The sequence below is a fragment of the Paenibacillus sp. D2_2 genome (assembly GCF_031199965.1).
GTDB lineage: Bacteria > Bacillota > Bacilli > Paenibacillales > Paenibacillaceae > Fontibacillus.
In genome coordinates, this window is sequence record NZ_CP133605.1 from 962,501 (window position 1) to 1,423,873 (window position 461,373).

The 461,373-nt window shown below is 45.4% G+C and carries 428 protein-coding genes, 15 tRNA genes, 2 rRNA genes, 50 pseudogenes, 2 riboswitches and 2 other annotated features (2 of these 499 only partly in view); of the genes and pseudogenes, 389 read left to right on the top strand and 106 right to left on the bottom strand.

The features are described from left to right. The 17 genes and pseudogenes from RE628_RS04605 to phnE (RE628_RS04685) form a co-directional block, all read left to right on the top strand. A 23S ribosomal RNA gene (locus RE628_RS04605) occupies positions 1–1,083 on the top strand (it extends 1,846 nt beyond the left edge of the window). A 99-nt stretch (positions 1,084–1,182) separates the two neighbouring features. Then, positions 1,183–1,299, top strand: a 5S ribosomal RNA gene (rrf, locus tag RE628_RS04610). Positions 1,300–1,371: 72 nt separating this feature from the next. Beyond that, positions 1,372–1,448, top strand: a tRNA-Ile gene (locus RE628_RS04615). Between the two features lie 48 nt (positions 1,449–1,496). Next, positions 1,497–1,572, top strand: a tRNA-Ala gene (locus RE628_RS04620). Between the two features lie 4 nt (positions 1,573–1,576). Next, positions 1,577–1,649 (top strand) — tRNA-Asn (locus RE628_RS04625). Positions 1,650–1,720: 71 nt separating this feature from the next. Then, positions 1,721–1,812 (top strand) — tRNA-Ser (locus tag RE628_RS04630). A gap of 32 nt (positions 1,813–1,844) precedes the next feature. Further along, positions 1,845–1,918 (top strand) — tRNA-Glu (locus RE628_RS04635). A gap of 147 nt (positions 1,919–2,065) precedes the next feature. Further along, positions 2,066–2,141, top strand: a tRNA-Val gene (locus RE628_RS04640). 17 nt (positions 2,142–2,158) lie between these two features. After that, positions 2,159–2,231 (top strand) — tRNA-Met (locus RE628_RS04645). A gap of 38 nt (positions 2,232–2,269) precedes the next feature. Further along, a tRNA-His gene (locus RE628_RS04650) sits at positions 2,270–2,345 on the top strand. A 22-nt stretch (positions 2,346–2,367) separates the two neighbouring features. Next, positions 2,368–2,442: transfer RNA gene (locus RE628_RS04655), tRNA-Gln, on the top strand. A 7-nt stretch (positions 2,443–2,449) separates the two neighbouring features. Further along, positions 2,450–2,525: transfer RNA gene (locus tag RE628_RS04660), tRNA-Lys, on the top strand. 31 nt (positions 2,526–2,556) lie between these two features. After that, positions 2,557–2,640, top strand: a tRNA-Leu gene (locus RE628_RS04665). 379 nt (positions 2,641–3,019) lie between these two features. Continuing rightward, on the top strand, positions 3,020–4,087 hold the full coding sequence (locus tag RE628_RS04670; RefSeq protein ID WP_375143042.1) for a phosphate/phosphite/phosphonate ABC transporter substrate-binding protein: 1,068 nt from the start codon (positions 3,020–3,022) through the stop codon (positions 4,085–4,087). Positions 4,088–4,185: 98 nt separating this feature from the next. Beyond that, a complete protein-coding gene (phnC, locus tag RE628_RS04675) occupies positions 4,186–4,968 on the top strand; it encodes a phosphonate ABC transporter ATP-binding protein (RefSeq protein WP_309157635.1) in 783 nt (260 codons plus the stop codon). Then, on the top strand, positions 4,961–5,776 hold the full coding sequence (phnE, locus tag RE628_RS04680) for a phosphonate ABC transporter, permease protein PhnE (protein ID WP_309157636.1): 816 nt from the start codon (positions 4,961–4,963) through the stop codon (positions 5,774–5,776). The genes phnC and phnE (RE628_RS04680) overlap by 8 nt, the downstream gene beginning before the upstream one ends. A 15-nt stretch (positions 5,777–5,791) precedes the next feature. Then, positions 5,792–6,600, top strand: a pseudogene (gene phnE, locus RE628_RS04685) (phosphonate ABC transporter, permease protein PhnE). Between the two features lie 75 nt (positions 6,601–6,675). Here phnE (RE628_RS04685) and RE628_RS04690 read toward each other — a convergent pair. After that, positions 6,676–8,274, bottom strand: coding sequence for a bifunctional metallophosphatase/5'-nucleotidase (locus RE628_RS04690; protein WP_309157637.1), 1,599 nt, complete (start codon positions 8,272–8,274; stop codon positions 6,676–6,678). 171 nt (positions 8,275–8,445) lie between these two features. Between RE628_RS04690 and RE628_RS04695 the strand changes: the two genes are divergently transcribed. From RE628_RS04695 to RE628_RS04710, 4 genes are all read left to right on the top strand, one after another. Continuing rightward, positions 8,446–8,520: transfer RNA gene (locus RE628_RS04695), tRNA-Gly, on the top strand. A gap of 9 nt (positions 8,521–8,529) precedes the next feature. Continuing rightward, positions 8,530–8,606, top strand: a tRNA-Arg gene (locus tag RE628_RS04700). Between the two features lie 27 nt (positions 8,607–8,633). Continuing rightward, positions 8,634–8,710 (top strand) — tRNA-Pro (locus RE628_RS04705). A gap of 6 nt (positions 8,711–8,716) precedes the next feature. After that, positions 8,717–8,787: transfer RNA gene (locus RE628_RS04710), tRNA-Gly, on the top strand. Positions 8,788–8,922: 135 nt separating this feature from the next. Here the strand turns inward: RE628_RS04710 and RE628_RS04715 are convergent. Together RE628_RS04715 and RE628_RS04720 are read right to left on the bottom strand one after the other, a co-directional pair. Further along, positions 8,923–9,834, bottom strand: a pseudogene (locus RE628_RS04715) (sulfatase-like hydrolase/transferase); the annotation flags it as partial. Beyond that, on the bottom strand, positions 9,768–10,280 hold the full coding sequence (locus RE628_RS04720; protein WP_309157638.1) for a sulfatase-like hydrolase/transferase: 513 nt from the start codon (positions 10,278–10,280) through the stop codon (positions 9,768–9,770). The gene RE628_RS04720 and the pseudogene RE628_RS04715, both read right to left, overlap by 67 nt. A 197-nt stretch (positions 10,281–10,477) precedes the next feature. On the opposite strand from RE628_RS04720, the gene RE628_RS04725 reads away from it, so the two are divergent. The 30 genes and pseudogenes from RE628_RS04725 to RE628_RS04870 all read left to right on the top strand — a co-directional run bounded on the left by RE628_RS04725 (position 10,478) and on the right by RE628_RS04870 (position 31,790). After that, entirely contained in the window at positions 10,478–11,422 is a 945-nt protein-coding gene (locus tag RE628_RS04725) for a helix-turn-helix domain-containing protein (RefSeq protein WP_309157639.1), read from the top strand. A 293-nt stretch (positions 11,423–11,715) separates the two neighbouring features. Next, a pseudogene (locus RE628_RS04730) lies at positions 11,716–12,350 on the top strand (glycoside hydrolase family 11 protein). A gap of 172 nt (positions 12,351–12,522) precedes the next feature. Next, positions 12,523–13,375 (top strand): annotated as a pseudogene (locus RE628_RS04735) (formylglycine-generating enzyme family protein). Positions 13,376–13,470: 95 nt separating this feature from the next. Then, entirely contained in the window at positions 13,471–13,890 is a 420-nt protein-coding gene (locus RE628_RS04740) for an iron chaperone (protein ID WP_309157640.1), read from the top strand. A gap of 198 nt (positions 13,891–14,088) precedes the next feature. Next, positions 14,089–14,895, top strand: a complete 807-nt coding sequence (locus RE628_RS04745; RefSeq protein ID WP_309157641.1) for an ABC transporter permease subunit — start codon at positions 14,089–14,091, stop codon at positions 14,893–14,895. Then, positions 14,892–15,047 (top strand): hypothetical protein, encoded by a 156-nt coding sequence (locus RE628_RS04750; protein WP_309157642.1) that lies wholly within the window; start codon positions 14,892–14,894, stop codon positions 15,045–15,047. Before RE628_RS04745 ends, RE628_RS04750 begins: the two co-directional genes overlap by 4 nt. 39 nt (positions 15,048–15,086) lie before the next feature. Next, complete coding sequence (locus tag RE628_RS04755; RefSeq protein ID WP_309157643.1) at positions 15,087–15,344, top strand: ABC transporter permease family protein; 258 nt, start codon at positions 15,087–15,089, stop codon at positions 15,342–15,344. 8 nt (positions 15,345–15,352) lie between these two features. After that, positions 15,353–15,967, top strand: a complete 615-nt coding sequence (locus tag RE628_RS04760) for a carbohydrate ABC transporter permease (protein WP_309157644.1) — start codon at positions 15,353–15,355, stop codon at positions 15,965–15,967. A gap of 59 nt (positions 15,968–16,026) precedes the next feature. Then, complete coding sequence (locus RE628_RS04765) at positions 16,027–16,185, top strand: hypothetical protein (RefSeq protein ID WP_309157645.1); 159 nt, start codon at positions 16,027–16,029, stop codon at positions 16,183–16,185. Continuing rightward, positions 16,185–17,405: an extracellular solute-binding protein gene (locus RE628_RS04770; RefSeq protein ID WP_309157646.1), complete on the top strand. Its 1,221-nt coding sequence runs from the start codon at positions 16,185–16,187 to the stop codon at positions 17,403–17,405. Before RE628_RS04765 ends, RE628_RS04770 begins: the two co-directional genes overlap by 1 nt. Positions 17,406–17,443: 38 nt before the next feature. Then, complete coding sequence (locus tag RE628_RS04775) at positions 17,444–17,656, top strand: hypothetical protein (protein ID WP_309157647.1); 213 nt, start codon at positions 17,444–17,446, stop codon at positions 17,654–17,656. 189 nt (positions 17,657–17,845) lie between these two features. Continuing rightward, positions 17,846–18,673, top strand: a complete 828-nt coding sequence (locus RE628_RS04780; RefSeq protein WP_309157648.1) for a hypothetical protein — start codon at positions 17,846–17,848, stop codon at positions 18,671–18,673. Positions 18,674–18,750: 77 nt separating this feature from the next. Beyond that, the gene (locus tag RE628_RS04785) at positions 18,751–19,650 is read left to right on the top strand and encodes a sensor histidine kinase (protein ID WP_309157650.1); all 900 of its coding nucleotides are present in this window, start codon (positions 18,751–18,753) and stop codon (positions 19,648–19,650) included. Between the two features lie 16 nt (positions 19,651–19,666). Beyond that, a complete protein-coding gene (locus tag RE628_RS04790; RefSeq protein ID WP_309157651.1) occupies positions 19,667–20,782 on the top strand; it encodes a response regulator in 1,116 nt (371 codons plus the stop codon). 15 nt (positions 20,783–20,797) lie between these two features. Further along, on the top strand, positions 20,798–21,247 hold the full coding sequence (locus RE628_RS04795) for a helix-turn-helix transcriptional regulator (RefSeq protein WP_309157652.1): 450 nt from the start codon (positions 20,798–20,800) through the stop codon (positions 21,245–21,247). A gap of 140 nt (positions 21,248–21,387) precedes the next feature. After that, the gene (locus tag RE628_RS04800; RefSeq protein ID WP_309157653.1) at positions 21,388–21,906 is read left to right on the top strand and encodes a hypothetical protein; all 519 of its coding nucleotides are present in this window, start codon (positions 21,388–21,390) and stop codon (positions 21,904–21,906) included. Between the two features lie 7 nt (positions 21,907–21,913). Next, complete coding sequence (locus tag RE628_RS04805) at positions 21,914–22,258, top strand: hypothetical protein (RefSeq protein WP_309157654.1); 345 nt, start codon at positions 21,914–21,916, stop codon at positions 22,256–22,258. Then, positions 22,213–23,181, top strand: a complete 969-nt coding sequence (locus RE628_RS04810) for a carbohydrate-binding protein (RefSeq protein ID WP_309157655.1) — start codon at positions 22,213–22,215, stop codon at positions 23,179–23,181. Before RE628_RS04805 ends, RE628_RS04810 begins: the two co-directional genes overlap by 46 nt. 611 nt (positions 23,182–23,792) lie before the next feature. Next, positions 23,793–24,008: a hypothetical protein gene (locus RE628_RS04815; RefSeq protein ID WP_309157656.1), complete on the top strand. Its 216-nt coding sequence runs from the start codon at positions 23,793–23,795 to the stop codon at positions 24,006–24,008. A gap of 11 nt (positions 24,009–24,019) precedes the next feature. Further along, entirely contained in the window at positions 24,020–25,411 is a 1,392-nt protein-coding gene (locus RE628_RS04820; RefSeq protein ID WP_309157657.1) for an ABC transporter substrate-binding protein, read from the top strand. Further along, entirely contained in the window at positions 25,408–26,397 is a 990-nt protein-coding gene (locus RE628_RS04825) for an ABC transporter permease (protein ID WP_309157658.1), read from the top strand. The genes RE628_RS04820 and RE628_RS04825 overlap by 4 nt, the downstream gene beginning before the upstream one ends. A gap of 29 nt (positions 26,398–26,426) precedes the next feature. Beyond that, positions 26,427–26,648 carry a hypothetical protein gene (locus tag RE628_RS04830; protein ID WP_309157659.1) on the top strand — a complete coding sequence of 74 codons (222 nt, stop codon included), beginning with the start codon at positions 26,427–26,429 and terminating at the stop codon, positions 26,646–26,648. After that, positions 26,633–27,259, top strand: coding sequence for an ABC transporter permease (locus RE628_RS04835; RefSeq protein ID WP_309157660.1), 627 nt, complete (start codon positions 26,633–26,635; stop codon positions 27,257–27,259). The genes RE628_RS04830 and RE628_RS04835 overlap by 16 nt, the downstream gene beginning before the upstream one ends. After that, positions 27,259–28,011 (top strand): ABC transporter ATP-binding protein, encoded by a 753-nt coding sequence (locus RE628_RS04840; protein WP_309157662.1) that lies wholly within the window; start codon positions 27,259–27,261, stop codon positions 28,009–28,011. Before RE628_RS04835 ends, RE628_RS04840 begins: the two co-directional genes overlap by 1 nt. Continuing rightward, entirely contained in the window at positions 28,011–28,787 is a 777-nt protein-coding gene (locus RE628_RS04845) for an ABC transporter ATP-binding protein (RefSeq protein WP_309157663.1), read from the top strand. The genes RE628_RS04840 and RE628_RS04845 overlap by 1 nt, the downstream gene beginning before the upstream one ends. After that, positions 28,780–28,956, top strand: a complete 177-nt coding sequence (locus tag RE628_RS04850; RefSeq protein ID WP_309157664.1) for a hypothetical protein — start codon at positions 28,780–28,782, stop codon at positions 28,954–28,956. Before RE628_RS04845 ends, RE628_RS04850 begins: the two co-directional genes overlap by 8 nt. Continuing rightward, positions 28,917–29,854, top strand: a pseudogene (locus RE628_RS04855) (aminotransferase class V-fold PLP-dependent enzyme). Before RE628_RS04850 ends, RE628_RS04855 begins: the two are co-directional and overlap by 40 nt. A gap of 457 nt (positions 29,855–30,311) precedes the next feature. Continuing rightward, positions 30,312–30,779: a LytTR family DNA-binding domain-containing protein gene (locus RE628_RS04860; RefSeq protein ID WP_309157665.1), complete on the top strand. Its 468-nt coding sequence runs from the start codon at positions 30,312–30,314 to the stop codon at positions 30,777–30,779. A gap of 79 nt (positions 30,780–30,858) precedes the next feature. Beyond that, positions 30,859–31,377: a DUF6622 family protein gene (locus RE628_RS04865; RefSeq protein ID WP_309157666.1), complete on the top strand. Its 519-nt coding sequence runs from the start codon at positions 30,859–30,861 to the stop codon at positions 31,375–31,377. Between the two features lie 23 nt (positions 31,378–31,400). Next, complete coding sequence (locus RE628_RS04870) at positions 31,401–31,790, top strand: DUF3021 domain-containing protein (protein WP_309157667.1); 390 nt, start codon at positions 31,401–31,403, stop codon at positions 31,788–31,790. 11 nt (positions 31,791–31,801) lie between these two features. On the opposite strand, the gene RE628_RS04875 is transcribed toward RE628_RS04870, so the two are convergent. Beyond that, a complete protein-coding gene (locus tag RE628_RS04875) occupies positions 31,802–32,479 on the bottom strand; it encodes a FadR/GntR family transcriptional regulator (protein ID WP_309157668.1) in 678 nt (225 codons plus the stop codon). 288 nt (positions 32,480–32,767) lie between these two features. Between RE628_RS04875 and RE628_RS04880 the strand changes: the two are divergent. After that, positions 32,768–34,182, top strand: a pseudogene (locus RE628_RS04880) (FAD-binding oxidoreductase). After that, positions 34,179–35,625, top strand: a pseudogene (locus RE628_RS04885) ((Fe-S)-binding protein). Before RE628_RS04880 ends, RE628_RS04885 begins: the two co-directional pseudogenes overlap by 4 nt. 110 nt (positions 35,626–35,735) lie before the next feature. Here RE628_RS04885 and RE628_RS04890 read toward each other — a convergent pair. The 5 genes from RE628_RS04890 to RE628_RS04910 form a co-directional block, all read right to left on the bottom strand. After that, positions 35,736–37,100: a uracil-xanthine permease family protein gene (locus tag RE628_RS04890; protein ID WP_309157669.1), complete on the bottom strand. Its 1,365-nt coding sequence runs from the start codon at positions 37,098–37,100 to the stop codon at positions 35,736–35,738. A gap of 35 nt (positions 37,101–37,135) precedes the next feature. Beyond that, positions 37,136–38,500 carry a guanine deaminase gene (gene guaD / locus RE628_RS04895; protein WP_309157670.1) on the bottom strand — a complete coding sequence of 455 codons (1,365 nt, stop codon included), beginning with the start codon at positions 38,498–38,500 and terminating at the stop codon, positions 37,136–37,138. 200 nt (positions 38,501–38,700) lie between these two features. Then, positions 38,701–39,711 (bottom strand): zinc-dependent alcohol dehydrogenase family protein, encoded by a 1,011-nt coding sequence (locus RE628_RS04900; RefSeq protein ID WP_309157671.1) that lies wholly within the window; start codon positions 39,709–39,711, stop codon positions 38,701–38,703. Between the two features lie 26 nt (positions 39,712–39,737). Continuing rightward, the gene (locus RE628_RS04905) at positions 39,738–42,308 is read right to left on the bottom strand and encodes a beta-mannosidase (RefSeq protein ID WP_309157672.1); all 2,571 of its coding nucleotides are present in this window, start codon (positions 42,306–42,308) and stop codon (positions 39,738–39,740) included. A 63-nt stretch (positions 42,309–42,371) separates the two neighbouring features. After that, the gene (locus tag RE628_RS04910; protein WP_309157673.1) at positions 42,372–43,436 is read right to left on the bottom strand and encodes a BtaManbiosPhlase; all 1,065 of its coding nucleotides are present in this window, start codon (positions 43,434–43,436) and stop codon (positions 42,372–42,374) included. 247 nt (positions 43,437–43,683) lie between these two features. On the opposite strand from RE628_RS04910, the gene RE628_RS04915 reads away from it, so the two are divergent. The 5 genes from RE628_RS04915 (at position 43,684) to RE628_RS04935 (ending at position 49,159) form a co-directional block, all read left to right on the top strand. Next, positions 43,684–44,697, top strand: coding sequence for a LacI family DNA-binding transcriptional regulator (locus RE628_RS04915; protein WP_309157674.1), 1,014 nt, complete (start codon positions 43,684–43,686; stop codon positions 44,695–44,697). A gap of 405 nt (positions 44,698–45,102) precedes the next feature. Beyond that, on the top strand, positions 45,103–45,993 hold the full coding sequence (locus tag RE628_RS04920; RefSeq protein WP_309157675.1) for a carbohydrate ABC transporter permease: 891 nt from the start codon (positions 45,103–45,105) through the stop codon (positions 45,991–45,993). A 149-nt stretch (positions 45,994–46,142) separates the two neighbouring features. Next, a complete protein-coding gene (locus RE628_RS04925) occupies positions 46,143–46,847 on the top strand; it encodes a carbohydrate ABC transporter permease (protein WP_309157676.1) in 705 nt (234 codons plus the stop codon). A gap of 47 nt (positions 46,848–46,894) precedes the next feature. Continuing rightward, positions 46,895–48,145: an ABC transporter substrate-binding protein gene (locus tag RE628_RS04930; protein ID WP_309157677.1), complete on the top strand. Its 1,251-nt coding sequence runs from the start codon at positions 46,895–46,897 to the stop codon at positions 48,143–48,145. A gap of 78 nt (positions 48,146–48,223) precedes the next feature. Then, positions 48,224–49,159: an MTP-1 family protein gene (locus tag RE628_RS04935; RefSeq protein ID WP_309157678.1), complete on the top strand. Its 936-nt coding sequence runs from the start codon at positions 48,224–48,226 to the stop codon at positions 49,157–49,159. A 135-nt stretch (positions 49,160–49,294) separates the two neighbouring features. Here the strand turns inward: RE628_RS04935 and RE628_RS04940 are convergent, their stop codons facing one another. Continuing rightward, positions 49,295–50,644 carry an extracellular solute-binding protein gene (locus RE628_RS04940; protein WP_309157679.1) on the bottom strand — a complete coding sequence of 450 codons (1,350 nt, stop codon included), beginning with the start codon at positions 50,642–50,644 and terminating at the stop codon, positions 49,295–49,297. A 308-nt stretch (positions 50,645–50,952) separates the two neighbouring features. On the opposite strand from RE628_RS04940, the gene RE628_RS04945 reads away from it, so the two are divergent. The 19 genes and pseudogenes from RE628_RS04945 (at position 50,953) to RE628_RS05035 (ending at position 64,895) form a co-directional block, all read left to right on the top strand. Then, on the top strand, positions 50,953–51,360 hold the full coding sequence (locus RE628_RS04945; RefSeq protein ID WP_309157680.1) for a Rossmann-fold NAD(P)-binding domain-containing protein: 408 nt from the start codon (positions 50,953–50,955) through the stop codon (positions 51,358–51,360). Continuing rightward, positions 51,357–51,956, top strand: a complete 600-nt coding sequence (locus RE628_RS04950; RefSeq protein ID WP_309157681.1) for an NAD(P)-dependent oxidoreductase — start codon at positions 51,357–51,359, stop codon at positions 51,954–51,956. Before RE628_RS04945 ends, RE628_RS04950 begins: the two co-directional genes overlap by 4 nt. Before the next feature lie 27 nt (positions 51,957–51,983). Then, the gene (locus tag RE628_RS04955; RefSeq protein WP_309157682.1) at positions 51,984–53,156 is read left to right on the top strand and encodes a GNAT family N-acetyltransferase; all 1,173 of its coding nucleotides are present in this window, start codon (positions 51,984–51,986) and stop codon (positions 53,154–53,156) included. A 290-nt stretch (positions 53,157–53,446) separates the two neighbouring features. Then, complete coding sequence (locus RE628_RS04960) at positions 53,447–54,079, top strand: cadherin repeat domain-containing protein (protein WP_309157683.1); 633 nt, start codon at positions 53,447–53,449, stop codon at positions 54,077–54,079. 35 nt (positions 54,080–54,114) lie between these two features. Then, on the top strand, positions 54,115–54,804 hold the full coding sequence (locus tag RE628_RS04965; RefSeq protein WP_309157684.1) for a hypothetical protein: 690 nt from the start codon (positions 54,115–54,117) through the stop codon (positions 54,802–54,804). Positions 54,805–54,864: 60 nt separating this feature from the next. After that, a complete protein-coding gene (locus RE628_RS04970) occupies positions 54,865–55,494 on the top strand; it encodes a hypothetical protein (RefSeq protein ID WP_309157685.1) in 630 nt (209 codons plus the stop codon). Between the two features lie 105 nt (positions 55,495–55,599). Continuing rightward, positions 55,600–56,319, top strand: a complete 720-nt coding sequence (locus tag RE628_RS04975; RefSeq protein WP_309157686.1) for an S-layer homology domain-containing protein — start codon at positions 55,600–55,602, stop codon at positions 56,317–56,319. Positions 56,320–56,504: 185 nt separating this feature from the next. Then, entirely contained in the window at positions 56,505–57,359 is an 855-nt protein-coding gene (locus RE628_RS04980; protein WP_309157688.1) for a methionine ABC transporter ATP-binding protein, read from the top strand. A gap of 19 nt (positions 57,360–57,378) precedes the next feature. Next, the gene (locus tag RE628_RS04985) at positions 57,379–57,570 is read left to right on the top strand and encodes an NIL domain-containing protein (RefSeq protein WP_309157689.1); all 192 of its coding nucleotides are present in this window, start codon (positions 57,379–57,381) and stop codon (positions 57,568–57,570) included. Then, positions 57,567–58,247 (top strand): methionine ABC transporter permease, encoded by a 681-nt coding sequence (locus RE628_RS04990; RefSeq protein WP_309157690.1) that lies wholly within the window; start codon positions 57,567–57,569, stop codon positions 58,245–58,247. Before RE628_RS04985 ends, RE628_RS04990 begins: the two co-directional genes overlap by 4 nt. Positions 58,248–58,339: 92 nt before the next feature. Next, positions 58,340–58,800: pseudogene (locus tag RE628_RS04995) on the top strand (S-ribosylhomocysteine lyase). Between the two features lie 5 nt (positions 58,801–58,805). Further along, complete coding sequence (locus tag RE628_RS05000) at positions 58,806–59,576, top strand: SDR family NAD(P)-dependent oxidoreductase (protein ID WP_309157693.1); 771 nt, start codon at positions 58,806–58,808, stop codon at positions 59,574–59,576. 277 nt (positions 59,577–59,853) lie between these two features. After that, the gene (locus tag RE628_RS05005; protein WP_309157695.1) at positions 59,854–60,702 is read left to right on the top strand and encodes a MetQ/NlpA family ABC transporter substrate-binding protein; all 849 of its coding nucleotides are present in this window, start codon (positions 59,854–59,856) and stop codon (positions 60,700–60,702) included. Positions 60,703–60,710: 8 nt separating this feature from the next. Beyond that, positions 60,711–61,433: a 5'-methylthioadenosine/adenosylhomocysteine nucleosidase gene (locus tag RE628_RS05010; RefSeq protein WP_309157697.1), complete on the top strand. Its 723-nt coding sequence runs from the start codon at positions 60,711–60,713 to the stop codon at positions 61,431–61,433. Positions 61,434–61,633: 200 nt separating this feature from the next. Next, the gene (locus RE628_RS05015; protein WP_309157699.1) at positions 61,634–62,215 is read left to right on the top strand and encodes a hypothetical protein; all 582 of its coding nucleotides are present in this window, start codon (positions 61,634–61,636) and stop codon (positions 62,213–62,215) included. Then, a complete protein-coding gene (locus tag RE628_RS05020; RefSeq protein ID WP_309157702.1) occupies positions 62,212–63,321 on the top strand; it encodes a hypothetical protein in 1,110 nt (369 codons plus the stop codon). Before RE628_RS05015 ends, RE628_RS05020 begins: the two co-directional genes overlap by 4 nt. 153 nt (positions 63,322–63,474) lie before the next feature. Then, positions 63,475–63,826 (top strand): annotated as a pseudogene (locus RE628_RS05025) (PadR family transcriptional regulator). Then, positions 63,816–64,685 (top strand): permease prefix domain 1-containing protein, encoded by an 870-nt coding sequence (locus tag RE628_RS05030; protein WP_309157704.1) that lies wholly within the window; start codon positions 63,816–63,818, stop codon positions 64,683–64,685. Before RE628_RS05025 ends, RE628_RS05030 begins: the two are co-directional and overlap by 11 nt. Positions 64,686–64,769: 84 nt before the next feature. Continuing rightward, the gene (locus RE628_RS05035; protein ID WP_309157706.1) at positions 64,770–64,895 is read left to right on the top strand and encodes a hypothetical protein; all 126 of its coding nucleotides are present in this window, start codon (positions 64,770–64,772) and stop codon (positions 64,893–64,895) included. Positions 64,896–64,906: 11 nt separating this feature from the next. Here RE628_RS05035 and RE628_RS05040 read toward each other — a convergent pair whose 3' ends face one another. Next, positions 64,907–65,680, bottom strand: coding sequence for a GTP pyrophosphokinase (locus RE628_RS05040; protein ID WP_309157707.1), 774 nt, complete (start codon positions 65,678–65,680; stop codon positions 64,907–64,909). Between the two features lie 171 nt (positions 65,681–65,851). Here RE628_RS05040 and RE628_RS05045 point away from each other — a divergent pair, with 171 nt between their 5' ends. Continuing rightward, the gene (locus RE628_RS05045) at positions 65,852–67,546 is read left to right on the top strand and encodes a M3 family oligoendopeptidase (RefSeq protein WP_309157709.1); all 1,695 of its coding nucleotides are present in this window, start codon (positions 65,852–65,854) and stop codon (positions 67,544–67,546) included. Between the two features lie 162 nt (positions 67,547–67,708). On the opposite strand, the gene RE628_RS05050 is transcribed toward RE628_RS05045, so the two are convergent. Further along, positions 67,709–68,380 (bottom strand): DUF1232 domain-containing protein, encoded by a 672-nt coding sequence (locus RE628_RS05050; protein ID WP_309159368.1) that lies wholly within the window; start codon positions 68,378–68,380, stop codon positions 67,709–67,711. Positions 68,381–68,636: 256 nt separating this feature from the next. Between RE628_RS05050 and RE628_RS05055 the strand changes: the two genes are divergently transcribed. From RE628_RS05055 to RE628_RS05100, 10 genes and pseudogenes are all read left to right on the top strand, one after another. Then, a complete protein-coding gene (locus RE628_RS05055) occupies positions 68,637–69,359 on the top strand; it encodes an NAD(P)/FAD-dependent oxidoreductase (protein WP_309157711.1) in 723 nt (240 codons plus the stop codon). Beyond that, on the top strand, positions 69,353–69,808 hold the full coding sequence (locus RE628_RS05060) for an FAD-dependent oxidoreductase (protein WP_309157713.1): 456 nt from the start codon (positions 69,353–69,355) through the stop codon (positions 69,806–69,808). Before RE628_RS05055 ends, RE628_RS05060 begins: the two co-directional genes overlap by 7 nt. Before the next feature lie 86 nt (positions 69,809–69,894). After that, on the top strand, positions 69,895–70,854 hold the full coding sequence (locus tag RE628_RS05065; RefSeq protein WP_309159369.1) for a sigma-70 family RNA polymerase sigma factor: 960 nt from the start codon (positions 69,895–69,897) through the stop codon (positions 70,852–70,854). Between the two features lie 400 nt (positions 70,855–71,254). Beyond that, on the top strand, positions 71,255–71,425 hold the full coding sequence (locus tag RE628_RS05070) for a hypothetical protein (protein WP_309157715.1): 171 nt from the start codon (positions 71,255–71,257) through the stop codon (positions 71,423–71,425). A 115-nt stretch (positions 71,426–71,540) separates the two neighbouring features. Then, a pseudogene (locus tag RE628_RS05075) lies at positions 71,541–72,538 on the top strand (LacI family DNA-binding transcriptional regulator). 319 nt (positions 72,539–72,857) lie between these two features. Continuing rightward, a pseudogene (bglX, locus tag RE628_RS05080) lies at positions 72,858–74,981 on the top strand (beta-glucosidase BglX). Positions 74,982–75,133: 152 nt separating this feature from the next. Next, positions 75,134–75,778 (top strand): helix-turn-helix domain-containing protein, encoded by a 645-nt coding sequence (locus tag RE628_RS05085; RefSeq protein WP_309157716.1) that lies wholly within the window; start codon positions 75,134–75,136, stop codon positions 75,776–75,778. Positions 75,779–75,786: 8 nt separating this feature from the next. Beyond that, a complete protein-coding gene (locus tag RE628_RS05090) occupies positions 75,787–76,056 on the top strand; it encodes a hypothetical protein (protein ID WP_309157717.1) in 270 nt (89 codons plus the stop codon). 194 nt (positions 76,057–76,250) lie between these two features. After that, complete coding sequence (locus tag RE628_RS05095; RefSeq protein ID WP_309159370.1) at positions 76,251–77,462, top strand: FAD-dependent oxidoreductase; 1,212 nt, start codon at positions 76,251–76,253, stop codon at positions 77,460–77,462. A gap of 316 nt (positions 77,463–77,778) precedes the next feature. After that, a pseudogene (locus RE628_RS05100) lies at positions 77,779–78,626 on the top strand (DUF5692 family protein). Between the two features lie 89 nt (positions 78,627–78,715). Here RE628_RS05100 and RE628_RS05105 read toward each other — a convergent pair. From RE628_RS05105 to RE628_RS05130, 6 genes and pseudogenes are all read right to left on the bottom strand, one after another. Further along, complete coding sequence (locus tag RE628_RS05105; protein ID WP_309157718.1) at positions 78,716–79,855, bottom strand: toxic anion resistance protein; 1,140 nt, start codon at positions 79,853–79,855, stop codon at positions 78,716–78,718. A 25-nt stretch (positions 79,856–79,880) separates the two neighbouring features. Further along, positions 79,881–81,567 (bottom strand): annotated as a pseudogene (locus RE628_RS05110) (VWA domain-containing protein). Between the two features lie 13 nt (positions 81,568–81,580). Continuing rightward, a complete protein-coding gene (locus RE628_RS05115; RefSeq protein WP_309157719.1) occupies positions 81,581–81,979 on the bottom strand; it encodes a hypothetical protein in 399 nt (132 codons plus the stop codon). Then, positions 81,979–82,365, bottom strand: coding sequence for a hypothetical protein (locus RE628_RS05120; protein WP_309157720.1), 387 nt, complete (start codon positions 82,363–82,365; stop codon positions 81,979–81,981). The genes RE628_RS05115 and RE628_RS05120 overlap by 1 nt, the downstream gene beginning before the upstream one ends. Before the next feature lie 288 nt (positions 82,366–82,653). Further along, positions 82,654–83,055, bottom strand: coding sequence for a chitinase (locus tag RE628_RS05125; RefSeq protein WP_309157721.1), 402 nt, complete (start codon positions 83,053–83,055; stop codon positions 82,654–82,656). Beyond that, positions 83,049–83,918 (bottom strand): glycoside hydrolase family 19 protein, encoded by an 870-nt coding sequence (locus RE628_RS05130; RefSeq protein ID WP_309157722.1) that lies wholly within the window; start codon positions 83,916–83,918, stop codon positions 83,049–83,051. The genes RE628_RS05125 and RE628_RS05130 overlap by 7 nt, the downstream gene beginning before the upstream one ends. Before the next feature lie 409 nt (positions 83,919–84,327). Here RE628_RS05130 and RE628_RS05135 point away from each other — a divergent pair. From RE628_RS05135 to RE628_RS05195, 13 genes and pseudogenes are all read left to right on the top strand, one after another. After that, positions 84,328–85,258: pseudogene (locus RE628_RS05135) on the top strand (sugar-binding transcriptional regulator). A 403-nt stretch (positions 85,259–85,661) separates the two neighbouring features. Then, positions 85,662–86,327 (top strand): deoxyribose-phosphate aldolase, encoded by a 666-nt coding sequence (gene deoC, locus RE628_RS05140; RefSeq protein WP_309157723.1) that lies wholly within the window; start codon positions 85,662–85,664, stop codon positions 86,325–86,327. Positions 86,328–86,440: 113 nt separating this feature from the next. Beyond that, positions 86,441–86,839, top strand: a complete 399-nt coding sequence (locus tag RE628_RS05145; protein WP_309157724.1) for a cytidine deaminase — start codon at positions 86,441–86,443, stop codon at positions 86,837–86,839. 87 nt (positions 86,840–86,926) lie between these two features. After that, positions 86,927–88,105: a NupC/NupG family nucleoside CNT transporter gene (locus RE628_RS05150; RefSeq protein WP_309157725.1), complete on the top strand. Its 1,179-nt coding sequence runs from the start codon at positions 86,927–86,929 to the stop codon at positions 88,103–88,105. Between the two features lie 171 nt (positions 88,106–88,276). Beyond that, positions 88,277–89,458: pseudogene (gene deoB, locus RE628_RS05155) on the top strand (phosphopentomutase). A gap of 22 nt (positions 89,459–89,480) precedes the next feature. Further along, a pseudogene (gene deoD / locus RE628_RS05160) lies at positions 89,481–90,187 on the top strand (purine-nucleoside phosphorylase). A 276-nt stretch (positions 90,188–90,463) separates the two neighbouring features. Further along, positions 90,464–91,765: a pyrimidine-nucleoside phosphorylase gene (locus tag RE628_RS05165; RefSeq protein WP_309157726.1), complete on the top strand. Its 1,302-nt coding sequence runs from the start codon at positions 90,464–90,466 to the stop codon at positions 91,763–91,765. A 609-nt stretch (positions 91,766–92,374) separates the two neighbouring features. After that, positions 92,375–92,686, top strand: coding sequence for a DUF1806 family protein (locus RE628_RS05170; protein ID WP_309157727.1), 312 nt, complete (start codon positions 92,375–92,377; stop codon positions 92,684–92,686). Beyond that, entirely contained in the window at positions 92,683–93,402 is a 720-nt protein-coding gene (locus RE628_RS05175; protein ID WP_309157728.1) for a PIG-L family deacetylase, read from the top strand. Before RE628_RS05170 ends, RE628_RS05175 begins: the two co-directional genes overlap by 4 nt. A 161-nt stretch (positions 93,403–93,563) precedes the next feature. Beyond that, entirely contained in the window at positions 93,564–94,964 is a 1,401-nt protein-coding gene (locus RE628_RS05180) for an MATE family efflux transporter (protein WP_309157729.1), read from the top strand. A gap of 189 nt (positions 94,965–95,153) precedes the next feature. Continuing rightward, a complete protein-coding gene (locus RE628_RS05185) occupies positions 95,154–95,528 on the top strand; it encodes a hypothetical protein (protein WP_309157730.1) in 375 nt (124 codons plus the stop codon). Beyond that, positions 95,455–96,186, top strand: a complete 732-nt coding sequence (locus RE628_RS05190) for an alpha/beta hydrolase family protein (protein WP_309159371.1) — start codon at positions 95,455–95,457, stop codon at positions 96,184–96,186. Before RE628_RS05185 ends, RE628_RS05190 begins: the two co-directional genes overlap by 74 nt. Further along, positions 96,111–96,587 (top strand): alpha/beta hydrolase, encoded by a 477-nt coding sequence (locus RE628_RS05195; RefSeq protein ID WP_309159372.1) that lies wholly within the window; start codon positions 96,111–96,113, stop codon positions 96,585–96,587. The genes RE628_RS05190 and RE628_RS05195 overlap by 76 nt, the downstream gene beginning before the upstream one ends. A 51-nt stretch (positions 96,588–96,638) precedes the next feature. Here the strand turns inward: RE628_RS05195 and RE628_RS05200 are convergent, their stop codons facing one another. Further along, positions 96,639–97,034 carry a hypothetical protein gene (locus RE628_RS05200; protein ID WP_309157731.1) on the bottom strand — a complete coding sequence of 132 codons (396 nt, stop codon included), beginning with the start codon at positions 97,032–97,034 and terminating at the stop codon, positions 96,639–96,641. Then, entirely contained in the window at positions 97,031–97,546 is a 516-nt protein-coding gene (locus RE628_RS05205) for a MerR family transcriptional regulator (RefSeq protein WP_309157732.1), read from the bottom strand. Before RE628_RS05205 ends, RE628_RS05200 begins: the two co-directional genes overlap by 4 nt. 232 nt (positions 97,547–97,778) lie before the next feature. Here RE628_RS05205 and RE628_RS05210 point away from each other — a divergent pair, with 232 nt between their 5' ends. After that, positions 97,779–99,233, top strand: coding sequence for an alpha/beta hydrolase family protein (locus RE628_RS05210; protein ID WP_309157733.1), 1,455 nt, complete (start codon positions 97,779–97,781; stop codon positions 99,231–99,233). A gap of 30 nt (positions 99,234–99,263) precedes the next feature. Here RE628_RS05210 and RE628_RS05215 read toward each other — a convergent pair whose 3' ends face one another. Continuing rightward, positions 99,264–100,208 (bottom strand): MerR family transcriptional regulator, encoded by a 945-nt coding sequence (locus tag RE628_RS05215; protein ID WP_309157734.1) that lies wholly within the window; start codon positions 100,206–100,208, stop codon positions 99,264–99,266. 126 nt (positions 100,209–100,334) lie between these two features. Between RE628_RS05215 and RE628_RS05220 the strand changes: the two genes are divergently transcribed. The 5 genes and pseudogenes from RE628_RS05220 (at position 100,335) to RE628_RS05240 (ending at position 104,500) form a co-directional block, all read left to right on the top strand. Beyond that, a complete protein-coding gene (locus tag RE628_RS05220) occupies positions 100,335–100,856 on the top strand; it encodes a hypothetical protein (protein ID WP_309157735.1) in 522 nt (173 codons plus the stop codon). 35 nt (positions 100,857–100,891) lie between these two features. Continuing rightward, positions 100,892–102,343, top strand: a complete 1,452-nt coding sequence (locus RE628_RS05225) for a hypothetical protein (protein ID WP_309157736.1) — start codon at positions 100,892–100,894, stop codon at positions 102,341–102,343. Between the two features lie 58 nt (positions 102,344–102,401). Next, the gene (locus RE628_RS05230) at positions 102,402–102,596 is read left to right on the top strand and encodes a hypothetical protein (RefSeq protein WP_309157737.1); all 195 of its coding nucleotides are present in this window, start codon (positions 102,402–102,404) and stop codon (positions 102,594–102,596) included. A 32-nt stretch (positions 102,597–102,628) separates the two neighbouring features. Continuing rightward, positions 102,629–103,630, top strand: coding sequence for an SMI1/KNR4 family protein (locus RE628_RS05235; protein WP_309157738.1), 1,002 nt, complete (start codon positions 102,629–102,631; stop codon positions 103,628–103,630). A 94-nt stretch (positions 103,631–103,724) separates the two neighbouring features. Beyond that, positions 103,725–104,500, top strand: a pseudogene (locus tag RE628_RS05240) (nucleotidyltransferase domain-containing protein). 91 nt (positions 104,501–104,591) lie between these two features. Here the strand turns inward: RE628_RS05240 and RE628_RS05245 are convergent. Next, positions 104,592–105,758: a tyrosine-protein phosphatase gene (locus RE628_RS05245; protein WP_309159373.1), complete on the bottom strand. Its 1,167-nt coding sequence runs from the start codon at positions 105,756–105,758 to the stop codon at positions 104,592–104,594. 296 nt (positions 105,759–106,054) lie between these two features. Here RE628_RS05245 and RE628_RS05250 point away from each other — a divergent pair, with 296 nt between their 5' ends. The 7 genes and pseudogenes from RE628_RS05250 (at position 106,055) to RE628_RS05280 (ending at position 113,497) form a co-directional block, all read left to right on the top strand. Beyond that, entirely contained in the window at positions 106,055–106,519 is a 465-nt protein-coding gene (locus RE628_RS05250; protein WP_309157739.1) for a DinB family protein, read from the top strand. Between the two features lie 74 nt (positions 106,520–106,593). Then, positions 106,594–106,940: pseudogene (locus RE628_RS05255) on the top strand (hypothetical protein). 273 nt (positions 106,941–107,213) lie between these two features. Next, a complete protein-coding gene (locus tag RE628_RS05260; RefSeq protein ID WP_309157740.1) occupies positions 107,214–108,110 on the top strand; it encodes a copper amine oxidase N-terminal domain-containing protein in 897 nt (298 codons plus the stop codon). Between the two features lie 283 nt (positions 108,111–108,393). Then, entirely contained in the window at positions 108,394–109,380 is a 987-nt protein-coding gene (locus tag RE628_RS05265) for a protease inhibitor I9 family protein (RefSeq protein WP_309157741.1), read from the top strand. After that, entirely contained in the window at positions 109,344–110,795 is a 1,452-nt protein-coding gene (locus tag RE628_RS05270; RefSeq protein ID WP_309157742.1) for a S8 family serine peptidase, read from the top strand. Before RE628_RS05265 ends, RE628_RS05270 begins: the two co-directional genes overlap by 37 nt. Before the next feature lie 133 nt (positions 110,796–110,928). After that, positions 110,929–111,378, top strand: coding sequence for a hypothetical protein (locus tag RE628_RS05275; protein WP_309157743.1), 450 nt, complete (start codon positions 110,929–110,931; stop codon positions 111,376–111,378). Further along, a complete protein-coding gene (locus RE628_RS05280) occupies positions 111,353–113,497 on the top strand; it encodes an S-layer homology domain-containing protein (RefSeq protein WP_309157744.1) in 2,145 nt (714 codons plus the stop codon). The genes RE628_RS05275 and RE628_RS05280 overlap by 26 nt, the downstream gene beginning before the upstream one ends. A 76-nt stretch (positions 113,498–113,573) precedes the next feature. Here the strand turns inward: RE628_RS05280 and RE628_RS05285 are convergent, their stop codons facing one another. Together RE628_RS05285 and RE628_RS05290 are read right to left on the bottom strand one after the other, a co-directional pair. After that, positions 113,574–114,773, bottom strand: coding sequence for an amidohydrolase (locus RE628_RS05285; protein ID WP_309157745.1), 1,200 nt, complete (start codon positions 114,771–114,773; stop codon positions 113,574–113,576). A gap of 48 nt (positions 114,774–114,821) precedes the next feature. Beyond that, the gene (locus RE628_RS05290) at positions 114,822–116,048 is read right to left on the bottom strand and encodes an amidohydrolase (RefSeq protein WP_309157747.1); all 1,227 of its coding nucleotides are present in this window, start codon (positions 116,046–116,048) and stop codon (positions 114,822–114,824) included. Between the two features lie 129 nt (positions 116,049–116,177). Between RE628_RS05290 and RE628_RS05295 the strand changes: the two genes are divergently transcribed. From RE628_RS05295 to RE628_RS05305, 3 genes and pseudogenes are all read left to right on the top strand, one after another. Then, on the top strand, positions 116,178–117,059 hold the full coding sequence (locus tag RE628_RS05295) for a LysR family transcriptional regulator (protein ID WP_309157748.1): 882 nt from the start codon (positions 116,178–116,180) through the stop codon (positions 117,057–117,059). A 246-nt stretch (positions 117,060–117,305) separates the two neighbouring features. Continuing rightward, the gene (locus tag RE628_RS05300) at positions 117,306–117,920 is read left to right on the top strand and encodes a discoidin domain-containing protein (RefSeq protein WP_309157749.1); all 615 of its coding nucleotides are present in this window, start codon (positions 117,306–117,308) and stop codon (positions 117,918–117,920) included. Next, positions 117,872–121,284: pseudogene (locus RE628_RS05305) on the top strand (carbohydrate-binding protein). The gene RE628_RS05300 and the pseudogene RE628_RS05305 overlap by 49 nt, the downstream one beginning before the upstream one ends. A gap of 4 nt (positions 121,285–121,288) precedes the next feature. On the opposite strand, the gene RE628_RS05315 reads toward RE628_RS05305, so the two are convergent. The 3 genes from RE628_RS05315 to RE628_RS05325 are packed head-to-tail and all read right to left on the bottom strand — an operon-like array spanning position 121,289 to position 122,957. After that, entirely contained in the window at positions 121,289–121,927 is a 639-nt protein-coding gene (locus tag RE628_RS05315; RefSeq protein ID WP_309157754.1) for a GGDEF domain-containing protein, read from the bottom strand. Further along, complete coding sequence (locus RE628_RS05320; protein ID WP_309159374.1) at positions 121,906–122,589, bottom strand: cache domain-containing protein; 684 nt, start codon at positions 122,587–122,589, stop codon at positions 121,906–121,908. Before RE628_RS05320 ends, RE628_RS05315 begins: the two co-directional genes overlap by 22 nt. Beyond that, positions 122,544–122,957: a hypothetical protein gene (locus tag RE628_RS05325; RefSeq protein ID WP_309157755.1), complete on the bottom strand. Its 414-nt coding sequence runs from the start codon at positions 122,955–122,957 to the stop codon at positions 122,544–122,546. Before RE628_RS05325 ends, RE628_RS05320 begins: the two co-directional genes overlap by 46 nt. Before the next feature lie 155 nt (positions 122,958–123,112). Here RE628_RS05325 and RE628_RS05330 point away from each other — a divergent pair, with 155 nt between their 5' ends. The 25 genes and pseudogenes from RE628_RS05330 to RE628_RS05450 all read left to right on the top strand — a co-directional run bounded on the left by RE628_RS05330 (position 123,113) and on the right by RE628_RS05450 (position 148,530). After that, on the top strand, positions 123,113–123,283 hold the full coding sequence (locus tag RE628_RS05330; protein ID WP_309157756.1) for a hypothetical protein: 171 nt from the start codon (positions 123,113–123,115) through the stop codon (positions 123,281–123,283). 116 nt (positions 123,284–123,399) lie between these two features. Next, on the top strand, positions 123,400–123,840 hold the full coding sequence (locus tag RE628_RS05335; RefSeq protein ID WP_309157757.1) for a GNAT family N-acetyltransferase: 441 nt from the start codon (positions 123,400–123,402) through the stop codon (positions 123,838–123,840). Positions 123,841–124,037: 197 nt separating this feature from the next. Further along, positions 124,038–125,108, top strand: coding sequence for a mannonate dehydratase (gene uxuA / locus RE628_RS05340; protein ID WP_309157758.1), 1,071 nt, complete (start codon positions 124,038–124,040; stop codon positions 125,106–125,108). Between the two features lie 254 nt (positions 125,109–125,362). Then, entirely contained in the window at positions 125,363–126,679 is a 1,317-nt protein-coding gene (locus RE628_RS05345; protein ID WP_309157759.1) for an ABC transporter substrate-binding protein, read from the top strand. Between the two features lie 60 nt (positions 126,680–126,739). Next, positions 126,740–128,819: pseudogene (locus tag RE628_RS05350) on the top strand (alpha-glucuronidase family glycosyl hydrolase). A gap of 150 nt (positions 128,820–128,969) precedes the next feature. Further along, entirely contained in the window at positions 128,970–129,929 is a 960-nt protein-coding gene (locus RE628_RS05355; protein WP_309157760.1) for a carbohydrate ABC transporter permease, read from the top strand. Further along, a complete protein-coding gene (locus tag RE628_RS05360; protein WP_309157761.1) occupies positions 129,926–130,768 on the top strand; it encodes a carbohydrate ABC transporter permease in 843 nt (280 codons plus the stop codon). The genes RE628_RS05355 and RE628_RS05360 overlap by 4 nt, the downstream gene beginning before the upstream one ends. A gap of 105 nt (positions 130,769–130,873) precedes the next feature. Next, positions 130,874–132,250, top strand: a complete 1,377-nt coding sequence (locus RE628_RS05365) for a sensor histidine kinase (protein ID WP_309157762.1) — start codon at positions 130,874–130,876, stop codon at positions 132,248–132,250. After that, the gene (locus RE628_RS05370; protein ID WP_309157763.1) at positions 132,235–132,600 is read left to right on the top strand and encodes a sensor histidine kinase; all 366 of its coding nucleotides are present in this window, start codon (positions 132,235–132,237) and stop codon (positions 132,598–132,600) included. Before RE628_RS05365 ends, RE628_RS05370 begins: the two co-directional genes overlap by 16 nt. Before the next feature lie 233 nt (positions 132,601–132,833). Then, a complete protein-coding gene (locus tag RE628_RS05375) occupies positions 132,834–134,453 on the top strand; it encodes a response regulator transcription factor (protein WP_309157764.1) in 1,620 nt (539 codons plus the stop codon). A 47-nt stretch (positions 134,454–134,500) separates the two neighbouring features. Continuing rightward, the gene (locus RE628_RS05380; RefSeq protein ID WP_309157765.1) at positions 134,501–135,409 is read left to right on the top strand and encodes a Gfo/Idh/MocA family protein; all 909 of its coding nucleotides are present in this window, start codon (positions 134,501–134,503) and stop codon (positions 135,407–135,409) included. Continuing rightward, positions 135,406–135,594: a hypothetical protein gene (locus tag RE628_RS05385; protein ID WP_309157766.1), complete on the top strand. Its 189-nt coding sequence runs from the start codon at positions 135,406–135,408 to the stop codon at positions 135,592–135,594. Before RE628_RS05380 ends, RE628_RS05385 begins: the two co-directional genes overlap by 4 nt. Before the next feature lie 75 nt (positions 135,595–135,669). After that, complete coding sequence (locus RE628_RS05390; protein WP_309157767.1) at positions 135,670–136,749, top strand: Gfo/Idh/MocA family protein; 1,080 nt, start codon at positions 135,670–135,672, stop codon at positions 136,747–136,749. 142 nt (positions 136,750–136,891) lie between these two features. Beyond that, complete coding sequence (locus RE628_RS05395; protein ID WP_309157768.1) at positions 136,892–137,038, top strand: YjcZ family sporulation protein; 147 nt, start codon at positions 136,892–136,894, stop codon at positions 137,036–137,038. A 231-nt stretch (positions 137,039–137,269) separates the two neighbouring features. Further along, a complete protein-coding gene (locus RE628_RS05400) occupies positions 137,270–137,551 on the top strand; it encodes a hypothetical protein (RefSeq protein ID WP_309157769.1) in 282 nt (93 codons plus the stop codon). A gap of 385 nt (positions 137,552–137,936) precedes the next feature. Then, positions 137,937–139,766, top strand: coding sequence for an adenine deaminase (locus tag RE628_RS05405; RefSeq protein ID WP_309157770.1), 1,830 nt, complete (start codon positions 137,937–137,939; stop codon positions 139,764–139,766). A gap of 255 nt (positions 139,767–140,021) precedes the next feature. Beyond that, a riboswitch (TPP riboswitch) is annotated at positions 140,022–140,126 on the top strand. A 236-nt stretch (positions 140,127–140,362) separates the two neighbouring features. Next, the gene (tenA, locus tag RE628_RS05410; RefSeq protein ID WP_309157771.1) at positions 140,363–141,052 is read left to right on the top strand and encodes a thiaminase II; all 690 of its coding nucleotides are present in this window, start codon (positions 140,363–140,365) and stop codon (positions 141,050–141,052) included. A gap of 237 nt (positions 141,053–141,289) precedes the next feature. Beyond that, on the top strand, positions 141,290–142,135 hold the full coding sequence (gene thiM / locus RE628_RS05415; RefSeq protein WP_309159375.1) for a hydroxyethylthiazole kinase: 846 nt from the start codon (positions 141,290–141,292) through the stop codon (positions 142,133–142,135). After that, positions 142,126–142,938 (top strand): bifunctional hydroxymethylpyrimidine kinase/phosphomethylpyrimidine kinase, encoded by an 813-nt coding sequence (thiD, locus tag RE628_RS05420; protein WP_309159376.1) that lies wholly within the window; start codon positions 142,126–142,128, stop codon positions 142,936–142,938. The genes thiM and thiD overlap by 10 nt, the downstream gene beginning before the upstream one ends. 230 nt (positions 142,939–143,168) lie before the next feature. Continuing rightward, positions 143,169–143,840 carry a thiamine phosphate synthase gene (gene thiE, locus RE628_RS05425; protein WP_309159377.1) on the top strand — a complete coding sequence of 224 codons (672 nt, stop codon included), beginning with the start codon at positions 143,169–143,171 and terminating at the stop codon, positions 143,838–143,840. A 646-nt stretch (positions 143,841–144,486) separates the two neighbouring features. Beyond that, on the top strand, positions 144,487–145,161 hold the full coding sequence (locus tag RE628_RS05430) for a response regulator transcription factor (RefSeq protein ID WP_309157773.1): 675 nt from the start codon (positions 144,487–144,489) through the stop codon (positions 145,159–145,161). Further along, on the top strand, positions 145,158–145,793 hold the full coding sequence (locus RE628_RS05435; RefSeq protein WP_309157775.1) for a HAMP domain-containing protein: 636 nt from the start codon (positions 145,158–145,160) through the stop codon (positions 145,791–145,793). Before RE628_RS05430 ends, RE628_RS05435 begins: the two co-directional genes overlap by 4 nt. Beyond that, entirely contained in the window at positions 145,790–146,536 is a 747-nt protein-coding gene (locus RE628_RS05440; protein WP_309157777.1) for a sensor histidine kinase, read from the top strand. The genes RE628_RS05435 and RE628_RS05440 overlap by 4 nt, the downstream gene beginning before the upstream one ends. A gap of 96 nt (positions 146,537–146,632) precedes the next feature. Continuing rightward, a complete protein-coding gene (locus tag RE628_RS05445) occupies positions 146,633–147,748 on the top strand; it encodes an ABC transporter permease (protein WP_309157780.1) in 1,116 nt (371 codons plus the stop codon). A gap of 75 nt (positions 147,749–147,823) precedes the next feature. Then, positions 147,824–148,530: pseudogene (locus tag RE628_RS05450) on the top strand (ABC transporter ATP-binding protein). Positions 148,531–148,624: 94 nt separating this feature from the next. Here the strand turns inward: RE628_RS05450 and RE628_RS05455 are convergent. After that, positions 148,625–149,979 (bottom strand): IS3 family transposase gene (locus RE628_RS05455; RefSeq protein WP_309157171.1). Its coding sequence is split into 2 segments (ribosomal slippage): positions 148,625–149,529 and positions 149,529–149,979, totalling 1,356 coding nucleotides; the frame shifts between segments, so codons are not numbered across the junction. A 376-nt stretch (positions 149,980–150,355) separates the two neighbouring features. Between RE628_RS05455 and htpG the strand changes: the two genes are divergently transcribed. After that, positions 150,356–152,239, top strand: a complete 1,884-nt coding sequence (gene htpG, locus RE628_RS05460) for a molecular chaperone HtpG (protein WP_309157782.1) — start codon at positions 150,356–150,358, stop codon at positions 152,237–152,239. Between the two features lie 134 nt (positions 152,240–152,373). Then, on the top strand, positions 152,374–152,874 hold the full coding sequence (locus RE628_RS05465) for a CYTH domain-containing protein (RefSeq protein WP_309159378.1): 501 nt from the start codon (positions 152,374–152,376) through the stop codon (positions 152,872–152,874). Positions 152,875–153,301: 427 nt separating this feature from the next. Here the strand turns inward: RE628_RS05465 and RE628_RS05470 are convergent, their stop codons facing one another. Beyond that, positions 153,302–154,063, bottom strand: a complete 762-nt coding sequence (locus RE628_RS05470) for an SGNH/GDSL hydrolase family protein (RefSeq protein ID WP_309157783.1) — start codon at positions 154,061–154,063, stop codon at positions 153,302–153,304. A 208-nt stretch (positions 154,064–154,271) separates the two neighbouring features. Between RE628_RS05470 and RE628_RS05475 the strand changes: the two genes are divergently transcribed. The 4 genes from RE628_RS05475 (at position 154,272) to RE628_RS05490 (ending at position 156,935) form a co-directional block, all read left to right on the top strand. Beyond that, positions 154,272–155,258 (top strand): Gfo/Idh/MocA family protein, encoded by a 987-nt coding sequence (locus tag RE628_RS05475; protein ID WP_309157784.1) that lies wholly within the window; start codon positions 154,272–154,274, stop codon positions 155,256–155,258. A gap of 98 nt (positions 155,259–155,356) precedes the next feature. Next, entirely contained in the window at positions 155,357–156,214 is an 858-nt protein-coding gene (locus RE628_RS05480) for an RNA polymerase sigma factor (protein ID WP_309157785.1), read from the top strand. Then, the gene (locus RE628_RS05485) at positions 156,202–156,705 is read left to right on the top strand and encodes a hypothetical protein (RefSeq protein ID WP_309157786.1); all 504 of its coding nucleotides are present in this window, start codon (positions 156,202–156,204) and stop codon (positions 156,703–156,705) included. Before RE628_RS05480 ends, RE628_RS05485 begins: the two co-directional genes overlap by 13 nt. A 65-nt stretch (positions 156,706–156,770) precedes the next feature. Further along, positions 156,771–156,935 carry a hypothetical protein gene (locus tag RE628_RS05490; protein WP_309157787.1) on the top strand — a complete coding sequence of 55 codons (165 nt, stop codon included), beginning with the start codon at positions 156,771–156,773 and terminating at the stop codon, positions 156,933–156,935. A 126-nt stretch (positions 156,936–157,061) separates the two neighbouring features. On the opposite strand, the gene RE628_RS05495 is transcribed toward RE628_RS05490, so the two are convergent. Further along, a complete protein-coding gene (locus RE628_RS05495) occupies positions 157,062–158,225 on the bottom strand; it encodes a phosphodiester glycosidase family protein (protein ID WP_309157788.1) in 1,164 nt (387 codons plus the stop codon). 539 nt (positions 158,226–158,764) lie between these two features. On the opposite strand from RE628_RS05495, the gene RE628_RS05500 reads away from it, so the two are divergent. The 18 genes and pseudogenes from RE628_RS05500 (at position 158,765) to RE628_RS05585 (ending at position 181,761) form a co-directional block, all read left to right on the top strand. Next, entirely contained in the window at positions 158,765–159,121 is a 357-nt protein-coding gene (locus RE628_RS05500; protein ID WP_309157789.1) for a hypothetical protein, read from the top strand. 545 nt (positions 159,122–159,666) lie between these two features. Then, the gene (locus RE628_RS05505; protein WP_309157790.1) at positions 159,667–160,815 is read left to right on the top strand and encodes a hypothetical protein; all 1,149 of its coding nucleotides are present in this window, start codon (positions 159,667–159,669) and stop codon (positions 160,813–160,815) included. 11 nt (positions 160,816–160,826) lie between these two features. Next, on the top strand, positions 160,827–164,711 hold the full coding sequence (locus RE628_RS05510; protein WP_309157791.1) for a TIM-barrel domain-containing protein: 3,885 nt from the start codon (positions 160,827–160,829) through the stop codon (positions 164,709–164,711). Positions 164,712–164,726: 15 nt separating this feature from the next. Beyond that, entirely contained in the window at positions 164,727–165,398 is a 672-nt protein-coding gene (locus tag RE628_RS05515; RefSeq protein WP_309157792.1) for a hypothetical protein, read from the top strand. Positions 165,399–165,445: 47 nt separating this feature from the next. Further along, entirely contained in the window at positions 165,446–166,351 is a 906-nt protein-coding gene (locus RE628_RS05520) for an S-layer homology domain-containing protein (RefSeq protein ID WP_309157793.1), read from the top strand. A 612-nt stretch (positions 166,352–166,963) separates the two neighbouring features. Then, positions 166,964–167,914 carry a carbohydrate ABC transporter permease gene (locus RE628_RS05525; protein ID WP_309157794.1) on the top strand — a complete coding sequence of 317 codons (951 nt, stop codon included), beginning with the start codon at positions 166,964–166,966 and terminating at the stop codon, positions 167,912–167,914. Positions 167,915–167,916: 2 nt separating this feature from the next. Next, positions 167,917–168,729 (top strand): carbohydrate ABC transporter permease, encoded by an 813-nt coding sequence (locus RE628_RS05530; RefSeq protein WP_309157795.1) that lies wholly within the window; start codon positions 167,917–167,919, stop codon positions 168,727–168,729. A gap of 193 nt (positions 168,730–168,922) precedes the next feature. Then, positions 168,923–170,883: pseudogene (locus RE628_RS05535) on the top strand (glycoside hydrolase family 65 protein); the annotation flags it as partial. Positions 170,884–171,003: 120 nt separating this feature from the next. After that, on the top strand, positions 171,004–171,231 hold the full coding sequence (locus RE628_RS05540) for a glycosyl hydrolase family 65 domain-containing protein (protein ID WP_309159379.1): 228 nt from the start codon (positions 171,004–171,006) through the stop codon (positions 171,229–171,231). 22 nt (positions 171,232–171,253) lie between these two features. Next, positions 171,254–171,904: a beta-phosphoglucomutase gene (pgmB, locus tag RE628_RS05545; protein WP_309159380.1), complete on the top strand. Its 651-nt coding sequence runs from the start codon at positions 171,254–171,256 to the stop codon at positions 171,902–171,904. A gap of 78 nt (positions 171,905–171,982) precedes the next feature. Then, positions 171,983–172,777, top strand: a complete 795-nt coding sequence (locus RE628_RS05550) for a cache domain-containing protein (protein WP_309157797.1) — start codon at positions 171,983–171,985, stop codon at positions 172,775–172,777. A gap of 134 nt (positions 172,778–172,911) precedes the next feature. Beyond that, complete coding sequence (locus RE628_RS05555) at positions 172,912–173,781, top strand: sensor histidine kinase (protein ID WP_309159381.1); 870 nt, start codon at positions 172,912–172,914, stop codon at positions 173,779–173,781. Further along, the gene (locus RE628_RS05560; RefSeq protein ID WP_309157798.1) at positions 173,778–173,984 is read left to right on the top strand and encodes a response regulator; all 207 of its coding nucleotides are present in this window, start codon (positions 173,778–173,780) and stop codon (positions 173,982–173,984) included. Before RE628_RS05555 ends, RE628_RS05560 begins: the two co-directional genes overlap by 4 nt. Continuing rightward, positions 173,945–174,787 carry a response regulator gene (locus RE628_RS05565; RefSeq protein ID WP_309157799.1) on the top strand — a complete coding sequence of 281 codons (843 nt, stop codon included), beginning with the start codon at positions 173,945–173,947 and terminating at the stop codon, positions 174,785–174,787. Before RE628_RS05560 ends, RE628_RS05565 begins: the two co-directional genes overlap by 40 nt. Then, positions 174,727–175,368 carry a helix-turn-helix domain-containing protein gene (locus RE628_RS05570; protein ID WP_309157800.1) on the top strand — a complete coding sequence of 214 codons (642 nt, stop codon included), beginning with the start codon at positions 174,727–174,729 and terminating at the stop codon, positions 175,366–175,368. The genes RE628_RS05565 and RE628_RS05570 overlap by 61 nt, the downstream gene beginning before the upstream one ends. A gap of 111 nt (positions 175,369–175,479) precedes the next feature. Beyond that, a complete protein-coding gene (locus RE628_RS05575; protein ID WP_309157801.1) occupies positions 175,480–176,757 on the top strand; it encodes an extracellular solute-binding protein in 1,278 nt (425 codons plus the stop codon). A 71-nt stretch (positions 176,758–176,828) separates the two neighbouring features. Then, positions 176,829–179,462, top strand: coding sequence for a hypothetical protein (locus tag RE628_RS05580; RefSeq protein WP_309157802.1), 2,634 nt, complete (start codon positions 176,829–176,831; stop codon positions 179,460–179,462). A gap of 1 nt (position 179,463) precedes the next feature. Then, positions 179,464–181,761: an S-layer homology domain-containing protein gene (locus RE628_RS05585; protein ID WP_309157803.1), complete on the top strand. Its 2,298-nt coding sequence runs from the start codon at positions 179,464–179,466 to the stop codon at positions 181,759–181,761. A gap of 122 nt (positions 181,762–181,883) precedes the next feature. Here the strand turns inward: RE628_RS05585 and glgP are convergent, their stop codons facing one another. From glgP to RE628_RS05600, 3 genes are read right to left on the bottom strand one after another with little or no spacing between them, the layout of a single operon-like run. Next, positions 181,884–183,014: an alpha-glucan family phosphorylase gene (gene glgP, locus RE628_RS05590; protein ID WP_309157804.1), complete on the bottom strand. Its 1,131-nt coding sequence runs from the start codon at positions 183,012–183,014 to the stop codon at positions 181,884–181,886. After that, positions 182,981–183,499, bottom strand: coding sequence for a hypothetical protein (locus tag RE628_RS05595; protein ID WP_309157805.1), 519 nt, complete (start codon positions 183,497–183,499; stop codon positions 182,981–182,983). Before RE628_RS05595 ends, glgP begins: the two co-directional genes overlap by 34 nt. Positions 183,500–183,547: 48 nt before the next feature. Further along, positions 183,548–184,135: an SLOG family protein gene (locus RE628_RS05600; protein ID WP_309157806.1), complete on the bottom strand. Its 588-nt coding sequence runs from the start codon at positions 184,133–184,135 to the stop codon at positions 183,548–183,550. A 214-nt stretch (positions 184,136–184,349) separates the two neighbouring features. Between RE628_RS05600 and RE628_RS05605 the strand changes: the two genes are divergently transcribed. The 4 genes from RE628_RS05605 (at position 184,350) to RE628_RS05620 (ending at position 187,747) form a co-directional block, all read left to right on the top strand. Then, complete coding sequence (locus RE628_RS05605; protein WP_309157807.1) at positions 184,350–184,493, top strand: hypothetical protein; 144 nt, start codon at positions 184,350–184,352, stop codon at positions 184,491–184,493. Next, entirely contained in the window at positions 184,472–185,218 is a 747-nt protein-coding gene (locus RE628_RS05610; protein WP_309157808.1) for a DUF6612 family protein, read from the top strand. The genes RE628_RS05605 and RE628_RS05610 overlap by 22 nt, the downstream gene beginning before the upstream one ends. 183 nt (positions 185,219–185,401) lie before the next feature. Next, entirely contained in the window at positions 185,402–186,343 is a 942-nt protein-coding gene (locus tag RE628_RS05615; RefSeq protein ID WP_309157809.1) for a DUF6612 family protein, read from the top strand. A 225-nt stretch (positions 186,344–186,568) separates the two neighbouring features. Then, a complete protein-coding gene (locus RE628_RS05620) occupies positions 186,569–187,747 on the top strand; it encodes a YecA family protein (protein WP_309157810.1) in 1,179 nt (392 codons plus the stop codon). A gap of 396 nt (positions 187,748–188,143) precedes the next feature. On the opposite strand, the gene RE628_RS05625 is transcribed toward RE628_RS05620, so the two are convergent. Further along, complete coding sequence (locus RE628_RS05625) at positions 188,144–188,266, bottom strand: hypothetical protein (protein WP_309157812.1); 123 nt, start codon at positions 188,264–188,266, stop codon at positions 188,144–188,146. A gap of 200 nt (positions 188,267–188,466) precedes the next feature. On the opposite strand from RE628_RS05625, the gene RE628_RS05630 reads away from it, so the two are divergent. Together RE628_RS05630 and RE628_RS05635 are read left to right on the top strand one after the other, a co-directional pair. After that, positions 188,467–189,093: an SGNH/GDSL hydrolase family protein gene (locus tag RE628_RS05630; protein WP_309157813.1), complete on the top strand. Its 627-nt coding sequence runs from the start codon at positions 188,467–188,469 to the stop codon at positions 189,091–189,093. Between the two features lie 71 nt (positions 189,094–189,164). Further along, positions 189,165–190,158, top strand: a pseudogene (locus tag RE628_RS05635) (Gfo/Idh/MocA family protein). A gap of 114 nt (positions 190,159–190,272) precedes the next feature. On the opposite strand, the gene RE628_RS05640 reads toward RE628_RS05635, so the two are convergent. Both RE628_RS05640 and RE628_RS05645 read right to left on the bottom strand, forming a co-directional pair. Then, positions 190,273–191,106, bottom strand: a complete 834-nt coding sequence (locus RE628_RS05640; protein ID WP_309157815.1) for a methyl-accepting chemotaxis protein — start codon at positions 191,104–191,106, stop codon at positions 190,273–190,275. Between the two features lie 337 nt (positions 191,107–191,443). Then, positions 191,444–191,656, bottom strand: coding sequence for a hypothetical protein (locus RE628_RS05645; protein ID WP_309157817.1), 213 nt, complete (start codon positions 191,654–191,656; stop codon positions 191,444–191,446). Between the two features lie 228 nt (positions 191,657–191,884). Here RE628_RS05645 and RE628_RS05650 point away from each other — a divergent pair, with 228 nt between their 5' ends. The 13 genes and pseudogenes from RE628_RS05650 to RE628_RS05710 all read left to right on the top strand — a co-directional run bounded on the left by RE628_RS05650 (position 191,885) and on the right by RE628_RS05710 (position 203,897). Beyond that, positions 191,885–192,214, top strand: coding sequence for a sigma-70 family RNA polymerase sigma factor (locus RE628_RS05650; RefSeq protein ID WP_309157819.1), 330 nt, complete (start codon positions 191,885–191,887; stop codon positions 192,212–192,214). Between the two features lie 13 nt (positions 192,215–192,227). Then, the gene (locus RE628_RS05655) at positions 192,228–192,395 is read left to right on the top strand and encodes a helix-turn-helix domain-containing protein (RefSeq protein ID WP_309157821.1); all 168 of its coding nucleotides are present in this window, start codon (positions 192,228–192,230) and stop codon (positions 192,393–192,395) included. Between the two features lie 143 nt (positions 192,396–192,538). Next, on the top strand, positions 192,539–192,715 hold the full coding sequence (locus RE628_RS05660; protein ID WP_309157823.1) for a hypothetical protein: 177 nt from the start codon (positions 192,539–192,541) through the stop codon (positions 192,713–192,715). Beyond that, the gene (locus RE628_RS05665; RefSeq protein ID WP_309157825.1) at positions 192,716–192,889 is read left to right on the top strand and encodes a hypothetical protein; all 174 of its coding nucleotides are present in this window, start codon (positions 192,716–192,718) and stop codon (positions 192,887–192,889) included. A 342-nt stretch (positions 192,890–193,231) separates the two neighbouring features. Continuing rightward, entirely contained in the window at positions 193,232–194,491 is a 1,260-nt protein-coding gene (locus RE628_RS05670; RefSeq protein WP_309157826.1) for a response regulator, read from the top strand. Then, positions 194,488–194,820 (top strand): helix-turn-helix transcriptional regulator, encoded by a 333-nt coding sequence (locus tag RE628_RS05675; RefSeq protein ID WP_309157827.1) that lies wholly within the window; start codon positions 194,488–194,490, stop codon positions 194,818–194,820. The genes RE628_RS05670 and RE628_RS05675 overlap by 4 nt, the downstream gene beginning before the upstream one ends. Then, a complete protein-coding gene (locus RE628_RS05680) occupies positions 194,817–196,598 on the top strand; it encodes a sensor histidine kinase (protein WP_309157829.1) in 1,782 nt (593 codons plus the stop codon). The genes RE628_RS05675 and RE628_RS05680 overlap by 4 nt, the downstream gene beginning before the upstream one ends. Before the next feature lie 215 nt (positions 196,599–196,813). Next, a pseudogene (locus RE628_RS05685) lies at positions 196,814–198,109 on the top strand (ABC transporter substrate-binding protein). 86 nt (positions 198,110–198,195) lie between these two features. Further along, on the top strand, positions 198,196–199,089 hold the full coding sequence (locus RE628_RS05690; RefSeq protein WP_309157830.1) for a carbohydrate ABC transporter permease: 894 nt from the start codon (positions 198,196–198,198) through the stop codon (positions 199,087–199,089). Next, positions 199,086–199,910, top strand: coding sequence for a carbohydrate ABC transporter permease (locus RE628_RS05695; protein WP_309157831.1), 825 nt, complete (start codon positions 199,086–199,088; stop codon positions 199,908–199,910). Before RE628_RS05690 ends, RE628_RS05695 begins: the two co-directional genes overlap by 4 nt. A gap of 214 nt (positions 199,911–200,124) precedes the next feature. Further along, positions 200,125–203,179, top strand: a pseudogene (locus RE628_RS05700) (glycoside hydrolase family 2 TIM barrel-domain containing protein). Positions 203,180–203,445: 266 nt separating this feature from the next. Then, positions 203,446–203,580: a hypothetical protein gene (locus RE628_RS05705; protein WP_309157832.1), complete on the top strand. Its 135-nt coding sequence runs from the start codon at positions 203,446–203,448 to the stop codon at positions 203,578–203,580. Further along, positions 203,562–203,897, top strand: coding sequence for a hypothetical protein (locus RE628_RS05710; RefSeq protein ID WP_309157833.1), 336 nt, complete (start codon positions 203,562–203,564; stop codon positions 203,895–203,897). The genes RE628_RS05705 and RE628_RS05710 overlap by 19 nt, the downstream gene beginning before the upstream one ends. 104 nt (positions 203,898–204,001) lie before the next feature. Here RE628_RS05710 and RE628_RS05715 read toward each other — a convergent pair. The 4 genes and pseudogenes from RE628_RS05715 to RE628_RS05730 form a co-directional block, all read right to left on the bottom strand. Then, positions 204,002–205,581, bottom strand: a pseudogene (locus tag RE628_RS05715) (ROK family protein). Then, a pseudogene (locus RE628_RS05720) lies at positions 205,581–206,692 on the bottom strand (DUF917 domain-containing protein). Before RE628_RS05720 ends, RE628_RS05715 begins: the two co-directional pseudogenes overlap by 1 nt. A gap of 4 nt (positions 206,693–206,696) precedes the next feature. Further along, the gene (locus RE628_RS05725) at positions 206,697–207,911 is read right to left on the bottom strand and encodes a cytosine permease (RefSeq protein ID WP_309157834.1); all 1,215 of its coding nucleotides are present in this window, start codon (positions 207,909–207,911) and stop codon (positions 206,697–206,699) included. Positions 207,912–208,230: 319 nt separating this feature from the next. Further along, a complete protein-coding gene (locus RE628_RS05730; protein WP_309157835.1) occupies positions 208,231–208,812 on the bottom strand; it encodes a TetR/AcrR family transcriptional regulator in 582 nt (193 codons plus the stop codon). Positions 208,813–209,015: 203 nt separating this feature from the next. On the opposite strand from RE628_RS05730, the gene RE628_RS05735 reads away from it, so the two are divergent. Further along, the gene (locus tag RE628_RS05735; RefSeq protein WP_309157836.1) at positions 209,016–211,307 is read left to right on the top strand and encodes an ATP-dependent DNA helicase; all 2,292 of its coding nucleotides are present in this window, start codon (positions 209,016–209,018) and stop codon (positions 211,305–211,307) included. Between the two features lie 113 nt (positions 211,308–211,420). Continuing rightward, complete coding sequence (locus tag RE628_RS05740) at positions 211,421–212,062, top strand: DUF1919 domain-containing protein (protein WP_309157837.1); 642 nt, start codon at positions 211,421–211,423, stop codon at positions 212,060–212,062. 116 nt (positions 212,063–212,178) lie between these two features. Here RE628_RS05740 and RE628_RS05745 read toward each other — a convergent pair whose 3' ends face one another. From RE628_RS05745 to RE628_RS05770, 6 genes are all read right to left on the bottom strand, one after another. Then, the gene (locus RE628_RS05745) at positions 212,179–212,901 is read right to left on the bottom strand and encodes a glycerophosphodiester phosphodiesterase (protein ID WP_309157838.1); all 723 of its coding nucleotides are present in this window, start codon (positions 212,899–212,901) and stop codon (positions 212,179–212,181) included. Beyond that, the gene (locus RE628_RS05750) at positions 212,894–213,757 is read right to left on the bottom strand and encodes an HAD family hydrolase (RefSeq protein ID WP_309157839.1); all 864 of its coding nucleotides are present in this window, start codon (positions 213,755–213,757) and stop codon (positions 212,894–212,896) included. Before RE628_RS05750 ends, RE628_RS05745 begins: the two co-directional genes overlap by 8 nt. A 181-nt stretch (positions 213,758–213,938) precedes the next feature. Next, positions 213,939–214,793, bottom strand: a complete 855-nt coding sequence (locus RE628_RS05755) for a carbohydrate ABC transporter permease (RefSeq protein WP_309157840.1) — start codon at positions 214,791–214,793, stop codon at positions 213,939–213,941. After that, a complete protein-coding gene (locus RE628_RS05760; RefSeq protein WP_309159382.1) occupies positions 214,783–215,745 on the bottom strand; it encodes a carbohydrate ABC transporter permease in 963 nt (320 codons plus the stop codon). Before RE628_RS05760 ends, RE628_RS05755 begins: the two co-directional genes overlap by 11 nt. 2 nt (positions 215,746–215,747) lie before the next feature. Then, complete coding sequence (locus tag RE628_RS05765) at positions 215,748–217,094, bottom strand: ABC transporter substrate-binding protein (protein WP_309157841.1); 1,347 nt, start codon at positions 217,092–217,094, stop codon at positions 215,748–215,750. Between the two features lie 373 nt (positions 217,095–217,467). Further along, complete coding sequence (locus RE628_RS05770) at positions 217,468–218,019, bottom strand: glycerol-3-phosphate responsive antiterminator (protein ID WP_309157842.1); 552 nt, start codon at positions 218,017–218,019, stop codon at positions 217,468–217,470. Positions 218,020–218,186: 167 nt separating this feature from the next. Here RE628_RS05770 and RE628_RS05775 point away from each other — a divergent pair. The 3 genes and pseudogenes from RE628_RS05775 (at position 218,187) to RE628_RS05785 (ending at position 220,084) form a co-directional block, all read left to right on the top strand. Next, positions 218,187–218,824 (top strand): annotated as a pseudogene (locus RE628_RS05775) (Vat family streptogramin A O-acetyltransferase). A gap of 160 nt (positions 218,825–218,984) precedes the next feature. After that, positions 218,985–219,398 (top strand): CidA/LrgA family holin-like protein, encoded by a 414-nt coding sequence (locus tag RE628_RS05780; RefSeq protein WP_309157843.1) that lies wholly within the window; start codon positions 218,985–218,987, stop codon positions 219,396–219,398. Beyond that, positions 219,398–220,084: an LrgB family protein gene (locus tag RE628_RS05785; protein ID WP_309157844.1), complete on the top strand. Its 687-nt coding sequence runs from the start codon at positions 219,398–219,400 to the stop codon at positions 220,082–220,084. The genes RE628_RS05780 and RE628_RS05785 overlap by 1 nt, the downstream gene beginning before the upstream one ends. Positions 220,085–220,149: 65 nt before the next feature. On the opposite strand, the gene RE628_RS05790 is transcribed toward RE628_RS05785, so the two are convergent. From RE628_RS05790 to RE628_RS05825, 8 genes are all read right to left on the bottom strand, one after another. Next, the gene (locus RE628_RS05790) at positions 220,150–220,686 is read right to left on the bottom strand and encodes a MurR/RpiR family transcriptional regulator (protein WP_309157845.1); all 537 of its coding nucleotides are present in this window, start codon (positions 220,684–220,686) and stop codon (positions 220,150–220,152) included. A 2-nt stretch (positions 220,687–220,688) separates the two neighbouring features. After that, entirely contained in the window at positions 220,689–221,009 is a 321-nt protein-coding gene (locus RE628_RS05795; protein WP_309157846.1) for a MurR/RpiR family transcriptional regulator, read from the bottom strand. 96 nt (positions 221,010–221,105) lie between these two features. After that, on the bottom strand, positions 221,106–221,783 hold the full coding sequence (locus RE628_RS05800; RefSeq protein WP_309157848.1) for a hypothetical protein: 678 nt from the start codon (positions 221,781–221,783) through the stop codon (positions 221,106–221,108). Positions 221,784–221,826: 43 nt separating this feature from the next. Continuing rightward, positions 221,827–223,971, bottom strand: coding sequence for a hydantoinase/oxoprolinase family protein (locus RE628_RS05805; RefSeq protein WP_309157849.1), 2,145 nt, complete (start codon positions 223,969–223,971; stop codon positions 221,827–221,829). 112 nt (positions 223,972–224,083) lie between these two features. Then, positions 224,084–225,379 carry a citrate transporter gene (locus tag RE628_RS05810; protein WP_309157850.1) on the bottom strand — a complete coding sequence of 432 codons (1,296 nt, stop codon included), beginning with the start codon at positions 225,377–225,379 and terminating at the stop codon, positions 224,084–224,086. A 496-nt stretch (positions 225,380–225,875) separates the two neighbouring features. Next, the gene (locus RE628_RS05815; RefSeq protein ID WP_309157851.1) at positions 225,876–227,225 is read right to left on the bottom strand and encodes an FAD-dependent oxidoreductase; all 1,350 of its coding nucleotides are present in this window, start codon (positions 227,223–227,225) and stop codon (positions 225,876–225,878) included. Positions 227,226–227,455: 230 nt separating this feature from the next. Next, a complete protein-coding gene (locus tag RE628_RS05820; RefSeq protein ID WP_309157852.1) occupies positions 227,456–227,788 on the bottom strand; it encodes a hypothetical protein in 333 nt (110 codons plus the stop codon). Beyond that, the gene (locus tag RE628_RS05825; protein WP_309157853.1) at positions 227,767–228,384 is read right to left on the bottom strand and encodes a stalk domain-containing protein; all 618 of its coding nucleotides are present in this window, start codon (positions 228,382–228,384) and stop codon (positions 227,767–227,769) included. The genes RE628_RS05820 and RE628_RS05825 overlap by 22 nt, the downstream gene beginning before the upstream one ends. A gap of 223 nt (positions 228,385–228,607) precedes the next feature. On the opposite strand from RE628_RS05825, the gene RE628_RS05830 reads away from it, so the two are divergent. From RE628_RS05830 to RE628_RS05900, 16 genes and pseudogenes are all read left to right on the top strand, one after another. Next, positions 228,608–228,811, top strand: coding sequence for a helix-turn-helix transcriptional regulator (locus RE628_RS05830; protein WP_309157854.1), 204 nt, complete (start codon positions 228,608–228,610; stop codon positions 228,809–228,811). 2 nt (positions 228,812–228,813) lie between these two features. Further along, positions 228,814–229,245, top strand: a complete 432-nt coding sequence (locus tag RE628_RS05835; protein WP_309157855.1) for a hypothetical protein — start codon at positions 228,814–228,816, stop codon at positions 229,243–229,245. A gap of 250 nt (positions 229,246–229,495) precedes the next feature. Further along, positions 229,496–230,023 carry a GNAT family N-acetyltransferase gene (locus RE628_RS05840; RefSeq protein WP_309157856.1) on the top strand — a complete coding sequence of 176 codons (528 nt, stop codon included), beginning with the start codon at positions 229,496–229,498 and terminating at the stop codon, positions 230,021–230,023. A 291-nt stretch (positions 230,024–230,314) separates the two neighbouring features. Beyond that, the gene (locus RE628_RS05845) at positions 230,315–230,581 is read left to right on the top strand and encodes a YkoP family protein (RefSeq protein ID WP_309157857.1); all 267 of its coding nucleotides are present in this window, start codon (positions 230,315–230,317) and stop codon (positions 230,579–230,581) included. Then, complete coding sequence (locus RE628_RS05850; protein WP_309157858.1) at positions 230,578–230,901, top strand: YkoP family protein; 324 nt, start codon at positions 230,578–230,580, stop codon at positions 230,899–230,901. Before RE628_RS05845 ends, RE628_RS05850 begins: the two co-directional genes overlap by 4 nt. Before the next feature lie 2 nt (positions 230,902–230,903). Further along, positions 230,904–231,338, top strand: coding sequence for a polysaccharide deacetylase family protein (locus RE628_RS05855; protein ID WP_309157859.1), 435 nt, complete (start codon positions 230,904–230,906; stop codon positions 231,336–231,338). Then, positions 231,326–231,631 (top strand): polysaccharide deacetylase family protein, encoded by a 306-nt coding sequence (locus RE628_RS05860; protein ID WP_309157860.1) that lies wholly within the window; start codon positions 231,326–231,328, stop codon positions 231,629–231,631. Before RE628_RS05855 ends, RE628_RS05860 begins: the two co-directional genes overlap by 13 nt. Before the next feature lie 603 nt (positions 231,632–232,234). Continuing rightward, positions 232,235–232,786, top strand: coding sequence for an RCC1 domain-containing protein (locus tag RE628_RS05865; RefSeq protein WP_309157861.1), 552 nt, complete (start codon positions 232,235–232,237; stop codon positions 232,784–232,786). Positions 232,787–232,870: 84 nt separating this feature from the next. Beyond that, a complete protein-coding gene (locus tag RE628_RS05870; protein WP_309157862.1) occupies positions 232,871–233,476 on the top strand; it encodes a hypothetical protein in 606 nt (201 codons plus the stop codon). Further along, complete coding sequence (locus RE628_RS05875) at positions 233,386–234,861, top strand: S-layer homology domain-containing protein (RefSeq protein WP_309157863.1); 1,476 nt, start codon at positions 233,386–233,388, stop codon at positions 234,859–234,861. Before RE628_RS05870 ends, RE628_RS05875 begins: the two co-directional genes overlap by 91 nt. A gap of 169 nt (positions 234,862–235,030) precedes the next feature. Next, positions 235,031–235,243 (top strand): hypothetical protein, encoded by a 213-nt coding sequence (locus RE628_RS05880; protein WP_309157864.1) that lies wholly within the window; start codon positions 235,031–235,033, stop codon positions 235,241–235,243. A 220-nt stretch (positions 235,244–235,463) separates the two neighbouring features. Further along, the gene (locus RE628_RS05885) at positions 235,464–236,999 is read left to right on the top strand and encodes an ABC transporter substrate-binding protein (RefSeq protein ID WP_309157865.1); all 1,536 of its coding nucleotides are present in this window, start codon (positions 235,464–235,466) and stop codon (positions 236,997–236,999) included. 57 nt (positions 237,000–237,056) lie between these two features. After that, positions 237,057–238,478 (top strand): ABC transporter substrate-binding protein, encoded by a 1,422-nt coding sequence (locus RE628_RS05890; protein WP_309157866.1) that lies wholly within the window; start codon positions 237,057–237,059, stop codon positions 238,476–238,478. A gap of 75 nt (positions 238,479–238,553) precedes the next feature. After that, on the top strand, positions 238,554–239,978 hold the full coding sequence (locus RE628_RS05895) for an ABC transporter transmembrane domain-containing protein (protein ID WP_309157867.1): 1,425 nt from the start codon (positions 238,554–238,556) through the stop codon (positions 239,976–239,978). Beyond that, a complete protein-coding gene (locus RE628_RS29490; protein ID WP_375143043.1) occupies positions 239,965–240,099 on the top strand; it encodes an ATP-binding cassette domain-containing protein in 135 nt (44 codons plus the stop codon). Before RE628_RS05895 ends, RE628_RS29490 begins: the two co-directional genes overlap by 14 nt. A gap of 221 nt (positions 240,100–240,320) precedes the next feature. Next, positions 240,321–241,009 (top strand): annotated as a pseudogene (locus tag RE628_RS05900) (MOSC domain-containing protein). A gap of 107 nt (positions 241,010–241,116) precedes the next feature. On the opposite strand, the gene RE628_RS05905 reads toward RE628_RS05900, so the two are convergent. Next, positions 241,117–242,481 carry an amino acid permease gene (locus RE628_RS05905; RefSeq protein ID WP_309157868.1) on the bottom strand — a complete coding sequence of 455 codons (1,365 nt, stop codon included), beginning with the start codon at positions 242,479–242,481 and terminating at the stop codon, positions 241,117–241,119. Between the two features lie 83 nt (positions 242,482–242,564). After that, positions 242,565–242,791, bottom strand: a binding site (T-box leader). A gap of 46 nt (positions 242,792–242,837) precedes the next feature. Further along, positions 242,838–243,067, bottom strand: a binding site (T-box leader). Between the two features lie 467 nt (positions 243,068–243,534). Here RE628_RS05905 and RE628_RS05910 point away from each other — a divergent pair. The 17 genes from RE628_RS05910 (at position 243,535) to RE628_RS05990 (ending at position 253,583) form a co-directional block, all read left to right on the top strand. Further along, positions 243,535–244,323, top strand: coding sequence for a DUF2628 domain-containing protein (locus RE628_RS05910; RefSeq protein ID WP_309157869.1), 789 nt, complete (start codon positions 243,535–243,537; stop codon positions 244,321–244,323). Positions 244,324–244,685: 362 nt separating this feature from the next. Then, entirely contained in the window at positions 244,686–244,874 is a 189-nt protein-coding gene (locus RE628_RS05915; RefSeq protein WP_309157870.1) for a hypothetical protein, read from the top strand. Then, on the top strand, positions 244,850–245,230 hold the full coding sequence (locus RE628_RS05920; protein ID WP_309157871.1) for a copper amine oxidase N-terminal domain-containing protein: 381 nt from the start codon (positions 244,850–244,852) through the stop codon (positions 245,228–245,230). Before RE628_RS05915 ends, RE628_RS05920 begins: the two co-directional genes overlap by 25 nt. Continuing rightward, complete coding sequence (locus RE628_RS05925) at positions 245,209–245,580, top strand: hypothetical protein (protein WP_309157872.1); 372 nt, start codon at positions 245,209–245,211, stop codon at positions 245,578–245,580. Before RE628_RS05920 ends, RE628_RS05925 begins: the two co-directional genes overlap by 22 nt. 11 nt (positions 245,581–245,591) lie before the next feature. Beyond that, positions 245,592–245,939 (top strand): hypothetical protein, encoded by a 348-nt coding sequence (locus RE628_RS05930; RefSeq protein WP_309157873.1) that lies wholly within the window; start codon positions 245,592–245,594, stop codon positions 245,937–245,939. After that, complete coding sequence (locus RE628_RS05935) at positions 245,936–246,490, top strand: hypothetical protein (RefSeq protein ID WP_309157874.1); 555 nt, start codon at positions 245,936–245,938, stop codon at positions 246,488–246,490. The genes RE628_RS05930 and RE628_RS05935 overlap by 4 nt, the downstream gene beginning before the upstream one ends. An 80-nt stretch (positions 246,491–246,570) precedes the next feature. Beyond that, entirely contained in the window at positions 246,571–246,885 is a 315-nt protein-coding gene (locus tag RE628_RS05940; protein WP_309157875.1) for a hypothetical protein, read from the top strand. A gap of 178 nt (positions 246,886–247,063) precedes the next feature. After that, the gene (locus RE628_RS05945) at positions 247,064–248,371 is read left to right on the top strand and encodes a hypothetical protein (protein ID WP_309157876.1); all 1,308 of its coding nucleotides are present in this window, start codon (positions 247,064–247,066) and stop codon (positions 248,369–248,371) included. Between the two features lie 188 nt (positions 248,372–248,559). Further along, positions 248,560–248,856, top strand: a complete 297-nt coding sequence (locus RE628_RS05950) for a hypothetical protein (RefSeq protein WP_309157877.1) — start codon at positions 248,560–248,562, stop codon at positions 248,854–248,856. After that, a complete protein-coding gene (locus tag RE628_RS05955) occupies positions 248,843–249,556 on the top strand; it encodes a hypothetical protein (protein WP_309157878.1) in 714 nt (237 codons plus the stop codon). Before RE628_RS05950 ends, RE628_RS05955 begins: the two co-directional genes overlap by 14 nt. A 252-nt stretch (positions 249,557–249,808) precedes the next feature. Next, the gene (locus RE628_RS05960; protein WP_309157879.1) at positions 249,809–250,123 is read left to right on the top strand and encodes a hypothetical protein; all 315 of its coding nucleotides are present in this window, start codon (positions 249,809–249,811) and stop codon (positions 250,121–250,123) included. A 14-nt stretch (positions 250,124–250,137) separates the two neighbouring features. Further along, a complete protein-coding gene (locus RE628_RS05965; protein WP_309157880.1) occupies positions 250,138–250,653 on the top strand; it encodes a hypothetical protein in 516 nt (171 codons plus the stop codon). 336 nt (positions 250,654–250,989) lie between these two features. Further along, positions 250,990–251,562, top strand: coding sequence for an RNA polymerase sigma factor (locus RE628_RS05970; RefSeq protein ID WP_309157881.1), 573 nt, complete (start codon positions 250,990–250,992; stop codon positions 251,560–251,562). Continuing rightward, positions 251,531–251,734, top strand: coding sequence for a hypothetical protein (locus RE628_RS05975; RefSeq protein ID WP_309157882.1), 204 nt, complete (start codon positions 251,531–251,533; stop codon positions 251,732–251,734). Before RE628_RS05970 ends, RE628_RS05975 begins: the two co-directional genes overlap by 32 nt. Positions 251,735–251,766: 32 nt before the next feature. Next, the gene (locus tag RE628_RS05980; RefSeq protein ID WP_309157883.1) at positions 251,767–252,309 is read left to right on the top strand and encodes a hypothetical protein; all 543 of its coding nucleotides are present in this window, start codon (positions 251,767–251,769) and stop codon (positions 252,307–252,309) included. A gap of 65 nt (positions 252,310–252,374) precedes the next feature. Then, entirely contained in the window at positions 252,375–252,533 is a 159-nt protein-coding gene (locus RE628_RS05985; protein ID WP_309157884.1) for a hypothetical protein, read from the top strand. A gap of 273 nt (positions 252,534–252,806) precedes the next feature. Further along, positions 252,807–253,583 carry a DUF4367 domain-containing protein gene (locus RE628_RS05990; RefSeq protein WP_309157885.1) on the top strand — a complete coding sequence of 259 codons (777 nt, stop codon included), beginning with the start codon at positions 252,807–252,809 and terminating at the stop codon, positions 253,581–253,583. 93 nt (positions 253,584–253,676) lie between these two features. On the opposite strand, the gene RE628_RS05995 is transcribed toward RE628_RS05990, so the two are convergent. Together RE628_RS05995 and RE628_RS06000 are read right to left on the bottom strand one after the other, a co-directional pair. Continuing rightward, entirely contained in the window at positions 253,677–255,038 is a 1,362-nt protein-coding gene (locus tag RE628_RS05995; protein ID WP_309157886.1) for a copper amine oxidase N-terminal domain-containing protein, read from the bottom strand. A gap of 31 nt (positions 255,039–255,069) precedes the next feature. Further along, positions 255,070–255,993, bottom strand: a complete 924-nt coding sequence (locus RE628_RS06000) for a S66 peptidase family protein (protein ID WP_309157887.1) — start codon at positions 255,991–255,993, stop codon at positions 255,070–255,072. A gap of 146 nt (positions 255,994–256,139) precedes the next feature. On the opposite strand from RE628_RS06000, the gene RE628_RS06005 reads away from it, so the two are divergent. Beyond that, on the top strand, positions 256,140–256,490 hold the full coding sequence (locus RE628_RS06005) for a RidA family protein (RefSeq protein WP_375143044.1): 351 nt from the start codon (positions 256,140–256,142) through the stop codon (positions 256,488–256,490). A gap of 118 nt (positions 256,491–256,608) precedes the next feature. Here the strand turns inward: RE628_RS06005 and RE628_RS06010 are convergent, their stop codons facing one another. Further along, entirely contained in the window at positions 256,609–257,067 is a 459-nt protein-coding gene (locus RE628_RS06010) for a hypothetical protein (protein WP_309157889.1), read from the bottom strand. 315 nt (positions 257,068–257,382) lie between these two features. On the opposite strand from RE628_RS06010, the gene RE628_RS06015 reads away from it, so the two are divergent. The 4 genes from RE628_RS06015 to RE628_RS06030 all read left to right on the top strand — a co-directional run bounded on the left by RE628_RS06015 (position 257,383) and on the right by RE628_RS06030 (position 261,670). Continuing rightward, positions 257,383–258,678 carry an S-layer homology domain-containing protein gene (locus RE628_RS06015; protein WP_309157890.1) on the top strand — a complete coding sequence of 432 codons (1,296 nt, stop codon included), beginning with the start codon at positions 257,383–257,385 and terminating at the stop codon, positions 258,676–258,678. Between the two features lie 203 nt (positions 258,679–258,881). Beyond that, positions 258,882–259,460, top strand: a complete 579-nt coding sequence (locus RE628_RS06020; protein ID WP_309157891.1) for a hypothetical protein — start codon at positions 258,882–258,884, stop codon at positions 259,458–259,460. Further along, entirely contained in the window at positions 259,361–261,160 is a 1,800-nt protein-coding gene (locus tag RE628_RS06025; RefSeq protein ID WP_309157892.1) for an outer membrane protein assembly factor BamB family protein, read from the top strand. The genes RE628_RS06020 and RE628_RS06025 overlap by 100 nt, the downstream gene beginning before the upstream one ends. A 99-nt stretch (positions 261,161–261,259) precedes the next feature. Then, positions 261,260–261,670 carry a hypothetical protein gene (locus RE628_RS06030; RefSeq protein ID WP_309157893.1) on the top strand — a complete coding sequence of 137 codons (411 nt, stop codon included), beginning with the start codon at positions 261,260–261,262 and terminating at the stop codon, positions 261,668–261,670. 50 nt (positions 261,671–261,720) lie between these two features. Here the strand turns inward: RE628_RS06030 and RE628_RS06035 are convergent, their stop codons facing one another. Continuing rightward, positions 261,721–262,590, bottom strand: coding sequence for a LysR family transcriptional regulator (locus tag RE628_RS06035; protein WP_309157894.1), 870 nt, complete (start codon positions 262,588–262,590; stop codon positions 261,721–261,723). A 339-nt stretch (positions 262,591–262,929) separates the two neighbouring features. Between RE628_RS06035 and RE628_RS06040 the strand changes: the two genes are divergently transcribed. Together RE628_RS06040 and RE628_RS06050 are read left to right on the top strand one after the other, a co-directional pair. Beyond that, positions 262,930–264,690 carry an ABC transporter ATP-binding protein gene (locus RE628_RS06040; RefSeq protein WP_309157896.1) on the top strand — a complete coding sequence of 587 codons (1,761 nt, stop codon included), beginning with the start codon at positions 262,930–262,932 and terminating at the stop codon, positions 264,688–264,690. Beyond that, positions 264,687–266,431, top strand: a pseudogene (locus tag RE628_RS06050) (ABC transporter ATP-binding protein). The gene RE628_RS06040 and the pseudogene RE628_RS06050 overlap by 4 nt, the downstream one beginning before the upstream one ends. A gap of 135 nt (positions 266,432–266,566) precedes the next feature. On the opposite strand, the gene RE628_RS06055 reads toward RE628_RS06050, so the two are convergent. Then, positions 266,567–267,271 (bottom strand): hypothetical protein, encoded by a 705-nt coding sequence (locus RE628_RS06055; protein ID WP_309157898.1) that lies wholly within the window; start codon positions 267,269–267,271, stop codon positions 266,567–266,569. Positions 267,272–267,476: 205 nt separating this feature from the next. On the opposite strand from RE628_RS06055, the gene RE628_RS06060 reads away from it, so the two are divergent. From RE628_RS06060 to RE628_RS06125, 14 genes and pseudogenes are all read left to right on the top strand, one after another. Then, entirely contained in the window at positions 267,477–268,481 is a 1,005-nt protein-coding gene (locus RE628_RS06060; protein WP_309157899.1) for a LacI family DNA-binding transcriptional regulator, read from the top strand. Between the two features lie 237 nt (positions 268,482–268,718). Then, on the top strand, positions 268,719–269,906 hold the full coding sequence (locus RE628_RS06065) for an ABC transporter substrate-binding protein (protein ID WP_309157900.1): 1,188 nt from the start codon (positions 268,719–268,721) through the stop codon (positions 269,904–269,906). Continuing rightward, entirely contained in the window at positions 269,837–270,121 is a 285-nt protein-coding gene (locus tag RE628_RS06070) for a hypothetical protein (protein ID WP_309157902.1), read from the top strand. The genes RE628_RS06065 and RE628_RS06070 overlap by 70 nt, the downstream gene beginning before the upstream one ends. A gap of 186 nt (positions 270,122–270,307) precedes the next feature. Then, positions 270,308–270,970, top strand: coding sequence for a carbohydrate ABC transporter permease (locus RE628_RS06075; RefSeq protein WP_309157903.1), 663 nt, complete (start codon positions 270,308–270,310; stop codon positions 270,968–270,970). After that, positions 270,967–271,431, top strand: a complete 465-nt coding sequence (locus RE628_RS06080; RefSeq protein ID WP_309157904.1) for a carbohydrate ABC transporter permease — start codon at positions 270,967–270,969, stop codon at positions 271,429–271,431. Before RE628_RS06075 ends, RE628_RS06080 begins: the two co-directional genes overlap by 4 nt. After that, positions 271,389–272,480: a carbohydrate ABC transporter permease gene (locus tag RE628_RS06085; protein WP_309157905.1), complete on the top strand. Its 1,092-nt coding sequence runs from the start codon at positions 271,389–271,391 to the stop codon at positions 272,478–272,480. Before RE628_RS06080 ends, RE628_RS06085 begins: the two co-directional genes overlap by 43 nt. 178 nt (positions 272,481–272,658) lie before the next feature. Then, positions 272,659–273,273, top strand: a complete 615-nt coding sequence (locus tag RE628_RS06090; RefSeq protein WP_309157906.1) for a TetR/AcrR family transcriptional regulator — start codon at positions 272,659–272,661, stop codon at positions 273,271–273,273. A 55-nt stretch (positions 273,274–273,328) separates the two neighbouring features. Beyond that, positions 273,329–274,038 (top strand): annotated as a pseudogene (locus RE628_RS06095) (prolipoprotein diacylglyceryl transferase). Between the two features lie 243 nt (positions 274,039–274,281). Continuing rightward, entirely contained in the window at positions 274,282–276,165 is a 1,884-nt protein-coding gene (locus RE628_RS06100) for an RICIN domain-containing protein (protein ID WP_309157907.1), read from the top strand. Continuing rightward, positions 276,135–277,874 carry a hypothetical protein gene (locus RE628_RS06105; RefSeq protein WP_309157908.1) on the top strand — a complete coding sequence of 580 codons (1,740 nt, stop codon included), beginning with the start codon at positions 276,135–276,137 and terminating at the stop codon, positions 277,872–277,874. Before RE628_RS06100 ends, RE628_RS06105 begins: the two co-directional genes overlap by 31 nt. Then, positions 277,871–278,203, top strand: coding sequence for a carbohydrate-binding protein (locus tag RE628_RS06110; protein ID WP_309157909.1), 333 nt, complete (start codon positions 277,871–277,873; stop codon positions 278,201–278,203). Before RE628_RS06105 ends, RE628_RS06110 begins: the two co-directional genes overlap by 4 nt. A gap of 5 nt (positions 278,204–278,208) precedes the next feature. Then, positions 278,209–278,445: a hypothetical protein gene (locus RE628_RS06115; protein WP_309157911.1), complete on the top strand. Its 237-nt coding sequence runs from the start codon at positions 278,209–278,211 to the stop codon at positions 278,443–278,445. Further along, positions 278,349–279,053 (top strand): right-handed parallel beta-helix repeat-containing protein, encoded by a 705-nt coding sequence (locus RE628_RS06120; RefSeq protein ID WP_309157913.1) that lies wholly within the window; start codon positions 278,349–278,351, stop codon positions 279,051–279,053. Before RE628_RS06115 ends, RE628_RS06120 begins: the two co-directional genes overlap by 97 nt. Then, entirely contained in the window at positions 278,992–280,668 is a 1,677-nt protein-coding gene (locus RE628_RS06125; protein WP_309157914.1) for an S-layer homology domain-containing protein, read from the top strand. The genes RE628_RS06120 and RE628_RS06125 overlap by 62 nt, the downstream gene beginning before the upstream one ends. Positions 280,669–281,079: 411 nt before the next feature. Here the strand turns inward: RE628_RS06125 and RE628_RS06130 are convergent, their stop codons facing one another. Both RE628_RS06130 and RE628_RS06135 read right to left on the bottom strand, forming a co-directional pair. After that, the gene (locus RE628_RS06130; RefSeq protein WP_309159384.1) at positions 281,080–282,012 is read right to left on the bottom strand and encodes an IS3 family transposase; all 933 of its coding nucleotides are present in this window, start codon (positions 282,010–282,012) and stop codon (positions 281,080–281,082) included. A 10-nt stretch (positions 282,013–282,022) separates the two neighbouring features. Further along, a complete protein-coding gene (locus tag RE628_RS06135; protein ID WP_309155764.1) occupies positions 282,023–282,334 on the bottom strand; it encodes a transposase in 312 nt (103 codons plus the stop codon). A 476-nt stretch (positions 282,335–282,810) separates the two neighbouring features. On the opposite strand from RE628_RS06135, the pseudogene RE628_RS06140 reads away from it, so the two are divergent. The 7 genes and pseudogenes from RE628_RS06140 to RE628_RS06170 all read left to right on the top strand — a co-directional run bounded on the left by RE628_RS06140 (position 282,811) and on the right by RE628_RS06170 (position 288,759). Beyond that, positions 282,811–283,587, top strand: a pseudogene (locus RE628_RS06140) (ABC transporter permease). A gap of 185 nt (positions 283,588–283,772) precedes the next feature. Further along, on the top strand, positions 283,773–284,510 hold the full coding sequence (locus RE628_RS06145) for an ABC transporter permease (protein ID WP_309159385.1): 738 nt from the start codon (positions 283,773–283,775) through the stop codon (positions 284,508–284,510). Positions 284,511–284,524: 14 nt separating this feature from the next. Beyond that, entirely contained in the window at positions 284,525–285,493 is a 969-nt protein-coding gene (locus RE628_RS06150) for an ABC transporter ATP-binding protein (protein WP_309157915.1), read from the top strand. A gap of 381 nt (positions 285,494–285,874) precedes the next feature. Beyond that, a riboswitch (FMN riboswitch) is annotated at positions 285,875–286,050 on the top strand. A 141-nt stretch (positions 286,051–286,191) separates the two neighbouring features. Continuing rightward, complete coding sequence (locus RE628_RS06155) at positions 286,192–287,154, top strand: DMT family transporter (RefSeq protein ID WP_309157916.1); 963 nt, start codon at positions 286,192–286,194, stop codon at positions 287,152–287,154. Between the two features lie 113 nt (positions 287,155–287,267). After that, positions 287,268–287,582, top strand: a complete 315-nt coding sequence (locus RE628_RS06160) for a helix-turn-helix domain-containing protein (protein WP_309153811.1) — start codon at positions 287,268–287,270, stop codon at positions 287,580–287,582. After that, positions 287,534–288,418, top strand: coding sequence for an IS3 family transposase (locus tag RE628_RS06165; protein ID WP_309153810.1), 885 nt, complete (start codon positions 287,534–287,536; stop codon positions 288,416–288,418). Before RE628_RS06160 ends, RE628_RS06165 begins: the two co-directional genes overlap by 49 nt. A gap of 200 nt (positions 288,419–288,618) precedes the next feature. Next, positions 288,619–288,759, top strand: a complete 141-nt coding sequence (locus tag RE628_RS06170; RefSeq protein WP_309153938.1) for a hypothetical protein — start codon at positions 288,619–288,621, stop codon at positions 288,757–288,759. A 188-nt stretch (positions 288,760–288,947) separates the two neighbouring features. On the opposite strand, the gene RE628_RS06175 is transcribed toward RE628_RS06170, so the two are convergent. Continuing rightward, positions 288,948–289,991, bottom strand: a complete 1,044-nt coding sequence (locus RE628_RS06175) for an IS110 family RNA-guided transposase (RefSeq protein ID WP_309157917.1) — start codon at positions 289,989–289,991, stop codon at positions 288,948–288,950. A 240-nt stretch (positions 289,992–290,231) separates the two neighbouring features. Between RE628_RS06175 and RE628_RS06180 the strand changes: the two genes are divergently transcribed. Continuing rightward, positions 290,232–290,372, top strand: coding sequence for a hypothetical protein (locus tag RE628_RS06180; protein WP_309153938.1), 141 nt, complete (start codon positions 290,232–290,234; stop codon positions 290,370–290,372). Positions 290,373–290,559: 187 nt separating this feature from the next. On the opposite strand, the gene RE628_RS06185 is transcribed toward RE628_RS06180, so the two are convergent. Together RE628_RS06185 and RE628_RS06190 are read right to left on the bottom strand one after the other, a co-directional pair. Then, positions 290,560–291,603 (bottom strand): IS110 family RNA-guided transposase, encoded by a 1,044-nt coding sequence (locus tag RE628_RS06185; RefSeq protein ID WP_309157917.1) that lies wholly within the window; start codon positions 291,601–291,603, stop codon positions 290,560–290,562. A gap of 537 nt (positions 291,604–292,140) precedes the next feature. Next, positions 292,141–294,251, bottom strand: a pseudogene (locus RE628_RS06190) (glycoside hydrolase family 52 protein). 153 nt (positions 294,252–294,404) lie between these two features. On the opposite strand from RE628_RS06190, the gene RE628_RS06195 reads away from it, so the two are divergent. Together RE628_RS06195 and RE628_RS06200 are read left to right on the top strand one after the other, a co-directional pair. After that, a complete protein-coding gene (locus RE628_RS06195) occupies positions 294,405–294,803 on the top strand; it encodes an AraC family ligand binding domain-containing protein (RefSeq protein ID WP_309157918.1) in 399 nt (132 codons plus the stop codon). A 56-nt stretch (positions 294,804–294,859) separates the two neighbouring features. Beyond that, positions 294,860–295,318, top strand: coding sequence for a helix-turn-helix domain-containing protein (locus tag RE628_RS06200; RefSeq protein ID WP_309157919.1), 459 nt, complete (start codon positions 294,860–294,862; stop codon positions 295,316–295,318). Positions 295,319–295,328: 10 nt separating this feature from the next. Here the strand turns inward: RE628_RS06200 and RE628_RS29495 are convergent, their stop codons facing one another. Next, entirely contained in the window at positions 295,329–295,811 is a 483-nt protein-coding gene (locus tag RE628_RS29495) for a prepilin peptidase (RefSeq protein ID WP_375143045.1), read from the bottom strand. A gap of 213 nt (positions 295,812–296,024) precedes the next feature. Between RE628_RS29495 and RE628_RS06205 the strand changes: the two genes are divergently transcribed. The 45 genes from RE628_RS06205 (at position 296,025) to RE628_RS06425 (ending at position 335,427) form a co-directional block, all read left to right on the top strand. Further along, on the top strand, positions 296,025–296,780 hold the full coding sequence (locus RE628_RS06205; protein WP_309157920.1) for a hypothetical protein: 756 nt from the start codon (positions 296,025–296,027) through the stop codon (positions 296,778–296,780). Between the two features lie 14 nt (positions 296,781–296,794). After that, positions 296,795–299,044, top strand: a complete 2,250-nt coding sequence (locus RE628_RS06210) for a glycohydrolase toxin TNT-related protein (RefSeq protein WP_309157922.1) — start codon at positions 296,795–296,797, stop codon at positions 299,042–299,044. 18 nt (positions 299,045–299,062) lie between these two features. Continuing rightward, a complete protein-coding gene (locus RE628_RS06215) occupies positions 299,063–299,668 on the top strand; it encodes a hypothetical protein (RefSeq protein ID WP_309157925.1) in 606 nt (201 codons plus the stop codon). 654 nt (positions 299,669–300,322) lie between these two features. After that, the gene (locus RE628_RS06220) at positions 300,323–300,547 is read left to right on the top strand and encodes a hypothetical protein (protein WP_309157927.1); all 225 of its coding nucleotides are present in this window, start codon (positions 300,323–300,325) and stop codon (positions 300,545–300,547) included. Positions 300,548–300,568: 21 nt separating this feature from the next. Next, positions 300,569–300,904, top strand: coding sequence for a hypothetical protein (locus RE628_RS06225; protein ID WP_309157929.1), 336 nt, complete (start codon positions 300,569–300,571; stop codon positions 300,902–300,904). A gap of 582 nt (positions 300,905–301,486) precedes the next feature. Continuing rightward, positions 301,487–302,860: a CpaE/TadZ family protein gene (locus tag RE628_RS06230; protein WP_309157930.1), complete on the top strand. Its 1,374-nt coding sequence runs from the start codon at positions 301,487–301,489 to the stop codon at positions 302,858–302,860. 4 nt (positions 302,861–302,864) lie between these two features. Further along, entirely contained in the window at positions 302,865–303,740 is an 876-nt protein-coding gene (locus RE628_RS06235; RefSeq protein ID WP_309157931.1) for a CpaB family protein, read from the top strand. Continuing rightward, positions 303,719–304,546 carry a CpaE/TadZ family protein gene (locus RE628_RS06240; protein WP_309157932.1) on the top strand — a complete coding sequence of 276 codons (828 nt, stop codon included), beginning with the start codon at positions 303,719–303,721 and terminating at the stop codon, positions 304,544–304,546. The genes RE628_RS06235 and RE628_RS06240 overlap by 22 nt, the downstream gene beginning before the upstream one ends. A gap of 14 nt (positions 304,547–304,560) precedes the next feature. Further along, positions 304,561–304,812 (top strand): hypothetical protein, encoded by a 252-nt coding sequence (locus RE628_RS06245; RefSeq protein ID WP_309157933.1) that lies wholly within the window; start codon positions 304,561–304,563, stop codon positions 304,810–304,812. A 13-nt stretch (positions 304,813–304,825) separates the two neighbouring features. Next, positions 304,826–305,653, top strand: coding sequence for an ATPase, T2SS/T4P/T4SS family (locus RE628_RS06250; protein ID WP_309157934.1), 828 nt, complete (start codon positions 304,826–304,828; stop codon positions 305,651–305,653). A 205-nt stretch (positions 305,654–305,858) separates the two neighbouring features. After that, positions 305,859–306,029 carry a hypothetical protein gene (locus RE628_RS06255; protein ID WP_309157935.1) on the top strand — a complete coding sequence of 57 codons (171 nt, stop codon included), beginning with the start codon at positions 305,859–305,861 and terminating at the stop codon, positions 306,027–306,029. Next, positions 306,007–306,990, top strand: coding sequence for a hypothetical protein (locus RE628_RS06260; RefSeq protein ID WP_309157936.1), 984 nt, complete (start codon positions 306,007–306,009; stop codon positions 306,988–306,990). The genes RE628_RS06255 and RE628_RS06260 overlap by 23 nt, the downstream gene beginning before the upstream one ends. Beyond that, entirely contained in the window at positions 306,987–307,868 is an 882-nt protein-coding gene (locus RE628_RS06265) for a hypothetical protein (RefSeq protein WP_309157937.1), read from the top strand. Before RE628_RS06260 ends, RE628_RS06265 begins: the two co-directional genes overlap by 4 nt. 16 nt (positions 307,869–307,884) lie before the next feature. After that, positions 307,885–308,097, top strand: coding sequence for a hypothetical protein (locus tag RE628_RS06270; RefSeq protein ID WP_309157938.1), 213 nt, complete (start codon positions 307,885–307,887; stop codon positions 308,095–308,097). A 26-nt stretch (positions 308,098–308,123) separates the two neighbouring features. Continuing rightward, the gene (locus RE628_RS06275) at positions 308,124–308,561 is read left to right on the top strand and encodes a hypothetical protein (RefSeq protein ID WP_309157939.1); all 438 of its coding nucleotides are present in this window, start codon (positions 308,124–308,126) and stop codon (positions 308,559–308,561) included. Between the two features lie 82 nt (positions 308,562–308,643). Then, the gene (locus RE628_RS06280) at positions 308,644–309,132 is read left to right on the top strand and encodes a hypothetical protein (RefSeq protein ID WP_309157940.1); all 489 of its coding nucleotides are present in this window, start codon (positions 308,644–308,646) and stop codon (positions 309,130–309,132) included. An 18-nt stretch (positions 309,133–309,150) separates the two neighbouring features. After that, on the top strand, positions 309,151–309,381 hold the full coding sequence (locus RE628_RS06285; protein WP_309157941.1) for an EsaB/YukD family protein: 231 nt from the start codon (positions 309,151–309,153) through the stop codon (positions 309,379–309,381). Between the two features lie 15 nt (positions 309,382–309,396). Beyond that, a complete protein-coding gene (locus tag RE628_RS06290; protein ID WP_309157942.1) occupies positions 309,397–310,224 on the top strand; it encodes a DUF5050 domain-containing protein in 828 nt (275 codons plus the stop codon). Beyond that, a complete protein-coding gene (locus RE628_RS06295; RefSeq protein WP_309157943.1) occupies positions 310,221–311,723 on the top strand; it encodes a hypothetical protein in 1,503 nt (500 codons plus the stop codon). The genes RE628_RS06290 and RE628_RS06295 overlap by 4 nt, the downstream gene beginning before the upstream one ends. Further along, positions 311,642–314,101 (top strand): type VII secretion protein EssC, encoded by a 2,460-nt coding sequence (gene essC, locus RE628_RS06300; protein WP_309157944.1) that lies wholly within the window; start codon positions 311,642–311,644, stop codon positions 314,099–314,101. The genes RE628_RS06295 and essC overlap by 82 nt, the downstream gene beginning before the upstream one ends. Before the next feature lie 44 nt (positions 314,102–314,145). Then, positions 314,146–314,472, top strand: coding sequence for a WXG100 family type VII secretion target (locus RE628_RS06305; protein WP_309157945.1), 327 nt, complete (start codon positions 314,146–314,148; stop codon positions 314,470–314,472). Positions 314,473–314,506: 34 nt separating this feature from the next. Further along, on the top strand, positions 314,507–314,806 hold the full coding sequence (locus RE628_RS06310; RefSeq protein WP_309157946.1) for a hypothetical protein: 300 nt from the start codon (positions 314,507–314,509) through the stop codon (positions 314,804–314,806). 172 nt (positions 314,807–314,978) lie between these two features. Beyond that, positions 314,979–315,833: a copper amine oxidase N-terminal domain-containing protein gene (locus tag RE628_RS06315; RefSeq protein ID WP_309157947.1), complete on the top strand. Its 855-nt coding sequence runs from the start codon at positions 314,979–314,981 to the stop codon at positions 315,831–315,833. Between the two features lie 90 nt (positions 315,834–315,923). Beyond that, complete coding sequence (locus tag RE628_RS06320; RefSeq protein ID WP_309157948.1) at positions 315,924–316,823, top strand: copper amine oxidase N-terminal domain-containing protein; 900 nt, start codon at positions 315,924–315,926, stop codon at positions 316,821–316,823. Positions 316,824–316,830: 7 nt separating this feature from the next. Further along, positions 316,831–317,526, top strand: a complete 696-nt coding sequence (locus RE628_RS06325) for a hypothetical protein (RefSeq protein ID WP_309157949.1) — start codon at positions 316,831–316,833, stop codon at positions 317,524–317,526. Positions 317,527–317,600: 74 nt separating this feature from the next. After that, entirely contained in the window at positions 317,601–319,595 is a 1,995-nt protein-coding gene (locus tag RE628_RS06330; RefSeq protein WP_309157950.1) for a hypothetical protein, read from the top strand. Positions 319,596–319,783: 188 nt separating this feature from the next. Continuing rightward, positions 319,784–320,326 carry a hypothetical protein gene (locus tag RE628_RS06335; RefSeq protein WP_309157951.1) on the top strand — a complete coding sequence of 181 codons (543 nt, stop codon included), beginning with the start codon at positions 319,784–319,786 and terminating at the stop codon, positions 320,324–320,326. Then, the gene (locus RE628_RS06340; RefSeq protein WP_309157952.1) at positions 320,278–322,020 is read left to right on the top strand and encodes an ADP-ribosyltransferase family protein; all 1,743 of its coding nucleotides are present in this window, start codon (positions 320,278–320,280) and stop codon (positions 322,018–322,020) included. Before RE628_RS06335 ends, RE628_RS06340 begins: the two co-directional genes overlap by 49 nt. 11 nt (positions 322,021–322,031) lie before the next feature. Continuing rightward, positions 322,032–322,532 (top strand): pentapeptide repeat-containing protein, encoded by a 501-nt coding sequence (locus RE628_RS06345; RefSeq protein ID WP_309157953.1) that lies wholly within the window; start codon positions 322,032–322,034, stop codon positions 322,530–322,532. A gap of 780 nt (positions 322,533–323,312) precedes the next feature. Further along, entirely contained in the window at positions 323,313–323,954 is a 642-nt protein-coding gene (locus RE628_RS06350) for an S-layer homology domain-containing protein (RefSeq protein WP_309157954.1), read from the top strand. A gap of 58 nt (positions 323,955–324,012) precedes the next feature. Further along, positions 324,013–324,564: a hypothetical protein gene (locus RE628_RS06355; RefSeq protein WP_309157955.1), complete on the top strand. Its 552-nt coding sequence runs from the start codon at positions 324,013–324,015 to the stop codon at positions 324,562–324,564. 122 nt (positions 324,565–324,686) lie between these two features. After that, positions 324,687–325,418, top strand: a complete 732-nt coding sequence (locus tag RE628_RS06360; RefSeq protein ID WP_309157956.1) for an S-layer homology domain-containing protein — start codon at positions 324,687–324,689, stop codon at positions 325,416–325,418. A 103-nt stretch (positions 325,419–325,521) separates the two neighbouring features. After that, entirely contained in the window at positions 325,522–325,896 is a 375-nt protein-coding gene (locus tag RE628_RS06365; protein WP_309157957.1) for a hypothetical protein, read from the top strand. Positions 325,897–326,018: 122 nt separating this feature from the next. After that, complete coding sequence (locus RE628_RS06370; protein ID WP_309157958.1) at positions 326,019–326,867, top strand: S-layer homology domain-containing protein; 849 nt, start codon at positions 326,019–326,021, stop codon at positions 326,865–326,867. Beyond that, positions 326,855–327,229, top strand: coding sequence for a hypothetical protein (locus RE628_RS06375; RefSeq protein ID WP_309157957.1), 375 nt, complete (start codon positions 326,855–326,857; stop codon positions 327,227–327,229). Before RE628_RS06370 ends, RE628_RS06375 begins: the two co-directional genes overlap by 13 nt. A 122-nt stretch (positions 327,230–327,351) precedes the next feature. Next, positions 327,352–327,918 (top strand): S-layer homology domain-containing protein, encoded by a 567-nt coding sequence (locus RE628_RS06380; protein WP_309157959.1) that lies wholly within the window; start codon positions 327,352–327,354, stop codon positions 327,916–327,918. A gap of 20 nt (positions 327,919–327,938) precedes the next feature. Next, positions 327,939–328,199: a hypothetical protein gene (locus tag RE628_RS06385; protein ID WP_309157960.1), complete on the top strand. Its 261-nt coding sequence runs from the start codon at positions 327,939–327,941 to the stop codon at positions 328,197–328,199. After that, positions 328,187–328,561 (top strand): hypothetical protein, encoded by a 375-nt coding sequence (locus RE628_RS06390; protein ID WP_309157962.1) that lies wholly within the window; start codon positions 328,187–328,189, stop codon positions 328,559–328,561. Before RE628_RS06385 ends, RE628_RS06390 begins: the two co-directional genes overlap by 13 nt. A 114-nt stretch (positions 328,562–328,675) precedes the next feature. Then, positions 328,676–328,999: an S-layer homology domain-containing protein gene (locus RE628_RS06395; protein WP_309157964.1), complete on the top strand. Its 324-nt coding sequence runs from the start codon at positions 328,676–328,678 to the stop codon at positions 328,997–328,999. Positions 329,000–329,020: 21 nt separating this feature from the next. After that, positions 329,021–329,884 (top strand): hypothetical protein, encoded by an 864-nt coding sequence (locus RE628_RS06400; RefSeq protein WP_309157965.1) that lies wholly within the window; start codon positions 329,021–329,023, stop codon positions 329,882–329,884. Between the two features lie 151 nt (positions 329,885–330,035). After that, the gene (locus RE628_RS06405; protein ID WP_309157966.1) at positions 330,036–331,202 is read left to right on the top strand and encodes an S-layer homology domain-containing protein; all 1,167 of its coding nucleotides are present in this window, start codon (positions 330,036–330,038) and stop codon (positions 331,200–331,202) included. An 880-nt stretch (positions 331,203–332,082) separates the two neighbouring features. Further along, complete coding sequence (locus RE628_RS06410; protein WP_309157967.1) at positions 332,083–333,204, top strand: copper amine oxidase N-terminal domain-containing protein; 1,122 nt, start codon at positions 332,083–332,085, stop codon at positions 333,202–333,204. Between the two features lie 9 nt (positions 333,205–333,213). Beyond that, the gene (locus RE628_RS06415; RefSeq protein WP_309157968.1) at positions 333,214–333,636 is read left to right on the top strand and encodes a hypothetical protein; all 423 of its coding nucleotides are present in this window, start codon (positions 333,214–333,216) and stop codon (positions 333,634–333,636) included. Between the two features lie 75 nt (positions 333,637–333,711). Beyond that, complete coding sequence (locus tag RE628_RS06420; protein WP_309157969.1) at positions 333,712–334,194, top strand: hypothetical protein; 483 nt, start codon at positions 333,712–333,714, stop codon at positions 334,192–334,194. Between the two features lie 327 nt (positions 334,195–334,521). Continuing rightward, a complete protein-coding gene (locus tag RE628_RS06425; RefSeq protein WP_309157970.1) occupies positions 334,522–335,427 on the top strand; it encodes an EamA family transporter in 906 nt (301 codons plus the stop codon). 73 nt (positions 335,428–335,500) lie between these two features. Here the strand turns inward: RE628_RS06425 and RE628_RS06430 are convergent, their stop codons facing one another. The 5 genes from RE628_RS06430 to RE628_RS06450 form a co-directional block, all read right to left on the bottom strand. Beyond that, positions 335,501–336,208 (bottom strand): hypothetical protein, encoded by a 708-nt coding sequence (locus RE628_RS06430; protein WP_309157972.1) that lies wholly within the window; start codon positions 336,206–336,208, stop codon positions 335,501–335,503. 80 nt (positions 336,209–336,288) lie between these two features. Next, positions 336,289–336,495 (bottom strand): hypothetical protein, encoded by a 207-nt coding sequence (locus tag RE628_RS06435; protein ID WP_309157973.1) that lies wholly within the window; start codon positions 336,493–336,495, stop codon positions 336,289–336,291. A 78-nt stretch (positions 336,496–336,573) separates the two neighbouring features. Further along, entirely contained in the window at positions 336,574–336,840 is a 267-nt protein-coding gene (locus RE628_RS06440; protein ID WP_309157974.1) for a glycoside hydrolase family 9 protein, read from the bottom strand. After that, a complete protein-coding gene (locus RE628_RS06445) occupies positions 336,827–337,153 on the bottom strand; it encodes a glycoside hydrolase family 9 protein (protein WP_309157975.1) in 327 nt (108 codons plus the stop codon). Before RE628_RS06445 ends, RE628_RS06440 begins: the two co-directional genes overlap by 14 nt. Next, positions 337,111–338,202 carry a glycoside hydrolase family 9 protein gene (locus RE628_RS06450; protein WP_309157976.1) on the bottom strand — a complete coding sequence of 364 codons (1,092 nt, stop codon included), beginning with the start codon at positions 338,200–338,202 and terminating at the stop codon, positions 337,111–337,113. The genes RE628_RS06445 and RE628_RS06450 overlap by 43 nt, the downstream gene beginning before the upstream one ends. A gap of 247 nt (positions 338,203–338,449) precedes the next feature. Between RE628_RS06450 and RE628_RS06455 the strand changes: the two genes are divergently transcribed. Continuing rightward, the gene (locus tag RE628_RS06455; RefSeq protein WP_309157977.1) at positions 338,450–339,208 is read left to right on the top strand and encodes a YwaF family protein; all 759 of its coding nucleotides are present in this window, start codon (positions 338,450–338,452) and stop codon (positions 339,206–339,208) included. Continuing rightward, positions 339,205–339,722 (top strand): annotated as a pseudogene (locus tag RE628_RS06460) (mismatch-specific DNA-glycosylase). Before RE628_RS06455 ends, RE628_RS06460 begins: the two are co-directional and overlap by 4 nt. On the opposite strand, the gene RE628_RS06465 reads toward RE628_RS06460, so the two are convergent. Then, positions 339,709–340,722 carry a LacI family DNA-binding transcriptional regulator gene (locus RE628_RS06465; RefSeq protein ID WP_309157978.1) on the bottom strand — a complete coding sequence of 338 codons (1,014 nt, stop codon included), beginning with the start codon at positions 340,720–340,722 and terminating at the stop codon, positions 339,709–339,711. The pseudogene RE628_RS06460 and the gene RE628_RS06465 sit on opposite strands and share 14 nt — an antisense overlap. 381 nt (positions 340,723–341,103) lie before the next feature. Here RE628_RS06465 and RE628_RS29500 point away from each other — a divergent pair, with 381 nt between their 5' ends. The 7 genes from RE628_RS29500 (at position 341,104) to RE628_RS06495 (ending at position 349,881) form a co-directional block, all read left to right on the top strand. Further along, positions 341,104–342,489, top strand: a complete 1,386-nt coding sequence (locus tag RE628_RS29500) for a cellulase family glycosylhydrolase (protein WP_375143096.1) — start codon at positions 341,104–341,106, stop codon at positions 342,487–342,489. Then, positions 342,465–343,937, top strand: coding sequence for a carbohydrate-binding domain-containing protein (locus tag RE628_RS29505; RefSeq protein ID WP_375143047.1), 1,473 nt, complete (start codon positions 342,465–342,467; stop codon positions 343,935–343,937). Before RE628_RS29500 ends, RE628_RS29505 begins: the two co-directional genes overlap by 25 nt. Continuing rightward, positions 343,922–344,848 carry an S-layer homology domain-containing protein gene (locus RE628_RS06475; RefSeq protein WP_309157979.1) on the top strand — a complete coding sequence of 309 codons (927 nt, stop codon included), beginning with the start codon at positions 343,922–343,924 and terminating at the stop codon, positions 344,846–344,848. Before RE628_RS29505 ends, RE628_RS06475 begins: the two co-directional genes overlap by 16 nt. A 493-nt stretch (positions 344,849–345,341) precedes the next feature. Next, the gene (locus RE628_RS06480; RefSeq protein WP_375143097.1) at positions 345,342–346,079 is read left to right on the top strand and encodes an amino acid ABC transporter substrate-binding protein; all 738 of its coding nucleotides are present in this window, start codon (positions 345,342–345,344) and stop codon (positions 346,077–346,079) included. Between the two features lie 20 nt (positions 346,080–346,099). After that, on the top strand, positions 346,100–346,759 hold the full coding sequence (locus tag RE628_RS06485; protein ID WP_309157980.1) for an amino acid ABC transporter permease: 660 nt from the start codon (positions 346,100–346,102) through the stop codon (positions 346,757–346,759). 16 nt (positions 346,760–346,775) lie between these two features. Continuing rightward, positions 346,776–347,519, top strand: a complete 744-nt coding sequence (locus RE628_RS06490) for an amino acid ABC transporter ATP-binding protein (RefSeq protein WP_309157981.1) — start codon at positions 346,776–346,778, stop codon at positions 347,517–347,519. Between the two features lie 361 nt (positions 347,520–347,880). Next, the gene (locus RE628_RS06495) at positions 347,881–349,881 is read left to right on the top strand and encodes a GTP-binding protein (protein WP_309157982.1); all 2,001 of its coding nucleotides are present in this window, start codon (positions 347,881–347,883) and stop codon (positions 349,879–349,881) included. A gap of 84 nt (positions 349,882–349,965) precedes the next feature. Here the strand turns inward: RE628_RS06495 and RE628_RS06500 are convergent, their stop codons facing one another. The 3 genes and pseudogenes from RE628_RS06500 to RE628_RS06510 form a co-directional block, all read right to left on the bottom strand. Next, positions 349,966–350,697 (bottom strand): HAD family hydrolase, encoded by a 732-nt coding sequence (locus RE628_RS06500; protein WP_309157983.1) that lies wholly within the window; start codon positions 350,695–350,697, stop codon positions 349,966–349,968. 278 nt (positions 350,698–350,975) lie between these two features. Then, entirely contained in the window at positions 350,976–351,791 is an 816-nt protein-coding gene (locus RE628_RS06505; RefSeq protein WP_309157984.1) for a TPM domain-containing protein, read from the bottom strand. Next, a pseudogene (locus RE628_RS06510) lies at positions 351,788–352,458 on the bottom strand (LemA family protein). The gene RE628_RS06505 and the pseudogene RE628_RS06510 overlap by 4 nt, the downstream one beginning before the upstream one ends. A gap of 402 nt (positions 352,459–352,860) precedes the next feature. Here RE628_RS06510 and RE628_RS06515 point away from each other — a divergent pair. Further along, positions 352,861–353,037: a hypothetical protein gene (locus tag RE628_RS06515; protein ID WP_309157985.1), complete on the top strand. Its 177-nt coding sequence runs from the start codon at positions 352,861–352,863 to the stop codon at positions 353,035–353,037. A 91-nt stretch (positions 353,038–353,128) separates the two neighbouring features. Here RE628_RS06515 and RE628_RS06520 read toward each other — a convergent pair whose 3' ends face one another. Further along, complete coding sequence (locus RE628_RS06520; protein WP_309159387.1) at positions 353,129–354,052, bottom strand: AEC family transporter; 924 nt, start codon at positions 354,050–354,052, stop codon at positions 353,129–353,131. 146 nt (positions 354,053–354,198) lie between these two features. Between RE628_RS06520 and RE628_RS06525 the strand changes: the two genes are divergently transcribed. Next, positions 354,199–354,486: a VanZ family protein gene (locus tag RE628_RS06525; RefSeq protein WP_309159388.1), complete on the top strand. Its 288-nt coding sequence runs from the start codon at positions 354,199–354,201 to the stop codon at positions 354,484–354,486. 109 nt (positions 354,487–354,595) lie between these two features. On the opposite strand, the gene RE628_RS06530 is transcribed toward RE628_RS06525, so the two are convergent. The 3 genes from RE628_RS06530 to RE628_RS06540 all read right to left on the bottom strand — a co-directional run bounded on the left by RE628_RS06530 (position 354,596) and on the right by RE628_RS06540 (position 356,257). Then, a complete protein-coding gene (locus RE628_RS06530; protein ID WP_309157986.1) occupies positions 354,596–355,051 on the bottom strand; it encodes a threonine/serine exporter family protein in 456 nt (151 codons plus the stop codon). Positions 355,052–355,081: 30 nt separating this feature from the next. Further along, entirely contained in the window at positions 355,082–355,837 is a 756-nt protein-coding gene (locus tag RE628_RS06535; RefSeq protein WP_309157987.1) for a threonine/serine exporter family protein, read from the bottom strand. Between the two features lie 81 nt (positions 355,838–355,918). Beyond that, a complete protein-coding gene (locus RE628_RS06540; RefSeq protein ID WP_309157988.1) occupies positions 355,919–356,257 on the bottom strand; it encodes a L,D-transpeptidase in 339 nt (112 codons plus the stop codon). A gap of 201 nt (positions 356,258–356,458) precedes the next feature. Between RE628_RS06540 and RE628_RS06545 the strand changes: the two genes are divergently transcribed. Next, entirely contained in the window at positions 356,459–357,541 is a 1,083-nt protein-coding gene (locus tag RE628_RS06545) for a GGDEF domain-containing protein (RefSeq protein WP_309157989.1), read from the top strand. A 5-nt stretch (positions 357,542–357,546) separates the two neighbouring features. On the opposite strand, the gene RE628_RS06550 is transcribed toward RE628_RS06545, so the two are convergent. Continuing rightward, positions 357,547–357,873 carry a hypothetical protein gene (locus RE628_RS06550; protein WP_309157990.1) on the bottom strand — a complete coding sequence of 109 codons (327 nt, stop codon included), beginning with the start codon at positions 357,871–357,873 and terminating at the stop codon, positions 357,547–357,549. Positions 357,874–358,064: 191 nt separating this feature from the next. On the opposite strand from RE628_RS06550, the gene RE628_RS06555 reads away from it, so the two are divergent. The 3 genes from RE628_RS06555 (at position 358,065) to RE628_RS06565 (ending at position 364,617) form a co-directional block, all read left to right on the top strand. Beyond that, positions 358,065–359,069: a LacI family DNA-binding transcriptional regulator gene (locus RE628_RS06555; protein WP_309159389.1), complete on the top strand. Its 1,005-nt coding sequence runs from the start codon at positions 358,065–358,067 to the stop codon at positions 359,067–359,069. A 93-nt stretch (positions 359,070–359,162) separates the two neighbouring features. After that, positions 359,163–362,384 (top strand): cellobiose phosphorylase, encoded by a 3,222-nt coding sequence (locus RE628_RS06560; protein WP_309157991.1) that lies wholly within the window; start codon positions 359,163–359,165, stop codon positions 362,382–362,384. A 436-nt stretch (positions 362,385–362,820) separates the two neighbouring features. Beyond that, the gene (locus tag RE628_RS06565; protein WP_309157992.1) at positions 362,821–364,617 is read left to right on the top strand and encodes an ATP-binding protein; all 1,797 of its coding nucleotides are present in this window, start codon (positions 362,821–362,823) and stop codon (positions 364,615–364,617) included. A gap of 44 nt (positions 364,618–364,661) precedes the next feature. Here the strand turns inward: RE628_RS06565 and RE628_RS06570 are convergent, their stop codons facing one another. The 3 genes from RE628_RS06570 to ytaF all read right to left on the bottom strand — a co-directional run bounded on the left by RE628_RS06570 (position 364,662) and on the right by ytaF (position 366,717). Further along, positions 364,662–364,910, bottom strand: a complete 249-nt coding sequence (locus tag RE628_RS06570; protein ID WP_309157993.1) for an NHLP leader peptide family RiPP precursor — start codon at positions 364,908–364,910, stop codon at positions 364,662–364,664. 81 nt (positions 364,911–364,991) lie between these two features. Next, positions 364,992–365,732, bottom strand: a complete 741-nt coding sequence (locus RE628_RS06575) for a hypothetical protein (protein WP_309157994.1) — start codon at positions 365,730–365,732, stop codon at positions 364,992–364,994. A gap of 373 nt (positions 365,733–366,105) precedes the next feature. Next, positions 366,106–366,717 (bottom strand): sporulation membrane protein YtaF, encoded by a 612-nt coding sequence (gene ytaF, locus RE628_RS06580; protein WP_309157995.1) that lies wholly within the window; start codon positions 366,715–366,717, stop codon positions 366,106–366,108. Positions 366,718–366,909: 192 nt separating this feature from the next. On the opposite strand from ytaF, the gene RE628_RS06585 reads away from it, so the two are divergent. The 3 genes from RE628_RS06585 to RE628_RS06595 all read left to right on the top strand — a co-directional run bounded on the left by RE628_RS06585 (position 366,910) and on the right by RE628_RS06595 (position 368,426). Beyond that, positions 366,910–367,098 carry a twin-arginine translocase TatA/TatE family subunit gene (locus RE628_RS06585; RefSeq protein ID WP_309159390.1) on the top strand — a complete coding sequence of 63 codons (189 nt, stop codon included), beginning with the start codon at positions 366,910–366,912 and terminating at the stop codon, positions 367,096–367,098. 224 nt (positions 367,099–367,322) lie between these two features. Further along, positions 367,323–367,715 carry a DivIVA domain-containing protein gene (locus RE628_RS06590; RefSeq protein ID WP_309157996.1) on the top strand — a complete coding sequence of 131 codons (393 nt, stop codon included), beginning with the start codon at positions 367,323–367,325 and terminating at the stop codon, positions 367,713–367,715. Positions 367,716–367,982: 267 nt separating this feature from the next. After that, complete coding sequence (locus RE628_RS06595) at positions 367,983–368,426, top strand: Dps family protein (protein ID WP_309157997.1); 444 nt, start codon at positions 367,983–367,985, stop codon at positions 368,424–368,426. Between the two features lie 128 nt (positions 368,427–368,554). On the opposite strand, the pseudogene RE628_RS06600 reads toward RE628_RS06595, so the two are convergent. Continuing rightward, positions 368,555–370,248: pseudogene (locus RE628_RS06600) on the bottom strand (methyl-accepting chemotaxis protein). 153 nt (positions 370,249–370,401) lie between these two features. Between RE628_RS06600 and RE628_RS06605 the strand changes: the two are divergent. The 6 genes and pseudogenes from RE628_RS06605 to RE628_RS06630 all read left to right on the top strand — a co-directional run bounded on the left by RE628_RS06605 (position 370,402) and on the right by RE628_RS06630 (position 375,884). Then, a complete protein-coding gene (locus tag RE628_RS06605; protein WP_309157998.1) occupies positions 370,402–370,584 on the top strand; it encodes a 2'-5' RNA ligase family protein in 183 nt (60 codons plus the stop codon). Between the two features lie 20 nt (positions 370,585–370,604). Continuing rightward, entirely contained in the window at positions 370,605–370,970 is a 366-nt protein-coding gene (gene thpR, locus RE628_RS06610) for an RNA 2',3'-cyclic phosphodiesterase (RefSeq protein ID WP_309159391.1), read from the top strand. 199 nt (positions 370,971–371,169) lie between these two features. After that, positions 371,170–371,748: a TetR/AcrR family transcriptional regulator gene (locus RE628_RS06615; RefSeq protein WP_309157999.1), complete on the top strand. Its 579-nt coding sequence runs from the start codon at positions 371,170–371,172 to the stop codon at positions 371,746–371,748. Between the two features lie 80 nt (positions 371,749–371,828). Continuing rightward, the gene (locus tag RE628_RS06620; RefSeq protein ID WP_309158000.1) at positions 371,829–374,015 is read left to right on the top strand and encodes a YhgE/Pip family protein; all 2,187 of its coding nucleotides are present in this window, start codon (positions 371,829–371,831) and stop codon (positions 374,013–374,015) included. 189 nt (positions 374,016–374,204) lie between these two features. Then, positions 374,205–375,115: pseudogene (locus RE628_RS06625) on the top strand (ABC transporter ATP-binding protein). Further along, entirely contained in the window at positions 375,108–375,884 is a 777-nt protein-coding gene (locus RE628_RS06630) for an ABC transporter permease (RefSeq protein ID WP_309158001.1), read from the top strand. Before RE628_RS06625 ends, RE628_RS06630 begins: the two are co-directional and overlap by 8 nt. Before the next feature lie 60 nt (positions 375,885–375,944). Here the strand turns inward: RE628_RS06630 and RE628_RS06635 are convergent, their stop codons facing one another. The 4 genes and pseudogenes from RE628_RS06635 to ligD all read right to left on the bottom strand — a co-directional run bounded on the left by RE628_RS06635 (position 375,945) and on the right by ligD (position 378,787). Continuing rightward, positions 375,945–376,349, bottom strand: coding sequence for a bactofilin family protein (locus RE628_RS06635; RefSeq protein WP_309158002.1), 405 nt, complete (start codon positions 376,347–376,349; stop codon positions 375,945–375,947). A gap of 296 nt (positions 376,350–376,645) precedes the next feature. Next, positions 376,646–377,149: a M23 family metallopeptidase gene (locus RE628_RS06640; protein WP_309158003.1), complete on the bottom strand. Its 504-nt coding sequence runs from the start codon at positions 377,147–377,149 to the stop codon at positions 376,646–376,648. Beyond that, on the bottom strand, positions 377,113–377,670 hold the full coding sequence (locus RE628_RS06645) for a hypothetical protein (RefSeq protein ID WP_309158004.1): 558 nt from the start codon (positions 377,668–377,670) through the stop codon (positions 377,113–377,115). Before RE628_RS06645 ends, RE628_RS06640 begins: the two co-directional genes overlap by 37 nt. Before the next feature lie 224 nt (positions 377,671–377,894). Continuing rightward, positions 377,895–378,787 (bottom strand): annotated as a pseudogene (gene ligD, locus RE628_RS06650) (non-homologous end-joining DNA ligase). A 101-nt stretch (positions 378,788–378,888) separates the two neighbouring features. Here ligD and RE628_RS06655 point away from each other — a divergent pair. Both RE628_RS06655 and RE628_RS06660 read left to right on the top strand, forming a co-directional pair. Continuing rightward, complete coding sequence (locus tag RE628_RS06655) at positions 378,889–379,674, top strand: ATP-dependent DNA ligase (RefSeq protein ID WP_309158005.1); 786 nt, start codon at positions 378,889–378,891, stop codon at positions 379,672–379,674. Further along, positions 379,647–379,847: an ATP dependent DNA ligase gene (locus tag RE628_RS06660; RefSeq protein ID WP_309158006.1), complete on the top strand. Its 201-nt coding sequence runs from the start codon at positions 379,647–379,649 to the stop codon at positions 379,845–379,847. Before RE628_RS06655 ends, RE628_RS06660 begins: the two co-directional genes overlap by 28 nt. Positions 379,848–379,907: 60 nt before the next feature. Here RE628_RS06660 and RE628_RS06665 read toward each other — a convergent pair whose 3' ends face one another. Then, the gene (locus RE628_RS06665; protein ID WP_309158007.1) at positions 379,908–380,855 is read right to left on the bottom strand and encodes a non-homologous end joining protein Ku; all 948 of its coding nucleotides are present in this window, start codon (positions 380,853–380,855) and stop codon (positions 379,908–379,910) included. 270 nt (positions 380,856–381,125) lie between these two features. Between RE628_RS06665 and tsaE the strand changes: the two genes are divergently transcribed. From tsaE to tsaD, 4 genes are read left to right on the top strand one after another with little or no spacing between them, the layout of a single operon-like run. Continuing rightward, complete coding sequence (gene tsaE / locus RE628_RS06670) at positions 381,126–381,620, top strand: tRNA (adenosine(37)-N6)-threonylcarbamoyltransferase complex ATPase subunit type 1 TsaE (protein WP_309159392.1); 495 nt, start codon at positions 381,126–381,128, stop codon at positions 381,618–381,620. Next, a complete protein-coding gene (gene tsaB / locus RE628_RS06675; RefSeq protein ID WP_309158008.1) occupies positions 381,617–382,483 on the top strand; it encodes a tRNA (adenosine(37)-N6)-threonylcarbamoyltransferase complex dimerization subunit type 1 TsaB in 867 nt (288 codons plus the stop codon). The genes tsaE and tsaB overlap by 4 nt, the downstream gene beginning before the upstream one ends. Positions 382,484–382,498: 15 nt before the next feature. After that, positions 382,499–382,990, top strand: coding sequence for a ribosomal protein S18-alanine N-acetyltransferase (rimI, locus tag RE628_RS06680; protein ID WP_309158009.1), 492 nt, complete (start codon positions 382,499–382,501; stop codon positions 382,988–382,990). Positions 382,991–383,019: 29 nt separating this feature from the next. Beyond that, complete coding sequence (tsaD, locus tag RE628_RS06685; RefSeq protein ID WP_309158010.1) at positions 383,020–384,051, top strand: tRNA (adenosine(37)-N6)-threonylcarbamoyltransferase complex transferase subunit TsaD; 1,032 nt, start codon at positions 383,020–383,022, stop codon at positions 384,049–384,051. A gap of 74 nt (positions 384,052–384,125) precedes the next feature. Here tsaD and RE628_RS06690 read toward each other — a convergent pair whose 3' ends face one another. Both RE628_RS06690 and RE628_RS06695 read right to left on the bottom strand, forming a co-directional pair. Continuing rightward, entirely contained in the window at positions 384,126–384,527 is a 402-nt protein-coding gene (locus RE628_RS06690) for a bactofilin family protein (RefSeq protein ID WP_309158011.1), read from the bottom strand. Continuing rightward, positions 384,527–385,522 carry a peptidoglycan DD-metalloendopeptidase family protein gene (locus RE628_RS06695; RefSeq protein ID WP_309158012.1) on the bottom strand — a complete coding sequence of 332 codons (996 nt, stop codon included), beginning with the start codon at positions 385,520–385,522 and terminating at the stop codon, positions 384,527–384,529. The genes RE628_RS06690 and RE628_RS06695 overlap by 1 nt, the downstream gene beginning before the upstream one ends. A gap of 694 nt (positions 385,523–386,216) precedes the next feature. On the opposite strand from RE628_RS06695, the pseudogene RE628_RS06700 reads away from it, so the two are divergent. After that, positions 386,217–386,934, top strand: a pseudogene (locus RE628_RS06700) (aminoglycoside N(3)-acetyltransferase). A gap of 68 nt (positions 386,935–387,002) precedes the next feature. Here RE628_RS06700 and RE628_RS06705 read toward each other — a convergent pair. Then, a complete protein-coding gene (locus RE628_RS06705; RefSeq protein WP_309158013.1) occupies positions 387,003–387,380 on the bottom strand; it encodes a rhodanese-like domain-containing protein in 378 nt (125 codons plus the stop codon). Between the two features lie 324 nt (positions 387,381–387,704). Between RE628_RS06705 and RE628_RS06710 the strand changes: the two genes are divergently transcribed. Next, positions 387,705–388,205 carry a hypothetical protein gene (locus RE628_RS06710; protein ID WP_375143048.1) on the top strand — a complete coding sequence of 167 codons (501 nt, stop codon included), beginning with the start codon at positions 387,705–387,707 and terminating at the stop codon, positions 388,203–388,205. Positions 388,206–388,584: 379 nt separating this feature from the next. Here the strand turns inward: RE628_RS06710 and RE628_RS06715 are convergent. Then, positions 388,585–390,554, bottom strand: a pseudogene (locus RE628_RS06715) (ATP-binding cassette domain-containing protein). A 231-nt stretch (positions 390,555–390,785) separates the two neighbouring features. Between RE628_RS06715 and RE628_RS06720 the strand changes: the two are divergent. From RE628_RS06720 to groL, 7 genes and pseudogenes are all read left to right on the top strand, one after another. Continuing rightward, on the top strand, positions 390,786–391,427 hold the full coding sequence (locus RE628_RS06720) for a 5-formyltetrahydrofolate cyclo-ligase (RefSeq protein ID WP_309158015.1): 642 nt from the start codon (positions 390,786–390,788) through the stop codon (positions 391,425–391,427). A 21-nt stretch (positions 391,428–391,448) separates the two neighbouring features. After that, complete coding sequence (moaC, locus tag RE628_RS06725; protein WP_309158017.1) at positions 391,449–391,937, top strand: cyclic pyranopterin monophosphate synthase MoaC; 489 nt, start codon at positions 391,449–391,451, stop codon at positions 391,935–391,937. An 83-nt stretch (positions 391,938–392,020) separates the two neighbouring features. After that, entirely contained in the window at positions 392,021–392,506 is a 486-nt protein-coding gene (locus RE628_RS06730; protein WP_309158018.1) for a MogA/MoaB family molybdenum cofactor biosynthesis protein, read from the top strand. 329 nt (positions 392,507–392,835) lie between these two features. Beyond that, entirely contained in the window at positions 392,836–393,051 is a 216-nt protein-coding gene (locus RE628_RS06735; protein ID WP_309158020.1) for a twin-arginine translocase TatA/TatE family subunit, read from the top strand. 116 nt (positions 393,052–393,167) lie between these two features. Beyond that, complete coding sequence (gene tatC / locus RE628_RS06740; protein ID WP_309158022.1) at positions 393,168–393,926, top strand: twin-arginine translocase subunit TatC; 759 nt, start codon at positions 393,168–393,170, stop codon at positions 393,924–393,926. Between the two features lie 547 nt (positions 393,927–394,473). Continuing rightward, complete coding sequence (gene groES, locus RE628_RS06745; protein WP_309158025.1) at positions 394,474–394,755, top strand: co-chaperone GroES; 282 nt, start codon at positions 394,474–394,476, stop codon at positions 394,753–394,755. A gap of 66 nt (positions 394,756–394,821) precedes the next feature. Continuing rightward, positions 394,822–396,449: pseudogene (groL, locus tag RE628_RS06750) on the top strand (chaperonin GroEL). A 267-nt stretch (positions 396,450–396,716) separates the two neighbouring features. Here the strand turns inward: groL and RE628_RS06755 are convergent. Together RE628_RS06755 and RE628_RS06760 are read right to left on the bottom strand one after the other, a co-directional pair. Then, positions 396,717–396,938 carry a hypothetical protein gene (locus RE628_RS06755; RefSeq protein ID WP_309158027.1) on the bottom strand — a complete coding sequence of 74 codons (222 nt, stop codon included), beginning with the start codon at positions 396,936–396,938 and terminating at the stop codon, positions 396,717–396,719. Positions 396,939–397,158: 220 nt separating this feature from the next. After that, positions 397,159–398,582, bottom strand: a pseudogene (locus RE628_RS06760) (M14 family zinc carboxypeptidase). Between the two features lie 376 nt (positions 398,583–398,958). Here RE628_RS06760 and RE628_RS06765 point away from each other — a divergent pair. The 7 genes and pseudogenes from RE628_RS06765 (at position 398,959) to RE628_RS06795 (ending at position 406,189) form a co-directional block, all read left to right on the top strand. Further along, positions 398,959–399,807: a PucR family transcriptional regulator ligand-binding domain-containing protein gene (locus RE628_RS06765; RefSeq protein ID WP_309158032.1), complete on the top strand. Its 849-nt coding sequence runs from the start codon at positions 398,959–398,961 to the stop codon at positions 399,805–399,807. Further along, the gene (locus RE628_RS06770) at positions 399,765–400,523 is read left to right on the top strand and encodes a PucR family transcriptional regulator (protein WP_309158034.1); all 759 of its coding nucleotides are present in this window, start codon (positions 399,765–399,767) and stop codon (positions 400,521–400,523) included. The genes RE628_RS06765 and RE628_RS06770 overlap by 43 nt, the downstream gene beginning before the upstream one ends. 124 nt (positions 400,524–400,647) lie before the next feature. Next, positions 400,648–401,914 (top strand): annotated as a pseudogene (locus RE628_RS06775) (cytosine permease). Continuing rightward, entirely contained in the window at positions 401,915–403,018 is a 1,104-nt protein-coding gene (locus tag RE628_RS06780) for an S-methyl thiohydantoin desulfurase family protein (RefSeq protein WP_309158036.1), read from the top strand. Continuing rightward, positions 403,011–404,560: pseudogene (locus tag RE628_RS06785) on the top strand (hydantoinase/oxoprolinase N-terminal domain-containing protein). The gene RE628_RS06780 and the pseudogene RE628_RS06785 overlap by 8 nt, the downstream one beginning before the upstream one ends. 143 nt (positions 404,561–404,703) lie before the next feature. Beyond that, entirely contained in the window at positions 404,704–405,609 is a 906-nt protein-coding gene (locus RE628_RS06790) for an aldo/keto reductase (protein ID WP_309158038.1), read from the top strand. Then, the gene (locus RE628_RS06795; RefSeq protein ID WP_309158040.1) at positions 405,593–406,189 is read left to right on the top strand and encodes a GNAT family N-acetyltransferase; all 597 of its coding nucleotides are present in this window, start codon (positions 405,593–405,595) and stop codon (positions 406,187–406,189) included. Before RE628_RS06790 ends, RE628_RS06795 begins: the two co-directional genes overlap by 17 nt. A gap of 83 nt (positions 406,190–406,272) precedes the next feature. Here RE628_RS06795 and RE628_RS06800 read toward each other — a convergent pair whose 3' ends face one another. Further along, positions 406,273–407,031, bottom strand: coding sequence for an SDR family NAD(P)-dependent oxidoreductase (locus RE628_RS06800; protein ID WP_309159393.1), 759 nt, complete (start codon positions 407,029–407,031; stop codon positions 406,273–406,275). Positions 407,032–407,177: 146 nt separating this feature from the next. Between RE628_RS06800 and RE628_RS06805 the strand changes: the two genes are divergently transcribed. The 15 genes from RE628_RS06805 (at position 407,178) to RE628_RS06875 (ending at position 419,992) form a co-directional block, all read left to right on the top strand. After that, entirely contained in the window at positions 407,178–407,897 is a 720-nt protein-coding gene (locus tag RE628_RS06805) for a hypothetical protein (protein WP_309158042.1), read from the top strand. Continuing rightward, the gene (locus tag RE628_RS06810) at positions 407,894–408,442 is read left to right on the top strand and encodes a helix-turn-helix transcriptional regulator (protein ID WP_309158044.1); all 549 of its coding nucleotides are present in this window, start codon (positions 407,894–407,896) and stop codon (positions 408,440–408,442) included. Before RE628_RS06805 ends, RE628_RS06810 begins: the two co-directional genes overlap by 4 nt. Positions 408,443–408,632: 190 nt before the next feature. Next, positions 408,633–410,138 carry an S-layer homology domain-containing protein gene (locus tag RE628_RS06815; protein WP_309158046.1) on the top strand — a complete coding sequence of 502 codons (1,506 nt, stop codon included), beginning with the start codon at positions 408,633–408,635 and terminating at the stop codon, positions 410,136–410,138. An 8-nt stretch (positions 410,139–410,146) separates the two neighbouring features. After that, complete coding sequence (locus tag RE628_RS06820; RefSeq protein ID WP_309158048.1) at positions 410,147–410,254, top strand: hypothetical protein; 108 nt, start codon at positions 410,147–410,149, stop codon at positions 410,252–410,254. A 254-nt stretch (positions 410,255–410,508) separates the two neighbouring features. After that, positions 410,509–410,781, top strand: coding sequence for an MFS transporter (locus tag RE628_RS06825; RefSeq protein WP_309158052.1), 273 nt, complete (start codon positions 410,509–410,511; stop codon positions 410,779–410,781). Between the two features lie 26 nt (positions 410,782–410,807). Further along, positions 410,808–411,635, top strand: a complete 828-nt coding sequence (locus RE628_RS06830; protein ID WP_309158053.1) for an MFS transporter — start codon at positions 410,808–410,810, stop codon at positions 411,633–411,635. 152 nt (positions 411,636–411,787) lie between these two features. After that, complete coding sequence (locus RE628_RS06835) at positions 411,788–411,985, top strand: hypothetical protein (RefSeq protein ID WP_309158055.1); 198 nt, start codon at positions 411,788–411,790, stop codon at positions 411,983–411,985. Positions 411,986–412,114: 129 nt separating this feature from the next. Then, entirely contained in the window at positions 412,115–413,062 is a 948-nt protein-coding gene (locus RE628_RS06840) for an ABC transporter permease (RefSeq protein WP_309159394.1), read from the top strand. A gap of 13 nt (positions 413,063–413,075) precedes the next feature. Further along, positions 413,076–413,381, top strand: a complete 306-nt coding sequence (locus tag RE628_RS06845) for an ABC transporter permease family protein (protein WP_309158058.1) — start codon at positions 413,076–413,078, stop codon at positions 413,379–413,381. An 8-nt stretch (positions 413,382–413,389) separates the two neighbouring features. Then, positions 413,390–414,004: a carbohydrate ABC transporter permease gene (locus tag RE628_RS06850; protein ID WP_309158060.1), complete on the top strand. Its 615-nt coding sequence runs from the start codon at positions 413,390–413,392 to the stop codon at positions 414,002–414,004. A gap of 87 nt (positions 414,005–414,091) precedes the next feature. Then, positions 414,092–415,600 carry an ABC transporter substrate-binding protein gene (locus tag RE628_RS06855; protein WP_309158061.1) on the top strand — a complete coding sequence of 503 codons (1,509 nt, stop codon included), beginning with the start codon at positions 414,092–414,094 and terminating at the stop codon, positions 415,598–415,600. A 332-nt stretch (positions 415,601–415,932) separates the two neighbouring features. Beyond that, positions 415,933–416,289 carry a hypothetical protein gene (locus RE628_RS06860; protein ID WP_309158062.1) on the top strand — a complete coding sequence of 119 codons (357 nt, stop codon included), beginning with the start codon at positions 415,933–415,935 and terminating at the stop codon, positions 416,287–416,289. Positions 416,290–416,347: 58 nt separating this feature from the next. Then, positions 416,348–417,691, top strand: coding sequence for a sensor histidine kinase (locus RE628_RS06865; protein WP_309158063.1), 1,344 nt, complete (start codon positions 416,348–416,350; stop codon positions 417,689–417,691). After that, positions 417,666–418,421, top strand: coding sequence for a response regulator transcription factor (locus RE628_RS06870; RefSeq protein ID WP_309158064.1), 756 nt, complete (start codon positions 417,666–417,668; stop codon positions 418,419–418,421). The genes RE628_RS06865 and RE628_RS06870 overlap by 26 nt, the downstream gene beginning before the upstream one ends. A gap of 35 nt (positions 418,422–418,456) precedes the next feature. Next, positions 418,457–419,992 (top strand): ABC transporter substrate-binding protein, encoded by a 1,536-nt coding sequence (locus RE628_RS06875; protein ID WP_309158065.1) that lies wholly within the window; start codon positions 418,457–418,459, stop codon positions 419,990–419,992. A 90-nt stretch (positions 419,993–420,082) separates the two neighbouring features. On the opposite strand, the gene RE628_RS06880 is transcribed toward RE628_RS06875, so the two are convergent. Beyond that, positions 420,083–420,958: a YitT family protein gene (locus RE628_RS06880; protein WP_309158066.1), complete on the bottom strand. Its 876-nt coding sequence runs from the start codon at positions 420,956–420,958 to the stop codon at positions 420,083–420,085. Positions 420,959–421,254: 296 nt separating this feature from the next. Here RE628_RS06880 and RE628_RS06885 point away from each other — a divergent pair, with 296 nt between their 5' ends. The 24 genes and pseudogenes from RE628_RS06885 to sigK all read left to right on the top strand — a co-directional run bounded on the left by RE628_RS06885 (position 421,255) and on the right by sigK (position 448,305). Then, positions 421,255–422,886: a response regulator gene (locus RE628_RS06885; RefSeq protein WP_309158067.1), complete on the top strand. Its 1,632-nt coding sequence runs from the start codon at positions 421,255–421,257 to the stop codon at positions 422,884–422,886. A gap of 183 nt (positions 422,887–423,069) precedes the next feature. Then, positions 423,070–424,668, top strand: coding sequence for a cache domain-containing sensor histidine kinase (locus tag RE628_RS06890; protein ID WP_309158068.1), 1,599 nt, complete (start codon positions 423,070–423,072; stop codon positions 424,666–424,668). Between the two features lie 204 nt (positions 424,669–424,872). Then, positions 424,873–425,715: a carbohydrate ABC transporter permease gene (locus RE628_RS06895; protein ID WP_309158069.1), complete on the top strand. Its 843-nt coding sequence runs from the start codon at positions 424,873–424,875 to the stop codon at positions 425,713–425,715. After that, positions 425,712–426,584 carry a carbohydrate ABC transporter permease gene (locus RE628_RS06900; RefSeq protein WP_309158071.1) on the top strand — a complete coding sequence of 291 codons (873 nt, stop codon included), beginning with the start codon at positions 425,712–425,714 and terminating at the stop codon, positions 426,582–426,584. Before RE628_RS06895 ends, RE628_RS06900 begins: the two co-directional genes overlap by 4 nt. 165 nt (positions 426,585–426,749) lie before the next feature. Then, on the top strand, positions 426,750–428,126 hold the full coding sequence (locus tag RE628_RS06905; RefSeq protein ID WP_309158072.1) for an ABC transporter substrate-binding protein: 1,377 nt from the start codon (positions 426,750–426,752) through the stop codon (positions 428,124–428,126). A 99-nt stretch (positions 428,127–428,225) separates the two neighbouring features. Next, entirely contained in the window at positions 428,226–429,350 is a 1,125-nt protein-coding gene (locus RE628_RS06910) for a TolB family protein (protein ID WP_309158073.1), read from the top strand. 217 nt (positions 429,351–429,567) lie between these two features. Further along, positions 429,568–430,095 (top strand): hypothetical protein, encoded by a 528-nt coding sequence (locus tag RE628_RS06915; RefSeq protein WP_309158074.1) that lies wholly within the window; start codon positions 429,568–429,570, stop codon positions 430,093–430,095. Next, positions 430,044–430,742, top strand: coding sequence for a hypothetical protein (locus RE628_RS06920; RefSeq protein WP_309158075.1), 699 nt, complete (start codon positions 430,044–430,046; stop codon positions 430,740–430,742). The genes RE628_RS06915 and RE628_RS06920 overlap by 52 nt, the downstream gene beginning before the upstream one ends. Before the next feature lie 91 nt (positions 430,743–430,833). After that, positions 430,834–431,748, top strand: a complete 915-nt coding sequence (locus RE628_RS06925) for a glycosyl hydrolase (protein ID WP_309158076.1) — start codon at positions 430,834–430,836, stop codon at positions 431,746–431,748. Continuing rightward, on the top strand, positions 431,688–433,676 hold the full coding sequence (locus RE628_RS06930; RefSeq protein ID WP_309159395.1) for a sugar-binding protein: 1,989 nt from the start codon (positions 431,688–431,690) through the stop codon (positions 433,674–433,676). Before RE628_RS06925 ends, RE628_RS06930 begins: the two co-directional genes overlap by 61 nt. A 14-nt stretch (positions 433,677–433,690) precedes the next feature. Further along, positions 433,691–433,963: a hypothetical protein gene (locus tag RE628_RS06935; protein ID WP_309158077.1), complete on the top strand. Its 273-nt coding sequence runs from the start codon at positions 433,691–433,693 to the stop codon at positions 433,961–433,963. Beyond that, a complete protein-coding gene (locus RE628_RS06940) occupies positions 433,906–434,460 on the top strand; it encodes a chitinase N-terminal domain-containing protein (protein WP_309158078.1) in 555 nt (184 codons plus the stop codon). Before RE628_RS06935 ends, RE628_RS06940 begins: the two co-directional genes overlap by 58 nt. Before the next feature lie 168 nt (positions 434,461–434,628). Continuing rightward, complete coding sequence (locus RE628_RS06945) at positions 434,629–435,294, top strand: carbohydrate-binding protein (RefSeq protein WP_309158080.1); 666 nt, start codon at positions 434,629–434,631, stop codon at positions 435,292–435,294. 240 nt (positions 435,295–435,534) lie between these two features. Then, the gene (locus tag RE628_RS06950; RefSeq protein ID WP_309158081.1) at positions 435,535–435,705 is read left to right on the top strand and encodes an NUDIX hydrolase; all 171 of its coding nucleotides are present in this window, start codon (positions 435,535–435,537) and stop codon (positions 435,703–435,705) included. Next, entirely contained in the window at positions 435,669–435,935 is a 267-nt protein-coding gene (locus tag RE628_RS06955) for an NUDIX domain-containing protein (protein WP_309158082.1), read from the top strand. The genes RE628_RS06950 and RE628_RS06955 overlap by 37 nt, the downstream gene beginning before the upstream one ends. Before the next feature lie 120 nt (positions 435,936–436,055). Beyond that, positions 436,056–436,643 carry a glycerol-3-phosphate responsive antiterminator gene (locus RE628_RS06960; RefSeq protein ID WP_309158083.1) on the top strand — a complete coding sequence of 196 codons (588 nt, stop codon included), beginning with the start codon at positions 436,056–436,058 and terminating at the stop codon, positions 436,641–436,643. 143 nt (positions 436,644–436,786) lie between these two features. After that, entirely contained in the window at positions 436,787–437,599 is an 813-nt protein-coding gene (locus RE628_RS06965; protein WP_309158084.1) for an MIP/aquaporin family protein, read from the top strand. 39 nt (positions 437,600–437,638) lie between these two features. Then, positions 437,639–439,129 (top strand): glycerol kinase GlpK, encoded by a 1,491-nt coding sequence (glpK, locus tag RE628_RS06970; RefSeq protein ID WP_309158085.1) that lies wholly within the window; start codon positions 437,639–437,641, stop codon positions 439,127–439,129. Between the two features lie 162 nt (positions 439,130–439,291). Continuing rightward, a complete protein-coding gene (locus RE628_RS06975; protein ID WP_375143049.1) occupies positions 439,292–440,962 on the top strand; it encodes a glycerol-3-phosphate dehydrogenase/oxidase in 1,671 nt (556 codons plus the stop codon). Between the two features lie 217 nt (positions 440,963–441,179). Beyond that, positions 441,180–442,606 (top strand): annotated as a pseudogene (locus RE628_RS29510) (amino acid permease). 423 nt (positions 442,607–443,029) lie between these two features. Then, positions 443,030–443,548: a VanZ family protein gene (locus RE628_RS06990; protein ID WP_309158089.1), complete on the top strand. Its 519-nt coding sequence runs from the start codon at positions 443,030–443,032 to the stop codon at positions 443,546–443,548. Between the two features lie 171 nt (positions 443,549–443,719). After that, positions 443,720–445,511: pseudogene (locus tag RE628_RS06995) on the top strand (S9 family peptidase). Between the two features lie 272 nt (positions 445,512–445,783). Further along, positions 445,784–447,432 (top strand): annotated as a pseudogene (locus RE628_RS07000) (FAD-binding dehydrogenase). A gap of 175 nt (positions 447,433–447,607) precedes the next feature. Further along, positions 447,608–448,305 (top strand): annotated as a pseudogene (sigK, locus tag RE628_RS07005) (RNA polymerase sporulation sigma factor SigK). A gap of 512 nt (positions 448,306–448,817) precedes the next feature. Here sigK and RE628_RS07010 read toward each other — a convergent pair. Then, positions 448,818–449,513, bottom strand: a complete 696-nt coding sequence (locus RE628_RS07010; RefSeq protein ID WP_309158090.1) for a lipase family protein — start codon at positions 449,511–449,513, stop codon at positions 448,818–448,820. 147 nt (positions 449,514–449,660) lie between these two features. On the opposite strand from RE628_RS07010, the gene RE628_RS07015 reads away from it, so the two are divergent. The 3 genes and pseudogenes from RE628_RS07015 (at position 449,661) to RE628_RS07025 (ending at position 452,622) form a co-directional block, all read left to right on the top strand. Beyond that, a complete protein-coding gene (locus tag RE628_RS07015; RefSeq protein WP_309158091.1) occupies positions 449,661–450,473 on the top strand; it encodes a hypothetical protein in 813 nt (270 codons plus the stop codon). 285 nt (positions 450,474–450,758) lie between these two features. Next, a pseudogene (locus RE628_RS07020) lies at positions 450,759–451,836 on the top strand (Gfo/Idh/MocA family protein). A gap of 99 nt (positions 451,837–451,935) precedes the next feature. Then, a complete protein-coding gene (locus RE628_RS07025; protein ID WP_309158093.1) occupies positions 451,936–452,622 on the top strand; it encodes a DNA alkylation repair protein in 687 nt (228 codons plus the stop codon). A gap of 113 nt (positions 452,623–452,735) precedes the next feature. Here RE628_RS07025 and RE628_RS07030 read toward each other — a convergent pair whose 3' ends face one another. Further along, the gene (locus RE628_RS07030; RefSeq protein ID WP_309158094.1) at positions 452,736–453,323 is read right to left on the bottom strand and encodes a hypothetical protein; all 588 of its coding nucleotides are present in this window, start codon (positions 453,321–453,323) and stop codon (positions 452,736–452,738) included. Between the two features lie 177 nt (positions 453,324–453,500). Between RE628_RS07030 and RE628_RS07035 the strand changes: the two genes are divergently transcribed. Then, positions 453,501–453,902, top strand: a complete 402-nt coding sequence (locus tag RE628_RS07035; protein ID WP_309158095.1) for a DUF2871 domain-containing protein — start codon at positions 453,501–453,503, stop codon at positions 453,900–453,902. A 78-nt stretch (positions 453,903–453,980) separates the two neighbouring features. On the opposite strand, the gene RE628_RS07040 is transcribed toward RE628_RS07035, so the two are convergent. The 5 genes from RE628_RS07040 to RE628_RS07060 form a co-directional block, all read right to left on the bottom strand. Further along, entirely contained in the window at positions 453,981–454,511 is a 531-nt protein-coding gene (locus tag RE628_RS07040) for a methylated-DNA--[protein]-cysteine S-methyltransferase (RefSeq protein WP_309158097.1), read from the bottom strand. Next, positions 454,508–455,098 carry a bifunctional transcriptional activator/DNA repair enzyme AdaA gene (locus RE628_RS07045; RefSeq protein WP_309159397.1) on the bottom strand — a complete coding sequence of 197 codons (591 nt, stop codon included), beginning with the start codon at positions 455,096–455,098 and terminating at the stop codon, positions 454,508–454,510. Before RE628_RS07045 ends, RE628_RS07040 begins: the two co-directional genes overlap by 4 nt. A gap of 128 nt (positions 455,099–455,226) precedes the next feature. Next, positions 455,227–456,408, bottom strand: coding sequence for an oxalate decarboxylase family bicupin (locus RE628_RS07050; RefSeq protein WP_309158098.1), 1,182 nt, complete (start codon positions 456,406–456,408; stop codon positions 455,227–455,229). Between the two features lie 164 nt (positions 456,409–456,572). Further along, positions 456,573–457,927, bottom strand: a protein-coding gene (locus RE628_RS07055; RefSeq protein WP_309158099.1) for an IS3 family transposase whose coding sequence is annotated in 2 segments (ribosomal slippage) — positions 456,573–457,477 and positions 457,477–457,927 — 1,356 coding nt in all. Because the reading frame shifts where the segments join, the coding sequence is not laid out codon by codon here. 79 nt (positions 457,928–458,006) lie between these two features. Continuing rightward, entirely contained in the window at positions 458,007–458,933 is a 927-nt protein-coding gene (locus RE628_RS07060) for an aldo/keto reductase (RefSeq protein ID WP_309158101.1), read from the bottom strand. Between the two features lie 113 nt (positions 458,934–459,046). On the opposite strand from RE628_RS07060, the gene RE628_RS07065 reads away from it, so the two are divergent. Next, positions 459,047–459,472 (top strand): MerR family transcriptional regulator, encoded by a 426-nt coding sequence (locus RE628_RS07065; protein ID WP_309158102.1) that lies wholly within the window; start codon positions 459,047–459,049, stop codon positions 459,470–459,472. Between the two features lie 76 nt (positions 459,473–459,548). Here RE628_RS07065 and RE628_RS07070 read toward each other — a convergent pair whose 3' ends face one another. Further along, positions 459,549–460,088 carry an NADPH-dependent FMN reductase gene (locus RE628_RS07070; RefSeq protein ID WP_309158103.1) on the bottom strand — a complete coding sequence of 180 codons (540 nt, stop codon included), beginning with the start codon at positions 460,086–460,088 and terminating at the stop codon, positions 459,549–459,551. A 363-nt stretch (positions 460,089–460,451) separates the two neighbouring features. Next, a pseudogene (uxaC, locus tag RE628_RS07075) lies at positions 460,452–461,373 on the bottom strand (glucuronate isomerase); it runs 465 nt beyond the window's last position.

The window sequence follows — 461,373 nt, forward strand, 5'->3', positions numbered from 1 at the left end:
GGCGAAGTATACGGGCTGACGCCTGCCCGGTGCTGGAAGGTTAAGGGGAGTGGTTAGGGGTAACCCGAAGCTATGAACCGAAGCCCCAGTAAACGGCGGCCGTAACTATAACGGTCCTAAGGTAGCGAAATTCCTTGTCAGGTAAATTCTGACCCGCACGAATGGCGTAACGACTTGGGCGCTGTCTCAACGAGAGATCCGGTGAAATTTTAATACCTGTGAAGATGCAGGTTACCCGCGACAAGACGGAAAGACCCCATGGAGCTTTACTGCAGCTTGATATTGGACTTTGATACGATTTGTACAGGATAGGTGGGAGCCTAGGAAGCCGGAGCGCCAGCTTCGGTGGAGGCGCCGTTGGGATACCACCCTGATCGTATTGGAGTTCTAACCTGGTACCGTAATCCGGTACGGGGACAGTGTCAGGCGGGCAGTTTGACTGGGGCGGTCGCCTCCTAAAGAGTAACGGAGGCGCCCCAAGGTTCCCTCAGAATGGTTGGAAATCATTCGAAGAGTGCAAAGGCAAAAGGGAGCTTGACTGCGAGACTGACAAGTCGAGCAGGGACGAAAGTCGGGCTTAGTGATCCGGTGGTACCGCATGGAAGGGCCATCGCTCAACGGATAAAAGCTACCCTGGGGATAACAGGCTTATCTCCCCCAAGAGTCCACATCGACGGGGAGGTTTGGCACCTCGATGTCGGCTCATCGCATCCTGGGGCTGAAGTAGGTCCCAAGGGTTGGGCTGTTCGCCCATTAAAGCGGTACGCGAGCTGGGTTCAGAACGTCGTGAGACAGTTCGGTCCCTATCTGTCGTGGGCGTAGGAAATTTGAGAGGAGCTGTCCTTAGTACGAGAGGACCGGGATGGACGCACCGCTGGTGTACCAGTTGTTCCGCCAGGAGCATAGCTGGGTAGCTAAGTGCGGAAGGGATAAGCGCTGAAAGCATCTAAGCGTGAAGCCCCCCTCAAGATGAGATTTCCCAATTAGTAAGACCCCTTGAAGACGACGAGGTTGATAGGCCTGAGGTGGAAGTGCAGCAATGTATGGAGCTGACAGGTACTAATCGGTCGAGGGCTTATCCAAATATTAAAATGCAAATGTAGTTTCGTATCCAGTTTTCAGGTGATCAAACATCTGAACGATTTTGAAGCAAGCTGTGTAAGCAGTAAGCACAAAATCCCGTTTGGTGGCGATGGCGGAGGGGTTCCACGCGTACCCATCCCGAACACGACCGTTAAGCCCTCTAGCGCCGATGGTACTTGGACCGAAGGGTCCTGGGAGAGTAGGAAGCCGCCAAGCGGAAACCCCTTAGGGGGATTTTTTTTCGCTCAGTAAGATAAGATGGTACATAGCTATCTCTGACATCATTGAGGGCCCTTAGCTCAGTTGGTTAGAGCGCACCCCTGATAAGGGTGAGGTCGGTGGTTCGAGTCCACTAGGGCCCACCATCTAAGTTAATATAATTTGATTTGTTTCATGTTTTATGGGTGAAATATGGGGCCATAGCTCAGCTGGGAGAGCGCCTGCCTTGCAAGCAGGAGGTCAGCGGTTCGATCCCGCTTGGCTCCACCAATATTCCCTGATAGCTCAGTTGGTAGAGCACTCGACTGTTAATCGAGTTGTCACAGGTTCGAGTCCTGTTCGGGGAGTCAAGTCCCAGAAAGGTGAAGATGTGCTTTGAAGCATATTCCGATTACTTTCTGGGGGCCCCAAACCATTTGGAGAGGTGTCCGAGTTGGCCGAAGGAGCACGATTGGAAATCGTGTAGGCGTCACAAGCGTCTCGAGGGTTCGAATCCCTCTCTCTCCGCCATAATTTTCTTAACAAGTTACATCTTATTGCATGGCCCGTTGGTCAAGGGGTTAAGACACCTCCCTTTCACGGAGGTAACAGGGGTTCGAATCCCTACGGGTCACCACTTTCATTTAATGCTTCAAGTTGGGGATGAGAAGCCCTTAAGAGGGGATCGTCGGAGCATAAGCGTCGTTAGCAATAACATCGCAGTCTCGAACGAAGTGAGAGTATCCCTACGGGTCACCACTTTCATTATATGATCCATAAATATGGAGGCTTAGCTCAGCTGGGAGAGCATCTGCCTTACAAGCAGAGGGTCAGCGGTTCGATCCCGTTAGCCTCCACCATATTTACTTATAATTGACGCGGGGTGGAGCAGTCCGGTAGCTCGTCGGGCTCATAACCCGAAGGTCGTAGGTTCAAATCCTGCCCCGCAATTAGCTTCAATCTTAACAACTCAACTAACAATATTATGGCGGTCGTGGCGAAGGGGTTAACGCACCGGATTGTGGCTCCGGCACTCGTGGGTTCAAGTCCCATCGATCGCCCCATTTATTCTTAAAAATGAGTTATTGGGGATTAGCCAAGCGGTAAGGCAACGGACTTTGACTCCGTCACTCATAGGTTCGAATCCTATATCCCCAGCCATTTATATGAGCCATTAGCTCAGTTGGTAGAGCACCTGACTTTTAATCAGGGTGTCGAAGGTTCGAGTCCTTCATGGCTCACCAGTATACTCATCCGAGTATATAGTGTGATTGTGCGCGTGTGGCGGAATTGGCAGACGCACTAGACTTAGGATCTAGCGTCTTTGACGTGGGGGTTCAAGTCCCTCCACGCGCACCATAATAAGTAATAGACAAGTTCTCAAGTTAATTCTTGAGAGCTTTTTTTTATGGGATATGATGACTTTCATAGTGCCGTCTATTCCGTTCACATTACGCAAAAATTCTTGGATCATTACAGGTATAAACGATATCACTATCTAGTCGTAAAATATATAAAAATAGTAAAAAAATTCAAATAAAAAGAGCATTTTTTAGGATTTTTTCCATCAATTACTTGTTATTATCCCTATTATAAATGTTATAATCAATTGGATTCGCTTACATAAATTTTTATTAACATACATTTAATAAAAATCTGGTATGATGGTTATTGTTTGAGAATACGGAATATCCGAGCTTGCAAACAAAACTAATTTCTCTATGGGGGTTAAAGAAAAGTGAAGAAAAAATTGATGCTTCTTGCTGTGTTTACTTTGGCTGTTGGATTGCTCGCAGGATGCGGTTCGAGCAACAACTCATCGAAAAGCGACTCCGCTAATTCCGGAAATGCGGGATCTGGGTCTAAAGAAATTAAAGAGCTAAAGATCAGCTTTGTTCCGTCCAAAGATCCAGGAGAAATTATTACTGCGACAGATCCGCTTAAAGACCTTCTGAAGAAACAATTGGCTACTGAAGGCTATGATGTGGGTAAAGTAAGTATTGATGTCGGAACGAACTATGAAGCTGTAGGGGAAGCATTGACGGCTGGTTCAACAGATATCGGATTTATTCCAGGCGGTACTTATGTGTTGTATGATGACGGCGCAGACGTTATTTTGACGGCTACTCGCGCTGGTTTGTCCAACGATTCGGACAACCCTAAAGATTGGAATGACAACAAACCGACAGCACCGACAGCAGACCAAACCAATCATTATCGCGCACTGTTCATTGCTGGTCCTTCCGCGAAAGGACAAGAACTGGCAGCTAAAGTGAACAATGGCGAACAATTGACTTGGGATGATTTGAACAGCGCAAACTGGTCAATCATGTCCACTTCTTCACCAGCTGGTTACATCTATCCAACTTTGTGGCTACAAGATCATTATCAAAAGAGCCTAACGGATCTGTCTCACGTTGTAACCTCAGATTCTTACGGTAGCGCGTTTGCGCGTCTGGCTAATGGTCAAACGGATGTACTCGTTAGCTATGCCGATGCTAGAAGAGATTTTGAGAAGCAATGGTCTTCGGATTTCAGCCGTGACAAATCGATTTGGGATGAAACGAACGTAATTGGCGTAACGCAAGGGATTTATAACGATACAATTAGCGTCAGCAAGAACGATCCGATTATGACCGACGACTTCAAAGCCGCTCTTCAAAAAGCATTCAAAGATATCGCGCAAACAGAAGAAGGTAAGAAGGTTATTGCGATCTACACCCATGAAGGCTACCAAGATGCAAAATCTGCCGACTACGATGGTGAGAGAAAAGCTCAAGATCTGGTTAGAAGCTTGAAGAAGTAAATGCAAGTCCGATAGCTAATTTGTACTTTTCAAGAAAAGATGAGTGCACCGATACGATGCTCTCATCTTTTCCTACTCTAAAGAATTGGGGTATTTCCATGATTGAGTTTAAAAATGTGGAAAAGAAATATGCCAATGGCACGACAGCTTTGCAGAACATTAATTTGAAAATTGAGCAAGGCGAATTTGTCGCGGTCATCGGTCTTTCCGGTGCAGGTAAATCAACTTTGATTCGATGCATCAACCGTATGCATGATATTACAGAGGGTCAATTGAAGGTAGACGACGTCGATGTAGCGAAATTGAAAGGAAAGCAAATTCGTAAGTTTCGCAGAAGAATAGGGATGATATTTCAATCCTTCAACTTAGTGACCCGAACAACCGTTATTAAGAATGTTATGGTGTCCTTTGTACCAGACCTGCCGTGGTGGCGCAAGCTGACAGGTATATTTACCAAGGAGCAGAAGATCAAAGCATTGGAAGCACTCGATAAAGTAGGAATCTTGGACAAAGCTTTCATTCGTGTAGATCAACTGTCGGGCGGACAGCAGCAACGGGTTGCTTTGGCACGTACGCTGGCTCAGAATCCCGACATCATTTTGGCGGACGAGCCGATTGCTTCCTTGGACCCTGTGACATCCAAGCTTGTCATGGACGATTTTAAGAGAATCAATAAAGATATGAACATTTCCGTCATTATGAACATCCACCATGTGGAGATTGCCCTAGAATATTGCGATCGGATTATCGGAATCCGCAAGGGAGCAGTTGTTTTTGACGGTGAATCCAGCAAGGTTACACAGGAAATTTTAGATGATATTTACGGCGGCAAAATGGAAGAAGTAAAAGCCTCATTGGAGGAGAAGTCGGCGAATGTATGATAAAATTTTCCACCCTAAAGAAGTGGTGCTACCAAACGGCAAAACCGTGCTGGAGAAAAGATCTCGAACTCCGCTCGTATTGTTGCTTCTCATTGTTGCGCTGATTCTATCCGTGAATTTTACGGATTTTAGTCTAAAGGTTTTGGTGCAAAGAATTGATAAATTTTTTGATATTATCGTTCAAATGGTACCGCCGAAGTGGTCCAGTTTTCCTGCCATATGGAAATCCTTGTTATCTACATTGCAGATGTCGTTGGTTGGTTCGATGATCGGGGCGCTGCTGTCTATACCTTTTGCTGTTTTAGCGTCTGCTAATATTGTTCGAAGCAAAACTGTTGGGGTTGTCTTTAAGGTTATTCTTAGTTTGTTTAGAACGCTGCCTACGCTTGTGGTAGCTTTGATTGCCACTTTTGTATTTGGATTAGGACCTACAGCGGGGGTCGTTGCCATCTTGTTATTTACCCTTTCATACGTAGGAAAATTGTTGTACGAGCAAATTGAAAATGCAGATATGGGTCCCTTTGAAGCGATGGAATCGATCGGAATGACCAGAATCCAGGCTTTTCGCTACGCAATCTTTCCTCAGGTGCTCCCAGGTTTTCTGTCCACCTCACTGTTTTGTTTCGAAGGGAACGTTCGTTATGCGGCCATTCTCGGTTTCGTCGGAGCAGGGGGTATAGGACTTTTAATCAATGAAAATATCGGCTGGCGCGATTATTCTGGCCTAGGTATGATTATTCTGGCGCTTGTCGTTACCGTATACTTGATCGAAACGGTTAGCGAGCACTTTAGAAAAAAGCTAATTTAAGGAGAAGTTTGTGCTATGACGACAGTAGAGAAGCAGCTTCTGGCTTCACCGCGCAATCATCGTTATATTCTGACCGTTACGTTCATCGTCATCATTCTTTTTATTTGGTCGATGACCGTTGTTAGCTTCAAGGATATGAACGCAGGCGGTATGAAGATTGCGCTTAATATTTTTAAAGGGATCATTCATCCGGATGTTGATCTTTTGTTTAATGCATCCAAGCAAAGCGTACCCTATTTGCTGTTGCAAACCTTAGCGATAGCTTTTCTGGGACGATTGTTGGTGCAGTTTTGTCCGTTCCACTTGCCTTCTTGGCAGCATCCAATATCGTTCCCAAGCCGGTGTCTTGGCTGACAAGATTCCTGCTTATCATCATTCGGACCATTCCGGCGCTCGTGTACGGCCTGATGTTTATTCGTGTAACGGGTCCTGGCCCGTTTGCGGGTGTGGTGACGATTGCCATAACCTCAATTGGGATGTTAGCTAAGCTGTACGTGGACGCGATTGAGGAGCTGGATACGCGGGTGCTGGAGTCGATGACTTCCATCGGCTGCACTACTTTTGAGAAAATCCGCTACGGTATTCTTCCGCAATTGTTATCGATTTTTCTATCGGTCACGATTTATCGGTTTGATATGAATATGCGCGAAGCTTCGATTCTTGGCTTGGTCGCAGCCGGAGGGATCGGCGCGCCGCTGCTCAATGCCATGAACAGTTACAAATGGAACCAGGTCGGCTCCATCTTGATCGGCCTCGTGGTGCTCATATTGTTAATCGAATTGATCTCCAATAAGCTCCGTGCAAGATTGATTAAGGGAGTTTAAGATAGACAGGTCGTATCTGTATCATAAAAAAGAACCTTCAACGCCACTTTTTAGTGGATTTGAAGGTTCTTTTGCTTATTTAACGGGATAGACGACTTTCCAGTTATGGTCGCAGGTGGCGTGAATGACACGCTGCTTCATAATATAGTCGGCCAGAATTTCCGTCATATCCGTCGGAATCTCTCGTACGATCGGCTTGTCCTTGATCATGTCGAAGTTTCCTCCACCGCCCGAGCGATAGCTGTTCATGACGACGTCGAAGGAAGCTTCGGGATCTAATGGTACGCCATTTTGCTCAAGCTTAGTTACACGCCTACCCTCCGGCATCGAAATATCCAGCTCATACTCAATACCTTCCCACATATCGTAATTAAAGTGCTGTGGCTTCGGCTCCAGATAAGATGTAGAGACCTGTAGTGTCCCTGTCTGCTCATTTAGAGTGAAGTAGCGGGCATTCTGTTCAAGAGCCTCTCTGATATCTTGTCCGGACAGACGGACGACTTTAAGCGTATTAGGATAAATATAGTTAGAGACGACATCGCGCATCGTAATTTGATCGGTAAAACCTCTGGCCTCATTGGTGAAAATGGCTGCACACGATATTTCGGCTTCGGTCACTTCCATTTGCACTCGGTTAACGAACTCCGTGAACGAGTGATCAGCCTGCCGCGCCGCGAATGGGTCAGGTATCGACATATCTCCCTCGGCTGAACCAATCGGTTGATCCAACCATGCTTGTGTCTTCTGTTCATCCTCTGCGAACATGGTGAGCAGTTCCTCATCCGCACTTATCGAGTTATCCAGGTGAAGCAACTGGGCTGTTTTGTGTCGAATCGTCCAGGAGCCATCTTGCGTTGGTTCGAATTCCAGCTGGACTTTGGCGATGGATTGACCAGCGAATCCTGGCTGAGCAAATGCGACACCGTTTAGTTCGCCTGCAAGAAGTCGATGCTGATGGCCTGTTAGAAGGACGTCTACGCCTTCCAGACGCGTACACATCTCGTAACCTTGGTTCTCCCCGGTAAGTGGTTCAGTTGGCTCTCCAGTGGCCGGATCGCGCTCAAAACCGCCATGATAGCAGAGGACAAGGGCATCGGGACTCTCGGATGTACGAATCTGGTTAACCCAGTACTGTGCAGTCTCTAGTGCATCTTTAAAGGCTAGCCCCGCAATATTATTGGGTTCTTCCCAGTTTGGAATATAGTGTGTGGTTACGCCAAGGACGGCAATGCGAATTCCCTCAGGCATGTCGAAGATCTTGTAAGGCTGTCCGAAAGCGGGTTGACCGTCCGTCTCGTTAACGATATTGGCCGATAACCATGGACAATTGGAAGCATCGACTGCGCGGCCTAACAAATCCAGCCCGTAATTGAATTCGTGATTGCCGAACACAGCCGCATCGTATTGAAGTGCATTAAGCGCTCTTGCGGCAGGATGGATACCGCCTCCATCGTATTTGGCGTAATGGTACATAAACGGCGTACCCTGTAAAATATCCCCGTTGTCGAGCAGCAGCAGCGCCGGATTATCGGTTCTCTCCTGATGAATGATGCTAGATAGCTTAGCGAGTCCAAGCGGCTTGTCTCCAGGGCCACGGTAATCAGTTGGATAGATGTGGCCATGTATATCGCTCGTTTCTAATAACGTAATTGTAACGGATGCTGGCGAGTTCAATTCTATGTTTCCCCCTACGTAAATGAAATTACATCTTAATATCTTTATAATAGTATAACAAATTGAAATAAAGGATGGTCGATAATTTTTCAAAAAAGCTTGCAATGCTATGGAATACCTGGTATTATATTTCTTGCCGCTAAAAAGCGGAATTGCTTACTTTATTGATATGCGGACGTGGCTCAGCGGTAGAGCATCGCCTTGCCAAGGCGAGGGTCGCGGGTTCGATTCCCGTCGTCCGCTCCATCTAAATATGCGCCCTTAGCTCAGCTGGATAGAGCGTTTGACTACGAATCAAAAGGTCAGGAGTTCGAATCTCTTAGGGCGCGCCATTTAATCAAATAGCAGCAAATTTTTCTCGGGATGTAGCTCAGCTTGGTAGAGCACCTGGTTTGGGACCAGGGGGTCGCATGTTCAAATCGTGTCATCCCGACCATCATTTGCGGGTGTAGTTCAATGGTAGAACTCCAGCCTTCCAAGCTGGTAGCGTGGGTTCGATTCCCATCACCCGCTTCGCTATAAGACAAACAAAAAAACCTTGCGCCGCAAGGTTTTTTTGTTTGTTTAATTTTGACACACGTTTGTTCATGCGTTGATCTGTTGCAGCAGCCCAATCAGGGCTGCTGCACGTGATACGTGACCAGAGTATCAAATCGTCGGCAGCGTGAACTCATCTCCTGTATCCACAACCCACTGCCGCAAGCGGTCGTTAAGACGTTTACGCTCGCGGCTGTACAACGAATTGTAAGCTAAGTTAACTTGCTCGTAGGGGTCTTCGTTCAGGTTGAACATTAGCCATGGCGTATTCTCCAGACACACGTATTTCCAACCATCCGTCGTGACGATGCCACGCCATGCCCGATCTATACTGTGACCATGGCCGGTAGGTACGACCAGTTGCAAATAAGCGGAATCCGGTAATTCGGAAGGTGAGCCGCCCAGACGTAAAGAAGAGAGATCCGTACCCTGCATCCAGTCCGGTTTGGAGATTCCGCATAAGCCGAGCGTGGTAGGGGCAACATCGACGTGGTTAAACGGCACATCCGATACTCCTGTCTGGCGACCGTAGAACGGTTGCTCCCCGCTGATCACCATCGGTACACGGATCGCTTCCTCCCAGGGTGACGTTTTACGGAATTGACCGTGGGAGCCGTGCATATCACCATGATCGCTGAAGAACATGATATGGGTATCCTGTGCGAGTCCACTTTCCTGCAGCGCCATCATGATCTGTCCAATGTTCCAATCCCAGTTCTCAATCATCGAATAATACCCAGCCAGATCCTTACGGGCCTGTTGCTCGATGTGGGGAATCGCCGGAACGTTAGGCCTAAGCTTAACGTTGGCGGCGTTGTGCCGCTGACGGAACGATTCCGGAGCGATGTAAGGATCATGTGGCGGCTGCACCGACAATACGGCGAAGAACGGCTGAACTTGTTTGTACTCTGTCTGTTCCTTTCCCCGCTCCCGCAAATAATCGACAAACAGCTTGGTCATCTCGTCCGTCTCGTAGCCGGGCAGGCGGTAATGGAATGCATCCTCGCCTTCGCCGCCGTGAACCCAACAGTCCCACTGGCTGTTATTGTTCTCATAGCCGACCCAGTGGCTGAAGCCGCCGCGCCGCTCCGGGGAATAATATGAAAGGCCGCTCTACCATTATCCTCTTTGAACCCATCGAGATGCCATTTGCCGAAATACGCCGTCTTGTATCCCGCTTCATTCATAACATGCGCGATTGTCGGCTGTTCCGGTGGAAGCCTGTATTCATGGCCGGGTACCGCTAGATGTGGATACAGCCCGGTTAAGAGTGATCCACGGCATGGGCAGCATAAGGGGATCCCAGCGACCGCTTGAGTGAAATGCACCCCGGAAGCTGCCAGATTATCGATATTCGGCGTGTTGACGTTTGGATCTTCGCTGCAGCCTAATGCTTGCGCACGGTGTTGATCGCCGAAAATCCAAATGACGTTAGATCGTTTGATTTCTGTGTTATATTGATTACTCATCTGAAATGTCTCCTTTAGTTGATCCCAAAAAATAATATAGCCCTAACTCCAACACTAACACGTCGCTGAGCATCAGTATGTACCATAGACAGGGAATATGTTTCAAAAATGCAGATGGCCCTTCGCTTCGGATGGAGGGATATTACTTTATTTCGTAGAAAAAATCGTTAATAGGACATTAACAAGGGGGTACGCAGATGCGGCAGATGGAAATGAGCAACCGCAGTTCTCTGGACCAACTACACATCAACATTCGCTGGATGAAGGAATGGAAACGTCACAGCCTAGAACATTTGGGCGAAGGGACCTTTCCCTACAATACGTTCTGGCTGGTACTGTCAGGGAGTGCTAGAATGCAATTCAACAGGGATGTGTATGAAGTGAAAAAATACGATATGGTTGCGCTTCCGGCGCAATCTTTCCATAAATGGATCTCACTTGGAGACGAGGAACCGTTTCATTATCTATCGCTGGCTTGTGAAGCCAAAGTCGGGGCTTTCGACCTTTTGCGATTATACCGTTTCCCTTACCATACGACGCTGGTCGACCATCGTGCTTACGAGGAACTGATCGATTTGTGGTTCGAACTCTCGGAAAATTTTCATCGTCTGCTCCGCGAATTTAACGAGAATGATATCAAAACCTCGGAGCGTAAAAGAACTACGAAAGATGAATATCCGGTTTTTGTATTCGATACGAAACAAACGATTCAATATCTTAAGATTCGTTCCTTAGGTAACTTGTGGATCCACCGGCTGTTTGAATCGCTGCAGGGCGAGCTATTGGAGAAGCCAGTGACTTATGATACCCGGGTCTACGACGTTTGCGATTACATTAAAGAAAATCTGCACGAGCGCCTGTCATTGGAGGAACTAGCTCGACTAGTTTCGCTTAGCAAGGAGCATCTTCGTTTTTTGTTTCAGAAGGAGTTAGGCTTATCCCCTATGAAATATGTAGCTAGGATTCGTCTGCAGGAAGCACAGGAGTTGCTATTGTTAACTTCGGATTCGATAAAGGAAATCGCCGGGAGGCTCGGGTTTGATGATCAGCATCATTTTACGCGGGCATTTCACCGGGCAGAGGGGATGTCACCCTCGGAATATCGTAAGAAGTATAAGGGAGAGTATCGAGTATTCGATTGAATTGTAAATCTATTCTTATCCATAGATGTAAAGCCGCCCTTTATAGGGTGGCTTTTTGTATTTTGGAGTGTTCTACATTTTAAAATATTCAAAAAAAAGACGGATAAACCTTTAGTTTGTTAAGTTGTTATGCAAACGCTTTATTCCTATAATTTACAATTAGGGAGGTGCTAATTAGAATTTTAAGGAAGAAAAAACAAGAAAAGTTATGTGCAGCATGTTACACAAATGACAGAAGGATGTAGGGTAGTATGTAGGGCCTAGCTACAACTAAATATTTGAGGAGGTTCTCTATGTTCAAGTTTAATAAGAAGGTTTTAACAGCATTTCTTACAGTAGCGATGAGCTTTAGTATGTTCGCAGTTACCTCTAGTGCAGCAACAGATTATTGGCAAAATTGGACCGATGGTGGCGGTACCGTAAACGCGGTCAATGGTTCTGGTGGCAATTACAGTGTAAACTGGACAAACTGCGGTAATTTCGTTGTAGGTAAAGGCTGGGTACTGGAACAGCATCCAGAACGATCAACTACAATGCTGGAGTCTGGGCACCAAATGGTAATGGCTATTTGACGCTCTATGGGTGGACAAGAAACTCACTCATCGAATATTACGTAGTTGATAGCTGGGGAACGTACCGCCCTACTGGAACATATAAAGGCACCGTGTCGAGTGATGGTGGCACTTATGACGTATATCAAACTACACGCACCAATGCACCTTCCATTGATGGCACACAAACTTTCCAACAGTACTGGAGTGTAAGGCAGTCGAAGAGAGCAACCGGAAGCAATGTCGCTATCACTTTTAGTAACCACGTTAATGCATGGAAGAATTATGGAATGAACCTGGGAAGCAGCTGGTCTTATCAAGTATTAGCAACAGAGGGATATCAAAGTAGCGGAAGCTCTAACGTAACGGTGTGGTAATAGATTGATTGTGCAAGAAAGACGATTGATGGTGCTAGTATTGAGCAAGTCTCTGGATTATTGAATATCGCTAAAGGCCTGCCAGTTCCAAAACCGGCGGCCTTACATACTTATTATCTTCTGTAAATGTCCACGGATTATAACTTTTCCACCTGTTAAAGGAGATATATCGATGAGAAAATTATTCACTTTCCTTTTAGTAGCAATAGTATTAGTAGTCAGCGCTTGTACACAAGAGAAGGCTGCAAAGAAAGACACTACCAATAGCTTGGTATTTGTGGAGGGCGGGGCTTTTACGAACAAGAAATCCAACTACTATGGAAAAAGTGTAACAATAGCAAATTTTTATATCAGCAAATATGAGGTTACTCAAAAAGAGTGGACCGAGGTCATGGGGTTTAATCCTTCGGGATTTCAGGGAGACGACTTGCCAGGTAGAGACGATAACTTGGTATGACGCTGTTGAGTACTGTAATCAAAGGAGTATTAAAGAAGGACTAGCTCCGTATTACAATATTAATCAGAACAAACAAGATCCGAACAATCTGAGTGAATACGATAATATAAAATGGGTAGTAACGATCAATGATGGAGCCAATGGCTACCGATTGCCTACAGAAGCGGAGTGGGAATATGCGGCTAGTGGAGGTCGAATGAGCAAGAATTACACCTACAGCGGAGGCGATAAAGCAGATGATGTCGCATGGTATTGGCGCAACGCTGGTGATAAATACTTATCAGGGGATTGGAACTGGCCTTTATTAGAGAACAACAAAAATCGAACCCGATCCGTTGGTTCAAAGAAAGCCAATGAATTGGGGCTTTACGATATGTCGGGTAATGTAAGGGAATGGTGCTGGAACTGGTACGGGGAAGACCTTGACAGTAACAGCGGTTCTTTTCGTGTTGTAAAGGGTGGCGGCTGGATTGGCGATGTTAGCAACGGTGAGATCGCTTTTCGCGGTAAGTTCGAGGGAAGTGGCCTTGGCCCTGACCAAGGTTTTCGTGTGGTTCGCAGCGAGTAGACTGAATAAGTCAGTGTAGAGAAGTTATGCATGGGCGGATATGGACAAGCATTGATGTTATAATATGGGGAGAAAATGATGAAGAGGGAGCTACTATGGACACAAGCAAGGTAACCTATGAATCGATCGACCATTATATTTCCATATTCCCGCCGGACATTCAAGAGATTCTCGAGAGGATCCGTAAGGTTATCCGCGAAGCAGCACCTGATGCAGTGGAGAAGATTAGCTATCAGATGCCGACATTTGCACAACAGGGCAATGTAGTCCATTTTGCAGCTTTCAAGAAACATATTGGCTTCTATCCTGCACCTAGCGGGATTGATGAATTTGAGCAAGAGCTAGCCCCGTATAAAGCAGGCAAGGGAACGATCCAGTTTCCACTCGGCCAGCCAATCCCCTATGACTTGATCACCAAAATCGTGAAGTTCAGAGTGGCCGAGAATATGGCCAAAGCAGAACGTAAGGCGAAGCAGAAGAAAAATAATGTCTCCGCAGCCGAAGCTGCCATTTAATCCTGCGATAAGCAGGTAAGAATGGCGGTTTTTTTTGCGTTGTAAGAGAGGTGTTCGCTTGTCTTTTTAGCCTGACCTATAAATAATGCACCTAAAATATATATTGTCTGTGTTTCAGCATTTCTCTCCTCTCTATAATTAAAAGCGTAGTAGGTTCATCGGCCGAGCCTTACACCATGAAGAAGAAAGGGAGCTATCATGTCAAAGAAAGCAGGCACGCTTGGAAAAACGAAACTTATAGATATCGGAAAGTCGCTGAGGCAGCAAAAGTATCTTCAATTGATGGTCATCCCCGGCCTAATCTGGTTGTTTATTTTTTGCTATATTCCGATGGCCGGACTTTTTGCGGCTTTTTTTGAGTACAATCCATTCCTAGGTATTTTGAAGAGCCCATTTGTTGGATTTGCGCATTTTAAAGAGTTGTTTCAGGATGAGCTATTTTGGAAGTCGGTAAGAAATATGTTCGGATTAAGTTTAACAAAGACGGGTTTTGCCATTGTCATGCCAATCTTGTTCGCTTTAATGCTGAATGAAATAAAAAATGTAACCTTGAAAAAAATTGTCCAGACAGCGAGTTATCTTCCGCATTTTATCTCGTGGGTGGTCGTAGCAGGTCTGTTCATTATGTGGTTAAGTACTGATGGCATTGTCAACCATGTATTGATGTCGTTTGGCATTATCTATGAACCTCAATCTCATTTGAATTCTCCTGGAGGCTTTTGGCTTTGGATGGCAATTATAGATACCTGGAAAGAGACCGGATGGTGGGCGATTATTTATCTCGCTGCTATTGCGGCGATTCCCGTCGAACAATATGAATCTGCTGTGGTGGATGGAGCAAGCCGGATCCGAAGGATCATTAGCATTACGATTCCTTCGATTAAACCAACTATTATGATTGTAGTTATTTTAAGTATTGGCAGCATGATTTACGGGGGCTTTCCGGATCCAATCTGCAGCAATCTCTACTCTTTGGGAATACGCTCAATTATGATAATTCGATGATTTTGGAGACTTATATCGTCAATATGGGGCTGTCTCAAGGGCGCTTCTCATATGCGATTGCCGCGGGGTTAATCTTATCCTTGTTATCGTTTGGGTTATTCAGCGGTGCAAATGCTATTAGTCGTAAATTAACAAATACGAGCTTATATTAGCGTCCCCTCGTAGAGAAATGTTAGGAGTGAGTGTAAGAAATGAAGAGAACTACAGAGGATCGGGTCATCAGCATCGTTTTGTTTGTTCTTATGGGGATTATCACTTTGGTTACACTGTACCCCCTATTTTATTCATTCATCGTGTCATTAAATGATGCCAACGATATCGCTGAAAATGGCTTTATCTATCTATTGCCGCGAGAGTTTACATTAGAAAATTTTAAAATTGTTTTTACGGAGAAACAGTTGGCCCATTCCTTCCTTATTACGGGAGCAAGGACGATTCTGGGACTATAGCCAGTGTATTGTTTACCGCATTAGTATCTTATCCCTTATCTAAGAAATATTTGACCTTTAGAGGTTTCTATGTCCGAATAGGCGTCGTCACCATGTATTTTTTCGGCGGTATCATTCCTACGTATCTGCTGCTAAATGCACTTGGATTAATTGATACGTTTATGGTGTATATCATTCCTTCGCTGTATTCCTTCTTTAATGCTATTTTGTTCATCAACTTTTTTGGCTCTATTCCCGATGCGTTAGAGGAATCAGCGAAGATCGATGGTGCGAATGATTGGCGTATATTCCGGGTCATTTTCCTTCCACTGTCTGCGCCTATTCTGGCGACAGTATCGCTATTCTATGGCGTGCAGCAATGGAATTCATGGTTCGACGCTGCCTACTATACTAACTCGGAAGAACTGGCCACGCTCCAACTGGTTCTCTATCAAATCATCAGCCAGGCCAACGGTGCTGCGATTGCAGCTAATTATCTCGGAGCCGGGAAGCAAAATATAAATATCATTGATTCCATGAAATATGCAACGATGGTCATATCCATTATCCCGGTGGCGGTCGCGTATCCATTCCTGCAAAAGTTTTTTGTTCAAGGCATGCTGGTAGGCTCAGTGAAAGGATAATAACTTAATATCTAAGGCGCTCGCCTTGATATAACATTAAGAAAATAGGGGGAAAGAAGATGAGTATAGGAAAAAAGATGTTGTCCATTATCATGGCCGTCACGATGGCTGCCGTATTTAGCGGATGCCAGGGAAAGATGCTACAGAGCGTTCAAGCGAGCCTACAAGGGAGACAGAATCGACTGCAAATTCGTCTAATTCGTCTCAGGAACCTCTAGTGATCAAGCACTTTTATAATTATGATTGGTTTAATGTCGATTGGACAAGCACGCCCTCCGGCCAGGAAATTCAAAAGCAGGCCAATGTCAAAATTGAATTAAGTAAAGCAACCTCAGGTGACAATACGAAGCTTAATCTGATGGTTGCTTCCGGAAACATCCCCGATTTGATTACAACAAATAAGGATGATCCCAACATTGATTTGCTGATTAAGAATGGGATGGTCTTGCCGATTTCTGAGTTTATTGATCAATATGCGCCTGAGATTAGGGAGCAAAGTGAACCCGAGGTCTTTAAATATTACAATTATATCGATGGAAAACAATACTTCTTCCCATCGTTTCTCGTTACCCCCTATGATCTGCAGCAAGCCGATTATAATGCGGTTAGTGGCGGCGACGGCGTAAGTGCGATCAGAAGCGATGTATACGAAGCAATAGGAAGACCGGATATGTCAACGCCAGATGGGTTCTTTAATGCAATGAAAGCAGCAAAAGAAAAGTTTCCTAAGCTCACGGGTTGGTATTTCGGACCTTTCAACAAGGATCTGACCTTCTTTAAAGCGGGTGAGTTTCAAGGTTATATGTTTCCTGCAACTCAATTCGGTATCCACGTCTATGATGTAGATGCAGATGGGCAGCTGCAGTCAGGTGTACGTAACCCCAAATTCGTTGACTTCATCAAGTTTATGAACAAGATGTATACAAATGGATTGTTGTCCGCTGAGTCCTTTGTGGATGCACAGGATATTAAAGAAGCCAAGAAGCAAAAGGGGGATATCATTGTATTATCCGGGATCGTGAATGATTTCAATGAAACGGTTAAAACCCAAGATAATGCCGAGGCTGGCTGGGTACCCTTGCCATATTTTGCAGACGGCAAATATTTCAAGGACGGTTCCGGTTGGACGGCTACGCTAGTCTCTAAAAAAACAGCAGACCCTGCAAGGCTGGCTAAATTTATCTCATTCATGACGTCTCAAACAGGCAGAGAACTGGATGCTTACGGGGTAAAGGGTGTGCATTGGGAGATGAAGGAGATCGATGGGGAGCAGGTGCCAAGACGGACATCCGAGTTCCAGACCTTGTACGAAACGGATGGGGCAAGTATCAGAAGGAGACCGGGGTATCCACTTATTTTGCTTTCTCCGATGACTATATCCATGGCAGAATGGCTGCGCTTACCGATTCCGAAAAGTCAGATTACCGAAAAAATTTAGAGGGAATTGTCAAGCCGCATAAAGAAGCAGACATTGCTTTGGGTCTTATTCACCCGCTATCGACATCCGCTGAAGGGATTATTCAGCTTAAACTGAGTGAGCTTTCCAAGACTTATTATCCTAAGATGGTTATGGCTAACAATGAGGCAGCCGCTGTAGCTACCTATCATGAGTTTTTGAAGAAAGCAGAAGAGATCGGTTTGGCCCAACTGGAGGCCGCCTGGACGACGAAATATGCGGACTTCAAATAAGGCAGCATTCCGAAAATTAAAATGAATCAGAGAAATGGATGAGTCGATGAGGGCTCATCCATCTTTGGTCAGCGGTTTAAATAAAAGTAGAAAACCATTGTTTTTTGTCGAATATTGTATTGATATAATGAAAACAGTTCCGGCAATAAGGTCGTAAGGATGAAATAGGTGAAAGAAAGAGGGCTAAGGATGTTAAGAATACTTCGCGGTATCGGAAGAACGAGCTATACGTGGAAGATTATGATTTCATTTATGCTAGTTCTTCTTATACCTGTAACTTTGTCGGCGGTGTATATCTATATCCGGTCTGTCCAATATGTAGAGGAGCGGTCGATGTCTGCGCTTAGTGATGCTCTGGCTAAAGAGGGAGAGAATGTGGAGCAAATTTTTAGCGACTATCGCAAGCTTGGAAACCAAATCGCGCAATATCCTGTCCTGATTTCCTATTTTGATGATTTATATATGTCGGATGCTAGTAAGATTGACTTTACCTATCACTATCTGAATTCTATTATGGATTGGGTCCATAGCCTGGAGACGACGGAATACCATTTTCGATTCTTTACGGCCAATGACAACACGTTTCAGAATGAATGGATTTACTATGCGAGATCTGTCCGAGATGAGGGATGGTTCAAACGAGCGAGCGAGGCGACTTATAGCAATCCCTATTGGGAGAATGCTCATAAAGCTCGTATTTTGGAATACGATAAAATTCAAAATCCAGCGATTCGCGGTCAGGAAATCTCCTTGTTCTTACCTATGCTGTCCAATACAACCGACGGGAATAACACGCTGCTGGAAATTTATATTACGCCGGATACTATTTTCGGTGGGCTTGCCAAGATTGAAGCGTTCAAACAAGGGGCCGTATTTGTATATGACAGCGCAGGTCAACTCGTCTATGAGTACAATAAGCTCCCGGAAGTTGATCTCTCACAGTTAACCATCCGTCTGAATCAAGCAGAATCTCATTCTTCTCAGCAAGTGATGAAGGCGGAGGCCGGTCATTTCTAACGGAAGTTCAGATACTAGATAACCCGAGTTATCGTATTGTTGGAATATTACCGCAGAATCTAGTGATCCAAGAAACTATGAAAGCAAGGAATACTTTCATTGCCTGTATCGCAGCAGCACTTGTCTTGATGATACTCATCTCTTATGTTATTTCCAGAAAACTGATGAAGAAAATTAAGAAGCTAGTAAAGGTGATGAAGACCGTTCAAGAGGGGAATCTGGACACCCAAGTGGTCATTGAAGGCAACGATGAAATCGCCGAGCTGGGCAAGGATTTTAATATTATGCTTACGCGAATCAATGAACTGATCGCAACGGTATACAAGACAGAGATCCTGCAGAAGGATGCATTATTGAAAGCGCTTGAGAACCAAGTGAATCCCCATTTTCTATATAATACGCTGGAGACCATCAAGATGATGGCGGAAATTAATAGGGAAAGGGAGATTTCCGATGCGCTAACCTCACTGGGCGCGATGGTTCGTTATAATTTGACCAAAGACAAAAGGCTGGTTCTTATCACTGAAGAAGTTGAACAAATTAGGAGCTATTGCAATTTGCAGAATTTGATGATGAATGGTCGCCTAGAGCTGATATGTACGATAGAAGAGTGGATTTATTCCTTAAGGATGCTGAAGCTGATTTTGCAACCGATCGTAGAAAATGCAATTTTGCACGGTTTTCGCAACTTTGATGGCCAATGTATCATTAGGATTTCGGCTGAGGCAGATCAAGATCATATTCGTTTTACTATTTGCGATAATGGAAACGGCATGGAGCGAGGGAAGCTGGCAGCCCTGAAAGAACGACTTACGAGCAACACCGAAGACCCAATGCACCAGAGTGAGAATGGAATCGGTTTGTCCAATGTTAATGACCGCCTTAAGCTGGAATATGGTAGTGGTTATGGAATTGAGGTTGACAGTGTGGCAGGTGCTGGAACGCGAGTTGATATATGGTTGCCGTTGATCGATTAAACAAGGAGGGGTGAGCGTGTACTCATTATTGATCGTAGATGATGAAGATATCATCCGAAGAGGTTTGAGAGTAATGATCAATGATCTCGGGTTCTCGTTTAGTGAAGTGGTGGAGGCCGAAAACGGAGTCCAAGCGATGAAGAAATATGATCAACACAAGCCGGATATCCTGATCGTCGATATTCAAATGCCGCATATGGATGGTATCGAGTTTCTTAAAAGGATCAGAGAAGTTGATGCCAATAGTCGGGTTATTATTTTTAGCGGCTACAGTGAATTTGAATATGCGAGAGAAGCCATCCGATTCAAGGTTACCGAATATTTGCTCAAGCCGATTAAGAGACAAGAACTAGAGGCTGCCATGAATAGAGCTATAGATGATCTGGATCAGGAGAAGGGAACGGAAGAGCTTCTTCCTGGGGAGCTCTCTAAGACAGATGGGGACGAGCTCAAAGACATGATGTTGAATCCGGGGACGAATGATGAGGCCTTTCAGAGATTCTTATCCGAACGAAGAATCGAGATGCCTGGCTCTCATTTTATCTTAGTATATACACAGTTAACCAGCCTCCTACCTTCTCCAGATACGAGACAAACAGTGATCCCCTCTGCAACGATACTTGGCAACAGGCTAGCGTCTGAATTCCCGCAGATGCTGTCTGTTCCCCATGTGAAAAATAGTGTGATCTACGTGATTAATATAGAAAAAGGAGACAAATTGAGGGGAATTCGCACCTCCCTAACCGGAATCATGGAAAGTCTCAGGGAACAAGGCTTCCGTTTCAATTTGGGGGTCAGTAGTATAGGCGAAAATAGAGTGCATCTGTACACGTTATATCGGCAGGCCAAAGCCGCGTTCATGGAAAGATTACTTTACGGAGAAGAGGATATTTATTTTGCAGATGATTTACCGATAAATACTCACGCGCTGAACTTTAGCGAATCGGACCTAACTCAAATAATATCCATGCTGAGAATGATGGAGATCAGGAAATTGGAAGCCTTCATGAATCAGAGATTCAACGAAAATAGCGTAAAAGGAATCATGTCGGTGAAGGAATACCAAGATAAGCTGATCGGTTTGCTTATACAGGTGGGGTCTGCTCAGAACACATCCGATAAAGCCGGCTGATTATTGGTGAATCACATGGTTCAATTCGTGGAGGAATTGGAGCAATGCGCCTCCTTATTAGAAGCCAACAAACACTTTGTTGATGCACTCGTATCGATCAGTAACGATCATCATCCAGAAGGGATCCAAATAGGGGACCATAAATCCATCGTGTTTGTCAAACAGTTCATTAAGAACAACTTCCATAAGGTCATCAATCTGGATATGCTGGCCAATCAGGTCTCCATGAATCCTTCCTACTTCAGCGTATTGTTCAAGAAAGAGGAGGGCATATCCTTAACCGATTATATCGTGAATGTTAGAATCAACAAAGCAATGGAGTATTTAAGAGATCCCCAGTTCAAAGTATACGAAGTCGCAACCAAAACTGGATTTAATGACGAGAAGTATTTTAGTAAGGTATTTAAGAAAAAAGTGGGGGTAACACCGACGGAATATAAAGAGAAAAGCATATTCAATATGTAATCTGCCTTTGCGGCCGAGATAGATCGTATTTTCAATAAATTTGGCACGCTTTCTAGAAATTTTCCATTCATTTATGATGGACCGGATTGTTACGATTCAGTTGTAGTCTGCTACAATCCAAATCTAGAGGAGGAGTAAATATGATTCGGTCTAAGAAAAGTTGGAGCGGTATTATCATTGTTGCAATGTTGCTGTTTTCAGTCGGGTTCACAACAGGCTATGTCAGGCCTGCTGAAGCGGCAGAAGCGTCAGGAGCAGCGTCAGTCTATCCTTTTCCGGAAAGTCTTGCTACTAACAGTGATTTTCAAGTATGGGTGGAAGGCACTGCATCACCTGTATGGACGGCACCCGGCATGGCTGCTGTTCCAAAGGCAGTGACTAGCTTCGCATTTACGGGTATAGTGACCGTCAAAGTGCAGTATAAGTCAGATTTTACATCAGCGAATATATTGCCTTCCCCATACGGAATAACTTATACGAAGCCAGCGGCCAATCAGCTTCAATTCACGCTGAGTGATCATACAAAGAGCAAAGTGATTATCCGAATCGACGATGATCCGAATAAGGAGTTATTCTTATTCGGTGACCCGCCTGTGGCGACGCCTCCTGCCTGGTGCGACCGTCTATCAAGCAGGGGCACATTATCCTGTCAATCATGAGCTGACGATGCAGGACAACCAGACGATCTTCCTTATGCCGGGAGCTGTTCTGCATGCCAGAATAGATACCTCTGACAATTCCAACTTGAAAATTCTTGGCCCTGGCATTGTGGTAGCCTATGATACAGGGGTGAATCCCAGTGAGTCCCCTTTTGAGAACAACATGGTATTCTATAAATCCAACAATGTCGAACTGCGTGATTTCATCCTTGTGCGCAATTTCAACGATAATCTCATCCATCAACTGGTCGTGCGCAATACGGATAATGTCATTATAGATAACGTGAAAGTGATCAGTGATGCCAGATGCTCCGACGGCTTATCGCTTGGGGAAATGACGGTGTCGATGTGAAGAATTTCTTCAGTGTATCTGGTGACAATAATCTGGTTATTGGCTGGTGGGGCAAAACGGATCATGTGAACATCGATAATTATATTGCCTATTTCCCAGAACATGCAGGCATTGCTCAAACCTCTGCCATTTTCGCGCAGGGCATTGAAGGAACTCAGCCAGGCGAAGATACCAGCTCAATGGGGACTGTTCGTATCAAGAACTTCTACGCCATCAAGCAAACCAATGTACTAGGAAGCATATGGGGTAAGATCCTGGACAATATCGATAATTTTACGATCGAAAATCTCTATACAGAGCCGGGTTCAACAAGGGACAATTTGCTGTATTTTGACTTGAATGTATCTTCTAATAAAAATTTTAATCTGAAGAATATATACTTTGATAAGACGGCTGGAGGCTACTTAAGTGATAAATATTATGTGAGATTCGACAACGTAAACTATAATGGCAATCTTGTCTCGGATGCTGCTGCTGCAAATGTGATGGGGGCTGGTAAAGTTCAGGTGTTGAACGGGAAATCCGCTAAACATTATGAATTTGAAAATGGGCAACTGAATGGGGCAGTCGCTGCAGATAAAAATTACGCATCTTTCGGAAAAGCTGTGGCTGTGATGAGCAGTGCAGGAAGCTTCATTGAAGTGACCGTAGATGTTCCTGTAGCAGGAAATTACACATTGGATATTGCCTATGCGAATGGATCGGGAACAGATGGCGGGCAGAGTGTTTACGTGAATGGTATCTATCAATTTCAAGCTCTATTCCCTAAGACGAACGCGGGATGGGACCAGTCCGCCGCATCATGGAAGAAAGTTAATGTTGGAACGGTAAACCTGAAAGCGGGAACCAATAAAATCAAGCTCCAAAGGGATTCTATTGATATCTATCCAGCCGACCTCGACTATCTTGAAGTGAATCCTTGAACCTATTCAAGGAGAGATTGAGAGTGGGAACACCTCAATTCAACAGTTTCGACATCAGACAAATATAGGGAAGAACCCTGCAATTTGAATCAGAAGGGCAGTTTATGCTCGATCAAGAATTAGAAAGGAAAAATCCTTAATAGAGCTCTTGGGCAGCCGCCGCCATGTAACTCTGCGATAAGCAGGTTTTATGGCGGTTTTTTTTGTGTGGTAAGAGAGGTAGATCATTCGGGTACATATTGTAATAAATTAACAATTAAAAACCCTGTTGATTGAGTCCTTCTTAACATACGGAGTAGCAGGATTGTGAGATAATCATAAATGTTTCTTTGCTAACATAGTCAAAGGGGGAGAGATAGAATGAACATTATACACCAACAGGTATTTGATATTTTGGACAGTGTGGGAATTGAGTTGGAGACAGTCATTAAGAGCCGCGGAAATAAGATTTGTTACATAGAAATCTAGGGCCCGCTAGACTTTAACGGGTCTTTTTTTGACTTTTTAAGGTATGGGAATAGAGGAGATTTTTGTTTGACAGAAATAAGGGTTTCATCCATAATATTATTCATAGTAATCTTATCTGTTTTATATGAGAAGGGGGAAGGGGCATGAAAAGGTTCCAAACATCTGTAAGAAAATCAATTTGGGTAGGTACATTGGCAGTTCTATTGTTGGTATTAATTGCGGGATGCTCCGGAAGCAAGAATGCTCCTGCTGCGAATAAAGATGCTCAGCAAAATACGAATCAAGAAAAGAACCAAAGTGCTAATACAGGCGAGCCCGCGGTGGGAGGAACCTTCGTCTACGGGCAGCCGGCTTCGTAAATTCGCTTGATTTGCATAATCAGATTACAGCAAACAATGCTTTTGCCATTGATAAAGTATTTGAACCTCTCGTTGCCTTTGATAGCAAAGGCGAGATTGTAGATTGGCTTGCCAAGTCGCATAGCATTAGTGACGATGGACTGACCTATACCTTCGTGCTACGCGATGGCTTGAAGTTCTCCAACGGGACGGATGTTACTGCGGAGGACGCCGTATTCTCGCTGCAGCGGCATTTGACTGTTGGCGGTCCACTTGCTATAGCGGCTAAGGTTGACACCATCAAAGCGGAGGATAGCCACACGCTGGTCATTACGCTGAAGGAGTCGTATACACCGTTCATCTCCGAGCTGTCCAACTTCTCCAACGGTATCCTTCCGAATAATTTCGGTGGGGTTTCTGAGGAGGAGTTCTTCAAGAAGCCTGTGGGCACAGGACCATTTGTTGTAGAGCAATGGGACCCGGCTGGCGATCTGACCTTTGCCAAAAACCCATACTATTGGCAGGAAGGGAAGCCGTATATTGATAAACTGGTCTACAAGCTGATTGAAGACGACAGTCAGGCGATCAACCAATTGAAGGCTGGGGAGATCGACGGCATCGAATCGCTTGCTCTGCAAAATGCCGAAGAGATCAAGAATGGCGCTGACACTACCGTAGTAACAAATGGCAGCTGGGTGACTGAACAGTTGTTCTTTAATACGTTAGATCAACATTTCTCCGATGTTCATGTTCGCCGGGCTTTAGCCTTGGCCATCGATCGCGAGGGCTTGACCAAGGCGCTAACCTTCGGTTATGCACAAACGGCAAATTCATTGCTACCAACGGCAATTCCATATCATTCAAATGATACGATCAAAGCGTTGAACTTTGATTTGAATGCTGCCAAGGAGGAACTGGCCAAGTCAGCCTTCCCTGATGGATTCACCACCAAGTTGCTTGTGGCCTCTGGCAACAGTACAAGGGCCCAAGAAGCGCAAATTATCCAGGCAGCGGGCAAGGAGATTGGGATTAATATTGAGATTGAATCGATCGAATTAGCCACTTTCCGGGAACGTTTCTTCGCTTACGATTTCTCGGCTATGCTTAACAGTGGGCAAGCGGATTCTCCTGATGCGAACTCGATTATTGCCTTCCAGACCGATCCGGAAGGATTCAGCAAATCGTACTGGACGCATTATACGAATGATGAAGTAACCAGGCTTCTGCATGAGGGGCAGAAGACACCGGATGGGGATGGCCGTGCGAAGGTCTATTCAGATCTGCTGCAAATTGTTGCGGATGAAGTGCCGTATATCCCGCTTTATTATCCTGAGATCCTGAAAGGTGTTCGTTCTTCTGTCGATAGCTTTGTTGTTCTGCCTAACGGTAGTGTTCGTTTTGAAGAAGTTCATATTAAACAATGATGAAAGTAAGCAAGACATTAAATAAATCGCCGGGAGGCAATGTATCCGGCAGTTGGCTCATATTGGCTGTTGTCAGGGCGTTGGTCGTGATCCTATGTGTGATGACAGCCGTATTTTTCATCATCCGTATTGTTCCGGGGGACCCTGCTAAGATGATTCTGGGAGAATACAGCACGCCTGAGGCTATTCAGAATATGCGTCATACGCTCGGGCTGGATCTTCCTCTATGGGAGCAATTCTTCCGATTCGTAAAGACGCTGTTCACCCAAGGAGATACGGGGAATTCAATTATTTCCGGGACCTCAACCAGAGCGTTAATCGCCGAACGGGCTCCCGTTACCCTGCTTCTGATTGGAATGGCTTGTGTTCTGGCAGTGGTGGTTGCGCTTCTATTAGCTGTGTTTGCTGCTACACACAAGGATCGGCTTGCGGATCATCTAATACGTGTTATCCCTACAATAACGTTGGGCATGCCCGTTTTCTGGGTTGGCTTGCTATTGATCCTGCTCTTTAGCGTCCGTCTTCACTGGTTTCCCGTTGGCGGGATCGGGGAAGGCTGGACCGGAACTTTATACAGTCTTACGCTACCGGCAATTACCGTCGCTTTTTCTCAGATCCCTACACTGGTTCGTTCATTAAGAGCGCAGATGCTTGAGGTGCTGGAGTCCGATTTTGTAGTTACCTTAAAAGCTGCGGGAATACCGAGCCGGGTAGTTCTGTTTAAGCATGTGTTGCGCAACTCGGCTCTTCCGACGTTGATGCTGTTGGGCGTGAATATCTCTTATTTGATCGGCGGCACGCTGGTCGTTGAACAGGTATTTGGCATTAAGGGGATTGGCAGCTTGCTGTTCAGCTCCATCGCGAAACGGGATTTCCCGGTTATTCAAGGAATAGCGCTATATTGCGCGATATCTGTCGTGATCATCAGTCTGCTGATTGAAATTATATCCTGGTGGCTTGATCCCAGAACGAGGGGAAAACAATGAATCCTATCCAAATAGACTCTCCAAGGCCTATGGGCGGAAGGAAAATAAGCCTAGCCAGCCGGGTATGGAACACTCCCTCTCTTCTGGTCGGAGGCCTCATGTTTGCCGTACTTATCGGGCTGGCGGTGTTCATTCCTTTCATTAGTCCTTATCAGCCTTCGGAGCAAAATTTAAGCGCCTTTTTGCAGCCTCCGTCAGCCGAGCATTGGCTGGGACGGATCAACTTGGGCGCGACTTGTTTACAAGATTGATCTATGCTGCGCGAAATGACCTGAAAATCATGGTTCTGGCGGAGATCATCCCGTTCTGTACGGGAGTATTTCTAGGTATGCTGGCAGGTTATTACGGGAAATGGCTTAATACCATGATTTCGCTGCTGACGGATACGCTGATCGCGTTTCCTTTTTATTTAATCGTTATTATCGTAGCCTTTGCCAGCGGAGCGGGAGAACGAGGCATTTATATCACCTTTATGCTGGTAGGCTGGATCGTATTTGCCCGTGTGGTAAAAGGTCTCAGTGCTTCGTTCCGCGAACAGGAATGGGTCGCATCCGCACAGACTTTAGGGCTGCCTGGAGTAAGAATCATCCTGCGCCATCTGCTCCCCAATGTGCTGCCGCAAGCGATTGTGGTCCTCATGACGGATATGATCGGCCTGCTTGTGGCGATCGTTACGCTCGGTTATCTGGGTATCGGCATTACACCGCCAACCCCGGATTGGGGGACCATGATTGCAGACGGGCGTTCCTTCATTACGACAGCCTGGTGGCTCTCGGCAGTTCCGGGTCTAGCCGTGGTATATACAGGGATTGCTTTGTCTCTGGTGGGTGACGGCTTGGCAGACTTATGGAGGAAAAAATAATGGCTGCTAACACGGTGTTACAGGTTGAGGCCTTATCATTGGCCTCTAAATCTAAGAAACTAGTCGATAATGTCAGCTTCTCGTTAGGTAAAGGAGAGAGTCTCGGCCTAGTTGGCGAATCGGGCTCGGGCAAATCACTTACGCTGCGTGCGATTCTCGGATTGCTTCCCCGCGGTATTGAGCAGACGGGAGGAGTCATCAAGAGCGATGTGAGTAGCGCCATGGTATTTCAAGACCCGAGAGGTGCTCTGGACCCGCTCTGCCCGGTTGTGGCGCAGGTGGCGGAGGTCATTTATTATCGGCAGAAAGTAAGCCGGAAGGCTTCCCGCATTCAAGCGCTTGAATTGCTCGAAATGCTGGGCCTCCCCGATTCTTTGAAAAGATCGGACCGTTATCCGAGCCAGCTCTCGGGCGGTCAATGCCAACGGATCGTCATCGCTATGGCCTTGGCATGCAAGCCCGGCATTTTACTCTGCGATGAGCCGACAACGGCGCTGGATGTGACTGTACAGCGGCAAATTATCGAGACGATCACAAGCCTGCAGCGTGAACTAGGGTTTGCCATGGTGTTTGTCACCCATAATCTTGCGATTGCCGCGGCCCTATGCTCCGAGCTGTGTGTGATGAAAGAGGGACAGATTGTTGAGCATGGCAATATGCTCAGTCTTTTGCAAAATCCTACCCATTCTTACACGCGGATGCTGCTTGATTCGGTGCTTCCTTTACCGGAGCTTGAAGGGAGTGAACAGTGATGGAGCCAGCTTTACAGGTGAAAAATATAACGGTTCAATATGGCGGGTTTACCGCGCTGGACCATGTTGATCTGAATATAGAGCGGCATACGACCCTTGGCCTTGTCGGAGAATCCGGCTCGGGGAAATCCACCTTGGCCCGCGTCATTGCCGGCTTGATCGCTCCCGATGAGGGGGAGATCTGGCTAGGATCGCAGCCATTGAAGAAGAAGAGAAGTCGCGAGCAGCGCAAAAATGTGCAGATGATCTTTCAGAACCCGGACGCATCGCTGAATCCGAAGCATTCGATCCGGCAGATTTTATCTGAAGCGCTGTTATTTCATAGAATCGTAGAGCGGCGTCAGATCGAACAGAGATGTAAAGAACTCCTGGCTCGTGTTCATATCGAAGAGGGAGCTTTGGACAGATATCCTCATGAATTTTCCGGGGGCCAGCGGCAGCGGATTGCGATTGCGCGCGCATTAAGCGTGGAGCCAAGCCTGCTGATTGCCGATGAACCGACAAGTGCGCTGGATGTGTCTGTTCAATTAAGTGTGCTTGAACTGTTTCATACACTCAAAGAGGAGCTCAATCTCACCATGCTGTTCATCTCCCATGATCTGGGGGTTATTCATGCGATTAGCGATACTGTAGCAGTTATGAGGCAGGGAAGACTGGTAGAGGTCAATCCCAAGGATCAATTCTTTACCCGGCCTGAGACGGATTACAGCCGTGAGCTGTTGTCCGCAGTGCCACGAATACCGGGACCAAATACAACAGGAGGTTCATATGACTAGAAAAATTAAAAGCTATGTGCCGCTTTCATCACTCGAGTTCAATACAATTACCGAGCTGTTCTCCAAGCTGTTGTATACGCAGCATCCGCCTGTCATTATCCCGGGGAAGCGATCTTGGGAATTGAGGCGATGGCGGCGGGAATCGCTGCGCCTGGCAGAACGATTTTAAATATAGTGACCTGCCCTTATGGAAGTTTATTTGGAGGGTGGCTAGAGCGTGGCGGTGCAACCGTTGCCGAGGTAAAGGTTCCTTTTGATCAAGTGGTTACGGTGGAGGAGATTGCTGCGGCGATTGAACGGTATAAGCCTTGTGCGCTTTCTTTTGTCCAGGCGGAAGTGGTTACAGGCGGGGCGAATCCTGCCAAAGAAATCTTAAAGGTTGCACGCGACAACAATCTAATTACGGTAATGGATTCCGTCTCGGCAGTTGGGGAGAGGCATTACGAGTGGATGATTGGGGAGTCGACTTTGTGGCAGTAGGCGCGCAGAAGGCTCTGGCCGGACCTAACGGCGTCAGTGCGGTGGCCGTTTCACCACGGGGCTGGGAATTTATGGAGTCCAATGCAAATGCTCCGCGCAATTCGATCTTATCCTTGCTCGATTTGAAGCCGATTGATAATGATGGTGCAGCGCCGGTACGTGTTCCTGCTAACATTCCAACGCTGGAGGCCAGAGCCCTAATGGAGGCCTTAACATTTGTTGAGGAAGAGGGCTTGGCACAAGTTATTCGGCGCCACGAGCTGGCCTCATCTTCCGCCGTTGCTGGTATTAAAGCTTTGGGGCTAGAACCTTGGCAGAAGGACGGCGGCAGAAATTATTCCAAGCTGACAACGACGGTGCGGATTGCTGATGAGCAGCGTTTGCTTATCGAGCGTCCTATTGGCATTGTGGCTCCTGGAGATGGTGAATTGTTCGGTCAGCTTCTGAGGATTAACCATTTTGGTGCTAATGCTTGTCGGCAAAGTGTGGAGGAAGCAATTGAGGTGATCGGTAAGTTACTGGAGCGGGACGAAGATGCCGCAGTCCAGGTCGTCCGCCATGTCTGGGAGGCAGGAGATCTTCGATAAGCAACCTCGGCAGCAATCTTCATATAGCTGATGCCATTATTCTCGGTACCGATCCATACTAGGCAGCTAATGCGGATCAGCTTCGGAAGAGCATTGTATCCGTCATTACAGGAGCTGAGGAAGCGGATCTGCTGTGATTCTAACGAAACATGGTATCGCGCTATACGCACTAAAAATGGCATCTGCAAATTCTAACGAAACGTAGTATCGCTATTTAACAAAAATAATGCCATAAATCCTATTTTTAGCTCAAATAACGATCTGTAGTTTCGTTAGAGAAATTGAAGGCGCGGCTGATTGACCAATCAGCCGTGTTTTTTTGTTGACTAGTAATCTGTTCTCTAATATCCTCGATAGACTTTTGAATCATATTCATATAAAATACTGCATTGACTTTAATTAACTTTATTTCAAATAACAATAGAATCTATATTTAAGAAAGGAAAACAAGTAGTAAATGAAAGTAAACATTAAAATTATTGAAAAACTTAAAGAAGAATCTTGTACTTTTTACATTCACAAAATAACATCTTTTATCCAAGACATGGTATCCACATTAGAGAATAGTACTGATAACTATTTAATGGCAAAGTCTATACGCAAAAATGAACAAGAAAAAATTTCTTGTTCAACTATTTTTTATCTGGAGTATCTTGAAAGAAAAATATTTATTTATACAAAAGAAAATATATTTGAAACAAAAATCCCCTTATACAAATTAGAATATGATCTTCCAGATCATTTTATTAGAATTTCAAAAACGGTAATTATCAATATTCATTTCTTAAATAAGTTTTCTGTTAAACCAAACGGAAATCTTGAAGCATTGCTATCAAACGGAGAAAAGGTGATTGTGTCAAGAAAATATGTGTCTTCTTTAAAAAATAGGTTAACAAAATACTCCAATTCTCCACTTACGTATTGATTTTTACCACTTATGTTTGCAAGTATTTCTTTAAGCCTCCTTTGATGTAAATATTAATAAAAACAAAGGAGGAATCACAATGTATACAATGATTAAAGAAGTATTTATAAGAACTCCATTTTGGGTATGGATATTATTATTCATTTTAATCAAAAGAGGTATTGCTATTTCTCAAGAAAGACCGGTTAATTTGTCTAAGATGTTCCTTGTTCCCGTGATTTTTATGATATGGGGGCTTGATAAAATTACCACTGAATTTACTCACCTAGGATATTGTTTGATAAGCTATGTTATTTTCATTCTTCCAGGTATTTTGATCGGTTATTTGTTGTATAAAAAATATCAGAATTTCTTCAAACAGGGGACGGTTATTTTCAGAAAGAAATGTTATCTTCCATTAATCATTATTTTGATTAATTTCTTTGTAAAATATCTCCTAAATGTAGCTTTAGGAATTTCGCCATTTTTTTATGATGATATTTCATTTAATATAATTTATTCTGCCGTATGTGGACTATCTGTAGGTTTATTTTTTGGAGGAATCCTCTATACATTGTATATACAATCAAAATTGAATAATGTTTTCTTAAGATCATAAATAATACGAAAGGAAAGACGTAATTGAAAATAAAAAATCGATTATTTACAGGTTTAGGGACTGGATCATTTATATATATGATAGTTCTACTTTCGAGAAACAATAATGCACCTATTACAAAAGCTGAAATCATAAGTGTTCTTTTAATTTCTGCTTGTGCAGGTATCTTCACATTCATTTTTGATATTGAAAGAATTAGCTATTTGTTCGCTTTAGTTATTCATTTCTTCATGATGATTCTAGTTGTTTTTCTTATTTCAATATGTAACCATTGGGTAGAAACCTTCCCAACTGCTGATTTTTTCGAAAGTGTAGTTTTGTTTTATGCACTTGCATGGCTAATATCCTTTTTAAACGCAAAAAAAGATGCTAAAGATTTAAATATGTTACTAAAAAATAAAAAGAATGTTTGAAATGTTCTTTATCACCTAGCGTTCAACATCATCTCTACCTTCGTGAGATGTTCATCCATCCGCAGGGAGGCGAGGGCTTCATCTTGAAGGGAGATTGCTTCATAGATAAGTTGATGTTCCTTTAATAGCTGCAAAGTTGAATCACTCTCGCCAAACAGCCACATGCGCCGTGTACTGCCCATATGCTTCGCGCATTCCTGGTGGAACATGGCGAGCATGGGGACGAGGATCGGATTGTGGCTGGCTTCGGCCAGATAGACATGGAATTGCAGGTCATCTTGCTGGCTTTTCTCCTCGTCCTCCAAGTGTTGTTCCATCCGCTTCAGACAAGAAGACATTCGAGCGAGATCCTGCTCCGTTCTTCTTCGTGCTGCGAGCGCGGCGGAGCCGATCTCGACCAGCTTGCGGGCTTCGATCAAGGAGCGTAGCGAATCCATATCTGCAAGTGAACTGAGCAATTGCTCGACAGAATTGTGCTCCGGTCTACGTGCGAAGGTACCTCCGCCATGACGGATATCCAGCCAACCCATCGCTTTCAGGGCACTTTGAGCTTCGCGAATCGTTGATCGGCCTACTTGATATTGCTTGGCTAGCGCTTCAACAGAGGGAAGCCGCTCTCCTTCGGCATAGCTACCGTCCTTCAATTGTTGGAGCAGATGTTCTGCGACCAGCTCCGCTCCTTTTTTCATTTGTATATGGTACATCATAGAGTCCCCTACTTATTTATGTTTGAGAGGCAGTATAATCCCCAAGTCTATATTCCTTCAAATTTTAAATTAAGACTATACATGCGCTTTCATTATAAGGTATAATATCCCAAAAGTCATCAGATGACCTGAACAGTTATTTGAATCTAAGCTGTTTTTGTCCAGAATATATCGCGTATTGCTTACCGGCTCAAATTCATTGCAATTATTAATTTGTATGGATTCGGCTTCATCCACGATGAAGACAGGAAGAGGAGAGGTGCAAATGAGATGCTAGATTCTGAGGTAAGACAGTCATTGCTTCAGTTGCTTGGTCCAGAGCGGTTCCGGGATGATCAGGAGACCTTGGTCACCCATTCTTATGATGCTACCCCGATGCTACAATCACTGCCTGAAGCGGTTGTCTACCCGGAGACGACTGCCGAGGTGCAATCTATACTGAAGCTTGCCAATGAGCATCGCATTCCGATCGTACCTCGAGGTGCTGCAAGTAATCTATGCGGCGGCACTGTTCCTGTACAAGGAGGCATCGTGGTAGCTATGTCGCGGATGAATAGGCTACTTGAACTGGATACCGACAACTTGACGGCTACCGTGCAGCCTGGCTTGAACACGAAGAAGTTCCATCTGGAAGTGGAGAAGCGGGGATTGTTCTATCCGCCAGATCCTAGCAGCATGGTGATCTCGACATTAGGCGGCAACATTATGGAAGGTGCAGGAGGTTTGAGGGGACTCAAGTACGGCACGACGAAGGATTATGTGATCGGTCTTGAAGCGGTACTTCCCTCAGGGGAGATCATCCGCACAGGCGGCAAGCTGTACAAGGATGTAGCCGGTTATGATCTGACGAAGCTGCTTGTTGGTTCCGAGGGAACTCTGGCGCTTATTACGGAGGCCACCTTGAAGCTTTTGCCTGCTCCGGTCGTACGTCAGACAATGCTGGTTGCTTTTGCAGATATTTATGGCGCAGCTCGCTCTGTCTCACGCATTGTTGGCGCGCGAATTATACCTGCCACTCTGGAAATTATGGATCAGCTTACGATACGTGTGGTAGAGGACTATAATCATATCGGTCTTCCTACGGATGTGCAGGCCATATTGCTAATCGAGCAGGACGGGCAAGAGATGGAGAGTGTTGGGAAGGACATCGCCGCGATTAAAAATATTTGTGCCACGGAGGGAGCGACAGACATCCGGATTGCCCAGAATGAGTTTGAAGCAGGGCAACTGATGATGGCGCGCCGGAGTGCTCTTCTACGCTTGCTCGGATCTCACCAACGACGATCTTGGAGGATGCGACTGTACCGCGTTCTGCCATCGCCGATATGATCCTGGCTATTAATCGGATTGCTGATAAATATCGCGTTAATATATGCACCTTCGGACATGCGGGGGATGGTAATTTGCATCCTACATGTACAACAGATGCCCGCAATGAAGAGGAGATTCACCGTGTTGAGGAAGCTTTTGCAGAAATCTTTGATGAGGCAATATCACTTGGCGGAACGATCACAGGTGAACATGGCGTTGGAACCGTTAAGGCTCCTTATCTGGAATGGAAGGTTGGTAGTGCGGGTATTGATGTGATGAAGGGTATCAAGCAGGTGTTTGACCCGAACGGTATTATGAATCCTGGTAAGATCTTCGCCAAGTCGTCCCGCAAAAGGCTGGTGATCTCGAAATGAGTAGTCCTAATCCTAAAGTAGAGCGGGATCCATCCTTATTAACGCTGCAGCAGGAGCTTAGTAAGCAGTTGGACTACAATGAGCTGATGAACTGTATGCGCTGCGGCTTCTGCCAGCCTTCTTGTCCGACATATCAAGAGACTGGCATAGAGGCAGCTTCGCCCCGGGGAGAATTGCACTCATGAAGGCAGTAGCTGACGGTGTAATGCAGCCGGATGAGTCATTTCGCCAACAGATCAACCTATGCTTAGGCTGTCGGGCATGTGAACCTGTATGTCCATCCGATGTGAAGTATGGTCAGCTTCTGGAGCAGACCAAGTTGGTACTGTTCGAACGCCCGCTTCGCTCTGCTAGGAAGAAGAGTGATCAGTCCGAAGCTTCGTCTCGATCCGGTTCTAAGCCTGAGTCAAATCGGCCCCCAACATGAAGCGGCTGCATAAGCTGGTGAAGCCAGCCTTTAAGAGTCATAGCCGCATGCTGTCGCTTAGTGTTCTACTTGAGAAATATCAGCGCTCCGGATTGCAGCGCTATGCTGCGAAGAAGAGGCTGCTTCGATTTCTGCCAGTTCATATGCAGACATTGGAGCGCATCCTGCCGCAGGCTGACAGTCAAGGTGTAGTAAGACGGATGAATACCAGCCTCCTGCCAGCAAAGGGAAAGCGGATTGGAACAGTAGGTATGTTTCGTGGCTGCATTATGGATGTGCTCTTCACGGAGACGAATGTGAATACGGTGAACCTGCTTAGAGAATCAGGCTATGATGTCGTTATTCCTGAAGCGCAGGGGTGCTGCGGAGCGCTGTTCTCCCACAGCGGCGACCTGAGTACAGCGCGAGAGTTCGCGAAGAAGAATATCCAGGCTTTCGCTGAGGCCAAAGTCGATTATATTGCATCCAATGCTGGTGGCTGTGGAGCCATGCTGATTGAATATGATCATCTACTGAAGGATAATACGGAGTGGTCAGAGCAAGCGGAACGTTTCTCGGAGAAGATCAAGGATATTAGTGAGCTATTGCTTCGTTCAGAACGATGGAAATCGCTAATAACTACCGATCATGAACACGGATACAGCGAATCCGCAGAGCCTATACCTCAGGATACGGTGACCTATCAAGATTCCTGTCACCTACGCAATGTAATGAAGGGCGGCCGAGGGCCAAGGCAACTGTTACATCTCCTACCCGATTTGAATTACGTTGAGCTTGAGGGAGCAGAGGGCTGCTGCGGTTCAGCTGGCATTTATAATCTAGTTCAGCCGAAGATGGCTAATGATATACTTGATCGCAAAATGGACAAAGTGAATGAGACCGGCGCATCAGTCGTTCTGACGAGCAATCCCGGCTGTCTCTTACAGATGAAGATTGGCGTCGAGCGTGAGCAGGCACAGGACCGTCTGAAGGTGATGCATGTTGTCGATTATTTTGCTGAAAAAGTAATGAAATAGAGCGCTTGAGTCCACCTTAAAAAATAGGGACTGAACCTCCAAGTATACATCCAGTGTATCCTTCGGAGATCAGCCCCTTTTATATTGTTAAACTTAGTGATTATTACAACTTACGACTGAACTTTCTTCGCGCCAGGCAGGAACTTGTTCAATAATATAGCCGCAATGGAAGCAGCTAGGATTGGTGAACCCAGCAAATATTGCACGAAGGTAGGTAAGGAATACAAGTAATCCTTCGGAATAAGCACTAATGCCAAAGTTATAATCATCGGAATGGCTACGATGTACATTTCTTTCTCGCCGATTCGCTCGTTCTTCATGACCTGTATGCCGTTAATGGCGATAATACCGCAGACAATGCAGAATACGCCGCCGATGACAGCCGTCGGGATGGATGAGATTAGAGCAGCCAGCTTACCGGAACAGCCAAAGATAACGAACCAACCACCAACGGCAAGGAAGACCCGACGGCTGGCAATCCCGGTGATGGAGATAATGCCGGCATTGGTGGAATAACCTGTAACCGGAGTAGAGCCGACTAGCGAAGCAATCAGGCAACTGATCCCCTCACCGATAACTCCTCGGTTAATATTTTTGTCCGTAAGCGGTTTGTCGATAACGTTGCTGACGGCAAACCAAGTTCCTGTAGTCTCAGCTAGCAGCACGAGATAGATAATGACCATCGTAATAATGGCTGAGAAGTTGAAGGAGAAGCCGAAGTCGGCAAAAGGAATCTGCGGCATACTGAACCATTTGGCATTACTAACCGCTGAGAAATTCAATACTCCCATAAAATTCGCAGCGATACATCCGCCGATTAACGCGAACATAACGGACATAATCCGGAATAAAGATCCTTTTGTACCTAATAGAGAACCGAGGACCACAAAGATTAGTAGCACTGCTCCTGAGATCAGAGCCAGCATAACGTTCTGATTGATCGTCGCGTCAGCGGCTTCATAAATATTATCCCTGATCCCCACAGGCAATAAAGATAGACCTACGATAAATATGATCGTACCGCCTACAATTGGCGGGATGAAGGATTTGACGATTTTATTAAAGACACTGGTCATGCCCAAAATAATAACGAGAACCGCGCCGACTAAACTCGCGCCCAGTACGGAATTCCAGCCTAACTGCCCGCCTCCGCTAGCGGCATAGATACTGACAATCGCTCCAAGTGGAACATACGAAGGACCTTGGGCGATCGGCAGCTTCATGCAGAAATAGCTCTGCACAATCGTAGCCAGACCCGCAGCGATGAAAGTAGATTGAATCAGTGCGCTTGACTGATTGGATTGTAAACCAATTAGCATGGCGATCAAGAAAGGAACTACATAGACGTCCATCGCTAATACATGCTGTAAGCCTAGAAGGGCGGACTTGCCGAAGGATATCTTCTGGTCGGGTAGAACCGTTAGCTGTTGTGAATTCGCCTGAGTTTGATCTGGGTTGACTGTTTCTGTTTTCACTGAGATGTGCACCTCGAATATAGTATTTTTATAGTTTAGCGGGAATGAACTTTCTCACCTTGCACCCACACTTCACGGATGTTTTCAGGTCTGGCCAGATACATGATCTTCTCGAAAATCCCATGTAAATCTTCATTCTCATCAAAGATGGGTAGCTTGGCGGAAGGCAATTTCGTATCGATGATCTGAACATCCCATGCATAATTCTGTTGAATGCGACCGATCGGTAGGCTTAGGCTTTCACCGCCCCCGGCTGTAGCCAGGTAGAATGCTTCGTCAATCGTAATTCGCGACTCTGGCACGCCACGTTCATGCGCTGGCAGAGAAGGATTCACGCCATCTTCTAGCATTCTAGAAGAGATAACGGCTTGTCTCACATTATCGAACAGACTAGGGGAGAAGCCGCCGGAAATGTCTGTACCCAGTCCAATATCGATACCTTTGGCATGGAAGTGGGCAACCGGAATGACACTATTGGCAAAATACGCGTTCGATACTGGACAATGTGCAATTGCCGTTCCGGTCTCCGCAAATAAATCCGCATCAGGCTCGTCTAGGAAATTGCAGTGCGCCATAATCGACTTTTCACGCAGCAAACCGAAATCTTGCAACGCGAAAGCATCATTTTTATCAAAGCGATCTCGAACATAACCATGAGCCCAATCACTCTCGCTGCAATGCGACTGGACATAGGCATCGTATTTGGCAGCCAGCTTGCCGAGACCTTCTAATGCTTCATTTGTGCAACTCGGAATGAAACGGGGGGTTACAACCGGATAGACGCCTTGCTTCACAGTCTTGGCTAATTCTCGAACGGCAAGAATGAACTCTTCCGTATCCACTAGAGCCGAATTCGTGTCAGCGTCGCGGTAATATTCTGGGTTTTGTGCGGGATCATCCATAACTACCTTACCGACGAGCCCACGCTGTCCCTTCTCTGCGCAGATCTCAGCTAGTAGAAGACTGGCTTCTTTATGCACCGTAGCAAAATATAGTACTGTCGTTGTCCCGTTAGCGAGCAGGGTACTGACTAGATCATCATAGACCTTTTTGGCAAAATCCAGATCCGCGAACTTGGATTCTAACGGGAAAGTGTAAGTATTCAGCCAGTCATATAAAGGAATGTCTAGGGCTGTTCCCGACTGCGCCCATTGTGGCGCGTGCACATGCAGGTCGATGAATCCGGGCAGTAAATATTGCCCTTCTGCCAATCGATGAAAGTTGCTCTTGCCTCGATAAGCCTCTAGTAAAGGTTGATAATCCGCATCTTCTGGCGAGATGACCTTCGCAATCATTCCCTCTTCATTGATCGCAAACAGATAGTCTTTTAATATTTGAATTTCTTTTGGAGATTGACTGGAAAAAGCAGTTCCTTGAAATAATTGCATATATTTATCCATAGTTACCGCCTTAATGTTCGTATTTTAAATGTATAAAAGCTATTATAATCGGATAAAAACGATTAGTCTATATCGAAAAGGCGAATATAGGTGATAACTTGCTCAGTTATTCTGAGGAATTCGTTATTACTTTTCAATATATAAATAAACAATCCCCAGATAAATAATCTGGGGATTAATGTAGGTTAAACAATATCAATCTAAGAAGGTACTACAATCGCTTTAGTTACATTTAGCTTTGGATATGAAGCCATGAATTCTGGCAGTTCATCTAACTGGATACGGTGGCTGATGAGCGGCTCAATTTGTATAATGTTCTGAGCAATGAGTGCAATTGCTTCCTCATGAGTATACGGATTGATAAAAGAGCCCATAATCCGTAGCTCTTTACTGAATACATCAAATGGAGAGAAGCAGGCTTGCGCATCTGGCGAGGCAACGCCAAAGATTAGGATCTGTGCACCTTTGCGCGCTGCTTTAATGGCTAACTCAACAGATTCAGGTCGACCGACACATTCGATGACGATATCGGCAGAGTTCTGCAGCCCCGCGGCCTCATTTGGATCAAACGGTGACACGATATTGTGTGCGCCAAGATTCCGCAGAAGCTCGTGCTTGTTCAGGTTTGGCTCGCTCACGGTGATTTGCGTAACGCCTGCCGCTTTGACAAGCTGGAGGAACAACTGTCCAATAAAGCCACCGCCAGAGATCAATACATGATGATTCGCCCGCAGATCCAATTTCTTATTGCCATGCAGCACACATCCAAGTGGCTCGACCATGGCTCCTTCGATCATACTCACATGTTCCGGTAATTTGTAACAGTTGGCAGCTGGAACAACGCATCGTTCAGCCATTCCGCCGTCCCGTGTTACGCCAACAGCATTTAACTTATCACACAGGTGAGCACGACCATTACGGCAATACTCGCATGATCCGCAATAGATATTCGGATCAACGGATACACGATCTCCCTGCTGTAAAGTGGATACACCTTCACCTACGGCCACGACAACTCCCGAAAGCTCATGGCCGAGCACAATCGGAGGATTTACCTCGGCTGAACCTGGGTGACCATGATAAATATGCTGGTCTGTGCCGCATATGCCGCAGCAAGCAACTTGAAGAAGAACTTCATTGTTGCCAGGCGCTTGCTCAGTCCACTTTTCGACTTTCATATTTAATGCTCCGTGAAGAACTGCAGCCTTCATGATGCTCATCTCTTTTCCTTATAATGTTATAGTAGTGTGATATTATTGCCATCAGTATTTAAGGTGGATACTCGAAGTGTCTCCCAAGGGATCGCCTTGCCATAAGATTGCTTGACTTGAATCACTTTGGTTTGGCTTGGAAGCAGATCGAAGAAGTTGTCATTCATGACAAGCCATTCTTCGTCCAGTTCAAGCTTAACCATGCGCGCTACCTGATCTGTCGATATTCGGACAAGACCAGCTGACTTATCAACACTCACCTGCAATTGCGCAGGATTGAATCGCATGTCCTTGTAATCGCGTAAGTAGATGAAGTTGTCCTCGGTAATAGAGCTTGCGGAACTCACGACACATACAACATCAGCTGCATCGGCTCCAGCTGTCAGATCCAGTTCAGTCAACGTAGCAACCTGCAGCTTACTATTTGCAGGAACCAATACATCGAACTCGTGTGTGGACAATACAGATCCGTCCATTCGATACACAGTTAGTCGTACCGTATCGTTATAATCTTCAAGGCGGTCGTTCAGTACCCACAATTTCAGGTCCTTCCCTGGATCATGATCAGCGGTGATCAGTACAGGTGCAAAAAACTTGCGCGCATAGTGATACGCTGCCTTCGGGAGTCCATAATAGTCAATTACCGACCAACTCGTTCCTGGCCAGCAATCGTTCAATTGCCAGAACAGCGCCCCGCTCGTATCTGGTTTGTTGCGGCGGTAATGCTCGATGCCATATTTTAATCCTTCGGCTTGGGTCAGCATGGAGTAGTTCAAATATTCCTCTATATTACCTGGGGCACCTGTATATCCTTCCATGAGAAGAATGCCCTTCGGATGGTGAATATCCTTATTGCGGTACATCATTTCATCACTGCGCCAGAAGAATTGGTTCTCTGGTATGTTGCGCTGCAGAGTGTAACGATTGGATGATGCATGCATACCGAATTCGCTCGCGAACTTGGTCATGTCGCCTTTGAATTTCTTGAAGGATAAACCTTCAACGCTATAGTCCTGCAACTGCGGCTGACCGAACTCGCGTGGTTCGATATTGCCATGCCACACTTGCCAGTTATGAGTGTCACCTTCCTCACGCGAGTTGTGGTCGTTACCCCCAAAAGGTGAACTAGGCCAGAAGGTTCGTGTAGGATCGAGCGTCTCCAGCAGAGCAGGCATCAGCTCGTGGTAAATTTTCTCCCCATAGAACGGATGTGGAATCTCTCCGCTTGAACTGAGTGCCTCGTACAGCCAATCATTCTCGTTATTGCCGCACCACAAAGCGAGGCATGTCCGGCTGCGCAGTCGTCTCACGACCTGTTCGATCTCACGCCGCACATTATCCATGAAGTTGCGGTTATAGTCCGGATAGAGGGCACAGGCAAACATAAAGTCCTGCCACACGAGCAAGCCGAGCCGATCACATTCATCGTAAAATATATCGCGCTCATAGATGCCGCCTCCCCAGACACGTAGCATGTTCATATTGGCATCCTTGGACATTTGAATGAGATGCTGGTACCTCGTATCTGGCACAGCAGCAATGAAGCTGTCGATAGGAATCCAATTGGCTCCTTTGGCGAACAGCTTTACACCATTTAATACGAAGGTGAAGGCGTGCTGTCCATGTTCATCCCGTTGCATGAGTTCAAGCGTACGGATGCCAAATCGCTGTTCATGTACGTCAACAGACTCCTCATTACACAGAAGCGTTACTTTCAAATGATAAAGATATGGTTCACCTAGGTCGTGCGTCCACCACAATGATGGGTTCGAGACGTTTAGACGTACTTCGCCGCTTAAGTTATATGCACAAATTGCACCGTCTTGGATCAGTCCATTATAACGATCGAGTTGGATTGTTTCTGAGGCAACTGGATTATTTTCTGCATCCATTAATTCCACAATAGCGGAGCATGGTTTGTTTTTGTTAAATGCTCGGACGTCTACTGTTACATCTACAGTTGCTGATTGGTCCGTTATTGTAGTCGTACGCGCGAATATACTCTCCACATAAGCATTGCGGCGTTTGATAAGATGTACACCCTTCCAAATACCTGAGCATACAAGCCGTGGGCCCCAGTCCCATCCGTAATGATATTGAGCCTTGCGTGTCCAGATCCGCTTCTTGCTGAAACCGGACCAGTAATATTGCATTTTAGCTTGAGCATGCAGATGTACAGGGTCAATCTTGACTGCAAGTACATTCTTGCCTTTCTTCAATTCACGTGTTACTTCAAATGAGTGGGCAATAAACATATTGTCAGTTGATCCAAGCTCTACCCCGTTCAAGTACACGGTTGCAAAAGTATCTAATCCTTCGAAGATCAATTCAATGCGTTCTTGGTCATCTTGCTCGTCATCCCAATCAAATGTGTTGCGATACCACCATACCTTATTCTCTACCCAGTGAGACTGTTGATCGTTATGTCCATAGAAAGGGTCTGCAATGATACCTCGCTCGATTAACGTGGTATGCACATCCCCAGGTACTTTGGTAGTCATCCAGAAATAGTCAATATAGTCGGGAGAAGCAACCTCTAAGTCCCGCGCTTCGCCTACATTGAAATCCCGCAGCTTCCAGTTCTCTTGTAGTTTCATCTTATCCCCAATCTGAAATACGCCACAACCAACAGGCTGTGGCGTATTTCCAATTTCTCTATTTTATACGTAAACCAAACTGTCTAAGATCTCTTTAACGCTAAGCTCTGCACATCCCATTGACGTGTCGGCCACACCATAGTACATCTTAACAACGTCACCTTCTACGGATACACCGCAAGAGAATACTACATCACCAAAGAAGCCTTTTTTCTCGTAGTCTGCTTCGGGTTCCATCACAGGCTGCTCGGAGCGAGCGATAATTTTCGTTGGATCGTTCAGATCAAGCAGAACGGCACCCATACAGTAGCGATGATCTTTTGTTGCACCGTGGTATAACTCGAGCCATCCCTTCTCCGTCTTGAACGGGACTGCACCGCCGCCGATGCGACCGCTGTCCCACTTGCCTTCGCGTAAACCTAGTAGATGCTTATGGTTTCCCCAATAGAGCAGGTTATCGGATTCTGCAATCCAGATTTCCGGGTCACCGATGCTCTTAGGTGATGGACGATGAAGTGCATAATATTTCCCATTGATCTTCTCAGGAAAAATAAGTACGTCCTTATTATCTGGGTGAAAAATCATGCCATGGTGCTCTACGGTAACAAAATCTTTCGTTGATACCATACATTCACCAATGCCTACAGGAGATACACCCGAAAAATAGATGTAGTAAGTGTCATCGATTTGCGTAACACGCGGATCCTCGATCCCAAAGGTCTCCAGTGAAGTGGATGGATAAATGAACGGTTTGTCGTCAATGGTAAAGTGATGTCCATCCTTACTGCGTGCGATTCGAACATAAGAAATGGATGTCAAATACTCGAACGATGAACTGCCTTGTGTCCGATTACGAATTACGCGCGGATCAGAGAAGTCATAGCGTTCATCGTCTCTGTGCAGATCGATAATATCAAGCTGCTTTGTTTCTGGATTGAATATCGGTGCTTTAACGATATTCGGGTCAGTGCTGATTGGCCGTTCTGCAACGCGCAGCAGCAGGAGAGTTTCACTGTTATATGTTGCAACCCCTGCATTGAATGCTCCGATGACTTCAAAATCATCACGATGCGGTTTGACATCGGCCGGAGTAATGAGTGGATTTTCTTCGTAGCGATAGATGTTCATATAAAAACTCCTCATTCTAGTAATTACATTACAAAACATTATATATTACATGAAACAAGATTACAAACGGCTAGTAATTAATTACTACAACATTATCGATCAGCCTTAAATAATTGTCAATTGAATTGTGACACAAAGTAGTGTATTTTTTTACAGTACATATACAGCTTATGTTGACCCTATTTTTTTGTAACGTTATAATATTTTTGTAATGTGTTAATTCGAATTTAGAAAGGGGGACTCTCAGATGAAATCTAAAGTAACGATGCAAGATATTGCAGATCGGCTTAATCTGTCCAAAAATTCTGTATCTCAGGCTATATCCGGCAAAGATGGTGTTAGCGAAGAGACTAGGAAGCTCATTCTTGATACAGCGGATCAAATGGGTTATATCTATCAGGCGGGACGTAAAAAGAGCCAGGCCGAAACTTCTGGTTATATTGCCTTGATAGCATCTGATTTTGCTTTTGCCCAGAAGGGCTTCTTTGGCGAGATCTACTTGAGTGTAGAACAAGAGACGAGACAGCGCGGTAAACACTTGCTAATCCAATCCGTTGACCAGGAATCAGAGCAAGAACTGATCCTGCCGCCAGTATTAGAAAATCAGGGTGTGGAAGGAATACTCATCCTTTCTCATCTACAGACCTCTTATATGAATATGGTTATCTCCAAAGGTCTACCGACTGTGCTGATCGACCATCATTATCCGGCTGTTAAGGCAGATTGTATATTAACGAACAATCGGTTTGGCGCTTATGAGGCAATCCATTATCTAACTGAACTCGGTCATCGGAATATCGGTTTTGTAGGGAACATACAGTTTTCTCCAAGTTATTATGAACGATATGAAGGATTCCGATTGGCAATGAGGGACGTTGGACTGGAGATACACGAGGAGTGGCTCTTGTTGAATGCAGTAGAGCAAACCGAGTATATGATGAACGCGATGAGATCAATCCCTGTTCAGCCAACGGCTTGGTTCTGTGTAAATGACGGACTTGGCTTCATACTTAATTCAACTTTACAGCAATTAGGCTTTCAAATCCCAAAAGAGATATCGATTTGCAGCTTTGATAACGGACAACTGTCTCAATTATCTACACCACTCACAACTACAATGGAAATTGATTTGAAGCTATTCGGACGTAAGGCTGTAGAACAATTATTCTGGAGAATGGATCATAAGCAAGAGCCATTTGTTGAAATGCTGCTGCCGACCAAGCTGATTACTAGGGAATCGACCGCAGGACCAAGAATATGATGCTTTACTGTAATAATTTGAGAGAGTCACAGGAATCATATTCTTGTGACTTTTTATTTTTCATAGTTCTGTTGCTATTTGTTCTCTTTGGACTTTTGTAATCTTTGATAATTTACTGTAATGTATTTTGTAACTACCAACGATGAACAAAGGTGTTTTATACAGTTCTTGTTTAAAATATAGATGTTAAAAGCTGTAAACATGAATGAAAATGTCATGGTTTTTAACATGACTCTAAATATAATAATGTAAATTAACGTTACAAAATTAGGATTAATAACTTGATTTAATAGTTTTATAATGTATAATAAACCGTGTAGTAATGGTGAGCTTGGTTAACAACCTATTTTGAAGGTTGATCTAAATCATAAGTGTAAGCGATTAAAAGAAGGCAGGGGGATTGTTATGAGACAGAAAAATCAAACAGGTTATCTGTACATAATGCCATGGATTATTGGCTTTTTTGTGTTTACAGTAATACCTTTAGGTTTTGCGTTTTATATCGGTTTGACAGAATGGGATACATTCAACACACCTAAATTTGTTGGTCTTGGCAATTATGTTTCACTTTTTAAAGATGAAGACTTTCTGAAAGCTTTGTGGGTTACTATACGTTTTGGATTAATATCTGTACCGCTCGGTATAGCAACTTCACTGTTAATTGCATGCGTAGTCAATACAAAGATTAAGGGAGTTAATTTCTTTCGAACGGCATTGTATTTGCCAGCAGTAGTATCTGGGGTATCCATCTCCTTGCTATGGAAATGGATCTTGGACCAGGATTTTGGTCTGATCAACATGATTCTGTCCAAATTTGGTATTGGGCCGTTTGGATGGTTAACCAATCCGGATCTTGTATTACCTTCTTACCTTATGATTGTTGTCTGGGGAGCCGGCGGCGGGATGCTTACCTATCTGGCTGGACTGCAGGATATTCCATCGCATTTGTATGAAGCAGCAGATATTGATGGCGCAAACCTGTTTCATAAATTTAAAAATATTACTTTGCCTATATTAACTCCGGTCATTTTCTACAATTTAGTTATGGGTATCGTTGGGGCAATGAGGAAATTTAGCGATGCTTACATTATAGGCGGTGCTGATAACGAAGGACGTTTCTTTATGGTCTATCTATATGAGAACGCATTTAAGTACTTCAAAATGGGCTATGCCACAGCAATGGGCTGGGTCTTATTCGTTATTATTCTTGCGTTAACATTGATCGTATTCAGATCTTCTTCTGCTTGGGTGTATTATGAGTCGGAAGTTAAGAAGAAATCGAAGAAAGGAAAGTGAATGCCATGTTTGCTAGCAATATGAAGTCGAGGAGAAAATGGCGCAATATCTTTCTCTATTTTTTCTTAACATTGTTTTCAGTTGCTACTTTGCTACCTTTGATCTGGATGATATCTACGTCACTCAAATCGGGGGATGTAATCTTTGAAATGCCACCTCGTTTTCTCCCGGATGGATTCAATTGGAACAACTACAGCAGAGCTATAGAGGAGATAAACTTTTTCGTACTCTTTAAAAATACGACGATTATTACTTTGCTCCAAATGTTGAGTAATGTATTTATTTCTGCATTAGTAGCGTATGGTTTTGCTCGTTTTGATTTCCGCTGGAAAACCTTCTGGTTCATGTTAATGCTCTCTACAATCATGATACCAGGTGAAGTAACCATGATTCCTGTGTTTATCGCCTTCAGTAAAATCGGATGGATTGACTCAATCAAGCCTCTAGTTATCCCTGGATTTCTTGGCGGATCGCCGGTATTCATTTTCTTGTTAAGGCAATTCTTCTTATCTATGCCGAAGGAATTAGAAGAGTCAGCAGTCATTGATGGAGCGAATAGTTTTAAAATTTTCTATCGAATCTTTTTGCCGCTATCTATTCCAGCACTCATTACGATTGGTATTTTCTCGTTCCAAGGTAGCTGGAATGATTTGCTCGGACCATTGATTTATTTGAACAGTACCGATAAATTCACGCTAACACTGGGTCTCTCGATGTTTAAAGGGATGATGAAGGTTGAATGGGGGCCATTGATGGCTGGATCAATTATGGCTCTGTTACCAGTACTAGTTGTGTTCTTTATAGCTCAAAGGCACTTTGTTGAGGGGGTGAAGCTCAGCGGTATCAAAGGTTAGTTCATACGTGCATTAGGGTTAGAAACATACAATGGAGGGTTATGAACATGAAATTTTGGAAAAGCACATTATCTTTGGTCATGATTTTATCACTGTCCGCTATGCTTATGAGTGCATGTGGTAGCAATTCTAATGAAAGCAAGAATAAAGATACTAGTGGGACCAATACGGCTACTACTGAGAAAGTAAAGCTTAAAGTTACGACTTGGGCAGGTGCCGATGAACTTAAAGAATTTGAAGATCTAGTGAATAAATTAAATGCGGATTCTAACGAATACTCTATTGAAGTTCAGAGCATCCCTTCTGATTACTATCAGAAGCTGCAGACGATGATTGCCGGCAAACAAGCGCCAGACTTTATGTGGTTATCACAAGAGTACGTTCCTCAGTATGAAAGCATGGGCGTATTAGCACCATTGGATGAGCCATTGGCGAAGACGGATTTTAATCAAGACGATTATTTCCCAGGTGCATTGGATGTAGGTAAGCGTGATAACCAACTGTATGCTCTTCCTTGGATTTCTCAACCTTATGTACTTTACTACAACCAAGATATGTTTGATAAAGCGGGCGTGAACGCACCAGATGGTACATGGACTTGGGATGACTTTATTGAAGCAGGTAAGAAGTTGACGACAGATGGTCAATGGGGTGCACTTATTAACAATATGCCTCTTCCTATGTTCCTGTGGTCATATGGCGGAGATGTATTCGATAAGGATGGAAATATCACATTAAACTCGCCAGAATCGATGAAAGGTCTGGAAATGTATCAAAAAATCGCAAAATCCGGTGTTGTCCCTGCAAGAACCCAAGCGGATTCTATGGGTGGAGCCGATATGTTCAAAACCGGGAAAGTTGCTATGTTCGTTGGCGGTGCAGGGGATGACTTTGAGAAGACTGCCAATTTCAAAGTGGGTATGAGTCTTCCTTCGAAAGGAAGCCAAGAGGTTACTTTTAGCTGGATTGGTGTAACAGCCATGTCCAAAACAACGAAGAACCCTGAAATTGCTGCTAAGGCGTTAAACGATATGACCAATGCAATTCATCAATGGAAAGTAGTCTCCCCAACTAAAACTGGTTTTGATGAGATTACGAAGATTAGACCTGAGAAAGAATATGCTGTCGATACGATCAGAAAGGCTTCTGAGGTAGCACGCGGTTTTAGCAACCAACCGAAACAGTCCGAACTTGATGCTGCGATGTGGGACAAGTTGGTTCAGCCTCTTGAAAAAGGCGAAGACCTTCAGAAGACGGTTGATTCAACCATCGCGAAATTTAACGAGATTTTAAAATAAGTTCGATCATAGATAAAGCACCAGCCTTAATCGGTGGTGCTTTATCCATACTGAGCAATATTTAGGAGGCTTTATATTATGGGTGAGCATAAAGAAAATCAGACATGTAAGACATTGCTTAAGCAATATATGGAGAAGCGTACAGAGAAGCATGCAGAGAAATTAAACTTTACAGGTGTAGGAGACAAGGATGTTTATAACATCTCCGCAACATTTGAGGATCAAGGCAAGCTTGTAATCGCAGGACGGGTAGAAGCTCGTGACAGTGAGCACTCGGAAGTTTATTTTTTTGAAGAACATGATGGTGTGTGGACTCCGATTGAAGGTGCGCAAACATATCAACTTCAAGATCCTTTCTATACTCGTATTCATGGGGAATTGGTCATTGGTGGAGTTCAAATCTATCCGCATCCAACCGTCCCGAATGCTTTGATGTGGAGAACTGTGTTCTATAAAGGTGCTTCCATCCATGAGCTGGAGCTGTGCTTTACAGGTCCTGATGGCATGAAGGATTTACGTTTGGTTGAATTACAGGATGGAAGTATCGGTGTATTTACCAGACCGCAAGGTGAGAAGGGCGGACGAGGTAAGATTGGCTTTACACGTGTCGCAAGTCTAGAGTTACTGTCCATCGATCAAATTAACGAAGCTCCATTGTTGGAAGGTCAATTTGTTGATGAGGAGTGGGGTGGATGTAATGAGATTCATCTCCTAACTAATGGAACTCTTGGTGTACTTGGTCATATCGCGTGCTTTGATGAGCAGGGTGATCGCCACTACTATCCAATGGCATTCTCATTTGATCCAGAGACAAGAGCTCATAGCGAGATAGAGCTTATTGCTACACGTAGTGAGTTTCCGGCAGGAGCATCGAAGCGTTCTGATTTAGTAAATGTCGTGTTTAGTGGTGGCGTTGTACGTCATTTGGATGGGACTGCAACTCTTTATTGTGGAATTAGCGATGCAGAAGCTCATCGAATAACCATTCAAGATCCATTTGCCAAATTTCTTTAAGTTGAAATAAAGAAAGAACATTTCACCCGGCTGCCTTGATCCTTTCAATTATTAGTTCAATTTATACAGAACAAACCCCACCATGTCTGGTGGGGTTTTAAGATTTTATTGAACGAATATCGCCGTACTATGATCCTAAGAGAACACATCCAACCCTTCCATCCTGGACAGATACAGCTTAACCCTCTGGCGGATGTCCCCAAGCTCCGAATACGTTACGTTAAGCGCAGTGTGGTAACTGAAGCTAGGGAAGATCTCCCGGTATACAAAATATCGAGAGGGCAGCTTAACATTTCCTTGCTCGTCCCATTCAGCAGCACTTTTAAGACTAGGGATACTTAGCGTGTTTTGCCGAATTTTAAGTTGTGTCTCGTAAGACATTATGAAATTAATAAAAGTTTGCGCCGCCTGCTTATTCTTAGAGTTTCTATGGATAGCGAGACCGATTGCTATAACCAGAGTTTTGGGTGTACCAAGATAAGGTAGCGGAGAAATATCATAAGCGAAATCGACATCTTTGATCTTGTTCAGACAGAAATAAGACGTCAAGATCATAGAGACCTTTTGTCCACAAAACAGCATCTCGGCGTCGTCATCTTTTTCCGATCTGAATGGTGGAAAGACTTCATCGAGCAATTCCATCGATACTTGGAGGCTCTCTTGGAGTGCCGTTTCATCAAGCTCCAGCTTCTTGTCACAATCATTGTGGCGATTAAAGCGAATATTATTCTGCAGTAAGAAGATTGGCCAGCGGTTATCGGATAAGAAATGGAAGAACAGCCCGTGATGCTTCGTACCATCGGAAAGCTGATTCGCTACTTTTTTGACGGTATCCCACGTCCAACTGCTATCCGGCTCCGGAATGCTCTTCTCTGAGAAATGCTGCTTGTTGTAGCAAAGAATGATTGGCGAAAATAAAAAAGGTTGAACATATAAACTCCCATCGCGCATAAAGGGTTCCGTTAAGACCGGATAGACACCTTCCACGGGTTGTAACGGTTCTAGCAGGTCAGGCGCTTCATCAGACTCTGCGAAAAGCTCGAAGTTTTGGTTATTGATGGCCATCACATCGATATCATCGGACTCCATAAAATCTTTCATCGTCGGCTTAAGGTGGCTTGAGGGCATCGGGATTATATTGACGCGGATCAGCGGATGCTGCTTATGAAATTCGCCCACCAATGCCTTGAGGTCAGCTTCCTCGATGAGTGATGGATAATATCCGAATTTAATCGTCACTCCCATAGGGGACTTCTGAATACGGTTGCCAACTCGCGGTATTTTCTCAATGAACCCTTCATCGACAAGCAGTTCGAGTCCTTTGCGAACGGAGTTCTTGCTTAATTGGAATCGTTCGGCTATATCATTCTCGGAGGGCAGGAAGCTCCCTTCTGCCGAGATTCCAGTAATGATTTCATTTCTTAACGTAACCAGCATTTCCTCATAACGTCTTCTAAATGTAGAGCGCTTCGGTCCATCCGTCATTTCAATACACCTCTATTCCAATAAATACCTCATTATCAAATGTAACATGCACTAATATGGTTCTTGTGTTCGAATTGCAATTGACAGCGTTTTCTACCTTAGATTATAATCTGTTGTAAACCAGATAAGCAACATAATTATGTGTATAAACAATGGGTTGGTGTTTATTTATAATAATATAAGGAGGTTTAATCTGGTTTATACAAATTTTTGAAATGATTTTGTTATATATCTGGTTCACAGTAATGAGTTTGCTGTCACCACAATAATAAATAATTTGATGAACTGTAGAAAGGCGGCGTTTCAACATGGAAGCATTGAAAATTCTTGTCACGATGCCGAACGGCGAAATCTTTAATACATTCTTCAATGACGAACTGAAATCGAAGCTTCAAGAGATTGGCGAGGTTATATGGAATGATAGCACTGCACAATATACGAAGTCTCAATTATGTGAGAAAATCAAAGATATTGATATCTGCGTGACAGGCTGGGGAACTCCGACTTTTGACGAAGAAGTCTTAAGTTACGCTAATAAGCTTCGTCTAATTGCGCATACAGGCGGATCAGTTAGACCTTACGTTACGGATGCTGTATACGATCGCGGAATTCGCGTAGTTAGTGGTAATGAAGTGTTCGCTGAGTCGGTAGCAGAGAGTGTAATTGCTTATGCATTGGCATCCTTACGTGATATACCGCGTTATTCCGGGACTTGAAGAATGGAATCTGGCCTTCGAGTTTCTATAATAAAGGGCTATTAGACAAAACGATAGGCTTAGTAGGCTATGGTATGATCGCGAAGATGGTTGTCGAGATGCTTAAGCCGTTCCACGCCAAGATCAAGGTATTCTCTCGTCATATTTCGCAGGAGGAATTAACGAAGCATGATATGGAGAAGGCGGATCTCGCTGAAATATTCTCAACTTGTGACATTGTCTCGATTCATAGCGGTATGACACAAGAGAATTTTCATCTAATTACGGAAGAACTGCTGAATATGATGCCTGAGGGAGCTCTTCTCATTAACACGGCACGTGGAGCTGTAATTGATGAAGAGGCTTTGTGCAGAGTGCTTGCCAAGGAGAAGATTCATGCGGTGCTTGATGTGTATGAAGTAGAACCGCTACCAGCTGATCATAATCTGCTTGAGATGAAGAATGCTATATTAATGCCTCATATGGGTGGACCTACGATTGACCGACGTATGATTGTAACTCGCTCAGTGATTGGGGATATCAAGCTTTTCTTGCAGAATAAGCCTATGAAGTGTGAAATCGATCGGGCCTATGCTGCCAAGATGTCAGCCCACTAATGATTAGAGATAAATAGGAGGGATAAGATGGAGATCTACGTTAAAGGTACTGCAGAGGATGCTCAGGATATCATAGACTTTGCGGATATGGTGTTTAGTAAAAATTTCGGACCACATGATTTTGCGGGGCTGATTCCAAAACTCTATGGTGATGGGGCAGAAACCCAGCAGTATCACTATATGGTTAAAGAAGATGGGAAGATCAAAGCTATGGTCTGCGTACTTCCGGTTACTTGTAACGTGGCAGGCGTAGAACTAAAAGTTGGCTGCGTCGGTACCGTATCCGTGCATCCTCGTTCTCGTGGTAAAGGCTATATGCAGAAGCTGATGAACATGGCAGTGGAAGACATGAAGTCGCAAGGTTTTTCTATGAGCGTTCTTGGTGGTCAACGTCAGCGGTATGAATTTTTTGGTTATGAACCTGCGGGCATAAAGTTTGAATTTACGCTAACCTCAGATAATATTCGCCACAAATATAAAGGACTGGACTCAAGTGGAATTAGCTTTCAACCTTTGTTAAGTGACAGCCCGTGGCTTGATGATGCTTACCAATTGTATCAGCGAAGCATCATAAACGGTGCCCGGAGCAAGGAACAGTTTGCAACTATATTGAGAACTTGGAATACACAGCCTCTTGTCATCCTTGAAAACAGCAAGTTTATAGGATATGTGGCCCTATCTCAGGCCGGCGGTGCTGTAAATGAAATCGAGATGATTGATCCAGCTCTACTTTCCGTAGTGAGCAAGGCTTTGGCTACCGAGAAGGGTCTTAATGAGCTTCGTTTTACGATTCCTCCTTACGATCTAGAGAAGATCGCCTTATTAGGTGATGTATGTGACTGGTATAGTACGAGCTATGAATATAATTATCATATTATGGATTATTCTTCTGTGATCGAGGCCTTTTTGAAATGTAAAACGAAGAATATGGTGCTTGAGGATGGTCGTGTTGTGCTAGGGATTGAAGATTCCGAGATTGTAGAAATCGTTGTGCAAAATAATCAGGTCGTCGTAAACAAACATGATCCTAATGATACGGACATTCAGGCGCAAGTGATCCTTACGAAACGAGAAGCAACGACTCTATTATTCTCTCCTCTTAGCGAATATACGAACTGGAAGCTCGCAACACGGCAATTGAGCCTTCCTTCGGGATGGTTGCCACTGCCTTTGTATATACCATCTTTGGATATTTGCTAAACTGCTCACATAATATATGTGGATCACGGTCGGAAAAGGTTCCTCTGAAAAGGGGGACCTTTTTGTATTTCTTAATGACACTCTCCACATTACCGTATGTGGTAACATTGCTCTTCCTATATAAATCTATAAAGTTCTTCCAATTGTCATATGACAAAATAGTGACAACTAACACTACTGCTCATAGGAAAAATTAAGTATATTTGCTTCATGGGCGCTTTTTGGAATCATTCTAGTATACTAATATTTTGTAAACCACGTTTTTGTTTATTAGAGGGGGGATAGGTATTTTGAAAAGGAAGTTTGCAAGAAAGAAAGAGAGCTTTATGAAAAAGAATATCGCTCGTTTACTCGTATTTGTTTTACTGTTTACATGGTTCCCGCAAGTGGTATTTTTGCAGGAGACTCATGCGGCCACTGATCTGCCGACATATGACACGTCCATGGAAGTCATCTACAACTCTCCGCCAGAAGACATAAGGCTTACCAATGACACTATCGATGAAAATAGCCCGATAGGCACGGAAATCGGAACGTTTTCTACCATAGACCCGGATGTCGGCGATACGCACGTTTACACGTTGAGCGGATTTGATGCAGGAACATTCTCCATATCAGGAAACAGGCTGCTGGTAAGCGGGAATTTGGACTATAACACCAAGAATTCCTACACCATCACGGTTACAGCTACAGATTCATCCAATAATACATATTCACAAATTTTCACCATTATGGTTAACAAAGTCAATAAACCGCCTGTCATCCAATCGTTCCAAATCAATGGCGGAGCACCATACACCAATTATAGTTACGTGACCCTTACTGGCACGATCATCACGGTCCCGGCGCAGACCCCATCGAAATCCGATTCAGCAATGATGCAATCAGTTGGTCGGGCTGGGAGCCTGCCGATTTTCCGATAGGGTGGACATTATCTGCGGAAGACGGATTCAAAACCGTGTACGCCGAGTTCCGTGATACAGCAGGAGATATAATCCCGAAATCTGCCAGTATCACACTTGATACAACCCCTCCTGTGATCGCAGGTGTGTTGAATGGCGAGAAGTACAAGGTCAATGTAACTCCAATATTTGTGGACGCATCGCCAACAACGGCTATATTGAATGGAAGCCCCTTTGCCAACGGTACGACGATTACCCAGGATGGTCACTATACATTAACCGTCACAGATGCAGCCGGTAACACGAACACTTTCCAGTTTACCATCGATAAAACACCGTTTGCAGGAACGATTCAGATCAATCAAGGCTCCGGATATACGAACGATACCAACGTAACGCTGAATTTGACCGTTACGGAATTGAACGGTGCAAGAATGGCCTTTTCCAATGATGGCATAACCTGGTCGTCATTGGAACCATTTTTAGCGACTATGCAGTGGGCGCTAAGCAGTGGTGAAGGCAACAGGACGGTGTATGTAAAGTTCTTGGATGATGAGGACAACGTGACTATTCAAACAGCCAACGTTGTTTTGGATCAAACGAAGCCTTCTGGAACTTTCCAAATCAACAATGGAGCCGCATTCACCAACTCGAGAACCGTTGAACTGGATACGATATACTCCGATAACCTCAGTCCTGTAGAGATGAGTATTTCATTCGACAACCTTATTTGGACGAATTGGTAACCGGCACAAAGCAAATTAGCGGTAACGCTTCCTGTAGGGGATGGTGTGAAAACCATTTACATGAAATTGCGGGATTTGGCAGGCAATGAACAAGCCGTGGGCAACGCTACAATCCATTTGGATACGATAGCGCCTATTCTTCAACTTTCCATCAATAACGGAGACGCGTATACAACTTCGCGTCAGGTGGGTTTAAGTATAGTTGGAAGCGATGCAAACTTTCCTCTGGAGTATCGCCTAGCTAATGAAGATGATGATTGGACGAGCTGGGGGCCGTTCACGACTTTACCATTTTATTGGGAACTGACAGCAGGGTATGGGGTAAAAACCGTCAAGCTGGAGGCGCGTGATCCGGCGGGGAACCTCGCTGCAATTTCAAAAACGATTACGCTTAATTCACTTGTACCGATCGTTATAGGTGTGGTAGATGGAGGCATATACAGTAGTGATGTCGTGATTTCCTTCGATAGAGGAACAGCTACACTGAATAACGTAGCATTTGCAAACAACACGATTGTCTCGCAAGAAGGTTCTCACAAGCTTATCGTGACGGATATCGCGGGTTCCAAGACTGAAGTCAATTTCATCATCGATAAAACGGCCCCAGCGGCAGCTTTACAATCAATAATGGAGCAGCTACCACCAGCTCTAAGCAGGTTAATCTGTCCATCACGGCTACTGACAACCTGAGTCAAATCCAGATGCGGATAGCTAATGAAAATGATGCATGGAGTAACTGGCAGGCGTATACCCGGCACTTACATGGACGTTGCCTAATGGAAACGGCCCGAAAAGGTGTTACTGGAACTACGGGATGAGGCAGGTAATATCGGGAGAGCTTCGGCCACGATCACACTATTTATGGAAGCGCCAGTCGTTACAGAACCTGACTCTCCTACTATAGAATTGAGGCCCACGCCAAACCCTCCGGAAAAGCCCGACCAAACGATTGAAGAGGGAGAGAATTCTGAGGAACCAGTTGCAGAAGTCATTCCATTTACCGATATCTTAGGGCACTGGGCGGAAAGCTACATTAAGAAAGCTGTTTTATCCGGTATAATTAACGGAAATATGGATGGAACGTTCAAACCGGATGCTGCCATAACTCGTGCAGAATTTACGGTCATGCTGATGAGAATGTTAAAGCCGGAAGGACAAGGGGCGGAACTTTCCTTCGTTGATGAGTCTAGGATCGGCTCTTGGGCGAAAAAAGAAATTGCTTATGCGGTGAAAGCGAAGATTGTCTCTGGCTACTCGGATGGTCATTTTCGGCCAAATGCGGCGATTTCCCGTATGGAGATGATCGTCATGATTGCCAGAGCACTCGAGCTACCAATTGATTTAGATGTTAAAACCGATGATGCTGACATTCCTCAGTGGGCCAAGGGATCAGTAGAAGCTTTACGCAGATTAGGCTTGATGCCAGAACTTAGCGGTAATCAGCTTACTCCTGATGCATCGGTTACACGGGCAGAAGCTGTAAAAATGATCATCGAACTCATGCAAACAGAATAGCGATAGCCAATAGACCGTATCCTTGTAAAGGCGCGGTCTATTGTCTTTTTATTGCGTGTATTTAAAGTAAATTTCAGAGGGATAGAAAATTATAGTAGTAATTCCGAGTAATCTGATGTAAAATGACAGAAATAAAAATTTCGGAGATGCCGTAGTGCATAGAAGTCTAGGAAGGGTTGGGCATCATGATTACTTTATCCAATATCCAAGTTACCTTTGAAACTGCGTCACAATCGGTTACAGCCGTTCAGGATGTTAGCCTGCATGTTGATGCGGGAGACGTATACGGCATTGTCGGCTACAGTGGGGCCGGGAAGAGCACACTGGTTCGTGTGATTAATTTGCTGCAGCGGCCTACGGCGGGAAGTGTAAAGGTGAGTGGCCAGGATTTGCTGGCTCTACAGCCTAAGGAATTGCGCTTGGCCAGGAAGAAGATCGGGATGATCTTCCAGCATTTTAATCTGATGAACTCCAGAACGATCTATGACAATGTGGACTATCCCTTGAAGAGTTCCAAGCTCCCCAAGCGAGAGAGAGACCAGAAGGTTAGGCAATTGCTAGAGTTAGTAGGCTTATCGGATAAGCTGGATGCTTATCCCTCGCAATTGTCAGGCGGGCAGAAGCAACGGGTAGCTATAGCCAGAGCGCTGGCTAATGATCCGGAAATATTGCTATGTGATGAAGCAACAAGCGCCCTGGATCCGAAGACGACGCTATCCATTCTGGAATTGCTGAAGAAATTGAACCAAACATTGGGGCTGACCATCGTCATCATTACACATGAAATGCAAGTCGTAAAAGAGATCTGCAACAAGGTTGCCGTGATGGAAGCCGGGCAAATTATCGAGCAAGGTGATATCGTCTCGATCTTCAGCCGTCCACAAACCACGCTGGCCCGCGATTTCATTAACACGGCTACTCACATCGAGCAGACGCTGGAGAAGCTCACGTTGCATCCATCACTCGTTCATCTGAAGGATAACGATATGCTGTGCAAGATCTCTATATCGGCGATAGCACAAGTAACCGGTGATTTCTGAGCTTACCGCTCGTTACCGTGTGAAGACGAATATTTTATTCGCTAATGTGGAGATTTTACAGCAGACGCCGATTGGTAATCTGATCGTTGTTATGTCAGGCTCGGCCAGCGATCTGGAGGAGGCTCTGCATTATTTGCAGGTAGCTCAGGTAGACGTTGAAATTATCGATTCGGGGCTTCTTCAGAATAGTAAGGTAGGTGATCCGGTATGAGTGAGTTTTTTACGAAGTATTTCCCTAACGTCTGGAATTTAAGAGAGGATATACTGATAAGCACCTATGAGACGATTTATATGGTGGTCGTTACTTCGTTATTATCCGTGTTATTCGGGATATTGCTTGGCGTCACCCTCGTTGTAGTAGACAAGGGAGGGATTCTGGAGAACAGACTTGTCTACAGTGTCCTGGAGAAAATCATTAACCTGTTCAGATCCATTCCGTTCATCATCCTTATTGCGGTTGTCGTGCCGCTCACCCGTCTCATTACAGGCACATCGATCGGCATGAATGCCGCAATCGTACCCTTGGTCATAGGTATCGTTCCTTTCTATGCCCGGCAAATACAAAATGCGCTGGTTGAGGTTGATCCTGGAATCATTGAAGCAGCACAATCCATGGGCTCAGGACCGATCGAGATTATTTTCCGCGTTTATTTGAAAGAAGGCTTGACCGGGATTATCCGCGCTTCCTCAGTGACGATCATTAACCTGATCGGACTGACGACAATGGCGGGGGCGATTGGTTCGGGTGGCTTGGGCAGCCTAGCAATCAATAAGGGGTACAACCGATTCCAGTCAGATATTACACTCGTAGCTACAATTCTGATCTTGATTCTAGTGTTTGTATGCCAATTCATCGGGGATTATTTTACTAAGAAGTCGACGCATTAACATGTGTATTTACTAGGGTTTACACAGTATGCCGCCTTTAGGCGGGGTACTGAATGAAATATATAACACTATAAAAAAAGGACTGAAGAACAATGGCAAAAGTAGAAAGCTTCCAATTAGACCACACGATCGTAAAGGCACCTTATGTTAGAGCAGCAGGGGTTGAGCATGATGAAAAGGGCAGCACTGTGCAAAAATATGATTTGCGCTTCCTGCAGCCGAATAAAGACGCAATTCCGACCGCAGCGCTCCATACCCTTGAGCACCTGCTCGCTACTTATATGAGAGATGAGATTCAAGGAATTATCGATATTTCTCCAATGGGGTGCAGAACGGGCTATTATCTGATTCTCTGGAATGAGCATGATCCGGAAGAGATTGCTTCCGCATTGGAAAGAACGTTGAAACGTGTATTGGAGACGACGGTGGTTCCAGCTGTATCCGCACTGGAATGCGGCAATTACAAGGATCATTCTCCTTCTCCGCACAGGAGTACGCGAAGATTGTACTGGAAGCCGGAATTAGTAGAGATCCATTTGAGAGAGTTCTGTAAAACCTATGATTACGCTGGATTTATCATATCAGACGGCGGTTGTCACTGGCGGCAATTCGGGGATTGGACGAGGCATCGTGCAAATTCTGCTGCAAAGCGGGGCCAGAGTCATCTCTGCTGATCTTGCCTATGAAGAGGACTATAAGGGAGTAGACGGACAGTTATTCGAGTCCCGATTGGATTTGTCCAAATCGGAGGATATAGAGCGCTGGTCTAAGATTGTCTTAGAGCAGGCTGGTGTTCCGGATATTATCGTGAACTGTGCCGGCACTTCCACGATGGATTACGTAATTGACAGCAAGCTGGAGGATTGGGAGAAGGTATTTTCTATTAATTCTACAGGGCTGTATCTGGTATCCAAAATATTCGCAAAGGCCATGGTTGATGCTGAAAAGCCCGGCCGGATCATCCAGATCGCTTCGCAGGCTGGTAAGAATGGCTACCGGGCCATGGGTGGATATTGCGCGTCCAAGCATGCGGTTCTTGGCTTGACTAAGGTGATGGCCATTGAACTAGCGCGTCATAACATCCTCGTCAATGCAGTATGCCCGGGCATCGTCGAGACACCGATGAAACATCGGGAGCGCATCGAAGGCGGGATCGTCCGCGGCATGACCGCCGAAGAGATATATGCAGAGGACTGTTCCCAGGTTCCTCTAGGGAGAACCGCTGAGGTTCAGGATGTTGCTAACGTCGTACTGTTCTTGGCCAGTCCATTGTCTTCCTATATGACAGGGCAAGCCATCAACGTAACCGGTGGCATGACAATGCACTAGGATTAGAAGTTTATACGAGTTGAGCTATAGGTTGTGTGGATGAAGGCAGCCGGGTGAAATGTTCTTCCGATCGCTGTTGTTCGTGGATTTCTTTGATTTACCAAATTCAAATATGGTAGAAATCCACTCACAAAGGCGAACACTATGCTTCTCCAGAATCATTTCACCTAGGTTCAATATTCTAAAGTGTCACTTCTTTTTGAATATTGAACCCTCTTGCCTGCTACCAAATCTAATGTATAGCTCAACTCATATATAGAGGAGAGGAGAAAATTATATGAAAAAAAGAAAACTGTGGGGCGGATTAGCGGTAGGTTTGGCGTTGATGCTGGTGGTTGCGGGCTGCGGAAGCAAATCCTCGGGTGACAGCGAGAAAATCGTCGTAGGTTCGATGGGATCTGACGCTCAGATATGGAAGCATATCGCAGAGTCCCAGGCGGCTAAGGACGCCAAGCTGAATATTGTCGTCAAGGAGATCAATGGCGGTGTTGAGATGAATAACGCCACCAAAGAGGGCGAAGTAGATGTGAATGCTTTTCAATCCTGGGCTTATCTCGTCAGCTACAATAAAGACAGCAATGCCAATCTTGTAGCGGTATCGACTACTTATCTTGAGCCGATGGGTATCTATTCTCAGAAGGTTAAGGATATTAAAGAGGTTCCGGACGGAGCTCTCGTCGCTCTAGCGGACAATCCAGCCAACACAGCCAGAGGATTAAGTCTGCTGCAGGCTGCCGGACTGATCAAATTGAAGGATGATTTCAATCTTGGAACGGGTACGGAAAGCGATATCGTCGACAATCCTAAAAACCTGAAATTCAAGATGATTGACGATACCACAGGCCCGCGTGTCATTCAAGACGTAGATCTGGTACTGATTAGTAATACGGTCGCTCTGGAAGGCGGATTGAATGTACTGAAGGATTCCTTGTACCATGAGGAAATCTCCGTAGACACGAAAAATAGCATTAACGTGCTTGCGACTACCGCTGATAAGCAGAATGACCCTGGTATTTTAAAATTAGGCGAATTGTATCACAACGAGGATACGCAGAAATATATTGAGCAGGAGTTCGGCGGCACAAAGGTGCCTGTAGATAAGCCGATCTCATACCTGCAAGAATAGAGGGCCCTATGCGGATTGCTATCATTACAGCGATGGAGGAGGAGATGGCTCCTTTTCGCAGCCAGGCACTCATCACATCGAAGACACAAGTGGGTAAGGTTATCATAGAAGAAGCTACCTACCGGGGCCAAACTTTGATTCTCGTAGAGAGTGGCATTGGCAAGGTCAATGCAGCCGTCGCGACTACGTTGTTGATCGAACGGTATAAGCCTGACTTGATCCTCAATTCCGGTTCGGCAGGCGCATTTGGCGCAGGCTTGAACGTCGGTGATGTAGTTGTTGCTACGCAGTATATTTATGGTGATGTCGATGCTACTTGCTTTGGTTATGAACCCGGTCAAGTTCCGCAGATGCCGGCGAGGTACGATTTGGATGCCGCTTGGCTGGAACAGGCGAAGGAAGTGGCGGCAACATCAGAACTCCCGTATTCCCTTGATTTCGGATTAGTCTTGACGCTGGATTCATTCATGAGTGAGGCGGAGCGGGTGGAAGGGATCAAAGCAACCTTCCCTGCTGTCAAAGTATCAGATATGGAAGGACTGGGCATTGTGCAAGCCGCTGCTCAGTATGGAATCCCGGTATTAGCCGTGAAGGCGGTATCGGATATCGCCGGACATGGTAATGTGACGGCCAGCAGCTTCGATGATAATCTCGATGATGTCGCTACACATGCCGCGCATTTTACCGATCTGCTGGTTCAGCAGCTTCAATCGGTCTATGTCGGCAGCTGAGTAAGATAGAGAGCAGCGATTATCGCTGCTCTTTTTATTTTGTAAAATTAATAGATACTGGTACTTTGGAATTGTGTTCACAAAATACATAGTACAATTTTCATAAAAAATTCTGCAGCCACAGTCGATATATTAAAAAGAAGCACCTGTTTTTTCAGGGAATTTACTACAATATGGAGGTCGTGATGAAAAGATTTGGGATGTTGTTAGTGGTTTTATGTTTAGCTTTATCAGTAAACGTAACTTCGAGTTATGCTGATAACTCGGTAAATGCCAAGGTGAGCGACAGTGTCGTTATCATTGATGGTGAACAGGTATGGAGTACGGGGTTCAAAATTCAGAACAACAATTATTTCCGGCTGCGCGATTTGGCGAGTTCCTTGTCGGGGACGGACAGTCAATTCAACATATCTTTGGATAATCGTCTGAATGCAATTGAACTATTGCTAGGTGCTACTTATGTGCCTGACGATGCGCCTAGAGCTCCTTATTACAGTCCGAATAAGACCTATAAAGCGATGCCGGTGGCATCCAAGATTATGATTAACGGGGAAATACACGCTATCCAAGCGTACAATATTGGAGGAAGCAATTATTTTCAATTAAGAGATTTGGCTGGTCTATTAAAATTGGATGTCTCCTTCAATCCGCAAAAGAATCAGATTATTGTTGAGCCACAGCTTCCTGAACATGCCTACCAGACCGATGGCGTAGATGCCGGGAAAACAATGCTGTCGTTTCTTATTTCTCAAGATGGAGTAGTCCAATTAGCTCTCACTTGATCCATAATAGTGATGGAACCTTCAGCAGTATTACTGTAGATGAGAATAATGTACATATCGAGTCGTATGACCGTAATTATAAAGTAACGGCTAGCCAGAAGCTTCCGCTTGAGCTGGAGTACTATGGCGCGTTCTATAGCGGTAAGCAATATAACTATATCGCCTATGGTCAGGACAACAAGGAAGAGAACGACAATAAAGAAGTGATTCGGGTCGTGCGCTATGACAAGAGCTTCAATCGAATCGACAGTGCCTCAGTCACGGGCGGACAGAGTTACACGATTCAGCCGTTCCGTTCTGGATCTGGGAAGATGGATGAGAATGGGGATGAACTGGTATTTCATACGTCTCGTCTGAGATATACGACCCCGGATGGACTGAACCATCAATCTCAGTTAACCCTTATCATCAATACATCAACGATGCGCGTAACCAATGATACGGGTCGGTTCCAGAAGAACCACGTCAGTCATTCCTTTGATCAATATGTCAAGTATGATGGCAAGGATCATGTGTTGGTGGACCATGGAGATGCCTACCCTCGTTCCATCGTACTTCATAAGGGAAATGGGACACAGTATAGCGAGGTGGACTTGGTACCGATCCCAGGAAGTATCGGAGCGAATGCAACAGGAGTTTCTGTAGGGGGTTTGGAGATATCTTCGACACATTATCTGACAGCATATAATACGGTCGATCATTCCAAGGTCAAGAAGTATACCTCTTACGAGTTGGAGGGGCTTGAACAGGATGTCCGTGATATTATGATCGCAACCGTGCCAAGGACGAATCTGAGTACGGGAGCAGTTAAAAATATTACATTAGCGCAATATACTACTGGCTCTGATAAAATTGGATCTGTTCCAAAACTCGTAAAAATCGATAATGATCATTTTATCGTATTATGGCAAGAGTTTGACCAACAGCGCACGCCGTTTGGAGTTAAATATGTACAAGTCGACGGAAGTGGGAATGTGGTCGGTGAAGTGCAATCTTTTCCAAAATTTCTTCTGTCCGAATGTGAACCTATTGTCACTGACAATCAGTTGATTTGGTTCACAGATAAGAAGGGAAAGCGTGTCTTCTATACGATTCCTTTAAGCTAGATCAGATATCTTAGACAATCAAAGCAAGCTATTATACAGCGTGTACCGGTATGAGCCGGTGCACGCTTTTTTTTCAGATATATATCTACGTCTGCAATATTACCTTGACAGTCATAGTACTATTATATATATTGTATCCAGGGGGTGGCTTACTTGAGCGGAAAAATTTCATCCGACTTGCTAAGGGGTCATACCGATACGATTGTCCTTGGGATTCTGATGGATGGGGATAGTTATGGGTATGAGATCTACAAGAGGATTATAGAGATGAGCGAAGGCCTGTACGAATTGAAGGAGGCTACGCTCTATTCGAGCTTCAGAAGGCTGGAGCAGGACGGAAATATTCTTCCTATTGGGGGACGAGACCCAGGGTGGAAGAAGGAAATACTATAGCATTACCGACACGGGCAAAAATATATATCGACAAAATAAAGAGGACTGGGAATTCACTAAAGAAATCATTGATAAATTAATTAAGGGGAGGATCGATGGAAATGAAAGATAGAATAAAGAAACATGTAGACCACTTATTCGCTGATATTTATGAGACGAAACAACTAAGTGAATTGAAGGAAGAGATTCGTGGAAATTTACTGGAGAAAATAAATGATTTAATCGCTAAAGGCGACAATGCAAATGCAGCCTTTGAAAAGGCGGTTTCCGACCTGGGGGATATGAGCGAGCTGGTAGATAGCCTGAAAAAAGCCTCCGAGACGAAATTCAATGAAGCTATGTTCAAACAGGTTCCATTAGATAAGAAGCATGTCATCGGATATACGATTGCTTCTGTGTGTACATTGTTAGGCTTAATGCTTGGCGGAATTGCATATTTACAATATGAAGATCTATATAGAACATTATTGTTTGCTGTTCCTTTTATTTTGGTGGCCGCTCCGATCTTTATCTATTTCGGTCTCACACAGGAGACCGTACATGATTATGGCATGAACAAGAGACGTGCCTTATCTTACAGTATCGCATCTGAAATTATTCTGCTAGGTGCTGCCTTTTCGGGAATGCTGTATTTTCAGGATAGAACACTACCGTTTATTTTAATAACCTTTATGCCCTTTGTCATCGTGGCTGCCATTATGTTTGTCTATCTAGGACTTACAGAGAAGAGCAGAACAAAGATGGATTCCGAATGGGCGAAGCAATGGATCAGTTATTATAGCGACCCGCAATCCTACGCTGTTAGTGGAAGTATTTCCGGTGCATTATGGATATTTTGTATCGGCGCCTTCTTCTTAGTCGGATTCATGTGGAGCTGGAAGTACTCCTGGATCACATTTGTTGTCGCCGTAGGCTGCCAACTGTTAATCGAGGCTTACTTCGCTGCAAGGAGAAAGAAGCAATCTGTATAATCCATCTCAATGATGAACCCGGCCTATCGCTGTTAACTGCGATCATATCAGTTACCTCGAGCAACCTTGGATTAATATAAAAAAATGATCGGCAGCTTGGTAGCTATCGTAACGAGACTGCCGCTGCCGATCATTTTTGTTGGCGGGGGACTTTTACCATTGTCTATTGGTCCGAAGTGGCTCCTGGTTTACCGCAAAGCGGTATCGTAAGTTACCATTCGTTACAAGTCGGAATCTGGCTGTGAATCCTCATCTTTTCGGCTTTCCTCCAGCGCCAGCTTCAAGAGGTGATCAGGAATCTTGAACTTCTCGTTATCAATCAGCAGTTCATTAAGGAAATTCGACTCTGAATGGTGGGACAGCTTGATTTCGTTGACTTCATGTTGAAGCTGCTCCATCTTCAGATCAAGTTCATAGGCGGTATCGGCGGCTAGTTTCAAGTCTTTTAACAGCTCACCCGGTACCGTCTCATTGCATTTATAGAAGATTTTATGCTCCAGGCTGGCCCAGAAATCCATGGCGATTGTGCGGATCTGAATCTCAACACAGACTGGCTCAACGCGGTCGGACATAAATACAGGGACCTCTACTAGCAGATGCAAGCTCTTATAGCCGTTCGGTTTCGGATTTTTAATATAATCTTTGACGGAGATTGTTGTCAGGTCCTGTTGGCTCTGCAGCATTTCACTGATCCGGTAAATGTCCGATATGAAAGAACAGGTAATGCGAATACCGGCAATATCTTTAATGGTGTGCTTAATGTCGTCTAGCGAGTTTATTCCACCCTTGCGGTACAGCTTCTTCATAATGCTCTCTGGAGTTTTCAATCTGGACTTGGTGTGTTCGATCGGATTATAGTCATGCAATAGCTGAAATTCTTCCTGCAGAATATCAATCTTCGTCTCCACTTCCTGTAGAGCAAATTTATACATCATTAGAAATCGAGTTATCTTCTTTTGCATCGTCTTCATTTGTTCTAATGGATTATCTATCATATCTGTCTTCCTTTTCATATATAATGATAGCTTGCTATATATATTATAACGTAGTCCCAAACCTGATTTCCAGAAACCCGGAATATCAGGGCTGAACGGAAGGAAATAATGGATAGTTGTGGAATATAAATAAGAAATATTTAACGATAAGAAAGAAGGTAGAATTGTACGATGAAATTTAGCGAATATCCTTATGAACGCCCGGACGTCAAAGATTTCGAATTGAAGTTCAAGGAACTTTTGAATTCCTTCAATTCCGCGGATAGCTACGAAGAGCAGGATCTCGCCATGTCCGCGATTAACAAGCTTCGCACCGAGTATGATTCGATACATACTATCGCTAGTATCCGTCATTCGATCAATACGAATGATGAATTCTATAAGGCGGAAAATGATTATTATGACGAGGTTGACCCTATCGTTCTAGAATTTATCAACGACTATTATCGAGCACTAGTGGGATCGAAATTTAGAGCTGAACTGGAGAAGAAGTGGGGTAAGCAGCTATTTCAACTGGCTGAGCTGTCGCTTAAGACATTTAGCCCCGAGATTATTGAGGATTTACAGCTGGAGAATAAGCTTCAGACGGAGTATACTCAGTTGATTGCTTCTGCAAAGATTTTGTTCGAGGGTGAGGAACGTACACTATCGCAATTGGTTCCTTTCATGCAGTCCACGGATCGTGACCTGCGGAAGAGAGCTGAGGAAGCACGCTCTGGCTTCATGGCCGAGAATGAGGAGAAGCTAGATCGAATCTATGATGATATGGTGAAGGTACGGACGAAAATAGCGAAGAAGCTAGGCTATAACAATTTTGTTGAGCTTGCTTATGCTAGAATGAACCGGACCGATTATAATGCCGAGATGGTCGCTAATTTCCGTGCTCAAGTCCTAGAATATATTGTTCCTGTTACGACGAAGCTGAAGGAACGCCAGCGTAATCGCATCGGCGTGGAGCAACTGCTCTACTATGATGAGAATATCAGCTTCAAGTCGGGGAATGCAACGCCGAAAGGCGATCCCGATTGGATTGTGAACCATGGGAAGACAATGTACGCCGAGCTGTCGCCGGAGACTGATGAGTTCTTCTCCTTCATGCAGAATAATGAACTGATGGATCTCGTCAGTAAAAAAGGCAAACAAAGTGGTGGCTATTGCACCTATATTGGCGATTACGGAGCACCATATATTTTCTCCAATTTCAATGGTACTTCTGGCGATATTGATGTTCTAACCCATGAAGCAGGTCATGCGTTCCAAGTATACGAGAGCAGACAATTCTTGGTGCCGGAGTACAGCTTCCCAACGTATGAGGCTTGTGAAATTCATTCCATGAGTATGGAATTTTTCACTTGGCCGTGGATGGACCGCTTCTTCGAAGAAGAAGCGGATAAATATCGCTTTGACCATTTGGCAAGCGGCCTGATCTTTATTCCATACGGCGTTACGGTCGATGAATTCCAGCACTTCGTCTATGAGAATCCAGATGCTACTCCAGCTGAACGTAAGCAGGCATGGCGTGATATTGAGCGTAAATATTTGCCGCATCGTAATTATGAGGATAACGAATATTTGGAACGCGGCGGCTTCTGGCAGAAGCAAGGGCATATTTTCTCGACGCCGTTCTATTATATCGACTATACGCTTGCGCAAATTTGCGCATTTCAGTTCTGGAAGAAGATGCACGAGGACCGTGGGGCAGCTTGGTCGGATTATTTGCGCCTATGTCGTCAAGGCGGTAGCCTGTCCTTTACCGAATTGGTGAAGGTGGCCGGTCTGATCTCCCCATTCGAGGATGGTTGCGTTACTTCGGTCATCGGCAGCATCGAGAACTGGCTCGATCAAGTGGATGATATGGCACTGTAGGTTCACAATTCCAACTATTAAAACAGCGCGTAGCGATGTCGGTACGCGCTGTTTGTATTTTCAGCATAAACGCTGTTCAATCTTCACTTTGTTTATCTTCTTTGTTGTTTATGTTGCAGTCTGAGCAGCAATGTTGAGCTTTCAACTATTCTCATAACGCAGCTATGAAGCAGAATCATCAATTCGGGAGAGACGTTCCATGACGAGCTGGACAGCAATCGCATCATCAACGTAGCCGATCGGGAATAAATAATCAGGAATGATATCAACGGCAGAGATGAAATACAATAGTCCGCTACCAAGTACCGCCTGCTCCTCAGCAGATATATCTTCATGACAATACTGCTCGAACATCCGATTTAGCTTCTCGATGAAGGGTCCGGCACCGTTCACCTGCTCTACCTTGGAATGAAAGTCATCGTGAATCATTTGTTTGCCTTCGGTAGTCCGGGCATATTGCTCGTACTTCTCTAATTCCTGCTGAACGCGTTCTTTTGTATACTGCGGGTCGAAGTTTGATGAGGAGGCAAGAATGTCTTGAATCGTATTAATGGAGTGATGAAGCTCGGTGAGCTGTTCCCTTTCGAACTCACTGCCATCCAGCATGGCTGCTTCGACGAGCATTCCTAGCGGTACATGCAGATGTTCCGCAAATAGCTTTAGGTGGTTTGGCTTGGCAGGTTGCTTTCCATTTACGATACGGGATATTGTCGCTGTATCGATCCCCGTCAATATACTCAGCTTCCGCATGGATAATGAGTTCTTCTGCAGCAGTGATTTGAGTATGACGCCAAAATTTGATTCCACTCGCGAATCCTCCTCCTCTCTGAGCATCATCCTTCTACTTAGATCAATATATGAAGAAAGTACGGCCTTGTTCATATTCTTGTTTCTTGAATTTGTATATTGTTGCTGATTTCTCAACATATCTTCGATTGGCCGTTTGTATTTATTTATATGGCTGAGTTTCAACAATAGCACTAAATGCAGGCATCAGAAGGTTTGTATCTCTTGTCACAAAACAATCCCTTATCTCGTGTTATGTACATAACGAAGAATAGGGAGTAGTGATGAATATGAAGGAGACAAGATGTATTGTCGTTGGCGGGGATACGCAGGAATTAACGCTGTAAAGGCCATAGAAAAAGCTTTTGGCAGTCGGGAGGGGCTCCCTACACTGCGGATCATTCTGATGGATAAGCATCCTTATCATCTGCGGAAGGTGCTGCTCTTCAAGCCGGCGGCGGTGGAGAATGAGGAGATTACGGTTCCGCTAGCGAGACTGCTGCCGCAAGATGTGGATTTTATTCAGGCCACGGTGACAGGAATCGATTCCGAGGTTAAAAGAGTTCATTATGTGAATAATCAGGGCAATGAGCAAGTGATGGAATTCGACGTTCTCGTACTGGCTGCAGGAAGTGTCATACGTCAGCCTGATTCAGAACAAGGGGGAATCGCCTTGACAGGTCTGGCTGCTGCGCAGAGCATTCGTGAGACATGGAGGGCTAATCTAAGAAAGGCCACAATGATGGAGGATCAGGCAGAACGTGAACGACTCATGACTATTACCGTAGCCGGTGCGGGAATAAGCGGTATTGAAACCTCCGCAGAACTGGCTTATGCGGTTCGTGAGGATGTGAATGCACTGGGCTTGGAGCCGAATGCGGTAGTTGTGAAGCTTATTAATGCAAATAACAGGTTGTTCCCGGACGGTCCCGTCAAAGTAGGAACCAAGCTGGAGCGAATGCTTGAAGCGGGTGGAGTTACGGTGCTGCATAACCGTAAAGTGTTGCAGGAGAAGGACGGGTGCTGACACTGTCGGATGGCAGTATAATCCCTTCTGGCTTATGTGTGTGGACGTTAGGGCTTTTGCCGAATCCCATGCTGAGCAGCTTGGGCGTACCACTTACTGCTGATGGGTACATTGCCGTAGATGCCAGCTACCGTGTGCAGAGGGCCCCGGGCATATACGCTATAGGTGATTGTGCGGAGATTATTGATCCGGCCAGCGGACTTGCAGACGGTAAGACATGCAAGGAAGCGACAGCCCAAGCGTCCCGACTGGCTCAAGTTATAGCAGCGGACCTGATGGGGCGCCCGGCTCCTACACATAAGAGATTCATGGATTTTTTCTGCTTTGGTCTTGGGCCGCAGCGTGGAATTGCATGGACACGGGCATGGGGAATCGATATGATCTTTACAGGCAAGCTGGGTTGGCGTCTCAGGGAGTTTACCTGGAAGTCGGCAAGTTTGTTGAAATAAGGTAGTAGTACGGCTTGTTACAGACGATTAATATACAGTGTTCTTTTAACTAGTTTGGGTACTTGGAGGGAAGAAGTTAGATGCAGATAAAGGAGCTTTATACCGAATATAAGGGACTGCTGTTTACGCTTGCCTACCAGTTGACCGGGTCAGCTTCCGATGCGGAAGATGCGGTGCAAGACGTATTTTTGAAGGTACATGACATAGATCTACAGCGTCTCGCTGAACCGAAGGCCTATTTATGCAAAATGGTGACGAATCGCTGTCTCGATGTGCTTAAATCGGCGCGAAAACGGCGGGAACAATACTTTGGTCCTTGGCTACCTGAACCGATTCCAACTTCGGGGGATGAGCTGTTCGAATCGGTGGTGCGCGGAGAGCTGCTGTCCTATGCGATGCTCGTATTACTTGAGCGACTTTCACCTGTGGAGAAAACGGTGTTCGTGCTCCGCGAAGCGTTAGGATTCGAATATGCCGATATTGCGGAGGTAATCGGTAAGAGTGAAGCGAACTGTCGCAAGCTGATCAGCCGTGCGCGAAGCAAGCTGGGGATCAGGGACAGGCAGGACGTTCGCCATGAAGCTATTAAGGAAGAGTGGATTGGTCGGTTCCTGGTGGCCCTGCAAAAAGGAGATATGGACGCTGTGATCTCCATGCTGGCCGAAGATGCTGTCGTTATCTCGGATGGTGGAGGCAAGGCGTTGGCAGCTGTGAATCCCATTCGTTCACGTGAACTGGTTGCGCGTTTCCTGATTGGACTTATTCGTAAATTTGAACCATCCACGGAAGCAGATGGAGCAACATACGCAGAGAGAAGAGAGGGAGCGGAAGGAACGAAAGACGCAGGAAAACTAGAGAAGGCAGTGAAATTGGAGGAAGCACTACAGCTTGAATTACGGGAGATCAATGGCCAGACCGGGCTTGTAGCCCGGTCTGGCGGCAGCAACATCATCGATACCGCAGCGCTTATTCATATTGAAGGGAACTCAATCAGCAGCATATACTTCATCAGAAATCCAGAGAAGCTGCAATATTTGCGGAGATAGTACTATTCGTAACAACTATGGATGTGGCAGTCCAAGACATTTGTATGCAGGAAATTTTGACCAGTTAGTGATTTCTTTATGTAAAGGCACAACTCTCAATATGGAGCATGTCATGGGTTTTGAAGACGGCGGTATAAAATATTTTTAATCAATCTGGGAATCGCCCTCCGTATGCTGTCAGGACTAAGATGGAATTAGCTTGATCGGGAGGGAGTGATCGGTATGAAACGCCGGGCTAATTTTTCTATTGTATATGTTAAGGTGTTCATCTATTATTATTAAGCTGAAAAAAGCCATGGACGGCAAGCGGTCTATGGCTTTTTATGTGTGAGTGTCGTATCTCGATTGTCTTGACTGGATGGAGGAGTAATTATTAAGCTATCTTGAACACGGGGCTGCATTGGCCGAGACTCGGTTGCTGCGGGATTATTTTGCTGATGTTCCTGTGACTAAGGCAAACTTTGGATTGGTCCATTATGACTTCGAATATGATAATGTGTTCTATGATTCTAATTCTGCGGTATGTTATGCGATTGAATTGCCGGTCATTATCTTTATTTTTGCTTTATAGTTTATCATTGAAGGATATATGAACCCAGAGATGAAATTATTATAATGGAGTTTATAGAAAACCGAACTCTTTATGAACTGCATTTATAGTAAATGAAAGGGATGGATTGAATAGAATGGCTACAATTAAGGATGTGGCGAAATTAGCGGGGGTTGCATTGTCAACCGCTTCTTATGCGTTAAGTGGGGATCATAGAGTTAGCGCTAAGACCCGGGAGAAAGTACTTGAAGCCGCAAGGCAGCTGAATTATCACAAAAATGGTTTTGCCATGGATTTAAAGCGTAGCCGCACGAATACAATAGCTCTAATTCTGGCGGACTTGTCGGGGCCTTTCTACTCGGAACTGATTCGGAGTGTTCAGGAGGTAGCCTTGTCTAATGGTTATGATCTGATCGCTTGCAGTTCAATGGGAGAAAGAGACTCAACGGCAGTTCGTTTTTTACGTGAGAAAAGGGTTGATGGAGCCGTCGTGCTGGCTTATAACATGACTGATGAAATATTGCATGCTTCGGCTGGAGCTAACTTCCCCATTATTGCCATGGACCGGGTGATTTCAGGTGAAGGCTTGGTTAGTATTATTGTGGATGGAGAGTCGGGAGGCTATGAGGCTACCCGTTACTTAATTGATAAGGGGCATCGCAAGGTTGCTTATATTAGTGGCCCGTCGAATTCTTTCGCGAATTCACTTCGGTACCAGGGTTTCCTGCGAGCAATGAAGGAAGCCGGGCTGGAGGAGCAGGCCAAGTGGCGGCTTAGCGGGGGATTTATTCGGGATGGTGGATATAAGGCAACGAAGATGATGCTGATGCAGGGGAACTACCAACAGCTGTATTCTATGGAAATGATGAAATGGCGATTGGCGGACTCAAGGCTTTCGAAGAAGGCGGAATAAGGGTACCGGAAGATATATCTATTATCGGATTTGACGATATCGAATTGACCGAATTCATTCATCCACCGCTTACAACAATACGTCAGCCGATGTATGAGTCCGGTTCACTAGCTGGACATTTGCTGTTTCAAATGCTGAACGGTGAGAGAGTGAATGAGTCCTATAAACTGAATGTTCAAATCATCGAGCGTCAATCTGTCTCTGAACCAGCGAAGAGCTAGTATTCCTTGTGAAAAGAGAATAGTTGGATTGGATTTTCGTTGCCGAAATGCCGATAAGCCTAGGGTTGTGAGGTGGCCGCTGCTCATTGAGAGCGTACCTTTGAATCGCGGCTGGCCTAAGTGACATTTCGGCCGTAGCAGGCCGAATGATACTTATTTACGGTGAATTGAACTTTTTACTCGAAACGTTTCGATTTTAATGGTACTTTATTAATATAGAATATGATTTTATAAAGATTTCGTTGAATCAAAACGATTCGTGAATGAGTGGAGGAATTTATCCGTGACAAGTCAACGTATTAGCCAATTAGTGAAGGAGATGACGCTTAAGGAGAAGGCGGCCCAGCTATTACAGCTAGCTGCTCCTTTCTATGAAGCTGGGGATGGACAGATTACCGGGCCGATGGAGTCGCTCGGCATTAGCGAGACAGAAGTTAATGATGCAGGATCGGTGTTGGGGATCGCTGAAGCAGAGAAGATTATTCAGATCCAGCAAGCTTATTTAGCCAAGAGCCGACTCGGGATTCCGCTGTTGTTTATGGCAGATATTATCCATGGGTTCAAGACGATCTTTCCGATTCCACTGGCGATGGGATGCTCCTGGGATTTGGAACTGGCGGAGAGAAGCGCCGAGGTAGCTGCCAAGGAGGCAGCGGTGTCAGGTCTACATGTGACGTTCGCCCCGATGGCAGATCTCGTCCGTGATCCACGATGGGGTAGGGTGATGGAGTCGACGGGCGAGGACCCTTATTTGAATGCTCTCTTCGCTAGAGCGATGGTTCGCGGGTTCCAAGGAGAGGATTTGACTCATGATACCGATCATGTCGCTGCTTGTGTGAAGCATTTCGCCGCTTACGGTCTGGCCGAGGGCGGCCGGGATTATAATACCGTTGATCTATCAGAACGAAGCTTGCGCGAATATTATTTGCCTGGCCTACAAGGCTGCGCTGGAGGAAGGCTGTGAGATGGTGATGACCTCGTTCAACACGATCGATAGCATTCCGGCGAGCGGCAACCGTAAATTAATGCGTGACTTGCTGCGCGGTGAGTGGGGCTTTGATGGTGTGCTTATATCGGACTGGGCAGCGATCGGGGAGCTGATTCCCCATGGTGTAGCGGAAGATGAGCGCGAAGCGGCGCTCAAGGCAATTACCGCAGGGGTCGATATTGAAATGATGACGGCGGCCTATGTGCACCATATTCCGCAATTGGTGGCAGAGGGACTCGTCGATGAAGCGCTGGTGGATGAAGCGGTAACCCGGATTCTGGAGCTGAAGGAGAAGCTAGGCCTGTTCGACAACCCGTTGCGCGGCGCCGATCCTAAGGCAGAGCGGGAAGTTGTGTATTGCAATGAGCACCGCCGGATCGCACAGGAGTTGGCTGCGAAGTCCAGTGTTCTGCTCAAGAACGAAGGCGTGCTTCCTCTCCAGCGTGAGCAGAAGGTGGCTGTCATTGGGCCATTTGCTCAGAGTGGAGATATCCTCGGCTCTTGGTCTTGGGCCGGATCGAAGGAGACTGCGGTACAATTGGGTGTTGCCATGGAGAAGCTGGCCGGAGCGGATCAGATCATCCTCGCGGAGGGCAGCGATATCATGACTATAAGCGAGCAGCAGTTGCAACATGCTGAGGCCACAGCGCAAGAGGCCGATGTGATTGTTCTCGCCCTGGGAGAAGCCGCAGCAATGAGCGGTGAAGCGAGCAGCCGCAGCAATATCCAGCTTCCTGAAGCTCAGCTTAAGTTGATTCAAGCGATGAAGCGTCTTGGTAAGCCGTTGGCTGTCGTGTTGTTTAACGGCAGACCGCTTGACTTGCATGGGTCATTGATCAAGTCGATGCTGTGCTCGAAGCTTGGTTCCCGGGGAGTGAAGGGGGCGCAGCCATCGCCGATCTATTGTATGGTGTGGTCAATCCTTCCGGGAAGCTGACGATGTCATTCCCTTATGCGGTAGGACAAATTCCGGTTTACTATAATCACTTTAATACCGGGCGTCCGAAGCCAGCGGAGGATACGGATGAGCAGTATGTCTCCAAATATTTAGATATCCCTAATGCGCCGCTGCTGCCTTTTGGCTATGGATTAAGCTATACGACATTTACCTATAGCTCGCTTGAATTATCCTCTGAGGTGATGACAGTTGCGAAATCCATCAAAGTGACTGTACAAGTCTGCAATACCGGTGAAGTTAAAGGGATTGAGACTGTTCAACTCTATGTCCGTGATATTTCCGGTGAAGTGGTACGTCCAATGAGAGAGCTCAAGGACTTTCGCAGAATTGAACTGGCACCGGGAGAAGCAGCGCAGGTCGTGTTCGAGCTTGGCGAGGAACAGCTTCGCTACTATCATAGTGATCTGTCATTCAGCAGCGATACGGGAAGGTTCGAAATATTCGTCGGGCCGAATAGCTGTGATACGCTGCAGGGCGGATTTCGACTTGATAAATAGAGAGGATTGGCATGGATAGATTTTGAACTTACAGCCGCTCTGCAGTTTTCCTGCATGCAGCGGCTGTAATTCATTTCACGGTATGTAAGCCCTTTATTTAATATACTCAAGGAAGAGAAGGAAGGGATTGGAACGGTAAGGAGGGAAGGGGAATGAATGAGCAACAGAAGTACCGGATTATTATGCAGGGAATACGCAGCGGCAATGTGGCGGAAACCTGTAAGGAATTTGGTATTTCACGGACGTTATACTACCGCTGGTACAATGCTTACATCCGGCAGGGAGTAGCCGGTTTGAGCGAGAAGCCGCGCCAGCCAGTGATGCCGAATCAGGTTGATCGTAGAACGGAGCGAATGATCCTGCAATATGTGGTGCGCTGCCCGGAGGATGGACCGAGACGAATTTTGTATGAACTGCAGGATGAAGGCATTCGTACGGGAGAATCAGGAATATATAATGTGCTCCGCAGACATGGGTTAAGCCGAAGGGAAGAACGGGAGAAATTTGCTGAAGAGATAAGGAGCCGGAAGGGAAGCCGTGGTCACCGATCCAATTCCGCACAAAGCGCGGATAAAAGGCAGGCTCGTTCCGTCCAGACCAAGGGAGTTAAGCACCCTCAGCTGGATTACCGGATGGATGATCCTGATCATGCTTATCCCGGATATATTTGCTTGCAGACTATTCAATATTTGGGGAAGTTCCCGGAGGTGGGAGAGTATATCAATATATTATTCTTGATTCATATTCCAGACTGGCTCTCGTTAAGCTCTACAATCAGAAGTCGTCGATTCACTTGATCGATTTCATGCGCTTCAAGATCATGCCACTGCTTCGAACCTTTCATCTGAAGATAGATCATATTGTAACGAATAAGAGTCAGGAATTCTCAACCGCCTGGGAGCGGGGGAATCATAAGTATACGGACTATTTACATAAGCAAAACATTAATTCCATAGTTTACAGCGCCGACCATCCTGAAGTGTTCCAGCCCTTACATGAATTTACGAGTGTATTGATGAACCGGTTCTACCAGCCTGTCTGGCATGAGGGGGACAGATTCCTTCGAAGCGCTTGAACAACGTCTTGATCAGTATATGAAATACTATAATTTCATGCGTCCTCTGGAGGAGGGGAGCAACAGCGGGAAAATTCCCTCCGATATCGTGCTAGATTCCAGGGGGATCCAAGAGCCGCTGCCATTATGGTTGTATACGAGGAGATGAGTATCTTGGTCGGTAGAGAAGAGCATATAGGGATTGTCGGGCGGGAATTTCCGGGCTGTCGTTAGCTCATGAGTTAGAACTCAAGGGTTATCCCTCCGTGACCGTTATGGAACAGGCTGACCGGGTCGGAGGCAAATGCTGCTCGATTGAATATAAAGGGCGGACCTATGAGATGGGCGCCTTGATTGGCCTGCCATCATACAAGTTGACGATGGAGTATATGGAGAGATTTGATCTGCTGGAGAAGGGGCCTTTGTTGGACAGAGGCTTTTTCCACCCGCAAGGGAGCAGAATCTCGCAGATTCCGCTAGAGCAGATGCCTGACTTCGCTCGTGAATTCAAGCGCCTGCCATCGCTGATGAGACGCTATGAATCTGTAAGGGAGCCTGGGTTCAGGCAGGTGCCGCCGGAACTGTGCAAACCATTTTCCACCTGGTGTGACGAGAATGAGCTGACTGTGCTGAGACAGGTATTCATGCATTATTTCTGCGCCTTTGGCTTTGGCAACATAGATGATGTACCAACGGTATATGTCATGAAGCTGCTTAATTACGATAATCTGATGTCATTTATTGAGATTACGCATATGATCTCCTGGCCGAGCGGTGTTACTGAGCTACCGCGAAGAATGGCAGACCGGGTCTCTGATCTGAGATTAACCTGTGAGGTACAGCGAATCTACCAGGAAAATACGGGCGGAGTCAGAGTGGAGACGAATCAGGGACCGTTATATTTTGATAAAGTGATCTATACCGCGCCGCTACAGGGCTTTGCACAAAAGGTCGAGCTTATTCGGGATGAAGAGGAGCTGTTCAAGAGTATCATTGATGAGAAGTTTCGTGTCTATGCCTACAGAGTCGAAAATATGCCTAAGCTCTCGGGATACATACCCGACAATATGGGGATTGCGTCCAGAGGAAACATGATGGCGTGGTATTACAGATGGGCGGATCTGGCGCAGACAGATCTGATCACGGTCTATGTAGCTGAGAATGATCACATGAGCGATGCAGAAATACGAGAGAATATTGAATCCACACTTGCCTCGCTTGGCGGAGAGAATATCCGGCTATATATGATGAAGCGGTGGAATCACTTTCCGCATGTGGATACAGCAGCACTAGAGAGTGGGTTCTATGAGCGGCTTGAAAATCTGCAAGGGAAGAATGGTATTTATTTTGCTGGTGAAATTATGAACTTTCCGACGCTTGAGAATTGTATCCGTTATGCTAAAGCACTAGTGAACCGTTATTTTTGAACTAGTCGGTAATTGTCGAATTATGCGAAATTTTACTTTAAAGTTGTGTTTACAGATATATCATGAATTTTCCGCGCCGTATATGGATTTTAGATTGAGAAAGACACGATAAGCATAGTGTAAACCTATCTCTAAAGAAATGTCTGCGAAGCCTGTAAGGGCGGGCCTTCTCGGGATTTGATAGCTTGGTCATGAATCGATATATTCAAAGCAAGAAGCGATTACATCGATCAAAGAGGAGGCTAATTCAATGTTCCTATTCGAGGCAATGCCTTGGTATTCTATCGTGATGTGGTTTGTTGTGCTTGCAGGCTTAATGCTGGTGAATGAACTGGCGCGAATGAGTAAATGGGTGTCTCTGGCTCTCTTTCTGGTACTGCCAATCGTACTGACGATTGCGGTATGGCCGAATACGGCGGGGAAGGCTCTAGCGTAGGTACTTGGTTTCACTGGGTCAAGGTCTATTCTGCACTAGCTGGTTGTCTGGGCTTCATGGCACTGAGATTCATTAAGGGAATGGATAAGAATAAATACATGCTAATGTTCCCAGCGATTATTCTAGCCATTAATATTCTTGAAGCCGTCATTCGTGATTTTCAGGTATATAGCCTGAATGGTATGGTGGATGGTGTTATGATGATTGGCGGTCCTTGGAATATCATGAATGGCATCGCAGGCCTGCTGAACATTATTACGATCTCCGGATGGATGGGAATTGTGGTCAGCAAAGGCCGCTCCCGCGACATGGTCTGGCCGGATCAGCTTTGGTTCTGGATTATCGCCTATGATATCTGGAATTTCGCTTATGTGTACAATTGCGTATCTGACCACTCTTACTATGCTGGTGCTGCTCTGCTTATCTCTTGTACGATTCCAGCATTCTTTATCAAGAAAGGAGCATGGCTGCAGCATCGTGCGCAGACACTGGCGATATGGATGATGTTCACGATGTCCTTCCCGGCATTCGTAGGTGAATCCAAGTTCGCGGTACAGTCTTCGCATAGCGAGACGGCATTATGGGTAGTCAGTAGCTTGTCCCTGGCAGCAAATATCGCAGTATTCGTCTATCATGTCTATAAAATTACGAAGCATAAGCGCAACCCGCTCAAGGTGGAAGTATATAGCGATTTGAAGGCGTACAAGGCTGTTGCTGAGCAGAACTAATAATTACCTATTTAATCGGATGAAAAGAAAGAAGCTGCACTCATATGGTGCAGCTTCTTTCTATAAAGTTGACACTTTGACCAAACTAACTATAGCCCCAGCGCTTTTCCTTTCTCTAGACGCTGGATCTGTTGCTCGCCAGTCTCAGCCAACTCTCTGAATTGGTTGATCGTGTCGCGCATTTTTGGAAGTGCATCCTGCTTGTATTTGCTGATGGAGTCGAAGGCCTCGAGTACATCCGTGAAGGCTTGCTTGAGCGTGTCGGCGGAAATCGTAGATTCCATCGCCTGCTTCTGGATTGCCGCACCTTGATCCTTCAACATCTTGGAGGTGCTGCTGATCAGATTGTTTGTAGTCTCATTGAGCAATTCGATCTTCTTGAGCACGATCTTCTGGTTATAGAGGGCGCTTGCTACAATAACAGAAATTCTCAACGCCGATACAGTAACATTTCTCGCTCTGTCTACCCCTCTTATCAGTTCCTTGTTATTCCTGATTACGACCTCGATCGCCATAATTCCTTGCTGGTTAACGACCAACATCTGTTGCAGATCCATCACGCGCTGACGTAGAGGGAACAAGACCTCTTCCGTAATGAAACGGATTTTATCCTCGGATTCCATACGTAATTTCGCTGCTTCGAGCTGGGTTTCGATCTCCTGGTCCATGAATGAGCCAAGTTGAATTTCCTTTTGCAGTTTCTTGGTGAGATCCCTTAGCGTCTGTTGTTCGAATTCGAGTGTCGTATTGTCATTTTTCAAAATGGTCTTACCCTTTTCCAAGGAGACAATAATATCGGAGATGACGGAGTCGGCTCTCTGAAATTTGGTAAAATAAGCCCGCAGCGGGTTAAAGAACATACCCAAGATGCCACTCTTGGCAAAATCGATCGCACTCGGGTCCAAATCCTTAAGCTGAAGCTGCAACTCGGTTAAGCCCTTCGCTACTTGGCCACCGTCATCGCCGGTCTTTGACAGATTGCCTACGGATACGTGCAGCAGGGAGTTCTTCTCTGAAGATGATCGCATTGTACCCATGCCAAAGCTATCGATCGATTGTAGAATCTCCTTCCTCTTCTCAATCGAATCTAAATCGAGATCGAGAATTGCCGAGACGTTATTCGTTGCCAACACTTTAAGCTCAGTTACTTCTTCAGGCTCCGGCTTTACCTGTTCTTCGATTGCGGTTTTTATTTCCTCCGGGCTAATTACTTCCATGGAAAATGCCATTTCAACCTCTCCCTTATACTAGAATTTACATTTGCACATTTAGTAAATTTCCTATTTTATACACAACGTCATCTGTATCTGCATTAATGCTGGCAGCTTCGTTGATGCTAGAAATGTTCTGAAGCGCTTGAATGTTCGCATTATATCCAATGGTGTATATAGGGATTTTATAGGTCTCGATGAGTCCACGGATATCTTTGAGAGAATGGCCTTCATTGGTCTCTCCGTCGCTAAGCACGAAGATAAGCGGCTTCACATCTGGGTTAGCAGCGACTTGATCCTGCAGCATCTTCATTGCGATTACGATTGCATCGAAGGTGGCTGTTCCACCGCCAGCCTGTAGACTGTTGACGGCACCGACGAACATCGATTGCTGATTCGTATCATAGACGCCGATAGGTAAATTGATCGTTACATTGTCAGAGTAAGAGATGAGGCCGATGCTGTTATCTCTGCCTAAAAATTTCTGACCTTGCAACAGCGATTCCTTCAATTTATTTAACGATTCTCCGTCCATGCTACCAGATACATCGGCTACGAAGACTGCGGCAATCGGCTTGTTGCCGTTCTTCTTCTCCTTCCATAGCTTCTGAGCGGCTGATAGGATGTTACCGTCAACCGGTTAAGCTCTGAATGGTAATCTTCTAAAATGTTGAAGCCTTTGTCCTTGCCCAGATTTTGATATTTATCCTGCTTGGCAAACTTGGCGAATTCCTTAATAATATCTAGCTTTTCCTGTGGCAAATCGCCGAGTGCATAGAGCGGACTGTCGTGTCTTACACCAAAAGGAGTGAACACATAACCGCCCTTCATATCAGCCGCATTCGCATAGAGCTGATACTCAAGTACGAATGAATCCAACGCTCCTGTCTTGGCTGCATCGCGCATTTGCAATGTCGTGGAAGCGATGAAGGGAACATTGGCCTGGAATCTCTCGAATCCCTGGACAGCTGTGTCTCCTAGCAGATCGGAACTGTCAAACGTCGAAAGCGCAGTGATCAGGAAATTAAGTCCTGTAGAGCTGGCAAAAGGGTCCGTATATCCCATAGACAGCTCATTATCCGCTATCGCATCCGTAATTGTCTTTACGTTGACGGAGCCGTACTTTTCCACAAGCTTATCGTACTTCGCCTTACTGGTCACAATTCCGGCGACATTACCGACAAGTCGCTCCGTCACCAAATCGGCCTTAATCCCTTGTGCCTTGACCATCTCACCCCATAGTTCATTGGAAGGAGTGAAGGCATCTGGTATATATTTACCGGATCTGATGTAATCTGTAGCGGTACCTGAGGCAATATTGCGGATTTTCACAGATACGGTTTGGCCGTTAAGTGATATATTGGCTTTGTTGAATTGATCCGCAACTTCATTCAGCCAGTCATCGGACCCTGTCCCAGATTTCTCGGGGAAGAGAAGATCTCTACGAAGCTATCCGTTGTATTGTTCACAGTAATCGGGAACTTCGAAATATCGGGCAACGAATCAGCGATATCGACCGGATCAAGATCTATCTGCCCCTTTACTGGACCTGCGTTCGTTACTTTAATTTTGCTATAAAGTTTATCCAGCCGCTTGGAGGCATCTTCCGTAGTGATTTGTGTCTCGGATTTTCCGATATTGGAGGTCAAATTGATCCCGAAATAGACTAGAGCAAATACAACTACAGCTATAATTGCTAGAACTACAAATGATTTTCCTTTTCTCGCCATTCTCATCTCCCCTTCATTGCTTATAGAATTTAGTCTGGTTAATTAGTGCATCAATCTCCTTCATGCAAGGCATATCTTCGACATCCTTATAATCTGTGCTGCCTAACTGTGTGATCTCCAGTAGAAGCTTATCGAGCTTAAGAAGAATCTCTTCATTCGCGCCAATGTAGCCTCGGATTGATGATATATATTCATCGTATAAGAGCTTCTTCTCCTGAATCAGCTTACCCGAGAAGCGTGAAGAGACTTGTTGATTAGCCAGGGTAGAGAATTCCGAAGCATCAAATACGCTTAATTTGTTAAGCAGTCCTCTTACATTGAGATAAAATAGCTTCTCAACTTCATTGATCACGGAATTAAATTTCTTATAGCTCAATTCGGTCTGATCAAACCGTTGTCCAAGAACCTCCATCAGAGTTTTTTCTTCTTTTCGATGCGCTCCAGTTGGTCAAGGGACAGTACGATATCGGTCTTCAGAGCAGTGATGCTTCTGTAGCGATTCAGTGCCTCTATGTAATCCTCATGTATAATTATGTCTTTAACTGGTGTTGATGCAGGAGGTTTAAACAGTAGGCTATAGCTTCCGTTCAGCAGGACGAGGAAACTGATGACCAGCAGCGTTACGCCCAGGGCCGTCTGAAGAACACTGTCTCCGCCTATCCGCAGACCTATTAGGCCCGGGGACAGCACGGCAACATTCAGGAGTACAACTCCGATAATAAGCCCTAACAATTTGGGGAGCTTTGAGTTGTTCAAATTCTCACTTCCTTTGCTAATACCTAGATTATTGCGACCCATGAAGGGCTATGTCGCAGAGCTTTTTATTAATTTTAGCAGATAATAAGTTCGATGGCTCCTAAATCTTTCTAATGGAGGTGCATTCAGGGGCCTGTGTCAGTTATTACGTGGGTAGGGGATAGTTGTTTCATAAATTTTCACTCTTTTAACGGATACGTTTGAACATTAGAAGCAACAATTGTGGTTTTTCGCGACTTTGGGCAGCAAAAGAGGCGTCTCTAAGTCGGAAAATCGACTTTTGAGACAGCCTCTTTGCTTCCTTAATTTATGAGGATAGACACTTCTGAATCAGCTCTCAAACGGCTTCATATTAAGCGTATCGACTTTCTCGCCGGTAATATCGATGCCCATCCGCTTCGTAATATCACGATAGTGGCCGGCACGGCGTTGCACCGGACTTCCCTCGGTCTCTCCGAGGTTAGCTTCCAATCCGTTCAACACCATAATTGTGATACCAAACCCCGGACTGTCTAGGCCGAGCGACCTCTCCTGTGCATTCGGCTTCCATCTGCCGACCATGACGTCATGTGCAGACGGCTTCGGTACTTGCGGTGTCATCCAGAACAGAATTGCGGTCATATAGCCGATTTTACCGTCGGCGGCCACAATCTCCGGATTATCGAGCAGGACGCTCTTATCCCCATAAATAATTGAGCTGAACAGACCGTAATTGAAGTTCCAGCTTAACATGATCGGGCCGCGGCCATAATAACGCTTGCCTGATGTTCCTGGGAACAGTTTGGCGCTGGCTGGATCGACGAAAGCATCCATATCGGCACCGGTTCTCCCGGCGATATTCTCATTCCAGAATAGTCCCATTTAAGTGGACCGCCAGGTGCGGTCGCCCATCCACCGCCGGTCTCATGTGACAGGTTGGCAAGGAATGCAGCCAATTCACGCTTGCGGTCTTTCTTGAAACCTTCCTTAAGGAAGGTCCCACAATCGACGATGACCGTATCGATCGGCTTGATCTTGTTCGCTACTGAATTGAAGTCGTCTGAGCGCAGTACAAGCGTCTCGACCTTGGCCTCTTTATCCAGCCTGTAAATTTCTTGAGCGGAGGTCCCTGTACGGGTGCTGATTTTTATCTTAATATTTGAGACTTCCGCAACTGCACTTATTAGATTATCATAGGAGAAATAGTCACTTTGGTCGGCTTTGTAGTATTCTTTGCCTTCAGCTACTTTGAACCATTCCTTGGAGCCGAGCCGATAGGGGAATAGATCTTCGAAATCTTGCTTAGTGAGGAGAGCTTTTACCGCTTCAATCGCTTTGTCCGGCAAATAGTCAGGATCAAGGTCATCCCATTCCTGGGCAATATCTTTACGGCTTAACAGATGGTTCTCACCAACTGATAGGGGGCTTCCTTCGTACTGAACTGGGTGGATAAGGGGCGAGGAGGAGGCCGGGTTGCCTGCCGCCATCTTGGTAGTTAGAGAAATCGAATCTGAGGCGTATGCCGAGAGTGGAACAATCAGCAGTGAAGTACCTAGAGCGAGAGTGATTGCAGGACGCAATGCCTTGTGGATCAGCGGATACTTCCGAATGGACATGCGCATTCTCCTTTTTTTATTTTATTTGGATAACGCTTACATGGTAGCAATAGGCATTTTTTTTGTACATAGGCGAACTTGCCCATAGAGACCATCGTATGAACCAGTCGGCGAGTATAAATGAAGAGGGAGAATGACTATCAGCAGGGAAGTTATTGTAGAATGGAATCGCCATTCGTGTCGAAGCAATGTATTGTCATTCCAGGGGACTAAGCCCTCGATATTATGCTGGTGAGGACTTCTATAGGAAATTAGGACGTGGGATAAAATCTTATTCTAACAGGAGAATATCTTCTATTTTCCACTCCAGGTACACCATCTTATGAATAATTGTTATGATATATGGAGAGAGTGCGACATTAAGTTCATATTCCTAGAAATTATAATTGATAAAAAGTAGGTCATTCACATGGATCGAGATAAACAAAGATTGAGTATTGAAGCAGCAAAATTATATTATTTATCGGACTATAGCCAGATCGATATAGCGGCTAAGCTAGGGTCTCCCGTCCGACGGTCTCCCGATTGCTGCAATATGCGAAGGAGCAAGGCTATGTGCGTATTGATATCTCTGATCCGTTGGAGGATTTGAATGCGCTTGGCGTTAGGCTCAAACAGAAATATGATTTGGAAACGGCGCTAGTGTGCTACTCACCAGTTAACGAGTACAAGGAGATCCAGAGGAGTATCAGTAAGGTCGCGGCCGATTATTTGCATGAGACGGTCCAGGATACGGATATTATTGGAGTTACCTGGGCAGAACGATGCATGCTGTTGCGCTTAAGCTTCAGCAGAAACAGGTTCGAGGAGTCGAAGTTGTTCAGCTTAAGGGAGGAATTAGCCATTCACACGTCAATACGTATGCGGCGGAGACGGTGAACCTATTCGCTACCGCTTACCATACGATTGCACGATATTTGCCGCTCCCTGTTATATTCGATAGTGTGGCGCTGAAAGAAATGGTGGAAAAGGACCGCCATATTCATCGAATCATCGAGCTGGGCAGACAGGCGAATATCGCAGTATTTACGGTCGGCACAGTGAATGATGATGCGCTCTTGTTCCAGCTAGGTTATTTCAGTGAGGAAGAGAAGCAGTTGTTACAAACGAAGGGGATCGGCGATATTTGCTCGCGTTTCTTCGATGCCGAAGGCAAGCTGTGCAGCGAAGAGATTAACAATCGGACAGTTGGCATTGATTTGTCGGATCTGCAGAACAAGGAAAAATCAATTCTCGTTGCTGGGGGGCAGCGTAAGATTGACGCAATTCGTGCTGCGCTTATTGGTAAATACGCCAATATTCTGGTGACTGATCAATTCACAGCGCAAGCTTTGTTGTAATTGGTTCAAAAAGAGCGGTTCAGCACCGAGAAGGTTGGATGAAGCTAGGGTTTGAGGAGCGGAGCGTACGTAGTTTGTACGTGAGCACCGGAAACCCGGCTAAATTCAAGATTCGATGCCGAATTACTTCTTGATTGACTTCGTGATCAAAAGCGGACTTTTTGAACTTCCTCTGGATCCTCGTTAGATTATGGAGTTGGGGCTATCGCTTCGGCCGTGTCTAATGGGGATTTTTTGTATGGTTTTTGTACAAAATACTGGAGCAGAATGTGTTTATAATGTGTGTGAACAAAATTTCAAGGTTGTATTTACATTTGTTCAAGGCGCATGTTATGATACTCATGTAGTAAATCATGTAATTCAGTAGTAAATATATAAATGAAGAATAGAGAGGGTGTACGGTATGAACATAGCACGTATGATCGACCATACGTTATTGCGTGCAGATGCAACTCAAGCAGAGATTTCTAAATTGGTGGATGAAGCGAAGCAGTATCAATTTGCTTCTGTGTGTGTGAATCCAACATGGGTATCTTATAGCGCTGAGCAGCTTGCCGGTACAGAAGTGAAGGTATGCACGGTTATCGGGTTCCCACTTGGTGCAACGACCTCCGATGTGAAAGCGTTCGAGACGAAGAATGCGATCGAGCGTGGAGCAAACGAAGTGGACATGGTGATTAACATCGGTCAATTGAAGGACGGCAATGATGCATTCGTACAGCAAGATATTGAGGCTGTTGTAAAAGCGGCTTCGGGCAAAGCACTTGTGAAGGTTATCATTGAGACCTGCTTGTTGACGGACGAAGAGAAGGTACGAGCTTGTGAATTGTCGGTTAAAGCAGGTGCTGATTTCGTGAAGACTTCGACCGGATTCTCCACAGGCGGCGCGACACCTGAAGATATTGCATTAATGCGGAAAACAGTAGGCCCGAATGTGGGAGTAAAAGCATCTGGTGGTGTTCGCAGTCTCGAAGATGTGAACAAGATGATCGAAGCGGGTGCGACTCGGATTGGTGCCAGCTCGGGCGTTAGTATCATGAACGGAATAACTTCTACATCTTCTTATTAATAAGAGTTCAAAAAGATCGATTTTCAGTTTGAACTACTTCTATTTAAATAACGGCGTGCTTCACTGGATGCTCAACACTCCATTCTAGCACGCCTTAATGAGGAGGATCCGCCATGAAGGATAAGTTGATTCAAGAGGCATTGGAAGCACGTAAGCAAGCATATACACCGTACTCACATTTTCAAGTCGGAGCAGCGGTATTGGCAGACGGCGTTATTTATCGCGGGTGCAATATTGAGAATGCATCTTACGGTCTGACTAATTGTGCTGAGCGAACTGCCGTGTTCAAGGCTGTATCGGAAGGCAAGAAGAAGATTGAAGCTGTCGCAGTTGTTGCAGATACGGAAAGGCCGGTATCGCCATGTGGAGCCTGCCGTCAGGTACTTGCAGAGTTTTGTGATAGCGATACCAAAATTTATTTGACGAATCTTCATGGTCATACGGAGGAATGGTCGATGTCCCGCTTACTACCTGGAGCATTCTCTGCTGCGGACATGGATAAGGAGATATGAATTTCATCTCCTTTATGCATTTTGTAAGCGGTAACAGGAAAACACTAATTTAATAAATCAAACATGCACAAGCGCGGGAGGAACATCATGAAATATGTTATTGCGATAATCGGTCTGCTTGCAGTCTTTGGCCTCACTTACATCACGAGTAAAGATCGGCGTAACATTCGCTATCGGCCGCTTGCGCAACTGATCGTTTTACAGGTCATTCTTGCCTTTCTTTTACTCAATACCAGTGTCGGCGAGTTTCTGATTAGAGGCTTTGCCTCGATATTCGAATCCTTGCTCGCTTATGCCGCGGAAGGCGTCAACTTTGTGTTTGGTGGTCTTGCTAATGAAGGACAAGCACCGTTCTTCTTGACAGTACTGCTACCCATCGTAGTTATTTCCGCGTTAATCGGAATTTTACAATATACGAGGATATTGCCGTTCATTATCAAGTATATTGGTCTAGTGTTAAGTAAAATCAACGGTATGGGTAAATTGGAATCCTATAACGCGGTTGCCTCTGCGATTCTGGGACAATCCGAGGTATTCATATCCGTGAAGAAGCAGATCGGTTTATTACCGGAGCGTCGCTTGTATACGCTATGCGCATCCGCGATGTCAACGGTATCTATGTCTATTGTTGGCGCTTATATGACGATGATTGAACCAAGATATGTCGTTACAGCGCTGGTATTGAACCTGTTTGGCGGATTTATTATCGCCTCGATTCTGAATCCATACAGAGTGTCCAAGGAAGAGGATATTCTCGAGGTGCAGGAAGAGGAGAAGCAATCCTTCTTCGAAATGCTCGGCGAGTATATTATGGATGGATTCAAAGTGGCGATCGTCGTTGCCGCCATGCTGATTGGCTTCGTCGCGTTGATTGCTCTCGTTAATGGCATTTTTGGCAGCATATTCGGAATTACCTTCCAGCAGCTGCTAGGATATGTATTCGCGCCATTCGCCTTCCTCATGGGTGTACCTTGGAAGGAAGCCGTTGATGCGGGAAGTATTATGGCTACGAAGATGGTAGCAAATGAATTTGTAGCTATGCTGGATCTGGGCAATATGACGACGTTATCTCCGAAGAGTATCGGGATTGTCTCGATCTTCCTGGTCTCCTTCGCAAACTTCTCATCGATCGGTATTATTGCCGGAGCTGTGAAAGGTCTACATGAGAAGCAGGGCAACGTTGTAGCGCGTTTTGGTCTGCGTCTATTGTATGGCGCGACGATGGTAAGCGTATTGTCCGCTATCGTAGCTGGTATCTTCCTGTAAGCAAATTTTCAGGATGTTTGTATTAACGAACAAATTAGTTTACCTTTAAATGTAAAGGGAGGTTCCAGCGTGTCTGCACCGAGGTGGTGTGGTGCGGACTCCTGTGAACCGTTCGTTTACTTTTTGAACGACCTCTTTAAAGATGAATATCCATGGAAGGGGATTAACAACATGAAACCATTCAAACGAATTCACCTAATTGTGATGGACTCGGTAGGTATAGGAGAAGCTCCAGACGCTGCGCAATTTGACGATGTAGGGGCGGATACGTACGGGCACATCGCTGAGCAATGTGGTGGACTGAATATGCCTAATATGGCGAAGCTAGGATTGTCTAATATCCGCCAGATACAGGGGGTAGAGGTGGCGGACAAGCCGATGGCTTATTATTGTAAAATGCAGGAGACTTCCCGCGGTAAGGATACAATGACAGGTCACTGGGAGATTATGGGCCTTTATATCGATACTCCGTTTCGCGTGTTTCCGGACGGTTTCCCTGATGAACTGATCAAACGGATTGAAGAGAAGACCTGGCCGCAAGGTTATTGGAAATAAGCCAGCCAGCGGTACAGAGATTATTAAAGAGCTCGGGAAGAGCATGTGAAGACCGGAGCGTTAATTGTATATACGTCTGCTGATTCTGTTCTACAAATTGCTGCTCATGAAGAGATCGTTCCACTTAAGGAATTGTATGAGATTTGCGAATTTTGCCGTGAGATCACAAGAGATGATCCTTATATGCTGGGAAGAATTATCGCCCGTCCGTTCGTGGGTGAGCCTGGAAACTTCACGCGTACGTCAAATCGCCATGATTATGCGCTCAAGCCTTTTGGCCGCACGACGATGAATGAGTTGAAGGATCAAGGTTATGATGTTATTGCTCTGGGCAAAATTTCCGATATTTATGACGGTGAAGGTATTACGAAGGCGATCAGAACCAAGTCTAATATGGACGGTATGGATAAATTGGTCGCTACATTGGATGAGCCATTTAATGGACTTAGCTTCATTAATCTGGTTGACTTCGATGCTTTGTTCGGACATCGCCGCGATCCGCAAGGCTATGGCCAAGCGCTGGAGGAATACGATGCTCGCCTGCCAGAGGTATTCGCTAAGCTAGGTGAGGACGACTTGCTCCTGATTACAGCGGACCATGGTAACGATCCGACTTACAAAGGAACGGACCATACGCGGGAATATGTACCGTTATTGGCTTACTCGCCGCGATTCAAAGACGGCGGACGCGAGCTGTCGCTGCGTCGTACTTTTGCTGATATCGGCGCTACTGTTGCGGATAATTTTGATGTTACACTTCCGAAATACGGCGAGAGCTTTTTGGCTGATTTGAAATAAATGATCATTGGAGGAACGAGAAATGAGTGTACACATTGGTGCGAAGCAAGGCGAAATTGCAGAGACGATATTACTTCCAGGGACCCGCTACGAGCGAAATTCATCGCTGAGACCTATTTCGAGGACATTTCCTGCTACAACGAAGTGCGAGGAATGCTGGGATTTACCGGAACCTACAAAGGCAAACGCATCTCGGTGCAAGGTACAGGCATGGGGATTCCGACTACGAGCATTTATGTCAATGAACTTATCAGTGAATATGGCGTGAAAAATTTGTTCCGGGTAGGAACCTGCGGCGCGATGCAGGAGCATGTACATGTACGCGATGTTGTGCTTGCACAGGCATCCTGTACAGACTCCAGCATGAACCGTCACGTATTCGGCGGATATGACTTCTCCCCGATCGCTAGCTTCCCGCTGCTGAAGGCAGCTTATGACAATGGCGCTGCCAAAGGGTTAACGCAGCATGTTGGTAACATCTTCAGCTCGGATATGTTCTATCGCGATGATAAATCCATTGTACAGAAACTAATGGATTATGGCGTGCTTGCAGTGGAGATGGAGACTACTGCTCTGTATTCTCTGGCTGCCAAATACGGTGTTAATGCATTAACGATTCTGACCGTTAGTGACCATTTGCTGACTGGGGAAGAGACAACGTCGGAAGAGCGTCAGACGACCTTCAACGATATGATGGAGGTTGCTTTGGAGACAGCTATTTCTCTATAAGATATCGTCAATACAACTTTAAATGTTGAACTAAAGAAAGAGCAGGGATTAGGCAAGAGGGTGAAATGATTCTGGAGAAGCGTAGCGTTCGCCTTTGTGAACGGATTTCTACCTTGTTGGATTCTAGTAAATCAAAGAAATCTGTGAGCAACAGCGATCGGAAGAACATTACACCCGGCTGCCTTCTTCCGTACAATCATTAGTTCAACATTAGTAAGAGCTTGGGACATACATCAGGACATACAACAATACTCTTGGAGAGCGAGGAAATCGATAATGAGAATGGTTGATTTGATTGCGAAGAAACGGGACGGCAAAGAGCTGACGACAGAGGAGATCAACTTTATTATTGAAGGTTACACGAACGGGAGCATTCCGGACTATCAGATGAGTGCCTTCGCGATGGCTATATTTTTCCGCGACATGACGGAGCGGGAGCGGGCCGATCTGACGATGGCTATGGTGAATTCCGGGGATACAATTGATCTGTCGGCGATCGAAGGCATTAAGGTGGATAAGCACTCTACCGGCGGCGTGGGCGACACAACGACCCTGGTTCTGGCGCCACTCGTTGCTGCATTGGATATTCCGGTAGCGAAGATGTCTGGACGTGGACTTGGACATACAGGTGGTACAATCGACAAGCTGGAATCGATCGAAGGCTTCCATGTTGAGATCAGTAAAGACGAATTTGTGAGCTTGGTCAACAATCACAAGATCGCAGTAATCGGCCAGACGGGCAACCTTACCCCGGCAGACAAAAAGCTGTATGCATTGCGTGATGTTACGGCAACCGTTAACTCGATTCCGTTGATCGCTAGCTCCATTATGAGTAAGAAGATTGCAGCCGGATCGGATGCTATCGTACTTGATGTGAAGACAGGCGCAGGCGCCTTCATGAAGACACCGGAGGATGCGAAAGAATTAGCGCATGCGATGGTTAGCATCGGTAACAATGTCGGACGCAAGACGATGGCTGTTATCTCGGATATGAGCCAGCCGCTTGGCCGTGCGATCGGTAACTCCCTGGAGGTACAGGAAGCGATCGATACACTGCGCGGTCATGGACCGGAAGATCTCGAGGAACTGTGCTTTGCTCTTGGTAGACAAATGGTGTACCTCGCCGGTAGAGCTTCTTCGTTAGAGGATGCAGAGGAGCAACTGAAGGAAGTCATCCACAACGGTAAAGCATTGGATAAGTTCAAGGAATTTATCGCGAACCAAGGCGGTGATCCGGAGGTTGTAGATCATCCGGAGAAATTGCCTCAGGCCGCTTACCGGATCGAGGTTCCTGCACGTGAAGACGGCATTGTAGCCGAGATCGTTGCCGACGAGATCGGAACGGCAGCTATGCTACTTGGCGCAGGCCGTGCAACCAAGGAATCTGAGATTGACCTTGCTGTTGGTCTGATGCTGAACAAGAAGATCGGTGACGCCGTGAAGGCGGGCGAATCGCTGGTAACGATCCATGCGAACCGCGAGAAAGTAGACGATGTTATCGAGAAGATCTACGCTAACATCCGCGTCGCTAATCATGCTGATGCACCGGTGCTGGTGCATGAGATTGTGACGGAGTAACAGCGGGGAAACGTTTATTAGTAACCTCTAGGCTCCCAATGGGATACAAAGACACGCAAGCGCGAAAAGCGAGCAGAATACAGGCAGTTAGCCTGGCATTCTGCTCGCTTTTTCTTTACTTTGCTATTATTGCGCATTGTTCCTAGGCGAGGCGTGGTGTTCGCTGCATGACGGAGGTCGGTCGCTAGCTGGCTTATCGCTAGAAACGCTAACGAAACTGTGACACGCTATTGCCGCGAAATCGAGGCAATTATAAGTCTAACGAAACTCCATAACGTTATTCGGCTCCAAAACAGGCCAAAACCCTGCAAATTTGTGAAATAACGATATCCTGTTTCGTTAGAATTTTTTAGCATCCAATTTTGCCTGAATAGCGATTGTCAGTTTCGTTAGAGTTCCGTTAGAGTGCAGGGGTTCTTCATAGAATGTCGATCATCCATCTATACGGAGAGAATATTGTATTTCAGAGCGTACATTCAGCATATAGAAGCCTGGCTATGTTGCAAATGGTTTGTATATGATTTGTCGTATTCCTCTATAGATACATAGATTTAAAGCCTGCTATAATATATAAAGCTACTAGTAAAAATACAAAGAAGGTAATTCAGCATGATGAAAATCGACAGATTAGAGGTCGAGAAGGAACTTCGCAGGTTGGTTGGGGCGAAGGTTTATGTGCATAGTGAGGCGACATCGTATATGTTCGTTCGCAATTTTTCGGTACAGTTGACGGAGGCTCATATTGCCGGGGAAGGGACGTATCGTGTGGCACTGCGATTCAACGGAGATGGCTGGCTTCGAATGGAGGCACTTACCGATTACGAGGTGGATGATCAGGGGCGGTTGCTGTTGGCCGGTTTTGATGACAAGGGAAGAATGGATGTCGCTCTCCATTTGGGAAGGGAGGCTTTCCCAGAATGAGCAGTCATGATCAAGAAGAGTCCCGCAAGCTGCTGCTGGTACTCGCGCACCCGGATGATGAGACTTTCATCTGCGGAGGAACTCTTGCTAAATACGCAAGTGAGGGAGTTCAGATTACACTTGTCAGTGCAACGAGAGGTGAGATGGGACGGCGCATGGGGAATCCCCCTTATCTAAATCGGGAGACGATTGCCGCAGCGCGTGAGCGGGAGCTACGTAATGCCTGTGACTGTCTTGGTATTCAGCAGCTGCAATTTCTGGACATTCGCGATAAGACGGTGGAGTTCATCGATGAGGAGCAATTAATTTCCCGGATTGAGGGGATTATACACGATACCACTCCTGACGTCGTACTCACTTTCCATGAGACGCTAGGAGGCCACCCGGATCATTGCGCGATCGGCAAGGTGACTACAGCGGCATGCCGTCGAGCTGGTAAGCAGGACTCTTTATACTATATATCGTTTGGTAATAGAATGGAGCGGCCAGAGCGCTATGGATATACCCGGAACGATATTGTAAAAATCGATGTGTCCGCTCATTTAGAAGCGAAGTTGGCTGCATTCCGTGCGCATCGCTGTCAGTCAGAGATCGACGAATGGGTATGGCAGCCAGATCATGAGGCGCTGGCCCGTTTTGGGGCATCTGAGTATTTTATCCAAGCGGAGCCACTGTCTTCGGACCGCCGGAATCCCTATGACTTATTTCACGAATAAGAGGCCTTTTTGGCCTCTTTTCTACGCGAAAATGTTGTTTTCATGATAGTTCATGTATATCACTTCATTCTTTCAACAAGAGTGGTATAATAGGACGGCATAACCCTTTTTTAAGAGAAGAAGCAATTGGACAGAAATAATGCCAAAGAAGTGATAATGCGATGAATAGTGCCAGTACCATGTCTAGCTTCAAGCGGAAATCGGTATTTCTGCTGAATAAGTATTTTACGGGGGAAGTCCTCGATTATAAACAAATTATAGCGATCATTATTCCAATCCTGGTTGACCAGGCTTTTATTATTTTGATGAGCTTATTGAATACAGCAATGATCAGCTCCTCCGGGGTCGCTGCGGTTAGTGCCGTGAGCATGGTCGATTCGCTGAATATTTTCCTCATTAACGTGTTCGTCGCTGTGGCTACCGGCGGAACGGTCATAGTGGCGCAATATAAGGGCAGAGGGGACAATGAGATGGTCTCTAAATCTGCCGCTCAAGCTATATCTGCGGTAGCGATTATATCAGTATTCATCAGTGCATTTGTCGTTATTTTTCATGTACCAACTATAAATTTGCTGTTTGGTCGAGCGGATGCGGACGTGCTTCAGAGCGCGAAGATTTACTTGATCGGCAGCTGTATCTCTTACCCGTTCATAGCTATATTTCAAGCGGTTAACGGAGCACTTCGTGGCGTAGCAGAGACCAAGGCATGTCTCGGTCTGTCGTTGATCATGAACATTACTTTCCTGGTTCTGAACGTGTTGTTTATCACGGTTCTAGACATGGGGGTAATGGGGCTGATTATTTCAATGCTAACGGCTCGGATATTGGGTATGGTTACTTCGCTGATCTATTTGCTGAAATACAACCAGACACTGCGTTTCCGTATCCAGAATGCTATTCGGTTGAATTGGTCCATTTTGAAGAAAATTATGATCATTGGGGTTCCGTTTGCAGCGGAGCAGATGTTCTTTAACGGGGGTAAGCTGTTAACGCAGACCTTTATCGTACAGCTAGGAACATTGGCTATTACAGTGAATGCGATTAGCGGCTCCATTTCGCTACTTTTCCAGATTGGGGCCAACGCTTTGAGTATCGCTGTTGTTACCGTAGTTGGTCAATGCATCGGACGAAGGAATATCGCTGACGCCAGGAAGTATGTTAAGTCATTCCTCGGATTGTCTACTGTTTTCTTCATAATTGCAGATATCATTCTATTGCCGTTGTTCCCGTTAATCGTCAGACTGTTCTCCCCACCTGCGGAGATCATACCGACGATCTTCCAGTTAACCGTTCTAATTGCTATTGCACAGCCATTGTTCTGGTCGTTTAGTTTCATTACGCCATCGGCGCTGCGGGCTGCTGGTGATTCCAATTTCACCTCGATCTCCTCGCTGCTCTCGATGTGGCTGCTTCGTGTCATACTAGGGTATTTGCTCGGAATTACATTTGGCTTCGGAATCATGGGGGTATGGATCGCCATGGTTACGGAATGGGTCGTTCGGGGCTCGATGTTTATGTGGCGTTTCAAAGGCGAGAAGTGGTACAGCCGTAAGTTGATTTAATCGGAACGCCTGTTATGGATTGAGGTCATCTGTAATATTTTATTCTCTCATAATTGCAAAGTCGCTGATGCTCGGATTAAGGGCATCGGCGATTTTTTTGATTTCTAGGGGTTGAACCTCCAGCTACTGGAGGTTGTATGCTTGGTTCGAGCAAGCAGCAAGAACAGTATACAAGGAGGTTTTATATTTATGAGATCTATTGAAATGGTATTAACGATCTTAAATGTTTTATTGCTCGGTTGGATCATATTTGCGAGAACCAAGACACAGCGAGGACTGCTCATTGGATTTGGTGCTTCTGCTATTGTCGTACTGGTGCATGGGATCGTTGAAGGCATGCGTTGGCAGATGATCCCGGTCTATGCCTTGACTTTGCTCCCAATTCTGGTGTTGGCATGCAGGCGGTTATTCAAACCGTTGAAAGAGAAGGATGGCAATAAGAAAAGATCACGTATTCGATGGATATTCACGATGGTTCTGGCCGTACTATATTCAGCTATCGCCATCGCGCTGCCAATATTATTGCCAGGTCTTCACATTCGAGCAGCCTACAGGCCCGTATAAGGTTGGTACGGTTACTTATGATTGGAAGGATGAACAACGGGAAGAGACCTTTACATCGGATCCTGGTGATAAACGTGAGTTGATGGTGCAGATCTGGTACCCTGCCGATTCACAGGCAAAAGGCCGTACAGCACCTTACATTTCAAACGCGGATGTTTTCGCCGAGGGATTCAGTACGATTCTGAATCTACCGAAGGCTTTGTTCACAACGTTCGGCTATGTGAAGACGCATGCTATCGAGTCTGCTGAACTGTCTCAGGAGGAATCGACCTATCCAGTACTCTTGTTCTCCCATGGATTTAGTGGACACAAGAATCAGAACACCTTCCAGGTCGAGCAGTTAGCAAGTCATGGTTATATCGTGGTTGGGATCGACCACACATACAGCAGCACAGCATCTGTCTTTGCAGATGGTCGGGTGGCTCCTTATGTGCAGCAGGATTTGAACTCAGGCACCTACCTGGATCAAGCCAATCCTGGATGGGTAGAAGACGCGAAGTTTGTGCTCGATCAAGTGGAGAAGCTGGCGAAGAACGATCCCGATAACCGGTTACAGGACGAATGGATCTGCAGAATGTGGGGATGTTCGGTCATTCCTTTGGCGGAGCAACGAGTACGCAGATGCTCATGGAGGATGAGAGGATCAAAGCAGCCGTGAATCTGGATGGCATCTTGTACGGCAAGCAGCGGATTCCGGCAGGAGGGTTAGAGAAGCCGTTCCTCATGATGAGTGCGGATGGATCGCTCAATAGCGTGCAGCTAATTGAAGAACCCGAACTCAGACAGATGATGGAGGAACTGATTGCACGGTACGAGCATGTAGACGAAGGCGGCAACTACTGGATGAAGCTCAATCATATGACGCATATGGGCTTTACGGATTTGTACCTGCTCTCGCCACTGTTTGAGGAGATGGAGGGCGTGGATGTACGGCAGGCTCACCGACTTATTAACGCGTACTCCCTGGATTTTTTCAACCATTATTTGAAGCACCAGCCATTGCAGCTGCTAGAGCAGAACATCGGTGAACATCCGGATTTCACTCTGCAAAAAGGTTAAGTCACATTGGACATTGGAATCATTGAGGGCGCTTGGCCCTCGATGGTTCGCTTAGTTCTGCCGAAGCCTCCATTGGATGCCCTGATACAAAAGGAGGTTCCCTTTATACAGCTGGTGGTACTGTGGACTGATGATGGCGCATAACGTATTGCACCGTTCCAGATGCTTGGTCTGGGTGCTCTCGAAATATTCGACATAATGTTGGAAGAAGTCTTCATCAGGGTCAATCTGATCTGAATTCGTGTAGAGCATGGCCATATCTTCCACAATGGACTGTACAACCTTGCTGCCCGCAGTACATTTATTCTTCCATGCATGATTCAACCGATCATGAATATGCTCCAGTTTATTTCTCCAGGTAGCAGCATTATAGCGAGGCTGTTGCACAATCTGTGAGAAACCCAGCTCGACTTGCTTGAGATCCGCGATAAATTGAGGATCGTTCATGAGATCTTGCAGTTCCTGCCAGGCGGCTGCCTGCTTGGCCGAAGTCTTGGGATGATGGACGACGAACTTGTTGAAATGATATAAAGAGGGTCTCTCCACTCGCTCGGGATGCCCTCAAATAGATTCGCCTCCTCAACTTTATCCGCGATAAACTGTTTACGATTCTCGATATTGATGGTCCGAGCGTTCACTAAATCGTGGATGTAATGGAGTGAATCGTCACCATGCGCCTCTGCTTGACGCAAGATGGATATCATATTCGCGATTGTGTTCGCCTGTGTCTCCAGGGACTCGATCTGCCACGCCAGCGCTTTCTCCACGGTTAGTTCTCCCGCAATTAACTGATGAATCTCGTCGATACCAAAATCTAAGTAACGCAATGTGGTAATGAGTTCTAAACGCCATATATCATCTACCGAATACAGTCGATGCCCGCCTTCCGTATATTCAGTAGGTTTGAGCAGTCCGATTTCGTCGTAGTAACGGATCGTTTTGACGCTAGACCCAGTCATTTTTGCAACTTCGCCGATAAGATATTTCTTGCCCACATGATACCCCCTGTTTAAATCAGATTATGTACGTCGATTCAAAGGCCTCCAGTCTTCTACGTTATTATCCTTGATTCGTTCCAGTATACACCTGTCCTTGCGGTTTGAAAAATGAGTGTTGAATGTCCCCTTAGGGGAGGTTTTATGCTTGGATTCAGCAAGCAGATGGAACAGAAAAGAGGAGGTTTTATTTGTTATGAGGACTTTTGAAATGTTGTCCGCAATCTTGAATATTTTATTGCTGGGTTGGTTGATATTCGCCAGGAACAGATCACAGCGAGGATTAATCCTAAGCGCCGGCATTTCAGCGCTATTCGTACTGCTGCATGGGCTTATTGAAGGCATGCGGTGGCAAATGATTCCGGTCTATGGGATTACGCTTATTCCGATCGTGCTCCTGACCGTAAGGCATTTTAGCAAATCAAAAAAAGCAGAAAAGAAAACATCCCGAATCCGATTAACTCTGATAACGGCGTTGGCTGTACTTTACTCCTGCATTGCCGTGGCTTTGCCGCTCTTGCTTCCGGTATTTTCCTTTGAGAAACCGACAGGTCCATACAAAATAGGAACCGTATCCTATGCTTGGAAAGATGAGGGGCGGGAGGAGCTCCATACACCCGAACCAGGCGATAAACGAGAGTTGATGATACAGATTTGGTATCCAGCGAGTGAAGGCGCGAGGGGAAAAAAGGCACCTCACGTTCCTCACCCGGATATTTTTGCAGGGGAATACAGCGCAGCTTTGCATATGCCAAAACTACTGTTTACGAGCATGGGCTACGTCAAAACGCATGCGATTGAAGCGGCAGAATTATCGGATCAGGAACAAGCTTATCCGGTACTTATTTTTTCGCATTCTTTAAACGGGATGAAGAATCAAAACACATTCGAAATTGAGCAATTAGTTAGCCATGGTTATATCGTGGTGGGCATTGATCATACGTACCGGAGTACGATATCGGTGTTCCCTGATGGCCGTGTTGTGCCTTTTGTTCCTCAAGAGAGCAATACCATAGACTATCTCGATAAAATCAACGAGGAATGGGTGGAGGATGCAAAGTTTGTGCTCGATCAAGTCGAGAAACTCGCCAAGAGTGATCCAGACCATCGATTTACAGATCGGATGGATTTGGAGCGCATCGGTATGTTTGGTCATTCCTTCGGAGGGGCAACCACCACGCAAATGCTTATGACGGATTCACGAATCAAAGCAGCGATCAATATGGATGGTGGGCTATATGGCAAGCTTCGGATTCCGGCCGATGGATTGAAGAAGCCGTTCCTGTTGATGAGTGCGGACGGTTCTCTGGCTGGCACTACGCATATGAGCGACGAGGAAATCGCTTCTGAAGGCAGAACACGGAAGGAACTGGACAAGTTTTTTGCGGATACATTTGCTCGGCAAGCGTCCGTAACCATAGGCGGCAACTATTGGATGACCATCAAAAACATGAAGCATATGGGTTTTACAGATATGTATTTGATGTCACCATTATATAAGAAGATGGAGGGCGTCGATGTAAGAAGCGTACATCAGTTGATTAACGATTACACGCTGGATTTCTTTGACCATTATTTGAAGCAACAGCCGCTTAAATTACTGGATCAGAATATCGGTGACCATCCGGAGTTTTCATTGCAGAAAGGCTGAGGGCTGTTTGCCCTCGGCTTTTTTTGTTGATTACAGCTGCTTAAGTTTCCATTGTATACCTTGCAGCAATAACTCGTTTCCTTTTGCGAACAAGCGGAATTTGGGACTCAAAGTAGAACATAGTGTGCTGAACCGTTCGATTCGTTCTGTTCTCGGATGCTGCGAATATTCGGCAAAGTAGCGAAAAAAATCCTCCTGGATCACGGATTGTCCAGAGCTCGCATATAGCATGGCCGTGTCCTCGACAATCTTTTGAACGTAAGGACTTTCGGCAGATTGCTTTTGCATCAACGCCGTATTTAACCGATTGTGAATTTCTTCAAGCTTCTTGACCCATCTTGCTGCATCATAATGAGGACGCTGGACCATGTTGAAGAATAGAAATTCATGGTTTTTAAGGTCGGCTATAAACTGAGGATCGTTCAGGAGCTCCTGCAATTCATGCCAAGCAATCGTTTGTTTGGCCGATATTTTCGTTTGATTGATAATATGTTTGTTAAAGTTGTACAGAAATGGGTTTCTCCATTCCACCGGAATGCCCTCTAACAATTGGGACTCTTCTACTTTTTCAAGGATAAATTGCTGGCGTTTCTCTGTGTTGACGGCTCGCGTGGTCACCAGATCATAAATATATTGCAAGGAAGTCTCTTCCTGCTCCTTCGCTTGCCGCAGAATGGATAACATATTCGCGAGTGTGCTCATTTGTGTCTCTATAGATTCAATCTGCCAGTCGAGTGCGTTGTCCAGCGGTATCTCGCCAGAGAGCATCTGTTTAATCTCATCGATCCCGAAATCCAGGTAACGCAGGGTTGTAATTAGCTCTAAGCGCCATAGATCGGAAGATGTGTACAACCGATGTCCGCCCTCCGTATATTCTGTGGGCCGAAGCAGTCCGACCGTGTCATAGTAACGGACGGTTTTGATGGTAGTTCCGGTCATTTTTGCGGCTTCTCCGATGGAATATGTCTTGTCCAATGATGACACCCCCTGTTGTATTATACGACCTGCGCCCCATAACGGAGGTAAGGCTATTCTGCTATGATATAATAAATATACCTATAAAAGGAAGGTTTCTACATAGAGAGATAGGGAGAGGATCGGATGAAGAGAAGAATTCCCCTGCTGTTTAATCTGGTGTTTTTTATTCCGACCATTATTTTAAGTATTATGGTTTGGGTGGATTACACGGATCAACTTGATGCTAACTTGAATAGGGAGCTTACATCCGAACGAGAACTGTTCTTTCTGGACCGTGGCAATAAAGTTCTTGGGATCACGCATGATGATGATAGCGGACTGAAGGGTGAGCTTTACGATGTTAAAACAGAGAAGCTTATTAAGGAGATGCCCCTCTATTCTAATATACATAGCCAGATCGTATCAGCATATCAAAATGGTCGCTTGATTCTGGTGACGAATAATGCTGAAGACCAGCTTGAGATGAATATGATCGATTCTGAAGGCGGCGTGCAAGAACTGGCTCAAGGAAACCTGGAGTTCTCTGGATTTGTAAATAATAATGTGTTCTCCTGGCGGGGGAAAGTGATAGCCATGGGGAAGAGGGGGATAAAACTCCCTATATTGCAGAGGTCAATCAGGGGAGACTACAGAAGGTTGATCTGAAGGATGAGAACCTGCTACCATCTAGACCAACATATATGCGGCCGGTTCAGGGGAGCTTCGAGAGCAGTGCGGCTATGCCGATGTTCGAAGTAGATCTTCATGATGGCAGGACGGCATATGTGAGCGGGGTGCTGAACGATCAAGGGCTTCCACTAACATATGTCCAAAAGGATGAAGAGAACTCGTTCGATGCAGAACACCGTGCTGCTTACCAATTTGCAAAACAGTATAACTGGGACCAGACTAGTCTGCTTAAAGTGGATTCCGAATATCCCGAGCAGGTCCGATATTATGATGCGGCAGCAAAGAAATGGGGCACTGTACTGCCAACTCCGATGCCAGTGTACCAGGCGAAGCTGTATCTGCTGAACGATGAGGAGACCCTGATTGCTGGCTCCAACACGAAGGATGAGGCAGAAGGGCACGTTCTTGGATATCTGTACAATGAAAAGACGAAGCAATTTATGGATGTATCGGCGATCGTGTCAATACTTTCTTACGACAATCTGAGTGATTCGAAGCTGCATTTCTATAAGGATGCCGGAGACGACATATTGTATTACTCCAACGCGTCAGCTTCTACCGCATGGATGAATGTGCGTGAGGGAGCGTTCGGACTTCTCTACCAAGAGAAAGTCCAGCAATGGCAGCATCATAGGGAAGAAAACCATAGATCCTTCCAAACCTTTCTGAATTACTTCAAGCAAGGAGACGGCCTAATTATCAACTGGGTAATCTGGATCATCATTCCGCTCGTTCTGTTCGGTGCATTGGCCATTTTACCGCCGATATTGCGGGTGAAGCATAGACGAGGATTAGAACAGGGGATTACCCTCACAGGAACGATCACGCAGATGTCCGAGACAGGAACGTATATCAACAACCAGCCACAGATTCGTTTCATTGTACGTTTCCAGGATGAAGGCCAGACGAAGGAAGTCGCGATTAAGAAGGTCATTTCTCATATAGACCGTATACAAGTTGGGGGTCAGATTCTCATTAGTTATAACCGCAACAAGAACAAAGCTATAATTCTTAATACAGCGGATGTGGTGGAAGATGAGAAGCCGAATACCATTGAGAATGCAGTGCTGACTAAGATTGATTTTATTGGAAAAGCGCAGCGGGGAAGTGCACTGATGCTTCATTTTGAAGATGCTGGCAATGCATATTCTGTTCCTGTCACACAGGCGGCAGGGTTCGAATACCGAATAGGGGAGAGGGCATCGCTAATCCAGATTGGAGGGCTTACTCGTCTGCTCGAATATGGAAGTGTATCGACACGAGCCCGGAGTACGGCGGAGAGACTTACACTTCAGGGGGAGATTACACGAATTCAGCCGTGCGGGGTTACGATTCAAGATCGACAGTTAATGGTGCTTGAGGTGCTGATCAGTCATGGACAGGAGCGGATCCGCAAGGTGAACAGTGAGTTCGTACCTCGGGGCTTAATGTGCAGGCTGGCTCTATCATCCAAGTATCTGTGAGAAAGAGGAGCTTGATAGAGAAGTGCGTCTGCTTCAAGGAAGACATGGAGGCGGGAAGGTGACATCCGTAGAATTTACCGGTACGACCGGAGACCGCCCGTTAGCCCGTATTACTGTCCAGCGAGGAGACGACGAATATCTGATCGAACAGTCGATCGAACCCGTGTATGGGGTTGAAATTGGGGATGAGCTATGGATCGCCTATGATGAGCATAAGCGTGAAGCAGTTATTGTGAATTATGCTGTGAATTAAATCCTGTGTATGAGACTGGGGAGGGGATGAACATGGATATTTCAAATGCTGTTCGCCTGTTGAAATGCCACGCTTTTGCGCATGATGATGTGGATTTGCCAAAAGCAGAAAATGGGTTCCTGGGCTGTCTCCGGCCGTTCCAGGGTGAGCTAAAGGAAGCAAATCTGCATGAAATGATGGTTGTTATTCGCGCGCTTGCCGCTAAGCTTGGGGAGCCTGCGCTAGATCGTGAGATTATATCTTGCTTGTGGACTATTTGTAAGCTTGGACGTGCCTGGGCGGTGGAACCAGAAGGGATGCTGCGTTCGAACGGTTTGATTACCGATGAGCAAGTAGAACGTATGGAGAATTGGCTTGATTTGATCTCCTATGCCGTTATGACTTTGCTAGATAACGGCGGCGAGGAAGAAGCATTTTGGGGCTATCACGAATATGTCTCAGAGCAGCTTGAACCGCTGATGGCAGAGCTTGATGATTTGCTTCAGGAGAAAGTAGTAGAGGCTGAAATCCAGGAGCTGCATGGCGAGTACAAGGAGCGGGTAGGAGCGGATGAAGAGAGACTGGCCGCGTTTGAGAGGAAATTCGATGTGCTACTGCCTGAGGATTTCCGCAGCTTCTATCGCCGCAAGGACGGCAGTGGATATGCGTTTCACATTTTATATCCGGGGGATGCCGAAACGGAAGAGTGTGTTCCTTATTACTTAATGTCCCTGGATGAAATGGAAAAGACCAAGGGCTATTTCTGCGAACGGGATGAGCTGTTGGCACAGTATTATTCCGAAGAAGAGATTCAGGAGCTAGCCCCGGAGATTAAGCCTTATTTGTTTTATAGAAAATGGTTTCCGTTTGCGACGATGGCTGGTGGCTCTCTATATTTAATGCTTGACCTTGATCCTTCCGACCAAGGCACATATGGGCAGATTATCAGTTATGTGCATGACCCGGATTTTGTCTATTATGTTGCCGGTTCCTTTACAGATTTGCTGCGCGAGTCGAACCGGAATTTGAGTCTGATGGATGAAATCGAGTATTAAGCCAGAGTGTAAGAAGCATCTGAATCGCTGGTGATTCATAGCTTGATGGAACTGGAACGTCTTATTTGCAGGAGATCGGAGGCGGCGGTTTATTATGAAACAGATTATTGTGGACGAAATTTTGAAAATCGAGCAGGAGCACCAAGTCAAGGTTTTGTTTGCCGTGGAATCGGGCAGCCGGGCTTGGGGATTTCCGTCGCAAGATAGTGACTATGATGTGCGGTTCGTCTATATTCATCGGCCAGAATGGTACTTGTCTATTGATGAGAAACGGGATGTGATTGAGCTTCCGATTAATGAACTGCTAGATATCAATGGCTGGGACATCAGAAAAGCGTTGAAGCTATTCCGTAAATCGAATCCGGCTCTTATGGAGTGGCTCGTGTCGGATATCCAGTACTATCAGGCCTATGGGTTCAAGAAGAGTTGCTTGCGCTAAGAGATCATGTCTTCTCTCCCCAAGCTTCGGTCTATCACTATCTACATATGGCGAAGGGGAATTTCCGGGAATATCTACAGGGCGAGCAGGTAAAGATCAAAAAATACTTCTACGTGCTTAGGCCGATTCTTGCTTGCCAATGGATTGAGAAATACAATACGAGTCCGCCGATTTTGTTTCAGGAGCTGGTTCGGGATCTGGTGACGGAGCCACAGCTGCGGGAAGCCATTGAGGATTTACTGAGCAGAAAACTAGCTGGAGAAGAACTAAATCTTGAGCAGCGGGTTGATGTTATCAACGAATTTGTTGAACGGGAGATTGAGCATATAACCGAGTATGCCAAATCGGTACAAGCCGAACTTGAAGATCCAACAGAGCTTCTGGACGGGCTGTATCGGAAGTATTTGCAGAACGTATGGGATGTTGGATGAGCATCTATTTTCAAAGTTCAATGGGTCAAATGAGAGAATACCAAAAGACCGGTCATCGGCAGGTCTCGCTGAACGTTTGGCTTCACAGCTTCTATTCCAGATACATAGATTGCAGCTTGGCTCTCTCTTGTGGAGATACTCCAAGACCTTTCTCAATGAATGCATCTATAGAACCGTAATTCTTCTCCATCATATCGAATGCTGCTTGCAAATATTCCTTGCGTACATCCAGAAGAGCTTTAAAGGATTCCAACGCATCCTTATCTTGAATCACTTTACGCATTGCATCTACTGTCCGTTGATTCGCCTCTGCCCGATACACGTTACTTAATAAATAGTCCTGCATCACAGTCTCTTTGGAAACACCTAATGTTAGCAGAATAATAGCTGATCCCAGACCCGTTCTGTCCTTGCCTGCCGTACAATGCTGCACAAGCCCTATGTTAGCTGGATCATTCATTATCTCCAGTAATTTTACGTAAGCATCCGGTGCATCAACGAGATCCTTATTGGCTTGGACAAGCATTTCCCCAGGTTTTCCTAGAGAGCTGTAGTCACCTGATGCAATCAGTTTATTCAGGTCAGTGCCATTACTACCCTCTTGTTCCTTCACCGCAGGCAGGCGAACATACCGTGCCTTGGAAATATCAGGATCAGGCTTCGCTTCAACCTCACTATTGGTTCGGTAATCTACAATCGTGTGAAGTCCCAGTTGTTCGGCTTGTTTCTTCCCTGTAGCTGTTAATCCTTCCAACTCTCCAGAACGGAATAATTTGCCCCATTTCACGTGACGTCCATCCGAGGTTACATATCCGCCCAGGTCGCGGAAGTTAATTACCCCTTCGAGTCTGACCTCACGTTCAGCAACTGTGATCACAGCACCATTGCCACCTTTAACGGCAAAATAAACCCGCTGGCCGGGTGCTGGATCTGATGTAACATATCCGTTAAATTGTGTATAAGTATGGGCAAGTACCTTTCCATTCTTCAGAATGTCATCTGGCGATGTGCTCCAATATACTTTTGCCGCGCCAAGATCGCGATCGGTTTTCCAACGAATAATATATTTTCTATCCTTCGTATACTCTACCGAAGCCTGAGTAAATTTACCCTGGGTTTGTGTAGTAGAAGTATGAATAGACTTTTGAACTGTCGCCTTATTTGGACTAGACTTAGCCTGTACTTCCTGAAGCACAGCACCTGAAGTTATCACAAGAGCGAGCATAGTTAACGTACAAATACGAGTCGATACTTTCATCAAATAAGTCCCTCTATTCTGTTGAATTCTAGTACTTTATTATTTCCCTTCAGTATTTGAAGAGTATTAAAGTATGTTAGAGGAACGTAAGGAATACACGAACGACTTAATTTTGCCTCGTTTAATTAGAAGTTCAACCTTAGTATTGATATTTGAATTTCACGAACACTTGTTCTATATTTAGGATGAATCGAGCGTATCCGGAAATCAAAATTGGATGAGTCGATTGGTGTTCATTTATCTGACTCAATGTGCTTTGCATCGATTTCAAAACTATTAATTTGGAGGAATTTGTTATGGCAACGATTACTGATGTTTCTAAGGACTTAGAAAGATTGACAGTTTTTATTTCTAACTTGACCCCTTACTCTGATGATGTTCTTAGCAAACAAATAGTCGGTAATTGGTCGATTCAGGACATTATCAGTCATATTATGGGTTGGGACAAAAACTTTATTAAGACACTTGATCAGATTATTAACAATGATGAAGTAAAGCTTGAAGAACATCACGATGTACAGGCATTTAACGAAGGATCCGTTATTTTCGGTAGAAAAATGAAACCACATGATTTGCTAAAAGAAGCAATTACCCAACGTGAACAATTGATATTAAAACTCAATATGGTTTCTGAATCAGCATTTATCAGACAATTTCATAATAGTACGTATACGTTGGAAACTTTTTTACAAGAAATGTTTATTGGTCATGACAAGCATCATGAAGAACAAATAATGAAATACCTTCAAACGGTTAAATAACATAAGGTGTAGAATTTATGTTCGTCCTAATTTCGCTGTCTCTACATATATATGTGTGGAGGAGAGTGAGGCGAATGGATAAAGTAGTGAAGCAATACTACCAGCTCAAACAGCAGCAGAAGGAGATCGAGCAGCAATTAGCTGGATTGCGGGGGAGATTATCAACCACTGCAATGAGCAGGGCGCAACTTCACTGGAGATCGGGAACTATAAAGTGAAGCTGGTGCAGCAAGAACGCAAAGAGTTCGATGATCTGAGGCTGTATGAGGCGCTGCCGGATCCGGAAGTGTGGCGTATGCTATCTAAGGCAGATCCGTCTAAAGTAACAAGCTTAATCAAGCTGAAGGTTATTTCCGAGGAGAGCATAAGAGATACTTTTTCACTGAAAAATATAACGTTGCTACAAGTAGACAAGAAATAATGGAAGTCCAAGCGAGGGGCGCTTGCCCCTAATAGCTTGGACTTTTTTTACATATATAATATTAGAGTCATGGGAACTTAGTAATGAAATGATAGAGTACATCTTTAAGTTTGATAGGTTTCTTGATCTATGATGAGTGTTCGATTCCGACATAACACTCTCATGTTAATGTCGAAAATAGGATGAAAGTAGCAAAAAATGTCTTGGGAAATAGAAGGGTTCATGGTATATTTTTGTATGTTGATTTACAATATTATCAAATGGAGGAGAATTATGAGGATTAAAAAGAAGGTTTTCGTCGCATCATTGGTCGCATGTGGCTTGTTATCTTCAGCTATCACAGTAGGAGCGGCAACGGGGATTCAGAAGATTCAGGCTGCTCTGAACCATAATATTACGTTTGAATTGGATGGGTCCTCCTGGACACCACGTGATCCAGATGGCAAGAAGCTGTCGGCTCTCGTCTATGATGGCTCTACATATGTTCCTCTGCGTGCCGTTTCCGAAGCGCTTGGCGCTGAAGTGAACTGGAATGGAAGTGCTCAGAAGATCACTATTAATAGCAATGGTGGAAATGAGGGCATTCCATATAAAGATGGACAGAATAATGGAAGCAGTAGCTCGAATAATACTAGCAGCAATACCGGATCTGCTAACCCGGGTTCCAGCAGCAGTTCCAGCTCGAGCAGTTCCTCTTCTAGCAGCATGGGATCTGGCGTATTTACATATAAGAAAGATTTTAATGTGAATACAGCGAAGGATGAACTGGCAAAGGAATCTATTAAGGTCATTAAATTATATGCAGATGCTTTAAAAACAGGAAACATGAGTGAATTGAACGCTTATGTTGACGCGCATGTAACTGAGAAGGATTATACAAAGAGCAACGCTCCAGGGAAACAATTTTCAAAGGATCTCTTAAAACAAAAGGTTGATGGAAGTCGTGATGCTAATGACAAGTCAACACTTAGTGATTATAGCAGTGCTTTAAAGAACCTAACTGTGTCTAATATCCAGGACCCAGAAACTGATAAGTCGGATACTTCAGCAAGCTTTACCTATTCCTTCAACCCGGAAGGATTTAATTATACTGGACTAATCAAGGTTTCTTTCAAATTTGTTACCTTGTCAGATGGAACTTATATTCTCAGCGGTTTCAGTATTAATTAATAATTGACATCATTATCAATAACCCAAGTAAGTTAGGGATCAAATCTCCTATCTTACTTGGGCTTTTTTTGTCTGAATATGTCTAGTAAAATCTCGATTTGCAAATTTAGACAAGGATCAAGCTCATTTAATAGCTAGATAAGCAGAGTGCAGTCGGATTTTAGTATATTATCCCGATAAATTTAGTTGTAATAAAAAGAGGGGAATTGTAGGAAATATAGAAGTTACTATAAAATACAACTTTGTTAGCGCATACAAAACTTTTTGAGGGAGATGAGAGCGCTTGAAGAGGAGAATTATTGGTAGTTTACTGAGCTTCTTATTAGCCTTCACGCTAATATTGCCAGCAGTGGGAGCGCAGGAAGGCAATTCGCCAGATACGGGCGGAGTCCAGAAGATCATTTCGAAGTTAGATCCGTCGGCTATATCGCTTGATATGAGCAAATTGGATCAGAACGTAACGCTGGAGAAGCCGTCTAAGACGGGTGCACTGAAATCAGCGAACCGGCAGGCCAATGGACTGCAAATTGAAAAGATAGACACCCTCGACAAGGCAGCGATTCAACCACACAACTATGTTCCCCTCTCAGACAGTACAGAGCTTGTTTCCGTCATCGTAGAATTACAATCCGAGCCAGTGAAAGTTTTTGAAGCCAGTCAAAAAAACTTGAAGATTGGCACGTCTGTTATTTCACATCAATTGCAAGTGAAGACAGAGCAGCAAAACTTCAGAAAATCAGCGAAAAGTAAACTGCACGTTGATATTAATCGTGAGTACTCCAATGTATTCAATGGATTCTCGCTGAAAATTGCTGCGGATCAAGTGGAAGATTTGCTGAACATCCCTGGTGTAAAAGCAATCTATCCGAACAATACCGTATATGCTACGGAGGATTCAGGAGGAAGTGCAGCTGCTTCTGCTCCGGTAGGAAGCGTCCCGTTTATTGGAAGCGAAGCCTTCTGGAATGATGGCATCAAAGGTCAGGGAATCAAGGTAGGGGTTATTGACACCGGTATTGCCTACGATCATCCTGATCTTAAAGGCACAGTAGATCCAGATAATATTGGATTTGATTTCGTTAATAATGATAACGATCCGTATGAAACGACGCACGATGAATATGTAAAAGCACATGCCAATGATCCTACTATACCTGAAACCGATCCAAAACGGGCAAGCCGTATTGGACTTCACATGGATCCCATGTTTCTGGAATTATTGCAGGTCGTGGTGTGGGAACAGATGACCAACCAGGTATTATGGGTGTAGCTCCGGGAGCTGAAATTCATGCATATAAGGTACTGGGACCTTACGGCAGTGGTTCAACAGAGGATGTTATTGCAGGGATTGAGAGAGCGGTAGCTGAAAAGATGGATGTAATTAACATGTCGCTTGGCTCAGAGAGTAACAACGAGCGATCGGCAGATTCCGTAGCCGTCAACAACGCGATGGTTGCAGGAACAATTACTGTTGTATCTAACGGTAACAGCGGTCCAGCTGAAGCTACAGTAACCGACCCGGGTACGGCAGAACTGGCCATTTCCGTTGGAGCATCGAAACCGCCGCTAGTGACCCCGATTATGACGATCCTCGGAGAGAGCGACGAGTATAAGCTAGATTCCTTCGATAAATCGAAGGATATTGAAACTTTAACAAATAATTATCAACTGGTCTTTGTCGGGTTAGGAGCAGAAGGAGATTATACTGGAAAAGACTTAACAGGAAAAATAGCTTTTATTAAACGCGGTAGTTTTAGTTTTGAAGAAAAAGCAGTAAATGCAATTAAAGCAGGTGCTGCAGGTGCAATTGTTTATAACAATTCGCCAGAGGCGCTGGAGAGCGTAACATTAGGAAACTCTAATATCACAATTCCAGTTTATACTCTCTCAGGCACATATGGTGAAAAAATTAAGTCCAAGCTTGATGAAGATCCTAGTTTGCAGGTGAATTTCAAGATTGGGTTTGAACAGGATACTGTCGCAGGCTTTAGCTCACGTGGTCCTTCCAGACCATCTTATGCCGTGAAACCGGATATTTCTGCACCGGGCATTGGTATTCGCTCCAGTGTTACCGATTATGAAGGCTGGTATGAGGCTGAGAATGGAACTAGTATGGCAGCTCCGCATATCGCTGGATCGGCAGCGTTGCTGAGAGCGAAGTACCCTGATTTGTCCGTTTATGACATTAAATCGTTGCTTATGAATAACACCGTGAAGATGATCGACCGTGACGGCAACTGGTATACCCATATGGATCAAGGCGCGGGCCGGGTTGCTTTGAATCAAGTGCTGGAAGCAAAGGCTGTAGCCGAAGTTGAAGCCAAGACAAATGCTGTTAATGGGAGTGCAGAAACGACTCACTATACAGGCAGCCTTTCCTACGGATATATCGATTATGGAGAGAGCGCAGATCGTACGGTAATTGTTAAGGATATTGTAGGCGTCGACTCGTCTTATACGATCAACACGAAGTGGTATGGCAGTTCACCAGTTACATTAACGGTATCGAAGGATACAGTTAATGTATCCGCAGGTGGGGAGGAGTCCTTTACGGTTACAGCTACTGCTCCGGCTTCAGCTGATGACAAACGTTACGAAGGTGAACTGATCTTGGAAGAAGCAGACGGTCATGTCATTCAACTGCCGATCGCGGTATATGTTGGTGAAGCTCCCAAATCGATGTAGTAACTGATTTGGAGTTGGATCCAGATGTATTCTCGCCAAATGGAGATGGAATTTACGATACGAGCGATATTAAATTTGCTATTAATGAGTACACTGAATATTTTTCGTTAGATGTATTTTCGTTACAGGGTAAATGGCAGGGACGATCCTTGAAGAAGATCAAGGTGTTGACCCAGGTAATTATATAGTCCGAGGCTGGAATGGATTAGTAGTCTCACCATCTGGCAAGACAATCAAACTACCAGATAACGGATATTTATTAGTGCCATTTGCAGGTAGCTTAGTGGATGACCCCGAACCCGTAGAATCCCAAATTATTCCTTTCGTTATTGATACAAAAGCTCCAGTATCTAAATTGAACAACCCAGCAATTGTTGTTAGCAAAAATGTAGGAACGATCTCTGGACGAGTTACTAGCAGTCTGTTAATGGATTTAAAGGGGTTGTTTAATAGCCCATTAAGCGATTTGATTGGTGTTGCTGCGGTTTATTTAGATAGTAACGGTGAAGATCAGGAGATAGACGGTCAATTGAATGATGATGGAACTTTTTCTATCAATGTACCAGGTGATACCAGGGGATAACTCCTTTGAGATTTATGTGTATGATATTGCTGGCAACGGGATGATACATCCGGCGCATATCGTGAATTATACATTAGATAATAATGTGACACCTGTTCTGACGCCTTCACAGGTGCAGGAGAATGGCGATGCTAATCTCAGTATTAACTTCTCAGTTACATCTGCAGTTTACTCAGCAAAATTTGATTTACTATACAGCAAGGAGTTAGCTGATATTAGTGTATCTGAAAGCGCGGAATTGAAGGAGCATCAGGTGAAGAATAACCCGGATGAAGAGCTCACTGTTACGGCCGTAGTTTATGATCATAGTGGAGATTTGAACAGATATGAGTTCTTTACAAGTTTAAATGAAGTTAATGGCTATACTGGCAAAGGTTCATTAGCTAACTTTACCATCAAACAAATTCCAGCAGGCCATTATACCTTTGTAATTAAGAATTTAGTTCTGCTGGACCGAGATGGCTATGAAATTCCTGTTGATGTGAACGATACAGTTGAGCTAACGGTTGAAACAGTTCAACAGGCTGAGCTTTCTGTAACCCCTCTTTCGTTAGGCTTGGAGGTGGGTGATACGGATAAATTAACGGTTTCCTATAAAGCTTCAGACGGTACGGTGACAGACGTTACCGAGAATGCGACATACACAGTAAACAATCCCGATATTGTCGAGGTGCAGAAAGGCATTGTAACAGGCAAACAGAAAGGCTTCACTACTATTCATGTTGCGTATGAAGGTCTGTCGGTAACTGTTGCTGTTGTTGTTTTGGAGCACTTCAACAGAATACTTCAGGTTACTCCAGAAACCCTATCCCTGAAGAAGGGTGATAGTAAGAAATTAGCTGTCACTTATAAAGATTTAGACGGTTCGGTGACAGACGTAACCGAGAATGCGACATATGCTGTAAGCGATGCTAATATTGTTACGGTGCAAAAAGGTGAAGTAACAGGCAAGCAAAAAGGCAGCACGAATATTGATATTACGTATGATGGTTTGAAGGTAACTGTTAATGTTAATGTAACCGAGTCGAGCTCGGGCAGCAGCGGAGGCGACGGTGGTAGTAGCGGCAGTGGTGGAACGCCAACAACGCCAACAAAACCAACAACTCCTACAGCTGAAGGAGTTGTCAAAGAAGCAATCAAAGCAGGCGAACCTACGGTTCTGAAGCTTCCGGGCGGCTTGACTGTAACAATTCCGGCAGGTGCAATCAGCTCGGCTGATGCTGCATTTGTTCAAGGAAGTGTTGCTTCCAAGGAGGATACCGAAGCTTTATTGAAGGGACTACAATTAGGATCTACGATTAAGGCTTTCGGAGTATACTATGACTTCGCGATCCTGGACAAGGATGGAAAAGTACTCGAAAATATCGTCTTCAGCAAGCCAGCAGAAGTATCCATACCATTGGAAGCATTGAATGCTGGTGACTTCAACGGTGAGAAGATCAATCTGTTCAAGATCGGTGAGAACGGTCAATTAAGCGGACGTACAGCCCGCCTGGTCGACGGCAAAGTGGTCGCCCATCTGAACAGCTTCAGCCGCTATATGTTCATGGCTAAGAACATCGCCTTTACAGACGTAACAAAGGCGAAATATCCATGGGCGGTTAATGAAATTGAAGTGCTCGCTTCCAAGGATATCATTACGGGAACGAGTGCAGATCAGTACACGCCAGGCAAGCAAGTGACACGGGCTGAATTCATCTCCTTATTAGTGAGGGCCCTGGAGCTTGGTAAGAGTGAAAATAGCGAAACTCAGTTCAGCAATGTCCAGTCCGAAAACTGGTACTATGATGCGGTTCAGGCCGCAGTATCGGCTGGATTAATTAATGGCTACGCCAACAATACATTTGCGCCGAACCAGAACATTACCCGTGCAGAGATGGCGGTCATCTTGTCCAGAGTTCTGCAGCATTTGGGCATAACTGAAGGCAAGGGAGCTTCTCTCCCAGGCTATGCTGATCAGGCACAGATTCAATCCTGGGCGAAGGATGCTGTCGCGCAGGTAGCTACACTCGGTATAATGCAAGGCCGAGGCGAGACTCACTTCGCTGCACAGGAGAATACAACCCGTGCTGAAGCCGCAGTAGTCGTATATCGTATTTTCAAAGGATACACGAAATAAAATCGTGCAAAAACAAAAGGAACTGCCAGGGGTGCAAGCCTCCGGCAGTTCCTTTTCTATATTTACAGCTCACCAGCTACAACTTCTCCCGGAACATCGTAGCGATCCGCTTCGATCTTCTAGCTACTGCTTCGGCGGAGCAGGAAGCTTCAACTACGACGAGGCTCGCTTCATCCCCAACTCGCGGCCAGACCTGTTCCCCTTGGTAGTTAAGCGGGGTCCGTCCTCCTGTAATATACGAGAGCGTCTTTGCCAATGCGCGCTCATCCACCCAACCGGACACCTCAGCCAAACGACCAGCCCGTTCTAGAATGTCTCCATTACCGAAAGGCGACCAGACATCAAAGATATTATCGCAAGCGACAGAGACCGACACACCCTTCTGATCCAATAGGCCGACAGGCGGGAATTTCCGGTCGATCGGTACACTTGTTATAATCGAGATTCCTGCGTCCGCTAGAATTTCAGCCATTGCTTCGGCTTGGGCAAGGGTGATATCTCCGAGCGCGTAGGCATGGCTAACGGAAACTTTGCCTTGCAAGCCCGCTTCCTTCGTTAACTGAGCTAGTCTCTTCATCGTAAACACACCCAAGTGATCAGGATCATGCAGATGCAAATCAATTCCGGCATTGCCCTCAACGGCCAACTCAACCATGAGCTGCAGTGAGGATTCGATATCTCCGTCTACCGTTGCCGGATCCACCCCGCCGATGAAGCTTGCCCCTTGGCGCAGCGCCTCTCTGAGCAAATCTTTGGATGCAAATAATCCATGCTGCGGGAAGGCGACGATCTCATGCGATAGTTTGCCTTCGAAGGTATGCAGCGCTTCCTTCACCGTCTCCAAATTCTTCAGGCCCATTTCCGGATAAATATCGACATGGGTGCGCACATGAGTAACGCCGGATCTCTGATAAATATCAAGCAGCTTCTCTGCGCGTTGTTTTGTAGGCGTCTCCACGGCAGGGAGGGTTTTCTTTTCGATTTCAAGTCGTTCGAATATACTTCTTACCGGAGTAACAGCTCTCCACCGATCACCCAGCAGCGTCTTGTCCAAATGGCAGTGCTTTTCGATGAAAGAAGGTAGAATCAGCATCTGCTTAGCATCTTTTTGCGGCAGCCCATCATGGATGACCTCGCTGGAAGGTATAATCTTCGCGATGATCCCGTCTTGAATTAACAAGTGGAATAGCTCTGTCCGTGTACCCGTGACAACACCCTGCTCCGTCTCAAAGCCGCTCTCCAGCCGGGCATTCGTCAGCCAAAATGTTGAACTCATCTTTGTTCATCCTCTCGTAGTCATTCAAATTCATCTGAATATACGGATTTATTTATAAAGAACGGTTACCGGATTTCCTTGATGGATCACGGCTACTCTTCTCGCCCGCCGTGCAACTGCTTCTGCGGAACAGCTTGCATCTACGAGAACGATATTGGCAGTATCGCCAACTTGCGGCCATACCTGCTGTCCTGTCTCATTAAGAGGGGTAATGCCCCCGGTAATAAACTTCAGAGCTTGTCCTAGCGATCGTTCATCGCTCAGATTGAAGCGTTCAGCCAATATACCGGCCTTCTCCAGCACATCACCTTTCCCGAACGGGGACCAGTGATCGGTTATGCTGTCATCGCCAAGCGAGACAGTTACGCCCTTTTCATGCAAAAGGGGAATCGGGATTGTTCTTCCTAATGGAACTGAAGAAGTGATGGATATCCCTTGATACGCAAGCAGTTCCGCAACCTCTGCGGCTTCTTGATGTGGGATGTGGGCAAGAGCCAAAGCGTGGCTGAGCGTCACTCTTCCCTGCCAACCAGCTTCTTCGGTCAGCGCGGCCAGACGTTTATAGGTGAAAATGGCCAGATGCCCTGGATCATGCAGATGCAGATCGATATCCGCATCGGCTTCAACGGCCAGTTCCATGATCGTCTGCAGCGATTTCTCTATATTCTCATCCAGCGTCGCGGGATCCACGCCGCCTACGAGGGAGGCTCCATTACGAAGCGCTTCTCTTACGAGCGGAACAGAGCCGCTACGCAGCAATCCATGCTGGGGAAAAGCGACAATTTCGATGGAAGCTTTATCTTTGTAAGCCTCTGTTATTTTAAGCATCGCCTCCAGGTTTTTCAGGCCGATGATAGGATCTACATTGCAATGCGAACGGATATGGGTTGTACCCGCTTGAAGCAGCAAGTCCAGTAGCTTGCCCGCCCGTTCCTCTGTCACTGGCAGCAAGCGTGGGAGCAGTTCCTTTTCCTCCTCTAGCCTGGTCAGGATGCCTCTTGCAGGAATTGTTGGTGCTTTCCAGGGTCCGCCATAATAAGTCTTATCTAGATGGATATGCATATCCCTGAATGCAGGGAGTAACAGATGCTGATGTGCTTCCCGCTTAGGTAACTTAGTTTCCACCGGAGTGTCGGCCGGAACAATGGCCGATATAAGCCCACCGCGAATTTGAATATGAAAAATATCGGTCTCAGTCCCTATAACTGTGCCGCCTTCATAGTGATATCCGGTTTCCAACCGTACATTCATCAGCCAATAGGCATGATCGGTCATTCTCTCAGCCTCCTCTGTTTTTGTATACCGATATGCTAACATAGAGATAATTATATGAATAATATTAATAAAATTAGTTTTCTGAAGGTTTATCATATACCAAATTTCACAGAAGAGAGATGTCGAAGAATGGATATCAGACAGTTGCGCTATTTTATTGCGATTGTAGAAGAAGGAAAAATCTCTGCGGCAGCGGATCGGCTCCATATGTCTCAGCCACCGTTAAGCCAGCAATTGAAAGCGATGGAGGAGGAGCTTGGCTCAAGGTTAGTGGAGAGGGGTGGGAAGTCCCTGGAGATGACAGAGGCGGGCAAGGCGCTATATAAATATGCCCTGCAAATGACACAGCTTTTGGAAGAGGCCAAGCTGGAAGTGAAGGAGGTGGGCAATGGAGTGAATGGGAGGCTGACGATCGGTATTAATACTTTCTCGGTCGATGGCTTACCGGATATTTTGCAACGGTTTAAAGAACTGTACCCCAAGGTCACTTATAGAATCCAGCAAAATGAGTCGTCTCATTTATGCAAATTAGTAGAGGAGCGCATCGTAGAGCTGGCGATTATCCGCTTGCCGCTAGAGCTGGAGCATTTCTCTGTTCTGCATCTTCATACTGAGCCGTTCTATTTCATCACTTCCGCGCAGCAGCCACTGCATGACCGGGAAGAGGTTTCACTCGCCGATATCCATAGCTATCCGCTTATTCTTCCCAGCACAGAAGGTCTGGGTGTACATTATTCGATTATTGAGGCCTTCTCTCGGCATCAATTGCAGCCGAATCTCATTGGAGAATGCTCGGATATTCCCCTGCTGCTTGATCTGGTGACTTCCGAGTTCGCGGCTTCGATTGTTCCCGAGACTGTACTACGGCGCCATCCGGGTTATCCGATACAAGCTTATGAGATCATCGGCAATGGTTTGTCCACTTCTGTTGGGTTGATCTGGAACAAGCATCATTACCTGTCCAAGGCGGCACAGAATTTCGTTGAAATGCTGAGAGACGAAATCTCTTAAGCTAGATTATGTTTATATGACGAGTTGAGCAAGTCCATAGAAATGGACATAACAAGTGTTGAATCGGACCTTATGATTTCCAAAATGTAGAATTAAAATTAAATTGCACCAATTATTATTACAGAAAATGGAGGGATGACCAAATAATTAATCACAGTATCGAAAGCGCTAACAATCGGATTAGATTTGTCGTAGTGTCCGGAGGGAGTGATTTACATTATTACTCGGTTAGGAGGAAGGAACAAGATGCGAAATAGGTTTGTCGCTTGGTTGTTGATGGCGTCTATTATTTTCTCGGCCTTCTTTTCCAGTCTCGGACTTAATATCGAAGCTTCTGCTGCAACAGGTCCAAACCTTGCGGCGGGCAAAAGTGTAACCGCCAGTGGTTATGCGGATGTATACGTGGCTAGTAATGTTGTGGACCAGAATCAAGGAACCTATTGGGAGAGTACGAACAATGCATTTCCGCAATGGATCCAGATTTCTCTTGGTAGCTCAGTGAATGTTGCACAAGTCGTGCTCAAGCTTCCGGCAAGCTGGGAGACAAGAACACAAACCTTGTCCATTCAAGGTAGTGCGAACGGCACGGACTTCTTCAATATCGTCAATTCTGCAGCTTACACATTTAATCCCTCTACAGGCAATTCAGTCTCAATTGATTTCCCTACAACGAATACGCAATATGTAAGAGTTCTTTTTACAGCTAATACAGGCTGGCCCGCGGCTCAATTGTCTGAACTTGAGGTGTATGGTGCTTCTGCGCCGACGGCCAAACCGATCCCGGCAAAATTGAAGCTGAAGATTGGGATGCCATGTCAGGCGTACAGACGGAGCCCACCTCCGATACTGGCGGTGGCTTGAATGTCGGTTGGATCGATGCAGGCGATTGGCTGGATTACTCCGTTAATGTGGCGGAGTCGGGAACCTACACCGTTGAATATCGGATCGCTAGTAACACGAATACAGGTCAAATTCAGCTTCGTTCCGGGCAGACAACACTAGCGACAACCACAGTTCCTAACACTGGAGGCTGGCAAAATTGGCAGACCGTTACGGCAACGGTAACGTTAACCCAAGGCCTACAGACGCTTCGAGTGTATGCGGGAGGTCCTAGTTTTAATATCAATTGGATTAATTTCAAATTAGGTGATACGGGCACTCAGCCGCTGACTGCACCTAGTAATTTGGCATATTCACAGCCGGTGTCTGGAACCATTCTGTTAACCTGGAATGCATCTACAGGAAGTACGGGTGTCCAGAGCTATGAGATTTACGCTAACGATCAGCTTCGAGGTACGGTGAATGGTTCAACTCTTACTTTTACGGACAATCAACCTTCCACGGCTACCGTCACATATTATGTCATTGCTAAGGATGCCGCGGGTAATGCTTCCCCACGAAGCAACTCCGTTACACGTGTTGGAGAAGTTACCGGAGGCAGCAATCTGGCCTTGAACAAGCCAATCACGGCTTCCTCTACAGTTCATACCTACGTTGCAACCAATGCTAACGATGGCGACATCACGACCTATTGGGAGGGAGCTCCTAACGCATATCCGAATCAGTTAACCGTTAGTTTGGGAGCGAATGCAAATATTAGCTCTATAGTGCTTAAGCTGAATCCATCCTCTGAGTGGGGTACACGGACACAGACGATTCAAGTGCTTGGGCGGGAGCAGAGTGCTTCCAGCTTCGTCAATCTGGTCTCTGCTACAGCGTATACGTTCAATCCGGCTACAGGTAATACGGTGACGATTCCGGTTACGGCAACCACTGCGGATATACGTCTCGTTTTCACTAGCAACACGGGCTCTTCAGCTGGCCAGGTGGCAGAATTTCAGATCCTGGGTACGCCAGCCGCAAGTCCAGATCTTACGGTTTCCGGTTTATCGTGGAGTCCTACTTCGCCGAACGAGACTGCAACAATTACTTTAACGGCAGCTGTCAAGAATGTCGGAACAGCATCTTCACCAGCAACAACGGTTAACTTCTATTTAAATAACGCTTTGGCGGGAACTGCCACCGTTGGCGCATTAGCTCAAGGTGCCTCCCAGAATGTATCGGTGAACATTGGCGCTAAGACGGCCGCTTCCTATACAGTCAAGGCTGTCGTTGATGAAAGCAACACGGTTGTGGAGTGGGACAAGACGAACAACAGCTTTACAAATCCGACTCCTCTCGTTGTAAGTGAGGTTCCAAGCTCCGATCTCGTTCCAGCTGCAGTCTGGTCGCCAGGCAACCCTAGCGCTGGAGATACGGTGACCTTCTCTGTAAATTTGAAGAATCAGGGGAATATCGCTAGCTCCAGTGGAACGCACGCCGTTACACTTCTGCTTAAGGATAGCCAAGGGAATACAATACGTTCCTTGAACGGCAACTATAACGGCAGCATTTCGGCAGGGGGCTCGGCTAACGTATCGCTGGGTACATGGACTGCTGCAAACGGTAATTATTCTGTGACAGCTACGGTTGCCGCAGATGCCAATGAAATTCCAGCAAAGCAGAACAATAATAGCGTTACAACAGGCTTCTACATCGGACGCGGCGCAAATATGCCGTTTACGATCATTGAGGCGGAATCTCCTGCGAACAAGACGAATGGAACTATTCTAGCTCCGAACTTCAAGCCTGGAGACTATGCGGGCGAGGCCTCTGGCCGATCGGCCGTCTACCTGGATGGAACGGGAAAATATGTGGAGTTCACGCTGACTTCCCCGGCCAACGCATTTGTGCTACGCAGCTCCGTGGCCGAGAATACAACGGGAACCGTTAGCATTTATGCGAATGATGTGAAGAAAGGCAGCTTTACGGTGACCTCCAAGTATTCTCATGTATATGCGACTCCAAGCACACTGGGCCAGTTGGGATATGACAATCAGCCAGGATCTGGCTTAACTGCTTACTGGCTCTATGAAGATTCCCAGCTGCTGCTGAATGAAGTGTACCCAGCTGGAACGAAGATCAAGATCCAAAAGGATACCGGAGACGTACCTTGGATCTATGTCGATCTACTGGAGACAGAAAATGTTGCTCCACCAGCGTCTAACCCTGATCCTAGCAAGTATGTCGAGGTCTCAGCGAGTAAATCCATCGAGCAGGCTTTGAACGAATTTAGACAGGATCAGACCAAGAAGGGGATATTCATTCCTGCAGGCGAATGGACGATTAATAGCAAGATATTTTTATACGGAAGAGCAACGGAGATTATTGGCGCAGGTCCGTGGCATACGAAGCTGGTAGCTCCGAAGAATCAAACGAATACCAATGTCGGCTTCAATATTAGCTCTACGGCGGATGGATCAACGATTCGTGATTTGTCGGCATGGGGAACTATGTCTACAGAGTGGATGGTCCTGGTAAGTTTATCGATGGCAACGGAATGAAGAATGTAACCCTTCAGAATCTTTGGGTCGAGCATTTCATCTGCTTGTATTGGGGCGTTAACTCTTCCAATAACACATTTAAGAATAATCGAATCAAAAATTTGTTCGCAGATGGAATCAACATGACGAATGGTTCCTCCTATAATGTCATCGACAACAACTATGCCCGGGGAACCGGGGACGATTCCTTTGCCTTGTTCAGTGCAATTGATGCCGGCGGTTCTTATAATATCGGCAACAAGTACACCAACTTGACGGCAACCTGTGTCAGACGTGCAGCGGCATTCGCGGTATACGGCGGTTCTGACAACCTGTTCCAGAACCTCTATGGTGCGGATACACTGACTTATCCGGGAATTACGATCAGCAGCTTGAGCTTCGGATACAACACCTTAGGCTTCGGCGACAAGGATACAGTGATTGACGGCGTAACTTTGGACAGAACAGGTGGAGATTTCTGGACCAGTGTCGGCGCAGACGACAAAATTAACGAATACCAGAACTTTGGGGCTATATGGTTCTTTGGCGCAGACAGGGCCTTTAAGAACATACTGGTCAAGAACGTTGATATTAACAATCCCGTATACTTCGGTCTGATGTTCCAGACGAAATCGCCAGAGAATCTGCCGATGCAGAATGTCCGCATTGAAAATGTTAACATCAACAACCCGACCCGCTACGGAATCAAGCTCGTGGTCAGTGCGGAACAAGGGCAGGGTCCAGTCTACGGCCAAGCTAGCTTTACGAATGTGAAGGTGAATAATCCAGGCGTTCGAGCGATTTACGGCGAGGATAAGAGTCCGAACTTCACGGTGAACAGAGTATCTGGGAACAATTGGTGATGGCTTAGATATAAAACAGCAGGTGCAGCGCAAACTTTGCGCTGCACCTGTATTTTTTAGGCTCGAATATCTCAATTACGCTAGCGGCTAGATTCTTGCAATTCCTTAATCGTAAATACGGTAGTCTGGTTTCTGCCGTTCTCTTTGGAATAGTACAGCGCTTCGTCCGCCGCATGATCAACTGCTCGGCGGTTTGGCCATGTACTGGGAACGTCGAGATACCTGCAGAGACTGTAATCGATTGGCCGGTCGGGCTTATCGTTGTGGCAAGCTGTTCGCGCAGTCGGTCTGCCAGAGCTTTGGCTCTACCAAGGTCGTAATGCCTGATCAAGATGCCAAACTCCTCGCCTCCGTAGCGGAAAGCTACGTCTTCATTGGAGGAGAGCTGCTGCATCTGCTGCGCTAAATAGCGCAGTACTGCATCGCCAACGACATGTCCGTATGTATCGTTCACTTTCTTGAAGTGGTCGATATCAAACAGAACCAGAGCAAAGGAGTTCTTGCTCTCTATCCAGTCGGTCATCAGGCTGTCGAATCCTCTCCGGTTGACCAGGCCGGTCAGTTCGTCAATGTTGACTTCGTGTCTCAAATTCGTTAGATCTCGATTCATACTCTGTAGCGCTATCTTAACGCTTTTTGACAAAAGGCTGACCTCATAGTAGTAGGAATGGATGTCTGGAATGTTCGGGCAGGCACGGGATTCAGAATCGCTTCATCCGAGATTTGCGCTAGTGTATTCAGCGGCTTGGCGATCCGACTTGCGACCCACCAGCCAATGACCAGAATCAACAACAGGAACGGCATTGCATATACCAGCATTCTTTTGACTAATTGTTGTAGCGGTTGGTTTATCACCTCATATGGCGTCTGTGAAATGATTCCCCAGGAACTGTTAGGTTCATATGCATAGCCTACTAAGAAATCTTTACCTAGAGAATTCGTGACCTTCTGGGAACCGCTTTGACCCAAGACTACCTTCTCTACCGCTTCATTCTTAATAACATGCTGCCCTACCCGCTCTTGTTCCGAATGAAAGATCAAATCTCCTTTTTTGTCTACAACATACACATAAGAACCGTCTCCAAAAAAATGTTCTCTGAGCATCGTACTCAGCACATTTTTTTCCTCCAGATAGATCGTTCCTCCCACGTATCCTTTATATGTTCCTGATTTGTCTACAATCGGAGCAGATACGAGGATAATCATCCGGTCCGTTTTCGTTGTTCGATAAGGTTCAGAAATAAAAGGCTTTTTCGTATCTACCGCTTGTTGGCTCTGCTGAGAGGTGAGCTTGTCCCAACCAATAAGCCAATGTTCTGCGGGCTATAACCCTCCACTACTCGGTTAGCATCCGCAATGATAATAGAGTTAAAATATTCGCTATTGGCCTGATAGAGATCATCAAGCATTTGAGGATCCACCTCGCTGTCGCGCGCTGAAATGGAGGCAATTGCTTCGATGTTCTCCTGCATCGTCTTCAATAGCTCATCTGTGTTGGAAGCCAGCTTCTTAGAATAGGATTCATTTTTATCTAAATAATTGTCGATCAAGGAAGTACGATTAACCTGTAAAGCAGATGTAATGCTGGTTAGCATCGTAAGCAAAATCGCCCCGATAACTAGTAGCGAAATAGTAAACCGGAGAGTAATCCCTTTTTTGATATTAAGTTTCAAAGCCTCATCCCGCCTGCTAAATATGATGTAGAGGACAATCATGCCCTATTAGAAATACTTAACCTATTATATAACAGTGCGCATGCTAGGAATATAGTCAAGGCAAATTCATGTTATTATGGATGGGGATTCCCGGAATGAAGGAGGGCCCTTGAATGAGGAACTGGTTCGCCAAGAATAAGGAGAACAAGCAAGCTCAGAAATGCTCCCGTTGTAAGCAGGCGAAGAAGCTGATATTCTATGCCAACAACTTTGGGGTTGTCAGAGGCCTGTGCAAACAGTGCAGGAAAGAAATCGGCGACAAGGAGGAACTGTTTCCGATATAGGGAGCATTTGTGTTCTACGGTAAAACGGAGAAGCATCCATTTGATTCCAACATATACGTCGAATATAATAGATGGACGGGTATGTTTACCAAATACTAGCGAAGAGGTACAGAACGATGATTAGAAAAATGGAACAAAAAGACAGAGAAGCTTTCGTTGAAATGTCCAATGAGTTCTATCACTCAGAAGCGGTGCTGCACAGCATTCCAGAGAGCTTCATACGGAAGACCTTCGATGAGCTAATGGCCGGTAGCCCTTATATTGACGGTTATATCTTTGAATGCGATGGGGAGAAAGCGGGATATTCTCTGCTCTCGATCACTTATTCGAACGAAGCCGGTGGCCTAGTTGTATGGGTGGAGGAGATTTACATTCTTCCGAAGTTCCAGGGCAGAGGCATTGGCAAGGAATATATGGATTTTATCGAAGAGGCTTATAAAGGGAAAGCGGCCAGAATCCGCCTTGAGGTTGAGGAAGGGAACGAGCGCGCCATCAATATCTATAAGAACAAAGGATATAAACAGCTCGACTACGTTCAAATGTACAAAGGGAAATAGTATCGTTAAGGCAGAGACATTATATATGTCGCCTTAGAACAGGGACCATCTCGAAGAGCCTTCCAATCGGCTTAAGGATGGTCCCTGTCTTGTTGTAAATCCTGTTGACTTACACGCTTCGGGGGACAATAATAGGTTTTAAGCAACACTTTATTATCATTTTTGCACACGTGAACATTGTTGAGGAGGAAATAATCTTGAAGATGACATTCCGGTGGTATGGGCAAGGCAATGACTCGGTGACGCTGGATCAGGTACGGCAAATCCCGGGGGTGGAGGGTATCGTGTGGTCTCTGCATGATTTGGCTGCAGGCGAAGAATGGCCGATGGAGCGAATCATGGCTGAGAAAGCTTATATTGAGAAGCATGGCTTTCACATCAATGTCGTAGAGAGCGTGAATGTACATGAGAATATCAAGCTAGGGCTGCCGTCGCGCGACAAATATATAGAAAATTATAAGCGCACGATTGAGAAACTGGGGCAGGCTGGCGTTAAGGTAATTTGCTACAACTTTATGCCGGTATTCGACTGGACACGTACAGATATGTTTAAGGAATTGGAGGATGGCTCAACCGCACTCTTTTTCGAGAAAGCGATTGTAGACAACATTGACCCGTTCGAGCTGGTACGCAGGATGGAGAGCTACACTTCGGAAATAACTATGCCAGGCTGGGAGCCAGAGCGCTTGGAGCATTTAGGTGAACTGTTTGAAGCTTACAAGCAGGTGTCAGAAGAGGATCTGTGGGCGAACTTGAAATATTTCCTGCAGGAGATTGTTCCGGTGGCTGAAGCTAGTGGCATTAAAATGGCGATTCATCCCGATGATCCTCCATACTCGATCTTTGGCCTGCCGCGTATTATTACGAATAAAGAGAATATCGGTAGAATGCTGAACCTCGTCGACAGCCCATCCAACGGACTAACAATGTGTACCGGTTCCTTGGGCTCAAGCCGTGATAATGATGTTGCGGATATTATTCGTACCTATGCAGATCGCATTCCTTTTGCTCATATCCGTAATGTACGTGTATACGATAATGGAGACTTCATCGAGACTTCGCATCGGGCTAAGGATGGCTCCGTTGACATCACCGATGTTGTTAAGGCTTATCATGAGAATGGATTCACTGGTTATGCTCGCCCTGACCACGGCCGTCATTTGTGGGGAGAGAAGTGTCGCCCGGGGTACGGGCTATATGATCGCGCACTAGGCATTATGTATTTATGGGGTGTGTGGGATTCTCTGGAGCGAGAGAAGAATCGGTAATTCGAATCATTTGTTATTCGTCTCATTCGTCTCCCGGCAGAATCTGATCGAAGTGATTTAGTCAGAATTTGTCGGGAGATTTTGGGATATATTGTATTTTTAAGTCTTATAATGTCATATTCTCGCGTTATTCAGACTTATTTTCGGACTATTTTAAAATAAATCGTGGATCATTCTTATATGAACCTTCATCTTGAATTGATAATATAAAAACGCAGCAAGAAATTATTGATTCAATACAGGAGGGGTTAAAGATGTTTAAATGGAAGCGTTTCCTGACAGTATTGGCAGCAACAACTCTGTTGGGGTCGCTGGTTGCTTGCGGTGGCGGAGGAGAAGCAAAGAATAACTCGTCATCGGACAAAGCTGGTAATTCAACAGCAGCAGCAGGGGATCAGCAAGTAAAACTTCGTATTATGTGGTGGGGTTCGCAACCTCGTCATGAAGCGACATTGGCAGCATTAGACTTATACACAAAGAATCATCCTAACATTACTTTTGAACCTGAATATTCCGGTATGGACGGTTACTTGGACAAGTTGTCTACACAGGCAGCGGCTAAGAACGCACCGGACGTAGTTCAATTAGATCCGGGCTGGACTCCAGATTGGGCCGCACGCGGTCAATTGGTCGATCTGGCTCCAGAAGTTGATGTGAGTAAGGTTGATGCAAAAGTGCTGGCTGGCGGGCAATTCGATGGCAAGCAATATGCAGTTCCACTTGGCTCCGTAGCTTATGGAATGATCTATGACAAAGCCGCTATGGACAAGCTAGGCCTTAGTAATCCACAAAATGGATGGACTTGGGAAGATTTCTTCGCCCTTGCTAAGGAATCCAAGTCTAAGCTTCCGAGTGGACAATACTTCTCGCAAGACCTTGCCGGCGACTACTTTGCTTATTCTGCATACCAATACAGTAAAGGCAAAGGTCAAGTTATCACGGATGACGGCAAATTCAACGTTGATCAAGACGTTTTCCTGGATTGGACAAGAAGATTCGAAGAATTGCGCAAAGATGGAATCGTACCTCCGGCTGATGTGAATTCTTCCGACGTTCAATTTGACCCACAAATGGACTTGATGGCTTCAGGCAAAATCTTGATGCGTCTGAGCTTCTCCAACAACTATGGTTCTTGGGACAGCTTGCATCCAGGGGCTTACGCATTGGTAACAATGCCTCGTTCGGAAGAAGCAGGCGGATGGTTGAAGCCTTCCATGTATTTGGCAGTAACCGAAGGCACGAAGCATGAGAAAGAAGCGAAAGAATTCGTTAACTGGTTCCTGAACGATCCTGAGGCGGCAAAAATCTTGGGAACACAACGTGGATTGCCTGTAAACAAAGACAATGCTAAAGCACTTGAAGAAAACATGAGCGATGTTGATAAAGTCGGTATGGAATTGCTGCGTGCAACTGAGCCGGATGGCCAAACTTGGTCTGCTGGTGCTGGCGGCTGGACGAACTTTATTGATAAAGACTGGCAGCTTGTTCGCGATCAACTTAGCTTCAATAAGATTACTCCGGAGCAAGCCTTTGATCAATTGAAAGACGCTTCTAAGGGATACGAAAAATAATTTTAAAGCTGGAGCCCGGGACGAGTCCGTTCCGGGTCTTAGCATTGGGAGGACTACCATATGAATACACGTGCATTTCCTAATACAGGGGACGGCTATCAAGCCTGGCTCGGATATCGCAGAATACCATCTGGCGATCTACGCGAGCGGTACTTGCCATATAATCGCATCGTGATAGCGGAACATGCGGAGCGTAACGTGATCATTCAAGCTGCCATCGCTGAGTTATCCCGGGGTCTTGAAGGAATGCTTGGTCAAGCCCCAGTTGTAACTGGCAGCGGGAACCATCTTCATGCATTGCGTTAGGGATTTTTGGCAGCAACGCTGTAATTGATGGCGCATTTCAAGATGGGATTTCCTCGAGGGTTCACGAGGAAGGCTACGTCATTCGAACAGACAGCTCGGCGGAATGCATCATGATCGGTGCGGTATCCTCCGTCGGTATTCTATATGGAGTCTTCCATCTATTGCGTCTCTTTGGTGCTGGCGCCGCTGTTGACGGTCTGAATATACTAGAGAATCCGGCCAATCAATTGCGGATGGTCAATCAATGGGACAATATCGACGGCAGCATCGAGCGAGGCTACGCGGGTAAATCGATCTTCTATGAGGACAATAAAATTACGAGCGATCTGGAGCGCATTCGCGATTATGCAAGGCTGCTTGCCTCTTCTGGAATTAATGCGATCTCCATTAACAACGTCAATGTTCATAAGTATGAGACCATGCTTATTACGCCAGAATATTTGCCTGATGTGGCCAGACTGGCCGATATTTTCCGTGCCTACGGGATCAAGCTGTTCCTGAGCGTCAATTATGCTAGCCCATTGGAAATTGGAGGTATCGCTACAGCGGATCCGCTTGATCCGTCCGTCCGTCAATGGTGGCGTAATGCGGCGTCCGAGGTATATACGGCGATCCCTGATTTCGGTGGCTTCTTAGTGAAGGCTGACTCCGAGAATCGTCCAGGACCATTCACTTACGGCCGCAATCATGCCGAAGGAGCGAATATGCTAGCCGAAGCGCTTGAACCGCATGACGGCATCGTGATCTGGCGCTGCTTCGTCTACAATTGTAAGCAGGATTGGCGCGATCGGAAGACAGATCGGGCGCGGGCCGCTTACGATCATTTCAATCCGCTAGATGGACAGTTCAAGGAGAATGTAATTCTACAGGTGAAGAATGGTCCGATTGATTTCCAAGTACGCGAGCCTATATCTCCGCTGCTTGGGGCGATGCCTGCGACCAACCAGGTGATTGAATTCCAGATCACTCAGGAATATACAGGACAGCAGCGCCATGTATGCTATCTTGTTCCGCAGTGGAAAGAAGTGCTTGACTTCGATACTCATCTCAAAGGTGAAGGCTCGACAGTGAAGCGTATTGTCGACGGCAGTCTGCATGGCAACCGCTACAGTGGCTTTGCCGCCGTCTCCAATATCGGTAATGATGCCAACTGGACCGGTCATCTACTGGCGCAGGCCAATCTGTATGGCTATGGCCGCCTGGCCTGGAATCCAGAGCTGTCTTCGGAACAAATCGCAGAGGAATGGATTCGTATGACCTTTGGCGGTGATGCGGACCTGGTCGATGCGATCCTGCGATTATTGATGGATTCCTGGGTATTTATGAGGCGTATACGGCTCCGCTTGGTGTAGGCTTTATGGTGAGTCCGAATCATCATTATGGCCCAGACGTCGAGGGGTATGAATATTCGATGTGGGGAACCTATCATTTTGCGGATTGGCAAGGGGTCGGTGTAGATCGAACTCAGGCGACGGGTACTGGCTATACGACGCAATATACCGGAGCAAACTTCGACATTTATGAGTCGCTGAAGACTTGTCCAGACAATCTGCTGCTCTTCTTCCATCATGTGCCTTATACGCATGTGCTGCACTCTGGCAAGACTGTCATTCAGCATATCTATGATACACATTTCGAAGGTGCAAAGCGGGCTGCAGAGCTTAAGGACAGATGGGCACAGCTTGCGGATCGGATGGATGTACAGCTGCATCAGCAGGTGGCGGATCGTCTGGCCGAGCAGGCTGAGCACGCCAAGGAGTGGCGCGACCGGATCAATACGTATTTCTATCGCAGATGTGGCATTGCTGATGAGCTAGGTAGAGAGATTTATTAATTTTGCATAGTTTCCAATAAGAAGGAGAAGCGTGAATGCTTCTTCTTTTTTTCGTTATATTTTGAAAGATTTCGAGGATTCCTCTCCTTTAGTCCCTATAGGGGCGCCTTTATACTTAAGATATAAATTGACTACAAGAGGTGAGTACATATGAAAAGTTCTACGGCCGTTGCTACTAGTGCGGTAAAGAATCCTAAGAGACGCCGTCCTTTTCTAAGTAGATGGAACGCCCCCATAGCAGGCTATTTATTCATTTCGCCTTGGCTAATCGGATTTTTCTGTCTTACGGCATATCCGTTATTTCTGTCCTTGTATTATTCCTTTACAAACTATACTTTAATGGAGCCAATCAACTGGATTGGACTTAAGAATTACGATCTAATTTTCAACTCCGATCCGAAATTTGTTCAATCCGTTAAAGTTACCTTCATGTATGTGCTGGCTTCCGTACCGTTGAAACTAATCTTCGCCTTATTGGTGGCGATGATACTTAACCGGGCTATTAAGGGGATTACTTTCTATCGTACCGCGATTTATTTCCCTTCGTTGATCGGCGGCAGTATTGCAGTTTCGCTCTTGTGGCGGAATATCTTCGGCGTAGATGGTGTGTTCAACAAGATTATTGCGGTGTTCGGCATCGCAGGGAAGGGTTGGATTACCAATCCGGATACAGCGCTCGGGACATTGGTCCTGCTTAGCGTATGGCAGTTCGGCTCGACGATGGTTATTTTCCTGGCTGGATTGAAGCAGATACCATCCGATCTGTATGAGGCATCCGGAGTAGATGGTGCGAACAAGTTCGTGCAATTTTTCAAGATCACCTTACCGATGCTCTCGCCAATTATGTATTTCAACTTGATTATGGCTGTCATCAACTCGTTCCAAATGTTTACCTCCGCATTTGTTATTACGAACGGAGGACCGATGAACTCGACGTATGTCTACGCTCTCTACTTGTACGAACGTGCATTTAGCCGTTATCAATTAGGTTACTCTTCTGCTCTGGCCTGGATCATGCTCGTGATGATCGTCGCGGCTACACTTATTATCGCAGGTACCTCGAAATACTGGGTATTCTACGAAGAGACAGGAGGTAAGAAGAGAAAATGACAAAACAATGGAAATCAGCCATCCGTCATACTTTCATGATCCTGTTCAGTCTTTTAATGGTATATCCGATTCTTTGGTGGATTGGAGCGGCCTTGAAGAGCAACACAGAGATGGGCTCGCCGAATATATTTCCTACCGTGCCGATGTGGAGCAATTTTACAAAAGGGTGGAATTCGGTACCAGGTCATTCCTTTACCGATTTCTATATCAACACCTTTGGGCTTGAAATTGCAGTGTTAATCGTTACGTTAGTATCTTGTACGCTCGTGGCATTCGGATTCGGTAGATTGGACTTTCCGCTTAAGAACTTCTGGTTCTCTCTGCTGATGCTAACAATTATGATGCCTGGGCAAGTATTGATTATCCCGCAATACTCCTTGTTCTATAAACTTGGCTGGGTGAATACGTATCTTCCGTTCATCGTGCCTCACTTGCTAGCGACGGGTGCCGGCGGAACCTTCTTCGTCTTCCTGCTAATCCAGTTCGTAAGAGGGATTCCGAGGGAGCTGGATGAATCGGCCAAAATAGACGGCTGCACCTGGTTCGGTATCTACTGGCGGATCGTTATGCCGCTGACCAAGCCAGCGATCGTGACCGTTATGATCTTCTGCTTCCTGTGGAACTGGGATGACTTCTTAGGGCACTTGCTCTATATCAACTCTGTTGATAAATATACAGTAGGTTTGGCTCTACGGATGATTAATGATTCCCAATCTGCTCAGGAATGGGGACAATTGCTGGCCATGTCGCTCGTCTCTATCATGCCTGCTACACTCGTGTTCATGTTCCTGCAGAAGCACTTTGTAGAAGGTATTGCTACAACAGGAATTAAAGGATAAAATGAAGGGCATCATCCCTATGCTTATATGCGGTAAAGCGATGAACAGTTCTGTTCACTGCTTTACCGCTCTTTCTCATTTCACGATTGGAGGAAGTAGACTAGCATGACAAACCCTTTCAAGAAATTCAGGATCGATCGGCTCTTCTTCTATCTGTTCTCAGCTGTAATCGTGATCGTCATCGCTCTGATTGCCTGGGCCAGCTATAGCATCTCATCGAAAGCGCTGGTACGGACAACCTCCCACTACCAGCAACAACTGTTAGATGAATTGAATAACGAGATTACGACGCGACTTGTTACGATCGAGCAAATCTCGTTATCAACCTCCCGTGACAGCGAGCTAATTCATCTTCTCACGAATAGAGACGATGAATATGACCGATACCGGAGATATGTCGGTGTACAAAATGCACTCGCTAATTTAACTTACTCGATCCCTCTGATACAGGGGATTGATCTCTATATGAACCGTCCTTTTCTGGGAGAATCCAAGTACTATATTCAATTTCGGGATCTTAACGATATGAGTAAGCAGGAATGGTCCCATATGCTGGATAAGAATGATTTCGCTTGGAGCAGTGAACATAAAGTGGATGGTTTCCAGGGTGATGTTTCAGTTCTTAGCTTCGCCCGTAAAATCATGTACAACGATAACTATCTGGGTGTTCTCGTCATACATATCAAAGCCGAACAGATTCGTTCCCTTTTGTCAGGAAATAGTACCGATCCGAACCGAATGATGACGAATATGGCTGGGGAGCAGATTGTGAAGATCGGTCACGTGCTGAATCAGAATGAGCTGTCCAAGTGGATTGACCTGAAAGATCAACAGTCTGGTTATGTCCATATTCGCGGCAACTCGAATGTGGGCGACTCTCTATTAGTGTATTCGAAGCTGGACAATTCCAATTGGACTCTAATCGAGATGACGTCATGGAAACAGATTACGGAGGACAGTTTTAGATTAGCCGAGGTCATCGCGCTGATTGGTATCGCTGCCGTACTGCTTGTCTTACTTCTGACGTTATATATTAGTAGACAGTTTACGAAACCAATCAATGAATTGGTGGTAGCGATGCGGATGTATTCGGTAGAAGGTAACAATGTGGAACTGTCTGCTGATTATGAGAACGAATTCGGTTATCTGTTCGCGGGTTACCGCAAACAGAATGAACGGATCGAGGAGCTGTACCAGTCTGTGCAGCTTCGTTATGAGCAGCAACGGAAGGCAGAGATTGAGGCGCTGCAGGCCAATATCAACCCTCATTTCCTCTATAATATGCTGGATCAGCTGAATTGGATGGCGATTGAAGCCGGGCAGGATGAACTCAGCCGAATATTAGAGCTGATGGGTCGTATGTTCCGTATCGGCTTGTCCAACGGAGACACCTTCATTACGATTGGCGACGAGGTGGAGCATATCAAGAGTTATCTGGAGATCCAGCAATTGCGCTGGGCGGAGGATTGCAATATGCGATAGATGCATCGGCAGAGCTTAGGCAGTTCTTCATTCCGAAGCTGACACTCCAGCCATTCGTAGAAAATTCCATCGTTCATGGATTTAACAAAAGACTGCACGGCTATGTGTATATCAAGCTGACAGCGAATGAGGATTCGTTATTCATTATCATTGATGATGATGGCAGTGGCTTAACAAAAGTAGTTGATGAGAAGCAGAAGCGTCGTACTGGAGGTTATGGTATCCGTAATGTCAGAGAACGGATCTCAGGTTATTTCGGAGAGCAATACGGAATCACTCTCAGTGAACGGGAAGAAGGCGGAACTAGAGTCGAGATTACCCTCCCTCTATTAACAAAGCCGCCAGCTTAGTAAGAGAATGAACACTTCGGTTTATTTTTAAACAAATCGTGCATCTCTCGTATATCCAGGGGAGATGCCGATAAGTATTATAGTAATTGAAAGCGGTTTATTAGAGCCGCTGGTCTTGTTATACGAATCTTTCAGTCTGATACTGAATTTTACTATATGTACGTGTTCAAAACCTTTATATCCCTAATACGATGAATCTTTTAATCTTTGCAAGGCTTAAGGAGGTAAGTATCGTGCGGAAGATCGCCATTATTGATGATGAACGCCAGGTACTGCAAGGGATGAAGCGGGTTATTCCTTGGGGAGAGCTGGATGCGGAATGGGCCGGGGAAGCGCTGAACGGCGAGGATGGATTGGATATGATCCGGGAGACACAGCCTGATATCGTCATTACGGATATATATATGCCGGTGATGAACGGGTTGGATATGATCGAGCATTTAAGAAAAGACGGATTTGGTGGGAAAATTATCATTCTTAGCGGGTATTCTGACTTTGAGCATGCAAGGCAGGCACTGCGCTTTAATGTCAGCGATTATGTGTCCAAGCCGATCAGTGTACCTACTTTAAAGACTGTATTATATAAAGTTATTCAAGAGCTTGTTGAAGAGGAAGAGAAGCTCAATATCCAGGTGGAGCTTAAACATAAACTGATGATCTATGAGCCTTTTATCGAAAAGGAGTGGGTAAGATCTGCCGCAGTAGGCACGCTTAACCAGTATTATCAAGATGGCGATCACCTGCCGGAGCCTTATCAATATTGGGCTGAATGTAGTCATGCGGCGATTGGTATTGATTTGGTTCGCGATGGCCGGGCGGATGAGCTGTCCGTGTCCGACTGGAATTTATTCCGCTTCGCTATTAGCAATATCGTCTGCGAAGTTGCTCGGAAGGTATTCCCTGTCATCGAGTATACAGAACTTCATAGTACAAGAGCTGTATTGATCATCCATCCCGAGCGTGGTAGTTCCTGCGAACAATTGGAGGATACGCTAAAGGAGCTTGGTGTCAAGCTGATCGACAACGTCAAAAGCTACTTAAGGCTTGCGATTTGTGTTGGAATCGGAAGGATTCGCGGGGAATGGGCGAAGCTGCCGGAATCGACAGAGGAAGCCTTTCGAGCGATTGATCGCCGCGAGCAGAGGATGGTCCCTTCCTACGATTTGTACATATATAAAGGACAGACGAGAGAAGATTCGGAGACGGTCGCGTTGTTCCCGGTCAAGTTCTCGTTCAAACTGGCTAGTGCCATGAAGACGGCCCAGGAGACTGAGGCACAACAAATCGTCGCAGAGTATATAGAAGAGCTCAAGAAGCAGGGCGGAATCTCCAAGGATTATGTACAGATGCTAGGCAGCGAATTATGGGGCATCATGACCTACAGTTTGTATGAAGCGGGTCTTTTCCTCGATGATCTATTCACGAATGACCAGATTGCCAAGGAACTGCTCACGTTATGCCGACCAGAGCAACTGGCGGAGTGGCTGTTGGCAAAGATCTCAATAATCTGCAACAGCCGGCAGATGAAAGGAAGCAGCAAGCACAGACAGGTTGTCGACTTCATGACCCAGTATATTCATGAGCATTATGCTGAAGACTTAACGCTTGCCGATCTGTCGGACAAAGTGTACATTTCCCGGAATCATTTATCGATCATTTTCAAGAATATTACGGGTGAGACATTCAACAACTATTTGACCCGAGTGCGGATGGAGAAAGCACGTGAGCTATTACTGGAACGCAATCTGCTCGTCTATGAGGTGGCGGAGCAGGTCGGCTATAAGAATGTTCCTTACTTTAGCACATTATTCAAGAAGGTTACCGGAATGAATCCAACGGAACTCATCAAATAAAGAGGTTATAGTGGACTTTTTGAACAACTGCTTAAAGGGGGGCGCTTATGATTCGCGTTGCAATAATAGGAACAGGCTCTATTTCCAGGGCTCATCTTCAGGCTTATGCTCTGTTTCCGCAGCGCTGTAAAGTCATCGCGCTCGCAAATAGCCATGTGGAGAAAGCATACAGACTGAAGGAAGAATTTCAGCTCGATTGCACAATTACTGAGGACTATCATGAGCTACTTCACAATGAGGATATAGATTTAATCTCGATCTGCACCCCTCCCCGTACTCATGCCGAGATTGCAGCCAATTGTCTGCTTGCGGGTAAGCATGTCCTGGTGGAGAAGCCGATGGCGATGTCTCTGGAAGAATGTGATCGGATGTTGGAAGCCGCCGAACAAGCGGGACGCATCCTGTCTGTCATTGGACAGAGCCGCTTCGATGATTCCATGATGAAGCTCAAATACATGCTCGGTTCCGGTTTGGCAGGCCGAATCGTCCATGCCCAGGTAGAGGCTCATTGGTGGAGAGGCGCTAGCTACTACGATAAGTGGTGGAGAGGAACATGGGAGCAGGAAGGGGGCGGTTGTACGCTGAATCATGGTGTCCATCATATCGATCTGCTGCAATGGATGATGGGGATGCCGCAGACCGTACAGGCAGTCATCAGTAATGCCTCGCATAGCAACTCGGAAGTGGAGGACATCTCGATAGCTATCTTCAGCTATGAGCAAGGTGGAGTGGCACAAGTTACAAGCTCGGTTGTGCATCATGGCGAGGAACGGCAGATTATCCTTCAGGGGAGAGAGCCCGAATATCAACGCCATGGAAGGTGTATGCTTCCACTTCAAGGCCGGACGGATTTCCGGAGCGGAATCAGGCACTGGAGCAGGAGATCGAAGAATACGGACGTAGTTATAAGTCACTGCAGTACAGTGGCCATGCTGGACAGATTGATGATATTTTGAGAGCGATTGAGCATAATTCGCTGAAGGTACTGATCGATGGATATGAGGGTCGGAAAGTCATTGAACTAATTACAGCGATCTATGAAGCGGGGACAACGAGAAGATCGGTTAATTTGCCGCTGAGTGAAGATAGTTTATTTTATACACGTGAAGGTTTACTAGCGACCGCACCGCGCTTCCATTAGAAGGAGAGTTCAAGTGTCTATCGCGTGGATAAGTAACAGTAAGGTTAGTAGGATGCTTATGTTAGGAGGAAAACTATGGTTCCGGTGAAATTCAGCATTATCGGCGGCGCTGGCTACCGCTCGCAGTATTATCTCAGAATTGCTCAAGCGATGCCCGAACGGTTCCAGGTCAGTGGTATGGTTGTCAGGAATGAGGCCAAGGCGCTAGACATGGAGAAAAAATGGGGTGTATCTACATATCGGACATTGGATCAGTTGCTGCAAAATGAAAGCCCGGATTTTATCGTCGTCTCCGTAAGCGGCAATGAAGGTCTGAATTATTTGTATAGACTGGCAGAAGAAGGGGTTCCCGTATTAGCGGAGACACCACCAGCTCCCGATCTAGAGGGTCTTGAACTGTTGCATGATAAAACAAGTGTAACTGGGGCCCGTATTCAGGTGGCTGAGCAGTACCAGTTCCATCCGATCCAGGAAGCTCGCTTGGCCCTAATTCGTTCAGGGAGATTAGGGAGAATTACCGAGGCAACAGTATCGATCTCTCACCTATATCACGGCGTCAGTCTTATTCGTAAAATGCTGGGGATATCATTTGAAAATGTGAAAATCAGGGGGATGCGTTTCCAATCTCAATGGGCCTTGGGACCGACACGCGACGGGAATCCGACGGAAGATAGAATGATTCCTCTGCAGAGAGATCTGGCCTGGCTGGATTTCGGGGATCGTCTCGGAATATACGATTTCACCAAGGATCAACACCGCTCCTGGACCCGCTCGAACCATCTGTCAGTTAGAGGGGAGAGGGGAGAGATTTTCGACAGTCGCGTTTTAATTCAACAGGAGTCAACGGTTCCGCTCCAAATGGAATTGAAGCGGATCAATAAAGGGGAAATGGAGAATCAGGAGGGTTACTTCCTGCAAGGGATTCTGTGTGGGGAGAGTTGGTTGTACGAGAACCCTTTCGCTCCGGCCAGATTATATGATGATGAGATTGCCATCGCAGAATGCCTACAGAAGATGGCTGATTATATAGCTGGAGGGCCCGAGTTCTACAGTGTCGCGGAGGCTTCACAGGATCATTATCTGGGTATGATGATCGAGAAGGCGATTTTATCGGGCGAGATTGTCGAGACCCAGCGTCAGCGTTGGGCTAGATAGAGAACTGGATACATTTTAAGCGGAGAACCCAACCATGACAGATATCCGATAATTGGGCGAAGGGTACTGAGACAGATGCCTAATCACTCTTTGGCATAGACGAATATGATGCTGTGTACTCTTAATCAAGGAGGGATACACGATGGGTGAAGTTGGCGGTTTAGGTTGTGGACCTGGAGTCGGCGGTTTAGGTTACGGTCCTGGAGTTGGCGGATTATGGACTTCCACTGGGGCGATCTTAGTTCTGTTTATTTTGCTGGTGATTATTACAAGAAGCTTTTGCTTTTAATTAATCATCGACTTATCTATTAGACAATAAACAGGCTCTACTGTAATCTCATCTGGAAAGATCCGGAATAAGAGAAGCCTACTAACCTTAATGGTTGGTGGGCTTTTTTTTGCATATTATTGTGTGTCAAAAAATGCCTGTGAACAACCTCTATTATTGATCTCGTATATTGATTATTTGTATGGAATAGGCATATAATACAAACATATGTTCTCATATGAGGTGATAGGGATGTTAAATGATCTGGAACGTAAAGTGCTTCGAATTCTGTATAACTTCTCAACGCAGCGGCGTCGAATGCCAACCAAACCTGAATTGGAACGTACTACTGGCCGACAATTCACGGATATCAAGTCCGCCCTAGATGTGTTAGTGCAGCAGCGGTATATTTTCTGGCCGGATAATCCTCTGCTCGATACCATTGTAATTCTGGAGGGATGGGAACGGGATACTTCTATGCCTAAACCTAAGCCGGTGATATCAAGTAACACGGATTATTGGACGAAGTACTAATGGTACGTGTTCAAAAAGTACGGTTTTCAGCACCGAAGCTTATGCTTCCGATGTGCGTTTTTTCAAAACGCTTCAGTTGAATGAAGCTAGGGACTGAGGAGCGGAGCGTACGTAGTGGGTACGTGAGCACCTGAGATGTTTCCGGAGGAAACATGACTTCGTATGCATCCGCTTAGGCCCGGCTGAATTCAAGATTCGATGTCGAATAAGTTCTCAGTGTTACTTCGTGATCAAAAGCGGACTTTTTGAACAACTTCTAAAGGGTGATATAGAATTGCAAATCGAAATCGTATTGTATATGCTTGATTAAACTAAGTAACATTGGCTCCAATGGAATATGCGACATTAGAGCAGGACAACTATTGAGTAGGAGGATTTCATAATCATGAGTACGTCACAGTTTTTTGCTAGACCTCATCTTGCCGATTGTGTGCCTGATCTGGTTGCTACGGCACGTGGAGATAAGAAGGCTACATTGGTAATACAGAATGCGAAGCTGGTTAATGTATGCTCGGGAGAAATTCAGGACGGTATATCGATCGGTGTGCAGGGCAGCCGAATTGCTTTTGTAGGGGCGGATGCCAGCCATATGATCGGTGCAGATACGAAGATCATCGATGCTGCCGGCCGTTATGTTGCTCCTGGCTTACTTGATGGGCATTGCCATATTGAGAGTAGTCAGATCACACCAACCCAATTCGCCAGAGCCGTGCTTTCGAAGGGTACGACGGGCGGATTTTTTGATGCTCATGAGATTACGAACGTATTGGGGCTGCCTGGTCTGAGACTGATGCTGGACGAAGCCAGACAAACCCCGCTTGCAGCTTATATGCAGGTTGCTTCATGCGTTCCGTCTACAGGTCCGGATATGGAGACGGCGGGTGCCGAGATCGGCCCTGCAGAGGTCGCCGAAGCCTTCACTTGGGGTCCTGATATGATCGCCTTGGGCGAGGTTATGAACTTTCCGGGTGTTGTGTACGGAGACGAGAAAATGATCGGAGAGATCCAGGCAACCTTGCGGGCTGGACGAGTTGCTGACGGACACTTTACGTGGCCGGTGGATGATTGGAGAATTTCTGCTTATGCGGCTGGTGGAATTACCGGAGACCACGAGTGTGTAAATGCCGAGGATGTTATTGAACGTGTAAGAAGAGGCATGTACGCCAAAATGAGACGCGGTTCGGCCTGGCATGATGTGGCCGAATCCATTAAGGCTCATACGGACTATGGCATTGATACGCGTCGTATGATGCTCGTAACAGACGACCGTAGTCCGGAATCTCTTGTTGATGAAGGACATATGGACTTCGTAGTTCGTCATGCGATCTCGCAAGGCGTACGTCCGGTAACGGCCTTCCAAATGGCAACGATCAATACCGCTGAACGCTTCGGTGTTGCCCGTGATGTAGGTACCATTACTCCAGCTTCCTTCGCCGACATGATCATTCTTGACGGTAATTTGGCCGACGTTAACGTCGTGATGACGATTGCGGCTGGACAAGTTGTCGCTAAGAATGGCAAGATGACCGTGGAATTGCCTGATTTCGAATATCCACACGAAGCTATTAACTCGGTGCATCTCACTCGCGCGGTGATGGAGCAGGACTTTGTCATTGAAGCTCCAATCGAATCCGGTGAGTTAACGGCGAGAGCTATCGGTGTACGTGAGAATCATGTGGATACGAAGGAAGAACTTGTGCCTGTGCGGATCGAGAATGGCAGGGTTGCGCTCCGAGTCGAGGATGGCCTGTCCAAGCTGGCGGTTATCGAGCGTCACAAAGGGACGGGCAACAAATCGGTTGGTCTGGTGTCGCATGTTGACTTCAAAGTACCGGCAGCAATTGCTACAACCGTAGCTCATGACTGTCATAATGTGATGATCATCGGGAATTCCGATGCTCTGATGGCCAAGGCTGCGAACACCGTTGCAGAAATGCAGGGCGGCATTGCTGTCGTAACTGAAGACAAGATTGTCAAGCTACCGTTGCCAGTGGCTGGACTGATGTCGAATGCGCCGTTTGAACAGGTTGCCGAGCAATCTCGTGCGGTAAGCCAGGCACTGTATCAGGCAGGTTGCACGATGAACTATGCGTTCATGACCTTGTCTCTGCTGGCGTTGGTCGTTATTCCTGAACTGCGTATCTCGGATATCGGCTTGTTCAAGATGACGGAACAAGGCTTCGTGAAGGTTCCTTTGTTCGTAGAGGAGCAATAAGACAGGCAGCGGGAATGTCACTATTTGACATACATCCTTTGTCATAGTTAAATAATAGTGAGCGTTTAAAAAGTCAGACTTTCAGCATCGAGAAGGTTGGATGAGGCTAGGGCATGAGGAGCGGAGCGTACGTAGTTGGTACGTGAGCACCGGAAGGCCCGGGTGAATTCAAGATTCGATGTCGATTAAACTTCCTATGCCACTTCGTGATCAAAGTGGGACTTTTTAAACAACCTCTAATAGGTAATTGAATAGGAAATCCACTAGGGGAGTCGTGGTAACGACTGAGACAAGATAAATCTTGGACCCTTTGAACCTGATCTAGTTAGCACTAGCGTAGGAAAGTGGAGTCGGACTAAATTGCTATAGCTATATTTGCTAAAGTACAGGCCACTCCATATCCGGAGTGGCCTTTTTGTTGTGTAAATAGACCGAGATTTGCAGTTATATTCGATATATTTGTGAATCCAGGACTCCATCCGCTCTTGCAGGGGATTTCCTTATTCAAAAGGTGTACAAGTTGAACGAATGAAAGCTCAAGGAATAGGAGCAGCAGTTCAACTTAACGGTTTCGAAAAAATTTGGAGGTGTAGACCATGAGTTTTACGAGACAGCTTCGTCAGCAGGCAGATCCTATTTTTCAAGCTATTTATGAACATCCGTTTATACGCGGGATCGCTAGTGGAAAGTTGCAGAAAGAGCAGCTAATTCATTATGTAAAGCAGGATTTTGAGTATTTGAACGCTTTTATGCGGATTTATGGCATCGCCATATCTAAGAGCAGTACGCGTGAGGAAATTGCGATGTTCAACGAGCAGATCAACTTCGTGCTCTATAGTGAAGTACACCCGCATAACAATTTTTGCAGCGTGGCGGGCGTCACTTATGAAGAACTTCAGGGCTTTCCTCTTTCGCCTTCGGCACATCATTATATCCGACATATGCTGACCGTTGCGCATGAAGGTAGCCTTGGTGAGATTGTGGCCGCGCTACTGCCTTGTCCATGGACGTATATTGAGATCGGCCAACGCCTGCTTGAGGAAGTCAAACCGGATGAATCGCATCCGTTCTATGATTGGATTTATTTCTATGGTGGAGGGATGTCGGACTTAACCGAGCGATTCTGCCGTTATGTGGACGACTGGTCTGAGCGTGTGACAGAAGCTGAACGGCTGCGGATGAAGGAGTATTTTCTGCAGAGCTGCCAACTGGAGTATATGTTCTGGGATATGGCATTTCGTCAGGAAGAATGGCCGGTTGCCATGGATTTAGGTAGCGGACTGTGAGTCGAAACTGAACGGTCGCAAGAACTGGAATTAGGTATGTATGTAAGCTGGAATTTGTACGAGCATGGCAGGTTGGAACTGCTATAAAGTGATCGGAACTACGGTATGCGAGCCAGAAATTGCTGGCTTGGCCTAATCTGCTGATAGGTGGAACGGAGCTACGAAATTGTTGTAGCATTAGATCCCAGATGGGATGGGGTGCAGAAATTGAAATCTGAGAATGGGGTTGATCTAGAAATGAGTACGCTCGAACAGGATATTGCAGCTCTCTTAACTAAGGTACAAAAGACGCGGCCGCTCGTACATAATATGACGAACGTGGTCGTCACCAATTTCACAGCGAATGGTCTGCTAGCTCTTGGCGCATCTCCGGTTATGGCTTATGCCCAGGAAGAAGTGGCAGATATGGCCAAGGTGGCCGGCGCGCTGGTACTGAATATCGGCACCCTATCCACAGAGCAGGTGGATGCGATGATCATCGCAGGTAAATCGGCTAACCTTCATGGTGTTCCCGTATTGCTGGACCCTGTCGGTGCTGGAGCAACTCGCCTCAGAACGGAGTCAGCGCAGCGGATTTTACGTGAGGTGAAGATTGCTTTGATTCGCGGGAACGCCGCGGAGATCGCTAATCTAGTCGGTGAAGACTCAGACATTAAAGGGGTGGACGCGGCTGAGAGTAGCGCGGGAGCGAATGCGAAAATCGCACTCCAGGCAGCTCGTCAATTCAATGCAGTGGTAGCTATTACTGGTAAGGAAGATATCATAGCCGATGGAGATTACTACCGGATTATCAGCGGCGGAGATGTGCTACTGACACAGGTGACCGGAGCAGGATGTTTGCTGACGTCTGTGCTTGGTGCCTTCGCGGCGGTTGAAAGGGACATGATGCTCGCTGGCACGGCGGGGCTGGCTTATTACGGTGCGGCTGCAGCTCGTGCAGCGGAACGGACAGCTCCGTTAGGTCCGGGCAGCTTCCAGATTGCCTTCCTGGATGAGCTGGCCAAGCTTCATCCTCATTCAGTTAAGGGGTATGCGGCTATTGCTGAGGCGGGTAGCATGGCTGCCGGAGGTGAATCAAAGTGAGTATTCCTAGAGCTCTGACGATTGCCGGTTCAGATAGCGGCGGCGGTGCTGGAATCCAGGCCGATCTCAAAACTTTTCAGGAGCTGGACGTGTTCGGAATGTCGGCGATTACCGCGATCACGGTTCAGAATACACTCGGTGTGGAGAAGGTGTATCCACTGCCACCTGAAGCATCGGCGGAGCAGATCAAGGCGGTTGGCTCGGATATTGGCGTCGACGCGCTCAAGACAGGAATGCTCTTCAATGCGGAGATTATTGAACAGGTTGCGGACCAGATCGCCAGCTTCGGCTGGCGAAATGTCGTCGTTGATCCGGTGATGATCGCCAAAGGCGGGGCATCGCTGCTGCTCACCGAAGCGATCCAAGCGATGAAGGAGCATTTGCTCCCGCTTGCCCTGATCGTTACGCCGAATATTCCAGAAGCGGAAGTATTATCCGGGATCCAGATTCACACGATGGAGGACCGTCGTGAAGCCGCGAAGCGTATCGCCGAACATGGAGCACGAACTGTGGTCATTAAGGGTGGTCATGATCAAGGGGAGAGAGTGATAGATCTGTTGTACGATGGCAGTGTATTTACAGGACTTGCTGGTAGACGCATCGAGACCAAGCATACACACGGAACTGGCTGCACATTCTCGGCCGCAATCGCAGCAGGCCTAGCCAAGGGGCTGACGGTAGAGCGGGCCGTTGAGGAGGCACGCGCCTTCATTCAAGCGGCGATAGAGGACTCACTGGAGTTGGGCCAGGGTCATGGACCAACGAATCATTGGGCATATCGCCGTAGAAAGGAGCGGCTCTGATGAACGAGAATAGGACGTCACGAGAGACAAAGACTTATGAGACATTTACCCGAGAAATCCATCCGGAAGTCGAACAGGGAGGAACCTGGGGGCTTGATGGAATTGGGCAGAGTAACAACCGCAACCGGAAGGAAGTCAAGTTCAATTCAGTGAATCAGAGCTCACTAGACGGCGGTCTTGAGGAAAATAGAGATCATTTTGAAGAACATGGAAGAGTTTCTTCCGAACAGATTCGAGAGTATTTACAGCTCTACTTGGTTGTTGGTTCTGTGAACTGTAAGGAAGATCCCGTCAAGGTGGTGCGTGAGGCATTGGAGGGCGGAGTTACGCTCGTTCAATTCCGGGAGAAAGGACCTGGCAGTCTGACAGGTGCAGCCAAGCTTGAATTGGCTGAACGATTGCGGGCCCTTTGCCACAGCGCGGGAGCTTTGTTCATCGTCAATGACGATGTGGAGCTGGCGCTGGCGGTGGATGCCGATGGGGTTCACATCGGCCAAGAAGATGAGGCGGCGGACCGCGTGCGTGCCCGTATCGGCGAGCGGATACTTGGTGTATCCGCGATTACTACCGAGGAGGCAAGGTCCGCCATCCGGCAGGGGGCCGATTACCTTGGCATCGGCCCGATCTATCCCACGAGCTCCAAGGAGGATGCTCGTGCCGTGCAGGGTCCGCAGGTGCTGAAGAAGCTGCGGACCCAGGGCATTACCCTGCCGCTTGTAGGCATCGGCGGGATTACCGCGGAGCGAGCGGCAGAGGTTGTGTCCGCCGGAGCGGATGGTGTTGCCGTTATCTCGGCGATCACCCAGGCGGACAACGCCCGCAACGCCGCGGCCGCTCTCAAGAGCAAGGTGCTTCGCGCCTTAGCAAGCTCAAGCACAGCCTCGCAGGGCCCAGAGGTGTAGAGGCATTTTGCTAACACAGGTGAGGAACGCTATTTCGTACACCCTAACGGACATAGTTGTCCCTTAGGGGTGAAATTTCGGATATTCTGATCTCTAACGGACATAGCTGACCGTTACATGATAAAAATACCTTATTGGTGCTGGTTGGCGACTTTTAAGAGACACAGGTGTCCGTTAAAATTGGATGACGGCGAACTTTCACTTCTAAGGGTCACGGATGTCCGTTACAAGTACGATGATTGGTGAAGCTCACAGTAGAACGGACATACGAAGCATCGAACGGACATGGCGTCCCTTAGAGGCAAAGTTTCGGACATTGTGAGGTCAAACAGCCCCCAGTTTCGTTACAATTTGCAGTAGCACTTTTTGTCTCAATAGCGATACCACGTTTCGTTAGAGAGGGGCAAAGCTTCATACGCTCACAGTGATGCACATTATAGGGTCTTCTCCGGTAAACACTACTCCGAGAGGGCCCTTTTTATGCTGGTTCGGGATTTCTAACTCTGTCGTTATGCTTAGGATCGGTAGCAATGTTACTGGACTATCACCATGTGATGCAGCATCAATGGAGTATTTGAGATATCGCATAGAGTGCGATATATTGACTGTATTCACGGATGATCTGTACAGGGGGATGCTACCAATCATGATAGACATATTAATTGCTGATGATGACCGGCATATTCGCGAGCTGGTTGGTTACTATTTGCAGAACGAAGGGTATCATGTGATTGAGGCTGCTGATGGCAACGAGGCTTCGGAGCTACTCTTATCTCGGCATATCGATCTTGCGATCGTAGATGTCATGATGCCCGGTAAAGACGGGTTTCAATTATGCGAAGAAATCAGGCGCTATTACGATTTTCCGGTTATTCTGTTGACGGCTAAGGATCAGCTGGTGGATAAGGAGCGCGGGTTCTCAGTGGGGACCGACGATTATATGACGAAGCCATTTGAACCGCAGGAGCTGTTATTCCGGATTAAGGCGCTACTTAGACGCTATCAGATGGTAAGTGCGGAATCGATCAAGCTTGGAGACACGATCATGAACCGTAAAGGTTATGAAGTGCATTGCAAGGGCAAGCAGCTTATGCTGCCTTTGAAAGAATTCGAGCTGCTGTTCCAGTTGGCCAGTTACCCGGGACGAATATTTACGCGTGAGGAGCTGATTGAGCTGATCTGGGGCATCGATTTCAATGGGGACGACCGTACAGTTGATGTTCATATCAAAAGATTACGCGACCGCTTCAAAGACAATAACGACATCACGTTTACAACAGTACGGGGTGTTGGCTACAAGCTAGAGGCGGCCAGTTCATGAAATCACTGTATATCCGTATTTTGTTTACGTCGATTCTCGTTATCCTCGTCAGTAGCGTAACGGCCTTTATCGCTTCGAATATTTATTATCAGCACAATCTGAAGCCTTATAACGATCAAAAGATCAGTAGGATGGCCGAACAGATTCAAGACTTCTACGAGATGAATCGTGAGGTTAATCTGAATACCTATCTGGAGCATGTCGGAGATCTTGGCTACCAATTATACCTTGTGAACGAACAAGGGAACGGCTATTTCTATGGAGGTTCATTCCGTAAAACAGGAATAGATCAGCAGGTGATCAAGAGTGTTATTGACGGACAAGTCTACCATGGGATTGCGAATTTTCCGCCGGGATTGTTCATTACCGGGTTCTTCGACAATGATCTAAAAAATACGATCGGCGTCTCACTGAAGAATGATGAGGATACCTTCGCATTATTTATCCGTCCTAATGTAGAAGTTCAGTTCGGGGAATTACGGAATTTCTTCGCGATCATTCTAATTCTCACCATTGGCATGAGCATCATTCTGTTTGTATTTAATACACGCTGGGTCGTTCATCCGATCATAAAGCTGACGGAAGCAACCAAAATGCTGGCCCGGGGAAGTACAACATCAAGCTCGATTTGAAAAGAAAAGATGAGATCGGCAAGCTGGCCGGTCACTTCACTCATATGACTCGAAGTCTCGAACAGTTGGAGGAGATGCGGCAGGAGTTTGTGTCCAACGTCTCGCATGAGATGCAATCGCCGCTTGCCTCCATTCAGGGCTTCTCACATACGCTGCTGCAAGCAGATTTACCCGAAGAACAGCGGCGCCACTATTTGTCCATTATTGAGGATGAGAGCAAGCGGATGTCGCAATTAAGCAAGCAACTACTCATGCTGGCCTCTCTGGATAAGGAGGAGGCGATCCTGGAGAAGAGCAGCTTCGATGTAGGCGATCAGATCCGCCAAGTCTTGTTCATGACTGAATGGAGCTGGCGCGAGAAGGAATTGGCCATTGATATGGATATTCCTTCACTGATGATATTTGCCGATAGCAGGCTTATGCAGCAAGTGTGGATTAATTTGCTGACGAACAGTATCAAATATACAGATGAAGGCGGTACGATCTTTGTTCGACTGAAGCAGCAAGAGAATCTGTGTGTCGTTGAGGTAGAAGATACGGGGATCGGCATCGCCGAGGAGGATATCCCAAATATTTTCCAAAGGTTCTACCGTGCTGATAAGACGAGAAGCCGTCAGGAAGGCAGCAGCGGCCTAGGGCTCGCGATCACAAACAGGATCATTGCCATGCACGGTGGAAGAATTGAAGTGGAGAGTGAGCTTGACAAGGGATCTGTATTTCGCGTTATTTTGCCTATGATGTAATAGTTGTTCATATTGCGTTCATATTCCTAACCTATAGTGAAGTCCAGAAAGAGATTTTTGAACTTTAAACTTACTAGGGATTAGGAGATGAACACCATGTTTCTGGCAATACGAGAAATGAAGCACGCGAAGACGCGCTATTTGCTTATATCACTCATTATGGTTCTCATTGCTTGGCTCGTTCTGTTTGTAACTGGGCTGGCGCAGGGGTTATCTTACGCGAATGCGTCTTCTATTCAAAATATGAAGGCTGACTATTTAATTCTGCAGCAGGATGCGGATCACCGCTTAAACCGTTCGGTGCTCACGGAAGATACCTGGAAGCAAATCCAGCAAGCATCTAGCGATCAGAAAGGGGTCACATTAAGCCCTCTAAGCGTTAAAATGACCTCGATCGCCAAGGTGGATGATACTAAGAAGATCGACGCAACCTTCTTCGGCATTGACCCGGAGGGATCGTTGGCCCCAGTCATCACGGAAGGGCGGTTGATGGCTACTGGAGCAGAGAATGAAGCGGTCGCTGACAAGACTTTTGCCGATAAGGGTCTTAAGCTTGGTGACATGATCGAAGATCAGGCATCAGGACAGCAATTTACGCTTGTAGGCTTTACGGAGGGCCAATCCTACAGCCATACTCCGGTGATCCTAATGAGCTTCAAGGCACTTGAGGCGACTCAGGTCGGTAAGCCAACCTCGATGGAGAACGCAGCATATAATGCTGTTGCCCTGAGCGGTAGTAAGACAATCGCGGATCACATCACAAGTAAGGTGCAAGGCATTGAAGTTGTAAGTAAAGATACGGCGCTGAAAGGAATCCCTGGGTACCAGGAGGAACAAGGCTCTCTGCTCATGATGATTGCGTTCCTGTTCATTATCGCTGCATTCGTGCTCGCTGTCTTCTTCTATGTCATTACAATTCAGAAGATGAATCAGTTCGGCGTGCTCAAAGCGATTGGTGCTAAGAATGGTTATCTTGCCCGTAGTCTGATTCTGCAGGTATTGACTTTATCGGTGGTCTGTCTTGCCATTAGTATTCTACTAACCTATGGTGTCTCGATGGTGCTTCCGAGCAGCATGCCGTTCCAATTGAATACAACGGTTGTTGCTGGATGTGCGGTATTGTTCATCGTGGTGTCCTTACTGGGTTCGCTGTTGTCTTTGTACCGTGTCGTCAAGGTAGATGCGATTGAAGCGATTGGGAGGGCGATGTAAATGAGTACTGTAATGAATAGAACGACAGATCACTTGAATAAGCAAATCGACAATAGTAAAAATAGTGCCACCAAGATTGCAGGTGTACGAGGCGCCACTGCGAATACCAAGCTGCTGTTACAAAATATCAGCAAGGTGTATGGTGACGGAGACACCTCTGTCAAGGTGTTGGATCAAATTACGCTGGAGGTCAAGGCGGGCGAATTTGTGGCCGTCGTAGGACCTTCGGGTGCGGGAAGAGTACCTTCCTCTCGATTGCCGGAGCATTGTTGTCACCAAGTAGCGGGCAAATCTGGATCGGTGATCAGGAAATCAGTAAGCTGCCTGAGAAGAAATTGAATCAAATTCGGCTCGATAAGATTGGCTTTGTCTTTCAATCCGCGAATCTGATCCCTTATCTCACTGTAATCGATCAATTGATTCTGATTGGTGAATTATCCGGCAAACCACGTAAGGAATCGAGAGACAAGGCAGAGAAGTTGCTGCGTGAGCTTGGTCTAGGACATCGTCTGCATCATTATCCAGACAGTTTGTCTGGCGGTGAACGACAGCGGGTATCCATCGCTCGGGCATGGATGAATGACCCGGAGATTATTCTCGCGGATGAGCCGACGGCGAGTCTAGATTCGGAGAGAGGCAGATCCGTTGTAGAGATGCTGGCGGATGAAGTTAAGCAGCGCGGCAAAGCTGCTGTCATGGTCACACACGACCATCGTATGCTCGATCTGTGTGATCGTATCGTATATATAGAAGACGGCAAGCTGTCGGAGAGAGAACTGTAACGGTATTCACTCGGGGCTCTGGCTAGTCTGTACATGGCTTCTAGGGGCTGTCTCAAAAGTGAAGTGACCCGAAAAGTTAGACAGTTTATTTTCATTAAGCAGTTTGTTGGGCATGAGTCCGGTATTGTACCGGACTCATGCCTTTTAATTTTGATTTAATCCGCTTGTAATTATAGTAGTTAATATACTTGGATAATTCCTCTTTAAAATGTTCAATACTTTTAAATTCCTTTATATAAAGGAATTCTGATTTGAGAATACCGAAGAAGTTCTCCATCACAGAATTATCATAACAGTTGCCCTTTCGCGACATACTCTGCGTGATTTGTTTTCTTTGTAATGCCTGACGGTATTGCTTCATCTGATAGTGCCATCCTTGATCTGAATGCATGAGAAGCTTGCCTTCTATCGTTAGCCTTTCAAAAGCTTGCTCTAGCATATCTGATACAAGAGAGTAGGTAGGTCTAAATCCTATCGTATACGAAATGATTTCACCGTTATATAAATCCAGAACAGGTGACAGATACAGTTTTTCTCCCAGTAATTTAAATTCTGTAATGTCTGTCACCCATTTCTGATTTGGTCTCTCTGCTTTAAAATTACGGTCTAATAAGTTCGGTGCAATCTGACCGACCTTACCTTTGTACGAGCGGTACTTTTTCACACGGACTATTGATATTAATCCTAGCTCTTTCATAATACGTTGGACCTTTTTATGGTTCACCTGATGCTCACGATTCCTTAATTCATCACGAATACGACGATAACCATAGCGGCCTTCATGCTCGTCATAAATGGATTGAATGAGTACCTTTAGCTCGCCATCTGGATCGGGACGTCCGAAGCTTTTAATCACGTAATAATAGGTGCTGCGCGGAATACCTGCAAGCTGCAGAAGTGCTATCACCGGAAATTCACGCCTTAATTCATAGATTACTTGCGCTTTGTCTTGTTTGGTGATTTTTCCTTGTTTTGAACTAAGGCATTCAACTTTTTTAAATAGGCATTTTCCATACGTAAACGTTCGTTTTCTGCCTGTAGTTTCTCAAGTGACCCTTCATCTTGTTTTGTTGGTTTCTTTGTTTCTTTGTTCATGGATGTACGCCCCTTTTTCTTTGCTTTGAAGGCGTCAAATCCCTTTCTTTCAAACTCTTTAACCCATCTTTTGATAGGTGAAGGTGAGGGAATACCAAAATGCGCAGCGATATCTACATATGAGGCCTTCGTTTTTAACCGATATTCAAGTACCTCTAGTTTAAACTCTGGTGAATATGAAGCATAGTCTTTTATTCGAAAACCTTCAATCCCCCACTCGCTGTACAGCTTTGCCCAAGAGTAAATTTGAGTTTTGGATACACCATATTTTCTTCCAATGGATGGCGCAACTTCGTTACCTTCCAAATATCTTAATACAATTTCGAGCTTCTCTTTTACAGAAAATTTCCACATAAAAAACTGCACCTCCAATTGTTAGTTGTGTCTAACAATTGGGGTGCAGTTCAAAGTCGATATTCCGACTTGGAGACGCCCCTTTTGTGTGCCGTAAAATGTGGATATGATATATCCAGGTTATTTGACCGCTTATCGGTGCGATCACGTAGATTTTAGGATTTTAGCATCTAAACTGGCATACTCCACACAGACTTGAGATCGGAGAATCCTGATAGAAAAGTACGAATATCATTATGAAATATTGACATTGGAAAATAGGATATTTAATATAAGGTTATGTGTTAGCACTCTGGAGTCATGAGTGCTAAGAGGAGTAATATGGTATTTTTACAGTTTGATCCTAACGATATTATTGAAGGGAGATTATTCATTCATGGCTAAGAAAGAGTTCAAAGCAGAATCCAAAAGATTGCTGGAAATGATGATCAATTCCATCTACACGCAAAAGGAAATTTTCCTGAGGGAACTGATCTCCAATTCAAGCGACGCAATAGATAAGATCTACTACAAAGCCTTGACCGATGACAATCTGGTCTTTAACAAAGACGATTACTATATTAAGCTCGCGGTGGATAAAGAGAACCGCACTTTGACGATTTCCGATACAGGGATTGGGATGACGAAGGAAGATCTGGAGAACAATCTGGGTATCATCGCTAATAGCGGTTCGTTCGCTTTCAAAAATGAGAATGAGGCCAAAGACGGGCATAACATTATCGGTCAGTTCGGTGTTGGTTTCTATTCAGCATTTATGGTGGCGGATGATGTTACTGTGATCAGCCGCGCTCTGGGTAATGCTGAAGCATATAAGTGGCATTCTGCAGGGGCAGACGGCTATACGATTGACACTTGTGAGAAAGACACCGTGGGTACGGATATTATTCTTAAGATCAAACAGAATACGGAAGATGATCAATATGATGAGTATCTGGAAGAATATCGCCTGAGATCGATCGTGAAGAAGTATTCCGACTTCATTAGATATCCGATCAAGATGGACATCCAATCAAGCCGTCCTAAAGAAGGCAGCGAGAACGAATTCGAGAATTTCGTCGAGGAACAGACGGTTAACAGTATGGTGCCGATCTGGCGTAAGAACAAGAGCGAGCTGAACGATGAGGATTACGAGAACTTCTATATGGAGAAGCGCTACGGGTTCGACAAGCCTATCTCACATATCCACATCAAGGCGGATGGCGCTGTTGTCTATAATGCAATCCTGTTCATTCCTGAGAAGACTCCATTCGATTATTACACGAAGGAATATGAGAAAGGTCTAGAGCTCTATTCTAATGGCGTACTGATCATGGATAAATGCAGCGACTTGCTGCCGGATTATTTTAGCTTCGTGAAAGGGATGGTTGATTCCGAGGATCTGTCACTGAACATTTCTCGGGAATTGCTACAGCATGACCGTCAGCTGAAAATGATCGCCAAAAATATTCAAAGCAAAATCAAGAGCCAGCTTCAGACTTTGCTCAAGGACGATCGCGATAAGTATGAGAAATTTTATGAGTCCTTTGGCCGTCAATTGAAATTTGGCGTGTACAATGATTATGGCATGAATAAGGAAGTGCTGCAGGATCTACTCCTGTTCACGTCCTCTATGGAGAAGAAGCTGGTTACTCTGGACGAATACGTATCGAGAATGCCAGAGGATCAGAAGTATATCTATTATGCTGCTGGCGAGTCGGTGGAGCGTCTTGAGAAGCTGCCGCAGACGGAAATGGTAGCCGATAAGGGCTATGAAATTCTGTATCTCACCGATGATATCGATGAATTTGCGCTTAAAGTGATCATGAATTATAAAGATAAGGAATTCAAATCCGTATCCAGCGGCGATCTTGGCATCGAATCGGATGCGAATGATGAAGAAATCAAGGCGGATGAATCGGAAAATAAAGATCTGTTCGAATATATGAACGGCTTCCTCGGCGGTAAAGTGAAGAAAGTAAAAGCATCCAAGCGCCTTAAATCCCATCCGGTCTGCCTCTCCTCTGAGGGTGAAGTATCGATCGAAATGGAGAAAGTGCTGAATGCAATGCCGAGCGGTCAAGAAGTGAAGGCTGACAAAGTACTGGAAATCAACGTGAATCATGAAGTGTTCCAAGCGATGAAGGATGCCTTTACTGTAGATAACAAAGAAAAATTGAATCTTTACACGAACTTGCTGTACAACCAGGCGCTGTTGATTGAAGGTCTTCCGATCGAAGATCCGGTTGACTTCACTAACAATATTTGCAAAATCATGCAGTAAGCTTTGAAGAGGGATTTCGATCCTATAATATCCTGTCTCACGTTGAATGTGGGGCAGGATATTTGTATTTGGAACCATGTTATACTAGAGCAACAACAGATCTAAATCCAGTTAAAATCGAAGGAGAATTCGTGATGTCACTTGAAATCGAACGCAAATTTCTACTGCCAAAATATCCGGCTGAATTGATTCAGGAAGGTGCTCTAGTGATTGTGAAGGAGCAGATGATTGATCAGACGTATTTGGCGCTGCATGAAGATCAGGAGCTGAGAGTTAGAAAAATCAAGGATCTGGCTTCTGGTGAAGTAACGTTCACTCATACCTTTAAGCGGGGCTTCGGCCTGACGCGTGAGGAAGTGGAATATTCGATCTCCGAGGGCTTGTACGAGCAAATGATCGAGGCACACGGGACGATCCCGCTGATTAAGAAACGGACCACCGCGCAATGGAATGATCATATCGTAGAAATTGATGAATATGATCAAATTCAAATGAAGGTGCTGGAGGTCGAATTTACTTCTGAGGAAGAAGCGCTTCGTTTTTTAGCCCCGGACTGGTTCGGTCCTGATATTAGTACGGAGAAAAAATATAGCAACAAGAAAGTATGGAGAGAACTGCAAACGCAGCGTGATTAATAGCCGTCCCGATCTTGTAATAGGTGACTGTTTATTAATGTAGCGTAAAGGTGACTGTGTTTTCCAAGTAACTTTGGCGACTAGGGTAAGATGACGCTTGGAACCAGAGTGTTACGGGTGGAGTTGAACATAACGCATCTCTTTCGGAATAAGCCGGGCTACAAAACTGCAGAAATGCAGTTTTTTTGCGAAGCGCTACTTGTTAGAGTAACGGCCAATAGCAAGTAAGTAACGACACGATGGGAAACGGACTAACGGACTACGAAGGTCATGTGTAACATCTCTATAAGTAACATCACCATGAACAACAGACACAACGGATTTCTACTAATCGCCTATCATTAATGCAAAAGAGACCCTCTCCAGGGTCTCTTAATAGTTCGTATTATGCTAAAACTGCCGGACTTAACGAGAGATCCGGTGCTTATTATTCCAAGGCCAGGTTGCTGTGGGAGTCCAACAGAAGGTATTGGTAATTTTTCTTCACGAACTCAAGTACCTTCTCGCTGATGATGCGATGGCCTTCCTGATTAGGGTGAATTCCATCCGAGCATAGGAACTTGGTGAAATCAGGGTACTGCAGAAATGCACCGCGCACGTCAATATACTTGGTCTTCGTCAACTCGGATACTTTCAGGATGGAAGAATTGTATCTCTCCTGCCACCAGTATATTTTGGTGACGCTGCCTAGCCATTTAAGTATATTCTTCTCCGCATCCGGGTTATTTCTGCTGACCCATTTGAAATATTTATCTGCATTTAAAGGAGGCAGGTTCATCAGAATCGGAGTAATCTGCTGCTTCTTCAAATATTCAATTGCTTCTGTAAGCATCTTCTCAAATGTATTGAAATCCGTCTTGGGACTATGATCCGCGTCGGGATTATCGGCGATCTCGTTCCAGTTGAAGTCGCAGTCATTCCCACCATATTCGATCAAGACGACATTCGGCTTATCTTTATCTACATCTCGCTTCAGATTACTGAATCCCTTCATCAGGGTATTGCCGAATCTAGCCGTGTTCCGGACTGCGCCCTTCATTTTTTGCTGTAGGAGTGAGATATAGTTGTCTTCCAGGATGACGTATTTATTGCGTTCTTCATCATAAATGACCCCTTTGGAAATCGAATCGCCGGAAATCATATATTTTGTATCCCCGCTCATCAAGTCAATATCGTGCTTATCCATCATACTCACCTCATTTTTATCCTAAATGATCCTAGTTCTATTGTAGATTAGTGCCCAAATAAAACGCAAGTGCGTAGGTTACTGATTCAGTCTATTTTTGATGAAGGGTCTGTGAAAGGTAGACATGTGATGTTTCTCATGAGAGAATGTTGATAGCGTGTTCAAAATCGGATATTTTATTAATACTAGAGAAAAAAAGGGGTTGAGTATTATGGTGCGATTCGGAATTATCGGAACGAACTGGATTACGGAGCGCTTTATTGATGCGGCAATGGAAACGGAACGCTTCGAATTAGCAGCGGTGTATTCCCGTACAGAAGAGAAGGGCAGAGCTTTCGCCGCCAAATACGGAAATCCAGCCGTATATTCAGATGTGTCAGCATTGGCGTCTAGTCCGGAGATTGATGCTGTATATATTGCCAGTCCGAATTCTCTACATATGGAACAAGCCATCCTATGTATGGATCAGGGTAAGCATGTATTGTGTGAGAAGCCGATGGCTTCGAATGCGGCCGAGACCAGGAAGATGATCGAAGCTGCTAAGCGCAACAATGTGATATTAATGGAAGCGATGAAATCAACGCTGATGCCTAATTTTCGAGTAGTACAGAACAATTTATATAAGCTTGGACAAGTACGCAGATATTTTGCGAGCTACTGTCAATACTCCTCGCGTTATGATGCATATAAGCAAGGAACGGTATTGAATGCCTTTAATCCTGAATTCTCGAACGGAGCTTTAATGGATCTTGGGACTTATTGTATATACCCGATGGTAACCTTGTTCGGAAAGCCAAAGGAAATCAAGGCTAACGGAATCCTATTGTCATCCGGTGCGGATGGTGAGGGCAGCATCATCATGAATTATGATGAGATGGACGCGACGGTCATTTATTCCAAAATTTCCGACTCCTATTTGCCAGCGGAAATTCAGGGTGAGAACGGTACGTTAGTGATTGGACGAATCAACCAGCCGTATGACGTGAAGATTATTTACCGAGATGGCACGATTGAGGATTTACGTCAGCCACAGATGCAGGAATCAATGTTCTATGAGGCTCGTGAGTTCATTGATCTGATTGAGGCGGGATTACGTGAGAGCAGTGTAAACACACTTCATAACTCATTGCTTGTTGCAGAGATTATGGAGGAAGCAAGACGGCAGATTGGAATTAAGTTCCCGGCAGATTTGAAATAGTTGAAACTCGTAATATGAACTCTCCAAATCTGGAGGGTTCTTTTTTTATTGAACCATTTCTGAAGTTATGCAGATATATAAGTGAAGGGGGAGATAGCATGGCCATTGATGGGCATGAAGTAGAACGATTGGTATATGCGTACGGTAGCCGTGTCTATACTTTCTGCCGAAAGCTGACATTGAGCCAGACCGATGCGGATGACTTATATCAGCAGACTTTTCTGCGTGTACTCCATATGACGCTACAAATAGATGAGGAGAATAATCCGGCAGGTTTCTTAATGGCAGTGGCGGCGAGAATCTGGCACGATGAACGTAAAAAATATGCCCGAAGACAAAGAATTGCCCCCATTCATGATGATGGTGTCGGTGAATTAAGCAATATATCTAGTTCAATATTTACGGATCTTGAGTTCGAAGAAAGGCAGCGTAACACGGAAGTTAGAATGGCTGTACAGGATTTGCCGGAAAAATTGCGTGTACCTATTTTATTGTATTACATGAGTGATTTGTCAGTAATTGAGATTGCAACAGCTCTTCGAGTTCCAGAAGGCACGGTAAAAAGTCGATTACATCAAGCGCGCCAGAAACTAAGAAAAAAATTGGGGGGATCCATTATGGCGGATAAACTTTTTATGGAAGATGAGCTGGACGATCTGATACGGAGTTCGTTATTAAAGGAAGAAATACCTCATCCGGCTGTTCAGGCTGCGCTTATTCAAAAGATACACAGTCAGGAACCAAGTTATAACATACCATGGTGGTTACCCGCTACGATTGGTGGAATGCAAACAGTGGCTATTGTTGCAGTGATTTATTTTTTCCTGCCCGGCTCATTGATTTCGTATTTGGCCATGATTCTTGGAGGTGGCTTGATTCTATGTGCCAGCGTGTTGTCAGGGATGGTCCGTAAAGCATGGACGAGAAAGGATGTTGATTATTCATGTGGATCATAATTGGATTGGCTGGAGTGGTGTTGTTCGTTTTGTTGGCTATGGTCGGTTTGGGGATTTGGACATATCGTGATGCAAAATCACACGGACTTGAAGCAGGTATGTGGGCTTTAATTGTGATGCTGATCCCAAACTTTATCGGACTGTTGCTGTATTTTCTGATTGGACGCAAGCAGCAACAGATTTTATGTCCATCATGTGGGTATAAGACGCAACAAGGGAAACCCTTTTGCTCAAATTGTGGTGTTGCCATGACACAGGGAGGGATGTCAATGACCCCATCAAAAAATAATAACAAGAAGCCCCTGATTATTGCGCTTGCATGTGTCGTAATGACCTTTGTTTTAATGATTTCCATTTTTGTTGCTAGCGCGTATGCACAGCCAGAAATGTTTAGATCCAACAATATTTCTATCGGTCAATTCGAAACGAGGCTACCTGGTACGTGGAAGTCGTCTTTCTGGTACTTTGATGGAGAGAAAGCCGGGCCATAAATATTAAAAATGGGACTCCTAGTGCTCTGAACATTAGTGCCGAAGTTAAGAAGGGTACATTGGAAATGGGTATTACCGTGGATGGCAAAGAAGAAAAACGCATTTCGCTAGGTAATATAGATTCGACCTATGTTTGGGATTTGAGTAGTTATCCAGAAAACAGTCGAATCGTAATACATCTATATGGGGATGCAGCTAACGGAAAAGTGAATATGAGTTGGGAAGATTAATTAGATTTTAAGTGTTAGATGTGGAGTGACGTAAGAAGCCCTTTATTTCGTAAGAAATAAAGGGCTTTTCTTGAGTTGTAACTGACCACCAAGGAAAACTCCCTTTCTAAGAACATGATCAGGTTACTATTGAGTTTTAACCACAATTGCGTTGCTGATTTTTCGTCCTGGGGTAGTTAGATATTTGCCGTTATAATAGAGACCGCTGGACGCACCGCCGTCTAGATTCATCGCCTGATAGGCGCCGGCCTGCCTCATGATTTCTGCAAGCTGTGGAATCGTAGCTCCACCTGTAGTAAGCAGGATTAGCTTGTGGTCGCGGGTCACACCCAGGGCGCTGCGGGCGCCGCCTCCAGTCAGAATCTTCGGATCCTTGAACCCCTCCTCGGCAATATTGAGAGCAACTTTTCCATTAACGACTAGACGTGGCCCGGCCTGCAGTCCGCCTTGGATGCTCCCTTCGGCAAATCTGGACGGGAAGTCCGCGCCGGGTATTAACTCAGCTAACATATTGTTGCTGAAGGTAAATACCGTACGCAGGTCTCCGGAGCTCTTGTGAGCAATGTCTCCCCCACTAATAATATAACCATAGGGACCTTTATAATCTCCTGTCGTATAAGCGTCGAAGAAGGTTCCATTGATTGCAACGGTAGCCTTGCTGCGCTTTGCGATGCTACTGAGATCCTCAACTTTACCCGCTTTATCACCGGCGAGGACTACATCAAGTGAGACTTTAGGATGCAGGAGCGATATCGTGACCATTTGTGTGCTATAGGATTTACCGCCAACTTTGAACGTTTTTCGTTCGCTGATGATCGGCTTGTCCATTTTTTCGTAGGCAGATTTAGTGATGTAAGGTAGGGAGTTCGTATTTATGTCTGCTTTGGAAGAATCGGTTGTTACTTTGCTATGTATGGTGAGAGAAGAAGTATTCTTCGACCATTCCAATGATAATGGAAAAGAATCATTAATCGCCTGCAGAGGCACGAAGGTTATACCGTTTTCGGTGAACGGTGCGTCAGGCAGTTTAATTGCTTCGTCGTTGCGGATAGCTTGTGTCTTGCCCAAGTACATCGTAAGCTGAGTCTCGTCCCGGATGATGTCGATCCGTTTCTCGGCAGCGGTCCATACAGTCTTGATGCCGTCTAATCCGTTCAAGGTTCGCAGTGGGACGAAGGAATGGTTACTCTTGTCGTCCATGAGCACGAAGTACTTGGCAGGAGGCGCAGCATAGCTGGCTGGGATCAGGCTGATGAACATCAGCGCCGCAAGTAGTATTGCTTTTTTCATGAAGCTGAAATCTCCTTTGTAGGTATTATGTATTAGTATATTGTACCTGAAAATTGCGAGAAAAGGGAAGATTTGTCGACTTTTCGCTAGTTTCATATAGAATACTGGACTGAAAATCGGATTCAACTGACCACCAAGAGCGACTTATAGATCGCATATCCGAACGGTACGATGAAAAATACCGAGTGAAATCTCGGTTGATTTATCACGAGAAGGATCGCTGGGCAGTCCTGCTGGCGCAACCAGTACTATAAGAAATTCACTGCGTGTAGGCGGGAAAACATATCAGAAGCTTTTCGGTATGTGATACCGGGGAAGGGACTCACACCATTTCAGGAGAGAAGACCAGCTTCAAGCCGCTATGCTACATGAAAAAATACATAAATATTCGGCGATAAGGCAGGGCAGCAAGCGGCGGCGGGTTTGTCGCGAAACTGTCCAAACTGGATATGTAGCCATATGGCGGGGGGCTTTCGCATAAACGGCATCCCTTTTCCGGGAATTAATGTACCTGTAAAGGAACAGGCATCAACGGGCAAATGACGAATTCGGGCATTCAGCATTTTCTTGAGGGAGACCAGGCGGGTATTCGACACGGCAGCCGTAATGTCCAACTCGGTGAGCGAGAATGCCCTAAATGGCCAGAAGGCAGTAAACTGACAGCTTCGAACATTACGAACAGCAGTGTTGTATTAACATGGAACGGCGCCGTTAGTTCGACCACCAAATATAAAATCTATCAGGACAATCAACTGATCAGCATAGTTGGAAGTAATGTTAAGAGCTATACAGTGAATTGGGACCTGGTGCTACTTACAATTTTAAAGTCGAAGCAGGAAATGCCTCGGGGATTGGAGCTTGACCGGACCATCCGTATCTGTACAAACAATACCTGATAAGCAAGCAGAGGTGAAGGAGATCCAACCTACAGATGTATTTACTACCCCTGGCAAAAAGCCAGTACTTCCGAATAAAGATCGAGTTACTCGAAAAAAATCGAAGTTGGTACAACAGAAACATTTGAAGCAGGATTCAAGCTTCCAAACCGTATTCAAGGGCATCAGGTGAAGATATTTGTATGGAAAGGGGAAACGATTGAGAACTCACCGATGAAGCCGTTATCCAATCAAGTCATTCTAAAGTAAATGTGAGAGCGCAGCGTCTTATTGCAAGATGCTGCGCTTTTTGCAAGTGTGGTAAAAATCTTCGGAATCATGTAAAGATCCTCTGTTCCTTGGCTTTAGTTCCTTTCTTATGATCAAGGTATGCAGTATCGGTCTTTATTCTTGTATGCGGTTTCATACGAATGGTGATTTCAAGCGGAGAGGAGGGGTATGGTCGTCGATAGGGTATGACTGCCCCAGGAATATCATCTGGAGCCCACACATCAAAGACGATACGGCGTGGGAAGGGAAGGACGAATCTTGAAAGGAGGGTGCTTATGCTCAATTTACAAAAAGTTAAAGCAGTAACATGGGTTTGCCTGATCGCTCTAATGTTAACCTCTTTTGGTTTAATAAATCCACAAGCACATGTCTATGCTCAGCAACCGGTATCCACGCAGGCCAGTTCCGAGTCTCCTTCGTTAAGCGCAGAAGCAAAAGTGCTAGACAGCGAATTCACAGTTAATCTTTCAGAGGAAGGGAATCAGGACTGGATTCGATTAGGAGACGGCTATGGGATCAAGGCGAGAAAGGCGGTCTGGAAAGAATCGATCCAGTTTCAAACCTTTAATGCGAGAAATTTGAACACCTTTGATGATTACATTGCCAAATTCACCTGGAACGATAGTACGCCCAAATCGGTCGGTGACGAGTTAAGATACGGTAACTTCATCGGTGACATCAATGGGGGCTGGCAGCTCACAATTCCTATTTCGTACACCCCAATGAAGGTGAAAGTGTACGCAGGAGCCTGGGGTGCGAAAGGAAAGGTCGAAGCCTATTTCAGCGATGGTACTGAACCGGAATATGTGGATGAATTCGATACAGTATCAGCGATTGGGATAAGGGAGCTCTATACATTCGACGTTCAAGGAGATAACAAAGAACGCTCCTTGATCATCAAGAGCACGCTGGAGGAGAAGCGCAATCCATATGGCAATATTTCGATTGCAGCGACATCGCTCTGGACGTCTGGCGATCCGTTTCCGACTATGACAACCGATGAATTTGTGCAAGTCCAAGAATCGCAAACGGACATTTCGCTTGCCCCGACGATCGTAACTGAAATGAAGAGCGCGGGTGACTTCGATTCGCAGCCGCAGGAGCCAATATCGATTTCAGCCACCTGGAACATGGAATCGCTGGAGGCGGGCAAGCTGTTGACCGCAGAGGTTAAAATTGCGAACCACCAGAAAAGTCCACAGCAAGTCCTGGTCATGATGGCGCTTTATGACGGAGAAGGCAAGATGGAAGGCATCTCCTACGTTTCTCGAACGCTTAATGGAGGAAGTGAAGAACGATTAATACCTGGAATCAGGCTGCCGGAAGTACTAAACGGTCACATGGCCAAAGTGATGGTTTGGGAAGGGGAGAACCTGAACATCACAACGATGCAGCCGCTTGCGGACTTTAGTATGAAGAAATAGGGAGGAGTTATATGTTCCATTTCAATAGGTATCGCAAATTGATCATGGCCTGGATCTGTATTGTCATGCTGTTGTTCACTTCGGTGGTTCCAGTAAGTCATCAAGCTTCTGCAAATTCCGACCCGGGAGCTGTTGAAGCAGCGGAAATAATGGAACCAGTTGTTAACGAGGGGGATGGGATCATAACGGAAGCCCTTTCTGAAGTTCCAGGCGAACTTCGGGCAGAGGATGTTTCCACAGCCTCCGAACAGGGCAGTTATATGAACGGGAAGGCTGAGATCCTGGATAAAGAAATTCAAGTCAACCTGACAGATGAAGGAAACGTCGATTGGATCCGTCTGGGAGACGAAGAAAAAGGAATCAAGGCCAGAAAAAACATAGGGGCAGAGAAAATCCAGTTTGGCGTATTTAATGGCGGAATGAATAGATTTACCGATTATATCGCCAGATTTACGTGGAATGATGGTAAGCCGACAGAAAAAGGTGACAACGAACAATATGGTACGTTTGTACGCGATATAAATGGAGGTTGGCAGTTAACCGTTCCAGTTTCTGCGCGTGAAATGCAATTTAAGGTGTATGCGGGCGCTTGGGCCTCCAAAGGAAAAATCGAGGCATATTTTACCGACAACAGCATTCCCGTATTTGAAGACGCCTATGATACCAAGGGAGAATCACCTATACGTAAGGTTTACACCATATCATTCAAAGGCAACGGGTCCAAACAGTCGTTGATCATAAAAGGAACCGTCGAAGGTAAATACCATGATTGGGGTAATATTTCACTGGCGGCAGCAGGATTATCGGCTCCGGTAAGCCCAAGCGCACCGGTTTGGCCGCAAAGCAGTACCCTTACAGCCACCGACATAACCGAGAGTAGTGCGGTTTTAAGCTGGAATCCTGCTGAAGATCCGAAAAATGAAGTAGAAGCCTATAAGATTTACCAAGGCAACGTCGAAATTGCGTCGGTAACGGGTGCTGTATATTCGTACAAAGTATTGGGACTAGAGGCGGGTCATACTTATCAATTCAATGTTGAAGCGGCGAACAAGACGGGGGAGTTGAGCATAAATGGACCTTCCTTGACTGTAGCCACAACACGTTTTTATTCCATAGGTGATATCGTTTCTTATAAGCGGGAAGGAGACAATACGATTCTTTTTGACGCCTCGCCTGTACAAGTGAGGATCAAGGCGGTATCCCCGGAAGTGATTAAAGTATGGGCTGAGCCTACAGGAAAATTCGACAGGAAATATGAATCCATCGCGATTGTGAATGATGATCTCGGAGGCAGCTTGACGCTAGCAGAGAAGGGAGACTACTACGAGATCCGTACTTCTGAATTGCTGATGAAAGTATTCAAAGCGCCTCTCCGTCTGGAGTATTACGATCTGGAAGGCAATCTTCTGAGCAAAGGCAAGGAAGGAAAAAGCCTGGGCTGGAATGGAAAGGGCGAGGTAGGCGTCTGGAATGAAATCCAAAGCGATGAACATTTCTGGGGCTTAGGAGAGAAGACCGAATCCTTTGACCGCAGTGGTCAGAAAATTTATCAGTGGGGCGTCGATTTAGGAGGTGCGAGCTGGGATTCAATGGCTCCGTCCAACGGCGAAGGAAGATGGTATGGTGCGGATCCTCATTTTATGAGCTCGAAAGGATATTCGATCTATTTTGACAACACGAGCAGAACGTGCTTTGACATGGGGAAAAGCGAACCCGGCACATATTCGTTCAGTTCCCTGGACCCGGCTGCTGGGGGAGAATTGTTATACTATTTCATTTACGGTCCTACCCCGAAACAGATGATTAGCAAACTTACCGATTTAACGGGAAAACACTTTATGCCTCCGATGTGGGCGTTTGGCAATATGCAGAGTCATTGGGGATATACGCAAGCAGATATCGAACGAGTGGCCGAGGAGTACAGAAAACGGCAGATTCCACTAGATGTAATGTACTCGGATATCGAATGGTATGCCAAATATTGTACGCCAACCGAGTGGAACAATGAGAATTTCCCTGATCCTGCTGGAATGATCAAGAGATTACATGATATGGGTATGAAAGTATCGCTGATCGACGACCCGAATATCATCATATTTGCGAAAGATTACCCACTCGCAGATCAGAAAGGATATTTTATTCAGGACTCGACCGGCAAAACAAGGAACGTTTCCTGGCCTTGGGGTGATGAGTCCGGAGTTATGGACTTCTTTAATCCCGAAGTGCGTAAGTGGTGGGGAGATTTGCACAATTATTTGGCTGATATGGGCGTCAATGCTTTCTGGACCGATATGAATGAGCCGGCGAGATACAGTACGGACTGGCGCTTCTGGAACGAAGCAGGTAAAGAGCAGGGCGATATCGGTGAAATGCATAATGCATACGCTACGATGCACCAAAAGTCTATTTATGAGTGGTATAAGGAGTATACGCAGAAAAGACCATTTATACTGACTCGTTCATTCTTTACAGGTTCTCAGCGTTATGCTGCTCCTTGGTCGGGCGATATTGAATCCGATTGGAATAGCATGAGTCAACAGATTCGTTTGGGAACCGGAATTACTCTGTCCGGATATAATATGTGGGGCTTTGACATCGGCGGATTCTCAGGCAATCCTACATCGGACCAATTCAAACGTTGGATTGAACTGGCAGCCTTTATGCCTGTTCACAGATTCCACTACGCCAAGTGGGGCAGCCCTCAGGAAGCGTGGGAGAATGGTGCCGAGAACGTTGCTAGAAAATACATTTCGCAGCGTCAACGTCTGATTCCTTATTTCTATTCTTATATGGCTGACAGCGTCATCGGGACTGGTATGGAATCGGAGGCAAGCAGCGGATCAGGACTTCCGTTGATGCGGGCAATGATGCTGGAATATCCGAATGATAACGCCACGTATAACATGGACTCTCAGTTCATGAACGGTCAAAGTTTTCTAATAGCACCTGTAACGGAAGACAGTACGAAGAAAGAAGTATATTTCCCGGCAGGAGACTGGTATGACTATTCGGATGGGAAGACCTTGTACGAAGGGAACCAGACGATCAGTTACTCAGCACCGCTCGATAAACTTCCGGTATTCGTCAAAGCGGGTGCGATTATTCCGATGACTCCTGCCATGCAATATATTGGCGAGAAGAAGATTGATGTCATGACGATGGATATCTATCCGCAACGGGAGAACGGAACCTCTTCATTTGTTTTATATGAGGATGACGGCGAAAGCTTGGGATATGAGCAGGGTAAATATAGCACAACGAAATTTGAGAATACGGTAAGTTTGGGTACGGACGGAACGACAAATACGTTCAAAATTCATGCAAGACAGCAAGGGAAAGGCGGATTTGAGCCGGATGCACGAAGCTATATGCTACAGTTTCATCAAACGATTAGAAATGATATGACCGTACGCCAAGACGGCATTGTTCTTCCTCAATATGGATCGCTCAATGAATTGGAAAAGGCGAAATCCGGTTGGTTCACAGATAAGCAATCGTTGGTCACTTATGTGAAAATTTCAGACCACGCCAAAGAGACCGTCATTGAGTTGTCGGGCGAGACAGCCAACGAGAATCCGTTTACTGTAGCTTCTTCATTTAATTTGAACAAATTGGAAGCTGGTAAAGTCTTAAATGCGGACATCACCGTGAAGAACAATGGAAATTACACAGAGACCGTATTGATTGTAGCTGCATTGTACGACCAAGCGGGGAAAATGATCAATGTTTCAAGTGTACCGGTAACGATAGGAGAAGGGGCAACGGAAGTTGTAACGGCAGGCTTCAAGCTTCCAAGCCAAATCCAAGGGCATCAGGTCAAAATATTCATCAGGGACGGAGATCGACTCGATGCGGAACCGCTCAAGCTTTTATCTAATGAACTAGCTTTCCAATAAGAGGGAGATGGTGACATGAATAAACGTAGCGTGTTTATGATAGCGATGTTGACCGCCTTATTCCTTATGTTGCCGTTAAGCGCAGGAGCCGAGGAAGCGACAGCGGTCAAAGGACTCAAGGCGATGTTTGACAAAACAACGAAAAAGGTGACGGTTGAAGGGGCAGTTATGGGTATTTCGGCTGTCAATGTGACACTGAAAGTGGTTGATCCTAAAGGCGAAATTGATTACGTGGATCAAATAAAGAGCGCAGAGGATGGGAAATTCAGCTTTGCCTTTACGCTTTCAAGCTCACAGAGAGGAACATATACAGTATATGTTGGGGCGGAGAATCTGATTGAGCCTGAGAAGGTAACCTTTGAATACAAAGATGGTAGCACTAGCGGAGGCGATGGCGGAGGTGGCGGTGGAGGAAGCAGCGTCAACTCGAATCCGCCAGCTAGTCACGACATGCTTCAATTACAAGCGGACGGTTCCGTCAAAGCGATGATCGAGACGAAGCTCGATCAAGACGGAGTAACTGCAGTTGGAGTAATTAGCGAGCAGGACTTGCAAAAAGGGGTAGCTAAGGCGAAAGCAGATCAAGAGGGCAAGAAGAGAGTGATTATTGAGCCTAAAGAACAAAAGGAGCGAAGAAATATGCCCTTGATCTTCCTCTATCGTACCTATCCGATCATTCAGAATTGATCATTGAAGTCAGAACACCTAAGGGAACGGTAATCCTGTCGGGACATATGCTGCACGAAACGGGGATTAAAGGGAAGAATATCCGTTTCATTATCGGTGAAGCAAAGGCCGATGGCGTAGATAAAAAGGTAATAGAACAAATCGGTTCTAGGCCGGTCATTGAATTGCTGGCTGAGGTCGATGGAAAAGCGATCCGTTGGGTGAATGAACTCACTCCTGTTACCGTAATGATTCCTTACTTACCTACCGTCACTGAAGAGACGGCGCGAATCGGCGTACTTGATTTAAGTGAACAAGGCAAAGCGAAAGCGGTGCCGCAGGCTGCTTATGTCAAAGCCGATCAATTCGTGCAATTCCAGACGGGCCATACAGGAATTTACGCGGTCATATATACGGGAACAGGCTCGAATTCACGGTTTGAGGATCTCGGTAAATATCCATGGGCGCAGCAAGCGGTTAAGGAACTGGCTGCGAAAGGAATCGTAAAAGGAACATCAGCGACAACATTCAGCCCAGCCAATCAAGTGACAAGAGCGGATTTCATTCTGATGCTCGTCAGAGCTTTGGATTTACAGGCTGACGTAAAAGATAACTTTGCGGATGTTAAGACAAACGATTATTACTATGAAGCCGTAGGCATTGCCAAGAAATTAGGCATCGTTACCGGAATCGGCGGCGATCGGTTTGAACCGAAAGCGAAGATTACAAGACAGGATATGATGGTAATGGTAGCTCGAGCATTAGAGGTGTCCGGGAAGAAGGAGATCCAAGGAACAAAACAAGACCTTGCCGGATATCAAGATGCAGGGAAAGTGGCTGATTATGCCGTGAGCAGCGTTGCGGGCTTAATATCGCAAGGCTTGATTCAAGGCAGCGGCAACATGATTCATCCGCACAGCCACGCAACTCGTGCAGAGACAGCTGTACTGATTTACCGAATTTATAATTTATAATCTGATTGTTACAAGGCAGAAGGCTGCCCTGGCTACAGTTCCCTGTAGCTTGGGGCGGCCTTTTTAACCAACATTTGAACCGCGTCCCTCATCCATGAATTAGCCTCGATAGAGGTTTCCTTATAGTGCAGTTTTCGATATTTTCGCGCATACCCGTTTTCTCCGTATTTCTTTCGAATCACCGGTTTTATTACTTGAAAGTAGCTGGATAAACAACGTATTTCAACAGTCTGATATCTGCAAATATATCATCTTTTAAAAGAGACATGTCAGAGAATAAGTGTATTTAATAATTTTTTTGAAATGATGCATTAGCGCCTCGATCTCTTCCTTTTCCAGATACGCGTGGCTTTCTTCTCCGCTGTATCCAGTGTCAGCAATAATGGTTCTCGGCACCGATTCCCACACTGTATTCCGGCTTATGATTTATAATTTCGCAACCGAAATAAAAAGGAAATGTAAAAATCCTCGTAGTCTTGTAAATATTCTCTGTTTCAGGCTAGTTACGTTCTTTCTATGATAAAGATATAGTCTTCGGCTTCTCCAAAGCGAGGATCCGAAAGTCAGAATATCTTACGAACTAAGGGTTCGTAAAGCGGAAGGAGTAACAACATGACGCCGAAATTAGAAACGAGCCGTCCCATGAATCAGCCGAAACGGAGCTTACGTTCAAGACTGAGCAGTTTAGGTAGCTCATCGACGTTTGTAGGCTACCTGTTTGTAGCCCCAATCTTGATTCTCATGGGAATCTGGTTTTATTATCCTTTGCTGCAATCGTTTATTTACAGCTTCCAGGACATCAGCTTTCTAAACCCGGATGCGGCTAAATTTATTGGAATCGACAACTATGTCGAGATTGTCAAGGATAAAGATTTCTGGACAGCTCTAAGCCATTCTGCGCTCCTGACAGTGGTAGCTGTGCCGCTACAAGCGCTCATCGCGCTCGTGATTGCGGTTAACTTGAACAAGGTACGACGGATGAAGGGTGTATTCCGTACGTTGTACTACATGCCTTACATAACTTCGACGATTGCCGTAACGACCGTATTTATGTATTTGTTCATGCAGCATAGCGGGATTGCAACCAAAGCATTGACCTGGCTCGGATTTCGAGATGTTTCATGGTATGCAGACGTGAAATTAGCTTTGCCGTTCCTTATGATTTTAACGATTTGGACCTATGTAGGTTTTTATATGGTGGTATATCTCGGTGGCCTCCAAACCATTCCGAGCGATCTATATGAAGCAGGCCGTGTCGATGGCGCCAACGGCTGGCAGCAATTCTGGAAGCTTACCGTACCGATGCTGAAGCCTGTAACCTTCCTGGTCATCATGTCCGGGATCATCAATGTCATGCAGCTGTTCGACCAGCCGTATGCCTTGGCGAGAAATGGATCACTGGGCAGTCCTGCTGGCGCAACCAGTACCATAGTTACTTACTTCTATAGCCAGGCGTTCAGCTATAACCGTGCCGGTTATGGTAGTGCGGCCGCATTTATCATCTTTGCCATTATCATTACACTGTCCATGCTGCAAAAACGATTTGTTCGGGAGGAGATCTAATCATGGATAGTAGAAAGAGTCAGTTTTTCCGTTACTTGCTGCTGATCGTTTTTTCGGTATTTTTCATCGTACCGTTCGGCTATGCGATCTATACGTCGCTCTTGTCCAAAGCCGATATCGGCAAATTGGTTATGCCGACCAGCTGGACACTTGAGAACTACAAGGACATTTTCTTCAATTCGGATTTGCTGATCTGGTATAAGAATTCCATTATCGTAACGTTTGGTATCTTGATCGGGAACTTGATTGTGAACACGATGGCTGCATATTCCTTAGCCCGGCTGAACTACCGGGGTAGAGGCGTGGTGTTCTTCTTGATTATTGGGATGATGATGGTGCCTTACCAGGTTATGATTATTCCTATTTTCTCGATGATCGTAGACTTGCATTGGTTGAACAGCTATAAAGGCTTGATTATTCCGTTCCTGTTCCAGGGATTCCTCGTCTTTCTAATGCGGCAGTTCTTCCTGACGATTCCAAAAGAGCTGGAAGAAGCGGCGGAGGTCGACGGATTGAACAAGATTAGCATTTTCTACCGGATCATGTTGCCCTTATCTAAGGGAGCGATTGGAACCCAGATTATTTTCAGCTTTACCGGGACTTGGAACTCCTTCGTATGGCCGGTGACACTTGTGAATGACAGCCGCTGGTATGTGATGACGGTCGGTCTGAATACGCTGAAGAACCGTTATTTTGAATGGCCGAACCTGACCATGACAGGTGTTGTCCTGTTGACCGTACCGATCATTATCGTATTTTTGATTTTCCAACGTCAAATGGAGCAAGGGATCGCTACAACAGGCTTGAAAGGATAATTCATTTTAAGTGCGAGTTCAAAAATCCGGTTTTCAGCACCGAAGCTTATGCTTCCGATGTGCGTTTTTTCAAGACGCTTGAGTTGGATGAAGCTAGTTATAGAACGGAGGAAGAACTTTGATCGAATATAAAGCGCAAGACACGCAACATGACGGATGGATCATTTCGGAGACTGCTTTTTATGCCAAACATTTGGCTAAGTTTGAGACGATTTTCAGTCAGGGGAACGGTTATTTGGGACTCCGGGCCACAACGGAAGAATGCTATGCCGGAGAACGGCGTAATTTGTTTATCGCGGGAACCTTCAACCGTTTTGCAAATCAGGAGGTAACCGAGCTGCCGAATGCCGCGGATATGCTCCAGCTTGATATTCGGATAAACGGGATCCCTTTTCATTTGGAAAAGGGAATGATTCACAGCTACCGCCGGGAGCTGGATCTGCGGCAAGGCGAGCTGCGGCGTGACATCGTCTGGGAGGATGAGCAGGGCGCTCGGTTCAAGCTGCGATTCAGACGCTTTGTGTCGCTGCAAAATCTGCACTTGCTGGGCATAAGAGTAGAAATTACGCCGCTCACACACCCTGCAGACATTGCCATTCGTTCCGGCATCAACGGGCAAATGACGAACTCGGGCGTGCAGCATTTTCTTGGGGAGACCGGCGGGTATTCGACAAGGAGCTGCTCCAGTTGACAGCCACTACCTCGCAGTCGAACATTGAGTTTGTACATACTATTTCACACCAGCTGTACAGGGGTGAAAGCCGCCTTCAGACGGCTCCGGTACCAAGTATGGAACGTCGAAAGGTTATGCTGACGTATCGGACCGATGCTAAGGTCGGTGAGACGATCAGGTTCGATAAAATCGCTTCGGTACACACAAGCATCGATTTGGACTGGCAGGAACAATCATCCGGTAGTCACTCATTGATGGAGTTCGCCAGAGAACACCTGCTTGCAGCTGCTAACAAAGGGTTTGATCAGGTGTATAATGAGCATGAACAGGCATGGCAGCAGCGCTGGAAGCAGATCAACATTGAAATCAGCAGCATAGATCCTTTTGATCAGTTGTCCATCCGCTTTGCTCAGTACCATCTCACAATGATGACACCCGCTCATGACAGCCGCTTCTCGATCGGGGCCAAGGGACTGACAGGTGAAGGGTATAAAGGGCATGTATTCTGGGATACAGAAATTTTCATTCTGCCTTATTTCCTGTATACCGAGCCAGAAACGGCACGCAAGCTGACGGAATATCGCTACCATACCTTGAAAGGTGCCAGAAAAAATGCGCTTGACCGTAGGTACCGCGGTGCAATGTTTCCTTGGGAATCGGCTGTCACAGGTGAAGAGGAAACACCGGAATGGGGACCCGTTGATGTAGTGACTGGCACACCGACCTATATTTGGACGGGAAAAATAGAGCAGCATATCACCGCAGACGTCGCTTACGGCGCTTGGCACTATTACCAGGCGACCGGCGATTAGGATTACATGGACAGCTGCGGTTATGAAATCATAATGGAGACTGCTACCTTCTGGGCCAGCCGATTGGAGTGGAATGAAGAGAAGCAGCAGTACCATATCACGGATGTAATCGGACCGGATGAATATAAAGAGCATGTAAGCAATAATGCGTATACCAACTACATGGCATATTGGAATATTAAGAAGGCGATCGAATGTGCCCATAATCTGATGCAAGCGCAAAATGAGGTATATACGCGTCTGGAGAGAAAACTATCTATGACCGAGCGCTTGAAGGAATGGGAAGAAAAGGCTCAGCTCATTTATTTGCCGCAGCCGGATTCGCATTCGCTCCTGATTCCCCAGGATGACACCTATTTGCAGCTCGAGGTCATAGATTTGGCGGAATATAGAAATCAGGAGCAAGTAGCTTCGATTCTTGCTGATTACAGTATGACTCAGCTCAGCGACATCCAGGTTTCCAAGCAGGCAGATATTCTTGTTCTGTTCTACTTGCTGGAGGACTGGTTCTCCAAGGAGGTCAAGGCAGCGAACTGGCACTATTATGAGCCGAAAACGCTGCATGACTCATCACTCAGCCTGTCTACGCACAGTTTGCTGGCTTGTGATGTCCATGATCTGGACCTGGCTTACGAAATGTTTGCTAAGGCAGCGCGAATTGATCTGGGTACCAACATGCACAGCTGTGATGAAGGGATTCACTCCGCTTCGATCGGAGGAATCTGGAAGGCTGCTATTATGGGCTTTGGCGGCGTTCGCTCCTGGGAAGGAACGCTTCGGCTGAATCCAATGCTGCCAAGTACCTGGGATCGGCTGTCCTTCCCTCTGCACTGGCAGGGCGCACGGCTGCAGGTGACGGTATCTCGCGATAAGCTTGAGGTGGAACGCGTACCTTCCGAAGCAGAAGCAAGCGCGGGAAGCAAGTTGCAGGATATGAACATCGTTATTCATGGACGTCCATGCTCGCTGACGGATCATCTTATCATCGATTTGAAGGAGGGCATCCCTGTTGAGTGATTCTAGAAGAGAGATTGAGGCTATGATCTTTGATCTGGACGGGGTCATTACGGACACAGCGAAATATCACTATGAGGCCTGGAAGCTGCTAGCGGATGAGCTGGGTCTTCCGTTTGACCGGGCGTTCAATGAACAGCTTAAAGGGATCGACCGAATGGCTTCCCTGGAGAAAATATTGAGTCAAATGCCAGATGGTGGCGCTTCAATTACGATGGAGAAAAGGGTACAGTGGGCCACTGAAAAAAATAAAAACTATCAGCGTTTGATAGAAGCGGTTGACGAAACGGAGATTCTACCTGGTATACTTGATCTATTTCGTGAACTCAAACAGCGGGGGATTGCCATTGGACTTGCTTCCGCCAGCCGCAATGCTGGTACGCTGGTACGGCAATTGAAAGTGGATTCTTACTTTGATGTGATTGTCGACCCGGCCTCTGTCGCTCATGGGAAGCCGGCGCCAGATATTTTCCTCAAAGCTGCCGAAACGCTGGGCATCGTGTCTAAATACTGTGTCGGCGTAGAGGATGCAGAGGCAGGAATCCGGGCGATCAAAGGAGCAGGGATGTTTGCTATAGGTGTAGGCGATAAGCAGACATTGGCCGAAGCAGATTATCTCGTCTCAGAGACAGCTCTACTCTCCTTGTCTGAAATAGAACGTCATTTTAGACAATAACGCATAAGTATCAACCTGAACCGAATCGAGTGAATCGGTTCAGGTTTTGCATTAATGTAACACAACGGGGGATGGAATATGCTGAAATGGAAGCGTTTTCGAGATCGCAGCATCCGGCAGAAAATGTTTATGACCTATGCGCTGCTAATGATAGTTCCACTTTTGCTAATCAGTATTTCTTTTTATACATATGCCATGTCCATCTTCGAGACTCGTATTGTAAAGTCGTTTGAGGAGACGAACCTGCAAATGATTTCGACTGCCGATGCTTTCGTGGGCAGTATGATCAAATCATCGGAGCAGCCATTTTATGATGAGAATCTGATGACAATTTTAGCGAAGGATTATTCCAAATCCGCCTATGAGACGTTTGAGAAGAGCATGGATTTCCGCTATATCAGCGACAACGTCTTCAAAAATTTAATGACATTCAATCCAAGCATCGATTCGATCCTGATTTATCCAGAGAACAGTTCGTTGATTTACCGTAGAGGGTATAACACGACCTTTAATTATAAGTACACTCCAGTACATGAACTGTGGTACCAGCAGATTATTGACAATATGGAGAAGCCGGTATTGATCGGCCTGCACGAGGAAAAGCAGATGTATACCAAGCCCAGAAAGGTGCTGTCCGTAGGTCGGGTCCTGGTAGATGCGGACTCGTATCAGAAGGTGGGTGTACTGCTTGTTAATTTCCGCGTGGATCAGCTGGAGAAATTGTTTAGCGGACTGGATAACAAGCGGGATGTCAATCAGTTCATAGTGGATGAGCAAGGAACGGTGATCTTCAGCACGACGCCGGGGATGATCGGGAAAATATCACGCAGCCTCTTGCGCAAATTCAGCCGGATAGTAAGGACTACTATATAGTTCGCCACGAATCTAAAGTATCCGGGTGGCAATTTTACAGTGTCATTCACCGCAATCAGCTGTTTGCCGAGATCAATAAGCTCCGTGATTTTACAGTACTACTGTTCGTTCTGCTCGTAGCGATTGGATTTTTCATCGCATTTCTAGTATCCGGAAGCATCTCGAATCCGATTCGAAGACTCAACTGGTTGATGCGCAAGGTGGAGAAGGGGAATTTTAATGTAGTTGCCCAACAGGATAGCCTAGATGAAGTCGGTCACTTATCCCGTACCTTTAACAGGATGACAGGGGAAATCAAAGAACTGATCGAGCAAATCAAGCTGGAGGAGAAGAAGAAGCGGAGCGCCGAGCTGAACGCCCTGCAGAATCAAATCAATCCCCATTTTATCTATAACACGCTTTCGGTTATTAAATGGATGGCTCAGGCGCAAATGGCCGACAACATTACGGAAGCGATTGATGATATGATCAAGGTTTTGTCTTTCTCTACTCGAAGTACGCAGGAGTTTGTTTCCATTAAAGAGGAAATGGAGTTTATCCGCAACTATGTCGAATTGCTGCAGCTTCGTTATTATAGCGTATTTGACTGTAAGATTGATGTTGCGCCGGATGTGATGCACTATAGAACGCTGAAATTTATGGTCCAGCCTTTTGTGGAAAATGCGGTTTTTCACGCTTTTGTCAGCCATGACCGCCCTTATAAATTGTACATTTGTGTAGGAAAAACGGATGGCGATGATGTTCAATTCATCATCCGTGATAACGGGATCGGAATCCGGCAAGAGCAGCTCCATCAGCTGCTGCAACAGGAATGGTCTGACAAGGAAACAATGAACTCGATTGGCATTGGCAACGTTTCACGAAGACTGAAGCTGCATTATGGAGAAAAGTACGGGGTAACCATGGAAAGCACGGTAGGCGAAGGAACATCGGTGTGCATTCGCATTCCAGCGATGGAGCAGGATCCTGTATCCATTCAGCCAAGGAAAGAGGGATTGATATGAGAATCATGATTGTAGACGATGAGACTTTTATCAGAGTGAATTTCAAGACATTTCTGGACTGGAAGCAAGAAGGCTACGATCTCGTGGGTGAAGCGGCTAATGGGGAAGAAGCTCTAAAAAGATCGAAGAACTTCAACCTCATGTCGTATTTCTCGACATTCGGATGCCGGTACTCGACGGACTTGGCGTGCTTCGGCAGCTGAAGCAGAGGAATGCTCCCTGTAAAGTAATTATTCTTAGCAGTCACAACGAGTTTGACTATGCCAGGGAAGCGCTCAGACTGGGAGCCTGCGACTACATTCATAAGCCTAATTTGACACGAGCTGCGGTGTTTGAAGCATTGGACCGGGTTAGGATACAACTCAGGCATCATGTTGAGGATCAGCTTCCTGTGCAGCAGGAGAAGAATCGTAACGATCTGAAAACACTCTTTTTACGTGATTTGGTTATCGGTGTAATTCGTCATAAATGGGAGATCGACCAGAAGACGGAGCTGTATCAGTTGGGGCTTAAGCAGCCTAATGTATGTTGTATTGTGATGTATATCGATGACTATGAAAAGGTGACGAAGCGGTATAAAAGGGGAATGGAGCATTTGCTCGGATTCTCGATCCTGAATATTTTGCATGAGGTATTAAGCCGGTATGATGAGTTGGAATTGTTTCAGATGAGTCCGAAGGAGCTCGTAATTCTCCAATCCTTTTCTAGCGTGAGAAGTATGCATGAAATACTGGAGGAACGCTGGAGATTGGTCCACAAGATTGAAAAGACGTTGAAGAAATTTTTGAATGTTCATGTCAGCTTCAGTATTAGCGGATTGCATTCCCGACTCCTAGATATCCCTAAGGCTTATCATGAAGCGCAGGAGGCAGCAGAAACGCTGTTTTTTGAGGACCGCAGCAATGTTGTATTCTATGAACGGCTTGTATCCGGGATGATAAATCTATGGCAATGCTGGTCTCATACGAGCAGCGGATCAGGAAGGCGATCACGGAAAAGGAAATAGCGGAAGCGATGGCCATGATCCATGAGTTATTCGCAACGATCAAAGAGCGGCGTCCGGCAGGGCGTCATGAAATATTGGACTTATGCGTCAATTTGTATTATTTAATTCAATCCCATCTGAAAGAAGAGAGTACAGGAGGAAAGTCTGCCGGCGTACAGGAGTTGATGTCCGCAGAACGGGTTGAGCGGCTGCACCAGCTGCTTATAGAGGAACTGGAGCAAATCTCGCAAAGTCAAGCGGAGGATGCCACAGCCTCCAATTACAAGATCAAGCGGGTACTCGACTATATTCATCAGCATTATGACCATGATTTGACACTTGACGAATTGGCTAGTTATGTTGGATTGAACAACAGCTATCTCAGCAGAATTTTTAAAGAACAAACCGGTTCTATGTTAGTTCCCTATATTAATCGTTATCGAGTGAAGAAGTCTCTGGAGCTGCTGAAGGATGGAAAGCTGAAGACGTATGAAATTGCAGAGAAGGTTGGTTTTAACAGCACGGACAACTACTATATCAGCTTCAAGAAGATGTACGGGCTTCCGCCGAATGAATACCGAAAAAACTACATGGGAAAGTAAAAAATCACGGGGATATGTAAATATCTTCTGTTTGCCTCGTTATCCGTGCTAGCTAAGATGAGAGTAACACCTCTCAAGGTGAATCTACTGAAAATAAAGGGGTAGTGACAAATGAGAAAGAAGGCATTCCTGTTACTGTGCGCCCTAATGCTAGTGCTGACGACGGCAGCATGTGGGTCCAAATCCACATCCACTAATGGCGGTACGAACAGCACTTCAAACGGCGCTAAAGAAACAAACGTTGAGAAGAAAGAGACCGTTGAGGTGACGATGGCTTATTGGGCCAATGCTTCAGAACAAAAGAACTTTGAATTTATGATCAATGGTCTAGAGAAAGAGTATCCAAACATAAAAGTTAAAATGCAAATGTACCCGACCAGCGATGAATTCTGGAAAGCGATTCCATCGGCGATTGCTGCCGGAGTAGGTCCGGATATCATTGCTATGTCAGATGAAGGTAACTATGAATATATCAAAAAAGGTGTTCTGGCTCCGCTGGATGAGCTGATCACTACGGTAGGATTTGATAAAGAGCGAATTACATCATCGCTGTATAAAGGCTGGACGGATGATAACAAGCTGTACGGTATTCCTTATGATTCATCGACTTCCATGCTCGCCATCAACAAAGCAATGTATGAGAAATCGGGAATCACAAAGCTCCCGGAAACGATGGATGAAGTTGTTGAACTGGCCAAAGCTATGACGACGAAGGATGTTAAAGGGATTATCGGTAGTATCGATCCATTCCACATTACCCAATATGTACACGCTTTCGGCGGAGATTGGGGCTTTGGAAAGACGATTAACTCCAAAGAGAACATTGCCGGCGTTCAGTTCTTTGTTGACCTGTTCCTGAAACACGGCGTGGCTATCGCTCCGATTGAGGTAGGCGCTCCTTGGGACGGTGAAGTATTTAGCCAGGAGAAAGGTGCAATGTCTACGGCAGGCCCATGGTATGTAGGCCACTTGAAAGAAGCGAATCCAAATATGCAAATGATCGCTCTGCCAATGCCTAAAGGCACAGTAGAAGCACAAAGCGCTTATTCGCACGGATTGTCCGTTCTGGCAGGCAGCAAGCATAAAGAAGAAGCTATGCAAGTTATCAAATATGCACTACGTGACGAGGCACAGTTGAACGCGATTGAGGCGGTTGGATATTCTCCTGCAGTATCTTCCTTGCTTCCTAATTACCTGGAGAAGAACCCTGAGCTGAAGCCTGTATTCGACAACATGGAGAAAGTGGGAATGCCATTTGCATATCCTGAGCAAACCAAGGCGTTCCATGCAGATCTTCTTAAAGGGGTAGAGGAAATTATCTTTAAGAAAGATGGATTGACTGTTGAACAGTTGCTGAACGATCTCCAAAGCAAGTACGGAGAGAACTAATTTAAAAAGGCTGGACTTTGGATCATCAAGGTCCAGCCTTTTTTAAAAAAATGCAAGAGAGGAGAAGAATTATGAAGAAATCACTTACCACGGGCATATCCAAGATTTTGCTCATGTGCTTGCTGATCACAACGATCGGCCCGATATACCCTGCTCTGGCAGCGGATGATCTTCAGGCAACAGACGATCTTCAATTTATGGAGAGCAAAATCCATGGGGAAGTCAACGGGGAATTCCCGCTGAATTTCACCCAAGTAGGGGACGTGGATTGGCTTCATCTGAAAGCAGGCGAAGGCAATTTCATTCAGATCAAAAAGGCGGGACAATCATCGGTTACCTTCGACGTATATGGAGATAACACTACGGGAACCGAAGGGAAATTGAATAAGGGTAGTGATACGAATTACATGTCTTATTCCTGGACGAACGGAATGAAGGGATATGAAGCTTCAGCAAATGACACCGGATTCACCGTGTTTTATCCAGAGAAGAGCCGTGATCCTGGATCTTATGAGAATGTAGGTTGGAATGCCGAGGTCGCTCCACAGCCAAAGGATTCAACTATTATATTTGGCGTTGGCATGTGGGAGGCTGAGATGGATGTCAAAATTTATTATGATAAAGACCTTCAGTATTCCCAGCCAATTAGTGCAAGAGGGCCTGCCAAGGTATTCAAATATCAATTCAAAGTGCCAGCAAACAAGAAGGTGACAATAGAGGCAAGGCAAACGAAGACATTTTCTGGTTATGGTAATATGTCATTCTCCGGCTTGGCTGTAAGCAGTCAGGACATAGCTGACAGGCTTGAATTGCAGAACTTATACAATGAAATTAAGGATATAACCCAGGGACTGTATACAGATGCCACCTGGAAGCCTTTTGCAGATGCTAGGGACAAGGCTAAGAGTGTTCTTGCTCAACATCTTGCAACACAAGGCATTGTTGATAGCGCTCTCATTGAATTATCAACAGCACAACAAAATCTAGAGAAGAAAGATACAAATATTCAGATAGACTTCATGGGGAATATATCTGGCGGATATACGTTTGGTTCTAAAGGGGACCAGCAGGACAGATATCAAACATTTACCCCAAAAGAAAGCTTTGAAATGGAATTTGTTCAAGTAAAGGTAGTTAAAGAACATGAGCCGGTTAGTGATCTGGTTGTGAGGCTGTACGAAACAAATGAACAAGGATTGCCGACAGGATCGGAATTAGTAAAAGAAAAGGTGAGAGCGGATCAGGTTATAAGCAACGAAATTATAACTGTTCCATTGACTTACTCTCTTCAAGAAGGCAAGCGTTACGCAATCGTATTAACTCAAGAAACTCTTGGCACTGGAGAATACCGTTGGTATATCATGCGGCCAAACTCGGAATCGAACAGTGAGTTTTATGGCAAATCAGTATCGGGCAATTTCCAATCGGAAGCTAGTCTTGGAACAGGGTTGATGCGGATTATTCGGAAGAGTAACGTAGATCGTAGTCCTCTTCAAGAACTGGTAAATGACATTGAGCAATATAATTGGAAGCTGTTCACCGTAGCAACATGGTCTCAATTGGATAGCGTCCTGAAAGAGGCTAAAGAACGCTTGAGTGATTTAGATGCAAAACAGGAAGACATTGACTCGGCCAAAGACAAGTTGAAAAACGCATTTGAAAGCCTACAGCCGGGCTCAGGGTTAGATAAGGTAGCGGGCATCATTGGAGCCATCAGCAGTGTGAACTTGAATGGATATATGAGCGAATCGAAAGATGCTTTGGAACAAGCCATTCAGGACGCAAAAAACTTAGGAAATACAGCGTCAGATAAAGACCGGATTAAAGCGTATTCCAAAGTGTTGAATGCCTTGGACGGATTGAAACCGGAGGGGAAATATACGTATGAATCCCATCCGAAAATGACAGCAGCTTTTGGCTTTGAAGGCGATAAGAATGCTACTATCGCATTCCTTGACGGATCGTACCAAATCGGCGGTACCCGTCCGGAAAAGCATGGGCCTGTCGCTCCAAAGCAGATGGTGACCTTTGGTGTCACGGACGCAACCGACGTTAAATGGTATAATGCCGAAGGTTATTTACCGGTATTTATCCACGAGTATTCCAAGGACAGTATGGATTACAAAATCGAATCGTTCGGCAACAAGCATACAGTAGAAGGCAAAGATTATGTCATCGACTATTCGAGAATGACCGTTACGAACCATTCGAATGAAACACGTTTGCTGCCTGTTGTGTCCAAAAACTTGATTCCACTCAATATAGCAGCAAATCAGAAGTATACGATTGAACCTGGCGAGACGATTCTCAGAGACTATGTTATTGAAGCGGATAAGTATGAATACTTTGATGAGGGCAAAACCACGTTCACTTCATTAACGGTAGAGCAAGTAGCCAGCCAGGGTGATTTTGACCAGAATTACACCTCAATGAAATCGTACTGGGACGATCGGCTGTCGAAAGTGGTTAATATCGATTTGCCGAATAAAGAGCTGGTGAATGCTTTTAAAGCAGGATACATCTATACGATGATCATTAAAGATGGTAACTATCTGCATGTCGGGGAGAATGGGTATGCGAGATTGTATTCCCACGATACGATCGGGATTTTGATTCAACTGATTCAAAGCGGAGATTTTACTCATGCCAAGGATTATTTGAGAAGCGTTCCATTAACCGGGGGAATCAATATCGAGACCAGGTGAAGTGGACGGCAACCTGTATTGGGATGCCAACTGGAAGCTTCCTTGGGCATATGCTGTATATTTAAGCAAGACGGGCGACACATCTATATTCAAAGACCACATGACTGCAGATGATGGAACGGAAGGTACCGTGTTCGATAAGAGAGTCAAATACAGTGCAAGAAGTATCCATGATGATCGTTTAGGCGATGACGGCATTATGAAGGAAACGTATGCGATCGACGACCCAGGCTATTGGACGGTTGACAACTATGCTGCACTGACAGGTCTTGCTGCGTATGAATATATTACACGCGAGTTGTATAAAGTTGAAGGAGATCAAAGTTATCTAGAGGAAGCGGATTGGGCTAAGCAAGAATACGATGATCTATTGACGGCGTTCTCAGCTAGATTACAAAAAACAATTACAGACAATAGCCTGAACTATATCCCGGCTTCTGTGATACAGACCAATGATCAGAACCGGATGAAGCAACCTAAAGATGCTAACTGGGCTTCCATGTTCATGGGAGGAAGATGGCTATGGGATGGATACTTGTATGGGGCGAACCAGCCTGAGGACAATATCAACCTGCAGAAGCTGGACGATACGTATACTTATGGTATTGAAAGACGTACCGCAGCGGGCGTAACCGATTCACCGTATAACTTTGGCGGTTACCCTCACGGTTATTATTCCAGTTCTTATAATGCCGGATATGGCAGTGCTGCGCTTCGCGGAGAGCAGTATAGAGACATGGGTATTAAAGCTTATGAGTTCATGCTTGAGAACTCCATGAGTGGACCATTCAGTTGGTGGGAGGGTGTTGATTACCCTAAGGAATCAAGCCCTTGGGCAGCAACCAACGAGAAGCTTGGTGTTCAAAATACTCCGGGTGGCGGCGGTTCAGCCCAGCATATCTGGGGTCAGTCCGTTAATTCTAAAATATTGGTCGATTCCTTGATCTCAGAGCGTATTTACGATCAGAATAAGAAATATGAAATTATCGTAGGCCGTGGTATTCCGAAAGAGTGGGTTACTGATGGGGATAATAATAACAATGTAGTGGCTAAAGTTCATAACTATCCGGCATTCCAAGGTGGTAGAGTCGGGTACGATGTAGAAAGAAAACACAACCAGCTTAATTTCACTTTTACAACGGATCTCTCCAAAGCTCAGGCAGACACAAGCAATGCAGTCTTTAGCATTCAATTGCCTAGCATGGTCAACAACATTCTAGCGGCTTCCGTGGGCGAAATCGACAATTCCAAGGGAATCGTCACCGTTCCGCTCAGCATGAAATCGGTCACAATCACGCTAAGCGATCTGCCAAAACCTCCGGATGTTGAATTGGATAAAGAAGCCCTGGAAATTGGATTTGCTACAGGCGATTCCAGTGCATCCGTCACCCAAAATGTAATCTTGCCGAAACAAGGACAGAGTGGTAGCGTGATTACCTGGTCTTCCAGCAATCCGAAAATTATTTCGGAAACAGGTAAAGTAATTCGTCCATCAAGCACCACTCAAGTTACGCTGACAGCTACATTGACCAAAGACGGCAAAGTGGTACAGAAGAGCTTCTTGTTAATGGTGATCAAGGCAGATGATCAAGGAAACCCTGGAAATGGCGGGGGCAACAGCAATAACGGTAACAATGGCAATAACGGTAATAATGGTAACAATGGAAACAGTGGTAACAATGGAAACAGCGGCAACAACAGCAATAACGGTAATAATGGAAGCAACGGTAACAATGGGAACAATAGCAGCAAGCCTAAGTTCAAGGACATCACTGATCATTGGGCGACCGAAGCTATTATTACAGCAGTAGAACGTGGAATTGTCAATGGCTATACAGACGGAACTTTCCGTCCGAACGCCGAGGTAAGTCGCAGTGAGCTAGTGGTTATGTTTGGACGCGCATTGAAGATTCCTGAAGAAAATGTACCAGCTCTTTTATTTAAGGATACCTCCAGCATTCAGGAATGGGCGAAGTCCTATGTTGCCATTGCGGTTAAATCTGGACTTGTTAACGGATATGAAGATAATACCTTCCGTCCTAACAGCAAGGTGACCCGGATGGAATTTGTAGCCATGGTCGCAAGAGTACTTGATTTGAAGACAACTACGAATGAATCCCTTCCTTTTGCTGATACTGATCAAATCCCTGCATGGGGGCAGAAATATGCTGCAGCAGCTTATGAAGCAGGTCTGGTTAGAGGCAAAGGTAATAACAAGTTTGCTCCGAACGATACCGTGACAAGAGCGGAAGCAGTCACCTTGCTTCTTCGGATGTTGCAATATTTAGCTTCCGAATAAAATTGTAGACGGTACAAAAGTAAAAGTCAGTTAAACGGCCTTAGTCCTGAGTTCGATTGGACTGAGGCCGTTTAGTTTCTTCTTCCTTTGAATAACCGATTGGATTCCATTAATCTTCACTTCTAAGCCTTGATATACATTTTATTGTAATATTCCTCAATCATCCGCTTGGTTGCGAATTGCTCGCGTGTCGTCTCGATGCTTTTTCGCATCATCTGCACCCATTTCGAGCGATTCTCGTAGTACATAGGCAGCACTCGCTGTAGCAAGGTATCATATAGTGCTGCGCTATCATGGCGATCAAGTGCCGCGGTATCGCCCGTCTCGAAGCCATCGCCGATCTGCCAGCCGTTCTCTCCGTCAAGACAGGCCTCCGGCCACCAACCGTCAAGGATGGAACAATTGAGGACTCCGTTCATCGCCGCCTTCATCCCCGATGTTCCGCACGCTTCCAGCGGTCGGCGTGGATTGTTGAGCCAGATATCTGAGCCGCGGGTCAACCACGCCCCGATCGTCATATCGTAATTCTCCAAGAAGACGACACTTCCCGGATATTTTCTCATCATCGCGACGAGATTGCTGACGATCCTCTTGCCAGAGTCATCGAGCGGATGGGCCTTGCCCGAGAAGACGATCTGGATTTTACCGGATTCGAGATAAGGTGCGATCAGCTCCGGATTGGAGAAGATCAGGTCGCTTCGCTTGTAAGAAGCTGCTCTTCGTGAGAATCCAATCAATAGGTGATCGGCATTCAATTTTATGCCAGAACGCTCCTCGATGAAGCGGATCAGCTCGCGCTTGATCTCCATATGCGCGCCCCATAGATCGCCATTGGTCTCATAGGCCTCGGTAATTCGTGAATCGACCCAGGTTGGTGTGTGAATGGCGTTCGTGATGCTGACGATACCCGAGCGGTCGGATACATCCTGCCACATTTTATTGGCGGTGATGCCGTGTAACTTGGCGACGCCGTTAGAAATGCGCGACAGCCGTAATCCGGCAACGGTCATGTTGAACGGATTGCCACCGATACGTTCCATTTGCTCACGGGTCAGACCGTTAAATGCGGACATGTATTCAAGCCGGTCCAGCGGATGGGTCTCATTACCTTCTCTGATCGGTGTATGGGTTGTAAATACGACCTCGTTCCGAGTGGCCTGCCAAGCTTCTTCGAAGGTACGGCCTGCCCACATTTTCTCACGGATCATTTCGATTGCTGCTAACGCCGCGTGTCCCTCATTGAAATGATACACATCGACCGGGATTTGTAGCGCCCGCAGCGCCTTGACTCCCCGATACCAAGCACGATTTCCTGAGCGATCCGCTCCTCACCGAACCAGCCGTACAATTGTCCAGTAATCCAGCTGTCACTATTCTGTGGAATATCAGTATCAAGTAAATATAGCGGGTTGTTGCCGAAATGCTCGGTTCTCCACACTTTACAGTGAACATCAATGTTGCGGATCTTTACGCATACTTGTACTCCCGTATCCTCGAGGAATTCATACATGTAGTTATGAAACGTATCGTAAGGCTTGCCATCGGGATCAATACGCTGATCGGTATATCCCTGCTTCCATTTGATACCGATGCCTATGATCGGGGCACCGATATCCCTGGCGCCCTTGATATAATCGCCGGCGAGAATTCCGAGACCTCCCGCATATATTTTGAAGCTGGATTCGAGTCCGAACTCCATGCTGAAATATGCTACAGTCGGCAAGTGCTGTTGAGTCATTGCCAATCGCCTCCTTATATCCCATGATATGAGGCCGACATCCGGGCGTTACCAGAGAATATCATCCTGAATCGTATTCTCCCCTTCTGTAAACTGACGATTATCTTCAGCGATGGCCTGGATTTCCTCCGCACCGATTGTAATCACGGTGTAGTCCTCCATGGCCTGCTTCTTCAAGGCCCGCTGCTTGATATATTTGGGGCTCGCTTCACCCATCTCTTCGTCATAGACGAGCAGAATTCCATCAGTCTTACGGAATAGCAGTTCATCCCTAGCGACGAATTGCCATGGGCCGCTATAGGGCTCTTTACTGACGGAGGCATAGAAGTCCACCTTGGAGATCAGTTCATGATAATAAGCCTTCTTATCCTCTTTCCATTGCTCTTCAGGATTACTAAAGGCAGTGATGATCGAGCATTTGAGTGCGGGATACTGCCGTCTGAGTTCAATCGCTGCCTCGCAGGCCCATAGGTCTACGCCATATTGTCCTGGTGTAATGACCCATTCCAATCCTTCCTCGAGGAGTGGTATCAAGCGCGAGATAATGGCCTGGCGGATGTACGGAATTCCTTCATGTTTATTGTTATATATTCCGAGTTCATGTGCGCGGTAACCCGTGACTAGGAGATTTTTCAAAATAATACTTCCTTTCCGTGCTAAAAACAGATCTTTTTGATCACACACTATTATATAGATCTTGGCCCAGGAAGGCGATTCATGAAGAGCATGGTCCTATGCCTTTCATGAAACATTTGGGTATATTTAGGAGGAAAGCCCCTTTTATTATCTATACTTTTATGGGTAATATAGGGTTTATGTTCTAGAAAGAGAAGAGAGGGAGAGAAAAAACATGAAGAAGATGGTAGTACTATTATTGGGTGCAGTTCTAGCGCTGGGAGTTACTGGATGCGGTCAGGACAAGAAGGCGGACAACAATGTGAGTTCCGGTGCGGATCAAATGCGCCGGCAGGTGTGGAGACAAAAGAAGATCTGACTGTACCAACGGCGGATGAGCTGTTAACAAAGTTAACGGAGGCAACGAAGGATCTTAAGAGCCTCTCGATGACTGCCAATTCCAAGCAGCATATCGTTATTAAGGCGGGCGAAGATACTCAGGAGCAAAATATCGAGATGAAAATCAAGTCTGACATTATCCAGGATCCGCTGGCTATGATGCAGGAGTTGCATATGTCGATGGGAGACTTAGGAAATCAGGACGTTACACAGTATGTAACTGCAGATGGCATCTACATGCAAACAGGTGGAACATGGGTGAAGCTGACGGATGAGACTATGATCGCCACCCTTAAGGACGCTGCAAAGCAATCGGGTGATCCAAGCAAACAGATCGAGCAGTTCAAATCGATCGCCAGCGAAATGAAGGTAAGTGAAGAAGGCAGCGACTTCGTGCTGTCAGCTAATCTGTCCGGTGACAACATGAAGGATCTAGCTAAGTCCTTGTTAAGCCAAAGTGGTGAGAATGAAGCAGCTACGGCAGCTCTTGATCAAATGAATATCGATAATATCAAGATTGTATATAACATCAACAAGGAGACCTATCTGCCGTCTAAGATGATCGTTGAAATGACAATGGTTGTGGAGGAAGAAGGACAGCATGTAACAATGGAGACAAAGATGGATTCGTCTTTCTCCAAGTTCAATGAGATCGATGCGATTGAAGTTCCACAAGAAGCGTTAGATAATGCAATTGTTCAATAAGAATTAAAAGCGGGAGACGCATCATTCATTTGGCAGAACTTTGCCGTGAATGATGCGTTTTTTATTCGCTAAAAAATTTCAATAAACGCTCTTAACTTAATGACATAGGTATAAAGTCCCTGTCTCTGGATTTGGAAATATGATTAATTATTAGGAGGTACGCTTATTGTTAGGAGGATTTAGATGAATAGATGGTTACGGGGATTTGGAACAGTCATACTCGCTTTAAGCCTGGCAGGCTGCGGAGCGTTGGGAGGAGACAAGGAACAAGCCGGGGGCAATAACTCCGCGATCAATCATCAGACTTCCGAGAACGAGCAGAACGAGGAGAATGGAACGAGGGCCGAGGAACGGGAGGTTTCCAATGATCAGCAAGACGAGAAAGAGACTTCGCTGGCCGTTAGTGACATTCCTACGGTAGATGAAATATTTCAGCGGACAAGTGAAGCAATGGAGTCCTTGTCTAGTTATTCCTCTACGGGGATCCTTCGAATGAAAATGACAGGGACGTACGATGGACAGAGTGAGGAACAGGCTTATGAGCTCAGAACTACAATGGATTTAATCCGTGAGCCGTTGCAGCTATTCCAGTCAATAAGAATCTCTATGGATGGAGTGAACCAGGATTCGACAGTGTATGCGACGGAAGAGGGAGTATATTCTTATGTCGACAGACTGTGGACCAAGCATTCTGAGGATACGAGCGCGGAACTCATATCGGCGATGAAGGAAGCAATGGCAGATAAGCAATTGGAGCAGTACGAGCTGTTCTCCAAGGATATGAAAATATCTGTACAAGATAGGGCTTATCAACTTCATGCAGAATTTAGCGGCGAGGTGCTCGACAATTTCCGTAGTGCATTGATTAACCAAATGGCAAGCGGAAATCAAGATATATCCACGATGCTCAATAATATGGAGATCCAACACGTCAAACTGTCGTATACCGTCGATAAAAATACATATTTACCTACTAAGGTATCTATGGTTCTATCCGTGGGAATGGATGAGGATGGGCAGAGCTTCTCCATGCAGATGATGATGGATTCGACCTTCTCCCAATTTGGAGAGATTAAACCGATTCACGTACCACAGGAAGGGATCGATTCGGCTTATCTAGAGTAAGAATGCAGATTATTTTACGTGTTATAGAACCGAGGCTAGTATGCTCAGAGATCATTAGTCGATCTGATAGCAGTTAGTCTCTTTTTTAAAATAATTGGAATTATGGGCGATTTACAGCCTGGACTTGCGCCTATCGTGTATAATAGATAAATAGAGTGCAGCCTGACTGATTTCTGTTGGGATGTTTGGGCTGCGCATAAGGATTGGATTGGATGAGGTGTATACATGTTAGACAACAAAGCCCAATTGGAAGCAACGAACATACAGAATGCTATCATTGGCGAAGTAATGAGCAGTCTGAAAGAAATTCTCCATAGTCTTACTAAGACAAGACTTGCTGCATTAGCGTCGGAGTATAAAGTGCCTGGGCGTTCTAAATTGAAAAAGGGCGAGCTTGCCGACAAATTGCTGGAGTACATTACAGATCGAGAGGTTCTGAAGACAACGCTGCTTCTGGCTAGAGCCGAAGAATGGAAAGTGTTCAAAGCGATAGCGGAAGATTCCGTATTACAGGACAACTATGTCCCTTACGGTTATTATGCTTACTGGCTGGAGCGCGGGTTGGTCATCAGTTACTTTGCGGACAACAAGCTGTATTTACTTATACCGGATGAAGTCAAAGCTGCTTATGCAGAGTTGGAAGCAAGCTCGTTCGGTACGGTTCTGAATAGATATCAGCTCGTATTCCGCTATATCTCGGCAGCTACGAATTTATATGGTGCGATTAAGCCAGATAAGCTGGTAGAGATCTTCAATGAACAGAACGATGACAAGCTCACTACCCAGGAACTCAAAGCATTGTATGAAGAGTTCAGCGGTAGAGATCAGTTATTCCGTATGTACAAGGGATATCTAATTGTAGAGGATCTGGTCTACTCGGATGAAGCTACGGAATTTAAGCAGCTTCTGGAGAAGATGAAGGGCAAGAGCTATCATGTGCCTGAGAAGGACGAACTGTTGAAATATTCGAATGGTCTTTATTATGAGATGACTCCTCAGCTTACGGCATTGAGAAGTTACATTATTAAGGAATTACGCCCTGATCCTGAATTTGTGGATGATTTGATCGATGACATTCAGCTGGCTTGCTCCATGGAAGCTCCTATTCAGGAGATCATGCATGAATTTGAGCGAAGAGAGCTTGAATTTGACAGTATGGAGCAGGTGCAAATGGTCGTCTATCTCGTGACCGAAGCATACAACCATACACGTCTGGCTTCGAATGGCGGTTACACACCTATAGAGAGACGTGCGATATCGAAGGATCTGGAATCAGGGTACCGGGCAGCGACGCCTCCATTTAGGGCGCAGGTCAAGAGTCAGGTCATTTCCAAGAAAATTGGACGTAATGATCCTTGCCCGTGTGGAAGCGGTCTGAAATACAAGAAGTGCTGTGGTAAGTAAACAATATAAACCTGAGGCGCCACGCCTCAGGTTTATTCTGAAATTTGAACTGTGCAATACTTAAAATGCGTGTTCAAAAAGTACGGTTTTCAGCACCGAGAAGGTTGGATGAAGCTAGGGTCTGAGGAGCGGAGCGTACGTAATGGGTACGTGAGCACCGGAAGACCCGGGTGAATTCAAGATTCGATGCCGAGTTACTTCTTGATTCACTTCGTGTTAGATATAGAATTTATAAGTTATCAGCGGAGCTGATGAAATTCTATATCGCAAGAAAACTTACCATTGGATCGCGGTCGCTCATCCTTGAATTGTCCTCGATTTGGTTTTCTTATCAAAAGCGGACTTTTTGAACTTCCTCTTAAAATATTTTGACAACGGTTACATATCCCGTTTACATTAGTGATGGACTGACATTAGGGTAAACGCGATATAAAATGCAGCATAGAAAATGCCCAGACCAATAATTAATCCGAAGACATTGCTCTTAGCTTTGCTGCTTCCAGGTTCCCACATCATCATACTCAGCTCCTTTGTCGCTGTTGATGTAATTGTGAACATTTTGTGTCTTATCTAATTATTGAACATTTTGTGTCTAATTTCAAACATTTTTTTGAACTTTTTTAAAATATTTTTTCTTGTGCCTGAATGCACATACTTCTTGTGCTTCTTATTTCAATTTGGTTGAATAGAATCATCTGAATATAAAGGAGACGAAGACAATGCTGTTGAATGACAATGAAATCGTGCTCTTTCAGGGAGACAGTGTTACGGATTGTGGGAGAGCTTACACTGACCCGGCTTCACTTGGAAACGGTTACGCAAATCTGATCGCTTCCCGTCTAGGTTATCTGTATCCGGAGAAGAAGCTAACCTTCTACAATCGAGGGATTAGCGGCAATCGCGTAGTAAATTTGCAGAGTCGCTGGGAAGAGGATTGTCTCGCTCTGAGACCAACCTGGGTATCCATCCTAATCGGCATCAATGATACTTGGCGGCGATTTGACAATGACGATGAAACCTCGGTTGAGAAGTATGAAGCAAGTTATCGGGAAATTTTGGAGCGTACTAAGGAGCGGCTCGGTGCGAAGCTGATCCTGATGGAGCCTTTCGTATTGCCTACGCCGGAAGATCGTATGACCTGGCGCTGCGATCTTGATCCAAAAATTCAGGTTGTACGTAAATTGGCGAAGGAATATGATGCGCTACTCGTACCGCTCGATGGTTTGTTTGCAGGCGCTGTATCACAGGCGGAACCAGCTTATTGGGCACCGGATGGTGTGCATCCGTCTGCAGCAGGTCATGCCTTAATGGCTGAGGCGTGGCTTCGTGCCGTTAAAGCTCTGTAAGGCAGCTAAGAATATACATGATAGAACAACCTCTAACAGGAAATTATTCTATGGAAGAAGGGTAAAGGGTTATGGGAGAGTTCGCAGGAAAGAGATTGAAGTGGGGAATTTTAGGTACAGGCTGGATCGCTGAGCAGTTCACGAAGGATTTGCTTCATGTAACGAACGGTGAAGGGTTCGCCGTGGGCTCTCGCACTCAAGAGAATGCGGATGCATTTGCTAAAAGACACGGGCTACCTCGTGCATACGGTAGTTATGAACAGTTATTACAGGACCCGGAGATCGACGTGGTCTACGTAGCGACACCACATCCGCAGCATCATGACAATGTCATGGCAGTCCTACGAGCAGGTAAAGCTGTATTATGCGAGAAGCCATTTACTGTGAACAGCTCTGAGTTGGAAGAGATGATCAAGCTGGCTAAGAAGAAGGGCTTGTTCCTCATGGAAGCGATGTGGACTCGCTTCTTGCCGGCGATTGTGAAGACGAGAGAATGGATTAAGGAAGGGCGAATCGGTGAGATCAAGTTAGTGAAGGCGGAGTTCGGATTCCGCACCGATTGGAATCCTGAAGGCAGACTACTAAATCCACAGCTTGGCGGGGAGCTCTGCTGGATGCTGGCATATATCCTGTCTCTTTCGCTTCGATGATCTTCGGAACTCATCCCGTACGTATTCATAGTGCAGTGCAAATGGGTAAGACTGGCGTGGATGAGCAGTTCTCGCTTCTGCTGGATTATGGCGTTGGACGAAGCGCATCTCTACATGGAGCAATCCGCCTAAGTATGACTAACGAGGCGTATATCTATGGAACGGAAGGCATGATTCATGTGCCATCATTCCTGAATGCTAGAACAGCATCGCTGCAGGTAGAAGGGGCTGAGAAGGAAGTATTTGCGGATGATCGGACCTCGATTGGCTATGCCTTTGAAGCGCAAGAAGTAGGCGAATGTCTACTTCGGGGTGATAAGGAGAGCTCACATATTTCGTTAGAAGAGTCCTGGATATTATGGGCTTACTAGATCAAATCAGAGATCAATGGAAGCTGAAATATCCATTTGAGTGAACGGAATTATTACTATTTTCAAGCAAGAGCCGCCTGTTCGAATCATCCCTTAAGAGGATAGCGAGCAGGCGGCTTCTCTTTTATGTTATGGACAGGTACTGTGGCTAAGCTAATCTACTCTTGAGAGAAGTGGATTAGCCCTTCAATGAAACTCTTCATGTTGTTGTTGGACTCATTTAACTGTTCGATGACATTCATAAAGTCGGTCACGAGCTCGGCCTGCTCCTGAGAGGAGTGGGCGATTTGTTCGAAATCTCTCTCCAATTGCAGAATAGACTCCTGAACACTTCTCAGTGTAGCAGCGATATTCGCGCTAGCGTCTTTGGTGCTCACAGACAGCTTCCTTACCTCTTTAGCTACAACTCCAAATCCAGCTCCTGCTTCACCGACTCGTGCTGCCTCGATCGCGGCATTCAATCCGAGCAGATTGGTCTGATTTGAGATCTCCTGAATGAAACCAACCGTCTCGTTAATCTCCGATGAATTATCTACAGCTTGCCGGGTGTTCGTCATAATATTTTCACTCGTAGCAGTAAGCTCTTCGGCATGTGCCGCAACGGTCTGTACCATGTCAACCAGCTGCTGGGTGATCTCATTCATGACTTGCATACCTTCTTCTAGCCTTTGTCTATTCTCATAAGACTCTGCAGTTGCGAGTGCACCGATAATAGCACCTTGCTCATCGTAGATCGGAGATGCTGTAGCTATAATAGGAAATCCATAGATGTGTTCTGGAATATGTGTTAAGGAGTTCTCCCCGTTCAGTGCCTTGCGCAGATTCTCATCTTCCTCAGGAATAGGGGTACCTGGGGTAATGCCAAAATCTATTTTTTGCGAGGGCATATAGAATAGAAATTTATCCAAGTCTGTTATGCCGATCATAATATCTTCCTTGACGAGCTTCTTGATATAAGGTACCGCTGCAATAAGGATGTCCAATTGGTTCATATTCCGACCTGCCTATTCATTCAAATTTGAAATTATTATACCTTTTATCGACATAATATGACAATAATAGCGTAGTCCTATTTATTGAAGACGGACCTTTTGTAACAGTAAAAACAAAGAAATAACCAGTATATGCGGCACTTCTAAAATTATTGATTGGCTCATAGGCTAAATATATACGAAATGATGAACATTAGTGTACTTTTCCATGAAATGAGGAAGTAATCCACGGGCAGTGAGTAAAGGCTGACGGATTACTTCCTCTTCGACACCTTATTTTGGCTCCTAAGCGATAAGTGGGACACTACCGGTATTGTGGTGCAGATGGGAATCAGGTTCATCCTTTTTTGGAGTCGGCTTGTTCCACGGCTTTCACTTCATGAACCTTCTCATCCAGGCTTTTGATCTCCTGGGAGAGAACCTGCAGTACGTTGTTCATGTTGTTGAGCTTGTCATTCACATTCTGCAGCACATATTTAATCAGGATGAAGCACAGAGTGACGGGGAATCCAACATTAGCGACCAGGGAAATGATATCAGCGACTTGCATATTCACGCCCTCCTCTCATTGAAGTTCCCTTTCATAGAGCTGTTCAAAAACCATTTTCTGATCTTTGAAATTATCGCTCTTACTATATAGAGAAAATAATAGCCCTAAAGTACAACCATAAATTTGAAAAAATGTTATAATGATTAGCATCCGACATATTTATGGTTGTATGACTACCCTCGAAATTACCCTACAGGTAGAAGATGAAAGTGGAAGGGGGAGGTAGTTTTGAAAGAACAAAAAACCGCTTATGAGCAATATCGCAAAGAAGTGTACAGAATCGCTTGGAGGGTGCAATATCGGGCAAAAGTTGTGAAAAGACGGGAATGTTCATTAGGCGTATACGAGCCAGCCATAACCAGTTTTGCTACATCTTCTGATGATAAAATTGTAGTGCAGCAGTTGATCAATGATCTTCCCTCCAGTACTGGAAGGACGATTATTTTCAAGCTCTTTATGCAGGACAAGACGGAAGGAGAAGTAGCCCGTGAGTTAAACATGACTCAGCAAGGGGTGAGCAAATGGAAGCGCAAAATGCTCCAGAGATGTCCCGGATGATGAGTTCCTGAGATTGCTACAGCTAGCGAAACAGAATGACGAAGAAGCCATTTTACAACTAATCGATTTGTTCAAAGGGGATATATTGCGGGTAAGCAAGTACATTTACACTTCGGAGGAAGACGCCGTTTCTGATATTATTCTAGAGTTTCTGGAAATGATCAAAGAGAAGAAGGAATGATATAGAAGATCCCCTGACTGCCAGGGGATCTTTTTTGGAGTGATTAGGAAAAATAGCCTGATCCAATTGAAAATAGTATTTTCTTTTTCCTCAAAATCGATATGATTGATTATATGATCGAACTCAGGGGAGAAGGATCACCAATGATGAAGAAATATATTCCGTTTACATACAAAATGCTCGTCCCATATTTGTTACTTGTCTTGATTACCGATATTGTAATCGGTTACATCTCATATACGATGCTGATTCAATCGGGCTTTTTTATTGCAGGGAAATTCTCCCTAATGTCGAAATATGATGACAGGGAGGTGGAATAGATGGACAGATGTAAATTAGTTATGGATAATGGTCAGACTATTATGATTACTGTTAGTCCTGAAAAATTCATTTCAGTAGCAACTGATGAACTTGGTGTGATGCGAAACGAGTTTATAAAAATTAGAGACGCTTATATAAATCCTACACATGTTAGTTTTATTATTTCAGATTAGTCGCCAATAGGCGGCTTTTTTATTTGCTCAGGAAAAATTTCTTATCTCATAAATGTGATGTAATAAGGCCGGAGGCCACCAAATCGACCGAATCCGCTATATAGATGCCCTTTATCTTGATAGGCGTGTTTTCACTCCTGATGAAGTAAGAGATAGCAAACAAGTAGTTTATCCTAATTAGAAGGTATCGCTTTAGAAGTAGAAGTTTCTGTTTTTCTACTGTCTAATATGAAGGGAGCATATTAATTACTACCAGGGGATCTTTTTTGGAATTTTCAGATAAGTATAATAGGAACTAATAACCTATAATATGGGACACTTTTTCTTGAGGGGGACTCCGTTTTGAGTGAGCTAATTAAAGTTCTGATTGTTGATGATGAAATGCTGGTTCGACAGGGCATTAAGCATATATTGAACTGGGAGCAGAACGGGTTTCAAATTGTCGGCGAAGCGTCGAATGGGAAAGAGGCGTTGGCCCTGATTGAAGAACTGCAGCCGCAGATTGTGTTGACAGACATTGTCATGCCCGTCATAGACGGAGAAGAACTGACGCGAATGATCAAAATTAGATGGCCGCAGATCGAGGTGATCGTACTGAGTAGCTTCAGTGAATTTGAATATGTACGTTCATCCTTTCAAAGCGGGGTATCAGATTATATTTTGAAGCCGCATTTAGAGACAGGAATGCTGATTGAGGTTCTCCGCAAAGCCGCTTTCAAAATTCCCTCTCGTACCGGAAGCGGTCAAATAGAGCAGGTATCATCCATACATACGATATTGGATAAAATCATTTCTGGTTATGAAGTTGAATTAGACCCCCAGGTCTTAAAAGCTTGGTTGCCGCATCCCTTTCTCTATTTACTCGGTACAGAGGTTGGTCATCAAGCCGGAAAAGGCGAGGAAGCTGGATCTGCAGTACATTCTCTAATCGATTCTTTGAAAGCGCTTTTTCCAGAGATGGTCGTTGCTAAACTGAAAGACCAGAAGGTTCCAGGCTATCCTGATATGGCGGTGTATCTGCTTAATGTAAGAGAGGAGGAGAGCCGCACTGTTCCGGTGAAGCTGAAAATGCTACATCCCAGCTCCTTCTCGGTGAACGGGGAGATCGAGTGGATGTTAAGCAAAGCCTTCACGCAGCTGGAACAATTGAAAACCGTATATCAGGACAGCTTGCTCAAGTTGCTGGAATACCGTTTTTTTCTACCATACAACGCAGCGCTGACACCAAACGAGCTTCCGAAGGTTTATGAGAAGGGCAAAAGCTTTCAGCTAAGTTCTTTTATGGATCTGGTTCGCAGACTTCAACTACAGGAGGCATTTCAGGAACTGCAGAAATATGTTCGCGAACAGGAGCTTGACTATACAGTCGATGTATTTGAATTCAAGTCTTCGATCAGCAACATCATCTTTAATGTGATCTATCTTCTTGGAAGCATGAATTATGAGGTGAAACCGCTCGATGAAGCCAAGTACTCTTATTTCAAGCGTATCGATAAAGCGCGGCATTTGGATGAGATCGCGGAGCTGTTGAATGAGTTCCAACTGAAGATCCAGGAGTGTATCTATGCAATGGGGATGAATCTGATGGTAATCCAAGCATGAAGCTGCTGCTTGATTATATCGAAGAGCATTATGCGGATCCGATTACACTGACGGAGATGGCTAAGCATTTTCATTTTAATCCGTCCTATTTATCCAGCTTCTTTGCGGCGCATCATCACGAAGGATTCAAGGATCATCTCAATCGGGTACGGATAAATAAAGCAGCTGATTTGCTGCGATACGGAGATACGCCGATTTCAGAAATCGGCTGCATGGTTGGGTATGGAGATCACAGCTATTTCTGTAAAGTGTTCAAGAGAAGTACGGGTATATCACCGAGCCATTACCGGAGACATTATCATCAATCACAAGGGACAAGAGAGCCATGAGAGTGATATTGGAGCGTCTTAAATTTCACGGACTGTTTATTAAGTTGTTCGTTGTTATGGTTATCTGCATCATTTCGATTACAGTGTCCGTCGTATGGGTCAATTTACGAATGTCTGAGCAGCTGTTCCTGAAGACATTCAGCATTACGAATTATAAGGTCATTGAGCAAATTCGCAGCAATTTCGAGTCTTTTCACTATTCTATCGTGTTGGCCGTAAGTAATGCGCAACAGAGCGGGACACTTAAAACTTTTTTGACGGAAAAAGATACAAACCAATCGATCAAAAATTTCTCAGCTTACTATAACATGACACAGCAAATGAAAAGGATTCAATCGAACGTCGATGCTTATTCCGTTGGCGTCGCCATCGTAGGCATTAATGGGCGGAATTATTCAGGGAACTACAATTTCGCCAAACCGACAGCACAGGAACTGAAGCAAAGTCCCCTAACGCGGAGAGCGGAGGCGGAACCGAAGAAGCTGATGTATCAGCTCTATATGGATTCCAACGGCACAGTCAGCGGCAAGCCAATTATCGTCGCTACAAAGGTGCTTAGGGAGCAAACAACGGGGCAGCAATACGGAATGCTCTATATTACGATTGATGAAAATGATTTTAAACCCTTCTACAGTAGATTTACGAGCGACGGTAATGACGTCATGATCATAGATAAAGATGGACTTGTAATATCCAGCAACCGTTCGGAGACGATCGGGCAGAAAAATGCCGAACTGTTGTCCTATGCAGAGGAGATTCAGCAGGGCAACCTTGATTTGAAAAAGGTGAATGTAATGGGCAAGGACAAGCTCGTATTGGCTGAGTACCTACCTTCTTACGATTTCTATCTTGTGAACATGATCGATCAGAAGTATGTCTTAGGGCAAATGGTAAATACCAAATCGATTATTCTTATATGTTTATTGATCGTGCTTGCCGCACTCATCGTCGTCTTTCTGATTTCCCGCAAAATGACCCGTTCACTAACGCTGCTGGCAAGGCAGATGTCCAAGGTGCATCTCAGGAATTTCCATAACTATGTGAATGTATCGGGCAGCTATGAAATACGCCAGCTTAGTCATGCTTACAATTACATGTTGAACGAGATGAATGACTACGTGAAGCAGCTGGTCGAGACGGAGAAAGAGCAACGGATCGCGGAGCTTGCCGCCCTGCAGCAGCAGATCAATCCGCACTTTCTCTATAATACACTCGCTTCCGTCAAATTTTTGGTCCAACAAGGTAACAAGGAGAAGGCTGAAGAGACGATTCATGCCCTGATCTCCCTTTTGCAGAATACGATAAGCAATGTCAGCGAGACGATTACGGTGGAACAGGAGCTTGTGAACCTGAAACATTACGTATTTATAAATCATGTCCGTTATGGAGAACGAATCCGGGTCACTTACTTCGTTGCTCCAGATTGCCTGACCTATCATGTGCCGAAGCTGATTATCCAGCCTTTTATCGAAAATGCCTTCTTCCATGCATTTAATGTAAAAGGGGAAGGAGTCATTCGAGTCCTTGTCTCCAAGGAATCACAGAAGTTGATCTGTGAAGTACTTGATAACGGAGACGGCATGGACATACAGCAGCTTGCTGATGCAAAGTCTAAGCAGAACAAAGGCTCCAGACAGTTGTTCTCGGGCGTCGGCATAGCCAATGTCCATGACCGGATCAGGCTGTTGTATGGAGGAGAGTATGGATTAACGATTCAGAGTGAGATTGGCGAGGGAACCAAGGTGCGCATTACGCTGCCACTCGTTGAAATCCAATAAACTTACCAGAATCCAAACAAATTACTACCGAAAAAATGTTCAAATGGAGAAAGCGCATTCAACAGGCAATAAAACAACAAATCTGTACAAAGAAATGGCTAACGATAGCCTGCAGCCCGATGCTACGATAAATACAGATCTTACAGAAAGCGCTTGCAATCAAAGAGTGCAGCCATAAGATCAACATAAATAAACAATGAGAAGGGGCTGAAACAATGAAGAAGGCATTGGTTTTATTGATGACCTGTATGCTGCTTCTAACAGCTTGTTCCTCCGGAAGCAAAGATAAAGGTACAACGGCTTCCGGCGGGGAGGAGAAGCGAAGGAAATCACGATTTGGGCTTGGGATCCCGCATTTAATATCGCAGCCTTGAATATTGCGAAGGAAGCTTATAATGCGAAGCATCCAGATGTGAAAGTGAATATCGTTGAATATGCGCAAGCGGACATCATTCAGAAGATGAATACAGGACTGAACTCTGGGACGACCAAAGGTCTACCGAATATCGTTCTGATTGAAGATTATCGGGCGCAGGGCTTCCTGCAATCTTACCCTGATTCATTTGTGGATTTAAGCGGCAAGATCAAGGCGGAGGATTTCGCTGATTATAAGATTGGGCCAACGAGTTTAAATGGCAAGCAGTATGGTGTTCCATTCGATTCGGGCGTTGCCAGGTCTATATATTCGTAAGGACTATGTAGAGCAAGCAGGATACAAGGTAGATGATTTAATGGATTTGGACTGGGGCCAATACATTGAAATCGGTAAGAAAATTAAAGCGGTCACAGGTAAGGATATGATCTCACTTGATCCGAATGATCTTGGCATTCTGCGCATGATGATTCAGTCCGCAGGATCATGGTATCTGAAGGAAGACGGGAAAACGCCGGATCTTGGCGGCAATGCTGCGTTGAAGAAAGCGATGGAGCTGTACAAGAAAATGATGGAAGCTAATATCGTCAAAGTGAATGCGGATTGGAGCCAATTTATCGCGTCGATTAACAATGGCGATGTAGCGACCGTGCCTACCGGGAACTGGATTACGCCTTCGGTCAAAGCGGAAGCGTCCCAATCCGGCAAATGGGCGATTCTGCCGATGCCTAAGCTACCGGATACGCCAAACTCCGTATATGCGACGAATCTCGGCGGAAGCTCCTGGTATGTAATGAATGTTCCAGGCTCGGAGACAGCGGCAAACTTCATGGCGGAAACCTTCGGTTCAAATGTGGATATGTATCAAACCTTGTTAACCAAAGTTGGAGCGATCGGAACACTTAAGGCGGCAGCTCAAGGCGAGGCTTATTCGAAACCGGATGAATTCTTCGGTGGGCAGCAGACTGTTAATGATTTCGCGAAATGGACGGCAGAAATTCCAAAAGTGAACTATGGTACTTCGACTTATGCGATTGAAGACATTCTGGTAGTTGAGGTTCAGAATTATTTGAACGGCAAAAATATCGATCAAGTACTTAGTGACGCGCAGTCCCAGGCAGAAGCACAGATTAAGTAATAATTATAACCCCCAGGGTGCGTTAAGCTGGCTGATATTGCAGCGCCTGGGGTTTTACTTTGCAGCAGAAAGGGGCAAGAGTAGCTATGAGAGCGCACAAACCAAGCGTCAGTATCCGTACTAAGAACGAATTGACAGGATGGAGCTTCATCCTGATTGCCGTGTTAATGATCATAACCTTCTACTTCTATCCGATGATCCAGGCGCTGATTTTATCATTCAAGAGCGGTACTGGCTCTCAGCTAAGCTTCACGGGATGGTCCAATTACGAGAGACTGCTCACGGATAAAATGTTCTTGACAGCGCTCAAGAATACGTTGATCTACTTGATTGTTCAGGTTCCGATTATGATTATTCTGGCTTTATTTATTTCCGTGCTGCTTAACGACAGCCAGCTTAAATTCAGAGGCTTCTTCCGGACAGCAATCTTCCTGCCATGCGTTACATCGCTTGTAGCCTATTCTGTTGTGTTCAAGTATTTGTTCGGGAACGATGGGCTTGTGAATCTTATGCTGATGAAGCTATCGATCATAAACGCTCCGATTGGCTGGATTACCGATCCGTTCTGGGCCAAGATCACTATTATATTGGCGATTACATGGCGGTGGACGGGTTACAATATGATCTTCTATTTGTCGGCGCTACAAAATATTGATAGCTCGATTTATGAAGCAGCCCGGATTGATGGTGCTTCGTCTACCAACCAATTTTTCAAAATAACGATTCCGATGCTTAAGCCAATCATTCTGTTTACTTCGATTACATCGACAATCGGCACGCTTCAGCTATTTGATGAAGTCGTTAATATTACAAAGGGCAGACCCGGGAATGCGACCCTCTCAATTTCGCAGTACATCTATAATCTATCGTTCAAATATACGGCTGATTTCGGATACGCGGCGACGGTGTCCTATTCTATCGTAATTATTATTATTGTGCTCTCGATCCTTCAATTCAAAGTGGCAGGTGATCAGAAATGAAGAAGCTAAAGCGCATATTTACGTACACTTTTCTGAGTATCGCAGCTTTTGTATCTATCTTTCCTTTTTTGTGGATGGTCGTAAGCGCAACGAATAAATCGGTGGAAATTACGAAAGGCAGGCTGCTTCCGGGTGGCTATTTGCTTGAAAATTTCAAGAAGCTACTGGATACGACGGAGCTTGGCACGGCATTGTGGAATTCAGCGAAAATATCTGTACTCATCACGATCCTTGCGATTCTGATTGCCTCCCTGGCGGGTTATGGATTTGAGATTTTCCGCAGCAAGGCGAAGGACATTGTATTCAGTATTTTATTGCTATCGATGATGATTCCATTCGCGGCGCTAATGGTCCCGCTATACCGGATGTTTGCCGACATATCCAATACGGCGCCGGCTATCGGGATCGATACAGTGGCTGCAGTAATACTGCCTACGGTGACGACTGCATTTCTTATTTTCTTCTTTAGACAGAGTTCGAAGATGTTCTCGAAGGATATGATCGAGGCAGGCCGAATCGACGGGCTGAGAGAGCTTGGCATATTCTTTAAAATTTTCATGCCAACGATGAAGACGACTTATGCAGCTGCAGGCATCATCACGTTCATGTCGAGTTGGAACAGCTATCTCTGGCCACTCATTGTTCTACAGTCGCCTGAGCAAAGGACGATACCGCTTCTTATATCGAATCTCGGTTCGGGATACGCACCCGATTACGGCCTGATCATGCTGGCGATTGTTATTGCGACCTTGCCGACTGCACTCGTATTTTTCTTGCTACAGAAGCATTTTGTAGCAGGCATGATGGGCTCGGTGAAGTAAGTTGAACTAATGATAGTAGGGGTGTAGGCGCCGGGTGAAATGTTCTTACGATCGCTGTTGTTCGCGGATTTCTCTGATTTAATAAATTCAAGCATGGTAGAAATCCACTCTCAAAGGCGAACGCTACGCTTCTTCAGAATCATTTCATCCTTTTGCCTTTTCCTAGCTCTTTTCTTTAGTCCAACTTATATTTTTAAAATAGGAGAGATAGAAAATGAAGATCAACACACCCAGCTTGGATTGGCTAAGCGATGTTAACGTATATGCAGTTAACCTGCTGCCAGCCCATTCGGATCATCGCTATTATCGGACCAAGGAAGAAGCCCTTCGGGGAGCTTCCATGGAGATGAAATACGAATTGAACGGAAAATGGAGATTCGCTTATTCGGTTCATCCCGATTCTCGTCCGGCAGATTTCTACCAGCTTGATCATAACTGCAGCGGTTGGCAATATATCGAGGTCCCTGGGCATATTCAGCTTCAGGGTTACGACTATCCGCAGTATGTGAATACTCAATATCCATGGGATGGTATTGAGGAGATTCGCCCGCCGCAGCTGCCGAAAAAGCGTAATCCGGTAGGCAGTTATGTGAAGGAATTTGAGCTTCCACCATCATTTGCCGGGCAGCCTGTCTTTATTTCTTTTCAGGGAGTGGAATCGGCTTTTTATGTCTGGCTGAACGGTCAGTTCATTGGCTACAGCGAAGATAGCTTTACCCCTGCCGAATTTGATCTATCTGCATCGATCCGGGATGGAGTTAATAAGCTCGCCGTTGAGGTCTATCAGCGCAGCACGGGAAGTTGGTTGGAGGATCAGGATTTCTGGAGATTTTCCGGTATTTTTCGCGAGGTGTATCTCTACACCGTTCCGCGGATTCATATTCGCGATTTATCGGTTCGGACGGATTTGGATGCGAATTATGAGTCGGGCAGCTTCACGCCAAGCTACAAATGCAAGGTGCTACTAATGGACATATCAAAGTTGAATTGATTGATTCAGACAGGAATGATGTAGGATCAGGTTCGGCCAAAATGTCAGACAGTGGCGAGGCTGCAATCGTGGTCGAAGTACCGAAGGCCAGACTTTGGAGTGCCGAAGCACCTGAATTGTATCTTATGCTGGTGTCCGTCTATGATCAGCAAGGTCAGTTGATCGAGGTTGTGCCGCAGCAGATTGGCTTCCGCAAATTTGAAATGATTGACAAGGTTATGCATCTGAACGGGAAGCGGATCGTGTTCAAAGGGGTAAACCGGCATGAATTCAATTGCAGACGTGGGCGGGCGATTACGAAAGAGGATATGCTGTTTGATATCAGGACGTTTAAACAGAACAATATAAATGCGGTTCGCACATCCCATTATCCGAATCAGAGTTTGTGGTACGAATTATGCGATCAGTATGGAATCTATGTTATTGATGAGATGAATTTGGAAACCCATGGATCCTGGCAGAAAATGGGGAGCATTGAACCATCATGGGTTATTCCCGGAGATCGGGCGGAATGGAAAGACATTGTTATGGATAGAGCCATATCTATGTACGAAAGGGACAAAAATCATCCTTCCATACTGATTTGGTCCTGTGGGAACGAGTCATATGGGGGAGAAGTCATTTATCAGGTATCACAGTATTTCCGTTCATCCGATCCGGGAAGATTAGTGCATTATGAGGGGATAGTTCATGATCGTCGTTATCATGAGACCAGCGATATGGAGAGTCGTATGTACGCCAAGGTAGTCGATATAGAAGCTTATCTAGACGATGATCCTATTAAGCCTTATATTTCTTGTGAATATATGCATGCGATGGGGAATTCTCTTGGCGGCATGTACAAATACACTGAGCTCGAGCAGAAATATTCGATGTATCAGGGTGGATTCATATGGGACTTTATAGATCAGGCCATTGTGAGAAATGATCGATATGGCAAGGAGTATCTCGCCTATGGAGGAGATTTTGGCGATCGGGCAACCGATTATTATTTCTGTGGCAATGGTATTGTATATGCGGACCGGAAATGGTCTCCCAAGATGCAGGAGGTCAAATATTTATATCAGAATGTAAAGCTGAAGGCAGACCGTAGTGGTGTGACCATTATTAATGAGAATTTGTTTACGAATACGAAAGAGTACGAACTGGAATGTATTTTGTATAAGGAAGGTAATGCGATCGAGCGTTATGTTCTTGATCTTGATGTTGCTCCGCAGAGTCAACAATGGCTGCCGCTCGAGTATGGTGCGGGCAAGTTGTCACCGGGCGAATACTGGTTCGATGCTTCCCTTAAGCTTAAAGAGAGCAAAAGCTGGGCAGATGAGGGGCATGAAATATCCTTTGGTCAATATGTGTTTCAAATAGAGGAGGATATCATAAATGGTGCGGCTTCAGTGGGAGCCAATGAGCTTGCTCCGGCGTTGAGTGTAGTTCATGGAGATGTGAATATTGGGGTTCATGGAAGGAATTTCTCTATTCTGTTCTCCAAGCAGGTCGGTAGTCTTGTCTCGCTGAACTATGCGGGGCGTGAAATGATCGCTACACCTGTGAAACCTCTGTTCTGGCGGGCCTCAACGGACAATGACCGTGGTACGGCTATGGATTACCATGCTGCAGGTTGGTATGCAGCCAGTTTTGGACCCAAATGTGTCAAAGTTGAGATCAAGGAGGAAGAAGAAGGAGTTAGTATCATTTTTGATTATGCGCTGAGTATCAGTCCTGAAGTGAAGACATTCGTAGGTTATACGGTCTATTCCGATGGAAGTATTCGAGTGCGGTCAACCTATCACGGGACTCCAGGACTGCCCGATCTTCCGATCTTTGCACTTAGCTTCAAGATGCCAGCAGCCTATCATAAATTAGAATGGTATGCCATGGGGCCGGAGGAGAATTATCAGGATCGTTGCCTCGGGCAAGACTTTGCTACTTTGAGAATACCGCTGAGGACAACATATCTGAATACCTAGTTCCGCAGGAATCCGGAAATCGAACGGGCGTGCGCCGCGTAAGGATACTTGATGCCGAACGGACAGGAATTGCGATATCAGCGGATCCGCGTCAACCCGTAGAATGCAGCATATCGCCTTATACTGCTTTTGAGCTTGAGCACGCTATGCTCCGTTATGAGCTGCCTCCCGTTCACTATACGGTAATTACGGTAGCCGGCCAACAAATGGGCGTAGGCGGGGATGACAGTTGGGGAGCTCCAGTTCATGAAGAATTCCGAATTCCATCTAGCCGCGAGATGCAGTTTGAATTCTGGATCACGGCGGAGTGAGATTCTCACTGTTAGTGAAACAGTAATAGGACTGTGCAGAAAAGCCAGAAAAGTACGTTTAAAGCGGCTTGTTATCAAGTCGGCTTTAGCTCTGTAGGCTTTGGAATCCTCCTTTCCGGTGTGGACCTCAATCGACAGAATCAACATATGAACAGGGAAATATTGTTGCAAAAAGGAGAATATTTATATTTTGTAGAATACATTCTTATATGTGAGTTTAATGGAAATAAATGACTCACATAAAAGATTGAGGGAGGATTTAGTGAATGGAGAAAGGCAAGGTGTTTATGCCGGCGATTGCCGCGCTGCTTGCGGCGATTATTGGCGCAGTCGTATGGGCTCTTATCATCGTATTAACAGATTATGAGCTCGGAATCATTGCATGGGGATTGGATTACTAACCGCTTTCGCTGTTAGATTTTTCTCGCCGAGAATCACTCCTATGCAGCAGATTATTGCGGTTATTGCCAGTTTGGTAGGTATTGTACTTGGGAAGTTCTTTGCGCTATCCTACGGATGGAATCAGGGAATGGACGGAATGTTCAGCAGTTATTCAATTACGTTCTTTACGGATAATATTATGGAGATAGCTCAACCGATGGATATTGTCTTCATCGTGTTGGCTGTTGTGACGGCATGGCAATTACCAGCAAAAATGTCCAAGCGTAAAGAGGCGGCAAACGATGCTAACGAAGCTCCTGCTACACCGGTGGAGTAAGAGTTTCTATACTTCATTGTAAATACATAATAGTAAAAGCGTCCCTACATTTGAAGACAAATGAGGGACGCTTTTTTTAACCTTCTTAAACGAAGCTGCAGAAATTACAATCGTCCTGCAGCTTTCACCTTCACCAGCAGAGCGTTACCTGGTAGATACGCAATCGGAATATCCTCGGATACTACGATCTGCACCGTATCGCGATTTGCACCAGCCAGAACGGCTTGGTTAATAGCGTGGTTACGCGCATCCTCCATAGCTTGGTCGTATGTCATCTCATCCAGCGAGTAGATCCGCTCGGTCTCGCCACTTACCTCACCCAGGGCGGCACCAATTGCATTCGCCGCATCGTAATGATCAGGCCTCACGATTTTAGCCACACCCTCAAGCTTGTCGGCAACGAGAATGCTTCCGCCACCTACGAGAATAACATCGACGGCATCTGCACTTGTCTTCATTCGATCAATCGCATCCTCGATATCCTGCGTGATGATCTCATCGGCTCTGCGACAGATCGATTCATCAAGATCATTCGTCTGCACACCTTCCCAATGATAGCGTCCTAGCTTGACCGCTACGTCTGTGGCTGTAGTGTATCCCCGCCAAAGATACGGGCGCGCTTCAATAGCTCATACCCGACACTGTCCGGGCCAACCGTGACTTGATCCTGCCCCGCATCTGCACGGACAATCGTACCGCCACCGATGCCAATCGATAGAATATCCGGCATGCGGAAATTCGTGCGAACTCCTCCGATCTCCACAGCCGCCGATGACTGACGCGGGAAGCCTTGCCAGAGAACGCCGATATCCGTCGTTGTACCGCCAATATCTACAACAAGGGCGTTGTTCAAGCCTGACAGGTGAGCCGCACCGCGAATCGAGTTCGTTGGTCCGCAGGCGATCGTCAGAATCGGGTAGCGCAGCGCATATTCACTACGCATCAGCGTCCCGTCATTTTGACAAATATATACGCCAGCATCAATGCCAAAGCCTTGCAGCGCATCTTCAAATCCCTTGACCACTCCTGCGATTACGTTCAGTAATGTGCCGTTGAGTAGAGAGGCGTTCTCCCGCTCAAGCAGTCCGATACTCCCGATCTCATGTGACAGGGTTACTGGCATATCCGCACCAAATACTGACTTGGCAAGCTGTTCAACACGTTTCTCCTGAGAGGTGTTCACTGGCGAGAATACGCCGCATACAGCGATCGCTTCGACTTGGCCTTTCATCTTCATGAAGCAGTCCGTGATCTCTTGCTCATCCAAATCTACAATCGTTCGACCGTCATATTCATAACCGCCGTGAACGACATAAGCGTGTCGTCCAACCGCTGCGCGTAATGTGTCATCCCAGTCGGCTAGCGGTGGAACCGAGGTTGTCGCCGGTGCTCCGATGCGGATCAAGCCAACTTTGCCGAGATGCTTGCGCTCCACAATGGCATTCGTACAATGCGTAGTCCCCAGCATCGCATAACGGACCTGTACCGGATTAACATTGCTCTCGGAGAGAAGACGACGAATCGACTCGATAATTCCTTCATTAACATCGCGTGTCGTGTGTACTTTTACCGTATGAATCGTGTTCAACTTCGAATCGAGCAAGGCTGCATCCGTATTTGTTCCGCCGACATCCACTCCGATGCGGTAAATTTCTTCGTTGTTATCCATGTTCGTATGTGACATTACCGTGCATCCCCTTTCTGTGATGTCAGCTTCTCAATCGGTACATATGGCACATCATAGCCAAAATACTGCGGTCCGACCGTATCAAGCCCCTTCGCTGTGCGCCATTTCGGATCACAAGGGAAACCAACAGCGGTTACCCGGGATCCGTATTTCAAGTTCTCTGTCGTAATTGGCATGCCTGTATCCTGGTCTAGCAGGGAGATCAAATCTGGAGTCACAGCGAGCGACTGGCCATCCTCTGTGGCCAAGAGGAACTCATTCTGGAAGAACAACCGCATCGTGCGGCCCTTCAGTTCATCCGTTCCTTCAAATACGGCTTCGCCACGCGTAAATCCACCTTCTGTCCGACGGCGAATGTCTACTGCTTTACCATGGAACAATGCATATCCATGCAAATGCTTCAACAGGGCTTCGATCGGATTCTGACGTACATCCTTGGATTCAAATAGTATTTTGCCAATCTCATAAGCGAGCGTTAACGTATGGTGAACGGCACTCTGCTTCACTTGTGCGCCTGTGACTGGATAATCGCAGATCGATGCGGATCCGCCCATCTGAATCGTAATCGCACGCGCCATTCGCTCTTCCCAGACACCGTCGATCGCATGCATCAGCACGGCGTTACCACGTTCATCTGCCATCGTAATCGGACTGCAGTCAATGCCGTCCAGATAGAAAGTGACCATTTGCGATTCGGGAAAAGCACGTCCCATCGCATCCGCATCCAGCAGGGGGATACCACGTTCCGCAGCTGCGATGACAGGAACTAGTGAATTTCCGCCACCGACCTCAATCGGCATAATGGCAGTTACCTTGCGACCGAGTTCTTTTTCGATCAGATCGAGAGGCTTGGTCATTTGCTCCGTTGAAGGAATCTTCTCGTTCATTACCGTAGGCGCTCCGATCATGGACAGAGGAACGACGAGAGCGTCGTCCTCCAGATCCTCAGGGTTGAGTACACGCACAGGACCATATTTATGAATGGCCTCTAGCGCCATCAATTTACCGATATGGGGGTCGCCACCCCGCCGGTACCGAGCACTGCCGCACCTACGGCAATATATTTAACCGCTTGTTCATTTAACTTAGTAAGCTTGAAGTTTGTCATGATGTTATCCTTTCTTCGTCATGATTTTACCAACGATCCATTGCACAATAAATGCAAAGATAAATGCGTCTAATGCCGGAACTCTCGTCAGCTGGAACCAGCCAAATCCGTCTGGAGCAGCCGTTGTCATATAAGCAAAGAGCGTAGCCGCAACCCATACTACCAGGGAACGAATAACCCAGTTCTTGTTACGGTCAATCCCTTCAAAGGTGAATTTCTTGGAATTCACGAGCAAATACTCTGCCGTGTAGATCCCGCCGATTGGCGAGACAAAGCTAGTAATTACATTCAGGAAAGACAAAAATTTATCGTAGATACCGAACACAGCGAGTAGTGTAGCAATAAGACCGGCAATGATTGTAATTAGCTTTTTAGGAATCCGGTTGAACACAACGGAGAATCCGAGCGATGCCGAATATAAATTGTTCGTATTTGTGGTCCATTGCGCTAGCGTTAAGACGATAATAGCGGGAAGCCCCAGCCCTAACATAATGAAGATATTTGTCAGATCATCTGTGTCCATGAGGCGGGACAAGAAGATCGCGATAACAGTCATGAAGCTGTTGCCAACGAAAAAGCCGATAAAAGCTGCGGTGACCGCATGCTTCGGTGTGCGCGCCCAGCGGGCAATATCCGGTGATAGCACCGTACCGACAATAAAGATTCCGATAACTAAGGAGATTGCTGTCCCCATCGGAATTGGCGATCCACTGATCGGTTCCCAGATGGCAGAAGTTCCTTTTAGATGGAAGGCTGTAAAAATGGCAATACCAATAAAAATCACAAGCAGCGGTACCGACCAAGTACTTAATCTTTCAATTGAACGATATCCCCAAATGGCCGTCGACATCATCAGCATTCCGCCAATAAACGAGAGCAAGCCTAAGGACAAATCGATTCCCCATAATTTATGAAAAGCCGTCTGCATATTCGAGGCGAAGAATCCTGCCTGCACACCGAACCACCCGAGCGAGAAAATACCTAGAACTATCGATACGATTCGTGCTCCCATGTTACCGAATAAGAAGCGGCTGATCATCGCCGTAGATAATCCCGTCTTGGCTCCGACATACGCACAGAGTGCGCCGATAAGTCCCAGAATCAATGAACCGACCATCGTGGCCGTAAGCGAGTCGGCGAGATTCATGCCGTTGCCTAACTCCGCCCCTAGGAACATCGCTGATAAGTCAATTCCAATCGCAATCCATACTAGAGACATGGACAGCCATCTTTTCCGCAGATGCGCGGAACAGGCTCTCTTTCAAAATCTTGCGTTTTCGAATCATTACTGTGTACTTGAGTTACTTCTGCCTCTGACATTGTCCCATCCCCTTGATGTTCATCTAGTAGTGTGTGTTCAAAAAGGCCAGTTTTCAGCACCGAGAAGGTTGAAAGAAGCTAGGGCATGAGGAGCGGAGCGTACGTAGTGTCTACGTGAGCACCGGAAGGCCCGGCTGAATTCAAGATTCGATGTCGAATTTGCTTCCTGATTCACTTCGTGATCAAAAGTGGACTTTTTGAACAACCTCTAGTAGTAGTTATGAGCCCGCTCCGTTCCAATACATATCAAATGCATGGTTCAGCTTGCGCTCATAAACTTCCCTGGAGGTGTAATAGAAATATTGCATACTTAATCCATCCATCAAGTTGAGAAAAGCATCAACGAGTAGCTGCACAGGTTGTTCGCGAATCACACCTTCTTCGATACCTTGCATGATTAACTGCTCAATGATCTGCGTCAGTAGCTCGTCCGATTGCAGAAAGGCTTCCTCGATTGTCTCTTTCAAAAATACAGGCGGGAAGATGATATACCGCAGTACGATCAAGCTCGCCTCTGGATTTTGCTGATAGAATTCATACTGTCTAGTCAGAACCCGGTTGAGGCTCTCCTTCGCACCAAGTGATTTCTGGTCCTTGAGGAGCTCCTGAATGAACGTATTGTACAGCTGCATCGCTTCACGAAAGACGGCCATGAATAGATCCTCTTTGTTCTCGTAAAATGCATAGATCGCAGGTGTCTTTACGCCTACTTCCTTAGCAATTTCAGAGAGCGCTGTACCGTCGTACCCTTTCTCTCCGAATAGCTTCATTGCTGCTTCTCTCAACTTATTTTTGGTCATGAATATTCTCACACTCCGTACTTAATTAACGTTAATTAAAAAGTAATATACATCCAGGTGAATAAAAATGCAATACTTTTTGTAAAAATACGTTATTTAAAGTTGGGGAGATATGAAGGAAAAATTTCGGGGTAATGGGAATCTACTATTTTATGTTATAATATAGAACAAATGTTCCATAATAGGAATTGGCAGGTGAAACAATGAAGGATCAAGTGAAGATCGCCGTAAGGCCACTTGTCGAGTATGTGTTCCGTAGCGGGAGTCTGGATAGCGGGTTCAGGACAGGAACCGCGTTGAGCGAAGGGACGAAGGCGCATCAGCAGGTACAGCGAAGCTACGGTGAGGCAGATCAGAAGGAAGTATATCTAGCAGCGGAGATTCCCTATGGAGATCTGCTGTTTGTCATAGAGGGAAGATGCGATGGATTGTTGGTTCTGGAGAACGGCTCGGTGATGATCGATGAGATCAAATCGAGCTCCGGCGACATCCCGGTGGCGATGGACGAGACCTATCCGGTACATTGGGCACAGGCAAAATGCTACGCCTATATGTACGCAAGAGAGCATGGGGCTCAGCGAATGAAGATTCAGCTGACTTATGTGCAGATCATTACGGGAGAGCAACGGCGGTTCCAGCAGGAGGCGGATTTTGCCGAGCTGGAGGCTTTTGTAAATGAGATCGTTGAGCAGTATGCGCCTTATGCACAAATGCTTCGGGATCACCGGATAGCAAGGAACAAGAGCATTAGCGAGCTGAACTTCCCATTCACATCATACCGGGATGGACAGCGTAAATTGGTGGGGGCTGTCTATAAAGTGATCGGTGAGGGAGTGCATTTATTCGCCAAGGCCCCGACGGGGATCGGCAAGACGATCTCGACGACTTTTCCAGCAGTGAAGGCGATGGGAGAGGGACGGCTGGAGCGTATTTTCTATTTAACGGCCAAGACGATTACCCGTACAGCTGCGGAGGATACATTCTTTTTGCTGCAAGCCAAAGGCTTGCATCTGCATGTAGTTACGATCACTGCCAAGGAGAAAATCTGCCCTCAGGACCGGGTAAGCTGCCGCAAGGAGGATTGCCCCTTCGCGGACGGATATTATGATCGGATTAACGGGGCTGTTCTTGATATATTGGCGAATGAGACGCTTATCGGGCGGAAGAAGATTGAAGAGTATGCGCACAAGCACCGGGTATGTCCCTTTGAATTCTCGCTTGATCTTGCCTATGCGGCGGATGTAGTGATTTGTGATTATAACTATATTTTCGATCCGAGAGTATCTCTGAAAAGAATGTTTGCGGAGTCCAAGAGCCGCACTACGCTGTTGATCGATGAGGCTCATAACCTGGTGGACCGGGCCCGTGAGATGTACTCCGCATCCCTGAATAAAGGGGATTTCCTTAGTCTGCAACGGGAGTATAAAGGCCTTAATACTGAGGTGCATCAGGCGGCGAAGACCGTGAATGGCTTCTTCATTCAATTACGCAAAGATGCGGTAGATTCGGGCAGGAAGGAGCAAATATCTCAGCAGGTTCCGACACAGTTGGTTGAACAGGTCGAGCATTTTATTCTTGCCGCGGAGCAGGAGCTGAGTTCTCGTCAGAATGGGGAACAGGGGCAATTGCTGCTGCAGACCTATTTCGCCGCGCAGAGCTTCGTCAGGATCAGCAAGCTGTATGATGAAAGATACGTAACCTATGCGGAGATCTCCTCAAGGGAGGTATCTATGAAGTTGTTCTGTCTCGATCCGTCCCACTTGCTGCGGGAGATGGGAAAAGGCTACTGTTCGCATATTTACTTCTCGGCAACGTTAACACCAATGTCATATTATCGAGATATGCTGGGGGCGAGGGAAGAGGACTATACATTGTCGTTACCTTCTCCCTTCCATCGCGAGCAGCTTGAAGTACAGATCAAGCCGTTGTCCACACGTTATCATGACCGTGAGGGAACGAAGCTACAAGTGGCAGAGATGCTTAGACGAATGATGGCTGGGCGTCCGGGCAATTATCTGTTCTTTTTTCCTTCCTATGCTTATATGAATCTCGTCTATGAAGCGTTTATCTCTGACTTTGCGGATGAGACTGGTTTGCGCGTTCTGCTGCAGCGGGGGGATTTGACGGAAGAAGAACGGGAGGGCTTCCTGGCGGCGTTCGATGCTGACAATGAAGGAACATTGGCCGGCTTTGCAGTAATGGGTGGCATTTTCTCCGAGGGGATTGATCTGGTCGGCGACCGCCTGATTGGCGTAGCGATTATTGGGGTAGGATTACCGCAGCTCGGTTTGGAACGGAACATTATCCGCGATTATTTTAATGCTGGAGGCAAGAATGGGTTCGACTATGCCTACGTCTATCCAGGGATGAACAAAGTGCTGCAGGCCGGAGGCCGCCTCATACGCACCGAGACAGATCAAGGAAGACTGCTGCTGATCGATGATCGCTATCTTCAGACTCATTATGCGGGGTTGTTGCCGGAGGAGTGGAGGTGAGGAAGTTAAATTACTATTATCGGAAGAATAGTGATAGTGAAGAATCTTTGGATTGAATAAACTTCTATTAGTTTAGGCTTGTTATGTACATTCCAAGGCTGAAGGAGATTATAATGGCGATACGATTACATTGGAGTCGAAATATCGAGCGCAGGAAGAAACAAGAGAGATTGATAAATAAAAGCCCCACGATCATATCCAACAACTGTATTGCAGGCATTATGTACTACGATTTGAACATCAGGTATAAATCTCCGACGATTAATTTGTGTTTTTCTCCAGAAGACTTCATAAGATATATTAGTCATTTAGCAGACTATTCAAACTCAGAATTGGTTGAAGAAATGGATCCGACAATATCCTATCCTATTGGCGTTTTACATAACAGATTTGGAGAAGTCAGGATTCATTTCATGCACTATAAATCCTTTCAAGTGGCTAAAGAAAAGTGGGAGGAACGTACACGCCGTATAGACTATGACAATACATATATTATCATGGATGCTGGAATTGATTGCCCTAGCGAAATATTGGAACAGTTCGATCAGTTAACGTACTCCAACAAAGTTATTCTTACGAATGGCATGCTTGATAAAGTTCGCTCATCCTTTCCGATGACATTTTACGATGAGAAGTATTTTTACGGCAAAATACTGTCATATAAAAATTGGTTCAGTGCCAAAAGGTATTTGGATGAATTTGATTATGTGCATTTTTTGAATTCGGGGGAGATACCGAACAATTGTCGCTGCTAACAGGAATATTGATTGAAAAACATAAGAAATAGAAAACAACTGGCATTCTTGGCGTTGGTCATATGATCTGTCCAACTCTGAAAGAATGCCAGTTACTGTTTTAAAACCATAGGATCTTAAGAAAGTTGCGCTTGTCTTACTTCTGAAACGGAGATCCAGCCCTCCAAATTGTTCGTGCAGACGAGTAGGTCGGGATATTCTGCCCATGCTTGGAGGGAGGCTTCATCATCGGGAGTCCAGACCATCAAGCGGACGTCTTCTTCCCGGCAGCGTTCGATGAAGGACGGAGTAACATATATATGCTTGACGGACAGATACTTGCCACGCAACTGTGCAAGATAAGGAAAGAGGGAAGCCGAAGCTCCATAAGAGATCAGGCCTATGGCGATCTCGGAGTCGAGCTCTCTTACTCTTTCGATGGAATAATGATCGAAGGAGGAGAGGATCACCTGCTCCTTCATACCCAGACGAATAATGACTTCTAGCGTAGCCGACTCCAGACCCGGCATAGCATCCCCGGTCTGCTTTAGCTCGATATCGACGATCAACTGATCCTTCAAGAGCAGAAGCGCTTCCTCCAGAGTCGGAATTTGCTCTCCTTCTCCCGCATCAAGCTGCTTCAATTCTTGCAATGTATGAGAGCGGACCAATCCTTGCCCATTCGTAGTCCTGTCCAAGGTCGCGTCATGAATGACCACAGGTATGCCATCGCTTGTTAACTGCACGTCCAGCTCCAGATGATCGAAGCCCATTTCGAGAGCGGCGCGGAAGCCACGAAGTGTATTTTCTGGATACTTGAGTGGGTAACCCCGGTGAGCGATTCCATGTATTTTAGACATTTCTTATTCCTCCAATTTCTCTATATAATTCCGAAAATTTTGGATCAACAGCTTCTATATAACGTTCCATTGCTTCTAATACTCCCTCGCTATAGCTAGCCTCACATACATAATCGGCGGCCTGTTTTAATTCATCCGGGCTGTTAGCAACAGCTACCCCTATACCCGCGGCTTCCAGCATTGGCAGGTCATTGAGCTGATTCCCGATCGTCATCACCTGATCCAAGGGAATATCAAGCATTGCTGCCAATCGATGCAGTGCTGTGCCTTTGCTAACTTGACCCGGAACCAGCTCTAGATAATTGTCCTCCGATTGAAAAGCAGTGATCATGGAGTGAAGCACCGGAGAACGTTCTGCGAACTCGGCGAACAAGCGGCGGCTGTGTTCCACTGGGCCGAGCAGGATTGCTTTCTCAATTTCCGTGCCGCATTCCTGAATTTCATGCAGACTGATGAGCGAGCAGGTAACACCTTCTTTTCGTTCATAAGCAGCGATATTTATATTCCTGGCCAAGGTTTGTACCTCGTCCCCGCAAAAAAGCAGGACATCCAGCCCGGATTGATCCGCTGTGGTTAGCAGGTCATATAGGCTGTTGAGGGAAATCCCGTAGCGTTCAAGCGGCATTCCGTTAGCCGCGGTCAACACCGCGCCGTTGCAAAGAATGATCGGCAGATTGAGCTTCAACTGCTGAATAATCGGGCGAGCTGTAATAAAAGGCCGTCCGGTCGCCAGTGTAAAGTAGCCACCTTGATTGATGTACTCACGAATGGCAGTTGCGGTAGAGCTTGGTAAGGTATGATCGGCGGAGAGCAATGTACCGTCCAAATCGCTAACAATAAGTCGAATTGGATTCACGAACAACATCCCTTCTGTTATAGGTCTTCCGCGTCAGTTAGAAGGTTGTCTCTATTCTCCACCGTAACTTGTGCGGCTTAAGAGGCATGAGCCAATTGAACTTCTGTACATATCAAACTACTAACTTACCTAATTGTAAAAAGTGCAACTAAATGAGCGACGATAGGCATCCACACTTCAATCATTTAAAAGTCGAATTGGCCATGGCCGAGACGATATGTTTCTGCATGACCATAAATACGAGCACGATCGGGATGATCGCCATGACGCTTGCGGCCATGATGATGTGGAAGTACATCGCTTCATCTCCGGCGATTGAGTCGCGGAGCATGGCGATGCCGACCGACAGTACGCGCATATTGTTCGTGTTGGTCATGATCAGTGGCCAGAAGTAAGAGTTCCAAGACGAGATGAAGGTCAGCACCCCGAGCGTAACAACCGTAGGCTTCGCCATCGGAAGTAGGATGCGATAGAGCATCGTGAACCAGGCTCCGTCGACACGGGCTGCTTCTAGCACATCATTGTTAAGCGACTTGAACGCCTGCCGCAGCAAGAAGATCCCGTAGGCCGAGGCTCCGCTCGGTACGATGAGCGCCCAGAACGTATCGAGCCAGTGCACCTTCGACATCATGACATAAACCGGTACGAAGGTAACCTGATCGGGTACGATGAGCGCGGCCAGGACGAGGAAGAACAGCACTCCCTTGCCCCAAAATCTTCCCTTGGCAAAGGCGAAGGCCGCCATCAGCGCAACATTGAGCTGGAGAATGACGATACCGATCGACATTACTAAAGTATTCATGAAAAAGCGGGCATAGGGGATGACCCGGAATGCTTCGGTATAATTGCTCCAATGGAATGACTTAGGCCATAACGTCGGCACCGCGAGCCGCATCTCCGCTTGCGTCTTGAATGAGCTGATCAGGAGCCAATAGATCGGGAAAAAGATCAAGGCAGTTATTACGACGCCTATCGCGGTACGCATCGAGAAACGCAGACGGTGCTGCTTATCTCCAGCCATTCGGCTATCCCTCATAGTGCACCTGCTTTCTGCTGACGAGCCATTGGATGATCGTCAGTACAAGGATGATGACGAATAAGATCATGACTAGTGCAGAAGCTCTGCCAGTCTTGAATTCGGTGAAGGCCATCGTATAGATCCAATAGACAATGGCATTCGTTGCCTGCAGCGGTCCGCCGTTAGTCATGATGTCGATGGACTGGAACACCTGCATAGATGAGATAAACGTCGTGATGACAAGGAACAGTGTCATTGGCGACAAGAGCGGCAGCGTAATGTACTTGAAGCGGCTCAGCCCGGAGGCTCCGTCGATTGCGGCAGCCTCATAGTATTCATTCGGGATGCCGCGCATGCCGGAGATGAACAGCATCATGGCGAAGCCGACGCCTTTCCAGACCGAGACTGCGACCAGTGCCGGCAGCGCCGTGGATGGGTTGGTTAGCCATTGGATCGGTTCGAATCCCATAAGCTCGGTGACACGATTGAGCAAACCGTATTTCCCGTTGTAAATCCACGTGAATACCATCGCTGCAATGACCATGGAGATATAATGCGGCATGAAAATAATTCCGCGCATGACCGCATACATTTTGGAACGAAAGACGTTGAACAGAATCGCCAGCAAAAGGCCGATCGTTAAAGTTAGCACAACATCAAGGAGCGTGTAATGCAGGGTAACCTTGAGCGATTGGTACAGATCCTCATTCTTGAATAGCTTGACATAGTTGTCCGTGCCGACGAATTTCTTTACCAGCTTGGTCATATTCCAGTTCGTGAAGCTGATGTAGACCGAATTCAGCAGCGGATAATATAAGAATAGACCAAGGAAAATCAGTGCCGGGACGGCGAACATGAAGTCTTTGGCTTTCTCTATCCATCGAAGATACTTTTTACTAGTGTAAGGAGAGACGTCCGCTTTAGCGGTCGTCTCCCTGATCAATTGAGCAGATTGTGAATTGCTGTTCATCATCATTCATAATCCTCAAGAATTTGATTCATTTTTTTGGCCGCTTCCGGCATTAGCTGTGCAGGGTCGGCTTGGTTCAGAACCATTTCGCCGATCACTTCCTTGTACTCGGAGCTGAATTCCGGATAAGCCGGGTGCTGCAGACGTGGAGTAACATTATCGAAGTTGTCGAATACAGCCTTGTATTGCGGCCAGCGCTGGAAGTAGGCTTTTCCTTCTTCTGTCTCAAGCGCCGATTTGCGAGTTGGCAGGTAGCCTACCGATTCCGCCCAGCCAATATTGTTTTCTGCAGCGGTCATGAATTCCACGAACTTCCAAGCTGCTTCTTTCTCCAGATCACTGGCTCCGTCCATAATGACGATTCCTGCTCCACCAATATTGGAGGTACGAGTCTTGTCACCAGGCAGGAAGGATACACCAACCTCGAAGCTGGCATTCTCACGGTAAGTCTTCAACATGGCGGAAGTATGCTCAACCATCGCAATTTGGCCGTCGAGGAACATTTGACGCATGTTGTCTGAAGCACCCTTGCCGTAGCCCATCTGCATCGAGCCTTCCTTGATCCACTTTTGGAAGTTCTGTACGTAGCGCAGCGATTCCGGCGTGTCTACAGCTGCTTTGCCTTCCGTATTCAGAATCTGGCCACCGCCGTTGATCAACCATGGATCATAGTACCAAGTGTCCCAGCCGGGAACAGCGAAAGCATAACGAGTCGTCTTGCCGTCCTTGCGCTCGGTTACTTTCTCGTTAAAAGCTTCAATCTCATCCCAGGTTTGCGGCGGTTGTATGCCAAGCTGGTCGAGCAAGGTCTTGTTGTACACGAACACGCTCGTGCTAACGATCAACGGGAAGCCGAATTGCTTGCCATTGTAGGCATAGGCTTGGAGCATTCCTTTGGCAAAATCGTTCGTATCCACGCCATCGCGATTGATCCAAGGCGTGAGATCGGCGAACACGCCGCTGTCCGCGAAATTCGGCAGGGAAGCGACTTCGACATTCGTTACGGCAGGGACATCGCCTGCGGCTACAGCTGCCTGAAGTTTTTTGTGCAGATCGTCATAACCGCCTTGGAATACGGGTTCTACTGTAATGTGCGGGTATTTAGCGTGAAAAGCCTCGATCATTTTATTCAAGCCTTCGATCTGAGCGTCACCATGAGCGTGCCAGTATTGAATCGTAATTGGTGTAGTGTCGTCTTTGAGGCCGGAATCAGCCACTGCTGCAGAAGAGTTATTTCCCTTGCCAGCAGCATCAGCGCTACCAGCCGTATTCGAATTGCTACCACACGCCGCCAGCGTCAGAGTGAGGATGATGGCGAGTACCGGGTTTAGCCATTTCATTGTTTTCATGGATATGAAAACTCCTTCTTCTTATCGAAATCTGGAATTTAAATGCGAGTTCAAAATGAAAGACAACACTAAAAAGAGACGATTGAATAAACAGCCAAAAGCGCATACCACCTCCTGTAGTTAGGAATTGCATGTCATGTGCCCTTGGGTTATCTCATCGTCTCCACCCAAAAGAAATATATGAAATTGAATTACTGAAACCTCTAACGAAACTCCATATCGTTATTTCCGCAAAAACGAGGGTAAATCGAATCTAACGAAACGTCATATCGCTATTTTGATGAAATGTCGCCTTTTAACCCCTCATTGGCACCAATAACGATACCCAGTTTCGTTAAAAATCGGGGCAGAGAGTATTTCTCTGTCGGCCTGCTTACCAGAAGCGTTGGTCGCCGATCGATACAAAGTCTGCGCCGCTATCGAGCGCTATTCGGATCTCTTCCTCGTGACGGATTAGGCCGCCGACGATCAGGGGACGATGAATTCGCGCCTTGAGTTCGCCGATTATTCTCGGCATCAAGCCTGGCATCAGCTCGACTTCATTGGGCTGTGCGCTGGAAATTACTTTAATCGCTGTCTCTACTGCAGCGGTATCGATGGCGAAGATACGTTGAATAGAAGAAATACCTGCATTTCGGGCTGCTGTAATCGCGTTGCTCTTCGTCGATACAATACCGTCGATATGGAAGGTATCTGCTAAATATTGAATTGCAGAATGATCTCGGCCGATGCCGCCAACCATCTCAACATGTATGTATACTTGCTTGCCTGCCTGATGCAGCTTATCCATCATATCGCCCATCTGCAAAATGTCGCCGGTCATTAAGATGACGCGCTCCACCTGACTGGTCAGAGCTGCCGTGATCTGTTCGGGCTTAGTGATGGAGGCGATGACAGGGAGGCGGGATTTGTCTGATTGGTTCATTATGATAGATCCTCTCTCCTTAGATGACATGATTCTATTCTAGACGGCGAATGTTAGCCTGGAATCAAGAGAATGTTAACAGTCTGTAATGCCTGACTATTAGCAGCATTTGTAAAGAAATCTGATCTTTGCTATGTTTTAACCAAAAAGAGAGTGAGGCGTACACTATGGAATCACGTGGACCGAGTCCGAATGAGCTTTATCCTAATGAACATATCAAAAGTATCTGCTATATTAAAAATGCCATTACAAGAGACAATATTATAGTCGGTGATTATACGTATTATGATGATATTAATGGGGCGGAGAAGTTTGAGGAGCATGTGACACATCACTATGAATTTATTGGTGACAAGCTGATCATAGGAAAGTTCTGCGCGATAGCTAAAGGGATTGAATTTGTGATGAATGGTGCCAACCATCGAATGAATTCGGTGACGACCTATCCTTTTAATATCATGGCTCATGGCTGGGAGCGGGCAGTTCCGGATCTAAAAGATCTTCCTCTAAAAGGGGATACCGTAATTGGCAATGATGTGTGGATTGGACAGAATGTTACGGTTATGCCGGGTGTGCATATTGGCAATGGTGCAATCATTGCTGCGAATTCAACGGTAGTGAAGGATATACCGGCGTATAGTATAGCTGGGGAAATCCTTGTAAAGTGATTCGACAACGTTTTGATGATGAAATGATCGAATATCTCGAAGCACTAAAGTGGTGGGATTGGGATGCGGAGAAAATCTTTAACAATCTTGAAGTGTTATGCAGCAGTGACTTAACCAAAATTAGGGAGAATAAATAAAAGTAATTCGATTTTTTCATATAAGATTCGGAATATCATTTAAAATTTCAAGAAAACTCTGATACTCTTATTAAGGTGACCCAATTGGAATGAGTATTAGTTGGAGTTACATCCATCTGTTTTTCGCAGGTGGTCGTTTAATAATGAAGGGATCTACATCATGAAAATCATTCGTATTATTATCCAAGTGTTCCTGCTATATCTGTTCTACTTCGTTGGGGACTATCTGCAAAAGCTACTGCATCTCCCTGTGTCTGGAAGTATCGTAGGCTTACTGTTGCTCTTTGTTCTATTGCTTCTCAAGATCATACCCTTGAAGTGGATTGAAGATGGTGCCACAACGATATTAGCTTATCTTCCGTTATTTTTTATACCGGCAACGGCTGGGATTGTGAACCATATGGATATTTTTAGTGGAAGAGGTTTATTGTTAATCCTGATCCTTATCGTTAGCAGTGTACTCACGATTGCCGCAGCTGCACACTCTAGCCACTGGCTTTCTAGTCTAATCAACAAGTGGAAAGCAGCAGGATGGAGCGGCAAGAGATTAAGCGAAAAGGGGAAGGAAGTATAATGTTTTTTATCGCAACAGGTATTGTCCTACTAAATGTAGCTATTTATTTAATGATGTCGTGGGTTTATAGACGATTTCGCAATCCTGTACTTATTCCCGCACTTACGGCAACAGTTATTATTGTAGGGTTACTAATATATTTTCATATTCCGTATGATACCTATATGATAGGCGGTCAGTGGATTAATAAGCTGCTCGGACCTGCTGTAGTGTCTCTTGCTTACCCGCTATATAAACAACGTCATGTGCTCGTCCAGAATCTCCCGGCAATCCTGGGGGGAACGGTTGTAGGTTTGCTTGTAGGGATGTTTAGTGGACTCCTTCTAGCGTCAGGATTAGGGTTCTCAAAATTATATATTCTATCTATTTTGCCTAAATCGATCACTACACCTGTGGCTATTCAGATTTCAAGCAGTTTAGGTGGAGATTCATCCTTAACCTCGGTATTTGTCATGATCGCCGGATTTACGGGCGCAATCGGCGGGCCTTTGATCATAAAGCTGTTCCGAATTCGAAGTGAAGTTGGAATCGGGATTGGCTTAGGGACCGCTTCTCATGCTCTAGGAACTGCAAAGGCCTTGGAGTATGGTGAACAATCCGTCTCTATGAGCTCGGTGGCGATGACGGTCTGTGCGATTGTAGGTTCATGTGTCGGTCCGTTAGTGGTTTGGATGATGTATCCATAAATATACCTATAAAGAAGCGCCCTTTCCGTAATGGAAAGGGCGCTCTTCTTTGAACCCATTTAACTTCATAAATAATAGTTAGTCATCGTTTGATCGCTGGCCAGAACGGCCTCGCTGTCGAGCTTCTTCTTGAGGTAAGTCTTGTCCGAAGAGATGAAGATGCTCATGATCAGATCGACAACGAACAGGAACGTGATGTGATTGGACATCAGCGCGCTGTTATTAACCGATATTTTATCCGGTACGATAATGTTCACGTCCGAATTCTCTGTAATTGGTGATGAATCATAACAGGTGATTGCAATCGTCTTGACCTGACGGACCTGCGCAATTGCGGCGGTCTCCACGATCTCCTTGGTTGAACCGGAGCGGGAGAAGGCCACAAAGGCATCTTCTTTACCGCATTGGGCGGCGGCGATCTTCATAGCACGGCTGTCGTTGATGGCTTCAGCCATAATGCCGATAATGGACAGACGATTCTTCAAGGCAATGGCGGCCAGATAAGAATCGAACATACCAATAATGAATATGCGCCGGGCTCCCTTCAGTATATCCACCACCTGGCGGAGCTGTTCCTCCGTAACCAGCGCAGATGTGTTCACGATCAGTTCATTATAATCGAGCGCAAGCGCGTCGATGGGATTGATCTCCCGTCTCTCTTTTTCTTGGCCTGCATATCCCGATAGAAAGCGTCCTGGGCAAAAGCGATTTTAAAATCGTTGAAGCCCTTGAACCCGACCTTTTTACAGAAGCGGTTGATACTTGTCTCCGATACGCCGATTTCATTAGCAATAGCCGTGATCGTGTTGCGCGTAATAAAATCTGGATTGTGTATGACAAAATTGGCGATCTGATTTTCACCGTATGTTAATTTTTGCGTCTGGGATACGATCTTGGCGATGACGGCCGGAACCTGTGAAGACATGATACCTCCTCCTGATCTAACGCTGGAAATGACTACTCCGGCGTCTGGCAATAGCTTTTCCCATTATATCATACTGAGTGAGGTATTGAGAGTACATCATATCCATAATTTACAAGTTGTGATTTGCTGCATAAAATCCTCAGCCGAAAGCTGTTTCTCTTCGATCAAATAGGCGTAGTCCAGCAAATTGGGCATATAGGGAAGACCAAGCAGCTCTTTACAAAAGGCATGCGCGGCAATCTCACAGCACTGCACTACGCTGGATCGTCTAGTCCATGGCCCAAGCTTAAAGACCTCGATCTCTTCGAGCCGTTCATTTGTAAAAGATTGCTCCTTGTATTCCAACCAGTGGTAGAACTCATGCGCCAGATGAATATCAACCAGAAGGTCGATATCTGTCTCGGCGCCGCTGGACTGTTCGCCCAGGATCTCTTGGCATACCATCTGCATTTCCTTGAGCGAGGAGGCGTACAGAATAATCTCCGGTGGAGTCTTGGAGAAATCGATCTGGGCCCGGAAGGAGACTTTATGAAATTTGCCGGAAGCCTCGGTAATCTCATAACGAAGTCCGGCGTCCCTGCACATGTCACGAATACCGAGGTCTTTGTATGCTGCCGCCGCCGAGCGTCCAGCCTGAAGCGATTCATGCACGTAATAGGAAATTTTCTCTGGCGGTATTTTATGAAATAGAGGGTCTTGTCTCAGTTCCATACAGCCTAGAACTTCATCGGACAGACCGGACAGCATATCGGGTAAAAGAGTTTGCACCGGCATTCATCAATGTCCTCCTCACAAATTCAGATGAGTGATCACATTCCTATTGATAAGCAATAACCAGCATTTCATCTTGGGGCTTAAGCATTTCGGTCTCAATCTCTAAGATGGACAGAAGCTGTTCTTTGGTCTGCATACCGGTCAGATCGAGCATTTTTTCCTTATAAAAGACGAACACCTTCGGGATCGTGGCATTGGCATCAGAATAAATGGTGTTATCGTCCAGGAACGAGTTTAGTGATTCCGATGCGGATTTACTCAGCTTCGCATAATGGACGTTACTCTTCTTGAAGCGGACGACGCCTTCGCGGTCGAGAACGCTGACAGAGCTGGATTTCTTTTTTAATAGACCGAAGAATGACTTCTTCACATTCTCGCTCACGAACAGGTTCCAGCGTCCGGTCTGGGCAGCAAGCACTGTCGATTCCAGCGGCTGGTCGATCGAGCTGGCGGCGATGGCCTTCATCTCTTCCACGGACATAGCTTCCTGTGCCAGATCCTTAGAACGCAGCTCGGTGGAGCCGGTCGCCATAGCGCGGAGAATGTTCTTCTGGCTGTCGATCTCGATACTAACTTCGACGGTTTCCTCAGAAGCGCCGGACTGCACGATACGCTCGATGATGTCAGCGCGGATGCGCTTGATATCTTCTTCGGTCGGATTGACGACTGTACGCTCCAGCTGCTCCTTAACCATCGCTAGCGCAACGCCGATCGTGGAGACGTAAGGAGCGTTGTTGGCGATTTGCGATTTGAAGCCCTCGCGCTCCGCCATCGCCGGGATGAGTACCGCACCGCTACCGCCACCGCCTACCAGGGTGACAAAGCTGCGGTCCAGCTCATAGTCCGCGATCATCTCGTTGACGGTCTTCATCGTCTTATCGATGGCGATATTCATGACTTGTCTGGCGGTTTCCTCTACGCTCAGTCCAACATGATCGGCCAGTGCCTTCCAGGATTTCAGCGCTGCTTCTGTATTTCCCCGGGCATAATCGCCTTCAGGAATGTAGTTCAGAATATTGGCTGCTCCTGCTAGCGTATAGGAATATTCCTTGCCTCCAGCGCATTCGCAGATAACGTATTCAGCAGGGTCGCCCTCACGCGGGCTGATGAATTTCACCTTTGGATCGACGATGTTCTCGCTTGGAGCGAAGGCTTCATATTCTTTACCTGCGATATGCGCGCTTCGTGGTCCGACGTCGGTGATTTTTCCTCCAGCTACCTTGATCATGCTACCGCCTGCGATACCTAGGGTACGTACATCCAGAGATTGCAGGTAGGTGCGGTGGCCACCGACCTCGGCATTCTTGATCATTACCTTACCGTTCTTGATCACGGAGATGTCGACACTCGTTCCGCCAACCTCGAAGAAGATGCCGTCGGAGATTTTCTCGTACATCAATGCTCCGGCAACGCCTGCAGCCAGACCGGATAGCATCGTCAGAATCGGGCGCTTGCGCACCTCGTCGATGCTCATAACGCCGCCATCGCAGCGCATAATCATGAGTTGGGATTGGATGTTGGCGTCTTTAACGGACTTCTCGGTCATATTGGCGGTTTCCATCATTTTGGGGATGAGGGAGGCGTTAACGACTGCCGTACGTGTCCGTGTCTTCAGCCCGTAGAGCTGGCTGATCTCATGCCCGCCTGTAGCATACAAGCCCTTGCGGTTCGCAAGCTCCACCACGCGAAGCTCGTTGGTAGGATCATCCACGCTGTACGCTTCGGAGGCGACGATTACCTCTGCGCCTTGGGCTGCCAATTCGTCGATCGCACTGTTGATCTGCTCATCTGTCATGTTCTTGGAGTCCAGATACGTATGGAAAGTATGCAGGAACTTACCCGGAGCCAGCTCTATATCACCCGGATTGGATTCGGAGCGAGCGCTAAGCCCGTCGATGCCGGAGCCCATGCCGATGATGCCGATGCGGGCCACGTCTCCTTCGAGCAGGGCGTTGGTGGCCTGCGTTGTCCCGTGGGCGATGAAGGTCACGTCTTCGGGCTCGATGCCTCTGCTGCTTAGAATTCGCTCTAGTATTTGCACAATCCCTTTAGCCACACCATCTGGGTCATGGTGAGTGGTCGGGATTTTCATTTTCTCAATGACTTCAAATGTCTCATTATCGATCAGTGCCGCATCGGTAAACGTACCACCGACGTCAATGCCGACCCGTACTTTTGTTCTCCCCATAATGTTCTCCTCCTGATGACGGGTCAAGGACCTTCTGCTCTAGCTTCTATGGAAGCTAGAGCAGGGCCCTTGTACCCGATTTTATCTATAATTAGGAAACTATAATGAAGCTTTAAAATACCATAAACGAACCAATGATCACGGCGATCAAGACGGAAGCCATCGTCCATGGCAGTGTCTTCTTCAGAATCTCGTTAATGTCGCTCTTCGTGAAGTCAGCTACCCATACGTTATGCGAGTTCGTAGGGTCGGAGACGGATTGCACGTTGCTGACTGCGCGCAGGGCGAGCATCGCAGCTACCGGAGTCATACCGGCGGATACGAAGAGGGCGGCAATACCACTGCCAAGTCCCCATACGTTCAATGGTCCGCGGTAGATAGCAAGCGGCGACAGAATCGTGAAGAACAGGATGAACATCAGTGGTGTATTCGGCAATACGGACTCGATCAACGGCGAGATGACTGCCGATACTTGCGGCGACATAACGGAGCTGAGCAAGATGCCGATACCAATCATGAGTCCCATCGCGCCAGCAACGTCCTGAATTCCTTCCACTAATGCACTGGAGAGGATATGAACTGGACGCTTCGGCCAGGTGAGCAGGATCGTAACGATCGCGCCAGCGATAACTGCCGGAACGATATCGATCTTGAAGATAAAGACGAGCAGCACAGGAACGAGCGGGCTAATTAGGGCAATCGCAGGCACCTTTTTGTCGCCACCACCAGGTGTTGCTGCTGGCATCGCCCATGCTTTGCGGCCTTTGCCGTCTTTTCGGATATAGAATACGATCATTGCCAGGGCAATAACGATCAACGGAGAAGCTACAACCAATGTGTAGTTGGCGATCTGGTCAACGGAAAGCCCGAGCACATCGACATATACAGCCCAGTTGGACACGTTGAACAGGGAGCCGACACCAACGGCCAACAGAACAACGATAGAAGCGACGAATTGGGAAATTCCTGCCGTCAGCATAATCGGAATAACGATTGTGCCGACGAGGATAACCATGCCCAGTCCTCCTGCCGCGGAAAAAATAATGGATGCGGTTATGAAAAATAGAATAGCTATAAGTACAGGTTTATCTCCGGCCAGTTCGGCCGCCTTACGAATAATGGATTTGGTGATACCTACTTTGTTCAGAATCTGACCGAACCAGGCACCGAAGATAAGTCCGGCGATCGCACCGGATAGCTTCATGGAGCCTCCAGCCAGAATGGTCTTGGCGATGCTCACTGTATCTGGATCACTAGATAACAGTGGTACGCCTGCGATGATGGCGAACACAATCGCCATTAAGGGCAGTGCCAGGATAGTCGGTAGCTTGCGCGTCATCATCAGCCCGACAAACACCAGAAATACGAGCAAAATACCGATGGCTTGGAACCACATTGTCGTTGTCATCTAAATTATTTCCCCTCTCATAATGGGTGATCTACAAGTTGAACTAATGACTCACGGATGCAGGCAGTCGGCTGAAATGTTCTTACGATCGCTGTTGTTCACAGATTTCTATGATTGAGTAGAATCCAACAAGGTAGAAATCTGTTCACAAAGGCGACCACAGCATATGCTTCCGTAGCAGCTTCCTTACAGGAAGCTCTTAGTTTCTTCAGAATCATTTCAGCTAGGTTCAAAATTCTAAAATGTTCTATTCATTAGAATTTTGGACCCTTTTGCCAGGACCGTTCGATATCCTTAGTTCAACTTGTTAATATAAATAAGTGTTCAAAAAGGCCGGTTTTCAGCACCGAGAAGGTTGGATAAAGCTAGGGTCTGAGGAGCGGAGCGTACGTAGTTTGTACGTGAGCACCGGAGGACCCGGCTGAATTCAAGATTCGATGCCGGACAGCTTCTTGATTGACTTCGTGATCAAAAGCGGACTTTTTGAACTACCTCTTTAAACTTCTAGGTAAGCGCCTTGCTCTTTGAGAATCGATTGTACTTGCTTGATGTCTACGTCTTTTACGTGCTTGTTCTCCAGTGCCGCGAGCGCTGCTGCCACGCCGCCACCATGACCGATGGCGCCTGTCGTCGGGGTGGTTCTCATCGCTGCTTGCGCTTCGAAGGTTGCCGAGATGCAACGGCCGATGACGATCAGGTTGAGCACGGAGGCAGTGATCATGCAGGAATACGGAATGCTGTATACGCCGCCCCATTCCAATTTCTCATGCTTGGTGCCTTCGCCGTCCGGACTGTGGATGTCGATTGGATAGCCCGAGTGAGCGATCGTATCGTCGAACAGGTGCTGTTGCAAAATATCCTCAGCCGTCAGCGTGTAGATGCCTTTGATTTGGCGCGAGCCGCGTACGCCGATGCTTGGTCCAGTGGACTCGACCACCGCATCTTCGAAGCCTGGTATGTACTTGCGGACAAAAAGCTCCAGCTCACGGCACTGCTTGCGGCCTTCCATTTCCGCTTGGCTCAGACTTTGGGCATCAGTGGCATCATAGCCGATAATTCGCGTTGTATTGAGGATTACCTCGCCCGGGTTATTGGTCTCGAAGAACAGAATATTTTCACGCGGAATGGAGATTTCACCTAGCTCCTTGGCCTTCTTGAACAGGCTATCAAAGCCGCCGACTGAAAGGCGAGGGGACTTCTCAATAATGGAGGTGTCCCCATTGTAGAGAGGGAAGTCATCCGGATGGCCGTGAATATATTCCTTGACCCTTGGAATATCGACGTTGTACATTTTCATTTTCAGGGTCATCGGTTGTGTTGCTCCGTCGGATTCACGTCCTTTGGTGTACTCGACTCCGGCTTGGGCCGAGAGGTCGCCGTCACCTGTAGCATCAATGAATACGGAGGCATGAATTTCGCTGAGTCCTGATTTGTTGCAGACTTGTATGCCCGTTATGCGTCCGTTTTCGGTATAAACGCCAGCCAGCATCGTATGATATAAAATATCTCCGCCGGCTTCCGTCACCATCAATTCGAGCTCATGCTTCATCGCTTCGGCATCAAATGGGGTAACAGAGTATGTAAATCCGACTGTGTCAAAAATATGCCCTGGAGATTTGCCCAACCGCTTCAAGCGTTCGATCAATTCCCCGGTGAAGCCTTGAATGACCTGCTTCTCACCAGCATGGAAGGTCATCATCGGTCCGACGCCGTTGGCGGTAAGAGTACCACCGAGGAAACCATGGGACTCGACGATCAGCGTCTTCGCCCCGGTTCTGGATGCCGCAATGGCAGCCATGGCCCCGGAGATGCCTCCGCCCATTACAACTACGTCATACTGCTTCATAGATTCTTCGCTCCTTTTCTCGCATGTTAATAGCTTGTGTTGCTATTAGGCTAACAAATAAAAAATAATTTGTAAACGCTTTTAGAAAATAATTTTCTAAATATCCGGAAATGTTGAAAATTGTTTGCTGAATTTTGGGGATTTGATGTTTTGGAGCATTTTTGAGGAGAAAATGTAAAGAAGAAGACTTCCGAGAGGGAAGTCTTCTGATAGAGTGAGGATAATTCTATTTATTGAATGGCATCCAATGCAGCCTCGACTTGATCTTCGATCGACGCTTTCACATATTGCATGCTCAGCGAATACCCATCTTCAAATCCTTGCAACAAAAGAGTAATCAACGTGTCGCCCTTTTTCCATTTGCTCATATAATAGCCCCCGTCTACAAAAGGGATCTGTTCTAGTGTATCCTCATAAGCACCAAAGACATTTGTTATCGGTTGTCCGTAACTTTTAACTAGCTGATCGAACATCCCGTCATATATGCCGACTAAGCCATCTTCGTCATAGCCGTAAATATCCGGGCTATAGACTATCTTAGCTAATTTATTCTTATAGAACACGTATAGCTCTTCAGGGTCTTCGGCGGAATCTTGGTACAACAGCATATAAATATCACCCGTCCGCCTTCATCGATAAGGACCTTATCACTGAGTTCTTTTTTGATTTGGGCTGGGGATCCTCCCCATATTGGTATAATACCGTTTTCTGTCGGCTTTTCCCCGATCCAAGCGATACCCTTCGAAGCATCCAATCCAATCGCCTTTCCGGTTAACTGCTTCACTGCTGACAAAGGAATGTAAGTGGTTCCGTTCAATGTCTTGGCTGGTGCAGCAAGGTTGGCATTAGCTCCGTTAATTTTCGCATTTTTGCTGCCTAGATTTACGGTGATGAAGGAGCCTGCTGAGTTTTTGGCTGTAATGGCCTTCGTCTTTTTATCGACACTTGTGACATACTTCAGATCAGTAAGAACAGCTTTCATCGGAATGAGTGTAACATTCTTCTCTACAACTACTGGAGTTTTCGCTGATGAAACCTTGCCGTCTATATAAAGCGTATAAGACACAGCAGCAGCGGCAGAAGTAGGAGTAGTGAACGAGAATAGACCGATCAGGACGGCCAGGCATCCCATAAGAGTGAGATAAGTATACTTTTTCATAATGTCTCCTTTTATGTATGTGATATGAAAATCATAGGACTCTATTAAATATAGCATATGGATTTAAAAGTAAGGAATATATTTCCTGGTAGTCGAAAAAATATGAATGAATTTTGGTAGTGTCTTGTTCGTAGGATATTGTCCAGTCCTGCTGGCGATGTAACATATATATTGCATTGATGTAATATATATGTTACATTTGGTTTGAGGAGGGATACTAAACTTGGAGAATAAAGTTAAGATTGCTCGTACTCAAGTAAACTTGACGCAACAACAACTGGCAGAAGAAATAGGTGTCACTCGCCAAACCATTAGTTTGATTGAGAAGGGCAAATATAATCCAACGCTAAAGTTGTGTCTGGATATTTGTTACGCAGTTAATAAAACGTTAGATGAAGTATTTTGGATAGAAAAGGAGAACGACTAGACATGAAGAAAATTACAGATGAACGCTTAATATTGCTTAATCTTAAAAACATTCGCATTGCATTTATCATTCAAACCATTGGTGTGTTAGGAATTTTAGGATACGACGCAGTTAAAAAAGGACTAGAGGGAATGACTGATAATCCCCTATGGCTTGTGTTTATGATAACCGCAGTTGCTCTGGGATACTTATCAATGAGTAATAGTGTAGATCATGAAAGCGAGAAGGTTAACCCGAAGAAAAGTCTAAAGATCTCACTGGTCGTGATATCCTTAATTTCAATCGTTGTCGGATTTTTAGTATCACGATCTGAAGGCTTTACTATAATCAATAGCGTAATCATCGGAGGAATATTATTGAGTTGTGCTCTTGTTCCGGTGATATATACATATAAATTACGAGTAAAACGACTGGATGAAGATATGGAGGAGTAAAAAAACTTCTACGTCGGGCGGTATTGATTTTCGTTGACATCCATACGCGCAATTAGCATCATATACATTATAAGGTAATTTAGACAAGGAGGTGAAAGGGTAATTCAAATTTGTATTTGTAGAACTAGAATTCTTAGGGGCTCGAATCCTTCATTTTGCTTGAATGCTGCATCATGAAATCGTAGAGTGGTAGACCTGCTTTTTAATACCGATTGAAATGATTCATTCACGCAGAATGGGAGGATTTACAATGATAACCTATCAAGTGATGACGGAAGAGCAAGTAGAAAAGCTAAAGGAAATTGATCGTTCCGAGCATATTGAACTGATCTATGAGATGCAGAACGGTGAGATGATAGCATTACAGAAGGATCACGAATGTCCGAGCTGGGATGAAGATTTGCTGCATGAGATGGAGGGAAGATATTTGCTAGAATTGCGCAATGGGGGAATGGCGATCGGTGCGTTCGATGTAGATATCTTAGTTGGATTCGGTGTATTGTCCCATCAATGGCGAGGAGAACAACAGGATCGTCTTCAGCTAGATCTCATGTACGTATCTCGGAACTATCGAAGACAAGGTATCGGAACGCGGATCATGCAGACACTGACAGAGGAAGCTAAGCGAAGAGGCGCGAAGTACCTCTATATTTCGTCTACAGAGACGCGCTCAGCGGTATCCTTTTATAAGAGCAACGGCAGCCAATTGACGAAGGATGTAGATCCTGAGTTGTTCAAAAAGGAGCCGAAGGATATTCATATGGTGGTTGAGTTGTAGATGTACGGATTGATAAAATAAAGAGCTAATCTATTTACTAAGCAGTGCGGTACGGATGAAGTGCTGCACTGTTTTTGCTTCTTATGGAACGAGTCGGAATTCGACTTGGGCTGCGAAGGCTTAAGAAACTTGTAAGAATTGAGAAAGAAAAAAGAGAAGTCCGCCTTGTACTATGAAAGTGCCAAGTAGGTGTTCGACAGAATCGGCTTCTTCATTCACTTCGTGATTAACGGCAGACGAACAGAAATTCTACTATGATATATTTTTAATTGGGAAGGAATTGATGTTTTCGTGAGTTACGCCTTATACAACAAAATGCTACAGTCGCTGTGGATGGCATGGGAGACTGTATTTGAACGTATTATGCCGCTTCGGAGTGTGTACCAGTCGAAATTCGGTATTTGCAAAATTGTCGTTCGCGCCCACCGCGGTAGTTCTATCCGCTTCGAGGATGGGACATACGTACATGCGGGTGATCAAGTCTGTGAAATTCACCTTGATAATCGGGAAGTTCTGCAGTTATCACGGGCGGTCGGGCAGATCGGGCTGCGATTGTGACGGCACGCAGGCTGCGCGAAGCATTGAAGGATATTGGCCGAGCGGTCGATACAGATCCGAAATTGGCAAAGGCTAAGGCCTTGACCGGCATTACCCTGCTGCATCGTGGCATTATTCATGGATTGGGATTCGAGCTGCATCCGCTGGAGACGAAGTGGATGGAGCGGATATCGACTGTATATCTTCGCTTGCTGCTTCGCATGCTCAATCCAGAAGGGGCCAAACGCTTAAAGCAGCAGAGATCGAAGCTTATTCCGAAAATGCTCATGATGTCCCGAGCGTCTTTAGTAAATCGATATGCAAGCGGGGTAAAGGCGTAATTATGGACAATCTCATTCCACGTTTGCTCATTTTCTTGATCGCGCTTTATATGGGGCTGCCTTTCCTGCTGACTCGAATATTCGGTTGGGGGGTCTTTCGCAAGGCCAGTCGTAAGCGGGCAGAGCGCCATATTGCCTTTACATTCGATGATGGACCCGATCCTCGCTATACGCCCAAGCTGCTTGATCTTCTTCGGGACCGAGGCGTGAAGGCAACCTTCTTTGTTCTCGGCAGCAAGGCGGAGAAATATCCGGAATTAGTGAAGCGCATGCACGAGGAGGGACATCAGATCGGCATTCATAATTATACGCATATGTTGAATTGGATCATGTCTCCAAGAAACATACTTCGAAAACACGTTGAGCGTTCTGCAGATATTATCCAACGAATTACGGGAGAACGTCCGACCTACTATCGTCCTCCTTGGGGATTTTGAATATTATGGACCTGTTCTTGCTGCGTAAGGCATATAGGCTCGTGTTATGGTCGGTTATCGCGCGCGATTGGAAGCTGAATACGGGTGAACATCATTTGCGCAATCTGCTGTCCGATCATATCCGTCCCGGGGCTGTCATCGTATTGCATGATAGCGGCGATACTTTTGGGGCTGACAGAGAAGCTCCCGGACAAATGCTGACAGTGCTTCGGGACATCCTGTCCGAGACCGAACGAAGAGGATTGAAGTGCGTGCGTACGGATGAATTGTTGAAGCTAGAGCATGCAACATAAAATCGCAAAAGAGGGATCATTCACTATCTAAAAGTAGTAAACCATAGAGAGGCAAGGAAACCTTGTTAGGACACTTCCCGCAATCCCCGATTGTGATTAGCCTCCAAATGGAGCTGCTGCATCGAAAACGTAATAGATAAGAATTAACGCTAAATGCTGGCAGAATTGCCGGCATTTTTGCTTTTGTAAGGCGGATTTTGTGAGGATCGTCTAGACCACTATCCCAGTCGAAGACGATCATTTTTTAAGAGTGGGCGGCAGCAATAATATGACGAATAACTTAGTGAAAGTGAAATCGAAACTCCATTTTGCCGATGAAACATTATGAGGAATGGTAGAAGACAGTAATATTTAATGGAGGTCAACATGAAACGATTAATTTCAGCGGTGCTATGCCTTATGTTCATCCTCACGGCTCATTCAGGTACGGTGTAAGTCAAGGGAAATGACATAAGTGTTGTTAGCGAACAGGAATATACACGTATCGGCGAGGATTACGACATTCTTGACGATAACGTACTACTGGCGAAAAACGTTGGATCCGTATGGACTTGGGTCATAAATAAAGATTCTTTAAAAACTTCAGATTGCTATATAGCTGAAATGTTCCAAATTCCGGGCTTGCAGGATGTGAAGCAATTTAGGTACAAATCGCCTGAGGAGAACAGTAGAGCTATTATTAACTACGTTGCGTTAAAAAGGATGGGACCGTATGGTATTGGGACTCCAAAATCACCGAAAACCGACGCTGCTATTATACATAGTCCTATGGGTACTCCATCGCCCATCACAGAGTTGAATCAAGTCACTTCACTCGTCGCTGATTTTTTTTACGACAATTCTAACTTCAAAACTTTGTTCGTATTAAAATCAAACGGTTCAGTCTGGAGCTGGGGAAGCGAAATATGCGGCGCCTCGTCGATTCCGATTCAATCCAAGCTGCTTGATGATGTCGTATCCATAAGCTCGGCGAACGGTTTCGCATATGCGGTTAAAAAGGATGGCTCGCTTTGGAGATGGAGCACAAGTGACTACCTTCCGGATTATATCTCTAAAGACAAAGGGCCAGAACAGGTCAAGGGTCTTAGCGATATCGTCAAGATCGAGACGGGCGCTTATCCAAACTATGCTTACAAGAAAGATGGTACGGTCTGATCCTGGTCGGCATATAACTCTGCAAGTGTTCCCGAACAATTACATGGGCAACCTGGCGCGCGAAGTATTGTTGAATTTAGCACGATGCTGCAAGATCAATTTATTGATTCCATTTATGCTTTGCGAACGGATGATCAGCTCTGGTCCGTGTACAACGACGATAAATTGTTCCCCGGGCTTATGGATATCGCCTCCGTACACAATAAGGTCAAGGACAGGTATTCTAAATGGTATTATGCCTTGAAGAAGGATCAGACCTTGTGGGCGTGGGAAGATAATTTGTATTCCTTGCCGAAGCTGGTTGTGTTTACGAAAGGAATGGCAGCTGGTTATCGTTCTGGGACGCTAGGACAACCTACTGGTGATCAAACTAGAGTAACAGGCACGCCAACTGGTGATCACTCGGGACAGCAACCCAACCAACGGGTAATCGGAATGGGACAACAGGCACACCCGTCAGCGGTCAAACTGAAAAAACAACCCAACCGACGGGTAGTCTTCCTGCCACGGGAGACCAAGCAACTGGAGATGGTTCCGGGGCTAAAGTTAAACCTGTTATACGGACTATTCCGGAAATTAGCCTTTTTCCGTTTATCACGATGCTGCAGCCGGGCGGACAACAGATCATTACCGCTAGCAATGTGCTTTCTGGTACCCAAGTTACGTATACCATTGACGATCCGAGCATAGGAACTGTATCGAATGTGAATGGCATACCCGTCATCACCGCGAAAAAATCCGGACAAACTGTTGTACGGGCAACCGCAACCAGAGCCGGCTTTCCAGACGAGACCGCCTACTTCTTGTTGTATGTCGTGGATGGCAGCATGCTGTCTAATACGTATCTCACGGCCATCGGGTCGATTCCTGACGCTGACAGACAGAACCCCGTTATCGTAGAGGGACTAACACAAGCGGGAGAGCTTGTGATCACAGCTGCAAGCAGCGAAAAGCCGACTCCTGTTAACGGTCAGCTCGTTATAACGCCCGAGTTGATTGAACGCTTAGCAGGCAATGCGTCAAAGACGAAGTTAGCGGTAAAGCAGGCGCTGTCGGAGAACAGGATTGCGCTTGCGAGAGAGTTGATCGTGAATGGGGAAATTTTGCCCTCGTCCGGACAAAATGAATATATTTTCAAGCTATACAAGGATAGCTTAGTGGGTCGGAAGGATATTGACTATATTACCATTCATGCGGGGGATGCGAAGCTGGTGCTGAATGTTGCGACCGCAGATCGCCTGTTCGATTCACGCACGGTGATTGTGATTCGTCTGGTCAAAGCAAATAACGGCGGATTTCACGTGCAATTCTTAGATGCACAAGGTCAGGAGCTGCCGAACGTATCAAGTAACATCATGCTCATTCTACCTGCAAACCAGACGAATGCGACACATACCAGCGTATTCTATTCAAATGGAAAAAAGGCGCAGCCGATCGGCGGAAAGTTCAATCCGTCCCAAAACGGCATGGAAGCGGAAATCAACCGTTCCGGGACGTATTTCGTGGGCGAAAATCCCAAGTCGTTCCCTGATGTTGACGATCGAGATCCAGAGCTACAGCAGGCGGTTCAGTTTCTGGCCTCCAAAGGAATTGTAACCGGAAAAGACAATGGCAATTTTGAACCCGATTCCCTGCTCACCCGTGCAGAGTTCACGGCTATGCTTGTAAGAGCCTTTTACGCATTGGATGAGACGGCGACGGAGAGCTTCTCCGACGTGCATCCGCCGCAATGGCATCATCCCTATATCGCATCATCGGAGAAGAAACATATCGTTGAAGGTTACCCTGACGGCACGTTCAAGCCGGATAAGACGATATCCCGGGAAGAAATGACTGCCATCGGCGCAAGATACCTTCACGAGAAGAAACATTATTACTACCCTGCCAATCCAGAGGATTATCTGAAACAATTCGTAGACAAAGAGACCATCTCCAATTGGGCCAAGCCAACCATGTCCTTGGCTGTGAAGCAGCACTTGATCAATGTCCCTGCTAATAAACGGATTAACGCTCGCGAGGCTGTCACGCGCGGGGAAGCTGCGCGGATGTTGTATAGGCTTTATTTGTTGCTTTGAGTGGGGAGTTCAAAGGGAGAATGTAGAAAGGGCTGGATGATGTTGTCCAGTCCTTTTGCGTATAAAGAATCGGCCTTTTTATTTCTTAGAAGTATTATGCGAATATCGCATAAATTTTAACTTACTGTATTCGTTCAGGGTAAACTTGTTTAAGGGAGAGTTTAGTCATATGTTAACTCTTTACTTTGATCATAGAGGACGAGCCTATGAAGAATATTATAGAAGAACTATATTACGCTTGCACCCCGAAGAGCGTATTGTTCCCACAGATCCCGAATATCGTCCGCTTAATAGAAAAGTTACTAAACTGATAGAAGAAGCAAAGGAAAGCGTATTTTTCAGGTCTGAAATTGCGACATTTTGGGGAGGGGAAGATGGTTAGGGAGTGAGGTTGAGGGAGTTTAGAATATAACTGCAGTGAAAGTTATGAGAGCTTCTACTGATAATATCAGTAGAAGTTTTTTATTGAGGGGAAAGGAATTATTTCAGATTTTGGATTTGACCAGTGACTCTAGTTCCATGGTTACAAGTGCTATGGTATATTAGTTAATATTGATTGACTTTCCCATAAGTTGGAAGATATGATAAATTAAGCTTTCATTATGAAGCTGCTCACTCTTCGCACATTCGCATGTGATTATACTTTAGAGCTTTTTGGGAAAGTCGAATCATTTTTTCAAAAGGGGGGAATTAGTTTGAGCAAGTTCAAGTTAACATCTATGCTGCTTATAGCTTCATTCATGCTCGGATTACTAGGTTGTACAAGCTTGCCGGGGGCTAATGTTTCAAAGTTGAAAGTGATGAATCGCGACAATGAAAAAAGATACTTTAATGATACATACGGTGACATGTTCCATGCCCAGAACGGTTCGATTAAGATTGAGCTTGTTAGACCCAAAAGTATGAAACTTGATAAGACTGCTTCGAACTATGTGGAAGCTCTCCAACAATCTATCGAACAAGAACAACTCGATGTTCTTTACCTAAGTATTAATGAATATAACCAGTTGTCAGCAGCAGGGCTCTTGTTAGATCTTGAACCGCTAGTGGTGCGGGATCACTACAATATCGACACGATTTATCCTTCAATCACCAGCTTTCTGAGGGAGCAAGGCGGTGGAAAGTTGTATGGTTTTGCGCCTACATTCCAGCGACAAGTCATCTTTTACAATATTGACCTGTTCGATCAATATGGGATTGAGCCGCCACACGATGGGATGACTTGGCAAGAACTTATCGACTTAGCAGGACGATTTCCTACCGATGGAGATGAGCAATCTAGGATATACGGCGGATTCACGTGTTTCGGGTTAGACAAAGAAAGCCCTCTAAGAGAGTTAGGTGTGCGGATCGGTTTATCTATGGGATTAAAGGCAGTTAACCTTGATACAATGCAAGTTACAATGGATACAGAAAACTGGAAGCAAGCGTACGAACAAGCTCAAGCGGCACTATCAACGAATGCCCTCCACAAGGGAGGATTTAACACGGATGAAGACTTCAATGAACAGCAACTTTTTGCTAAGGGACGGCAAGCAATGTTGTTAGATGATCCCAACTATGTATATAGTGTGCTCGATTATATAAAAAGTGGTAAGTCAGGGATTAAGCCATTTAGGGTGGGTATGGTGGTTGGTCCAGTGGATCCGTCTAACCGAGAAATAACAAGAGATCTGAACTTGAATAATAACTATGTATATGCGATTCGTGCCAATTCCTCCAATGTAGATGCTGCATGGGAGTTGTTGAAGTTTATGCAGGGTGATGAGGTTGCAAGCAAATTGGCGAGAAGACCTGATAATGGAATACCTTCACGAATGGGTCAAACAAGCGGTTATTATGGAATTAACCTAGATGGATTCTATCACTTAACCTCCGTGCAGCCAAGTAATTACTATGATGATTCTGATAATAATATTATTCCAGATAAATTCAAAGAAAAATATGAGGAGATTACGTATCGTGAATTGACTAAAGTAGAGAAGTCTCAAAAATCCCTTGATGAAGCGCTTCAGACGATTCAACGAGATGCACAAGCTGCCCTTGATGAAGCATCCCTTGCTAAGAAAGTTAATGGAGAAAATGGGGGGAGAGCCGGACAATGGCATGACAACAGAGATGACAATCGATTGGGATGATTTTAAGACAGTACCTTTTAAATGACTATGCTGCATGTTGAGCAGAGATAGGAGTCGATGATGAACAGATGGTTGCAAGTTCTTACGGTGCTTGTTGTTAGTTGCCTGTTAGTAGTAGGTTGTAAAAGTGAATCTAAGGGTCCGATTGGACCAAAGGAGAATCAAGAGACGACTACGCTTAAGGTCATCTATCATGATTCGGAATTATTCTACAAGCAATATGGTGATTTGTTCACCACGCTCAATAATCAAATTCAATTTGAATTAATAAGTGATGCAGACATTTACAAGGATATGGGGGATAAGACGAAGGAAGAGGTGTATGCAGAGTTTATCCGTGAAGAACAGCCGGATATCTTGATTCTGGATGCTCACCAGTTTAAAAATCAAATTAACGATGGAATACTGACTGAACTTGATTCGCTTAGTACTAGAGATAACTATAATCTGGATGGGTTCGTTCCTGGTTTAGTTGATCAGTTTCGTGAACTAGGCGGTGGTGGATTGTATGGGCTTACTCCGTCATTCTCAAGCAAGGCGATATTTTATAACAAAGACCTGTTCAAGAAAAATAACATAGAGCTACCATCTGATGGAATGAGTTGGTACGACATCATTGATCTTGCCCGTAGTTTTCCTACTGAAGGGGATAAACAGACACGAGTTTACGGATATAGCGGTGGAGAAGTATATGAAGCCCCTATGGATCTAGTTACACTGATTGATAAGATGAGCCAGGCTGAAGGATTGGCGATCGTGAATACAGATAAGATGCAGGTGACCATAGATACAGATGCGTGGAAGAAAGTGATTCAGACCGCTATCAAGGCAGACCAATCGGGAGCTATTTTTAATTCTATGGATGAATTATTCACTAGTGGAACGAATGAGGAGTTTTATGATAGCCAACAATTTCTCATGGGGCGTTCTGCTATGCATATTGGATCTGTAACGTCGCTAGGACTTATGGATCATTTCAAGAATGATATGAACGATTATGTACCCTTTGAACTTGGTATTGCCGCTGGACCCGTAGATCCCCTTGATCCTACATCAACTTATGTAACTCCAGGTGATATATTCGCCATTAATATAGCATCAGTCAATCAAGATGCAGCATGGGAATTTATTAAGTATGTGTGCGGTGAAGATTATGCTCGTGCTAGCTCCAAATCTAATGAATTGTTGTTAGGTCAGCAACTGTTATTAAGTCGATCAGGATTTATGACTGACTATGAAGGAACCAGTTTAGAGCCGTTCTATCAATTAAGATCCAAATTGCTAAGGCGTAGTGACGATTGGTACAAGCTGCCTGATCAATTCTTCAACGATTTTGCTACGATACTAAGTCGAGAACTAGAACTTGTGGAAAAAGGACAAAAATCCCTTGATGAAGCAATAGTAACAGTAAAGTCCGAAGCGCAAGCGGTGCTTGATCAAGCTGTAGATGAAATGAAATTAATGGAGACAACTAAGTAGTAAACTAGTTTATTTAATCAATCTAGCCCAATAAACTTTAGTTGAATACTGTGTAAGATGGAGGGAAGTAGCACAATGAAAGACTATAAAAAAGATTTTGTGCTATTTTTTAATACTATAAAAAAGTTGAATATACCTAAAAGATCAATATTGTTAATATTATCTATCATGATAATATCGAATGTTTTATCATTAGCATTCCCTCTATTCTTCGGGAACATAATTAATGGTATAGTAAGCAAATCATTTTATTCAATAAAAATGAATTTAATTTACATGTTCTTATGTTTTGTAGTTTCTACTGTATTAGATTACAAAAATCAAAAAATGATTAATAAGCTTAGTTATTCAGTCGAACTCAATATCAAAGAAGATTTGTTTAACTCAATTTTAGAAATGCCTTATTCTAGGGTTTATAAAATTGACAAAGGGAGATTAGTCAATAACATTGAGAGTGATTCGACCATTTTTTCCTCAATTCTTTTTGATAATATGAACTTAGTCGTACAGACTATAAGTATGCTAATTTCTTTAATATTTATGGTATATATAAGTCCAATACTAACACTTGTTACCATAGTAACATTTCCTATTACATTCATGATTTATATATATTCCGGGAGAATGATGAAATCAAAAGAGATTGAGTATACAAAAATGCATGATTCTTTTATGTCTTTTTTATATGAGTCTCTATCAGGATTGAAATCAATAAAAATTTTTAAGGCTGAAAATAAGTGGAATGAGATGTTTAAAAAGAATGTTATTGATATTAATGAAAAGAATATAGAGAAGTTTAATGTTCAATTAGTAACTCAAGTTATCATTGGTGTTGTAACGTTTTTGATAAACAATTTGAATATAATTTTAGCAATATATTTGATATTTAACGGAAGGCTTAGTTTGGGAATGATGACAGCATTCAATGAATATTCAGAAAGATTTAAAGGTGTCCTATTACTATTGTCAAGACTTAACTCTAAAATACAGCAGGTATCTGTTTCGTTACGTAGGGTAGGTGAGATAGTAGATTATGAAAGTATAGGGGAAATTGAGAATGTCAATGACAAAGAAAGATATAACAAGATTGAAAAAATAGAAATTAAAAATCTAAGTCACACTACACAAAGCAGCATAGAAGTTTTCAAAGATCTAAATATTAATTTCTATAAAAATAATATATATCTTATAAAAGGTGCAAGTGGTTCGGGAAAAACATCCTTATTAAATTTATTATCAAAGTTATTTGACGATTATTCTGGGGAAATATTAATGAATGGTATAGAATTAAAAGGTTATAGTGAAGAAAATTTGAGAAATAAAGTGAGCTATGTCACACAAGAGAACTACATGTTTTCAATTTCAATTCGAGAAAACATATCCTTATACAGAGATGTACCGTTGGAGATGATAGAAAATATATGCAAACGCCTAAATTTACATGAATTAATCATAAGTTTGCCAAATCAATACGATACTGTGATTAATGAAGAGGTTTAAACTTCTCCGGGGACAAATACAGCGGGTATGCTTTGCGAGAGCAATTGTAAGTAATCCCGATGTATATTTATTTGATGAAATTACTTCAGCTATTGATCAAAAAATATTGAAGACGTATTAAGAATAATTGAAGAGATTTCGGCAAATTCTATTGTTTTATTGGCTACTCATGAAAACTTTAAGTTTAATGTTCCAATAATTGAATGTAATGTAATGAACAAGAGAATAGAAACTAACGGATTACATTTACTACAGAATGTTTAAAACTCATAACTAGAAGCTCCACATTTACATACACAATTGCTATTTCATTTCAAAGACGGAAGTTGAGGTGGCCCCTAAATGGAGAATGTTGAAATCATATCCATCAACATCGGTAAACCCGTACAAATGCAATTCAACAACAGAGAACTCTCCACAAGTATTTTCAAAACGCCCAGCGATGAACCGCTGTTCTTGACCTCAGTTAATTTCGAAGGGGACGGGCAGGCGGATGTTGTCCATCACGGCGGTAGGGAGAAGGCTGTCTGTGTGTATCCCTATGAACATTATCCCTATTGGGAGAAGGAATTGGGCGGGAGTTAGGATACAGCGCGTTTGGTGAGAATTTAACGACTCAAGGATTGCTGGAGACGGAGGTTTGTATCGGTGATATTTTTCAGCTTGGAGAAGCGGTTGTGCAGGTGAGTCAGCCTAGGCAGCCCTGTTTTAAATTGTCTGTAAAATATGGGGCGCCCGATATGCCGTTAAAAGTGCAGGAAACCGGTTATACTGGCTTTTATTTTCGCGTGTTACAAGAAGGGCTTGTATCGAAGTCGGATAGTCTGATTAGAACGAGCCGCCATCCGAAGGGAATTACCGTTTTTTATGCTAACCAGATCATGCACCGGGATAAGAATGATATTGATGGGATTAAGAAGATCCTTGAAGTGGACGAGCTCTCGGAGAGCTGGAGAAAAACTTTTGTGAAGCGATTGGAAGGTAACGCGACGGATACCAAGGAACGATTGACGGGTGACAAGAGAGAGTAGCGGGACTTATCGGTGAATACATAATTATCATACATTTCAAAAAATGAACCCACCTTAGGTTAAGGGGTCAGCCCCTAGCGCTACAGATGGGTTCATTTTTGCATCATTTATATATTGCGGTTCTCATATTCACCTGGAAGTGTAGTATCAACATTTTTTTTCTTTATTAAAAGAGAACATAGAATCAAAATAATTAGAATGCCTATACAAACAAAGATACTCGCTCGGTTTTGATCGCTAAATGCAAATGCCACGCAGCAAATAATGAGTGTGATGGCTGTAAATGAAGTTGCATATGGAAATCCCCATACTTTAAAGTGCGGCATTTCTGTATATGTTTTGCGAAGCTTCAGTTGTGCTAGACATATGCTGATCCAGACCACGGATACTGTAAATCCTGGAATGGCCATTAAATATCCGAACACACGACCAGGTGAGAAGTATGCTACAAATGTCCCTCCAATAAGAATGATAGAGCTTAAGACAACGTTATATACTGGAACACCGTTCTTCGTAACATATGAAAATTGTTTTGGCGCTTCTCCTTCTGCAGCTAAGGAATGCAGCATACGTGTGCAGCCATAAATACCGGAGTTTGCCGCGGACAATACAGCTGTAATAAGGACGAGGTTCATAATATGAGCCGCTCCTTTAAATCCGACTGCAGATAACACTTGTACAAACGGGCTTGCTTGGTTGCCAATTTCATCCCATGGAATCAATCCGCAAATGACAAGGATCGGAAGGGCATAGAAGATTACGATTCTCCAAATGACTCCTTTAATCACTTTAGGTAATACTTTCTCTGCATCCTTTGTTTCTGTAAGAGTTAATCCGATAAGTTCAGAACCACCGTAAGAGAAAATTACGATTAACAGTGCGGATAATACTCCTGACCAGCCATGTGGGAAGAATCCCTGATGTTGTACATAGTTTTGCATATAATGAGTTTCATGACTTGGAATAATTCCGAATAAAATACCCGCGCCTAAAATAATAAATAAACCAATCATCGTAATCTTAATTCCGGCAAACCAAAATTCAAACTCTCCGTAATTCTTCACATTCATAAAATTAACAACAACAATGAAAATCGCGCTAATAAAGCTTAAAGACCATAAAGACATGGAAGGAAACCAATATTGCAAAAAGCTTCCTGCAGCTATGACTTCAATGACACATACAGTTAACCACATGAAACAGTATAGCCAGCCAATCACAAACGACACTCTCGTACCAAATGCTTTACGAATGAACCCTTTCATATTCAACCCAGGATAAGCGATAGCCATCTCTGCAATGGCACTCATTACAACAAGAAGCAATAATCCAGCAAATAGATAAGAAAAAATAACTGCTGGCCCTGCTATGGATACTGTTTCAGAAGTCCCCTTAAATATACCTGTACCAATTGCTCCTCCGAGCGCCATCATACGTATATGCCGTGGCAATAACCTTTTCTGTAATTCCATAACTCATCCATCCTCATTTAAAATAAAGTTTTTTTGCTTAACAAAGTTGTTCTTACAATAAAAAAATCGCCTCTGTCTTATACGACAGGGACGATTTATACCGCGGTACCACCCTAATTGCAGACTTAGTCTGCCTCTTCATATTGTTAACGATCGGTTGACCGTCTTTTCCTCAGGTAAAGATCGCCCTTTACTTCGAAAAGATGCTCCAGGATCGAAATTCACACTTATTTATGTACTGATTCACACCTACCATCAGCTCTCTTAAACAGGGAAATAAGTATTACTGTATTCCTTTCACTGCATTTCCTCTATTATGTTTTCTATAAAATAAAAAAGCCCCTACTGATTGTATCAGTAGGGACGAATATATCGCGGTACCACCCTAATTGCAGACTTAATCTGCCTCTCGACTTTGTTAACGATCTCGTAATTGACCGTCTTTTCCTCATAAAGGCTGCCCTTTACTTCGAAAAAGATGCTCCAGGATCGAAATTCGTACTTATCTTTGTACTGATTCACACCAACCATCAGCTCTCTAAAACAGTGAGATAAGCACTACTTAAATTCCCTTCAATGCACAATTTGTTATTATATGACGTAGCTACGATGTTTTGTATTATAGAGGTCTCATTTATATTTTGTCAATGACTATAAGTGTAAATGCGTTGTAAAATATTCGTATATAGGTGAGTATCCTGATTGGAGGCAAAGCGATGAACCACAGAGATGAACAAGAAAAACAGCAATTTGAAGAGTATAGGAAGAATCCAACAATCAATTTGGCTGATTCGGTGAACCGCTCGAAGACCGTGATTTAGGAGCTCTGACAAAAGGGAGCTTCTTAACTAAAATCATAACGACTTTGGTGATCATCGGAGGATTGCTTGCCTTCTTATTGCTCAAATAGTGTTTCTGCTTAAGACAAATTATTGTTCGTCAAATTATTCCAATATTGTAGTAGAATATGAATATAGTTCATATAGACTATCATGTCTGTCTAAGAACGTGAATTGACGAATGGTAATATTGGTAGAGGAAGGGGATAGTTGTTTGGAAGTAAGATATTGTTCTTCATGCGGACAGAGTATAAGTGCGAACGCTCGCTTTTGTACTAGTTGTGGGAACCCCATAGAGCAAGAGGCATATCAGGAGCAAGATTCTCAACAGCAAGTGTATCAGCAGCAGGCACAACAACAGCAACAGCAGCAGCAACAACAAGCATATCAGCAGCAAGCAAATCTACCACAAGTGCAAACATATCAAGAGCAGTTGTATCAACAACAAGCCTATCAGCAACCAGGGTATCAACAGCAACAGCAAGCATATCAACAACAGGGATATCAGCAACAAGCCTACCAACAACAAGCGTATCAAACACCAACATGGCAAAATCAACAATCCAACCCTTATAATACACCTGAAGCAGAATGGTTATGGTTATATTCCCATAGTGATCAATATGTTGAAAAGTGGATTAAAAAATCAAATTGGAACTGGGCGTCTTTTCTTTTCTTTCCGTTCTGGGCGGGGTATCGGAAAATGTATGCTGAGAGCGCGATATATGTAGCAATCTTTGTCGGGATGGCCTTCATTGAACAATTATTAGACTTTTCGCTTCCGTTTGCCCGTATCGGAATGTATATCTTATGCGGAACATTAGGAAATAAACTATATTTTAACAAAGCTCAAAAAGATATTGATCATATCCTATCTTTACATGCGGATCATGAGCTACGTCGTAGCTTTATTTACCAAAAAGGTGGAACGTCTGGTTGGGGTATTGTCTATGGAATTGGTATGATTCTAATTGGTATGGCTTTGTTAGCTATCTTTGGATGATGGTCTATATTAGTGAACAGGGTTAATACATAACTGGTATATATGCTAGAAAAGGACAGTTCTCCGATAGAGAACTGTCCTTTTTTGCGATTCACTAAGTAATGCTAATTATCAGCTAGCCTTATAGTAAGCTAGGTCAAGCACGGATATAGTGTAGGGTGTTAGCTGTCATATTCATAAGGTAATGTATTTGACGAGTGAAAATTCCGTAAAAACACCTGAAAAGGAGTTAATTCTCTAGTTTCTGTTGTTTGTGGTATAGGCTGTAGTATAATATGAAGGATTGCATAAGGGAAATATTCCCATACATCTATGAAATATACATATAGGCTATAAAAAAACAAAAAAGGAGCCATTAATCTATGAAACTAAAGAAAATAGGATTTGTACTTATGTCATTACTCCTCATACTTACAATGATTCCTGCCATGACATCCGCTGCATCCAAGCTGTCAATCTTGGTTGAGGTGAACGGGAATCTAGTATCATTTCCAGATGCGAAGCCGTTTATGGATAGAGCAACCGGGTGCAGGTGCCTGTCCGATTTGTAAGTGAAGCGCTTGGGGCGGAAGTAGGCTGGAACAGCAAGAGCAAACAAGTAACTGTACAAATGGGAGAAGACACTACTGTTTTGACGATGGGGAAAAAGGCGTATACCGTTAATGGCCAAACGAAACAAATGGATACGGTAGCTCAGCAGAAACAGAACCGGACTTTCGTTCCTTTACGATTTGTCAGCGAGGCGCTCGGAGCTAAAGTAATCTGGCATAAGGATCTTTATAGTGTAGAGATTTTAACGGGGCTTGCGGCGGTGCAGGAGGACAGTAAGGAGAAGATAAGGAGGAAACATCCTCAACTGAACCCCCCGAATATATTGTGGATTCATTGGGACGTAAGAGAAGAATAGAAGGGGAGACTCAGAAACGGACTGCTGAAGGATTCAGCTTCTACAATTCCTATAAATCGGGATTAGGTGTAAGTTACGAATCAGTAAATGGAAAAGATCTGATGTTCTTACAATCAACTATTCATTTTGACAGAGATGGCGTGGATTATAACCAGCAGGTCAAGGATTTGGATGAATTGCTGCGTCAAAAGATTGATTCTGAAGCTATGGATAAGATTATGAAATACGTAAAACAAAAAACGAAAAGGGAAGACATCTTGGAAGCGAAGGAATTCAGTGACAAAACATACGGAATTCAAGTGGAGTCAAGTTACTGGGATAATATCTATATATCGATCTGGTATAAGTAGGTGGAATTTTAATGAAGAGGCGATTTGTTATATTTCTTTTGGCTGTGCTTATCTGTGGTCTTGTACCACAAAACAATATAGCCGCTGAGAAAAAAGAAGATAGCGAGAAAAAGATAACTGTTGAGGACTTAAAGACCCTTACTCCTGAAGCGGTGTTAGAAATAGCTAATCAGGATATAGAGGAATTGTATGGACTAAAGAACTTTTTTCCACAAAAGGCATATGGAGAGCGCTTAATACTGCCCTGTTGCAACAGCAAATTAATGAGGCGATTAAAGCCCCTGAGAAATTTACAGGTTTTGATATTGTATATGGTACTAGTCACGGTACAGAGATTACCCATAAAGGAAAAGTCATGACCAGATATTCTGGATACAATGTATTTGGAGATCCTGTGTCCACGGATGGATTTCCTTGGGATGCAGGTTGGAGTGGTACAAAGATTCAGAACTTTCAATTGATACCCACCCCTTGGATACCCAAGAAGTTTAAGAAATTATTTGACGACTTCCCAAATAACTTCGATGGAGAAGTTCTAGAAAAACTCACCGAATACCTAGGCGGCGAAACTTTCGAAGGAAAAATCATAGAAGCTCTTAATGCAGAATACGGCGATGAACTTTATGGCACAAACCTCATGTATAACAATCAAAACAAACAATACGAGAATAGAATTGTTTACAGTAAGAATACCGCCCCCACAGGCGGCTGGATTAAATACGTTCACGTCATCCAACCGCCAACGTATCTGTCTCAGGGATTTGGAAGAGTGTATCTAAAGAGCGGTACTTATATGGATGTGCCGATCGCTGCGTTTATAAATACGAAACCGGATGATATTTCTGCGGAGTTTGTTGATTTGCCATCGGGAGCGAGGGCCGGGAGGAAGTTCAGGTTTCCGTATGGTTGAGATCGACGTTCCCCAAAAGGGAAACTACCAAGTTTTCGTGGAATGTTACCCGCAAGAGCGATGGATTGCCTCTGACAGCAGTGGAGAATCAATTGAAGTTCAGCGGCGGCGTGGCGGCCGAATCCGGTGAAATTAGCATTTCCAAAACCGAGAAGAGACGTCTCACTGTCTCATTTGTCATGCCGGAAAGTGACGTACGGATTCAGTTCAAGATCAACGAGGACGGCAAACAGCCGGAAGAGGTGTTACTAGATAATAACGTTCTAGACTCTGATGTTCTGGGCGCGGTGAGATTGATCGTTCCCCGTGAGCTCAAGCTTCCTTATGATATGCTGACTAAAAAGAAAAAATATACTTGCCAAGCAGTACGGCTACCTTACAGCTTCCCAATTTGACCGATGCCAAGTGGACGGGAAATGCAACAGGGGCACTTACAGTAACAAACCTGACGCCGGAATTGCTGAGGGATTTTGAGGTCCATTACAATCCAGAAATTAACGAGGAAAGCAGCGTGATTACCCGAACCCCGATAGTAACTTATACGATAAGGAGGGTGGATTTGGGGACGATCCAATGGGAGAAAAGTGGCTCAATCTGGATAAACCCGGAATTCCGTTGTCTAAAACAGGGGAAGTGCACACTGAAGGTTCAGTAAGCAGACCCTATGAATATAAGCATTATTATACGGTTTGCACAGGTGAAGGCGAGAATAGAAAATGTGAGGAGAAATCGGAAACCCTGACGGGAACCGCAACCGCACAATTCTTGCCAAACACAGTTTCCAATACCTATGATATGTATGTTTACAATGGGATGAAGGATGTTCCAAAGCGCGAGTACCGTAACGAAATCGAAGATAATCAAACGGATTCCCTTGTGAAGAATCTATTTTGGACGAATGAACCCTATCCCTACGATGTGATCCGCTGGATGCACCATCAGGATGTAGAGGGGAAGAAGTACGACTGGACACAAGCGCCGGGTCAATATAAGCGTGAATTCATCCAGCAAGCAAGCGGAAGTGTAGAGTGGGATGTTGAAAGCTCCATGAACGATGAGTACGCCCAGGCTAGAGATGCTGCAGCCAAGCGAAAGAACAACAAAAATCTTTACGATAAAGCTGTATTCGCAACTGATAAGGATCTTCAGAAGTACGATTATCCAATTAAATCGGGATACTATTTTAATCCTGCGGGGAGTTACACTTTCACCGTCACAACCGAGGTATTTAAGAAAGAGAAACCTGAAGACATGACGGGAGACCATAAAGATCTGCTGAACAGTCTGATTGATTCATTCCGCTATGAAACCGATCTGATGTTTATCAACAATAAAAAGATTGCTGTCAATATCAACAACGATGAACTTACGAGAAAAGGTGGAGGCTTTGAGCGAAAAGCGGGCGTTTTGTCTGTTAAGGATAACAAGTCGGTTAACGCCACTCCTCTGATCAGTGTGTTGGATCGAAGTGATGATTCAACCAGGTATACGAAAAAAGTCGAGGAAATCAAATACACGGACAAGCTCGGCGGAGATTCACATAAGTTCTGGAAGATGGTACTTGAAGGCTATACTGAATCGTATACGCAGGGTAAATACACGGACTATAACTACCGGGAGTATGTTGAAGCCGGACAGCATATGTATAAAATCACGGAAACGTCAACGATTACAATCGTCGTCAATTCGGGTAATGTACCGTTGTATACCCATGCCAATATGCCGAACGGAAACTACTATATCAAAGTGTGGTTCGATAAAGTGGATATGACTAAGGGGGGCCATGCTTACAAAGATCTCAAGACTCTGCAAGGCATCGAAGATCTGGATTCCATCAAGGTAACCGTGGTGGGCTCCATGTTTGATGATTTGAATAACTAGAAGAACAACAAGACCTGGGATTCAACATCCCGGGTCTATTTCTTGAAATTAGATTTAATCTGCGTATAACCATCACCTTTAAATCTACTTTCCTTTACATCTTATGAATCCAGCAAAATATGGAGTAATTAAAGGCGTACAGGAGGTGTCCTTCCATTCAAAAGATAGATCTGGATCGACTCGACAATTTGGCTAGAGTAGTGGAGCATTTGCGACAGACGATGGAGCAGGAAATTACCGGCATATCCAAGGATGTGAATCGTCTGCTCCAAAATACAGAAGCGAATTACTCGGAATATTATGTGCGCACGGCTATTCAAGAAGCGGTAAGCCTGCTCGGGGAGATTGAAATGCTAGCTCGTCGATTGGATGATCAAATGTATGAAAAAGTAAGCGGCCTGAAATATGCTGTGAGTCAATATGCGCTGATAGACAAGCAAGTGGAAAAATTGGCTCCAGACTTCTTCGTCTTTGTTCGATCATAAATCTCCGTTTCTTGTCGCACAGTGGTCAGATATCACAGGAAATAGCTTGTATGGACCTACGAAGTCCACAGCTTCAGAGTCACGTGTGTTCCCCAATATTTTCGAACAACTTGAGGCGTTTCAGCGCCAAGGAATTATTGATCGTTTATCTACAATGATGGGAGATGAGCGGTACCAGGCTTGGTCGATGGCGAGTGATGATCAGATCATAGCGATTATTATGGAGATTCAAGCACAAATTGAAGCAAACAGCCCGCCAATACAATTACCAGACGGAACACCCATTGATCCGTATAACTGCCAGAATGACACAACATTGAAATACTTTCAGGAGCATATCCAGAATGACCAAATGGTAAATCCAACGCTGGAATATATGGTTTGGACACAAAATACTTACGGCAAGACGGAATGGCGTAAAAACGTCGAGATGGCAGATTCGGTAGTACGTGGCTTCGGGACATTGGTGATCAAAGAGGTGGTTATGGATGTGGTAGGCACGATGCAGTTTGTGTTCCGATTTGCGATGGATCCAGAGAATACAACACAGGAAGTTGTGAATGCGGCTAATTATCTGATTCAAAATCCAGAAGTAGTATGGGAAGCAGTGAAAAAGCTCTATAAGGATTTTAACCAGGGGTCACCGGAACATAAAGCAGAAATGCTAGGAATTGTCTCCTCCTTTTTGTACCAGGGATGAAGGTTACTAAGCTGGAGAAGTCGGCGCGATAGGTGCAATGGCCAAAGCAGCAAATAAGCTGGATTATCCGAAAAATATAGGCCGACTACCATCCGGAACGATGCCCTTTTATTTTACGAAGACCTCAGAAGGAACATGGACAAGGGTACCGAATATAGGAAAGATAGATTTCGGTGAAGGAAAACTTGTGTCACCTAAGGGAGAAATTTCAGTAGGTAAACCTTCGGAGGCATTAAAGCCGGGGCTAAGGGGATGGGAAATGGTGTTAGTCGTGATACCATTATTAACTCAGCAACAGGGGTTAAAAAAGGCGGAGAGACTGTTGTAGGACATGCTCTACAAAAACATGCAGGAAGAAATCCTGATATTTGGGGTAAAGTCAAGGGCGGATCAGAGCAAGTTAATCAGACAGCACAAAAGCATTTGGAGGAAATTATTGATGCCCCGGGAGATTTCGTTAAAGTTACAAACGATAGGGGAATTACATTCCTAGAAAAGAAATTACCTGATGGTCGGGGAGTAAGGCTTAATCAAGACGGAACATTTAAGGGCTTTATTGACAAATAAAAGGTGGGGATGGTTTGGAAAAATTTGAAATTATACTAGAGGACTTCCGAAAAGATGAGCTAGACAAGTTAATTTCTGATGAACTTAAAATTAACTCATCAGAAGTTAAGTCCTCCCATTTCTTTGACAACAATAGTGGAGCAGATATTGAATTTCATCAAATCAAAAGTTTCAAGGATGTGCTTTCACCGATTGGAACGGGAAATGTGTTTCTGAACCATATGGAAATAGGATGTAGCTTAAAAGATGTGATGATGATATTTTCCTTTGATAAAGAATTTGGGGATATCACATTTAATTTTTCAGAGAATGAGCTATACGAGGGCAAAAGTTCTGATGTAAGGCTGAAAGCCAAAAAAATATTAGAATCTCTAGTAGGTCTAAAAGAGAAATTCGATATTCCAAAAATCAGAATCGGTTTTGAGCCTGCATCTGACGATGACACTTGTCTAGTGGAAATTGGTCAGGAAGCAGTTGAATTAGAGAGTGCCGTAGAACTTATAGTACCCCAAACCTTAAGGGGCACATAGTACCAATTGTAATACCCATATAAAGATTTCCCCATTTTATTCGTACGCACATCGATGTTGAGCAGGTCGATTATGGTCAGATACCACCATTATTGACCTGTTTTTGTTATTTCGTGTTTTCTTAGTTTTTTTATAAATAGACACAACTTCTTAAATAATTGGCCGGATGGATATAGTGTTGGGGGACTAGACTACGTAAAACAAAAGACCGAAAGGGGAGACATTTTAGATCGATTGCGATCATGGCTTTTCTGCACGTACCCAAATCAATCGCAAAAAACTGTCCCTTTTACTGCTCCTGAAGTGTTATACGTAGGTAGAGAGGAGGAAGGCTTGATGGAGTTTGTTGAGGAATGCGTGAAGCAAGTCAAAGCGGGCGAAGTGAACAAGTATGTACATATTGTCGAGGCGTTCCAGGCTCCGATTTACCGGTATTGTAGTCGTATGTTAGGGAACCGGCAGGAGGCGGAGGATGCCGTACAGGACATTCTAGTTAAAGCCTATGAAAAAATAGATAAGTACGATCCGACGGGCAGCTTCTCATCCTGGCTATACAAGATTGCGCACTACCATTGTCTGAATCTGCTTCGTAAACGCAGCATACAGCGTAAATTCCAGAGCTGGTTCCACCAAGAGGCGATGGCGGAAAGTGCGGAGCAGACGATGACAAACCGATTATTTGGAGAGCCATTGGCATCTGCCATTACAGCGATAAGCGCGGACGAGCGAAGTTTGTTAATATTACGTGTGCTTGAAGAGAAGTCTTTTGCCGAGATTGGAGAAATTTCCGGAAAAAGTACGGAAGCGGTGAAGAAGAAGTACGGGCGCCTCAAGCTGAAGCTGCAGAAACTAATGGATCAGAAGGAGGGAGCAGGTTATGCGAAAAGCCAAAGCTACACTTCAAGATGATCAGATCAGGGAGCTTCTCATTAATAAGGAGCTGGATGACATTGATGTGCGATTGAGCGTGATGAACCGGGTTCGGGAAATTCACGAGCGGGGCAGTAGCGGAAAAGGGTTCGACACCGGACCGGTGTCATTGTTACGATTGCCTGTCTCATTCTGGTATTGTCCTCCATAACAGGCTATGCGGCTTCTAGGTACGTGCAAATTTTGAATTCAAAAGGTCAGGTCATCGTGGAAACGAAGGAAATTATAGAAGATAAGTATACTCCACATGCCAAAACACTCGATAAGCTGCTGTCTGCATACAGAGAGCGTGTCCAGGCCCAACTTAAACCCGGGGAACTGGTGGCTTACTACGTCCATGACGATACAATTAATGCCTACAACCGAGCTAATAAGGTTAAAACTGAGTTTAAACCGGTGGTGTACAGCAGTTTTGCGGAATTGAAGAAGCAGCTTGAAATCACATCTGGACCAATGCTGGATGAGCCCAAGTATTTGCCTAAAGGGTACTCTTTTACAGAAGGGAATGTATTTGTTAGTGTGACGGAAGGCGAGGCTAGCTTGGCAAATCTGCATAAGTTAGAACCGGAGTTTATCCAAATGGCTGAATCCTCAACTAGTGGTGCTAAATTATTCATCAAGCCGTTGTCCTGGAGTAAAGCGGGAAGTGCAAAGGCGGTCTATAGCAATGGGAAAGATACGATCAATGTCATTGCTTATGAACGGAAGAAGATCCGTCCCCGGTAGTAACGCAGCATCCCAAGGGCGTATCGATCGAGAAGCTGACGGCAGGCGGTCAGGAGATGGTTCTTATGGAGGTAGAAACAGCCGAGGCAGATACTGTTTACTACAAACACAAATTGGAGTGGCTTGATGAAGAGGCGGGGATTTATTATTCCATATTCGATAACCCGGATAGTACTCTGTCCAAGTCCGAATTTATTCGCTTTGCGGGCAGCATGGTGAAATAACTTCACTTTATAATGCAAGTTTAAAAAGTCTGACTTTCAGCACCGAGAAGGTTGGATGAAGCTAGGGACTGAGGAGTGGAGCGTACGTAGTGGGTACGTGAACACCGGAAGGCCCGGCTGAATTCAAGATTCGATGCCGATTAAGCTAGCAGTATTGCTTCGTGATCAAAGGGGGACTTTTTAAACAACCTCTTATATGTCCCTTTTCTAGAGGCTAGGGGGTTATATAAGTAAACAAAACCACATGCCTACTTGGCGAAAGGAGATTCATCCATGAACCTTACGAAGAAAATGATCATTGCTACTACAAGCATTCTGCTAGTGCTAGGATCAGCAAGCGGATTTGCCGCAGAGGCAGGCGCTGCACCACAGAAAGAGACGAAGACACAGGCGATATCAAGCAAGAGCAATCTAGAACGTCAGAAAAAAGAGGCTATGGGCATCCAGTCCAAAGAGAAGAAGCCAGGCGATTTAACTGTATTATATAATGGGACTGACAATTCGCTGTCTTTTAATTACCTCTCTATAACCAGTTCAGATTATGACGAATATACAAAGCTGTTGAATAAACACAAAGCGCCGAAGTTAACTCAGCCGGGATGGCTTCCGGAAGGGTATGCCTTTAAGTCAGGTGAAATCGTGCCTCCATACTATTTTTCCTTTAGTCAGCCATATCAAAAGATGCTAAAGGAACTCAAAGTGGAAGCGAAAGGAAAAACATATTACACTAAAAAGCTAAATTGGAGCGAAGCAGGGGAAGCGGCGCTTGTCTTCTCCAAAGACTCTGACGTGATTCGCATTAGTGCCAAAAGAATACATCCGCTTATTACTGAAGTCACACGAGTAGCAGGTAAGGGCGAGAAGCTTGAAAAGGTGAGCATAGGCGGCATCGAAGCTTTATACCTTACGAACTCCAACGCTGTTTATTCAACTAATCTGACATGGGAGGATGCGGAAAACAATCTGGAGTACACGATTTCCACCTATAAGAAAAGTCCTCTGACGAAAGAAGATCTCGTATCGATTGCGGAAAGCATCATGCAGGAATGATATGCTAGAACGATAACCAATTCAAGAGTCTGCCTATGGCAGGCTTTTTTGTTTTGATAACACTGGAAAAATACGCTATTGATAAGTGTTGGTTCAGTCAGCAAAATACATCGGAACAAATGTATCTGAGCTGTTCATATCCGCTTTCCAAATAGCCCCTATTGAGTGAGCAACCGTATAGAAATAAATGATTTTTGCTTTTGGGTCGACAAGGGTTAAATAAGGGCCTTGAAACATTTCATAACGTCCAACATTTCCTATATAGTATGTGTTATTTATTGCGTTATCTATTTGTGCAAAGGTAGGGTCGTTCAGACTTGTTCCTTTTAAGTTTCCTCTATCCGCAGTGTCTATATTGTCTTTCAAGGAGTCCATTCCTTGCTTCATTTGAGATTTTAGCCATATCAGTGTTTCATTGACAGATGTACTATTATTCATTTTGGTAGGATCATCAATCCAAACAATAGGGTTATAAGCTAAACCCTTAGCAGCGTTATTGTCGGCAATAGCATTAAGATATTTGTCGGTAGTTTGCGTTTCGGCGGGCAGATACCCTACGGCTTTATTTAGGCTAGCACTAATAAAACTTAGCGGTACATAAGTATGTCCATGATCCATCATAGGAGCTACATCAAGTGATACGGTTTTGCCGTTTACAGTTGCTTCGGTAAGACCTATTTTCATTATGATTTCTTTGTTTACATCCTTAATTCTAATCGTTTGTGTTGCGCCATTCCATCGAACATCCGCTCCAAAAGCTTCCGCAGCAGCACGAATGGGTACAAGCGAACGTTTATTTCTTATAATCACCTTCGTGTCAGTAAACTCACCGTTTATCATAAGTAGGCTTTCACCTGAAACAGCATCTTTTTCTCCGTTCGCGAACGAATATGCCATATTATTGGTAAGACCATTGTTATCTGTCATTGCTCTTGCCTGATACGTAGGATCAGAGACATTTATAATGGGTACAACTTTTATCGTTTTTACGATAGAGTCAATATTCGCCTGCATGATTTGATAATCGGATTTCGTAGCTTTTGTGGACTGATCGTCAGTTGGGAGCTTTATAGCGTAGACGTAAGCGTCACTTCGTAATACTAATCGCCCATCGGTGGGGGTATCGAAATCCCCCTGCGGAGCCTTATTGCCGGAATACCTGATTATGGTGAATAATACACCTACTCCTGCCCCATCCTCAGCCTTTTTATTTGTAAAAGAAGTAACTAGATGAGAGTCATCAGAATAATTGCTGTGTACCCTGTACTGTCCTTTCCAGCTTACAGGTAATGTTAATGTATAACCCATCATGCTATTCGTGTAGGTAATTCCGGTCGTACCCGAAACAATGCTTTCCGCTTTGGCGTCTCTGGTCTGCGTGAATGTAACCACAGAAATAACAATTGTAGAAATAAGCAACGCCAATACCATTCGACCAAAATGAACTCTTCTCATATAATTTCCTCCCACTATTGCTTACGCAACTTTATACGCTGACGGTAGGCTCAACCACAGTTATTAAACTATTGAATGAATCGAGATTAACCGTTGCTCCAATTGGCAATGCCGCTTTATAAACACCATGTCCTGTGGCTAGATTGGTTATTAGTGGCTTACCGAGAGGGACAATGAATTCGTTAATTATATCCTCATAGGATTTACCGTAAGCCGCCTGGCAGCCCGTGCATTCTCCCATAATAATGCCGATGCAATCATTTAATTTTCCGGCCAAGTTCAAATGATTCAAGTATCTGTAGACTTTATTGGTAGGTTCATGAGTTTCTTCAAGGACGATAATTTTATCCCGTGTATCGATTTCGAAGGGGGTGCCCAATGTATCCACAAAAGATGTTAGATTTCCGCCGACTAGCGGCCCTGTAACGTTTCCCGGTACCCGGCTAATCAGCGGAACTCCCGGCGGATTTAAGATCGGTCTGGTTAATGAGTAAAGAGACGTCGTAGAGAAAAATTGGTCGAAATTATAGTCAGGTGTATTGGATTTGAAGTCAATGAGCAGCAGACTATGGAATGTTATTAAGTCTACAAGTTCATACAGTACATTTAACAATACCGTTATGTCACTATAACCTGTAATGATTTTAGGATTGTTCTGTATCACATTATAATCCAGGTACGGAAGAATTCCGGCCACTCCTGTACCGCCTCTGGTGGGCAGTATCATTTTGACTTGCTCGTTCTGAAACATCATCATCAAATCGGAGGCTCGCTGCTCGTCTGTACCAGCTAGAAACCCATCTTGCGCGTATACAAATTGACCCAATAGGACATTAAGCCCCATTGCCTTCAAATATTCGATCCGTTCATCGATGATGTTTGCGGCTAACGGACTGCCTAAGGTAACGATCCCCACGGTATCGCCCCTCTGTAATATTGGCGGACGTATCGGCATATGCTCATCTTCCTCTCCTGAAAATAGAAGAGCCAACGTGAAACCATATCTTTAGATTATATTGGCAAAGGCGGCTTGATAACACGGAACATATGTTCTATAATTTATATGTGATTTGAGAATTATGGAATAAGGGGATGTTAGCTTTGATAAATCGAATTTCCACACCTTACAGTTATTCATCCGCAGTAGTGGCCGGGGAGTACATATTTTTAGGGTTACATAGAGGGTTCGGTGAGACGTTCACTCAGCAGATTCATGACACCTTTGAACATTTGAAGGAGACACTACTACAATGCAATGCATCATTAGATAGTGTCGTGAAGGTTAATGTGTATCTAAAGAACATAAAGGATTTACCCGAAATGGAAAAGGTATTTTGTGACTACTTTGAAACAGATCGATTTCCAGCCAGAATGACCTCAACGACGGAGTTTATTGATTCGGATTGCCTGATGATGATTGATGGAGTAGCTTATCTTCCAAACCCACAATAATTAAGCAAAATGCCGAAAGGATCGTCTAATAGACTGTCTTTTCGGCACTTTTTATAATCAATTCTAACGCCTAACATATTAAATCTTTGCACCTCATAACGGAAGCTTTAGGTTGACCTCAAATACTAACCTCCGGCGCACGTAGCTTCAGAGTCAATTCCTTGCCACCGGAAACTTCCTTCGCTTCGGCTATAACCCAGTTTACTGCGAGGCGTTCTTGAACCAGTTCGGCTTGCTGCTCAGTGAGGTGCAATTTCTCGATGATCCCCTCACCGACTTCGAAATCTTGTCCACCTTGCAGGTCAAACGCCTGCTCAAGCCAGCTTTTTAGCCCATTACGGGTATTGAAAGTCAGGCGGTAGCCTTCCTTGATAGCCTCGGCCAGTCTCTCTCCATGTTCATTGGCGTAGCTGATAAAGTTCTCATAGTTGTAGCGTTCGTCCTCAATCTGCTTAAACGCGCCAGAATCTTTAGCTTCCACCGCAGCAAGGATCGCTTGGTCAGACATTCCTGCTCTACGGGCGTGCTCTAGCAAAATAGCGGTACTCTGCGACAATTTAATAGTTATATGATTCATGTCTCTCTTCCTCTCTAATATATACTAGTAAATAAATAGGATTACATTACATTATAGCGTCTTGGTCATAAAAATTAAACGCCAGATATGATCTAGGTACTAAGTTATAATCCCAAATACCTTATATCCTCGGTATAAAGTTGCAAAATCGGACGTCAGCACTGTCTATAAAGCGCCATTTTTCGAACATTTGTAACGGTTTTCGCGCGGCTCGTAAGGCCTATTCACAATCGTCGGAAATTATGGTTTTCTGAATAATAGCGCATGATTGGCTGCAATGCAGCTTGTTATTATATTATTCAGGAGGCATTTTTTATGAAAATAGAAACAATCAAGCCCATAGGAGTTGGCAGTATGCGTATTCTCCTATCTCTGTGCTTGATCACCGGACTATTCGCAGGGGTATCCCAAGCTGAGGCTGGAGCGGCACCCGTACAGGCGAAGGAGCCGGTGTTTAAAGACATTAAAGGACACTGGGCGAGACCTGCGATTGAGGCCATGGTGGAACAAGGCATTCTAGACGGTTATCCGGATGGAAGCTTCCGACCGAATGAACCCGTGAAGGTCGATCAGTTCATTAAGATGCTGATTCTGTCTTACAGTGAGCAGCACCCGAATCTGGAGCGAAGCTGGAAGAGCTCTTTCCTGGATTCCCTCTCTGAGGAGAACCGGACGATCCTGAAGCAGGATTACCGGTATTTCAATTTCAAGCCTGCGATGACAGGGTATTGGGCCAAACCTTACATAGATGTTGCCAGTGACCTGAATTTTCTAAATAAAAATCGGTACAGTGATTTCCAGGCAAATATGACCCGTGAAAATGTGGCGGAAGTGCTGTTCTACACGATACAGGAGACCGAGTATCTGGAGGATGAACAGTTCAGTCGCTCTATTGCACAAGGCTACGGGGATTTAACGAGCGCCAGCGACAGAGAGCAGAAGTTCATTGCTGAGTCCTTAATCAAAGGAATTATGGAAGGGTATCCGGATGGCAAATTTGGCGTTGGCCGTTATGTTACCCGGGCCGAGTCGCTCGTTATCTTGAATCGTCTGACCGATAAAACGAAGCGTATTCCGGTTCTCCCGCAGGAAGAGAAGCTACAGAGGCTTGTGCCTACGAATGGTGGCGGACAGAAGATCGTTGCCTTCCCGGACAAGAAAATGTGGGATGCCTACGATACATTGAAGCAGGCCGGACAACTGCGTGGAACCAATTACGATCTGTACGATACGACGCTTCGTCTGTTCAAGGATGAGAAGGAGAAGAAGGCGGTGCAGGAGAGCACGGTTCTAGGTACGACAATCTCGAAGGCCGCAACCGAAGAGGCGGCGATCTGGCTCGATCCGTCTTACAATACGTATGGAATAACCGTACGCCTACGTGAAGGCACATTGGCACGGAACAAGGAGCCAATTCAGCTCTTTGCTAACCAGCTATTCTCCTATGATGCGATTGCCTTCAATCGCTGGTTCGATTCGATTTGTGCTGAGGTGGAAGCAGGCAGACCGCTTGCATCTAAGCAGGCCGATGTAGGTGACTATACCGTTAATGTTCTAGTTGATAACACAGCCAAGACGGTGGTATTCTCCATCGCACTCAAGAAGGGTTAATTTGTAAAGTTGTATGCAATAAAGCCTTCGGTTTCCTGAATGTAGGAATTCGAAGGCTTTTTGTATTCTCATTTTTATAGTGACAGAATCGCACACTATCGCTCCAGAACTTTTCGGAATGTCCTACGTCTAATGTAATAATTGAGATAATTATCCATTATAAGCGCATAATTTGATTAGAAGTTCATGTGGGAGATGAGGCGATGATACCGTTAAGCAAAATAGCTCTAGGGTTAGGGGTTTGTGTCCTGTTATTGCTGCCTTCGTCAGAGGCAGCTCTGGGGGCTGATAATACAACGTCTGCCGCGACCAATGTCTCTAGTAATATCCTTCCGAAAAAAGGGGATTCCCTTGTGGCTCAGCAGCGTGTACCTCTGTTTCCGAAGCAAATTAGCAGTAAAAGTGACATTCATCAATTTAATGCTCCATTTCAAGGGCAGCAGGGAGATATGTTCACCGTTCGTGAAGTGAAGGGCGAGCTGATTCAGGTTCATTCTTTTAATCTGGGCGATGTCTGGACTCCGCTATGGTATTGGAAGAAGGAAGCGGGTCAAATCGTCCAACTCAAAGATGCCGAGCTGGTTAATCTGACCAGTAAGGCTAAGCTGGCGTTAGCTCCGAACAGCTCTATAACATGGAACAACAAGGTGGCGGGTGATTCTAACTGGGTCGCAGTAGCTCGGTGGAACAACTGGGTGGGGTACTTGCGAATCCAGAGCCGTGGCAGAAGGACGGAGAAATCTATCAACCAGTTCTGCTGTGGGTTCAGAAGCAGGATATAGCGGCTGAAACAGCGCTTCCGCAGGGAATCTTCGCTCAGAGCTCCAAAATATCTACTGATCTGATCAGGAATATCGCGAGTTGGATGCTGGTTCCTGGCGTGGATAGTTCCTATGTGGAGAAGCTGTTAGGAGCACCGCAATTTATGGAGACATGTGCGAACTTGCAGATGGAAAACGGCCAGCCAATGCAACTGGGTAAGACCTGGCGTTATGAACGGCTTGACGGGCACTTTTTAGTAACCTTTTCTAAAGAAGGTAAGCTGGAGAGGACGAGTTGGATTATTCCTGGTGCAGGCGGGAGCAGGAGCATCTTTACCGGGGTGGAATATCGCTATTCTTATCATTTTATAAATTCACCCTTACCGGAAACTTTGCAGCTCAACCCGATGTGGAGACAGCAGGGGGATTTGGATTTTGCCTACTTGCTTGCCGCTACTCCGGATATATTGTTGATCAAGGGAGATGACGGTGGGTTTAGCGGAATGCATCAGAGCTCTAATCTATATGCAGTCACTCCGTCTGACGGAAAGAAGCTGTGGCAGGTGGAGGCCGGCTTTGGAATTTTGCAGGCGGAAGCCGCGGATTCTGGCGATATGGTGACAGTCTTGACCAACTATAGCCCGGAGGCGAAGCGGTACGAGATCAGACTGCGCCAAATCCGCTTATCAGATGGCAAGATCCTATGGGAAATGAAATCGGAGGATCAAGGAAACAACGTTGAAATGGGGCTGGCGCAAAATAGCGTAATCATGCTGGAGGCTCCAAGCACAGAAGAGAAGAATCATGCTGCGCAATTATCTGTCTTCAACAATACCACAGGCAAGCTGATATGGAAGCAGGAGGTTGCCGCTGAGGCTCACGTACTCAATGAAGGAGGCCAAGATCCTTATGTACTGGTACAGGATCATGAAGCCTTGAAAGGATATGATCCGAGTTCCGGGCAGATGAAATGGACAGTAAAGCTTCAAGGACAGCGTCCAGACTATGTCAGTTATGATGCTTACTATCCGGCTGGGCCAAGAGTAAATCCCTTCGAGCCACCTGCATCCAGACGCTGGATGTTGCTTGGCGACCGTTGGATGCTACTGGATTTGCGAACGGGGGACAGCTTGGCAGAGTATCCCTTAACCGCGAATGAGCGGATCAAGATGATCAATGAGCGTTATTTACTTGTGCAGCGCAAGAAGGAGACCACCGCTAATACCGGTGTTAGTCGGAGCGAAGAGCATTATGAATCCGCGTTGTATGATGTGGAGCGGGGGCAAGAGCTTTGGGCGTTGGCGGGCAGAGCCTCCAAGGGAACTATCGCTGGGGATATATTATATCTCTTAGATGATGGAATCCCTACAGCAGTAAGGCTAGAGGATGGCAAAGCGGTGTGGCAGATGAATCATACTGCAACCGAGACGGATAATATGTCCTACTTTGCCGGAGGCGGATATATTGTGTTGAGCCATTACTTGCTAATCCCTTATGGCCGGGACCTGCTCGTTATCGATCGACAGAGCGGGGAGATGTTAGGCCGAATTCAAAATATGCTGATGGGCTACGCGGAGCTGCGAGAGCTGGAGTCGCGTAACGGGACAATCAATATCTCTGGAGATGAGCTCTATGTTGGCACGGCGAACGGGGCTATAGTGCAATTTAGTATTCGGGAGATAGAGCAAAGATTGGCTGAATTATTTGATAACCAGGGCTAGGAGGTGTAATATTCCCCACGAATGAATAGGAGAAGGAGCATATTTTTGATATGTTTAATCGTTTTCGGACTGTTGAGTTATGTTTTATATGACGGGTACATGTATATAAATAGTTACTATAAACATGAGCATATTAAGGGAGCAGTTATAGTACTATTTGATAACAAGCCTGGTATAGGGGCAACTTTTCAACAAATTCGGACAACGGATGAGGAAGAGATTGCCGCCGTAGTTCGACTCTTAAAAGACAGGACTGTCATTAAAACATTTCCTGACATAGGGCCTGTTCGCAGTTATACGAGTCATTTTTATGAATTGTGGATTCAGTTAATAACAGATAATAATCGAACATTAGAATACAAAATTAATTCCTTTGGGCATGTTGAAGTAAGAAAGGGTATTGATAAAACATCAAATACGTTGATTTTTGGTGGCAGTAGTAAGAAATGGTTCAATGAAATTAAAGCCTTGTTTGAGGAAAAACAACAGAATCCCCTATGGTCATCATAGTAAAAAGGAGTGAAACGGTGAACAGCCGCTCACTCCTTTCTTTCATGTCCCTATTCCTTACTAAAGCTCTCCAAGAACTTACTGGCTAGCGAAGACATATAACGGTCCTTGATCCAAATCGCCGCGATTCGGGTCTCTAAGGAGGGATTGTCGATTTCTTTGTAGATCAGATTGCTATGGTTCGCCAGCTCGAATGCGGACTTCGGAATAATTCCGATACCGAGCCCGGCATTGGCCCATAACAGAGTGGTTCTGGCATCATCATTTTTACAGAATAGGTTCGGCTCGAAGCCTGCCTTCTGACAAGTCTCACGAATCAATTGCTCAAACCGGCGGTAAATAATCAGAGGCCGCTTACGCAACTCTTGGATGTCGAGGGTGTCCCGCCCGCTACTCCAATCTAGTTCCGGAGTCATCACGGCGATCATCGGCTCCGCTTCGGCATACTTATACCCCATTCCCGCGTTATGAAACGGCGTTCTGACGATCCCCACTTCAATGACCCCACTCTGCAGCAATTCAATAACTCGGAACGTGTTGCCTTCATGGATTTCAAATTTGATCCCGGTGTAGGTTTTGTGAAATTCGGATAATCTATCCTTTAACAATGTCGATCCTGAGGAGGATACCGTACCAATCGTTAATGTTCCTTTTAATCCTTTGGCAAAATCGCTGACCTCTCTCGAGGTCGAGTCCGTCAAATCTACAATCTGCTGCGCCCTGCGACGTAAAATTTCCCCAGCGTCTGTGAGCCGAATGCTGCGCGGACCTCGCTCTACTAGCTTCACGCCAAGCTCCTCCTCCAACAGCTTGAGCTGCTGGCTGAGCGGGGGCTGGGCCATTTGCAGTTTCTTGGCGGCTGAGGTGATCTGGCCTTCCTCCGCGATCGTCAGGAAATATTTCAACTGCCTGATGTCCATAAGTGCCTCCTCATAGAATGATATACTTATTTCATATACCATAGATATAAATCAAATATTATTAATATGGAAGATGTTATGTCATAATCATATCCGGTAATTAGTTTTCTTATCAAATGCGGAACTTTAAGTGCGAGTTTAAAAAGTCAGACTTTCAGCACCGAGAAGGTTGGATGAAGCTAGGGACTGAGGAGCGGAGCGTACGTAGTTAGTACGTGAGCACCGGAAGGCCGGGTGAATTCAAGATTCGATGCCGAATCTGCCTCCTGAGTTACTTCGTGATCAAAGGGGGACTTTTTAAACAACCTCTTTAATAACAGTCATGATGGGGATGGTACTTTGTTTAGACTTGCAGTATTCTTAAAACCTTATAAGAAGGAGAGTATCCTGGGGCCTTTATTCAAGCTGGTGGAGGCGATTCTGGAGCTGTTCCTGCCGACGATTGTAGCCTTGATCGTAAATCATGGTATTGGCGGCAATGATATCACTTATGTATGGAAAATGGGCGGCTTAATGGTCGCCATGTCTATACTTGGCTTCGGCAGCTCGTTGATCTGCCAATATTACGCGGCCCGAGCATCTCAGGGCTTCGGGACAACGCTTCGTAATACGCTGTTCCGGCATGTCTCGACGCTGTCTTATGCGGAGATTGATCGCTTCGGGACGCCGTCTCTGATCAACCGTATTACGAATGATGTTAATCAGATGCAGGTCGCGGTGGCGATGCTAATCCGTCTCGTGATTCGTGCCCCGTTCATTTGTATTGGCGCGATCATCATGTCAATGCTACTAGATTTTAGACTGTCGCTTATTCTGCTGGCTGCGACGCCGCTGTTTGCTATTATTCTCTATTTGATTATTACCAAGACTGCGCCCGTGTACCGGTTATATCAGAAGAAGCTGGACAAGATCGCAGTAGTATTAAGTGAGAACTTGTCGGGGGTTCGCGTCATTCGGGCGTTCGCAAAGAGACGGGCCGAGAAGGAAAGATTCCGGGAGGCCTCCGATGATATCACGGCAACAGCGATCAGAGTCGGGAGGGTGTCGGCGCTACTCAGCCCAGTAACGACGGTTGTAGTCAACGGGGCGATTATCGCCATTCTGTGGGTTGGCGGTATCCATATTAATGCAGGCACCTTATCTTCCGGCGAGATTATCGCCTTCATTAACTATGTGACGCAAATTTTGCTCGCTCTGATTGTTGTGTCGAACTTGATCATTTTATTTACGAAGGCTGCTTCCTCAGCGGGGCGGATCAATGAAGTGCTGGACACCGTTCCATCCATTGCGGATCCTGAGTCAGAGAAGAGAAAGCAATCGGCTGTAGCGAAAGTGGAAGAGGGGAATGATTGCCCAGTGGTCGAATTCGACCATGTCACCTTCGGATACAGTCCAACAGGTGATCCAGCTCTGACAGATGTATCGCTCAAGATCATGCGTGGTCAGACCGTGGGGATTATCGGTGGTACGGGTTCAGGAAAATCTACATTTGTGAACCTGATTCCGAGATTTTATGATGCTACATCCGGGCGAATCTTAATCAATGGAATGAACGTACAGGATTACAGGCTGCATGAGCTGCGCGGCAAGATCGGGATTGTTCCGCAGAAGGCGCTACTCTTCACTGGGACGATTGCCGACAACATTCGCTGGGGTAATGAGCTGGCTTCTGATGAAGAGATCAAGCGGGCAGCTGTCATTGCGCAGGCGGATGAATTCATATCGAAAATGCCGGAAGGTTACCAGACCCCGGTGTCCAGGGGCGGCCTCAATCTGTCGGGTGGACAGAAGCAGCGCTTAACAATCGCTCGGGCAATCGTTGCAAATCCCGATATTCTCATCCTTGATGATTCTTCGAGCGCACTCGATTATGCTACGGACGCCGCATTACGAAGATCGATCCGGGAGAACAGCCAGGGGATGACTGTATTCCTCGTCTCGCAGCGGGTCAGCACCGTGCAACAGGCTGATAAGATCATCGTTTTCGAGGACGGACGGATCGCCGGAATTGGCACCGATGCTGAGCTCAAGCGGGACTCTAGTGTTTATCAGGAGATTTGTCGCTCACAGGTCACTAATGAGGAGGCAGGACAACAATGAACATGAAGCAAACATGGGGAAGACTGCTGACTTATACGGGAAAATATAAGAGTTATGTAATTTGGTCCTTTATCAGTGCGATGATCAGTGTGGCTTCCAGCTTGATTGGCCCGTATATGATCGGGGTTACGATCGACAAGATGATTGGCAAGGGCGCTGTCCAGTTCGCTGACGTATTCAGATTGCTTACGCTGCTTGGCCTAGTGTATCTAGTAGGAAGCATGTTTGGCTGGTTGTTGACCTATCTGACGAACGGCTCGCTTATCAAACGGTTAATGATCTACGCAGTGAGCTGTTCGATAGACTGAACGTCCTTCCGCTTAAATATCATGATAATCACCCGCAAGGGGACAGCATCAGCAGATTCGTTAACGATATGGACGCCATATCGGACGGGCTGCTGCAGGGGTTCTCCACGTTATTGACCGGTGTTGTTACGATCATTGGGGCGATTGCGCTCATGCTGTATACGAATCCAGTCATGACTATTGTCGTGCTGTTATCTGCACCAGCGTCCTTCTTTGTAGCGCGCTATATAACGATGCGATCCCAGCAGTTATTTCGTGATCAAGCCCGCATATTGGGCGGTCTGAATGGATATGTAGAGGAGATGATTGGTGGGCAGAAGGTTGTTCAGGCCTTCCGTTATGAAGATCATTCTTTTGCAGCATTTACGGCACGAAATGATGAGCTGTATCAGACAGGAGTCAAATCGCAATTTGTCAGCTCTCTGTCGAATCCATCCACTCGGCTGGTGAACAATATCACTTTCTCGATCATTGCTTTAATCGGCAGTATTATGGTCATTTTGTCCAGAATATCGGTCGGAGGGCTGTCCAGCTTCCTAATCTACGCCAATCTGTTTGCCAAGCCATTCAATGAGATTACCGGCGTAATTACGCAGCTGCAGTCGGCGACAGCCTCGGCACAGCGCGTCTTCCAGGTACTTGATGAGCCAGCGGAGCCGAAGGATGCTGACGATGCAGTTCATTTCCCAGCGGCGCAGGGGACTATTACTTTCCGCCATGTGAAGTTCGCATACCGTGCAGATCGACCTCTTATCACCGATTTGAATCTGGTTGTTGAGCCAGGGACGAAGGTTGCAATTGTAGGGCAGACTGGAGCTGGCAAGACGACACTGGTGAATTTGTTAATGCGATTCTATGATGTTGATGCCGGTGAGATTGCTATCAATGGCATTAACATTAATAATATGACCCGAGACAGCCTGCGTCGTACCTTCGGCATGGTGCTGCAGGATACATGGCTGTTCGGTGGGACGATCCGTGACAATATCGCTTACGGGAAGCCGGATGTTAGCCTGAACGAAGTTATTGCTGCCGCTAAAGCGGCTAACGCCCACAGCTTCATCAAGCGGCTGCCGCAGGGCTATGATACGGTGATTAGCGGTTCCGGCGATAGCCTGTCACAAGGACAGAAGCAGCTGTTGACGATCGCCCGGGTCATGCTGGTCGATCCGCCGATGCTGATTCTCGATGAAGCGACAAGCAGCATCGATACGCTGACCGAGATCCGTATCCAGGCGGCGTTCCTGAAGATGATGGAAGGCAGAACGAGTTTCGTCATCGCCCACCGCCTGTCCACGATCCGCGAGGCCGATATGATCCTCTACATGAAGGACGGGGATGTCGTCGAGAGCGGCAGCCATGAGCAACTGCTGGAGCGCGGCGGGTACTACGCCGGGCTGTACAACAGCCAGTTTGCAGCTGTGAATGGATAGAGGGGCTAGTAGTGAGTGAGCCTCAATGATAGTTCAACACTGCGGTAGCAAGTGTGTGAAGGGATGTAAAGTAACACATAGCATTGTAGAGTAATGTAGGAGTTTAAATGCGATGCGAGCAGTATTCCAAGACAGTTATTCCTGCAAAAATGCAGCTTTTTTACGGGATAAGAAGCTGTAAGAGGAAATTGCTGCAAAGATGCAGTTTTTTTCTCTAAAATGTTCAGATTCGTGGGATATGGGCGTAAAAACCTGCATATATGCAGTAATTTTATAAAAAACGGTCGATTTGTAGCTAAAAGCCTGCATTTTTGCAGGAATTTTATAGTTGATCTCGGGAAACGCCTTACTTTGTGCCATCGATAACCTAAATAGAGCCGCTTGCCCAACTACGATAAGTAGTGGTGCAGCGGCTCTATTTGCTTTTAATGACGTGAATCGGAGGGATCGGGAATCACCCAACGCAACTCGACTCGACCTACCCTTCAATAAGCCCCAAATAGCGGTGTTGCTCACCGTCCAACTCAATGATGAGAACTGATGGGGTGAAGGTCTGAAAATCTCAGTCCCGACAGGCAACTTCGTAGACATGCCGTTCGTGAAGTTCTCCTGATCACGATATATAGCTGTAATCTCTCCTACTTTGCTCTGACCCTCGAACTTGAATTGCTGAACCCAATCCAATGTATCTGCATTTTCATAGATTAGATCCCCGAACATGAAGATATCAGCCTCAGGATTGAGGTTTAGCATCTCCTCACCAGTGGGATTGTGAGTCGTACTCACCTGCACTTGGTTCTCACCAGAACCACCTCCAAGCACGGAACATGCCGTTAACATGCCCCCATCAGAATAATAGTCATCAAGCAGATGGCTAGTGTACAGTAACTCCCTTTCTTAACGAACGTTCTTCTCATAGCTCTCCTCTCTCGCATAAAGCGACTTCACCTCGAACATATAAGCTATATTCCTCATGACGAATGAATCACCTCGTATGTTGCATACACATGTAACTGAAAAGCTTTTCGGAAAGAGGTCGTGACCATTGAAGCCTACAATTCATGATGTTGCCAGGAGGGCGGGGGTTTCGATCAGCACCGTATCCCGGGTGATGAATACGCCGCAAATGGTGGGGGAGGGTAAGCGGCTGCGTGTACTGGAGGCAATCGAGGCGTTGAAGTACCAGCCGAACGCTTTTGCCAGGGGATTAATCTACAAGAAGTCGTTCACTCTCGGCTTGCTTATTCCTGACATTGAGAGCATGTACTATGCAGGGTTGATCCGCGGCATGCAGGATGCCTGCATTAAGCTTGGCTATAGCCTCATGATCTGTAACACGGACAGGAACAAGGAACGTCTGTTGGCATACATTGATACCTTTCATGAGAAGCAGGTTGACGGGATCGTCTTCGCTAGTGACGCCATGCTGCCGGAATATTATCGCAAATTAACAGACTGCAAAATCCCCACAGTACTCGTCTCCACCCATTCAGAGGAATATAACCTTCCTTGCATCGAGATTGATGATGAAGCGGCGGCCTATGACGCCGTTAAATTTCTGATTGCACTGGGCCACCGGGATATCGGTATGATCGGTTTCAACCATGACAATTCCATATCCGGACCGCCAAGGTACAGCGGGTTCATTCGTGCGATAACGGAGTTCGGTCTTCCAGAAAATAAAAACAAAGTGAGCTACGCGTATTATCGCTTCAACCATGCTTATGCTGCGACTCACCATCTGCTTACAAGTTACCCTGAATTAACTGCGATCTTCTGCGTCTCCGATGAGTTCGCCATGGGGGCGATCTCCTATCTGAAGGATCGGGATATTCTCGTTCCCGGGCAGGTCTCCGTGATAGGGTTCGATAATGTGCGAATGGCTGGTATGTTCATCCCCAAGCTAACGACAGTTGCACAACCAATCTATCAACTGGGCTATCGTGCGGCTGAGAAGCTACATGAGTTGATTTCGACTGGAAGAGTACAGCTTCGTAGGGAGGTTCTAGAGCATCAACTGATGATCCGCGAATCTACGCGGGAGAGGTAGTGAGGCAGGATCGTTTTATTCCCATGTTCAGGCATATAACTGGTTAATAGGGCATACAAAGATGAATAAACCAATCGATATGAATTTTTCTGGTTATTTCTGAAAAGCTTTGCAAGGGGGTGATCCGTGCAGCCTTAGGCTGACAATCAGTTATCTCGATGCTTAATTACGGTTAGAGGGGATGTATGAAAATATGAGTAGAGCTCTTACACAGAAAGTCTCGCTATTGCTGATCTTATGTCTTTCCTTTGCGATGCTGCTGAGTGCTTGCGGGGAAGCAGTAATACGGGGAAGGAGGCAGACCAGAAAGGAAGCAATCAGCAGAGTGACGGGAATCAGGGGAAATCGACCGACAATACGAATGCGAATACGAATAGCGATAAAGGTTCAGGTACGGAAGGTTCACCACTCGAACTGGCTCTGCAGGGTAAGTATAAGGGTACCAAAGTAACGATGATGGGGCCTTTCGTCGACGCTGACCAGGTCAAATTCGAGAACGCCGTTAAGGATTTCGAGGAGAAAACAGGAATCGATATTCAATATGAAGGCACCAAGGAATTCGAGGCGACGATTAATATCCGTGTTGATGGCGGGAATGCACCCGATATTGCTGACTTCCCGCAGCCAGGTCTACTCGCTGCTATTGCTAAGACAGGTAAGGTTATTGATTTGAATCAGGTTCTAGATACCAATAAATTGAAATCAAACTACAATCAGAGCTGGATTGATATGGCGACCATGCCAAGTAAAGACGGCAACAACATTATGGCTGGGGTGTGGAACCGCAGTAATGTGAAGAGTCTGGTCTGGTATCCGAAGAAGCAATTCGAGGAGGCCGGATATAAAATTCCAGAGACCTGGGATGAGCTGATGGCGTTAACGGAGCAGATCGCGAAGGATGGCGACACGCCATGGACGATCGGGATTGAGAGCGGAGCAGCGACAGGCTGGCCAGCGACAGACTGGGTCGAGGATATTATGCTGCGCACGACTACTCCAGAGAATTACGATAAGTGGGTAAAGGGTGAGCTGCCGTTCACCTCGCCGGAAGTGAAGCATGCGGTGGAACTCATGTCGCAAATCTGGATGAATAAGGATTATGTATACGGTGGCACAAAATCAATCGTTACGACCTCATTCGGCGATGCCACTGCGCCGATGTTCGAGAACCCGCCGAAGGCATGGCTGCACCGACAGGCAAACTTCATCACGAGCTTCTTCCCAGAGACGGCCAAAATTGATGAGGATGTAGCCTGGTTCTATTTCCCACCAATCGATGAGAAATACGGTAAGCCGGTGCTGGTAGCAGGGATATTTATTCGATGTTCAACGACCGTCCAGAGGTTCGCGCTGTTATGGAATTCTTCTCGACAGGCGAATCGATCAAGACTTGGGTACAGTCCGGCGGCGTCATCGCTCCGATGAATGATGCATCGCTCGATTGGTATACGACGGAATCCGATCGCCGTATGGCTAAGCTCGTTCAAGACGCTTCTACGCTGCGCTTTGACGGCTCCGATTTGATGCCTGGACGCGTTGGGGCGGGCACGTTCTGGAAAGGAATGACCGACTATGTCAGCGGTGCGGCGAATCTGGATGATGCTTTGAAGCAGATCCAGGCAGGCTGGGACAACAAATAATCCGCTTTTGATCACGAAGTGAATCAGGAAGTAACTCGGCATCGAATCTTGAATTCAGCCGGGACCTCCGGTGCTCACGTACCAACTACGTACGCTCCGCTCCTCAGTCCCTAGCTTTATCCAACCTTCTCGGTGCTGAAAACCGGATTAAAATACGTGCAAATAGTATAAAAAGGAGGCGGCCGTATGCGGGCAGTGAACAAATCCAAAATCAGCTTAGGGGCGGTTCTGCTATCGCTTCTTGTGCTGGTGTTGAACATAGCAGGTCATGGGGCAATCTTTATCTTTTTTCGTCATTCCGCACTAAATCCGCTTATTACGGCCGTTCTTGCAGTCTTATGGGGAGTGCTGGGTGTTTATTTCCTCTACTATTCGTTTAACTTGGCGGTGGAGAAGTATCCCGATCATCTTCGCAGCAAAATATTACCCTACATCTTTATCGGCCCCGCGGCTATACTACTCGGCTGGCTGTTGATTGTTCCGGCGCTACGTACCTTCTACTTAAGTTTCTTCAACGCCTCCTCTGATAAATTCGTGGGTTTCGGGAACTATGCGGCCATTTTTAGCGACAGACTGATGGGTGTCGCGCTGCGCAACAATCTGCTCTGGGTATTCATCGGCACGTTGGCTTGTGTATCGCTGGGATTGCTCATCGCCATATTGGCGGATCGAAGCAGTTATGAGCGAATCGCCAAAGCGATCATCTTCATGCCGATGGCTATCTCTTTCGTCGCCGCCGGGTCATTTGGAAGTTTATCTACTATTATCAACCGGGCGATCAGCAGATTGGTCTGCTTAATGCGATTGTCATCTTCTTCGGCGGTGAGCCACAGGCGTGGACGAGTATGATCCAGCCCTGGAACAATCTATTCTTGATCGTGATCCTGATCTGGATGCAGACCGGGTTCGCCATGGTGATCTTCTCGGCGGCGATCAAGGGTGTTCCTGATGATATCCTTGAGGCGGCTCGCGTCGATGGCGCCGGTGAGATCCGAATATTCCGCCGGATTATTATTCCGTATATTTCAGCGACCATTTTGACGGTGACGACGACGATTGTCGTATTTACGCTCAAAATATTCGATGTCGTCATGGTTATGACCGGAGGACAGTATGATACCGAGGTGGTGGCTACACAGTTTTACCGCCAATTCTTCATGTACCGCAATTTCGGGTACGGATCGACGCTGGCCATCGTCCTATTAATTGCGATTATTCCTGTCATTGTTATTAATCTACGTCAATTTCGCAGACAGGGGGATGGTAAATGGCTGCGAATCGCAAGCGAAGAGGCAGCAAAGCTGTCGTAAATATTGTACTCGGTATAATCTGTCTAATCTGGCTTATTCCTACATTGGGTCTATTCATTTCTTCCTTCCGTCCAGCGGCGGATATATTGCAGAGTGGATGGTGGAAGGTATTTCCTCATCAAGGCTGGCAGACGAAGGATACGCTCACTCTATCGAAAGATACGGACCTGCGAGATCCGATTCAGGTGGAAGGTGAGACCTTCAGCGACGACCAGTTGAAGGCGGGCGTTGTCGTTGACGGCAAGCGGCTACAATGGGAAAATCGCCGGGCGAGAACATTGAATGTGCAGGAGCGCGATTGGGAGGCGCTGCCGAAGTTCACACTGGACAATTACAAGAATGTGTTGTCCGGCAAGGAATATAAGCTCAAGCAGGCGGATGGCAGCGAGACAATTCAGAAGGGAACTGGTCTGTCTCAAGCCTTCTGGAATACATTGACGATTGCTGTTCCAGCGACAGTGATCCCTGTGTTGATCGCTTCTTTTGCCGCATATGCCTTCGCCTGGCTGAGATTTCCCGGTAGGAAGACACTGTTCGTTACCATTATTGCTCTGCTTGTGATCCCACTGCAGGTTGCATTGATCCCTGTGCTGAAGGACTACACGTCGCTCGGCCTGAACGGGAGCTATTTGGGAATCTGGCTCGCCCATACGGCATTCGGTCTGCCGCTCGTGACTTATTTTATGTACAATTTTATTAGTCAACTGCCACGGGATTTGTTCGAATCGGCTTTTATCGATGGGGCTAGTCATTTTACGATCTTTAGTCGTTTGATTCTTCCACTATCGGTGCCGGCGCTGGCTTCGATCGGAATCTTCCAATTCCTATGGGTATGGAATGACTATCTCGTCTCGCTTATCTTCATCGGCAATCAGCCAAGTGTACAGGTAATGTCCATGAAGATCGCCGATCTGGTCGGCTCCCGCGGCAGCGATTGGCATCTCTTAACCTCGGCTGCCTTCATCTCCATGCTGATGCCGCTCACCATTTTCTTCTTGCTGCAGAAGTATTTCGTCAGGGGCTTGATGGGTGGCTCGGTCAAAGGTTAAACATAATTATGGACGAAAATAATATTGCATATAATGCGATAAGAGCTGTTCCGTATAAATACGGGGCGGCTTTTTTGCTTCTAAAGGTTGATAATACGGTCTTATTTCAACGCTTGACAGAGCACCACTCTGTAAAGCAGAATATTAACAGAGCGATACTCTGTTAGGAGAGTGTTATATGGCTAGGGTTGTTAAGAAGCCGGAAGTGAGAAAAGAAGAATTACTGGATATTGCAATCAAGCTGTTTATGGAGAAGGGCTACATCAATACTTCGGTCAAAGATATTTACACACAGGCCAACGGTTCGTTTGGTATGTTCTATCACCACTTTGCTTCGAAGGAAGAAATATTTGAAGCCACTATGGCCAAGTATACTGATCTGTTCGTGTCCGGCATTTCTGAGATTTTACAAGATAAGAGGATTCCCTACCCGGAGCGATACAAGCGTGTTCTTATTCATTGGATGGGATTAATGAACGGTCGCGACAAAGTGCGGGGGACCAGGCATGATGTTGAGGTGTTCCGAACAATGTCCGGCAAAATGCTGAGCGGTGCTATTGAGCCAGTGAGGAGTTATTTGGACGAGGGAATCGAGCAGGGATTTATAAAGACAGATGATAGCCATAGCTCTGCTATATTTATAGTTTATGGAACTTTCGGATTGCTGAATGAAGAGAGAAGCCGCATCGGCAGTAATGATAACGCCCTACAAATTTTTGCTGAGGTATCCAAACGAATAGCGGCGATGCTAGATGCTGGTGAGAATATTTTTAATTTTGCAGAGGAGGGATAGCGTGTACAATGATTTATTTTCAATAGGACCCTTTACGGTTCATGGATACGGAGTGATGATCGCCATTGGTGTCCTGGCTGCTTACATGGTTATGATGAAGCGAGCCAAGCGGCTCAATATCGATAGTAGTCATATTGATTCGCTAACAGTTTGGGCTCTAGTAGGCGGGGCAATAGGCGCCAAGGGTTTGTTTTGGCTCACTCAGATGGAGAATATTTTGCAAAATCCTAGCTTCTTGCTGCTGACGATCACAGACGGTTTTGTGGTATACGGAGGGATTATAGGCGGCGTGTTAGCCGGATATCTCTATTGTCGAAAGAAGCAGATAGGGTTCTTGAAGTATTTTGATTTGATTATCCCGTCTGTAGCGCTGGCACAAGGCTTTGGTCGAATTGGTTGCTTTATGGCGGGCTGCTGTTACGGTAGTGAGACAGATAGTGCATTTGGAGTGGTGTTTCCATCTTCCTCGCTTGCCCCAGGTGGCGTACGGCTGATCCCCACACAGTTAATTTCAAGCGGCTTGGATTTCCTTCTGTTTGCGGTACTGATTCTCTATGCGAAGCGGAAAAAACCGACGGTCAGGTAGCAGCACTTTATTTGATCTTATATAGCGGAGGCAGATTCATACTTGAGTTTTTCAGAGGGGATATCATACGTGGAAGTGTCGGTGTTCTATCGACCTCGCAATTTATAGCCATTTTCCTGTTTGTAATAGGATGTGGAATGTTCATAGCAAGGCAATACAAAGCCGCTATACTGCGATAAGCAGTGATATAGCGGCTTTGCTGCGTAGTATTCTTCTTTCATCTATCTGATCAATTGTCTTCTGACTATCCCCCGGATTTCTAACCAATGCCATAATCACAGTTGTATTTTTCTGTCCAGAAAATGATGTCAGGGCAGTTGCGTAAAAATACACCTTTTTCCAATACAAACACACATCAGAATGTAAGCGCTGTTATTCTATGATGAGAGGGAAGTCCCAATTTGAATAAGGGGGTTGCCACAATGAGACGATTGAAGCCGATCTTGGCCGCGCTGATGTCCTTGCTGCTGATTATTTCGGCTTTTCCGGCATTTACCGGTCAGGCGAAGGCCGCAGCGGAAGGAAGTGGGGCCGCGGACATTCCCTCCGGTAAAGTCATGATCAAGAACAAATGGAAGAGCAATTATTTGTACGAAGCTTCGGACGGTACAGTCAGATATGGTATGACGAATCCAGCAGACGAGTCGGCGCAGTGGGTCGTAGCTACGGATCGCGGACAGTCCTTGATTAAGAATGTGAAGACAGGACATTACATCACCGTGGCCAAGACGACGCAGCGCTATCAAGCGTTGACGACGAATGAGACGGCGGATTCGAACGCGGAGAAGTGGATCATCGACAAGTCGAATCGGGCTGGGTATATGGTTGTCCGCAGTGCCACAGTGTCGGAGGGCAATCTGGTTATTCACGAGGAGGACCAGATGGGCTTCGCGGAAGCAAGCTCGGATATCAACATTACTTTTGAGAGTCCGCAGTGGGCGTTCATCGCGGTAGAGGGCACCCCAATCCGCATTGAGAGTTATATGCATCCAGGTAGTGTCATCTATGAGGAAGATGGGCTGGTCAAGCATGGCGTAAGGCCTGCAGATGATCTGATGTCTCATTGGTATATAGAGAGCAGCGACGGGGATCAGATCACGATCCGCAATCGAGCCACCGGGCATCTCATTGCCCAGAATGAGACGACCTGGGCAGGAATATTCGCTATAGACGAAGATCCAGCACAGCCTGGGCTCAGCCGATGGAAGCAGGAGAATGCGGTTAATCAGCCAGGGTATGTTGTGTTCGAAAATGCAGGGCTACCGGGGAATTGGATGAACCCGCAATTTCCGGACGATAACAATGTGCGTTCGAACGATTGGGCCGGAGGCCCTGACGGTGTTAACGCCTTATGGAGAGTCGTTCCAGCATCAGACCTACCGTCTGTCAGAATAGCGGCATATACCGATGCAATGGTCCCGACAGACTTCCTGTACGAGGACGGAGGAGAAGTTCGTTATGGTGCGATAGATTCGGCTTCAAGCTCGGACCCGCGCTATTTGTGGATTGTAGAGGACTATGATCTGAGCAAACGAATCCGCAATGCAGCAAGCAACCGCTATTTGAACATCGATGGGAACCAGTTGTCTACTGGAGAAGCCAGTGTGACTAACGCGAACTATGAATGGTCGTTCACACCTTCCGATAGTTATGACGACTACAATACGATCCGTAATGTCGGACGTCCTGAGCTTTATATTTCCACTGGATCAGGTGGAAGTATGACAGTAACGGCAGACGCGGACGGTCTCGGCTCGCAATGGGAACTTGTGGACCCTGCGCTGGTTCTGGACGGATCGGATCAATATATTCGCATTCAGAATGTTTGGCAGCCTTTTTATATATACGAGAATGCGGATGGCACAATCAAATATGGAAATTTACGCACAGATGATCAGCGTGACCAGTGGCTAGTGGTCAAGCATGATGGTCGCAAGCTCCTGAAGAACCGGGAGACGGGCCATTACATGAATATCGCTGACATGCCTGACGGGCATATCCAGGCGACGCCGCTAAGCGACTTGTCTAATGTCGATGAGACCTATATTTGGAGTGGAAAAAATATCGGCGGAGGCACGTATCTACTTAGTAATGTTACGGATAAAGTGCCTGGCGAGCCTTTTACCAAGTTTATATCGATCCAGAATTTGAGCAAATACGCCGAATACAGCGTCATTAATCCGAATTGGGGCAGTCCGCAGTGGAAGTTCCTCCCTGTAGGGAGAAGCACAATCAACTGTATCGCTTCCGAATTCCGGGAACTGAGGGCCAATATTTGCAGGATGTGTGGACGGCGGATTCGGTGACCGAGGTGACTTACGGGCCAGCGGATGATGAATATTCTATATGGTTCCTGGATGAGAAGAATGGTGCGAACGGTCCGGTGATGATGAAGAATATGGGCAGCGGCCGTTACCTGTCTATTCAGAATTTAGCGGATGCGCAAGTTGAGAGTCAGGATGAACCGGAGCTGACCGTAGAGGCCAGATCAGAAGTTTACGATACATGGGGCAGCATCAAATGGAAAATAGAGCAGCGGGATCAGGATGAAGTAAATATTAGGAGCGGTTGGACAGGGCATTATCTATACGCCACGCTAAATGAACAAGGTAAACCTGTCTTTAAAGTAAGCAGAGCCGAAGGAGCGGCGGACCGCGCGGAGTCTATTTTCATTGCCGAACCAGCACAAATCGCCGAGAAACCTTTGCCAGATGGACCTGTACGGATCAAGAGTGTAACGAATCATTCCTATTTGTATGAGAACAGTTCTGGTGTTGTATTATATGGCGATCTAGCTGCAGATAATGGTTATTCGCATTGGGTGATTGAGCAATCTGCCGATGGACGGCAGCGCGTTCAGAACCGGGCTACAGGTCATTATCTGACGCTGAACGAGGATTATCCTTTTGTAGAGAGCAAGGAACTGTCTTCTGGGGATAGCGCCTCATCCTCTTGGGCGGTAAATCGCGTCGCAGGTGGGGATCAAGTTCTGATTCGCAGTCAGTATGGGGATTACGACGATGAGTTCATTCACGTCCAGAACAATACGGGGTATGCCGAACGAGGTCTATACCCTGACTCCTGGGGATCGGTGCAATGGGAGCTGGAGTCAGCGCCACCGCAGTTCAATACGCCTAATATGGACGAAGAGCGCAATCTGAGTACAGCTACACCTGTACAGAATGATACGAATGTCGTACGGATTGCACCACAAGGGGCTGGCGGCAAGGTGCTTGCAGAACAAAGCGGGACAATTAAGCTGGTCAGCGGTGATGATGCGAGTGCAGTTTCCAAATGGATTTTGCAGGATTTTAATGGCCGGCATCTGATCAAGAACACGACTACAGGCCATTACCTAGCGCTGGACAGCAGCAAGAAGCCAATCGTGTCGACATCCATGAAACCGCTGGGCTCGCAGTGGATTTTGGAAGATCGATTAGGATATCGCACTTTGTCTAATGCGGTGGATGCAGGCGGGCTGTTGCAATACAGCATGGCGGGTGTCATTTATGGAGCAGGAGGTTCATCGGAATCGTCATTGTGGAGCTTTACTCCTGTAGCGTCGGATGTTGTGTATGCGGCGGCGGACGCTTTTAAGACAGATAAGGTGATAAGGTTTGCTGTTCATGCACAGGAGGCAGGAGAATACACCGGGGAAATCCGTTATAAAAATAACTCTGGCTCCGAGCAGCAAGCGAGTCTGACGGTAAATGGTCTCGGGGAAGGGGCGGTACTGTTGCAGCGTTCGGGCGGCTTGAGCACTGCCGAAGTGAAGCTGAACTTGCGTGCAGGCATGAATACGGTGTCGCTGAGCGGTGTAAGCGGGAATATATCAGCCCTGCAAATTGATAGTCTAATGGTCAAGCATAGTGTGAATAAGGCGTATCGCGGAGCAACGGTTCCTTATGTGAACTATGAAGCAGAGGATGCGAAGACGAACGGAGTTCTAATAGGGCCGTCACGGAAGTACCGCAGCATCGCTTCGGAAGCGTCGGGCGCCAGGCAGTTCAGTTGAAGAAGACAGGAGACTATATAGAATTTCCATTAACTGAAGCGGCGAATTCACTCGTTGTTCGCTACTCGATTCCAGATAGTAAAGATGGAAAGGGCGATGAGCAAACCTTGTCGCTGTATGTAAATGGGCAATTCAAGCAGTCACTTCGATTGACCTCGAAATATGCATGGGAGTACGGGAGCTATCCGTGGTCGAACGACCCTCGCCAGGGTAGCGGGCATCGCTTCTTCGATGAGATTCATGCGCTAATCGGCGATGTGCCGCAAGGGGCAGTGATCCGGTTGCAGAAGGATGCGGGGATCATGCCGACTTCTATGTCATCGATCTAGTTGATATGGAGCAGGTGGCTCCTGCTTATGAGATGCCGGAGGGCTTTGTATCGGTTACGGATTATGGAGCGGTTCCGAATGATGGTCAGGACGATACGATGGCCTTGAGAGATGCTCTGGCCGTGGCCAAGATCGGGGAACCGGCGTGTGGTTCCCGGCAGGGAGCTTCGACTTTGGCGATCAACTGCTGGATCTGGATTCAGCGGTCATCCGCGGTGCGGGAATGTGGTATACGACCTTGAACGGAGCTAAGTTCTACGGACATGGCGGAACAGTTGAAGTATATGATCTGCTCATCGATGGAGGCACTAATGAACGGGATGATGAAGCGTTCACGAATGCTTTTCATGGAGCATTTGGTCCGGGATCGATCATTCAGTCGGTCTGGATTGAGCACACCAAAGCTGGCCTATGGCTGACACAGCCGATCGGGGAAAAGGCGCGGACCAATGAGCTGTACATGATGGGACTCAGAATCCGCAATTTGATGGCCGATGGCATTAACTTCGCCGTCGGAACGACGAACAGTATGATGGAGCAGAGCGATATTCGCTATACGGGGGATGACGGCATCGCGATGTGGTCATTTACCGATGGCAAGCTGACTGATGTGAACGGTTCGGAGAGAACGCCTAGTGTGAACAATACAGCCCGCTTCAACACAGTCGCCCTGCCTTGGCTGGCTGACAACATCGTCGTATTTGGTGGCAAAGACAATAAGATCCAAGATAATGTGGTCATGGATACGGTAGCGAATGGTGCGGGGATTGCTGTATCTACTCGTTTCAATGCCGAACCTTTTGCAGGAACGACTGTTGTGGAGCGGAATACATTGCTTCGTACCTGGTAGTTATGATACGGGATTCGGTGTGAGTCTGGGAGCGCTCTGGTTGTTTGCCGGGGAGAGCGATATGAAGGGGAAGATTGTGGTTCAGGATAATGTGGTGAAGGACAGCACGTATGCCGGGCTGATTGCCCATGGTGATTTTACGATACAGGATGTATTGCTGAAAAATATCGTTATCGATGGAACAGGTACGAATGGAGTCGATGTTACGTCGGGCCTTAAAGGCTCAGCAACCGTCGACAATGTGATTATTCGCGGAGATCGGATGAAGATGGTATCCAACCCTTCGATTACCTTCAACTTCAAAGAGATTAACGAAGGCTTTGCTTCGGGTAAGAAGCCTCCGGTCGATCCGGGTGAACCAAGTAATCCAGGCACGGGCAATTCTGGAGGCACTGGTGGGTCAAGTGGAGGAGCAGGTGCTGGCCAGTCTGCGGGATCCTTATCTGACTCTGTCTTGCAGGAAGCTTTGCGCCAAGGTAAGACGACGATTGAGCTGAAGACCGATGACGAGGGTAGGGTGAACTTGACAGCAGCTGTATTAGCGGCAGCCGCGGCCGAACATCCGGAGGCGGTGATTGAGGTAACGGGAGAAGGCGGATCGGTATACCGATTCCCGCTCAGTCTGACCGATCAGGTGATAGAGCAAGCAGGTGTTGTTGACAGACAACTAGCTGTTGTGATGATTCAAATTTCTCCTCAGGAGAAGGCAGGGTTCAGTGACAAGGCCAAGCAGCATGGTTTAGAGCTGATGGGAAATGCCATGCAATTTATGGTTCAAGTCTCGGAAGGAAGCAAGACGGTCCAGATAGACCGTTATGAAGGAGCTATCTATGTTCTGCGCCAATGGAAGGTAGACAGCAAGCTGGATCCGTCAACCACGGTCGTTCTGTTGTATGATCCGGCATCAGGTAAGTTTAGCTACGTTCCGGCCTGGCTGGAGACGAATGCTGATGGTACGACTACGGTTATTGTGAAGAGCGCGGCGAACGGAATCTTTGTTGCAGCTCACCATCTGGTAACCTTTGCGGATATCGAAGGCCACTGGGCTCAAGCGGATATTGAGAAGCTGGCTATAAGGCAAATCCTGAATGGTGTTGGTGCGGATCTCTTTGCACCGGGGCAGCCCGTCAGCCGAGCTGAATTTGCTGCGATGCTCGTCAGAGCGCTTGGTCTTCAAGCTGGAAGCAGTGGAGATGCCTTGTATTACGATGTGAAGCCCGATGCATGGTATGGAGATGCTGTCGCTACGGCCGTCCATTACGGACTAGTGCAAGGCTATGCTGATCACAGCTTCCATCCGAACACGCAAATTACCCGGGAAGAAATGTCCGTGATGGGAGCGCGGGCGCTGAGATTGCTCCAGAACGGGGTGAAGCAGGGAACGGGGACGGAAGTGATCCTTGCGACCGGGGAAAGCACGAATCTGGTGTCAGGCTATGCCGACGGTTCTCAGCTTCATTCATGGTCCCAAGAAGAAGTGGAACTAATGCTCCAGGCAGGTATTATGCAGGGACAGAGCAAAGATAAATTCGCTCCAGCCAGCCGCACGACAAGAGCGGAAGCAGCGGTCATCCTGTCTCGGCTGCTTACAGCGGTGAAACTGCTCAATCCTTAAATGAGATTTTAAACGGGTGAATGAGTAGGGAATAGGAAAAAGGGTTCAACTTAGGAATAGAGGGCGCTCATTGGCGTCCTCTATTTTTTGATAGATATGCGGATGATATTAGCTAGATAGGTAAAGTAGGATGTGTCCCAGTTAAAGTATCGTTCCAGAATCAAGTGTGGCGAGGTGATGTGAGTAACTAGACGACGGCCGAAGTTATAAAAAAACTGCAAAAATGCAGTTTTTAGCATACAAAATCCCCTACATTTATTAAAGCCTGCCAATCTGCAGTTTTTTGCGGCTATTTGCTTGAAATCGGGCCAATCCAGATAAAAAAACTGCATTATCGGTTCGGCCCCCTAAATCTGGAGTCTGACCCGAGTAAAATACTGTATTCGTAGTCTAACGCTATATTTTAAAGTTTTACAAAGATCTATAGAACTGAGACCGATCTTCGAACTGCATAATCCAACTAGAAAATTGGAGTGGAGACATCCGTTTCAGACTGCCATGCATTCTTCGGTTGTTGTAGAAATCGATATAGTTATCTATCGATTCATAGGCGGCCTCCATCGTCTTGTATTCCATTTTGCTGAATAGATTTTTCTCCACAATACTGTGAAACGACTCAATATATGCGTTCATATTTGGAGTTTTAGGAGGGATTCTTTCGTGTGAAATGCCCCAATTTTCACACGTATCTCCAAATAAAGCACTGATAAATTGAGGTCCATTATCTGTTCGGATCGTGGGTAGCGATTCTCCTGGCTGGATCCGGGACTCTAGTGCCTTTCCCAGAACTTGAATTGCATGAGTAGCCTTACATTCAGAGCCTCGGTAATAGCTCACAATAGCGCGGTCGAATACATCAATGATACTGAGCAGGAAAAAGAAGCGGTCACGTCCTGCTACGTAACCATATTTAATATCCATTTGCCATAACTGATTCGGACCGGTGACTAGACGATTTCTAGGCAATCGACGAGGATGCTTCGTTCTTCTCTCTCGATACTTTTGGAGAATCCCCAATTCACGACACAAACGGTAAGCTTTCTTATTATTCAAAATGAGACGGTGATCCTTACGGAGGCACTCAGCAAGCAATTTATACCCATACTCGTTCTCTTCGCCTTCTGTAAGCTCTACGAACCACTCTTTAATCTGTTCGTCGCTTACTCTGGTACCGTTTTCCGTTAGGGAATAACCTGGGCATGGACGCCCTTTACGAATGCGTGTTACAGGCTCATCATGTTGGCCTATTCTTTTTTTTCGTGCATAATAGCTTGACTCAGCCAACCCTAAGATTCGCAGTACCAGTGCTGCATAATATCCCTGCTTAATAAACTGGTCTGCTATTTCGAATCTTTCAGATAAGCAGGGTTCTTCTTTTTAAGAGTTCACGCAGGATTTCGATTTCTAATTCCTTTTCGCCTAGGATCTTTACAGCGGTTTGGTATTTCTCTTCGACTTCCTGCAATCTTTTTAATTCCTGTAGCTGTTCATCTGCAGCGGGTATCTCATGCTCTTCGATTTGATCTCGATACTCCCTGATCCAACTACGAATAGTCTCAGGATGAACTCCATACTTACGGGACAATACGGCTACCTTAATCCCTGCTAGTGCCTCACGGACCACCTGTAAACGAACTTCTTCATACGCTTTATTCTTTCGTTTCATTTCGAATCTCCCCTTTATAAATAGTCTAATTTATTGGAGGGTAAGACTCCACTTTTATTAGGGGGCCGTGAGGTTATTGCAGGAATTTTCTATTTTCGACTACTATTCCATCAAAAAAACTGCATTATTGCATCAATTCTCTATCTGATGCTCGCAAACCATTCTGACTCTCGAATAAATCAACTCACCAAACTCACTTGCACAGCACAGTTCACACGTTCAACCCCAAGCTCAACTCCCAACCCAACTCGCACCAGTTACCTAATTGAATTAGCTAAGCATAACTCACTTCATCATTATTATTCATTATTCATCATTCCTTTATCATCACTCATCTTATCCACGGTCCCACAAAACATAAATAACAGTTGCCACTCCTGGAATATTAAGGTATGATGATTGTCCCTACTGCTGCAAAATGCCCTTGTCTGAAGTGGACGGAACAAGCCGTCACAAATGCTTATCGGAGGTGCTTCATGCTTTATTTTACGTTGGCTTCAAAGGCCTATTCACGCAATTTGCAGTACCGTGGTGCACATATGGTGCACAACCTCGCCAGTGCGATGTTCGGATTCATCTACGCCAGTATTTGGATCGGACTCGGCAGGGACAATCCCCTCGGCACTTATGGAACCCCCGGCATGATCAGTTACATCTGCTTCACGCAGAGTCTGCTGTGGATTACCAGCTTCATTTCGAACGGACTCGGCATACCGCAAGCTGTGCGGACCAGGTAAATCTCACTGGATCTGATGCGACCCATCCATTTGTTTAGCCATATGGCGGCTCGCGAATGGGGGCAAATTGCCTACCAGTTTGTGTACAAATCACTCCCAATCTTCATCCTGTATCTCATCATTTTTCCGCTCTACATTCCCAAGAGTATATTCACAGTTCTACTTGTTGCCGTCAGTATAGTAGGTGCAGCCTATATATCGATCTGCATGAATTATCTCATCGGTGTAACTGCTTTGTGGACGACAGAATCCTCCTGGTTCTATTGGGCGAATCACGCACTCGTGAATTTGCTGGCCAGCTTCTTCATTCCGCTGGAATGGCTACCGTCCTGGTTGTCTCAATTAGCGTGGCTAACGCCTTACCCGTACCTTCTCTACATCCCTACGCGGATCTATCTTGGTTATGAACACGGCTCTCACTTATGGGGGACGCTGCTTTGGTGTGTCTTCTTGACATTGATCTGCCTACTGGCGACTAAGGTGCTGCGGCATAAAGTGGAGGTGCAGGGCGGATGAGTGAAAAATTGAACTCGAGCAGTACTTTGGGTGAACAACTGGTAGTAATCGGCGAGCCAAATTTGCATAAAAGGCCGAATCAAAATAACAATCCTGACTTGGAACCAAAGCCGAACCTGCGCAGCAGGCTAAAGTCCTGGCTAGAGCTATACGTTCTATTGATCAAGACAAGTGTTCGCAGTCGGATGCAATACCGCTTTAATTTTATGCTTGGCTCTGTTCTCGCGGCACTGATTCAAATTTCAGAATTTCTGATGATCGCGATTGTGTTATACAAATTCGGGGCGATCCAGGGCTGGTCTATGTATGAAATCGGTTATCTATTCTCGGTCATTACGTTGTCGAAGACGTTGTATCGTACGTTTGCCGATGAGGTTCATCATTTAGAAAAATATCTGGTGGCCGGGGAACTGGATCAGATTCTGACCAGGCCTGTACCCGTGCTGCTCGCCATCATGCCGCGGAATTTCCGTATTATGCTTGGAGAGGTGCTGCAGGGAGGCTTCATCCTATGCTGGTCGATGAGTGGATTATGGCACAATGGTCAGATTGATTGGACCTCCATTGTATTTACACTTTTCATTATTGTAACAGGTGCGGTGATTCTATTCTCAATCGGGCTGGCTACAGCCACGATTGGCTTCTGGACGACGCGGATCGATGAATTGCAGACCTTTACCGAGGATGCGGCAAGAACGGCAGGGCAATATCCACTTACGTTATATCCGAAATGGATGTCTTCCATGCTGCTGATCGTTATTCCCGTCGGTTTCGTGAATTATGTTCCGGCGTTGTATATTATTCGCGGTGAACTTGGAGCCTGGGTGCTAGCGGCTGTGGCCGTAGTGGCAATAATTTGTCTTGGAGCAAGTATGCGGTTCTGGCGGTTCGGAATTACGAAATACCAGAGTACAGGAAGTTAAGGGAGGGTACGCTAATGATCGAAGCTAAAAATTTATATAAAGAATTCAAGACCCCGATGGTCCGTGAGGGAAGATTCTCCGGCATTCGGACGTTATTCGCGCGAGAATATACTAGGAAAGAAGCGGTTGGCGGCATCAGCTTCCAGGTTGAGCAGGGCGAATTTGTCGGATATATTGGACCGAATGGAGCTGGTAAATCGACGACCATCAAGATGCTAACTGGCATCCTTCATCCAAGCTCAGGCGAGGTGGTCGTTGGCGGCTATAATCCTCATCAGGAGCGGCGGAAGGCGGTGCGTCGCCTCGGCGTCGTATTTGGACAGCGAAGTCAGCTGTGGTGGGATTTACCGGTCAAGGCCTCCTATGACATATTGGCAAAAATGTACAATGTGACAGATATCGATAAGCGAAAGCGCATCGACCAATTGGCAGAGCTTCTAGACTTATATGAGTTCTGGGATACGCCTGTCCGTAAGCTGTCGCTCGGTCAACGAATGCGGGCCGATCTGGCCGCATCACTGCTGCATGATCCCAATGTCCTATTCCTGGACGAACCGACAATTGGGCTTGATGTGAATGCCAAGCGAAATATACGGAAATTTCTCAAGCAGTTAAATGAGGATTTCGGGAAGACGATACTCCTGACAACGCATGACATGGATGATATTGAGCAGCTCTGCGGACGTGTCATGGTTATCAATCACGGTGTACTCACCTTTGATGGTACCGCTCGCTCGCTTCGTGAGACGATCGGCCTGCCGACTGAGATTCGTGTCACATTCCGGGGCAATTACCAGCTGCCGGATACCATTAACCCCGCGATTCGTGTAACCGATCGGGAAGATGACGTCGTGACGATTGAGGCCAACCGTCAGGAGTGGAGTACAGTCGATATTTTGCGTGAGCTGGAAACCTGGGGTGACATTGACGATTTCGAGATGAAAGAGCCGGATTTTGAGGAGATCATCCATAAGGTATATTAGACCGTCCGCTTTTGATCACGAAGTAAACCAGGAAGCTGCCCGGCATCGAATCTTGAATTCAGCCGGGCCCTCCGGTGCTCACGTACCCAAAACGTACGCTCCGCTCCTCAGACCTTAGCTTTATCCAACCTTCTCGGTGCTGAAAACCGGACTTTTTGAACGCTTACTATTAGCATACATGTGAAATTTTTTGAGTTGCACGAACCTGCTTTGCTGCATACAAATATTAAATAGAATGAAATAATGAAATTATTCTCATTGAAATTACATGAAACAAGTCATATACTAAATATAATGTGATATTCATTACAGTGTATCCAAAGTAATGATAGTATTATGAGTTCAGCCGATACAACAAAATCAAACAATTAAAATTTGAATATGGATCTTCGGGGTAAGGTGAAATTCCTGACTGGCGGTGAATGGTCCAATTGTCATAAATCATGGCGATTGGATCACAGCCCGCGACTCGTTATTCGTCGTCTTGTTGGACGATTAGCGACTGATCTGGTGCAAATCCAGAGCCGACGGTAAAGTCCGGATGGGAGAAGATCAAACGTAAGTTTGTGCAGATAAGGCGATAAGTCTGTCTTTGCGCATGCTTATTTCATCAGCCCCCGTAAATGTCGACTGTTGTCGATTCACGGGGGCTTTCTGCTGGCAAGACTCTGTATTCAAGGAGAGGGAGAGACAGCAAGATGGAAAACGTAAGTACAGGCTACAAGGTGCAGGAGCCCGCTTCAGTGCGGCCTGCCAAATCAAAAAGTGGATTTTGGCTAGTAGTATTGGGAGCGGCCCTATGGGGTGTCGATCCATTATTCCGGATTATTCTGCTCCGCGCGCTCACTTCGGCGCAAATCGTTCTGTTGGAGCATGTGATTATCGCACTTATCGCTATTCCTGTGTTATGGAAGAATCGCGGGGAATTGAAAGGCATTAGCATGAAGCATTTCGGCGCACTGCTCTTTATTTCCTGGGGCGGCTCGGCCATAGCGACGATCCTGTTCACGATGGGGCTCGCTAACGGCAATGCCAACGCAGTACTGCTACTGCAGAAGCTGCAGCCGTTATTCGCCATCATTTTAGCAAGATTTCTACTTAAAGAGAAGCTGCCGCGTCATTTCTCAATTCTGCTCTTGGTTGCGCTGGCCGGAACCTATTTCCTAACCTTCGGCTTTGCAATCCCGTTCGGGCACTGGAATGAATTTGTGCAAGTCGGAAGTCTGTTATCCTTGGGTGCTGCAGCTCTATGGGGTGGTTCAACCGTAATGGGCAGATTGATGGTCGGTCAAATGAAATATGAGACGGTGACCTCACTGCGATTCGTTCTCGCGCTTCCACTGTTGTTCGCGGTAACCTGGAATGAAGGCGCTGCGTGGAATCTTCCATCAGGCTCATCCGAGCTATCCTTGGTAGGACTTAACCTGCTCGGTCAGGCGCTGCTGCCAGGACTGCTCAGTATCCTAGTCTACTATAAAGGTCTAACTACTACGAAGGCGTCAGTGGCCACACTGGCGGAGCTCAGTTTCCCGATGGTCGGCGTCCTGATCAATTGGATCGCTTTCCAGCAGATCGTAACCGTCGCTCAAGCGATCGGCTTCCTACTGATCTGGGTCGTATTATTCACGATCTCAAGACAGAATAATGCTTCAGCGGCTTAATAATATAAGACGATTTTACAGAATACCCTGAGACGGACGGTGACGTGCACCCTTTAGAATAGACATTGGAAAAACCCCCTGGGTAAACCGATGAATTCTAGGGGTGTATTTTTGTGTCAAACAAAGGGAAAAAGTTTAAATCATATTCTGAAGAAACCAAAATAGAAGCGATTCGATTACATGTTGAGGAGAAATGGACCTATCGACAGATAACCGAGCATCTTGAAATTCAAGATAAAGACAGAGTGAAAAGGTGGATGAGGAAATACCGTGAGCAAGGGGAGTTTGGTCTGCTGGATCAACGAGGAAGACGCAAAGAATATGTGGATCAGAATCGGTATGTTCAACAATTAGAACGGGAGAATCTTATGCTAAAAAAGTGTTTGAAAATCTGGATGCGGGAGGTACGAAAGAGAAGTTTTCTATAATCAAAGAATTAGCCGATGGATCAAATGTTTATGCACTATGTAAGTTATTGAAAGTCTCAAGAAGTGGATATTATGCCTATCTGAAGCGAGGAGAAACAGATCGGGATGAGTCTTGCAAAGCCTTGATCCAAGCCGTATATGATCGATATGAAGGCAAGTACGGATACCGGCAGATCCAATTATTTCTGCTCCAAGACCATCAGGTGTGGTGGAATCACAAGAAAGTATTGCGTCTTATGCAAGCCTTGGAATTACAAGCTAAAATACGTCGTAAGCGGCGTTATAACTATTCCTCCTCTGTTGGTGGACGCTTTGCAGATAACCTCTTGAGTCGTAATTTCAAGGCGGATGAGCCCAATCAAAAATGGGTAACAGATGTGACCCAATTCCGAGTTTTGGACACCTGGGTTTACCTTTCGGCAATCAAAGACTTGTTTAATAACGAAATTGTAGCCTACCATATGAGTTTGCGAAATGATAACGAGCTGGTCTTACAGACATTCAGAAATGCCTTTGAAAAGACTAAGGACGTGTCTGGATTGATCGTTCACAGCGACCAAGGGTTCCAGTACACGTCCTATGCTTACCACGACATGCTGCCACAGGTTGGCGCCCAAATCAGCATGTCTCGCAGAGGCAATTGTTATGACAATGCCTCGATGGAGAGCTTCTTCTCACATCTAAAGACGGAAGGACTCTATCCCTATGATATCCGAACTTTGGATGAGGTACAAAGGAGAATTGAGACATATATCCAGTTTTATAACCATAATCGACCACAAAGAAAACTAAACAAGCTGACGCCAGTACAGTACCGACGCCAGCTCGTGGCCTAAGGGCTTTTTCAATGTCTACAAAATAGGGGCTTGACCAACGGTCTTGGGGTATTCTTTTAATTTTCTAACGAAACTACGGATCGTTATTTCCTCAAAAACAGCCGCAAATTAATTCTAACGAAACTACAGATCGTTAATCGGGAGAAAATTGGACCTTATACCACGAAATTGCTCTAATAGCGATACTCAGTTTCGTTGCTATGAACATTTTTGTCAACCATCGTATTTCCATCGAAGCACTAGGCGCGGGAGCAAATAAGCGAGCGACGGTCGGCACGCTGCTATCCGTGGGTTGGTTACCACATTCAATGCCTTCGTCAAGGAGAGCGATTGCCAGCTAGAAACGCACGTTCAGTTTGTCACCTAGTGCAAACGAAACTCGCAAATTCTCTCCTAAACCTTCGTTTGCCCCCGGGTCTAATGCTCCGGTGGTTAATCCTTCATAGGTTTAAAGCAGTTACTTATACCCGTTTTTCTTTTCTCATGAACGACTTCTGTGGAGAGAACCGGGTTATACCCTTTCCCCTTTTTACAAATAAGAATTTTGAGGTTGTTCTGCAATCCGAGCAACCGCCCAAATAAACCCGACTAATTCTCTGGCCACGGCACCAATAGCTACGTTTTTAGGTTTGCTTTTTCCAAAAACAAGATGTCGATATTTCGTATGCAATCTTTCTTGTGCCTTCCAAGACAAAAGTTGTACGTCTGGAGGCAATCCTTCTAGGCGGTTCGCTAGTTCACCTTTTACAGTAGGTCGATGACGGTAGCTCCATGCTGACTCCACTAACGTTCGACGCAAATGGCTGTTACCGGCCTTGGTCATAGAACCTCGTCGTGTACTTTGACCTGACGAATGCTCACGAGGAACTAGACCTAAGTAGGCCATGAGCTGAGCAGGCGAGCGAAACCGCGCGAACGTGCCAATCTCCGCAGCAATGGTAATCGCCGTAAGACGCGCAACACCGCGCAAGGATTGAAGGGTCTGAATCACAACCGCCTTTGCCCCCGTTGTGGCTTGCCTAAGAAGCGCATCTTCTAAACGGCCCATGCGTTGTTCAACTTCCTCGAGCGCATGAATCATTTCGGTAAACACGACCTGCATCGCTTCATGTTCGAATGACAATGAAGCCAGCCAAGCGCGATATTTCTTTGTCCAACGACGTTTGATGGTATCCGGTGGATGAACTTGATGGCGCAGGAGAAACTTAAGGATCCGTTGACGAGCGCGGTGCGCATCTTCCTTGGCTGCTTCACGGGAACGAACTAAATCCCGCAATGCTTCGTCATCTCGCGATGGTATATGAACCGCGGTCAACTCACCTGCTCGGAAAAGACGAGCGAGTTGCTCCGCATCCCGGCGGTCCGTTTTTACATGGTCGCCAGGCCGTTTGGGCATAAGGGAAGGGGCAATCACGGTACAACTTGCTCCCATAGATTCGATCCAGCGGTGTGTTTCGTATCCAGTCGGACCAGCTTCGTAACAGAATGCTAAGGAATTTGCAGGACCTAATTCCTTGATAAGTTTCCGAAGAGCGGCAGGGGTATGCGCTATAGTTCCGTAGTAACGTGGCAATTCTCGTCCTCATCTGCAATGGCAACGGAAATTTTTTCTTTTGATACATCTAAACCGACGTATTTTGTGGTAAACTGCATTAATGACAGCCTCCTTTTGCTTTGTAGCTCTGAAATGGGTTTTCTACAGTATCCATTTTAACCTACGATTCGAAGCAAATACGGGGGCTGTTTTGTTCATCATAGCTAGAATTTTTAACTGCCCATTTTGATCTAAATAACGATACTCAGTTTCGCTGCTATGAACATTTTTGTCAACCATCGTATTTCCATCGAAGCACTAGGCGCGGGAGCAAATAAGCGAGCGACGGTCGGCACGCTGCTATCCGTGGGTTGGTTACCACATTCAATGCCTTCGTCAAGGAGAGCGATTGCCAGCTAGAAACGCACGTTCAGTTTGTCACCTAGTGCAAACGAAACTCGCAAATTCTCTCCTAAACCTTCGTTTGCCCCGGGTCTAATGCTCCGGTGGTTAATCCTTCATAGGTTTAAAGCAGTTACTTATACCCGTTTTTCTTTTCTCATGAACGACTTCTGTGGAGAGAACCGGGTTATACCCTTTCCCCTTTTTACAAATAAGAATTTTGAGGTTGTTCTGCAATCCGAGCAACCGCCCAAATAAACCCGACTAATTCTCTGGCCACGGCACCAATAGCTACGTTTTTAGGTTTGCTTTTTCCAAAAACAAGATGTCGATATTTCGTATGCAATCTTTCTTGTGCCTTCCAAGACAAAAGTTGTACGTCTGGAGGCAATCCTTCTAGGCGGTTCGCTAGTTCACCTTTTACAGTAGGTCGATGACGGTAGCTCCATGCTGACTCCACTAACGTTCGACGCAAATGGCTGTTACCGGCCTTGGTCATAGAACCTCGTCGTGTACTTTGACCTGACGAATGCTCACGAGGAACTAGACCTAAGTAGGCCATGAGCTGAGCAGGCGAGCGAAACCGCGCGAACGTGCCAATCTCCGCAGCAATGGTAATCGCCGTAAGACGCGCAACACCGCGCAAGGATTGAAGGGTCTGAATCACAACCGCCTTTGCCCCCGTTGTGGCTTGCCTAAGAAGCGCATCTTCTAAACGGCCCATGCGTTGTTCAACTTCCTCGAGCGCATGAATCATTTCGGTAAACACGACCTGCATCGCTTCATGTTCGAATGACAATGAAGCCAGCCAAGCGCGATATTTCTTTGTCCAACGACGTTTGATGGTATCCGGTGGATGAACTTGATGGCGCAGGAGAAACTTAAGGATCCGTTGACGAGCGCGGTGCGCATCTTCCTTGGCTGCTTCACGGGAACGAACTAAATCCCGCAATGCTTCGTCATCTCGCGATGGTATATGAACCGCGGTCAACTCACCTGCTCGGAAAAGACGAGCGAGTTGCTCCGCATCCCGGCGGTCCGTTTTTACATGGTCGCCAGGCCGTTTGGGCATAAGGGAAGGGGCAATCACGGTACAACTTGCTCCCATAGATTCGATCCAGCGGTGTGTTTCGTATCCAGTCGGACCAGCTTCGTAACAGAATGCTAAGGAATTTGCAGGACCTAATTCCTTGATAAGTTTCCGAAGAGCGGCAGGGGTATGCGCTATAGTTCCGTAGTAACGTGGCAATTCTCGTCCTCATCTGCAATGGCAACGGAAATTTTTTCTTTTGATACATCTAAACCGACGTATTTTGTGGTAAACTGCATTAATGACAGCCTCCTTTTGCTTTGTAGCTCTGAAATGGGTTTTCTACAGTATCCATTTTAACCTACGATTCGAAGCAAATACGGGGGCTGTTTTGTTCATCATAGCTAGAGAACGGGTTAATAAACTCATTGGTTCTCGACAGTCCGAGGACACTATTTCGGTTAACCTTTAGCCTTACCGATATGCGTTTCATCGGTGTAAGCGGCATTACTCTATGAGAGAGCGCGCTGGGAAGGGGGCATGCGGGTATAAGGAACTGGCCGTCCAGATTAGGCACGAAATACGAGCGCCCCCACCATCGATAAATTATAAGTAAGAAAAAGCCTTACACCCTTTCCTCGCCCTATAAACAGGGGAAGGAAGGTCGTGTAAGGCTTTATTTGATATGTTGGCGTTGATGTTCCTAGCAGTACAATTGATGGTCCACTTCAGGAATCGCTAAACTACAATGGTGTATTACGCAGACGGTTGCTCATCCAGCCACAGAATTGCTGTAACTCCGCGCGGATAGTAGCGGCTGCCGCAGATCACTCCAGCGAGCATCTGGTCGCTCCAGCTCCAGTAAGCATTCGCAGTAGAAGTCAGCCAGCCGACATGGGCTGCGTCCGCAGCTTTACCTTGCTCGTTCCATTCTAGGCCGAGAATTTCCCGCGCGATGAATTGGCACAGGTAGATCTTGCTGAGCCAGGAATTATCGCTGGTGGAGGAGAGCTTCCAACCGCCGTCAGCGAACAGGCACACGCCTGGCTGAAGCACGGTATTCAGGTGCTTGCTCAGCGTCTGGATATATGCACCGAAACGTCCGTTTGGATCAAGCGCATCTTTGCAGCCAGTGAAGAGCGGGAAGATCAGCCCTTCGATAGCAGGAATAATTCTGGAATCGTTATTCTCTGAAATGACGGCAGGAACGTAGCCTTCTGGCAGCATTTGCGACACAATAGTCGCTGCGCAGCGATCGGCTTGTTCTGCAGCTAGGCTTGCTTGTTCTGTGCGGCCAAGCTTCGTGAACAATTTCTCCATCGCTACATAAGCAGCCCAGCTCTTGCCAGCTAAGTAGATGTTGTTCCGTGCCTGTCCGAGCGATACGTCAAGGCTGTCATAGGTTGTAATTTCAGCTCCGCCCATTGTGCGGGAGCTATCGAGACCCATAATACCGGTGCGTTTGGCTGGATCCGGATGGTCACGGTTCACCATACTTTCCAGACATTGCTCCATGATGCTCAGATTATCATTGATCCACTTGTTATCGTCTGTTTGCTGTACGTATACAGTAGCGCACAGTACCCAGTTCACAAGCTGCTCATGCGTCATGTGCGAGAAGCAATCATCGATCGCATGAAGCTCATAGGAGGAATATTCAGGCTTAGAGAATGCATTGGCAACGCCCATATCATGGGTGAAGCTGATCCCGCCCGGATACGGTGTTGGATCTCCCGGGAAGTGAACCTGATCTTTATAGCTGTAACGATTCACGAACAGATCGAGCTCATTTTTCACGGTCCAAGGGTTCATTTTCATTTCAAAGAACAGTTGGTCTACAGTCAAGTCGAACGTATTCATCATCCGATATTCGCCTTCATTCACGACCCAGAGCGCTTCTCCCTTGTTATCGAGCAATTGTGTAGAACCATAGTAGCTGCGAATCGCATGTCTCAGCATGAAGCGCTGATCTTCGTTCAAGTGAGGTGCATCTGTAATACGATCAGCCTGCTGTGCAAGCTCTACCTTCTTATCGAAGCTATTCATCGCATAAGCGGCAACCTCTTCGATATTTGCAAAATAGCGCGTGTAATAGTAAGTAGTATCGAGACCCGTTGTAACATATCCCTCACGGTAGAAGCAGATCGCGAAGCGGTAAGTCGCTTTCTCACCTGCAGGCGTATCCATCAGTAGGGCGCCAACTGCACCGAGGCCAAAACGCAGATTTTCTTCGACCTTAGGCTCGAGAATTGCCTCCATTGTGAAGAAGCCCGCACTTTTTACTCGATTGTCACTTGTCGCGATCGCGGTATGTCTGCCTTGTCCGATCCCGATAATCTCACCGTTCGTTACCTCTTCAAGGCGGCGAATGGATCTGTAAGGGTCACTGTTCTGCAAACCGAAGAAGGCTTTACGACTGCTTGTTCCGTGCGTATTGTCGACGACGATCTCGGCCAGAACGGCTGGCATAATGGCAAATTTGAGTTCTTCATCTTTAGCGGTTGCTGGATCAGGTACACCGTCAAATGGTGAATAGATGCGGAAGGTCAGATCTCCGGCTTGCCATTCATCGGTTGCTGCATTGAAGTTACGGGTAATGCTCTCTTGAGCAAAAGGAATGATAAGCTTATCTTCAACGACTTCTTCTCGCCATCCTGTTCAGAAGTATAACGATCGCGCTCATCCGCCCCTTCTCCGAAGAAAGGCAGCGCCTGATAACGATTCTTTCCATCCTCTTGTAGTCCAATATATATATTTTGATTCGGTGGGCTAGCTAGTTCAAGGTCTAATCCGCCTTTCTTGCCAGGATATCCTAGTGTAAAGCTTGCGAACGCTCCCATTGGAGAATGGTGTGCGTTAAATAGCATCTTCTTATCCAATTTAACTACCTCCTGTATATAGAGATGAATCTGTGATATGTTAATTATAACAAGGTGTAAAAGGATATATTATATCCAAACCAAGAATCAATTTACCCAAATTGACCACGAATTCTCAAACTCGTCTAGGAGGCTGCTGCCATGGAAGTAGCTAATAATCGTTATATCGCCGAATTTATGCTGCCGGATATGGATTCAACGTTCCGGATATTTGCATCCCATGTCCGTACCGTAACCAAGGATTGGTCATACCCGCGGCATACTCATCCTTTATTTGAAGTCAATTTACTGCTCGCCGGAGGACAGGAGATGATTGTCAACAGTCAGCGTTATATCCAACAGCCCGGTGATTTACTATTGCTTAGGCCTGAAGATGTTCATGAGAGCCGGGCGATTGGTGAAGAGCCAATGACTTATTATTGTCTGCATTTTAATGCAGATGATCCTATTCTGCATGCCCTGCTGAGCCGCAGAAACTTTGACCTGTATGAGTCGACCAGCCCTCTAACCAGGACGATTCGCCCAGCCTGGACAAGCTGATCTCGCTGACCTCGGCTAATGAGGTGCCGCTTAAGCTGGCCAATAAGATGCGTGCTATGTCCGCCGTATTCGACCTGCTTGCCGGGCTAAGTGAGGTGCTATCCGAACAGGGCGAAGAGGAACTAGCTAGCAGCAAGATGGGCAGGGTAGCCTTTGAGATTGCGGCGAGGCTGGAGAAAAATGTCGAGGATAGCGATATCCAGGGAGAGATCCTGTCAGATGATGAGAAGGAGGAGCAGCACTCGAGGGATGCGGTAGCGGCCGCCACCGCGGATCTAGGGTACAGTGCATCGTCATGCAACCGCATCTTCCAACGCGTATATGGCATATCGCCGCGTCAGTATTTATCCGGCCTGAAGCTCAAGAAGGCTAAGCTTCTTCTCATGGAGCCGGAGCTTTCCGTAGAGGCCGTCTCCACCCGTCTCGGCTACAAGGACATTGCCCACTTCAGCCGACAATTCAAGCGCTGGACCGGAGAGTCCCCTGGGAAGTTTCGAGCCAGGTTTCATGTGTGAGGGTTCATCCTTATATAGAGTTGACTGAGACGATGTAAATGATCAATGACGCTATAGATAGGAAGGGAGCAAAGGGAACAGAGAGTACTCTCGTGCGAAACAATAGTCTCATTATTAATACAAATATCAACACAATCACACAGCTTAATAAGAGCACATAGAGATTCAGAAACCAGCTGAGCCATGCACCGATGGCAGAGAGTAGCTTAATATCACCAGCTCCAATGAAGAAGTTGAATTTGTATTTGGCCACGAGTAGAGGAATTGACGGAATGATTACTCCTAACAAAGCATTATAAAGTGAATGATGCAGAAAGCTGTAGAAAATCCCAAACACTAGAATCATTACAACGATAACGTTTGGAATAGTTCTGTTTCTAATATCGCTGATACTTGATAAACACAATAAGATGCATAAAATTATAGTGAAAAGAAATGTCACGGTGAACACCATCCATTTTATTAACAAACAAGCTTTCAAAAATTGTATCATAATATTGTATTAAATGGTTCATGTTGGTATCTGGTTTAAAAAATTTGAACACACCATACAATAGCTGTTTTCTAGCTATGCGGGTGTGTTTTTTTATTTTATATAGAAATAGTTCCTTATTACTGGATTAAAAGGGGATTGTTGCTAGAATAATTGATTGGTATAATATGGCTGTATTTTATAATATAAAGAAAAGGGTGTGAATTATGCCAAATGGTGAAATGTACCTTACCCAAGGAAGAGCTGTTCTACTTATGCATGCTGGTAGGCGCTGAGTCTCTGCTTGGAATTGAAGATTTGCGAGGTAATCTGGATTCAGATGAACCTCGTAATAATTGGATAGCGGTTACAGAGCGATTGATACATAAGGGAATTTTATCATATGAGGGTGATTCCGAGCTTTTTATAGATTCTGATTATGCTGAATTGGTGTCAGTGTTGGCTTTTCCAGAGCAAGCATTCGCATGTTTGATAGAGGATGATGGGGAAATAAGCTTGGAGTTCATTCATTCTCGCCATGGAAAATATACAAGGTTAAGAGGGGAAGAAAGTTGCGAGATAGAGCTTCTTCCGGAGAGGGATTGTTCTGAACTGCTTAAGGAACAGTTGCTGCTTAGTGATTGTATTGAGGAACTACAGTTTGATATACCAGCTGAAATTTTGAACTATGCGTTTGCTTTAGCTGGAACAGGAGCCGTGAAGAGCTCTGCTATTATGCTGGAGCCGTATGGATTGAATTATGAATTAGCTGAGGAGCTTTCAAGGGCAGTACATGATGGAACCTTATGCCGGGTCGTTGCCGGCTATCGATTTAATCGTGATCAGCCTATTGAGGCTCTTTTTCATTGTGTGAGGACGGAGCAGGGAACCTGGATTACTTGTATGAGACAGGACCGGGAGCAGGTCAGGTTATTTCGCCAGCGGCCGGAGGTGGCTTTGAAGCAAATCATTCAATTTCATGGGACGTAGAAAGGAGAGCGCGCATGGCGCAGAAGGTAAATCCCAATCAAGTGGAAGGATTAGCAGATAGACTTGGACGATTAAACCGGATGATAGAAGATCAGGTTACGAATATGTGCAAGGATGTATCCAGAGTTGTGGGTGACACACGTTCCCAGTATTCGGAAGATTATGTTGGTAGAGCCGCAGCAGAAGTAGAGTACTTGATTCAAGAGATTCAGAAGCTGGCGCTAGCGATTGATGATAAGTTGCGAATCAAGGAGAAGACCCTGAGATGGGCGGCGGGTGAATATATTGAACGTGAGAAGGAAGCGATTCGGCAAATTGAGGAAATGCAGCAGAAGAAAATTCCACTTGTTCTGAATCGAGAAGCTCTATTCCAAGAGAAGAATCATAGTTTATCTCCGTTTGGGGCTTTTCCCGTATATCCATTCGTATTAGCTGCTTCAATTTCACTACCGGTATATATTTCACCTTTGTCGGGAGAATTAAGCTTAAGTCCAGAGAAGTATAGCGAAGAAGTGCTGAGGCTGCAGCAGCGATTGAAGGAGCTAGGCTATGAAGTAGAGGCTCATGGATACTTCGATGAACAGACGCTAAAGGCGGTCAATCAGTTCAAAGATAATTATGGACTAGAGAACCAAAGAAGTGTAGCAGGCGTTGTAGACGATCAGATGTGGCGTTATTTGTTCGGAAGTTTGAATGGGATCCTGACAATGGACTCAGGAGTTTATTCAGATCCAGTTAAGATGGTGCAGAACCGTCTCAAGGAACTAGGCTTTGATATTGAGGCAACAGGCTACTATGATGAACAAACTCAGCGGGCGATGGACGGATTCCTGGAGATCTACGGGAAGGATCTGACCGAGGCAGACGGAGTCATCGGGGTACAGACGTGGAATGCACTATTTAATATCGAGGTAGCACAAGTAAGTAGTGAGCCACAGTATATGTTAATGCCAGCTGATCCTAAAAATTATAGTCACGCAGACGTATTAAACCGTGATGATCCGGAAGCGCAAAAAAGGCTCGAACAGACGTATTGGGGCACGTTATCGAAGGAAGAGCAGGATCGGCGGTACCGAGAGATCAAAGCGGAAATGGATGCGATCGATAAGAAATGGGCAGATAAAATGCGTCAAGCTCAGAGCGGAATCGGAAACCCATTCTTCGCTAATCTGTTTACAGGCACCTCAAATATCGTTGTTAATACTATTGATACCGCTTCGGCAGGATTACCGGAGTTGATTACCGAATGGATAATGGGACCGATGCCAGAAGGATATGTCGACCCGTTAGATGATCCATACGGCAAAAAGGCCGGAGAAATTACAGGCAATATAGTCGGCTTCTTCCTACCATTTAAGTATTTAAAGGCGGTCAAGACACCGGCTGTTTTAGCAAAACTGTCACCAACCTTGCTACGCTCAATTACGGCTGAAGCTATATTTAGCGGAGTGACTGAAGTGTCTGATTCCGTAACAGATTTCCGAAAAGATGGCGACCAGAGCCTGGGAGAGCGATTATTCAATATTGCATTCAACTCTTCAGCAGCGGGCGTTGGTGATGTGGCATTTACTTACGCGTTCAAGACAATATCCGGCATGCTGAAAAGTTCAGGCGCCCAAAAAATTCTTGAGTTTATTAAGCCGAAGAAAACAGATGTTATAGAGAACCCGTCCGGGAAAGACTGGGAAGCGTACTTCAAAGATAAATATGGGGATGGGAAAGTTACTTGGGAGACTAGAGGGACGGGAGAAGTTACGGCTAAGATCATAAGTGAGGTAGACAGAGCTAAACTATCTAGTTGGAAGTACCCTCCAAGTGATGAGTTGTATTTGGAATACAAAGAAGTATACGATAACCCAAGATACTATAATCAGGAAACTGGTGATATTAATTGGCCTGGTACAAAAGGTGACCCTAACATAGATGGTTTTGTAAATGGAGAGTTTAAAATCGAAACACTTCAATCAGGGACTATAATAGATAGATATGGAAGCAATGCAAGCGGGCAATATTTTTCTCCTGCAGGTTCAAGCTATGGAAGTAGAGCTTTACCTCCACACATGAAGTTGCAGCCATACACTAAATATATCATAGTAAAGCCGTTTCAAGTCAGATCTGGTAAGATCGCTCCATGGTTTGATGAAGTTGGTGAAGGTGTTCAGTATTATTCCCAAATAGAGATAGTAGATGATTATGGCACTTCGGTAAAAGCTACCGTACAGAATCTGCTCGATCTTGGTTACATCAAGATATTTATTGAATAAAGTAGAAGGGTGATTTTAATGGATAGGTATCAATTGCAGCATATTTGTAAAGAATTGGGTATGGAAATTAGCATTAATGAAAAAGTTATACAAGAAGAGAAAGGGTATTATGAAAATTATAGCCTAATAGAATATGATGAATTAAGTTGGTATTATTCTGAAATGAACTTTGAAAAAAGGCCACTACCAGAAAAAGAAGACATAAAAAAGTTTATAGATGAAAAGGACGCCATCAAATATTTTTTTCTTAAAATTCTAAGGAAGTTTTATTTCAAAAAAAATCATACACCGCACAATCCAATTAATAATACTCATTCGATCGACGACATTAAGGGTTACTTTCAGAGTCTAGGTATCGAAGATGATTGTTATAGTTTTAGTGTGATTAAGCCACAAGAGGTATATGCAGAAATTGTTGATGATAAAATAATGGTGAGTTACATCGATACAAAAAAACAAAAGAGATTTACGACATTGCCACTAGATATAGAGAGAGGAATTTTTGTAATATACAGACTGACATATTCCTTACATTTACTAAAGATAATAGAAAGGAAGTATATCCAAAGTAACATTCTGACAGAAAGATTTACGGATAATGATATAGAATTATTTATTAAGTGAATCAATTCATAAATGATTTTGCCAGCTAGCCGCCCGTGAAAAATGATTGTTTATATAAAAGAGGCTGGAGAGATGACATGGCAGGAAGCAAAGGGAATAATTGATAAAGAATGGATAAGAAAGGGCTAGTATAGTTACTGGTTTTGAGACAAAATTTACTACTAAAAATTATACTTTAGTCAATTTTATTAAAAGATTAAGAACTGGAGAAAATAATGTTTGAGGAATAATTAAGCCAAGTAAATCCAACTGTTATAGCCTCCTGCTTAAATTGACTCGCCCTATGTTTCTGTATACCGAATAGTTCATAGATTCAACATTCCTAAAATTTTATAACTTAATATTTTTTTGCCGTTACTACGAGCAGGTCAATCATGGTCAGTCAGATACTACTGTGATTGACCTGTTATTAGTTATGTTTAATTACGTTTACAACCCCAAAACTCTATTCATGAGAAGTGAAGTAGGAGAACCTGATTCTAAATATGGACGAATACACTATGGCACTTGAAAATATCAGATGTATCGCTCGTAATCGGGTGTGCATTTGATAAAGGTAGATTTAGGTATGCTCAAAATTTTGTTCTAAGTTTAGGAGGATTCTAAAGTGTCGTTAATAAGGCTGTAGAGGCATCTAATGGTAATCCACGAATTTTGGAGGATCTTTTAGGTTTAGATCCGAGTTATTTAGGAAAACATCCAATCATATTGGAGATAAATAATCCATCTAATATTAGGATTCCATCAGGAAATGAAGTAGGTGCATGGCCTGAATACTGGATTCCAGGTGGATACACGAGTGGTGGTGTTCCAGAGGCTGTGGTCGATCAGATTCCATCAGGAGGATATACAATATCTGATGTTTATCCTAAACAGTAAATTTGAAGGAAGGAATTATTTATGGAGAGAATACACCAGGGAAATGGTTTTGCCATTATCGAGAAGGGTGATAAAATTCAAATTACGTGGCCGCAAGGCCCATATGGGCACCCTGTTTTTTACGATATTTCAAAAGAAAATATGGAGAAAGCACTAAAGTCAGACCAGGATGCTTATAAAGTAATGGTTTATGCAGAGACGGGAAATTGGCCTTTAGAAAAAGACGAACAGATGGAAAAAAGAAAAGCGTTTATTAGACGTTTTCCCGAACTATTGATAAAAGTACCCGAGAATCAAGATTTATTTGATGAAGAAGAATTAAAAATATTGCTTCAACAAATAAATGAAGGATTATAAAAGGATGAGTGCATGTTAGTCTACTCTTATTCTATGAAATTCTAAGATGCATGTGGTATCACAGAGATTGAAGCAAGGTATACTTATGAAGTGAAAACTTATAATAAGGATGAGTATTATCTCTATGTCGATATAAAGGAAATTGATGAAATAATACAAATATTAAAGCCGTTATCTCAATATGCAAAAAAGTAATAAATACCTCATGCAAAGAGTTCTCAATCTTTAATAACTAATGAAGATATAGAAATATTAATTTAGTGAATCATTCATAAATGGTTTTTTCCAAAGGTGTCTGTTAATCGACAAAATACAACGCGAGCTACCCGCCCATGTTGTATTTTTTTGTGAGACGACACATAGAAAATAATATTAATCTACTAATCGAAAAGTATCATATTCCGTACAATAACGAGTCTTTTTTCATAAGTTTTCAGAAAATTATTAGTTTTATAGTCCTAAATAAGGGTAATTTACCCATATAAGGTATTGTCTGAATATAGTGTTAATTGTATAATAGCAGACAAACAGTAAGGTAAAATTTACTAGTTAATAGAAAATAATTCATTGGCAGGTGGAAATATGAAATTACTAGTGGTGGCCGGTGGATTTCATAGGATGGTACGGGACAATTTTCCGAAGAAAATTGATTTTTTCAATTCAGAAGGTTTAGAGCTGGGTGATCTGAAGGAATTTGTTCTTGAAGAGATGCCTAAGGTGGATTCAGTGTTGATCACTGACGAAGCCTTCTCGTATAGGCTTGGGCAAGATCGAGAGCATTTGGCTTATTTTTTGGAATGGGTGAAGGACGGTCCACGTTCGGAAATTCCGGTAATCGTCATTACAAGGGATCGTATGAAAGTGAATGATCTCGCCTCGCTATCCTCCCGGTATACCAATCTAAGAATCGTAACTATCGACAAAATTCGAATCCCATGGAACGTTATTCAGTTTGAATTAGAAGCAACCAGCAAGAAACAATCCTCGCAAATACATAACGATTCAAAACCTGTAAGTAAGAATCAGACCCCGGTACAAGCTGATTCCGAAACTAACGTAAGAAGATCTTTCTTTGACCGTTTTCGGTCGAAGCCGGAAAGCGAAACTAAGCTTGAGGGTACAGATCGATTAAGCAAAGACTTGGCCAACATTAGCCGAGGAATTAGTCGGATTATCGCCGTCACCGGACACCGCGGAAGCGGGGTGACCAGTACGATTGTGAATTTGGCTCATGAAGCTGCCAAGCGAGGGCTAAGCACGATCATCATCGACATGGATACTGAGTATAGAAGTATGAATATGTACTTTGACCGTTTCCACGAAAGAACCAATAAAGAAGAACAAATGAGCGCTTCGCTCATCCACACACTTGCCAGACCTCAGGATTATATGACAACCGCTTTTAATATCAAAGACAACTTATGGCTTACCTCTCTAGGCTACTCCTTTCATGATCGCAAACTAATAGAGCAATTTTACAATAATGAGAAGTTAATAGGCTTAATCTCAGTACTGCGAAGTAGATTCAATCTCGTCTTATTGGATATACCGCTCGATTTGTTCCGCCATTTTAAAGAGACGATGATCCATATCGACGTGTTCGGTTTATGCGTGCCTAACAATTTGCATGCCGTATTGAGCACAATTCGTAATGTGGAAGTAGTGCTCGATCAAGAAAAGGCTACCTATCTAAATGCCAAGGCGAAGGTGATTGTTACTCAGTATAATGATCGTTCCAGATTTCAGGATCAATTATTTACACCTGATAAAGTGAGTGAGGTGTTAACTTCCGGATTGAGCGAGTACTTCCGCTATGACATGAGGATGGCGGGCGCTGTCCCTTACAATTCCGGATTCGACTCCCAGATTGAGACGGATGTTCCATTGACCAATACAGGCGCTGAATTTGAGAGAGCATTCGGTCAGATGCTTCTTAGATTAATGGAGGGTGCATAACACTATGGATTTAAAGACGGTAAAGAGCGTATCCCCGAACAGAAAATTGTTCAAGAAAATTTTGGCGTTATCACTCAGCATCCTAATCATCATCGTCTCTTTTGTTGCGCTAAACAATGCCAACCAAGCGGCAAAAGACACGGTGGAGGTTCTCAGGATAGATCAATCTGGCGGGATTCCCGCTTATGTTGCCATAACTGAGAAGCAAATCAAGAAGTACTCTATCATTCGGAAGGAATATTCCGAAGACATGATTCTTGCAGAGGATAAAGACTCCATAGTAGACAAGTTCACGAAATACTACTTACGGAATGACAGTATTCTGTACAAAGATCAATTCATGGATGAGAAGCCGCAGCAGAATGAATGGCTGTATGAAATGGAGGATGAGCATGAGGTGCTCACTTTGCCTTATAACTTCCTCGAAGCAGGTGGAGATATCCTCATGCCTGGAGATCGGGTCAGAATCCGTGTTTCCTATGAGCAGCAAGAGGATGCCTCATCCGGTAATCCCAATGTAGGATACTCGTCCCGAGGATCTAAGATGAGAACCGAGATTTTGTTTGGTAGTATCGAGATTCGCGACATGCTCAATTCAAGTAGCCATTCGATTTATGAAGTTTACAAAGAGGTACTTAAGCTTAGTGAAGATAAACGACAAGAAGTGATGAAAAGCAATGATTTTCTTAAGAGCATTCAACCAAAATCATTGTTGCTTGAAGGAACCAAGGAGCAGATCGATAACTTTGCCAAGTACAACGGATATGAGGGCAAGAAGTATCTGATCACAATACTTAGCCGCAAGAACAGTCAGGTGATTCTCGATCAATTGCCTACCTTGCAAAGGGAGGTAGAGTCATGGATCAAACCGAAAAACTAAGCCTTGATCATGTACTGGATAAAATATCTCCGAAAGAATATATGGGTTCCGAATTCCAGGAAAGCAAGCTCATTTATAGCGTGATCGGATTTATACCGGCTTGTGATATGGTCGATAATGCGCTCGTTATAAGTAATTTGGGTTATATGCTCGCTCAGAAGGGCTTAAATACCTGCATTCTGGATCTGAAGGTCTTCAATCCTAATCTGTATCACTATCTGGATGCAAAGCCAAATAAGAAAGGTAGCGGCCTGATTCGAGTATTGAAGAGCGATAAGGTGGATTTCCGGGAAGAGATTCAGGCGACCAAGTACGAAAGGTTATACCTACTATCCCCTAGTCCGCATGATCTGATTGAGGAATATCTGGATTTTGAATTTGATCATTTGGAACAGGTTATTAACACGCTGAAGAGCATGTTCGATATCGTGCTGGTGGATATTCCGAACAACCCGCCTCTGGAGTTCTGCCTTGGAGCGATGAAGTTTTCCCATATCGGGTTCTTTACTTCCACAGAGAGGATAGAAGCAACTAGCAATATGATCCGCTTGCTTGACTTTGCTTCATCGATTGGAATTAGCACAGCCAAGTTCACGAGCGTTATCCTCATGAACATCCAGGATATTAACTATGATCATAAGGCGATTAAAGAATTCGGTCTAAATATTGTCGCTGCGCTACCTTTTGTAAAAGCTGCTTACGCCTATTCTCTCGAAGGCAAGCTGTATGTAAGGGATAATCCTCTGATTAATAGGTACTTTCTCAAGCAAATGAGGCGCCTAACGGATATCCTCTGTAACCAGTAAGGAGGGAGAGACGAATGCTTACTCGCGCCAAGATTAGTGATATGCAGCAGAAAGTTAGTTATCAGGTCAGCAAAAAAGAAGATATGGAGGACCTGAAGAACAAATATACGACGATACAGTTCGAAGAGGCGTTAGAACATTGTCAGAAATATATTACCAAGGTGGCGACGCATGCTTTTAGACGGGAACATGATCCCGCGCGAAAACGCGAAATGACCAAGTCATATATTAACGAATTTGTAGATTCACAGAAACCTGCTCGTTGAAGGCTATTACGAATTGGTTGATCTAAAAAGAGCGCTCATTGACGAGATTACTCACTATGGTCCGATTACGAAGGCGATGGAGGACCCGGCGATCGATGAGATTCGCATTAACGGGATAGAGCAAATTTTTGTGGAGACAGGCGGTAAGACACTGCCATGGGAATATCATTTTCTGGATCGGGAGCATTTGGAGAGGATTATCTCGAAGCTACTTGGTGTTTCCAAAGTCAGACTAACCCCCAAAATTCCAATGGTAAATGCCAGGACGATTGAAGGATATCGGGTTAATGCCACCCATGCGGACATATCTCCATACGACATGCCTGCGGTCGTCATCCGTAAATTCAGCAAGAAGAGCATAACGCCGGAAATGATGATCAAGAATGAATCCTTCTCTGTGAACATGTTCAAGCTGTTGTCTCTGTTCCCGAAGGCTGACCTGTCGTGGATTACGGTCGGACCGACCGGTAGCGGGAAAACAACACTGAACGAAATGATGGTCAAGGAGATCAATCCGCTATCCCGGATTATAACGATAGAGAATCCTTCGGAAATGCGCTTGCTTAGAAGAGAAGGGAATCAGGAGCACGGCAGAATCATTAATGATGTACTGCAATATGAATCTGTTCCGGACGATGATGATGCCAGCCCGGCAACGATGGAGAATTTGCTGATCAACGCGATGCGTCAGTCTCCGCACTGGATTGGTCCAGGGGAGCTCAGAACTCCCGGTGAATTCGCCACTGCGCTTCGCGCAGCCCAAACAGGGCATTTCTTCTTACAACCTTGCATGCCGAGGGTGACAGGGAAGCAATCTTCCGCTTTCTTACTGCGTACCTAATGGCTTCCAATGAGCCCGCCGAGCTTGCTCTGCGCAACATTTGCAGTGCCGTCAAGTTTGTGATCTTTCAGGAGAAGCTCGCAGATGGAACACGCAAAGTGACCTCAATTTCCGAGGTGATCGGCTCCGAAGGGCTGGAGCCAATCATCAATCCGATTTATAAATTTATATCCGAGGATGTGGTGGAAGAAGAAGATACGCATCGGTGCTTAAGATCGTTGGAAAGCATAAACGGGTCGGCATGCTGTCCGAGAAGGTACAGCAGACGATGATCAAAGCGGGAATCAAGCGCAGCAGATTTGAATTCTTGACGACAGAGCCTGCCGAAGACGAAATAGAGGAGTATGGGTTCGATGGATACGACTTTAATCATTAGCCTGTTTTTTGGCATAGCTGCATTTGTCGTCCTGAACGCTATGTTTGAGATTCGTTTCTTCGAGGGAACTGGCCGCTTCTTCTTGAACTTGTTGGACACTTTTGCGGAGTACTTGGGGAAATACAACACGAAACGTTATGTAGAGCGGATGAAGAAGGAACGGATCGTTAAGCAAAAAGAGAATGTGTATGCGAAGTATAACCGGCTCGTCGAGGGGCTGATCATTGACTTCAATTTACCGCTGACGCTGGAGAGCTTTACGTCCTTGCTCTGCATATGTTTTGCGATCGTTGTGCTGGTCGTCGTAATTTTCATGCAGAACGTGACTTTGGCGGTAGTCGTTACGGTTGCTATCTTTATCGGGCTGCTCACTTACTTCGTTATGCAGTCCAAGGCGATCAAAGCAGAGAGGCTAGAGAGCATTATGGACGCAGAAGATATCATTTGTCCTCTTGCTAGAGAAGGGGTATTGGTGGCGATTAAGAAGGTGATGGAGAGCGACGAGTACATTAGGCCTGGCATCAGACCATACTTCCAGCAGTTCATCGACAATTGTGAAAATAACGGCTACTCGTTCAAGCAGGCGATTACGCTGCTTAACCGACAGCTCGGCCGCAAATTCGATAACTTCACAAAGAAAGCCATTGTGTTCGAATACAACGAGCGTAAAGGAATGGCCGATATCTTCCTCGATATTGTTGATGAGAATGCGGTCCTGCGGGAGATCAATGCAAGGAAGGATCGGATATTCCGCAAAATGAATCGCGATTTTCTGCTCAAAACAGTCATTATAGTGCTGTTCTTCTTATACGCTTTATCAGTCAAGGATTTTCGCGAGTTCATGTTATTTACTACCTTCGGCAAAGTGATCAATACGGCTATGATCTGCATCATTTGTCTTAGTTTTGCCCGTACGCAGGCGCTTCAAGGAAATTTGGGACCTGGAAGTGATGCCAAATGAGCATGCTGGTGAAGCTTGGGGCTCTGGCATCAATCATTTACCTGATTAAAGTGTTTATTTATCCCTATTTCAGACCTGTTCATAGCAAACAGAAGAAGCGAAACCGCAAATATTTGAAAGAACGTAAGAACCAGCAATTCAATGAGAAATTCAGCAGCTTTAAGCGCAGCTTCTCCAAAAAATATGTAACCCGTTTGCTCAGCAATGCCGAACGTATTAGATTTCAAAAAATGATCGATCGGCTCGATCTTTCGATTCGTCCGGAAGAGCTGCGGACAGAACAGTTATTCTATGTGACCTGCGGACTTGTTGCAACGATAGTGATGATGACGGCGAATCAGCTGCTTGGTTATGTGACGGCCATCTTTATTATTCTGGGTTGGCTGTACCCGGTATCGGAAATGGAGAAGAAAATCGAGAAGAAGAACAAGAATATTGCGCTCGATTTTCCAGCATTCTACAGCATGATCTACTACCAGTACTCCAAATCGGTCAATATTTATATGGCTGACGTCATCCGAGATTATTTGCCTAATGCCCAGGTGGATATGGCTGAGGAGCTTGGCGTCATGCTCGATAATATCGAGTATGGTGAGGAATATGCTCTGAAGCAGCTGAAGAAGCGTGTGCCGATTCATTACATCATCAAGTTTTGCGATTTAATGGAGACCCGGCTAAAGGGTTATGACAACATCTCACAAATGGTCTACCTCAAGAACGAGGTAGACAGCTACCGGATTCGTGCATTGGAGGACGAACTGGAGCGCCGGCAGCGGACCAATTCAAGGATTCAGCTGGTGCTGATCGGGGTGTTGGGGTTGTATATCGTGGTTTATTACTTATTCACAGTTTTGGATGCAATCAAAATGTTTCAATAACGAGGAGGAAAAATGTATGGAAAACAAACAGGTTGAAAAAGTAGAGAAATGGTCGTTTTGGAAGGATGAGAGAGGAGATTTTGGAGTGAAGCAGCTTGCAGCTACGATTGGGGTTATTATTCTGATTGCCTTAGTAGTAAGTTACTTAAAAGGAGGGGTGCTTACAGGGATGGTAGATAAAATATGGACTTATATCTATGAGACCCTCATACAGGGGATGACTGGATAATTATTTTTTGGACATAGGTGATCTAAATGCGCGCATTCGCGAAGGCAATCTTAATTACTATCATAGTGACGGTATCTTTTATGATCTTTACGAACTTCATATATTTCTTCCCGTGGTACACGACGCTGATTGTAGAAACCTTTAATGTTACACAGATCGTCGCAAGTGATAACTATTTAAGAGATGATCTTAAGGAAGATGTACTTGAGAAATTGCAGGATAGACCAATCTATCGCAAGAAGGCTGACCAGATCAAGATTTCTGTAAAAAAGAAGGATAGCGATACAGATGAGCATTCCGCAGAAGGCGGGAAAGTATCTCTATATGAGGATGTTCCAGACCAAGACAAACCTTACAGACAGCGCGGAGAGCCCGTTACTGTGAAGATTAGTGCCGTTTATCCACTTTCCATTAAATTATGGGGGAAAGAACTGGAACGGGAGGTTCCGGTCTCTTTACCCTGAAGACGACTGGGCTGAAGCATTATAAGGACCTCCCGTACGATCAATATTTGAAGGATTATGAGGAGCCATGAGGAATATCGCGATGGGGATACTATTGATCATTCTGCTCTCTATCATTCTTGAGCCCATGAGGGAAATGTTGAACTTGACGGTTGAGAAAATCAAACTCGGTACCGCAATAACGAACGCAGCGCGTTCAGCTAAGGATCGAAGTCTGGAATATGATTCTCAGAAAAATTTGGATGCCCAGGTGGATCAGGAGAAGTTTGCTGGATATTTTGCTGATGCATTTGAAGATGCATTGAATCTTACCTGTACTAATAAGAAAGAAAGTTATGGTTATCTCAAATTCAAATCTAACGATGGAAAGTACAATGATTTCATTGTGACCCTGGAATATAAGGAGAAGGAAGACTTGTATACTGAACAAGTTGTCACGAAGGTTGAGATGAAAGCCGAATCGGAATACAAATTCAAAACAAAGTATTTGAAAATGGCAGAGGATGCGAGCGAGGATGTTGCTACTCAGTTAATTTCTGAACGCACCCTGATTCTCTCCATTAAGAACTAATCATAGGGATGTGACGGCATGGACTATATTATAGTCACTTTTCAGGCGGGGCCGCAAATGAAGAAGGAGCTGAAGATTCCTGTATTTGTAACTCCTGAGGAACTTCTTGCTATGCTGTCAGAAGCACTGGGGCTGCCGATCAGACCTGAGCATCGGATTCAGGCCGAGCCTTTGGGGCGAATTCTGGAGCATACCCGGACACTTGATGAGGAGGGCGTAGCGGATGGAGCGCTGCTTACTCTCATATAGAAGGGGCTGAATAGGATGATAGGTAATATTTGTAACGGCGGATTAGCTTTGAAAATAGACGGCAGCCTGCTTCTGACGGATTTGAAGAACTATTCAGGTACATTTATACGTTATGACGAAACTGAAGAAGGAAAGCTGCTGGATGGCGTATTCTGGTTCATGAACAAGGCGGATGACATGATCGTCTACAGTGATCAGGCGCGTGGGAATCGTCTGTGCTGTATGAATATTAGGTCGCAAGCCTCTCAAGTACTTGTTGATCAACCTGCGTACGGGGTCATTGTTCACGGAGACTGGATCTACTATATCAATGAATCCGACCATGCGATCTATCGGTGTACCTTGAATGGCAAAGACAAATCCCGAATTGCCGACGATAGAGTGGAATCCTTTCTAATGGACGAGGATCGGATCTATTACGCTTCGCAGCAAGGGATCAGAAGTTGTAGTCTAAGCGGTAAGGATAGGGAACTCGTCTCGGAAGACGCTGCGGTCTTTTTGCTGAAAGTCGATAATAAACTGGTCTATGCTAATAGAACTAATCGTTATTTGTTGACCTTACATGACATACATACGGGAATGACTAGACAGGAAGAAGAGATTTCTCCCAATAGTCTGAATAGCGACGGTCGTTATTTATACTGTGCGAACCGCAGCAATGAGAGAACAATTTACCGGATTGATCCGGACACAGGACACAAAATCCGTATTTGCGGGGAAAGTGCGGATTATCTTCATATTGTAGAGGATATGTTGTATTTCTGTAGTCGAAGGAATTGGTTCAGAATGTCACTAACAGGCGGTCAAGCTGTAAAAATAGATTCTATTGAGAGGTCATTATGATTAATGAAAAATATGAATTTAGCCGTCAGCCCCGATTCTTGTCGGAAATGCCGAGAGGCGAGCTTGAAATTCCGAATCCGCCCAATGCCTATGACAAACCGGAAATATCCTGGTTCGCCTTATTAGCTCCACCAGCAGTTATGCTCGTTATTTCGATGTTGCTTGCGATGACATCCCACTCTATGTATATGCTGTTGTCCATTTCAATGACTGTAATGACTCTTATCGTCTCTTTGACCAGCGCCGCATCACAGATCAAGAAGTATAAACGCAAGAAGAAGGAACGAGAGCAGAAATATTTGCAGTTTATCGCGGATAGCCGGAGTGAACTGCAGCTTGCCAGAGAGCAGCAGATCAAAGCGATGAATGAGATGAATCCCGATCCTATTGCCTGCTTGCAGAGAATACAGGAATTAGACAACCGTCTCTGGGAAAGAACGACGTCATCGCCAGATTTTTTATCGCTTCGTCTCGGTGTGGGGAGTGTCCCTGCTGCTTTACGAATTAATTATACCAAGCAAGCGATCATTATGGAGACCGATCCGCTACTGATGGAGCCGCAGCGATTGGCGCTAGAATTTGATCGGGTGCATGGTGTTCCGGTTTCTATTAACTTGCTCGCATCAGAAATATGTGGAATCGCCGGTGAAGAAGACAAAGCCTTTGAGGTGGTTACACAAATGCTGCTCCAGCTAGTAACCCATCATGGTAATGACGACGTACGAGTTGTGATTTTAGCCTCGGAAGAGGGGCTGGAGAAATGGGATTGGATTAAACATTTGCCGCATCTGTGGAGTGATGGTTATGGCGTCAGATTTCTGTTGTGTGGCAAAGCGATAGCACATGCTGTATTTGGAGAATTGAACGAGGTTTTTAAAGAACGGGAAATGAAGAAGCTCGGAGGTATTTCACTGCCTCATTATGTATTTGTTATCGAAGAGCCGTCTCTTCTTGAAGAGGAGCCGATTAATAAATACCTGTACAACAAATGTGCTTCGCTTGGAATCTCCTCCGTATATATGGCTAAGAATCAGGCATACCTTCCGATGAACTGCAAGCAGGTCATATTGGTTCAAGGGAAGACCGGGGAATTGGCTGATCGTGAAACCGGAGAGAAGACGACTTTTAATCCGGATACAGTCAATAGACAGCAGTTGATAGAGTCAGTACGGAAATTGGCACCGCTGCGAATTAAGAATTCGGGAGGGAATTTCTCGCTACCAACTTCATTAACATTGCTGGATATGCTGCAAGCGAAGAAGACTTGGGAAATTAATTTATTGTCGCGGTGGAATATGAATAAGCCTTATCAAGGGATGAGTGTTCCGATTGGAGCTAAGGCAGGGGGGACATTATTCCATCTTGATATGCATGAGACCGGGCATGGTCCGCATGGACTGGTTGCCGGAACGACCGGATGGGGAAAAGTGAGTTGCTTCAGAGCATTATTATTTCTCTGGCCATTAACTACCATCCACATGATGTCGTATTTGTTCTGATCGATTATAAAGGCGGCGGAATGGCTGATATTTTCCAGGGAATGCCGCATCTTGTAGGAACGATTACGAATTTGGGCGGCAACCAGACAACTAGGGCGCTCCTGTCAATTAAGAGTGAGTTGATGAGAAGGCAACGTCTGTTCTCCGAGTTTGGCGTGAACAACATCGATAAGTATCAGAAGCTATATTATAGCCGTAATGCAGAAGGCCAAATGCCAGCCATCCCTCATTTGATTATGATTGCCGACGAGTTCGCTGAATTGAAGCAGGACCAGCCTGATTTCATGAAGGAATTAGTTAGTGCCGCCCGCGTTGGCCGCAGCTTGGGAGTCCACCTGATATTAGCGACGCAGAAGCCAGCCGGGGTAGTGGATGACCAGATCTGGAGCAACTCCAAATTCAAGATCTGTCTCAAGGTACAGGATGAGCGGGACAGCCGGGACGTAATCAAACGTTCGGATGCCGCGATGATCAAGGAGCCAGGCCGGGCATTTATTCAGGTAGGGAATGATGAAATATTCGAATTATTCCAATCGACTTATTCAGGAGCTGATTATGATCCTGATGGCGAGCTGCAAAAAAATGAAAATAAAACAAAAAGAATTTACGAAGTTTCATTAAACGGAAGAATTGAACAGATTTACCCCCGTTTCGAAGAAAAGATTGTTAAGCATGAACTGCCTTCGCAGCTTGGTGCAATGGTAGAGCATATAGTGAGAACCGCTGAACGGGCTAATATTGAGCCGTTGAAGGGACCGTGGCTGCCACCACTTCCAGAATTAGTATATCTTGATAGTATTTTAGAAAATAAACAGGAGTTCGGGCATTGGACGAAGCAGGAGAACCTATTAAAAGTACCTGTGGGAAGAATGGATGATCCAAGAAGTCAAAGCCAGGATATGCTGGAGATTGATTTTGCGAATGAAGGGAATTTATTTGTATACGGTGCTTCTGGTACGGGGAAGACAGAATTTCTAAAGACGCTCTGTATGTCAATGGCTCATGACTATTCTGCTGAAGATGTGAATATTTACATCATGGATTTTGGGGGTAACTCGCTTCGCATTTTCGAGAAGCTTCCTCATGTAGGCGGGGTTATGACCATTGAGGAGAAGACCAAGATCGATCAGTTCGTGATGTTTCTATTCCGAGAGATCGATGAGAGGAAGGTACTGTTCGAGCAGATCGGTAGCAACGGATTTAATGCTTATCGGCATAATGGAAGGAAGCTGCCGTCGATTGTACTGATGATTGATAATTATTTCGCTCTATCAGAGTCGTATGAGGATCTGGATGCACATATGATGCTGCTAGCACGAGAAGGAACAAAATATGGTATTTATCTGGTGGCAACAGCTTCTAACGCTGCGTTCGTAAGATATAAGTTCAGCGTCAATTTCAAGCTTGCCGTTACTTTCCAGATGACGGACAAAGCGGATTATGCCGGGGTGGTCGGTAGGACGGAAGGGTTAGAGCCTATGAAGGTTCCCGGCAGGGGATTGGTACGTGGCAAACCTCCGTTGGAATTCCAGGCTTCGCTGCCAGGATATGAAGGGATGACATGCGAGCAGCTTCTGGATTGTTATGCAGATCTTGAGACGGACCAGGCTAAGCCTATACCGATTATGCCAGCCAGTATTGATATGGAGCAGATCAATAAAGAAGCAGGTAAGCTCGCGATTGGCTTAGCTAATAATGATCTTCAACCTGTCAATATTGACCTCTATGCTACTCCGGTCATCATGGTTGCCGGTGAGGCGATGTCCGGAAAGAGTACGTTGCTTCGTTCCTGGATCAGCATGTTGAGTGAAGTGGATGTTTACGTGCTTGATTCTAATGGCATGGGATTATTCGAGATCATGAGTCTTCCATATGTTACGGATTTGGCAGAGACTGAGGAAGCTTTTATCGATGAAATGAAGGAACTGCTGGATGAACGCCGCTGCCAAATGGCGGAATGCAGGCGAGGAGGCGGAGACATCAAACAATTGATGAGGTCATGGAAGCAAATTGTCTTCGTATTCGATAAGCTGAGCGAGTTCACAGACGGAGATAGTTATGCGCTCAAAGAGCTGCTCGAACGGATTGTGAAGCAGGAGCGAGGAATGAAGGTAGCTGTTATTGCTGCTGATGTGATCTCTGATTTTAACGGCAACTGGGATAGCCTTGGTAAGGCGGTTAAGGAAGAGCAGACAGGGATTTTGCTTGGCAGTATCAAAGAGCAAGGGCTCTACTCGGCAAGATTGCCTTATGGCATGACGGAGAAAGAAATGGACCAATTCGATGGATATTTCATTCATAAGAGCAAATTTGTAGGCATGAGATGTGCAACCATTCCAGCCAAAGATGCTACACCATCTTTAGTGCTTGCTAATTGACATTACTTGGTGCCGAAATCCTAAATTTCTGAGGAGAAATGGATATGTCGACAGTATCAGAAATCAAGAGTAAGGCTAACAGGGTAACAGAAGTAAAAAGTGATATCAATAGCGAGGCTTCAAGCTGCTATGGGCAGGTCAATGATTCGAGTTCCTGGTGGCAGGGGGACGCAGCCAAGGCTTTCCGGACCGGGTACAAAGAATTGCAGACAGATATCAAATCTCTGATCAATAAAATGACAAGCCTGTCTTCTAATCTGAACAGTTTAAGCAGTAAAGTCCAACGGGCAGATGAGGAGAAAAGATTAGCTGCTGAGGCTGCGGCCAGAGCTGAGGCGCAGAAGAATGCATCTAAGATTATACAGTACTAGATACGTATAGCTTTGAAAGGAGGTGATATATAAAATGGCAGCGAACCAACAAAAATTTGATTTTGATCAAGCTAAAAACTTGGAGTCCAAACTGCAATCCGAAATCAGTAAGATCGAAGCTGATCTTAAAAAGATGGCGACTATGGTTGAAGGCGTTAGATCTTGGTGGTCTGGCGGCTCGGAAGAAGCATTTATTAGTAATTTCCAAACGACTAAAGGTGAAGTAGTAAAAAGTCTGAACGCTTGGGCAGATGATTACAAGAGGCTGATCCAGAAAATTGCTGAAATCAAACAACAAAGCGATGCAGATCTTGCGAATCAACTCAGAATATAATCTGGTAAGTGCGGACGTGGTGGCGGCGATAGTCGCCGCCTTGTCTAGCGTTATAGGTTGGAAAATAACTATTTCACATAGATCAAGGGAGCAAGAAGATTAATAGGAAGACTAGTCTATTAAAAGGAGAAGAGGTAATGAGAATAAGAGAGTCAGTCTAGTTCTGATGTCTATGATCCTAGTCTTTGTAATGCTACCGGGTCTGTCGTCTGCAGCAAAGCTATCGTTAAGGGTAGAACTGAATGGGGAGCGAATTATTTTCCCGGATGCACAGCCTTATGTAGATAAGAATAATCGGGTACAAGTTCCGGTTCGGTTTGTAAGTGAAGCGCTGGGGGCCAAGGTAGGTTGGGCGAGTAAGACACAGGAAGTCACGATTGAACATGGCGGAACGAAAGTGATCCTTACGATCAATAAGAAAGCATATAAAGTCAACGAGTCTACTAAAATAATGGACACAGCTGCTCTAACAAAATCGAACAGAACCTTCGTTCCATTGCGCTTTGTAAGTGAAGCTTTGGGAGCAAAGGTGAAGTGGGATTCAGCCAATTATACTGTTGAGATTACAACGGGAGATGGCGCGACAGCTTCTGCGGGGGAGACCTACGAAAATCCAGCTTTAAAGCCTGTTGATCAGGAAACATGGGAAGCCTCCAGATCTGTAGAAGGGAAGACTGACAAAAAAACAACGGAAGGGTTTAGTTATTATAGTATTTATAAATCAGGATTAGTACCGGGTACAACCCATTATAAAAAAGAGTACGGAAATACTAGAACAATCTTAAATATACTCATGACTGTAGGCTTTGTCGGAGGGGATGACCTTGATGCACAGGCTAAAGATCTTGATGAACTGTTACGTCAAAAGGTAGATGGTAAAACGGTAGATGAAGTTATGAAATATGTAAGGCAGAAGAAAAATGAGGAAGATGTACTTCCAAGAAAAGAATTTAAAGATGGTACATATAGAATAGTTGTGCAATCAAAGGAATGGCTTGATATCAATATAGATGTTTGGTACAAGTAGGGCCTGCTATGAAGGATATATTCAATAGACATCAGGGATTACATAAATGAAGGGTATTTAATAGATTGTTAAAGGGAGAGGGGAAAAGTAATGAAATTGAAGAAAATGGGTTTATTCCTAATGTCTATAATCCTAGTCTTTGTTATGGTGCCGGGTATGTCGTCTGCGGCAAAGCTATCGTTAAGAGTAGAACTGAATGGGGAGAGAATTCTTTTCCCTGATGCACAGCCTTATGTAGATAAGAATAATCGGGTACAGGTTCCGGTTCGTTTTGTAAGTGAAGCGCTGGGAGCCAAGGTAGGTTGGAAGAACAAGACACAGGAAGTTACGATTGAACATAGCGGAACGAAAGTGATCCTTACGATCAATAAGAAAGCATATAAAGTCAACGAGTCTACTAAACTAATGGACACAGCTGCTCTAACAAAATCGAATAGAACCTTCGTTCCGTTGCGATTCGTAAGTGAAGCCTTGGGAGCAAAGGTGAAGTGGGATTCAGCTAATTATACCGTTGAGATTACAACGGGAGATGGAGCAACGGCGGCTTCTAGCGGGGATGATAATGACCCAACTAACCCAGCTTCGAATTCATTTGATTACGAGGCCTTCAGAGCAGCGAGGTCTATCGAAGGGAAGACAGAAAAAAAGACAAGTGAAGGGTATAGTTATTATGAAGAATATGAATCAGGGCTAATTGTAAGTGATAGCAGGTACAAGAAGGAATATGGGAATACTCAAACAATAATGAATTTATTACTTACTGTTGGTAGGGTCGAAGGAGACAATCTTGAGGAAAAAGCTAATGATGCTGAGGGGATTTTAAGACAAAAGGTGGATAGTAAAACTGCAGATGCAGTTATGAAATATGTAAGGCAAAAGAAAAATCGGGAAGATGAACTTCCGGAAAAGTTATTTAAAGATGATACTTATAAAATTGTTGTTGAATCAAAATACTGGAATAATATCGTTATAGAAATTTGGTACAAGTAGGGATATTATGAAAAGGATTATTGCGGTTTTTCTAACAGTAATTTTATTTTGTACATTTATCCCTGAAAATAGAACGTATTCTGAAAGTAATAAAGAATTGGATAAAATAGATTTTAAGGACCTTACACCGAAGGAAGTATTTAAAAAAGCCAATGAAGATATGAAAAATTTATACGGTCTGGATAACTATTATCCTACTTCAACGAAAAAGGGATCACTCAATGTTGAACTTATTCAAGAGCAAATCAATGAAGCAATTCAGAAACCTGAAGAATTTAAAGGTTTCGATATAGTATATGGGACAAGTCACGGAACATTGATTACCTATAACGGCAAGCAAATGCACAGATATTCTGGTTATAACAGAGACGGCGATGATGTTTCAACGAGAGGGTTTCCATGGGATGCAGGTTGGAGTGGACGTAAGATAAATGATCTCCCAATGATAAATAACCCTTGGGCAAAGGGAAAAGTGGTAGAGGGAGATTTCGACCTATTCCCTAAAAACTTCAATGATCAACAACTTCCAGATAAATTATGGGAATATATTCCGTGTAGAAACTTTGAAGAACAAATTATTACAGCTCTCAATGCTGAGTATGCTAAAATTACTTACTCTAAATTTATGTACGAAAATAAGAATAGTGAGTATGCAAATTGGAAGGTGTATGAGGAAGGTAAGGCCCCCCAGGTGGATGGATAAACTATGTCCATGTTATTCAGCCACCGACGTATTTGTCTCAAGGGTTTGGCAGAGTGTATATGAGCTCGACTTACTTGGATATTCCAATCGCTCCCTTTATAAATTCTCCAGGGAGTGATATATCAGCTGAGTTCGAGGATCTTCCGTCGGGAGCAGTTGTAGGAGATGAAGTTACCGTTTCAATTATTGTTAGATCTACGTTTCCCTCGAAGGTAACCCCTAGTTATTCTTTGGAAGTGATCAACAAGAATGAGGGGAGAGCTCTGACGAAGGAGAAGGATAATCTGCAGTTTGGTGGTGCTATTACTTCGGCAACGGGATCGTTAAGTGTGGAGAAGACGAGTAAGCGACGATTAGCAGTTTCCTTCACAATGCCGGAAAGTGATGTCCGAATCAAGTTCAAGATCAATGCAGATGGAAAATATCCGGAGGAGAAACAGCTCTATAATAATGTACTTGATTCTGATCCGCTGGCTGTCAAATTGGTAACTCCTCAATCTTTACCTTATGATATGTTATCGAAGAAGGTTAGAGTTAAATTGCCAAGTAATACTGCAACTTTGAGCTTGCCTGGTTTGCCAGATGCTAAATGGACTGGACCCGCAACTGGCTCTTTAGAGGTTTATAACAGGACTGAAGATTTATTAAGGGATTTTGAGGTCCTTAATAATCCGAAGGTTAATGAAGAAAGTGAATCGATTACCCGTTCTCCAATAGTCACATATACGATTAAAAGAGAAGACTTTGGAGATGATCCACTGAATAAGAATTGGCTAAATCTAAAAAATCCTGATGAACCTTTATCGAGAACAGGGGAAATCTTCTATATGGGATCGGTAAGTCGACCTTATGAGTATAAGCGTTATTGGCAGGAGTGTCCTATTGTTGAGGGGAAAGAGGTCTGTACAACACATTCTGAAACCTTAAGTGGAACGGCTACAGCCAAATTTAACTCTGATTCTGTATTTAATCCTTATGATATGTACGTTTACAATGGGATGAAGGAGCTTCCTAAGCAAGATTTTAAGAAAATGATCGAAAATAATTCGGGAAATTCTCGTTCGAAGACGATGTATTGGGTGAATAAACCGATCCCTTTTGAAGTTATCCGTTGGATGCATCATCAGGACGAACAAGGGAATAAAGGAAATTGGGCACAGGTTCCAGGTCAGTACCCAAGAGAATTTATTCAACAGGAAAGTGCGAAAATTAATTATAACGTTGCTAGTTCAATGGATAACGAATACGGTCAGGCAAGAGATGCAGCAGCTAAGAAGAAGAATGTTAAGCCTCAATATGATAAAGCGGTATTTGCTACAGATAGGGATCTTCAGAAGTATGATTATCCTATTAAATCAGGTTACTATTTCAATCCTGCTGGGAGCTATACATTTACTGTAAAGACAGTAGTTTTTAAAGATAAGGACCCTGGAGGAAAGGTAACAGACGATCACCGGGATTTAGTAAATGCTTTAATTGACTCCTTCCGATATGAAACTGATTTGATGTTTATCAACAACAACAAAGATGCGGTGAATATTCATAATGAACAGCTGACTCCTAAAGGAGGAGGTTTTGTTAGGCAAAAAGGAGTCTTATCGGTACAAGATAATAAGGGTGTTAATGAAGTAGAACTCCTTCAAGTGGTTGATGGAACTAAAGATCCATCCAAATATACACAAAAAGTAGAAGAAGTTAAGTCCACAGATAAAAGAGGTGGGGACTCCGATAAATTCTGGAAAATGATGATGGAAGGTTATAGCGATTCTGGCACGGGGAGCAGTAATACAAAATATAATTACCGTGAATATGTAAAAGTAGGACAGCATATTTACAAAATTACGGAAACAACAGAGGTAACAATTAATGTGAATCCTTTCAATATCCCGTTGTATACTCATGCCAATATGCCAAATGGAAATTATAGTATCAAGGTTTGGTTTGATGACACGAAGTTAACTGGAATGAAGCATATGTACAGCAATCTAGATCTCCTAAAAGGCATTGCAGACATGGATTCGATTAATGTAACTGTAGTAGGTTCAATGTTTGACGATTTGAATAATTAGACTAGACATGGCGACAAAATTTAAATTTTTGTCGCCATGTTTCTTTTTAGAACTTGATACGGGAAAGGTGAGAGTGATGGTTTGGTGGACGACGCTCTAAAAGTATTGGTTAGCAGAGGAGTTAATTATTGTAGGCCGTAAAGGAGGCGTCTCCAATTCAAAAGACAGACTTAAACCGACTCGACAATTTGGCTAGAGTAGTGGAGCATTTGCGACAGACGATGGAGCAGGAAATCACCGGTATGTCCAAGGATGTGAATCGTCTGCTTCAAAATACAGAAGCGAACTACTCGGAGTATTATGTGCGCACGGCTACTCAAGAAGCGGCAAGCCTGCTTCGAGAGATTGTAGTCCTGGCTCGACGATTGGATGAACAAATGCGTGACAAGGTAAGCGGCTTGAAATATGCCGTGAGCCAATATGCGCAGACAGACAAGCAAGTGGAAAAATTGGCTCAAGCCCAGCCTTCTTCGTTCCTGTTCGATCATAAATCACCGTTTCTTGCCGCACAGTGGTCAGATATCACAGAAAATAGCGTGTATGGACCTCGAAGTCCACTACTTCAAAGCCGCCCATGTTCCCCAATATTTTCGAACAACTTCAAGCCTTTCAGCGCCAAGGAATTATCGATCGTTTATCTCCCTTTCAAGAAGATCCGCGGATTGCTACTCTTCTGCAAACGATGCAGAACCAAAATGCCTTCGCTCAGAAACTGGCTCAAGCAGAACTAACTAAAATCGCCGAGGCGTTTACGGAAATTGCGCGTAGTCAGAAGGCCTATGTCGTCTATCAGGCTTATGGCCAGCGTGAATACATGGAGTCGGCTCATCAATATGCTGAAACACAGCGGAAGAAGCTCGAAGAAATGGGCGTCTCGGACGAATGGTATAAAGAAGGCATTGATCTGAGTAATTTTTATCAAGGTGGATTTTTGGAGGCCTGTAGGTACAATCCGTTAAAAAATGATCAATCAATCTTGCTGGATGATGAAGAGATTAGGGCTCTGCTGGAGGAAGGATTGTGGGGAGAAAAGAAGCTGGAAGAGCTTCGTCAGAGATATGATGAACTGGAGACGAAGGTGCTTCGTCGCTTACAGTTGGAGCAGCAGATCAACGAATACAATCAATTCGTCGCCGAGGAAGATATTCGGAAAATGCAACAGCTTCTTAAGGATATGAATCTGTATCACGGAGAGATCACTGGGAAGTATGATCAAGAGCTGCTAATTGCTGTAGCAGGATATCAGTATATTGCCAATAATTACAGTACAATGTTTGCGGTATGGCGTGAACTAAGCAAGTATCATGATGGCAAGGAATTTGAAGTAGATGGATTGATCACGAAAGAACTGCTGGAGCTAGCAAATGCGGAGAGAGGGCTAGGATATTGGAATGACCCCAATGTGAAAGCTGGTGGATTCGGTGTAGCGATGACATTGGTAGGGGTCGGGGATGGAATCGTTAGTCAGATATGGGATGAAGGAAGCGGGCTTTTGAAACAGGTTTTCTCCGTAAATCCGACGAATCCGAAGTTCTGGACAGAGACGGTGCCGGGATATTATGATTTAGCCAAGGCAATCACAAGTGGAGATATTTCCCTGGAAGATATCAAGGAAGTATTGAAAGAAGGGGCGGCAGAAGAGTTCGTAGTGCCGTTCCAGGATATCTGGGATTTACAGGGAAAGGTATTGAGTGGAAAAGCCAGCTATGAAGAGAGCAATCGATATGGACGCGCCTTGGTCAAGGCCTTTTTGGCTCTGACGCTGGTAGAAGGAGCAGTCAAGTCAGGAGTTAAGATATCTGGCAAACTGAGCAAGCAGCTCTCTGAGCTTCTGCCTAAACTGAATGGCGGAGCAGTGGTAGTTACTGAGGGTGGAATGAAAATTCAGCTTCCGAATAATTATCGTATCGAGACTCCGGAGAATCCAAATATTCAGAGGAAGCAATATGAGTTAGATAGAAAGAAGGTTGAGGATGGTATTGAGGGGGCGCCAAAAGCTCAGACTGGTTACACTGGAGGAAGAACTCAAAAGGAACTGAACGATTTAGCAGGCGACCCTTCACATGGTGGTAAAATTAGGGAGCAAGGTTTGAAAGAAAGAGAGATAGGACTGGATTTGGAACGACAAGGAAAACTAGGGAATATAGTACGTGACCCACAAGGAAACGGAGGAGCAGAATTTATTGATACAGCAAATAACGTTAAATGGGACGTTAAAAGTTTCGTATCTTATCCAAATGGTCATACTTCACCCAAAAAAGGTGCATTCACAGTAAATAATGGGATGAAAGCAATTAATAAAGAACTGGATAAAAATTACAATGTAATTGTGGATAAAAGAGACATGATTCCTGAACATGTTGAACAGTTAAAAGAGGCAATAGAGAAAGCTGGAATATCAGATAGGATTATTTGGTATCCATAGGAGGGTTAGGTATGACAACTGATATCAAAGAAATTATGATTCGATTAGAATCACACCGTCTTTGGATTGAAACTATTGGAGAACAAGGCGAAAAACTAGGTATAGATGAAATTGATTTGCGAAATGTAGATTTGTCACAATATCCATTAGATCAAGCATATATTACAGCTTGTATCTTTGATGGAATGAACTTAAATCACAAAGATTTCTCTTCATCCTTACTAAGTTCATCATCTTTTATATCTACAAATTTAGAAGGGGCAGACTTTTGTAAATCTAATGTCTCGTATGTGGACTTCACAAATGCCAATGTTAAAGCTGCTAGACTTGCTGATAGTGAATGTATTGAGACGGTGTTTATTAAAGCTGATTTATCAGATGCTAATTTAGTAGCTGGTCTTTTTGATGAGACCGATTTTCGCAATGCAATATTATTTAATGTTGATGTACGGTTAGCTACGTTTGAAAGAGTATTGTTAGAAGGAGCTAAATTAACTGGGGTTCGGGGCTAGAAGAGGCTTTTATAAAAAGTATAAATATTGGGACGCCAGAACAACCAAATATTCTAGTAGGTGAAGAAGCTAGAAAATGGTTACAAGATAACAGTTTGAGTAATGAGTAGAATTTAAGAAAGAAATGTTAGATAAGTAGCCCCTTTGCTACAGTAGAGGGTAGTTCGTACAATACAACCAACAAACTAAACACTAAACAATTCAAACACTTAATAAACTTTCAAAAGCTCTTTCCCACTTGAACCATGAGTAGGAATGAGCTTTTTTGCATGCCCAAAATCAAAGGAAGACAAAACGAATAGCAAAACGTAAACAGATAGTAGAGGAAACATGGGTTTAATTGCTCAGGCACAAGCAGAATATGGAACGATAGTGGAGGAAGTAAGAAGGAGGATTTTTAATCTCGGGTGACGCATTAATGGGTGACTTTCTTAGATGTAAGGCAAACTGGGGGATACCGGCTTGCTTTTTGTAGTTATAGCGAGGTGATGGCTAGTTATATGTAGAGTCGTTCCATAGATATAGTCAGTCCGGACTAATGATTTTAGTAGTTTTATTGTGTGGAGTATTTGCAGAATCAAACAAGAAAAAAGTTATTTCAACATAAAACGACAATATTTTCAATTCGAGCATGCTATAATTTTCCTAGTCTTTACATCCTAAGTGGGTAATTGGGATTGATAGCGTTTATTCAATGTGGTTCATCGGCACTATGAGCTTAAGATAAGCGAGTGTCCCTGGATTAACGAAAAGAGAATATCAGAAGGTGAGGGTTTTAGGATGAACAAATGGATAGCAAGAGGTATAGGCGGAGCAGCATTATTGTCGTTATTGCTGGGTACAGTGATAGCGTCAGCGGCAGATCCAGAATCCGCAGAGACGAATGAGGTTACCGTAGAGGCTGAACAAAACTTGCCTTCGAGCGGAAGCGTTCAGTTCAGCGATGTAGGAGCCAGCCACTGGGCGAAGGCAGCGATACAGACGGCAGTTAGCAAAGGCTATGTTAGTGGGTATCCGGGAGGAAAGTTTAAACCGGAGCAGGCGATTACTCGCGGTGAGTTTATGAAGATGGTCGTGACAGCACTTGGGTTGCCAACTGAAGCTGCAGAGGGAACATGGTATGAGCCTTATGTGAAGGCTGCGCAGAACCAATCGCTGTATGCAGCGGTGGATTTCGCAAATAATGAGGAGCAGTGGAACAAGGATATTACGCGTCAAGAGATGGCGCGGATTGCTGTGCGCGCTATTGGACAAGCGACTAGCGAAAATGACAAATGGATGTATTTAGCGACGAAGTCTGGACTGATCACTGGGCTCGGAAAAGGAGTTCTCGGGGAGGACAAGACAACGACACGAGCACAATCGGTCACGATTATTGAGCGGATCTTAAAGGTAAATGCTGGTGAGACTTTGCCAGGTTGATAAATACGCAGTGTCTAATGCCGAGCTTGCATGGCATGGGACGAATATATTTACGGTCATGCCGGAGGTTTTCGTATCCGATGAGAGCGAGCTCAAGGGAAGAACTGTGGAAGAACTTTGGAATGAAGAAATGATGACTATTACCTCCAAGGACGGGAAGTATAAAGCTCAATTAGAAGCGCTCATTGCCATCGATATGGAGGATACGAACGATCCTAACTGGAAGATGTTCCCATCGGTGGAGAAGTTGAAATGGTTTAATGGTGATTATGAAATGAATTTAAAAGTAATGGACTGGCCACAAAGTTATCTACTAATTTATAAAAGTAAAGTGATTTATAACGAGGATACAAGAAAATATGTTGGGGATGTTAGTTTTACTATGACTGGCTTTGTATCATTGGATAGAAACAAGTTTTATGATTTTGGAGTATTAAATAAAGTAGCGGATGTCTATCAGAATAAGCCGTTTGACTCGTCAATTAGAATTCTCCCAAAGAAAGGCTGGACACCCGATGAATTACACGGGCTTGAAATTTCCCTTCAGACACCGTCAAACTCAGGATATAAGAACCAAAATATTCTGAAAATTTACCCTCCTAAAAATTGATTCATGCAAAGAAGGTGCAGAATAGGGTGAATAGATTTATAGATTTACATATTTTAAAAGGAAGGTAGGTATATTTCATAGTGAACAAATGGGTATCAAGAGGTATAGGCGGAGCAGCATTATTGTCGTTATTGTTGGGTACAGTGGTAGCGTCAGCGGCAGATCCAGAATCCGTGGAAACGAATGAGGTTACCGTAGAGGCTGGACAAACCTTGCCTTCGAGCGGAAGCGTTCAGTTCAGCGATGTAGGAGCAGGTCACTGGGCGAAGACGGCGATACAGACCGCAGTTAGCAAAGGCTATGTTAGTGGGTATCCGGGAGGAAAGTTTAAACCGGAGCAGGCGATCACTCGCGGTGAGTTTATGAAAATGGTCGTGACGGCGCTTGGTCTGCCAACCGAAGCTGTAGAGGGGACATGGTATGAGCCTTATGTGAAGGCTGCGCAAAACAAATCGCTGTATGCAGCGGTGGATTTCGCAAATAACGAGGAGCAGTGGAACAAGGATATTACGCGACAAGAGATGGCGCGAATTGCTGTACGGGCCATTGGACAAGCGACCAGCGAAGATGATAAGTGGATGTATTTGGCGACGAAGTCCGGACTGATCACTGGGCTCGGAAAAGGAGTTCTCGGGGAGGACAAGACAACGACACGAGCACAATCGGTCACGATTATTGAGCGGATCTTAAAGGTAAATGCTGGTGAGACTTTGCCGGTTGATAAATACGCAGTGTCTAATGCCGAGCTTGCATGGCATGGACGAATATATTTACGATCATGCCGGAGGTTTTCGTATCCGATGAGAGCAAGCTCAAGGGAAGAACTGTGGAAGAACTTTGGAATGAAGAAATGATGACCATTACCTCTAAGGACGGGAAGTACAAAGCTCAATTAGAAGCGCTGATCGCCATCGATATGGAGGATCCGAACGATCCGAACTGGAAGCTACTCCGCCGGTGGAGGAGTTGAAATGGTTTGATGGCTTTTATGAACATACAGATTTAAAAGTAACTGATTGGCCGCAGAGCTACTTATTAGTTACGAAAAGCAAAGTGATTTTTAACAATGATAAAACAAAATATAATAGTGAAGTTAATTTTGCTGTATCTGGTTTTGATTCTCCTAGACTAAGTAAGGGGAGGTTTGATCCAATTGTGTTAGATTATTCTGCTATGGTTTATCATCATGAGCTTTATGATATACCAGTTTTGATTGTTCCTAAAAAAGGCTGGGTGATCAATAGACATGGAATCAGCATTTCTCTTCAGACGCCATCAAATTCTAATTATATGAGCCAATATATTTTGGAGATTTCTCCTCCTGAGAATTGATTCATGCAAAGAAGGTGCAGAATAGGGTGAATAGATTTATAGATTTACATATTTTAAAAGGAAGGTAGGTATATTTCAAAGTGAACAAATGGGTATCAAGAGGTGTAGGGGGAGCAGCATTATTGTCGTTATTGCTAGGCACAGTGGTAGCGTCAGCGGCAGATCCAGAATCCGTGGAAACGAATGAGGTTACCGTAGAGGCTGGACAAACCTTGCCTTCGAGCGGAAGCGTTCAGTTCAGCGATGTAGGAGCAGGTCACTGGGCGAAGACGGCGATACAGACCGCAGTTAGCAAAGGTTATGTTAGTGGGTATCCGGGAGGAAAGTTTAAACCGGAGCAGGCGATCACTCGCGGTGAGTTTATGAAGATGGTTGTAACAGCACTTGAGCTACCAACTGAAGCTGAAGAGGGGACATGGTATGAGCCTTATGTGAAGGCTGCGCAAAACCAATCGCTGTATGTAGCGGTGGATTTTGCAAATAACGAGGAGCAGTGGAACAAGGATATTACGCGTCAGGAAATGGCGCGGATTGCTGTGCGGGCCATCGGACAATCGACTAGCGAAAATGACAAATGGATGTATTTAGCGACGAAGTCTGGATTAATAACCGGGCTTGGAAAAGGAGTCCTCGGGAAGGACAAGACAACAACACGAGCACAATCGGTCACGATTATTGAGCGGATCTTAAAGGTAAATGCTGGTGAGACTTTGCCGGTTGATAAATACGCAGTGTCTAATGCCGAGCTTGCATGGCATGGGACGAATATATTTACGATCATGCCGGAGGTTTTCGTATCCGATGAGAGCAAGCTCAAGGGAAGAACTGTGGAAGAACTTTGGAATGAAGAAATGATGACCATTACCTCTAAGGACGGGAAGTACAAAGCTCAATTAGAAGCGCTGATCGCCATCGATATGGAGGATCCGAACGATCCGAACTGGAAGCTACTCCGCCGGTGGAGGAGTTGAAATGGTTTGATGGCTTTTATGAACATACAGATTTAAAAGTAACTGATTGGCCGCAGAGCTACTTATTAGTTACGAAAAGCAAAGTGATTTTTAACAATGATAAAACAAAATATAATAGTGAAGTTAATTTTGCTGTATCTGGTTTTGATTCTCCTAGACTAAGTAAGGGGAGGTTTGATCCAATTGTGTTAGATTATTCTGCTATGGTTTATCATCATGAGCTTTATGATATACCAGTTTTGATTGTTCCTAAAAAAGGCTGGGTGATCAATAGACATGGAATCAGCATTTCTCTTCAGACGCCATCAAATTCTAATTATATGAGCCAATATATTTTGGAGATTTCTCCTCCTGAGAATTGATTCATGCAAAGAAGGTGCAGAATAGGGTGAATAGATTTATAGATTTACATATTTTAAAAGGAAGGTAGGTATATTTCAAAGTGAACAAATGGGTATCAAGAGGTGTAGGGGGAGCAGCATTATTGTCGTTATTGCTAGGCACAGTGGTAGCGTCAGCGGCAGATCCAGAATCCGTGGAAACGAATGAGGTTACCGTAGAGGCTGGACAAACCTTGCCTTCGAGCGGAAGCGTTCAGTTCAGCGATGTAGGAGCAGGTCACTGGGCGAAGACGGCGATACAGACCGCAGTTAGCAAAGGTTATGTTAGTGGGTATCCGGGAGGAAAGTTTAAACCGGAGCAGGCGATCACTCGCGGTGAGTTTATGAAGATGGTTGTAACAGCACTTGAGCTACCAACTGAAGCTGAAGAGGGGACATGGTATGAGCCTTATGTGAAGGCTGCGCAAAACCAATCGCTGTATGTAGCGGTGGATTTTGCAAATAACGAGGAGCAGTGGAACAAGGATATTACGCGTCAGGAAATGGCGCGGATTGCTGTGCGGGCCATCGGACAATCGACTAGCGAAAATGACAAATGGATGTATTTAGCGACGAAGTCTGGATTAATAACCGGGCTTGGAAAGGAGTCCTCGGGAAGGACAAGACAACAACACGAGCACAATCGGTCACGATTATTGAGCGGATCTTAAAGGTAAATGCTGGTGAGACTTTGCCGGTTGATAAATACGCAGTGTCTAATGCCGAGCTTGCATGGCATGGGACGAATATATTTACGATCATGCCGGAGGTTTTCGTATCCGATGAGAGCAAGCTCAAGGGAAGAACTGTGGAAGAACTTTGGAATGAAGAAATGATGACCATTACCTCTAAGGACGGGAAGTACAAAGCTCAATTAGAAGCGCTGATCGCCATCGATATGGAGGATCCGAACGATCCGAACTGGAAGCTACTCCGCCGGTGGAGGAGTTGAAATGGTTTGATGGCTTTTATGAACATACAGATTTAAAAATAACGGATTGGCCGGAAAGTTATTTACTAGTAAGGAAGGGTAGAGTGATCTTTAACAATGATAAAAAAAGATATAATGACAGCCTGAATTTTGGTACATCAGGTTTCGAGTCTCCTAAATCTAGTAAGAGGAAGTTTGATCCAATTGTATTGGATTCGGCATCAGATGTTTATCATCATAAGCCTATAGATCTGACAGTAACAATTATTCCTAAAAAAGGCTGGGTACTTGGTAGTAATGGGCTTGAAATTTCCCTTCAGACACCATCTACTTCTAATTATATGAACCAAAATATTCTGAAAATTTACCCTCCTAAAAATTGATTCATGCAAAGAAGGTGCGGACTAGGGTGAATAGATTTACATATTTTAAAAGGAAGGTAGGTATATTTCAAAGTGAACAAATGGGTATCAAGAGGTGTAGGGGGAGCAGCATTATTGTCGTTATTGCTAGGCACAGTGGTAGCGTCAGCGGCAGATCCAGAATCCGTGGAAACGAATGAGGTTACCGTAGAGGCTGGACAAACCTTGCCTTCGAGCGGAAGCGTTCAGTTCAGCGATGTAGGAGCAGGTCACTGGGCGAAGACGGCGATACAGACCGCAGTTAGCAAAGGCTATGTTAGTGGGTATCCGGGAGGAAAGTTCAAGCCAGAGCAGGCTATCACTCGCGGTGAGTTTATGAAGATGGTCGTGACAGCGTTGGGGCTGCCAACGGAAGCTGCAGAGGGAAAATGGTATGAGCCTTATGTGATGGCTGGCTAGAACAAATCGCTGTATGCAGCGGTGGATTTCGCAAATAACGAGGATCAGTGGAACAAGGATATTACGAGACAAGAGATGGCGCGGATTGCTGTACGGGCTATTGGACAAGCGACTAGCGAAAATGACAAATGGATGTATTTAGCGACGAAGTCTGGACTGATCACTGGGCTCGGAAAAGGAGTTCTCGGGGAGGACAAGACAACGACACGAGCACAATCGGTCACGATTATTGAGCGGATCTTAAAGGTAAATGCTGGTGAGACTTTGCCGGTTGATAAATACGCAGTGTCTAATGCCGAGCTTGCATGGCATGGTACGAACATATTTACGGTCATGCCAGAGATATTCGTATCCGATGAGAGCAAGCTCAAGGGAAGAACTGTGGAAGAGCTGTGGAATGAAGAAATGATGACCATTACCTCCAAAGACGGGAAGTACAAAGCTCAATTAGAAGCGCTGATCGCCATCGATATGGAGGATCCGAATGATCCGAACTGGAAGCTACTCCCGCCGATGGAGGAGTTGAAATGGTTTAGCGGAGATTATGAAAAAACAGATTTAAAAATTTCGAAATGGCCACAAAGTTATTTGCTATTTTATCCAAGTAAGGTAATTTATAACGAGGATACAAGTAAATATATGGGCGATGTTATGTTGTCTATTTCGGGTATTGAATCTCCAGATATAGACAAGTATTACTCTGGAGAATTAAATGGGCAGGCATTTGTCTATTATCATAAAGTATTTGATTTACCAGCCCGGATTTTACCCAAAAAAGGCTGGACAATCGATAAATTAAATAGAATTAGTATCTCCCTCGAAACACCGTCAAATTCAGGATATAAAAATCAAAATATAATGACGATTTACCCTCCTGAAAATTGACAAATGCAAAGAAGGTGCGGACTAGGTTGAATAGATTTGAGAGGTTAACCGCTGATGTGTGGTGGTTATATAAAGATTGGAGTTGAAATCATAATGAAGAAATCGTGGTTAACAGGAATTAGTTGCATTCTATTAATAGCAGTTTGGTTAGATGGGAAGTTCTCCGGTATCTGCGCAGCAAGGATTTGAGGATGTAAAAGCGGAGCATTGGGCTAAAAATTCCATCGATACAGCGGTGGAGAAGGGGGATTTCAAAGGGTATGCAGATGGAACATTTAAACCGAACGCGACACTGACCCGTGCCGAATTTGCCGCGACATTAGCACGGATTTCAAAGACCGAGGCCACGGACACAGCGGAGAAAGCCTTTGCTGATCTATCAGGACATTGGAGTGAAGCTGAGGTTAATCGTGCAGTAGCCTTAGGATTTATCGATCCTAAAGATTATCCAAATGGATTTAAACCGAATACACCAGTGACTCGATTTGAGATTGCCAAATGGATGACCTCAGGTCTGGCTATTGTTGATGAGGATTATAAGCAGGCATTAGAGGATACGAAGACAACGGTTATTCCTGTAAGAGAATATTTTACTCCAGGCATTCCGGAATCAAAGGCTCCTTATGTAGCGGTGGCTATGGGTACGAAGCTGCTCGGAGGTTACCCGGACGGGACATTTGGACTAAATAGTAATGCTACCCGTGCAGAAGCTTCTACGATTCTACTAAGATATGAATCTATTAGCGGTAAGAAGGCTGATGATTTTCTTGGGTTGAAGGAGTTACGACAAGTTGGAACTGACCGAACGAATATGGAAACGATCAGTCCGTTTACTACAGGAAATACTTCTCTAAATGATGTAGTAGGAAAGAGTTATACGCTTAGAAACAAAGCTGGAAGTTTGAAATTGCGAAACTATATTGTAGTAGATTCTAAAGACTTTAAAAATATCGAAAGTATTTATGCTCCTCTATTTATCGATAAAACAGATTATGATAGTCGCCTTGATGAGAAAGAAACCTTTAGAGCATTTGTTCAAATAACAATCTACCCCAAATCCAACCAATTCGGAATAGATCATTATATGAGTGGTGTATCTGAAGGAGTAGTTCATGGGAGTAGAATACAAAATGATAATATTGTGAAGAAATACGATTATCTTACATTACCTAATATGAATACAGAACAATTCTTTCGGGATCATCAAGATAAAGATGGTGGGGTTACTATCTGGGTTAAAAAATTCCTGAAGGGTGATGTGTATCAACAACTGACAACAGACGCTGATTCATATGCTATAGTCAAAAGAAAGAATTAAATGGTGAATAAATCATGTTGAAAAAGTGGATTAATACTCCGAGGAGATAAAAATTATTCCTATAGCACATTACTTTCGTAAGATTATGGGTATTCTGGAATGTTTTCGATGAAGTTGCCCTTCCACTCTAGGAGGACTAATTTAAATTCCCAATTACTGTCCATTAGCATCTTCGAGCCCAATTAATCCCAGTCCATAGATATAGTATGCCTTCAATTGCCCGGTTTCGTCTAGTTCCATCAAGACCCCCATCCATTGAACTGCGCATGTTTAACTATCGGTCTATGAGCTTATCTAACGTATACTCAACAAGTGAGAGATCACCGAAAGTTCTTTAGTAGAGGGTCTACCAGGGCAGTTCACTCTAAGGTTCTCAGAATTCATTTTTAAACTTTAGTTTGAATCAAGTTTATTAATATTCGAAAACGACCAGGCGTTGTTTTTTTCTCAATTGGTTTATATCAAATATTGGTTGACGGCAGCGGTATGAGCATATCAGAGAAAAAAGAGATAGAAAACAAAGCGAAGGCGGTTGCTGTTGAGTATTTTAAAGAGAATTATAATGTAGAAGTGGTTTGAAATTCTTATTGAACATGAATAAACTCAATTAATTGTCAACCTTGATTGGCTTCAAGCCTTTCAAGGTTTTTTTGACGAGATATCCAATAAAGTCCAATAGATTCCATAAATTACACCTGATGGATCTACAGATATAGACAAATTGAACTAGCAATGCAAGTAATAATAGGGTCTTGGCTACAGAAACAATCTAATACCGACAATAAACGACAACATTTTCAATATTGATATGGTACTATTTAACTGTTATGTGGAAAGCAGGATAATAGTGATTCAACTAATAAAAGGAAGGAGCGCGAAGATGAAGAAATTGACAGTTCTAGCAAGCTTATTCATAGCAAGTTTAATGATTGCAAATGTGGCATTGGCGGCAGGGAAACCGGTTGAACTAATGATGGATGGAGAAAAGTACTTATATGTTAAGGGAATGAAGGGAGCGATTCCGTATCAGGAAAATGGAGTAACGATGGTTCCGATTCGCTTCGTAACGGATAAATTAGGAGCCAAGGTAGGCTGGAATAACGCATCTAAATCTCTGCAAATCCAAAAGGATGAAATCGATCTGACCTTAACGATAGGATCGTCTACGGCTTTAGTTACTGGAAACACAATCAACCTGCCAGCCAAGGTACTGCAAAAGGACGGGACAGTGATGGTTCCGTTGCAGATTGTTAGTGAAGTATTGAAAGAGGAAGTAGAGTGGGATGAAGAGAGAAATACAGTCATTATAAAAACGCCGGGGAAGGAGATTGGAGAGGTCGACCCATATGGACGGAAAATCCGTACAACCAACCTTCCGAAAAACTATAAGGACTACCCGTATATTTTAGCTGACATTCCGAACAGTATGTATGAGATGAAGTATCCGTATTCCCACAAAACTGATTCTATGGTGTCTTCAAAGTTATATCAATTACCGGAATTCACCCAAGAGAATATCGACATTTGGATGTCCCATATTAAGGAGTACGGGAATCTCTTGTTAAATTTGGACTACAGAACGATTGATGACAAATGGATTGAAGATATGGGTTCTCATATGATCATCTATGCATCTGAACTTAAAAAAAGCGCAGCCTATAAATATTTAGATCATTATAAGGATTGGGCAAAGAAAAATAAGATACAAATAGAAGGGACGCTAACTCCAGAACCGTCAATGATTTATAAGGATGGATTTGGAAGTTATTATGTGCGTTCAACAGTAAAATTTAAATTTAATTACTTTAAAGAATCAAAATATTTAATATTTGATACGTCCAAGGGAGCGTACCAAGACGGGTTTAATTTCAAAAAAGACGTGTGGTATTCCGGATACGTAGATTTCCCAATTACAACAAATGTAGGAGGATATTGGGGCCCCACTTTAAAGGTAAGTGTTAACGCAAGTATTCTAAATAAATCGCAAATAACTAAAGAGTAGTTGGCAATTATGAAGAGTTACTATAAGAAGTTTATTGTTTTCACAGTTTTTGTATTGTTATTTACTAATTTATCAATATATCAGGCCAGAGCAGCGCCAATTGTAAACATAGAAAACGGAGCCCTCAAATTCAGCATCACCTCCACCGCCGCTAGTTCTTCCATCCGTTATAAAACGATAGGATGGACGGTTAGAACCGATGAGGTTTGTACGTGGAAAGGAAAAAACAAAGATGATTGCAAACCTACGGCTAGTGGGAAATTTGTTACTTTCGAGGGTACAAAGGATGTAAAGCAAACAGGACAAGATCCGAACCCGTCTATCCCCGGAAAACCGGTGACAACCTTCTTCGAGGTTCCAGAGGCTAAAGTTACGAAAGGTTTGTTAGATAATGGGATGGGGGACATCAAGCAAGGGGGAAACTGTACTTAAGTGCTGTCATGATATCGATTGATGGGAACGATAACAAAAGAAGTGGTCCCTGGTACTCCTTGCAGGAAATAAAAAATGCGGAATCTTGGACCGAAGAAGGAATATCAGGGATTAGCGATGCCGCAGGTTGTAGATGCACAGCGTGCGAATGCCTCGATCCAGCAGTGGTATGGAGAATATAGTCTAACAGCCGCCCCGTATATCGTGAAGGCCGGGGAGTCGCTGCAGGAATATCACCAGAAGAATGGGAAGCTGGATGATAAATCGCAGGTGTTCCTGCAGAACCGCTATAAGAATGGATATATCCTGGTGAACTTTGATATTGAGAGTATCCGGGATGGCAAGCTGAATGAGCCGCATTTGCAGTATATTCACGCTCCGGAGATGAACAAGGTAATCGGGGGTATGAAGCGCCAGAATCAGTGGGAGATGGAAGGGTTCCAGTCCAAGGTTCAGGATGCCTACGGCAATATATTCGAACTGAAGGATGGGGATGTGGTCCTGTACCACGCTAACAAATCGAGCCGGGACGATTTTCAATCCCGAGTGACACATTAATGGAAGACTTTCTTGAAGATAAGGCAAGCTGGCGTATCCCGGCTTGCCTTTTGCATGCATATCCTGACGAGTGTTCAATGATGTACAGTTTAGTTATGGGTATCACATGTGGATATTAATTGTTACCCCTCTACCCCTCCCCTCATTTCTAGTATATAATTAAAGTTTAAAAGTTTAATATTCAGCATCTGAAGATGACTTCTCATACATAATCATGTCAAGGAACAGAGTTGACGCGGAGGTGTCAGCTTTTTTCTATGAGCTTCTTACGGTATCAAAGAAAAAATACATAAATAGAGAGAAACATGGAGTAGGAGGAAGAGAGAAATGTGGTTTGTCTTTGCTGTGGCTGCGGCAACATGCTTTGGGATGCGGGGAATCTTGTATCAGTGGACGTCCCAGCGTCCGCTTGATCGGAATTTATTGTTATTTGGCGTTTATTTATCGGGAACGATGATTGCTCTAGCAAGCAATGTGTTTGCGGGTCAAGCGTGGAATAATGGAGCGTTGATCGGTCTATTGATGGGGGTATTCTCCTTTATCGCCAATGCTTCTATGTACAAAGGTTATGCGGTTGGCAAAGCATCGTTGATCGCTTTGTTCACAGGACTACCGCCCGTGGTCGTGGTGATCGCAGCTTATCTGTTGTGGGGAGAGACGTTGAATCCATGGCAGATCATTTCCTTTGTCGTGGTTATTATCGGTCTATTGCTGATCAAGTACTCTCAGGATTTGAAGCTCGGACAATTTAAAGGGATTCAATGGGGGCTTCTGACCATGCTGTTCTTCGGTATGACGGATTTAACCTCCAAGCAGGCTACACTTTCCGGCGCTTCTACGCTTCCGTTGTTATCCGTGATGTATGGGACGGGAGCGGTACTATTTGGAACACAGTGGACGATAAGCCAATACAGAACCTCTAAGAAAGCTATCGTAGAGACAGAAGGCTCTGTATCGAATGAGCAAGCAGCTTCGGCGCCCGTGCAATGGAGTCGCGGCAAGACGCTCGGCTGGGGTCTATTTGTCGGGATATCGAATATCGCCGGCATGATCTTCCTGATTCCTGCTTTTCGTGGGGGAGTAACCGGAATCGTCTCAGCGATCAGCGCCATGAACGTTGTGTTCGTGCTGCTATATGCCCGGTTCTATCTGAAGGAGACGATGGCGCGGCGGGAAATCATAGGATTGTCGACCGCACTGATTGGTATTTTGCTGCTACGTTTGCTGGCCTAGCATAAAAACAAACCCGAAAGAAAGCATCCTTTAAAAGGCGGCTATCTTTCGGGTTTTCCTCATTTACTACTGCTCAAGACTCTATCCCCAAAAACTTCTCACGCATCTGCTTCAATTCATCAGAATCCTTATAGTCGTTCTTGGCCGCGGTATCCATATATTGCTTGAGCTCGGTAAGAAGCTGGCTTTGGCAGGCCTCCGATTTGCTAACATAAGATTTGTAAGTTTTCTGGGCATCATCGTTCATGATGCGCGTGGTATAGTCGAATAACTGACTATTATCACTTCCAAAGAAAATAGCCCCCTTGTACTGCCGGAACAAATTCTTAATTTCATTATTACGAAGGGAAGCCGGATAATTCGTCATGAAGGACTCGGTATCAAGCGCCCGATTAAGTAGTTCTTCAAGGCTGATGGCAATCGAAGCATCACGTAGAGATGGTTCCTTAGTTTCCTGGACCATTAGCCTGATATAATCCGAGATATCTTCCGTGGTCTTATCTTCGTATTTTGCATAGGCTTCATAATCGATGATAGGGAAGAATGTCCCCTCAATGGAATAGAGAAAATAACCGTTGTCTTGTGTATCAGCTAGTAGATTCTTCAGCTTGCCATCCGACAATTGGGAAATGATCTCGTCCAAGCTGTGTGTGTAAGGATCGGTATTCATCAGTTCCTGCTGGATGCCTTGTTCGTTATAGCGTTCTTGAAGGGTCGGTTTTACTTGTAACTGCGCGTCCTCTAGAGAGAGAACCATTTGCGTTGCCTGCTCTCTAGGCACCTCATCGATGTGCTCCTGAAGATAGCTAATCGCTTCTGACAGCTTACCATCGTTCTGTAATAATGCGTTATACTCGGCGCTTACCTTCGCAGCTTGATCCGCTCTCGCTTGATCTTCTTGATTTGTAGAGGGATTATTCTGTTCATTTGATGGGCCGTTCTGTTCATTCGCACTATTATTGTTCGGGGATCTATATTTGGTTCCTTGTCTATCTGCTTATCACTGCATGCCGCAAGTGCCAATACCGTTGCTAGGGCCAGCGTTATCCTCATCATCCTCTTACGCAATACATTATTCCTCCTTAGATGAGATGCCTTTTGGTAATAATAACGCTGGCTCGCCCTAAAAGTTGCAGTAATTTCCAATTAGTTTATTTTATGAAAATGAGATATGACGAATACGGCTGGGGAGTTCCAGTAAATCGTGACTTCATTGCCGGCATAGCTGTCCTGATGGTCGATATAGCATTGTGCCGGTGCTTTGCCCTGTAGATGCTCTATCATGTAATCGTCATTTAGGCCATGATTTGGACCGCCAGCGACAAGGCCGGGCACTGGTTCATCAATCTTATCTCCGACAGAAGGACGATGGTGCGGATGTATGACGGAACGATCCCCATCAGCCGGTAACATAGCTTATATCCAGCACATTACGTCCCAACAAATAATGTATATGCTCCAGCGCACAAACTTCGTATTTCTTTCTTCCGCTAAAGTGATGGGCAAGCAATAGCAGCATGGCCTGATTCATCAGAATCATATTGCTGCCCCAAATATAGTTCGTCTCTGCGAGGGAGATCAAATAACCGTCCGTAGCGCTGCGGCGGAGTAGTTGGTCTGCTTCATCCATCAGTCCGTTTGACAGAGAGGAGTGTAACTCAGGCTCTATCTCAAAGTTATCATTCAGTAGATAGGCGATCGTTCCATATCCCCCATATCTGCCCATCCGAGCTCATACTTAGGAAAAGATTTCTTTGCCAGTTCAAGAAAGTCCTCGTGGTAAGTGGATTCTCCAGTTGTACGGTACAGCTCGGCCGCGGCCCAGTAGCGTTCATCCAGATCCAGATGATCCCCATATTCGCCAGTGTACACATCCATAGGGTTTCTGAAGCCTCGGACGTCTGGATGTTCTTCAAGCCAAGACCATGCTCGTCTTGCTGCCTGGAGGCAGTGCTGGGCAAATTCAGGATCAAAGGGCATGTAAATTCGGCATGCCATGGCCATGACTCCGGCAAAGCATCCGGTTGCCGTTGCTGAGACAGGAAGGAAGTATAGCTCATCATGGTCATTTTCCGGCATTACGTGAAGTGCAGGGAAATATTTGGTCGTGAGCTTATGGAACACCCCACCATTTCGCTCATCCTGCATTTTGAATAGCCATTCCAGCTCATAACGGCATTCATGCAGAATATCGGGGGTCTTCCCATCCGTCTCTGGAATTGGAGTAGCCTGGTAAAAGGCTTCTGAATGAAGCTCGTAGGCGAGAAGAAGATCGGCGACGGCCTTAGCTCCAGGACCGGTATATTTGCCATAATCCCCAGCATCATGCCAGCCACCACAGCTGTCTAGTTTACGTGATGGTTCGTCGTATACGATTCCTTCTTGGGTATGGCAGGCTTGATGCGTCCACGCCCCAGCATACTTTTCCTCAAGTTTCATTCCACAACGGAACAAATAGAACGCTCGTAATAGCCCGCGGTGAACCTGTTCGTAGGGTTGCTCTGAAATGGAGAAAGAAGCTGATTTGTTGTCATTCAACTCGATATGATATGTTCCGGGTGTAGTCCAACTGGAGAAGTCGGCCTGAGATATCGTCACTCCAGCCACACGATCCATGACCGGATCGGTGGTATTCCCTTCAAGCACAATCTCTCCAAGCCTATCGTCAACGAGATAGAAAGCTCCGCTATCGTTAGCAATAACGGCGATTTTGCCAGAGTTCATAGGATAGCCGATTTGATTCACGGTAATATTGCGTTGCCCTTGTCCGTTCATCTTTGCTCACCCTCCAGATATGTAATCGTTTTCAAATATACGAAGCCGATTTCTGTTAACATCATTCATATCCTCACATGTTCTGGATAGATTGGCAAGACTGCTTATTAAATCACATACCTTCATTATTATGAATCACGCCTTGGTAAGAGTACTGTTCATATTTAGTTAGAGCATGGTACTATTGCATATAATTGGGGGAGACCCCCAAACAGAACTATTAGATCCTTGAAGGAGTGAAGGGAACATGGATGCATTCTTTTCCGCCGGGGCGATGTCCGGATTTGTCCTTCTATCGCTTCCTCATATACTGGCGCTTGGTGCCGTACTGATACTTATTCTAGGGCTATATTATGCGAGAATTACGATACGCAATCATCCATGGTTAAGGAGAACCGTCCGCTACGGCTTGGCGATGCTCTTATTTCTGTCCGAGGCTAGCCTAAATATCTGGTATTTGGAGCAGAACCTCTGGGATGCTCGGTACACGCTGCCACTTGAGCTATGTAGTCTTACGCTGTTGCTCTCAATCATCATGCTGCTGACAGGTAGCCGCTGGCTTTATCCTTTTCTGTTCTTCGCTGGGATCGCGGGTGCGCTTCAAGCGCTGCTTACGCCTAATTTGCTGTATGGATTTCCACATTTCCGCTATTTACAATTTTTCATCTCTCATGCGGCGATTATATTGGCTTCGTTATACATGACCTGGATCGAAAACTATAGGCTGGGCTGGAGGTCCATCGTCTGGGCAATACTTATGCTGAATATATCGGCGGCGGCCATTTGGGGAGTGGACCATGCTATCGGGGCTAACTATATGTTCCTGGCTCATAAGCCAGATACAGCGTCTTTGCTCGATCTACTCGGCCCCTATCCGTATTATTTGCTCGTGGAGGAAGGAATCGCACTGCTGATGTTCATCATTTTATATGTCGTCTTCTTCTTACTTCCCGATAAAATAGCGCAGCGTAACCGCATTAGGAAAGGAGCTCGATCATCATCATGAAGGAAATACCTGATCATTTGCGAACCGGACTATCTGTCGTGTTCATAGGTTTCAACCCAAGCCCGAAATCGGGGAACTCGGCCATCATTATGCCAATCCGCGCAATAACTTCTGGCGTATTCTGTACCGTTCTGGTCTTACACCTCGTTTGTATACGGCGGCAGAGGATCATGAACTGTTGGAGCTGGGATATGGCTTCACCAATATTGTATCCAGGCCAACGCGCGCCGCGGAGGATATAACCCGTGAGGAATATGCGCAAGGCAGGCAAATTCTACGTGAGAAGCTTGAACTGTACCGTCCACAAGTGGCTTGCTTTGTCGGAAAAGGGGTCTATACTGAATTCAGCCGTCGCTCCCAGGTGGAATGGGGATTTCAGGAGGAGCCAGTAATCCAGGATGTGCGGGAGTTCGTAGCCCCATCCTCCAGCGGGTTAGTGCGTATGCCGATGGGGGAGATCATATCAATTTATAAAAGGTTGTCCGAACACGTACTAGAAGTTAGGGATTCATAGGCACAGATGCGCATGAATCACGAATGACCAGACTGGTGGGGACGATGATGGATGGAGGAGGCAGGTTAGGCGAATGAATCATCTCATTCAGGGAACGGAGTGCTTGTTCTCCCAGAGTGAGAAAGTCCTGTTGAATCGTCGTCAACGCAGGCTGGGTATGCTGAGACATCTCGATACCATCAAAGCCGATGACGGACAGATCATCTGGAATGGATAGCCCCGCCTCAGCGGCGGCCTCCATGACACCAAGCGCGATCATATCAGAGCAGCATACGACGGCAGTCGGACGGTGATGCAGCTTCAGAAAATCCTTCATCGCGGCATAACCTGATTCTTTACTAAAATCTCCGATAGATATGTATTCCGGATAATAAGGCAAATCAAGCTCCTGCATGGCCAGCCGGTAGCCTTCGAACCGCTGCTTCCCGACGTAGGAATCGAGATGGCCGTTGATAAAGGCAATCCGTTGGTGCTGCAGTTGATGCAGGTAGCGTACAGCCGTCTTGATGCTGTTAATGTTCTCAGAAGTAATATATCCGGCACGTGGTCCGGTGAAGTCCATATCGATAAACATAGTAGGGATGCCGGATTGGAGTATGTCCTCGAAATTCAGATCATGGCTCTGAAATCCAAAGATCAAGATGCCATCCACATTGCGGCTCAGACAGTGCTGCACAATACTATATTCCGAGCCCATATCGAACTGGACAAGATAGAGTAGATCATAACCAGTCTCCTTCAGCGCCTTCTCAAGCCCTACGATAACTCTGGAAAAGAAGGGGTGAGTTAATCCAGTCGTTAGGAACATCCCGATCGTCTTGGATTTGCCCTGTACAAGTCCACGAGCTGTATGATTGGGAATGAATTGTTCATCACGGATCACCTGCTGTACTCGTGCTCTCGTCTTAGGACTGACATGGGGACGGTTATTGATGACTTTGGACACGGTCGTTATTGACACGCCTGCTGCTCTCGCAATATCATGAATATTTTTCGCCATTAAATGCCACCTAGATTCTTCCTGTCATAATTTACTAGAATAATAACACAAGGATATCTGTTCCTCGCGAAATTTGCAATCTATTATCGAAAAACGTTTTCTATACAAATTATTACATGTATGCTATAATCCAGAACTAAATACACATACACTTCGATAAACGCGCGTCCATTTTATTGTAACCGCTTTTATCAGGGGAATCGGAATAAATAAGTTCTAGCAGAAGGGAGGAGAAATTGGCAATAGAACAGGTAAAAGAATAGGGTGGAAGAAAGTCCATAGCTTGTTTTGATCTTTTCGGAAAACGTTTTCCGACTGGTCTCCATCATGGTGTAGACATTATCAAAACGATATGTAGTTATGGGAGGGCTGATTGTGAGAATGAAGCTCAGGAAGCGGATGATAGCGATGATGATGACGATTGTGCTATTAAGCTCGCTTGTACCAATGATGGCTGCTGCGGAGCCGGAAGGTAGTGAAACAGGCGATAACTCAAGCTTGATTGTGTCTCCAGCGGTGAAGCCATCGTTAGGGGGCGCTTTGCAGATTGTCGAAATTGACGGACAGAAGACACTTGCCGACCAGAACGGGAATCCGATCCAATTACGGGGAATGAGTACACATGGATTGCAGTGGTTCCCGGAGATCATTAACGATAATGCATTTGCGGCTTTGGCTAATGATTGGGGGGCCAATGTGATCAGGCTGGCGATGTATGTTGGTGAGAACGGATATGGTACACCGGCAAATAAAGAGAAGATCAAGCAGAGCGTGATCCAGGGAATTGAATATGCGATCGCCAATGACCTGTACGTAATCGTAGATTGGCATGTGCATGCACCTGGGGATCCGAGGGCGGACATATATAGCGGAGCTATGGAATTCTTCAGAGATATTTCTGCGCTTTACCCAAATGATGAGCATATCATCTATGAATTGGCCAATGAACCTAGTTCGAACAATACTGACGGTCCTGGAATAACAAATGATGCTGCGGGATGGCAGGCTGTTAAGGATTATGCCGAACCGATTGTAGAGATGTTGCGTGAAGAAAATGCCCAGAACAATATTATCATTGTGGGTACACCGAACTGGAGTCAGCGTCCGGATCTGGCTGCAGATAATCCGATTCAAGCGGATAACATCATGTACACGGTGCATTTCTACACAGGGACACATATGCCTGCTGCGGATAGCTCGGATAGAACGAATGTAATGAGCAATGCCAGATATGCGCTGGAGCACGGTGTCCCGATCTTTGTGACTGAATGGGGTACGAGTCAAGCGAGCGGGGACGGCGGACCATATCTGCAGGAAACCGATCAGTGGCTTAGCTTCTTGAATGAGAACAACATCAGCTGGGTGAACTGGTCGCTAACGAACAAGAACGAGACTTCGGCGGCTTTTATGCCACTGGAACTCGGCAAGCAGCCGGCAACCAGCCTTGATCCCGGCAGTGACCAGGTCTGGTCGATTCCGGAGTTGACCGTGTCCGGCGAATATGTGAGGGCAAGAATCAAGGGGATAACATATGAGCCGATCGACCGGAATAAATATTCTCAAGTACTGTGGGATTTTGATGATGGAACGACTCAAGGATTTGGGGTAAATCAAGATAGTCCGAATCCAGGGAGTATTACATTAAGCAACGTGGATGATGCTCTGCAGATTACTGGGTTGAACGTGAGCACGGATACAAGCGAGGGGAATTATTGGGCTAATATTCGCTTATCTGCGGATGGTTGGGGAAGACCGCTAATATCCTAGGCGCAGAACAATTATCTATGGATGTCATCGTAGACGAGAAGACGACGGTATCCATCGCGGCGATTCCGCAAGGACCTTCATCAGGATGGGCAAACCCGGAACGAGCTGTACGAGTAGGTGAAGAGGATTTTGTACCGTATGGTGATAAATACAAGGCAGTTCTCTACATCACTACAGAGGATTCACCTGCACTCGAGACGATTGCCACAAGTACGGTAAATAATGTGATGAATAATCTGATTCTGTTCATTGGGGCGAAGGATACGAACGAAATCTCGCTAGACAACATTACAGTGTCAGGTACCAAAGTAGAGCTGCCTGTCATTCATGCACCGAAAGGAACGGCCGCACTCCCTTCTGATTTCGAAGACGGTACACGGCAAGGCTGGGACTGGAATCCGGAATCAGCAGTTAAGGGTCCGCTTACGATAGAGGAGGTCCAAGGCTCGAAGGCTCTCTCTTGGGAGCTCGCTTATCCAGATGTTAAGCCTTCAGACGGCTGGGCATCTGCGCCTAGGCTGGAGTTATATAAGGATGGACTCGTTCGTAAAGATTATGATTATGTTAAGTTCGATCTGTATATTGAGCCTGAACGGGCAAGTGCGGGAGCGATGGCGATTAATCTTGTATTCCAACCGCCTAGCGCAGGTTACTGGCAGCAAGCTCCAACGAGCTATAATATAGAGTTCGATCAGACGGTAGGTGCAGCGGTAACCGACTCCGTGTACCACTATCCGGTGAGTATAAATATGCGTGAAATCAGCGGTATCGCAGACGATACGGAGCTGCGGAATATGATTCTTATATTTGCAGATGTGAACAGTGATTTCGTAGGAAGATTGTATATCGATAATGTCAGATTTGCGGGAGAATCGGATGTAGCAGTGCCCGCAGCTCCTGGTGGCCTAGAGGCAAAAGCAGGTGACGGATTCGTAGCACTGAACTGGGAGGTAGCTGTCGGTGCCCAATATTATATTGTGAAGCGTGCTGTTCAATCGGGCGGGCCTTATACGACAGTGGCAGCTCACGTTCAAGCAACGAGCTATAAGGATACCGGATTAAGTAATGGAACCACCTATTATTATGTAGTGTCCGCTGTCAACGAAGTGGGAGAAAGTGCGAACTCTGTGGAGAAGCAGGCTACTCCTTATAAGTCGAATAGCGGTGGAAGTAATAATGGCGGCAATCCTGGAAGTACATCTGGTAATAGCAGTAGTGGCGGTAATAGTGGCAGTGCCTCTTCGGGAAATTCGGGCAGTGAGATTATCGTCCTTCCTGAGCCGGATCAAGACGGCAAGATTACTGTAGAAATCGCCAAAGGGGCGGAGCAAGCAGTTTTTGCTGCGAATGCAACAGGGATTAGTGATAGGACGGTTATTGTACTGAAGGGTGAAGATTTCATACTTCAGTTACCGGGACGGTCTTTAAACAATTGCAGGCCCTGTTAACAGAGGAACAATTAAAGAATGCGGTCATTACGGTTCAATTCAACAGGATGACGGATGGAGACCGTTCTCTTCTGTTGGATCGGATCAATAGTCGCGAAGAAGTAGATGTACGTGCAGCGGGAGTAATTATAAATTTCTCCCTATCTATCACCGCTGGGAAGGATAATCCTGTCCTGAAGCTGGATCGATTTAAGCAACCACTCATCATGACTTTAAATGTAGATGCGGCTGTGAATAAGGATTTGATCGGTATGTACCTCATCTCTTCCGACGGGCTTATTAAGTATATTGGCGGTACGACGCAAGACGACAAGCTGGTGGCAGATCTGACTACGAACGGTGTATATGGACCATTAAGCTATGATATGTCCTTTAGTGACGTTGCTGGAACGCATTGGGCGGTACCGGTACTGAAGCTATTGGCTGCGAAGCATATTATCGAGGGGACGGGCGCAGCGCAATTTGCACCTGATAAGCCGATTACCCGTGCGGAATTTGCTGCAATGATCGCCAGATCGCTACGGATCGAAGCAACAGGTCATACGGAGACAACTTTTACTGATGTAGAGGCTGCAGACTGGTATGCGGAAGCAATTATGGCTATTAGTGAAGTGGGGATCGTAAATGGGCGTAGCGCTTCGAGCTTCGACCCTAGGGCAACGATTACCCGTGAGGAAATGGCTGCAATTCTGTTACGTGCCTATGAATACAGCAGGGGCAAGGGGAATTCTGGAGAGGCTGTTGCGGAGTTTGCAGATCAAGCGAGCGTCAGTTCTTGGGCTCGGGAGGCTGTAGCAGAAGCGCATGCGCTTGGCCTCATTATGGGGCGGGCTAACGGACAATTTGCACCACAGAGCCAGGCTACCCGTGCGGAAGCTGCTCAGCTGATTGCTAGAATGATTAACGCATAATCGGGGTCAAAATTTGCGGGATGGGCTGCCTCATGGTCATATCTATGATCATGGGGCAGCCCTTGCTGTTTGTAGGGAGAGTTACCGCGTCGCACACATTGTGCCAAGTCGGGAACAGCCGCGCAATCGCTTCCGCTCAAAGTTTATCTTTAATGTTCATGGGCGGAGGTAAAAAAGATGCGTTATCGCAGTTTTTTCTCAAAACAGGCCGATTCATTTCTAAAAACCTGCATTATTCCATCTTTTTTATTTAGTAGATTAGGTTAGTTGGAAATGACTTCTTTCTATCGACTATTTTACAGTAGTGTGCTATTATAGAGTCCTGATAACGTGGTAACGAACTAAAGCGTTTGGAGTACAGTAATCATATAAAAGCAACCGAACTATAGGCAATATTACTTTCAGAATACAACGTTTGTTCGGATTATTGAGTATTTATGGGGGAGAGAGAATGATGAAGAAGACGGGATTAATTAGTTTAATTGTGTTGGCGATGTTTGTGGCCTTAGCCGGATGTGGTGCATCAGGGTCAGGTAAGAATGAGAACAAGCTGGTGATCGGTATTGATGATCAATTTGCTCCGCTTGGCTTCCGGGATAAAGATAATAATATCGTAGGCTTCGATATAGATTATGCTAGAGCTGCCGCAGAGAAGATGGGCAAGGAAGCTGTGTTCCAGCCAATCGATTGGAAGGCGAAGGAATCCGAGCTGAAGAGTGGCCGGATCGACTTAATCTGGAACGGATATACGATTACAGATGAACGCAAAGCTATGGTGCTGTTCACGAAGCCTTATCTGGAGAATAGCCAGGTTATCGTGACGTTGGCGAACTCGGAGATTGCTGGGGTGGATGATCTGGCAGGTAGGGTTGTTGGTCTACAGGCTCAGTCGTCGGCTGCCGATGCGCTGGATGCCAATCCGATCAAAGACAAGATCAAGACCGTATCGGAATTTTCAGATAATGTTCTAGCATTAAGCGACCTCAAGACGAAGCGTCTTGATGCGGTTATTATTGATGAAGTGGTAGCGCGCTACTATTTGTCGCAAGAGGAAGGGACGTTCAAGATTCTGGATGAATCGTTGGCTCCTGAACTCTATGGTATAGGTGTGAAGCAAGGCAATGAAGAGCTACTGAACAAGCTACAGCAGGCACTTGATGATCTGAACAGCAATGGGACTGCAGCTGAGATTTCTAAAAAATGGTTCGGCGAGGATAAAGTGCTGAAATAGATCGTGAGGAGACGCTTAATATGAGCTTGGACTACATCTTAGAGATCATTGGACCTATGCTGGAAGGCGTGAAAATGACCGTATTGCTGTTCTTTCTGGCCATAATTACGTCCATCCCGCTCGGATTCCTCGTCACCTTAATGGTGAAGAGCCAAATGAAGCCGCTGGCATGGCTGGCGCATACTTATATTTACGTCATGCGGGGTACACCTCTGTTGCTGCAAATGCTCGTCATTTGCTTCGGACTGCCTGTCATCCCGGGGATTGGACAATATTTGGTGATGGATCGCTTCGTCGCTGCTTGTCTAGCCTTTACTTTGAACTATGGCGCTTATTTTGCCGAGACCTTCCGCGGCGGCTTGCTGGCGATTGATCGAGGACAGTATGAAGCGGCTCAAGTATTAGGCCTAAGCAAATGGCATACAACGACGCGGGTTGTGCTTCCGCAGATGTTCCGAATCGCTCTGCCGGCGGTAGCCAATGAATCGATTACCCTTGTGAAGGACACTGCTCTGCTCTATGCTGTTGCGGTGCCGGAGCTGCTGCATTTCGCCCAGACTGCGGTGAACCGCGACTTTACGATTGTGCCTTTCTTTGTAGCGGGGGTTATATATCTGTTGATGACGCTAGTGTTGACCTTGCTGTTCAAAGTACTTGAGCGGAAGCTCAAATTCGAATAAAAGGACGTAGAATCGTATGGCAATCATAGAGGTTATGAATCTTAGAAAATCGTTCGGTGCCGTAGATGTGCTGAAGGATGTATCCTTATCGGTCAATGCGCAGGAAGTGGTCGCCGTCATCGGTCCTTCTGGTTCAGGAAAAAGTACGATGCTGCGCAGCTTAGCGTATCTGGAGAAGATCAATGGCGGCAGCATTCAAATTGGTGGGGAGTTTCTGGTCAAGGATGGAAATTACTCTGCCGCTCCCAAGGTGAAGGAGATTACGTCACGCATGGGAATGGTGTTCCAGCATTTTAATCTGTTCCCTCACTTGACGGTACGTGATAATCTGGAGCTTGCACCACGGCTAGTGAAGAAGCTTCCCGCGGCAGAGCTGCGTGATAAAGCTTCGGGATTGCTGGAGAAGGTCGGACTGCTTGATAAGGCTAATGTCTATCCAGCCAATCTATCTGGCGGGCAGAAGCAGAGGGTGGCGATTGCTCGGGCACTGATGATGAGTCCAGAGATACTGCTCTTCGACGAGCCGACATCGGCACTTGATCCGGAGTTGACTGGTGAGGTGCTCGAAGTAATGAAGCAGCTAGCTGAGGAGCATATGACGATGATCGTGGTTACCCATGAGATGGGATTTGCGCGCGAAGTAGCGGATCGGGTTATGTTCATGGCAGACGGTGAGTTCATTGAAGCAGGAACGCCGGAGCAAATATTCGATCATCCGCAGCATGAGCGGACAAAGGCTTTTTTAACTAGAGTAATATAGGGATAAGATGTGCAAATTGGCTGTTTGGGTAAAATCATACAACGGGGCGCCGCGGGGTGCTTCGTTTTTTTTCTGTGGGGAGGATTTGAATTTCTTATATCAAGGGATGACCATGTCGGTTATAATGATTAATCATTATAAGGTAGTTCAAAAAGCCCGCTTTTGATCACGAAGTAACACTGAGAGCATATTGGACATCGAATCTTGAATTCAGCCGGTCCTTCCGGTGCTCACGTACTCAAAACGTACGCTCCGCTCCTCAGTCCCTAGCTTCATCCAATCTTCTTGGTGCTGAAAACCGAACTTTTTGAACACTTATTATTTGTAGACAATTGAACACCCCTAGTAAGGAGAACACAGTATGGCACAAACCAGAATGAAACGGCTGAACGTCGGGATATTTGCGCATGTGGATGCGGGAAAAACGACGACGACTGAGCATATATTATTTGAGAGTGGCCGGACCCGGGAACTGGGAAGTGTTGATGAGGGAACGGCTCTGACTGATTCTATGGACGTGGAGCGGCAGCGTGGCATCTCCGTACGATCTGCGCTTACCACATTTTACTGGAATGGGGCTCAGATTAATTTAGTAGATACACCGGGGCATGTCGATTTTCTGTCTGAGGTGGAACGCTCATTGCGCGTGATGGATAGCGCTGTACTCATCGTGTCGGCAGTGGAAGGAGTACAGGCACAGACGGAGATAATCTGGAATGGATTGCGGAGGCTTGGTATCCCGACTTTGCTATTTGTGAATAAGATGGATCGGGTCGGAGCTGATCCGGGGGCGGTATTGGAGCAAATTCGTAAGCATCTCTCTCCCGACATTATCCCTCTACAGATGCCATTGGGAAGTGAGCAGAAATTCCGCGGTGCGGCACAGCTGATAGATGGGATTTCTATAAATGGTCTCGATATGAGTAAAGAGGAAGAACGATCTCTTGCAGAGGCGCGTACCCGGTTATACGATTTTCTCGCGGAACGGGATGAGGACCTATTTGAAGCATATTTGGAAAATGAAAATGATCTGATCCCAGCTGAACGATGGATGAGCACTATCTGTGAACTGATCAGGAAGGCGCGTATTTTCCCAGTCATGTATGGCGCAGCCTCGCGCGGTCTTGGCATCTCGGCTCTGCTTGACGCAATTGTGGAATATTTGCCGGCTACGGGCGGTGATCCGGAAGGGAACCTATCCGGTATTGTCTTCAAGATAGAACGGGACAAGACGATGGGGCGCATGGCTTATGTCCGTGTATATGAAGGAAGTATGCGTAACCGGGATGTTGTATACAATCATACGCAAGGTATTCAGGAGAAGGTAACGCAAATCCGTAAGGTCGAAGGAGGGCGCACCGAAGATCTTGGGCTGCTTGAAGCGGGGGATATTGCCGCCGTCTGCGGTCTGACGCAGGTCCGAATCGGGGATGTGCTGGGGGGACCGGAGGCGATTCCGCCGGAGGCCCATCTCGCAGTACCATTGCTGACGGTCCGTGTCCATTGGGCGAATGAAGAACAATATCCGCAAGTCGTTCAGGCTCTGCAGGAACTTTCCGATGAGGACCCACTGCTTGATGTACAGTGGCTGCAGGATGAACGTGAGCTGCATGTCAAGGTAATGGGACCGATTCAGCTCGAAATTCTAAGTAGTATTTTAGAGACGCGATATGGACTTGCCGTGACCTTCGGACAGCCTTCGGTCATCTATAAGGAGACGCCGGTGCAGAGCGGTGAAGGCTTCATCGCCTATACGATGCCTAAGCCTTGCTGGGCAATATTGCGTTTCAAGATAGAGCCGGGACCTCGGGGGAGCGGGCTGGTCTACGAATCACAGGTCAAAAGCGAGGATTTGCTGGCACAGTACCAGAACGAGGTACAGCGACGGGTTCCGGAAGCACTTATGCAAGGACTCTATGGCTGGGAAGTGACAGATCTGAAGGTGACCTTGGTATATGGTCAGCATCATGTATGGCATACGCATCCGCTCGATTTCGCTGTGGCGACGCCGATGGGGATGATGGATGGCTTGGCGAATACAGGAACAACATTGCTCGAGCCGATGCTTCGCGTGCGCATCATCGTCCCGGAGGAGAATGGGGGCCGGGTTATGAACGATCTGGTGCAGATGCGCGGTATCTTCGATCCACCGGTACTACAAGGAGACCGGATGTTGATTGAGGGAAGAGTGCCACTTGCGACATCGCTGAATTATCCAGTGGAACTTAGTTCCTATACGAAGGGACGCAGTACATTCGCTTCCTTCTTCGACGGCTATGAGCCTTGTCCGCCAGAAGTGAAGGCAGTAAGGCAGCGCCGGGGGTTAATCCGCTGGATCAGGCCAAATATATACTTAGCGTAAGAAAAGCGCTGCAAGGATGAATTTCATCCTGCAGCGCTTTTTTTTCTATGAGGGGCGTACCCCGTCTTCATATATGATTCCCTTCTATAGTAGAAGGGCGGCTAGTTCATCATAGCTTGCAGCCTCATAATGAGGACGATGCTCGGATTCTGGATTGACCCCGCGATGATTGAACCAGATCACATTCCAGCCGCCGTTCAAGGCGCCGATGACATCATTACGCCAGGAGTCGCCAATGTAGCAGCAGGCGTCGGTAGGTAGTCCGAGCTTCCCAGCGACGTGATCGAACAATCCGCGGTCCGGCTTGGTGATTCCGACCGCCCCGGAGATGAAAATGAGATCGGCGGGGATCATATCCCGAATTCCTAGAGCGGTGATCTTCTGCATTTGATGCTGTGGCGGTCCGTTCGTAATCAGTCCGACAGTAACATCTCTATCTTTTAATTGCTCGATTAGCTCCTTGGCTCCGTCGAATAATTGGATTGTGAATTGATGCTGCAAGTACTCTTCCTGCACCATGTCTGCTTGTGAATCTGTGAGGTGCAGACCGAATTCCTCTAAGGAAAATTTGAATCGGTTACGCCGCATTTCCAGAAGTACGTTACCATGAGTTGGCGTACCCCCTGCTTGTGCTGATAAGTAATCGCTATAATATCTCATCCGATGATAAGCTGCCGCATAGGGGAATTGATCATTCGTATGAAGTACATTTTGCAGTGCTTGGCGAAACGGGATGAGATGATCATACAATGTGTCATCTACATCGAAGAATACGGCCCGCGGGGATAGAGCAGCTTGTGATGATGGTATGTTCATGTTCTAGAGACTCTCTCCTTCAAGTATGTTCTACATGACATTATACCGGATAAAGGGACAAGCTGCTCGCTAATTAGAGGTAGTTCAAGGGGCCTTCCGGTGCTCACGTACAAACTACAAGTCTATGCTCTCGAAGTCGTTTTCTACGAAAACGTGTAGCTCCGCTCCTCAGTCTCTAGCTTCATCCAACTGAAGCGTTTTGAAAAAACGCACATCGGAAGCATAAGCTTCGGTGCTGAAAACTGACCTTTTTGAACACACACTTTGGAACCGTAAGTTTAGAATCTTCGGCTTGCGCCTCCGCCACCTGAAGAGCCTCCACCGCCACCTTTGAAGCCCCCGCCGCCGAATCCGCCTCCGCCTCCTCGGCCGCCACCACGACTAAGCATGGCCAACAGGAGAAAGGTAAACCGGCCACCAAAGAAGATGAAGTCGATCGCTAGGAAGACGACAATCAAGATGATCCAGCCGAGAGGCAGATCACCGCTCTCACCGCCTGAAGATTCCGGAACGACTACATTTTGCGGGGTTAATTGATCTTCTACACCGTATTCTTTGGCGACTTCATTATAGAGTACCTTGTAGGTCTCTACGATGGCATCGCCAGGCTTGTTCTGGACGAGATATGGAATCGTTACCTGATCGAGAATTCTCCCGACTTTCCCGTCAGGTAGAGCCCCTTCCAGACCGTATCCAACCTCAATTCGAAGTGGGCGATTACCGGGTTCTCCATCCTCCATCGATAGGAGTAGCAGTACCCCGTTGTTCAATTTCTGATCGCCCAGACGATACTGTCGGAAGGCTTGCAATGCATAATCCTCCACGGAATAGCCATCTAGTGAAGTCACTGTTAAGATGGCGATTTGCGCTTTCGTCTTATCTTCGAGCGCCCGTCCCAGTCTGTTCAGCTCATTAATCTGGTCTCTGGACAGCAATTTCTCGAAATCCTGTACATAGATATCTCCGCGAGGAGTGGGGATTTTCGGGGCTGCATTAGCGACTAGACTGTAAGGAAAGAGCAGGGAGATGATTGCCAGCAGAAGCAGACCAGGCCGGAACAGATTCCGCAGAAGCCGCTTCGAGTTGCTGGTCATGCGCTTGCACCGGCCATCGGTACGACTGCTGATGCGAATACACCGTTCGCAGGAACAGCTTTGTCATCGAAGCGAAGCGACGTATTTCCTGTGCCGAAATCAACCTCTGGGTTAGTTCTCGATTCCGTCGTCGTCTCGAAATAAGTTCTTTTCTCGAAGCCCATCATGCCGGCCAACATATTGCCAGGGAAACGCTTGATCAGCTTATTGTAATCAGCAACTGCATTGTTATAGTCGTTCCGGGCAACCGCGATACGGTTCTCCGTACCTGATAATTCGTCCATCAGTTGAGTAAATTGCGTATCTGCCTTAAGTGTAGGATAGTTCTCGACTACGACGAGTAAGCGGCTGAGTGCACTTGAGAGCTGAGAGTCGGCATCGGCCATTTCTGCCGGTGTTCTGCTCCTCCCAAAGCCGCACGTGCATCGGATACAGACTTAATGACTTCCTTCTCATGTTCCGCGTAGCCTTTCACTGTATTGACCAGGTTCGGAATCAGATCATATCTGCGTTGCAACTGAACGTCAATTTTGCTCCATTGCTGGTCCACCGTCTCTTCTGCAGTGACATACTTATTATATTTACCTGCGAACATGCCGATGAAGATGACGATAACAGCAACGATAATGACCACTGGTATTACCCAGCCTCTTCTTCTTGAATTCATTATTTTCTCTCCTTCTCATTTGTTACTATATAAGTTGCGCCAAAAATGGCTTATATAGTATATAACCTGTACCCTATTCTCGAAAACTAAACCTCTTAGTACTGTATGGGACTAGTTCTCGAACTATTCATTTTTACGATCAAGACAGTACATAGTTTCATAACTTGATGAAAATAACTGTATTTTCAGAAAGGGAGTAAAACTTGCAAGAGAGATTGGTACTATGCGAGAGGATGAGAGAGGATGTCTAAGGATCTTATTCATGAGACGAATCAGGGCGCCTTGAATTGTTATATTTTTAACTTGAAGGCGATGTATAGGATTTTCCCTGAGATGGTTAAAGTCCTATACTAGAAATTGTGTTTATTAATCGTGACCATAACTTAGAGGAGATGACTTTGCTTGCGTAATCATGAGATGTTGGAGCGCCGAAGTGAAATGCTAAAACGACGAATTGGTGAATTGATCGCCAAGGAGAACCAATACGGATTAGGAAGACAAGAAAGTCACTTTCTGCACATGTCGATCAGAGAACTGCACCAAACAGCGTTTGAGCTGAACGGAAAAGCACAAGCCTAGACAAATCATGAAAAATAAAAATCAGGGATATCCGCTGGTACGTTGATTCTGTGGATAATCCCTGATTTTTTTGTTGTATTGCGTGAAACCTCTATAAGATATGCTTCGCGATGGAGATGAGAGCGGTAATCGTTACAATGTTCAGCAGGGTGGAGATAAGTACCGTCTGTGAAGCGAAATCAGGCTCATTATTGTATTCCTCAGCCAGAATCGTGCTGTTGACTCCGGTTGGCATACCGGAAGCGATCAGCAATGCTTGAGCGGGAATGCCCCGCATGCCGAGCAGCATAACCAGTGCGAAGCCGATTACAGGACCTATGAGCAGACGAAGAAATACACTGATATATACGTCCAGTCGATCCAGCCGCAGCGGATATTTAATGATCTGTGCCCCCAGTGTTAAGAGCGCGATGCTGACCATCGAGTCGGCCATATAGCCTAAAGGCTTCGAGACGAAGTTTGGCAGCGGCAGGTTCAGCACATGGAAGATCAGTCCCAGTACGAGTGCGTAAGGTACCGGCATTTTCAAGAATCCGGTTAGAGCCGCCTTTAGGTTGCCGCCGCTCTTGGCTTTCTGAATAGACATCACGCCATAGGTGAAGGTGACGAGACTTTGGAAAGTCATGATAAGAGCCTGTAGGGACATTGCCAGAGGATCACCCTTGAAGGCAAGCTGATTCACCGGCAGTCCGTAGTTCCCCGAATTGTCGAGCAGCAGGCTGTTCGTAAAAGCAGCCTTCATGCCTTGAGTGAATTTCATTCTGCGGCTGACAAGGGAGCTGACTCCATAAAGCAAAGCAATATATAGTACATAGAATAAGGTTACGCTTCCGAGCAGTTCCGCCGACATCTCAGACTGGTACATGCTAAGGAATACGACAGCCGGAGTAATGTAGTAGAAATTGATCTTGGCTAATGTGTATAGATCAAGCTGAAAGACGCGGTGCATCAGGGCCCCGATTCCGATTAGTACGAAAATGGGTAGCACGACATTTAGCAATATATCAATAATCATCTTGGAGTTCATCCTCTTCCTATACCATATGTCTTAAGTTCGATATTTTTCTAAGATTCATTTCATTATCCCATATAAATAAAGATATAGTAGAATGGTTTTACCGTAGGGTTGGCTTATAGTTATCTTTATTCTTCTTGGCACATATGTTTCATTATTTAAAAAGGATAAAAAGAGTAATAACCAATCTGCTATTTATATTTATAGTGAGTTTATTTATTGAAATCATTCAGGGGCTTTTAGGCATTGGAGCATCAGACATTGATGACCTAATTTTAAATTGTTTGGGTGGATTAGTTGGTATTTTAGGGTATAAGTTTTTATTGTTTATATTACCAGATGAGAAAAAAGTACGTACTGCAATCACAATACTATCAGCAATAGGATTACCTGTTTTATTATATTTAATATTTGTGGCGAGATTGCGCCTCTAATATCTTTATTGCATATACAAGATGACATCCTAGACATATCGGAATCAAATTGTATGACGATGAGAGCAAAAAAACAAACCCCTCAGTTCTGATAAATCGAACTGAGGGTCTATTTGTTGCGAATCTTATGAGGTATACGAATTGGGATTTTGCGGATCAGCTGATTTAGAACCTCGGATATTACAAGTCCGATGGCAATGGAGCCGGAGATGAGAAATGCCTGGGCGGCGAGCTGAACAGCCGCATTGTAATCATTTTCTACGAATCTTCGCATCGCGTCATAAGCTAGTCCACCAGGAACGAGGGGTATAATTCCCGCAACGCTGAAAATAATAACAGGCTTCTTGTAGATACGGGCGAAGAACTGGCTGATCACCCCAACGATGAAGGTCGCCGTGACGGTGGCAAATATCGTATCGATGCGGGGGGTCAGCAAATAGTAAGCGGCCCAGCCTAACATCCCGGACAGACCGCACTGTAGTAAGGAGCGTCGAGGTGCATTGAAGATGACGACGAAAGCGGCGCTGGCGAGGAAGCTGGTAATAAGCTGCAGAATAAGCGTCATATGCGAATTAAGCCTTCCCTTTCCGATAAATTAGAATATTGTGAATAGCACAGCAACACCTGAACCGATCGCAAAGGCGGTCAGAAAAGCTTCCGCCCCGCGAGACAATCCTGAGACCAAATGGCCAGCCATCAAATCCCTGACCGCATTTGTAATCAGCAGACCAGGTACAAGCGGCATCACTGAGCCAATAATAATCTTGTCCATCTGCGAACCGACTCCAATAGAGACGAGCAGGAACGCGAGCAGTCCGATCAGTAAAGAGGCAACAAATTCGGCAAAAAATCTTACCTTCACCCAACGATGCAGTAAGATAAATGCCGTGAATCCTAGTCCGCCACATAGTACTCCGGGGATGAAATCGGATAAACCCGCTTTGAACATATAAGTGAAGCAACCACTCGATAGAGCTGCGGCTGCAATTTGTACCCATACGGGATAAGCCTGGTTCACGGTATCAACCTCAGTCAATAGCTTGTAGGCATCATCTACTGATAGTGCATGACTGCACAATTTCCTGGAGATATCGTTCACCCTAGACACCTTCTGCAGGTCCGTTGTCCTGTCCTGTACCCGAATCAGCTTCGCTTGCTGCTCTTCTCCGCACTGAAAGATGATGCCAGTAGGAGTAACGTAGCTTTGCGAAGGGGTCAGATTTAATGCGTCGGCGATCCGAATCATCGTATCCTCCACCCGGTATGTCTCTGCCCCGCTTTGCAGCATGATTCGCCCTGCAAGAAGACAAATATCGATAGGATCATATGTAGCTGCAGCCTTGCTGTCCAAACCTGCTCCCGTCCTTTCAAAATAACTGCAGTCATTATAACATGAGTGTTCCCTAATGCGTAATACCTACTTATTCCTCCGTTAATCACGTATCGTTACTCGGGTTCCGACAGACACAAGCGAGGCAAGCTCCAGTACATCACTGTTATACATGCGAATACAACCATGCGAGACGATATGGCCGATAGACGAGGGATCATTCGTCCCGTGAATGCCGTAATGTGGCTTAGATAATCCCATCCAGAAAGCACCGAAGGGGCCACCTGGATTTGGTTGCTTGTTAATAATGACATAGTCTCCAACTGGAGTTGGAGTGAGCATTTTGCCGACACCAATCGGATAGCCTTTGACCACCGTATCACCATCTAACAAGTAGAGTTGACGATCCGATACATCCACAATGATGCGATAATTAGGCATAAAATATCCTCCCTTGAATTAAAATATTGATTCATTAATGAAAGTGGGGGGTATTGTAGACAATTGTCGAAAAACAGAAAATTTTACTCTTTCTTTACCATTAATTTCATTTCTTTTTATGATATGCTTACTATTATTCTGGAATCCAGGCAGCATTACAGGTGCCCTGGATCGTGTCTCCTTGGAGTGATCTGCCCAACCATGATTAAGAGCATAGTTAACAACTTCACACTTTTGACAGCCTTTTTGTTCTTTGGAAATATACTTTGGAGTAAATTTGCAAGCAGGGACTGGATTCGTAATCCGCTGAAGGATTTGATGACAGGGCTTGTTCTTGGCGGGCTAGGCATTATGCTGATGTTCTATAACTTCCCTGTAGAAGAGACGGTATCTGTCGATTTCCGGGAGTTTGCCATCATGATCTCCGTTTTTATAGGAGGATGGGTATCTGGTCTCGTCACTGTGCTGTTGATCATCATTTCTGAATTTATCTTTTTTCAAAATAATATTGCAAACTATCCGCTATGGGTCGGTGGACTTGCTGATGCTGTTGCTTTCATACTGTCATGCCTGATTATCCGGCGCAATGAACTCTCACTGAGCAGATGGCTCTGGACACTGGGGTTAACACTACTTATGTCCTCCGCTATTTATCATCTTATGTTTAATAATCAGAACTTCATTACACTAAGTAGGTTTGTTATTTGCTATAGCATAGTGGGGATGTTCATTTACATCATGCTGAAATATTTGCAAAATTCCGCGGAATCCTTGCGTATCATGCATGAAGCAGCGAATCGGGACTTTCTCACCGGCTTCTATAATTCAAGAGCATTCGAAGTCACTCTGGACCAGAAGATCGCTTCTTCTGATCGCTATCAAAGACCTTTCTCTTTGATGATTATGGATATTGATTATTTCAAGAAGGTTAATGACACCTACGGACATGAAGCTGGGGATGCGGTGCTGTCGCAGTTCGCCGAGGTGTTAAGGAGCGCTTTCCGGCAGCGAGATCAGATCTCCCGTTGGGGAGGGGAAGAATTCGTGGCTATTGTGGAGGACGGCGATTCGTCTCAGGCAAGAGCAATCGCCGAGAGGGTCAGAAGAACAGTGGAGAACACAGTATTCACGTTAAAGGATGGGACGAGGCTGCATGTTACGGTATCTATCGGCTGTTCGACTTATCCCGATACCGGCAGGGAACTATTACTGGAGGTAGCTGACAAGCGGCTGTATTCTGCTAAAGAAGGCGGGAGGAATCAGGTAGGGGTGGACAGGGAATAGAAGTGTTAGTGGCGATCTGCCTCCACTTCCTCTCCGTTGTAGCCATTCAAGAGATCTATACCGTGCATCGTCGTATCAATGTCGGGCATAGCAGGATCGACAGGGGTATCCGACTGTAGCTCATCTGCATCGGGAATATCCGGGAAAGATCCTTCGCGATCGTCATTGCTATTGTCTTTAGGGCCGGGTTCGCTTATGCCTTGAGTAATTCGGGTATCAAAGGGGAGTGCATCGCTCTTCGGGATATCGTTCTCGAAGCGATATTCTGCAAGCAGCTTATATTGTTCGTAAGCAAGATCACCGGTCGTCTTCTGGTTATCGTTATCGTTCATGATGAAGTTCCTCCAGTATAGTTTCTAAGGATATTGAGTTGTCTTATGGGAAGTTTGCCCGGATTTCTCGGATTCAACCGTGAATTTGAACACTTGCCTGTATGCCGATATTCCGATCTAACTATTGACTTCAAATTGGAGGACGACTACAATTTCCATGAATCGTGCGACGATGCAGGAGGTGAGAAGTTATAGTTACCATATACGATATCGCAAAAAAAACAGGGTTCTCCCCGACAACGGTCTCCAAGGTTTTCAACGGTTATTCAGATGTCAGCCAGAAGACTAGAAGGATCATTATGGATACTGCTAAGGAACTTGGGTATTTGCCTAATGCTCATGCCCGGTCTTTGACGACGAAGCGTTCATGGACGATTGGCATCTTGTTCATTGAATCCTCTGGAGCCGGGATTTTGCACCCGTACTTCGGTGGGGTAATCGAGGGCTTCAAGAAGGTAGCCACCTCTAAAGGATATGACCTGATGTTTGTCTCCAAAGATATTGGCGGCAAGAAGAGTGGCTATCTTGAGCATTGCAAAATCCGCGGTGTAGACGGCGTTGTCATTGTACTCCCGGATTATACGGACCCGTATTTCATTGAACTGTTGGAATCCGACATCCCTTGTGTACTGCTTGATCAAGAATCCGACAGCAAGAGTACAGTCTATTCGGATAATGTCGCGGGAAGCATTGAGGCGATTGAATATTTATATTCGCTTGGTCATCGGGATATTGCCTATATTAACGGTGGTCAGACCTTTGCAGGAGAGAAGCGGATGCAGGGCTACATACAGGCGATGCAGAAATTGGGCTTACCCATTCAAGCACAGAGGGTTGTACAAGGAAGCTATGACTATACAGTGGAATCCGGACGAATTGCGATGGAGGAGCTGCTGAAGTCGGATACGCTACCTACGGCGGTCTTTGTAGCTGGGGACAATCTCGCAGTTGGTGCGATTGGTGCGATTAAAGCTCATGGTCTATCGGTACCGGAGGATATTTCAGTGATTGGTTTCGATGACATAGAAATGGCGAAATATTTAACACCGGCCTTAACTACGGTCCGACAGGATACATATGTACTTGGCAAGCGAGCTGCCGACATGTTAATCTATTCCATAGAAGGCGGAACAGAGGTACAAACGGCCGTTATTCCGGTCGAGTTGGTAATCCGGGATTCATGCCGTTCGCGGTGATGTTCCGGTTCTCTTTTTTTTAGCGAAAATCGAAACCGGTTTCGATTTTCGTAATTAAAAACGAAACCTAAATAGATTGGAGTGCAATTATCAATGCCTAAGTATGCATTTAAAGACCACGCATTTGTAATTGAGCAGTTTGATAAAGCAAGGCCGTTTTCCAGCTTCCTCCCAGGAATTGCTGGGCTGAAGGGGATTCCGATGTGGACTTTCTATGCGAATCGGGGCCAGGCCATTTGCAGCTTCGGGATTCGCGACAAGAACAGTCCGATTATGGAATTTTCCCCTGCCAGCATCTCCTATCAATCGGTATCGATGAAGGGGTTCCGAACGTTCATTAAAATAGACGGGGCGGATTCCATATATGAACCGTTTCAGAGCGCGGCTCCAGATTGTGACGCCGTGCGTAGAATGGAAATTCGCCCAAATGAGATTAGTATTACAGAGGTTCATGCATCCAAAGGCTTGCAGATCAAGGTGACTTATTTTCATATTCCAAATGATGATTTTGCTGCGCTTGTTCGTAAGGTTGAGCTGACGAATATTACTGGTCAGCCGATTCATATGGAAGTTCTTGATGGGATGCCAGAAATACTCCCGTACGGAGTGGAGAATTCAGGGTATAAGGAGATAGGTAACCTGTTACGCAGCTGGATGGAGGTTGAGAATCTGGACAGAGGCGTTCCATACTACCGCGTACGTTCCAGTACAGGTGACGAGGCTGAAGTCAGCGAGGTGAAGAGTGGGCACTTCTATTTATCTTTTAACGATGAAGGGCAGCTTATCCAACCGATTGCTGATTTTGAGATTATCTTTGGTGATAATACATCGCTCGGTTATCCCGACCGCTTTGCCGACCATTCGATTACTGAGCTCAAGGGGGAGGCCCAGTACTGTACCAATAAAGTACCGTGTGGCTTTAGCGGAACGGAAGTATCCCTGGAACCAGGACAGAGCAAAATTATCTATACATTAATTGGGCATTTCGACAGTTTGGATCGATTGAATCAGAAGGTATCCTCGATCACATCCCCGGCTTATGTAGAAGAGAAGTATACGGAAGCGGGCACACTGACGGAGGAATTAACCGATGATATCGCGACAAGAACTGCCGAGCCGCTCTTTGATGCGTATAGCAGACAGAGCTATCTTGATAACTTCTTACGCGGAGGCTACCCGTTTATATTCGACAATGGAGAGAACGGCTTCGTCATACATTTATATTCACGCAAGCATGGCGATCCTGAACGGGATTACAATTTCTTCTCGATCGCTCCAGAATTCTATTCACAGGGCAACGGGAATTTCCGCGATGCGAATCAGAACCGGCGTAGCGATATTTACTTCAATCCAAGGGTCGGGACGTTCAATATCAGAACCTTCTTTAGCCTAATTCAGGCTGACGGGTACAACCCATTGAGTGTGGAGGGCACAAGCTTCCAGGTACCTTCTGATAAGGCGTTGCAGCTGAAGGAATGGCTCGAAACTGCACTTCATTCTCACCGGCAGGAGATTGAGAAGATCTGTCTTGGCAAGTTTACTCCAGGCCAGATAATCACTTATGTGGCTAGCCGCTGTGTGAAACTGAATGTTAGCGAAGAAGAACTGCTTACCGGGATTTTGAAGTTGGCTGTTCAGAATATTGAGGCTTCCTTCGGAGAAGGCTACTGGTCGGATCACTGGACGTATAATATGGATCTGATCGATAGCTATCTGGATATTTTCCCGGATCACAAAGCGGGAATGCTCTTCGAGGAGAAGGATTACACTTACTTTGATAGCCCGGTTCGAGTTCTACCACGCAGCGAGAAGTATGTGCTGAATGGCGACCAGGTTCGCCAGTATGGGGCAACGATCCATGATGAGGAGAAAATGCAGAAGCTTGGGTTGTCTTTGAAGCGTACGAACTGGCTGAAAACCGGGTATGGCAGCGGAGAGGTTTATCGTACGAATCTATTCGTTAAGCTGTTGTCTCTCTCCCTGGTGAAGTTTGCCACACTGGATCCTTATGGGATGGGGATCGAGATGGAGGGTAATAAACCCGGCTGGAACGATGCGATGAACGGCATTCCAGGTTTGTTCGGCTCAGGCATGAGCGAGACTTTCGAATTGACGCGAATCGTGAAGTTCGTGTTGGAGGCGGCTGCGGAATCGCCAGATCAACGGGTCGGATTGCCTAAGGAAATGGCCACTCTTCTTCAGAAAGTAGCCGGATATTTAACGCAGAACTTGTCCGGTGAATTGACGGATTTTGATTATTGGGATCAGGTGGCCTCGGCCCGTGAGCAATATCGCGACGAGATCCGATTCGGTATTAGCGGAGAGGAAGTCATACTGAAGGCAGGTGAATTACTGTCAACTTATCGCCAGATAGAACAGAAGCTTGATCAAGGCATTAAGCTGGCGATTCAGTTCGGAAACGGATTAACGCCAACTTATTTTGTATTTGAGGCGGTAAAATATGAAGCTGTTGTTGATGAACAGGGTAAACCTGTCATTAGCGGTTACGGCCTGCCGAAGGCTAAGGTCAAACGATTTGATCCAAGACCGCTTCCGCATTTTCTTGAGGGTCCGGCACGTTGGATGAAGACGCTGAATGATCCGGAAGAAGCAAGAAGAGCCTATGAGCAAATTCGCCGCAGTGATCTGTTCGACGACAAGATTCAAATGTATAAAACTTCGGTGAGTCTTGAAGGAGAGGGCCATGAGATCGGACGTATCCGCGCTTTTACTGCAGGCTGGCTGGAGCGGGAATCCGTATTCCTGCATATGAGCTATAAATATCTGCTTGCTCTGCTGAAGAGTGGGTTACAGGAACAGTTCTATAATGAGATGAGAACCTCATTGATTCCGTTCCTTGATCCGGCGGTATATGGCCGCAGCACACTGGAGAATTCGTCCTTTATCGCTACCAGTGTCAATCCAGACCCTAAGGTGCATGGTCGGGGCTTTGTGGCCAGACTTAGTGGCTCTACGGCTGAATTTATCAGCATATGGATGATGATGATGGCAGGGCCACATGTATTCCGAATAGAGGAAGATGAACTGCAATTGGCTTTTGCTCCGTCATTACCGGGCTGGTTGTTCGATGAACAGGGAGAAGTCTCGTTCAAGTTCTTGGGAACAACAGATGTGACTTATCATAATCCGAGTAGAAGAAATACGTATGGCCCGGACCGGGTATTGATTCAATCCATTGCCCTACGGCGTAAAGACGGCAATAGCATTCTAGTAGATGCTCCCGTAATCAGCGGTAGGTTAGCAGAAGAGATCCGGACAGGTGAATTTGCTGCGATTCGGATCGAACTCGGTTAGAGGCTATATTGATCAAATAGCCATTGGTAGTTTCTGATAGCTTCTGACATGGTCAGAGGCTATCTTTTTTACTTGTTGCCGTCTTACGGTGAAACAGATACGATGTTGTGTATAGGGACAACAACGCTCCAACAATATTGCGGAATAGGGTACAACTTGCCCAAAAGTATTCATAGATTAAATGCGGCAATCACGTTAAAATAGATTTTGTTTGTTACATATTGGATATGAACTGATTTTATTATGTATTTCTTCCATATAATTGAAGGTTTAGCGTGGAAAGTATCGAATTATTTATTGTGACTGCGTAGCTTGCTAATTTAGGGTTAGAGGTGCTAGGATGAAAGGTTTTGTAAAAGTTTTAGCTACTATTTTTATAGTGGTAATTGCCGTTTTCAGTGTCTTCTTCATAGAAAGTACAAATAATAAAAAGAGTGTGGATCAGACAATTGATGAATGGCAGGTTCTATGGATGGATCATTTCGATCCGGAAATGACTACTGAGCAGTTGGAGAATGAGAAGGGCTGGATTCATGTAAGGGCGGATGACAAGACGCTGAAAAGGCCTGAGGGTGCAGTAGCTCAATGGGTTAAGATAAAGATCCCTGCTATCTCTAAAGAAAGTTCATTGCTGTTTAAAAAGATATATGGTTACGATATTATCGTTAAACAGGGAGACCATAAAATCTATGAATCCCATAGGAAATATAAATATGCAGTTAATGTTGTACTACTGCCTTCTGATCGTCTTGATAAGGGAGAGACGGTATATCTTGGTATTCAGACACCAAATAGAATCGGTATTCAGAGTGGGGTATATGTTGGCGATTTTTATAATTTACATAATATGTATGTCAAAAGCAGTTTAAGTGATTTTATTATTGGTAGCAGTCTTATGTTTATTGCATTTACTATGCTTATTTGTGCGGTGTTTCTTAATGCGGAGTATGCCTCAACTTGGGTAGCTCTTTGCCTGGTGATATTATCCTGTGGTTTCATTATGATCACGTATTCTTCATTCTTATATTCGACGTATGGTGAGTATGGAAAAGTATATGTAACCTTATTCGATTTGTCATTATATATTTTGCTACCTGCATTTACATATTTCTTTGAGAAAGTGATTGGTAATGGCTATAAGTCAGTTGTTGTGAAATTTCGGATGTTCCAATTTTATTATTCATTAATCTGTATCGTTTTGTTAGTTATTAATTTACTTACACATAATCAAATTTATGGTCTATATAGGTATATGTCATCCACTCCTCTAGGATTGATTATGATATTCCAATTTATTCTATTAATTGCCGTAGCTATAACCTATGCGGTTAAGGGGAACAAGGAAGCGCAAATTTTCTCCATCGGTTTTGCCATTTTCGCTGGATTAAGTCTTATTGAATTGATTTGGTTTTATTTGAAGGAAGGGTACTATGACTTGTTCCTATGGAAGTGGGGAGTGGTCAGCTTTCTCTTATCTCTTATTGTGATAATGGGGAAACGTTTTGCTCGTAATCATGAACAAATCGTAGAGTACTCTAAGCAGTTAGAAATGTTTAATAATGAGCTTCAACGATCGGAAAAGATGGAGATTATTAGCGAACTTGCAGCTTCTGTTGCGCATGAGGTTCGTAATCCACTCCAAGTAACGCGTGGATTTTTGCAGCTCTTATCTGAGAAGAATACGTCGTCGAATCAGTTATATTTGAACATGGCCCTTGATGAACTGGATCGGGCAGCTTCAATTATTACTGATTTTCTAACCTTTGCCAAACCGGAAGCCGGGAAGATTACAACGCTTAATGTATTGGAAGAGTTCATTCATATTGAAGGAATTCTCATACCACTTGTGAATTTGCAGGGTGGGAAGGTAACGGTGCATATTCCAAGTGAATTGTATATTAAGGGAAGCTCATCTAAATTTAAGCAGGCATTTATTAATATTATCAAGAATAGTATCGAGGCGCTTCACGGTGAAGGAGAAATCGAAATTTGGGCGCATGGGGATATGGAACAGGTGAATATCTATATTAAAGATAACGGGGAAGGTATGGACCCTGAGGTGCTGGCCCGCTTAGGCGAACCTTACTTCTCGAATAAGACAAAGGGCACTGGACTTGGACTTATGGTAACTTTCCGGATTATTGAGGTTATGAAAGGGGAAATTTCATTTACAAGTACAAAAGGAGTTGGGACTGAGGTGCGTGTTTGCTTTCCAACAGCTATCAAAAGCTGATAGAAAACAACACCTCAAATCCCAACTCCTCGAAAGGCGAGGTGCTATTCACCCCACATAACTTGAGGTTGGATATCTTCGGCTTTTATGACATCCGTTGGCTTAGGTGGCAGTACTAGAAAAAGCTCATTCGAATTCTCTTCAACCGTTGTTACTTTAATATGATCCGGAAGAATCACACCAAGTACTTCTTGAATAGCCGCCTTTGGATTTTTGAGAAGTTGTGCCTTGAAGTCGGGGTCTTCCCACGCTCTTTGGATAACCTGATTTTGAAGAACGGATCCTGATGTCATAGATATCACCCTTTCAAAGAATAGTTAAATTTTCCTTATCAGTATAGCATGGATTATTCGGTAAATCTATCAATCAGACTATTACTTGCCTTTAGTCAACTGTTGAGAGAGTAAGTATTCCAGACCGCCACGCTGCAATATGCTGCGATCCTGTTCAATTTTCCGTGCTATTTCTTCCAATTGATTGCGGAGATAAGCGTGGAATTCATAGAGAAGATGGAAGTTAGGAATAATATTAGACAGGGTGTTATGAAGTGCATCAGCCTTGTCAGTATATCGTATCAGGCACCCCTCGACATATACGGCCTGTTTGATCTCCTCCACGTTAGGTCTTCGATCCGATAAATGTAGATCCGATTGAATCATGGACACGAGGCAATTAGAGCTACCCTCAAGTAGATCCTTCTCCCAATCCTGCCAATCATCGATCATCTGTAGAGTAATAAGTATTAGATCTACAGCCTCCTCCAATTGAGGGATTAGATTCTCCTGGTTCGATAGCAGCATCATTGCAGCAATAGATAATTTCACGGGTGCTGCTTTGTGGCCTATGCGCACAGGATTCTCCTGGAAGAAATGTTGTTCATTCTCGTATGTCACCGCGATGGCCCATTCTCCTATGTACTTATCGTAATATGTCCAGAATGGTGAAGGGCTGGGGAAGAGTGCGCTGTAGATCTTAATAAATTCCGAATGGATAAGCTGAGCTAAGGGAAGTTGTCGCCGCGACACTAGGATAGGGTTGTCCATCGTCTCATCAATCAGGTGGTAATACAGCATCCCCATAATATTAGCGATAGAAATCTGATGCACATTGTCCAAGCTGCTAGGTACTTCCTCATGGAGCCAGAAAGGCAGAAGATAGCAAATATAATTCTTGGAACGTTGTTCCTTCAGCGCATGGAATTTGTCCAGATAATTAAGGGCAGGGCTCCTGAACTCCTCGGGAACGTGGCAAGAATCGATTCCGCCCGCGAGAAAATGAAGCCCAGATCTTCTTCATAACGAGTTAGCCAGTCCAATTTATCCACTCCTTACATGAACTTTGCGAGTACATACATATAACCATTTTACTAGATAATTGTGAACTTAAATAGTTTTGTTGTGCAGGAATCGCTGCTGGGCCTAATCCAGAAATGATTTGTTAGGATTAGGCTCAGCAGCAGGCATGTATTATAAGATGGAGCACGTATATTTAGAAGAGTTGATGCAGACCGATGAGGATTAACAATACTCCGGAGATTATCGTTGCGCGGTTGCCGAACTTCTCGGCGGCGAATTTCTTACCGAAGCCTGCACAGAAGGCTAATAGTATGAAGCTGAATAAGCCTACGGACAGAGAGGTACCCCATATGCTTAGGCGGGTAATTCCGGCATTGAATCCGCCGGCCAATGCATTCATGGCCAGAGCAATCCCGAGCAGAATCGATTCGCCTAGACTGATCGACTGGGAGCTATCCTTATCGGCTTCCTCCGGGTTACGAAGTAGGCGGGTAAGCGCGCCTGCATCATTGTCTTGCTGCGCGGGCTTCTTCTCAAAATAAGGCTGTAGCAGTACCCAGATGCCTACCCCGACGATGACGACCGTTCCGATCATCTGTCCAATCCAAGGCTGAATCCACGCGGACATCCAACTTCCGAACAGACCTGATAGTAAGGTAGCCAGAAATGAGATGAAGGAAATCGTCAGATTGGAATACCAGGGGATGCGGATTTTCCTGACACCGTAGGCAATCCCCACACCGGCATTGTCCAGGTTGGAGGCCAGGCCGATGACCACGATAGCAGCTAGACTATATGAGTCCATGATATTCGCTCCTTTTAATTCGCTTGATGCCACAGCATATGCCCAGGAGTCCTTATTGGTTTCTTGTACCGCTATAGAATGAGGGTGTGAATAAATCTTCACTTTTTTGCAATATTTGTTCCCATTTTGGAGAATATAGTAGTATAATCTTCAATAAGATATACCGGGGGAGTGATAAATGTGATAGAAAGTATGTTGCGTCCGTCTCATCTGCTCTTGTTGGTAATTGCAGCACTGCTACTGTTTGGTCCGAGCAAGCTTCCGGAACTTGGGCGTAGCTTCGGTACAATGCTTAAGGAGTTCAGAAAAGGGGCACGTGGTGACTTTATAGAGGAAACTCCGCAAGAAGCCAAGCCTGCTCAAGAATCGAATAAATTGTAGATTTCATTGGAGCACCTAATTGAGGGTGTTCTTTTTTCAAATATAATCAATACAATAGATGTGACTCCGGCTGCCCTACTTCTCATTCATACTATGAATTTTGGGAAGTGCCAGGAGTGTATGAGAAGTGTATGATTGGGAAAGTCGATAAATGATCGTAATTATGGTATCTTAAGAAAAGAAATTGTCAGCTACAAGCAAGCCTGTGGTATGGAGGGATACTGATGCAGGATGATTACGCACGCAAGTTGGATGATCAGAAGAGTCTGTTCAAGCAGCTTGGTATTAAATTGGATGCGCTAACCATTCATGAGAAAGATTTTGATGTAAAAATGAGGGGTTATGAGAAAGAAGAGGTAGACCGTTTTCTCGACGATATCATCATGGATTACGAGCGGTTCTACGATATTATTACGGATCTGCTGGACAAATATAAAGAGATTCAGCGCAGACAGGCTCACTGGGAAGAAGAGAAGAAGATGATGGCCATGGTCACCCGTAAGCCGCAAGTAGATATGGAGGACGCGATTGATCGCCGTCTTGTAGATGACGGAATTCGTCAATTGGAACGCAGTCTGGAGCATTTCAAGCAATTTGTTAATGGTGGATTGAAGTGAGATGAAGGAGCTGGCAATGAAGATGCCGGCTTCTTTTTGTGAATAAGAGTAGATGTTCCAACACAAACTTGAACTAGATTGATCCTGTTTGTTGCAGTTTTCTGCAAATTCATGTGATATTCATGTTTTAATTATTGCATCTAGGTGAAGGAAGTGGTAATATATAAACAAGATTTAGATTTAGTCTAAATTTAAAGAAATGTTTCACAACACGAACATTTCACCGTTAATCTAAACAGTTTTTTACTATGAATGGAGGAACGAGAAATGGCAAATCAAGCATTAGAAAAACAAATGAATCTCCTGATCGCGAACTGGACAACCATGTATACGAAGTTGCATAACTTTCACTGGTATGTTAAAGGACATAACTTCTTCACATTGCATGTCAAATTTGAAGAATTTTACGACGAAGCTGCTGGCTATATCGATGACTTTGCAGAGCGTCTGCTCTCCATCGGCGGCAAGCCGGTTGCAACACTGCGTGAATCCCTGGAGCTTGCAACCATTAAGGAAGCTACGGGTAATGAATCCCCTGAACAAATGGTAGCTGCTATCCTAGCTGACTTTGAAAAGTTTGATAAGGAACTTCGCGAAGGTATGTCCATCGCTGAAGAAGCTGGGGATGAAGCAACAAGTGACCTGCTACTTGGCGTTGTCTCTACCCTTGAGAAACATCGCTGGATGCTAGGTGCATTTCTAAATAACTAATCACTGTTGTCTCAGGTTTGATAACAGAGGGACCTGCCGTGTACAGTCTAAAGGCTGCGCGGCAGGTCCCTTTTGTCTATCTATAAAGGTAGTTTAAAAAGTCCCGGTAGCTTAGTCGACATCGAATCTTATATTTTAAATTTCTCGATCAATGAGTGCAGCTTATCCGATAGATTGGCCAGGAAGCCGGCCGAAGCATCTACCTCCTGCATTGTTGCAAGTTGCTCTTGGGATGCAGCGGACATGGACTGGGAACCATCGACGTTGTTGTTGGCGATTTCCACGATACTTTCGAGCGATAATACCAGTAGCTCGGACTGGCTCGAGAGCTCCTGAACAGCTCCGCTTATATCACTGATCGCTGTAGCGGTCGCTCTAGACTGGTTCTCGATCTCGCCGAAGGATTCGCCGGCACTGTATACCAATGATGTGCTTAACTCAACCTCCCGGGCGGTCTCGACCATCGTTGTGCCGGTCACTTCCATCTGCGATACGATGAAGTTCACGAGTGCGGCAATCTGTTTCACCGATTCCGCTGAACGGTCTGCCATTTTTCCTACCGACTTGGCGACTACAGCAAAACCGCTACCGTACTCGCCGGCCGAGCGGCTTCGATCGCCGCGTTGATCGCCAGTAGATTGGATTCCTCGGCAATCGCGGTAATGATCTCCAGAATGCTTTGAATTTCCTTGGAATGACCGGCAAGCTCAGTAATATTGGCGGATAGCTCATTTATTTTACTTTCCATCTTGTTCATTTGCTGAATGCTCTGCTTAATGGACGCTACACCTTGTCCGGATGCAGCAGAGGAATTTTGGGCGGCATCCAACACATCGCCCATAATATGTGCAATTTGCTTCGTAGAAGCTGACATGCTGCGCAGCGTACGCGAGCTTTGCTCCAGATCATGCAATTGCTGCTCTGCTCCTTCTGCCAGTTCCTGAGTGATGTAGACGGTCTGCTCGCAGGCTTTGCCCGTCTGCTCTGCGCTTGCGGATAACTGTTGAGAGGATGAAGCTACCTGAAGGGAGGTGGAGCTCACCTCAGTGATCAAACCCCGCAGATTAGTTACCATATTACTGAAGTCGCGTGATAGCTTGCCAACTTCATCATTACTCTTCAACACCATTGGTGTAATCGTCAGATCTCCTTGCGCAATTTGATTCACCTGGCTTGATAAATGCTCGAGCGGACGAATCATGCGGTGAATGAAGAAATAGACAATCAGAGCGGCGAGCAGGAAGACGGCAGCGCTGATCGCAAATGGTAAGGTGATGATCTCCCATGTTCTGTCATGGATAATTGATGCATCGAAGTTGATGGCCATTAAACCAACAATGGGTTTGCCAGGATCATTGTCCTGGAAGATTGGACCGTATCCTGTCAGTAGTTCCGTGCCATCATATGTATAGACCTTCGTGTATACGGAATGCTTCATATTCATAATCATATCTCGATCAGCTGGGTCGAAATAGAAGGAATCGCCAGCATTATAGCCGCGCTGCTTCAAGTGTTGGTCGGCTGCGAGAATATGACCATCTAGTGTGAGAATGAATACTTCCTTGAACAGTGGTTTATGGTCCACGGTCCAATTCAACTGCTGCTCCACTTCAGTTAATTTGGACGTGTCTCCATTCGTAAGATGTTCGATGACAGCAGGATCGACCAAGCCAGTCGTAATATTAGCGCAACCTACGGTTTCGACACCGACGGATTTCTCCACCTGACGGTAGGTTGTCTGATAGCCGAATATTCCAATAATGCCGCCGACAAGGCCAAGAAGGGTGATAATGGTGATCGTTATTTTTTTTGCAAATCCCATAGAAATCTCCTGTCTTATGTAAGTTGATGTTGGAAATGAAAGCACATCTAATCAACATTATAATGAGGAATTGTTTGCGGAATAATAAGGAATATCGTCGCTTTGTGTCGGAAAAATGAAATTTGAGCAAAAATTCACAAGGAGTGAGGTTTCTTGTCTAAATTTTCTGAAAATTGGCGTCTATTTATCGCTATTCCAATTCCGTCTGCTGTTAAGCAAGTGATTGCGGACTGGTGTGAGGAGCAGCGTGATCAGTTGTCTTTTCGAAAATGGGTACATCAGGAGGATTATCATATAACCGTGCAATTCCTTGGCGATACATCCCGGAACGATTGAGTGAGATTCGCTTAGCCGTCATGAGGGCTGTCTCAAGTATACGGCCTATACAAATGGAAGCTAAGGGGTGCGGAACATTCGGACGAGTGGATCAGCCAAGGGTACTCTGGGCAGGAGTTGGTGGCGAGATGGAGCTATTGAAGCTGCTACAGAACAATGTCGCAGAGGAGAATAGGAAGCTGGGTTATGTTCCTGAGGATCGTCCTTACCGTCCGCATATTACGTTGGCTCGTAAGTACCGTGAAGGTTGCAAGCTAGCAACGGACATTACGATGACCAATCCTCAGTTTGGTTCATGGACAGCGGATGCATTGGTTATCTATCGCACGAATATGCATCATCAACCGATGTATGAGAAGGTCGCCGATATTCCTTTTGGAGTTTAAATTTCTTATTTTTATACAGATAATGTGATATTTCATACAGACGTAGAAAATGAGAACTGAAAAATAGTGAAAATAAATGAAAAATATAGCTTGCAATGCATTTCAGATCGTGCTAAAGTGTTTATTGACCGAATGACTGAAACAGACTTTTAGTCATTTTCGAGGAAAAAGTTAAGTCTAAGATAAGGAGGTGCTTCTTTTGGCTGTAGTGGATCGCAGAGGACTAATCGTTGAGGCGGCGGAAAAATCATTTGCATTGTTTGGTTACAAAGCTACAACGATGGATCATGTAGCTAAAATTGCAAATGTTGCCAAAGGCACGATTTACACGTTTTTTGCGAATAAGGAGGAACTGTTTGATGAAATTCTACGTTCCGTCATTATAGAAATGAAGAAAATTACGGAGCAAGAAGTTCAGGAAGACAGACCTTTCTTCGAGAATCTGTATCAGAGCATGGATAAGCTTTTGGAATTCAGAAGGGAACATGAATTGCTTGTGAAGCTGTTCCAGGAGGTAAGAGATTTTGGAACGCCGCAAGCGCGTGAAGGTCTGGAGAAGATCGAGCTGGCAATCCTTGATTACTTGGAGCGTCAAATTGATCGTGCGGCCAAGCATGGAGAAATTCGCGAGTATGATCCTAAAGTTATTGCATTTGTGCTTGTGAAGCTGTACATTGCGCTCACTTCTGATTGGAACAAAATTCACGAACCACTAAGCAAAGAGCAAATCAGAGAATTTTCTCAAGTTTTTTTATCAGGCGGGTTATCCAAGACATAAGCGAAGTCGGGAAAGGGCTCGTACGGTAATGAGAGAAAGAGATGAAAGATGAGATTTAGGGATATAAGGAGAGAAATACTATGAATTCAATGTCGGTATTTTTTAAAGATCTTGCAGCAGCCTTTAAAAAACCAAAAGTATTTATCCCAATGATTGTCATCATGTTCATTCCCGTATTATATAGTGGAATGTTCCTGAAGGCGTTTTGGGATCCGTACGGGAAAATGAATGAGCTTCCGGTTGCGGTTGTCAATGAGGACCGTGGAGCGGAATATGAAGGAACTTCATTACAGGCAGGTAATGATTTGGTTGATGAACTGAAGAAGAGCGATGATTTTGGTTGGAAATTCGTCTCCCGTGAAGAAGCGGACGCAGGGATGAAAGACAACGAGTACTATATGACTATCGTAATCCCAAGCAATTTCTCGGAACAGGCTACAACCTTGATGGATGAACATCCACAGCCTGCTGAGATTATCTATGAACCCAATGAAGCTTTCAACTTCCTAGCCGGACAAATCGGCGGAACAGCAGTAAAAGAAATCAAGAGCAAGGTGTCGGCTAAAGTCACAGAGGCCTACACAGAAACATTGTTTGATCAAGTTGAGAAAATTTCCAGTGGTCTGGGCGAAGCTGGAGATGGCGCGACAGAGATCAATGACGGGGCTATTAAGCTAGATGAAGGTGCTCAGAAGCTAAAAGAGAATCTAGCTAAAATGGTAGATGGTTCAGTCAAGCTGAAAGATGGTATTAGCCCGTTAGCTGAGGGTGCTGGCTCTTTGAATAAAGGGGCTAGCGATTTGAAGACAGGTGCTACTGGCCTCGCTTCAGGTCTGCAGCAATTGTCGGATGCTAATAAACAATTGCTAAACGGTGCTGTTGCTGCAAATGAAGGTGGCACGCAGCTGAAAGCAGGACTTGGCGCTTCGCTTGATGGAGCAAATAAGTTGAATCAAGGCTTGAAGCAATCTGAGCAAGGCAGCGCATCGCTTGTAGCTGGTTTGGAATCCTCTGCACAAGGCAGCGCGAAAGTGGCTGAAGGTGCGAAGGCTGTTGCTCAAGGTCTTGAGCAATTGACCAAAGTCAGCCCAGAGCTGGCTGAGAATCCTGCAGTGAAGCAGCTATTGGCGGCGAGTCAAGCGGTTGCTACAGGCAGTGAGCAGGTATCACAAGGACAACAGCAATTATTGAAGGGTAGCAAGGATTTGCACGGCGCTCAGCAACAGCTTGTACAAGGCAGTGAACAGCTTGTACAGGGTCAAGGGCAACTGGCACAAGGTGCAGCGAAACTGACAGATGGTCAAGGTCAACTTGTAGGTGGCCTGAAGCAATTCGGCGCGAAGTTGAATGAAGCTGCTGCCGGCGGAAGTAAGCTTGCAGCCGGTGCTGGTGCACTTAGTGAAGGAGCTAAGCAAATCGAAGGCGGTATGGGTCAACTGTCTAGCGGTGTCGCTACACTCGCTGATGGTTCGAAGCAATTGGATGAAGGTGCCGGAGAACTCAAGGACGGCACAAGCAAGCTTAGCGAAGGCTCGGGAGAATTGGCTAGCAAGCTGAACGAAGCAGCGGACGAAACTTCTTCGGTGAAGAAGACAGATGCTCTTGTCAGCATGTTCGCACAGCCAGTTGATATTGAAGAGCAGAAGATGAACGCAGTACCGAACTATGGTACAGGGTTCTCACCATACTTCTTGTCCCTTGGTCTGTTCGTCGGTGCTCTGATTTCGACGATTATTATTCCGCTCCGCGGATCTTCCGTACCGGAAGCTAGCGGATGGAATCGCTTCGTAAGCCGCGCGCTTACGTTTACAATCATGAGTTTATTCCAGTCGTTATTTGCAGTAGTAGTTGTCCTGTATGGACTGAAGCTTGACGTTCAAAGTGTTCCTTTGTTCTATCTATTCACCTTTGTTACAAGTTTGTGCTTCATGTTCATCATTCAGGCGCTTGTCACTTGGTTCGAAAATCCAGGCCGCTTCCTGGCGATCCTGCTCTTGATCTTCCAATTGACAACATCTGCAGGAACATTCCCTCTGGAATTACTTCCTTCCTGGATGAAGTCATTTAATCCGTTCATGCCAATGACTTACAGCGTCAAAGGCTATAAAGCGGTAATCTCTTCGGGAGATATGAGCGTTGCTTGGCATCAAACGGGTATTCTGATTGCCGTAGCTATTGTATTCTTGGCACTCACGCTCGCTTATTTCCTTACTCATAGAGAGAATGCAGGTGCTGATGTAGACGCAGAAGCTAGTTTGCAAGCTTAAGACATCAAGCTGAATGCATCATAAAGAGGCTCGTTCTCCGGTCATTGTACTGGAGGGCGGGCCTCTTTTGCTTTTAGAGGTAGTACCTTTATTTTTTGAAAAATGCATTTTGTGGTAAAATGAGGGAAATCTTTGACTTCACAAAAGTGAATGTGAACGAGTGAAGTGTGTTGGGAGGTTAGAACTTTGTTGGATTTGGAGCCTGTTGTTCGGCTGAAGCAAGTCAGCAAGCGGATTGGCGGTAAGACGATTATCGATCAATTAACACTTGATATCCCTCGTGGTCAGGTATACGGATTTCTCGGACCGAACGGTGCGGGAAGACAACGACAATTCGAATGATGGTTGGTTTGATGTCAATCACTGAAGGCGATATTGAAATTCAGGGCGCCAGTGTATCAAGGCAATTCGAGCAGGCAATCTCTCACGTGGGAGCCATTGTGGAGAATCCGGAAATGTATAAGTTTCTGAGCGGTTATCACAATCTGTTGCATTATGCGAGAATGTCACCTGGTGTAACTAAACAGAGAATTGCTGAGATTGTAGAACTGGTAGGCCTGCAGCAGAGAATTCATGACAAAGTGAAGACTTACTCACTTGGGATGCGGCAGCGCCTCGGCGTTGCACAGGCGGTTCTACACCGGCCAAAGCTGCTCGTTCTGGACGAGCCAACGAATGGGCTTGATCCGCAAGGGATTCGCGAGTTGCGTAGTTATTTGCGCCGGTTGGCCGAGGAGGAAGGGACGACGGTATTCGTCTCGAGTCATTTGTTGTCCGAGATGGAGCTGATGTGCGATACCGTTGCTGTTATACAGCAGGGACGGCTGATCGATGTAAGGCAATTACATGATCAGGCCAAGCTGGAGAATGAACGGAAGCAGACGGTGTTCGAGGTTAGCGATCCGCAGCGGGCCCGGGAATTGATCGGGCTGGGACAGATTGTAGATGGTAACCTGTTGATTGAAGTGGACCGGAATACCGCTGCTGCGATAAATGAGCAATTGGTACGTGCGGGAATCTTGGTATATCGCATTCGCGTCGTGACGAGAACACTGGAGGATCAATTCATTGAGATGACGGGAGGCGGAGCCATTGAGTAATTTCATGAAGCTGGTTCAGAATGAGAATATGAAAATATATCGGCGTATCCGTACCTGGATCATGTTCGGAATCCTTATCCTGATGGTTCTGTTCTTCAGTATTTTGTTCCTTCTGGGTGGGGGTGGTTCGACTACAACTGCATGGGATGCAGCCGGACAACTTTCTTTCCTGTTCTATATGGTCACGATCTTTGCTTCGATTGTAGCTGCTGATATTGTAGCTGGAGAATTCACATGGGGGACAATCAAGCTGCTGTTGGTTCGTCCATGGACACGAACGAAGGTACTTGCCTCGAAGCTGCTTGCGCTACTCTTGTTCACCTTGATCATTACAACCCTGTTCTTTGCTAGTACGCTACTGGTCTCTTTTGCCATGTATCCAGTTAAGACATTGATGATGTTCTCGGATCATGCCAGTCCATTTGCGTATTTACTGGAGGATCTGTTGTACAGATATATAGATTTGTTAGTCATTACTTTGTTCTCGTTCATGATATCCACGGTATTTCGCTCGAATGGAATCGCAATAGGTTTATCCATGTTCATTCTATTCACGGGTGGCATCTTCACGATGCTCTTTAATCCAGTCCGTTATCCATGGGCCAAATATACGTTGTTCATCAATATGGATTTAAGTCAGTATCGGGGTGGACAGGAGGGAGTGGCAGGAATGACACTGGGCTTCTCTGTTACCGTGCTAATCAGCTACGTGCTGTTATTTCTATTGATATCTTGGTTTATGTTCAAGAAGCGAGACGTAGCCGCCTAACAAAAAAACAAGTTCCCGCTTGCTGTGCAGGCGGAACTACTTTTGGATCTTCAATTTAAATTACCCCACTTCGGGCTGCGGCGTCTTTTGTGTCTTTTCCTTGAGAGGGGCTACAGCTTTAATTTTCTCCATTGTGCTAACGCCGTTAAGAAGGCCACCCTCTAGAATGATCAGATTAGAGACGCTGACATTTCCGTCCACTTGGCCGTTGCTTGTAATCGTCAGTTTACCCTTGGTAGATATATCTCCGATAACATGGCCGGCTACGATAATATTCGCCCCTCTGATGTTCGATCTAGCTTCGCCCGACTCTCCGACAATCACCTGACCTTTGCAATCGATCTCACCGTGAAAGGCTCCATCGATGCGTAGATTGGATTCGCATTGTACCTTCCCCTCGGCAACACTACCTTGGCCAATCAGTGTGTCGGTCAGGCTGTGTGCCCGTGAATTTTTCTTCAGCAAATTTGTTCCTCCGTTCATTATTGTGTGTGTTGTAAAAGTTCGCTTTTTAGCACCGAGAAGGTTGGATGAAGCTAGGGACTGAGGAGCGGAGCGTACGTAGTTTGTACGTGAGCACCGGAAGGCCCGGCTGAATTCAAGATTCAATGTCGAAATATTCCTGCTTCACTTCGTGTTAGATATAGAATTTATTCGTTATCAGCGGAGCTGATGAAATTCTATATCGCAAGAAAACCTACCTCTGAATCGCGGTCGCTCATCCTTGAATTACTTCGATCGGTTTTCTTATCAAAAGCGAGCTATTGTAGATAAGGTAGTGGATCTATCGTCTTCCCGTTCTTAACAATCTCAAAATGCAAATGAGATCCCGTGCTGCGCCCGGTGTTGCCGACTTTGCCAATTGTCTGTCCCTTCTTGATGAAATCTCCCTCTGAGACGCTAATCTTGCTTAGATGAAGGTACCAGCTCTGCAGTCCTTCGGGATGCTGGATAACGATATATTTACCGTGCGAATTATCCTGTGCTACCGTAATGATCTCACCCGCTGCTGCGGCGTATACCGGATCACCTTCCTTGGCACCGATATCGATTCCAGCATGGAAGGAGGCACGCCCTGTAAACGGGTCGGTACGATAGCCGAAATTAGAGGTAAGCCGTTTCGATAAAGTCGGCCATTCCGAAGGAGTTCCTGATATAGAGTACTCGGTTTGCTTCGCTTTTTTTAAAGTTAGTGGTACATTCTTCTCCATCTCATCCAGCATGGCATTCATTTCCCGAAATTGATCCTTCGTCTGCTCGGCCAATTGTTCGATTTCATTCTCATGGACTGCGATAAACTCTCCCCCACACCCAGTGGCTCATCGAGGTTGTCGGCATCAAGACCTTCCAGCGACAGAGAGGATAAATTACTTAGTCCATTTGTGTCCGACTCTCCATATTTCTCAATAAATTTCTGCAGTTGATCCTCCAGCTCGGATACTCGCTCCATGCGGTTCATCATGTCCTGCGATTGGCTAGATAGTGAAATCACTTCATTCTGTAGTCTCTCAATCGCCGCATTCTTATCGGAGACGACGGCCTCGAACCTGAGGCTCTGAGATTGCAATTGATCCTCGAGTCTTGCAATCGTCTGCGTGGATTGCAGTTGCAGGCTAATGATTAGACCCGATATCGATAGAATGGCAACCAGGGGACGGCAATCATTAGCGGCTTGGACATATGCATTTGCCTTGCTGGCTGCCCCGCCTCTCGCAGAACGAGCAGCGTCATCCGATTTGGATTCGGTAAGGTGGCACTTCTCATAGCAACTCCTTTCCTCTCGCATTAGATGTAGAACTTATAGAGGTAATTCAAAACACGCTCTATATATCTTATCTATTCCTTTATCTCTCAAATCATGTCAAAAAACTGCCTTGTCTAATATATCGTAAATGTAGTTTTGGCTTTAGAAATGTCTATCGTGCTATGAATAAACGTTGTCCAAAGTGGAAAAGGCTGAGTGGAAGATAGGCATTGTTATTCAAGAAAAATATTTGATCCGCAGACCTTCTAAGCCTTGGATTGTAAATGCTGCAGGATCAACCCCAGTGATTGCGGCCTTACTTCTTGCAGTAAATCTCCTCTTTGCCGCAGTCGCTCACCTATATTCAGCAAATTGAATTCGGAAGGATGGGGATTTTTGCGCACCTCATCCCAGGTTAAAGGTGTTGATACGCTGGCGGCTTTCCGGGCGCGTGGAGTGTAGGGAGCAGCCAAAGTCTTCCCGCTATAGTGCTGCAGATAATCGAAATAAATTTTGCCCTCACGATCCTTCTTCAGCCGCTCAATAGTGAAGAGGGAGGGATACTTCTCCGTAGCGTAACGGGCTACGAATTGACCGATAGAGCGCAGTTGATCAAATGTTACGCCGTATTCAACCGGAACGATGATCTGCACGCCGGTAGCACCCGACGTCTTAGGGACGGAAGAGATACCAAGAGAAGTAAGAATATCGCCAACGTAAGTGGCAGCCTCCATAATCCGCGGCTCATCATCCTGACTTGGATCAAGATCAATCATCCATTCACAGGGCAATCTGTCTCCTACATAATGCAATGAGGGATGAAATTCGATCGCCGCTAAATTGCCGAGCCAGAGTAAAGTCGGTAGATTATCGAGCACAATATAGTTGATATCCTCGTGAGGAGCGGTCCTGACGAACTCCGGTAATGGTTCGGAGCATTCTTTTGATAGAAAAATTTGTTATGGATGCCGCCCGGATATCTGATTGTCGTTAGAAATCGGTTGCGACAATAGCGGAGTAGATAAGGAGACAACTCGGCCAGCCGCTGTAAATATTGCAGCTTGGTAATGCCCGCTTCCGGCCAAAGCAGCTTGTCTGGATTGGAAATGGTCACTTCCTCGCCCTCAATCCGGATCGTACCTTTGATCGATTGTGCCATTAGAATACTCCTTTCAAGGAATGAAGGTATAGGAGAGTTTAATTAACTATAGATCTTGCCAAAGCCTTGTGAGAGGCAGGCCTATGAATAGGAGATTAATTATGAATTTTACGCCAGTTGAACCGTTTGAGCCGATTCGCACCTTTGAATTTCCGCAAGGAGAGCAATGGATTGCTCAGGTCAAATGGGATGGAGTTCGGATGTTGGCCTATATCGAGAAAGAGCGGGTACGCCTTATAAATCGTCGCGGCAATGAACGTACTCTGCAATATCCCGAGTTCATGAACCCATCAGAATTTTGCCGAGCAGAATCCGCTATTTTGGATGGAGAGATGATCGCCATTTCTGAAGGCAAGCCGTCATTTCATGAAATTATGAAGCGGGACAGTCTCCGCCGGCAGCAAGAAATTACTTTTGCAGTACCAAGGATTCCCGTAGTGTATATGATATTTGATATTTTGTATTGCAACGGAAGATGGGTTACGGATCAACCACTTGTGCAGCGTCAGAAGCTACTTCAGGAATATGTACTACCAAGTACACGCGTACAGCTTGTCCCCAATGTTGATCATGCTGAGGGCCTCTATGCCGTGATGAGAGAGCGTCAATGGGAAGGCATTGTGTGCAAACAGCTCGACAGCAGTTATGCAATTGGTGGCAAGGATGGCCGCTGGCGCAAGATGAAGCTAACGCATGATCTATACGCCGTGATTGGCGGAGTAACGTATCGCGATGAGATCGTCAATTCGGTGCTGCTTGGTCTATTTGATGAGCAAGGAAGTCTGAAATATATTGGAAATGCCGGCCCGGAAAATGGAAAGGTGATGATCTCTCCCGCATTACAGAAGCATCACGTAGATTGGCGGTACCGGATCGTCCTTTTGTAGCTCCTTTTGAAGCACCACCGGGGAGAGTGAAGGGAGCCGTATGGATGCAGCCGCAGCTTACGGTCAAAATGCAATTCGCTGAGTGGACCCCCGGTGGTACGTTACGTCATCCTGTCTTACAGGGATGGGCTGACGTTCCTCCAGAGGCCTGTGTCTTCACCCAGCAGATTTGACTAATATAGCTTAATTTCACATACCTACATGCAAGACATTGCAAGGTTGCACACATTTCATTATGAAATGGTCTTCTTTGTCGTTTTGCTTGTGGCCTTATGCTTTGGTTTAGTTACTACTTCGGGCTTCACTTCATTAGTATCTGCCACTGTATCTGTCTCTGCTGCGGCTTCCTTCTTCTTCCTGGTTGAGGTCCGCTTCGTCTTGGCCTTGGCCTCTCCGGGATCGGTAACAGCCTGCCCCTCGACCGCCTCTATACTCGCTTGCAGCGCAGCCATCAAGTCGATCACATTGGTCTCTGGCTTGGCTGGAGCCAGGCTAATCTCTTCACCGGCAATTTTGTGCTGAATGAGAGTCAGCAGATTCTCTCTGTAATCATCGGTATACTTCTCCGGCTCAAATGGTGTAGACAATTGCTCGATCAACAGTTTTGCCATCGTCAGTTCCTTGTCATTCACATTAGCTCCCTGCGGAAGGTTGGGTACTTGCGATACAGGACGTATTTCATCAGGGTAGAAAATCGTCTCGATGACAAGACAATCCTCCATCACCCGGATGGCAGCTAGGCTTCCCTTGGAGCGAATAGCGATCTTGGCGATTCCGATCTTGCCGGAATCCCGCATCGCCTCTAGTAGCAACCGATAGGCATTACCCCCGGCTTGGTCAGGCGATAAATAATAGGTCTTCTGGAAATAGATCGGATCGATCTCTGTTAAATCGACGAAATCAAGAATTGTGATCGTCTTCTCCGTTTGCGCAGATAGCTGCTCGAGCTCTTCCTTGGAGAATAGCACGTATTTGCCTTTCTCATATTCATAGCCTTTAGAGATATCATCCCAAGTCACATCTACATCACAGGCAGGACAACGGCGAACATAGGAAATCGGGCTGCCGCACACTTTATGGATGTATTTCATGGATATATCCTTGTCTTCTGTAGCCGAGAACATCTTCACTGGTACATGGACCAGACCGAAGCTGATCGCACCTTTCCAAACGGTATGCATGGAGAGCACTCCCTTTCTTTTCACTTTCTTTTGAGCTCTTATGTTAAGGCGACTTGGGCAATTATGTGATCACCCTCGCTTCCGTGTTGCGGCTGTCTTAACAGACCTATATAATGATTTAGAATGCAATTAGTTTGACAGGAACTGACGTTTTTCTTTTAGGATAGCCAAGAAAGTCCGATTTTATAGTTTTTTGCAGTAAAAGAGGAAGCTTGAATGATGTATTGAAGAATCTTGCTGGCGAATGCTGCAGATGAAGGTGGTCAACATATGGAATTTGATAAATTGTCGGCAAACGTCGTATATGAGATAAAAGACCTTGCCGGAACAGAGAAGCTTGCTGCTTTTCTGGCGGGACAAGCCTTGGCGGGAACAGTTATCGCCCTCGACGGGGATCTTGGTGCTGGGAAGACGGCCTTTTCGCAATTGTTCGCAAAACATTTGGGTGTTAAAGGTACAGTGAACAGCCCAACATTTACCTTGATCAAGGAATATAAGGGACGGTTGCCTTTTTATCATATGGACGTATATCGGTTGTCGTTGGACGAAGCTGAGGAACTTGGTTTGGATGAATATTTTTATGGGCCGGGCGTCACTTTGGTGGAATGGGCAAGTCTCATTACGGATATTCTGCCGCAAAATTTGTTGCACATTTATCTGGAGACCTTATCTGGAACAGAGCGGAGAATTTATCTGCAGGCCCAGGGTCAACCTTACGACGATTGGATTAACACTTTGACAGAGAATGGAGTCCTTGAACGATGAATATAGACGGTAATCGGCCGCAGCAGCGGCTATTGGCGTTTGACACTTCCACTTCTTCGCTAGCCGTAGCTGTGATGGCGAATGGCAAATTGCTAGCGGAGCAAAATATACATGCCGAACGCAATCATTCGGCGTATTTGGTAACAGCGATTGAGAAGGCCCTTGAATTGGCGAGCTTAACGAAGCAGGAGCTTGACGGCATTGTTGTTGGTGTTGGTCCTGGTTCTTATACGGGAATCCGGATTGCGGTGACGACGGCCAAGACGCTGGCTTGGGCTCTGAACATCCCGGTGTTTGGCATTTCCAGTCTGGAGGCGACGGCGCTGGGAGCTTGGGCTAAAGAGACGGGACAAGATACAGAAGCGCTAGGAGTATACGCGATGGGGAATCGTTCAGTGGAGGCAGACGCTGCTACTGAATCGAGTGTTGATCCAGGAACTGCTGCAGGCGCGAGAGAACATTGGATTATACCACTCGTTGATGCGCGGCGTGGACAAGTATTTACGGCATTATTTTCTGCTCAGGATAACACGTTAACTCACCGTCTAGAGCAGGATGGCATTCGGCTCATGGACCGTTGGGTAGAGCAGATTGCTGAGTTGCTGCAATCCTACGCACCAGAGGATAGACCGGAAGGGATCTGGATCGTCGGTGATGTTGCTCTGCATGAAACTGCTGCCGAAGCTTTGCGTCCTCTTGTGGGGGATCGTCTTCACATCGTTTCCTATGAATTGGAAGGGATCTGGATGGGGCTTGCCGGGACAGCCCGGAGCCGGAGCAGTGCAGGCGATGATGTTCACGCGCTTGAACCGAACTATACCCAGCTTGCGGAAGCGGAAGCAAAGCGGCTTCGTAATGCATAGAGGAGGAAACCATTTATGCTGTCTATAAAAGATGCAGAACTTGGCAATATCGTATTTCGCCCAATGACGTTGAATGACATACCGGACATAATGGTTATTGAGCATGAGTCCTTTACCCTGCCTTGGAGCGAGGTGGCATTCCGCAATGAGATGACGATGAATCATTTTGCTAGGTATCTCATCATGGAGGTAGATGGCAAGGCGGCTGGATATTGCGGCATGTGGACGATCGTCGATGAGGCGCATATTACAAATATCGCTGTAAGAACGGCTATGCGTGGCCAACATCTTGGCGAGCGTCTATTGCGGGCAATGATGGATTGGGCCATTGAACTGGGAATGGTTCGTATGACACTGGAAGTTAGGGTCTCGAATCATGTGGCACAGTCGCTTTACAGCAAAATGGGATTCGAACCTGCGGGGAAACGTAAGGATTACTACTCGGACAACCATGAGGACGCGCTGATTATGTGGTGTGACTTGCCGGTACGGGTACAGCAGGGCTGAACCGAGGAACAGAGAGGAAGAGAGAAACATTGGTAAATCAAGATTGCTATATATTAGCGGTAGAGACGAGCTGTGATGAGACTTCTGCCGCGGTTGTCAAAAATGGAACGGAAGTGCTGTCGAATTTAATCGCTAGTCAGATTGAGACGCATAAGGCGTTCGGAGGCGTCGTGCCTGAAGTTGCTTCACGCAAGCATGTAGAGAATATTACGCTCATGCTGGAAGAGGCGATTAACCAAGCGGGTATCGAACCGGGTGAACTTAGCGCGATTGCGGTAACTGAAGGCCCCGGACTGGTGGGTGCTCTGCTTGTAGGGATCATGGCTGCAAAAAGTCTGGCCTTTGCTCTGGACAAGCCATTGATCGGCACACATCATATTGCTGGACATATTTATGCCAACCGATTGGTCCAGCCGATTGAATATCCTTGCATTGCTCTAGTCGTATCGGGTGGGCATACGGAGATTGTGGTGATGGAGCAGGAGGGCAGCTTCAAGCGAATTGGCCAGACGCGTGACGATGCCGTTGGCGAAGCGTATGACAAAGTAGCACGGGCACTGGGCTTTCCTTATCCAGGCGGTCCGCATGTAGATAAGCTAGCACTCGAGGCCGAGCAGAGTGAGGTTCTTCCAAGAGCCTGGCTGGAGCCAGATTCCTATGATTTCAGCTTTAGTGGGTTGAAGTCAGCCGTGCTTAATGCGGTGAATCAACATAAGATGAAGGGCGAAGAGGGCTATCAAGCAGCAATTGCCCGCGGTTTTCAGGAGTCTGTCATCGAGGTGCTGGTAGAAAAAGCGATCCGCGCGGTTCGTTCTACGGGAGCGAAGCAGCTTCTGCTTTGCGGCGGAGTTGCGGCAAACCGAGGTCTGCGAGCAAGCCTCTCCGAACGATGTGAGAGTGAGAATATATCACTAATTATCCCGCCGTTTAAATATTGTACAGATAATGCGGCTATGATAGGCGCTGCTGCTTATCTGAAGTGGAAGGAAGGCAAGTTCACAGGCCTTGAATTAAAAGCTGATCCATCCTTGTCTCTAGAGGACTGGTTGCTGGAAGCATAATAGAAATGGCTGCATGCCCGGGATTATCAGGCTGCAGCCATTTTTTCATTTACAGTAAGTTAAGGCCATAAGCTCTATTCGGAAGAAACTGCGGCTTCTTTCATCGCCAGTGCGATATCCGATGAGTTACCCATTCGGCTGGTACCTTCGAAGATGCTTCCTTCTTCGATGGCAAGTGAGGCAGCAGCGATGTTACCGTATAGCTTGCCCTTGGACGTTATCGTGAGTTTGTTACTTGCCTGTACGTTGCCATTGACTTGCCCGGCGATCGTAACGTTCCTGGCGTTGATAATGCTGGATTCAACGCTGCCCTTCTCTCCGATGGTCACGTCGCCGCCGCATTCTATATCACCGATCATCTGTCCTTCAATACGCACACTGGCGCTTGATTTGAGTTTTCCTTCGAATACACTACCTTCTCCGATCAGTGTATCTGTTGAATTAGGGTCTATTTTGGTGACTTTATTCCGCAACATTAATTTCTATCATCCTTTCCAGGGATTTTTAAGTAGAGCAGTGGGTCGACGGCAGCCCCATTCTTCATCACTTGAAAATGAAGATGCGGCCCAGTGCTTCGGCCTGTGTTGCCCAGTTCACCAATGACATCGCCTTGCTTCACAGCATCGCCCTTGTCTTTGAGTGATCTCTTCAGATGCATATAGATAGATTCTACCCCTGACGGATGAGATAGGGTTACATAATTCCCACGCGCTGGGCTGTAGCCGGTATCAGTCACCTCGCCGTCCGCAGCCGCGTAGATCGGATCCCCTACATCTCCACCGATATCCAGACCATTATGTAAGGTCATCTTGCCATTAAAAGGGTCAACTCTTTTGCCAAAATCCGATGTTGTTCGTACGGAGATCGTTGGCCAATAAGTCGGCAGAATCTTCAGCAACTGCTTATATTTCTGCAGGTTGATCTTGGTCTGATCCAGCTTGGCTTGCAGACTTGGCATCTTATCAAGGGTGGCTGACAGGTTGTCCTTCGCTTCTGCGGCTAATGATACGATCTCGTCCTCGGACAGCGGGATATCTTCACCGCCGATACCTCCATCAGATAGGGGCATCAAGGCTGTCAGGTCTGAAGATAGTCCGGAAATACCGTTCAGGGACTTCAACTCGGACTCTATCTTCTCCAGTTCGTTGATCTTACTCTCGATATCTTTGGATTTCTCCGACAATTCAAGCAATTCCGATAGCAGCTTATCGACAGTCTGTTCTTTGTTGTCTATCGTGTTTTGAAGCTGATCGTTAGATAAGGTGAGTTCTGCTTGCAAAGAGGCGATCTGGCTGGAGTTAGAACGGTTCACGATGAACAAAACGAGGAGCAGTACAGCCATGGCTCCAACTGCTATGGCCATGGACAGCAGTAGGGAAAATTTTAATTTGAAGCGGAATACCGGACTGGTACCTTCCGGCACGATCAGAACGGTAAATCGCTTGTTGGTCGGTTTGAATCTGAATTTCATGAAATCCTCCTGAACGAAATCATTCTATGGGACTTAAGTTTCTTGACGACAAGCTAATAGTTATGATTCGTCAAAACTTTCCAAATCCCTGCTCTGTACGAAAATTGTCAGAGTTTCCCGTTATCATTTGTTGGTTCTCGTCATATTATTCGCAATGTCTAAGGCAGGGCTTATTTTGTCAGTTATTTTGTGATGTAATAGGAGAGTAGAATACGGCTATATAAGTTGAATTAATGATTGTACGGATGAAGACAGCTGGGTGAAGTGTTCTTTCGATCGCTGTTGTTCGCGGATTTCTATGATTTAATAAATAAGTTGAACTTATGATTGTACGGATGAAGGCAGCCGGGTGAAATGTTCTTCCGATCGCTGTTGCTCACAGATTTCTTGATTATATAGAATCTAACAAGGTAGAAATCTGTTCACAAAGGCGAGCGCTCCGCTTCTCCAGAGCCATTTCACCCTTTTGCCTATTCCCTATCCTTTCTTAAGTTCAATATCTATGGATTTAAACAAGGTAGAAATCTGTTCACAAAGGCGAGCGCTTCGCTTCTCCAGCGTAGTTTAATTCAACTTATATAGTATAGAAAAGAGGTTGGTACATATGGAAGAAATAAAGGGGATCTTAATCACGGTTGAGACGTTGAAGGCGGATTTTATCCGTCTAGGGGTTCGTCCGGGAATGACGGTTATTATGCATTCGTCTTATAAAGCGATAGGTCAATTTGTAGTCGGAGGGCCGCCTGCGGTAATTCTTGCTCTGGAAGCGGTGGTTGGCCCGGAGGGGAATGTGGTGATGCCTACGCATTCCGGGGATTTGAGCGATCCTGCCGGATGGGAAAATCCACCGGTTCCGAAGGAATGGTGGAGACGATTCGTGAACAGATGCCTGCCTATGATCCAGATTTAGCGCCGTTATGGGGGATGGGGATTATACCGGATATGTTCCGTAAGCAGGATTCTGTCATCCGCAGTAACCACCCGCAGCTATCCTTTGCCGCATGGGGGCCTAAAGCCGAGTTTATTGCAGGAAATCATGCCCTGGAATACAGTTTGGGAGAGCAATCTCCTCTGGCGCGGATTTATGAGCTGGAAGGGCATGTTCTGCTACTTGGTGTGGGGAATGGCAGCAATACTTCGCTGCATTTATCGGAGATTCGGCAGAATATGAGACCAAGCGAGAGATTATGAATCAGGCACCGATCAAGATTGATGGGATCAGACACTGGGCACAGTTTAAGGACATTGATTATGATTCATCTGATTTTTCGGCTATTGGCGACGATTTCGAACGGGAAACCGGCTTGGTTCAGCGTGGTAAGATCGGCGGTGCAGAGGCGTTGCTGATTCCGCAGAAGGAGCTTATCGATTACGGGGCATTGTGGTTGCCTGCACATCGCAAAAAGTCATAAAGTTATATGTTCAAGACCTCGCATTTGGCGAGGTCTTGAGACTTTAGGAGTTCATTCTTTTAAATAAATTATTTTCGCTCAAGTAGAGCTGGATTGAATTCCTTTATAATGTTCTCCGGTCCTTCCGCAATGTCATAGCACCATTCCAGCATTCCACCACTATAGTTATGGACTTTGTCAAAGCCATTATGCTTGAAGTATCGGGCTACTTGATAGCTTCTTCCTCCACTCCGGCATACGAATACATACTCTCTGTCCATATCGAAGTCTCCGAGATAATACGGGATATCATTCATCGGAATAAGTGGGATGCCAGGGATATGCCCCGCTATGTATTCCTCTGGTTCACGAACATCGATAACTAAAGTTTTATTATTTGAATTTTGAAGTATATGCTGTAGTTCATCGCAATCGATATGCGAAATTCCACCGATAATTTCACTCACTTGATTTTCCTCATTTCTGATTTATATTTTTGCAACCTCATCATTTCGCGGGGACTGCATTCAATTTTCTATCATATCTATATAGAGCTTTAAATTCAATTCCCAGTATGCTCAGCATATGATAAATTGATATAAACATCATCAGTGATAAGGTTACGACATTCCGCGTACTCCTTACAGAATAGCTTGATAAGTGAAAAATATCACAAATTCATTGATAGTTGAAAAGCTCACAACTAAAAGTGTGTGTTCAAAAGATGGCTTTTCTGCATCGAGAAGGTTGGATGAAGATTTCTAAAAACTCTATTTGAAGGGATGATTTATGTGAAAACTACACCACGGCGTTCTTTTGCTAACTGGCTGTTGATCGGACTTCATTTATTTTTGGGGATAGGTGCAGTATTCGGCGGTGCAGTACTGGTTATGGATCCGAGCGGGGATTTGCTTGGAATGCCTTCCGACATTATGCAAATTAAGCTATTTCCTAATTATCTTATTCCCGGAATCATTCTCTTAGTGTTCATGGGGATCTGTCCGTTAATCGTGGCCTGGGGATTGTTAACGAGGAGGGAATGCAAATGGGCGGAACGTCTAAATGTATTTAAGAAATCGCATTGGTCCTGGGCATACTCGTTGTATATTTCCATCATTCTAATTATTTGGATCTCGGTAGAGACTTATATTCTGAATGCAGTTGCTATAGTTCATCTTTTCTATATCGCACTTGGGCTCGCTATTCAGATTGTGACGGTGCTTCCGATCGTTAATGAAGCGTATCTAAAGGAGCCAGAAGAGGATGCAATAGAGACCTGGGAGGATATTTAGGAGTAATATGCTGGATGCATGTGAAGTGGTGCCTACGTCCATTCGTCCATTGGCAGGTCGATTCAAAGGAAAGCATGTCCTTGGGTCTGGTGTCAAGATGTGGACAAAGAGTGCGTTAATTGCGGGGATTTTGTAATGAAAATCGCGAAAAGTCTTATGCCCCAACGGTTTGGATTTAATTGTTGGAAGTAGGATAATTTTTTCAGAAAAAATGTGGATAATGTGCATAACTTAGTGGATAATTTGGGAAATTGCGAATAAAGCCTATTATAAGCCGTAAAAAAACGACCTCAGAGGTCGTTTTTTTACAATTATTATCAATTGGTTTGTGGATAAAGCTATGATCAACATTTTTTTACGATTTTATGAAAATCTTATCTTAATTATCCATCAGTTGCTCCCACTCTTCATAGATGGCAGACAATTGCTCCTTATACTCATCAATCGAGGCTTGCCGTTCTTGGACAGCCGCATAATCCTGGTATACTTCCGGCAGGGTAAGCTCGTGCTCGAGCGAAGCAATGTCCTCTTCCAGCTTAGAAATGAGTTCCTCCAACTGTTCAAGACGGCGCTGACGGTTGCGTTCCTCGCGCTTCGCTTGTTTGTCCGCTTCATAGGATGCGGCACCTGATTTTCCTTTAGCGGCGCTGTCATCCTCTTGTATGCTCGAACGCTCCGCAGGCTTTTGCTTGGTAGCTTCTTGAGCAGCCTTCTCTGCGGCCATTTCTTCCAGCTCCAGCTTCTTTTCCTGATAATCATCATAATTACCCAGGAAATGTCCGGCGCCGTTCGGATGTAGCTCGACGATCCGTTCAGCCATCTTATTCAAGAAATAGCGGTCATGGGAAATGAATAGCAGTGTGCCGTCATAATCAAGCAGGGCGGATTCCAGCACCTCTTTGCTAAATAGATCCAAGTGGTTCGTCGGCTCGTCAAGAATAAGAACATTAGCTTTCTCCAACATCAGTTTGGCCAAAGCGACGCGGGCTTTCTCCCCACCGCTTAAGGCCGCGACTTTCTTCAGAACGTCCTCTCCACTGAACAGGAAGTTCCCAAGCACACTGCGGATACGAGCTTCCTCTATATGAGGGAATGCACTCCATACCTCTTCCAGCACAGTGTTGTCGCGATTAAGGTGCGTCTGCTCCTGATCATAGTAGCCGATCTTTACTTTGGCGCCCCAGGTTAGTGAGCCTGAACGAGGCTTGAAATCGCCAGTTAGTATTTTTAACAAGGTCGATTTGCCGATACCATTTGGCCCGATTAGTGCTACCGTCTCTCCACGCAGTAGATTAAAAGATACATTCTGAAATAGTGGAGCTTTGGAGTCATCATAACCATAGGACAAATGATCCACGTGCAGGACGTCCTTGCCTGTCTGAATCTCCGCTTCGAAGGAGAAGCTGGCTCGCTTTAAATCGCCGAGTGGGCGGTCAATGCGCTCCATTTTCTCCAGCGCTTTGCGCCGGCTTTGTGCCCGTTTGGTCGTTGAAGCGCGGACAAGATTACGTTGGATGAAATCCTCCATCCGGGCTATTTCGTCCTGCTGCTTCTCATACTGTTTCATACGGCTCTCATATTCAGCCGCTTTTAGCTCGATATAACGGCTGTAATTGCCGGTATATCGGGTTGACTGATGCCGTTCGATTTCGACAATGGTCGTAACGAGACGATCCAGGAAATAGCGGTCGTGTGAGACGACCAGTAATGCCCCGGAATAATTACGGAGATAATCCTCGAGCCAGGTTAAGGTCTGAATGTCCAAATGGTTCGTAGGTTCGTCCAGCATAAGCAGGTCTGGAGCCTGAAGTAGGATCCGTGCCAGTGCAAGCCGGGTCTTCTGTCCACCGCTCAAGGTTGAGACAACTGTATCGGACGGGAAATTACCGAAGCCCATTCCATACAGTACGCTACGAATGCGCGTCTCGATCTCGTAACCGCCGTTATCCTTGAACCAGTCCGATTTGAGCGCATAGCGGTTAAGCAGATCCTGATACGTCTTCTCATCAGCAGCCGCGGCTGGATCAGCTATTTGAGCCTCCATTTCTCTTAGCTCACGCTCAGTCTCTAAGAGAGGTGCGAATACATTCAGCATTTCTTCCCAAATCGTCCGGTCGGACTGCAATCCGCTGTTCTGGGCCAGATAGCCGATGCGCGTCTCTTTGGCTTTGAAGATCTGCCCCCGTCATGAGATATTTCCTCGGCGAGGATTTGCAGCAATGTAGATTTCCCTGCGCCGTTGACACCTACCAGCCCGATCCGTTCTCTTTCCAGGATCTGTAGGTTGATGCCCTCCAGTACCGGAGTGACGCCATATAATTTTGTAATATTAGCAGCTTGAAGCAACATAATGAATTTAATCCTCCAACGAATTTACTAAGTATGTTCTGAGGCCTTCTATATATTGTAGTGTACATGAAAAGCCTTGCAAATGCACCGCACTTTAATGACTGCTGTCATACTATTTGCAAAAAGAAGCTTGGTTTTCATTTTACGTCAACAATGATACACTAGAGGGAAGAATATATTTTTGACAAAACACAAAATATATCCTTCTTGACGGAAAGGGGAAGATACGTCGTGAAGGATACTTCAGCACAAAATATATCCGCACAAAAGAAAGAACTGCGTCACACGATGACTGTGATCCGTTCCCACGTCTCTGCAGATTCCCGCAGGGAACAGTCGATCACTGCCAGTCTTTTGGCAGAGAACGAAGTGCTATCCCCTCTAAGAAAAAAACGCGGTGGAAGACTGAATGTGTTCTGCTATGTGTCATTTCGAGATGAGCCTGAGACGATACATTTGATTCAAACTTGCCTTGGGCAGGGTGATCGGGTATTGGTCCCCAAAGTGATGAGCGAAGAACGGAAGCTGGCGCTTTATGAAATGAATGATGTAAATGATCTGATTCCGGGAGTATGGGGCATTCCCGAGCCTGGAGATCCTATACCGCAGTGGCCAACAGCGCGTTATGCGGAGATCGACATCATCATTGTCCCGGGTCTTGCCTATGATCGCCATGGCGGGAGAATTGGTTTCGGGGGCGGGTATTATGACCGCTTCATGGAACAAATATTGGCAGATAAGAACCGTGGACATGTCCCAATCAGAGCTTCGCTGGCGCTTGAGGAACAGATCGTCCAGAAGCGGATTCCTATGGAAGAGCATGATTTTAGACTGGATATGCTGTTTACAGCATCAGGTATGATATATATATGAAGGAGAGTAGTGAGCGCACTTATGGAAACGGAATCAGGACAAGCCATGACGCATTTTAACGAACAGGGTCGGGCGCGGATGGTCGATATTTCGACTAAGGAGTCTACAGTCCGGGTAGCCGTTGCACAGACGACGGTGCAGATGCAACCTACAACTCTAGCTGCAATCAAGCAAGGGAAGATCGGCAAGGGGGATGTGCTTGCTGTTGCTCAAGTGGCAGGAATTCAAGGAGCCAAACGCACGTCTGATTGGATTCCGATGTGCCATCCGCTGATGCTTACTGGAGTGAACATCGTATTTACGGATAACGATCAAGATGAGTTATATATAGAAGTTACGGTCAGGACTGAAGGAAGAACAGGAGTAGAAATGGAAGCACTTACGGCCGCATCGGCGGCAGCGCTAACGGTGTATGATATGTGCAAGGCCTTACAGAAGGATATCGTCATCGGTCCTACGATGCTACAGGCCAAAAGTGGTGGTGTCAGCGGGGATTATTCCCAAATCTGATGTCCTAGCGCACAGTTGCGCATGATGAAGTGATGATTACAACTTTAAATAGAAGTTCCTATTAGGGTGAGGAGGATGGCTTCATGGTTTGGAGAACAGCGATTCTTACGGCAAGCGACAAAGGAGCCAGAGGCGAACGTGAAGATACGAGCGCACAGGTGATTAGGGAACTAGTCGAGGAAGAATTGGGAGGCGAAATCATCGAATATCGCATCGTGCCTGATGAACCTGATGAGATCATCGCTGCACTGATTGAAATGACCGATTATTTTCAAGCCGATCTTGTCTTGACTACTGGCGGCACGGAGCTAGCTATTCGGGATGTGACGCCAGAGGCGACCCGCCGTGTCATCGAACGCGAGGTACCGGGAATGGCCGAAGCGATGCGGTACAGGGTGGCGCAGAAAAATCCAGCAGGCATGCTGTTTCGAGGCATTGTCGGAATTCGCGGCCGGACTTTGATCGTCAATTTGCCGGGAACTCCAAAAGGGGTGCATGAGAACCTAGCAGCGATTATGGATCAGCTTCCGGAAGCGCTGCTTATGGTCACAGGTCAATTCCGTCTTTAATTTTCACCATGCGGATTGCTTCTATGGAATAGATACGGATGTCGAATATGCTCTCAGTGTTACTTTGTGTTAGATATAGAATTTATAAGTTATCAGCGTAGCTGATGAAATTCTATATCGCAAGAAAACCTACCTCTAGATCGCGGTCGTTCATCTTTGAATGACTTCGATCGGTTTTCTTATCAAGGCGGACTTCTTGAAGAACCCATAATAGCAAATAATTTTTCTGAACAGGCTGTAACTGTGATCTATGTTATGGTATGATGTGGGCGTATCATGATGGCGCCCATCATGAGTTAATTATTTTATGCTAACGGGGGAGAATGAGCATGAGTGCAGGTGCTTTTCTGTTAATTATTGTAGCGGCTCTCGTGTTGTTTGGTCCGAAGAAGCTGCCGGAGCTCGGCCGCGCCGTTGGACGCACAATTAATGAGTTCAAGAAAGCGACTCGCGATATTATAGAGGACCGTCCCGAAGCTGAGAAAGTAGAAGCGGCTCCTGTGAATGAAGCTCCGAAGCAAGAGGACCGGCGTCTACCAGAATAGAAGATACATATTGGATGATGAATCCCTTCCTGTTAATAGGGAGGGATTTTGTTTGTATTTTGCCGCACTAGTGATGGGATAAGTGAGCCGGACAGATCGGCCTAAGGAGGACAAGTATGGCTGATGAACAGAATTCAGAGACGATTGTGGAACATTTAGCGGAATTAAGACGGAGATTAATTTATGTGGCTCTCGTGTTTACATTCGTTCTCGTCGCCGCTTTTTTTGTCGTTCGTCCGATTTATCAATATTTGACGATCAATTCGATTACAGGCGTGGAGATCAAGCTGAACGCTTTCTCATTCTGGGACGGTGTCGGCGTGTATATGAAAATATCGATGGTTGTTGCCTTTGGTATAACCCTACCCTTTACGCTGTATCAAATATGGGCGTTCGTTAGTCCTGGGCTGAGACCCAAAGAGCGTAAGGCGACGCTAAGGTATATTCCTTACGTTTTCCTCTGTTTCTTAATCGGGATTGCGTTCGGTTATTTCGTTGTATTTCCACTGGCAATGAAATTTACCGGAGGACTGAACAAGGAGCTTGGTTTGATTGAGACCTATGGGATGGCAGACTATTTCAAGTTTTTGATGAATCTTGTATTCCCGATTTCGCTGTTGTTTGAACTGCCACTCGTTATTTTGTTCCTGACGCAACTGCGCATCCTGAACCCGGGATTACTGCGGAAAATGCGCCGTGTCGCTTATTTTATATTGGTAGTTATCTCAGTGATGGTCACGCCTGCGGACTTGTTCTCGGCCTTCCTGGTGTTGATCCCGCTTATTATTCTGTATGAGATTAGTGTGCTGATATCCAGCCGAGTACATAAGAAGCAGGTAGCTGCGGACGCCAAGCGTGCAGAAGAGTATAGCTAATGGGTAAATGAGTGTAGTGCAGTAGCGCCGTATTTGCTCATATTTGCGGAGTATCGATGTAGAGCGGCTACTTCGAGTACAATTCCTGCAAAAACGCATCTTTTTGCCCCCGATGTAAGCGAAATGAAGAGAATAGCTGCAGAAATGCAGTTTTTTTCTTGGAATTGGCTTATTTCTATGAGTTATGATGAAAAAGCCTGCATTTTTGCAGGCTTTTGTTAAACAAGGCTGGTTTGTATGTTGAAAACCTGCACTTTTTCAGTTTTTTTGGTTTTACACTACTTATTGGCAGGATACTAATGGATCACAAGGGACGAGGGTATTGCTTGAGGGCAGTCTTGTCTAACTCGCTCTAGCTGATTAAGCGCTGTGCGGGTTCCTACTCTATTTCTTTATTCCGCGCAAAAAAAGATGATGGGAAAACTTGAAATTTACGTATGATTTTATTATCATTATAGATGTTGTTAGCACTGTGACGTATCGAGTGCTAATTATTGAAGCGGAAGCTTATCAATGAATCACCATTACTAAAGGAGGCTCTTTTTTCATGATCAAACCATTAGGTGAACGCGTACTGGTAGAAGCAATCAAGCAAGAGGAGACTACAGCATTTGGCATCGTACTCCCGGATGCGTCCAAAGAGAAGCCACAAGAAGGCAATATCGTCGCAGTTGGAAGCGGCACATTGAAGGATGGCGTTCGTGTTCCTCTGGAAGTGAAGGAAGGCGACCGTGTATTGTTCTCTAAATATGCTGGTACTGAAGTGAAGTATGACGGCAAGGAATATTTGATTATGAAGGAAAGCGACATTCACGCGATTATTGAATAATAAGCAACTTGGGCTTGAATATAACGACTGAACAGCAGGATTCATAATTTAAGGAGGTAATTATTCATGGCAAAAGTAATTAAATTCAGTGAAGAAGCACGTCGCGCAATGCTTCGTGGTGTAGATACTTTGGCTGATGCGGTAAAAGTAACACTTGGACCAAAAGGCCGCAACGTGGTATTGGAGAAGAAATTCGGTAGCCCGCTGATCACCAATGATGGTGTAACGATCGCGAAGGAAATTGAATTGGAAGACGCGTTCGAGAACATGGGCGCTCAGCTCGTGAAAGAAGTAGCGACGAAGACAAACGACGTTGCCGGTGATGGTACAACTACAGCAACGGTCCTTGCACAAGCGTTGATTCGTGAAGGATTGAAGAACGTTACTGCTGGCGCTAGCCCAATCGGTCTTCGCAAAGGGATCGACAAAGCGGTTAAAGTAGCGGTTGAAGAACTGCAAAAAATCTCCAAGTCGATCGAAGGCAAGCAATCGATTGCTCAAGTAGCAGCGATCTCCGCAGCAGACGAAGAAATCGGCGAACAAATCGCAGAAGCGATGGAAAAAGTGGGTAAAGACGGTGTTATCACTGTTGAAGAATCCCGTGGTTTCCTGACTGAGCTTGAAGTAGTAGAAGGTATGCAATTCGACCGTGGCTATGTATCTCCATACATGATCACAGATACCGATAAAATGGAAGCTGTCCTCGACAATCCATACATCTTGATCACAGACAAGAAGATTAGCAGCACGCAAGAAATTCTGCCGATCCTTGAGAAGATCGTACAACAATCCAGACCGCTGCTTATAATCGCAGAAGACCTCGAAGGCGAAGCACAAACGGTGCTGATCTTGAACAAACTGCGTGGTACGTTTAATGCAGTAGCTGTTAAGGCACCTGGCTTCGGCGACCGTCGTGAAGCGATGTTGCAAGATATCGCAGCCTTGACTGGCGGCCAAGTGATCACCGAGAAACTTGGTTTGGATCTGAAGAGCACAACAATCGAACAACTGGGTAATGCACGCCAAGTTATCGTAACGAAAGAAAACACCACAATCGTGGACGGCAGCGGCGACAAAGCCGATATCGATGCTCGCGTGAACCAAATCCGTGCGCAACTGGAAGAAACCACTTCCGAGTTCGACAAGGAGAAATTGCAAGAGCGTCTGGCTAAACTGGCTGGCGGCGTGGCGGTTATCAAAGTTGGTGCAGCTACAGAAACCGAATTGAAAGAACGCAAGCTTCGCATCGAAGATGCCCTGAACGCAACTCGCGCAGCGGTTGAAGAAGGGATCGTATCGGGCGGCGGCGTAGCGCTCGTGAACGTATACAATGCAGTAGCTGCACTTGAACTGAGCGGCGACGAGAAGACAGGCGCAAGCATCGTGCTTCGAGCTCTAGAAGAGCCAGTTCGCACAATTGCAGCTAATGCGGGTGAAGAAGGCTCCGTTATCGTAGAACGTCTGAAGAAGAAGAGGTTGGCGTGGGCTACAACGCAGCAACTGGCGAATGGGTGAACATGTTCGACGCTGGTATCGTTGACCCTGCGAAGGTAACACGTTCCGCACTGCAATATGCAGCTTCCGTAGCAGGTCTGTTCTTGACTACTGAAGCAGTAGTTGCTGATAAGCCAGAACCAGCTGCACCAGCTATGCCTGACATGGGCGGCATGGGTGGAATGGGCGGTATGATGTAATAAGGCTCACAAAGCCTTATGCATTAAGGGTTTCTTGGAAGGGAAACGCCGTTTGAGCACATCATTTAATAAATGCCTCTCAGGAGCAATATCTGAGAGGCTTTAGAGGTCCGCCATTCCTAGTGAATGGCGGATTTTTTTTCGAATTAGCAGCTGACGGGTGCTATGATGAAACTGCTCTAATTTATTCTTCATCATCTAGATATCAAGCTGCGGGACAACGACAAGGCTAGACAAATGTCCCGTAATGGGCGTAACTTTTTACAATTAGCTTTCTCCTTTTTGAATCCATTCACCAAACTGCTTCATTGCTTTTTCACTGTGAACGTATTTATACGTTTTACCATCCTTGTAATGAAAAATTGCGGCGCTGTCTTCATCGCCTTCGATTTCTGACTTGATCGAAAGGATACACTCTACGTCGAGCAACTTGAAATTACCTTGTTCATCTTCAGCCGGGATGGCCTGTTGTTTTTGTTCTTCTTCCATGTCCATGAAGCCTCCACAAGTTGTTTTGATTTTATTATACCTGAACGGAAAACCATTTTCATTTGTGTATGATGAAAGGACATACTACATACACGGGAAACTACCGCACATTCGATAGGGAATGGGTGACTATGCTCGCTTAAAAAAGAAGCCTCTCACCAGTTCATTTGGACTGATGAGGGGCTTCATTAAATGTAAAATAACTAATTGAACCTCAGCATCAGGCAGCTGGCATGGCTGCTTCAGGAACAGCTTCCTCAGCAGCCGGATTTAGTTCTATGTGGCGACCGTCAATCCACCAGTTGCCATTGTTAGTATTGATAAGGAGCCAGTCGGACCAACGCCCAATTACCTGAACGGTTTGTGGACTCAGAGTAGATACTTTAGGGGAAAAAGCATCCGGATATTGATAGGTATAAGTCTTATCCTTAAGATCGGCGGTGGCATTCATATCCTCAACAACAACCAGCTTTCCTGGTGATGGTTGAATCCAACCAGTCCCCTGGTTGCTAACGACCTTATACCAGTCGCCCTTCTCAGCTGTAACTTCAACCTGTTGTGGCTTCAGGTTAGAGATGCTGTCTGCAGCTCCAATTGTGCTATACAATTTGGTTTCTGCTAATAGGCTCATAGACTTTTGGAGATATTGAACCTTTTGTTTCTCCAGCCAAAGAGTATAAGATTTTTGCGCTGTAAATAACGGAACCTCTTTATTTTCGGACCAGATTCCATTAAAAGCACTTAATGGCACGCTTCCTTCTCCGGCGTAATTTGCAACCTCGATGGTAAAGCCAGGGCGGCCAAATTCTTGGATGAACCAGTCTTTATAGCCTCCGCCAGATGGGTTTTTCTCAGGCTTAACAAGAGAATATCCTGTAAGCTTGCTTATCTCCGTAGCTATAGCTTTATCTCTAGATAGGTTTTTGCTTAGCGTGTTGAAGTGCCAGAACAGGATCTGTCCCGAGCTATGATAAGAAATCGTAAGTTCAGGGTCGATCTTGTATGTAAAGTCCATCATACTTTGTACTTCTAGAGCTTGAGCCGCCTGAGTACCTTTATAATCATGATACCAAGGATACGCTTTGGAATTTCTAATATTGTTCCATTGGGCTGGGTATTGGCGATTCAGATCGATTCCCTGCATATTGGCTTTCCAGCGATTAAAGTTAGTGCTATTACCATTGTATTGTTTTAAGGTCTTCGCCAGATTTGCTGATAGACCTGTAGTTCCTTGCTGTTGTAGGGTTACACCATCCGGATTAACCATAGGAACAAACCAGATGCTTACGTGGTCTAGTAATTCGCGTACATTATATTTCGAGATTTTTGTATTGTTATAATAGGCAACAGCATATGTATCGATCATTTTCATGAGAAGAGGCGTAGTTATCCATTCTCTGGCGTGATGTGATCCATTAAGAAATAGTACGGATTCACCCGGCCTAATTTGATAGCCCATAACTCCCGGCCATATTTCGTCTGTCCTATTGTTTCATAAGATATGAGATCAGGATAGGCATCTGCGAGTTTCTTCATGTCTCTCTGCATGATTGAATAAGAATAGATTTGATTAGGATTTACGATAGATGTAGATGCCTTTGCGGATTGTGGTGCTTCAAAAAAGAGGCTACTAGAAACAAACATAGGAAGAAGAATAGAACTCTTTTTAATGGAGTAGTCTTTGGAACTGGTGACTTAATCAATATTTCACGTCTCCCATTCATCTGTTATTAAGTATAAAGTCTAGTGACTAGTTGCGAGTATAAGTTAATATACCTATTAAGTCAATACATTTACTGGTAATTACGTGAGTCTAATTTACTAGAGTTGGATGTATATTGGATTAATAAAAGGAACATAATAGTTTTTAAGTTGCTGAATAGGAGTTATCTAACAGGTTGTAAGAATCTGAATTTACATACTACTTTTAATTTGATATATTGGTGGGTAACTCATTTCGCGAAATTACCTTAGATAACATAGAAGAAGTGGTGAGGAACATGGGATAACTGTAAAAGATATGCTGCAATTGCCTTCCTTTCGAGGAGCAAAGGTACTGACCGGAAAAAATAATCTTCAACGTACCGTATCCTCTTTATCTGTACTAGAGGTTTCAAACGTGGATTATTCCTCCCGTATAGTCAACTCGGTTCAAGAAGAGTGGTATGCGGAAGAGATGGTTATCAGTTCTTTTTACTCCATTAAAGATAGTATAGAGAAGCAGTGTGAAGCGATTGAGTATTTGTATGAGCTCGGTGAAGTTGGACTGATTCTATATTATGTGGGAATCATTATTCCGGAAGTAGCCGAAGAGGTGCTGCAATTAGCAGAGTCCAAAAATTTCATCATCATATGCATGCCTGAAAATGATTTTTCACTTCGCTATAATGAAGTGATATATGAAGTGATGGAAGCGATCGTTCTGAATAATCAGACGTTTAATGATAATTTTGTAAATGAAGCGTTAGAGAAAGTGTCTTTGCTGCCAGAGCACTCACGAAGCGTAGAAATTACACTTAAATTTCTATCTGATCGGCTGAAAGCAAACATCATCCTGACGAACACGCATATGGAGATTGTGAATCAAGTGATGTGGCCTCGTAATTCATCGTTAGATGTAGCTCATCTTATAGATGGCTATGCTCCCTATTTATTGAATGGGGCGAAGGGGCAAACAGAGTCTAATTCCGATTGCTATGTGGAATACAAGAGTGTTCATCAAAAAAACGGAGAAGTACTCTATCTATTTCTAATTAAAGAGAATTCAAAATTACCTGCGAAGACCATCGATAAAATCAGTGAGGTTGTACAGGTGGCGATCAATTTGTGGGGAATAAGCATAACGAGGTCAGCGAATATGCCCTGGTAAAAGCGATTATTAATGATGAGAGCGATAAAATGCGAAGACTGGCTCATCTTCTCCATATTGATGTTGCTTCCATTCAGATGATGTGGTTAGTATTTATTCATGATTTGTCGGAAGAAAAGCAGATTCGCGAAGAGTTGGAAGAGTATTTGTTCAAATATTACAAAACAGCGGTCATTCAAACGATTGATCATTGTATCATTGCCCTCATGGGAAATTGCTCTTACAAGTACAATGAGTATGAGATTGCAGCCGAGTATATCGACACAACGAATTCTTCCTCGCTTATATTCGAAATGGTCTATGCTCCCAGAATGAGAAATACGCAAGATGTACGGCGTATGTACCGACTGGTGAACAGTGTGGGAAGGAAAGTCCATCTGATTTATGAGCATCGTAAATTATATACGGCAGCTGAGATGCGTACGATGAAACAAGCGATCGATATGAGTGCACAAGGAGAAGAAGTCCTTGAGGAATGGATGGCTGTTATTGATCCCCTTCTGGATGATCCAGATTTGCTTAAGACACTCATGACCTTTTTATTAGATGCCAAAGGAAATTATGATGAGTGTGGAAAAATGCTGTTCGTGCATAAAAACACAGTGAAATATCGCATTAAAAAGATCAGCGAATTAATTGGTTATGATGTAACGGTTAATTCCGAATTTTATGATGTTTGCATAGCCTGTATGATTTATCGGCTTATACACAGCTAGTCTAATCCGTAACTTTTGTCAAAAAGACAAAAATTACGGATTTTTTTTGGGTTTTTGAAAAAGACGTAAGGCCATGAATCCTTCTATAATAAGAAAAATTTACTTTACGAGGAGGAGAAATGACATGAGAAAGGATGGAGAGCATCAGTCTTGGTTCACCCTGGGGATGGTTTGGGCCGGAGCGGTGATCAGTATACCAGGTCTTCTGGTTGGGAATACGCTGATCTCGGGTATGAGCTTATCGAAGACATTATTGATCGCTTTTTTAGGGTATTCCATTATCGTTGCTCTGATGATTCTTCAGGGCATTCAGAACACAGATCTAGGAAAATCAACCGTCCAAGTCGCAGCTCAGGTATTTGGCAAAAAGGGCTCGCGCACGATTTTATCCATTATTCTCGCCATTGCTTGCCTCGGGTGGTTCGGGATTCAGGCTAATGTATGCGGGGCAGCGCTGGCTAATCTGCTCGCGGAGTACGGAATGACAGTTCCAGTTCCCCTTGCTTCAATGATTAGTGGTTTGGTGATGGTCATTTCAGCGATGTATGGTATTAAAGTGCTGCGAGTACTTAGTTATATAGCCGTGCCTCTACTCATTGTGATATGCGCATATGGATTAATTCATGTATTCACGATGGATTCCATTCAGAATATTTGGAGCTACCAGCCTGAGAAGCAAATGAACTTCATGGATGGATTAGCTGTAACCATAGGATCATTTGCCTTAGGGGCCGTTATTGCAGGCGATTATTCGCAGTTTTCGAAAAAGCGTTCCGATGTGTTGAAAGCAGCACTAATCGGAATTGTACCTTCTGGCGTATTGATGATTAGTGTAGGTGCGATTCTATCTTTCGCTTATCAAACTAGTGATGTTGCAGCTGTCTTTATAAATATTACAACGCCTTTTATTGGAGGTACTGTTCTAATTCTGGCTGCATGGAAGACGAATATGGTTAACGCAATCTCAGGTGGATTTGCTCTCATTAACGTATTGAATATTTCTAAGGATAAAGAGAAATGGGCAGTAGGGGTTGCAGGACTCATTGGGACTGTGCTTGCGGTGATCGGAATTTTGAATTACTTTACACCAGTCATGTCGCTCTTGTCAGCAATGGTTCCGCCAGGTAGCAGGGGTTATGGTCGCTTCTTATTGGGTTATTAACAAAGGTGATAAGACCCGTTGGAAGGAAACAGAGGGGGTTAATCGTCTGGGCGTGATTTCTTGGTTGATCGGTTCAATTATTGCCTGTATACCAGTTGTTCTGTCCTTCTTCCCAAGCTTACCCCAAGTCTCGAATCAGCCATTGATCGGTATCATTATTTCTTTTGTCATGTATGTGGTTTGCTATCGAATCATGGACAGAAAGTCAGTCCTATTGGAGGGGAATTAAATGAGATATTTAGATAAACAAGCGATTGAAAATATTGCCGTAGGCGCTGCATTTTTAGGAACAGGAGGAGGAGGAGATCCTTACATCGGTAAACTCATGGCTCTATCAGCCATTGAAAAGAACGGACCTGTAAAACTATACTCTGTGGATGAAATTGAAGATGAAGACTTCTTAATCCCTTCTGCTATGATGGGCGCGCCTTCCGTAATGGTGGAGAAATTCCCGAACGGAGATGAGTTTGTTAAGGTGTTTCAGAAGCTGGCCAAGTATTTGGGCAGAGAGAAAATTACGGGCACATTTCCGATGGAAGCGGGTGGAGTCAATTCCATGATTCCCATTGTCGTTGCAGCACAGTTGAATTTACCGCTTATTGATTGTGATGGCATGGGAAGGGCATTTCCTGAGTTGCAAATGGTAACGTTCAACCTCGACGGCATTTCGGCTACACCGATCGCTATTGCAGATGAGAAAGGGAATATCGGTATCTTCGAGACGATTGACAATAAATGGACGGAGCGGTTGGCACGGACAGCAACGGTGGAGATGGGGGCTAGTGCTTTAGTAAGCCTGTATTCGACGACGGGAGCTCAAATCAAGAAAAGTGGTGTCCATAACATCGTGACTCTATCGGAGCAGATTGGAGAGATCATTTCTTCCAAGAATAGAGACGCAAAAGACAAGCTTGAACAGCTATTAAGTCTGACATCCGGATATGAATTGTTCCAGGGAAAAATAACAAATGTCATCCGGGAAACGAAGGGCGGCTTTAATTTCGGGAAAATGAACCTAGAAGGTATCGAGATGAGCAAAGACGAGCAGATGAAGGTTCATTTTCAAAATGAGAACTTGCTTGCCGAGAAGAACGGTCAGGTTGTAGCGATGACGCCGGATTTAATATGCTTGGTCGACTATGAAACCTTGATTCCTGTGACAACGGAGAGCTTGAAATATGGCAAACGCGTACGCGTCCTCGGGTTGCCAGCGCATCCCAAGTGGAGAACCGAAATGGGAATCAAGACGGTAGGACCGAGATACTTTGGGTATGATTACGATTATGCTCCGATTGAAGAATTGATAAGTAAGGCGGTGGCTAGCCATGTTTAGAATTGGAATAGATGTAGGCGGCACGAATACAGATGCTATTATTTTAGACGAGCATAACCAGTTAATCCATAGTGTGAAATCCCCAACGACACTGGATATCAAGACCGGGATTGTGACATCGCTGCAAAAAGTATTGAAGGAAGCAAATATAGATAAGACGAAAATCACGCATGCGATGCTGGGGACAACGCAGTGCACCAATGCGATCGTTGAACGGAAGAAGTTAGCCAAAGTCGGTGTGATCCGCTTGGGATATCCTGCTACCGCTTCTGTTCTTCCATATACGGCTTGGCCTCAAGATATGGTGGAAAAACTAACAGGTAACTATGCTCTAGTTCAAGGTGGCTACGAATATGATGGTCAATTGCTTAGCGAAGTCGACGAGCAGGAGATTAACGATCTACTAGCGAAGTGGCGTGATAAAGTAGAAGCTATTGCAATCATTGGTGTATTCTCCTCTATCAAAAATGATCAGGAACTCAAGGTGCGAGACTTAATCTGGGAAGCATACGGGGAAGACTATAAGGTTTCCTGTTCGTCCTTGATCGGATCTGTTGGTCTGATTGAAAGAGAGAATGCAACGATTCTGAACGCGGCTTTATGCCATGTCATCGAAACCACCACCACAGGTTTTGCTAATGCTTTAGAAGCGGAAGGGATTAAAGATGTTGAAGTGTACCTATGTCAGAATGACGGTACGCTCATGTCGATTGAATATGCCAAGCAGTTCCCAATTCTTACGATTGCTTGCGGACCAACGAATAGTATTCGGGGAGCTTCCTATTTAGCGAACATTAAAGATACGATGGTCATCGACGTAGGGGTACGACATCAGATATCGGTGTTTTGCAGGATGGATTCCCAAGAGAGTCCTCTGTAGCGGTGGAAATAGGCGATATTCGCACTAATTTTAGAATGCCAGATATCATCTCAGTAGGGCTCGGCGGCGGAAGCATTGTGCGTGCAGAGGGTGGCAAAATAACGGTTGGCCCAGATAGTGTGGGCTACAAGATCGGAGAAGAAGCGCTTGTATTTGGTGGAAACACCATGACTGCGACGGACATCGCGGTTCGTCTTGGACTGGCTGATATGGGGGACAAGAGTTTAGTCAGTCATATCGATGAAGGATTTGCGAAGCAAGTCCAATCCGTAATTTCTTCGATCATAGCAAAAGCAATCGATAAGATGAAAACTTCTTCCGAAGATGTACAGATCGTACTCGTAGGCGGAGGCAGCGTGATTATCCCAGATGAGATTCCTGGAGTATCCGATATCGTTAAAGTGGAGAACGGCGGGGTGGCGAATGCCATCGGAGCATCGATCTCTCAAATTAGCGGACAGTACGAACAGATCTACATTTATTCTCGTGAACCGCGTGAGCAGTCGCTTAAGGATGCGGAGGACAAAGCAGTGAAACAAGCGGTCATCGCAGGGGCTGATCCTACTACGATCAAACTGGTTGAAGTTGAAGAGACACCGCTTGCCTATCACCCGGAAAATGCAACTCGATTAAGAGTCAAAGTTGTAGGTAATATGAGTTAAGAAACATACTTTGGAGAATTAGATTGTAACAGAAGCTTCTCGTTAATTGCACAAATTAATGAGAAGCTTCTTTTGTCAACGCCGTTAGGCTAATTAAGCTATAATTAATTATTACAATATGTATGGAAAGGACTAGATAATTGATGAGACTAAATCAACTTGGCTCCTCTGATCTATTCATTAGCGAGATCGGACTTGGCTGCATGTCTCTCGGAACAGAAGAGCGTAAAGCCATTGGGATTGTCCATGAAGCGTTAGATCAAGGTGTTAATTTTCTGGATACGGCGGATATATACGATTATGGACGTAATGAAGAGTTGGTAGGCAAGGCGATTAAGGGAAAGCGCGATCGAGTAGTACTTGCCAGCAAGGCTGGGAATCGGCGGATTGAGGGTAGGGAAGGCTTAGTCTGGGACCCTAGCAAAGCTTACATCAAATCAGCTATTAAGGAAAGCCTGCGTAGATTGCAGACCGATTATTTGGATTTGTATCAGCTGCATGGTGGAACGATCGAGGATCCTATCGATGAGACGATCGAGGCATTTGAGGAACTCAAGCAAGAAGGCTTAATTCGCTACTATGGGATCTCTTCCATTAGGCCGAATGTGATACGGCAGTTTGCAGCTCGATCATCGATGGTAAGCGTGATGAATCAATATAGTATTCTTGATCGACGTTCCGAGGAAGAGGTATTACCGCTGCTGCACGAGAAAGGGATCAGTGTTATTGCTAGAGGACCGCTAGCTAGCGGGGCGCTTGCTGCTGAACGTGAGATAACTAAAGGTTATTTGAACTACACGCCAGAAGAAATTGTTGAACTTCGTACAAAGTTAAGTACAGTGGCTCAAGAATGTAATAGAACGATGACCGAACTTGCGATTCGTTATTCGCTTAGTCATCCTGCAGTTGCGACAGTGATTCCGGGTGCAAGCTCGCGGGAGCAATTGCTGGCGAATATTGCAGCAGCTAATACTCCCCATCTGACACAGGAAGAGATAGCAGTGATTAGACAGATTAGCCAAGCGAATCGTTATGAGCAGCATCGATAAAAGAGAGCAATCACATTGTCAGGACATCCCTAATCCTGTGCTTTATACCATGGAGAAAGGAAGAAAAGGCATGTTAATCAGACAAGAAACAAGCAAAGATTACAATGCGGTTTATAACCTTGTAAAAGAGGCATTTGCATCCGCAGAACACAGTGATGGGAACGAGCAGGATTTAGTTGCTGCTTTAAGAAATGGGGCGGCATTTGTACCGGAACTTTCCCTAATTGCAGAGATTGACGGAATAATCGCAGGGCATATTCTGTTCACGGAAGCAAAGGTGGGAAATGACATAGTGCTTGTCTTAGCGCCGTTGTCTGTGCTGCCAGAATTTCAAAAGCGGGGTATAGGTTCTGCCTTAATCAAAGAAGGTCACAAAATCGCCAGGGAACTAGGTTATCAATATTCTCTAGTTCTAGGAAGTGAAACATATTATCCGCGTTACGGTTCTCTTCCTGCTGAGCAGTTTGGTATTGAAGTTCCAGACGGTATGCCCTCTGTTAACTTTATGGCAATCAAGTTACAGGACAACGCTAAGCCTGTAAGTGGAGCCGTAACTTATGCAAAGGAATTTGGAATTTAAAGATCTATATAAAAACCGGACTATCAGCTTCCGCCGATAGCCCGGTTTTTGTCTATTCCTATGTTGCTTGCCCCTCACGTTAATTACAGAGTCAAGCCGCCATCAACGAGGACTACGGAGCCAACCATGTAGCTGGAACGATCGGAGGCGAGGAAGGAGACCATCTCGGCCATTTCCTCAGGCTGTGCATAACGGCCGATACGCATGTTGCCAACTTCCTCAGGGACGTAACCGCCTGTCATGAACTGCTCTCCAACGCTCTTGGTCAAAGTGGTTTCTACACCACCGGGGCAGATCGCGTTGACGCGAATTCCTTTTTTTACATATTCCAGGGCTGCACCTTGGGTAAGACCAATTACCGCATGCTTCGTTGCGGAATAAGCGGCCACACTGTGCTCGCTGCGGACTCCGGCCGTAGAAGCTGTATTGATGATCGAACCGTTTCCTTGTTTCTCCATGACCTTCAATACATATTTCAGACCAAGGAACACGCCTTTCAAATTGATCGCAACGACGCGATCGAATTCAGCTTCCTCTATATCGGTCAAGAGAGAAAACTTCTGAATTACACCGGCATTGTTAAAGAATGCATCGATGCGGCCATAAGTTTCAACTGCTGTATTGACATAGCGCTGTACATCCTCGCTCTTGGATACGTCAGCTTGGACAAAGATCCCTTCGCCGCCTTGCTCCTGAATCATCTTTAATGTTTCTTCTCCTGTTGCTGTATTGAAATCAACGAGTACCAATTTGGCCCCTTCGCGAGCCATTTTCAAGCTGCTGGCTCTTCCGATACCGCTTCCTGCTCCGGTAACGATCACAATTTTATTTTCAAGTTCCATCATGGGTTCCTCCTAAATTAGAATAACTTTAATTCAATTTGATTATATTTAATATTTAAGTATAATTATTGCTCTTTTCTACGATTAATAGTATTATTTTCACATCTATAAAAGCGCTTTATTTCACAAGAATCTAGGAGAAGAATATGCAGCTATCCATTGAAGAAATTAAATATATTTGTCAGCACCTTCATCAAGCTCATGGGTTATCGGTCTTTTATGTCAGCGAAGGGCAATTCGAAGCTGAGTATGCCGTAGGCAGCGTGCATAATAGTCCGTATTATTTACCACTGAAAGAACGGATCAAGGGTTACTTGTCCCAGAGCCGAAGCGATTGTCCAATTTTTTTCTCACTGAGCTATTTGCATTTCTTCTATATTAATCTGGAGAATCACGGGCAGGCAGTGGGGAAGATCGTAGTTGGTCCCTGTTTAAATAGTGAGTTGGATAGTACGAATGTTGATATCATCAATGAACTTTCGCAGCAGGGCTTCTCTAATATCCGACATCTGATCGAGTTCTATCATTCATTTCCAACCATGGGATATGAACATCTGCTCTCCGTGAGCCTACTGTCTTACTATATGCTGTATCAGACACAGCTTGATCCCTCCTTCGTCGTAAGGATGAGTTCTGACGTAATCCCAGATACAGAGCCTAAGGCTAAGCCTGAGCTTGAGATATTAAATGGAAGAAGGAATCTGATCTTCCATTCCAATCTATATTACGAAAGAGTGCTACTCGATTACGTCAAGAAGGGAAGGCTAGATAAAATCAAGGATCTATCGAATTCTACGATCATTGGCGAAAGGAGCTTGGTACATTATCGAGACGAAGCCAGCTCAGAAGTGAGAAGAACATCATGATCATTGGTATAGCCCTGATCTGTCGGGCAGCGATTGAAGGAGGCTTGAACGAGGAGGCAGCGTTAACGCTAAATGATTACTACATTCAGCAATTGGAGGAAGAGGAGCAGATCTCGGGGATCAATACTGTCATCGAAGAGGCTGTGTCCGAATTTACCCATCGTGTAGCGAATCTGAATGAACAACGTTACTCTGCTCCGATTCAGGCGTGCCAACATTATATCAGCGACCATCTTTACGAGGATATTACGTTGGAACAATTGGCTGGGTTAAGCTTTCTAAGTCCCAATTATTTATCCAGCATGTTCAAGAAAAAGGTAGGCGTCTCCATAAGTGAATATATTCAACGGGAGAGAATTCATGAAGCGATGAAGCTACTGACACTTACCCAATATCCAATATCGGATATTTGCTCCTGGCTTAATTTTCACGATCAGAGCTATTTCATTAAAGTGTTCAAAAAATTCACCGGTATGACCCCTAGGCAATACAGAAATGCCGAACAACGACCGGATGGATTTGGTAACGATATTGAGACGGATTAACGTAAGGCATAGCCCTATTTCTTGCAATTTGGGAGAGGGGCTATGCTTTTTTTACTTCAAATTTTATCCCTTCCAACCGACATAAATGAAAGACATAGGATCAATTCAAGGAGGGATTATTAGAGATGGACAAAGAGAGGACAACATCTCGTCCACAAGGGGAGAAGCTATTTAGAAACAAAGGGGGATATTGACGATTGCTGCAGTTGTGGCCGCATTTATGGCGATGATACTACCAGTTAACGCTGCTTATGCCAAGTATGACGTGAATGAACACGTACTACAGCATACGCGTACGGAAATTGTGCAGAAGATGGAGGAGTACGCACCGGAGCGTTCCGATGGAGAGTACTTATGGGATGAAGCCTATGAAGAGAAGCCCAACATAAATTCTCCTTATTCTTCGGGCAAATTGAAGGAAGCATACATATGGGAAGGCATTAAGGCGGTGAATTTGGTACGTTATCTGGCCGGGCTTCCAGATGATGTTGAGCCGGATTTTATGCTTGGGAATCAACAGCAGGCTGCGGCGCTGCTCAATGCCGTGAATGGAGAACTGAGCCACTATCCTTCCCAGCCACAGGGAATGAGCAATGATTTATTCAATCTAGGGGCGAATGGGGCGAAGAGTAGCAACATCGCTTACGGCGCGGATAATTTCATGGAAGCCGTCATCGATCTTTATATGGCTGATTCGAGTGAAGGCAACATTGATAGGGTTGGACATCGCCGCTGGATTCTTAATCCGACGATGAAGAAGACGATGTTCGGCGCCGCAATAGGCCATTCCGGAGCATACGAAGTGCCGTATTCTAATATGTACTCTTTCGATAAGTCTCGCGCGTCCGGCGAAGTGGCCTATGAGTATATTGGCTGGCCGTCGGCTGGATCATTCCCGCTTGAGGTATGGCATGCGAAGGATCCGTGGTCGATTATGTTAAACCCTGACGTTTATGATAATAAACGGACAAGCAGCATCAAAGTGACGATGACCCGGAAATCGGATGGACGCGTATGGAGCTTCGGGTCTGTAGATCAGGATAAAGGCGGCAAATACTTCACCGTTGATACAGCGAATTATGCGGTTCCTTTCTGCATTATTTTCCGACCAGATTCTTCATTAGATTATAAGCCTGAGGAGCAGTTTCATATTGAAGTGACAGGGCTTTATAGCAAGGGCAGCGGTCAGCCTCAAAGTCTTGCCTATGATACACAGTTTTTCAATGCGGAGCAGCATTCAGAGCAGGCCGATTCTCTGGCTGCTACCGGACAGGTCAGTGCCTGGGCCGAGGAATACTATTTGAAGCTTAAAACAAGCGCTCTGCTGGATGGTGTTGCCGACAGCGACCATTCGAGCCAGATAAGCCGATTGGAGTTCACAAATATAGCCTTTAACTTGTACAAGCTTCTGGCTGACTATGAAATGGAGGACATCAAGAGTCCGTTCAACGATATCGATCAAGCGAGAATCTCTCATGCCGCGAAGCTTGGTATTATCCAAGGGACCTCGGCGGGTCAATTCTCTCCCAATAAGAAGTTGACCCGTCAGGAAGCGGTTGTCGTGCTGATGAATCTATACAAGAAGCTAGGTGGTGACACCGCTACATTGGCGAGTGCAAACTCTACCTTTACCGATGACGCTGACATCGCTGCCTGGGCTAAGAAGATGCGTATACCGCATATAACCTTGGATTGATTCAAGGAATGGGTAAGAATCAGTTCCGTCCGAAGGACAACCTGACGAAAGAACAGGCATATGTCATGCTGGCGAAACTTTGGGATCATGTCGTTACAAAGGACCATCGGAATTGATCCGATGGTTCTTCGTAATACAGTCATCTAAAGTGTGCTCAATTATTCATAATCGTAGCGAAAATCAGTCAAAGATATCTTGTAGCAGGTAAGTAACTGATATATCATAATCACTAGTTTGACTTATAGATAGAAATCGTTGGATAGCTAATGTTGTAATACATATTGGAGCGGAGAGATCAATTTTGACAACGAAAAAAATAGATCCAACACATGCGACACGAAAAGATAGACAGATGTTGATCCTTCGTGGAATGAATTTTTGGCAGTATGCTATTCTAGCTGTGCTTGCACCATTCTTACCATTGTATTTTGCAAACTTAGGATATTCTTCTTCTCAGATTGGCTTTCTTATGATGATCGGTCCGTTTGTAGCAAGCATGATTCAACCGTTCTGGGGATATTTGAGCGACCGTCTGCAGACCGTGAAGAAAATTATCTTTTGGCTATGGATTCTAGCGATTATAGGCAGTGTATTATTGTTTAACTCTGGGGCAGCTATACACTTACACTCTGTTTCGTATTAGCTTTATACTTCTTCTATCAGCCTACCATGCCATTGCTAGACAGTATTTCTGTCCAGTCAGCTTCGCGTAGAGGAAGTTCTTACGGCTCGTTGCGACTATTTGGCTCTATAGGCTATACAGTGATTTCGTTGTCTGGGGGCCTACTGCTGGTCGCTCTGGGTGGTATTACCAAGTTACCTTATTTGCTTTGGGCCGTCTGGGTGGTACCGTTCCTGTTGTTGCTATTCCTGCGTGACGAACCGGCTGAAGGGGAAGGCATGACGCTAGCAACCTTAAAGGAATTGTTCACGAACAAGTCATTCCTGTGGTTCTTATTTCTAGTGTTCATTATTTCGGTACCTCACCGTATGAATGATGTGATGCTCGGTTTGTATATGAAGGAGTTGGGGGCCTCTGACTCTATGGTTGGATGGGCTTGGGCTCTGGCTGCAGCCGTCGAAATTCCCATATTCGCCTTACTGGGCAAGTATTTGCACCGGATTCATGAATATGTGCTCATTGGTATTGTCGGGATCATATATACCCTTCGCTGGTTCATGTATTATGTATCGGATGATCCGTGGGTACTGTTGGCGCTGCAAGCTGGGGCCGCCATTACCTTCGCCGTGTTCTGGATTACTTCTATGCATTATGTTGCACGGATTCTTCCTCCACAGCTAGGAGCGACAGGTTTCTCATTACTAAGCATGGTGTACCTGGGTTTGTCCGGTATGACCGGCGGCATAGTGGGGGAGACTGTCCGACTTGTTCGGGGAGCGAGCATGTACTTGTTTGCTTCCATCGCTTCGCTGTTAGGAGGAGTGCTGTTTCTTGCGACAGAAGTGCTTTCAAGGCGGCGTGGGCGGGGAGTCTAATGGAGGTAGTTCAAAAACTGGCCTTTTTGAACACACACTAATAGGCGAAACAGAAACGAAAATCACCTCATGCCAGGTGTAACGGTCACCAGTGACGCTTATAAGCGAAAAACAGCCGTTTTCAAATTTTAACGGATACCACGAGCGCTTAAATGTTAAGAACACAGCTAAAAGGGGTGTTTTTAGTATCTAACTTGTTGCTATGTCCGTTAGAAATCATAATGTTCGAAATCATCTTTCTAAGCGGCAGTGATGTCAGTTACGATGTTACGATCGCTATGGATGTGGCACAGAGGCACTCTAACCCTGATCTGGGCTGGGTGTCTCTATTTGTGTCTGAACGCGATTGATGCACTTTTTCCAGAAATATAACGTTTTTGAACTGTGTTATAACGTTTGTGATCTAGAATATTGTAAGCGGTTTCTTTTACAATTAATTTATCAAATCAAATACATCAATGGGGGGTGACGGAGTGAGCATGAACGTGAAAAAGACTGAACGAAAACGCCTGAGAACGCGCTGGCGCAAACAGGATACAGAACTGACGCTCTTAGCGTTACCAACTACCGTATGGTATATATTGTTTTGTTTCTTGCCGATGTTCGGCATCATTATCGCTTTTAAGAATTTCAAGATATCGGGAGGATTCTTGAGCAATGTCTTTAACAGCTCATGGTCCGGATTTAAAAATTTTGAATTTCTCTTTAAATCCAACGATGCATGGATCATTATCCGGAACACACTAGGCTACAACTTCTTATTCATTATCCTAGGCATTGTAATTCCCGTGACATTAGCGTTGATGATTAGTCAGCTGCGCAACCGCAGAGCGGGCAAAGTCTATCAAACGATGATGTTCTTGCCTTATTTCCTATCTTATGTAGTCGTCTCTGCAGTCATTTGGGCTTTCTTGAGCTTCGACAAGGGGATTGCGAATCAGATGCTGATTCAGATGGGCAGCGAGCCTGTGAACTGGTATATGGAGCCCAAGTATTGGCCGTTCTTCTTGATTTTCATGAATACATGGAAGGGTTTAGGTTACGGCATGGTAGTTTACCTGGCGACCATTACTGGTATAGATAGTACTTACTATGAGGCGGCTGTCATAGATGGAGCTTCCATTTGGCAGCAGACTAAGTATATAACACTGCCGATGATGAAGCTGGTTATCGTGATGATGTTCATTTTGGCAGTAGGCCGGATCTTCTACACGGATTTCGGTTTGTTCTTCCAAGTTCCAAGAGATTCCAACTCGCTATTTAACGTAACCACCACTATAGACGTGTTAGTGTATAAACAGCTCAAGACCGCTACCGTAGGCATGGCTTCTGCTGCCGCATTTGTACAATCCGTTATGGGTTGTCTGACCATTCTACTCGCTAACTGGATCGTTCGCAGAATAGATCCGGACAGCGCGATGATGTAAAGGAGGCGAGCCTATGGCATCGAAGGCTGAAGGAATGTCGGGTCTTGAGAAGTTTAACCGGATTGGTAAAGGAACGGATATTCTCTTTCATATAGTGTTTATTCTGATAGCTCTAGTATGCGTGGTCCCTTTGTTAGTCATTCTGTCGATCTCACTCTCGAGTGAAGACTCCATCAGGCAGACAGGATATCATATGATCCCAATGACCTTTTCTACCGAGGCTTATAGCTTTGTCATTAAGCAGGGAACGATGATTCTCCGTGCGCTTGGAGTATCGGTATTAGTTACCGGGGTGGGGACTGTTCTGGGGTACTGTTAACTACATCTATGGGTTACGTACTCTCACAGTCGAATTACAAATTGAAAGGACTGCTAACCTGGGTCGTCTTTATCCCGATGGTATTTAACGGTGGATTGGTATCCAGCTACTATATTAATTCCAACTTGCTTGGACTTAAGGACACGGTTTGGGCGCTTATTTTACCACTTGCGGTCTCGTCTTTTAACGTAATTATTTGCAAAACATTCTTCAAAAGCACAATTCCGGATGGACTCATTGAATCCGCAGAAATAGACGGCGCAAGCCAATTCCGTATCTTTTTCTCGATCATTTTACCTATATCGTTGCCGGTCTTGGCAACCATCGGTCTGTTTCTGTGCTTTGCTTATTGGAATGATTGGTTCCAATCCATGCTGTATATCAACAATCAGAATCTCTTTTCGTTACAAGCCTTGCTTAATAACTTGATGAGTAACGTAGATGCGCTTGCCAAGAACGCATCCAGCATGGGCGTTAGCTATTCTATGCTAGTCGCTACTATGCCAAAAGAGACTGCACGTATGGCAGTAGCTATTCTGATCGTGTTGCCTGTAGCTTTTGCGTATCCGTTCTTCCAGAAATACTTTATTTCCGGTTTGACGGTAGGTGCTATCAAAGGTTGACCTGAAATAAACCAGATTTTCTGGTTTATCATATCATCTCAGAAAATGCACACGCGGTAGAACATTCTTAGAAGGGGGAAAATTTTTATGAAAAGATCATGGAAGCTTCTATCCACACTCTGTATTGCTATGCTGTTGATGTCTTCTCTTGCAGCATGCGGCGGATCTAATTCCAAGTCTGAAGGATCTGGAGGAGATACGAATACGAATTCCACAGCGCAGACGGACACGGGTAAGACTAAAGATTCGGCTGATATCCCAACTTTGGTATGGTGGACGATCGGTGGGCAGGTTCCTAATAACTTTGACAAAGCGATCGCTGCAATGAACGAATATACGGCAGAGAAGATCGGTGTGAAAATCGATATCAAGGTTGCAAGTTGGGGCGATTGGGATACCAAGATCAACACGATTGTGAATACCGGTGAGCCTTTTGACATTATGTTCACGAACAATACGAAATACAATCAACAGGTATCGATGGGGGCCTTTGCCGATATCTCAGACATGGTTCAAAGCGATACACCTGACTTATACAAACTTATTCCTGAAAAAGTCTGGGATGGAACGAAGATCGAAGGCAAAATTTACTCTGTTCCAACGTATAAAGACTCGTCAGTGACTCAGTATTGGGTATTTGATGATAAATTCGTACAGAAATATGGAATTGATCTGAACAATATCAAGACGTTGCAGGATCTTGACAAACCTTTGCGAGACATGAAGGCTGGAGAAGGAAAAAGCTTCTATCCATTGCCTTTGACTCAAAGCGATGGATTTAACGGCTTCATGAACAATTATGATGACCTTACACTTGGCCTCGCTCCGATTGGTGTAAAGGTGGATGATGCATCCCGCAAAGTCGTATCGACATTGGAACAACCTGATGTCATGGAAAACCTTAAACTCCTGCATCAGTGGTATAAAGACGGCATCATTAATCCGGATGCTCCTACTAAGGGTGAGCCGGATAAAGGCCGCGCGTTCTTTAGTGCTCAAGCGTTCCCTGGCGCAGAAGCAAACTGGCAGATTACTGAGGGTGTAGAAAAGTACGACATGGTGCAGACCTTTGGTCCACTGTTCACAACCAGTACGATTCAAGGTTCCTTGAATGCAGTTTCCGCCAACTCTAAATATAAGAAAGAAGCTTTGAAATATCTTGAGCTAGTTAACACAGATCCAAAACTGCGTAATATGCTTGCTTTTGGTGAACTCGGTGTGGACTATGACAATGTGAATGGTGAGAAGGTTATCGAGCGGAAGACCGATACATGGCCGCTTGCTGCTTATACACAAGGTACATTCTTTGACTTAGCTGTGACGAAGGGGGCCCCTGAAGATCAGTGGGAGCAAGTTCGCAAGCTAAATGAGCAAGCATCCTCTTCATCCGTCTTGGGCTTTGCCTTGGATATTAGCAATCTTTCTACCGAAGTAGCCAACACCAAGGCTGTCTGGGACAAATATCGCTATGAGCTGATGACTGGTGCTTCCGATCCGGAAGTCATGGTTCCAAAGATCGTTGCTGAGATGAAGTCAGCGGGTATGGAGACCATCATGAAGGCTGCTCAGGAGCAGATCGACGCTTACTTCAAATAATCATGAAATGACGATGTTGTTTCGGGAACTCGAACAGGGATCAGACCCTGTTCGAGTTTTCTTATAGAGGTTGTTTAAAAAGTCCCCCTTTGATCACGAAGCAACACTGGTAGCTTAATCGGCATCGAATCTTGAATTCAGCCGGGCCTTCCGGTGCTCACGTACCCACTACGTACGCTCCGCTCCCCTGTCCCTAGCTTCATCCAACCTTCTCGGTGCTGAAAGTCTGACTTTTTAAACACGTACTATAAATCTAATTGATTTTTTCAGGATAACAATTTATTTTGGTATAGATACATAACAACATAAGCCTAGGGCAAAGGAGTCGTCGCATGGTGTCCTTTTTACAGATTAAAATATATCGCGGCAAATTCATTGCTTATACGGTATTTGTAGTGTCTATCGGTCTGGCCATTGGCTTGCTTACCTGCGCTGTACTTTTGTATCAGTGGGTGGATAACGCCCGCAACGAGGCCTCTAGCGCCTTTATCCGAGTGGAGAATGCCTTCCAGTATAATGCCGATCGGATTGAGGCGTACATGCAGCGGGTATACTCCAACAGTGATTTAATGGTTGATGTTCGTTGTTTTCTAGGTAATAGCGCCGAGGGATACCTTACTAGCAGGCTTCAGGAGAGTCGATTCAACCAGCCGCTCATTTCTTTTCCGGATGATATGAAGTCTTTTTGAATAGCGGGGGCAAGGAGATATCATCCAAGTAAGCTTACATACCGAGCAGCAAGGAAATGTGATCCGCTTCGATAACAACGGCAATGCAAGTTTCAAGTTTCAGCTTCCTAATACGGATGAAGCCTTCCATGACTCGATTCAAAAGGGATTTGTCTACCGTAAAAAATTGTCGGATCCGAATCAGATTTCACGTCAGCTCGGCGAATTTCGATTTTTGGTCAGCAGTGATCGAATATTCAAGAATGTCAAAAATTATCGTGTAGATCAAGCTGCAATTGTCAGCACTTCTGGTGATATATATCCCGTCGTTGGGGCAAACCGCCATATCGAAGAGTTAGCTCGTCAGGCAGTGGCGGATGGACGCAGCCAAGGCTATCTTTCTAGAGGGGGAGTAAACGGTGTTTTTTTTATCACGTTTTCCTCTACCAAATTCGATTATAAGTTCGTTAGCTTGGTGGATTTAGGTGCAATCATTCGCGATAAATCGGGTGTACTTCTTACCGTTTTTCTTATTGTTCTATCAGCGATGATCAGTGTTCTAATGCTGATCGTTCATAATCTAAGAGATGACGCCAAGTTTCTTCATCACATTATTCATTCCATGGGGCGAGTGAAGACGGCAGATTTTACTCCAGAAACTCCTGCCCGCTATCGACGTAACGAATACGGAATGATTGCCAGAGAATTAGAAGATATGGTCAGGCAGCTGGATAAATATATTCGTACCGAATATCTGTTAAAATTGAAGCAGCAAGAAACCGAAATGAAAGCGCTTCAGAATCAAATTAATCCTCACTTCCTCTACAATACGTTAGAGGCCATTCGCTCTTCTGCTTTAGTGAATTACGATGTTGACACCGCCGATGCAATTGCGACGCTGGGTGCCCTATACCGCGACATGGTGAAACATGAGAATATTATTACCATCGGCAAGGAGATGTCTTTGCTGCAAGAGTACCTAAAAATCATGGAATTTAAATATCCTGATCGGTTCTATTATCAATTTAATGTAGATAAGACACTATTATCGTTACCGACCGTAAAATTCTGGATGCAGCCCCTCGCAGAGAACTTTTTTGGTCACGGTTTCAACCCAAGTAATGAGTTTAATTTGTTAGTGATCAATGGATGGGAAGTGGAGAAGCATTTCGTACTGGAAATTGTAGATAATGGCAAGTGGATTAGCGAGGAACGCTTGAATCAGATCCGTAACACCTTATTTCACACAGATGAAGCTCCTGTGGAGAGTATTGGGCTGCATAACGTGTACACCCGACTGCATTTTTTCTATGGTGAGGGTTTTGCCATGAGAATAGAAAATAATGAAGAAGCTGGTGTCAAGATTTCTGTGATCATTCCAAAGGGGGTCGATTTACATGTACAAACTTCTAATTGTGGATGATGAACCTCAGATCTTAGAGGGAATGAAACGAACCTTGGATTGGGAGAAGTATGGTTTTGGCTGTATCGAGACGAGCGAAACGGTAGAGGATGCTATATCAAAGGCAGTGGAGATCTATCCTGACCTAGCGATCTTCGATGTATGTATTGGCAAGGACCGGGGATATGATGCCATACAAAGGCTTAATAAGATGGGACTCCCAGCCAAATATATTATCATGAGCGGCTACAGTGAATTCGAATACGCCAGGGAAGCCATTAGGTGCGGGGTCAAGGATTATCTGCTCAAGCCTGTGAATCGTGCCAAACTGCAGCAGGTTGTTGAGAAGATCATTGTAGAAGATCTAAATGGTTCACTTGAAGGGGCGGATCATGATGATGTGAACATAGATCCTGTGCTGGGCGTTCGTTATGATAGTCTGTCCAAACTTACCAACCGGATCCTGCTGATGGTGAAGACGGAATATGCACAGAACATCACGTTAAAAATGGTGGCTGAACAGTTTCGTATGAATGGAACCTATTTGGGGCAGCTATTTCTAAAAGAGACGCAGATGAAATTTTCAGAATACATCATGGCCTATCGTATGCTTCAAGCACGTGAACGAATTTTATCTACTGACGAGAAGATAGCCAGCATTGCTCTCTCGGTAGGGTATCCGAATCCGGGTTATTTTTACACGCATTTTCACAATTTCTTTGGCAAGTCGCCATCGGATTTGAGAAAATAGGAAATGTGCCGAGCAGAGTGGGAAGGAGACATGTTATGCTGCGGCTACAACATACCTTTGGTATCAGTCGTCGGGTCACAATTTTTATAATCACCATAGGCATTATCTTGTCTTTATCAAGTTGTTCCTTGTTCCCTGGCAGTCGGGAGGAGAGTACCTCAGACGAAGATACAGTGAATCTTATCTATTACACAATTGGGGAGCCGGATAAGGATCTTAAGATAGTGAATGATAAAATCAACGAGGTTTTGGCTAGAAAAATCGGCGTTACGATTACTTACATTAAGGTAGGTTGGCAAGAATATGCAGACCGACTGAACACAATGGTATCCGCAGGGACACCTTTTGATATCGCTTTTGCGCCGGAATATGCAACCTACATCCAACGGGGGGCCTGGCTGCGACTGGATGACTATCTCTCAAGCGTTAGCAAAGAAATGTATGACGTGATCGATCCGATCTTTTGGGAAGGGGTACGAATGCATGATGGTAGCATTTACGGTGTACCGACCAACAAGGAGCTGGCCACGCGAGAACAGTGGATGTATCCGGATGAACTCGTAAGAAAGTACAATATTGATATTTCCCAGTACAATACCTTGGAATCACTTGAACCACTACTTAAAATGATCAAAGAGAAGGAGCCTTCTTATCAGCCGATGGAGCTCGACAAGGACTCCCAGAACTTTTTTGCATTGGATGGCTATGAATATATCATTGACAAGAAACTCCCCCTCATGGTTCTGTCTCAAGATCCCAATTCTCCGGTCGTGAATATCTTCGAGACGAAGGAAGCTAAGGAGGTGCTGGATACTCTCAGGCGTTATTATATGGCAGGTTATATCAACGAAGACGCCGCTTTGCGGGAGAGCCAGGGACTCAAAAGAAGTGAACGTGTCTTCTGGAAGGCTGCAGAAGGTGGTCCACTCTCAGAGAACAGCTGGAGTAAGGATCGTGGCTATAAAGTGGTGGCCCATCCTGTTACCCCTCTACTAGTCACGACAGTGTCTGTTCGAGGAGGAATCATGGCGGTTAGTGCAGATACGAAGCATCCTGTAGAGTGTATGAAGTTCTTAAATCTATTGAATACGGATCCCGAGGTTCGTAACCTATTCAATTATGGTATTGAAGGCGTACATTATACGCTGGATTCAAATGGTCAAGTCGTTCTTATAAGGCCGAAGGATAGCCATGGTGATCCCATCTCGGATGCACCACCAGACTATGCGGGAGTACAGTATACCCAGGGTAACTGGTTTATCCTGAAGACCATGGGTGGAAATACCCCGGATCCTATGAATAAATGGGATCAATATCGCGATTCGAACAACCATGCCCTCAAGTCAAACATTCTAGGGTTTACGCCGAACCTATCCTCTATGCCCATTCAGTTGAAAAATATTGAAATGGTCTGGGAGAAATATTATCCCAGCCTAATGACGGGAAGCTTGGATGTGGACGCTGAGCTGCCAAAGTTCAATGATGAGCTCAAACAGGCTGGTATTGATGAAGTACGAGTTGAGGTTCAGAAGCAGCTTGATGAATGGCGTGCCGGGCACAATAGAAGGTGAATCATTAGATTTGGGTACGAAAAAGCCAGTCCAGCTCCATCATCAGATGGCTGCCGAACTGGCTTGATTGTAAATGGACAATGTCAGCACTTATGATCTTCTCGGTCGTTTGAAGCGTCCAAGGATCTCTGTCGATTGCACGACATTCATAAACGCTTTTGGATCTGTTGCCATGACTGTCTTACGAACGGCTGGCACTTCATATCGGGTAGTCACGGTCATCAGCATATAGTTGTCTTCCTCGCTGTAGCCGCCTTCGGAATGCATACAGGTAATCCCGTGATGCAGCTTGCGTAGCTGGCAGAGCATCTCATCCTTCTTCTTCGTTACGATGAAGCAGGTGACCTTAATATGGTCCACGTGGATCATATCGACGACTTTCCCCTTAATGTAAGTGGATAGCATGGAGTAGAGCGCCAAATCCCAGCTCTTATAGAAGCCTAGGACTAGAATGACGATCCCGTTCAATATTAACAGGATATTCCCCATAGCGAAGTCATGCTTGTATGTAACTATGGAGCCGACGATATCAAAACCTCCGGTAGATCCGCCAACTCGTAATGATAAGCCGATGCCGATGGCAGATACAATCCCGCCGAAGATGGCACCGAGAATCGGATCCTTTGTCACCTGATACTGTGGAATAATGGCCATGAACCAGGTTGTGCTGACAACAGACAGGCAGCTAAGAAGAATATAACGTCTGCCAACCGCTCTCCAGCCCCATGCAATTAACGGCAAATTTAGAACGAAATATAGCAGTGAGATGTTCCAACCTGTCATATAGCCGATAATGGAAGCAACGCCGGTAACCCCACCGGATAGAAGATGATGTGGGACAAGGAACAGATTCGTCCCGGCGGCGACCAGAAATGCGGACACCAGAGTGATAAATACTTCATGGATTGGTTTAATTGAAGCTTTGATTGGTTTTTCAATAAATGCAGGGTATTTGCCCAAATTCATTTTTAGAGCCTTCTTTTCTTGGTGAAATTGTCGATAGATTATTATTATCACACTAAATTATGTTTTTTATCAAGGTACAAAACTATGAAATGAATCACAATGATTGGAAATCTTGGCCGTAATGCTACATAGTCTCCCCTCCGGGAGCTCTCGCTATAGCATGGAAAACATCATACTCCCCAAAGAATTGATCATCGACAAAACCAGAATGCGGATTGCATAATGAAAAATAGTAACCAATCACACATAGTTCATAGAAGAATTGTTCCATCGCGTCTGGGAGGGACTGACAAGGTATGTACACTATATTAGTAGTGGATGATGAAGCGATAGTATGCCAAGGCATAAAGGAATATCTGGAGTTGTCCGATTTAAGTATAACTCAAGTATTGACTGCTTCGAACGGTTATGAGGCCTTGGATTATTTGCGGATCGAGTCGATTGATCTGGTGCTTACAGATATCCAGATGGATGGGATGAACGGAATTGAACTGATGGAATCCATTTTATCCGAAAAACCGGATATTCCCGTTGTTGTCATATCGGCACATGATGAATTTGAATATGCGCAGCAATGCATACGGCTAGGGGCAAGGGATTATTTAATCAAACCTGTTCAGTTGTCCCAATTGACCGAGGTGGTTGGTGCAGAACTGTCAAACCGCCATAAAAAATATAAACGGCTATTGGAAGAATCATTAAAGCTTAAATTCTCGATGACGGGAATGTTATCTTTGCGATCCTATATTTTAAATGAAGTGATTGCCGGATCATTGGATAAAGCCGATGATTATCTGTTCATTTTTGAACAAATTGGTCTAAAGTTTGAAGGCCCTTATTATCTGCTGCTTGTTACCGAGCTCTCATGGGGGCGCTCTGGAGCAGAGGGGAAGACTATCCAGAAGCTTAGGGACCGCAATTTGCTGAAGTATGCGACAGTTAATATTATCGAGGAGACATTGGCGGACTGGAATGCGGTAGCTTTTTATGGTCAAGGCAATCAAATTATCACCATTCTACAGTTTAGCGAGGCGGATTATACGGGGCGAGATCAGGAAAATGTAGCGAAGATGAATTTGATTGGGAAAAAGATCGTCGCGCATATTCAAACCTACCTGCATTTAGAGGCGGTCGTTGGCATTAGCTCTTTAAGGCTTGGACTGCAAAATCTTCCTGAAAGCTATCGCGATTCGGCAAAAGCTGTCAAATGGCATGCGTTATATGATAATCATCGTGTTTTTTATGCCGAAGATTTCTCAATGAAGGAAGCGTCAATTCAGGTAAATTGGCAGGAAAAAACGGAGCAATTGGCGCAAAAGATGAGAACTGGAAAAAGTCTTGAGAGCATACAGGAGGATATTCAACGTTTTATCTCGGATATATCTCCTGTTTTTGATAGTGATGACTCGACTGCGGGTATTCCGTTAAGCATCGCTTACCGGATTTACACTGTATTATTGGAAATGAAAGAGACGATAGGAGACAAATATAAAGAGCTTGATCCTATCGTGTATTTTCTTTTTCCGTTATCGGGTACCCAAATCAAACATCGCCTTCATGCCTTTTTATTGGAGGCTGCCGAGCTCGTCCATGCATCCATGGCCGATCAAGATCAGGCGATCATTCAGCAATCGATTGTATATATCCGCCGAAATTATCGGAACAAAGGGCTGAAAATACAGGATATCGCCGATCATGTGCATTTAAGCCCTAATTATTTGAGTTATTTATTCAAACAAATTGTCGGTGAAACGGTATGGGAATTCGTGACAAGGTTGCGACTGGAGGAAGCTAGACACCTGCTTATTAACACGCCCAAAAAGCGCTATGAGATTGCGGATGAAGTCGGTTATGAATCACCGGAACATTTTAGCCGTGTGTTCAAAAGATATTATGGGGAGAGCCCTAATTCTGTCCGATCGGAGTGAAACTACATTGTTTAGAAGCATGAAATCACAACGATTAACGAAGAAGGCTATACTTTTTGTCATCGTATTTATTTTCATTCCCATGATTCTTATTTTCTGGTTTGCTTCCAATCGTGCCTCACTTTCGATCAAAATGCAGGTGGGGAAGCTCTGTCCGAACTGAATAAACAAAATCATGCGACGATGGATCGCGTCATGGATTCCGTAGACCAGAAGCTGGTAACCATCATGAGCTCCGATACGATCCAACAATGGAGAGATGACAGCCAATCCAACGCTGACCGAAGCTTGCACAAATACATTGCAACTGAGAATGTACTCAGCAGCTATTCGACTAATGCGAATTATTCCTTATTCGTGTTGACGAAACACCCCGCAAACTATGATTTTGCTCCTTCTCCCCATGTATCCGGTTCGGGTGTCTTTTTTATCGAAAGTCTGGATGAGAAAGCCTGGATCCGAAAAGCGGCAGAGCTGGATGGAGAAGTCCTGATCGAGCAAATTGACCAATTTGGCTTCAATCAGGATTCGCACAAAACGATAGCCTTAATAAGGGCTGTTATAGATCTTTCTCACGGCGGGAAACCTATCAGTGTTATAGCAGCTACAGAAATCGAAAAATTACTGATTAAGGAAATAAACTCTATTACTCTCCCGGAGGATGCAAAAGTATATCTAACGGATATGAAAGGAACAGTACTTGTAGGATCGGGTGCTGTGGGATCAACCATCACCATACCGAAGAATGGAAAAGAACTGTTGCCGAGCGTATGGGTTACGGATAGCCATATGTACGTCTATCATGACAGTGTCTCGTATGCCAATCGGCTCATTTATGAGATTCCGCTCCGCTCGTTGTTAGGTTCCTATAATGAGGTACAAGGGATTATACGGATCATCGCGGTATGTTATTTCATCGTTCTTTTGTTTTTCTTGTTCTATTTAGGAAAATCCGTTCTAAGACCGCTAGCGAGATTGGCCAGTCTCTCCCGTTCCTATGAACCAGGTAAAGAAATGAAAAGATATGCGGAAGAAGACCGCAAAGATGAAATTGGTACTTCATATCGATCTTTTTATTTAATGACAGAACGATTGAACCAACTGGTCAAAGAAAAATACGTGATGGAAATCAAGCAAAAAGAGTCTGAACTGAACTTGATGCATTCCCAAATCACGCCGCATTTGCTGTACAATACACTGGATTCCGTCTATTGGTATGGGCTTCGCGGGGGTGTACCGGAGGTTGCGGACATGGTCAGAGATCTATCAACGATGCTGCGGATTGGGCTCAGTCGGGGCAAGGAAATCATTACGATTCGGGAAGAGCTGAGCCATGTCGAGGCATATTTGCATTTGCAGGAAAAACGTTATAATCATTCCTTCCACTTCTACATCCACACGGAAAAAGGAACGGAGGACTGTTTGCTGCCTAAAGTTGTCATCCAACCCCTCGTCGAAAATAGCATTCTCCATGGTATCGGCAAGATGGATGGGGAGGGGGAGGTTCACATCGATATCCGGCTTTCGGAGGGTTTTCTACTTATATCCGTTGATGATAACGGTTTTCGGCCCCTTGATTTGGAGAAGGTTAAAGAGATTCTGTCAGGCACGGCTGATCCGGATAAAGGCTTTGGTATCCGCAATGTACATAAACGAATTCAGTTAAGGTTCGGAGAGGAATATGGACTGACTTATTTCGCACGGGAAGAGGGCGGAACAAGAGCATTGATCAAGCTTCCCGTGATCCAGTCCGAGCAAGAACTCACCGAATATATCGCATAATTTAGAGCCGCCCTGCGAAGGGCGGTTTTTTTGATAGAATCCGTCATGGAGTTGAGAGGAGCCGTCATGGGAAGCGTATCCGCCTTTCTATAGAATAAATGATATACCAACATAGAAAGGATGTGAGGGGGTGTTCGCGCAAATCAATAGGGTTGAGAAAAGAAACTTGGTGCACCCGCTTATTAAAAAAAGCAAGGATTACATGTGGGGATTCTATTCCTGCTGCCGGCACTCATCGTCTTTTGTTTGTTTCTTTGGACGCCAATTTTTAAAGGGGTAATATACAGCTTTATGCGGGTAGACTTCGTTGGCGGCAATGAATTCATTGGCCTGAACAATTACCGTGAGGTCTTGGCGAATAGTACCCTTCTAATCTCGATTCGAAATACGCTTTATTATATGCTACTGTGCGTGCTGATCGGCTTCTGGATACCCAGTGTCGTCGCCATGGCGATCTCTGAGCTGCGGCGGTTTCAAGGGGCGATGCGATTAATTGTATATTTGCCACATATCGTTCCAGCTGTCGTGCTTTATGGCATGTGGCAATGGTTGTACGACCCACTAGGACCGGCGAATCAGATCGCATCTTGGCTTGGCAATCATCAATTTATGTGGTTGACCGATAAAAGTATAGCTATGCTCTCCATCGTGATCGCGGAAACGTGGCAAGGATTTGGTGGAACGACGCTGATCTATTTGGCAGCTATTGTAGGCATCCCCAAAGATTTGTACGAGGCAGCCGAAATCGACGGAGCGGGAGTCCTGCAACGAATCCGCCATATTACGATTCCTGGCATTCGCCACATTTATGTCTTAATGTTCATCATGCAGTTGATCAGCACGTCACAAGGTTTTATGACCCATATGGCACTCACCGGTGGTGGTCCGAACAACTCAACGCTTACGTATATGTACCTGATCATTAATGAAGCATTTACGAATTTGAATTACGGTAGGGCATCGGCGATGGGAGTGCTGATGTTTCTGGTGCTTACCTCGCTCTCAATGGTACTTTATTACTTTCAAGGAAGGAGCAAAGAAGCATGAGCAATCGGGAACGCAGTATCATGTCTTCGTTTGATTTCAAGAAAAGAACGGTCCTGATCGGGTATGCGCTTATGCTGCTTGCGCTGCTTGCACTTGCCGTGACCATGCTATATCCTTTTGCAACGACCGTTTTCTCTTCATTTAAAACTAATCAGGAAATATTTACGTTTCCGCCAAGCCTATTCCCACATCAATTTCAATGGAGCAATTATGTCGAGGGATTCAAATATGTGGATTTAATCCGGCCTTTTATGAATACGCTACTTCTTTTTGGCGGAATTGCCGTTATTTCTTTAATGATAGTTAGTCTCGCGGCGTTTAGTCTCTCTCAGATGAAGCTTCCGTTTCGCAAGGGAATCACGATCTTTATTATGAGCTCGCTCATGATACCGAGTGCGACATATATGATTCCTAACTTCTTAAACTTACAAAGTCTTGGATTAATCGACTCCTACTGGGCATTCTGGTTGCCGGCAGGTGCGAGCGCATTTAACATTATGCTGCTAAGAAGCTTTTTCGATGGCATCAATAAGGAGTTATTTGAAGCAGGGCGCCTGGACGGGGCATCCGAACTTCTCTGTTTCTTCCGACTTGCCATACCGATGTCTGTTCCGGTGTTCTCGACTTTGCTTATCTTTTCATTCACAGCGGTATGGAATGATTGGTTTTGGCCGTCGCTTGTCTTGACCTCACCTGAGAAATATCCACTTGCAGCCGTTGTGTATCGAGATGTTATTCAATCCTTCGTTATGACCTGGAATGTGAAGTTTAGCGTGTTGACGGTGATCATGCTTCCGCCGCTCCTATTCTTTTTGTTCTTCCAGAAAAACATTATGCACGGTCTGAATCTGTCGGGCGTTAAAGGATAATAGGCTTGAATTGAATCCGTCATCACAATCCATGAATTCATCATCGATTCGAAAATGATGTCCAAGTATGATGAACGTGTAACCTAACTAATACCCATTTAGAAAGGGGCAAAAAAAGTGATAAGAAAAAGAAAGAATCTCCTCCTCCTGACGTTTCTTGCTTTAATGGTGGTCGTAAGCGCTTGCGGTAGTAGTACAAGTAATAGCAGTAGCAAAAAAAATACAGCAACGAGTGAACCGACAGCTAGCACAAATGAGCCAGCAAAGGCTGCTCCCATCACGATGACTGTCCAATACCCGAAGTCGGATAATCTCGCAGGAATTGAGTTTACTGACAAAAAAGTGGCACGATTTCAAGAGCAATATCCTAACGTTACGGTGAAAAAAAATGATTGGCAATATTCGCCGAATGAAATTGGCATCAAAATGGCGGCTCATCAAGCCCCTTCCTTTATCCGAGTCCCAGCAACGGAAGGGAAAGTGTTATTGGAACATCAATGGCTGACGGATTTAACGCCGTTTATGGAAAAGTATGAGCATGCCAATGACTTCAACGAAAAATTAGTAAGTCCGTTTATGATCGATGGCAAAATGTACGCTATTCCGGCTAACGGTTATATCATGGCGGTTATGATCAACAAGAAATTATTCGATGAGAAGAATGTACCACTGCCAACGCCGGACTGGACTTGGGATGATTTCTATGCGGCGGCAAAAGCGACGGCCGATCCTGCTAAAGGAATTGCCGGGTTTGCCATGATGGCCAAAGGAAATGAGGGCGGGTGGAACTGGACGAATTTCTTGTACGGCGCGGGTGGAACCACACAAAATGCAACTGACGGTAAGGTGACTTCAGCCTTCAACTCTGAAGAGGGCGTGAAAGCGATGGAGTTCATGAAGAAATTAAGATGGGAGGGCGATGCGCTTCCACAAAACTGGGCTTTAAACTTTGGCGACGTATACAATTTGTTTAAGCAAGGCCGGGCAGCAATGGTGCTGGGCGATCGCATCGAAGACGCGATCAATAACGGCGGCATGAAGAAAGAAGACCTGATTATTCTGCCAATACCGTCGATGGAAAAGGGCGGCGATCATACCTGTGTGCTCGGCGGCAATTATGATGTAATTAATCCACAAGAAACGCCTGAGGTACAGCAAATGGCATTTAACTACGTAACGTTCGATTTGTTTAAAGATAGTGAGCTCGATGCAATGAAGCTGGTTCTAGAAGATAGGAAAGCCAAAGGTCAAGTATACCTGTACGGAGCACCAGCTTATTATAAAGCGGATTCGGAATATGGCAAGAAGTTCGAAGCACTTGTCAATCAATATCCGGATAACGTTTTTAGATACGATCCTGAAGTCAGCAAGTTAATGGTAGGCGTCCCGGAACCCTCGTATAATGGCCAGGAGTGTTATGCAGCATTAACCAACGTTCTACAAGAGGTATTTTCAAACAAAGATGCGGATGTGAAAGCACTACTCGATGCGGCTGCAAAGAAATTTGATCAGGAAGTGCTCTCTAAGGTCGTTGTTAAATAGCTGTCACGATTATAAATAGCCTCGCTACTCTTATTCGTATTCCTTTGTTCGCGAAGGCTGAAGAGAGGGGCGGGGCGTACAAGAAGAGGAGGGAGCTTCATGCTTAAGAGGATATCATTCACAGACCGGACGACGGGGCTGCCGATCCTCGCTATCGGCTGTGAAGGACGCGATACGGCGCATCATTATATGACGGCAATGACCTGGCTCTCGGACAGTCGGCACCTGATCGTGCACACGGATATCGATCCGGGGATCGTGCACGCAGATATCGGTCTGGAAACCTGGACGGGTAACGTTGTGCGTGTCAATTCGGAAACGGGCGACGCACAGGTGCTGGAAGAAGGCCTGACTTGGGGACGCGGTGTCGTTTCTTGCGATGATGTCTTGTATTTGTTCGATAAAAATGAGCTGTATGCTATTGATGCTTGGAGCGGCGAACGGCGAACGATTTGTCTGCTCGAGTCCAATTGCACTTTTCTGGGACCATTATCGATTACGAATGACGGCAAGATGTTAGGTGTTTATTGGCAGGAGCATCAGCAACTTACATCCTCTGAACCTGTATTACGAGAAACGAGCTGGGTGATCGGCACGGTGAATACCGAAAGCGGGGAAATTCGCGAGGCCGTTCGACCGAGCTTTGCAGACCCCTACCCCATAGCCAATCACGCCATGATCAATCCGGTGGATCCGGAGCTGCTGTTCTACTCTCACGAGGGCGCAACGGAACACATCCCAGATCGATTATGGACCGTAAATACGCGTACCGGAGTAACCCGTAATATCTTTTCGCAAAAAAAAGACGAGCACGGTCAGCATGTGGAATACGTGGGGCACGAAATCTGGGCGTTCGACGGCAGCGGATTATACTTCGTGAAGTATCCGCAAAGTCCGGATCGGCCGACAGGCGTACTATTCGTGGATAAGCAAGGGGAGCGGCGTGAATTCATCAATGGCGACTACAAGTATTGGCATGTTGGTATCAGTCCAGATGGCCGGTATGCGGTAGCGGATACACAAGAGCCGGGCATTTCCAAGATTGTGCTGATTGATACGGCTACGAAACAATCTAAACTGCTGTGTGAGCTGCCGTGCCGCGGGATTCATCCCGGACACCCGCATCCATCATTTAGTCCAGACAGTCGTAAGATCACATTTACATTCTCCGATGAGGAAGGCGTGCTCTGGGTTGGGATTATAGATATAAGAGATTGTAAATAGCCTGATAAAGGTGGCCGATACGTCATACCGATATCGATCAAAGCAGGGGGAATATGCCTACATGATTAAAGATCATGTAGGCATATTGGGGATAGTTCAGAACTAGTGGATGCTGAGAAAAACGCTTTTCAAACATAAAATGGTAAGCGGTTTCATTTTGAGATGATATATAAGGGAGTGTATGGATTTGGGAATAAAAAAGTGGATGATAAGCTTAATGTTAGTTCAACTTTTATGTACCTGGCCTATGAACGGACTCCTATCGAGTGGAAATACGATAGCATATGCAGCAGAAACTTCACAAAATATAACCATTGGTGGTTTTGAAAGCGATGAAGAGATTTGGTATTTTGGCCTCGGCACCGAGTTTCCCGGAGCCAAAGGCGAATATGTACGGGAGGCATCCGATTCTAAGTCAGGAGCCTATTCGGGCAAGCTGCACGGGGATTTCAGCTCCGGCGGAAAATATGTCTCACTAGGCAAAAAAATATCTCCTATGGATATACAAAAACTTGAATTTTGGGTCAAAACAGCCGATGCCACTGCGATTGTGTTACGGATGAAGGATGCGACCGGACAGGTGCATCAGCAGAAGATCGCTTTAACGTCAAACCCGAATTGGCAGAAGGTGGAGATCACCAAATTTAACGGTGGCACAAGTTATCTTCATTTTGGTGGGGCTAACGATGGGATATGGCATGGGTCGCTCAGGAATTCGCTTTTTTGCTTGAGAAGTCTGGTTTGAACAATAGCAAAGTAATCGGTGACGTGTGGTTTGATGATGTAACTGTGACGATTCCACAGCAGCAACCTTTATGGGAGGCTGAAATCGGTAATTTCGAGAATGCCTTTGATATATGGGTATTGGGTGGCTCCGGAACAGGAGTCAAGGGCGATTACGTTCGAGATACGACCGAGTTCAAGTCTGGAGCTTATTCTGGTAAATTAAGCGCGGATTTTAGCGCTGGTGGCAATAATGTCACGTTAGGTAGGAGCTTTTCTCCTGCTATGGATATGCAGAAGCTTGAATTTTGGGTTAAAACAGCCGATGCCTCTGTTATTCTGCTTCTGGTGAAGGATTCGACGGGACAGGTGCATCAGCAGAAACTCTTTTTGTCACCGACAAATGATTGGCAAAAGATCGAAGTTTTTCAATTTAACGCGGGCACAAGTTATCTGCATTACAATGGTGCAAACGATGGGATATGGCATGGCCCTGCTCAGGAGCTCGCCTTTATGGTAGAGAAATCCGGTTTGATCGGAGGCAAAACGAGTGGAGATATTTACTTCGACAATGTTGTGGCCACATCTTCTTGCCGGACTTGTCGATCCAGCAGTCTCAAATGGGTAATGTCTTCCTGGCAAACGAGTCTACAGCCTTCCCGCTTGTGACCAGAGGAGATGCCGTGAGCTGGAGCGTATATGATCATTTGGATCATAAAGTATTGGAAGGAAGGGATGGGTACAGAACGGGAAGCTCAATTTGACGATTCCTTTGCAGCAACTCGGCTATTATAAGCTAACGCTTGCTGCGGAGAAGGATGGTCAAACGATTAAAAGTGCGGAAGTTTCTTTTGCTCGCCTATCCGAAGATGACCCGACCATGACGGACAACTCTCCATTCGGGATATCGACCCACCTTGCAAGAACAAACACGGGATGGAGCCCTGAATTAAGTACGCTACTTCGGCGTGCTGGGGCTAAAAACTTTCGTGACGAAATCACTTGGGTAGATGTCGAAACCGAAAAAGGGCAATACCGGAAACCGACGAACCGCGATGCCTTTATGCGTAGTACACAGAAAGAAGGTCTAAAGCCACTCATCACGCTCGACTTTACGAATCCTTTCTACGATGAGGATAGCACCCCTTATACGGACGAGGGGCGGCAAGGGTTTGCTAATTACGGCAAGGGTTTGCTGGATTTGTACGGTAATCAGATGGAATGGGTGGAAGTATACAATGAGTTTAACGGAGGATTTGGAAGTAGAGGGAACGGCATCGCAGCCTCTCGTCCGGACTATTACTACAAGCTGCTGAAGAAAACCTATGAGACGGTAAAATCCGCAAGACCGGACGTCACGGTTGTCGGAATGGTAACGGATGCATCGGCGCTCAGTTGGATGGAGGAGGTTATGAAACTGGGCGGGCTCCAGTACATGGACGTCGTTTCCGTTCATCCGTACAACGTGACACCGGATGGCATGATTAAATACTTGCGCGATACGCAAAGCTTAATCCGGAAATATAATCATGGACAAGACAAACCTCTTTGGAGTACGGAAGTCGGCTGGCCAACTATACCAGGGGTGGACGAAAAACGCAAGCGGATTATTTGGTGCGTGCTCATGTACTATCGCTTGGAGCCGGTATCGAAAAAATATTCTGGTATGATTTGATGAATGATGGCCTCAAAGCGGACTATGGAGAGGATAATTTCGGCCTGATCCGACATCAGAATGATCCTAAAGGCCAACATACGCCGAAACCCGCATTTGCGGCATATGCTGCGATGACCAGGGAACTCACGGGTGCTCAGTTCGTAGAACAGGATTCATATGATGTGGGGATTTCCAGCTACCGATTTAATAAGGATGGTCAGGACTTGCGGGTGGTTTGGGCCAATACTCCCGTTCAGGCTGCGATTCGAACGGATCATCCGATACGAATCACCGATATGATGGGGAATAGTGAAACCTACACGCCGCTGAACGGCAAAGTGTATATGACACTAACCGGAGAGCCATTTTATTTGGAAAGTGACATTGACGGAATCGCTGTTGATTCCACGTTTACTCTTGCGACAGAAGAAGCGGTAGCCGAGGAACCCGTTAATCTGACCGTGGAAACGAATAATACAACAGCAGCAACTATCGATATTTCATTATCGATGGAAGGCTCTAAATATCCGTTGTACGCAGCATCCGGTCAGAAGACGTCTCTATCCATTTCAGTACCAGGATTAAGTCAGGCCGGTAAACGTTATATTACAGGGTATTTAATCGCGAACGGAAGCACTGTTGGCAGACTTGAACAAACCGTTCAGACTGCCCCACCTTACGAAGCCAAGTTGCTGCCAATAATCCTTGATACGAATAAGAAAAGTGAAGCACTGCGGGTTCAAATCCGCAACCAATCGAAGGTAGAAGGACTCACCATTAAGAAAGCAGATTGGAATTTCAATTCTCAAAAAGGCAGTCAGGAAGGAACCGTGGTCATCTCCCCTAACGCTGTGGAGACGATAGAGATCCCGCTTCAAGGCTTTGACTTTGGTGTCAGCTACCCGGCCCAGGTCACCGTATATTTTGAAGGAAAAGAGCCTTTTGTTTATGAAGGAAAGCTCGATTTCAATCCGATCAAACGCGGTACGGTTCAGGTGGATGGCGTAGTTGATTCCGAAATAGCAGTAACCCCCCCGATCGTCGAACTATCGAAGGGAACGGTTAAAATGAAGAACTATACCTGTCCGGCCCATTTGGACGGTAGCATATGGGCGAACTGGGATCAGGATAATTTCTATTTGACGGCGCAAATCAAGGATGATGTTCATTCCGCTTCAGCAAGCGGGGAAGAAATCTGGAAGAACGATAGCATCCAGTTTGCTATGATGGCTGGGATTCCCGGAGAGAATAGGGGCTATTATGAGCTGGGGATCTCCGATACTCCGCAGGGGCCGCAAATCTTTCGTTGGTTGTCAGCGGATTCCAGACCCAAGGGTCTTGTTGCGAATGGTTCCTTGCAAGTGAAAAGAGATGAAGTGCAGAAGCTTACCGTCTACGAGATGGCGCTTCCTTGGTCAGAGATCCCACAGGTCAAACCGGGTGTGAATGAAGCCCTAAGTATCTCCTTCCTTGTGAACGACAATGACGGGGCGGGGAGGAAAGGGTATATCGAATGGGGCTCTGGAATTGGGGAGGTCAAGGATTCTAAGAAATTCAGAACTGCTCAATGGATCCATGATTCAGCTTCTCCAATCATCACGATTCAAGGTGTTAAAGAAGGAGAAAGCTATGCAGATGAGGTCATTCCGGTTGTGAAGGCAGAAACGGAGGATGGTCAAGTGCTAGAACCTCGGATTCTGTTGGATGGGGAATCATGGACATTTAGTATACCAATCACCGCTAAAGGGGAGCACACCTTGGTCGTGCAAGCGGGTGATCCAGCAGGAATGATGACCGTGCAGAAATTGACGTTCAAGCTATACCATAGCACGATACTGGAAACGTCAGACGTTGAGGGAGGGGTCAATGACACTATTCTACTGCAGGCTAAGCTGCATGATAAGAACGGTCAAGCGATCTCCGGGAAAATGTATCCTTCTTCATAAACGATGACGAACCGATGGGAGCGGCAGTAACGGATACGAATGGGATTGCGGAGCTGAGCTACAAAATTCAATTCCAGAATGACTCGGATAAGGAGAAAACATATCCATTCAAAGTCTCGTATACTCAAAATGATAAGACATATTTCCTAAGTAGCGAGGCCAGTGGGAAGTTGACGGTAAAGTCGACGTCAAACCCTGATCCGGAAGGGGTCCGGGCAAACCTGTTCTCTTGGACAATCACGGACATGATACGGGAATTAAAGGTGGAACGTATTCGATCACGATGAATATGTGGTGGGGGCATAACGGTACAACATATAAGCTGTACGAAAATGACGTACTGATTGATACGCAAGTTCTTACAGATCATTCACCGAATGCGCAGACTACCGTCACGTCCATTTCGAAACGTAAAAATGGAACCTACCGCTACTATGCTGAGCTTACTAATGCATCAGGCACGACGAGAAGCGATGTTCATACGATAACCGTTACGGACGCAGCTCCGGCTATACCGGTTCTTTCTCATGATAACTGGGATGGTGATGGGAACTTTAAAGTCAGTATGAATATGTGGTGGGGCACAAACGGTACTACTTACCGTTTATACGAGAATGGGATTCTGATCGATACGCAAGTGCTTAATGATCGTACGCCAAATGCACAAACTACCACTACAGACATTTATGACAAGTCCGTCGGTACGTACGAATATCGATGCGAGCTTCTTAATGATGCCGGAGTGACATCTAGTGAGAAAATGATTGTTAAAGTAATGAAGTGATGTAATGTTATTTCTTATAGATAAATCATAGATTTGTGTCAATGTTTGACCTTTTTTGCATGAGATGTGCACTTTCTATACCTTTTGGCTTCTAGACTGGTCTGTCCTGAGTCAATAAGATAAGATGTAGATATCGTCCAAATTCAATACTAGAATAGGAGAATCGACATGACACAACTTAAACTTGAGATACAAAGCTCGAATGGTGCTGTTTTGGCGTCCGCTGCGGACCTTGGCCAGGCTCATCTGGTTTATGATAAAAGCTATGAACCTGGGGATCAAATAGTTCTGACAAGTGAAAAACAAAACGTATATCTGGTCATTCAACTCGAAGATGCGATGGATCCAGCATTCATATATTTAACAGGTCAAGATCTGCGCTTCATCATTCCTTTTGACGAGAAGAAGATCTCGTATTCCCCGAAGACATTTGTAGGTGATTTACATACACTTACCGCTCGCTTGGCTACGGAGGAAGAGATCAATTCTTATCGCAATTTAGCACTAAATGTATATGACCAACATGAGAATAGCACCAGCTATCCCCATGCGTATGCTAACGTGGAGACTCGCGGGGAATCCGTGTTTGCGGCACGGAATGCGATCAATGGCAACTATGTGAACTACTCGCATGGCAAATGGCCATTTGAATCCTGGGGGATTAATCAGAATCCTGATGCAGAGATGACTGTAGATTTTGGCCGTACTGTGGAAGTTGATAAGGTTGCCTTAACGATTCGTGCAGACTTCCCGCATGACAGTCATTGGGAGCGTGTTACATTAGCGTTCTCGGATGGAAGCCAGGAAACTTTGGATCTAGTAAAACTCATCTGAAGCAAACGTTCGAGCTTACGCCGCGCAAGGTGGAATGGGTTACACTGAAAGAGCTGATCAAGTCGGATGATCCGTCTCCATTCCCGGCACTGAGCCAAATCGAAGTGTATGGCCGCGAAGCGGCTAAGTAGATAGATATTATTATTTTCATAAAGTAGTCTAGCAATACAGGGCCGTTTCTATTAAGAATCGGCCCTGTATTTATGGGATCGAAGAGCGTTCGAGAAGGGAAGAGGAACCATGAATAGCGAGGAATCACCAAGAGTTGGCGTCGGTGCTGTAATTAAAGACGATCAGGATTGTATACTGCTCGTGCTTCGGAAGAAAGCACCTGAAGCGGGTTATTGGAGTCTGCCAGGGGCAAGGTCGAATACATGGAGACCATTGAAGATGCGGTTATCCGCGAGATAAGAGAGGAATTAGGTGTCGAAATCACGCTTGATGGGCTGCTCTGTGTCACGAATCACATTCTTCCGGCGGAGAACACACATTATGTAGCGCCAACCTTTCTGGCTCGAATTGCTTCCGGGATTGTAGAGAATCTAGAGCCTCATGCTCTGGGAGATGTGCAGTGGTTCCCAGTCAACAACATGCCTGATAAAATTACAATGACAACGGCGTATGCGCTTGAGCATCTATAGTATGTGAGAACCAGCGATATCTTACCTGGCAACGATCATAAATGCTTGTCATTTGCCGACTTTTCGCCGAATAAAATATTATAGACTTTATGTATGATCTGACCAAAGGGGTCTGAGGCTATGAATTTTTATGAACAACGGATTCTACCTGCATCAAGGCAGATGAAGGATCTGGAGAAGGCAGTGGCATCATCCTATGAATATCTTGTGCTGCTCGATGTTCATGTTGCCCAGTTGAAGCATGCCTGCAGTATGGTACAGCAAGCGAATAAGAAGCTGTTCCTGCACATCGACCTGATCCAGGGGCTGCAGAGCGATGCGCAAGCGACCGAATATCTGTGCCAGGAGTATCGGCCATATGGGATAATCTCTACGAAGTCCAGTGTCATTCATAAGGCGAAGCAAAAAGGCGTCATTGCCGTTCAGCGGATCTTCTTGATCGACAACAGTGCTCTAGAGAAGAGCTGTAAGCTACTTGAGAATACTCAGCCGGACATCATTGAGGTACTGCCTGGAGGTATGCCGAGCATTATTCGCAAGGTCAAGGAAAGAACGAGTCTTCCGATCCTAGCAGGAGGATTTATCTCCACGAGTGAAGATGTGAAGCTTGCTCTGCAAGCAGGTGCGGAAGCGGTGACCACTTCCAATAAACAATTATGGACAGACCTTGAAAAAAAAGGGATTGACACCGTTTACAATTTTAAATAAAATTTGAATCAAGTTAATAATGTTACGGAGACTTGGAGATCTACAATCAACGCACTGCCTTCTCTGCATAATGGAGACGGTGGTACATTTGATGTAGGTCTCTTTGTGTTCTTAACAGTCATAACTCATGGGAGGGGTTAATTATGTCGGCATTTTGGGGAGAGTTTATCGGGACCATGATACTGGTTGCACTAGGTGGTGGTGTATGTGCAGGAGTATCATTGAAGAGATCTTATGCGGCAAATTCAGGCTGGATCGTCATTACAATGGGATGGGGCTTAGCGGTAGCTATAGCGGCCTATTCCGTAGGTACGATAAGCGGAGCTCATCTAAACCCCGCCCTCACTTTAGGGCTTGCGCTTATCGGTAACTTCCCTTGGTCCGACGTCCCCATGTACATAGCTGCTCAGATGCTGGGCGCTATTGCTGGTGCAGTGATCGTGTATCTGCATTATTTGCCACATTGGAAGGTAACTGATGATCCTGGAGCGAAATTAAGTGTATTCTCAACAAGTCCTGCCGTGTATCACCCATTCTCCAATCTGATGAGTGAGATGATTGGAACATTCGTCTTAGTTCTTGGCATTCTCGCCATTGGAGCTAACAAGTTCACGGATGGACTCAATCCGCTCATCGTCGGCTTCTTGATTGTCAGCATCGGACTCTCGCTAGGCGGAGCGACGGGATATGCGATCAATCCGGCACGTGACCTGGGGCCGAGAATCGCCCATATGCTGCTTCCAATCCCCGGGAAAGGAAGCTCAAATTGGAGATACGCTTGGATTCCCGTCGTCGGACCATTGCTTGGTGGTTCGCTAGGAGCACTATTTTACAAAAATGTGTTCCTAGGCAATATGGATGCCGCCATTTGGATTGTGTTAGGAATAGCGGTCGTTATTCTTCTCCTTGCGCTGATCCTCTTCAGTAAAAAGGCAAATCGGAGTGTATCGATGTAAGCAGCAGGCTGTAAATAATATTTAATGGAGGAAATTCACATGGAAAAATATATCTTATCTCTTGATCAAGGGACAACAAGCTCTAGAGCTATTTTATTTGATAAAGCAGGTCAGATTGTGCACGTCTCTCAGAAGGAGTTCACTCAAATTTTCCCGGAGCCGGGGTGGGTGGAGCATAATGCCCAGGAAATCTGGGGATCGATTCTTGCCGTTATTGCTACCTGTCTGATTGAATCCGGTGTGAAGCCGCATCAAATTGCCGGGATCGGAATTACGAACCAGCGTGAGACAGCTGTCGTATGGGATAAGGCATCCGGGCGTCCGATCTACAATGCGATCGTATGGCAATCGAGACAGACGAAGTCTATCTGTGATGAACTGAAGGCAGGAGGCTACGAGGAATTAATCCGCTCTAAGACAGGACTACTGATCGATTCTTATTTCTCAGGTACGAAGGTCAAATGGATTCTAGACCATGTTCCCGGAGCTCGGGAAAGGGCGGAACAAGGTGAATTGCTATTCGGTACGATCGACACATGGCTGATCTGGAAGCTTAGCGGCGGCAAGGTGCATGTGACTGATTATAGCAACGCTTCGCGAACACTTATGTACAATATTTATGATTTGAAATGGGACGACGAACTGCTGGAGCTACTGTCAATTCCGAAGCAAATGCTTCCGGAAGTCCGCTCTTCCTCTGAGATTTATGGTACTACGGTCGATTATCATTTCTTCGGTGAAGAAATTCCAATTGCCGGCGTTGCTGGAGACCAGCAGGCAGCTCTGTTCGGGCAGGCTTGCTTCAAGGAAGGCATGGCGAAGAACACCTATGGCACAGGTTGCTTCATGTTGATGAATACCGGCGAACAGGCCGTTCATTCCTCACATGGCCTGCTCACCACGATCGCTTGGGGAATCGACGGCAAGGTGGAATATGCCCTGGAAGGAAGCGTCTTTGTTGCCGGCTTCGCCGTTCAATGGCTTCGTGACGGCCTCCGTATGATCAAGGAATCGAAGGATAGTGAGCAATATGCAAGTAGAGTGGAGTCCACGGACGGTGTGTATGTGGTGCCTGCCTTCGTTGGACTGGGAACACCATATTGGGACAGCGAGGTGAAGGGGGCTATATTTGGCCTAACTCGGGGCACCAGTAAAGAGCATTTCATCCGTGCCACCCTTGAATCGTTAGCATACCAGAGCAAGGATGTATTGAACGCCATGGAGGCCGATTCCTCGATTGGTCTTACGACACTGCGCGTGGATGGCGGGGCGGTTCAGAACAACTTCCTGATGCAGTTTCAGAGCGATATGCTTGGCGTGCCTGTGGAATGTCCACAAGTGTTCGAGACGACGGCTCTCGGCGCAGCTTACCTCGCTGGCCTGGCTGTTGGGTATTGGGAGAGCCGGGATGAGATTGAGGCGCAATGGAGTATTGGTCGCACCTTCACGCCGTCAATGTCGGAAGAGCGTCGAAATGAACTCTATGCAGGCTGGGGCAAAGCGATTGAGGCGACAAAAGTATTTAAATAATTACATGAATATGCTACAATTTTTAATAAGTTAATATTTAAATTCGGTTGGAGAATAGAGAAGCCGCAATTGCACTTGAGTCCGTGACTTTAGTGTTATTGCGGCTTTTTTGTACAATGACCTACTTCAATATCCGTCTATATGACGAGGGAGGTTAATAGGATGACAGTAGCATTTTCCGCGACGGGACGTAAAGCGATGACAGAAGCAATGGGACAGGAGCCACTTGATTTAATTGTAGTAGGCGGAGGAATTACAGGGGCGGGAATTGCCCTTGATGCAGTGACGCGAGGACTTAGTACTGCCGTGTTCGAAATGCAGGATTTTGCCGCAGGCACTTCTAGTCGTTCGACCAAACTGGTGCATGGCGGGCTTCGGTATTTGAAGCAATTCGATATTAAGACGGTGTCCGAGGTAGGTAAGGAGCGGGCCATCGTTTACGAGAACGGCCCGCATGTCACGACACCTGAATGGATGCTACTACCGCTTCATCGTGGCGGGACATTTGGTAAATTCAGCACAGGTATCGGGCTACGCGTCTATGACTTCCTGGCCGGGGTCAAGCATAGTGAACGGCGGCGAATGCTGTCGGAGCAAGAGACGAAGACCCGTGAACCGCTACTTAAGCGGGAAGGGCTTCTGGGCGGTGGTTATTATGTAGAATATCGTACGGATGACGCACGCCTGACGATTGAGGTAATGAAGGAAGCCGTCCATAATGGGGCGATGGCCATCAATTATATGAAGGTGGATTCCTTCATCTATGAGAATGACAGGATTGTTGGTGTGCGAGTCGTTGATCAATTGGATGGGGAGAGCTACGAGTATCGGGCAAAGAAAATCATTAACGCGGCAGGACCATGGGTCGATGAGCTTCGCATCAAGGACCATTCCAAGACTGGCAAGCATCTACAATTGTCGAAGGGCGTTCATCTTGTTATAGATCAATCTAAATTTCCGCTTAAGCAAGCGATCTACTTCGACACGCCAGACGGCCGGATGGTGTTCGCAATCCCGCGGGATGGCAAGACCTATGTAGGAACTACAGATACGTTCTACCGAGGTGACCCGATCCGGCCTGTTATGACAAAGGAGGATCGTGATTACATTATTGCCGCGATAGGATACATGTTCCCGACAGTCCAGCTTAGTGAGGAGGATATCGAATCCAGCTGGGCGGGCGTACGACCACTTATCTATGAGGAAGGTAAGAGCGCATCGGAAATTTCCCGCCGCGACGAGATCTGGCAATCTCCTTCGGGACTGATTACGATTGCGGGCGGCAAGCTAACAGGCTATCGTAAGATGGCCGAGATGATTGTTGATCTGGTTATGCAATTGCTGGGTCAGGAGGAAGGCCAGGTATTCGTTCCAACGATGACGAAGAAACTGCCTATCTCCGGCGGGCATGTTGGCGGCTCGACCGCCTTCTCGGACTTCGTTCAGACAAAGACGGAAGAGGGAGTACGCCGCGGCCTAGATGCTGCATGTGCTAAGTTCTGGGCGCGTCATTACGGCTCCAATGTAGACCGAATCTTCGAGCTGACAGACCGTCATCGTGGGGACTTAGAGGCAAGCAGATTGCCGATCGAAGTGCTTGTCCCGCTCGTCTATGCCATCGAGGAAGAAATGACGGTGAAGCCGATTGACTTCTTCATCCGCCGCACCGGATCGCTCTTCTTCAATATCCAGTGGGTGCGGGATTGGAAAGCGCCAGTGATTGAATTTATGGCTTCTGTCTTTGGCTGGACACCAGAACAGCGCGATCAATACACAGAGGAACTGGATACCGCCTTGTATCAGGCTGTTGTACCGCAGGTGGAGGCAGAATAGGGAGTAAATAGAATTTGAACTAAGAGGCCTGCTTCACCTACATCCAAGTAGGTGAAGCAGGCCTCTTGCTCAATCTCAACCCTCATGCATGAAGTGGTGAATTACAGGCAAAGTTAAATCTAACATGTAGCCTAGAATATACCAGTAAACAACGGGTAGCAGCTGAAGCTATAACTTACTGCGCCCATGCGTGAGACAGAAGGGGAGATTGAGAATTATGGATGACAACGATATTAAGAAGCTGCGATGGTATAACGTCGCGCTGATGGCATTTGTATCCGTCTGGGGCTTCGGAAATGTAGTCAACAACTATGCCAACCAAGGGCTAACCGTAATCACCTCATGGATTCTCATCATCGCTCTTTATTTTGTGCCGTACTCCTTGATGGTGGGACAATTAGGTTCGACATTCCGTCATGGCAAAGGCGGGGTAAGCAGTTGGATTAAAGAAACGATGGGCGGCAAGATTGCCTATTTAGCGGCATGGACCTATTGGGTCGTTCATGTTCCTTATTTGGCGCAGAAGCCTCAGGCGATATTGATCGCACTTGGATGGGCGGTGAAACAAAATGGTACGCTTGTCAAAGAACTGTCCACCCTTCTAGTTCAATCATTATGCCTTGTAATATTCTTGATCTTTCTATGGATGGCTTCTCGCGGGATTACCTCCTTGAAGCGAATCGGTACAATCGCAGGCATATCTATCTTTGTGATGTCCATTCTCTATATTGTACTTGCGATTACGGCTCCTGCGCTTCGTGGAATTGAGGTGGCAACGCCTAACATTACGCTCAGCACATTTATTCCAGACTTTAACTTTGCCTATTTTACGACGATATCGATGCTCGTATTTGCCGTAGGTGGTGCGGAGAAGATATCGCCGTACGTAAATAACACATACAATCCGTCAAAAGAATTCCCGCGCGGCATGATTGCACTAGCGATTATGGTTGCAATCTGTGCGCTGCTTGGCTCCTATGCCATGGGGCTCATGTTCAATTCCAATGAGATCCCTGCAGATTTGAAGATGAACGGGCAATATTATGCCTTTCAGATTCTGGGGAATATTATGGACTCGGCAACTGGATCATGATCATCTATGCGCTCGCCAACGTACTGGCACAAATATCTGCTCTAGCTTTCTCCATCGACGCGCCGCTCCGTGTGCTGCTGTCGGACTCCGATGCAACCTACGTACCTAAGTCACTGCTCAGAATCAATGAGCGCGGCACGCCGGTCAATGGCTATATTATGACCGCCATCCTGGTGGGCATCTTGATCATTGTGCCAGCGCTAGGCATTGGTAACATGAATACTCTGTTTAACTGGCTGCTCGATCTAAACTCGATCGTGATGCCACTTCGCTATCTATGGGTATTTGCTGCCTTTATGGCATTAATGCGTTTGTCACACAAGTTCGAATCGTCCTACCAATTTGTGAAGAATAATACGTTTGGCTTTAGCATTGGCCTATGGTGCTTCCTATTTACAGCCTTCGCCTGTGTAATGGGGATGTTTCCTAAGATAGAACCATTCACGGGCGAATGGTACTTTCAGTTAATCTTAAACATCGCGACTCCGTTCATCCTGTTAGGGCTTGGCCTGATCCTGCCCCTACTCGCAAGAATGAATCGCAAGGTATAACATAGATCAGAAGACGAATACTTCATAGACAACCATAACTACGGCAAGAAATTAAAAATACAGATCGTTATTCGCTCAAAACAGTGGGGAATTAACGAAAAATGGAATAGTCATAACAGAGGTTAACATCTAACGGACATAGCGGCCTCTTAATAGGATAATTTCGATCATTATCATGTCTAACGGACATAGCTGCATCTTAAATATTAAAAAGCCCCTTTTGATGTGGTTTATGGCGTTTAAGCGTCTGTGGTGACCGTTGAGATTTAAAAACGGCTACTTTTCACTTGTAAGCGTAGCTGATGTCCGTTAGAGAAGGCTTTTCTTGTTAGTCTGTAGAGACCGAGCCGTAAGGCTTCGGTCTCTTTCTTTTAGACGTACAATGATAGAATAAGGAAAAAACAGCAGGAGGTTCTCACGAACATGATTTATCAGCGTAAAAAGTTTCTGATCTGGCTTCTTTTAACAATAATTTGTATGGCATTTATTTTCTATAAATCTTCTCAGCCCTACTATGAGCAGGATCTCCGTCCCTCATTATCGGCTCATCTTCCCGATAAGCTGGTGCAAATTCTACCTGATGTGGACTTTTATTATGGGGATCAGCTTGTAACTTCGAAGCAGCCTTATGACTTTATCGAGTTCTTTATTCGCAAGGGTGCACATGTTAGTATCTTCGCTGTACTAACGTTACTGTCCATTCAAACCCTGCTTGCCCTGAAGTGGGGGCGTGCTTCAGCTATTGCAGGAGGAGCTACCATCACGCTGTTGTATGCAATGTCCGATGAGTGGCATCAGACATTTGTGGTGAATCGCACAGGTCAGGCTATTGATGTGGGGATTGATAGCATCGGAATTGTTTTAGTGGTGCTCTGCTATGTCATAGTGGGAGCCATCATTCATCACCGTCACAGAAGAAACCGGCCCTACACGCGTTTTTAGCATTAGGCGTTGTCTACTCAGTTCATCAGTCTCGCGACGGATGCAAGACCATCTCGTAGATTGATATATTTTCCAATTGATATCGATTATAATTGTATCTAATCCAGAGCAAGAACTTAATCTTATCGACCTGCGGATAATAGATGGAGAACTGAGGAGGAAGCGTGGTATATGATTTCATTTCCTAAGCCAGAAGTGGAGCAGTTTTTTCAAACTTATATCATTCGTCAATTTGGTGTAAGCAAAGATGAGTCCAGACTTGTATTCAGCAGCACGATGAATGGCAAATTTAATTTGTGGGCGATGGATTTGGAGGGTGAGACCGCTTATCCATACCCGTTGACTTACAATGATCAGGCTTGTGGCTTTATTAAGCTTGATCCGGAGGGACGTCATATATTAACCTCTTTCGATCGTGATGGGAACGAGAACTATCAATTCCATGCGCTACGCTGGAATGGTGGTGAGCCGGTAGCACTGTTCGAAGCGGCACCAGAGGATAAGCACTTTTTTATACACATATCTGAAGATGGTAAGCGTGTATATTACTGCACCACTAAAGACAACCCAATGTTTATGAATGCACGAGTATTGAATCTGGAGACGATGGATGATCATCTCCTTCTTGAAGGCAAGGACGCAGCTACCGAGCTTGCAGCCGTAAGTCCAGACGAGAAATCCTACGTCTATACCAAGATATATTCGAATACTCATGCGCTTAGCTATGTGCATCAAGAGGGTGTAGAGGATCGTTGCTTGACTCCGAATGAGGAAGTTACTCATATTGCAGGGGATGTACATTATATTGAGGATCATGTATTACTGTTCGCAACGAACTATGAATCAGAATATACGTATATCGCACAGTACGATATAACCAATGGTAGCTTCCAGCCTGTGTGTCAAATCGAGCATGAAAGTGTTAAGAATCTGAGCTGGCATAAGGATTCTCGCACTCTGTACATTTTGACAGAGTTGGGTGTTGAAGATAGGATGTATACTTATTCAATAGATAGCGGTGAATTAACGCAAATTCCGCTGCCCACGGATATTGTGGATCAGCTTATCGTTGCTCGTTCACGGCAAGTGTATTTGCTAGGTCGGGGGCAGCGCAGCCACATAACATCTACCGGTACAAAGATGGTACGTGGACGATGATGACGAAGAATGTGATGGTGGGCTTGTCCGTAGACGACCTTTGCTCACCTGAGGTGATTACGTATGCATCTTTTGACGATATGGAGATTGAAGCGCTGCTGTACCGTGCGAACGAAGCAGTAGCGAATGGCTACACGGTTTTCTGGCCGCATGGCGGTCCGCAAGCAGCGGAGCGTAAGCAGTTCCGGCGATGTTCCAATATATCATTGCTCAGGGATATAACATTTTCTGTCCTAACTTCCGCGGCAGTTCGGGCTATGGGAGCACTTTTGAAAAGCTTGTGGAGCAGGATTGGGGCGAAGGACCGCGCAAGGATTGTCTAGCGGGAATGGAATGGCTATTTGAGCAGGGCATTTCAAGTCGTGAGAAGCTATTCGTTATGGGAGGTAGCTACGGCGGTTATATGACACTGTTGCTTGCGGGACGCAATCCAGAGTACTTCCGCGCAGCTATCGATATCGTAGGCGTGAGCAATCTGTTCACCTTCTACAACTCTGTGCCTGAGCATTGGAAATCAATGATGGAGCTTTGGATCGGCAATCCGGAACGTGACCGCGAGCGCTTCATTAAAGATTCGCCAATTACGTACCTCGATACGATGGTGAATCCTATGCTCATCATTCAGGGGGCCAATGACCCTCGAGTGGTGAAAGAAGAATCCGATCAGATCGTTGAAGCACTTCGTGCCAAAGGGCGTGATATCGAATACATTGTGTTCGACGACGAGGGCCACGGGATCACGAAGAAGGCGAACGAGAAGATTGCTTATCGACGTATGGTGGAGTTCCTTGAGCGTTGTAAGTAAGTTGTGTTGTGAATAAGCAAATAAGTGAAAAAGTGCATAATTGTATCTGTAGGAGAGTACTAATGAATAATTAGTCCCTCGATATTGGAGTTGCAATCATACTTAACTTGAGCTTGATAAAGCGCGCAAAAAGCCGCTCTTGCTGCTGTTCGGAGGAACAGGGCGGGGCGGCTATTTCACCCCGCATATGGTATATCATCACGGTATTTGAAAGCGATTACAATTGTGAACGGAGAAAGAAAGTAGCAAAACCAAATTAATGGGAGGCAACCATGGAATATGACGTTATTGTTGTTGGTGCCGGTTTATCAGGTCTAGTGGCAACCTCAGAGATCGTGAAGTCAGGTAAAAAAGTGCTGCTATTAGATCAAGAGCCGGAATCCTCACTTGGCGGGCAGGCTTGGTGGTCGTTTGGTGGACTTTTCCTAGTCAATTCACCTGAGCAACGCTGGATGGGAATTAAAGATTCTCGTGAACTCGCTTGGCAAGATTGGTTAGGCTCTGCCGGATTTGATCGGGAAGAAGACGAAGATTATTGGGGTAGAAAGTGGGCGGAGGCTTATATTGACTTCGCTGCCGGTGAAAAGCGTGCATGGTTGCACTCATTAGGAATTCGGTTTTTTCCTGTAGTCGGATGGGCAGAACGTGGTGGATATCTTGCTGAGGGTCATGGCAACTCTGTACCTCGTTTTCACGTTGTATGGGGAACAGGTCCGGGAATTGTGAAACCATTTGAGCAGATGGTTCGGAGTGCAATGAGCTCAGGAGTTGTTGATTATCGCCCGCGTCATCGGGTGGATGAACTTATTACTCATGAAGGTGCTGTTATAGGTGTTCGAGGTTCAATTCTTATTTCGAGTTCTGCCGAACGTGGTGAAGAAAGTTCTCGTGAGGTGCTGGGTGACTTTGAATTTCATGCGCAAGCCGTTGTAATTTCCAGTGGAGGTATTGGAGGAAATCACGAACTGGTTAGACAAAATTGGCCGCCGGGGCTTGGAAAGGCACCGAAAACAATGCTCTCCGGAGTTCCTGCTCATGTCGACGGTCGAATGTTAGGCATTACCGAGCAAGCAGGCGGGCGTATCGTCAACAGAGATCGAATGTGGCACTATACGGAGGGCATTAAGAATTGGAATCCCATTTGGCCAAAGCATGGTATTCGTATTCTTCCTGGCCCTTCGTCCCTTTGGTTGGATGCAAAAGGGCAACGTTTTCCAGCTCCCAATTTTCCTGGATTTGATACTTTGGGCACTTTAAAGACGATTCAAGATACCGGGTATGATTATTCGTGGTTTATTTTAACTAAAAAGGTGATTGAAAAAGAATTTGCCCTTTCTGGATCCGAACAAAATCCGGATCTAACTGGTAAAAGCATTCGTATGGTCTTATCCAGAGCACTCGGTGGCATTCCAGCTCCGGTACAAGCTTTTCTGGATCATGGGGAAGATTTCGTAATAGCACATACACTGCCGGAACTCGTAGCTGGGATGAATAAGCTAACAAGCGATAATTTAATAAAACTGGCAGAGATCGAGCGACAACTGATTGCCAGGGACCGTGAGATGGATAATAAATTCACTAAGGATCTACAAATTACAGCACTTCGGGGGCAAGGAACTACTTAGGTGATCGGCTCATCAGGGTAGCAGCACCTCACAAATTTCTCGACCCTCACAATGGCCCGCTGATTGCGGTACGTTTGCGTATCGTTAGTCGGAAAACGCTTGGAGGACTGCAAACGGATTTATCTGGACGAGTACTAAATTCATTAGGCAGTCCGGTTCCTGGACTTTATGCGGTAGGAGAAGTGGCTGGATTTGGTGGCGGAGGGGTCCACGGTTACCGCGCACTGGAAGGAACGTTTCTCGGCGGTTGCCTTTTCACTGGAAGAGAAGCTGGTAGGGCACTGGCGAGTCTTTAAGAGTTCTTCCCCTTGAACGTTGCAAGTCACATATTTATTATCTAGATTCAATTTCCTGAACAGGCACATCTGGGCCGCCGCCCACATACAATGTACAACTGAACTTCAATGTGTGCTGAAGCGGTGTACTAAGATGTGCATGCCTCTTCAGCTAATCGACGTGGAGGTGCTGTTCATGGAGTTGGTATCTGCAATTGCGCTGTTCATTAAACAGTTGACCTTGCTAGTCTCGTATGTGAAAAACAACGCCTTTCCTCAGCCGCTGACGGAAGAAGAGGAAACGAAGCACCTTCAGCGGATGGCTGAAGGCGACGCGATATCTCGCAATTTGCTGATTGAGCATAATCTGCGGCTTGTGGCACATATCGTGAAGAAATTCGATAACACAGGTGAGGACCTGGAAGACCTGATCTCGATTGGAACGATTGGGCTTATCAAGGCGATCGAGAGCTTCCGGCCGAATAAAGGCACGAAGCTGGCTACTTTCGCTGCACGTTGTATTGAGAACGAAATCCTGATGCACTTACGGTCCTTGAAGAAGACCCGCAAAGACGTTTCCCTACATGATCCAATAGGAACTGACAAGGAAGGAAACGAAATTACGCTGATCGATATCCTTGGAACAGAAGAGGATGACGTGGTCGACCGGGTTCAGCTTAAGATGGAGAAGAGTAAAATTTATCAAAATCTCGATATATTGGATTCCAGAGAACAGGAAGTTATCAAAGGAAGGTTCGGCCTTGAGCACGGAGGCGAGGAACGGACTCAGCGTGAAATTGCCAGGGAGCTTGGGATTAGCCGCAGCTATGTGTCACGGATTGAGAAAGAGCGCTCATGAAGCTGTATCATGAGTTTTATAAGGCGAAGCGGTGAATATAAGAAGAAAACAGGCGTACCGGAGAACGGGCGCCTGTATTTTTTGGCGTACTCAGAGTTTTTTGAACAACTTGCTGTAGAAGTAGTTCAAAGCCCACTAATGCTCCGTCTATTTACCGAATACCATAGCTTTTGTCTTCAGATTGTACATACATCCTCCTTGTATATTGTAGAAAAAGCACCTCATTATGAGGTGCATAAATTGGAGATGACCTTATTATCCATCTCTAACGAAACTGAGTATCGCTATTGAAGCAAATTAGTGGCTTAAAGTCTCGATTTCTCCCAAATAACGATCTGTAGTTTCGTTAGATTTAATTTTCCGCTGTTTTTGAGGAAATAACGATTTGTAGTTTCGTTAGAGATTGAAAAGATCTTGGACAAGCTCTGGAACCATACAATTTACGCTTCATCCTTCGTTTCAGCAACCGGACAGAATCCCGGGTTCGTTGAACAGAGCAGCTGGGCATATCGCGGTTGAAGCTTGGAGAGTTCGGTGAAATAGCTGCTTATGATGTGGTTACCGCTGAAGGATCCATTTTGGAAGTTCTGGGAGAGAGGGTCGGAACATGACTGTAATAGTATTTCTTCTCGCGTTTAGGCAGCTTATAGATCGTTGGAGGAGCATGGGTGACAACGTCAAATCCATTAGCAATGCGATAGCTGCTTCGTACATATTTTGTAAAAGCTTTTGAAAAGGATGGATCGCCTACACGAGGTGCTCCATATGTAAATAAGTACGGTGAGTCAAAATCGGTATTGGCGGCGATATCTATCGCACATAGTGTTGCTAATGCAGCGCCAAGGCTATGCCCGGTAACATACAATGCCTTGTTAGAAGATAGCTTGGCTAGCGTGGACATGATCTGGCTGCGGGCAGATGAATATATATCGGTAAAGCCGCGGTGCGTGAGACAGTTTTCTTTGACATATTTGAATTTTTTCTGGGAAGCAATGATGTCGGATATCCAATTGGTCGTTGAACTGGTTCCGCGAAAGGCTACGATAATCTCGTGTGGGGACTCTAGAATAAACCCGAAGGGCTCCCATATATCGATAATTGATTTTGCTTCGATCGTATCCGTGATCGAATAATTTAATGGGACGATAAATGAGCCGTCCGTGTTAGAGAACTGCTCATAGGTCTGTCCGCAGACGGCGGCCAGAAAGATGGCCCGTTGTTCTTGTTCAACGATTGTCCTCACGAGTATCTCCGCCTTTCTCCTACAATATATTAGGGGGATCATGGAGAGATGCCTATATTGTGGAAGATTTTCCGAGATAAAAGTCATTTATTAATACTAGAGTTCAAACTTAATATGGATTTATATCCGTACGAGGAGGAGTGCCTAGTGAAGCAAATCTTGAAGCTGCTGGCGGTCGGAGCGATTACAACTTGCAGTAGATTTATCGCTCAAATGTTAATTCCCGCTTGCAACCAGGACATTTTAAGTCCGAGTAAATTTTGTGACAACGGAACGATGCCTATGATTCTTAGCATTTACGGCATTTTCACTTATACGATTATCGCCTCGCTGTATCTGATCGTGAGGGACCAATTATCCGGGAACAGATGGGTTAGAGGTATGAAATATGGCGCAGCCTGCAGCACCATCTGGATCATATATCTGCTGGAGCCACTGCCACATGTAAAGCCACTGGAGCGGATACAGTACCCGCTTGCGAATGGCTTCGCCTTTCTTGTGATGGGGATCGCGCTTAGCTTGTTATTAACGGAACGCAGTTTCAAGCCTAAGAGGACAGTCCAATTGAGGCCGACTTCTTTCCATATTAAAATGATAATTAGCGTGGCTGGCTGTTTTTTTGTGGGCAGACTAATTCAATACCTGCTGTTTGACATATATTCCTCTTTCTTTTATGAACCTGTTCAGACCCTTCTGTGGGTAGTTGTGACAGGCATATGTATTGGACTGATCATGAGGTGGTTTGAGGCGCATATAACTGACAAGTGTGCCAAAAGAAAGCTTTTGTTGCTAGGAGGTGCATTATTTGGCCTAAATCTTCTCCTGTTTAATTTCTTTCTGCCGATCTTCTTCCAAGCAGATCTAGTGGATTTGTTAGTCCGCTCTATTCTGGACATTGGCGCTGTACGTTTAGGATTGCTATTAGTCCTGAAATCGGATCAACCGGCAAGACTAACATAAGAATGTCGCAATTTTATAATAGCTAGATGAGGTTATTGCTGATAGAATGAAGCGTGTCAGAAGGATCCAATCAGAATGTAGAATAGAAAAGTAAGAATTACGTCGAATTGGCTGAATACGCTTGCAATTACATCTCTGTTGTTAGAGAATAAACTTGAAAAGTGTAAGAAATCCCCCTTATAGCGTATGCTCACATAGGTCGGTTTTAGCGCCGATACCTTTATGGCTTCACTCTGAGGGATAAATAATCATACTGTGTTGCACAAGGGAAGGGAGACAACATTCATGAGCAATACTAAGCATACCGTAGTTATTGTTGGCTACGGGGAATGGGAAGCTATCACGGCCACTTGATTACTGAGAATGGCAGAGTAGAGGTCAAAGGTACTTATGATTTGCTTGAGGAGCGTCGCGAAGCTTCGAAGCAAGCAGGCTACCATGCTTATGACAGCTTTGAAGCAGTGTTGAACGATTCTTCGGTAGAGGTAGTATTAATCGCTACGCCAAATGACGTTCATAAGGAGCTGGCTATTCAAGCTTTGCAGGCTGGCAAGCATGTCATTTGCGAGAAGCCAGTTACAATGTCCGTAAGCGATTTTCAAGATATGGTTGCGGTGGCCGATGAGGTAGGTAAAGTTCTGATGGTTCACCAGAATCGTCGTTGGGATGAAGATTACTTGATCATTAAGAAAATGTATAACGAGAGAACCATTGGTGACTTGTTCCAACTTGAATCCAGGGTGCATGGAGCGAATGGAATTCCAGGCGACTGGCGTCATATCAAACAATATGGCGGCGGAATGCTACTGGATTGGGCGTTCATTTGCTGGACCAGATGGTAGATATGATAGATAGCAAAATTGTTAGCGTTAGAAGCCGGCTTAGCTTCATTCTTGGCGATGAAGTTGACGATGGTTTCGAGGCTTTTCTGCAATTTGAGAATGGAGTTACTGCCACTGTTGAGGTAGGAACGACCAACTATATCACTTTGCCAAGATGGTATGTGAAGGGTACTGAGGGCACCGCGATTATTGAAGACTGGTCTTTGACTGGAAGAACTGTAACGCGAAATAATGCAGTGGGCAAAATAGAGCCTAAGCCAATTCGGGCTGGCGTTGGATTAACGAAAACGATGGCTCCGCCATCCGAAGAAGCTACGATTACTGGCACTTTGCCTGAACCGTTCCAACGTCCGAGCAGCTTTTACGATAATTTTGCGGATGTGCTTGAGGGTAAAGCAGAACCGATCGTCAAGAATCCTGAAGTATTGCGCGTATTGAATCTGATCGAAGCGATATTCCAGGCTGGCGAGACCAATGAAGTTGTGAAGGATTTTGATACGTACGAGCCTGCGGGCAAATAATAGTGTAAGATAAGCCTGACGGTAATAGGTGGAGACACTGAGACCGTTGGGCTTTTTCTATCTGATATTGTCATTGAATTCGGGTTCGGAGGTTGTGTTGTGGAGAAGACGATTAAGGAACAAATTTTGGAACTGGCTGAGGAGGAATATCGCAAATTTAGCTCGAAGCTGATTCCGAGTATCGATAATGTCGCTGGAGTACGGCTGCCTGCTCTGCGAAAAATCGCCCAGAGAATAGTACGTTCCGATTGGCGCTCCTATTTGGCTGAGGCGGAGGATGAGTATTTCGAAGAGACGATGCTGCAGGGTATGGTCATCGGCTATGCGGCGAAGGATATCGATGAAATGCTAAAATATACGGCACAATTTGTGCCCAAAATCAATAATTGGTCCGTGTGTGACAGCTTCTGTGGCGGGTTAAAGCTTACGAAATCGCATCTGGACAAGGTATGGGACTTCTTGCAACCTTATCTAGAGTCCGATCAGGAGTATGAGATCCGCTTCGGGGTAGTCATGCTGCTTGAATATTATGTGCTGGAGGAATATATCGACCGGGTGCTGCAAATTTTGGACGGTATTAGACATGAAGGCTACTATGTCAAAATGGCCGTAGCCTGGGCAATCTCGATCTGTTATATTAAGCTTCCTGAACCGACGATGGAATATTTACAACATAGCACGCAGGATCTGTTTACGTATAATAAGGCCTTGCAGAAGATCACGGAATCCTACCGAGTAGATCAAGCCACCAAGCAGGTCATTCGCAGTATGAAGCGTAAAGCGTAATGCATACAGAGTAAAATGCAGTTCATAAAACGCAAGTAATGAGAAACCCACCGCTTCAGGTTGATAACCTAGCGGTGGGTTTTAAGTTGGAGATTATCTTCTCTCCGACTTGGTTAATGTGTCTGCTCACGATTATCGGAGCCAAAATGAGCACTGCTATGATGCTTATTGTGTACGATGATTAGTTTCAAATCGGACACATTATTTTGTGTGATTTTCATGAGGATGGATTGCAGCTTATGTGATTCCTCGTTAGCCGCATCGGCGATCAATTTGGCTTCTGAGGACGGGAAGTTCTTTGCGGTCCAAGTATCCTCTTGCTCGAGCTTGTCTTGTATATCTTTGATAGAATCAGCGTCAAGTGAATTTCCGGTTAACGCTTCGATCTGAGCTTGATTGAATAGGACGACCGTCTTGTAACTGTCCTTGTATATTGTGGTCATCGCAGTATCGGTATTATCGGTATTATCGGTAGTATTCTCCTCCGAAACAGAAGGCAGAACAGTATCCTCTGCTGGCGTAGTGGCAGTATTTTTTTCGTTGGCATTTCTTGTCGCATTGGAATTTGTCTCGGAAGGTGCAGCATTCGTAGATTCTAACGGACTTGGCTTGGAGTTGTTTAGGTTTGGTATCAGGATCAGGGCTCCCGCTATAGCTACCACAGCAATACCAGCAACTACTTTCGTGGTTGTCTTGTTCATGATGTTATTCCTTTCTTTGTACATTGTGACATTTAGTTCAAGGACACTTTAACATAGAACCCAATCTTTCTCGTTTTGAAAATGTGAACAATCTTCAAACAACAGTTGATAATGATTACAATCTTGGCCTAAGTTATTTACAATAGACTGAAGTAAGTAAATGATGGAGGGTCATTGATGAGAAAATCATATATAGCCGCTTTTATCTATTTATTGATTGGGTTAGGTTTTGGAGTATTTGCGAGGGAATATACGAAGGCGCAAGGCTTTGATGGGTATACGGTATTAAATGTTCTACATACCCACGTTCTTATTCTTGGCTTTATGTTCTTCCTGATCAGTCTGATTCTGTCGAAGCTCTTCTCGGTTCATCAGATCAAATCTTTCAATGCCTGGTTCATCGTCTATAATATCGGTCTAGTTCTGACGATTGGCTCTATGACGGTGCGCGGAATACTACAGGTGAACGGTAACGATATGGCGGGGCTGAGTCATATGGCAGGGATGTCTCATTCGATTATCGGCATCGCATTGGTCTGGTATATGTTGTTGTTGAATAAAGCGTATAAACAGCAGTGATAATAGCACTTTCCAATAAAAAGGCATGGAACCCTAGGATAAACCTCGGGGACCATGCCTTTTATGATAAATTCCCGCCTATTGCACGTTCGATCCGCTTTGCTCCAGCTCCAGCAGTTTCGTCTTCATCTCAAGTCCACCACGATAGCCGGTTAAGGCACCGTTCTTGCCTATTACCCGATGACATGGAACGGTAATCAGAACGGGATTCGCACCGATTGCGGTACCTACCGCACGAACTGCCGATGGCCTCTGTATATGATTGGCAATGTCGGAATAAGAACATGTCTGCCCATAAGGGATTGCAACTAAAGCGTCCCACACTTCTTTTTGAAATGGGGTTCCCGCAAGTTCGATCGGAAGGGAGAACTGTTGCCTATGTCCATGCAAATATTCGGTCAGCTCAACAATATAAGGACGGAGGATTTCATCATTATGAATCAGATGGTATTCCTTATAGTGCTTCTCTACCCACTGACTTAGCTCTTCGAAATCCTTATTCTGAGATCCTACGTAGCAGAGCCCTTGTTGGGTAGCAGCCAGGTAAATGCTCCAGTCCTCTTGTGATAATTGAGACCAGTACACCATCATATGCGAATTTTGCTTCATAATAAGTCGTCTCCTTCGTACGGAATGCTTGCGTGTTCTTTGCGATATTGTGCTGGCGTGATTCCGGTCCGTTTCTTGAACAGGGTTATAAAATAAGCCGTATTCGCCATCCCTACGCTGGCGCCAACTTTGGCGACCTCCAGCCCGGAATGAAGCAGCAGCAGCTTGGCTTTTGTAATTCGTACCTGCTGGATATATTCGACCGGCGTTACACCCTTTATTTTTTTGAAAGTCCGATGAAGGTGGTAGGGGCTTCCATGACTGGCGTCGGCGAGGGTCTGGAGGGTAAGAGATGCATCGTAATTGTTGTCGATGTAGTCCGTGACAACCTGAATCCATTCATCATCAGGCAGACGCTGACCAGTTGGCCTGCAGCGCTTGCAGGGCCTAAAATTCTCGGATAAGGCCTGCTCAGCAGTTTCGAACAGGCGGATATTCTCCATTTTCGGCGGCCTCGATTTGCAGGATGGTCTGCAGAAGATCCCCGTGGTCTTGACAGCATAGAAGAATTTCCCGTCATAGGTGGGGTCATTGTAGACAATAGCGTTCCACCGCTGATGGGTCAGCTCTATAGGATGATGATGCATGGATGTGTGCTTCAAGTATAATCCCCCTGGTTTCATATCGGCTTCGTATACTAATATACTCTTTAATTGGGATCATCGTACGCTTTTTAAGCTGTAATAGCAAGATAACGAAATTCAGAGGGAAGGTCTTATTTTAGATGATCGTATTTGACAACAGGCCATTTCTCTTTGCGAAGAGCGTCCAGCAATTCTGGAGTCGCATTCAGATTGGCTTGCACTAGGTCACGCGGCGTAAGGGCCATCCATTGATTCAGTGAGATATCCGCGAAGTGGTCGCTCTTGAACATTTCCAGAAACCAGAGGGTATCGTCCCCGGTGTTCTGAATGTAGTGTCCGAAGGCGAAAGGAACATAACCGACATCACCTGCCCGGACGTTGAAGGTACGCGCGACTCCATTACTGCCGAATACGGTCATCCGGCCTTGACCAGTCAGGTAATATTGCCATTCATCATTGTTGGGATGCCAGTGCAATTCGCGCATAGCACCCGGCTTAATCTCGACCAGTGCAGCCGCAACTGTCTTGGAGATCGGAAAGTTGGAGGAATCAGCGATGCGGACGCTCCCGCCCGGTGTCTTAAGTGGAGTCTGTGCTAGCAGCTTATGCTTGAAGCTAAGGGGAACCGTACCGTAGGGAGACTGAACCTCCTGACTAGCTAGCGATCCTGGGACCTTGTCAGGAAATATATATAGCTGCTTATCGGGTATTCCATCAAAAGCAGCCTCATCTACTCCGAAGTTGGCGGAGAGGATTTCTTTGGGTGTATGGGCGAACCAGTCTGAAATGGATAGTGTATTCAGATCTGAGAAATTGCCGTCATCAAAGACGAGCAAAAATTCACATCCGTTCTCAAGCGCTTGAATAGAGTGGGGGATACCCGCTGGAAAATACCACAGATCTCCCGCTTCAATATCGGCGATAAAATTCCGTCCATTCTGATCCACCGCGGTAATTCTAGCGCTGCCGAGCAGCATATAGGCCCATTCCGCTTGCTGATGCCAATGGAGCTCGCGTACCCCGCCCGGTACCAAACTCATGTTAACGCCTGCCAGGGTCTTGGCGATCGGTAGATCGCGTACGGTAATTTCTCTTGACCATCCGCCCTCATTAAGCTGCATGTGGGTGTCGGAGAAAGACATAACCAGATTCGGCAGCAGCCCGGCATCGGTAGCCGGGGGCACCAGCATATCAGGGTTCTCTCGGTCTCTCATCACATCCCGCGGTCCATAATCGGGTCCGCCCGCACCATCGCTACGTATCGGCTGGGGGATGCGGGGAGGTTCACAGTTGCTTTGCTCTGATTTCGCCATTAAATGATATCCCTCCTTGAATATGGGCATCATTTTCGCCCATTCAGAATATGTCTATGAGTTAGGGCTTGTGTAATATTAGTTCGGAAGAACAAAAAAGGAGCTGTCCCGCGTAGTCTTTGACGACTTTGAAGTGACCCCAAAAGTTAGACAGTTTATTTTCATTAAGCAGTTTGTTGGGCATGAGTCCGGTATTGTACCGGACTCATGCCTTTTAATTTTGATTTAATCCGCTTGTAATTATAGTAGTTAATATACTTGGATAATTCCTCTTTAAAATGTTCAATACTTTTAAATTCCTTTATATAAAGGAATTCTGATTTGAGAATACCGAAGAAGTTCTCCATCACAGAATTATCATAACAGTTGCCCTTTCGCGACATACTCTGCGTGATTTGTTTTCTTTGTAATGCCTGACGGTATTGCTTCATCTGATAGTGCCATCCTTGATCTGAATGCATGAGAAGCTTGCCTTCTATCGTTAGCCTTTCAAAAGCTTGCTCTAGCATATCTGATACAAGAGAGTAGGTAGGTCTAAATCCTATCGTATACGAAATGATTTCACCGTTATATAAATCCAGAACAGGTGACAGATACAGTTTTTCTCCCAGTAATTTAAATTCTGTAATGTCTGTCACCCATTTCTGATTTGGTCTCTCTGCTTTAAAATTACGGTCTAATAAGTTCGGTGCAATCTGACCGACCTTACCTTTGTACGAGCGGTACTTTTTCACACGGACTATTGATATTAATCCTAGCTCTTTCATAATACGTTGGACCTTTTTATGGTTCACCTGATGCTCACGATTCCTTAATTCATCACGAATACGACGATAACCATAGCGGCCTTCATGCTCGTCATAAATGGATTGAATGAGTACCTTTAGCTCGCCATCTGGATCGGGACGTCCGAAGCTTTTAATCACGTAATAATAGGTGCTGCGCGGAATACCTGCAAGCTGCAGAAGTGCTATCACCGGAAATTCACGCCTTAATTCATAGACTACTTGCGCTTTGTCTTGTTTGGTGATTTTTCCTTGTTTTGAACTAAGGCATTCAACTTTTTTAAATAGGCATTTTCCATACGTAAACGTTCGTTTTCTGCCTGTAGTTTCTCAAGTGACCCTTCATCTTGTTTTGTTGGTTTCTTTGTTTCTTTGTTCATGGATGTACGCCCCTTTTTCTTTGCTTTGAAGGCGTCAAATCCCTTTCTTTCAAACTCTTTAACCCATCTTTTGATAGGTGAAGGTGAGGGAATACCAAAATGCGCAGCGATATCTACATATGAGGCCTTCGTTTTTAACCGATATTCAAGTACCTCTAGTTTAAACTCTGGTGAATATGAAGCATAGTCTTTTATTCGAAAACCTTCAATCCCCCACTCGCTGTACAGCTTTGCCCAAGAGTAAATTTGAGTTTTGGATACACCATATTTTCTTCCAATGGATGGCGCAACTTCGTTACCTTCCAAATATCTTAATACAATTTCGAGCTTCTCTTTTACAGAAAATTTCCACATAAAAAACTGCACCTCCAATTGTTAGTTGTGTCTAACAATTGGGGTGCAGTTCACTTATAGGACAGCCCCTTAGTTTTGTTTACGGTAAGATCTTACCGCCTGCTTTGTAGATGCTGTACCATTCTTCTCTGGTGAGCGGAATGTCCGAGCCTTTGCAGGAATCGATGAGTCTTTGTTCATTTGTCGTGCCAAGTACGACCTGCATGTTAGCTGGATGGCGTGTAATCCAGGCTACGGCGATGGTTGTATTCGTCACTCCGTATTTCTCGGCAAGCTCATCAAGAATTTTGTTGAGTTCTGGATAATTCTCTAGGTCGCCAAGGAAAGGACCATTGAAGAAGCCTTTCTGGAATGGAGACCATGCTTGAATCGTAATATCCTTCAAACGGCAATATTCGAGAACGCCGCTGTCGCGATTCACAGATTGATCGACATCCATATTGAAGGCGAGGGACGAATCGAACATCGGTGTATGCGTGATGCTAAGCTGCAGCTGGTTAGCTACGATTTTATGAGACATGTATTTCTGTAACAGTTCCATTTGATTCGGAGTCTGATTGGATACGCCGAAATAACGAACTTTACCGCTGCGGTGCAATTGATCAAATGCCTCTGCAACTTCTTCTGGTTCCATTAAAGTATCGGGACGGTGGAGCAGCAGTACATCCAGATACTCAGTATTTAGACGCTTCAGGATGCCGTCTGTTGCTTCGATAATGTGTTCTTTGGAGAAATCGAAGTAACCTGGACGAATGCCACATTTACTTTGCAGAATCATTTTTTCCCGGATTTCAGGATTCATTTGGATGGCTTCGGCGAAATAGGATTCGCACTCCCCATAGGATGGTCCGTAAATATCTGCGTGGTCGAAGAAATTGATCTCATTGTCCAGTGCAGTACGAATCAGTTTCTCTGCCTCGGACAAAGAGAGCTGCTTCAGGCGCATATTGCCCATAACTATATTTGACGCTTTCATATCAGTTCCAGCGATGTTAATGTATTTCATACTTTACATTCTCCCTTCATATTCTCTACAATAATAGGATAAGTGCTAGAGTTCACTCTATGTCAAATAAATAAATTGGATCGGTTTTTATCAAATTTAGGATGTACATTGTCATGGCTTTTGATCCAAATATGGAACGCTGTAATGAAGGAGAGACCACTTTGACTTATACGATTTCGCAAGTTGCCGAGAAGACAAACCTATCTGTGTACACGATCAGATATTATGATAAAGAGGGCCTTTTACCATTCGTAGATCGTGAGAACGGCGTACGCGTATTTCATGATCAAGATATTGAATGGATCGACTTGATTTGCTGCTTGAAGCATACGGGAATGCCCATCAAGGATATTCGTACTTTCATCCAGTACTGCATGGATAATGATGCTGTCGTGGATAAGGGCCTGGAGATTCTGATTCAGCATAAGCATAATGTGGAGCAACAGATCAGAGATACCCAGCGCAATCTGGAGACTATTGAATACAAAATTAACCATTTGCCGCAAATGTACAAAGAGAAGTTCTCAATTCATCATTAAGCCGGCTTATTAAAAAATCCCTCACTCTCTTCATGAAGAGAGTGAGGGATTTTGGCTTTGAAGGGAAGACTAAATTTTAGCGCAAAGTTTTCAAAGCGCCGCTCCATGCAAGAACTTGGTCAAGCATACCGTTAAGGTTAGTCAGGTGAAGATCAGCTGGCTTGAATACTGAGAAGTTCTCGAAATCTGTGAATAGGGACAATGCAGGGTGAATACGAACGTCAGCAACGGACAATTCGCCCAAAATCCCACGAAGATGCTCAGCCGCACGAGCGCCGCCAACAGAACCATAGCTCACGATACCAGCAGCTTTGTTGTTCCAAGCTTCACGGGCATAATCGAGTGCATTCTTCAGAGCAGCCGAGATACTGTGGTTATATTCTTGAACGATGAAGATAAATCCATCTAGGCTGTCCAGCTTGCTATTCCAAGCAGTTGCTTGTTCTGTAGCATCAGCTTCACCGAGTAGTGGAAGCTTGAAGTCAGCGATATCAACGATCTCATAGTTTGCGTCTCCGCGCTCGTCAGCGATTTTCTTCACCCATTCACCGACTTGTGGGCTCAAGCGACCTTCACGTGTGCTACCTAAGATAATACCGATGTTTAATTTAGACATTGAGAAATCCTCCTCTGAAAGTGTAATAATTTAACAAAAACTTGCTTAAGAATTAATAGCGCTCTGTGGATGTCGATCGAACTTTACTTGCATATTGTCCACAAATCAACTGTTTTAATTCCTAATAATTAATTTAATTTTGAGAATCTTTATATCACGAAATGAATATAACACACCACATTTATTAAATCAAGTACCTTTCGAAAAGTTAGTAAAAAATTTTAGGAAAATATGAAATTTATCCCTATATAAGCTCCCAATAAAAATAGCCCAATGAATTCAAATCGATTGAACTCATGGGCTATTCGTATAAGTTGAACGATTTGCTGCCTTGTTAAAAACAGCGGGGAGATGCTTCTTCCGCTAGAAGCCGAAATATCCGGCAGCATTATTGTACGAGATATCTTCGACCATTTGTCCAAGCAAGACAGGATCATCCGGCGCTTCGCCACGTTCTACCCATTCGCCGATCAGCTCGCATAGGACGCGGCGGAAATACTCATGACGCGTGTAGGATAGGAAGCTACGAGAGTCAGTGAGCATGCCGACAAAGTTGGCGAGCAAGCTTTGCTCGGCGAATAAGGACAACTGTTGACGCATCCCGCCGCGAGTGTCATTGAACCACCAACCGGAGCCGAGCTGTATTTTGCCTGGAGTTTCCTGCTGGAAGCAGCCCATCAGCGTTAGTATCACAAGGTAATCCTTCGGATTAAGAGAATACAGAATCGTCTTTGGTAAGCCTTGATCACTCTCAGCGCGATCGAGCAGCTTCGCTAGCGCTTCAGTGATCGGCTGGTCGTTCAGAGCGTCAAATCCCGTATCTGGCCCCAACAATTTCAACTGTGAAGTATTATTGTTACGGTAAGCATGCATATGTAGTTGCATCGTCCAATTCTTTTCACGATAGAAGGCGATTAACTGGACTAATAGCTCTGTACGGTAAACGGTGATTTCATCCGCTGACAGCTCTTCTTCGGCCAGTCTTTTACGGAATATGTTCTCCAATGTTTCAGCATTTCCAGCTTTATAGCGAAGTACGTCCAGTGCATGGTCGGACAGCCGGCAGCCGTTGTCATGGAAGAATTCGACCCGATTCTTGAGCGCAGCAACTAATTCCTTATAAGATGCAACTTGCAGTCCACTAGCTTTCTCTAGACGATTGAGCCACTCCTTAAAGCCTGGTGCATCGATGTTCAGCGCTTTATCGGGACGGAAGGTAGGCAGTACCTTGAAGTCCTGCTCTTCTTCAGCCAAGCGTTGGTGATAGCTTAGAATCCACGGGGTC

Excerpts from the sequence above, each read along its gene's own strand:
- RE628_RS05055 (WP_309157711.1), top strand. The coding sequence starts at position 68,637 with ATGTATTGTCGTTGGCGGGGATACGCAGGAATTAACGCTGTAAAGGCC.
- RE628_RS05235 (WP_309157738.1), top strand. The coding sequence starts at position 102,629 with ATGGATATTTCAAATGCTGTTCGCCTGTTGAAATGCCACGCTTTTGCG.
- RE628_RS06445 (WP_309157975.1), bottom strand. The coding sequence starts at position 337,153 with ATGGGCAGATATGGGGGATATGGAACGATCGCCTATCTACTGAATGAT.
- RE628_RS05975 (WP_309157882.1), top strand. The coding sequence starts at position 251,531 with ATGCGAAAAGCCAAAGCTACACTTCAAGATGATCAGATCAGGGAGCTT.
- RE628_RS05760 (WP_309159382.1), bottom strand. The coding sequence starts at position 215,745 with ATGAACAGCAATTCACAATCTGCTCAATTGATCAGGGAGACGACCGCT.
- RE628_RS04740 (WP_309157640.1), top strand. The coding sequence starts at position 13,471 with ATGGACACAAGCAAGGTAACCTATGAATCGATCGACCATTATATTTCC.
- RE628_RS06280 (WP_309157940.1), top strand. The coding sequence starts at position 308,644 with ATGGGGATACTATTGATCATTCTGCTCTCTATCATTCTTGAGCCCATG.
- RE628_RS05735 (WP_309157836.1), top strand. The coding sequence starts at position 209,016 with ATGAAGGATCAAGTGAAGATCGCCGTAAGGCCACTTGTCGAGTATGTG.
- RE628_RS05480 (WP_309157785.1), top strand. The coding sequence starts at position 155,357 with ATGGCCATTGATGGGCATGAAGTAGAACGATTGGTATATGCGTACGGT.
- RE628_RS07045 (WP_309159397.1), bottom strand. The coding sequence starts at position 455,098 with ATGCATCATCATCCTATAGAGCTGACCCATCAGCGGTGGAACGCTATT.
- RE628_RS04865 (WP_309157666.1), top strand. The coding sequence starts at position 30,859 with ATGTATACAATGATTAAAGAAGTATTTATAAGAACTCCATTTTGGGTA.
- RE628_RS05540 (WP_309159379.1), top strand. The coding sequence starts at position 171,004 with ATGCTGCCAAGTACCTGGGATCGGCTGTCCTTCCCTCTGCACTGGCAG.
- RE628_RS06020 (WP_309157891.1), top strand. The coding sequence starts at position 258,882 with ATGATACCGTTAAGCAAAATAGCTCTAGGGTTAGGGGTTTGTGTCCTG.
- RE628_RS06055 (WP_309157898.1), bottom strand. The coding sequence starts at position 267,271 with ATGTTAACGGCATGTTCCGTGCTTGGAGGTGGTTCTGGTGAGAACCAA.
- RE628_RS05395 (WP_309157768.1), top strand. The coding sequence starts at position 136,892 with ATGGGTGAAGTTGGCGGTTTAGGTTGTGGACCTGGAGTCGGCGGTTTA.
- RE628_RS05005 (WP_309157695.1), top strand. The coding sequence starts at position 59,854 with ATGAAAAAAAGAAAACTGTGGGGCGGATTAGCGGTAGGTTTGGCGTTG.
- RE628_RS05400 (WP_309157769.1), top strand. The coding sequence starts at position 137,270 with ATGTTAAATGATCTGGAACGTAAAGTGCTTCGAATTCTGTATAACTTC.
- RE628_RS06875 (WP_309158065.1), top strand. The coding sequence starts at position 418,457 with ATGCTGCGGCTACAACATACCTTTGGTATCAGTCGTCGGGTCACAATT.
- RE628_RS06975 (WP_375143049.1), top strand. The coding sequence starts at position 439,292 with ATGACAGTAGCATTTTCCGCGACGGGACGTAAAGCGATGACAGAAGCA.
- pgmB (WP_309159380.1), top strand. The coding sequence starts at position 171,254 with ATGATCTTTGATCTGGACGGGGTCATTACGGACACAGCGAAATATCAC.
- RE628_RS06820 (WP_309158048.1), top strand. The coding sequence starts at position 410,147 with ATGGGTAAGAATCAGTTCCGTCCGAAGGACAACCTGACGAAAGAACAG.
- RE628_RS06225 (WP_309157929.1), top strand. The coding sequence starts at position 300,569 with ATGGAGAGAATACACCAGGGAAATGGTTTTGCCATTATCGAGAAGGGT.
- RE628_RS05355 (WP_309157760.1), top strand. The coding sequence starts at position 128,970 with ATGAAAAGTTCTACGGCCGTTGCTACTAGTGCGGTAAAGAATCCTAAG.
- RE628_RS06800 (WP_309159393.1), bottom strand. The coding sequence starts at position 407,031 with ATGGAACTTGAAAATAAAATTGTGATCGTTACCGGAGCAGGAAGCGGT.
- RE628_RS05275 (WP_309157743.1), top strand. The coding sequence starts at position 110,929 with ATGGCAGGGACGATCCTTGAAGAAGATCAAGGTGTTGACCCAGGTAAT.
- RE628_RS06915 (WP_309158074.1), top strand. The coding sequence starts at position 429,568 with ATGTTAGTTCAACTTTTATGTACCTGGCCTATGAACGGACTCCTATCG.
- RE628_RS05800 (WP_309157848.1), bottom strand. The coding sequence starts at position 221,783 with ATGCCGGTGCAAACTCTTTTACCCGATATGCTGTCCGGTCTGTCCGAT.
- RE628_RS06945 (WP_309158080.1), top strand. The coding sequence starts at position 434,629 with ATGACACAACTTAAACTTGAGATACAAAGCTCGAATGGTGCTGTTTTG.
- RE628_RS06100 (WP_309157907.1), top strand. The coding sequence starts at position 274,282 with ATGAGACGATTGAAGCCGATCTTGGCCGCGCTGATGTCCTTGCTGCTG.
- RE628_RS06540 (WP_309157988.1), bottom strand. The coding sequence starts at position 356,257 with ATGCCTAATTATCGCATCATTGTGGATGTATCGGATCGTCAACTCTAC.
- RE628_RS05430 (WP_309157773.1), top strand. The coding sequence starts at position 144,487 with ATGATAGACATATTAATTGCTGATGATGACCGGCATATTCGCGAGCTG.
- RE628_RS05575 (WP_309157801.1), top strand. The coding sequence starts at position 175,480 with ATGAGAAAGAAGGCATTCCTGTTACTGTGCGCCCTAATGCTAGTGCTG.
- RE628_RS05030 (WP_309157704.1), top strand. The coding sequence starts at position 63,816 with ATGAAAGATAGAATAAAGAAACATGTAGACCACTTATTCGCTGATATT.
- htpG (WP_309157782.1), top strand. The coding sequence starts at position 150,356 with ATGGCTAAGAAAGAGTTCAAAGCAGAATCCAAAAGATTGCTGGAAATG.
- RE628_RS06655 (WP_309158005.1), top strand. The coding sequence starts at position 378,889 with ATGAATTTTACGCCAGTTGAACCGTTTGAGCCGATTCGCACCTTTGAA.
- RE628_RS05210 (WP_309157733.1), top strand. The coding sequence starts at position 97,779 with ATGAGGACTTTTGAAATGTTGTCCGCAATCTTGAATATTTTATTGCTG.
- RE628_RS06455 (WP_309157977.1), top strand. The coding sequence starts at position 338,450 with ATGGATGCATTCTTTTCCGCCGGGGCGATGTCCGGATTTGTCCTTCTA.
- RE628_RS06145 (WP_309159385.1), top strand. The coding sequence starts at position 283,773 with ATGCAATACCGCTTTAATTTTATGCTTGGCTCTGTTCTCGCGGCACTG.
- RE628_RS05935 (WP_309157874.1), top strand. The coding sequence starts at position 245,936 with ATGACCAGATATTCTGGATACAATGTATTTGGAGATCCTGTGTCCACG.
- RE628_RS06620 (WP_309158000.1), top strand. The coding sequence starts at position 371,829 with ATGAATTCAATGTCGGTATTTTTTAAAGATCTTGCAGCAGCCTTTAAA.
- RE628_RS05035 (WP_309157706.1), top strand. The coding sequence starts at position 64,770 with ATGATCGGCAGCTTGGTAGCTATCGTAACGAGACTGCCGCTGCCGATC.
- RE628_RS06170 (WP_309153938.1), top strand. The coding sequence starts at position 288,619 with ATGAACATTTTTGTCAACCATCGTATTTCCATCGAAGCACTAGGCGCG.
- RE628_RS06550 (WP_309157990.1), bottom strand. The coding sequence starts at position 357,873 with ATGAACGATAACGATAACCAGAAGACGACCGGTGATCTTGCTTACGAA.
- RE628_RS06230 (WP_309157930.1), top strand. The coding sequence starts at position 301,487 with ATGAAATTACTAGTGGTGGCCGGTGGATTTCATAGGATGGTACGGGAC.
- tatC (WP_309158022.1), top strand. The coding sequence starts at position 393,168 with ATGGCTGATGAACAGAATTCAGAGACGATTGTGGAACATTTAGCGGAA.
- RE628_RS05885 (WP_309157865.1), top strand. The coding sequence starts at position 235,464 with ATGAAGCTGCTCACTCTTCGCACATTCGCATGTGATTATACTTTAGAG.
- RE628_RS05675 (WP_309157827.1), top strand. The coding sequence starts at position 194,488 with ATGAAGCTGCTGCTTGATTATATCGAAGAGCATTATGCGGATCCGATT.
- RE628_RS05985 (WP_309157884.1), top strand. The coding sequence starts at position 252,375 with ATGGAGGTAGAAACAGCCGAGGCAGATACTGTTTACTACAAACACAAA.
- RE628_RS05595 (WP_309157805.1), bottom strand. The coding sequence starts at position 183,499 with ATGACTCAACAGCACTTGCCGACTGTAGCATATTTCAGCATGGAGTTC.
- RE628_RS06645 (WP_309158004.1), bottom strand. The coding sequence starts at position 377,670 with ATGCGAGAGGAAAGGAGTTGCTATGAGAAGTGCCACCTTACCGAATCC.
- RE628_RS05770 (WP_309157842.1), bottom strand. The coding sequence starts at position 218,019 with ATGAACCAATCAGACAAATCCCGCCTCCCTGTCATCGCCTCCATCACT.
- RE628_RS04990 (WP_309157690.1), top strand. The coding sequence starts at position 57,567 with ATGAGTGAGTTTTTTACGAAGTATTTCCCTAACGTCTGGAATTTAAGA.
- RE628_RS05815 (WP_309157851.1), bottom strand. The coding sequence starts at position 227,225 with ATGAAGCAGTATGACGTAGTTGTAATGGGCGGAGGCATCTCCGGGGCC.
- RE628_RS06325 (WP_309157949.1), top strand. The coding sequence starts at position 316,831 with ATGAAAAGGATTATTGCGGTTTTTCTAACAGTAATTTTATTTTGTACA.
- RE628_RS05330 (WP_309157756.1), top strand. The coding sequence starts at position 123,113 with ATGAGGAACTGGTTCGCCAAGAATAAGGAGAACAAGCAAGCTCAGAAA.
- RE628_RS04750 (WP_309157642.1), top strand. The coding sequence starts at position 14,892 with ATGATTTTGGAGACTTATATCGTCAATATGGGGCTGTCTCAAGGGCGC.
- RE628_RS05890 (WP_309157866.1), top strand. The coding sequence starts at position 237,057 with ATGATGAACAGATGGTTGCAAGTTCTTACGGTGCTTGTTGTTAGTTGC.
- phnE (WP_309157636.1), top strand. The coding sequence starts at position 4,961 with ATGTATGATAAAATTTTCCACCCTAAAGAAGTGGTGCTACCAAACGGC.
- RE628_RS05260 (WP_309157740.1), top strand. The coding sequence starts at position 107,214 with ATGAGGATTAAAAAGAAGGTTTTCGTCGCATCATTGGTCGCATGTGGC.
- RE628_RS05380 (WP_309157765.1), top strand. The coding sequence starts at position 134,501 with ATGATTCGCGTTGCAATAATAGGAACAGGCTCTATTTCCAGGGCTCAT.
- RE628_RS06075 (WP_309157903.1), top strand. The coding sequence starts at position 270,308 with ATGCGGGCAGTGAACAAATCCAAAATCAGCTTAGGGGCGGTTCTGCTA.
- RE628_RS07070 (WP_309158103.1), bottom strand. The coding sequence starts at position 460,088 with ATGTCTAAATTAAACATCGGTATTATCTTAGGTAGCACACGTGAAGGT.
- RE628_RS05560 (WP_309157798.1), top strand. The coding sequence starts at position 173,778 with ATGAGAATCATGATTGTAGACGATGAGACTTTTATCAGAGTGAATTTC.
- RE628_RS06840 (WP_309159394.1), top strand. The coding sequence starts at position 412,115 with ATGAACGTGAAAAAGACTGAACGAAAACGCCTGAGAACGCGCTGGCGC.
- RE628_RS06480 (WP_375143097.1), top strand. The coding sequence starts at position 345,342 with ATGTTTGTGGCCTTAGCCGGATGTGGTGCATCAGGGTCAGGTAAGAAT.
- RE628_RS04815 (WP_309157656.1), top strand. The coding sequence starts at position 23,793 with ATGAAAAGGTTCCAAACATCTGTAAGAAAATCAATTTGGGTAGGTACA.
- RE628_RS06065 (WP_309157900.1), top strand. The coding sequence starts at position 268,719 with ATGTCTTTCCTTTGCGATGCTGCTGAGTGCTTGCGGGGAAGCAGTAAT.
- RE628_RS04720 (WP_309157638.1), bottom strand. The coding sequence starts at position 10,280 with ATGAGTAATCAATATAACACAGAAATCAAACGATCTAACGTCATTTGG.
- RE628_RS05525 (WP_309157794.1), top strand. The coding sequence starts at position 166,964 with ATGACGCCGAAATTAGAAACGAGCCGTCCCATGAATCAGCCGAAACGG.
- RE628_RS06155 (WP_309157916.1), top strand. The coding sequence starts at position 286,192 with ATGGAAAACGTAAGTACAGGCTACAAGGTGCAGGAGCCCGCTTCAGTG.
- RE628_RS05390 (WP_309157767.1), top strand. The coding sequence starts at position 135,670 with ATGGTTCCGGTGAAATTCAGCATTATCGGCGGCGCTGGCTACCGCTCG.
- RE628_RS05730 (WP_309157835.1), bottom strand. The coding sequence starts at position 208,812 with ATGACCAAAAATAAGTTGAGAGAAGCAGCAATGAAGCTATTCGGAGAG.
- RE628_RS04940 (WP_309157679.1), bottom strand. The coding sequence starts at position 50,644 with ATGACGGATGGACCGAAGCGCTCTACATTTAGAAGACGTTATGAGGAA.
- RE628_RS05335 (WP_309157757.1), top strand. The coding sequence starts at position 123,400 with ATGATTAGAAAAATGGAACAAAAAGACAGAGAAGCTTTCGTTGAAATG.
- moaC (WP_309158017.1), top strand. The coding sequence starts at position 391,449 with ATGGAAACGGAATCAGGACAAGCCATGACGCATTTTAACGAACAGGGT.
- RE628_RS05840 (WP_309157856.1), top strand. The coding sequence starts at position 229,496 with ATGATAACCTATCAAGTGATGACGGAAGAGCAAGTAGAAAAGCTAAAG.
- RE628_RS06880 (WP_309158066.1), bottom strand. The coding sequence starts at position 420,958 with ATGAATTTGGGCAAATACCCTGCATTTATTGAAAAACCAATCAAAGCT.
- ytaF (WP_309157995.1), bottom strand. The coding sequence starts at position 366,717 with ATGGACTCATATAGTCTAGCTGCTATCGTGGTCATCGGCCTGGCCTCC.
- RE628_RS06990 (WP_309158089.1), top strand. The coding sequence starts at position 443,030 with ATGATTTATCAGCGTAAAAAGTTTCTGATCTGGCTTCTTTTAACAATA.
- RE628_RS05605 (WP_309157807.1), top strand. The coding sequence starts at position 184,350 with ATGAAGAAGATGGTAGTACTATTATTGGGTGCAGTTCTAGCGCTGGGA.
- RE628_RS06730 (WP_309158018.1), top strand. The coding sequence starts at position 392,021 with ATGGTTTGGAGAACAGCGATTCTTACGGCAAGCGACAAAGGAGCCAGA.
- RE628_RS05485 (WP_309157786.1), top strand. The coding sequence starts at position 156,202 with ATGTGGATCATAATTGGATTGGCTGGAGTGGTGTTGTTCGTTTTGTTG.
- RE628_RS06240 (WP_309157932.1), top strand. The coding sequence starts at position 303,719 with ATGGATCAAACCGAAAAACTAAGCCTTGATCATGTACTGGATAAAATA.
- RE628_RS04765 (WP_309157645.1), top strand. The coding sequence starts at position 16,027 with ATGAGTATAGGAAAAAAGATGTTGTCCATTATCATGGCCGTCACGATG.
- RE628_RS06860 (WP_309158062.1), top strand. The coding sequence starts at position 415,933 with ATGGTGTCCTTTTTACAGATTAAAATATATCGCGGCAAATTCATTGCT.
- RE628_RS29495 (WP_375143045.1), bottom strand. The coding sequence starts at position 295,811 with ATGATACAATTTTTGAAAGCTTGTTTGTTAATAAAATGGATGGTGTTC.
- RE628_RS07040 (WP_309158097.1), bottom strand. The coding sequence starts at position 454,511 with ATGAAGCAAAATTCGCATATGATGGTGTACTGGTCTCAATTATCACAA.
- RE628_RS04825 (WP_309157658.1), top strand. The coding sequence starts at position 25,408 with ATGATGAAAGTAAGCAAGACATTAAATAAATCGCCGGGAGGCAATGTA.
- RE628_RS05170 (WP_309157727.1), top strand. The coding sequence starts at position 92,375 with ATGATGAAAATCGACAGATTAGAGGTCGAGAAGGAACTTCGCAGGTTG.
- RE628_RS06570 (WP_309157993.1), bottom strand. The coding sequence starts at position 364,910 with ATGACATCAGGATCCGTTCTTCAAAATCAGGTTATCCAAAGAGCGTGG.
- RE628_RS05345 (WP_309157759.1), top strand. The coding sequence starts at position 125,363 with ATGTTTAAATGGAAGCGTTTCCTGACAGTATTGGCAGCAACAACTCTG.
- RE628_RS06415 (WP_309157968.1), top strand. The coding sequence starts at position 333,214 with ATGAAGAGTTACTATAAGAAGTTTATTGTTTTCACAGTTTTTGTATTG.
- RE628_RS06010 (WP_309157889.1), bottom strand. The coding sequence starts at position 257,067 with ATGAATCATATAACTATTAAATTGTCGCAGAGTACCGCTATTTTGCTA.
- RE628_RS06245 (WP_309157933.1), top strand. The coding sequence starts at position 304,561 with ATGCTTACTCGCGCCAAGATTAGTGATATGCAGCAGAAAGTTAGTTAT.
- thpR (WP_309159391.1), top strand. The coding sequence starts at position 370,605 with ATGAGGGCTGTCTCAAGTATACGGCCTATACAAATGGAAGCTAAGGGG.
- RE628_RS06450 (WP_309157976.1), bottom strand. The coding sequence starts at position 338,202 with ATGAACGGACAAGGGCAACGCAATATTACCGTGAATCAAATCGGCTAT.
- RE628_RS04875 (WP_309157668.1), bottom strand. The coding sequence starts at position 32,479 with ATGAAAAAAGGAGCGGAGCTGGTCGCAGAACATCTGCTCCAACAATTG.
- RE628_RS06495 (WP_309157982.1), top strand. The coding sequence starts at position 347,881 with ATGGCACAAACCAGAATGAAACGGCTGAACGTCGGGATATTTGCGCAT.
- RE628_RS04945 (WP_309157680.1), top strand. The coding sequence starts at position 50,953 with ATGGAAGCATTGAAAATTCTTGTCACGATGCCGAACGGCGAAATCTTT.
- RE628_RS04970 (WP_309157685.1), top strand. The coding sequence starts at position 54,865 with ATGAAATTGCGGGATTTGGCAGGCAATGAACAAGCCGTGGGCAACGCT.
- RE628_RS06530 (WP_309157986.1), bottom strand. The coding sequence starts at position 355,051 with ATGACGCTTATTCTGCAGCTTATTACCAGCTTCCTCGCCAGCGCCGCT.
- RE628_RS05895 (WP_309157867.1), top strand. The coding sequence starts at position 238,554 with ATGAAAGACTATAAAAAAGATTTTGTGCTATTTTTTAATACTATAAAA.
- RE628_RS05500 (WP_309157789.1), top strand. The coding sequence starts at position 158,765 with ATGACGAATTCGGGCATTCAGCATTTTCTTGAGGGAGACCAGGCGGGT.
- RE628_RS05185 (WP_309157730.1), top strand. The coding sequence starts at position 95,154 with ATGAGATCTATTGAAATGGTATTAACGATCTTAAATGTTTTATTGCTC.
- RE628_RS04910 (WP_309157673.1), bottom strand. The coding sequence starts at position 43,436 with ATGAACATCTATCGCTACGAAGAAAATCCACTCATTACTCCGGCCGAT.
- RE628_RS05295 (WP_309157748.1), top strand. The coding sequence starts at position 116,178 with ATGGATATCAGACAGTTGCGCTATTTTATTGCGATTGTAGAAGAAGGA.
- RE628_RS05520 (WP_309157793.1), top strand. The coding sequence starts at position 165,446 with ATGCTGCACGAAACGGGGATTAAAGGGAAGAATATCCGTTTCATTATC.
- RE628_RS05470 (WP_309157783.1), bottom strand. The coding sequence starts at position 154,063 with ATGATGGATAAGCACGATATTGACTTGATGAGCGGGGATACAAAATAT.
- RE628_RS06825 (WP_309158052.1), top strand. The coding sequence starts at position 410,509 with ATGAATTTTTGGCAGTATGCTATTCTAGCTGTGCTTGCACCATTCTTA.
- tsaB (WP_309158008.1), top strand. The coding sequence starts at position 381,617 with ATGAATATAGACGGTAATCGGCCGCAGCAGCGGCTATTGGCGTTTGAC.
- RE628_RS06755 (WP_309158027.1), bottom strand. The coding sequence starts at position 396,938 with ATGGAAGAAGAACAAAAACAACAGGCCATCCCGGCTGAAGATGAACAA.
- RE628_RS05250 (WP_309157739.1), top strand. The coding sequence starts at position 106,055 with ATGGCAACGATTACTGATGTTTCTAAGGACTTAGAAAGATTGACAGTT.
- RE628_RS05165 (WP_309157726.1), top strand. The coding sequence starts at position 90,464 with ATGAGAATGGTTGATTTGATTGCGAAGAAACGGGACGGCAAAGAGCTG.
- RE628_RS05810 (WP_309157850.1), bottom strand. The coding sequence starts at position 225,379 with ATGACAACGACAATGTGGTTCCAAGCCATCGGTATTTTGCTCGTATTT.
- RE628_RS05515 (WP_309157792.1), top strand. The coding sequence starts at position 164,727 with ATGAATAAACGTAGCGTGTTTATGATAGCGATGTTGACCGCCTTATTC.
- RE628_RS06345 (WP_309157953.1), top strand. The coding sequence starts at position 322,032 with ATGACAACTGATATCAAAGAAATTATGATTCGATTAGAATCACACCGT.
- RE628_RS04830 (WP_309157659.1), top strand. The coding sequence starts at position 26,427 with ATGGGCGGAAGGAAAATAAGCCTAGCCAGCCGGGTATGGAACACTCCC.
- RE628_RS05505 (WP_309157790.1), top strand. The coding sequence starts at position 159,667 with ATGCTCAATTTACAAAAAGTTAAAGCAGTAACATGGGTTTGCCTGATC.
- tenA (WP_309157771.1), top strand. The coding sequence starts at position 140,363 with ATGAGTTTTACGAGACAGCTTCGTCAGCAGGCAGATCCTATTTTTCAA.
- RE628_RS04795 (WP_309157652.1), top strand. The coding sequence starts at position 20,798 with ATGGTTCAATTCGTGGAGGAATTGGAGCAATGCGCCTCCTTATTAGAA.
- RE628_RS06795 (WP_309158040.1), top strand. The coding sequence starts at position 405,593 with ATGAGCAGCATCGATAAAAGAGAGCAATCACATTGTCAGGACATCCCT.
- deoC (WP_309157723.1), top strand. The coding sequence starts at position 85,662 with ATGAACATAGCACGTATGATCGACCATACGTTATTGCGTGCAGATGCA.
- RE628_RS04780 (WP_309157648.1), top strand. The coding sequence starts at position 17,846 with ATGTTAAGAATACTTCGCGGTATCGGAAGAACGAGCTATACGTGGAAG.
- RE628_RS05745 (WP_309157838.1), bottom strand. The coding sequence starts at position 212,901 with ATGTCTAAAATACATGGAATCGCTCACCGGGGTTACCCACTCAAGTAT.
- RE628_RS05960 (WP_309157879.1), top strand. The coding sequence starts at position 249,809 with ATGGGAAATGGTGTTAGTCGTGATACCATTATTAACTCAGCAACAGGG.
- RE628_RS05640 (WP_309157815.1), bottom strand. The coding sequence starts at position 191,106 with ATGAACCAATTGGACATCCTTATTGCAGCGGTACCTTATATCAAGAAG.
- RE628_RS05970 (WP_309157881.1), top strand. The coding sequence starts at position 250,990 with ATGGAGTTTGTTGAGGAATGCGTGAAGCAAGTCAAAGCGGGCGAAGTG.
- RE628_RS05660 (WP_309157823.1), top strand. The coding sequence starts at position 192,539 with ATGATGAAGAAATATATTCCGTTTACATACAAAATGCTCGTCCCATAT.
- RE628_RS06505 (WP_309157984.1), bottom strand. The coding sequence starts at position 351,791 with ATGACCAGCAACTCGAAGCGGCTTCTGCGGAATCTGTTCCGGCCTGGT.
- RE628_RS04785 (WP_309157650.1), top strand. The coding sequence starts at position 18,751 with ATGAAAGCAAGGAATACTTTCATTGCCTGTATCGCAGCAGCACTTGTC.
- RE628_RS04805 (WP_309157654.1), top strand. The coding sequence starts at position 21,914 with ATGCAGGACAACCAGACGATCTTCCTTATGCCGGGAGCTGTTCTGCAT.
- RE628_RS06290 (WP_309157942.1), top strand. The coding sequence starts at position 309,397 with ATGATAGGTAATATTTGTAACGGCGGATTAGCTTTGAAAATAGACGGC.
- RE628_RS05625 (WP_309157812.1), bottom strand. The coding sequence starts at position 188,266 with ATGATGATGTGGGAACCTGGAAGCAGCAAAGCTAAGAGCAATGTCTTC.
- RE628_RS05510 (WP_309157791.1), top strand. The coding sequence starts at position 160,827 with ATGTTCCATTTCAATAGGTATCGCAAATTGATCATGGCCTGGATCTGT.
- RE628_RS05710 (WP_309157833.1), top strand. The coding sequence starts at position 203,562 with ATGGGGATTGGATTACTAACCGCTTTCGCTGTTAGATTTTTCTCGCCG.
- RE628_RS06810 (WP_309158044.1), top strand. The coding sequence starts at position 407,894 with ATGATCATTGGTATAGCCCTGATCTGTCGGGCAGCGATTGAAGGAGGC.
- RE628_RS06315 (WP_309157947.1), top strand. The coding sequence starts at position 314,979 with ATGATCCTAGTCTTTGTAATGCTACCGGGTCTGTCGTCTGCAGCAAAG.
- RE628_RS04900 (WP_309157671.1), bottom strand. The coding sequence starts at position 39,711 with ATGAAGGCTGCAGTTCTTCACGGAGCATTAAATATGAAAGTCGAAAAG.
- RE628_RS06150 (WP_309157915.1), top strand. The coding sequence starts at position 284,525 with ATGATCGAAGCTAAAAATTTATATAAAGAATTCAAGACCCCGATGGTC.
- RE628_RS05015 (WP_309157699.1), top strand. The coding sequence starts at position 61,634 with ATGTTGTTAGTGGTTTTATGTTTAGCTTTATCAGTAAACGTAACTTCG.
- RE628_RS05615 (WP_309157809.1), top strand. The coding sequence starts at position 185,402 with ATGAATAGATGGTTACGGGGATTTGGAACAGTCATACTCGCTTTAAGC.
- RE628_RS05580 (WP_309157802.1), top strand. The coding sequence starts at position 176,829 with ATGAAGAAATCACTTACCACGGGCATATCCAAGATTTTGCTCATGTGC.
- RE628_RS05695 (WP_309157831.1), top strand. The coding sequence starts at position 199,086 with ATGAAGAAGCTAAAGCGCATATTTACGTACACTTTTCTGAGTATCGCA.
- RE628_RS06950 (WP_309158081.1), top strand. The coding sequence starts at position 435,535 with ATGAATAGCGAGGAATCACCAAGAGTTGGCGTCGGTGCTGTAATTAAA.
- RE628_RS06080 (WP_309157904.1), top strand. The coding sequence starts at position 270,967 with ATGATCCAGCCCTGGAACAATCTATTCTTGATCGTGATCCTGATCTGG.
- RE628_RS05120 (WP_309157720.1), bottom strand. The coding sequence starts at position 82,365 with ATGGGTCGCAATAATCTAGGTATTAGCAAAGGAAGTGAGAATTTGAAC.
- RE628_RS05125 (WP_309157721.1), bottom strand. The coding sequence starts at position 83,055 with ATGTTAAGCTGGAACTTCAATTACGGTCTGTTCAGCTCAATTATTTAT.
- RE628_RS07060 (WP_309158101.1), bottom strand. The coding sequence starts at position 458,933 with ATGAAATACATTAACATCGCTGGAACTGATATGAAAGCGTCAAATATA.
- RE628_RS04925 (WP_309157676.1), top strand. The coding sequence starts at position 46,143 with ATGCCACCTCGTTTTCTCCCGGATGGATTCAATTGGAACAACTACAGC.
- RE628_RS06595 (WP_309157997.1), top strand. The coding sequence starts at position 367,983 with ATGGCAAATCAAGCATTAGAAAAACAAATGAATCTCCTGATCGCGAAC.
- RE628_RS05010 (WP_309157697.1), top strand. The coding sequence starts at position 60,711 with ATGCGGATTGCTATCATTACAGCGATGGAGGAGGAGATGGCTCCTTTT.
- RE628_RS05630 (WP_309157813.1), top strand. The coding sequence starts at position 188,467 with ATGCTGTTGAATGACAATGAAATCGTGCTCTTTCAGGGAGACAGTGTT.
- RE628_RS06030 (WP_309157893.1), top strand. The coding sequence starts at position 261,260 with ATGTATATAAATAGTTACTATAAACATGAGCATATTAAGGGAGCAGTT.
- RE628_RS05880 (WP_309157864.1), top strand. The coding sequence starts at position 235,031 with ATGTTAACTCTTTACTTTGATCATAGAGGACGAGCCTATGAAGAATAT.
- RE628_RS05290 (WP_309157747.1), bottom strand. The coding sequence starts at position 116,048 with ATGACCGATCATGCCTATTGGCTGATGAATGTACGGTTGGAAACCGGA.
- RE628_RS06285 (WP_309157941.1), top strand. The coding sequence starts at position 309,151 with ATGGACTATATTATAGTCACTTTTCAGGCGGGGCCGCAAATGAAGAAG.
- RE628_RS29500 (WP_375143096.1), top strand. The coding sequence starts at position 341,104 with ATGAAGCTCAGGAAGCGGATGATAGCGATGATGATGACGATTGTGCTA.
- RE628_RS06125 (WP_309157914.1), top strand. The coding sequence starts at position 278,992 with ATGCCGAACCTTTTGCAGGAACGACTGTTGTGGAGCGGAATACATTGC.
- RE628_RS06195 (WP_309157918.1), top strand. The coding sequence starts at position 294,405 with ATGGAAGTAGCTAATAATCGTTATATCGCCGAATTTATGCTGCCGGAT.
- RE628_RS06520 (WP_309159387.1), bottom strand. The coding sequence starts at position 354,052 with ATGATTATTGATATATTGCTAAATGTCGTGCTACCCATTTTCGTACTA.
- RE628_RS06890 (WP_309158068.1), top strand. The coding sequence starts at position 423,070 with ATGGATCGCGTCATGGATTCCGTAGACCAGAAGCTGGTAACCATCATG.
- RE628_RS04935 (WP_309157678.1), top strand. The coding sequence starts at position 48,224 with ATGGGTGAGCATAAAGAAAATCAGACATGTAAGACATTGCTTAAGCAA.
- guaD (WP_309157670.1), bottom strand. The coding sequence starts at position 38,500 with ATGGATAAATATATGCAATTATTTCAAGGAACTGCTTTTTCCAGTCAA.
- RE628_RS05405 (WP_309157770.1), top strand. The coding sequence starts at position 137,937 with ATGAGTACGTCACAGTTTTTTGCTAGACCTCATCTTGCCGATTGTGTG.
- RE628_RS05805 (WP_309157849.1), bottom strand. The coding sequence starts at position 223,971 with ATGGGGAGAACAAAAGTACGGGTCGGCATTGACGTCGGTGGTACGTTT.
- RE628_RS04845 (WP_309157663.1), top strand. The coding sequence starts at position 28,011 with ATGGAGCCAGCTTTACAGGTGAAAAATATAACGGTTCAATATGGCGGG.
- RE628_RS05220 (WP_309157735.1), top strand. The coding sequence starts at position 100,335 with ATGAAGAGAAGAATTCCCCTGCTGTTTAATCTGGTGTTTTTTATTCCG.
- RE628_RS05365 (WP_309157762.1), top strand. The coding sequence starts at position 130,874 with ATGACAAACCCTTTCAAGAAATTCAGGATCGATCGGCTCTTCTTCTAT.
- RE628_RS06200 (WP_309157919.1), top strand. The coding sequence starts at position 294,860 with ATGTCCGCCGTATTCGACCTGCTTGCCGGGCTAAGTGAGGTGCTATCC.
- RE628_RS05045 (WP_309157709.1), top strand. The coding sequence starts at position 65,852 with ATGAAATTTAGCGAATATCCTTATGAACGCCCGGACGTCAAAGATTTC.
- thiM (WP_309159375.1), top strand. The coding sequence starts at position 141,290 with ATGAGTACGCTCGAACAGGATATTGCAGCTCTCTTAACTAAGGTACAA.
- RE628_RS05680 (WP_309157829.1), top strand. The coding sequence starts at position 194,817 with ATGAGAGTGATATTGGAGCGTCTTAAATTTCACGGACTGTTTATTAAG.
- RE628_RS06780 (WP_309158036.1), top strand. The coding sequence starts at position 401,915 with ATGAGATATTTAGATAAACAAGCGATTGAAAATATTGCCGTAGGCGCT.
- RE628_RS06215 (WP_309157925.1), top strand. The coding sequence starts at position 299,063 with ATGGATAGGTATCAATTGCAGCATATTTGTAAAGAATTGGGTATGGAA.
- RE628_RS05285 (WP_309157745.1), bottom strand. The coding sequence starts at position 114,773 with ATGAGTTCAACATTTTGGCTGACGAATGCCCGGCTGGAGAGCGGCTTT.
- RE628_RS05870 (WP_309157862.1), top strand. The coding sequence starts at position 232,871 with ATGCTGCAAGATCAATTTATTGATTCCATTTATGCTTTGCGAACGGAT.
- RE628_RS05855 (WP_309157859.1), top strand. The coding sequence starts at position 230,904 with ATGGACAATCTCATTCCACGTTTGCTCATTTTCTTGATCGCGCTTTAT.
- RE628_RS06765 (WP_309158032.1), top strand. The coding sequence starts at position 398,959 with ATGCTGCAATTGCCTTCCTTTCGAGGAGCAAAGGTACTGACCGGAAAA.
- RE628_RS05930 (WP_309157873.1), top strand. The coding sequence starts at position 245,592 with ATGAAGAGGCGATTTGTTATATTTCTTTTGGCTGTGCTTATCTGTGGT.
- RE628_RS06180 (WP_309153938.1), top strand. The coding sequence starts at position 290,232 with ATGAACATTTTTGTCAACCATCGTATTTCCATCGAAGCACTAGGCGCG.
- RE628_RS07030 (WP_309158094.1), bottom strand. The coding sequence starts at position 453,323 with ATGAACAAGACAACCACGAAAGTAGTTGCTGGTATTGCTGTGGTAGCT.
- RE628_RS06885 (WP_309158067.1), top strand. The coding sequence starts at position 421,255 with ATGTACACTATATTAGTAGTGGATGATGAAGCGATAGTATGCCAAGGC.
- RE628_RS05835 (WP_309157855.1), top strand. The coding sequence starts at position 228,814 with ATGAAGAAAATTACAGATGAACGCTTAATATTGCTTAATCTTAAAAAC.
- RE628_RS06035 (WP_309157894.1), bottom strand. The coding sequence starts at position 262,590 with ATGGACATCAGGCAGTTGAAATATTTCCTGACGATCGCGGAGGAAGGC.
- RE628_RS06835 (WP_309158055.1), top strand. The coding sequence starts at position 411,788 with ATGTTAAGAACACAGCTAAAAGGGGTGTTTTTAGTATCTAACTTGTTG.
- RE628_RS06135 (WP_309155764.1), bottom strand. The coding sequence starts at position 282,334 with ATGAAACGAAAGAATAAAGCGTATGAAGAAGTTCGTTTACAGGTGGTC.
- RE628_RS05200 (WP_309157731.1), bottom strand. The coding sequence starts at position 97,034 with ATGAACGATCCTCAATTTATCGCGGATCTCAAGCAAGTCGAGCTGGGT.
- RE628_RS06465 (WP_309157978.1), bottom strand. The coding sequence starts at position 340,722 with ATGGCGAAAAATATTCATGATATTGCGAGAGCAGCAGGCGTGTCAATA.
- RE628_RS04920 (WP_309157675.1), top strand. The coding sequence starts at position 45,103 with ATGAGACAGAAAAATCAAACAGGTTATCTGTACATAATGCCATGGATT.
- RE628_RS29490 (WP_375143043.1), top strand. The coding sequence starts at position 239,965 with ATGAAGAGGTTTAAACTTCTCCGGGGACAAATACAGCGGGTATGCTTT.
- RE628_RS06070 (WP_309157902.1), top strand. The coding sequence starts at position 269,837 with ATGGAATTCTTCTCGACAGGCGAATCGATCAAGACTTGGGTACAGTCC.
- RE628_RS06585 (WP_309159390.1), top strand. The coding sequence starts at position 366,910 with ATGTTGCGTCCGTCTCATCTGCTCTTGTTGGTAATTGCAGCACTGCTA.
- RE628_RS06440 (WP_309157974.1), bottom strand. The coding sequence starts at position 336,840 with ATGTTACCGGCTGATGGGGATCGTTCCGTCATACATCCGCACCATCGT.
- RE628_RS05905 (WP_309157868.1), bottom strand. The coding sequence starts at position 242,481 with ATGGAATTACAGAAAAGGTTATTGCCACGGCATATACGTATGATGGCG.
- RE628_RS06955 (WP_309158082.1), top strand. The coding sequence starts at position 435,669 with ATGGAGACCATTGAAGATGCGGTTATCCGCGAGATAAGAGAGGAATTA.
- RE628_RS06545 (WP_309157989.1), top strand. The coding sequence starts at position 356,459 with ATGATTAAGAGCATAGTTAACAACTTCACACTTTTGACAGCCTTTTTG.
- RE628_RS06500 (WP_309157983.1), bottom strand. The coding sequence starts at position 350,697 with ATGAACATACCATCATCACAAGCTGCTCTATCCCCGCGGGCCGTATTC.
- groES (WP_309158025.1), top strand. The coding sequence starts at position 394,474 with ATGATCAAACCATTAGGTGAACGCGTACTGGTAGAAGCAATCAAGCAA.
- RE628_RS06790 (WP_309158038.1), top strand. The coding sequence starts at position 404,704 with ATGAGACTAAATCAACTTGGCTCCTCTGATCTATTCATTAGCGAGATC.
- RE628_RS06115 (WP_309157911.1), top strand. The coding sequence starts at position 278,209 with ATGGAGCAGGTGGCTCCTGCTTATGAGATGCCGGAGGGCTTTGTATCG.
- RE628_RS05740 (WP_309157837.1), top strand. The coding sequence starts at position 211,421 with ATGGCGATACGATTACATTGGAGTCGAAATATCGAGCGCAGGAAGAAA.
- RE628_RS05725 (WP_309157834.1), bottom strand. The coding sequence starts at position 207,911 with ATGTCTCTAGTATGGATTGCGATTGGAATTGACTTATCAGCGATGTTC.
- essC (WP_309157944.1), top strand. The coding sequence starts at position 311,642 with ATGGGGAAAAGTGAGTTGCTTCAGAGCATTATTATTTCTCTGGCCATT.
- RE628_RS05105 (WP_309157718.1), bottom strand. The coding sequence starts at position 79,855 with ATGGCATTTTCCATGGAAGTAATTAGCCCGGAGGAAATAAAAACCGCA.
- RE628_RS05620 (WP_309157810.1), top strand. The coding sequence starts at position 186,569 with ATGTTAGACAACAAAGCCCAATTGGAAGCAACGAACATACAGAATGCT.
- RE628_RS05915 (WP_309157870.1), top strand. The coding sequence starts at position 244,686 with ATGAAACTAAAGAAAATAGGATTTGTACTTATGTCATTACTCCTCATA.
- RE628_RS05690 (WP_309157830.1), top strand. The coding sequence starts at position 198,196 with ATGAGAGCGCACAAACCAAGCGTCAGTATCCGTACTAAGAACGAATTG.
- RE628_RS06920 (WP_309158075.1), top strand. The coding sequence starts at position 430,044 with ATGGCATGGGTCGCTCAGGAATTCGCTTTTTTGCTTGAGAAGTCTGGT.
- RE628_RS06015 (WP_309157890.1), top strand. The coding sequence starts at position 257,383 with ATGAAAATAGAAACAATCAAGCCCATAGGAGTTGGCAGTATGCGTATT.
- RE628_RS06305 (WP_309157945.1), top strand. The coding sequence starts at position 314,146 with ATGTCGACAGTATCAGAAATCAAGAGTAAGGCTAACAGGGTAACAGAA.
- RE628_RS05245 (WP_309159373.1), bottom strand. The coding sequence starts at position 105,758 with ATGAAAGTATCGACTCGTATTTGTACGTTAACTATGCTCGCTCTTGTG.
- RE628_RS04860 (WP_309157665.1), top strand. The coding sequence starts at position 30,312 with ATGAAAGTAAACATTAAAATTATTGAAAAACTTAAAGAAGAATCTTGT.
- RE628_RS06870 (WP_309158064.1), top strand. The coding sequence starts at position 417,666 with ATGTACAAACTTCTAATTGTGGATGATGAACCTCAGATCTTAGAGGGA.
- RE628_RS05445 (WP_309157780.1), top strand. The coding sequence starts at position 146,633 with ATGTTTCTGGCAATACGAGAAATGAAGCACGCGAAGACGCGCTATTTG.
- RE628_RS06560 (WP_309157991.1), top strand. The coding sequence starts at position 359,163 with ATGCCTAAGTATGCATTTAAAGACCACGCATTTGTAATTGAGCAGTTT.
- glpK (WP_309158085.1), top strand. The coding sequence starts at position 437,639 with ATGGAAAAATATATCTTATCTCTTGATCAAGGGACAACAAGCTCTAGA.
- RE628_RS06295 (WP_309157943.1), top strand. The coding sequence starts at position 310,221 with ATGATTAATGAAAAATATGAATTTAGCCGTCAGCCCCGATTCTTGTCG.
- RE628_RS04930 (WP_309157677.1), top strand. The coding sequence starts at position 46,895 with ATGAAATTTTGGAAAAGCACATTATCTTTGGTCATGATTTTATCACTG.
- RE628_RS05085 (WP_309157716.1), top strand. The coding sequence starts at position 75,134 with ATGAATGAGCAACAGAAGTACCGGATTATTATGCAGGGAATACGCAGC.
- RE628_RS06805 (WP_309158042.1), top strand. The coding sequence starts at position 407,178 with ATGCAGCTATCCATTGAAGAAATTAAATATATTTGTCAGCACCTTCAT.
- RE628_RS05050 (WP_309159368.1), bottom strand. The coding sequence starts at position 68,380 with ATGCTCAGAGAGGAGGAGGATTCGCGAGTGGAATCAAATTTTGGCGTC.
- RE628_RS06590 (WP_309157996.1), top strand. The coding sequence starts at position 367,323 with ATGCAGGATGATTACGCACGCAAGTTGGATGATCAGAAGAGTCTGTTC.
- RE628_RS06525 (WP_309159388.1), top strand. The coding sequence starts at position 354,199 with ATGTTTCATTATTTAAAAAGGATAAAAAGAGTAATAACCAATCTGCTA.
- RE628_RS05435 (WP_309157775.1), top strand. The coding sequence starts at position 145,158 with ATGAAATCACTGTATATCCGTATTTTGTTTACGTCGATTCTCGTTATC.
- RE628_RS05570 (WP_309157800.1), top strand. The coding sequence starts at position 174,727 with ATGGCAATGCTGGTCTCATACGAGCAGCGGATCAGGAAGGCGATCACG.
- RE628_RS05115 (WP_309157719.1), bottom strand. The coding sequence starts at position 81,979 with ATGGAGGTTCTTGGACAACGGTTTGATCAGACCGAATTGAGCTATAAG.
- RE628_RS06355 (WP_309157955.1), top strand. The coding sequence starts at position 324,013 with ATGCCGGAGGTTTTCGTATCCGATGAGAGCGAGCTCAAGGGAAGAACT.
- RE628_RS06090 (WP_309157906.1), top strand. The coding sequence starts at position 272,659 with ATGGCTAGGGTTGTTAAGAAGCCGGAAGTGAGAAAAGAAGAATTACTG.
- RE628_RS05490 (WP_309157787.1), top strand. The coding sequence starts at position 156,771 with ATGGGTATTACCGTGGATGGCAAAGAAGAAAAACGCATTTCGCTAGGT.
- RE628_RS06855 (WP_309158061.1), top strand. The coding sequence starts at position 414,092 with ATGAAAAGATCATGGAAGCTTCTATCCACACTCTGTATTGCTATGCTG.
- RE628_RS05205 (WP_309157732.1), bottom strand. The coding sequence starts at position 97,546 with ATGACTGGGTCTAGCGTCAAAACGATCCGTTACTACGACGAAATCGGA.
- RE628_RS05225 (WP_309157736.1), top strand. The coding sequence starts at position 100,892 with ATGCGGCCGGTTCAGGGGAGCTTCGAGAGCAGTGCGGCTATGCCGATG.
- RE628_RS06320 (WP_309157948.1), top strand. The coding sequence starts at position 315,924 with ATGAAATTGAAGAAAATGGGTTTATTCCTAATGTCTATAATCCTAGTC.
- RE628_RS05175 (WP_309157728.1), top strand. The coding sequence starts at position 92,683 with ATGAGCAGTCATGATCAAGAAGAGTCCCGCAAGCTGCTGCTGGTACTC.
- RE628_RS04810 (WP_309157655.1), top strand. The coding sequence starts at position 22,213 with ATGCTCCGACGGCTTATCGCTTGGGGAAATGACGGTGTCGATGTGAAG.
- RE628_RS05665 (WP_309157825.1), top strand. The coding sequence starts at position 192,716 with ATGGACAGATGTAAATTAGTTATGGATAATGGTCAGACTATTATGATT.
- RE628_RS05995 (WP_309157886.1), bottom strand. The coding sequence starts at position 255,038 with ATGAGAAGAGTTCATTTTGGTCGAATGGTATTGGCGTTGCTTATTTCT.
- RE628_RS05785 (WP_309157844.1), top strand. The coding sequence starts at position 219,398 with ATGTTTTTTATCGCAACAGGTATTGTCCTACTAAATGTAGCTATTTAT.
- RE628_RS05180 (WP_309157729.1), top strand. The coding sequence starts at position 93,564 with ATGAATAGTGCCAGTACCATGTCTAGCTTCAAGCGGAAATCGGTATTT.
- RE628_RS06850 (WP_309158060.1), top strand. The coding sequence starts at position 413,390 with ATGGGTTACGTACTCTCACAGTCGAATTACAAATTGAAAGGACTGCTA.
- RE628_RS05280 (WP_309157744.1), top strand. The coding sequence starts at position 111,353 with ATGTACCAGGTGATACCAGGGGATAACTCCTTTGAGATTTATGTGTAT.
- RE628_RS06350 (WP_309157954.1), top strand. The coding sequence starts at position 323,313 with ATGAACAAATGGATAGCAAGAGGTATAGGCGGAGCAGCATTATTGTCG.
- RE628_RS06690 (WP_309158011.1), bottom strand. The coding sequence starts at position 384,527 with ATGTTGCGGAATAAAGTCACCAAAATAGACCCTAATTCAACAGATACA.
- RE628_RS05150 (WP_309157725.1), top strand. The coding sequence starts at position 86,927 with ATGAAATATGTTATTGCGATAATCGGTCTGCTTGCAGTCTTTGGCCTC.
- RE628_RS06420 (WP_309157969.1), top strand. The coding sequence starts at position 333,712 with ATGCGGAATCTTGGACCGAAGAAGGAATATCAGGGATTAGCGATGCCG.
- RE628_RS06905 (WP_309158072.1), top strand. The coding sequence starts at position 426,750 with ATGGTGGTCGTAAGCGCTTGCGGTAGTAGTACAAGTAATAGCAGTAGC.
- RE628_RS06695 (WP_309158012.1), bottom strand. The coding sequence starts at position 385,522 with ATGAAATTCAGATTCAAACCGACCAACAAGCGATTTACCGTTCTGATC.
- RE628_RS07065 (WP_309158102.1), top strand. The coding sequence starts at position 459,047 with ATGGCTTTTGATCCAAATATGGAACGCTGTAATGAAGGAGAGACCACT.
- RE628_RS04980 (WP_309157688.1), top strand. The coding sequence starts at position 56,505 with ATGATTACTTTATCCAATATCCAAGTTACCTTTGAAACTGCGTCACAA.
- RE628_RS05795 (WP_309157846.1), bottom strand. The coding sequence starts at position 221,009 with ATGTCTTCACAGGTTCCGGCCGTCATCGCCAAGATCGTATCCCAGACG.
- RE628_RS07050 (WP_309158098.1), bottom strand. The coding sequence starts at position 456,408 with ATGGCGAAATCAGAGCAAAGCAACTGTGAACCTCCCCGCATCCCCCAG.
- RE628_RS05145 (WP_309157724.1), top strand. The coding sequence starts at position 86,441 with ATGAAGGATAAGTTGATTCAAGAGGCATTGGAAGCACGTAAGCAAGCA.
- RE628_RS05945 (WP_309157876.1), top strand. The coding sequence starts at position 247,064 with ATGGGAGAAAAGTGGCTCAATCTGGATAAACCCGGAATTCCGTTGTCT.
- RE628_RS06490 (WP_309157981.1), top strand. The coding sequence starts at position 346,776 with ATGGCAATCATAGAGGTTATGAATCTTAGAAAATCGTTCGGTGCCGTA.
- RE628_RS05990 (WP_309157885.1), top strand. The coding sequence starts at position 252,807 with ATGAACCTTACGAAGAAAATGATCATTGCTACTACAAGCATTCTGCTA.
- RE628_RS05195 (WP_309159372.1), top strand. The coding sequence starts at position 96,111 with ATGTTCGGTCATTCCTTTGGCGGAGCAACGAGTACGCAGATGCTCATG.
- RE628_RS05765 (WP_309157841.1), bottom strand. The coding sequence starts at position 217,094 with ATGAAAACAATGAAATGGCTAAACCCGGTACTCGCCATCATCCTCACT.
- RE628_RS05875 (WP_309157863.1), top strand. The coding sequence starts at position 233,386 with ATGCTGCAGCCGGGCGGACAACAGATCATTACCGCTAGCAATGTGCTT.
- tsaE (WP_309159392.1), top strand. The coding sequence starts at position 381,126 with ATGGAATTTGATAAATTGTCGGCAAACGTCGTATATGAGATAAAAGAC.
- RE628_RS05530 (WP_309157795.1), top strand. The coding sequence starts at position 167,917 with ATGGATAGTAGAAAGAGTCAGTTTTTCCGTTACTTGCTGCTGATCGTT.
- RE628_RS06665 (WP_309158007.1), bottom strand. The coding sequence starts at position 380,855 with ATGCATACCGTTTGGAAAGGTGCGATCAGCTTCGGTCTGGTCCATGTA.
- RE628_RS06265 (WP_309157937.1), top strand. The coding sequence starts at position 306,987 with ATGAGCATGCTGGTGAAGCTTGGGGCTCTGGCATCAATCATTTACCTG.
- RE628_RS06275 (WP_309157939.1), top strand. The coding sequence starts at position 308,124 with ATGCGCGCATTCGCGAAGGCAATCTTAATTACTATCATAGTGACGGTA.
- RE628_RS05475 (WP_309157784.1), top strand. The coding sequence starts at position 154,272 with ATGGTGCGATTCGGAATTATCGGAACGAACTGGATTACGGAGCGCTTT.
- RE628_RS05645 (WP_309157817.1), bottom strand. The coding sequence starts at position 191,656 with ATGCAAGTCGCTGATATCATTTCCCTGGTCGCTAATGTTGGATTCCCC.
- RE628_RS06085 (WP_309157905.1), top strand. The coding sequence starts at position 271,389 with ATGGCTGCGAATCGCAAGCGAAGAGGCAGCAAAGCTGTCGTAAATATT.
- RE628_RS06935 (WP_309158077.1), top strand. The coding sequence starts at position 433,691 with ATGGGAGCGGCAGTAACGGATACGAATGGGATTGCGGAGCTGAGCTAC.
- RE628_RS05550 (WP_309157797.1), top strand. The coding sequence starts at position 171,983 with ATGCTGAAATGGAAGCGTTTTCGAGATCGCAGCATCCGGCAGAAAATG.
- RE628_RS05865 (WP_309157861.1), top strand. The coding sequence starts at position 232,235 with ATGTTCCAAATTCCGGGCTTGCAGGATGTGAAGCAATTTAGGTACAAA.
- RE628_RS06960 (WP_309158083.1), top strand. The coding sequence starts at position 436,056 with ATGAATTTTTATGAACAACGGATTCTACCTGCATCAAGGCAGATGAAG.
- RE628_RS05565 (WP_309157799.1), top strand. The coding sequence starts at position 173,945 with ATGCCGGTACTCGACGGACTTGGCGTGCTTCGGCAGCTGAAGCAGAGG.
- RE628_RS06210 (WP_309157922.1), top strand. The coding sequence starts at position 296,795 with ATGGCGCAGAAGGTAAATCCCAATCAAGTGGAAGGATTAGCAGATAGA.
- RE628_RS04840 (WP_309157662.1), top strand. The coding sequence starts at position 27,259 with ATGGCTGCTAACACGGTGTTACAGGTTGAGGCCTTATCATTGGCCTCT.
- RE628_RS04850 (WP_309157664.1), top strand. The coding sequence starts at position 28,780 with ATGACTAGAAAAATTAAAAGCTATGTGCCGCTTTCATCACTCGAGTTC.
- RE628_RS06830 (WP_309158053.1), top strand. The coding sequence starts at position 410,808 with ATGCCATTGCTAGACAGTATTTCTGTCCAGTCAGCTTCGCGTAGAGGA.
- RE628_RS06310 (WP_309157946.1), top strand. The coding sequence starts at position 314,507 with ATGGCAGCGAACCAACAAAAATTTGATTTTGATCAAGCTAAAAACTTG.
- RE628_RS05780 (WP_309157843.1), top strand. The coding sequence starts at position 218,985 with ATGAAAATCATTCGTATTATTATCCAAGTGTTCCTGCTATATCTGTTC.
- RE628_RS04915 (WP_309157674.1), top strand. The coding sequence starts at position 43,684 with ATGAAATCTAAAGTAACGATGCAAGATATTGCAGATCGGCTTAATCTG.
- RE628_RS06735 (WP_309158020.1), top strand. The coding sequence starts at position 392,836 with ATGAGTGCAGGTGCTTTTCTGTTAATTATTGTAGCGGCTCTCGTGTTG.
- RE628_RS07035 (WP_309158095.1), top strand. The coding sequence starts at position 453,501 with ATGAGAAAATCATATATAGCCGCTTTTATCTATTTATTGATTGGGTTA.
- phnC (WP_309157635.1), top strand. The coding sequence starts at position 4,186 with ATGATTGAGTTTAAAAATGTGGAAAAGAAATATGCCAATGGCACGACA.
- RE628_RS04745 (WP_309157641.1), top strand. The coding sequence starts at position 14,089 with ATGTCAAAGAAAGCAGGCACGCTTGGAAAAACGAAACTTATAGATATC.
- RE628_RS05040 (WP_309157707.1), bottom strand. The coding sequence starts at position 65,680 with ATGATAGATAATCCATTAGAACAAATGAAGACGATGCAAAAGAAGATA.
- RE628_RS06485 (WP_309157980.1), top strand. The coding sequence starts at position 346,100 with ATGAGCTTGGACTACATCTTAGAGATCATTGGACCTATGCTGGAAGGC.
- RE628_RS04905 (WP_309157672.1), bottom strand. The coding sequence starts at position 42,308 with ATGAAACTACAAGAGAACTGGAAGCTGCGGGATTTCAATGTAGGCGAA.
- RE628_RS04725 (WP_309157639.1), top strand. The coding sequence starts at position 10,478 with ATGCGGCAGATGGAAATGAGCAACCGCAGTTCTCTGGACCAACTACAC.
- RE628_RS05755 (WP_309157840.1), bottom strand. The coding sequence starts at position 214,793 with ATGAGGGATAGCCGAATGGCTGGAGATAAGCAGCACCGTCTGCGTTTC.
- RE628_RS06410 (WP_309157967.1), top strand. The coding sequence starts at position 332,083 with ATGAAGAAATTGACAGTTCTAGCAAGCTTATTCATAGCAAGTTTAATG.
- RE628_RS06425 (WP_309157970.1), top strand. The coding sequence starts at position 334,522 with ATGTGGTTTGTCTTTGCTGTGGCTGCGGCAACATGCTTTGGGATGCGG.
- RE628_RS06405 (WP_309157966.1), top strand. The coding sequence starts at position 330,036 with ATGGGAAGTTCTCCGGTATCTGCGCAGCAAGGATTTGAGGATGTAAAA.
- RE628_RS05000 (WP_309157693.1), top strand. The coding sequence starts at position 58,806 with ATGATTACGCTGGATTTATCATATCAGACGGCGGTTGTCACTGGCGGC.
- RE628_RS05130 (WP_309157722.1), bottom strand. The coding sequence starts at position 83,918 with ATGTCCATTCGGAAGTATCCGCTGATCCACAAGGCATTGCGTCCTGCA.
- RE628_RS06340 (WP_309157952.1), top strand. The coding sequence starts at position 320,278 with ATGCAGAACCAAAATGCCTTCGCTCAGAAACTGGCTCAAGCAGAACTA.
- RE628_RS06000 (WP_309157887.1), bottom strand. The coding sequence starts at position 255,993 with ATGCCGATACGTCCGCCAATATTACAGAGGGGCGATACCGTGGGGATC.
- RE628_RS06205 (WP_309157920.1), top strand. The coding sequence starts at position 296,025 with ATGGTGAAATGTACCTTACCCAAGGAAGAGCTGTTCTACTTATGCATG.
- RE628_RS06260 (WP_309157936.1), top strand. The coding sequence starts at position 306,007 with ATGGATACGACTTTAATCATTAGCCTGTTTTTTGGCATAGCTGCATTT.
- RE628_RS05825 (WP_309157853.1), bottom strand. The coding sequence starts at position 228,384 with ATGAAAAAGTATACTTATCTCACTCTTATGGGATGCCTGGCCGTCCTG.
- rimI (WP_309158009.1), top strand. The coding sequence starts at position 382,499 with ATGCTGTCTATAAAAGATGCAGAACTTGGCAATATCGTATTTCGCCCA.
- RE628_RS05495 (WP_309157788.1), bottom strand. The coding sequence starts at position 158,225 with ATGAAAAAAGCAATACTACTTGCGGCGCTGATGTTCATCAGCCTGATC.
- RE628_RS05465 (WP_309159378.1), top strand. The coding sequence starts at position 152,374 with ATGTCACTTGAAATCGAACGCAAATTTCTACTGCCAAAATATCCGGCT.
- RE628_RS04800 (WP_309157653.1), top strand. The coding sequence starts at position 21,388 with ATGATTCGGTCTAAGAAAAGTTGGAGCGGTATTATCATTGTTGCAATG.
- RE628_RS04755 (WP_309157643.1), top strand. The coding sequence starts at position 15,087 with ATGAAGAGAACTACAGAGGATCGGGTCATCAGCATCGTTTTGTTTGTT.
- RE628_RS05360 (WP_309157761.1), top strand. The coding sequence starts at position 129,926 with ATGACAAAACAATGGAAATCAGCCATCCGTCATACTTTCATGATCCTG.
- RE628_RS05090 (WP_309157717.1), top strand. The coding sequence starts at position 75,787 with ATGCGCTTCAAGATCATGCCACTGCTTCGAACCTTTCATCTGAAGATA.
- RE628_RS06900 (WP_309158071.1), top strand. The coding sequence starts at position 425,712 with ATGAGCAATCGGGAACGCAGTATCATGTCTTCGTTTGATTTCAAGAAA.
- RE628_RS06845 (WP_309158058.1), top strand. The coding sequence starts at position 413,076 with ATGGCATCGAAGGCTGAAGGAATGTCGGGTCTTGAGAAGTTTAACCGG.
- RE628_RS06235 (WP_309157931.1), top strand. The coding sequence starts at position 302,865 with ATGGATTTAAAGACGGTAAAGAGCGTATCCCCGAACAGAAAATTGTTC.
- RE628_RS06270 (WP_309157938.1), top strand. The coding sequence starts at position 307,885 with ATGGAAAACAAACAGGTTGAAAAAGTAGAGAAATGGTCGTTTTGGAAG.
- RE628_RS05300 (WP_309157749.1), top strand. The coding sequence starts at position 117,306 with ATGCGAAATAGGTTTGTCGCTTGGTTGTTGATGGCGTCTATTATTTTC.
- RE628_RS05705 (WP_309157832.1), top strand. The coding sequence starts at position 203,446 with ATGGAGAAAGGCAAGGTGTTTATGCCGGCGATTGCCGCGCTGCTTGCG.
- RE628_RS04955 (WP_309157682.1), top strand. The coding sequence starts at position 51,984 with ATGGAGATCTACGTTAAAGGTACTGCAGAGGATGCTCAGGATATCATA.
- RE628_RS06910 (WP_309158073.1), top strand. The coding sequence starts at position 428,226 with ATGCTTAAGAGGATATCATTCACAGACCGGACGACGGGGCTGCCGATC.
- RE628_RS06965 (WP_309158084.1), top strand. The coding sequence starts at position 436,787 with ATGTCGGCATTTTGGGGAGAGTTTATCGGGACCATGATACTGGTTGCA.